The following is a 449,327-nucleotide window of genomic DNA, read 5'->3' as shown; positions in this document are numbered from 1 at the left end:
TACTCGCCCCAGACCGCCCACCACATCGCCTCCGGCTCCTCGGGGATGGGACCCGCCGCGCCGACCGCCATATCGTTGTGCCCCAGCCACGTTCGCCACGGCGGAGCCGCCTCACCCTCGGAATCGTTGTGGGACGGGCGAATTCGGAAATGCTCATCGGCCGGCCGCCACTGCACGCACAGCCCCGACACCGGTAACACCATCTCGTCGAACTCCATTGCTTTCCTTCCGCCGGTCGGGATCGGTGCGCTCGTCACCGGCCGATCTATCGCTTCAAGGTCATATCCATGGGTTACCCCACCTCGGGCGTTATCAAACCGTGATACCTCGCCGTCCCCCCGTTTGATCCGGCCCCGGCTGGTCATCCTGCTTAAAAGGGCACCCGGACATCCCGGTTGAACATGAGGATGCGATATGACAAGTGAAGGAGCGGTGGAGTTCCCACCGCTGGACGACGCACCGGACATCTCCCGCGAGACCCCGGTGACTGCGGAAAGGCTGGGGGACAACGGCAATCGGATCGGCTACGCCCTACTGGGCGCGGGTGTGCTCACCGCCTGCGCGACACTGCTGGCCGGATTGGCCGGTAAGAACGCCATCGGATTGGCCGCCGCCGTGATCACGGTGATCTGCCTGCTCATCGGCACCGCACTCACCACTGCGGCGCGTCGCAGAAATGCGGCCGTGAGCGCCGAAGGTGAGGAATCCAGCAGGTGGCAGGTTATTCCCCGCGAGGAGTGAGCCTGATCGGCTCACCGGCCGGGATATGCCGCCAACTCGATATCGAGCCGCTGGTACATCGGCACGAAAGTATTGATCCGGTACCGCCGTCTGATGATCGACCAGGGGCGACCGGCGGCCAGTAGCGCCTCCAGGAAACGCGTCAGTTCGACCTGGCTCAGGGCCGCGCCCGGACACAGGTGTTTACCGCCGCCGAACCACAGCTGTCGAATCTCGTTGATATGACCCAGGTTCGGATCGAAACGGCCGGGCGCGTTGGCGATGGTCCAGGTCATGATCTTGACCCGATCGCCCGGGCGCAGCACCCGGCCCGCCAGTTCCACTTCGCCCACCACGCCGCGCCCGACGACCGGCATGGAACTGGTGACCCGCAGACCCTCGCGAATCGCGGCCGGTAGCGCGGCGGGATCGGCGCAGAGCCGTTCGTGCTCACCGGTGTCGTGCAGCAGGGCCACCAGGCGGCCCATGGTGCTGGCGAGTGTGGCGGTGCCCGCGACGATGAGAAGTACCGCGGTGCCACGGGTGTCGTCGGCGTCGAAGCCGAGTGCGCGGCATCTGCCGATCACCGTATCCGGCGGGGCCGTGTCGTAGACGTCGGCGACGGCCGCGCCGATTCGGGCGGCGATGGCCTTTCCTCTGTGGGCGTTGCGAGCGGGTACGACGGTGGTCGCCCAATTGCCCTTACCGAGATCGGCGAGTTCGGTGACCGCTCGGAACAGCTCCTCGTACGCGGCGTCATCGGGCAGCGCGGGCAAACCCACCAGATCGGTCATGATTCGTCCGGTGAACACCCGGGAGAAGGCCGCGATATCGACGGTGCGCCCGGCGGCCAGATCGGTCCGCAGCCGCGTCAGCATCGGGCCGACCGCGCGTTCCACCATCGCCTCGGATCGCGCGCGGGTGAACAGATCGTTCACCCGCGCGCGGAACGCGGTGTGATCGACGCCCTCGAAGCGTTCGAGCACGAAATCGCCGAGCATCTGCGCCCACCAGTGCCCGGACGCGCCATCGCGCACGATGCTGAAATTGTCACTGTCGGAATGGATCTCACGTGCCAACCGGGGGTCGGCGACCACCCAGCCGAGCCCGGGCACCTTGCGCAGCGGGCGGGCCAGCGGCGCGGCGGTGAGCAGAACGGCCAGGCCCGGCTGTGCGCAGGCGTGCAGCGCGAGTTCATGCCATTCGGCGGCACGGCGAGCGGTGACGGGTGTGCCGGTAATGGTCATGCCGTGGCTCCGGTGCCGGTCCACGCGGTCGCGGCGGCCGATTCGATTCCGGCCGTGGTGAATTGATCCAGTACCAGATGCGTGCACAGCACCGCCATACTGGCCCATTCGGCGGCCGCGCCCTCCCAGGTGCCGGACCTGTCCACCGCGGTGCGCCAGATCCGTTCGGTGGCAACGGGATCGAATAGGCCGTAACGCTGAACCGCTGATCGCGACAGATGATCCCCGGCCAGCTCCGCTCCGGGGCCGCTCAGATACCAGGCGCTGATCGGCGTCATGAACGGTTTCTTGCGGCGGCGCACGATCGGCTTCGGCAGCGCATCGGCGACCGCGCGTTTGAGCACGTATTTCTCGGTGCCCAAGTGCACCAGCATATTCGGATGGATCTCGGCGCAGATATCGACGACATCGCGATCCAGGAACGGCACCCGCACCTCGATGCCATTGGCCATACCGAGCCGATCCGAGATGGGCAGCACCCAGTGCGGCAGCCGGGTGTGGAATTCGAAGTGCAACTGCCGGTGCAGGGTGGTGTGCGCGGGCGGGGCCGGTAGCGCCGAGGGTTCGGGGAGTCGTCCGGTGATGGCCGGTGCGATGGCGTCACCCAGGGCGCTCCACAGATAGATCCACGGCGGGACCTGTCCGAAGCGGTCGGTGTACTCGCCGAATCGCGTTGCCACGCTAGTGATATGGCGGTCGATACCGCTCGGTGCGCCGATCCATTTGGTGGCCTGCTGCCACAGCATCGGCTGCAACGCACCCAGTTTCAGCGATTCGAGCTTCGCGCTGACCTTCATGAGCCGGTAGAAATCGTATCCGGCCAGGAGTTCATCGGAGCCGTCACCGCTCATGGCGACCGTCCAGCCGTGCTCGCGCGCCATCCCCGTCAGCTCCAGGAACGGCGTCGCCACCCCGCCGTACCAGAACGGGGATTCGAAGTGCCACATACTCTTCGGCAGCAGTTCGCACGCGCGGGCCCCGGTCATCGCGGCTTCGTCATTGCGGACGCCCAGCGATTCCGCGACCAGGCGGGACATCGAGGTCTCATCGTGTATCTCGCCCGGGAGCGCGAGACTGAGAGTGGGGAGCGGGGAATCGCAGCGGCGGGCCGCCACCGCGGCTATCGCGGAGGAATCCAGACCGCCGCTCAGGGCGACGCCACCGCGTACCTCCTCGGGAATTCGTTTGGCCACGGCGGCGGTGAAGCGCTCATCGAACGCCTCGATGGCGGCACGACCCGTGAGCAGCGGCCGTTCGGGGTCCGGGCGCTCGAATACCGTGAAATAGCGCCGTGATCGGACTCCGGTGGCATCGATGGTGGTGATCGTCCCCGGCTGGAGATCGTTCACCTCGCGCCAGAAGGTGTGCGGCGCGATGGTGTGCCCGTAGAACAGGCAGTCGGCCATGCCCTGCGGGTCGATCTCGATCGGGCAGCGCCCGGAAGCGAAGATGCCTTTGATCTCCGAGGCGAAAACGATCGCGCTGCCGCGGCGGTGGTAGAACAGCGGCTTCACCCCGACCCGGTCCCGGGTCAGCAGCAGTCGCTGTTTTCCGATGTCCCACAGCGCGATTCCGAAATCACCGTCGAGATGTTCGACGAACCGATCGCCGTACTCCTCGTACAGGTGCGGCAGCACCTCGGCATCGCTGCCGCTGTGGAAGCGATGCCCCCGCGCCGCCAGCGACCGCCGCAGCTCACGATGGTTGTAGATCTCGCCATTGCACACCGCCAGCACGGTGCCGTCCTCGCTGCGCACCGGCTGATCCCCGTGCGCCACATCGACAATCGCGAGCCGCGCGAACCCGAACGCCGCGTTCCGATCCGACCACACCGCGGTCCGATCGGGTCCGCGATGCCGCATGATCGCGTTCATGGCCTCGATGGGCCGGGGATCCACCGCACCGGCGAAGTCGACGATTCCGCTGATTCCACACATTTGCTGTTCCTCCGCGGGGGTAGGCGATCGCCTACCCGATCTTAGGTTCGCGGTACGGAAGAACAACTCGGCGGAGACGAATTGGCTTGTGTGACAAAATATGTGCGGAATGTTCTTCGAATCGAAGAGCGATCGGGCGATGATGACGCTCAACCTGGAACAGGTTGCAGGATTATCGCCCGAGCAGATGCCGCAGGGTCGATTCGAGATCAGGTGTGCGGAAACGATGTTCGGCGGCCGTGAGCCGCGCCGGGGTCACCCGCTGGCTGGCATTGGCGAGTTCCCGCGCACCCTGCTTGCCGAGCAGCAGTGCCGGGCCGAATCCCGGCACCGGCAGAATCGCTGGCCGGTGCAGCACATGGGCCAGCGTGGCGGTGTACTCGCGATTGCGCGCCGGATTCGGGGCCACCGCGTTGACCGGACCCGAGAGCGCGTCATCCCAGAGCGCACGGTGATACACGTCGACGAGATCATCGATGCCGATCCACGAAAGCCACTGTGCGCCATCGCCGATTCGCCCACCCAGCCCGGTGGTGAACAGCGGGCGCATGAGCCGCAGCGTGCCGCCGCGCGGTGACTGCACAATTCCGGTGCGCACCCGCACCACTCGGGTTCCAGCCGCCGCGGCGGGTTCGGTGGCGTCCTCCCACGCTTCGACGACATCGGCGAGGAACCCGTCACCCCGGGCACTGTCCTCGGTCAGGACCTCATCCCCGCGGTCATAGCCGTAGATGCCGATGGCCGAGGCGCAGACGAAGGTTCCCACCCCCGCCTCACCGGCCGCCCGCGCGAGCAGTCGAGTCGGCTCGATCCGGCTGTCCGCGATCGCGCGCCGATGCCGCTCGGTGAACCGCCCCGCGATCGATTCCCCCGCGAGATGTATCACCGCATCGACCCCGTCGAACAGCTGCGCCGCCGGGGCTGCCGGATCCCATTGCCGCTCAGCGGAATTGCGCGGCGTATGCCGCACCAGCCGGATGACCGTATGCCCGCCGGTGCTCAGGAACGCCGACAGCGCCGAGCCGACCAGTCCTGACGCCCCGGTGATCGCGATCGTCGAAGCCTTCAGCCCCCGGCCCGCCGCCAGCTGATGCGCGGCTAGATCATCGGCGAGCTGCCGATACCGATAATCGAACGTGGCGTTCAACGCCGCGGCGGGAACCGGCGTCTCGACCCGATCGATAACGCGCGTATGCCCCGCATCCACGGCCTCGAACTCATGAATATGCCGCCACCGCACCGCGATTCCCGCCGGAATCGACGCCACCCCGTCCACCGCCACCTGATCCGCGAACCGATGCGGCGGGTCATATGCCGCCGGATCATGCGCCGCCACCCATCGCAGCCCACCCGGTAACCCCAGCACCGCTCGCCCATCAGCCAGCGAATTCGCTTCCGTGATCAGCGTCATCGGCTGCCACGGCGGCGACAACCGACTGAACGCCCCCGGCCGCCCGAACCAATCGAACACCTCGGCCAGCGGTGCTGAGACAACGCTCGAACGTTCGATTCCCATGCCTCGACCGTAGTCCGCCGATCGCCCCGCCACCCGCTGTCGGCGTGTCGATCCGGCCTCACCGCGTGTCACCTGTGGATGCGGTGTCGCTGGCCCTCCGCCTGAACGGCTACTGACCCGCGGTCGGCACGAGGTCGAAGTGGTCGGTCTGGTACTGGAACAGCAGGCATTCCGCGCCGGGGGCGCAGCCGCTCAGGTGGGGGATGTCGGCGGTCAGGGTGTAGAAGGAACCGGCGGGGTAGTCGATGCGTTTGCCGTCGAAGATGGCGTAGAAGGTGCCGCTGAGGACAACGGTCGGCAGGTCACTGGTGTGGGTGTGGCGCGGATTGTCCTTTCCGGCGGGGAATTTCACGAAGGCTTCGTAGGGGCCGTGGCCCGCGAGGTCGCCCCGCACATTGGCGTATCGGACACCGCCGCTGCCGGGGAGTTCGGTCCAGGACAGGTCGGCGGCGGGGAATGAGACGGCCGGGCCGCTTGCCACCGGGGGCGGGGTGGTTGTGGGCGGTTGGGCCGCAGAACCTCTCTCACAGGCGGTTGCCGCGATCGCCACCGCCAGTGCGGGCAGGGCGACGCGGGCGATGCGGTGAGCGGGCTTCGGGGCGAGCGATGTCATCGAGAATCTCTTTCCACTGGCTATCGGATCGCGTCCACGATCTCGCGACCGGCCTCGGCTCGACAGTGGCTCGTGTGCCTACAATCAACGGATTCGGGCCAGCGGAGTGTGGGAGTTCAACAGTGGATGTGATCGCGGTCGTGGCCTTCGATCGGATCAATCCGTTTCATCTGTCGGTGCCGTGCCTGGTGTTCGGTGAGGAACAACCCTCGCCCGAATTGCCGCCGTGCGAGATCCGGGTGTGCACGCCCGATGCCGCGCCGATCATCACGACAGCGGGATTCACCGTCAGCACCGGGCACGGGCTGGACGAGGTGGCGGGCGCGTCGATGGTGATCGTGCCCAGTTGGCCCGATCCGGATCTGCCCGCCCCGCCCGCGATCGTCGACGCGATCCGCACCGCGCATGACAATGGCGCGCGCGTGGTGGGGTTATGCCTGGGCGCGTTCGTTGTCGCCGATACCGGACTGCTGGCGAACCGACCGGCCGCCACCCACTGGAAATGGGCCGACGTCTTCGCCCGCAGATTCCCGGATGTGCAGCTGGATCGCGAATCGCTGTATGTCGACGACGGCGATATCGTCACCTCGGCCGGAACCACGGCCGCGATCGATACCTGCCTGCATCTGCTGCGCCGCCAGCACGGCGCGGAACTGGCCAATCGCGTCGCACGGCGGCTGGTCGCGCCACCACATCGCGAGGGCGGGCAAGCGCAGTTCATCGAACATCCTTTGCCCGCAACGGGTTCCGAACATCCGCTGACGAGCACGCTGCACTGGGCGATAGCGCATCTCGACGAAGACCTGTCCGTCGATCGCCTGGCCGCGCGTGCGAATATGAGCCGCCGGACATTCACCCGCCGGTTCCGCGAGACCGTGGGCACCGGCGTGGCCGCGTGGGTGGCCACCCAGCGCATAGCCATGGCCCAGCGCCTGCTCGAAACCGGTGACCATCCCATAGACCGCATCGCCGACCTCTGCGGCTTCGGCAGTGCGGTCACGATGCGTGAACAGTTCTGGCGTGCCCTCGCCACCACCCCGTCGGCGTACCGCCGCACCTTCCGGGGTCCGGCCCTTCCCATTGACGATCGGACCGGCGGCCCGGTCCGACCCGTACCGGTCAGCTGAGCACGTATCCGCCGCTGGGGTTGATGTAGCGGCTGTCGTCGACATTGTGGAGCATGGCCGCCATTGCGCGCAGGTGCTCGCCGAGGGCGGCGACCGCGGCGTTCTCTTCCGAAGCGGCGGACCAGGTTTCGGGGTTGGTCATCGGTTGCCTTCCGTGGTGGCGGGGGTGCGCAGGTGATGGTCGGTCAGTCGCTGATAGGCATCGCCCGCGCGCAGTACGGCCGCTTCGGCGAATGGCCTGCCGCTCAGGGAGATCGACAGGGGAGTGTGTTCGCTCGACAGGCCGATCGGGACGGCGAGTGTCGGGTTGCCGAGGGGGTTCCAGTAGGGCGTGTGCAGGGAGGAGAGCACATCGAGGGGCCGCAGCTGATCGATGGCGTCCAAGGCCGGTGCGCCGAGGTGACCGGTCGGGGTCAGGACCAGATCGACCCGGGTGAACAGTTCGGCCATCCGCTGCTGGGCGATGCGCCGAACCCGTTGCGCCTGAATGTAATCCGCACCGCTGACGGCGTCACCCGCGGCGAGGATCACGCGGGTGCCGCGGCCGTAGTCGCTCCATCGGCTGCGCAGGTCCCGGCGATGATAGGTATGCGCCTCGGCGAGCATGACCAGCACGTCGATCGCGGTGACCTCCGGGTACATCGGGATCTCGACGGGCACGATGGTCGCTCCGGCCTCGCGCAGTGCGGCGACCGCATCGGCGAAGAGCGCGGGTTGCGCCGGATCGATGCCGCCGGTGGCGTAGCGGTCCAAATCGTCTACGCCGATGGTGATTCCGTGCAGGTCACCGGTCAGGGCGGCGGGATAGTCGTCGAGTGCGGCGGGGGAGCTGTACGGGTCGCCCGGTTCGTATCCGGCGATCACCGATAGCAACAGGGCGCAGTCCGCGGCGCTGCGCGCCATCGGCCCAACATGGTCGAGGGTGTAACCGAGCGGCACCACACCGGATTTGGGCACTCGGCCGAAAGTTGGCTTCAGTCCGGTGATTCCGTTGAAGGCGGCGGGGATTCGAATACTGCCCGCGGTATCGGTGCCGATCGCGCCCAGGAACATCCCCGCCGCCACCCCGCTGCCGGAACCCGAGCTGGAACCGCCGGCCCAGCGGGTCCGATCCCAGGCATTGCGCGGAATCGGGAAGGGCTTCTCCGGATCGGGTGCGCCGATCGCGAATTCCATGGTGGTGGTCTTACCTGTGACAATGGCCCCGGCCTGTTCGAGCCGGGACACGACGGCGCAATCGCCGGTGGCGGCGCCCCATTCCGGGGCCAGTACGAGGCTCTGCGCGGTAGTGGGAGCGTGTGCGTGCGCGAGAATATCCTTGACGCCCAAGGGAATTCCATCGAGCGGGGCCAGTGGTTCGCCCGCCGCGAGCTTGGCGTCGACCTGTTCGGCCCGCGCACGCGCGCGGTCGTCGAATCTCGCCAGAAAGACGCCCAGATCGGGATCCGCGTCGGCGGCGGCCAGGGCGGTGTCGACCAATTCGACCGCGCTCACCTCGCGGCGGCGCAGGGCGGCGGCCGCGCTGGTGAGCGTCGAAAACGCTACGGGGACAGTCGTAGTCATACATACCTCACTGTTATCGGGGGAGGGTGCCGGTCAGATCGATGCGGGGGATGGCCCCGATGCGGAGCTGAATTTCGCTGCGACAGGTGCCCAGCGCGTAGTCGATCGCCTGACCGTCGTGATTGCGAATGGTCTGCTCCAGCAGCAGCACGGGCTCACCGGGTAGCACGTGCAGTAGCGCGGCCGCGTAGTCGTCGGCCCGCGCGGCTTGCAGGCCGACGTCGAATGCCGTGAAGTCGATACCGCCCGCGTGCAGGAGGGAGTAGAAGTCCTCGCGAAAGACGGTCAGGTCGACCCGGGCGGCTTCGGGTGCGCGCAGATAGTTGGTGAACAGGCCGATCGGCCGCTGATCGAGCAGCAGCACGTATTCGATGCACAGGCAGTCATCGCCGACCGCGATGCCGTCCAGATGGTCGGCGATCACCCGGGTCGCCGGAACCCAGGCCCAATGCAGCAGGCGCGGGGATATCCGGCCCAGCGCCAGATGCTCCTCGAGCGAACGGCCCTCGGGTGGAAGTGCGCCCGCGACAAGGTATTCCGCGCGGACCGGCACGGTGCCCACACCGCGCCGCCGCTCGATCAATCCGGCATTGCGCAGCAGATCGAGCGCCTCGCGGACCACATCACGCGAGGCTTGATACTGGGCCATCAATTCGGCTTCGCTCGGCAGCCTGCCGGAAGCGAAAGCGCCATCGCGCAGGGCGGCGCGGAGCAGATCGTGCAACCGCCGGGCAATCAGCTGGGAGGAGGCGGGCAGACACTCCCGTACCTGCGCGCCGAACAGGGTGCGTTCCAGTGCGGTATCGGGTGCACCGGTTCGGCTGGGGCGCTGTTCGCTGGAGGACATAGTCGTACTGTGCCCAGGGGCAGGTTACGCGACAAGTAGTTGCCGTAAAGGTCCAGTTACGCGGCCGAACAGCGCGACGGAGTGGGCTTTGACCTGCGAAAAGAGTCTGCCCCGCGAGAGATTCGCGGGGCAGAACCGTCAACGTCGGGTGAGCGGCGGTCGCAATCCGAGATGTTCGCGGAGGGTCGTGCCCTCGTAGGCGGCCGGGTACGAACCGCGTTCCTGCAATTCCGGAACGAGCAGGTTCACGATGTCGTCCAGGCCGGTCGGCACCAGATACGGGGTGATATTGAAACCATCGCTGGCGCCGTGCCGGACCCAGCGGGTCAATTCGTCGGCAACCTGTCCGGGGGTACCGGAGAAGCCGAATCGCGCGGTGGTTTCGATGGCCACCTGGCGCAGCGTGAGATTGCGGGATTCTGCGAGCGCGCGCCACTGCGCGACAAGCGCGCCGCGGTCCTGTCCGTCGCGCTGTGCGCCGCGGGTGCCCGAGATCACCGACTGCTCGGCGTCCTCGGCGGGCAGCGGCCCGTCCGGATCCAGGTGCGAGAGATCGCGGCCCCAGACCTGACCCGCCAGCGAGAGCGCGGTCGCACCGGTGATCTGCTGTTCGAGCACCCAGCGCTTCTTCTCCTCGACCTCCGATTCCCGCTCGGCCAGCACGATCTGGGTGCCGGGCAGGATGCGGATGTCATCGGCGGGGCGACCGGCCGCCACCAGTCGCGCGCGAATATCGTCGGCGAAATCGAGGGCGGGATCGAAATTGGTTCCGAAGGGGGAGAAGATGACTTCGGCGTGCGCGGCCGCGAAATCGCGGCCCTGCGGTGAGACTCCGGCCTGGAAGATCACCGGGTGGCCCTGCGCACTACGCGGCAGGGTCGGGGTGATGGACACCCGGAAATGCTCGGTCTCGCGTTCGACGGTGCGCACCGAACCCGGTGTCAGCCAAGATGAGTCGCGGCGCGAGGACGCAATGGCGTTGTCGGACCAGGAATCCCAGATCTCGCGGGCGGTGCTCAGGAACTCCGCGGCACGGTCGTAGCGGTGGGCATGATCCAGAAACCCACCGCGCCTGAAGTTTTCGCCGGTCCACGCGTTATCGGTGGTGACGACGTTCCACCCGGCGCGACCGCCGGAGATCACATCGAGTCCGGATAGTCGCCGTGCCAGGTCGGCGGGCTCGTTGTAGGTGGTGTTCTGGGTGGCGACCAGGCCGATGCGGTCGGTGATACCCGCCAGCGCGGCAAGCTGGGTGATGGCATCGGGGCGGCCCGCGATATCGGTGTCCAGGAGTTGCCCGTCCTGTTCCCGCAGCCGCAATCCCTCGCCGAGGAAGAAGGCGTCGAACAGCCCGCGTTCGGCGGTGGTCGCGACGCGGCGGAAGGTTTCGAAATCGATCTGCGAACCACTGCTGGGATGGGACCAGATGGTGTGGTGATTGACGCCCTGGAAGAAGACACCGAAATGCACTCGGGCAGCAGGGAAGCGGACCTCGCTCATCGGGTGAGCTCCTTCGCGTAACGGTTGGCGGGACGGGGGAGCCGCAGATTCGCGCGCAGCGTCGAACCGGGCACCGGGCGATGCGCGATACCCGCGCGCAGCAGGGCGGGCAGGACGTAATGCGCCAGGACGGGCAGGTCCTCATCGATCACCGCGAGATGCAGGCGCACGCCATCGGTATGCGCGGACAGCTCGGTCAACAGCGCGATGAGATCGGCCGTGCCTCCCGAAAAGTGCAGTCGCGCGGCGTGATCCGCGACGGTATTATCGTCGAGCTCGGCGAGCCGCTCGCTCGCGCTCGCACCGGGGATATCCAGAGCGACGGCGAGATCGACCAGGACCCTCGGCACACCGGCCTCGCGTGCGTGCCGCACCGCCGCCAGCGTCTCCGCCACCGTCGCACCGCTCACCAGCGCCACATCGATACCGGATCCCGCTGTGTCATAACCGAATACGACCACCTGCCCCTGCGGCGGCCGCGGCACGATGGCCGGCCCCTTCACCGAGAACGTCTCCCCGATGAAATCGATGTGATGCAACCGATCCCGGTTCAGGAACTTCCCCGCCGCGTAATCCCGGACAACCGCGTCGTCCTCCCACGAATCCCACAGCCGCCGCGCCACCTCGATGGAATCCACCCGCTCCCGCCTGATGTCCGCATCGCCAACCCGCGGTGTGGCACCCCAGGTGCGGGCCGAACCCGGATCGTCGGCGGCCAGCCACCCCGCACGTCCACGGGATGCGTAGTCCAAGCTCGCCAACTGCGAGGAGATATGGAACGGCTCGGCATAGGTAGCCGCGACCACGGGTACCAGCCCGAGCGTGCTGGTAACGGCCGCGACGAACCCGGCGCGAGTCACCGCATCGATCCGTCCACCGATCGCCGGCGGTGTGATCGAATCGTCGAAGCTCGCGAAGGTGAACCCCGCGTTCTCCGCCGCAGCCACCCGCGCTCGCAATACCTGTGGACCGAGTAACCGCTCCGGCTCATGGTCGGCGCGTCGCCACGCACCCGGGTGATACCCCTCGCCGTCGAGCTCGATCCCCAGCGCGAACAGGCTCTTCCGGACTTCACTTTCGCTGCCCATGCGTTCGATGCTCATCGAACCTCGCGGCATCCACCACGGTTGCCATCACTGTGATCCGAACCGCTCGCACCGGCCGGGTGCCCCTGACCGTGGGGTTCGGCGGGGGACAGCTAAAATTGGTGGTTCTTGTGTGTCCGGAGGGCGCACAATCGATCAGTTATCTGTCAGCACACCACCGCACGAGGAGACCGTCTGTGATCACCGCGACCGACCTGGAGGTCCGGGCCGGAGTCCGCACCCTGTTGACGGCGCCCGGGCCGGCGCTGCGGGTGCAGGCCGGTGATCGGATCGGGCTGGTCGGCAGGAACGGCGCCGGGAAGACCACTACGTTGCGCATTCTTGCCGGTGAGGGAGAACCTTACGCGGGCAAGGTGATTCGTTCGGGCGATTTGGGCTATCTGCCGCAGGATCCGCGTGAGGGCAATCTGGATGTGCTCGGGCGCGATCGGGTGCTGTCGGCGCGGGGGCTGGACACGCTGATCCGCGATATGGAGAAGCAGCAGACCATCATGGCCGAGGTGGCCGATGATGCCGCCCGGGATAAGGCCGTTCGCAAGTACGGGCAGCTCGAGGACCGGTTCTCGGCGCTGGGCGGATATGTGGCCGAGAGTGAGGCGGCGCGGATCTGTAGCAGCCTGGGGTTGCCGGATCGGGTGCTCGCCCAGCCGCTGCGCACGCTGTCCGGTGGTCAGCGGCGTCGAATCGAATTGGCGCGCATCCTTTTCGCCGCCTCGGACGGCAGCGGCGGCAAGTCCGACACCACATTGCTGCTGGACGAGCCCACCAACCACCTCGACGCCGACTCCATCACCTGGCTGCGCGGATTCCTGCAGAACCACGAGGGCGGGCTCATCGTCATCTCGCACGATGTCGAACTGCTCGGTGACGTGGTCAACAAGGTGTGGTTCCTCGACGCCGTGCGCGGTGAGGCCGATATCTACAACATGGGCTGGAAGAAGTACCTCGACGCCCGCGCCACCGATGAACAGCGCCGCCGCCGCGAACGCGCCAATGCCGAGAAGAAGGCCAGCGCACTCAAGCAGCAGGCCGCCAAGCTCGGCGCCAAGGCCACCAAAGCCGCAGCGGCACATCAGATGATCAAGCGCGCCGAGCGCATGCTCTCCGAGGTCGATGAGTTGCGCGTGGCCGACCGGGTCGCCCGCATCAAGTTCCCGAACCCGGCGACCTGCGGTAAGACCCCGCTCATGGCGGAGAACCTGACCAAGATGTACGGCTCGCTGGAGATTTTCGCGGGTGTGGATCTGGCCATCGACCGCGGCAGCCGCGTGGTCATCCTGGGTCTGAACGGTGCGGGTAAGACCACGCTGCTGCGCCTGCTCGCCGGGGCCGAACAGCCCACCGCGGGCACGCTGGTGCCGGGCCACGGGCTCAAGGTGGGCTACTTCGCGCAGGAGCACGACACCCTCGACGACAACGCCAGCGTGTGGGAGAACATCCGGCACGCCGCACCCGACGCGGGCGAACAGGATCTGCGCGGACTGCTCGGCGCGTTCATGTTCTCCGGACCGCAGTTGGACCAGCCCGCGGGCACGCTGTCCGGCGGTGAGAAGACCCGTCTGGCGCTGGCCGGGCTGGTGTCCTCGGCCGCGAACGTACTGCTGCTGGACGAGCCGACCAATAACCTCGACCCGATCTCGCGCGAGCAGGTCCTGGACGCGCTGCGCAGCTATGCGGGCGCGGTCGTCCTGGTCACCCACGATCCGGGCGCGGCCGAGGCGCTCAACCCGGAGCGGGTCATCATGCTGCCCGACGGCACCGAGGACCACTGGTCGCAGGATTACCTGGAGCTCATCCAGCTCGCCTGAGTCAGTGTGCCTCGGTCAGCAGCGTTTTCAGCTGGTCATGCGGGAGCGCGGGGGAGAAGTGTCCGTCGCGCCCGGTCATATCCGAGTTCACGATGAGCGCGTTCAGTACCGCCTCCTCGACCGCGTCGACAACGGCCGCATAGAAGCGGTCCATGCGATTCCACGGCAGCCGGGTCGTGGTGATCATCTCGTCGGCGCTCGGATCCCCCACGGGGAAACCGGTTTCCGAGGGCCGGTCATCGGCGGTCGAGAACGCCAGGAACAGATCACCGGAGAACAGACTGCCGGTGGTTCCCGTGCGCGCCAAGCCGAATGGCACTCGACGCGCCATCGCCGTGCATTGCAGCGCGTGCAAAGGCGCGTCGGTTGCCACGATGACGATGACCGAGCCCGCACCGCCGGGAGCGGCCGGGGAACTGTCCGGTGCGGTGCCCCACGCCGTGGTCTCCTGCGGATTGCCCGTGCCGATCCGATCGCCGATGCGCCGCCCCGCGATCGTGAGTTCTTGGCGCGAACCGAAATTCGCCTGCAGGAAGACCCCGACCGTATAGGTCTCCGCACCGAAATCGACCAGCCGCGACGCGGTACCGCTGCCGCCCTTGAACGCGTAGCAGTTCATGCCGGTGCCGCCGCCCACCGAACCCTCTTGAAGCGGACCGGATTCCGCGGCATCGAGGGCCTCGATGACGATCTCCGGCGTCACATGCCCGCCGTTGATGTCATTGAGGTACCCGTCCCAGGTCTCCGCGCACACCGGTAGCAGCCACTGCCGCGCCCATTCCGGATGCGTTCGATTGATCCATTCGATGGTCCCGCTGTGGCACGGCCCGATCGCATGGGTATTGGAGATGGTGATGGGCATGGTCAGCTCACCCACCTCGTCTATCCATGCGGTGCCGGTCATTTCGCCATTGCCGTTGAGCACGTACCGGCCCGCCGCGCACGGCCTGCCGACACCGGCGCGCCCGCGCGGGAGGATCGCGGTCACCCCCGTGCGCACCGGGCCCTGACCGCGCCGCAGCGGCCCGTCGCCGGAAATCAGCGTGCGATAGCCGACTTCGACCCCCGGCACATCGGTGATGGCGTTCCACGGCCCGGGGCGACCGCCCGGCTCGATGCCCAATGCCCGCGCCCGCGGCCGTCCATCGGGTGAAAACGCTTGGGTATCGGACATTTACAGCTCCTTCGGCGGTGTGACTATCTCGGGGCAGCAGGTGGCGGTGCGGGCGTACGAGCAGATCAGCTGGGCGGCGCGGTTCTTGGTCATGGTGCGATTGCCGCTCACGATGTGCAGCCCGTACGCGTCCTCGAGCGCCACCAGATTGGCGGCCACGTCCAGCACCGGCGCGTCGATGAGGAAATGACCCTGCGCCACACCGACTTCCAGCGCGTTCAGATAGACCGCGACCTGCTTGTCGAACAGCGAGGTGATCAGATCCCCGTGCTGCGGCGCGAGATTGGTGTACCCCTCCAGCCGGTACAGCGCGACCACCAGCGTGTCGGCATCGGAGGCCGGTAGCCCGGCCCAGATCAGCGCGCCCATCTTGCGGCGCGCATCGGCGATCTGGGTCACCATCTCCAGGCGAGCGGTGAAGAACCGGTCACTGGCCTCGTGATGCACCGTGCGCAGCAGATTTTCCAGATCCTCGAAGTAGTAGTGCACCGTGCCCGGGGACACCCCCGCGAACTCGGCGACATCGCGAATCCGGACCTTGCCGACGCCGCGGTCCACGACCGTGGCCAGAGCCGCGTCCAGAATCGTGCGCCGCGCCCGCTCCTGATCCTTCCGTCGTGCCATAACTGCCCTCCCGCTGTATTCATTGACAGCCAGTTAAGTGATTGTTACGTCGAAAACCAGGTATTGCCAGCGACTCCAGCTCATTCTTTGATTGTAAGTCAAAGAAAGGTCCGGTCATGACCACTCCCGTTCCCGCCGGTCGCGATGCCGACGAAACCACCACCAGCTACCGTCAGCAACTCTCGCGTGCCCTGGGCATGGGCGAGAACATCCTCATCACCCTGTCCGCGGTGACACCGGCCTCCAGCGTGTTCATCATCATTCCGGCGATCCTGCTGGCGGTCGGCGGCGCGTCGGTGCTCACCCTGGGCATCGCCGCGATCGTGTCGGTCTTCGTCGGTCTGTGCTATGCCGAACTGGCGGCGCGCTATCCGATCACCGGCGGTGAATACACCTGGGCGGCACGGCTATTGGGACGGCCCATGGGATTCGCGCTGTTCCTGCTGACGCTGGTCAACGGCGTGCTGATCATCGCGGTGATCGCACTGGGCACCGGAGACTATCTGGGCGTGGCCTTTTCACAATTGAGCGGCAAATGGGTCGGCGTCGGGGTGATCGTGGTGACGACCGGCGTCGCGGTACTCAATATCAAGACCAATGCCTGGGTCACCGGGGTATTCCTGGCCATCGAGGTCGCGGCCATCACGGTCCTGGTGTTCCTGGGCTTCGCGAATGTGGAACGTGGTCCCTCCGAATGGTTTCGGGCAATGACCGCCGGAACGGACGGGCTCGAACACGTCGGGGCGAGCGCGCTGGTGCCGCTGATTCCCGTGGCGCTGTTCGCATTCAACGGCTACGGGGCCGCGGTCTACTACGCCGAGGAGACCAAGAACGCCTCCCGGACCATCGGGCGGGTCATCATGGTGTGCCTGGCCGCGACCGTCGTGATCGAGATCGTGCCGCTCGCGGCCGTCGTGCTGGGCGCGCCGTCGATGGACGAATTGCTCACCAGCGCGGCCCCACTGAACTATTTCCTGACCGCGCGCGGCGGTTCCGCGATCAACACCCTGGTGAGCGTCGCCATCGCGATCGCCATCGTGAACGCGGTGATCGCCATCATCCTGCAGATCGCGCGCCTGATTTTCGCCTCCGCCCGCGATCGCAGCTGGCCCGATCCCATCGACCGCGCCCTGAGCGGTGTGCACCCGCGCTGGCAGACACCGGTCGCCGCCACGCTCGTCACCGGAGCCATCGCCGCGATCGCCGCCGCCACACTGCCTTTGAACTGGTTGATCACCGCGACCGGCGCGGGATTGATCGTGGTCTACTTCTTCGTCGCGCTGGCGGCGCTGCGGGTGCGCCGCGAAAGGGTCACGGGCACCTACCGGATGCCGCTGTGGCCGCTGCCGCCGCTGCTCGTCATCGGCGTGATGGTTTATGCCGCTTATAGTTTGGGTCGCGATTCGGCCTCGCAACTGGTCGTCGCCGGGGTCACGCTGGTGCTCGGATTCGCCTACTACCTCGGCTATCTCCGTCCGCGCGCCGCCGATCGATGGGTACTGCCCGATCCGATCGCCGAGACCTGAGGTGACTCCGATCACAATGATTCATTGATCACAGCCGTCCGAGTCTCTAACCTGGAATGAGGCGCCCACGGCGACTCGGAGGAAGTCATGAGTGACAGGCCCGCACAGGGTAAAGCCGTATTGGGTAAAGGCACACGCGTGACGGGAAAGTCGCGAGACCGCCTGCAAACCCAGCTCAAGAAACAGTACGAAGCGGGGGCCAGCATTCGCTCCCTGGCCCGGGAGACCGGCCGCTCGTACGGTTTCATCCACAATGTGCTGGTGGAGTCGCATGTGCAACTCCGCAGCCGTGGTGGTGCGAACCGCCGGAAGGCGGCGGCGAAGGCCGGCAGCAAGTAATCGACACCGGGTCGGAAGTGGGTCGGCGGTGAAAACCGTTCGACCACTTGCGATATCGTGCGGCCACCGGCGAGGTGGGACGGCCGCTCACCGATATCGCGGACACCGGTGGATCCGGCATGGCCGCGGTCGCGACGCACGCGGCCGCTAGTCGGTGACGGTTCCGTCGCCGAGCACCAGCAGATTGGCCAGGCTCTCGAAGATCGGCAGACCGGTCTTTATCTCGAGATAGGCGAACTGGCCCTGCGGGTTCACCTCCAGGAACCAGAACTCGCCGTCCCGGCCCACGCGCAGATCCAGCACGCCGAAAGCCAATCCGAGCGCGCCCATCAGCGTGGTCAGCGATTTGCTCACCGAGGCGGGCAACCGGTCCGCGGTGAAGGCCACCGAGGTGTCCAGGCGCGAATCCACCCGTCCCACACCGGATTGCGAATCGATCCGCACCACCCACTCGATACCGTCCACCCAGACGATCCGCAGATCGCATTCGGCGTGGATGTAGTCCTGGAAAATGGTGGGGGAGTCGCGGATTCCGCGCAGCAGATCGGTATCCGCCGGGGTCACCAGCCGGGTCTCGGTGAACGCGCCGCGGCCGGTGCCGGTGCGCTTGAACACCACCGGCCCGGGCCGCGAATCGATGAACGAGCGCGCCTCGTCGGGATCATTGGTGATGAGCGTCTCCGGCACCGCGAAACCGGCGCGGTAGGCCGTTTCCAATTGCACCAGTTTACGATTCGCGGTCCGATCGGCCCCCGGATCGTTCACCCACAGCGCGGGCATGGACCAGAGCAGACCCTGTAGGAAGCCGTCGCATTCGGCCTGCCGGTAGGCGTCGTCATCGCTGCGCAGACTGCCGGGCACCGCGCACGGATGCGGTCGTCGCCACCAGACCGCGGAGACCGCGTCGAGCCCGAGGACATGGGAGAGGCTGCGCGAGGTGCCGTCCCGGCTCACCCGGAAAGTACCGTTCTCCCGGGGGAAGTCGCGCATATCGAGCCGAATCGGACTGAGCGCGTGGTGCTTCCGCAGGGTGGCGGCGAGCGCATCGCCGTGAAGGTCGTCGGCTTCGGTGACTACGAGTACCGAACCCGTTGTGCGGGCGGGCATCTGGGCCCCGTCAGTCGAGACTGTCGGCGGCTATGCCGTCATCACTGCCGTGCAGCGATCGGGTTTGGCAGCAGGTCATGGTGGCGCCGCCGACGCCGGGATGAGCGGTGAGTTCCAGGCCGCGGGCCCAGGCCTCGGTGAGCGCCTGTAGTTCCTCGTCACCGCGAGCGGGGGAGTAGTCGGCCGGAATGGTGGGCGGGCGCTCGGTGAGTTCGACGCGGCGCCGCTGCGTGAAATCCGCTGTGGTGCCGTTGCGTACTCGCACGAAAACCGGGCTGCCCTCGCAGATTCCTTGCGGCGCCACAACTTCCCTTGCGGTGAGGTCCAGAACATCTGCCCTGCGGAAGGTCCAGGTGCCGTCGGAGACGCGCACACTGATGAACCGCTCGGTGGATGCTACGAGATAGCCAGATAGCGGTGGCGCGGTAGCGTCGATATGCGCTGACGCGAGGTGATGGAGGGCGCCGGTCATGCTTAACTCCGATCTGCTCGGGATTTGCTGCGGGGCCGAGCTTGATCTGAATCATATCCCGCGACGCCGCTGAAACGGTTCGCAACGAAATATTTCCAACGCTCCGGCAAACCCTACCGAGGCGTCGGAAACCGCTCAGCCTGAGACTTTTTCGCTACCCCGAGCGCGAATCAGAGTCCAAGTGTCCCGGGCGATTCGGCGAGTCCTCGCAGTGCGGCACCCGGATCGGAAACGAGCTTGCGAGCCTTCAGATCCATAATCCCGGCAATCACCGTGATCTCCGCGGACACCGTTCCGTCCAGCTTGCGGATCAGCTGGCGCATGGTGAAAACCTTGCCGCCCTGCCATTCGAATTCGCAGCTCACGGTCACTTCATCACCGAGATGCAGTTCCCGGAAGTACTTGATGTTGTTCTCCAGCACCACCGGTCCGATCCCGGCGGCGACCAGCTTCTCGCCCGGCGTCCCGGCCGCCCGCAACATCTCCCAGCGCGCGTGCTCGGCGTACTGCAGGTACACGGCCTGGTTGAGGTGGCCGTTGATATCGAGTTCATAGCCGCGAACGGTGACCGGTACGGAGAAAGCCATGAACCGAACAACCCGGGCATTCGGTCGCGCATTCCGGAAATTCGGTGGTCTGCGGCACAATCCGGCGATTGCCGGGCTACCCGCGGCCGATCTCGCCGCGGGTGTATTGCCGCAGGTTGGCGCGCCGCTGTGCAATTGGTCGGGCAGGAGCGTGGGCGGCCGACCGGTATGCGTTCAATGTTCGGCCGCGCGACGTTCAGCGGCGGTTGGCATTGCGCTCGGCCCACCACTGCGGGGCGTCCACGAAATGGTTGTCGAACTCCTCCTGCGCTTTCGCCAGTTCCTCGAAACCGGATTCGCCCTTGGCAATCCGATCCAGGGTGCGGAAGTACTCGAAACGCTGCACGCCCGGCATGAGCGCGATCATGATGCGGGCCGAACTGTCCGGCGTCGCGCCGAAGGCGTGCGGCATGAGCTTGGGCACCACGATGGAGCCGCCCGCCGCGACGGTGACGATGCGATCGCCCGCGAGCACCTGCAGTTCGCCGTCGGCGACGTAGAACAGCTCATCGGAGAGCGTGTGGAAGTGCGGAGCGGCACCGTCCGCGCCCTGCTTCATGGTGACCTCGAGGGTGCTGACCGAACCGCCGGTCTCGTTCGCGTCCAGCATTAATCGCATGGTGACGCTGTCGGTGCCCAGGGTCTCGGCCTCGTGCGGCTGGCGGATGGCGACGGGGCGGGAGGTGGTGTTCATGGCAAGCTCCGAATTATTCGATGGGTTATAGTTCGCTATCGAACTATATAGGAGCGAATAAGATGCTGTCCATGGGTGAGACGAAATCCGATGCGGTCGACACCATCACCGCGCAGTGGCATCGCGAACGACCCGACCTGAACCTGGAGGCCATGGCCATAATCGGCCGGCTCGGCAGGCTCTCCATCGTGGCCGGGCGGCAGATCGAAGAGGTCTTCGCCGCACACGGATTGCAGCGCGGCGAGTTCGATGTGGTTGCGGCGCTACGTCGTTCGGGGGAGCCCTATGAGCTCAACCCCTCGGTGCTCGCCGATACGCTGATGCTCTCGCGCGCCGGCATGACGGGCCGCCTGGACCGCTTGGAACAGGCGGGACTGGTGCGCCGCATCGCGGACGCGGGCGATCGCCGCGCGATCCGGGTGGCGCTCACCGATCGCGGCCTCGAACTCATCGATCTGGTGATCACCGAACACGTGGACAACGAGACCCGCATCCTGTCGGTGCTCTCCGCGAAGGATCGCAAGGATCTGGATCGAATCACCCGATTGTTGCTGGCGGATCTGGAGCGCGGCGACTAGGGCGTCAATTCTTGCGGCGCACAGAGGCTTCCACGACATCCAGGACGGCCGCGAGGTTGTCATTGGCGTGGCCGGAGGCGATGCGGGCGATCAGGCCGTCCAGTACGAGGTCCAGGTAACCCAGCAGGACCGTGGTGGGGACGTCGTCGCGCAGCGCGCCTTCGGCTTTGCGGCGCTCCAGGCGCGCGACCGTCGCAGCGGTCAGCTCGACCGAGCGTTCCTCCCAGTTGGCCCGGAATTCGGGATCGTTGCGCAGGCGGCGCGCGATCTCCAAACGCGTTCCGAGCCAATCGAAATCCTCGGGGCGCGCGAGCATATCGCGCATCACCTGGATCAGACCCTGGTTCGCGGCCACCTCGGCCATACGACCGGCGTCCTCCTGGGCCAGGGCCAGGAACAGTGCGTCCTTATCGCGGAAGTGATGGAAGATCGCGCCCCGGGACAGACCGGTCGCCTCTTCCAGCCGACGCACGGTCGCGCCCTCGTAACCGTATTCGGCGAAACAGCTGCGTGCCCCGTCCAGAATCTGGCTGCGGCGGGCGGCGAGGTGGTCGTCACTGACCTTGGGCATGGACTCCTCCGAAACGGGATGTGCGGGATCTCCGCACCGATCATGAACGACCGGTGCGGAAATCCCGCACTAGCGACGAGCGAAGCGGCCCTTGCGGACCGCGCGGCGGGATCACGGAAAACCGTTGCCCGCCACCACGACTCGGCCGTGAAACAGCCCTTCCCAGCCGAGTCGTGTGGAGCCGAACTAGCCGCGGATCATGTTCCGCAGCACGAACTGCAGGATGCCACCGTTGCGGTAGTAATCCGCCTCACCGGGGGTATCGATGCGCACGACAGCGTCGAACTCGACCTTGGTGCCGTCGGTCTTGGTGGCGGTCACCTTCATGGTCTTCGGAGTCACACCCTCGTTCAGCTTGGTGATCCCCTCGATATCGAAGGTTTCGGTGCCGTCCAGGCCCAGCGACGCGGCGGACTCGCCGGCCGGGAACTGCAGCGGCACAACGCCCATGCCGATCAGGTTGGAGCGGTGGATGCGCTCGAACGATTCGGTGATGACGGCCTTGACGCCCAGCAGGCTGGTGCCCTTGGCGGCCCAGTCACGCGAGGAACCCGAGCCGTACTCCTTGCCGCCCAGCACGACCAGCGGGATGCCCGCGGCCTGGTAGTTCTGCGAGGCGTCGTAGATGAAGGCCTGCGGGCCGCCTTCCTGGGTGAAGTCACGGGTGTAACCGCCCGAGACGTCGTCCAGCAGCTGGTTGCGCAGCCGGATGTTCGCGAAGGTGCCGCGAATCATCACCTCGTGGTTGCCACGACGCGAACCCAGCGAGTTGTAGTCCTTGCGCGCCACACCGTGCGAGTCCAGGTACTGCGCGGCCGGGGTGCCCGGCTTGATCGGACCGGCGGGGGAGATGTGGTCGGTGGTGACCGAATCGCCGAGCAGCGCGAGCACACGAGCGCCCTTGATATCGGTGACCGGGCTCGGATCCATCGACATGCCCTCGAAGTACGGCGCCTTGCGGACGTAGGTCGAGTTCTCGTCCCACGCGAAGGTGTCGCCCTCGGGGGTGTTCAGGCCCTGCCAGCGCTGATCGCCGTCGAAGACGGTGGCGTAGGAGCTGGTGAACATATCCCGGCTGATCGCCGACTTGATGGTGTCGTCGATCTCCTGCGGGGACGGCCAGATGTCCTTCAGGAAGACGTCGTTGCCGTCGGAGTCCTGGCCCAGGGCGTCGACCTCGAAGTCGAAGTCCATGGTGCCCGCCAGCGCGTACGCGATGACCAGCGGCGGGGAGGCCAGGTAGTTCATCTTCACGTCGGGGGAGATACGACCCTCGAAGTTACGGTTGCCCGAGAGCACCGCGGTGACCGAGAGGTCGTTGTCGTTGATCGCGGCCGAGATCTGCTCCGGCAGCGGACCGGTGTTGCCGATGCAGGTGGTGCAGCCGTAACCGCCGACGTAGAAGCCCAGCTTCTCCAGGTACGGCCACAGGCCGGCCTTCTCGTAGTAATCCGAGACGACCTGCGAGCCCGGGGCCATATTGGTCTTGACCCACGGCTTGGACGCGAGGCCCTTCTCGACCGCGTTGCGGGCCAGCAGCGCCGCACCGATCATGACCGACGGGTTCGAGGTGTTGGTGCAGGAGGTGATGCCCGCGACCACGACGGCGCCGTGATCGAGCACGAAGTCACCGCGCTCGGGATCGGAGACCTTGACCGGCTTGGACGGGCGACCCGCATTGCCGTTGGCGGCGGTCGGAACCGGGGTCTCGTCGAACGCGGTGCCCGAGGCGACCGGATCGCTGGCCGGGAAGGACTCCTCGATCGCCTCGTCCAGCGCGGTGTGCGGGACCGGATCGTTGGTGTAGGTGCGGATGTCCTTGCGGAACGCGTTCTTGCTGTCCGACAGCAGGATTCGGTCCTGCGGACGCTTCGGGCCGGCGATGGACGGCACCACGGTGCTCAGGTCCAGCTCCAGGTACTCCGAGTACGCGGGCTCCTTGTCGGCGTCGTGCCACAGGCCCTGTTCCTTGGCGTACGCCTCGACGAGCGCGAGCTGCTCATCGCTGCGGCCGGTGAGGCGCAGGTAGTTGATGGTCTCCTCATCGATCGGGAAGATCGCTGCGGTGGAACCGAATTCGGGGCTCATATTGCCCAGGGTGGCGCGGTTCGCCAGCGGAACCTCGGCCACGCCCTTGCCGTAGAACTCCACGAACTTGCCGACAACGCCGTGCTTGCGCAGCATGTCGGTGACGGTGAGCACCACGTCGGTGGCGGTGACGCCGGGCTTGATCTCACCGGTCAGCTTGAAGCCGACCACGCGCGGGATCAGCATGGAGACCGGCTGGCCCAGCATGGCGGCCTCGGCCTCGATACCGCCGACGCCCCAGCCCAGCACGCCCAGGCCGTTGACCATGGTGGTGTGCGAGTCGGTGCCGACACAGGTGTCGGGGTAGGCCTGGCCGTTGCGGACCATGACCGTGGGGGCCAGGTATTCGATGTTCACCTGGTGCACGATGCCGACGCCCGGCGGGACGACCTTGAAGTCGTCGAACGCGCCCTGGCCCCAGCGCAGGAACTGGTAGCGCTCGCCGTTGCGCTGGTACTCCAGGTCGACGTTGCGCTCGAGGGCGTCGGCGGTGCCGAACACGTCGAGGATGACCGAGTGGTCGATGACCATATCGGCGGGGGAGAGCGGGTTCACCTTGCTCGGATCGCCGCCGAGGGTGGTGACGGCCTCACGCATGGTGGCGAGGTCGACGATGCAGGGCACACCGGTGAAGTCCTGCATGATCACGCGGGCCGGGGTGAACTGGATCTCGGTGTCCGGCTCGGCGGACGGGTCCCAGTTCGCGAGCGCGCGGACGTGGTCCGCGGTGATGTTCGCGCCGTCTTCGGTGCGGAGAAGGTTCTCGGCGAGAACCTTGAGGGCGTAGGGCAGCTTCTCGGTGCCGGGTACGGCCGCGAGGCGGAAGATCTCGTAGGAGTTGCTTCCGACCTCGAGGGTGCCCTTGGCGCCGAAGGAATCAATACTCGTCACTGTCAGCTCCACTCGTCTGTGAATGGGAGGGCCATCGGCGGGGCTGTGCCGGTGGCTCGTCGAGGCGCAGGCCTCGTCCGTACTTCACCCTAACAGTACGCTTGTCCTGTGAGCGCATCGGGGAGGTCCCCGAGCGGCCCGGAGCCGATCACCCGGGTCCTGCGCCGCGGTGGTGCGAGGTTCATTCAGCGGGACAGTCGCAGCTTACGGCGTGCCGCGGTGCGGTGATGGGACATGTAGTCCAGTACTGTGCGTTCGTGACCGTTCCGCGCGCCTCGGTTTTCACGCCTATGAAGGCGGAACTACCGCCCAACACAGACCTGAAGTCGATCCTGCTCGATTTGGCCGACAATCACGTCGCCGCACCCAAGGATCGCAAGCAGGATGCGCTCGCGGCCATAGCCGCCGATGCGCGCGAACACGGCATCGATCTCAACATCGTTGTGGTGCAGGGCAACCCGGGCATCGAAGCGAATCTGCGCGATCTGGCGACCGAGGTGGGGCAGACCCAGCACGGCACCGTGGTGGTGTTCAGCGACGATTGGGTCGGCACCTTCAGCGACAGTTTCGCGCGGGCGCGGCTGGAATGGGCCGAGGACAAGTCCAAATATCGCGGGCCCGATCACACCACCGATGCCGCGCAGGCGTTCGTGGATCGGCTGGAGCAGCCCGAGACGGTGTCCTGGACCGTGATCACGCTGGTCGCGGTGATCGCGCTGGTCGCCATGATCGGCGGGCTGTACGCGGTGAAGGTCAAGCGGGCCGGGGCGGATAAGCCGCCGGTGCCCGCGCCGGAGCGTCCGCGCACTCCTGTCGCCTGATCCCCTCTCCTTTTCTCATCTGGGCCCTGTGCTCGATCGTGCCGCCCGGCCGACTCGAGCCAGGGCCCAGTCTCATTCGCGGGTGCGTCGCTGACGGCCGGAAGGTTTTCCGGCCGGTCGGCCGCCGGTCGTGTGGTAATCCCAGCCCAAACCGGCTAATGGCTGGCAACGTCTGAATTGCCTTCAAGTCATTCCCGCGTGGCTGATTCAACCTGTGGCTGAAGTGTCGTACGGTTTCGCAACGACGCTGTTGGGGAAGAAGTGTCAGGCGGGTCTCGAGTTTCCAGTGGTAGAGGAATGTTCCATGAGACTCGTGAGGTGTTCCCCGGGGCCAGATTGGGAACCAGGGAGGTGCGATGCGAAAACCGGCGAAACGACACATGCGCCCGGTTCGAGTCGCCACGGAATTGCTGGCGGCGATGATCGTGGTGACGGTCGGAGTGACCACCGGCCATGCCACACCGCCGCCACCGCCCAATCCCAGCGATAGTGAGATCGCCCAGGCGGGCGCGAATGTCGACGCCACCGTCGGCGAGGTGGGTGCGCTGATCAATCAGGTCGCCACCGCCGAACAACAGCTGCAACTGCTCGACGACGCCGTCGCCGCGCGCCGCGAAGCCGTGAACAAGGCGCTGGTCGATTTACAGATCGCGCGCGATGCCGCCGATACCGCGGCACAGGCCGTCGCGGGCTGCCAGCGCGAGCTCACCGATGCCGGAGTGCACGTGGGTGACGCGCATCGGCAATTCGACAAGTACGTGGCCCAGGTCTACATGCGACCGGGATCCACCTCGCTGATCAATTACATGGCCGCGCCGAGTCCGGAGATCGCGCTCGCCCGCGCGCAGGTGCTGACCATCGCTTCGCAGACCCAGCAGCAGGTGGTCGAGGGGCTGCGGCGCGCGCAGGTTGATCAGGCCAACAAGACCTCACTCGCCAAGCAGGCGCAGCAGGCCGCCGATGCCGCGGCCGCCGATGCCGAGGTGAAGAAGACCGACGCCCAGAACGCCGTCGCCGCGGCGCAATCCGAATTCGACCAGCAGGCGGCACAGCGCAACACCCTGCTGTCCCAACGCGATTCGGCCCAGCAGCGACTGGACACCGCGCGCTCCCAGGTCGCCGGCCTGCAGGGCCAGCGCGATGCCTATCTGGCGTGGGATGATCAGCGCCGCAAGGACGAAGCCGCGGCTCGCGCCGCAGCCGTCGCCGCCGGAGCTCGCGTCAACGCCGACCGCGCCGCCAATGACCTTGCCTCCCTTGCCGCATCGGGCCACCGCCCGCACACTCAGCTCGGCAACTCCCCGCCCCCGCCCCGCTACACCCTCACCCGCCCCAGCGGTAATCGCGCCAACCTCGTCGAAACCGTCGTCGACCGCGCCATGGCCCAGCTCGGCGTCGAATACGCCTGGGGCGGTGGCGATGAGGACGGCGCCACCCTCGGCATCCGCGACGGCGGCACCGCCGACCGCTACGGCGACTACAACAAAACCGGCTTCGACTGCTCCGGCCTGATGATCTACGCCTTCGCCGGTATCGGCGTCTCCCTCCCGCACTACAGCGGCTACCAATACACCATGGGCTCCCGAGTCCCCGTCTCCGACCGCGAACGCGGCGATATGCTCTTCTGGGGTCCTGGAGGCTCCCAGCACGTCGCCCTCTACATAGGCGACGGCAAAATGATCGAAGCCCCGCAATCCGGTGACGTGGTCCGGGTTTCCGCGGTCCGAGAAGACGGCATCATGCCCTACGCCGTCCGCCTCATCTCCTGACCGCACTGCCGCAGCACCTGGATCTCACGGGGCGGGTGGCAGGGGGAAGTACACCTCGCCGTCCAGCGAATAGGCGTGAATGCCCAAGTCCGACAGGATGTGTACGGCCAAATCGGCCTGTCCGGCGACGGGGACGACCATCGCCGCGCCGTTCGCGTCCTGGCAGGAGGATCTGGTATCGCAACCGCGATTCCAGAGGGCGGGGATGATTTCGCTGAGGCGATGGTCGACGCAGGACTCGCGTCCCGCGGCCCGGACATGGAGTTGACGATGTTCGACGGCGATCAGGCCGCCGTTGGTCTGTTCGCACATGGCGCAGAGCGGGTACGGGCCGAGAACCACGTGCCCGGATCGCGCCAGCCGATCCAGGAACAGCTCGCGGTTCTCGGTGGCCGTGGCCAATTGCATTGTGGCGGAACCCGGTTCTCGATCCTGGAGACCCTCGTAGAGCCGGATGGATTCATCGATGGCGCGCAATGCGTTCGCGTTCTCTCCGGTGCCCGCCGAGTACACGCTGAGCTGGTGCAGGGCCGCGGCGAGGGCGAGGTTGTACTGCGGGCGACGGGAGGCCAGGCGGCGCAGGATTCGGGCGTGCTCTTCGCCGAAGGGGAGCGCTTCGTGGGGCTGGTCGGCCGCGTTGAGGGATCTGGCGACGATATCCAGTGCGGCGAGCAGAGCGGGTCCGAAGCGGCGCGGGTCATCGGGGAGCCGATATCGACACAGCGCCACCGCTTCACGGCCCGCGGCCGCCGCCTGGTGTCCACGTCCAAGGTCGTCCTGGATATCCGCCCGCACGATGAGCGCCCACACCAGCTGGAGATCGAAACGGGCTCTCCGAGTAGCGGTTTCGCGGCGGCAGAGCGCCACCGCCTCTTCGGCGGCTGCCAGGGCCTGTTCGTACTGTCGTTGTTCGGACAATCGTCGTGCCAGCAGCCGCAGCAATCCCGCGACAGTCGGGTCGAGGCCGGGCAATACCGTGCCCAGGCGTCGCGCCAACTCGACGGCATTCGCCACCGTCTCCCGATCCTGTTTGCCGCGCTCCAGCACACCGGTGACACGCGATACCCGCATGCGAGTCATACCGCACCACCCCGCTTCATTCACGATCATTCCGTCGATCACGCGACCTCGGCCCACACCAGGATACGGCGATCGTCATGCTTCGAGCCGGGTCGTGAAGGGGTGGGAGCGGGCAGGGTGCCCGCGCGCGGTATCGCGGGCGGGCACCGCTGTTCGGCCGTTCCTCGGCCTTCCCCTCCGAACGGAGGCCGAGAAATCGTTCGCTGGCCGGAATCGAAAGTGCCTCTCGAACACTAGGTTCCGTCGACTCGGCGGTTCTACCGTTTTCTCGCCCAGTCACGGTCGTTTTCCGCCCGCTATGCTGCCGCGCGTGCATGAGAACGGCGGTGCGGCGGACGCGGAGTACCTGTCGGAGCGGTTTTCGACCGATGCCGACGATGCGGCGGGGTCGTGGAGTGACTATCTGTACCGGCGGCAGGGGTCGGTGGGGCTGGGATTCGGTGCGGGGGAGTTCAATTCGGACGCGTACGCGCAGAATGTCGGACAGTTTCAAGTCGTGCGGTTCACCTCGGGCGCGCTCGATTACCAGCGGTCGCGGCGGGATGTGCGGTGCGATGGGGACAACAGCTATCGCCTGCTGATACCGCTCGACGGGCGATTCATGTTCGAGCAGGGGGAATCTCGGGAGGTCTTCGAGCCGGGGCGGGTGTGTTTCTTCCACTGGGGCCGGCCACTGTGGATGACGCACAGTGAGACCATCAGCGCGCTGATCCTGACGGTGCCGGAGCGATCGGTTGATCCGGCTCGCGCCGAGACCGGGCCGCTCGCGCTGGATGAGAAGCGTCCACTGGTGCGCGCGCTCCGGAGTCAGGTGCGCACGCTGGTCGAGGAAGAGGGTTGGACGGCAGCGGATTTCAGCGTTGCCTGTACCAGCGCGCTGACCCTGCTCGATGGTGCGCTGAATCCGTCGCCGGGTGTCGGATCCGGCCGCCGGGCACTGGATGCCGAACGCGCGCGCCGTCTGATCGAGGCGCACGCGCATGATCCCCGGGTGACGCCGGAGGCCATTGCCGCGATGCTGGGGATCGGTGAGCGAACTCTGTACAAGGTGATGCGGAGTTCCGGGTATCCGTCGCCGGGTGCGCTGTTGCGCACGATCCGTGTGGAGCGTGCGCATCGCCGACTGTTGGTGGCGCTACCGGTCGATATGGACCGGATCGCCTTCGAGGAAGGCTTTCCGAGCACGCGCCGATTCCGGGAAGCCTATCGGGAGTATTACGGGCTGACCCCGGTCCAGATGCGCGCGCGGGTGCTCGGCACGCGGGCTCAACCCGGTACGGAAGCGCCGGAATCGGCTGTCTCGTAACGGTAGTCGTCGAGGGGGAACTCGCGGGTCTGGCGGCGGGCGGCGAAGAAGCTCTCCGGGCGGATATATGTGCTGTCGCCCTGGGAGTTGCGGTAGTAGGTGGGGACGTGGGCGTTGAGCTCGCAGAGGTAGTAGCGGACGCCTTCGGCCTGCCGGTAGATCCTGCGGTGGTAGGCGTCGGCGGCCTCCTTGCGGACCTCGCAGACATCCGCACCGCGCGAACGGGTTTCGCGAATCGCGCGCACCGCGTGGTCGGCCGTGGTCTCCACGAAGGCGTGCCAGCTGGTGCCGCTCCAGGAGTAGGGGCCGACCAGGGTCCAGCGGTTGGGGAGGCCGGGGACCGAGACGCTCTGGTAGGCCTGCAGACCTTCCTCTCGGTAGAACTTGGCCAGGTCGAAGCCGTCGCGGCCGATAATCGTTCCGGGGGTGTAGGTTTCGGGATCGGAGAACACCTCGTAGCCGGTGGCGAGGATGAGGGCGTCGAGCTGGTGCAGTACGCCGTCTCCGGTCAGGACGCCGGTCGGGGTGATCTCGGCGATCGGGTCGGTGATCAGGGTGACGTTATCCCGGTTGTAGGCGGGGAGGTATCCGGTGGACATGGTCGGGCGCTTGGCCAGCACGCCGAAGCCTGGGCTCAGTTTCGCGGCGGTGTCCGGATCTTTGACCACCCGCCGGACGTACCAGCCGTAGCCCGCGATCATCCACGCGTCGAATTTGTCCGCGGCGGGCCGGAATACGCGCATCGGTGAGCGGGAGACCATGCGCAGCAACAGATCCACCACGACGAACGCGACGCCGTTGATGGTCGCCGATACACCGGGGACGGCGAGCGCCGTCTTCATGGCCTTGGGCACCACGAAGTCCGGCTTGGGAACCGACCAGACCGGTGTGCGCTGGAATACCGTCAGCGAGCCGACTTCCGGTGCGATGGCGGGCACGATCTGCACCGCGCTCGCCCCGGTGCCGATGATGCCGACGGCCTTGCCCGCCATGTCGTAGTCGTAATCCCACGAGGTCGGGCGCTGGATCTTGCCCCGGAACGAATTCGCGCCCGGAATGCCGACATCGTCCTTGGGGCGCACGAACGCGCCGATCGCGCTGATCAGGAATCTCGCGGTGACGATCGAGCCGTCCCGAAGATGCAGCGCCCAGAACTTCCCGGCATCGTCCCAAATCTCCCGCACCACATCGGAATTGAAGCGGGTCTTCTCGTACAGCCCGTAGCGCCGCGCGATATCGGCGTGGTACCGCTTCACCTCCGGCCCGTAGGCGAAGAACCTGGACCAGTTGGGGTTTCGCGCGAAGGAGTACTGGTAGGTGGTCGACGGCACGTCCACGGCGATGCCCGGATATTGATTCTCATGCCAGCTGCCGCCGACGTCATCGGCACGCTCGAGGAGGACGATATCGTCGATTCCGCTCATGCGCAGTTTCGCACCGGCCGCGATACCGCCCGGCCCGGCCCCGATAACGGCGACCTCGTACTGCGGATATTCGATCGGCGATTGATGAGTGAAGACTTGCGACATTGCAGAACTCTCCTCTGAAGCCCCGGAGTCCCTCGATGGCCATCCGGGTCGCTGGATATCGAGATTATCTGGATAGCAATGAGATCGCAAGAGAGCTTCGAGTGTGCGGTCCAGGCCGCTAGGAGGATAGCGGTGAAATACGAATTGATTGACTATTCGGATAGTTGTACTATTTCGATGTTCGGGTGGTGTGAGCGCCCCTGCGGCAGGCTCATCGCCTCGGGATCCGCCGGGGGACGAGCGAAGGTCAATCAGGAAAGTCAGGACATTGGCGTCTAACACCAGAAAACGAGCGGTAGCGCGGGCCGTGCCCGATGTCGAAGCCGCGGTGATCGGAGCGGGTGTCGGCGGTATCGCCGCGGGCTGCCAGCTGCGCCGAGCGGGTATCGACGACTTCGTAATCCTGGACCGCAGAAGCGATTTCAGCGGCACCTGGATCGCGAACACCTATCCGGGCGTCGCCCTCGACGTCCCGTCCACCTCATACGAGTTCACCTTCGCGCCCAATCAGTGGTCGCGGGTGTTCGCACCCGGTGACGAGGTGCGCGAGTACTGCCAGCGCGTCGCGCGCGAACACGGACTGTACGACCGCGCGCGCTTCGGCACCTCGGTGGAACGCGAGGTGTGGGATGACGAAAACGGTTTCTGGACACTGCATTTGACCGGCGGTGAGGCGCTGACCGCGCGCTACGTCCTCAATGCGACCGGATTCTTCCTCGAACCCCGTTCGAACTCGGGCATCCCCGATGTGGAGCGCTACACCGGCAAGGTGATGCTCTCCGCCGGATGGGATCACTCCTACGATTACCGCGGCAAACGCGTCGCGGTCATCGGCACCGGGGCCAGTTCGATGCAGATCGTGCCGTCGATCGCTCCGGACGTCGCCCAGCTCGATGTCTACCAGCGCACCGCGACCTGGTGTTTTCCCAAGCCGGACTTCGCTTTCGGCCGTATCGGCCAGCGGCTCATGCGATCACCGCGCTTCCACACCCTGGCCTATATGGCGAATTGGTATGTGTACCAAGCCCTGGTCGTCGGGGCCGAGCGCATCCCCAAGCGGGCCGCGATGGCGCTGATCACCGGCCTCGAAACCGTACTGCGCGCGGCGTACAGCCTGTACCTGAAAATCCAGGTGACCGATCGCGAGGCCCGTCGCGCCCTCGTCCCCAAGCACGGCCTGATGGCCAATATGCCGACCTTCGGCCGCGGGTTTCTGCAAACCTTCAGCCGCGATAACGGCACCCTGCTGACCACGCCGATCGAACGCTTCACCGAAACCGGTATTCGCACCACCGACGGCGTTAATCGCGACTACGACATGGTCGTGCTGGCCACGGGATTCAACGTCGCCTCGGATCCCGAGGCGTTCCCGGTCGGTGCGGTCACCGGCCGCGACGGGTTCGATCTGGGAGAGTTCTACCGCGCCAACGGAATGCAAGCCTATGCCGGGGTGACGATCCCCAAACTGCCGAACCGCTGGTTCCTCTACGGTCCGTACGGGTGGAACGGCGTGACGTGGGTGAGCATGATGGAAAGCTCGGCGCTGCACGCGGCCCGGGTCATCGCCGCCGCGCGGGATCAGGGCGCACAGGTCGCCGAGGTGACACAGCGGGCGCACGATGTGTGGCACGAGATGATGACCGGCAGCCCCTTCACGCAGGTCGCGCAGGAGTATCTGGTCGAACGGCAGTTCAAGCGGCATCACGTGCGCAGCTACTTCTTCAATGACCGGGGTGAGGCTCCGATTCTGCGCCCGTCCCGGGGCTTCCGGGATTCGCTCTGGGACCACAGCGAGCGCTTCGACCCGCGGCAGGACTACACCTTCCGTGCCGTATCCAGTTCTGCCGCAGCGGATTCGGCCGCGAGCTCCAATGGCGCATCGCCCGTACCCGCCCGCGCGGCAGGCGAATAGGGTTCGGGCGCAATACCCTTCAGTCCCGTGCCGGTGGCTGAAGGGTGTCCCGCGCTCGCCGGATCCACAGTTCGGCGGTATCGCCGAGCAGCTGTGCGGATTCCTCGGCGGTGATCACCTCGGCGGCACTGCCGAGGCAGAGCGCTTCCCTATTGTCGAAATTGCTGTACAGCGCGCCGATGGTGCGCCCGGCCGCTGCGGCGATCGTCGCTATCGAGGTGGCGTGATAGCCGGTTGACGCCACCCGCTATCGGTATAATACTGCTATGTGAATAGTGGTGCTATTCCAGTATTGAGGCTGATCGCGGAAGGGGGTACGACGGTGCCTGATTCGCACGCCGCGTTGCGGGCCGCACTGGGGGGACCCGACGATGAGGTACTGGCGGCGCTGACGGCGGCCGAATCCGAGCAATTGCTGGGGCTGCTGCGGCAAGCGCGAACCGCGCAACGCCGCAGTCTCGATCACGCGATCGACGACGCCATGAAGGTGCTGCCGCGCTTCCTGCGGATCCCAACTCGCTCGATTCTGTTCGGAAAGTGAGAAGCCATGGCCGACTTGGTGACTCGCGCCCAGATCACGATGCTGGCGCAACTGCTCGATGTCGAACCTGCCGCGCTGAGCGGTCTGGAACGGCTGGGCGCGGAAAAGGTCGAGGCATTGCGCAAGCGCATGTCCGACGCGCTGTTCGATTCGTTGGCAACGGTTTTCGCCCGGGTGAGCAAGCTGGCTCAGCTGGTGCCGGACGCGGTCGCCGCGACGGTGGCGGTCAAGGCTATTCCGCCGGAGGTGGCGGGCCGCGGTGGTGGCGCGATCGGAATGGATCATCAGCACCGTGCGGCCGGGTTGATGGGCAGGATGCCACCGGGCTATCTGGCCGATGCCGCACCCTATGTCGACCCGCGTGTAATCCCCTTCTTCGCGCCGAAATTGCCTTTCGCCCTGCTGATTCCGGCCGCCGACGAACTGCTGCGCCGCCGGGACTATCTCACCGCCGCACGGTTCGTCGAACATGCCACCGATGATTTGATCCGGGCGTTCGAAAACCATGTCCAGGACGATGAGGCCATCGTGCTCACCGGGTCCATGGTGTCGCGCACGGAGGTCCTGAACAGCATTCTGCGGACGGTGTCACCCGAGCGGCGGGCGCGGGTTGTCGCACTGGGAGCGTCCGGGAGGCCCGACGTACTGGTCGCGGCGCTATCGCTGCTCGCCCGGGTGGATGACGAGTTCGCGGGTCCGATGAGCAGGATGCTGTTCGAAACCCAAGACGCCGAGGGTGTTTCGCGTATCTGCGGTCTCGCTGTCAGCGCCGGGGCCATCGCGGAACTGCTCGATGTGGTCGGATATCTGCCCGATGAGACCGCGCGGGTGCTGGCGGGCGCACCGGACCTGCCGAGCACCGCGACCCTGGAACAGGCCGCCACCACCGAGCGCCGAGCCGCCTCGGTACGGCGGCTGATCGCGTTCGCGGATCGGCTGCGTACCAGGCAATCGCACAATTGACAGCCGCTCCGCGAGCGCCGAGCATCGCGGCCAGGCGCTGTACCGACAGCAGGATTCGAGGAGATGCCCATGGTCAAGCGGGTTCCGAAGGGCCGGGTGGCCCGGGGTCGCAAACTCGGCATGCTCGCGGCCGGACAGGCCGCGCGGGGCGCGACCGCCCGGCTGTCCATGATCGGCCGTTCGGAACATGCCCGTGAGGTGCTCTCGCGCCGTTCGACCCTGGACAGCGCCGAACAGCTCGTCGACGTGCTCGGCAATATGAAGGGCGCGGCCATGAAACTCGGCCAGATGCTCGCGGTGATCGATCTGGATCTGGTGCCCGAATCGCATCGGGAGCGGTTCCGCGCCAAGCTGGCGCTGCTGTGCGATCAGGCCGAGGTGATGCCGTTCTCGACTATGCGCGGCGTGCTCGAGGCCGAATACGGCTCGCTCACCAGGGTTTTCCGGGATTTCGACGAGGAGCCGATCGCGTCGGCGTCGATCGGCCAGGTGTACCGGGCGGTGCTGCGCGACGGTCGCGAAGTCGCGGTCAAGGTGCAGTATCCGGGCGTGGAGAAGGCGGTCCGGTCCGATCTGCGCAATCTCGCGCTGTTCGTGAAACTCTGGAAGTCCATGTGGCCGGCGCTGTCCAGTAGCGCGTTGATCGACGAGATCACCCGCAACCTGGAGGCCGAACTCGACTATGGCCGTGAGGCGCGAACCCAGCGGCTGGTGGCCGAGCACTATCGCGGGCATCCGTACATCGTGGTGCCGGACAGTGTGCTCGAACACTGCTCGGATCGGATTCTGGTCACCGAGTACCTGACCTCGAAACCGTTCGGGCACATGCAAACTCTGTCCGCCCCCGACCGCGACCATATCGGCGAGGTGATCTATCGCTTCTATATCGGATCGCTGTTCGAGCGCGGTGAGTTCTGCGGAGATCCGCATCCCGGCAATGTGCTGCTGGCGTCCGATGGTCGGGTCGGATTCATCGATTTCGGTCTCTACAACCGCATGGGTCCGGCCGATATCGAATTCGAGCGGCAGGTGGCGCGGGCGGCGGTGGAGCATCGCGCCGATGATCTGTACGCCCTGCTGCTGGCGCGCGGCATCGTCGATCCGGCGGCCGGGGTGGATCCGGTGCAGTGCCTCGAATACATCTGGGCCGCATCGGAATGGAATCTGGCCGATCAGGAGCTCACCGTCACCCCCGATCTGGCCACCGGGGCGCTGCTGGCCGCGGTGGATCCGCGCTTGGCCGAGTCCAGCGGTATGCGGCATCAGATGCTGCCGCCCGAGCATGTGTTCTCGCGGCGCGCGGACTTCCTGACCTTCGGACTTCTCGGGCAGTTGGTGGCGACCCGGAATTGGCATCGCATCGCCCGGGAGTGGGTCTACGGCGATGAACCGGTCACCGAGATCGGCCGCACGCTGGCGCGGCGGGCGAGCGCCGGAAAGGGCGTGTGAACACAGCGATCGGCGTGGCGTTGGCCAATTGCACAAATCCGGATAATGTCAGTACCCGGAATGCGCGGTATTCTCGCCCGCCCATAACTGACAACGGAGGAAGTGTGGCCGCTCGAAAGGTGCTGACCCGGGCCGAAAGCCAGGCACTGACGCGGGAAGAGCTGATCGAGGCCGCGGAACGCCTGTTCTACGCCGACGGCTACCACGCCACCTCCCTGGCCGCGATCGCCGCCGAGGCCGGTCGCACCATCGGCGCGGTCTACAGCAATTTCGACAGCAAGGAGGCGCTCTGCCTCGAAGTGCTGCGCAGCTGGGCGACGGCGCGAATGTCGCGGCTGGCCAATTCGATCGCCGCCACCGACGGATCGCTGGAACAGCGCCTGGACGCCATCGCCACCTGGTGGGACCGGGAATTGGTCAACGACAACGCGCCCCTGATCCTGGCCGCCGAATACGGCATCAGCGTGCTGCGCGATCCGGCACAGCAGGCCCGCGCCGTCGAAGCGTGTGCGCGACTGGTGGATTCGGGCCGGGTGCTGATCCTGGACCATCTGCCCGAGAGCGCGGCCGAAGCCGGGCAACTGCTGGAGGACGGGGTGCACGGTGTGCTCGCCGCGGGCATCGGCCTGGCGGCGGGCGGCGTGACCGGGCTGACCCCGCCCGGCCGATCCAGCAGCATCCTCACCGCGACAATCGAATTCTGGTTGCAGCGGCTGGGCGCGGCGGTGGGCGGTGCGTCCGCCGGGTGATACCGCGCGATGTGAATCCGGCGTTCATGCTCCGCACGGCCTCGGTGCTGTATCGGCACTTTCCCGAGTCGGGAATCGCTCGGTGCGCCGGCACGATCAATGCCGTCGAGGACTGTTTCGATCACAAGACGAACCCGATGGCCGATCTGGTCGGACTGCCCGCCTGATCGGTGGCCGTCGATCGCGGCCGCCGCGACCGATGAATTTCGTTCCGCCGTTCCGTCGCAAGTGGTGAGCACGTCCAGTCCTTACGGAGGAGAACCATGACCGCTGTACCCGCCCCCGAACTCGTCACCCTCGATCCCGCCGTCACGGCGGCCGTCCGCGCGACCGTGCCCATGGCGGGCCTGCGCGATTTCTACGATGCCTCGTTCGGTGCGCTGGCCAAGACCGTCGCCGCACAGCAGGTCGCGATCGCCGGGCCCGCATTCGGCCTCTATCGCGGGCCGATCACGGATCCGATCGATGTGGAGGTGGGATTCGCGGTCGACGGCGCGGTGCAGCCCGATGGCGCGGTATTCGCGGGCGCGCTGCCCGGCGGCCGGGTCGCGCGGCTCGTGCACCTGGGTGGCTTCGACGGGCTGGGCGCTTCGTGGGCCCGGCTGGTGGCGTGGGTCGAGAGCCAGGGACTGACCGGCGCGGATCAGCGCTGGGAGGTGTACGTCACCGAGCCGTCGCCGGAGATGGATCCCAATGATCTTCGTACGGAACTGAATTGGCCGATCGCCGAGTGAGGTCGTTGCCGGCCCGCCGGTACCGCCGCGAACCCTTGACTTTCCTACTGGGAAAGTGAGACGCTACTTTCCTGATAGGAAAGTAGGGAATCGTCATGGAGAACGTTGCTCCGGATCAGGCTCGCGCCGCTCTCGAGGCAGCCGAGCGAGCGCGGCGTCAGGTGGCCGATGAGGTCGGATTGCCGCGCGCGTACTGGTGGGGGATGGCGGCCGGCTGGATCGTGCTGGGCGTGATCGGCGATCTCGGACCGGAATGGCTGGTATCGGTCGCCACGCTCGCCTTCGGCGCGGGGCACGCGTTCGCGGCCTCGCGGCTGCTGGACGGGCGACGGCGCACCGGTGGCGTGCGGGTGTCGGCGGATGTGGCCGGGCGGCGCACGCCCCTCGTGGTGATCGTCATGCTGTTCGGATTCGTCTGCGTGACAATCGGTTCGGCGTTCGCGCTCAACGCCGACGGCGCGCGGCATCCGGGCATCTGGGCGGCGGTGATCGTCGCGGCGATCATCGGATTCGGCGGGCCGGAGCTGCTGCGGGTACTGCGTCGCTGGGCGCGCGCATGACCGAGGCGCGGTTCGACGAATTGATTCACCCCAGCACCCGGCTGTCGCTGGTCGCGACCCTCGCCGCGGCCGACTGGGCGGAATTCGCCTTCCTCAAGGATCGTCTCGGGCTCTCGGATTCGGCCCTGTCCAAACAGCTCGCGACGCTCGAGGAGGCGGGCTACATCGGTACCGAGCGCCGCCTGGACGGCAGTCGCCGCAAGGTGCGCGCCCGGTTGACCGATGCGGGGCGGGAAGCCTTCCTCGGCCACATCGCCGCACTGCGGGAGATCGTGGCCGGGGTGGCTCCGGATGAATCAGCGCCGTTCGCCGTAGGCGGTGAGGATGCGGTGGATCGACGAGGTGACCGGTAGTTCGCCATCGAGCGGAATCCAGCGGTAGCCGCCGTAGTTGGTCAGCCGGATCGGGCCCACATTCGCCACTTCGACCGCGAAATGTTCGCGGCGGACCGGCTTTCCGGCATTGTCCAGATAGTCGAAACTGCCGACGTGCGCGGTGATGTCGGTGACCGTGAGTCCGGTCTCCTCGAGTACCGCCCGCGCCACCGCGGCGGCCAGTGCTTCACCGGGGCGCACCGTTGTGCCCGGTAGGTTCAGCGGCCGGCGGCCCGCCACGTATTCCTCGCGCTCCAGCAACAGCACAGCGCCGTTGTTCTCCAGCACGACGCCGATGCGCAATGCGACCGCATCGGTCTCGGCTTTCGCCTGTAGTTCGGTCAGCACCGATCCGCCGATCGATTGCCGGGGAGAAACCTCGAAATCCCACACTTCGCACCCACATCCCGTACCGCCGGACTCCATCGACCGGCACAGTTTCTACGCTACCGCTGGAAAACCACTGGAAGCCAAGCCGATCCGGACTTTCGGCGCATCTCCGCAGTACGGGCGGGTGCGCCGAAAAGTTTAATGCGTCCGGTACCGGCTGTCACAGTGTCCCGAAGCCTAGTTCACGCCGGTGACAGGAATGCACCGGTTCCGATTTCAGGTCAGCGCCGCGGCCAGACTGTCGGTGGCCTGTATCAGCCACTCCGGATCGCCGTGCCGCCGCCCCCACAGCGCCTCGCGGACCGCACCGGCCTGGGTCCAGCGCCGGGTCCGATCGCTATCGATCTCGGCTGCCGCGCAATAGATATCGAGCAGCCGGAGCACGCCCGCCCGCAAATCCGGTGCGCGCAGCAAGGACTCGAAGCGCGGGCTGCGAATGACATTGAGCGCGTCCTGTGCCGGATCGCCGATCTGGCCCTTGGGATCGATCGCGAGCCACGGCTCCCGCTCCGAGGCCAGAATGTTCCCGTCGTGCAGGTCGCCGTGCACGAGCAGGCCGGGCTGATCCGGGCCGAGTTCGCGCAAGGTGGCGAGGGCGGCATCGAGGACGGCGCTCGGGATGGGGTGATCGAATTCCGCTGCGGTGGACAGCATCTCGTCCTCCCAGCGAACCACCTGATCCGATAGCCGGGGTAGCGGGAAAGGCGGCTCGACCGCGAGTCGGCGCGCGAGCCGCCCCTGGATCCGCACGGCTCGCTCCGGATCGCGCACCGTGGCGAGGGTGCGAAACTCCGCGCGTTCCAACAGCATCGCGAACCGCTCGTCATCGCGTTCGAAGAGCCGCAACGCTCCGCGCCCGCCCCATGCAGTATAGGCGTCCGGCTCATGCGCGTTGCCCGGATGCGGGAAGGAGACCTTGATCACCGCGGCGGTCGCTCCGCGATGGCGCACCGGGACCACCACCCCGACCATGCCGTGCAGCACCGGACCGTCCGGGGCGCAGTGCCAGCGCCACATCAGCTCATCCACCACCCGGGGCAGGGCCGCGATCCACGCCCGCCCGGCCTCGCCCTCCCGCGCGATCGTGCTGTGCGCGAATCCCTCCGGAATCTCGATCATGAGGCGGCGGGGTTGCCGCCGACCGATGCGGGCTCGGGAACGCTGGGCATTTCTCGATAATAGGGAAACCCGGCGTGGAACCGTTGCGCATATGACGGCGCGATCATGTGCGGTCACCCGGCACGAGTGCTGACACACTGTCGAGGTGATCAGCACTCGCAGGGAACGCGCCCTGGCGTCGCTGCGCGGAGTGGCCGTGGGCGACGCCTTCGGCGCATGCTTCGACGACCCGATCAACCACCCCGCGCTGCGCTCGCGCGTACTGCTGCCCGGTCCGTGGCTCTGGACCGATGACACCGAGATGGCCTGCTCGATCTTCGCCATTCTGGACGCGCACGACCGGATCGACCAGGACGCGCTGGCGAAATCCTTCGCCGAGCACTACGACATCTATCGCCGCTACGGTCCCGGCACCAGCCGAATTCTGCGCCGGATCCGCCAGCAGGGTGAGTCCTGGCGGGAACTCGCGTCCCTGGCGCGGGGTGGGAGCGGATCCTGGGGCAATGGCGCTGCCATGCGGATCGCACCGTTGGGGGCCTATTTCGCCGATGATCCGGATCGGGTCGACGTCGAGGCCGCCGCCTCCGCGGAGGTCACCCATGCCCATCCGGATGCGGTATCCGGCGCGATCGCCGTGGCCATTGCCGCAGCCATTGTTGCCGCCCGGCCGGAGGTGCGAGGCGATGACCTCCTCGCGGCGGTGGCCGCTCGCACACCTTCGGGCCCCGTTCGCGAGGGTATTCAGCACGCCCGTGCCCTGCGCGATTCCGCAACGGCCGCGGCGGAATTGGGGGTCGGCCACAAGACCTCGGCTCTCGATACCGTCCCGTTCTGCCTCTGGGTGGTCGCGCAGCACGGCGATTCCTTCGAACAAGCCTGCTGGACGGCTGCGGCGGCGGGTGGTGATATCGACACCACCTGCGCGATTATCGGCGGGGTTCTGGCTGCCCGATCGGTGTCGAATATTCCTCCGCTGCACTGGCTTTCGCGCTGTGAGCCGTTGCCGGAGTGGGCGGGGGCAGGAATAGGCTCAGGGCCACCGCGGGCAGGGGAATGAAACATAGGGCGGTGAGGACGGATTCGGGGCCGTGGCGGTCGGCCAGTGCGCCCAGGAGGGGGACGAAGAGGTTGCCCGCGCTGACGGCCAGGCCGAGGGTGACGCCGGAGGCGGTGCCGGGTTTGGTGGGCAGGTAGTCCTGGCCGAGTTTGACCAGGACCGCGAAGGGGATGTTGACGGTGATGCCGACCAGGATGGCGGGTAGCAGGGCCAATTCTGGGCTGGGGGTGATGCGCAGCAGGATGAAGGCGGGAATGGCGGCGGCGCTGCCGAATTGGATGGTGCGGAGCATGCCGACGCGGTCGGCGAGGCGGCCGCCGGTCAGGGTGCCCAGGACGCCGCCGGTGAGGAATGCGGTCAGTGACATACCGCCCAGGGGCTGACCCGAGCCCAGATGGTTGATCCAGTACAGGGCGATGAAGGTGTTCACGCCGAAGAAGATGATCGAGCGGACCACCTCGACGGCGGTCAGCAGCAGGAACGGGGCCCAGCGGTCGCGGCCGTCGATATCGTTCGCCGCGAACGTCTTTCGCTCCGGACGCTGCTGATATCGCCACAGCACGAAACCCATCAGGGCCGCGGGCGGGATGAACAGCGCGGTCGCACCCACACCGAGTGAGACCAGTGCGGGTGTGGCCAGCGCCGGGGCCAGGAAGAATCCGATACTGCCGCCCGCGGCGAACAGACTCATGGCGGTGGCGCTCACACCCGCGTCTGCCCGACCTCGCCCGCCGGGTCGGCGCGGGCGAACGCACCCTGGCCCGCCTGTTCCGCACCGAATTCGCCCTGACCTATCCGCAGTGGCGTACTCGCCTGCGGCTGCACCACGCGGTACAACTGCTCGCCGACGACACCCCCGTCTCCACGGTCGCTCATCGCTGTGGCTGGTCCACCCCGAGTGCGTTCATCGACGTCTACCGCCAAGCGCTCGGCCATACCCCGGGATTCCGCGTGCGCAGGCCGTGATCCGGTCACCGGCCACGTGGTCTATGTTGCGCCGGTAGCTATTTCGAGATTTCGGGGGAGTGATGGCGGACATCGCCGAGCAGTGGGATTCGATACGCGAGGTTGTCACCCGCGGACGGAAGACGACCGGGCATTTCGCGATCGCTTCGGTGGACGATGACGGGATGCCGAATGTGACGCCGGTCGGAACGGTGTTTCTGCGGGATGACCGCAGCGGGTTCTACTTCGATCAGTACACGAACGCGTTGGCGCGCAACGTGGATGCCGGTTCGCGAGTGTGCCTGCTGGCGGTGGACAGCGGTTCGCTGTTCTGGTTCCGGTCGCTGCTGACGGGCCGGTTCCGGACCCCGCCCGGGGTGCGGCTGTACGGCACGGTGGGCCCTAAGCGATTGGCGAATGCGGCTGAGCTCGAACAGGTTCGGCGGCGGGTGCGGCCGATGCTCGCACTCAGGGGCGGGCGGCTGCTGTGGTCGGATTTCGCCTATGTCCGCGATATCGAATTCACGAGTTTCCGATGGGTGCGGTATCCGGTGATGATGGGGGAGTGAGCGCGAACCCGGCAGGAGTGCTCGACGGAATGGCCTAACGGGCCGACACTGGGGCGCATGGATGATCTCGTGGTGGAGCGGGTGGGGCGGGGGCCGGCGGTGATGCTGGTGCACGGGGGCGCGGGGCCGCGGACCACGTGGGCGGGGATGGAGGCGTTGGGGGAGCGCTGGACGGTGCTGACGGTGTATCGGCGGGGGTTCGAGCCCAGTCCGCCGGTGTGTGAGCGGCATGATTTCGAGGTCGATGCGGAGGATCTCGCGGGCCTGTTCCGGGCGCATCGGCCGCATGTGGTGGCGCATTCTTATGGGACGCTCGGGACGCTGTTGGCGGCGGCCCGTGATCCCGCTTGTGTGCGGTCGCTGACCATTATCGAACCGCCGCTGTATTTCGTCGCGCCCGATGATCCCGCTGTGGTCCGGCTGCGCGGTATCGGTGACGCTGTGCTCACGGATGGTCTTGCCGCCGAACCGGATTCGCTGCGTGAGTTCCTCACGCTCGCGGGTTCCCCGGGGATCGGCCCCGGACCACTGCCCGAGCCGGTGCGGGCGGCCGTGCGGCGGGCGCAGTACGCGCGGTTGCCCGGTGAGATTCGGATCGATCTGGAGGCATTGCGCGCCGGCGGCATTCCCGCGCTGGTGGTCTCGGGTGCGCATACGGCCGGGCTGGAGCGGATCTGTGACGGGCTCGCCGCGACCCTGGGTGCGGAGCGGTTGATCGCACCGGGTGCGGGGCATTTCGTCGCGGCGGCACCGGGTTTCACCGAGCGGCTGGAACGGTTCCTCACCGCCATTCCGGACACGCCGCGATAGCTGAATCAGGCTGATGCCGCACCGTTTTCGCTCGCCGCGTCGATCGTCCGCCGCCGGTCGGCGAGACTGCGCGCCAAGGTCGCCTGTAGTCCGCCGATCGTGTACGTGGTGATCCAGTCCGCGAGTTCGGGTCCGGTGATCTCGACGCGATGCGCGACCCGGCTGGCCTCGATCGCCGAACCCCACATGAGCGCGGCGAGCACCGGTCCGAGCGGGCCCGGATCGCGGTTATTGCGGCGCAGGGTGTCCTCCACGACGGAGGCGATGGCGTCGATGAGGGTGTCCAGCAGGCCGTGCCCGAGTTCGGGATCCGGTCCGTCACCGTTCATGACCGCGCCGACCACCGCCGCACCGTGCGGATGCTCCTCGCCGTAGCGCAATCCCGCGCCGAGCGCGGCCTGAACCATATCGGAAAGCTCACGGCCGGGCAGGGTTTCGTACACCGGCAGCAGCGTGGCCTGCATGACCTCGGCCTCGCGCCGGAAGAGCCGCCGGAACAGCTCGGGTTTCGAGCCGAAGTGCGCGTAGAGCGTGGGCTTGGTCGAATTCGCCCGGCGCGCGATGGCATCCATGCTCGCGGCGCGATAGCCGTGCTCGGCGAAGACCGCGCAGGCGGCGTCGAGTAGTTCGTCATCGGTGGGGCGGCGCTGTGTGGGTGGCATCGGCCTCAGCGTATCGCCTGGTGAGAATGCTTTACTTTGAAGTAAAGCTGTGTCAGGGTTGTCCGCGTCACACCGGAGGTAACGGTGTGACGCACAACAACTTTGGAAGTTCTGGTGGTACGACGTGGCTTCTGCGCACTGGCGAATCCTGATCGGCGCTGTATCCATCGCGGTGGTCGCGGCATTCGCACCGCCCACGCACGCCGATGATCCCGGCGGAGTGAGCGCACCGGGCTGGGCGGCGGATTCCCAGCAGCTCACCTATCCCGGAATGACCGTCGACCACGATGTTCCGGTCACCATGAGCGACGGAATAGTGTTGAAGGCCAATGTGTATCGGCCCGCCGACGATCAGGGCCGCGCGATCGAGACACCGTTCCCCACCATCGTCACCATGACCCCGTACACCAAATTGATGAGCGATCTGAGCGCCGAATCCAAGGGCGCGATGGCCGGTCAGATGGGCATCACACCGGAGTTGGTGCGCAGCGGCTATGTCGAGGTGGTCGCCGATGTGCGCGGCACCGGATTTTCCGAGGGCGTATGGGACGTGCTCGGCCCGCGCGAGCAGGCCGACACCCTGGAGGTCATCGATTGGGCTGCGCGCCAGCCCTTCTCGGACGGGCGAATCGGGATGACCGGCGCGTCCTACCTCGGCATCACCGCTGTGCAGGCCGCCGCGCATCGCCCGCCCGCTCTCAAAGCGATCCTGCCGATCATTCCGGGCTCGGATCTGTTCCGCGATATCGTCGGCACCGGCGGCGCGATCGGCATCGGATTCATGCCCATGTGGCTGAGCATCGTCAACGGCACCAAATGGCTGCCCGATCTACAGGCGTTGCTACAGGGGCGATTCGACGCGAAGTGGCTGTCGGATCGACTGTCGGATCCGGCGACCCTGCTCCCGCAACTCTTCGACGCGCTGACCGTCTCGGATCTGTCCAGTCTGCCTCCGGCCACGGTCGATCTCGCGGGGTACAGCCAGTGGTATCGCGAACGGCAATCCGATCCGACGCAGATCACCGTGCCCACCTTCGTGATCGGCGGCTGGCACGATATCTTCGCCTACAGCGAGCCCCGCATCTACAACGCGATTCCCTTGCCGCCGGGTCGGAAGCAGCTCGTCATGGGCAATGGCTATCACGTCACCGCCACCGCCGATTTCGGCACACCGGCCGGACCCCCGGCGGTCCCCGCATTGCAGCGCGCGTGGTTCGACAAGTGGCTCAAGGGAATCGACAACGGCATCGACGGCTACGGCCCCGTCACGCTTTTCCAGCAGGGCGGCGGCTGGACCACCGCCGACACCTTCCCGCGCGGGGGAGTGAACTACGAACGCCGTTATCTCACCGCCGATTCCAGTGGAACCGCACCGCACGCACTCGCGGACGGCAGCCTGAGCAGCGCACCGCCGAACGCCGCCGCACAGCTGACGGTCGCGCCCGGTGTGCGCGGTCTGTGCTCACGGCAAGCCTCCGAGGGCACCGCCGGTCTGGCCCTGATCCTGGGTTCGGGCTGCGAATGGGATTCGCGTTTCGCCGAAGCCGAGGCGCTCACCTTCACCACCCCCGCCGCCGAATCGCCGACCGCGCTATCCGGGCAGATGAACCTGCACCTGAACACGATCCTGGACGCCACCGACGGTTTCTGGGACGTCTCGGTCAACGATGTCGCCCCCGATGGCACCTCGACGGTCATCTCCAGCGGTCAGCTCACCGCCGCCCTGCGCGCGGTGGACCCGCAACGCAGCTCGCGCAGCGCGAACGGGGACTATATCGAGGCATACCACCCGCTGGACGTCACCGCCCGCGATCCGCAAACCCCCGGCGTGCCAACCACTCTCGATATCGGCCTGCTCGCCACCGACGCCGTCGTCCAGCCGGGTCATCGCCTGCGCATCGATATCTATGCCGCCAGCATCCCGCGCGCCCTGCCCATCGGAGTGACCGCTCGCGACTCCGGTTACCGCCCCCAGCACATTCGGCTGGACCCGGCCGACCCCAGTTTCGTCAATCTCCCGATCCAGGGTCGCCCCGGCCTGTGAGCCCTATTCGATTCCGAGGGTGACCTCGGTCGACTTGATCAGCACCTTCACCGCGGTGCCATCGACCAGACCGAGATCATCCACGGCATCGCGGGTGATCGACGAGGTGATCTCATCCCCGCCATTGAGTCGAATGCGCACAACCGCCATCGCCTCACCGCGGGTAATCGAAATGACAGTGCCATCGAGCTGATTTCGAGTACTCAGTCGCATGCGCCGGAGTGTACGGAGCACCCGCTGTTCGCTGTGGGAGGTGCGATCCGATTCCAGGCCGCCCGGCCCGGCGCGCCGGGTACAGGTGCGCGAAGTCGGCGCGGAATGCGAATACCCGGAGCATCGAAGTTCCCTGGAAATTCTCAGTTTCGAGAGAGAATAGCCAGGTCATCGGCGTGAACGGGCGATGATCGGACGAATGCGCCGATCCGCCCGCGCCGCGACATCGGCATTTGACCCAACCGGGTGCGGCGAACGCGCCGGATACCTGGAATAGTTGGTGCGGCAACGCACTGGACCAAAGCGAAAGCGGGGATGTTGGTGACTTCGACTGATGGTGTGAGCGGGGTAAGTACGGTGAAGGACGCGCCGCCGCCGAACACCCTCGAGCGCGATGTCCAGACCCTGGAAAAGGCGATCTACGAAGTCAAACGGGTGATCGTCGGTCAGGATCGGCTGGTCGAACGGCTGCTGGTAGGTGTGCTCGCGCGCGGTCACGTGCTGCTCGAGGGTGTGCCCGGTATCGCCAAGACCCTGGCCGTGGAGACCTTCGCAAAGGTGGTGGGCGGCAGCTTCTCCCGCGTGCAGTTCACCCCGGACCTGGTGCCCACCGACCTCGTCGGTACCCGCATCTACCGGCAGGGCCGCGAGGAGTTCGATACCGAACTCGGTCCGGTCGTGGCGAACTTCGTGCTCGCCGACGAGATCAACCGCGCGCCCGCCAAGGTGCAGTCGGCGCTGCTCGAGGTCATGGCCGAGCGGCACGTGTCCATCGGCGGCAAGACCTACCCGATGCCTAATCCATTCCTGGTCATGGCGACTCAGAACCCCATCGAGAGCGAAGGCGTGTACCCGCTGCCCGAGGCGCAGCGTGACCGCTTCCTGTTCAAGGTGGTCGTGGATTACCCCTCCGTCGAGGAGGAGCGCGAGATCATCTACCGGATGGGCGTCACCCCGCCCGAGGCCAAGCCGGTGCTGGACCCGGACGAGCTGGTGCGCCTGCAGAAGGTCGCCGCCAATACCTTCGTGCACCACGCGCTGGTGGATTACGTGGTCCGGGTCATCGCCGCCACCCGTAAGCCCGCCGATTTCGGTATGCACGATGTGGCCGGATGGATCTCCTACGGCGCTTCGCCGCGTGCCAGCCTGGGCATCATCGCCGCCGCGCGCGCCGTGGCGCTCATTCGCGGCCGCGATTACGTGGTCCCGCAGGATGTGGTCGAGGTGATCCCGGATGTGCTGCGGCACCGCCTGGTGCTCTCGTACGACGCACTGGCCGACGAGGTTTCGCCCGATGACGTGATCAAGCGCGTACTGCAGACCGTCGGCCTGCCGCAGGTCGCCCCGCAGGCCGTCGCCCCGGGTGGCCAGCCCGCGCCGATGCCCGCCGCGCCGCCGGTCATGGGTCCGCAGGGTGCGCCCGGGATCCCGCAGCCGCCGCAGGGTCAGCAGGGCATTCCGCAGCCGCCGCAGGGGATTCCGCAGGCCCCTAACGGTCAGGTGCCCGGGATTCCCGGCCAGCCCCAGCCCAAGTGAGGCGAGGCCCGGATTCGGTTGCGCCCGTGACGATCTCAAATCCCAGTGGTTCCTCACACGCCCCGCCCTCGTTCCGGCAGGGTGAGCTGACAGATCCGCGTCTGGCGGCGGCGTTGAAGACCCTCGAACTCACCGTGCGCCGTCGCCTGGACGGCGTCCTGCACGGTGATCACCTCGGCCTCATCCCCGGCCCGGGTTCGGACGCCGGCGATGCGCGCATGTATCAGCCGGGTGATGATGTGCGCCAGATGGATTGGTCGGTCACCGCCCGTACCACGCACGCGCATGTGCGCCAGACCATCGCGGACCGCGAACTGGAGACCTGGCTGGTGGTGGACCTGTCCGCCAGTCTCGACTTCGGCACCGCGCTGTGCGAGAAGCGTGATCTGGCGGTGGCGGCCGCGGCCGCGGTCACCCATCTGACCAGCGGCGGCGGTAATCGGATCGGCGCGGTCATCGCCAATGGCGAACAGCTGATTCGCATTCCGGCCCGCAGCGGTCGCGTGCACGCGACCGCCATGCTGCGCAAGATCGCCACCACCCCGCACGCCCGCGACGGTGTGCGCGGCGATCTGCAGGGCGCGATCGAATCGCTGCGCCGTCCGCAGCGCAAACGCGGTCTGGCCGTGGTCATCTCCGATTTCCTCGGTGATATCGATTGGCAGCGTTCGTTGCGCGCCATTTCCGGCCGCCACGATCTGCTCGCGGTCGAGGTGCTCGATCCGCGCGATATCGAGCTGCCCGATCTCGGTGATGTGGTGCTGCACGATCCGGAGACCGGCCGCACCCGCGAATTCAGTGTGACCCCCACCCTGCGCGCCGATTACGCCAATGCCGCGCAGCGCCACCGCGAACAGGTGGAGCTGGCATTGCGCAGTTGTGGTGCGCCGGTGATGGAATTGCGTACCGACCGGGATTGGATCACCGATGTGGTCCGATTCGTGTCCACCCGGCGCCATACCTTCGGCGCCTCGAATGCCGGGCGGGTGCCACGACAGTGAGTCTTTCGAATTTCACCCACACCTGGTGGCTGGGTTTCCTCGCCGTGGTCGCGATCATGGCGCTTGTGTATGTGCTGGTGCAGCAGCGCAGGCGCAGACACGTCCTGCGTTTCTCCAATATGGAGATGCTGGAGAAGGTCGCGCCGAGTCGGCCGGGCTGGTTCCGGCACGTTCCGATCGCGCTGCTGCTGGTCGGATTGATGCTGCTCACCTTCGCCGCCGCCGGTCCGACCGCCGCCAAGAAGGTGGCGCGCAACCGGGCGACCGTGATTCTGGTGATCGACGTTTCGCTGTCCATGGAGGCCACCGATGTGCCGCCGAGCCGAATTCAGGTGGCCAAGAAGGCGGCCAAGGAATTCGCGGACGGTCTGACCCCGGGTATCAATCTGGGCCTGGTCACCTTCGCCGGTACCGCGTCGGTGCAGATGTCGCCGACGACCAATCGGCAGGCGGTCAAGGCCGCCATCGACAATATGAAGCTGGCCGAGCGCACCGCCACCGGTGAAGGCATTCTCACCGCACTGCAATCGATCGATACGCTCGCCTCGGTGCTCGGCGGCGCGGAAACCCCGCCGCCCGCGCGCATCGTGCTGATGTCCGACGGTAAGCAGACCGTCCCGGACGACAAGGACGTCGACAATCCTCGCCACGGCTTCACCGCCGCGCGTCTGGCGAAGGAGAAAGGCGTTCCGGTGTCGACCATTTCGTTCGGTACGACGTGGGGCACCGTCGAGATTCCGGATCAGGACGGCAAAGGCTCACAGCGGGTACGGGTTCCGGTTGATGACGATTCACTGCGCGAGATCGCCAAGTTGTCCGGCGGTGACTTCTACACCGCCTCCAGCCTGGAAGAATTGAACGCCGTCTACGACACTCTGGAACAGCAAATCGGGTACGAGATGACGATGGGTGACGCGAGCCGCCCCTGGCTGATATTCGGTCTGCTGGTGACCGCCGCCGGTGTGGTGACCGCACTGCTCTATCGTCAGCGTCTGCCGTAAATCGGTACCGCGCGCCGAGTCCCGAACACGAACAGATAGGTTTCCCTCTATGTCGAACATCACATCCCGGTCGGTACTGGTGACCGGCGGCAACCGCGGAATCGGTCTCGCGGTGGCACAGCGTCTGCTCGCCGACGGTCACAAGGTCGCCGTCACGCATCGCGGTTCGGGTGTGCCCGAAGGTCTCTTCGGCGTGAAATGCGATGTCACCGATGCGGAGTCGGTGGATCGCGCGTTCGCCGAGGTCGAGGCGCACCAGGGTCCGGTCGAGGTCATCGTCGCCAATGCGGGCATCGTGGACAACACGCTCTTCATGCGGATGAGCGAGGACTCCTTCACCAAGGTCATCGACGCCAACCTCACCGGTGCGTGGCGAGTTGCCCAGCGCGCCAACCGCAATATGCTCAAGGGCCGCTGGGGCCGGGTCATCTTCCTGGGCTCGGTCGTCGGTCAGGTCGGCGCGCCCGGTCAGGTCAACTACGCCGCGGCCAAGGCCGGTCTGGTCGGTATGGCGCGCGCCATCACCCGTGAGGTCGGCAAGCGCAATATCACCGCGAACGTGGTCGCGCCCGGCCTCATCGACACCGATATGACCCGTGAGGACATGACTCCCGAGATGCGGGAGAAGGCACTGGAATTCATCCCCGCCGGTCGCATCGGCCAGGCCGAGGATGTCGCCGCGGCGATCAGCTTCCTGGCCTCGGACGACGCGTCCTACATCTCCGGGGCCATCATCCCCGTCGACGGCGGAATGGGCATGGGCCACTGAGCCTTTCGGCTCAGCCGGACCCCGATCGCACAGGCCACCAGTACTTTCAACGAGGAGAACCAACTAACCCATGAGTGGATTGCTTGCAGGCAAGACCGTTCTGATCACGGGCATCATCACCGATTCGTCCATCGCTTTCCACGCGGCCGCGGTCGCGCAGGAGCAGGGCGCCAAGGTGATCATCACCGGTATTCCGGAGCGGCTGCGGCTGATCGACCGGATCGCCAAGCGCCTGCCGAAGGAGGTTCCCCCGGCCATCGCGCTCGATGTCACCAATGAGGAGAACCTGGGCGAGTTGGCCGGGAAGCTGGCCGAGCTCGCGCCCGAGGGTGTGGACGGCGTCCTGCACTCCATCGCCTTCGCCCCGCGCACCCTGATGGGTCCCGAGGCCAAGCCGTTCCTGGAGGGTCCGGGCCCGGACGCCGCCAAGGCGTTCGAGATCTCGGCCTGGAGCTACGCCTCGCTCGCTCGCGCCGTACTCCCCGCCATGAACGAGGGCGGCTCCATCGTGGGCATGGACTTCGATCCGCGCACCGCCATGCCGTACTACAACTGGATGGGTGTGGCCAAGGCCGCGCTCGAGTCGGTGAACCGGTACGTGGCGCGAGAGGTGGGCGAGGCCAAGCGGATTCGCTCCAACCTGGTCGCCGCGGGTCCGATCAAGACCCTCGCCGCCAAGGCCATCGCGGGCACCGCCACCGATGACGCCAAGCAGCTGAACATGCTGAACACCTACTGGGACGGCGCTTCCCCGATCGGCTGGGATGTCGACGACCCGACGGTGGTGGCCAAGTCCGTGGTGACCCTGCTGTCCGATTGGCTGCCGGGCACCACCGGATCGATCATCTATGTCGACGGCGGGGCCAGCCATAACACCTGGTTCCCGGCCGACGGGTTCTCGAACTGATCCGCAACAACTAGCTGAAGGAGATCCGGCGGTGGTAGTGCAGAATCCCGGCATCGATGCCGGGGAACCCGCTACTGATGAAGTGGACGCACTGCTGCTGCTGTCCTTCGGCGGCCCCGAGCGCCCCGAAGACGTGATGCCGTTCCTGGAGAACGTCACTCGAGGCCGGGGCGTACCGCCCGAACGCCTCGCCGAAGTCGCCGAACACTATCTGCACTTCGGCGGGGTCTCGCCGATCAATGCCTTGAATCTCGACATCATCAAGGCGGTCGAGGCCGAATTCGCTGCGCGCGGAATCGATTTGCCGGTGTATTTCGGCAATCGCAATTGGCATCCAATGGTGGAGGACACCGTCGAGGGGATGCGGGTGGACGGAATCCGTTCCGCCCTGGTGTTTCCCACCTCGGCGTGGGGCGGCTATTCCGGGTGCCGGCAATACCACGAGGACATCGCCCGGGCGCGCGCCGATGTGCTGAACGCGCCCGAATTGGTGAAGCTGCGACAGTATTTCGATCATCCGCTGTTCATCGAGTCGGTGGCGGACGGGATTCGCGCGGCCGTGGATTCGTTGCCCGCCGAGCGGCGAGCCGATGCCAGGCTGGTTTTCACCGCGCATTCGATTCCGGTCTCGGCCGATATCGCCTCCGGTCCGCCGGGGGAGCAGGGACTGTACAGCCGTCAGATCGCCGAGGCCGCTCGACTAGCCGCCACCGCAACGGGTTTCGGTGAGTACGACGTGGTCTGGCAGTCCCGGTCCGGACCGCCGCAGGTGCCGTGGCTGGAGCCCGATATCGTCGATCATCTGGATGCGCTTGCGGCGCAAGGGGTGCGGGCGGTCGTGGTGTGCCCGATCGGGTTCGTCTCCGATCACCTCGAGGTCATCTGGGATCTCGACAATGAGGCGAAACAACGTGCGGCCGAACTGGATATGGCGTTCGTGCGTGCCGGAACCGCGGGTGCGGATGCGCGTTTCGCCCGCATGGTGGTCGATCTCGTCGAGGAGCGGCTCACCGGTGCCGAACCGGTCAAGTTGAGCGATATGCCCAGCCTGGGCTGCACCCGCAATGGAATGCCCTGTGCCCCCGGCTGTTGCGAGTTGCCCGCGCGGCCGCAGCGATAGCGGCGCGTCCTCCGTGATCGGGGAATTTCTCCGCGCGCGGAATGCTTGGATGCTGGCATGACAAGTGCTGATTTGCTGGTCGACGCCTTCGGCCGGGTCAAGGAGAATGTGCACGGCGCGGTCGCGGGCTTGACCGATGCGCAACTGTCCGAGCAGGTGGAGCCCGGTGCGAATTCCATCGCCTGGCTCATCTGGCATCTCACCCGGGTGCAGGACGACCATATCGCCGATGTGGCGGGCCTGGAGCAGGTCTGGACGGCGCAGGGGTGGGCCAAGCGATTCGATCTCGTCTTCGATGACGCCGCAACGGGTTACGGTCATGATTCCGCCGATGTAGCGCAATTGTCCGGTATCTCGGCGGAGCTGCTGCTCGGGTACTACGACGCCGTGCACGATCAGACCATCGGCTATGTCTCCGGGCTGGTCGATGCCGATCTGCCGCGCATTGTCGACACCCGGTGGGATCCGCCGGTCACTTTGGGCGTGCGGCTCATCAGCGTCGTCGATGACGATATTCAGCACTCCGGCCAGGCCGCGTTTGTCCGCGGTGTCCTGTTGCGCCGGGGCTGAGACCCTCACCGCCCGCGCGGGCCCGGTCAAATGTATTGTGTCGCAGGTGGACAGGGCTAATGGTGGTCGCGTAGAGCGTGACCGAGGTGTCGGTGCCGGTAACTCCCGTGGGACGGCGACCAAGAAGCGCGCGCTGGGCGCCCCCGATTACTTCGTCTGGGCGCCGGTGCTCAGCCTGTTCCTGGCCGCCGGCATCTGCATGACCATCGGGCAGTCCATGTCGCTCGCGGTGATCATGGTCGTGATCGCCGTGGTCATGGTGGTGCTCGATATGTGGTTCAACCGCTAGCTATTTCAGGACGTTCACCGCGCGCGCGATCACCAGGCTCACGGTGATCAGTGAGATCCCGGATTGCACCATCATGGTCAGTTTCGCCCATCGCGACATCGGCATCACATCGGTGGGGCTGAACGCGGTCGCATTGGTGAACGACAGGTACAGGTAATCCAGGAACTGCGGCTCCCACTCGGGATCCGCCAGTTCCGGATTCTGCATCTGCACGAACAGGAAATCCGGATACGGCTTGCGCGCGTGCGCCCGGGCAGCGGGGCCGCCGCGATCCAATTCCCAATACCAGAGCGCGAATACCAGAAAATTCGACAGCCACACCGCCACCCCCGAACCGAGCAGCCCGGCCGCGTTATTGCTCACCTGCCCGTCGATCAACCCGCGCACCAGATTCACCACCGCCCACACCATGGCGAACGCGAGCAGCCCCATCAGGCATAGCCCCACCCGCCGCAGCCAGACTTCCTCGCGATCGATCCGGAACGGGCTGGCCGCGAACAGAATCAACAGCAGTACGAAACCGATGGACGGCACCGTCCACCACTGCCCCAACCGCAACCAATCCGGCATGACGGCCTGCAACACCAGGAACCCGACCATCGCCGCGGTGGCCAACCACCGCGATTCCCCGGCCGTCCGCCGCGCCCACGCGGGGACCTGATCATCGGGACTGGTGTTCTCCGAGCTGCTGGTCACCGCAGCAGTATCACCCGGGGATTCGCGCGGGCCGCGCAACGACCCAACGAATGGCGTCTCCGATGCGTCGCGCGCGGGTCAGCCATTGGGGAGGATGACGGCGCGGCCGTTGATCTTTCCGTCGTGCAGGCGCTCATATGCCAGTGGGGCATCGTCGATGGCGAAGGTTTCGACGTGGACTTCGACATCACCGGCGCGGGCTATATCGAGCACCTCGATGAGTTCGGCGCGGGTGCCCCAGTACGGGGAGGTCACGGTCGTCTCATAGGGGAGGGAGCCGAAGCCGACCGAGACTCGGCCCGCGCCCAGACCGACCAGCGTGATGTCGGATTCGATCGCGGCGGCGCCGGTGGCGATATCGGCGGTCGCGGGCGCGCCGACGAAATCGAGCACCAGGTCAGCGCCCCGTCCGCCGGTCAGGGTTCGAATGTGTTCTACCGCGGTCGAATCCGATAGGAGAGCCTCGTGCGCGCCGACCTGGCGGGCGAGTTCGAGCTTATCGTCGGAGACGTCGAGGGCGATCACCCTGGTCGCGGACATCGCGCGCAACAGCTGGATCGCCACGTGGCCCAGGCCGCCCGCACCGAGCACGACGGTCGTACTGCCGGGCACCAGCTTGGGCAGGGAGCGTTTGATCGCGTGATAGGGGGTCAGGCCCGCATCGGTCAGGGCCACGTTGCGCACGGGATCGAGGTCGCCCAGCGGCACCAGATGCCGGATATCGTCGACGATCATGTATTCGGCGATCGCGCCGGGCGCGCCGAGGCCCGGTGGGAAGATCTTCAGCTCCCGGGCTCGCAGGCAGTAATTCTCTTTTCCGACAGCGCATTTGGCGCACGCACCGCAACCCCAGGGACCGTAGACCGCCATTGCCGCACCGATCTCGACACCCTTGACGCCCGCACCGAGCGCGGCCACGGTGCCCGCGCCCTCGTGGCCGAGGGTCAGCGGGAGCGGGAACTGGATGGCCTCGGCGGGCAGGCTCATGATCGCGATATCGGAGTGGCAGACCCCGGCGGCGGTCATCCGCAGCAGGATCTGACCTGGCCCCGGTTCCGGATCGGGCAGGGTCACGACCTCCGGCGCCGATCCGACTGTTCGGTACTGCACGGCCTTCATGCGGTCCTCCTCTTCCGAGTGACTATCCGCGGGCGTGGTGATCCGTTCAGGGTTGCGCTATTCCCGAGCATAGTTCGGGGCGGCCGGCGGTTCGGCGAGGGAGAGGCTATTGCCGTCCGGGTCCAGGACTTCGACGTGGCGGACGCCGTTGCCGTAGGTCTCGAGGAGGCCGTGCGGGATGTCGTGGGCGGTCAGGCGGGCGAGGGTGTCGTCGAGGTCGGTGACGGAGAGGGTGACCATCGCACCGCCGACTCGTTTCGCGCGGACCTCGCGATCGTCGACGACGATCCAGGCGTTCTCGCCGACCTGCCAGAGGGATTCGAGACCGACCGTGCGGTCGGGCGGGCGGCCGAAGAAGATTTCGTACCAGCGGACGGACTCGGTTCGGTCGCGCACGCACATGATGGTGAAGAGGTCCATCGTTCGCTCCTGTCCACGGTGTCGAAGAGTGGACCGGGTGGGGGAGGGAATTTCATCGGTGGGCGGTGGGATGAGGTGTTCATCGTCGCGGACGCGCGATCGCACAGTGTTGTATTCACGGCGAGCGGAACTGTCGTCTTCGCAGGTGGCGGGGTCGTAGCTTCACCGGGTATGACGACCGAGCTGCCTGAAGATCCGACCGCCAACTGGAGTTTCGAGACCAAGCAGGTCCATATCGGGCAGACGCCCGACGGCGCCACCAGCGCCCGGGCGCTGCCGATCTATCAGACCACCTCGTACACGTTCCGCGATACCGCGCACGCGGCCGCGCTGTTCGGGCTGGCCGAACCCGGGAACATCTACACCCGCATCATGAATCCGACGCAGGACGCGGTCGAGCAGCGGGTCGCCGCGCTCGAGGGCGGTGTGGCGGCGCTGCTGCTGGCCTCCGGGCAGGCGGCGGAGACCTTCGCGATTCTGAATATCGCGGGGGCCGGTGATCACATCGTGTCGAGTCCTCGACTGTACGGCGGCACCTACAACCTGTTCCGGTACACGCTGCCCAAGCTCGGCATCGAGGTGAGTTTCGTCGAGGATCCCGACGACCTCGAACAGTGGCGGGCGGCGATTCGCCCGAACACCAAGGCTTTCTACGGTGAGACCATCTCCAACCCGCAGAACCACATTCTCGACATTCCCGGTATCGCCGAGGTCGCGCACGGTTCCGGCATTCCGGTGATCGTCGACAACACCGTCGCCACCCCGTACCTGATCCAGCCGTTCGCGCACGGTGCCGACATCGTCGTGCACTCGGCCACCAAATACCTGGGCGGGCACGGCACCGCCATCGGCGGCGTGATCGTCGACGGCGGCACCTTCGACTGGCGCTCGGGCCGTTTCCCCGGCTTCACCGAACCCGACCCGAGCTACCACGGCGTCGTCTACGCCGACCTCGGCGCTCCCGCCTACGCCCTCAAAGCCCGGGTCCAGTTGCTCCGCGACCTGGGCTCCTCCATCTCACCCTTCAACGCTTTCCTAATCAGCCAGGGCCTGGAAACCCTCAGCCTGCGCCTCGAACGCCACGTCGCCAACGCCCAGGCGGTAGCCGAATTCCTCACCGGCCGAGACGAAGTCACCACCGTCTCCTACGCGGGCCTGCCCTCCTCGCCGTGGTACGACCGCGGAAAGCGGTTGGCCCCCAAGGGCGTAGGCGCCATCATCGGCTTCGAACTCGCCGGCGGCGTAGACGCGGGCAAACGCTTCGTGGAAGCCCTCACCCTGCACAGCCACGTAGCCAATATCGGCGACGTCCGCTCCCTGGTAATCCACCCCGCCTCCACCACCCACTCCCAGTTGACCCCGGAAGAACAACTCGCGGCGGGCGTAACCCCCGGCCTCATCCGCCTGGCCGTGGGCATCGAAGGCATCGACGACATCCTCGCCGACCTCCGCGCGGGCTTCGCCGCCGCCTCCTGACCTCTCGACACCGCTCGGCACTTCCTCGAACAGGGGAGGTGCCGAGCGGCCGATTCTACAGGCTGCGGGCAATGACCAATCGCTGAATCTGGTTGGTGCCCTCGAAGATTTGGGTGATCTTGGCTTCGCGCATGTAGCGCTCGACGGGGAAGTCCTGGGTGTAGCCGTAGCCGCCGAAGACCTGGACGGCGTCGGTGGTGACTTTCATGGCGGCGTCGGTGGCGATGAGTTTGGCGACGCTGGCCTGGCGGGAGTAGGGGAGGGCGGCGTCGCGGCGGCGGGCGGCGTCGAGGTAGGTGGCGCGGGCGGAGTCGACGGCGGCGGCCATATCGGCCAGGACGAAGCCCAGGCCCTGGTGGTCGATGATGGGGCGGCCGAAGGCTTCTCGGTCCTTGGCGTAGGCGATGGCGTCGTCGAGGGCGCGCTGGGCGATGCCGGTGGCGACGGCGGCGATGCCGAGGCGGCCGGAATCCAAGGCGCTGAACGCGATCGACAGTCCCTGGCCGGGGTCGCCGATGAGCCGTTCGGCGGGGAGGAAGGCGTCGTCGTATGCGGCGGTGGTGGTGGGGACGGCGCGCAGGCCCATCTTCTCCTCGGGCTTGCCGAAGGACAGGCCGGGGGTGTCGGCGGGGACCAGGAAACTGGAGATGCCGCGCGAGCCTTCGCCGGTGCGGGCGAAGAGCGTGTAGTAATCGGCCTTGCCGCCGTTGGTGATCCAGGCTTTACTGCCGGTGATGCGGTAGCCGCCGTCGGTTTCGGTGGCGCGGCAGCGCAGTGCGGCGGCATCGGAACCGGCGTGCGCCTCGGACAGGCTGTACGCGCCGATCAGATTGCCGGACAACATATCCGGGAGCCAGCGCTGTTTCTGCTCATCGGTGCCGTACACGAACAGCGGATGGCAGGACAGGCTGTGCACGCTCACCGCGACCGCGACCGCCGCCCAGCGCGCGCCCAGCTCCTCGAGTACCTGCAGGTACACCTCGTACGGCTGCCCGCCGCCGCCGAACTCCTCCGGGTACGGCAGGCTCAGCAGCCCGGCCTGCCCGAGCGCGCGGAACGCCTCGTCCGGATACCGCTCCTGCTTCTCGTACTGCGCGGCGATCGGCTCGAGCACCTTGTCCGCGATATCGCGGGTCAGCTCGATGAGGTCGCGGGCTTCGGGCGTGGGGAGCAGGCGGTCGACGGGCATGGCTTCCATTCTCCGAGAGGTCCGGACGGCGGCGCGTACGCCACCGGCATCAGCCTGCACATTACGACCAGCATCCAATTGCGTGCAAGGCAGCACGCAATTTCGAGGGTTGGCTAGACTGACGCGGTGGTATCCGCCCTGCCCCCGAACAAGCATCAGGAGAAGAGCCTGCGCACGCGGGCGCTGCTGCTCGACGCCGCCATCGACAGCCTCGCCGAGGTGGGGTACGCCAGCGCGTCGATCGCCGATATCACCGCGCGGGCGGGCGTGACCCGGGGTGCGCAGCTGCACCACTTTCACACCCGGCAGGAACTGTTCGCCCAGACCATCGAACATCTGACCCAGCGGCAGCGGGAAGCGTTGCAGCGCAAGGCGCGTACGCCGGGAGCGTCGCCGGGGGAGATCCTGGTCGAGTTGGTGACCGCGCCGTTCGCGGGCAAACTCGGCAAGGCGGCGGTCGAACTGTACGTCGGCATCGCGAATGAGAAAGAGCTGCGGCGCAATATGTTGCGCGTGCAGCACGACCTGACCGTGGAGTTGCTCGACGCGTGCGGTGCGCGCATCGAAGTCCCCAGGGCGCGACTGGAATCGGCGTTCTGGCTGACCATCAACCTGGTGCGCGGCGCCACCCTCGACGAGATGGTGGGGCGAGATCGCTTGCGCCGCAAGCAGGTTCTCGCCGAATGGGCGCGGATTGCCGACGATTTACTGACCTGAGGTCGAAACGGGACGCTTGACGGCCGCGATATACCGGTCATAGGGACGTTCTGAATCAGCGCTCGGCGCACCGCCGGGCGCGGCCTCGGGGGAGGACATCGCCATGGCGATGAATCGTCGGTCTGTGCTGCGTGCGGCCGCGCTCGGAGTAGCGTTGTCGGTCGTGGATCTGGGGGCGCTGTCCGGCTGTATGCCGGAATCGGCTGCCGGACAGGTGGATTGGAATGCCCTGCGGCAGGCGCTGGCGGGCGCGTTGATATTGCCCGCCGACGCGGATTACGCGAGCGCGAAGCTGGCGTACAACCCGCGCTTCGATGATCGGAAACCGGCGGCCATCGCGCGCTGTGCGAATGCCTCCGATGTACAGCGGTGCGTCGCTGTGGCCGCCGAATCCGATGTGCGGATCGCCGCGCGCAGTGGCGGGCACAGCTACGCGGGCTACTCCACCCCGGACGGCGGGCTGATCGCCGATGTGGGGCCGATGAATTCGGTGCGGGTCGCCGCCGACGGCACGGCCGTGATCGGCGCGGGCGCGCGACTGATGGATGTGTACTCGGGTCTGGCGCGGGCCGGGCGCTGCCTGCCGGGCGGATCCTGTCCGACGGTCGGGATCGCCGGTCTCACACTCGGCGGGGGATTGGGCGTGCTCACCGGCAAGTACGGATTGACCTGTGACTCGCTGCTTTCGGCGCAGGTGGTCACCGCGGACGGGGTGCAGCGCACGGCGTCTGCGGAATCGGAACCGGAGTTGTATTGGGCGCTGCGCGGGGGTGGCGGCGGAAACCTGGGAGTCGTCACCTCATTCACCTTCCGGACCGTGGCGGCTCCGCAGTTGGCGGTCTTCCAATTGCGATTCCCGGCAGGTGCTTTCACCGAGGTGATGGGTGGCTGGCAGTCATTCACGCAATCCGCGCCGGATGAATTCTGGTCCACCCTCGGAGTGTCCGCCGGAAATCCGCCGACCTGTCGAATCAACGGCTGCTATGTCGGCTCCGAGAGCGATTTGAACACGCTGGTCGACAAATTGGTCACGGCGACCGGATGTCAGCCGTCGAATCGCTACTCGCTATCCAAGGACTATCTATCCGCGATGATGTATTTCGGCGGCTGCGCGAATTACACGGCGGAGCAGTGCCATCCGTCCTGGAATGGCGCGGGAGTACTCGGGCGCGAATCGTTCCTGGCATCCTCGCGGGTGCTCACCGGGCCGCTATCGGATCCCGGCAAGCTCACCGCGCTGCTGACCGGCCGCACGGGTATGGATATCCTGCTCGACAGCCTGGGTGGGGCGGTGAGCCGAATCGGCGTCGCGGACACCGCGTTCCCGCATCGCGAGGCGCTGGCCACCGCGCAGATCTATGTCGGCGCGACCACGCCGGACGCCCGTGCCGGGGTGGGTGAGGTGCGGGACGCGCTCGGCGATCTCACCGGCAATACCGCGTACGTCAATTACCTCGATGAGGATCTGGAGAACTGGTCGAATGCCTACTACGGCGGGAACGCGCCACGGTTGCGGCGGACGGCCCAGAAGTACGACCCGCACAATATTTTCGCCTTCGGCCAGTCGATCACCAAATGCTGAGGGCTGTGAGCTGTCGGTGCGGCTGAGTATCGTCGGCCGTATGACGTCTTGGAATGAGTTCGCCGAGGCAGCGCCGCGGATCGCCGAGATCTTCACCCGTCGTCACGCCGCCACCGGCAAATTGTGCATGCTCGCCACCCTGCGCTCGGATGGCTTCCCACGCATCAGCCCGCTGGAACCCGCGCTCTTCGAGGGCGAACTATGGCTCGTCGGCATGCCCGACACCACGAAATTCAAGGATCTGGAACGCGATCCGCGCTTCTGCCTGCACACCGCCACCGTCGACACCCATGTCGCCGACGGTGATGCGAAGCTGTTCGGCACGGTGCGTGATGTGCATGATCCCGCCCTGCATCAGCGCTGGGCCGAGGCACTCTATGCCGAATCGGGCTTCGATCTACGCGGGCGCGACTTCGACCACTTCTATGCCGCCGATCTGACGGGCGCGTCTTCGGTGGAGGTCGGTGACGGGCATATGGATGTCACCGTATGGAAGCCCGGTCAGCCGGAGCGGGTCGTCCGCAAGCACTGATGAACACCGCCCCGCGACAGCAGACCGTGCAAGATTGCAGTGAGTGCAATTGTGCGCGAACTGCATTCACGCACGAACTGCCGAACGAGGTGTGTTTCAACGGTTCTCACACCTCGCGAACTGGCGATTCGCGGGAAGAGCCGGATAGCGGTGTGTCCCTTGGCTATCGGGAGCGTCCCTCACGCATCCCGGGTGCGACCGTATGGGTTCGCGATATCACCGTGGACGCCACCACCCCGGTACTGCCGGATGGTTGTATGGATCTGCTCTGGATGAACGGCCGCCTGTCGGTGGCGGGTCCGGATACCCGGGCGTACCACCCGACCATAAGCCCTGCCACCCGAATCGCGGGCATCCGCTTCGCTCCCGGTACAGCGCCCGGTCTACTCGGAGTGCCCGCAGATGAACTTCGCGACGGCCGCCCGGATCTGTCCGACCTGTGGACGCCGGCGCAGTCCCGTCGCGCCGCGGCTCTCTTCGAATCCGCACCGTCGCCGACAGCCGGTCTCGAGGCGATAGCTGAATGGCGAGCCGCCGATGCGTTCCCCGTCGACCCGATCGTTCCCCGTATCGTGACGGAACTACGCTCCGGCGCGACCACGATCGCGGACCTCGCCGCCGATCTCGGCCTCGGCCCCCGCCGCCTGCACCGCCTCTCCCTGGCGGCCTTCGGCTACGGCCCCAAGACCCTCACCCGAATCCTGCGTATGCAACGCGCCCTGGCCCTGGCCCGCGCGGGCTTCCCGCTCGCGGAAACGGCCTTTCGCACAGGCTATTCCGACCAATCCCACCTCTCCCGCGAAATCCGTGATCTCGCGGGCATGCCCCTCACCGAATTACTCGCCCGCTAACCCAGCGCCGCATACAAATCCACGCCATTCCCATCCGGATCGAGCACGGTCGCATACCGCTGCCCCCAAAACGCATCGAACGGCTTCAACTCCCCGCGATACCCCGCTGCCACCAATTCCTCGAATTTAGCGTCAACCGCCGCCGCCGATTCGCACCGGCAAGCCAACCCCATCCGCCCGCTTCCCCCCTTCCACCCCGGATGAAACGAAAGAATCGTCCCCTCGGTATCCAACGCCAACCGCACCCCACCGCCGAGCGCGGCTTCCACATGCGGCTCCCCTTCCGCCCCCTCCCCGAACTCCACCCCGAGCCGCCGATAAAACCCCACGGCAGCCCCCATATCCGCAACAACAATTCCCACAACATCAATCTGAAAAGTCATACCCGAACCGTAAGCCCGCCCACCCCACCCCGTATTGAACAAATCGGACACCGGCATGTCCCCGCCACACTCCCTGGCGAGCCGTCCACCACGCCGTGGGACCGGCGGATTCTCGCCCGAACTCGAACATCCTTGCGAAGATAGCCCTAGCGTCCGGTGGCATGGTCACATCCCAACACGAGGTGATGCATCGCATCTTCCAGGAAGATCCAGGAGTGTTCGCACGCGCCTTCCGAGTGCTCGGGCTACCGATTCCGGACCCGGTTGCGGTAGCTCTGCTGTCGACGGACCTGACCGAGCACAAGCCGCTCGAGCGTCGACCGGATACGGTCCTGCAAATCGATACCGCAGCCGACGGCAGCTACCTGCTGGTGGTCGAGTCGCAAGGCCGTCGCAGTGACGAAAAGCCTTATGCCTGGACCTATTACCTCGCGTATTTGCAGACGAAGTATTGCCTTCCATGTGTCCTGCTGGTCGTTTGTCAGGATGGGGAGACTGCCGCGTGGGCAGATCGAAACTTCATCATGGGTCCGCGTATCTGGGCCGCGTTGATCCTGCGGCCAATGGTGTTGGGGCCGCACAACGTGCCGATCGTGAACGATTTGGCAATCGCGACTCGCGACATACCCCTAGCGATGTTTTCGGCGGTGACGCACGCTCGGAGCCCGCAGGTTGATGGGATACTGGCAGTGCTGGCGGCTGCGTTGAAGACTATCGACGGGGTCACCGCAAGTGTCTTCGCCGAACTTACCGAACTCGGGTTGGGAGCGTCACCCGCAGGAGATATCTGGAGGCAACTGATGGCTGTGGACCTGTCCTTCTTCCGCTCGGAGACCTCGCAGCGATTGCGTGCCGAGGGCCGCGACGAAGGTCGTGATGAAGGCCGCGTCGAGGAATTGGGGAAGGCTGTCCTCGGCGTGCTCAGCAAGCGTGGGTTGGAGGTTCCCGAGGCGGTTCGTGCGCAGGTATCAGCGTGTACGGATCTCGGTTTGCTCGAAGAGTGGTTCGACCGGGCCTTCGAGGTGTCGAAGGCCGGGGACATCTTCGCGGAGTGAGGGTTTCGCGGCCGATTGCCTAGTCGCGGGCGTGGACTGCGGCTAGGCGGGCGGAGCGGATGGCGTTCCAGAGGGGGCGGAGGAGGGTTTCCTGGGCGGCTATGGCTGTGGCCGAGGTGGGGGCGGAGGCGGGGGCTCGTTCGGCGACGGTGAGGATGGCGGCCACCTGGTCGGCGGTGTCGAGGATGCGGCGGGCGCGCAGGGGGAGGGAGTCGGGGTATTGGTGTTGGGACAGGGCTGCCAGTTCGTCTTCGATGAGGTCTCGGGGGCTGGGGCCGTTGGAGTCGACGGTGGTGGTGTGCAGTTGCTGGAGGGCGTCGGCGGCGTCGCGGACGGCTTGGCGCATGGCGTATTCGGCTTCGCCGAGGGGCATATCGGGTTCGATGGCGTAGGGGATGGGGGTGGAGTAGACGCGCCACTGCAACGTGTCGTCGTCGGTCCAGATCGGGACCAGGCCGGTGCCGTCGCTGCCGGGCGCGCCGACGAACAGGCCCTCGCCCGCTTCGGTTGCGGCGGCGGCGAATTCGGTGCCGACCGGGACGCCGCGCACATCGCCGGGGACGGGGAGTACCAGGCGCACCTGGGCCTGCGGACCGGTCGATGCCTCGCGAATCAGTTTGAGCAGCACCATGATCCCGGCGCCCGCGGGCTCGGAGGACTCGTCGGCGGCCCACGGTAATCCGGTGTGGCCGCCGGTGACGGGGTCCCCGGCGGCAACGGTTTGGCGGGGCGCCCAGGCGCGCAGTGCATCCAGCACATCGTCAGGGGCGCTGCGGCCGGCAAGCCAAGAGCCTGCCCAGACCGTCAGCGTCGCGCTCGGGGTACTCATCCTTAGAGGATAACTGGCCGGGAACTATGGTTCAGGGGGGAAATCGATCAACCGTTCGACGGCACGATTCGCCCGCCTTCGGGACAATGGGCAGCGATGTTCGACGATCGAAGGCCGGGGAGATGAACGGTTCCATAGTGCTCGGCTTGGTCGCCTCCCTCTTCGGAGGATTGTGCGTAGCCCTGGCCACCTACCTCACCACGCGCGAGCGCAGTGCCGCCGAAACCCGCAAGCTGGTGGCGGAGACGCAACGCGTGCGCATCGAGACCACCAAGACTTTCCTGGAAGCCAAGGCGCTGCCCGGTTTCGCGTCCTCGGAGGGCAAGCTCCTCACGGGATGGGTACTGAGCGAAAGTGATCCGGGCAAATACGAAATCGGCATCGATCGCACGGTGCGCGGTCGGCACAGCCCCGCCGGTTATGTCCGCTCCCGCCCCGACGCCACCGGCTTCGGCACCCTGATGCAGATGATCAAGGCCGAACAGTACCGAGGCAAACGCATTCGCCTGTCCGCCTATGTCAAAACCGCCGCGCCCGCCGCTTCCGCTGTCGCCCTGTGGATTCGAGTCAACGGCCGCAAGGGCGAAATCCTGCGCTTCGACAATATGGAGGACCGCCGCATCCGCGGCACCACCCGCTGGACCCAGCACCACGTGGTGACCGATGTCCCCGACGCCGCCCAGTACATAGCCTTCGGCCTACTCCTGGAAGGCTCCGGCGAAGCCCGCCTCAGCGATATGGACCTCGAACCCGTAGGCCCGGATATCGCCGCCACCGCCACCGAACTCCTCAACGACGACGAATTCCCGGACCGCCCGGTGAATCTGGACTTCAACGTCGACTGAGCGCTGTCGGCGCGCACTCGGATGGCTCGAACGACCCGTCCGACGCCCTCGGGTGAACGGGGGTTCGCCATTCGGTGACGGGATCGAGTGCTGTTGGTCTACAGCATATTTCGAGGTCTGCCGATGTTTTGCGGTGGTGGCACGATGAACAGGAAGGCGCTTCGGAGTAGTCTGTGCGGGCGCGGGTTGGCGGTGTTGTACGGATCGCCGTTCGCGATGTTGAAGGCCGGGCATCTACTGCATCATCGGTTCAGTCGCACGCGGGAACGCGCCGAGGTCTACGACCCGGCGACGTCGAGTTGGATCCGGTTCGCGCCCGGGTATTACCTGCGGCTGTTCGGCGGACTGTACGTGCTGGAGGTCGCCGCGGTGCCGTTGGCGGTATTGCCCGCGCGTGCGATTCGGCTATTCGGCCAGCGCGTGGACTCAGCTGGACCAATCCGATTCGACTGCGCCGCAATCGGTTCGCCGCTGACGCTATTCCGGCTCGGTGACGAAATCGATGAGCCGTTCCACCGCCCCGATGAGCGGGGTCTCCAGATCGCGATAGGAATTGACCGCGTTGTAGACCCGCCGCCACCCCTCCTGCGGCGTACCCCAGCGCAACCGCTGACAGATGCCGGTCTTCCAATCCTCACCGCGCGGAACCTCCGGCCAGGCGTCGATCCCGACCACGGATGGCCGAACCGCCTGCCACACATCGATATACGGATGCCCGGTCACCATGACATGCGGTCCGAGACCCTGGGTGAGCCCGGTCTCCTTGGACCCGGTGACCAGGTGATCGACCAGCACCCCCACGCGACTCCCGGGCCCGGGCCGGAATTCGGCGAGCCGCGCGCCGAGATGATCCAAACCTTCGAGCTGTTCGACCACCACGCCCTCGATGCGCAGGTCATGCCCCCATACTCGTTCGACCAGCGCCGCGTCGTGCACACCTTCCACCCAGATGCGACTGGCCCTGGCCACCCGGGCGCGAGCGCCTTCGACGCGAGTGGAACCCGAGGCCGAGCGCGTGGGCTGTTTGGGCGCCGCGGCCGTCGGCCGCACCAGCGTGACGGGTTCCCCGTCGATCAGAAATGCCGCCTCGCGCAACGCGAACAACCGCACCCGCCCGCGCCCGTCGTCGAGTTTGACGAAGTCCCCGTCATAGGTCCGCTCGAATCCGATTACGGCGCCGCAGAATCCGCTGGCGGCGTCCTCGGCGACGAGATCGCGTTCGGCGATCACCTTCGGTATCTCGCGCTTTCGGGTTCGCGCATGCCCGGAGAAGATGTCGCCGCTGTAGATGTCACGCCCGTTCACCGCATCGAAGGTACCGGGTGCGCCGGGAAACTCCCCGCTCCGACGCGCGTTTTCGATCCGAGTAGCGATTCGGGGGTCGGCGCGGGCGATCTTGCGCAGCCCCGCGCGAGAAGGATTACTGTGGTTGTCGTGGCCGCAATCGTTTGGCTGGTCGCGGGGCTACTCCTCGCGGCGGCGGAGATGCTCACGGGTGATCTGACGCTGCTCATGCTGGGCAGTGCCGCGGTGATCACAGCGGGTGTGGCGGGTGTGACCGGCGCTCCGCTGGTGGTGGACGCGGTGGTCTTCGGTATCGCCGCGATCGCACTGATTTTTCTGGTTCGCCCACTTCTGTTGCGCCGCTACGCGACTCCGCCGCCCACGCCCACCGGTGTGGACGCGCTGCCGGGTAAGACCGCACGTGTGCTGGAAGCGGTCGACGAACATGGCGGCCGGGTGAAACTCGACGGTGAGGTGTGGAGCGCTCGCGCGTTCGATCCACAGGAGCACTATCCCGAGGGCACGACCGTCTACATCATGAGGATCGACGGCGCTCATGTCGTCGTGTGGAAGGGGCCTTAGATGGCTGTACTGATAGTCGCCGTGGTACTGGTCCTATTGGTGGTGGTGGTCGTCTTCAAGTCGGTGGCGCTGGTGCCGCAGGCCGAGGCCGCCGTTATCGAACGACTGGGCCGCTATTCGCGCACCGTATCCGGTCAGCTGACATTCCTGGTGCCGTTCGCGGACCGGGTCCGCGCCAAGGTGGATCTGCGCGAGCGGGTGGTGTCGTTCCCGCCGCAGCCGGTCATCACCCAGGACAACCTGACCGTGCAGATCGATTCGGTGGTGTACTTCCAGGTCACCAGCCCGCAGGCCGCGGTCTACGAGATCAGCAATTACATTGCGGCCGTTGAGCAATTGACGATCACCACGCTGCGCAACGTGGTCGGCGGCATGACCCTGGAAGAGACGCTGACCTCCCGCGATCAGATCAACCATCAGCTGCGCGGTGTGCTGGACGAGGCCACCGGTCGCTGGGGTCTGCGCGTATCGCGCGTGGAGCTCAAGGCCATCGATCCGCCGCCCTCGATTCAGGAGTCGATGGAGAAGCAGATGAAGGCGGACCGTGAGAAGCGCGCCATCATCCTGACCGCCGAAGGTCAGCGCGAGGCCGCGATCAAGACCGCCGAGGGCCAGAAGCAGGCGTCCATCCTGTCGGCCGAAGGCTCCAAGCAGGCATCGATCCTGTCCGCGGAGGGTGAGCGGCAATCCCGCATCCTGCGCGCCCAGGGTGAGCGCGCGGCCGCCTACCTGCAGGCGCAAGGCCAGGCCAAGGCCATCGAGAAGGTGTTCGCCGCCATCAAGAACGGCAAGCCCACCCCCGAACTGCTGGCCTACCAATACATGCAGACCCTGCCACAGGTCGCCAAGGGCGATGCCAACAAGGTGTGGCTGGTGCCGAGCGATTTCGGCAAGGCGCTGGAGGGTTTCGCCCGCAATTTCGCCACCGAGGGCAAGGACGGCACCTTCCGCTACGAACCGGTCACGGATACCGAACCCACCGAACGTCCCGAAGACGACACCGACGAGGTAGCCGACTGGTTCAGCACCGCCACGGACCCGGCCGCCGAACGCGCGGTCCGTGCCGCCGAGGCCGATGCCCGCACCCCGTCGGACCCGTCCGCACTGCCGCAGCCCCGGCCGCGCGCGGAAACCCAACTGCCGCCGGCGCGTCCGCAGCAGCAGCCGGAAGCCAAACAACCGGATCCGCCGGCCCAGCAGCAGTATCGCCAGGACCCGCCCGGTGATCAGCGCTGGCAGCAGCCCCCGCCGCCCGGACGCCCCCTGGGCCGCTAGCTCGTAGACCGTGCGAAGGTTCGGTGATCGTTCGCCATGATCACCGGACCTTCGGCGTTTCAGCTCATGCGATCGTGCACGCGACGGCGGTAAGCGTGGTGGAGAAATGCTCATTGGTCTGATGCGTATTCACGCTGACCGTCGCCGCGGTGCCCGTGGGCGTGGCGACCGCCAAGGTACTGAAGCCGGGAATCCCACCGGCATGCCCCCAGACCTGTTTCACATCCCTGCCATCGCTGCCGCAGGGCAGCCGCAACCGGATCAGGCCGAGCCCGTAGGCCATCGCGGTGGACTGCGCCATCGGGATGGTCTGCTGCATTTGCGCGAGTTGCGGTGCGGGCAGCAGCTTTCCGGACACCAGCGCGGTGAAGAATCGATTCAGATCGGCGCCGGTGGAGATCATCGCACCGGCCGCTCCCGCCCAGGCGGCCTCGGTATCGGTGGCATCGACCCAGGTGTTGTCGACCTTGCGGTAGCCGAGGGGATGGGGATCGCGCAGCTCGGTGTCACCCGCAGACGGAAAGTAGGTGTCGCGCAGTCCGAGTGGTTCGAGAATGCGGCTGCCGATCTCATCGGCGAGTGAGCGGCCGGTCATCCGCTCGATCAGCATGTCCAGCAGCACATAGTTGGTATTGGTGTATTCGAATCGCGCACCCGGTGCGAACTGCGGCGGCATGGTCATCGCGATGGCGACCAGATCCGGCGGCGTGAGATCGCGATACGCCTTACCGTCACCGGTCTGATCGAGCTGCTGCGGAAGCTTGTGCGAGGGATCCTCGGGCGCGAAATCCGCGAGCCCGCTGGTGTGCTGGAGCAGCTGGTGCACGGTGATCCGAGTGCCGTCATTCCCATTGCCCTGCACCACACCCGGAAGATATCGCTCGATCGGTGCTTCGAGTTCGATGGTGCGGTTCGCGATGAGCTGCAATACGACAGTGGCGACGAAAGTCTTGGTGACACTGCCGATTCGGAAATGCGCGCCCTCGGCATACGGCGCTCCGGTGCTCAGATCACCCGCGCCCGCGGCGAAGGTTCGCTGTCCGTCGGGTCCGTCCACTACCGCCTGCGCACCGGGCATTCCGGACCGAACCAGCGCGGTCAGCGCATCGGAGACCTGCGTCGCGGGTGGTGCGGCCGGACTCTGCGCCGTGCCGCTATCGCAACCCGCCGTGGCGAGCAGCGCCGCGGCCGCGAGAATCGCGCACCCGCCCCGCCGCCGGAAGATACTGCCACCCACGCTGTTACCCCTCTCCACACGCCACCGAAGTCATGTCTTACACGACGGTTTCGACGCTAGAGAAAGAGCACACCCCTGACTATCCGGTAACTCCCGGAGTCGGTCCTACCCCCACGGTCGTACGTGCCAGCACACCAACCGCGCTCGATGCGAGGTCAGTCCGAGCTCACGCCCGGATTGCCGTCCTCGATGCGCCCGGTGACGCGACGGCGGAAATCGGCATCGCCCTCGGCGGTGATCTCCAGGTCGTACCAGCCGTCGTGGGTCGGCCATTCCAGGCGCTGGTCCGCACCCGGGGCCAGTTCGATCCGGCGTGGATCGCCACCGCCGCGCCGCGCGGTGACCGTCACAATGACAACGCGCCCACCATGATTGGCGAGCGCGAGTGCGAGGGTGCCGCGGGTGCCGGGTTCGGCCCCGACCCGGACTCCGGCCGCGGCGCCCGCGCTGTTACCGCGCAATTCGTGCCAGAACCGATTCGGTCCCTGGACGACGAGGTCGTATTTCCCTGTCACGGTGAACTTTTCGGTGGTGGTGTGCGCGACGTCGTAATGCCGTGGATCGCCTGATATCCCGGCGAACGGATAGATCGTGAAATGCGCTGAGGCCCGACCGGTATCGGTGAGCGTTACCGACAGTGTCGATCCGTCCAGCGCGCTCGAGACCGCGGGCTGATAGGGGAGCGGTCGTGCCTTGCGCGTCCCGGGTTCCTGTATCGGAAGCGATTGCGCGCCAGGCGGTTCCGCCTTCCACCGGGAGGTCGCGGCGGGCACGCTCCCGGGCGTGCCCAGCCGCGGCCGCTTTCCGGCGGCGGTGAAATCGAAGACCGAGGTCATATCGCCGCAGACGGTGCGCCGCCAGGAACTGATATTGGGTTCGCGCACACCGGTCCACAGTTCCAGGAATTGCAGCACCGAGGTGTGATCGAAGACCTCTGAGGAGACGAATCCGCCCATGGTCCAGGGCGATATGACCGTCATCGGCACCCGTACCCCGAGCCCGATGGCCTTCCCGTCGTACCAGTCGTCGCCATTGCCGGAGGCCGGTCGCGGCGGCACCGGTGACGGCACATGGTCGAAATAGCCGTCGTTCTCGTCGAAGGTCAGGAATATCGCCGTCTTGGACCAGGTGTCGATATCGGATCCGATGATATCGAGGAGTTTGTGAATGAAGGACGCACTGCCCACCGGCGTCGACTCCGAGGGATGTTCGGAGTAGCGCGCGGGCGGCACCAGCCAGCTCACCGCCGGAAGCCGGTCCGCGGCGATATCATCGGCGAAGCGTTGCAGCAGGCTGTCGGGTTCACCGCGGAACATGCCCCGATCGAACAGGCTGCGTTCGGCGGGAGTCAGCTTGTCCCGCCCGGCTTTCAACTGTCGCAACAGTCGCTGTTGATCGGAAAGCGAACGCCCGGACAGGGATTCATAGAACTTCTCGGTCGTCAGATACTGCCCGCGCACACTGTCGAGCACCTTGCTGCCGATGCGCTTGAACGGCAGGAAGTACTCGATCGGGTTATCGGTGAAGTTGTCCCACTCCTGATAGATCTGCCACGACACCCCGGCCGCTTCCAGTCGCTCGGGATATGTGGTCCAGTCGTAGCCGCGATGCCGGGCGTCGTAGGCGGCGTTGTCCACCGCCCGCTTACGCCCGCCGGGCTCGAATCCCGTTGTGCCGGTGAAGAAGTAATTACGATTGGGATTGGTCCCGCCGAACATCGAACAGTGGTAGGCGTCGCAGATGGTGAAGGTGTCCGCCAGCTCGTATTGCAGCGGCAGATCCCGGCGATCGTAATAGGCCATGGTGGCCGGGCTCTTGGCCTCGATCCAGCGATCCCACCAGCCCTGCCCCCAGGCTTTGGTGCTGCCGTTCCATTCGTGGTCGAGACTGTCCAGATATTGGATATCGCTGTCCGGTCGTCCCGCGCGTGCGGCCGCCGCTCGCGCGGAGAACGGCAGTACCTCACCATTCGATCCGCGCGGTTGCCGGAACGCGTTGTTACCGTTGCGCAATCGTAGCGGGGTCTCATCCCCGAACCCGCGAACCCCGGCGAGCGACCCGTAATAGTGGTCGAACGACCGGTTCTCCTGCATGAGCAGCACGACATGTTCGATCGCGCCCAATCCGCCCGCCCGGACCGGTGCCGCCATGGCTCGGTGCAGCGAAGACGGTAGTAATGAGGCCGCCGCCGCGCCCGCCGCGATGGTCGCCGCCGAGCCGAGCAGCCGCCTTCGAGAGACGTTGACCATACGTCGAAGTACAGCAGCCGGACCGGAACATTCGGTGATCGCCGCATGATCGCCGTATGAAGGTCCGTGGGCCCAAGGTTGCCGCAGGTGGGCGAGCGCGTGCCCGAGATGCCGAGAACATGAACGGCACAGGCCGAGGGCCCTCGACTGTGCGTGGTCGAAGGCCCTCGGCATGGATCGGACAGTATCAGCCGGCAACCGCTCCGAAGCGTTCTCCGGCGATGGCGCGCGAGGGCTCGCCGTCGACGCCCACCGGCACCTCACCCTCGAGGGTGGTGCGGTAGAGCACCCGGGTGACATCGAGGTGGTCCAGATCGCTGGGCGCCAGATGCGCGGTGGCACGGTTGTCCCAGAACGCGAGACTGCCCTTCTCCCAGCGGAATCGGACCGTGTACGCGCTATCGGACAGCTCCGCGTACAGCAGGTCGAGCAGGGCGTCGCTCTGGCGCGGGCTCAACCCCACGATGCGGGTGGTGAAGCCCGGATTCACGAACAGCACTCGCTCCCCGGTCACCGGATGCACCCGGACCACCGGATGTTCGGTGACCAGCGGCGCCTTGGCTACCTTCTTGGCGTAATCGCTCTCGGCATCCCAGGCGGGTTGCTTACCGCCGAACCGGTGTTCGGCGCGCAGCCCGTCCAGGAACGACTTGAGCGAATCGGGCAGACCCTCGTACACCGCCGCCAGATTGGTCCACTGCGTGTCACCGCCGCGCTCGGGCGCGATCTCGGCCCGCAGCAGCGAGGCCGCCGGGGGATTGATGAGCGGGGAGACATCGGTGTGCCAGTGATTGGTGTAGCTGAACTTGCGCCGCCCGAACCGCTTCTCGTACAACCGGCTGTCCACGGCCAGGATCTCCGGGAACTCGGTGGGTGCGTCGGTGTCATAGGGATGCGAGGGTGTGACCGCCCCGAACCGCCGCGAGAACGCGATGTGCTCGGCATGCCCGATGTCCTGGCCGCGGAAGAACAGCACCTTGTATTCGTGCAGTGCCGCGGTCAGGTCGGCGACCTGCTGATCGCTGAGTTCAGCGCGCAGATCGATATCGGTGATCTCTGCCCCGATATGCCCGGCGACCGGAGAGACGCGCAGCGTGCCGGTATCGGCGAAAGTGGTCATGATCGTGCCTTTCGTAATCGGGATAACGGAAAGTTCAGGCGGTGGCCTGGATTTCGGTCAGCGCGAACTGGCTCTCCACCGGCTCCAGGCCGTAGTGACCGCGCAGGGTGGTGGCGGTGTATTCGGTGCGGAAGAGCCCGCGTTCCTGCAGGATCGGGACGACCTTGTCCACGAAGTCCTCGAGCCCGCCGGGCAGGTACGGCGGCATGATGTTGAATCCGTCGGCCGCGCCGCCCTCGAACCAGCTCTGCAGATCGTCGGCGATCTGTTCGGGCGTGCCCGCCAGGGTGCGGTGGCCGCGGCCACCGCCGAGCTTGCCGATGAGCTGGCGCACGGTCAGCTGCTCCTTCTCGGCCAGTTCCTTGACGAGGGTGAAGCGGCTCTTACCGCCCTCGATCTCGCTTTCCGGCGGCAGCGGGGGCAGCGGCGCGTCCAGGGCGTGTTCGGTGAGATCGATGCCGAGCAGCGAGGAGAGCTGGCGCAGTGCGTAATCGGGGGAGATCAGATCGGTGAACTCCTGCTCCAGGGCCTTGGCCTCCTCCTCGGTATCGGCGATGAACGGCACCAGACCGGGCAGCACCTTGAGCTCATCGGCGGAGCGGCCGAACTTGGCCAGGCGCGACTTGAGATCGCGATAGAACTCCTGTCCCTCCTCGAGCGTGCGCTGCGCGGTGAAGACCGCTTCGGCGTAGTGGGCCGCGAATTCCTTTCCGCTCTCCGAGGATCCGGCCTGCACCAGCAGCGGGCGGCCCTGCGGACTGCGCGGGGAGTTCAGCGGTCCGCGCACCTGGAAGCGCTCACCGCGGTAGTCGATGGTGTGCACCTTGTCCGGATCGGCGAAGACGCCGTCTTCCGGATCGAGCACGATGGCATCGCTCTCCCAGCTGTCCCACAGCTGTACGGCCACATCCACGAATTCCTGTGCCCGCTCATAGCGGCGCGCGTGCTCGGGAATGGAGTCGTAGCCGAAATTGAACGCCTCCTCCTCATTGCCGGAGGTGACGATATTCCAGCCCGCGCGCCCGCCGCTGATGTGATCGAGCGAGGCGAATTTGCGTGCCAGATTGAAGGGTTCGTTATAGGTGGTCGACGCGGTGGCGATGAGCCCGACGTGTTCGGTCGCGGTGGCGATGGCCGCCAGCAGGGTGACCGGTTCGAAGACCGCGAGGGTATTGCGCTTGATGCGCGGTCCGACCGCGAGGCCGTCGGCGAAGAACACCGAATCGAGTTTGCCGCGTTCGGCGATCCGCCCGAGCTCCTGGAAATGACCCACCTCCAGCACCTGATGCTCCCGGGTGCGCGGGTGCCGCCAGGCGGCCTCGTGATGCCCGACGCCCATCAGGAAGGCATTGATGTGAAAAGTCTTGCGTGACATGGAGAGTGTTCCTTCGATCAGCGGTCGGACTGGACGCGCCAGCGGGACAGTCGGCGTTCGAGCGCGACCAGCAGGCCGTTGAACGCGAGTCCCAGTAGCGAGATGGTGACGATGCCCGCGTACATGGCGGGAATCTGGAAGTTCTGCTGTGCCGCGGTGATGAGATAGCCGAGACCGGCACGCGCCCCGACCATTTCGGCCGCGATCAACACCAGGATGGAGGCCGAGGCGGCCATGCGGATACCGGTGAAGATGGCGGGCACGGCCGCGGGCAGCACCACCTTGGCGAACAGCGGGATGGGTGAGAAGCCGAGCGATACAGCGGATTTGATGAGCAGTGGATCGACAGTGCGCACACCGCTGATGGTGTTCAGCAGGATCGGGAAGAAGCTGGCGTACACCACCAGTGCGATCTTGGAGGTCTCGCCGATGCCGAGAATGAGCACGAACACCGGAAGCAGTGCCAGCGCGGCGGTATTGCGGAACAGTTCGAGAATCGGGGAAATGAATTCCGCGACCGGCCGATACCAGGCGATGGCCACGCCCACCGGAATGGCGGAGGCCACCGCGATCGAGAAACCGATGCCCGAGCGGGTCAGGCTCGCCGACACATGTTCGCCGAGCTGACCGGAACGGAACAGCTCCAGCCCCGCCGACCACACATCCGAGAACGGCGGCAGGAAGACCGGATCCACCAACCCGAATCGCGGCGCGAGCTGCCAGATGATCAGGAACAGCACAATCGCCAAGCTGGGCTTGATGATTCGCCACGCCAGCCGCCCGGCGATCGCCGCGACGCGCACGGTGGGCATCGGTGCGGACGTGTGCTTGACGGTTGTGCTCGGTTCGCGGTCGGCGGACTCTTTCAGGTCGGCGGTTCCGATGAGCTGAAGTGCGCTAGACATGGCTGGCTCTCCTGTCGGTGGCGGCGAGCGCGGCCGTCTCCTGGCCCTGCGCCCGGGCGACTTCATCGCGCAGCAGCGACCAGATGTGGTGCCGCACTTCGCGGAAGCTCTCGCTGGATCGGATATCGGCGTCCCCGTCGCGGTCCAGTGCGATATCGACGACCGCCTTGACCCGGCCGGGCCGCGAGGTGAGCACCGCGACCCGCTGGCCGAGGTAGACGGCCTCGTCGATGCCGTGCGTGATGAACAGAATCGTCTTGCCCGTGGCCTTCCAGATGCGAAGCAGCTCGTCCTGCAACGATTCCCGGGTCTGCGCGTCCAGGGCCGCGAACGGCTCGTCCATGAGCAGCACCTCCGGATCGAAGGCCAGGCTGCGGGCGATGGCGACACGCTGTTTCATACCGCCGGAGAGTTCATGCGGATAGCGGTCGCCGAAACCGGCCAGGCCGACCAATTCGAGGTAGTGCTCGGCGATCTGCCTGCGCTCGCGGCGTCGAATTCCCTTGGCCTCCAGGCCGAATTCGATATTCGTGCGGGCGGTGCGCCACGGCAGCAGCGCGTACTGCTGAAAGACGATCCCGCGATCGAGTCCCGGTCCGGTGATCGGCGCGCCATCGAGCAGGATCTGCCCGGTGGTCGGTTTGCTCAGGCCGCCCAGCAGATCCAGCAGCGTCGACTTACCGGAACCACTGGGGCCGACCAGGACCAGGAATTCCCCGTCCCGCACATCGACCGTGATGTCCTCGAGCGCGGTGAAGGCGGCGTTCTCCCCGCGCACCGGGAAGTCCTTGCGCACACCACTCAGCGCGAGCTTGACCCCGCTCATTTCGCCGCCGCCGCTTCACCACTGGGCCCGGCGCCCGCCGGATACTTGCCATTGCTGTACGGGTTGTCCTTATTGGTGTAGAGATCCTTGGCCTGGAACTTGCCCGCGGGCAGTTCGCCATTGCGCACCAGCCAGTCGATCCACACCTGGAACTCGCGGTCCTCGACCACCGCGCCCGGCACCGGGATACCCGAGCTCCTGTAGTACTTCAGCAGTCCGGTGTTCTCATTGCGGCCGCGCTTGGTGATGATCGATTCGAAGCGGGCCACCACCTGATCGCGCGGGGTCACCTGCAACCAGCGGGTGGCGCGCGCGGTGCCCTGCACGAAATCGGCCACCGCGTCCGGCTGCGACTTCAGGTAGTCATTGCGGAAAACGTAAGTGCCGTAGTCGAATTTGCCGAACAAATCCTTATCGGTGTACAGCGGATGCAGTCCGCCGCGCTCGACGGCGTTATCGCGGAACACCGCACCCAGCGCCGCCGCGTCGATCTGACCCTTGCGTAGCGCGTCCTCGGTATTGGCCGGTGGCAGCACCACCAGCTGCACCTGCTTGATCTCGGCATCGCTGAGTCCCTGCTGGTGCAGCCACTCGCGGGTGACGAACTCGTGGTGCGCGCCCAGGGTGTTGACGCCGACCTTCTTGCCGATCAGATCGCGCGCGGAGGTGATGCCCGAATCGTCCCGTACGAAGTAGCCGGTGTACGACTGATCATCAGCCCCATAGGAACTGAGCACGGCAGTGACCGGTGCGCCACCGGCAACCAGTTTGATGACCGCACCGTTGAAGGCGCTGCCGAATTCGATCTGTTTGGTCGCGGCGGCCTGGATATTGGCGGGACCGCTGGTGGTGTCGCCCTCCCAGTGCAGGCTGATCTTATTGAAATAGCCCAGATCCGCGGCGAGCTCGTACGGCGTCACCTGTCCGGTCGTGCCCTGGTAGCGCACAACGGTTTTCCCGTCGGCGGTGGTGGCGGGCTCGGACTTACCGCAACCGGTGAGAACCTCGACCGCGCTGGTAATCGCCAACGCGGCGGCGAGGATTCGCAACGTTCGTGCGGTTCGGAATGCCCGTGCGGGTCTGGAAGCGGAAGCCATAGTGATTCTTTCGATGAACGCGTACGCGGTAACGCGTATTCAGGAATGATCGGTTGATCAGATGGTGTCGACGCCGGGAGCGCGCGGCAATCGTCTTTTCACGATGTGGAAATCAGCGTGATTCTAATTCGGCGGAATCCGTTGCCCCGCCGACGGTTTGGAACAGCGGTGCGATGCGTCCGGCCGTGATTCGCATGGCGGGCACGATATTTCGTATGAGCTCGGCATTGAGTCGTGCCGACCGCGCCTGTACCGCGAGCGCGCCGCGCACTCGTTTGTCCGGTCCGACGATGGGGACCGCGACCGCCCGAATGGGGTCGTCGGTCGGCATCAACTCGGTGGCGAAGCCGCTGCGCCGGACGCGATCGAGATCGGTATGCAGTCCGGCGGTCCGCGCCGGGCGGGTATCGCGCCGGGCCGCGTGCTCCTCGGCGATGGTGTCGAAGGGGGAGAAGGCCAGCAGCGCGTGCCCGGCCGCGCTGTCACGCAGCGGCCGCCGGTCCCGGGGCAGCTGGTTGGGGCAGAAATACACCGGTGGCCTGGCCTGGAACACCGTGACCGCGTCCCGGTCCTCGGCCATGCTCACGCTCACGGTGATGCCGATACCGGCGGCCAGCGCGTACAGGTGGGGTGCGGCCGAGTCCAGGCCGAGGCGGCCCAGTGCGGGCCGGGCCAGCGATGCCAGGCCGTGACCGATGCGGTAACGGTCGGTCGCCGGATCCTGTTCGAGCAGCCTCCCCCGCACCAGGGCCTGGGCGAGCCGGTGCACGGTGCTCACCGGTAGGTCCGCCAGGTGCGCCAACTCGCTCACCGACAGCTCGGGATCGCCTTCGAAGCAGCTCAGTACCCCGATCGCGCGGTCGACCGCGCGCGCTCCGGAGCGTGGTTCCTCGGTGGCCATGGATCCTCCTGCGGGGACGAAACAGTAGTCCCGGAACTATGACCATGGCTCTGACCGGCGGCAATGATTGTGCGCACCCCGATCGCAGGTCTCGAGAAGCAGGTCGAACGGGGTCTCGGGAAGATCGCGCATCGGCGAAAAACTATTTCTATTACGCGACCCGGGTCACTATTTTCGAGTGGCCTCCGTCACATTATCGGCGGTGAATTCGAACAATGTAATTCACCATTCGTCCGGTGCTGTCTGCATAAACTCCGCGAGTGCGGTCGACGCCAATTTGTCAACCGTCCGTGATCGCCCCGTGATTAGTTGTGATTGTTCCGTTACCGTCGTTCACGGCTCGAATCACCGAGTCCGAAATCGAACCGCCGAACACCGGCAACCCCGTCCCGCGGTTCGAACGAAACCGACATCCCTGGGGACGGGGACCCGCTGCTGAGAGCGCGGGCCGATTGGGCGCAGGCCAGGAATCCCATATGACTCGCAAGTTCAGCACCCGCATGCTCGTCGCCACCGCCGCCACCGGCATCCTCGCCGCTGTCCCGTTCGCGATGTCCACCGGCACCGCCTCGGCTGCCTCGGGCAACTGGGACGCCGTCGCGCAGTGCGAGAGCAGCGGCAACTGGGCCGCCAACACCGGTAACGGCTTCTACGGCGGCCTGCAGTTCACCCAGAGCACCTGGAACGCGTACGGCGGCGCGGGCAATGCCGCGAACGCCAGCCGCGAGGAGCAGATCCGCGTGGCCGAGAACGTGCTCGCCGGTCAGGGCGCGGGCGCGTGGCCGCACTGCGGCGCGTACCTCTAAGGTACCGCGCGCTGCCGGTTCGACCGGCGCACCAAGCATGACGATGGCCCCGGATCAATGGCGATCCGGGGCCATTTCGCTTCTGTACCGCTAGCGGTGGGCGTCGTAGATCGCCTGTGCCAGTTCGGATTTGAGCGCCTGGAACGCCGGGGTCGCGGTGACCCGCAGCTCACGCACGGCATCCGCGTCATCGCCCGGCAGGTCGATCCGGCGGTCCAGGATGATCCGGCCGGGCCGGGCGCTCATGACCAGCACCCGGGTGGACAGGAATACGGCCTCCTCCACCGAGTGGGTCACGAAGACCACGGTCTTGCCCGCCTGCCGCCACAGTCGCAGCAGTTCGACCTGTAGACGCTCCCTGGTGAGCTGGTCCAGGGCCCCGAACGGCTCATCCATCAGGATGATGCGCGGATCGTTGATCAGCACCCGGGCGATCTGCGCGCGCTGCTGCATACCGCCGGACAGCTCATAGGGCCGTTTACCGCCCACATCGCCCAGACCGACCAGGTCCAGTAGACGATCGGACTCCGCGCGCCGGGTCCGCTTGTCCACACCCCGGCACTTGGGGCCGAACTCGATGTTCCCGCGCACCGACAGCCACGGGTAGAGCGTCGGGGCCTGGAACACCACACCGCGCTCCGGGCTCGGACCCGCGATGGGGTCCGCGCCTACCAGCAGCGCGCCGGTGGTCGGGGTGAGGAAGCCGCCGAGCAGCTGCAGCAGCGTGGTCTTACCGCAACCGGACGGGCCGACCACGCTCACGAACTCGCCGGGTTCGATGACCAGATCGGTGGGGGACAGCGCCACCGTCGATCCGGTCGCGGTGTCGTAGGTCTTGGACACCTCGCTCAGCACGACCCGATCACGCTGTGCGACAGCGGAACTCACTTGGCGCTCGCCGCTGTCGCGGCATCGGCGTAGACCGCTCCGGCGTACTTCTCCGGTGCGGCCAGACCCTGAATCTCGCCCTGGCTCAACAGGAATTGCGCCGAACCCTGCAGATCCGAGCCGAGCTGCTTGCCCAGGTAGGGCGCGCCCGCCTGCGTCGCGGCATCGAGGAAGACATAGCCCGGCAGCTGCTTGCGCACCGCGTCGACCGAGATACCGAGCTGCGCGGCGATGTGTGTGGCCGCGGCCTGCGGATCATTGGCGAGCTGATGCACCGCCCAGTTCTGCGTGGCCGTCCACACCGTGAGGAACTTCGGATTGGCGCTCACGAAATCGCTGCGCGCACCCTCGAGATCGAACGTCGGCTTCCCGGCCTTGGCGGTTTCGGCCGCGGTGGTGACGGTATGCCCGTTCTTCAGCAATTCGGTCAGCGTCGGCTCCCAGATGAACGCCGCGTCGATACCGCTATCGCGCCACGCGCCGAGAATCGCGTCGGGCGTGAGGTTTACGAGCGTCACATCCCGCTCGATTCCGGCCGCCGCGAGCGCACCGAGCAGACTGTAATGCGAGGTGCTGGCGAACGGCACCGCGATCTTCTTGCCCCGCAGCCCCGCCACCGAGGTGATCGCCGGATCCTTCACCACCAGCGATTCGGCGGACCCGATCACATCGTGGATCCACACCACCTTCATATCGATATTCAGCGGAGCCGAAATCGCCCGCGCCGCAGCCGCACTCCCGAGCAACCCCAAATCCAGCGAATTCGATCCGAACGCCTGAATAACCGTCGCGCCCGACGCGAACTTGCTCCAGGTGATCTTCGCCTTCGGCAGGCAGGTCTCCAACAGCCCGGCGTCCTTCACCACGAGCGCCCCATTGGGAATGTCCTGATACCCCAGTCGCACTGTGCCGGTGAAGGATTCGTCGACGGGTACCGGGCACGCCACCTTGTCGCCGCCCGCGCGTGACTGATCGGTCCGTCCGGACTCCACGCAGCCCGAGAGGGCGGCGGCGAGGACTCCGGCCAGTGCCAATGCGACAAGCTTGCGTTTCATGCTTTGCCTTTCCAGGGGACGGCGAGGTCGCCGATCCGCTTGATCGCCGCGTCCAACCCGAGCGCGGTAAGACCGATAACGATGATGCAGGCCATGGTCAGCGGGGTGTCGAGACGCTGACCGGACAGGTAGGCGAGACCGCCGATGCCCGGAATGCCGTTGTCGAGTTCGGCGGCGACGACGGTGGTCCAGGCGAATCCGATGGCCACGCGGATGCCGCCGATGACCTCGGGGAGGGTGGCGGGCAACAGGACCCGGGTGATGACCTGACGTCGGTTCGCGCCGAGCGAGCGTGCCGCGTTGACGCGGTCCGCCGAAACCCCGTGCACGCCGGTCATGGTGGCGATCACCAGCGGCGGGAACGCGGCCAGGAACAGCAGCCAGATCTTCGAGGTGTCACCGATGCCGAACCAGACGATGAGCAGGCCGATATAGCCGAGCGGGGGGAGAGCGCGCAGGAAGTTCAGATACGGCTCGACGATCGTGGCGAGCGTGCGCGAGGTCCCCAGACCGAAACCCACCAGTGGACCGAGGATTACGGCCGCTCCGGCACCCGCGCCGATGCGCTGCAAACTGGCCAGCAGATGCTCCCAGAGGAAGTAGTTCTGCTCGCCGCGCACTTCTCGCGGCACACCCGGAGCCAGCTCATGCCAGCTGTTGGCGCGCACGAACGCCCGCCACACCGCCCCGGGCGTCGGCAGGAATTGCTGATCGACGATCTTCGCCGCGCTGATCGCCCACCACAGCACCAGCAGCACGGCCAGCGACAGCACCCGCACCCCGATCCCGCGCACCCGCCCGGACCGGCCGGTGGTCTGCGCTGTGCCGAGTTCCGCTGCGCGCGTAGCGGTTCGGGTCGCCCCGAGGCTGATCATGCCGCCCGTCCTCCGATGCCGTCGCGGTCGGCCGCCTCCCGTCGAGGGGCCATAACCGTCCGGCCCGATCCTTTCCCCCGCGCGCGGCTCTGCCCAGATACACGATCACCGTGATTTGAAGTGCGTGCGTTTGAGCACACGTCGACGAGGGAGGTGGGCGATCCGCCGCCCCGGTGCGTTCTCCGGGTCGGCAGGCATGTCATCGCTACGGCCGGGCAACCTCGGCAGCAACCGGACGCTGTCGGTGGCCGCCGCCGCGCCCGGTATGTGCGGCCGAACGGTCAGTGGCGTTGCGATCGGCGGCAATCCGCGCGGGTGTCCAGCCGCCGCGCGGCGTGTGCGGAGCCATTATCCAAGCGTTATCTCGTCACGGCCCGGTGTCGGATACGGCGGCTTAGGCTCCTCTGTATGACTGTTGTGACCTGGCCGGACGAGGTGGACGAGGTCCTCGGCGGTGATCTGACCTGCGCGCTGGCCTATCTCACCCCGGCGGGCGGTGCGGTGGTCTCGGCGGTCGCGCCGATCGGCCTGCGCGATCGGGATCGGGGCACGGTCGGCTTCACCACCTCCCTCGGCTTCGGGCGCAAGCTGGAGCGGATGAAGCGCAATCCGCAAGTGGCGCTTGCCTTCCACTCGCGCAAGCACGGCCTCGGCGATTTCTCGAACGCGCGGTATGTGCTGGTGCAGGGCACAGCGACATTCGACGTGACGCCGGATCGGGCCACCATGGAAGACATCGGTGAACGCGTCGTACCGTTCATGGGTCCGCCGAAACAGGGCCGGTTCTGGGATCGCTGGTTGAGTGCGTACTACGCCGACCGCGTGGTGGTGACCGTCGCGGTGCATCGCATCGTTGTCTGGCCGGACCTCGAAACCACCGGGGTTCCAGAGGTTTTCGGTGAACCGCTGCCGACCTCGAACGCGCCTTCGCAGAAGCCACCCGCGGGCGGCACCGCGCCGCGGGTCGAGGTGGACAAGGCAGCCGCGAAGGCCGACCGCCTGCCCTTCCGGCTGCTGTCCTACCGACAGGCGGACGGCTACCCCACGATCGTCCCGGTCGATATCAGCGGTTCCGGTCCCGAAGGTCTGAGCCTCGCCATCGCGGCCGGTGCTCCCGGCGGCGGCCGCCGCGCGGGGCTGCTCGCGCACGACTACCGGCCCAAACTGATCGGCCTGGAATCGCGGCAGCACACCGGTTGGCTCGAGGCGGACGGCGAAACGGGCACGTACGCCCCGCACACCGCCTCCGGCTTCGCCGCACCCCCGAACAAAACCCTGTTACTGCTCGCGAACGGTTTCCTGGCCCGTCGCGGCCTGAAGAAGGCACAGCAGGAGGGCTTACTTGACGCGCTTCGCTGATCGTCGGCGACCGGTACACGCGCCGCAGCAGCTAAGGCGACGAAGAGCGTGCAGTCCGGGCGAATAGGCGGGCGGGACCGCCGGGCGCGATACCCCGGAGTGCCTCGCACTCTTGCCGATTCGGGTAAGTCCCCGCTCGGAAGGTGCTCGGGCAGTATCGTTTTACATGCTCGCCGGTGCGGCCGAAGCGCGGCCCGGGGTGGGCGGGGCGGGTATGGCGACACGGAGAGCGGTGCTGCGGGCGGGTGTGCTGCTGCCCGTCACCGCGGCTTGCGCACCCGGATTCGGGGCGCGCTCGGATGCGGTGCGGATCGCGGTCTCCTGGGGCGGCTCGGAGCTCGATGCCTTCGAAAGTGTGCTCACCGCGGTCGATTTCGGGTATCCCACCGAGGTGATACCGCTCGGGGACGATATCGGCACGGTATTCGGCGCGGGGCGTTCGGCCCCCGATATCGTCATGCTCCCGCAGGCCGGTCAGGTGCGGAAACTGGCCGAGGACAAGCGATTACGGCCACTCGATGATGCGCTGTGGACCGCCGGGGGAGCCGCCGAGTACGCCCCGGGCTGGCAATCGCTGCTGCGGATTCCCTCCGCCGGTGACCGGCTGTACGGGCTGCCGTTCAAACAGGCCTGCAAATCGCTCATCTGGTACGACCGGGAGCGGTTGCGGAAACTGGGACTGCCGGACCCCGGCACCTGGTCCTTTCGTGAATGGCCCAGCCATATGGACGCGGTATCGGATGCGGGCCTGAGCCTGCTCGCGCTCGGCGCGGCGGACGGCTGGGTGCTGACCGACTTCTTCGAGAACGTGCTGTGGGCGGAATATCCCGATGTCTATGACCGGCTGGCGAATCCGGCGCTCTGGCTGGACGCGAGCGGACAACCGCCCGCCGATCTCGGCTCCGCACTGCGCGATCTGGCGGCGGTGTGGGGCCACCGGCACGCCTTTCCCGGCGATATCGGCAAAACCCTCACCCGGCAGTTCCCGGACGCGATTCACGATGTGTTCCAGCGTCATTCGGCGCTCATGGTGGTCGCCCCGGACTTCGCCGAGCCGATCGTGCGCGCCTGCGTCCCGGCCGCGTCGCTGGAGAGCACCGTCGGTGTCGCGCCATTCCCGGGCGCGGGCGGTGCGCGCGGTGCGCCGCTGATCGCCGGTGGCGACGTCATGGTGGTGACCGAATCCGCGAAAGACACCGCGGCGCAATTGGTATCCCTGCTCGCGCAACCGCGCGCCGCGCTGCCCTGGATCACCCGCTACGGCGGTTTCGTCGCCGCGAATCAAGCCACCCCGCAGCAGTATTCACCACTGATCGCGCCGGTCGCCGCGCGCTTCCGCGACTGGACCGCCTTCGATCTCGGTGATCGGATCGGTTCCAGCGGTGGCCGTTTCGACCTGTGGCGGGCGTTGACCGACTTTCTGACCGCACTCGATACCGAGGGGAGCGATACGGCGGTGCGCCATGCCGTCGCCGCCATCGACGACCTCGAACGACGGCGGCGCGACTGACATGGACGCACTTGACTCACATGGCCTCGACCTGGAATTGGCCCCGCGCCGCCTGTCCGGCCCGTTGATTCCGGGCAGGCATCCGCGCAAATGGATCGGCGCGGTCATTCTGCTGCCCGCGCTCGGCTTGATCACGGTCTTCATCGTGGCCCCGTCGCTCTATACCGTCTGGCTCGCGGCGCGGGCGCGGCCCGGATTGACCCTCGGCTGCGGGTTGCTGGTGCTCGCCGCGATCCCACCGGCCCTCGCGGGAGATGTCAAGCGCCGCTACCCGGGGCTACCGGCCGTGCTGCCGGTCGCGATCACCTGGATCGTCGTGGTGGCAGCGGTCGGCCTGATCCTCATCGGCCGCGGCCTGACCCCGGACGGCGTGCGTGCTTATCTGTACACCGTCGGATGGGTGATCGTCGCGGCGCTGCTGGTGCTGCTGGCGCTGGCGATCGCCTGGTTCACCCGCCGACTCCGCTGGATGTGGCGGCCGCTGATCGTGCCGTTCGGCATTTCGGCGTTCACCGCGGGCATCGCGTTCCGCCTGCTCTTCGACCACCTGACCGAGAATCGCGAACTCGGCGGCGTCATCGCCTATCGCATCGCCTTCGGGGTGCTGCTGGTGCTGGCCTTCGCGTGGACCTGGCTCGGCTTGCTCACCGGCCTGTTCCGCGCGGCCCTGCTCGGTATCGAGGCCGATGAGGTGCGAGCCGGGGAGCTCTACGAGGAAACCCGGCCGCACTTGGTATTTCGACTGCTGCGACTGGTGCAACCGGTGTGGTTGATCGCCATGCTGGTCGTCGGTGTGGCGGCGGCCCGCGTGTTCGATGCCATCCTGGCCTCGGTGCCGCGCTCCATGCAGTACCAGATCGACAGCGCGACCGTGTACTGGTGGCGCACCTCGGCGGCATGCGGTCCGTGGTGCGGTGAGGCCGCCGCCTACGCGCTGCCGCTGGCCGTGGCGCTCGGGCTGGCCGCGCTGTGGGCGCAGGCCGGTATTCGCGGGCATCGAATGAGCTGGACGGCGACCACGCGAATTCCGGAAACGGGCAGGGAGCGAACGGGTTTCGCGCAATGGCTGGCGGTGCTGGTTTTGACGGGTGTCGCGTTGATCCCGATCGGCATCTTGGCGTGGGAGGCGCTGGGCAGCTCCGGCCGCTCGGTGCGCGCGCAATTGCGCGCGATCGGGCATGACGGTGGCCTATGGCGTGCGCTCGGCATCACCGCGAGCGTCGCGGTACTCGTCACGCTCATCGTGCTGCTGGTCTCGGTGCAGGTCGCGCATCGGCTGGCCGCGGTGCGCACCGGTATCGGGGCTCGAATCGTGGTGCCCTGCCTGGTGTTTCTGACGGTGCTGCCCGCGCAGATGTATCTGGGACCGCTGCACGATGTGATCAATGCGTGGGGGTTCGCGGGCACCCGGGTGCCGCTGATCTTCACCCATGCCGCGGCCGGACTGCCCATCGCGATCCTCATTCTGCGCGGCGCGCTGCTCGCGCCCGCGTACACCCCGGCCGCGGACGCGCTCTACGGTCTCGCGCCCGCGCGGGTGGTCACCGGCCGGGTTCTGCGCGCTGTCCGCCCTGCCCTCGGCGCGGTGGCTGTCCTCGAGTTCATCCAGGTCTGGAACGACTTCTTCATCGGCCTGCTGATCAGCGGTGCGGGTGCGAGTCCGTGGGCGCTGCTGCTGTGGGGCGACACCCGCCAATTCGACCAGAATGCGGCACAACTCGCGGCGGGTGCGCTGGTGTCGGCGGTGGTCCCGGTGACATTGCTGCTGCTGTTCTGGCGACGCTGGCTGATGCCCGGCCTGACCGGGGGAGCGGTGCGATGACCTCCCCGCGCGACGCCGATTCCAATGTCATCGCCACCCCGAAATCCGGTGTGCTGCAACGCATGCTGGGCGCGATGATGGTGCTGGGCACCGGCCTGATCGGTGAGCTCGGCCGGATCTCGATCACCGACGCGTTCAAGGAGAACGTGGTGGTGACGCTGCTGTCCGGCGTACTGGGCTGGGTGCTGATGCCGCTGGTCGTCATCGCGGGTCTGATCCTGGTCTTCCGGGCCACCACGGCGATGGCCGCGGAGCATCGTGAACGCGACGGGGAACTTCCCGAACCAGGTGCGCCATGGCCGGAACCGATCGACCCCGTCGAGGACGCCACCCTGGACGGCTATCGGGAGGCCGCGGTCCTGCGCGAACTTCCCGCGCGGGATTTCGAGATCGGCATTCTGCTCGAGGTGCTCGCGGCCATCGGCACCGCCCGCGCCCGGCTGCCCGCCGGATCCACTCTGCCGGAGCATCGCACCGCCACCGAGATATCGGCCGAATTGGTGCGGCGCGGGGTACTCGAACACCTGACAGCGGGCCGTTGCCGATTGGCTCGGGTTCCCGTCGAACCCGGGACGGCCGCGGTCCGGTCACTGCCGGAATGGCGTGCGGGCTGCAACGAACTCATTCGCCGCCGGGCCGAGCATGCGGCGGGATGGGCTGCGGCACTGGATGATCCAGAGCGGTCGGCGGTGGCTCGGCGCTGGTTCCGGACCGAGGAGCCCAGATTGCGCCGCCTGCTGGAGCGGTGCGCGGACACCCCCGAGTTGCGGCGGCTGCGGATGACGGTGCCGCAGCTCGCCGTCATCGCCGATGCGCTGGACTCCTGGTACGCGCGAATCGGCCGGGGCGAGAACGATTTCGGTACCGCCACGGTAATGATCCGGATCGCACCGGACCCGCGCCGGGATCCGATACCCCCCGGCGGTGGCCCGCCACCGCCGGGGAGTCCGCCATCGCCCGTGGGCGGTTCGGCGCGGGCCGGGTTCCCCGCGATCGCGGAACTGGCCCGAATCCGCGCGGACCCCGAGTACACCCCGCCGTCCCGTATCCGACCGCGTCCGCTGCTGACGAATCTGCGCGCCCGCGCCGGCCACCGCTGGGCCCTGGCTGAATTGAATTCCGCCGCACCGGAACTGGACCGCATCGCGACCGCGCTCGAGGCCGCCTGGTGGCGACTGCCGCGCGAGGATGTGGCCGGTGAGGTCTGCGCGCTGCTGAATCTGGCCCTGGTCCATCTGTGCCAGGGCCGCCTCGACGCCGCCCGCGATCGCCTCGAACTGGCCGAAACCCTCGCGGCGGACGGCCGGGATCCGGCCGGACTGGCACATGTGCACGAGGTGCTCGGCATTCTGGACTGGGCCGTGGGCGCACCGCACCGCGCACTGCGCTCATGGCAGACGGCGCTGGGCGAATGGCGGGTCCTCGACGATCGCCTCGGCATCGCGCGCTGTCTTCAGCATCTGGGCTCGGCGGCGGTGCAGGATCCGGCGCTCGGGGCATCCCTGCTCGATCCGGCGGGCGATACCCAGGCGGCCGAGGTGCTGCGCCAGGCCACCGGATGGCTGGCGCACGCCCGCGAGCTGTATCCGCAAGCGCGGTTCGCGCAGTCGTATTCGGAGCGGGCGGCCCGCACCCTGCGCGCCGCGCCCGAAGGTATGCGCCGCGGGGTGCGCCCGCTCCGGCGGATCGATCGCTGGCCGTTTCAACCGCAGGACAACGACCCGGCGGGAGAAGCAGCCTCGGGATGACGTCGACGCGGAATCATGGCACGTGGAGCCGTGGGTGATCATGCCCACGGTCGCGTGCTCGCCTCCGAATGAGAGGGTTTGGCAATGGACAGTGCCGAATCCACCACGCAGGCCGAGGATTCGAGCGCGGTGGTGCCGCGCCCGGATCCGCCGGCCGCCCGGAGCTCACCCGTCACGATTCTCGGGCTGGATTTCGTGGGTCTGGTATTCGCGCTGTTCTTCTTCGCCTGGAGTCTGAGTCCGTCACTGGTGCCGCGGGATTGGATCTTCCAGGGCATCGTCACCGGCATCACCAGTGCCACCGGGTACGGGGTGGGCCTGCTGCTCGCGTTCCCCGTTCGCCGGTGGGTGGCGCCGCGGTTCGCGTGGTGGCGGCTGCGCTATCGATTCGAGTTGGCCTCGGAGATCCTGGTCGCGGTGCTCGCGGTATCGACGGTGATCAGCACCCTGCTGGCCGCCGCGAATTGGCAGCGCGATGTCGATCTGCTGATGGGGATGCCCCCGACGGCCGGAGCGGGGTACCTGCGAACGGGTGTGATCATCGTGGCCATCTTCGCGCTGGTGCTGCTCATCGCACGAGGCTTACGGCGTGCGGCTCGCGCGCTGGCGGAGACGCTGTCCGCGCGATTGCGGCTGCCGCTGACGGTCGCCCACGTGCTCGCGCCCATCACGGTCGCCGCCATTGTGCTGATCTTCATCGACAAGGTGTTGCTCGCGGGTGGTTCCGATGCGGCGCGCACGGTATTCGCGGGCCAGAACAACGGCACCGAACATGGTGTCCTGCAACCGATTCAGCCGGAACGCTCGGGTAGTCCGGCGTCGCCGGCGCAGTGGGACACCCTGGGTCTGCAGGGCCGGACCTTCGTCGCCGGGGGAGTCGGCTCCAGCCGCTTGGCGCAGCTCAACGGTGCGCCCGCGCGTGAGCCGATCCGGGTGTACGCGGGATTGGCCTCGGCACCCGATCTCGCCGCCCGGGTACGGCTGGTCGTGGAGGAGCTCGATCGCACCCGGGCCTGGGATCGCAAGGTGCTGGTGGTGGCGGGTACCACCGGCACCGGATGGGTGAATCCCGCCGCGGCGCAATCGCTCGAGCTGATGTACAACGGCGATTCCGCCATTGCCGCACTGCAGTATTCGTTTCTGCCCAGCTGGATTTCGTTTCTGGTGGATCGTTCGGCCGCACAGCGTGCCGGAGCCGCGCTCATCGACGGGGTCCGACGGCAGTGGGCGCAATTGCCCGTCGACCATCGCCCGCGCCTGATCGTGTTCGGGGAGAGTCTCGGATCGCAATCTGCCGAGAGCGCGTTCGATAGTCTGCCCGAACTGCGGCGATCGGTGGACGGCGCGCTTTTCGTCGGCCCGCCCAATTCCAACCGGCTCTGGCGGGAGATCGAGGATCGGCGTGACCCCGGCACCCACGAGGTGCTGCCCAGCTATGCGGGCGGGCTGATCGTCAGATTCGCCGCGGGCAAACAGGATTTGGACGTGCCCGAACAGGATGCGATTCGCCCGGGCCTGGATCCATGGCCCGAGCCCCGGGTGCTGTACCTGCAGCACGCCTCCGATCCGGTCGTCTGGTGGAATCCGAACCTGCTGTTCACCCGGCCCGACTGGCTCACCGAACCCCCGGGCCGCGATCGCACATCCGCCATGCGCTGGTACCCCCTGGTCACCTTCTGGCAGGTCAGCGCCGACCTGGCCCGCGCCCAATCGCCTCCCTCGGGCCACGGCCACAACTACGAGGACGTGCTCCCGTACGCCTGGGCCGCCGTCGCCGCTCCAGCGGGCTGGACGCCGGCCGACTCCGACCGCGTGGCCGCGGCACTGACGACCATCGACGCCCAGCGCTGATCCGGCACGAAGGCCGCGGTCGAGATCGCGGAGTAGCGAAATACGTTCGGCTAGACCGATTCGGTGACGGGCTCGGGAACCGCGAGGCGGGTGTCCAGGATGAGTCCGATCACCCCGATCGCGAGACAGGCTGCGGTGAGGATCAATTGTCCCGGTGAGGTTTTGCCGGTGAGCGCGTCGCCGAGTAGGACCGTGCCGATGGTGCCCGGCAGAATGCCGAGCACGGTGGCCGCCAGATACGGCTGCATCCGCACCGAAGACAGTCCGGCGCAATAGTTCACGACCGAGAACGGCGCGAAGGCGATGAGCCGCAGTGACCCGATGGCGAGCCAGCCGCGCCGCGCCAATCGCGCGTCCACCGCGCGCACCGCGGGATGGGTCAGCCGGGCGCGTACGCGATCTTGATCGAGGGCGCGTACCAGCAGCAGCGCCAGCACCGCACTCAATGTCGTCGCCGACACCGCCAGCGCGAGCCCTTCGGCGGGTCCGAACAGCATGCCCGCGCTGAGGGTGAAGATGGTGCGCGGGAACGGCGCGACGCAGACCAGCGTGTGGACCACGAAGAACACCAGCGGCAGCAACGGCCCGACCGAATCGGCCCAGTCGCGAATCTGCTGCGGTGCGGGATGCGGTGCGAAGGCGGCCAATCCGAACAGCACAGCGATACCGATCAGCGTCGCCAACACGCGCGGCCGGCGCAGACGGCCGAGCACTCCGGCCATACCGCTCACTACTTCGCGAATGCCGCCGTCCTCCTCGTGCGCACCATGGGTCGGGTGCGGACTTTACCGACCGGGCGCTGCGCGGGTGTGGCTGGCTCCGGAAGGATGGTGATACCCGCGCTGAACAGTCCGGATTCCGATCGCACCCGGGCGGGAGGGGTTATTGGCAACTTGCCAGGTTACTCACTGGTAGTGAGACTCAGTGGACAGGAATCACAGCCATCCCGCTAGCATCAGGGGAAAGACGAGGAATGCTCGTTAACCGAAATGACCTCTGAGCAGTGCGGATGCATTACAAACCGGTCGTTTGGTCAGTGAGTGGAAGAAGGAACAGCAGCTATGCCGATTGCTTCAGACCCGGACGCCGATCCGGTGCCCGGGTACGCCGCCTGGCGCAAGGGTGTTGCCGGAGTGCTGGCCAAGGCCCGCAGGGTCGAGGCCTCGGAACTCCCGGAAGAGCCGGAGAAGCTGCTCGCGGTCACCACCTATGACGGTCTTACCGTCAACCCCCTCTACACCCGTCGCGATGAGCTGCCCGAGCAGCCGTTGCCGGGCGCCTTCCCGTTCGTGCGCGGCGGTGACGCCACTCGCGATGTGCATCGCGGCTGGTTCGTCAGCCAGCGCTTCGGGGGATCCGACGGGGCCACTGTAAACCGGCAGATACTGGACGCGCTGGAAAACGGCGTGAGTGCGGTATGGCTCGGTGTCGCGGACCGCGGCGTTCCGGTGACGGAGCTTCCCGCCGCGCTCAACGGACTGCTGTTCGAGCTCGCCCCCCTTGCCTTGGACGCCGGTCCCGCCGCCGCCGAGGCCGCGGCGCAACTGTTCTCGGTGCTCGACGGCTATGAAGTGGCCGATCGCACCGGAATTCAGGTCTCGCTCGGCGCTACTCCGCTGACCAGCCTGTTCGCCGGTTCCTCCGCCATCGATCTGGACGGGGCCATCACCCTGGCGCAGCAGGCGGTGGCGCGGCCGGAGAATATTCGCGCGATCACCGTGTGCGGCATCGCATTCCACAATGCGGGCGCTTCCGCCGCGCAGGAGCTGGGTGCGGCCGTGGCGGCCGGACTCGAATACCTGCGCGCACTCACCGATGCGGGCGCGGATATCGCCGATGCGCTGGATCAGCTCGGATTCCGCTTCGCGGCTACCGACGACCAGTTCGAGTCCATCGCCAAATTCCGTGCGGCCCGCCGTCTTTGGGCGCGCGTGGCGCAGGTCGTCGGCGCGCCCGATTACGGCAATGCCCCGCAGCAGGCCGTCACCTCCGCCGCTATGATGACCCAGCGTGATCCCTGGGTGAACATGCTGCGCACCACCCTCGCCGCGTTCGGCGCGGGCGTCGGCGGCGCGGATATCGTCACCGTGCTGCCCTTCGACGACGCGTTGCCCGCCGGGGAACTCCGTGTCTCGCAGGCATTCACCGAGCGCATGGCGCGCAATACCCAGCTGCTGCTGCTCGAGGAATCGCACCTCGGACATGTGCAGGACCCGGGTGCGGGCTCCTGGTACGTCGAATCGCTCACCGATGACCTCGCCGCCAAGGCATGGGAGTTCATGCAGGAGATCGAGGCCGCGGGTGGATACCTCGCCGCATTGCAGGCGGGCCTGCTCGCCGAACGCATCGAGGCGACCCGCGCCAAGCGCGATTCCGATGTGGCACACCGCAAGACGGCCGTCACCGGCGTCAATGAATTCCCGAACCTGAACGAGGAGCCGCTGTCCGAGGCGGCCCGCGCGGCCAGCCCGATCGCCCGCTACGGCGCGGCCTTCGAGGCGCTGCGCAACCGCTCCGACGCCTACCTGGCGGCCAATGGCGCACGGCCCAAGGCCCTGCTGGTGCCGCTGGGCCCGGTGTCGGAGAACAATGTGCGCGTCACCTTCAGTGCGAACGTACTGGCCTCGGGCGGTATCGAACCGATCAACCCGGGCGTGCTGAGCGCGGACGGAATCGGCGCGGCGGCAACCGAATCCGGTGTCTCGGTCGCGGTGCTGTGTGGTTCGGACCCGCGCTACGGCACCGATGCCGCCGCCGCGGTCGACGCCCTGCGCGCGGCCGGTGTCACCACCGTGCTGCTGGCCGGAGCCGAGAAAGCGGTGGCCGACCTGACCGGCGCACAGCGTCCGGACGGATTCCTGACGGCGCGGATGGATGCGGTGACGGCGCTGTCCGGCCTGCTGGAGAAGCTGGGAGCATAGAGATGAGCGATATCAAGCATCTGATCGGCAATTTCGCCGAGGTTCCGCTCGGGGAGCCCGATACCGCCCCCGTGGAGGCCGCGCAGGTCGAGGAGTTCGTGGCCGAGGCCGCGGCCGCCAATCACTATGCGCCCGAACAGCTCACCTGGGCGACGCCCGAAGGCATCGACGTGCCACCGGTATTCACCAAGGCGGACCGCGATGCCATTGTGGCCGAGGGGTATCCGCTGGACTCGGTACCGGGTATCGCGCCGTTCCTGCGCGGTCCCTACCCGACCATGTACGTGAACCAGCCGTGGACGATTCGCCAGTACGCGGGCTTCTCCACCGCCGCGGATTCGAACGCCTTCTACCGCCGCAACCTGGCCTCGGGTCAGAAGGGTCTGTCGGTCGCGTTCGACCTGGCCACGCACCGCGGGTACGACTCCGATCACCCGCGCGTGACCGGTGACGTCGGCATGGCCGGTGTGGCCATCGACTCCATCCTGGATATGCGGGAACTGTTCGATCAGATTCCGCTGGACCAGGTGTCGGTGTCGATGACCATGAACGGCGCGGTGCTGCCGATTCTGGCGCTGTACGTCGTGGCCGCCGAGGAGCAGGGCGTCAAGCCCGAACAGCTGGCCGGAACCATTCAGAACGACATTCTGAAGGAGTTCATGGTCCGCAACACCTACATCTATCCGCCGAAGCCGTCGATGCGGATCATTTCCGATATCTTCGCCTACACCTCGGCCAAGATGCCCAAGTTCAACTCGATCTCCATCTCCGGCTACCACATTCAGGAAGCCGGGGCCACGGCCGATCTGGAGCTGGCGTACACCCTCGCCGACGGCGTGGAGTACATCCGGGCCGGTATCGAGGCGGGTATGGAGGTCGACAAGTTCGCGCCGCGACTGTCGTTCTTCTGGGCCATCGGCATGAACTTCTTCATGGAGGTCGCCAAACTCCGTGCGGGACGCCTGCTCTGGAGTGAGCTGGTCGCCAAGTTCGAGCCCAAGAGCGCGAAATCGCTGTCACTGCGCACCCATTCGCAGACCTCGGGCTGGTCGCTGACCGCGCAGGACGTGTTCAACAATGTGGCGCGCACCTGTGTCGAGGCCATGGCCGCCACCCAGGGGCACACGCAGTCGTTGCACACCAACGCACTCGATGAGGCGCTGGCGCTGCCGACGGACTTCTCCGCTCGTATCGCGCGCAATACCCAGCTGTTGATCCAGCAGGAGTCCAACACCACGCGGCCGATCGACCCGTGGGGCGGCTCGTACTACGTGGAGTGGCTGACCCATCAGCTCGCCGAGCGCGCGCGTGCGCATATCGCCGAAGTGGAGGCGCACGGCGGTATGGCGCAGGCGATTTCGGAAGGCATTCCGAAGCTGCGCATCGAAGAGGCCGCGGCCCGTACCCAGGCGCGCATCGACACCGGCCAGCAGGCCGTCATCGGCGTGAACAAGTACCAGGCCGAAGAGGACCAGGAGATCGAGGTCCTCAAGGTCGAGAACTCGCGCGTGCGCGCCGAGCAGAACGAGAAGCTGGTGCGCCTGCGCGCCGAGCGCGATACCGCCGAATGCGAACGGGCCCTGGCCGAATTGACCCGTGCCGCAGCCTCTTCCGAGGGCGGTATGGAGAACAACCTGATGGCGCTGGCGATCGCGGCCGCGCGCGCCAAGGCCACCGTCGGTGAGATCTCCGACGCGCTGGAGAAGGTGTACGGCCGCCATCAGGCCGAAATCCGTACGCTCTCCGGTGTTTACCGCGAGGAGGCCGGCAAGGTGTCGAACATCAGTAAGGCGATCGAACTCGTCGACGAGTTCGCCGAGGCCGAAGGCCGCCGTCCCCGCATCCTGGTCTGCAAGATGGGTCAGGACGGGCACGACCGCGGTCAGAAGGTGATCGCCACCGCGTTCGCCGACCTCGGCATGGACGTCGATGTGGGCCCGCTGTTCCAGACCCCCGAAGAGGTGGCCCAGCAGGCCGCCGACAATGACGTGCACATTGTCGGCGTCTCCTCGCTGGCGGCGGGCCATCTCACGCTGGTGCCCGCCCTGCGGCAGGCGCTGGCCGATGTCGGCCGGTCCGACATCATGGTCGTGGTCGGCGGCGTCATCCCGCCCGGCGATTTCGCCGAGCTGTACGAGGCGGGTGCGGCGGCGATCTTCGCGCCCGGCACCGTAATCGCCGACGCCGCAATCGATCTGATCAAGAAATTGGCCGATTCACTGGGCCATGAGATCGGCACCGGCGCGGCCGAATGAGTGACGCCGTGCGTGCGGCCGCGGGTGACCCGCATCCGCGGCTGGGCACCACCGCCGGGGTCCGCGCAGCGGGCGGGCCCCAGGCCGCGGCGCGCGGTGTGAAGCGGGCCGTCGATGTCGATCAGCTCGCGGAGCAGGTGCGGGCGGGGGAGCGGGCCGGGTTGGCGCGCGCCATCACCCTGGTCGAATCCACTCGCAGTGATCATCGTGAACTGGCGCAGCAGCTGCTGCTGCGCCTGACGCCCGCGACGGATGCGGTGGTGTCCAATCGTGTTGGTATCACCGGTGTTCCGGGCGTGGGTAAGTCGACGTTCATCGACTCGCTGGGCATGTCGCTGATCGAGCAGGGGCATCGGGTGGCGGTGCTGGCGGTGGATCCGTCCTCTACTCGCACCGGTGGTTCGATCCTGGGCGATAAGACCCGGATGGCGCGACTTTCGGTGGAGCGCAACGCATTCATCCGCCCGTCACCCACCGCGGGCACGCTCGGTGGTGTCGCCAAGGCCACTCGCGAGACGATCGTGCTGCTGGAGGCGGCGGGCTACGACGTGATTTTGGTCGAGACGGTGGGTGTGGGCCAGTCCGAGGTCACCGTCGCCAATATGGTCGACGTCTTCTGCTTCCTCACCCTGGCTCGCACCGGAGATCAGTTGCAGGGCATCAAGAAAGGCGTCCTGGAGCTGGCCGACCTGGTGGCGGTCAACAAGGCCGACGGCAAGCACGAACTCGAAGCCAAGGCCGCAGCCCGTGAACTGGCCGGGGCCATGCGCCTCATCCACCCCCGCGATTCCCTGTGGCACCCACCGGTAATCACCATGAGCGGCCTGAACGGCGTTGGCCTGGACAAGTTCTGGGATACCGTCCTCACCCATCGCAAGGTCCTCACCGAGGCGGGCGAATTCGCCGAGAAGCGCCGCCGCCAGCAAATCGACTGGACCTGGACCATGGTCAACGACAGCCTGCTGCGCCGCCTGTCCGACAACCCGAACGTGAAATCCGTTCGCGCCCAAGTAGAATCGCAGGTCCGCGCGGGTTCGTTGACACCGGCGCTGGCCGCCGAAGAACTCCTCCGAGCGTTCGACCAGCACTGATGACCATCATGGGGGAGTGCCGATGACCATCACCCGCGGCACCCTCGCCGACGCCGAAGCGGTCGCCACGCTCCACACCGAGAGCTGGCGCACCGCCTACGCGGACATCATGCCCGCCGACTACCTCAACGGCCCGCTCTACGAAGAGCGCTTGGCCCTGTGGCAGCACCGCCTGACCACCCCAACCCCCGGCGCGGCCCTATTCGTCGCCACGGACGCGGCCACCTTGACGGGATTCGTCTACCTCGCACCACAATCCGACGGCCGTATCCTCCTGGACAACCTACACGTCCGCCCCACCCTCAAACGCTCGGGCACCGGCACCCGCCTTCTGATCCACGCCCAAGCCTGGGCCAGCACCGAACATCCCGGCCGCACCCTCTACCTCGAAGTCCTCGAAGCCAACACCCCGGCCATAGCGTTCTACGAACGCCACGGCGGCAAACGCACCGACCGCCGCCCCGCCCACTTCCCCCAGGGCTTCACCCTCACCGAACTCGAATACACCTGGCTCCCCACCTAAGCTGACCGTCATGCTCGACCCCGCAACCGTCTCGCCCAACCTCACCGACCGCGGCCGCATCCCCTCGGTCCTCCGCTTCACCACCGAACTCATTGCCTGGGTCGCAACCCCCTGGGCTCTTGCCGAACATTCGGTAGTGCTGGCGGTTCTTTCGGTGATTGTGCTCATCGGCCTGCCGACCGTGTTCTCCACGCCCGGGGACAAGAAGCAAACCCTCATCCCGGTTCCGGGCATCGCGACGATCGCCCTGGTCGTGCTGCAACTCGCCGCTGCGGTAATCAGCTCCTGGCTGGCCTGGCAATCGTGGCTCGCGATCCTGGTCAGCGTGTTGGCATTGCTGACCGTGCTCGCCGAGTTGCCGCGCTGGCGATGGTTACTCCATGCCCCCGGCCGGTCGGCCGTCGGCGGCGGCGGTGAGTCGGCGGGCAAGATCGCGTAGGGCGTCATTGAGTTCGGCGGGCTGTTCGATCACGAACCGGCGGTGTAGGCCGGCCAGGAGAGGGGGAATCCAGTCGAGCTGTTCGGCTCGGATTTGAACGCGGACCCAGGGTTCGGCATCGGAGGATGACGAATCGACTTGCTGCACGGTCGCGATCGCCTCGGGCAGGAGTGGGCGGACCTGGACCGGCGTGCCCTGAACCAGGATCGACACCTCGTACCGATGGGGCGCTGTGGCGAGACTGGAAAGCAAATGTGCGCTGGCATCGAATCCAGCTGGAGGAGTGAATATCTCGGAAAGAACCGTTGCGGTGCCGATACGGTCGAGTCGGAACTGACGTGCTTCGCTGCTGCGGCCGTCCTTACCGGTCACGTACCACCGGCCGGAGTGGGCGACGAGCCCGTACGGGTGGATGGTTCGTTCGCTGTGGCGTCCGTTGCGATCGGTGCATGTGATGCGAGCGTTCGGTGTTCGCGCGTTGCCTCGGCGAGGCGGAGGAGCACGGTCGTGTCCACGGCGACTTCTGGACGGTCGTCGGCCGTGAATTCGACGGTGGTGATCAGTGCTTCCAAGCGGGTGGTCAGGCGGGCGGGCAGGACCCTGCGGAGTTTGGCGGTGGCGCTTTCCACGGCGTGGGCGGTCGTAGATCCGCTGCGGCTGGTGAGCAGCCCTAGCAATACGGCCACCGCTTCGTCATCGGTCAGCATCAGGGGTGGCATTCGATACCCGGGAGCGAGCCGGTAGCCGCCATAGCGGCCCCGAACCGATCGGATCGGGATATCCAAGTCGGTCAGATGGGTGACGTATCGCCTGACGGTGCGCTCATCGACCCCGAGCCTGTCGGCGAGCGCGCCGACGGTGTGGGTGCCGCCGGTCTGCAACAGCTCCAGCAGCGCGAGCACACGGACGGTAGGCCGAGTCATCGGGAAATTCTCTCATCGATACCGGGCGGAATCTGTCCGGTATACCTCCTACCGTGGCCTTCGACGGCGCACCCGCCGCGCGAATTCCGACCACGGGAGTACCCGATGAACCTCGTCTCGATCCGCCTGATCACCGACAACATCCACCAGCTGGTCACCTTCTACGAACACCTGACCGGCATCGAACCCACCTGGAGCACCCCCGACTTCGCCGAACTCACCACCCCCTCCGCCACCCTCGCGATCGGCAGCACCCGCACCGTCCCCCTCTTCGCCCCCGGCAGTGCCCGCCCCGCCGACAACCACACCGCCATCATCGAATTCCACGTCCCCGACGTCGACGCCACCTACGCGCGCCTACGCGCCACGGTCACCGATTTCGTCAACGAGCCGACCACCATGCCCTGGGGCAACCGCTCCCTCCTACTCCGAGACCCCGACGGCAACCTGATCAACCTCTTCACCCCGATCACCGAGCAAGCTCTCGCAAAGTTCGCCTGAACGGCGTCACCGTGATCACGTCGAGTTCCCGCACCAAGACCCCGGGCATCTCCTCCCCATCGAAATGCTCGACACTCGGCACGAGCACGGCCTCCGCATCCAACCGAGTCGCCTGTGCCTTCAACCGAGCGAATGGCGGCCGCCCGAACTTCGGGTCGTAGATCACCATGTCGGCGAAGTCATAGCCCAGCCGCTCCGCGAGCCTACGGATCTGACTCTGGTCCCAAAGTTGCCCCGCTCCGGACACATCGGTCCGCAGGTAGCCCAAACACGGTGGCCTGTAGTGCATTTCCGTTGATCCTCTAGTCGATTCGTGGTCGTCGTCCTGTACGAACTCGGAGAGTTCCAGGTAGACCCCCGAGCAATCCTCAGACGCGTCCCCGGCTCGAAGTTCCAGAACACCGCCGGGGAATCTGAAGATTCCGGTACCTCGGTTCATCGGTGCTCCCTCACTGGTCGAATGTGAGCCGCTTGTTCACGACGAGCAAACCGCAGTGTTTGCGAGGCAAGAAAGATGGCAAGTCGTGCGGAAACGGGACTTGCCACACCGGCGCGGTAGACCAGAATGAAACCCATGGCCAGGGGTGAGGGCGACTTGACGAACGAGCCTGACCGGCGTCAGCCATCGGTCGCCGACCAGCTGGCGCGCGAAATCAAACGCTTTCGAAGAGAGGCGGGCATTTCTCAACGCGTATTGGCGTCCAAGATCGGCTACTCGCGTCAGTACGTCACGCTGACCGAGTGGGAGAATTCCAGCCTTCCCTCGCGTGAGATTGTTGCCGCAATCGACGGTGCCCTCGGGGCGGCAGGAGCGCTCGTCACCCTTCGTGCGCATGCGGATGATGATCGACAGGCCAGGCGTCATACGGATGCGGGCTCACTCGGTGCACCGACTGTGCCCTGTAAGACGCTCACCGCCAATGTGTTCAGCCCTTTCGATTTGGAGGCCGTGCCCGATCGATATGTTCCTGAACCCTGCGGAACCGGTAGGGTCGCGCTTTCCGATGTCGAACGAGTGAGGGACGCCACCCGCCACGCCGCGGCCACTGAGAACCTGAGCGGTGGCGGACCGGCCAATACCCTTGCGAGTCGGCAGCTTTACGAGCTCGCACCGCTCGTGCGAGGAAGGGGTGCACCCGAAACCCGCCGGGCGATGTTCGAAGCTGTCGGCAACCTGGGTGGCGTGGCAGCGTTTGCGGCCTTTGATATCGCGGACTTCTCTACCGCAGAACAGCACTCGCGTTTTGCACCTCTGGTGCGCAGACGCCGCCGGATCTTGGGAACTGCGGGCAAGCGTGCTCGCCGATATGGCTCGGATGACGGCCTATACCAGCGGTGCTGACAATGCACTGTCACTCGTCGAACTTGCTCAGGTGCGTTCCGACAGACTTTCCGCCACCACGCGCGCAATGCTCAGCACGCGACGCGCGCAGTTCTTCGCCGCACTCGGACGTACCGACGAGACATTGAATGAAGTAGCGCGCGCCGACGACTATTTCGCCGACAGCGTGCCAAGTGAGGACGCGCCCTGGATGTGCTACTACGACGAAGCCGAGCACCTGGGCAGCACCGGCAAGGCTCTCATCCCGGTTGCGTTGGCGCGAAACCAGAAGGAACTGGCCGCGCCCCGAATTGCCCAGGCAATCCGGCGGCAGGATGAGAGCTATCCACGGTCTCGAACCTTCTCGCTGACCCGACTGGCCACGCTCACGATGCGCATTGGGAATCCGCGGGAAGCGGCGGGGCTCGGAGTGCAAGCCGCACACCATGCGAAAGGACTTGATTCCCGACGGGTTCGCGATGAATTGCAGGTGCTGACTCGCGCGTCCATCAAGCACCTCGACATACCTGAGGTGAACGAGCTCTACGGTGTGCTCGCCGAGGATCGTGAACAACCCGGGGTGCCCTCGTGACTCAACCCGGAGAACAGATTTCATCCGCTGATGTGCTGGCCCGGGCCGCGGCCCTCGGAGGAGTGGACGCGCGGGGCGCAGTAAGAATTCGCGAAGGTTCCCACGCGATCTTCGAGTTGCCCAACGGGGTTGTGGCTCGAATCGGTGAATCGGGAAGTTACCAGGTGGCGCAGCGGGAACTCTGTATCTCGCGCTGGCTCAACCAAAATGGCATCGAAACCGTGCGCGCGGCGGACTCTGTGTCGCAGCCTACGCTGGTTGGTGACCAACCCGTGACCTGGTGGACCCTGATCCCGGACCACAGGCCGTCCACACCCGGCGAGCTCGGCGGCATGCTTCGAAAGTTGCACACCCTGACCCCTCCAACTGAATTCCCGCTTCCGTGTTATGCGCCATTCGACGGATTGCGAGAACGTATCGAGTCCGCCGCCACGATCGACGAAGCAGACCGTTCCTGGCTTCTGGCGCAGTATCGGCAGCTGCGTCAGCGCTACGACGATATAGGTGATCCGTTGCCTCCGTGCGTCATACACGGCGACGCCTGGCAAGGAAATCTTGTGGCGCCGCCCTCGGGAGATCCCATAGTGCTGGACCTCGACAACGTATCTATGGGATGGCGAGAATGGGATCTCGTTCAGCTAGCGGTGGACTACACCGACTTCCAACGGATCTCCGACGACGAGTATGAGAGCTTCGTGGCGGCGTACGGCGGCTACGACGTCACCCGGTGGGCAGGCTATCGGGTACTCGCCGACATCCAGGAGTTCCGGTGGGCAGGCTTCGCGCTAGGCCGATCGGATGGCAGCCATGCAGTCGTGACCGAGGCCGCGCACCGGATCGCATGCCTCCGCGGGCTGGTGCCGAAGCCCTGGGCGTGGCGGGCGCTCTGAACGTGCACCGCGTGTGCCGAGGTCAGGGGATGCGCTCGAGGAAGAATTTGATTCGTGCCGGTTCATTGCTTCCGGTGGTTGCCAACCTCAGGATCGGGAATGAGAAGCGCTGGCAGATGGCGTCTTTCACGGAATCGCGCTCGATTTGACTGGGATCTCCCTCATGGGGGTAGAAGCCGTCTACTTCCACTGCGCAGAGGTTGGCGTTTGTGATCTGGTTGAAGATGACGAAGTCGAAGGTCGAACGGTTTCTGATGAACTCGCGCTGTCTGTCGGTCAGGCGGGAGCGGTCTCGTGGGAATACATGTTGCAGGGGAACCTGTCGGTGTATTGCCAGATGATGGTATGCGGGGTCGGTGAGGATCTCTTCCAGGAAGGTCAGCGCGATGTCTTCCGAGGGGTTTTCGGTGCGGTCCCAACCGATGCGCGGGTGTTTGCGACGGCGTTTTTCCTGTTCGGTGTAGAGCAGATCGAAGATCGATACCACGTTGCTGTCGACCACGGCATTGCCGGGATCGCGGTATCGGATATAGCCGATCAGGTCGCGCAGATGGCGGCTTGCCGGTAGTTCCGACGGGTGCGTCACCAGGACGAACAACCGGGCCGCGCGGGATACCGCCACATTGATCAATTTCGGGTCGTCGGCGAACTGGAGTGCCTTCAGGCTGCTCTTGGAGTTGTCCAGGACCGTCGTCATGACGATGGCGGCTTTCTCCCGGCCCTGGAATTTGTGCACGGTATCGGCTTCGATGGAGTCGATCAAAGCATCGGTGACCTTGTTGGCCTGCCGTCTGTAAGGCGTGGTGACCCCGACATCGTCCAGGGCGATATCGGCGGATATCCAAGGAATGACCTCGTTTTGGATCACGTCGATCTCGCGCTGATTGCTGCGCCCCATGGTCAGGGGGTTGGTGTCACCGCGGATGTAGCGCATGTGATTGCCGGGGGAGGTTCGCACCACGGTCATCGGCGCGAATTTCGTCTCGCTGGCGGTGTACGGAATCAGTTTGCGGTCGTAGAACTTTCGATTGCAGAACTCGATGATGTCCGGATCGCAGCGATAGTGCTCGCGCAACATTGTGCGGGGAATTCCATCGCCGAAACAGTCGATGACCGTGGCCAGCACACTGTTCCGGTAGTCGAAGACAGGATCGGGCGCCGCGGGCACGCCTACCAGTGCCGTTGTGACCGGCGGCAATTGCTCGAGATCGCCGACGACGATCAGATTGCGCGCGCAGGCCAGCGTCGGCGCAACCGTTGCCAGGTCCACCTGTGATGCTTCGTCGATGATGAGGTAGTCCAGGAGCGTCGCGGCGCCGATGCTGTTCTGCAGTGAATGACAGGTGCTCAATATCAGCGGATAGTCCTGAGCGAACTGCTCGAACTGACGCTGATAACCCTTGCGGTACGTGCTGCGGGCGATCGCGCCGTAGCGGATGCACAGCGAATCCCGCAGCAGCTGCTGGGACAACCGTGCTTGTTCGGCAAGGTGATCGTCGAACTGCTTCCCTGCCAACGTGTTACGCAGCGCGTCGACCTGTTGTTCGAGTTCGGCGATTCGCTTCCGGTAGTAGAGACGTTCGATCCGCAGGATGACATCGGCATCCCCGGCATCCACCTTGCGCAGCGCCCGATACTTGAAATAGTGCCGCACGATATCGGTCATCCGCTGCCAACTGCCGTCCCTGATCCAGCGGGGATCGGTGTCCTCGATGAAGGCCAGCAGTTTATCCGCGCGATATCGCCGCAACAGCGGCAGTTCATTGACGCCCGGCACCTCGCCCCGCTCGAAGAATGACTCGAAATGTCGCTGCTCCAAACGGAATCCGTGCAACTGCTGCTGCAGTTCCGCGCGCCGCCGATCCTGCTTCAGCAGGTCCTCCAGTCGCCGATTCACCTTGCGGAGTCGGTCGGCCGCCTTCTCGTCGGCTATCGGCGCAGCTCCCACCATCGCATCGACCGCGATATTTCGTGGTCCTTGCGTTTCGAAGAACCCGTCTCGCTTGTGTGAGCTTCCCAGATTCGCCGCGACCATCCCGAAGCCTTCGCGAGTCAGCTTTCCGAAGACATTGTCAACCGCGGGATTACTGAACGACACCACGCCCACCGTCACTCCCGGCCGGCAGATTATCGACGCGATTATGTTGAGAATCGTCTGCGTCTTTCCCGTTCCCGGTGGTCCGTCGATCACCGAAATCGGATAGTGGAGGGCATTACCCACCGCCTCGCTCTGACTGATGTTGGTCCGGAACGGATACAGCGCCAACGGCACCGCCTCGTCCGCCAGTGGCTCGATCGGTGATCGTTCGAGGATCCGCGCCAACGCCGATTCCGCGTGAATAAAACTCAGGCGCTGATGATTCCGCTGCAATACCTGTGCGGCCTCCCCGCTCATCAGATCCACCACCGCGCGCCAATATGTCAGCACCGCCCGCGAACCGGCACCGATGTTCGCATTGGGCGCGACAGCCACGCGATCGGCGCTGTAAGCCTCCCATCGCTGGCGGCCGGTCAGCACATGCCACCAGCCCTGGCCCGCGCCCGGCCCGGTGAACAGGAACCCCTCCGCCGCATCCACCACAGCCCCGTCGACAACCAGCCGCGTACCGGGCGGCATCCGTTGCGGCCGTTCGAGCATCGTCACCAGATCCAACCCGAACGTGTACTCCTTGGGCAGCCCGAATCGCACGCGAAAACCGGCGGGCCCCCGCTCCAGAAAGCTGATCTCGAGCGTCTTATCCACCGGCTCCCCGCCGCCCCTGCGTCGAATGACAACCGCAACACCCCGTGGATCGAGCATCGAACCCCCTGTTTTCCGCCGCTCGGCAAAAATTCTACAGTTCGCTGATTTTCACCGGGTTCGATTGAGGCACTGGACATTCGGTGAATTGAAGTCGCCCCGAGAACTCACTGCGGCGCGTTGCGTCCGGGCCGATGAGGATGTCGTCGGGTTCGAGTAGTTTGCGCGTCATGGAACTCGAGCTACCTGATCCTGATGTACTGCTGACACGGTTGGAAGCATTGAACGGCGACTACGCGAGCGTCCGCGGTGATATGCGTAGCTTGGCTGGCGATCGCATGGGTGGTCGGACGGAACCGGCCCAAGCGCGGCGAATGGCGATAGAGGACGGCGCGGGCAACTGGTTCGCGGTGATCCGCCTACCCGATGATCGGGCAGTGCTCTTCGGATGGGACGAGTCAGCTGCACGGTGGTCACCCGACGACGACCCGTGGGAGGGCGCTCCCGCGTGGGCAATCGCCGCCGACAGGAACTTCGGAAATCCCCGAATCAACAGTGCGACGGTGGCATTCGTGCGTTGGTGGGATGACGGTAGGTGGCGGCAATCGGAGGATGATCAACCTGGCGAGGACGGTCTGTACATGGCAACTAGATTTGTGTCGAACCCCTGGTTTCCGGCCGGGAAGCCCGAAATGGAGCGCTCAATCGCGCTGGCCCGCGCAGGTGCTTTCGAACCAGATGAACCAGACCTGCGTATCGGCGAGTACGCGTAACCGATGCCGGGTTGGTCAAACCGGTGCAGATCTTCGTCGAGATCGACAGCGACGGTTATGAATCCCGCAAGGTCGAGTGCTTTCATTCCGGTGGCGTCGGGTTCGCTGGTGGTTTCACGGAGACCGACTCCACCCAGTTGTCGGACGATCCCATCGAATCGATCGAGCAGCACTGGCAAGGTCCAGATCGGACTCTCGAGGAGATATCGCCGCAGGAATTTCAGGTCGAGTGGTTGATCGCGGGCGGTTTCGAATAGTCCTCGGGCTATCCTGCGCAGATGACGGATGCTCCGTGTCGGCCAGTGTTGTTTCTGGATGTCGACGGGCCGCTGATACCGTTCGACGGGTCGGTGGGGGAGAGTGACCATCTCGGGAATCCGCTTGTGGCGCGTGTGGATCCGAGTGTTGGGGCGCTGCTCGCGGCGCTTCCCTGTGAGCTGGTGTGGGCCACGACCTGGATGCATGAAGCCAATGAGGTGATCGGGCCTCGATTGGGGTTGGGCACGCTGGGAGTTGTGGAGTGGCCCGAGGGGGCCGATGATCGGGTTGACGCGTGGTTCGGGTTGCATTGGAAGACACGGGCATTGGTTGAGTGGGCGCGGGGGAGACCGTTCATTTGGGTTGATGATGAGATCGGTCAGGGGGATGTGGAATGGGTGGCGGGGAATTATGGGAGTCCGTCGTTGCTCTATCGAGTTGATCCCCGGATTGGATTGCGGCGTAGTGACTTCGGCGTGTTCGAGGACTGGTGCGCGCGGGTGATGGGTGTCGGGTCAGGTGGGTGAGGGCTCCAGCCACTTCGGTAGCAGCGGTTCCGAGATTGCGGGCAGCTGTACTACGGGGGGATTGGTGGTGGGGGAGGGAACCGGGGTGGCCTTCATTGCCAGGAGACCGGCGATGATCAGGATGAGGGCGGCTATCGCGCCGGCGGTGTGGCGGATGATTTTGAACCAGTTCAGTCTTCGGCGGCCCTGTGGCGCCGAACTTTTCGCGACCATCACTCTCCCCAACGTGGCTATGGGCTGATCGTGGGGCGGGCGGCGAACATTACAGATCGTTAGAGTCCGGGGGTGAATACGCCGGGAGAATCGCCGTCGATACTGGCATTGGCCGATCTGGCTACGCCGATGTCCATTCGGGTGGCCGCTACGCTCGGGCTTGCCGAGCTGGCGGGCGATACGGGTGGGACAGTTGTCGAATTAGCCGCTCGCTCAGGGACTTCCGCGCCAGCGCTCGAATTGCTGCTCGACCATCTGGTCACCGTCGGCGTATTCGACTGTGATCGGGCATCGGGCAGGTACCGGACCACATGCCTTGGTGATCAGATGCGCGCGGACGCCCCGGAGGGGTTCAGAATCCTGCTGGATATCGACAGCGCCGGTGGCCGAGCCGAATTGGCGTTCGTCGAGTTGCTCGGAACGATCGTTGCCGGTGCTCCGGCGTATCCCCGGCGGTATGGACGCTCATTCTGGGCGGATCTGGATGCCGAGCCCGCGCTGCGGAAATCCTTCGACGCACAGATGAAGTGGCGATTCCAGGCGATGGCGGGGCAGATCGCGGAACAGTTCGACTGGGGACGCTTCACCCACATCGTGGACGTGGGCGGCGGTGACGGAACGCTTCTCATGGCAATTCTTCGTGCGCATACCGGAGTCCGAGGACAGGTCCTGGACCTCGCGCCAACGGCGGCATTGGCGGCCGAAACCTTCAGGGCCGCTGGGCTTACCGATCGTGCCACCGCATTATCCGGCAACTTCTTCGATCCGTTGCCCACCGGGGCCGACGCTTACCTGCTGTCCGACATCCTGCACGACTGGGACGACACACACGCCCGCGCCATCCTGGCCGAATGCGCACAAGCCGCAGACCCGAATAGCGTTGTCGTAGTACTGGAACCGATCCGGGGCGAAGGCGCGAATACCGCGATCAACCTATTCATGCTGATGTGCTTCGCCGGTCGCGAACGTACCGTCGAAGAACTGACCCGACTGGCGGCGGACTGCGGACTCACTCGCCGCGCGGTGACGCGGGTGGCAGACGGGCGGACCGCTATCGAATTCCAACCGGCCGGGCATCTCGAGCAGACACCCCGGCCGGTGGATGCGACTCCCGAATCAGCTGCAGGCGGGGGAGGTCTGGTTGCCGAGTGAGAGCATGTTGCAGATCCATTCCTTCTGGACCTTCCACTTGCCGTCTTCGGCGATGAACGGGACGACCGCGTTCTGCGGGGTGCCGCCATTGAGGGCCAGCTGCACGTCGGCGGTGAGGGTGCCGTTGCCGAGGTCGGTCACGTTGGTGACCTTCACCGAGACGTTGTTCTGGGTGTAGACGTCGCTCAGGCGCTGCGGGAGGGACGGGTCCGAGGAGACGCCCTGCATCAGTTCGAGCTTGGCCTCATTGGGGGTGCTCGGGTCGACGACCTTCTGGAATGCGGCGTTGAGGTCATCGGCGGTCGGCACCGGCGGGTAGTTGGTCTGAGCGGCGGCGGTGGTCGCCTTCGACGCGGCGGTGGTGGTGGCCGCGTGCTTGCCTTCATGCTTGTCGCCGCTGCCGCACGCGGACAGTCCGAGCACCGAAACCAGGGCGAGTGCGCCGATCGCGATGCGTCCACTCTTCGAAAACGTCAACTGCTCATCCTTCATCGTCGAAAACATCTGTCGCGCACAGTGTCAGCCGGGCGACCGGCGACATCGCGCGATTCTCGACCTTACCGATCAGTCAACCGGATGGACTCATCGGTGGGCGGCCTCGGCCAAATTCAGTCCAAACCCTCAGACTCGGACATATCGCCCGGGTCCGCGCTCATCGCGCAAGGCGGCCGACCGCCAATTACGATAGCTACGAAATAGCTCACTGATACGGGTCGGCGGGAGGGAGTGTCATGGCGACACCCGTGGGACAGCAGGCATGGCGAGAACTGATCGACCAGCTGATCGAACAGCGCCGCCGATTAGCCGCGGCCGACGACCTCTACCGGCCATTGACGCTGCCGAAACCCGGTGCGACAGCAGCCGAACTGCGCGCCGCGGAGGAACGACTCGGCCACCCGCTCGATCCGCACTACCGCGAATTCCTGACCGTAGCCAATGGCTGGGACGAATACTTCCTGGGCTCCGGACTACTCGGCACCGACGACCTCGGCACCGGCGACCGCTGGTTCGCGGCCGAGGAGACCCTGCAGATCTTCATGGAGAACAGCTCGGGCGTCCTGGCCGCGGACCTCGGCATCCCGGACGATCCGGCCGTCTGCCAATCCATCGGCGATAACGACAACGGCTACGCCTCACATCTGTACCTGCTGCTTCAGGACACACCGGGCGGCCCGGCCGGTGGCGTCTTCCCGCTCGATATCGGCTCGGACACCATCTGGCCGGACCTGTACTCGTACCTGTCCTATGAACTACCCCAGCTGCGCGCCTTCGCCGACTCCGCCGAACTCGGACCGCATTCCGACACCTGGGGCCGCGATATCCGCAAGGATCCGCCCTCGATGGCCGATATCGTCGCCAAGATCGCCGAACTATCCGCGCTGGCCTTCCCGGAACATCCGGTCGTGCTCGAGATGGGCGCTTCCGAAGCGGAATTGGATGAACTCGACAGCGCCGTCGCGGGCGCACTGCACCCCGAGCACCGCGAACTGCTCTCGATCACCGACGGCATGATCTCCTCACCATGGGGCCTGGGTGAAGTGCTGTCCACCGGCCAGCTGCTCGACGGCGGCCGCTGGCGCGAAATCCTCGTCGCCGCACAGGAATCCGAGGATGAGGCGTTCCGCATGCTATTGCACGGCATGCGCGCGGGCGGCCATCCGGACCCCGAACCCAAGGCTCCGGTCCTGCAGCGAATCGGCCGAATTCCCGCCGTGCCCTTCGCGATCCTGGGTGTCCGCCCGTTCGGCGTCGACACCCGCGACGGCTTCGTGCGCTCCCTGCTCGACGACTCCACCGTCGCCGGTCCGCGCGATGGCCACACCACCGCCGCGGGCACGGTCCGCGAGCATCTACTCAAAGCCTGCGACAGCCTGTGGTGGCAGACCCGAATCCGCGCCGACTGAGACCGATCATCAGTCCGCGAGAAGCGTCAACTGTGCCCCAGGGCTGATCCGGCTGCCGACGCGGCTGATTTGCCCACTCGGTGGGGTGATACGAACCCCGCGCAGGCACTGCCGCCGCCGACCCGCGCTGGGTAGGGTCGGCTCCCATGATCGTCTCCGCGGCCGGGCCCGCGACCATCGGACAGGAACGGGTATGGGGCGCACCCATATTCGTGCTCGGCGGGCTACAACTGCTGGTGGTGCTGGACGGAACGGTCGTCGCGCTGGCACTGCCCAATATTCGGCAGGCGCTCGGCTTGTCCGAGGCGGGTGGCAGCTGGATCGTCACCGCGTATGTGCTGGCACTGGGCGGGCTGATGCTGTTGTGCGGGCGATTGGGGGACACCTTCGGGCGCAAAAGGGTGTTCACGTTCGGCGTCGCCATGTTCACGCTGAGTTCGCTGCTGTGCGGAATCGCCTGGGATCCAGCGGTTCTGGTGGGCGCGCGAGCATTGCAGGGAATGGCGGCCGCGATCGCCGCTCCGACGTCAATGGCGCTTGTCGCCACCACCTACGCACCCGGTAAGGCGCGCAGTCAGGCGTTCGCGGTTTTCGCCGCGCTCACCGGTGTCGGTTCGGTGGCCGGTCTCATCGCGGGTGGTGTGCTCACCGAGATCTCCTGGCGGCTGGTCTTTCTCATCAATGTCCCGATCGGTGTGCTGGTCACCGTGGGCGCACTGGTATGCCTGCGCGAATCGGTCGGCGAGCGCACCGCCCTCGATGTCCCCGGCGCGATCCTGGCCACCGGCGGCGTCACCCTCGCAGTCTTCGCGTTGAACGAGGCGGGCAATGGCGTCACCCGGCCGCTGGTGTACATCCCGGCGATCGTCTCGCTCGTCCTGCTCACCGCCTTCGTGATGGTCGAACGCCGCGCCCCCAATCCGCTGCTGCCATTCAGCCTGTTCCACAATCCGAATCGCGTCGCCGCGCTCATCGCCATCGGCCTGTCCGGCGCGATCATGATGTGCCTGTCGGTCTTCATCTCCATGTTCCTGCAGGGCGTACTGCGCTATTCGCCATTGCAGAGCGGAATGGCGGTGCTGCCCTTCGCCGTATCGCTCGCCGTCGGTGCGACGCTCTCCTCGCGTTTGGTGCTGCGCGTGCAACCGCGCTGGCTGGTGATCATCGCGGGCGCGGTCATCCTGACCGGCTGCGTCTACGCCTCGACGATCGTGGACACGGACCCCGCGTACTTCCCGGTCATCGTCCTGGCGGCAGTCATCATCGGTTTCGGATTCGGTTTCGCGGTGATCCCGCTGACCCTGTCCTCGATCGCCGGTGTGCGCCCCGCCGATATCGGCCCGCTCACCGCCCTGGCGCAGGTGGCCCAGAGTCTGGGCGGCGCACTGGGTTTGGTGGCGGTCGGCGCCGCGGTCGCCACCCGGGTGCGCGCCGAGGGCGGCACCACCGACCCGGCCGCGGTGGCATCGGATACGCAATTGCACGCACTGGCCATGGGTTACGGCGTCGCCTTCCTGTGCTCGGCCGGTATCGCGGCGGCCACAGCCTTGGTCGTATTGGGTATGCGCTTCACACCGGCCGATATCGCCGAAGGTCAGGCGGCGCAGGAATCCGCGCACGAGGGCTGAATCGCCCTTCCACTCAGCATGATCCGATAGTTGGACAACTATCGAACAATCTGGCTAGGCTGGCCGGATGACCGACCTGTACACGCGAGAATGGGGCGCGGGCGACCGCCTCGCCCTGCTCGTACACGGCATCACCACCGATTCGACCACATGGCTGCGGCTCGGTCCCGAACTCGCCGAGCGCGGCTATCACGTCATCGCCCCCGACCTGCCCGGTCACGGCAAAAGCGCACGCGCCGCGGGTTATTCGGTCGAATCCCTGGCACGTGCCCTGGCCGACAGCGTCCCGCACCCACCCGAACTCGCGATCGGACACTCACTCGGCGGGCTCCTGCTCGCCACCGCGGTGGAGGAGATCAAACCGGAGCGAGTCATCTACATCGATCCCGCGTGGGGCCCGGGACATCCGTCCATCGCCGAGGCATTCCGTGCGCAGAAGTATTGGACGCTGGACGATGTCCGAAGCGCCGCGCCGCGATTCACCCCCGAAGCGCATGTGAACAAGCTCGAATCACTAGCGTTGTGGGATGAGACGACCCTGGAGATCATCCCGGCGCTGACCGGATTCACTCCGGCCCCGCCGTCGGCTCGCACCCTGCTGCTGCTCGCCGATCCCAGCACTGTCGTGACCCCCGATCAGGCAGTCGAATTGACCGCCAAGGGTTTCCACGTGCACACCGTGCCGGGCGCGGGCCACGTCATCCACCACGACGACTACCCTGCATTCCTGAACGCCGCACGGGAGTGGCTCTGACCCGTCATTCCTGGACGGCGTCGGGCATCCGCAGATGATGGCTGAGGTCGCCTGTCAGCGTGATGTGGACCTGGCGTTCGGCGAATCGCCACCGCCCGTCATGGCGCTCGAAGCGATCGCGGTACTTTCCCGCTGCCACCGGCTGTAGCGGGAAATCCGAAACGGCCTGGAAGACGGTGAAATACGATCGCGCGGTCGCCGTGCCGGTCTCCTCGTCGAACTCGATGGCGATATTGGTGATGGCGTGGTGGGTGCGCGGGGTGCCGTCCTCGTAGCGGATCACCATCGCGCGGAACATCCGCTCGACCGCCGCACTGCCCCGCACCGCTGCCCCGCTGCCGATGAACACGCCGTCCGCGAACAGGGCGCTGGCGCCGGCGAAGTCTCCGGCGTCGATCAACTCCGCGTACTCGGCGATCAGATTCGTCACGGCGACGGTATCGGCGGCTGTGCTCATATCCGGGAGCGTAGGCGACCGGACCGCCGTTGCGGTCTTGTGCGGGTCATGAGGTGACGTTCGGCCCTGTGTGCGGCCGGTCCCGGACCGCACCCTTGAAGGAGGCGAATGCCGGATCCCCAAGTGGATCAATATCTTTCGAGAGGCGCAAACTATGAAACCGTTGTCGGAATCGCTGACGGACCTGGCGGCGCGGGTGAAGCAGTTCGAGGACTCCTCCGCCGCGACACGCGAGTCGAACCGCACAGCAATGCACGCTCGACGCGAAGAGCTGAACGCGACCGTGGAGCGTGAGCGGAACGAGCTCGAGAAGACCGCCGCGGATCTGCGCACTGCCGCGCAGAGCTGGTGGTCGGACACCCGCGAGGCCATCGAGCACCAGATCAGCGCGATGCGCGCGGATTTCGAGAAGTGGCAGGCCGAGGTCAAGGCACAGCGTGCCGACTCCGCAGCCGTACCCGCCGAATCCGCCAAGACCCCGGAACCGGCGAGCAAGAGCTGACCGAATAACGCCACGACCAGGTTGTCCGCGGCCCCTCCCCATCTGACCGGGGAGGGGCCGTGTCGTTCGTTCATTCCCGTTTGTCATCCGGCGGACGATGGGACGTCGGAAGGTGTGCGGCCCAGTCGACGCGGGCCAGTATCACCAGGGCGGCGATGACCGTGACCTGGATAGCGATCGCGTACGGCGAGGTCAGCGATGAGGTGAAGGCGCGGCCCAGGTTTCGCTCGGCGACGGTCGTCGCGCCCATATACAGCGAATAGCTGACCAGCCTGCCCGCGATGAAAGCGGCGGTCAGCGGAAGCAGCCGGATGCCGATGAGCCCGGCGGCCTCGAACATCTGCGCGGACGGCAACGGCGACAACAGGAACAGCGTCAGCCCGGCCGCCGAGCGGCCCTTGTGATCGGTGAGGTACTCACCCGCGGCGCGCAGGCTGGAGCGACGGCGTGCACCGAGATGAGCGCCGAGCCGTCCCGTCACGGCGGCGAGCAGATAGCGGCCGGTGCCCGCGGTGAGCGCCCCGATCAGCACCAGGGCGATCGGATCGAGCTGCCAGTTGATTTTGAAGAGTATGAGCAGAACCCAGGTGGGCGGTCCGAACGCGGGCATCAGATTCAATGCGAACACTGTCGCGAACACCACCAGATAGGGCAGCAGGGCGTTCACGAGCGCACGGAATCAGTATGCGCGGCAGCGGGATCGGCGGGACCGGGATGCAGGACGCGATCCAGGCGCACCGCCGCGTAACCCAGCGTCGACAATGCCCCCACGATGAGCAGATCGGTGACGGCCGGCGGATGCGTACCGAGCAACTCACGCAGCGGCGGCAGGTAGAGCCCTGCCAGTTGCAGACCCAGCGCCGCGGCGACCGCGGCGAGCAGCAGGGGATTGGCGAGTGAGCGATGCCGGGCGCGCGAACCCAGTGCCGCCGCGAGCTGAGTCGCGCCCAAAGCGAAGAAGACCAGGCTCTGCCACGGCCGGTCGGTCCGCTCCGCCCAGACCCCGACTCCCAGCGTGACCGCCGTCAGCACGAATCCGACCCGCAGCACGCGCTGCCACAGGCCCGCCCCGAGAATGCTCTGGGTGGGCGGGCGCGGTGCTCTGCGCATAATTCCCGGGGCGGCGGGCTCACCACCGAGCGCCACACCCGGAAGCCCATGGGTGAGCAGATTGATCCAGAGAATCTGCGCGGGCAGCAGTGGCAGCGCCAAGCCCAGGAACGGTCCCACCAGCATGACCGCGATCTCGGCGACACCGCCGGACAGCCCGTAGATGAGGAAGCGCCGAATGTTCGCGTACACCCGCCGGCCCTCGGCGACCGCCACCACGACAGTGCCCAGATCGTCATCGGCGAGAACCAGATCGGCGGCTTGCCGCGCCACCTCGGTGCCGCGCTCACCCATGGCCACCCCGATATCGGCCCGGCGTAGCGCCGGGCCGTCATTGACCCCGTCACCGTTCATGGCCACCACCTGTCCGTCCGCCCGCAGCGCCGCGATGATGGCGAGCTTCTGATCCTGTGTGGCACGGGCGAATACGGTACCGGTGGTGAGCGCGGCGTCGATCGGCTCGCGGCAATCCAGTACCGGTTCCGCGCCGGAGATGATGCCCAGTTCGGTGGCGATGGCGCGGGCGGTGCCCGGATGATCCCCGGTGATCAGAACGAGCCGGATACCGGCGCGGCGGCAGGCCGCGATGGTCTCGGCCGCGGCGGTCCGGGGTGGGTCGACGATCGCGATCAGGCCGAGCAGACGCAAGCCCCGCTCGGGATCCGTTCCCGGGCCGGGCTCATCCGCGCTCTCGGCCTGCGCCACCGCCAGCACCCGCAAGCCCGCGCGCGCCCAGCTCTCGGCCCGCGCGGCGGCGCGCGCGACCAGTTCCGGATCATCAACCAGTACAGCGGGATTCAGGATCGCCTCGGGCGCGCCCTTACAGATCACCAGAAAGCCCCGGGGGAGTGCGTGAATGGTGGTCATGCGTTTGCGGTCACTGTCGAACGGCCGCTCGCCGATGCGCGGGAACTCCGCCTGCAACTCATGGCGGTCCAGTCCCAATTTCGCCGCGGCGCTGAGCAATGCGAGTTCGGTGGGATCGCCGAGCGTCACCCATGGGGCCCCGGCTGAATCCGGAGCCAGGAGTCTGGCGTCATTGCACAGCGCCGCGGCACTGAGCAGTTCGGTGATCGCGGGGATATCGCCGCGACCGAGCTCTCGATCTCCCGAACGCACCGAACCCACCGGCGCATAGCCGGATCCACCGATGCCCGCCCCCGCATCGGGAGTCCAGAGTTCGCGGGCGACCATGCGCCCCTCGGTGAGCGTGCCGGTCTTATCGGTAGCCAGCACCGTGACCGATCCGAGCGTCTCCACCGCGTGCAGCTTGCGGACCAGGGCATGGTGCTCGGCCATGCGCCGTGCGCTGAGGGCCAGCCCGAGTGTCACCACCGCGGGCAGCGATTCCGGGACCGCCGCCACCACCAGGCTGATCGCGGTGATCACCATCAGTTGCACGGGCTGTCCCCGAAACAGCCCCAGCGCCAGCACGATCGCGCACAGCGCCACGGTGACCCCGGCCAGCAGCCTGCCCACATCGGCGAGGCGTCGTTGCAGCGGTGTCAGGCTCGGACCTTGATCGAGCAGGCGGGCGATCCTGCCGGTACTGCCCGCAGCGCCGATGGCTGTGACGACGGCTCGGCCGTGGCCCTTCACCACCACCGTGCCCGACGCGACAGCGCCGGACACCGCCTTGTCCACCGGCACCGATTCCCCGGTCAGCGCCGATTCGTCGACGCGCAGCGCCGCGGCCTCGGACAGCGTGGCGTCCGCGGCGACGATATCGCCCTCGGCCAGCACCAGGAGATCTCCCACAACCACGTCCGCGGCCGGAATCTGCTGCTGTACACCATCTCTCACCACTCGTGCGGTGGGCGCCGCGAGCTGTGACAGTGCGGTGATGGCTCGGTCGGCGCGCACCTCCTGGCGTACGCCGACCCCGGTGTTCACGATGATGACCAGCAGGATCACCGTCATATCCGTCCAGTCCCGGGTCACCACCGTCAGCAGGGCCGCGATCTGCAATACGATGATCAAGGGATCACGCAGCTGGGCGAACAGCCGCCGCCACAATGGGATCGGTGGCCGCCGCGGCAGCAGATTCGCGCCATCGCGCACCAGCCGGGCCGCGGCTTCGCCCGAGGTCAGCCCCGTTTCCGGGGTCACGGTGTCGATCATGTTCTCCGCCTTCACATCCACCCTTCCCCGGGTGCGGTCGCCGCCGTCGAGTCCAGCGGTTCGTCGTCACGCCGTGAGTTCGGGTGCGGCGGGACGAAGTCGTCCGGAACCACCAGTACCGGGCACGGCGCATGGCAGACCAGCTCTCGCGTGACCGGCCCGAGGCGCGCGGTATGTTCCCGGTCGGCGTCGTGGCCGACCACCACGAGTCGCGCCGTGGCGCTGAACTTCTCGACCGCGTCGATCGCCTCGCCCACCACGGTAATCGGATGCATTGTCACAGTGGGGAATTCGCGCTGAAAGCCGGCCAGCTGGGCATCGGGCACCACCGGCCGGGCGCGGAACGACTCCGGCGACGACGACCACTGCCGTCCCCGCCAAATCCGTGCCACGATCAGCTCGGCGCCGTGATCGCGCGCGGCCCGGAACCCGGCCAGCAATGCGGGCCGGGCCCGATACCACTCCGAAACCACCACCAGGACAGCCCCATTCACCGCGGTCGACTGACGGACCAGGGCGACCGGGCAGTGCCCGTCCCGGGCCACCGCCAATGCGGTGGAACCGAGCACCATATGGGAGAACAGGCCGATATCCCCGGCGCCCAGTGCGATCAGCGCGGCCGACCTGGACAATTCGACGAATAGGTGAGCGGGCTGACCGTGCACTACCTCGGTGCTCACCGCTGAGAACGATGCGTCCGGATCGCCGCGTCGGTCGGCAGACACGGCGGACAGCGCGCTCGTGAGCGCCCGCTCCGCATTGCGGTACTTGACCCCGCCGGGACGGAAGGCGGGGTGGTCGATGGCGGGCACCACGGATATCAGTCGCAGCGGCAACCGCCGGACCACCGCCTCCTGCGCTGCCCACACGGCTGCCCGCACGGCCGCCCGGGAACCGTCGATACCGGCCAGCACGGCCGGTTGCCGATCCGCAGTCCGCGATCGGTCGCCGGTCCCGCTGTGCGCTGCGTTCGAATCCATCCTCCAAGACTCCGTGGCGGCGCGGACCTGGACTAGGGACACCGCGCACGAGGTGAAGTGACCAAAGCCCTCCGCGGAGGAGGCTCGCCGACCCTGCCGATCGAGCGCCGCGACGCGCAGAGTGGAAGCTCTCGGTCTGTCTCCGAAGGAGTGCCGTTGTCGATCGTGACACTGACCATGAATCCCGCCGTGGATATCGCCAGCAGCACCGCACGGGTGCGCCCGACCGATAAGATGCGCTGTGCGGCACCGCGATTCGACCCCGGCGGTGGGGGCATCAATGTGGCGCGCACGATCGCCGTGCTCGGGGAACCGGTCACCGCGGTCTTCCCGGTGGGCGGTCCGGAGGGGGAGCGCCTCGAACAGTTGGTGCGGGATGCGCGGGTGCCGATGCGCACGGTGCCGGTGGCGAATTCGACGCGCCAGAGTCTGTCGGTCGGCGACGAGGCCACCGCGGCGCAGTACCGTTTCGTCTTTCCCGGCCCCCGTCTCACCGCACCTGAACAGCGCCGATGCCTGATCGCGGTGGAGCGGGCGGCTGTCTCGGCGCGGCTGGTGGTGGCCAGCGGCAGCCTGCCGCCGGGGGTGTCGGCCGACTTCTATCAGGAGCTGGCGAACTATCTGGCGGACGTAGATATCCCGTTGATTCTCGATACCGCGGGAGCGCCGCTGCGCGCGATGCGGCACGGCGTGTACGTGCTCAAGCCGAGTGTGCGCGAGCTCGCCGACCTGGTTGGGCACCCGCTGCCGGACCGCCCCGCGCAGGTCGCCGCCGCGCGGGCGCTGATCACCGCGGGGGTGACGGAAATCGTGCTGCTGTCACTGGGGTCGGCCGGCGCGCTGCTGGTCACCGCGGACCGGGACGAATCGTTCGCGCCGCTGCGGGCGAGCGTCCGCAGCGGTATCGGGGCCGGTGACGCCATGGTCGGCGGACTCTGCGCGGGCATACTGCGCGGTTATGCCCTCGGCGATGCCGTGCGACTCGGAATCGCCGCGGCGACAGCGGCTTTGGGTACCCCCGGCACCGGCCCGGGGCACCCGCGGCGCATCGCCGAACTCTTCGGCGCGGTCGGCTCGCCCGAATAACCCGGGCCCGGCCCCCGATCGGTCAGGCGAGTCCGAATACACGCGCGGCATTGTCGTGGCAGACCCGCCGCAGCCAGTCGTCGCCGAGGTCGAGTCGCTCGAGTGATTCCAGCGCGTGCCCATAGGTGTACGGGATATTGGGGAAGTCGCTGCCGAACAGGATGCGATCGCCCAGCTCGAGCAGGCGTGGGCGTTCGTGCACCGGGAAGGGATCACCGGCTTCGAAGAAGTCGGTGAAGTTCATGGTGGTGTCGAACAGCACCTTGTCGTAAGCCTTTGCCAGATCCAGGAATTCGCTGTACTCGGGTGCGCCCATATGCGCGATCACCAGCCGCAGCCGCGGAAACCGCCGCAGCAGTTCGGCGATCGGCTCCGGACCGGTGAATTCTCCTGCGGCGGGGCCGGATCCGCAATGAATGATGATCGGGGCTCCGGAGTCTTCCAGCATGCCCCACACCTGATTGAGCAGTGGATCGCCGGGGTGGAAATCGCCGACCTGTACGTGGACTTTGAAGATCCGCGCCCCCGCGTCCAGGGCCGCTTCCACGTAGCTGTCCGCACCGTGTTCGGGATAGAAGGTCGCGGTATGCAGGCAATCCGGGGTGCGCGCGGCGAAGTCCGCGGACCACTCATTGAGCCACGCGGCCATATCGGGTCGATGCGGGTACACCAGCGAGGTGAACGCGCTGACCCCGAACCCGCGCAACGTATCGAGCCGCACCTGTTCCTCATCGCGATAGGTGATCGGCCATTCGCGATGCCCGAGCAGCGGCCCGGCCGAATCGAAATACCCCCACACCTTGCGCAACACCTGGTCGGGCATGAAATGCGTGTGCACATCGATAAGTGACGGCAGACCCAGTCGAGTACGGAAGTCGCGCACGAACTCATCGCGCACGATTCCGTCGCTCACGCGCCCGCCTCCGGATACACCGTGCGCGCGTAATCCCCGACCCGGCTGATCAGCCGTTCGAAGAACTGCTCCGGATCGGTCCCGATCACGATGTCCGCGTTGGGTTCCCGCTCCCACATCCCCGCCCAGTCCGCGACGGTGGTGGCGCGGGTGATGGTCCCCGCCAGCTCGACGTCGACGGTCGCGGGCTTGGTGACCGCGAGCGCGGTGTCCAATGCGACGGCGGCCGCGAACGGATCGTGCATATGCGCCAGATAACCCTGGTCGTAGAGCATGTGGAAGTCGAAGTAGAACCGGATCGCATCGGTCAGGAACCGCACCAGCGGATTGCTCGCAGCCGACCGCTGTTCCGGAGGATCGCTCTCGCGTACCAGCTCCACCGGGGTGCTCCCGGCCCGTTCGGCAAGCAGCGCAAGATGTTTGGGCCGCATCTCGATGGTCTCGGTGATATCCAGGGCGCATACGATCGGCCGCCGATCCGCGGGCGCGGCCGAGAAGGCGTCGAAGACCTCCTTGGCGGCCTCCGGATCCACGTGCACATTCCACTCATTGGTGGGTGTGGTGTTCCCGGGATGGTTGAACGCCCCGCCCATGATCACCAGCCGCCGTAACAACCGGGGGAGTTCGGGCTCGATGCGCAGCGCCAGCGCGAGATTGGTCAGCGGACCGGTGCACAGTCCGACCACCTCGCCCGGATGCTCCCGCACCAGATCGACCCACAGCTGCGCCGCCGTCCGATCCGAGAGCTTGCGCTCGGACACCGGTAGCTCCGCGTACCCCACACCCTGCGGCCCGTGCGTGTCCTCGGTGGTGCGCAGCGGAATCGCCAGCGGTTCCGCCGCGCCGAGCGCGACTTCCAGCTCGGGCGCCCGGCACAGGTCGAGGAGTGCGAGATTATTGGCTGCCACCCGGGGCGCGGGCACATTGCCCGCGCTGGAGGCGATTCCGATGATCTCGGCCTCGGGGGAGGCGAGTAGGTAGAGCAGTCCCAGGGAATCATCGATACCGGTGTCGTTATCCATGATGATCTTCTGCCGCACCGTTCGAGCCTAGACCCGCGTGCTCAGTAGGTCGGCAGCACGTAGTCCTCGGTCTGATCGAGCATCTTCATCATGACCGGACGGAACGCGCGGGTGGCCATGAGCTTGCCGACCTGCTGCATCGCCTTGAGCCCGAACTTGGACGTCGGCAGCATCATCTTGATACCGCCGCCGGGCAGCTCCTTCGCCTTGTCCAGGAAGGGCGTCACCTGCGCCTCGTACCGAGCCAGCGCACCGGCGAGATCGTCCGGTGTGGCGGCGATTTCACCGGCGAGCAGATACGCGCCGACAATGGCCATGGCCGTGCCCATACCGGTCATCGGAGAACCGCAGAAGGCCGAGTCGCCCAGCAGTGTGACCCGGCCCGACGACAGCGTCGGCATATCCACCCGAACCAGTTCGTCGAAGTAGAAATCGGTCGCCTGCTCCAGCTCGGCCAGCACCTGCGGCGCCAGCCAGCCCGCCTCGGCGAGCATATCGCGAATCAGCTTGCGCTGGGCCGTGATATCGCCGCGCAGTGCCGGGTTCTGGTCGGTGCGCAGGGTGATGATGGCCTTGGCGGTCGCCGGATCGAAATCGGGCCGGATGCCGATCGAGGCGCGTGGCACCACGTGCATGGACATCCAGTCCTGCTCGGCCTCGGCCGGGGTGGGGACGGTGTAGAAGGACATGTACCCGCCGAGGAACGTGGTGAACTGCTCCTCGGGGCCGAAGACCAGTTTGCGAGTGCGCGAGTGCACGCCGTCCGCGCCGATCACCAGGTCGTACCGTTCGCTCGCGCCGGAATGGAATCCGACGGTGACACCGTCCGCGTCCTGGTCGATGGTCTCGATCCACTCGCCGTAGCGATAGTCGAGATCGCCCGCGACACCGGCGAGTTCGGTGAGCAGGACACCGTTGAGATCGCCGCGGCTGATCTCGATATCGGCGACCGGGCCCTTACCGTCGAACATCTCCATGGACCAGCGGTACACGTCGCCGCCCTCGGCGTTCACGACCCGCATGCCCTTCTCGTGCAGCAGGTACTTGCGAATGCCCTCCATCAGGCCCATGCGCTCGGCCACCTCGCGGGAGGGTCCGCGCAGGTCGACGGCCTGGCCGCCCGGTCGCGGGGCAGCGGCGCGCTCGACGATGGTGACCGCGATTCCGGCCCGAAGCAATTGCAGGGCAACGGCATTGCCCGCGATGCCGCCGCCGGCGATGAGGATGCGGAGGTTGGTGGTGGCGCTCATTGTGGCTCCCGATGTGGTGAAGTACGTCCGTCTAAGACATATGTCTAACAGATGCTGAGACGTATGTCTAGAACAAATGTCTAAAACGCTGGTACGGTGGGGTTATGGGAAATCGAGAAGATCTACTGATGGGGGCTCGTCAAGCCATCCTCGAGCGGGGCCTGGCCAAGGTGACCGCCCGCGATATCGCCGCCGCGGCCGGGGTCAGCCTCGCCGCCATCGGCTATCACTTCGGCTCGAAGGATCGCCTGGTCATGCAGGCGCTCACCGAGGGTGTCGGCACCGAACTGGGCGATGAGATCGATTCCGCCATCAAGGACGCGGGGCAGGGGCTGTCGCTGTGGGACGCGCTCGGACCCACCTGGAACGGCCTGGTCGATGTGATCCAGCGCAACCGCGACAATCTGCAACTGAGCCTGGAGAACGGCATCCAGATCGCCCGCGATCCGGAAATGCAGGTCTATATGGCCGATGCGACCGGCAAGGCCCACGCCGATATCGCCCAGGGAGTGCGCGAGGCGCACCCCGACCTCACCGACGCGCAGGCGCACGCCGTGGCGAAGACGCTCTTCGTACTGTTCCAGGGCATGGCCATGCAGTGGATGATCGCGCCCGGCGCGGACCTGCTCGACGGTGACGATCTATCGACAGCCGTCGAGGCCATGCGCGGACGCTGACCGGTACCGCGCGGACGCGGTCCTCAGCTCGTGTGAATGTGCCGCAACCGGATCATGGCCATCACCGCCAGCAGTAACGCCACTCCGGCCGCGATGGCCGAGGTCAGGTGCATTCCGATGAGGAACGCGTGCTTGGCCGCCTCCGCCACGGACGCACCGAGTTTGCCGGGTAGCGCGTTCGCCACCTCCATGGCCGCGCCGAGGGTGTCGCGCGCACTGTGCACATCGGCATCGCGCAATCCGTAGGGGAGCGTATCGGCCAGCTGACCCCGGTAGATGGCGATACTCAGACTGCCCAGCATCGAGATGCCCAGCGCCCCGCCGAATTCCGCGCCGGTCTCGGCCAGTCCGGAGGCCGCACCGGCCTGTTCCGGCGGTGCGGTGCCGACGATCAATTCGGTGGTGATGCCGAATACCGGTGCGAGCCCGAACGATACGAGCAGCGAGGCGGTGATGGTCAGCCCCACTCCGCCCTGTTCGGTGATGCGCGTCAACAGCAGCAGCCCGGCCGCCGCCATGGTCATGCCCACCCCGATCATGTAGGCGGGCCGCACCACCCGGCTCAACCGCGGCCCGAGCTGCGAGCCGATCATGAACCCCAAACCCGCTGGGATGGTGGCGATTCCGGCGCGCAGCGGCGACATGCCCAGCACCAGCTGGAAATACTGGCCGACGAACAGGAAATACCCGAACGCGGCGAAGATGGCGACCATATTGATGGTCAGCGCGATGCGGAAACTGGCCAGCCGGAACAGCCGCAGATCCAGCATGGGCTCGGCGGCGGTGAGCTGACGGCGCACGAAGATCCCGCCGACGGTGAGCCCGGCGGCCAAGGCGCCCACCGCGATCGGCACCGGACCGTCCTGCGCGATCTTCTTCATGCCGAAGACCACCAGCAACACCGCGCTGGTGCACATCAATGCGCTGAGCAGATCGATTTTGCCCGCGTTGGGATCCCGGAACTCGGGCAGCACCCGGGGCGCGAGAATCAGCAGCAACACCATGACCGGCACCGCGAGCAGGAATACCGAACCCCACCAGTAATGCTCCAGCATCAACCCGCCCGCCAGCGGCCCGATGGACCCGCCGACCGAATACGACCCGACCCAGACCCCGACGGCCACCGAACGCTGACCGGGATCGGGGAACATGGTGAAGATCAACGAGAGTGTGGACGGCGCCAGCGTCGCCCCGGCTATGCCGAGCACGGCGCGACAGCCGATGAGTACCGGGGCCGAGGGGGCGAACGCCGCGATGATGGACACCGCGGCGAAGGCCGCCGCCCCGGCCATGAGTAGTCGGCGCCGCCCTATCCGATCGCCGATGGTGCCCATGGTGAGCAGCAGCCCGGCCACGAAGAACCCGTAAACGTCGATGATCCAGAGCAATTGGGAGCTGGTAGGTCTCAGCTCCATGCTGATCTGGGGCACCGCTAAATGCAGTACGGTCAGGTCCATCGAGTACACCAGACAGGCCAGTGCCAGTACCGCAAGTCCCGCCCATTCCCGGCGTCCTACTCTGCCGTAACGAGCTGCTGCCGTAGTGCTCAGCACGGGACCTGGTGTGTCCACGATGACGTCCTCCATCCGCACGCCGGCACAACTGCCGACAATATCGATGTCGGTCCCAGCATCTCACTTATTAACGACACAAAAACGATATGTACGAAGGGAATTCGCACTATTCGCCGATGTGTTTGCGGGTGTGCGTGCAGTCGGCCGCGATGCCTCGGGACAGCTAAATACCGGCCGGTCGGAGTGTCCAGTTTGGTGCATGTGTGCCGTACTGCGAAGCGGGCCAGGGATGATCGGGATATTCGCTGAGCACCGGAACCGCCGTGACGACCCCCGCGTGCTCGACCGCGAACTCCGATCCCGGGAAGTTCGCCGGTGCGTGATCCGGGGTACGGCCCGGCGCCGCCAGCAACCAGGATGCGGTGCGCGCCAGCGCAACTCGCACATCCCGGCCGAAACCGTCGCGTTCGCGGGCCGTGAGCGCGTCCAGCACACCTGCCGCCAGCAGATACCCGCTGCCGTGATCGAGCGCCTGTGCGGGCAGTGCGCCCACTGGGGACGCACCCTGCGAATTGCCCTGTGCGCCTTCGATGAGCGAAATTCCGGATGCAGCCTGCACAATACTGTCGAAACCGCGCCGATCCCCCCACGGTCCGCGCTCACCCCACGCCGAAACCCGCCCGTGCACAATTCCAGGCCGAATTTCTCCCGGATGTACACCGATTCTTTCCAAAGCGCCCGGTCGGTAACCTGTTACGAGCACATCCGCGGTGCGCAGCAGCTCCCGGAAGATGGGAAGTTCGGTACGCAAATCAAGCAGTGTGGAGTACTTGCCCTGACAGGTATCGAGAAACTGCCAGCCGATCTCGGGCAGCTGCGGCGGATCCACCCGCAGCACCTCCGCGCCCAGCAGCGCCAGCGCGCGCGTGGCCGTCGGACCGGCGATGACACGGGTCATATCCAGCACCCGGATACCCCGCAGCGGCAGCATCTGTGTTGCGGCAGCGGATGATTCGGCGACGCCGCGATCCGCACGCCGTTCGATCGCGACCAGCGGGCTATCGGCCGCGGCCTTACCCTGCGGGGTCGCCGCCCACTCCTGTTCGGTGCGCACGCGCACCGCGATCGCACCGGATTCACCCGCGCGGTCCTCGATTTCGGCCGCGCTGAGCTCCGCGATACGCGCCACCGCGGCCGCCCGATCCGCATCGGCGGGCAATCCGAGCACGGCCAGCAACCGGACGCGATGATGCGAATAGTTGGCGTGCGTTCGCACCCAGCCATCCGCGGTCTTGAAGAAGCCCGACAGCTCTGCGAAGGCGTCGGCCGGTGCGCCGTCGATCCGGAACAGCCGCTCACTGGAGAACGCCGCCGCGATGCGCGCCGGATCCAGCACACTGTCCAACGGCGTCAGACCGTGGTCCCGCCGCCGCCGATCGGCCGCCGCGGCGAAGCTCGCCACCGATCCTCCGGCCAGTGCCCACACCGGCAGCGTCGCAGCCAGATTCGCCCCCGGATCGACGGCGGGCATACTCGACCCGGTGATACCGGCCCCGGACTCGTACTCATGGACCAGCGCTGCGTATCCACTCACCCGTCCGACACTAGCCGTCGAAGGAGTTCGCCCGTGGTGGTAAATCTCACCGGCACCGACTGGTTGCGCGTACTGCGCGCCGATACCGATCCGCGCGCCGTACTGGTGTGCTTCCCGCCCGGCGGGGGATCGGTCACCGCGTACCGGAGTCTGGCGCAGCGATTCGGCGCGGGGATCGCGGTGTACGCGGTGCAGTATCCGGGCCGCCAGGATCGGCTGGGCGAGAAGCCGATTCCCGACCTCGGCGTACTCGCCGAACAGGCCGTACGGGATATGTCGAGCTGGCCCGTCGACACCCCCGTCGCCATTTTCGGGCACAGCATGGGCGCGACCGTGGCCTTCGAGGCGGCCCGGCGCTGGGAGGCGGCGGGCCGCACCCTTGCCCGCCTGTTCGTATCCGGGCGTCCCGCACCGGATCTGGCCGAGACCGGCCGCCTGCATCTGGGGTCGGATGACGATCTCATAGGTCAGCTGGAGCTGCTGTCCAATGATCCGGCCTCGGTGCGCATCCTGCGCGAGGAACCGAGTCTGGCCGAATTGGTGCTGCCCGCTCTCCGCAGTGACTACCAGGCCGTGGAGACCTACCGGTATGAACCGAGCGCTCCGCTGCGCGGCCCGATCACCGCGCTAATCAGCGATGCGGACCCCACCACCACGGTGGCGCAGGCGGGGGAGTGGGCCGCGCACACCTCAGGATCCTTTGAGGTAAACACCTTCCAGGGCGGGCATTTTTACCTGGATCTACCGGAAAACACGTCCGCCGTGGCGGATCTGGTGACCGCGCGGCTGAATTCGATCCGTTAGCTCAGCCGAGGTATTCGGATTCGAGCACGAGATCCTTCAACATGGATTGGTACTCCACATGGGTGTCGTGCTCGACGGTCCGCCAGGTCTTACCCTGCTCCGCGCGCATGTAGGCGAGATAATCCGGAACGCCGGGCACTTTCACATTGTCCGCGACCGCGATGGTGCCGGGATGGATCCAGCCCGCCGCCATGATCGATCGCAGATCCGCGAGATACGCCTCCTTGGCGTGATCGAGGAAGATCAAATCGACCGTACCGGAATCGAATCCGTGATCACCGGTGAGCCGGTGCATGGTCTCCCCGCCGTCACCGATGGTCCCGACCACCACACTCACCCGATCCGCCAGCCCCGCGTGCGCGATGATCGCCCGCGCCACTTCGGCATTGGCCGCACTGAACTCCACCGACACCAGCCGCCCACCCGCGGGCAGCAGCCGCCCGATCCGCACCGCGCTGTATCCGCAGTAGGTCCCCAACTCCAGCGCCAGCTTCGGCACGGCCTTCGTGACGGCCGCATCCAACAGCAGCCCCTTCTCATCCCCGACATTCACCAGCATGTCGCGCTTGCGCGCGAATTCGTCGACGGTGGCCAGCACACTCTCCGGATCCCCCGCACTGGCATTGGCCAGCACGAAGTCCCGCGCCGCAGCCTCCCGCCCATCCCCGAACTGCCCGGTCCGGCCGAATTGCCGCAGCCCCAGCGCCATACGCGCCATCGACAGCGCCCGCCCGCCCCGCTCCTGAATCTCCGCGCCGATCCCCTTGCCGCCCATACCTTCTCCTGTGTCGAGGTGAACAGTCGGCGCGATTATGCCCGCACGGCACGGCGATTGCGGAGCGCCAGGCCCGTCCAGGAGATGAGAACGCAGAGAACAATCAGCACCCGCACCAGGTCCAGGGCGCTACGGGGGTAGAGCACGCCGGTGATGTAGTGATCAATGAAGCCGGTCGAGGGTAATCCGGCGTCGCCGGCCTTATGCCTGGCCCAGTTCTCCAAATCGGTGAGCGGGCAGTCGAATCCGAACAGGATGGTGCTGAATCCCCAGGCCACGGCTGCGAGATGCAGCCAGACGGTGCGCGGCCAGCGCCACGCGATGAACCCGCCGACCACCACGTAGGCGACGAACAGAAAGTGCACGACCGCGGTGACGTCGGCCAGCAGCCGATACAGCATGCCCCCAGCATAGGGCCGGTATCGGGGGAGGGGAGCGGGAGTTTGCCGCATATCAACACGTCGATATGCGCATCAATGCATGGGTAGCCGAGGGAGTCATGCACCCCAGAATGCGGTGGGGTGGTGGCCTTTTTGGTCAAGGCCAAGGGGCAGGAGCGGGGAAAGCGGGCTGCCGTCTTCGTTAAGGCCCAGGTCAGCAACTCTGGTCCATTTACATACCTATACGGCACTATGCGCATCTACGCATGTATTCCACCTTCTTTATCCGGCTGCGGTAGTCGACAAGCCATAAGGAAAAAAGATCTGCCAATGAAAGACGGGCCGACCTGGTCGGCCCCTCTTTCGTATTGGGTGTCGGGTTACCAGGCGGAGGATTCGTAATCCTTGAGGAAGACGCCGTGTACGTCGTCGCCCGCTTCGCCGCGGACGATGGGGTCGTAGACGCGGGCCGCGCCGTCGACCAGGTCGAGGGGAGCGTGGAAGCCCTCTTCGGCGAGGCGGATCTTGGTGTAGTGCGGGCGTTCGTCGGTGATCCAGCCGGTGTCGACGGCGGTCATGAGAATGCCGTCGGCTTCGAACATTTCGCGCGCGCTGGTGCGGGTGAGCATGTTCAGCGCGGCCTTGGCCATATTGGTGTGCGGGTGGCCCGCGCCCTTGTAGGCCCGGCCGAAGACGCCTTCCATGGCGGAGACGTTGACGACGTACTTGCGGCGGGCGGCCGCGGCGGCCATGGCGGGGCGCAGGCGCGAGATGAGGATGAACGGTGCGGTCGAATTGCACAGCTGCACTTCGAGGAGTTCGGTCGCGTCGACTTCGCCGACGGTCTGCACCCAACTGTTGGTGTGCGCGAGGTCGGGCACCAGGCCGCCCGCGTCGATGGCGACGCCCTGCGAAATGCGTTCGGGGGTAGCCGAACCCGCGATGAGTGCGAGGTCGGTGATATCGGCCGCGGTGAGGCTGGGTGTCAGTGACGCGGTGAGCGCGGTCGGGTGCGCCTGCATGGTTTTGCCGAAGGTGACCACGTCGGGGAGTTCGCCCGCGGGCAGCGGTCCGGATTCGGCTTCGATGAGCGCGCTGTAGGAGCCGGGGGAGCGGCGCACGGTTTGGGCCGCATTGTTGATCAGGATGTCCAGGGGCCCTTGTGCGGCAACGTCATCGGCGAGTGCGAGGACCTGGGCCGGATCGCGCAGGTCGATGCCGACGATGCGCAGCCGGTGCAGCCAGTCGGCGCTGTCGGGCTGGGCGGCGAAGCGGCGGATGGCGTCGTTCGGGAACCGCGTGGTGACGGTGGTGTGCGCGCCGTCGCGGAGCAGGCGCAGCGCGATGTACATGCCGATTTTGGCGCGGCCGCCGGTGAGGAGTGCGCGTTTGCCGGTGAGGTCGGTGCGGGCGTCGCGTTTGGCGTGGCTGCGCGCAGCGCATTCGGGGCAGAGCTGGTGGTAGAACGCGTCGACCTGCGTGTACTTCTGTTTGCAGATGTAGCAGGGGCGGGCGCGCAGCAGGGTGCCCGCGGTGGCGACGCCGGTGGTGCTGGAGCTGATGGGGATGCCCGCGGTTTCGTCGTCGATGCGATTGGGTGAGCCGGTGGCGGTGGCCGCGATGACGGCTTTATCGGCTTCGGAGATGGTGTCGCGGGCTTCGATGCGCCGGCGCTGCTTGAGTTTTTTGAACATGTGGCCGACGGCCCGCTGCACGGTGACCGAGTCCGGGTGCTCTTTGTCCAGCTGTGCTGCCTGTTCGAGGACCCGCAGGCAGATCGCGAGTTCGTCGGCGTCGATGGCCGTGGTCTCGGTGTCGTGCGCTGGTGCGGTGTTGGTGGCCATCGGTGGGAGTTGCTGCCTTCGTGCGGTGGGCGGGTGGGCGTCGTCCATTGTCGCATCGGTGGCGGGGTGGGTTCGCCACGGCCACGTGCGGATATGGCGCGCGGCACAGTGGGATACGCCGGTGCCCCGCCGCGGTGTCGCGGCGGGGTGCGGGTGGGGTGTGGCTATTCGGTTGTGGCGCCGAGGGGTTCGAGTTCGGCGGCGTCGTTGTCGCGGCCGAGTTCGCGGGCGCGTTCGGCGAGCTGGGTCAGGAGTCCGGCGGGGATTTCGGCGCGGACTTCGATGAGTGCGTGCCAGACGATATCGGGTGTTTCGGTGGTGAGGGCGGCGAGGAATTCTTCGAGGTCGTTCATGCCGTCGATGATTTCCAGGATGCGGGCGCGGCCCTGCTGGTCTTGGGCGAGGGCGATATCGACGAGGGTGTGGATGTTGTCGCCGCGCGAGGCGGTGAGTACGGCGGCGAGCAGTTGTTCGCGGTCCAGGTCGCCGATGCAGGTGGCGAGGATGGGTTTGACGGTGTCGGGGAGTGCGTCGACCAGTGGGAGGGCTTGTGCCCAGAGGTCGTGTTCGGCGGTGCTGGTGATGACGGCGCGCAGGACGTCGGGTTCGGACATGACGGGTAGTGCTGCCATGCGGCGGCGGTTGTCGTCGGTCATGGCCAGGGCGATGGGGATGAGGGCGTCCCAGAGTCCGGCGGTGTCGGCTTCGCGGACGAGTTCGCCGAGGCGGGTGTCGGTTTCGGCGGCGACGCGGGCGGCGATGAATTCGATTTGCGCGCTGGGCAGATGTGCTGCGAGGGGGAGCAGGTTGAGCCATTGGCCGCCGTCGAGGGCGGTGTCCATGATGGTGGCGAGGATGGGTTCGGCGTGGACGGCGGGGCGTTCGGCGAACAGTCGCAGGCTGTCGTGGTTCATCGCGCTGGTGATGGGCAGCAGGGTGGTCCAGGCGTCGAGTTCGTAGACGGCGTTGATGAGGGCGTCGAGGACGTCGTCGCCGAGGCCGGCGGTGATGTTGCCGATCCAGGCGCGGTTGTGCGGTGCGATGGAGTCGAGTAGGTCGATGCCTTCGGCCCACATGGATTGTGCTGCGGCGGCGCGGATTACGCCGGGGACGCGGTCGGTGACGATGTGCAGGACGTTGTCGATGGCGGTTTTGTCTTCGAGTAGGAAGCCGATGCGCAGTAGGTCGGTGTCGCTCATGACGGGTGCGGCGGCGCGCAGTGCGGGTTCGGGGACGACGTGGACGAAGCGGCCCATGGTGATGTGGTCGCCGTGTGCGAGGAGTTCGCGGGCGACGTCGACGACGAGTTTGGCGGGGACGGCGGCGATGATGGCGGCGGTGCGGCGGGGGTCGAGTTGGACGGCGCAGTCGGCGAGGAAGGGGGCGGGCAGGGATTTGGCGATGTCGATGGCGCGGTGGGGTTCGACGGCGCTGGCGACGGCGGCGCAGAGGGTGGGTCCGAAGGCGCGTTCGGCGACTTTGGCGCTGATGGTGACGGGGACGAGTTTGGCTCCGGCGGCGACGCCTTTGAGGCGTTTGGTGTCGCGGTCGAAGAGCAGGTCGGTGGCGCGTTCGCGGAATTCGCGGATGGCGGCGGGTGGCAGGTCGACGAGGAAGTCGAGTTCGGTGGGGTCGGTGATGCCGAGCAGGCGCGCGAGTTTGGTGGTTTCGGCGACGGCGACGAGGTGTTCGCTCATAGTCCCAGTGCTTTCTTGACGGCGGGGCGCATGAGGCGCGGGACGAAGTCGAGCGAGCTGGCGATGGCGGCGTCGAGGTTGTCGCCGCGGCGGGTGAGGGCGGCGCGCAGGAGTCGGTCGAGTTCGGTGAGGTCGGTCTCGGGGAGCCGGTCGAAGTCCGCGGGCAGGGGTGCGCGCAGGGTGTCGGCGAGTTGGCGTGCTGCGTGGGACATCGGGTGTCTTTCCGGGTCGATCGTACTGCCGGTACGGGATTCGATACTGGCAGTACGTTCTGGGTGAAAGCAATGCCGGTGGGCTGACCTGGGTTGTGGCTTCGATCACTTGACTACCCGGTAATAAGCGGGAGTAACGGCGAGAATCGCTGCGTCAAACCCCGTACCGCTGGTACGTGTACACTGCCCGCGTGGCTCGAATCAGCGCCGGATCTACCCCGCTGCAGGTGACCCGTGACGACATCGTGGATGCGGCGGTGCGGGTGATCGATCGTGACGGTCCGCGTCCCAGCATGGATGACATCGCCCGCGAGGCCGGGATCACCAAACCGCGGTTGTACCGGCAGTTCGCGGATAAGGGTGATCTGTTCACCGAGATCGCGGATCGCATGACGCGGCGCGCGTTTTCGGCCACGGGTTCGGATATGACGCTCATGCTCGCGCCCCCGCGTGCGGCGCTGCGGCGGGTGTTCACCGATTACGCGAATGGAATTCTGGAGCATCCCAACGTTTTTCGTTTCCTGGGCCAGTCGCCCGCGCAGCAGTCGGGTTCGGGTGTGCTGCAACTGGATCTGGGCCGCGAGGCCGCGGGCAAGCTGACCAAGATGGCGCGTTCGGTGGCCGAGGCGGTGCCGCTGGAAACCTCCGGGCTGGAATACCTTTCGCGCGCGCTGGTGGGTGCGGTGGTGGCGATCACCGATCTGTGGCTCTCGGATTCGGATCGCCCGACCCCGGAGCAGACGGCCGAATTCATCGATCAGGCGACGGAATTGGTGTGGGGTCTGATCGATGGTTTCCTCCGTCGCCAGGGCATCGCCGCTGATCCGGACACGCCGATTTTCGCGACTTTCGCCGCGGTCAATCAGGCGCGTTCGGCCGACTCCTGACACATTGTTGACACTTTGCCAATAGCCGTGCACCCTTGGTCTCGAGGCGCGCGTGAGTGCGCGCAGGACAAGCGAAGGAACGACGATGGCACGCCCCGCATGGAGCGACGACGAGGTCGAAGCGGTACGAGGACTGGCGAGCACCTTCTTCGAGAAGGAGGTGATCCCGCACGAGGAGAAGTTCATCGAACAGGGCCATCCCGACCGCGCCCTATACAACCGGGCCGGTGAACTCGGCCTGCTGTGCGCGGCGATCCCGGCCGAATACGGTGGCGGCGGCGGCACATTCGCGCACGAGGCCGCCATCATCGAGGCGCAGGCGCATCTGGGCGACGGCGCTCTGGGCATGTCGGTGCACTCCTCGATCATCGCCCCCTACATCCATCAGTTCGGCTCCGAAGAGCTCAAACGGCGGGTGCTGCCCAAGGCCGCCAGCGGTGAGATGCTGCTGTCCATCGGTATGACCGAACCCGGCACCGGTTCGGATCTGCAGAACATCAAGACCCGCGCGGTGCGCGAGGGCGATGAGTACATCATCACCGGGTCCAAGATCTTCATCTCCAACGGCTGGCTGTGCGACGGCATCATCCTGGCGGTGAAAACCGATCCCACCCAGGGCGCGGCGGGCGTCTCGCTGATCTTCGCCGAGGTCGGGGACGACACCCCGGGCTTCACCCGCGGGCGCATTCTGTCCAAGATCGGCGGCAAGGGTCAGGACACCGCCGAGCTGTTCTTCGACGGCCTGCGCGTGCCGGCCTCGAATCTGCTGGGGCAGGCCGAGGGCCAGGGCTTCTATCAGATGATGCAGATGCTGGCCCAGGAACGCCTGGTCACCGCGATTCTGGCGGTGGCCATGACGGAGAAGGCGGTCGAGCTGACCGTCGAATACACCAAGGGCCGTGAGGCTTTCGGCAAACCGCTGTTCGCCATGCAGAACACCAAATTCGAGCTCGCCGAATGCGCCACCATCGCCAGGGTGGGCCGGGTGTTCCTCGATGACTGCATCGCCAAACACCTGCGCGGGGAGTTGGACATTCCCACCGCTGCCATGTCGAAGTACTGGTTGACCGACCAACTCGGTAATGTGGTGGATCGCTGCCTGCAGTTCTTCGGCGGCTATGGCTACATGACCGAATATCCGATTGCCCAGCTGTACACCGGCGCCCGGATCCTGCGGATCCTCGCGGGCGCCAACGAGGTGATGAAGGACCTCATTGCCCGCTCACTCTAGTACCCCAGCACCGTCGAAGACCGGCGGTAACACCGACTCCAGGCCGGTACCCGCCGAGGACACCACGTCCCGGCGGCGCCGACTGGAGCCCGACGAGCGCCGCGCGCAGATCCTGTCCTGCGCCATCGACATGTTCGGCGAACGTCCGTACGCGGCTGTCTCGACAGCGGAATTGGCCCAGCGCGCCGGGGTGGCGCGCGGGCTGATCAATCACTACTTCGGCAATAAGCGCGATCTGTATCTGGCGGTCGTGCGCCGCATGGTGACGCTGCCGCGTCCGGATTACATGGTCGCCCCAGAGGGCACCATCCGGGAGCGGGTGGAGGCGAGCGTGGCATGGCTGCTGGACACCATCGGTGAACACGGCACCACATGGGTCAAGGTCACCGGACTCGAAGGCATCGGCGACGATCCGGACGTACAGCGCATTCTGGACGAGGCCGATAACGCCGCGGCCGAACGCGTCGTACAGATGGTGGGCCTGAGCGATTCGCTGCACAGTGCCGAATTGCGTGCCCTGGTGCGCTGTTACGGCGGACTGGTCAAGGCGGCGGGCCGCGAGTGGATCGTACGCGGCACCCTGGATCGCCCGCAGGTGCACGACCTGCTGGCCGACACCCTCACCACGCTGATCACCCAATCGTTCCCGAAGGTCAACGGCGAGATCTGATTTCGGTCCCGGTGCGAAGTCGATGTCTCGACGGCTCACCGGGACCGATCTCCCCGATGCCGGTCAGTCGGTGAGCACCTGCGGGAAACCGAATATCGGCACCAGCGCGGGATTTTCGAAGGCGATCACGCGGGCAACACCGGTGTCGGTTGCCGCGAGCACCACGATGCCGTTGGCGCGCAATTCACCGCCGGAGTGCCGACGGTAGACCGCGGCGGCGGGCTGGCCATTGGCGGTGGTGGGGAGCAGTCGCCATTGACCCGGTGCGCCGAATACGAACGCGGCGAGGAGTTGGATGCACAGGGTGCGTCCGGCCCGCCATTCGCGGAAGGGTGTCGCTTCCAGGGTGGCGTCGGCGCGCAACACCTGTTCCAGCAGTGCGGCATCGGCGTGCTCGAAGGCCGCGATATAGCCGTCGAGGAGTGCGCGGGCACGCTCATCGGCAGGTTCGAGCAGACCCGCGGGTTCGGGCGGGGCTTCGTCGAGTTTCGCGCGGGCACGTTGCAGACCACTCTTGACCGCCGCGACGGTGGTATCGAGGATGTCGGCGGTATCGCTCGCGGAGAACGCCAGCACCTCGCGCAGCAGCAGGATCGCGCGCTGGCGTGCGGGCAGTCGCTGCAAACTCGCGATGAGCGCCAAACGCACCGACTCGCGCGCGATCACCACGGCCGCCGGATCATCGACATCCGGGGTGAGCCAGCGGTCCGGCAGCGGTTCCAGCCATGAAACCTCGCCGGGTGCAACGGGAGTCGGTATCCGGTCCGGGTCCTCGCAGGGACCGCCCAGTCCCGAGGGCAGGACCCGGATCGGTCGCGGGCGCACCGCGCTCAAGCAGACATTGGTGGCGATCGTGTACAGCCAGGTGCGGATCGAGGCGCGACCGTCGAACCCGTCGTAGTGTCGCCACGCCCGCAGATAGGTTTCCTGCACCAGATCCTCGGCATCGTGTGCAGAGCCGACCATGCGGTAGCAGTGCGCGAGCAATTCGCGCCGAAACCTCGCGGTCTCGGCGGCGAACGTGTCTCGATCCGGTGCGGTGCGCCCCCGCGAGGTCATAGCGTGAGCCTAGGCTCACCGGTCCGCATGGGAATGCCGATGCTCAGGGCAGCAGTGCGAGTTTGCCGACGGTGGCCCGGGTTTCCAACTCCGCGAGCGCTTTCGGCCCATCGGCCAGATCGTAGGTGGTCGGTTCGGCGGGCACGAGCACGCCCGCGGCGATGAGGCCGAACAGTTCGGTCAGCACCGCGCCGAAGATATCGGGCGCGGTCTGCGCCAGCACCCCGATATTGAGGCCGATGAGGTGAATCTGGTGCCGATACACCAGATCCCAATTGGTGAGCGCGGCTTCTCCGCCCGCCACCCCGTAGACCACGACCCGGCCGGTCACGCGTTTGACGGCGGCCAGACTGGCGTCGAAACCGGCCCCGCCCGCGCATTCGAGCACCAGATCAGCGCCCACACCGTCGGTCAGGCGCAATACCTGCGCGGTGAGATCGCCGCCGAGCGAATCCAGGACGTGGTCCGCGCCCAGTGCCCGCACGGTGTCGTGCTTACCGGGCGCGGCGGTGGCGATGACCGTGGCCCCATAGTGTTTGGCGATGCGCACCGCGGCCTGACCGGTCGCGCCCGCCGCCGCCGGAATCACCACGGTCTGCCCGACGGTGAGCGCACCCAGCTGTTTCAACGCGGCCAGCGCGGTCGGCCAGTTCACCATCACCCCCAGTGCCTGCGCCGACGTCCACCCCGGTGGCACCGGAATCATCGCGGCCGCGCGCAGCACCGCGTACTCGGCGAACACGCTGTCCCCGATACCGGCCACCCGGGTTCCCGGTTGATGCCCGCTCACCTGCGCACCCACCGCGACGATCTGTCCGGCAGCTTCGAAACCCGCGATATACGGTGGCCGCGGACCATTTCCGAAGGTCCCGTGCGCCCGTGAGATATCGGCGAAATTGACCCCGGCCGCCTCCACCCGGATCAACACCTCGCCCGGACCCGGGGACGGAACCGGCGCATCGGTGATCAGGCGCATATCCTGCGGGCCGTCGCCGGAGGTCTGTTCCAGCGCGCGCATCGTCACGGGGATAGTCATCATCGGTCCCATTCCTGCTCGAGGTCATGATCGAGAACGGTTCGGTAACCGCTCCTGTCAGGTAGACCCGAGCCGCGGCGCAAAGGAATCGCGGACATCCGATAACTCGCGCCGGAGATTCGGCGGGCGCTAGGTCAGCGCGCCGGTGCCCCGGGTCGCCAGCAGCCGGAAATCCGCGGCCAAGCGCGCCGGGTCGGCCCGGAAATCGTCATCGATCCACCACGCCAGCACACCGACCGTGGCCGCGGCATAGAACTGGGCGATCACCTCATTGGACGGCCCGTCTCCGAATACGTTCGGCGGCAGACGATCCCGCAACACCTCCACGATCACCTGATGCAGATGCCGATGGACGAGGTTGCCGCCGGGACGCCCGCACATGGCCCGGTACACGCGCTGATTGCGGTGCGCGTGTTCGAAGATCAGCGCGGCGGGCCGGTCCACCTCGATCGGCCGATGCGCGGAAATCATCCGATCGAATTCGGTATCGAGTTGTGCGCGCATATCGTCGAAAGTCGTTGTCAGCAGTGCTTCCTTATCGCGGTAGTGCGCGTAGAAGGTGGAGCGGCCGATATCGGCGCGATCGAGAATGTCCTGCACGGTGGTCTGCTCATACCCCTGTTCGAGCACCAGTGACAGGAACGCCTCGTGCAGTGTTCTGCGGGTGCGCCGCACTCGCCGGTCCTGGTCGCCCATAGCCGCCTCCTCGCTGTTTCCGGACAATTCGCGCGAGGTGTCCGGAACCGTACAGATGCCCGGATTTGGTTGTTGACCTGCACCGGAGCCCCTCGAGCATAATCGAACACAGAGTTCGGAAACAGATTCGCTGTTCGAAATATCTCGTAGGAAACGAGGGCGGCATGTACCCCTTCCCAACTGTCGTATGGCTGATCGTGATCGCGGGCGTTCTGGGCCTGGCGCTGCTGCTGTTCGAGGGTTCCCGGCGCGCCGGGAACCTGCGGCTCGGCGTCGCCGCCGGATTCGGTTGGGCCGCATGGGCTCTGGTGAGCACGCTGCTCGCGAACGCGGGCGCGTACCGGTTGACCCCGGACACTCCCAACCCGTTGCTCGGCGTCGCCGCCCTGGCCGCCACCGCGATCGCGGTGGGCTGCACCAGAATTCCCGCGATCACCCGCATCCTCACCGATCCGGCCGCACCCTGGAGACCGATCGCGCCGCATATTCTGCGCGTCACCGGCGGCACCGTTTTCCTGACCGCGTTCGCGCTGGGCTCGCTCCCGGCGATCTTCGCGCTTCCCGCCGGCATAGGTGATCTGGGCATCGGCCTCGAAGCGATCGTCCTGACGCGCATGCTGCGGCGCGGCGCGGTTGGGCGGCGCGCACTGCTCTGGTTCAACATCCTGGGACTGATGGATCTGGTCATCGCGATGACGCTGGGTTTCCTGGCCGCCCCGGGTCCCACCCGCATCATCACCGTGACGCCGACGACCGCCGCCAACGGTCTGCTGCCGCTGGTATTGATCCCGACGGTCATCGTCCCGATCATGCTGACCCTGCACATCGTGTCGCTGGCGAAAATGCGTGCGGTCGTGCGGGAGTCGCGTCCCGCACGAGCCGCCGCGCCGGCCTAGGGCAGCAACACCAGCCGACCGCGCACCCCGCCCTTCTCGAAGCGGGCGTGCGCGGCGGCAGCCTGTTCGAGTGGGAAGGTCTCGGCCACCCGCAGCGTCAAGGCTCCAGCGTCCACCAGGGCCGCGAGCGCTGCCAGCCGCGCACCGTCCGGAGCCTGCTGCACGGTGTGCACCGTGATGCCGCGTTCGGAATCGGGTGCGCCGGTGGGCAATAGCGCCACGAACCGGCCGCCATCGCGCAGCGCGCCGACCAATTCCGGTCCGCGCACCGCGGCATCGATGATCGCATCGGCCTCCAGCGCACGCAGCGACTCGACCGTCGCTCGTTCCCGATCCACGAAATCCTTTGCGCCCAAAGAACGTACGAGTTCGGCATCGCCCGCACCCGCCACTGCGATCACGCGGGCACCACGTGCGGCCGCCAACTGGGTCACATAACCGCCCACACCACCGGCCGCACCGGTGACCAGGACGGTCTGCCCCGCCGACACATCGGCCGCCGCGACCGCCAGATCCGCGGTGATCCCGTTCAGTGGCAACGTGGACGCCGCGATCGGATCGGCCGAACTCGGCGCGGCCGCCAGCGCATTCACCGCGATCACGACGTATTCGGCCGCCGCGCCGACCGGATCGGTCAGCCACGGCAGCAACCCGATCACTGCCTGCCCCACCTCGAATCCGGTGACCCCCGCACCCAGCGCGGCCACCGCACCGGAGAACTCGATCCCCGGCACATACACCCCCCGCGCGGGCAGGATCGCGGCCAGATATCCGGCCCGCGATGCTGTATCGATCGGATTCACCGGTGCGGCAACAACTTTCACCAGCACCTGCCCCGCCTGAGGTTTGGGTTCGGGCAGGTCGAGAATGTTCACCACATCCGGCCCGCCGAATTCGCGGAATGCCACAGCACGCATCGGAATGCTCCTGAGTATGAGAAGGGTTGGACTATCCACCGGTGGAACGCGATCCGCCGGATCGTGACCGGCGGGGCGTAACACCAACGTAGATCCGGCCCCAACCCGTGAGAAGAAGGCACCGGGAAGTGCCTAGCCCACCGAGGAGTTCCGATGCCCACCCGCACCGTCGCCCAGCAGCGCGAAGAACGCAAAACCGCGTACAACGCGTTCATCGCCGCCTGTCCCACCAATAAACTCCTGGACACCCTCAGCGATAAATGGACCGGCCTGCTGCTGGCGAGCCTGTCCGACGGACCCCGCCGCTACGGGGAGATCGCCGCGATCGTCGCGGGCATCAGCAATAAGATGCTCACCCAAACCCTGCGCACCCTCGAACGCGACGGCCTGCTCAACCGGCAGGTGACCCCGCAGGTTCCGGTGCGCGTGGACTATTCACTCACCCCGCTCGGGGTCAGTCTGCTGCCGATCCTGGCCATGCTCAAGGAATGGGCCGAAGCCAACATGGACGAGGTGTTCGCCGCCCGTGCCAGCTTCGACACCGTCAACTAGCCGCGTATCGGTTTTTACGGGATCAGTTCCGGACTGTAGATGCGTGCCACGCCCTGGCCGTTATGGGTGATCTCGGTGTAGCTGACGTAGTGGTGACCCGCGACCACCGCCGCGGTGTTCGTCGCCAGCGGCGGCGAGGGATAGCTGCCGTTGAAACACGGCATATCCCTGCTGACCGCGACCTCCTCGTTCGACTGCGTGCGGTACGCGTCCTTGTCGATGATCTTCACGACCATCGTGCACTCGTCGATCGTCGAACCGCCGGTCTTGGAGGTCAGGCTGCCGTACGCCTTGAGCACACCCTCGTACTGGTAGACGCAGGACTGCACCTCGGCCGCGCCGTCGGTGGTCAGGTACACCCCGGAGCAACTCTTGGCGACCTCCCACTCGGGCGGGTCGGCCTGTGCGGCCGGAGTGAACGCGAAAAGTGCTGCGGCACCGGCGAAACCACAGATCAGAACACGCGACAAAGAACTGAAGGACATGTCGTACCCTCTCGATTGCCGAACTCGTGGAACTGCTGATATCGATCCCGGCTCACTCTAGGGACGCTTCCGTTCGGAAACATGACGGCAATAGTCGGGGCTGGGCCGGGGAATGCGATCCGACTCGAGGCTGTTGCCCGCAGGTATGGCGAATGATCAACTCGGGAAGTTCGGTGTGTGGCGGCCATATTCGATGGTGACCCCCGAACAGGTACGTGAGCTGGAGGAACTCGGTTACGGCGCGGTCTGGCTGGGCAGTTCGCCGCCCGCGGACTGGGACGGATACGAGGCGTTGCTGGCCGGATCGGACGCGATCACCCTCGGTACCAGCATCGTGAATGTGTGGGCGTCCCCGGCGAAACAGGCCGCCGAAACCTTCCATCGCCTCGACGCCCGGTTCCCGGGGCGATTCCTGCTCGGAATCGGGGCCGGACATCGCGAACATACCGGCGAATACACCAAACCCTATGACGCGCTGGTGCAGTACCTCGACGAACTCGACGCCGCCGGGGTACCCAAGGGGCGGCGTGCGCTCGCCGCGCTCGGCCCCAAGGTCGCCGAACTCGCGCGCGACCGTACCGCCGGAGCGCTGCCGTACCTGTCCACCCCCGCGCACACCGCATCCCTGCGGAAGCTGCTCGGCCCGGACACCCTCATCGCGCCCGAACACAAGGTCATTCTCGACACCGACATCGACCGGGCGCGCGAACTCGGCCGCAACTCCACCAGCTTCTACCTGTCACTGAGCAATTACGTGAACAACCTGCGCCGCTCCGGTTTCCACGACGCCGACCTCACCCCGCCCGGCAGCGACCGCCTCGTCGACGCGCTGGTCCTGCACGGCACCGCCGAGCAGATCGCCGACGCCGCCACCGAACATCTGCGCGCGGGCGCGGATCACGTAGCGCTGCAGGTACTCGGCGAGGATTACGTGCGCGACCTGCGCGCCCTCGCACCGGTACTGACCGCACGCGTCTGACCGCAACCGCCTCGGGATGCGCCGCACGGTGAGACGCCGTGCGGCGCTGCGAGGTTCGTATCGGCGATGGTGTGCTCAGCGCACGAGTGCGCCGGTGAGGAAGTCGACCATCTCACCGATCGCGCGCCCGGCCTCCGGGATCGGGAACAACGGCCAGGCGTGCAGCATGCCGGGATATTCGTGCCACTCCAGTTCGACACCGAATTCGGCTGCGCGGGAACGGAATCGGTGCGCGTCGACATTGAGGATATCGCGGGTGCCGGTGAACAGCGCGATCGGCGGCACCCCGGTCAAATCCGCGAACAGCGGACTGATCAGCGGATCGGAGAGCTCCCGCTCCCCGGCGTACATTTGCGCGAGCTCGGCAACCCCGTGCACCGGCAGAATCGGATCGCGGGGTTCGATCTCGGCCAGCCGCGGATCACTGAGCGTGGCATCCAGGCACGGTGAGACCAGCACCAGAGCCGAGGGCTTCGTCAATCCGTCGGCAATGGCCTGAATTGTCAGTGACAGCGCAAGATTCGCGCCCGCCGAATCACCCAGCAGCACCGGCGCGTCCCCTCCGGCGATATCGGCGTAGAACGGCAGCAGCCAGGCGAAAACCTCATCGGCGGTGCATTCGGGAGCCAGCGGATACATCGGCACCACGATCGGCCGATCCAGCCGCCGCGCCAACGCCTCGATCAACTCCCAATGCGGATCCGCGATCGGCTCCACCCATCCACCCCCGTGCAGATAGATCGCGGCCGGACCCGAAGCCGCCGCGCGCGGACTCAACACGAAGACCTTGCGCCCGCGAAAATCCATCTCCCGCACCGAGACCCGCCCCCGAATCTTCGCCGACGGCACCGCCGGACCCTTCGTCCGATCCGCAGCGATGGTCGCCCGAATCCGTTGCGGCCCATCATATTTGCGCCGCACACGCAGCGCGCGCACGACAACGGTCAACAGTTCGGCTCGAATGCTAGCCATGGGCGCTCCTGAAATGTAAGTGCGACTTCGATGCGACCGATCGGCGCGGCAGCTGAACGATCGCCCACCGCGAATCGACCTCGAACCCATCGTGGGCCGCTGTGCTTACTGTCCTCTTGCGCCGGCTGGCACCCCACTTGCACGCGACCCCGACAGCGTCGTCACGCATCGACCCGCCACCGCGCGCGATTGCCGTCGTGTCAGACCGAGGATGGTGCTCCGCGCGCCCGATCACAGTGACCCGCCCCGACAATCGGCAATTCCGCGGCTGGAACAAATCCTCACGGTGCGGGGACGAGCCGCGCTCGGCTAGAGGCGCGGATCGAAGACCAGCTGGAATCCCGACAGTCGGGTGGTGCCGTCGGGTTGTCGTTCGGCGAAGGCCCAGAATTCGCGGCCGGGCAGCTCATTGGCGGGCAGTCCGGCCTGGGTCGCTATCTCCTTCGCCGCCCACGACATTGGCGATCGCGCCGGATGCCAGGGTGTTTCGAGGTAGGCGACCGCGGAATCGGCGTCTCCGAACACCAAAACGCAGCGCACCTGGATCCGTTCGCTTCCCACCCTGCCATCATCACCCCTGTGGGTGGCCGCGCGCACCGATCATGCCGGGTCGTGCTCAACCCTCATCCGGATCGTTCTCCTTACGTGCGCGCGAGGGTTGCACGCGCGGGGGTTCGTTCGGCATTTTCGGATATTGCGGCGGCCACGGGGCATCCAGCAATCCCGAGGCGAGGTCTTTTTCCGACATCTCCAGCAGGGGAGTCAGCGATTGCGGGATGCGATCGGCCCACGCGTCGCCGTGTTCGGCCACCCACGCCGGGACCGTCGCGATGGTCATCTGGTCGTTGGTGACCGTGTCCAGCACCTGCCAGTCGATGGGGGCGGAGACCTGTGCGCCGACCTTGGGGCGTACGCACCACGCGCCGAAAACTGTTTTGTGCGGGGCGTTCTGGTTGAAGTCGACGAAGACGCGGGAGCCGCGTTCCTCTTTCCACCAGGCCGCGGTGATGGTGTCGGGGTGGCGGCGTTCGAGTTCACGTGCCAATGCCACCGCCGCGGCGCGGACCTGGTAGCCGTCCCAGCGCGGTTCCAGCAGCGCGTACAGGTGCAGGCCGCGCGAGCCGGAGGTTTTCACGCGCACGTCGATCCCGAGTTCGGTGCACAGATCCCTTGTGCGCCTTGCGGCTTCGCGCAGATCATCGAATCCGATACCGGGGGAGGGATCGAGGTCGATGCGCAGTTCGTCGGTGATGCCGGTCGGGGGCAGCAGATCCCCGTTGGCGTCCTCGACCTGCGGGGTGGCGGCCTCGAGTTCGGCGCCCGCGTGCGTGGGCCAGACGTGAAAACCCAAGCAGCCCAGGTTGACCGCCCACAGGATGTGCGCCATATCGGCGGCGACCAGGGCATCGCTGGTAGTGCCGTTGGGGGTGGTGACCACGGTGGTCTGCAACCAGTCCGGCACCGATTTGGGGACGCGTTTCTGGAACCAGGATTTGCCCGAGGCCCCATCGGGATAGCGTTCGAGCAGCACGGGCCGGTTGCCGATGGTGTTCATGATCGGCCCGGCCACCGACAGGTAGTAGTTGGCCAGATCGAGTTTGGTTTCCCCGCGCTTGTTGAAGTAGATCTTGTCCGGATTGGAGAGGGTGACGGTGCGCCCGTCGACCTCGAGTTCGACCGAATCGCTCACCGCGCGGTCCCTTTCGCCTCATCGAAAATGGCCGATAGTTCGGCCGGCGCGACCTCGTCCAGCTGCGCGTACGTGCACGATTCGGGGGTGCGGTCGGTGCGGAAGCGCACCAGACGACCACCGTGGCGCAATCGTCCCGCCATCACATGCTCATAGCGGACCTCGGCGACCAGTTCGGTGCGCAGCGGTTCCCAGGACAGATCCTTACCGCCGGTCCAACGACTCACTCCGCCCGGCATTTTCCCGTCCGCGCGCGCCTGCGCGGCGGCATCGGCCCATTCGCGCCACGGATGATTCTCCAGCGCGTTGACCCGCAGCGGTGCGAGCTCCTCGACCAGTTCTTTGCGTCGTTTGGCGGTGAAACTGCTCGCCACCCCGACGTGATGCAGGTTGCCGTCGGCGTCGAACAAGCCCAGCAGCAGCGATCCGACGCCTTCACCGTCCTTGTGCCAGCGGAATCCGGCGATCACACAGTCCGCGGTGCGCTCATGTTTGACCTTGAACATCACCCGCTTGTCCTGCAGATACGGCAGATCCGCGGCCTTGACCATCACCCCGTCGAAGCCCGCGCCCTCGAACCGGGTGAACCAGTCCTGCGCCACGTCGGGATCATCGCTGAGCGGGGTGAGGTGAATGCGGGTGACACCGCTGTCGGACGCGCCCCCGGTGTTCTTGTCCAGGATCGTTTCCAGCAGGCGGCGGCGTTCGGCGAACGGTTCCCCGGTCAGATCCCGATCACCCAACGCGAGCAGATCGAATCCGACGAAACTGGCCGGTGTCTCCACCGCGAGCTTGTTCACCCGCGAGGCCGCCGGATGCAGTCGCTGCTGCAGGGTGTCGAAGTCCAGGCCGTTCTCGGTGACGACCACGATCTCCCCGTCGATCACGCATTTGTCCGGCAGCGATTTGGCGAACAGCTCGACCAGCTCGGGGAAATACCGGGTCAGCGGGCGATCATTGCGGGATCCGAGTTCGATCTCGTCCCCATCGCGAAACACGATGCACCGGAATCCATCCCATTTGGGTTCATAGCGCAGCCCCGGCTCGCGGGGAAGTTCGGAGACCGATTTGGCCAGCATCGGTTTCACGGGCGGCATGACGGGCAGCTCCACACGACCTCCTCGGGTTGGTACACCCAGGTAGACGACGTGACCGGTGAGAATTCACCGGTCCGCGTCCCAGAAAGATCGTAGTGCCGTACTGGTCGGTTTTGTGGTACTGCTCAGTTTTCCAGCCAGCCATGCTGATCGGCGAACGCGGTCAGCCTGTCCCGGATGGTCAGTATTTCCCCGGCCGTGAGCGCCGGGCTCGCATCCAGGAGCAGTTCGGTGATCAGGCGGCGATGCTCGCCCGCGCTCATTTGCCCGCCCGGCGCGCGATCCTTGGCCTTATGCGCGCGCACCGGCGGCGGCGCACCGGCGACCAGGGCCAGATTGATGGCCTTGGGCCCGCGATCCCCCTCGGTCACATCGAATTCGAACACCCGCCCCTGTCGCAGCTCATCCTCATCCAGCCCGATGTCGTTGACATGGACGAACACGTCCGGCCCACCGTCTTCCGGACGGATGAAACCGAAACCCCGCGAGCTGTCGAACGACACCAATTTCCCGATGGACACCTAAACACCCGCTCCTCGTACGCCGCGTCCCTCTGCGGTAACTCTAGTCCGCGGCACGATCATTGTTGGAAGAAAGTGCCTTTTGCAACGAATTGAACACCGTCAATCCCTGTCCCACCATGCCATTGACGATCTCGCTCACACCCTCGGGACCGTTGAGCACCGTCAGATTGGCATTGGACAACCCCGCGGCGGCCTGCTTCACGATCTCCGGAAGCTGTTCTATCAGAAGCTGATCCAGTGCGATGCGGTTATTGGACGCCGCGGCCTCGGCCTGGATGCGGGTGCGATCGGCTTCGGCCACGGCCAGGATGCGCACCCGTTCGGCCTCGGCGAGCGCGGGTTTGACGACCTCGGTCTGCAGCTGCTGTTCGCGCAACTCGGCCTGTTTGCGCGCCTGGATGGCCTGCGCGGTGAGCACCTCCTGCAGCGCGGTGGCCTGGGCGAGCGGACCCGCCTGTGCCGCTTCGGCATTGGCCTTGTCGATATCGCGCTGATACTGCGCGCGCAGCAGTGCGGTCTCGCGCTGGTATTCGGCCTGGCGGCGCTGGGATTCCTGTTCGGCCTGCGCGGCCAGCTGGGCGGCGCTGGCCTGCGCGATCTGGGCGTCGCGCTGGATGGCGGCATTGTGCGGGGCGGCCAGGGCGGTGATGTAGCCGAGGTTGCCGTCATCGATGGACTGGATCTGCAGCGAATCCACCCACAGTCCGATATTGCTCATCTCGACCTTCGAGGCGACTAAAACCTCATCGGCCAGTTTCTGGCGTTCGCGAATGATCTCCTCGACCGTCATCGAGCCCACGATCGAGCGCAGATGCCCGGAGAAGATGCGACCGGTCAGCACCGACATCTCACGCTCCTGTTCGGACAGGAACCGTTGTGCCGCATTGACTATCGAGGCGGTGTCATTGGCGACCTTGAACGCGATAACCGCGCGCACATCGAGTTGGATGGCCTGTTTGGTGACACAGCGTTCCTGGATCTCGGCCTCGTACATGGCCAGCGACAGATAGCTGACCTTGCGGAAGAACGGCATCACCCAGGCGCCGTGGCCGATGACCACGCGGAACGGCGCATTGTCCTTGGTGCCCCCGCCGCTGACCAGCATGGCCTCGTCCGGATCGGGCACATGGTATCCGAGCACTGTTGCCTCCCTTGATGTCTCAGACTTCTGATGTCTCAGATTTCCCCACGATGGTCGCCCGGGAGCGGTATCCACGGCACCACATCCACGATCCGGCCCGGATGCACCGCCACGATCAGCACGGGGGTGCCGGTGTCGAGTGCTTGGTCGGCGCGCGCGATATAGAGCTCGGTTCCCCCTCTGATGGCGACCAGAACCTCTCCGAGTTTGTGTGCGCCCCGGATCGGCGTGGTCAGCGTACCGGTCAGTCCCAGCACCGGGTCGGACATCTCGGGCAACTCCTCGCATTCGCGGTGAATTGCCAGGGTAGTTGCGTAATCCGGCAATAGTTGGACCGCACGGTCGGATTTCGCGACCAAATTGATAACTACATTTTTGCTACCCATCGGTATCATTTCCGATGCCGCAGCGCGGCCCGAGTTCGCGTCGGCCGCTTCCGCACTCGTGAAAGGTGCCGAGAATATGCCCGTGCGCGTCGAGGTGAGAAAATGCTGGTTCCCCGGCCCCCGAGCTGGCAGGCTTAAGCGGTGACCACCCCTCCGGATATACCGGCCACGAATACGGCCGACGACAAACTGGACGCCGGCGTCCTCAAAATCGCCGGCGTCGTCGTGCTCGGCGCCATCATGTCGATCCTCGACGTGACAGTCGTGACCGTAGCCATCCCTACATTCCAGCAGACCTTCGACACCACCTACGCCATCGCGGCGTGGACGATGACCGGCTACACCCTGGCGCTGGCCACCGTCATCCCGCTGACCGGTTGGGCCGCCGACCGATTCGGCACCAAGCGCCTCTACATGGCGGCGCTGATCTTCTTCGTACTCGGCTCGATCCTGTGCAGCACGGCCTGGAATATCGAGTCGCTCATCGCCTTCCGCGTCATCCAGGGCCTGGGCGGCGGCATGCTCATGCCCCTGGGTATGACGATCATGACCCACGCCGCCGGACCGCAGCGGATCGGCCGCGTCATGGCCGTGCTCGGCGTGCCGATGCTGCTGGGCCCCATCATGGGCCCGATCCTGGGCGGCTGGCTCATCGACAGCTTCTCCTGGCACTGGATCTTCCTGATCAACCTGCCCATCGGCATCATCGCGCTGGCGCTGGCGTTCATCGTGTTCCCCGCGGACCGGCCCGAACCCTCGCAGTCCTTCGATTTCATCGGAATGCTGCTGGCCTCACCGGGTTTGGCGCTGTTCCTGTTCGGTGTGTCCTCGATTCCCGGGGAGGGCACCGTCGCCTCGGCCAAGGTGCTGATCCCGGCGATCATCGGCGCGATCCTGCTGGTGGCGTTCGTGTACCGGGCGCTGCACACCGAACATCCGCTCATCGATCTGCGCCTGTTCAAGAACCCGTCGCTGCGCTACGCGGTGCTCACCATGACCCTGTTCGCCATGGCGTTCTTCGGTTCGGGTCTGCTGCTGCCGAGTTATCTGCAGCAGGTGCGCGGTGAATCGACCCTGATGGCCGGTCTGCTCATCGCACCGCAGGGCTTGGGCGCGATGCTCACCATGCCGGTCGCGGGCCGCCTGGTCGACAAGATCGGCCCGGGCAAGATCGTGCTCACCGGTATCTCGATCATGGTGCTGGGCATGGCGTTCCTGACCCAGGTCAGCGCGGATACGTCCTACGTGGCACTGTGCGGGGCACTGTTCGTGATGGGTCTGGGCATGGGCTGCACCATGATGCCGACCATGACCGCCGCCATCCAAACCCTCACCCACGCCCAGGTGGCGCGCGGCTCCACCCTGATGAACATCGTCAACCAGACCGCCGGATCCATCGGCACCGCAACCATTTCCGTGGTCTTGACGAACCTGCTCAACAACCGCCCCCTCGCCGGAGCCGCCATCGGCTCCCGCTCCAACCCGGAGATCGCCGAAAAGTTGCCCCCGGGCGCTTTGTCCACCGGTTTCGACGAAGCGGCCACCGCCTTCGCCCACACCTTCGTGGTCGCCCTGGTCCTGCTGGCCGTCACCCTCATCCCCGCGTTCTTCCTACCCCGCACCAAACCGAAGAACCCGGAACTCGCCGAAACCCCGGTCGTCGTCGCGCACTGAGGATTTCGCACACAGACCTCGCCCCCGCCGAATCGTTTCGGCGGGGGCGAAGTTGTGTCCGGCTGCTTCAGGAGGTCGCGGCCAGGCCGGTGGGGTCGGCGGTGATGCGGCCCGAATCGGTGTCGTAGTCGTACAACTCGCCGTAGCGGCCCCAGTCGATGGCCAGTTCGAGTTGGCGGCGGGCGTCCTCGTCGGAGAAGCCGCGGCGCAGTAGATCAGTGAAGAAATCGGCGCGGGCGGTGCCGTCGGAGCTGCCGACCAAGGCGCTGCAGATGGTGCGGACCAAGGGGGCGCGGCGGCGGGCCTGGGTGGCGAAAACATGTTTGCTGGTTTGGATATTGGCGGTGGTGAAGTTCGCGCCGACATTGGTGAGGATGACATCGCCGGAATCGGCGATCAGGAAACCCAGCAGGGCCGCCGCATCGACCAGGGGTAGCAGATCATCGAGTTCGAAATTGAGTTCATCGGCGATCACCGGCAGGTCCGCGCGGCCGTCCTGGGCGTAGACCAATTCCAGCAGACCGGCGATACCGCCGACCGAGGCATCGGGCAGGGGAGTGACGAAAGGGGTGCCGTTATCGGTTGCGGTGGCGGCGATTTCGGTATCGCGGCCGGTGAGCAGACCGTAGATCTGATCGACCAGGGCGAGGAAACCGGGGGCGCGGCGATTACGCGGGCGCGGCAACTCCACGGTGACCTCGGCGATGATGTGACCCGGATTCGCGCCCAGCACCACCACACGGTCGGCCAGCTGCACCGCCTCCTCGATATTGTGGGTGACGATGCAGACCGCGCGGGTGGGGAAATCGTCTGTGGCCCACAGGTTCACCAGTTCGGTGCGCAGATTCTCCGCGGTCAGCACATCCAGCGCCGAGAACGGTTCATCCATGAGCAGCAGATCCGGTTCGAGCACCAGGGCGCGCGCGAAACCCACGCGCTGGCGCATACCGCCGGACAGCTCCTTCGGATAGGCGGATTCGAAACCATCGAGGCCGATCCGGTCGATGGCGTCCAGGGCGAGCTGGCGGCGGCGTTCGGGGGCGATACCGCGCGCGGCCAAACCGAGCTCCACATTGTCCTGCACGGTCAGCCACGGCATCAGCGCGAACGACTGGAACACCAGGGCCGCACCGGGATTCGCGCCCGTGAGCGGCTTACCGCGATAGCGCACCTGCCCGCTGGTGGGGGCCAGCAGACCCGCCACCGTGCGCAGCAGCGTCGATTTGCCCGAGCCCGAACGGCCCAGCAGCGCCACGATCTCCCCGTCGCGCACCTGCAGATTCACGTGTTCGAGCACATTGAGGCGCTCCCCGGCGGCGCCGGTGAAGGACATGCCGACATCGTCGATGTCGATCAGGACCTCTCCGGTGGTTGCGGTCGTCATGAGAGTTCCTTTCGGTCAGAGCGAATAGCGGCGCTGGGCCAGGGCGTACAGGCGACGCCAGAACAGGCGGTTGATCCCGACCACGTAGGCGCTCATCACGAGCACGCCCACCAGAATGCGGGGACTGTCACCGTCGCGGGTGGCCTCGGCGATGTACGCGCCCAAACCGGTCGCCACCAGGGTGGTGTCCCCGTACGGGACGATCTCGGCGACGATCGAGGCATTCCAGGCCCCGCCCGCCGCGGTGATCGCACCGGTGACATAGCTGGGGAAGATGGCGGGCAGAATCAGCTTGCGCCACCACAGCTTTCGCGGCAGTCGCAGGCTCGCCGCCGCCTCGCGCAGATCGTTCGGGACCGCCGCCGCGCCCGCGATCACATTGAACAGGATGTACCACTGCGCGCCCAGGGCCATGAGCAGGATGCCCGCCCACTGCAGGCTCGCACCCGTGGCCACCAGGACCGCGGTCACCAGCGGGAACAGGAAGTTCGCCGGAAAACTCGCCAGCACCTGCACGATCGGCTGCGCGATCCGGGACACCTTGGGGTTCAACCCGATCCACACCCCGATCGGCACCCAGATCGCGGTCGCGAAGATCAACAGCACGATGACCCGGCCCAGGGTGATCACACCCAGGTACGCCGCGTGCGCGACCTCGCCGAAACCGACGGTGGTGTCGATATAGCGCAGCATGTAGAAACAGCCCACCGCGAGCGCGACCGCGACCACCGCGGTGAACAGCACATCGTTTGCGCGACGGCGCTTCTCGGGCACATACAGTTGATGTTCGGCCAGCCCGAACACCCGCATGATGCGGTCCAGCGGATACACCAGCGGCCCGAACACCTTGCCCAGCAGTGGCGGAATATGCGAGCGGCGCAATAGATCCAGCACCAGACTGCGCGGCGCGTTCGCGGCCTCGGTCTCCTCATTGCGGAAACGCTCGGCCCACACCGTGATCGGACGCCAGAACGCGATGTTCAGCCCGATCACCATGACCACCATCGTCACGATCGCCAAAAGGATTCGGGGCGTATCGCTTTCGGCGGCGGCCGAGGCCACATAGGAGCCGATGCCGGGCAGTGCGTACTGGCGATTGTTCACGCTGATCGCCTCGGCCGCGGTCAGGAAGAACCAGCCGCCACCGAAACTCATCATCGCGTTCCACACCAGCGGGAACATGCCGCTGGGCACATCGAGTCGCCAAAACCGTTGCCAGCGTGACAATCTCAGATTCCGGGCGGCCTCATCGAGTTCGCGCGGCTGCGACACCAGCGAATGATGGAACGCGAACGCCATATTCCAGGCCTGGGAGGTGAAGATCGCGAAAATCGAGGCCGCCTCCAACCCCAGCGACGATCCCGGGAACAGGGCGATGAACCCGGTCACCGTCACCGACAGGAACCCCAGGATCGGCACCGATTGCAGGATATCGAGCAGCGGCAGCAGCACCTTCTCCGCGCGCGGCAGTCGCGCGGCCGCGGTGGCGAAGACGAAGGTGAACGCGATCGAGAGCCCCAGCGCCAGGAACATGCGCAGCAGCGAACGCGCCGCGTAATACGGCAATTCGGCCGGATCGGTGGAAATGCTCGACGGTGCGCTGGCATCGTCGAACGGCACATCCATGCCCGCCGAGACCCGCACCGCCAGCCAGATCAGGATCGCCGCGCCCGCGAACACCGCGATATCGGCCCAGCGCGAGCGCGGGCGATCCAGCACACCCCGGGTGGGGAACGTGGTGCTCACGCCTCCACCTCGGTCTGGGGTACCGTGCGCCAGCCCACGCTGGTCACCGACGGCTCCAGGCTCAACCGGCTCACCGCGGACTCCATCTGCCGATCATCGCGGCGATCCCCGGTCAGCTCCGCGCGCACCTCGACCCGATTGGGTTCGATGTTGTGGCTCGAGATCGACACCAGCCGGAAATCGGTGCGGGCCAGCGACTGCACCAGCAGCGAACGCACAGCAGCCTCGTGATCGTCATCGGTGCGGGCGGTGAACGCGTACAGCGCCTCCACCACACCCTCGGCCGGGCGATCCACCGCGCGCGCCGCGGTCCGCAGCGCGGTATTGACCACCACCACGGCCACCGTGCCCGCCGCGGCGGTGCTGTACATCCCGGCACCGGCCAAGGCGCCGACCGCGGCCGCACACCACAGCGTGGCCGCGGTATTGAGTCCGCGGATATTGAACCCGTCGCGCAGGATGACACCCGCGCCCAGGAAGCCGATACCCGAAACGATCTGTGCCGCAACACGAGTCGGGTCAGCGTCCTTACCGCTGAATCCGTGCGCGGACAACAGCACGAACAGGGTGGCCCCGGCCGCGACGAGCGCGTTCGTGCGCAGTCCGGCCATGCGTGCCCGGTACTGGCGCTCGAACCCGATCACCGCGCCGAGCCCGACACCCGCGCCGAGCCGCAGCAACATTTCCCACGTGGTCATGACGCCCTCCAACTAAGAGGTCGGCGCACTCGTCAAGGCACGCTACAGGCAGGAAACCAGCCCGCGGCGGAGAAAAGAAGTGTCGCCTGGTGAACGATTGGCTAACGGAACTCTGTCCGATCCATCGGGCATGACGATCACCTCCACACCCACTACGCGAACGCGCCACCAGGGAGTGGATCCGGCATTGGACGGCCGGAAACGGTAACCACCCCTCGTAAGACCTTCAGCACTCCACGGCGTAACCCACATCGGGTGTGGGAGCCGGTCGGGATCACCCCTTAATCCGGGGAGACCTGTCCTGACCCGGGGCGTCTCTCGACGTTCGGGGTCGCCGGCCTATATCCGCAGAGGAGCCTCAGCTAACGACGGCACCTTGCGTCAGCGAGTAAACACCCCGGCGCGGGTCGCGGGCAACTCATGTGACGAGCGCAACTGCTCGCCCGCCCCCGCGCGGTCCGGGCTGCTCCGGACCTCGAGCGCATCCGGCGCGGTCGTTGATTCGCCGGTCGGTCTTATCCGTGTCGCTGCTCGAAATATGGTTGCCAGCAAATAGCTTGAATGGATGGGCGCAGTTATCGGAGACCTGTTGCCGCTCGGCATCGGCGTGGCGGTATCGCCGATCCCGATCGTGGCCGCCATCCTCATGATCCTGTCCAGAAACGCCTCCGGCGCGGGCAAGGGCTTCCTCGCGGGCTGGGTGATCGGCGTCGTGGTGGCAACCGCCCTCATCTGCGTGATCGCCGGTGCGGTGGGCATCACCGATGGTCGGGAGCCCTCGGCGACCGGATCGTGGATCAAGGTCGTGCTCGGGATCGGCCTGGTGGTGCTGGCCGCCAATCAGTGGCATGAGCGCACCGACACCACCCCACCGGACTGGATGAACGCCCTCGACCGGCTCACCACGGTCCGAGCAGCCGGTTTGGGCGTACTGCTGTCCGCGGTGAATCCGAAGAACCTGCTGCTGTGCGTCTCGGCGGGCGTGGCGATCGGATCGAGCACGATCAGCGCCGGCGGCAAGATCACCGCCCTGATCGTCTTCACCGTCCTCGCCTCGGCAAGCGTGGCCTCGGTGGTGCTCGGCTACGCCATCGCCGCCGACCGCGTGCGCCCCGGCCTCGACAGTGCCCGAAAGTGGTTGCAGGACAACAATCACGCGGTCATGGCGATCGTGCTGCTGGTGATGGGCGCGGTCGTGCTCGGCAAAGGCATCGGCGGACTCTGACCCGCACCGCCACCGCGCAGATGGATTACTGTGTCGGCGTGGGGATTACAGAGTTCGGGCCGGGGGATGTCATCTGGTTTCCGGAAGGCCCGTTCCATGGGATCTGCGGCGTGGTGCGGGAGGTGTACGACCGGCGCGGGGAGCTGCGGATCGAATTCGGGGAAGGGCTCGCACATCGCGAAGGCGGCGTACTGCGCGAGCGCCGCCACTCCCTGACCGTCCGATTCGACGAAGTCGAGTTGATGTAGCTACTTCACGAGCACGGGAAGCTCATCGGTAACCGGGACCTCGGTGCCGCGCAGCGAAGCGCCCACGGTCTCACGCAGGAACATCCACGCCACCAAGCCGATGGCACAGGCGCCGACCATGTAGAACGCCGGGAAGTAGTTCCAGCCGGTGGATTCGATGACCGCCTCGTTCACCAGCGGCGCGGTGCCGCCGAACAGAGCGGTGGACACGTTGTACCCCAGAGCGAAACCGGCATAGCGCACGTGCGTGGGGAAGATCGCGGGGAAGGTGGCGGTGATGGTGGACAGCTGCGGCAGATAGAGCAGGCCCAGCACGATGAAAGCCACCACGGCCCACACGATTCCACGCGCCATCAGCCAATACATCGGCACCGCCAGGGCGGCCAGCGCCAGCAACGAGAAACGCCACATGGGACGGCGGCCGACCCGATCGGACAGGCGGCCGAAGAACGGCAGCGCCAGCATCATCACCAACTGGCCGATCAGCATCATCGCCGTGGTGGTGGATTCGGCGACACCGAGGGTGTGCTGCAGATACGTGGGCTGATAGGTCAGCAGCGTGTAGTTGACGATATTGAGCGCCACCACCAGCCCGGCCAGGGTGAGCAGCTCGCGGCGGTACTCGGTGAGCAGTACGCGCAAACCACCCGCGGGCTGCTCCTGGTCCTGCATCTCGGTGAACACCGGCGATTCGTCCAGGCGCGAGCGCAGATACCAGCCGATCAGGCCCAGCGGGACCGCCAGCAGGAACGGGATGCGCCAGCCCCAGTCGTACATGGCGTCCGAACCCAGCAGCAGCTGACAGGCCAGCACCACCGCCGAACCGCCGACGAAACCGCCCAGGGTGCCGAACTCCAGGAAACTGCCCAGGAAGCCGCGCTTGCGATCACTGCAGGTTTCGGCGAGATAGGTTGCCGCACCGCCGTATTCGCCGCCGGTGGAGAAGCCCTGCACCACCCGCAACAGGATCAGCAGAATCGGGGCCAGCACCCCGGCGGTGGCATGGCTGGGCAGCAGGCCGATCGCGCCGGTCGCACCCGCCATCAGCAGAATCGTGGTCGCCAGCACCGCTTTACGCCCGATGCGATCCCCGAGCGGACCCCACACCATGCCGCCGAGCGGGCGCAGCAGGAATGACACCGCGAAACCGAGCATGGTGCCCAGGGAACCGAGATGCCCGGGGAAGAACGCGGCGGTGATGTACGTGGCGGCCGCGGCGTACACGCCGTAGTCGAACCATTCGGTGGCATTGCCCATGGCGGCGGCGGCCACCGACCGAGTCTGCTGTGCCGAGTGCGGGTCACCGCTCGTCATGCCGGTCCTCTCTCATCGGGTACGTGCGTCGCGCAGCCCGAAAGATCAGGGCGCGCCCGCACTGCGGCTACCCGATGGGGTAGCCAGCAAACCCGAGCGTTGACGGCGCGCCCCGATCGGCGGGGTGGCCATCAGCGAGTTCAAGAGGTTTGTGACATGGATCGCAGTGGCGTGAATGCGACGAGCAAACCAGCCGGGCGCGCTAGTCCATACCGCGCTTACCCGGCGTCCAGAACGGTTTGGTGCGAATCGCGAGTCGCGGCCAATCACGCTCGTGCACAAGGTGTTTGCTGATCATCTGAATGGTCCGGGCCTCACCGGCGAGATAGGCGACACCCGGCGTGGAGGGCAGTTCGAGCTCGCGCACCGCGTCCAGCAACACCTGCGACCGCGCGGCGGAGGCGTCCCCGCGCACCGGAGCGGCCAGCGCGGCGGCCCGCGGTAAGGGCAGCCGATCCTCGGGTGTGGCCGTTTCGACCGCGCCGTAGACCGGAATATGGTCCGGTACCGCGGCGAGCATGGCCCCGAACGCGACCGAGGCGGTCTCCTCACCCGCGAACAGGTGATAGGGCGCGTCATCGTTCACGACGAACGAGCCCTCCGGTCCGCGGAACATGACCTGTGCGCCCGGTGCGGCGGCGCGGCCCCAGCGTGAGCCCGGTCCGTCGCCGTGGTCCATGACGCACAGATCGAACTCACCTCGCTCGGGGTCGAACTGCCACACCGTGTACGTGCGCAGATCACCGACCCGCGCCAGCAGCCCGCCCGCGGCATCACCGATGGCGATCCGCACATGTTGTCCGGGCAGGCATCGGGTGTTCCGCAGGGCGGGTGCGCTGATGCGCACCCGGATCATGCGGGCGGCGATCGGTTCGGTTTCCAGGATGTGGCCGGTGCTGAAGAACCGGTCCAGCAGCAGATCACCCAGATCACGCGACCGGCGGGGAGCGGGTGCGCGCCGCGGATCGGCACCGGGCGACCGCGATTGTTCGTCACTGACGGATCGCGCCTGATTGTCACTGTGCGCCATGGCAATACCTTCGATTCGAAAGGGTCAATCGATATGCCGGCCGCGCCGCCGGCGATGCTGCCGACGTTTGACGTCGGTCTTGAGATGCTGCAGTTCACGAGTGGTATCGGTGAGAATCGCGCGCACCTGATCGACCACGGCGGGATCACCGTGCGCGTGCACCACCACCGATACCGCAGCCTTGAACAGGCGCAGTACCGGTTTGATGATCTCGGCGGCGTCGGGATCACCGAACAGGCCCCATTCACCGCGCTCATCCGCGCGCGCCCAGATGCGCGCGATCGCCTCGCGATGCTGATCGACCTCGGTTCGCCCGGCCGGGCTGATATGGAAAACCTTACGGCCACTGTCGATTTCGAGCGTGGCCAAACCTTCGTCATCGAGCTGCTGCAAAGTCGGATACACCGCGCCCGCACTGGGCCGGTACGCGCCGCCGCAGCGCTTCTCCAACCGGGACATCAACTCGTATCCGTGCCCCGGCTGTTCGGCGATCAATGCCAGCAGCGCCAACCGCAATTCACCGGTGCCGAAGAACCGGCCACTGCCGGGCCCGATACCGGCGAAGTCGGCCAAACGTCTCGGATCCACCCGCTGAAGATATATCTTAAGATAGTGCTGAAGCAACGGCTTCGGAGTAATTCCTCAGGTGTGCAACGGGTTCCGTGCGGTAGTTCGTTACGTGTTATCCGGTGCGTCGAGACCCAGGTGGCGCGAGAGCAGAGCGATCTGATCAGCGAAGCGCGTCAGGAATTCGGGCGAGCGCGGATCCTGCCCGCACACACCCTCGATGATGTGCGGCAGCGTGGTCGGGGCCATGGCCGCGCCCATGAGCATGACCAGCAGGTAGGCCGGATCCAGATCCGCGGGCAGCTGTCCGGCCTGCTGCATGGCCCGCAACTCCTCGACGCTCTCGGTGAGCATGCGAGCGCGCGGTTCATGATCGGGATCGTCGGCGGGTGCGGTGTATTGCAGACCGGTCCACGCCAGCAACCGCGCGCCGTCGGGATTGTGCAGGGCCTCGAGGGCGTAGGTGCGCAACTGCTCGGGCAGGGGAGTGCCGGGCGGCACCAGTTCAGCCTGGCGCTGCTGCCATCGCTCTGAAACAGCTTGGTAGAGGCCTTCTTTGCCATCGAAATAGTACGAGATGAGCTGCACGTTCACCCCGGCTCGCGCGGAAATGGCGGCAATGCGCGCACCCGCGTACCCGTGCGCGCCGAATTCCGCGGCGGCGGCGTCCAGGATCAGCGCGCGGGTGCGTTCGGGATCGCGCTGACGATCCTGCGGCTTGGGCGACCTGCGGGGCTTCGGTTCGGGCACGCTCGGATCATACATTCACCTGGCTGATTCAAGCGGATCTGTGTATTAATCAAACAAACACTTGACAGATTCGCTCGCCGGATCGGACCCTGGAATCACCCCGCCGGGTGGTCCTAACCCGGCCGAACAAGGACACGCACATGTCGATAACACCGAAAATCCTCATCGCGGGCGCGGGCATCGGCGGGCTCGCCCTCGCCCAGGCGCTGCACCACGGCGGTCTGGAAGTGGCCGTCTACGAACAGGACCCGACACCTCGAATCCGCAATCAGGGCTTCCGCATCCACATCGACGCCGACGGCAACACCGCGCTGCGCACCTGCCTGCCACCGGCGGTGTTCGAGTTGGTGCGCGCGAGCAGCGGAACCAACGACGACGTGCTCGGGATGTATACCGAGCAGCTCGATCCGACACTGCGGCAACAGTTTCCGGGCATCACCGACGAGCTGATCACCAACGTCGACCGCAACACCTTCCGGCGCGCACTGCTGACCGGCCTCGGCGATCGCGTCCACTTCGGGCATACCCTCACCGGCTACGAGCTCACCGACTCCGGACAGGTGCGGGTCCACTTCGCCGAAGGCGCTGCCGCCGAAGGCGATCTGCTGATCGGCGCGGACGGCGTCGGGTCGGCCGTGCGGCGCGAACTCCTACCGCACGCCACGGTGCGCGACCTCGGCGTGCGCTGCCTCTACGGCCGCATGACCCTCACCGACACCACCCGTGTCCTGCTGCCCGCCGAGCTCGAACACGGCTTCAACTGGGTATCCGACGGCACCGGCTGCGGCGCTGGCTTCGCACCCCTGCGCTTCCGCAACCTCCCCTCGGATGCCGCCGACTACCTGATGATCACCCTGCTCGCGACCCCCGAACACCTCGGCGTACCGCACACCGAACTCCAGCGCCTCGCCCCGCACGAACTCTGGAAACTCGCGAATACCGCCACCGGCCACTGGCATCCGACTCTCCGCGCACTGTTCGCCCACGCCGATCCCGACTCCTTCTTCCCGATCGCCCTGCGCGCCGGTGAACGAGTGCCACCCTGGGAATCGGGTCCGGTGACCCTGCTCGGCGACGCCATCCACACCATGCCCCCGACCGGCGGCGTGGGCGCGAACACCGCACTACGCGATGCGGAAACCCTTGCCACCGAACTGCTTTCGGCCACCGAAGGTCACCAATCACTACGGGAAGCCGTCGCCGCCTACGAAACCGTCATGCTCCCCAGGGGTTTCGCGACGATCGACAGCTCCCTGGCCATGGCCGCAGAGCTTTTCGGCGAAGCGGTATGAGCTAGCGCGTCGCGGGTGCGCGATCGTGCCGGGCGATGAATTCCATGGTGCGAGCGGCTATCCGCTCCGGAATCTGGAACAGGATGCCGTGCGCGGTATTCGGATAGGTCGCGAGCTCCCCGCTCGGCAGGTGTTCGGCGATACGCGCGGACGTCGCCTCGAGATTCGCGACCAGCGAATCCTCCCCGAAGATGGTCAATGACGGGACGGCGAGGCGCGGCGTCGTTCTTGAATCGTCCGATCTTGGCCATGGCCTCCCCTTATCATCGTTGATGGTAGGAACGTACCACATAAGTGGTATGTCCGTACCATGATGATGACGTGCGGGAATGCTCGCGAAATCGGTGCGATTCAGCGATACATCGAGCGGTACGCCGCGATCGTCTGCACCAGGTGATCCACGATCTGATCCCGCGAGGCGCGCAGTGTGCCGTTCAGCCAGGCCGAGAACATGCCCGCGTTACCGCTGGCCATGGTGACCGCCGCCAGTCGCCGGCGCACCGGATCCTCGATGTGGGCGAAGAGGTGATCCTGGATCAGGCGGGTGAAGGCGGGCATGACCGCGATGGTGGTCTGGCCCAGCCCGGTCGAGGAATACGGCTCGACCAGGAACAGGCGCGATTTGCGCGGATCCTCGAGCACCTTGTCGACCAGCACCTCGGACAGCGCGCGATCGCGGTCCGGATCATCGGCCACCGCGAACGCGGTCATCGGCTCGAGGAACTCCTCGGCGATCTGCCGGTACAGCACATCGAGCAATTCGTCTCGGCTGGTGAAGCTTTCGTAGAAATACCGGTCGGTGAGATTGGCCGTGCGGCATACCGCGCGCATGGTGACCGCGCCCGCACCGGATTCGCCGATCAGATCCAGGGCGGCGTCCAGCAGCGTGGCGCGCCGGGCCTCACGGCGTTCGGTGAGGGTGGTTCCGCCCCAGATACGAGGTTCGGCGTCGGAGGGTGGTTGGCCTGTCTGCACCGGGTCAAGGGTAGTGCCCGGTGCCGGGCGCGTGTGCGCACCCGGCGCCGGAGTGCCCCGGTACGCAGCGCGGACGCCGCCGAGCGGCCGCGCAACCGATCAGCTGACCAGGCAGGCGCTGCCCAGATTGATACCGGTGCCGACCTGCACGGTGGCCCACTGGGAACCGTTGTAGCTCCAGGCCTGCACGTAATGCGTCCCGGTGGAGGTGGGGGTCCAGCTCGAGGTCGCGGTACCGCCGCTGCCCAGGCTCACCTGCTGCGGGCTGAACGTCGACGAGCTGCTGTCATACAGCCAGATGTACTCGTTCGGACTGCCGTTCACGGTGACCGTGTACGAGCAGTTGGTGCCGTAACCATTGCCCAGCGAGCCGGACGAGATCGAGACGCTGGTGACGTACGCCGACGCATCGGGCGCGGCCAGCACCAGCGCCAGCGCCGAGGCGGCGACCGCGCTCGCGGCCAGGACTGGTTTTCGAGATCGGATCATATCGATCATCTCCCCTGAGGAAGGGTGAAATACTACGTGCGCCGCGATCCGGCGCATATATGAAGTGTCGGCATTCAGGGGTCGCGACACGCGCGTATCGGACTACTCGTTCTGAATTGGGTTGTGGCGCAACGCCCCGCGCGATCTCTTGCGAACGGGTCGCTATCCGAGCAGTTCGTCGAGATAGCACCAGCGCCAGGATTCGCCCGGCTCCACGCTGCGCATCACCGGATGTCCGGTGTTGTTGAAATGCTTGGTGGCGTGATTGCCCTGCGAGGAATCACAGCACGCCACATGCCCGCAGCTCAGGCACATGCGCAGATGCACCCACACCAGACCCTCGTCCAGGCATTCGGCGCAGGCGTCGGGGGTGTCGGGAACCTTGGTGTGCGGGGCCTCGCGCAGATGTTCGCAACCGCCGGAAGCCGGTGGGATCATGAGCAATTCGCGGCCGTCGTCATCGGCCTCGGCGACCCGGTCGATGGTGGATTCCTCCAGGTCCAGGGTGGCCATCACCGCCTGCAGGATCTCGTGCTCGACCAGGCCCGCATCGCGCACGCGCAACACGGTTTCGCGTTCGGCGGCGAGCATGGCCAGGCGCAGCCGCCGGTATTCGCCGCTGGGGGTGATGCGCTGGGATTCGGAGCGCCCCAGCAATTCCCACGCCGATTGCGATCGCGCCACGGCCAGCGAGCGCAGCTGATCGACGATATCGGGCGGGGTCTCCTCACCGATATTGGCTTCCAATGCCTCGAGCCCGGCGGCGGTGGCCTGCTGCAGCAGGTTCGCCTCCTGCAGCAGATCCTCGGCATGGCTGGGTCCGCGCAGGCGCAGGGTGCGCACCAGCAGCGGTAGTGAGAGCCCTTGCAGCAGCAATGTTCCGGCCACCACCACGACCGCGAGCAGAATCAGCGTGGCGCGCTCCGGCGTGTCGGCCGGGAGCAGTAGCGCGGCGGCCAGGGTGACCACGCCGCGCATACCCGCCCAGGACAGCACCGCGGGCCCGGTCCAGGCCGGTTTGTCCTTGCCCTGACGTCGCCCCTCCACCGACCAGGAGAAGTAGGTGGCCGGGAACATCCAGATCGGCCGCGCCACAATCACCGTCGCCAGGACCGCGACACAGGAGAGCAGCAGGGTCGAATGCGGCAGATCGCTGTTCCACGCCGCTTCGACGATATGGCGGACCTGCAACCCGATGATCAGGAAGACCGAACTCTCCAGCAAGAACTGGATGGTGCTCCAATTGGTGTGCTCGGCGATCCGCGAAGCCGCGGACTGCCAGTGCGGCGCACCGTGACCCAGGATCAGCCCGCAGGTCACCACCGCGATCACCCCGGAGGCGTGCAGCGATTCCGCGGGCAGGTACGCGATCCACGGCGCGAGCAGCGACACACTGGTGTCCAGCACCGGATCGTTGATGCGACGGCGCAGGAATGCCAGCACCAGCGCGGCGAGCACACCGAACAGCGCACCGCCACCGGCCGCGCCCAGGAAATCCGCGCCTGCCTCCCACATGGTGATCGCACCCGCCATGGCCGCGATCGCGGTGCGCAGGGTCACCAGCGCGGTCGCGTCATTGAACAGCGACTCACCCTCGAGCAGGGTCACCAGCCGTCGCGGCATACCGACCCGTCGCGCGACCGCGGTCGCCGCCACCGCATCGGGTGGGGCCACCACCGCGCCGATGGCGATCGCGGCCGAGAACGGCACCGGCAGCAGCCAATACACGACCCCGCCCACCGCGAACGCGGTGAACAGCACCAATCCGACCGAGAGCATGGCGATCGAGACCTTCTTGGGCCGGAAGTCCACCAGCGAGGTCCGGATCGCGGTCGTATAGAGCAGCGGCGGCAGCAACCCCAGCAGCACCAGTTCGGGTTCGATATCGAACTCGGGCACGAAGGGCAGATAGGAAGCCAGCACCCCGGCGATGGTGAGCACGAACGGCTCACCCATTCCCATGCGGCGGGCCAGCGCCGCCAACGCGACCGCTACCGCCACCAGCACGACGAGCCCGAACGCCAACTCCACGAGGCTTATCGTGCCAGGGCGAGTGTCCGATTCGCGCATCGGCGGGGTGTGTCCGACCGCGCTGATCGATTGACCAGGCACTTGCGGCCGCGGCCGATCATCGGATGCGGGTCAGGTTTGGGCGCGCGGTGCGGATTCCATGGGTTTACCGCTGTCGCGCCAGGCCGCGATTCCGCCCGCGAGGCTGAAGGCTTCGTAGCCTGCGCGGCGGGCCAGCGCCGCGAACCGCAGCGACAGTTCGCCGACGGGACAGACGAATACCACCGGACGCGAGCGCGGGAATGGGATGCCCTGCACGAGCATGTCGTCGAGTTGGTCATCGCGAATATTGATCGCACCCGGCACATGAGCGATGCGATAAGCCATCGCGCCGCGAGTGTCGACGATGGTGGGACGTGCATCCCGGTCGAGGGTCTCCAATGCCTCGGGTGAGAGAGTCGGTGTGGCAGCCAGTTCGGCGGCATCGGGCGCGGCGGGCCGACTGCTGCGCCCGAACAGTTCGGGTCGTCGTTTGCGAATGTAGGACAGATACGGCTCGATGCGATCGCAGACGATGAACACCGCCGTATGCGGCTGATCGGTCGAAAGTGGCAGTGTGCGCAAATGTTCCAGCGCCGCGGCGTAGGTGGCTCCGCTGGTGGGCCCGGCGAGAACGCCGTGCCGGGTGGCCAGTTCGACCGTTGCATCGACTGCCATTCCGGCTTCCACCGCGATGATGCGATCGTAGAAGTCGGGCTGGAACAGCCCCACATCCCACATCTCGGTTTCCGAGCGGATGCCGGGAATGAAATCGCTGCGCTCGGAGACCACCGCGATGGCCTTCAACTCCGGATTGTGTTTGCGCAGAAACGTTGCCGCGCCGCGGGTGGAGCCGGTGGTGCCCAGACCGCCGATGAGATAGTCGACGCGGGTGATCCCGTCACGTGACAGGTCCTCGTGGATTTCCCGGCCGGTGCCCTCGTAGTGGGCTTCGATATTCTTCTCACTCGTGTACTGCGACGGGTGATGCCATGCCCCCGGGGTTTTCGCCATGGTCGATTCGATGACCGAGTACACGTCATTGGGTGCGGTCGGGTCCGGGCATTCGGACAGGCCGGGGAGTTCCTCGATATCGGTGCCGAAAAGCTGGAGCAGATCGCGGACTTCGTTCACCCGGATGCGATTGGTGACCGCGCGCAACCCGATTCCGTGCATGGCGCCCAGAATGCGCAGTGCCTTGGCGGTATTGCCGCTCGAGGCTTCGATCAGGGTCTGTCCGCCCGCGATGATCGCATCGAGCTCATCGCGGATCATGCCCCAGGCGACGCGGTCCTTCACCGAGCCGAAGGGGTTGTAGAACTCCAATTTCGCGTACAGCTCGACATTGCCGAGTCCGTGCACGACCGGATCCAGGCGCAGCAGTGGAGTATTGCCGATGAGTTCGGTGATGTGGTCGTAGCGCATTACCGCACCCCGTGCCATTCCGGACTCGACGGTTGCCGCACCGCGGTGGTTTCGGGTTCGAATTCCTCATCGCGGCAGATCTCGAAACCGCCCGGACCGGCGGATTCCCCCGGCCGGTGCACCACGGCCAATTTGGGTGGCAGGGTGTGCATCGACGCACGCGCTGCCGATAAATCCATATGGTAGGCAGCGGTATTGGGGAACGCGACGATATCGCCGGAGTGCGGACGCTGGGCGAACCACACCTTGTGATTGGTGATCAGATCGCGTTCCAGGCATAACCGCCCGGCCAGGAACACCCCCGTCGCACCGGAATTCGCGTGCGGGTCCCTGGGCAGCAGCAGCGGATCCACCATCACCTCCTGATCGGCGGGCGTGACGGTATCGCGGCTGATATCGAGATTGACCAGGACGCTGCCGTCTGCCGTCTCCTTGACGAACTCGACACGCGCCAGGGTGATTCCCGCATGATCGACCAGCGCCTTGCCCGGTTCGAGCCAGACCTCGAGCAGATTCTCCGCGGCGAGCTGCGCGAAGCTGCGCCCGCCGTGCGCGTCCAGTCCGGCATCGAGCAGATCGGCGAGCATGCGATCGGCGGGCACGGTATTGGCGTACTTGTGGAACACCGGTGTGCCGTGCACCGCGCCACCGTCGAGATGGAAGCCGAAGGTATTGCCGCCCCACGCCATCGGCTCGCCGCGCCCGAGCAGTGATTCGCGCAGGGCCAGCACATAGGCGTCGAACGCGTCGGCGTCATCGGTGAACACCTGCCGGAAACCGCCGCCGATATCGATCACCGCGGGGGCCAGGCCGTGCGCGTAGGCGCGTTCGGTCAGTTCCAGGCAGGCCTCGACCGCGCGCAGGCGTTCACCCGGTTCGCCGGAGTCGATATGGAAGGCGAAGCCGCGGAAGGCGATCCGGTCACGCTGGGTGGTGAGCACCTCGAACACCTCGTCGACCTGTCGCAGCGGGACGCCGAATCGGCTCACCGGGGTGCCCGCGAAGCCCGAGAGCCGCACCAGCATCGGCACTCTCGCACCGGCCTCCGCGAGTTCGGCGATTCGCGTCAGCTCCCAGACGTTGTCGGCATTGATCGTGGCCCCGGTGCCGATGAGATCACGCAGGAATCCCTCACCCTTGGGCCCGGTCACCTCGACACGTGACGGATCGAAGCCCGCCCCGAGCGCCCCGGCCAGTTCGGCGCGCGAGGCCACATCGATCGCGATCCCGGCCCGCTCGGCGGTGCGCGCGAAAGCCTGCGAGTGATTCACCTTGTGCGCGTAACAGATCCGATAGGGCATCCCGCGGTCGAGCACCGCCCGCAAACGTCCCAAATTCTCGGCGAACACCTGCGGGAACACCAGATGCGCGGGAGAGGAGTACGTGTCCAGGGCGGCCTCGGCCGCGCCGGGGGCAGCCAGGAAGGCGCGCACCAGCGGATCGATCTTCGCCGGCAAGTGCGGCGGAGTCCAAGCCGTCATACCGCGGTTTCGGTGGCGGATACGGGTTCCGCGGTCGCGGGGCGAGCGGTGGAGGGGTTGTAGCCGCTGTCGCGCAGTGCGTCGAACGCGCGCTGGCGATTGCGCGGACTACGGAATTCCGCGCGCACCCGCTTGGAGATCAGGTCGATATCGTGCACCCCGATATCCATCGACTCCAGCACCCCGGTAATGGTGCGCACACAGTGCTTGCAGGTCATATCGGGGACGTAGAAGATCTGCTCCTCGGCGGCGAGTTCGGCGCTGTCCGACGCGGTTTCGACGGGTATCTCGGCAACGGTGAGCCGGTCGGCCAGCGCGGTGAACACCTCGGTGAACCGGTCCACCACCAGCGGCAGCAGGCTGTAGTGCGCGCCGTCGAGCTGATGCGGCATGGCGGCCAGACAGGCGGGGCGGGTGCCGGGCGGCAGCAGCGCGTACTGGCGTGAGATGAGATCGAGTTCATCGTGGTACTTGGCGATGGCCTCGCCCACGCTCAATCCCTCGGTGTGGGTGGCGCGCCGCATGACCCGGTGCGCGTCCTCGATGGTCATATCCTTCATCGCGCGCAGGGTCGCCACCGATTCGGCCGAATAGCGCACCGTGCCATCGGGCTGGGTGGTCAGGGTTGCCGCGATCATGCCGCGCCGATAGCTCGAGGCCTGTAGCTCCCAGAACCAGCGGGTCGCGACCGCGCTGTAGATTCCGGAATCGCGCATGCCGAGCGCGAATTCGACCGGGGTGCGGTACGGGGTCCAGCGTGCGAGCAGGGCGTGCTGTGCCAGCGCGCGCCCGCACGCCTCGATGCCGACGCGGAAGATGTCCAGGGGTTCGTGATCGGTGGTGGTGCCCTCGAGCACATCGCGATCACGCTCGGTGAGGTCGGAAATGCGGTGCGCCAGCGCGGTATCGGCATTGAGCGCATGCCACAGCGTCAGCACCGTCTCGCGCATGGCGATCGGCACGATCGGTCCCAGCCCGCCGGAATGGAAATGCCCGGTATTGGGAATGCCGTCGCTGTCGGTCCAGGCGATGCGATGGGTGGCGCTGGTGACCTGATCGGCCCGGCACGGGCGCATGAAGCGCTCCAGATACAGCCGCTGTGACAGCGTCAGATGCGATCCCGGCTCCGGACGCAGTGGCGCGCAGGTGTATTCGATGCGGCCGTCCGCCGGGGCGGTGACCCCCGCCAAGAGGCCCGGCCGGGCCAGCACGGCCAGTACGCGCGAGGCCGCGCGCCGGTCGTAGCGTGGTTCGTGACCATTGGTCGTCATGAGGAGACCTCCTCGGCAATCGTGGCGACACTGTGGGTGAAGCGGTCGATCTCGTCGAGGGTGTTGTAGATGTGGGTGCTCACCCGCACCGAATCCTCTTCTCCCGGTGCGTTGTTCGCGGGCACGCAGTGTGCGCCCGAGCGCACCAGGAAACCGAGTTCACCCAGGACGAAGCCGAGATCGTTGACACTGATCCCGGCGAGCGTGAAAGACACTATGCCGTAACCGGTTTCGCACGAGGCATAGGCGGGGCCGGGCGCGAACTCCAGGCCCGGGACGGGGCGCAGGCCCGCGATGAGCCGCTGGGTGAGCGCCCGGTTATGGGTGTGGATGGTGTCCAGGCCGATATTGTCGAGCACATCCAGGGCAGCGCCGAGCGCCAGGATGCCCGGAATATTCGGGGTGCCGCCCTCCATGCGCTGCGGCATCGGGCCCGCGCGCAGACCCGAATCATCCAGGGTGACACCGGAATTGCCGCCCGGCAGGAACGGGGACAGCTCGGCGTGGCGACGGCGGCGGCAATACAGCACCCCGGTGCCGGGCGCACCGAACATCTTGTGCCCGGCGAAGACCGCGAAATCGGCGTCGAGGTCGCCGACCCGCACCGGCAGATGCCCGCCGGACTGACTGCAGTCGAAACACAGTGCGATGGACGGATCGATGCGCCCGCGCAATTCCTCGAGCGTGCTGAGCGCCCCGAACACGTGGTGCAGATGCCCGACGGTGATCATCCGGGTGCGCGGGCCGACCTTCGCGGCGATGTCCTCGATGTCGGCTTCGCCCAGCGCGTTCACCCGATACGGCACCAAAGTGATGGTGCGACCGAGTCCGGCCAGGAGTTGGCGCAACTGCACCCACGGATACACGTTCGAGGCGTGATCGCGTGGGCTGTACAGGATTTCATCGCCCTCGCGCAGGTTGGCCAGCCCCCACGACAGCGCGATCGCGTTCAATCCCGCGGTGGATCCGCCGGTGAACACCACCTCGTCGGCGTGCGCGCCGATGAATCCCGCCATGCGCTCGCGCACGCCTTCGATCTCGCGCGTCAGACTGGTCGACCACGCGTACGCGCCGCGCCCGGCATTGGCGGTGCGCGCGCTGTGATACTCGCTGATCGCCGCGATCACCGATTCCGGTTTCTGCGTGGTGGACGCCGAATCCAGATACACCTCACCGCTTTCGCGCAGCGCGGGGAACATGCGGCGCGACAGCGCCGGTTCCCGGGCGGGGGGCCCGGCGGTGGACGAATGCGCACAGGACCGCACCGTGCCGCTCCCTCCGAGGAGTTGGCGCTGGACGCCACCAACGATACGCAATTTTTCAGATCGGCTCGAAGGTTCTCGCGGGCAAGCGGTTTCGCGGAAAATTCTCGTTACCGCCGCGAAGGAGGCGTCAGCGTTCGGGGCCGCCGGGATTGCACATGGCGTTCACCGTGGCCTGATAGCGGACGGCGGGCCGCCACGGCTCCAGATTCCAGCTCGGCTTATCGGGTGCGACCAGGCGCGCCCACTCCCAGTGGCAGATGAATTGATCACGCATACCGGGTGTGTCGGCATCGGGGGAGTCGGTGAGCACTTCCTGCCAGGCGCGCTCGCCCGCGGTCGGGAAGGTGTCCTTGCGGCCGGCGTCGGTGGGGTACACCAGCAGTCGGCGGCCGTCGACCGCATCGGTCCATTCGGTGCGGTCGATGAGATTCTTGTCGGCGTACGCGTCGACGGCGGGCAGTTGAGAGACCGTGGGATCCGCGATGGGATGTCCAGTGGCGGCGGGCGGCGGTGCGGCCGCCGGGATGGGCACGGTGGTGCTGAGCGATCCGACGATCACGGGGGAGGATTCCTCGGCCGCTCCGCAACCACTCAGCGAGACCGCCAGCGCGAGCAGGCCACCGGTGAGCTTCCAGCGCTGCCGCATCGGCCACGCCCCTTTCCCTTACTCGCGATCGTATCGGACCACGTCAGCGGCCATTATCGAACGCTCACGCCCATCGCGTCGGCGCTCCGGGGACATCGTCTCGGATTTGCCAGCGCTGGTGTATTGGCCCAGACGGACCCTACGATGTCACGGCCGGGCGGTTCTCGAAAGTGGGGGCCGCCCTGCACATGGGAACCGGATGTGGCTGAGGCTGGGACGACTGTAGGGGCACGATGAACACACCGACGGTGAAATGTCTTGTGTGGGAGGTGGACAACTCCCTGTGGGACGGCGTGGTCTGCGATTCCACCGATGGCGCGCTGCGCGTCGAAGCGGTGCGCGCCCTGCGCATCCTGCGTGAGCGCGGTGTCATGCACGCCGTCGCGAGCCGCGGCGAACTCTCCTGGACGGTCGCGCAACTGCGCAAGCACGGCCTGCACGATCGCTTCGCCGCCGTGGAAGTCGGCTGGGGCAAGAAATCCGCCGCCATCACCCGCATCGCCCAAACCCTCGGCGTGAACCTCGACCAGGTCGGCTATATCGACGCCGAACCCCTCGAACGCACCGAAGTGGGCTACGCCCTCCCGCAGGTCCGCTGCTACGCGGCCCGTCACATAGACGTCCTGCCCGCCCTCCAGGAATTCCGCGCCCCCGCGGGCGACGTCCCACCCCCGACCTCCCCGATGGGCATAGCCCACATCCACGCCCGCTGACCGATGCGACCGCCGCGCGGTGTTCGGGGGATGCGGTGTCAGGCGATGCGGCGCAGGCCGGCGAGGAGGCGTTTGACCTCGGCGGCGGAGACGTTGTAGTCGTCGCTGTCCTCGGCTATGCCTTCGTCGACCCAGGCGCGGATGAGGGCGGTGAGGTCGGTGCCGCGTGTGCGGGCGATTTCCTCGGCGCGGCGGCGCTGGCGGACGGTGAGGCGGACCGTGGTGACCACGAGGGTGTCCTCGGCGCTGTCGGGGACTTTGGCGGGCGGGGGGAGTACATCGTCGGCGTCCACGCTCGCGCCGTAGATCAATTCGCCGGCGGCCGCGGCCGCGGCGAGATCCTCTGCTTCGGCCAGGTCGCGGAACTCATTGTTGCGCTTGCTCATTGGTTCGCCTCCCATTCCTCGAAAGCGGTCACCTGGTGGGGTGTCATCGGTGCGGCGAAGACGATCTGATGATCGAAACCGCCGAGTGGGCGCAACACCACCAGGATGGGCTTCCCGGTGGCGGTACGAGTCCACACGGACAGGCCGGGGGCGCCGGTTTTGGTGAAGACCGATTGCACCCAGCGGTGTTCCGCGTCGGCTAGTGCCCGGAGCACCTCATCGGTGGTGAGACCGCCGCTGAGGTTCATCGCTGCCGAGAGCAGCCACTCGTAACCCACACTTCGAGAATACAGGGAGCATCTCCGCAGATAGAAGCCCCGATACCGAGATGGGATCGGGGCTCGGCGGAAAGCGGGCGGAAATCAGGCCGATTCGGAGGAACCGGTGCGGATCTCCACGATCGGCAGTACCAGCGCGGCCGGGGCGGAGGCTGGGACCACGGGCTGCTTCGGGGTCACCGGTGCGATGCGCTGATAGCCGGTGCCGGGCTCGGGACGGGTATCGACCTCACCTTTGTTCGGCCACATGGCCGCCGCCCGCTCGGCCTGCGCGGTGATGGTCAGCGACGGGTTCACACCCAGGTTCGCCGAGACCGCCGCACCGTCGACCACGCTCAGAGTCGGGTAGCCGTAGACGCGGTGGTACGGGTCGATGACACCGCTGCTCGCATCCGCGCCGATCACCGCACCGCCGAGGAAATGCGCGGTCAGCGGGATATTGAAGACCTCACCCCAGGAGCCGCCCGCGACGCCGCCGATCTTGTCGGCCACCGCGCGGGTGACCTCGTTGCCGACCGGAATCCAGGTCGGATTCGGTTCGCCGTGGCCCTGTTTGGAGCTCAGCGTGCGCCCGAACAGTCCGCGCTTGGTGAACGTGGTGATCGAATTGTCGAGGTTCTGCATCACCAGCGAGATGACGGTGCGCTCACTCCAGTCTTTGACGGACATGAACTGCAACAGCGTCAGCGGATGCAGAATCACCGTCCACAGGAACCGCAGCCAGCGCGGCATCCGCCCACCGCCGTCGACCATGAGGGTCTGCAGCAGCCCCATCGCATTGGAACCCTTGCCATAGCGGACCGGTTCGATATGGGTATCGGGCGTGGGGTGGATCGAGGAGGTGATGGCGACACCGCGGGTGAAATCGCGATCCGGATTCACCTTTCGGGTGGCCGCGCCGACGATCGATTCGGAATTGGTGCGGGTCAGCACGCCCAAGCGCTCGGACAGGTTCGGCAGAGTTCCCTTGTCGCGCATGGCGAACAGCAACTTTTGGGTGCCGCGTGTTCCGGCGGCCAGCACCACGTGTGCGGCGGTGTAGGTCTTGGGCTGCTTACGGAACCAACTGCCGGTGCGCACGGTGTCCACATCCCAGGTGCCATCCGGCAGCGGGCGCAGCGCCGAGACGGTGGTCATCGGAACCACCTGTGCCCCGGCCTTTTCCGCGAGATATAGGTAGTTCTTGACCAGGGTGTTCTTGGCATTGTGGCGGCAGCCGGTCATGCACTCGCCGCATTCGATGCAGCCGGTGCGCTCGGGTCCCGCGCCGCCGAAATACGGGTCGGCGACCTTCTTGCCCGGTTCACCGAAGAACACACCGACGGGGGTTTGCACGAAGGTGTCGCCGACGCCCATATCCTCGGCGACCTGTTTGAACACCTCATCGGCCGGAGTCATATGCGGGTTCTGCACCACCCCGAGCATCTTCTTGGCCTGCTCGTAGTACGGCAGCAATTCCGCGCGCCAGTCGGTGATATCGCGCCACTGCGCGTCCTCGAAGAACGGCGTCGGCGGCACGTACAGGGTGTTGGCGTAATTCAACGAGCCACCGCCGACGCCCGCGCCCGCGAGAATCAGCACATCGCGCAGCGGATGAATGCGCTGGATGCCGTAGCAGCCGAGCTTGGGCGCCCACAGGAATTTGCGCAGATCCCAGCTGGTATCGGGCAGCTCGTCATCGGCATAACGCTGACCGGCTTCCAGTACCCCGACGCGGTAACCCTTTTCGGTCAGGCGCAGCGCGGTGACGCTGCCGCCGAATCCGGATCCGACGATGAGTACATCGAAATCGGTCTCGCGTCGGTTCATCGCAAACTCCCTTGTCGTCGTCGACAGTGTGGCGGCGGTTACGCTAACGCGGACAGTTTCCACTGTCAACGTAGGCGGGTTGCGGACTCTATGCTGATCGCGTGGATCGATACAGCCGCTCCCAGCTCGCCGAACTCAGCGGGGTGCCCGCACGCACCATCCGCTACTACCACTCGCTCGGTGTGCTGCCCAAGCCCGGCCGGGCGGGTAAGGAAGCGGTCTACGGGGACGATCATCTGGAACGCTTGCAGGCGATCGCGGCCATGCAGGCGCGCGGCCTGCGCCTGGACGCGATTCGCGAGGTGCTCGATGCCGAGGTGCCCGCGGACGGGGATTGGCGTGAACTGTTCGACCCGCGCAATCCCGATACCGAGCCCGGATCGGTCATCGATGACGATCAACTCAGCGAAGTGCTCGGCGATCGCCGCCCGGAAATTCTCGAGGAACTGGTGAGCGCGGGCTATGTGCAACCGCACGGGCAGCGCTGGCGAATTCCCGAGCCCGCCATGCTCACCGGCGCACTGGTCCTCTATGACGTGGGCACCGATATCTCGCTCTCGGGCACCCTGCGCACCCTGATTCGCACCCGTATCGCCGATCTGGCCGATGAGATGGTGCGCGCCTTCCGTGACGCTGTCGGCACCAGTTACGGCGGAGAAGGCGTGCGCCCGGATCTGATTCGCTTCCAGGAGCGCTACCGGGCCGCCGCGCGCGAAGTGGGCGGGGCGACCCTGGTGGCCGAGATCGAGCGCGCGGTGCGCGAACTCGAGGACTGACCTACGGAACGGTGACCGGATCATCGCAACTGGCCGGCGGATCGACCAGCCCGCACTCCGAGGGCAGTCGCACCGGAACATAGGTGGAGGGCACCCCGTTGGCGGCGACGATGCGGCGGTAGGAGTCCACCGCATCGGTCGGCGTGCGCTTCAGATTCGGATCGGATTTCGCATCCACCGTGAAGAGCCCGAATCGCGGTGTGTACGAACTCCATTCGTAATTGTCGGTCAGGCTCCAGTAGTTGTAGCCGACCACGTTCATACCGTCGGCCTTGGCACGCTGCAACCAGTACACGGTGTCGCGCAGATGATCGGAGCGGGTGTAGCCGTCCGCGCGCGGTTTGCCGTCCTCGGTGGGCATGCCGTTTTCCACCACCCACAGCGGCTTACCCGGGAACTTCTCCGAATAGTGTTGCAGCGCATAGTAGATGCCCTCGGGCCGCACCGGCAGTTCCCACATGCCCTTGGGCGCTGCGGCCGAACCGTCGGGCTGGGACACCGAGTTCGAGGGCGGCTCGTACCCGAAGTAGTAGTCGACGCCGATGAAATCGAGTTTGGCGCCGATGCGCTCCATGAGCGGGCCGTTGACCTTGTTCTCCGCGCCCGCGACATAGCCGACATTGCTGGTCACCAGCGCCCCGCGCTGTACCTGATGGATGTAGTCGTAGATCTCGTTATGTGCCTGGGCGACCTCGTCGAGCATGTGATCGGCGACGGTGGCGTTCTGCCGCACCTCGTGCATGATGTACGCCACGGGCTCATTGACGGTGACCCACACCGGATTTCGCGACGCGTACCGGTCCACGACCTTGCGCATATTGGTGAGCCAGTCCTGCACCATGCCCGGGTTGTTCCAGCCGCCGCGATCGAGCGCCCAGCCCGGATACACCCAGTGATCCAGGGTCAGCATGGGCTGCATGCCGTTCTCGAGAATGGTGTCGATGACCGAATCGTAGAAGGCGAAGCCGTTCTCGTCCCAGGTGTCCGGGGTGGGTTGCAGGCGTGCCCATTCGATGCCGATGCGGAAGACCTTCACGCCCAGTCCGGCCGCGAGGGCGATGTCATTGGGATAACGGGAGCGGAAGTCGATGGAGTTGCGGTACCGGTCCCAATCGGGGTTGTTCTGGATATAGCGTTCCCAATTGCTGTCCGGCGCATGACCTTCGGACTGGAAGCCCGATGCGGCCACGCCCCACATGAAGTTCTCCCCGAGCGATCCGTGCGCGGTGGCCGTCGGTGCGGGCGGTGTCGCGGATCCCACCGCGGCGACCGGCAGCAGTGTCGAGGCCGTGGCGATCCCGGCCAGGACGAGACGGTGCAGCCGTGTGCGCATCGAAGCTCCTCCTCCGGGACCCGTGGTCGGAATGTCCCGATTCGGAGCCTAACCGGCGGATAGCTGAAAATTCGCTCACGACTTGCGTGTCGCATGATGCGGATGTGACGTGTGTTACGACAGCGCACACCGGGCGCGCGACCTGAATGCGGACCCGGAGCCGCGCCGGGCGGGACTCAGCGCGGCAGTGTCACCGGATCCGCGCAGCTGTCGAGTGCGTCGACCAGTGAGCAGGCCGCGGGCGCGCGCGTCGGCAGATAGGTGGGCGCGACCCCGCCGTCGCGGGTGATCAGCCGGTAGGCGTCCACGGCATCGGTGGGACGGCGGGTCAGGGTGGGATCGGTCAGCACGTCCACCGTGTAGATCCCGAAACGGGGTGTGTAGGAACCCCATTCGTAATTGTCGGTCAGGCTCCAGTAGTTGTAGCCCATGATGTTCATGCCGTCGGCCTTGGCGCGCTGCAACCAATACATGGTGTCGCGCAGATCATCCGCGCGCGTGTAGCCATCCGATCGCGGCAGTCCGTTCTCGGTGGGCATACCGTTCTCGACGATGTAGAGCGGTTTGCCCGGGAACAGCCGCGCGAAATGCCGAAGCGTGTAGTAGATGCCGTCGGCTTGCAAGGGCAGGCTCCACAGCGCCGATCGCGCGTACGCGGTGAACTGCGCTGCCACCTCGGGTGACATGCCGTAGTAGTAGTCGATGCCCACGAAATCGAGCTTGGCCCCGATCTTGTCGAGCATCGCCCCGTTCACCGCCGGATCGACCGCCGGAATGTAGGCGACATTGCTGGTCACCATCGCACCCGGCTGCACCGCATGGATGTGGTCGTAGATGCTGTTGTGCGCCAGGGCGAGTCGATCCTGCATGACCGGGATGTCGGTGACCGGCAGTCCGCCATTGCGGACCTCGTTCATCATGTACGCGGCGGGTTCGTTGATGGTGACCCACAGCGGATCGGCGCTCGCGTACCGATCCACCACCTTGCGCATACTGGTGAGCCAGTCATCGACCATGCCCGGGTTGGCCCAGCCGCCGCGATCGGCCTCCCAGCCGGGATATACCCAGTGGTCAAGGGTGAGCATGGGCCGCATTCCGGCCGCACGGATGGCCGCGATCACTTTGTCGTAGAAGGCGAATCCGGCGTCGTCCCACACCCCGGGCTGCGGTTGCACCCGCGCCCATTCGACGCTGATCCGGTACACATTCACCCCGAGGCTCTTGGCCAGCGCGATATCGGAGGCGTAGCGGGTGTAGAAATCGACACTGTCCCCGTATCGGTCATAGTCGGCATGGGAGTTGGCGTAGCGCAGCCAATTACTGTCCGGCGCATGCCCTTCGGATTGGAATCCGGCCGAGGCCACACCCCAGTAGAACCCGTCGCCCATACCCGGCACGCCCGCCGGGCTCGCCTGCGCCGGTGCGCCGGTCGCCACCAGTGCGGTCGCGACGGCGGCCAGGGTGGCGAGTGCGTGACGGCGCGTGTGCTGGCGCATGGATCTCCTCAGGCGAGAGTAATCGAACTGAGCGGGCGTCCAGCATTATTGCGGACCCGTGCCCGAATCACACGGGGTTCGCCCGAATGCCCAGGCTCGATCGGGCGATCGAGATAGCGGCAGGCTAATGCCGTCGCCCCGAGATCCTCCAGCACCTCGAACCCCGTGTCGCACAGCAGTTGGGTGACGGGCGGATGGCCTCCGGGCAGGTAGTCGAGGACAATTTCCGACCCGATCCCAAAGGCGCCGAGGGAAGCTGCGCTGCGAGCGAGCGATCCGAAATCGCAGGGCGCGAAGTCTCCGGATCGGGACCGAGCTCCCAACCCGACTATGAAAACCGGTGCTCGTAGATCGAAATCCGTTGCCGGGAGCGTGAATTCGAGGTCCGTCGGGGTGGGAACGCCCGGCGGGTTGAAAACTGTTGTCCGCGTCGAGAGATCGGATCTCACCTCGAAGACGCGGAGTCCGGGATAGGGGTTGTGGCGGGCGAAGGTATCCAGGGCGGGGCCGAGCAGGATCAGCTGGCCGATGCCCGCGCTCACGGCGTCCGCGAGGCGATCCTCGGCGAATCGGCAGCGTGCCGCGGCCAGGAGTCGGCGGTGGGTCGCCGTGCGTGGGACCGGGTCGGCGGTGTCCATCATGGGAATTCGGTGCGGGGCGATCAGGGGCCGGGGTGCTGATGTGTCGGCGGGGTGGGCGGCCAGCCCGGAATGTGCGGCATCGGCGGCACTTTCGGCATTTCAGGCATGGGCGGCATATCGGGCATCTTCGGGAAGTGGGGTGCGGGCGGCGCGGGAGGTATGGGCATACCGCCGGTGCCGAAGCGCTGGAAGGCGGCCTGGCGCGAGGTGCCGAAGACCTCGCCGACCTCGGCCCAGGTGCGACCTTCATCGCGGGCCTGCTGCACCAGTGAGCGCAGGACATCGTCCACGACACTGTCGAGGGAGCGGGCCGCGCGCAGGGCGGCCATGACCGAGGGAGTGGGCGCACCTTCGGCGGGGTGCAGGACCTCGGCCAGGAAGGCGGCATTGGTGGACAGGAGTTTCGCCAGGACCGCGCGTTCGTCGGCGGGGTCTCGGTGCTGCGGATCGTTCATATGTAAATGCTGCCTTTACGTGAATCGCCTTGTCAAGGAAAGCTTTACATCACGAAACGGCCCGAAGTTTGCCGCACGACAGGCACTTCGGTTGCCGCATCACCCTCGATCGCGCGGCCGGGTACCAGCGTTCACCCGCCCGCAATGGGATCGGCCACCGATGTGCGGATGAGATTCATCGGCGGTTATCCGCCGGGGCTAGCGTGACCCCCGAGAGGGAAGGAGTCGTCGCCATGGAGCTGCGACATCTGGTGTCGTTCATCGCGCTGGCCGAGGAATTGCATTTCGGCCGGGCCGCGCTGCGCTTGCACATCACCCAGCCCAGTCTCAGCGCGCAATTGCGCAAACTGGAGAAATCGGTGGGAGCGCAGCTGGTAGCCCGTAATTCGCACGAGGTTCGCCTCACCGCCGCCGGGCGCGAATTCGAGATCCAGGCCCGGCAGATCGTGGCCCAGGTGGAGCGGGCCGCTCGCGCCGCGCGCGCCACCGCCGAGGGGCGCTCCGGAACGGTGAACGTCGGCTACAACGTGCCCGCCAGCCGCCACGTGCTGCCGGACGCGCTGGTGCGCATGACCGAACGGCATCCCGACATCGCGGTCTCCCTGTGGGAGAAGCGCACCGGTCCGCAATTGGACGGACTGTCCGACGGCACCCTCGATGTCGCGCTGGTGTACGGCCATCCCAGCACCGCTGGATTCCGGTATCGCCGTATGCTGCACCGGGTTCCGCTGGTGGCGGTGGTGGGTCGCGGGCATCGCTGGGCCGAGCGCGCCGGGGTGCCGTTCGCGGAATTGGCGGGGCAGGAGTGCGTGCTGTTCGCGCGGGAACAATGTCCCGCCATGTACGACGTTATCTTCCGCGCGGCCGCGCAGACCCGGATCAGTCTGACCGTCGGGCATTACGCCGACGATCCGGGTGCGACCGCGCATATGGTGTCGGTGCGGCCGATGGTCGGATTCGCCTCACTGCCGCGCGCGATCTCCATGGGTATGGGTACGCCCGGCAGTAGCTCGATCGCGGTGAAACTGGTGGACCCGGTGCCGACCCTGGATCTGTACGCGGTGTGGCGGGCCGAGGAGGACAATCCGGCGGTCTCACTGTTCCTGGATTGTCTGGAAGCCCCCGAGCCCGCCCGGATTCCGGCCTGACTCACTTCAATCCCGATCGCACGAATCCGTCCACGATCTGACGCTGCAACACCAGATACAGCAGCAGCACCGGCAGACACGCCGCACCAGCCACCGCCATGAGCGGACCCCACTGTTCGCCCTCGGTGCCCATGAAACTCCGAAGCCCCAGCTGCACAACCGCATTGGAGCGCCGCAGCACGATCGCGGGCCAGAAGTACTCGTTCCAGGCATTGATGAACAGCAGAATGCCCAGCGCCGCGAGCGCGGGCCGCAGATTGGGCACCACCACCGTCCACAGAATGGACCAGGACGAGCGGCCGTCCACCCGGGCGGCCGCGACCAGTTCCTTGGGGAACGCGGCCATATGCTGGCGCAGCAGCAGGATCGCCAGTGCCGAACACAGCGTCGGCAGCACTGTCCCGACCAGGGTGTCCAGCAGCCCTAATCGGCTGAGCAGCAGATAATTCGGCAGCATCGACACCTGGAACGGCACCAGCCAGGTGCCCACGAACGCCAGGTACAGCAGCCGCTGGAACGGGAAGGTGTACATGGCGAACGCGTACGAGGCCAGCAACGCGATGAGCAACTGCCCGGCCGCCGAACCGGCTGCCATCAGGAACGTATTCCACAGCAGCCGAGGCAGATCCACCTTGTCCACGGCATCGGCGTAATTGGCCGTGGACAGCGGCCACGGGAGCGGGGCCAGCGAGGACACGTCCTGGGGGCGGCGCAGGCTGGTGGCGAACAACCAGTAGATCGGGAACGCACACACCAGCGCCGTCGCACCCAGCAGCAGATGCCCGCCGACCCGCTGGATTCGGTCAATCATCATGGAAGGTCACCTTTTCCGAGAGCCATACCAGTACCCCGGCGACGGCGGCGAAGCCGACGAACAGCAGCACACCCGCCGCGGCGCTGAGCCCGGCGTCGAAGCTGTGGAACGCGTACTCCCACAACAGGTAGTAGATATTCGTGGTGGATTGCGCGGGCCCGCCCTGTGTCATGGAATCGATGAGCGGGAAGGTGAGCGTCGGGCTCAACAGCACCGTGGTCAGCACCAGGAAGACCAGCGTGGGTGAGAGCAGCGGCAAGGTGATCCAGCGCCGGATCTGCCCGCTGCTCGCGCCGTCGACGCGCGCGGCCTCCTCGTAATCACCGCTGATCGCGGCCACGCCCGCCGAGACCACCAATTGCGCGAACCCGAGCAACTGCCATCCGGTGATGCCGATGATCACCAGATGTGCTGTCGCCGAGTCATATACCCAATTCCGGTCCGACCCCAGCATCCGGTCGACGAATCCGCTGCCCGGATGCAGCAGCCAGCGCCATACCGCCGCCGCGGCCACCGGGGCGACCAGGAACGGCGCGAACACCATGGCCTGATACACCGCCCGCGAGCGTCTGCCGATGCGCCGGCCCGCGAAGGTCAGCAGCACCGGCAGCACGACCGTGAACGGCAGCAGCCCGAGAATCATCACCCCGGTGCGCCCGACCGAATCCCAGAAGGCCGGAAGTTCCACCAAGCGTTCGTAATTCGCGGTGCCGACCGGCTTCATCGGCGCGGTCGGCAGCAGATTCCACGAATAGGTGGACAGCTGCACCGCCTGCACCAAAGGCCGATAGGTCCACACCACGAGCAGGATCAGCGCCGGGGCGAGGTAGAGGTACGGCACCACCGTGCGGCCGATGCGCCGCCGGATTCGCTGCCCCCACGGTGGCGTCGGCGGTGTCCCGCCGACGCCACCGCCCTCGCCGCGGCCCGGTGAACCAGCAGGCGTCGAATCATGCTCCGTTGCACTGGATTCGATGCTCCCCGCCGTGCTGTCGGGTTCGACCGGGCCGATCTCGGCGCGGGTATCGATGACGAACACGAGTCACCGATGGTTCGGGGTCAGGACGGCCAGGCGGGCCAGCTCCGCCGCCTCGTCGCGGTCGTAGAGCTGGGTGGCGGGCGTGACCTCCACCGCCGTGGCCACGAAGGCATCGCCGATGATGTCGATCCGGGTGAAACCGAAACCGTCGGTGGCCTGCTGGCGTCCGGCGGCGGCCATGGCGTCGATGCGATACGCCACGGCCGGTCCGATCCACACCGGAATGCCCGCGAGCGAACCCGCACTGGTCAGGTGATGGTGCCCGCTGACGATCATCCGCACATCGGTGCCCGCGACCACCTCGGCGAGGTCATCGGTGTTGTGCAGTTTCAGGATGCGCGCGGCCGCCAATGCCGAGCGCAACGGCGGATGATGCACGGCCAGCAGGGTCCCGCGCGGTGCGGGTGTCCGGAGTTCGTGTGCCAGCCACTGCAATTGGGACGACTCCAGGCGGCCGTCGTGGCGGCCCGGAATGGTGCTGTCGAGGGCGATAATGCGCAGGCCCGCCACTTCGCGCACACAATCGTGCGGCCGGTCCGGGGAGAGCCCCAGGCCCAGCAGTTCGGTGCCGAACGCGCCGCGCTCATCGTGATTGCCCATGACATAGACGATCTGCGCGCCGAGTTCGGCCGCCGCGGGTTCGATCGCCTCGCGCAGGCGACGGTAGGACGCCGCGTCCCCGGTATCGGTGAGATCGCCGGACAGTACGAGCGCGTCGATGCGCCCGCCCGCCGCGCGCAGTCGATCCAGCACGCGGGTGAGATTGGCGTAGCTGTCCACGCCGTGGTGGATCGGTTCGCCCGCGGGGCGAATATGGGTGTCGGAGAGCTGGATTACGGTGAGATCGCTCATGAGGCGGGCAGCAGTTTGGCGCCCTCGGCGCGGGCGGCGGTGAGCGTGGACTGCGGATCCTTGCCCTGGAAGACGATCGATTCGACGGCGTCCATCATGCCGTCACGGATCTGCAGATAGTTATTGCCGGGCAGTGACACCCACGGCTCCATCGCCGCCAACTGCGCGACATTCGGGGCCAGCAGCGGATTCTTCTGCGACCAGTCGTACAGGGCGTTGTTCTTGTCCAGCAGGCCGGTGCGCAGCGGCAGATAGCCGATGTTCTGCGAGATGGTGGTGTAGGCCGATGCGCTGGTCAGGAATTTGATGAGTTCCCACGAAGCGCGCTGCTTGGCGGGGTCCGACGACAGAATATGCAGTCCCGCACCGGAATTGGTGGGGACGACGGGCTTATCGCCGAAGCGCGGCATGGTGGCCGAGCGCAGATCCCATTTATCCTTCGCACCGGCGACGAAAGTGCCCTGAATGGCGCTGGTTTCGAGAATCATGCCGATCTCGCCGCGCGCGAACGCCTCGTAACCCTGCTTCTGATTCAGCTTCGGCATGGCTCCGGTGTTCACCAGATCCTGTGCCATCCTGGTGACCTGGACCGCGGCGTCATCGGCGAAACCGAGCGTGCGCCGGTCCTCGGAGACCACGCGACCGCCGTTGGAGCGCACCATGGATTGGAAGCACCAGTCCTTGGCGCTCTTGGTCAGGCAGTCGATGTACGCACCGCCCTGACCGGTGCGTGTCGCGATTGCGCGGGCCGCGTCACCGACCTCGGCCCAGGTGGCAGGGGGTTTGCTCGCATCGAGTCCGGCCTGGGCGAACAGGTTCGCGTTGTAGTACAGCACCGGGGTGGAGAACACGAACGGGACGCCGTAGGTGTGGCCGTCCCAATCGTCGAGGGTACGGGCGCGCGGTGCGAACGGCAGGGTGCCCTCGAAATTATTCTTCACCTCGTCCTTGCCGACCAGCACGTCCAGGGGCTTGGCCTGCAATTGGTGCACGCTGAAATCCAGGTCGCTGAAACCCAATTGGGCCACATCCGGCGGTGAACCCGCCACCAGCTGATTCTGAATGCTGGAGATGGTGTCGCTGGCCGGATTGGGGCTGTTGCCCTGCGGCTTCTGCGCGGTCACCTTGATATTCGGGAATTTGCGGCCGAAATCGGTGATGAGGGTGTTGAAGGTATCGGTCCACGGCCCGGCGAGACCATAGTTGTAGGACTCGAAGACGATCGAAACCTGTTGATCGGAGCGCAATTCCGGGATTTGCGCGGCGGTCGATTCGCCGGAGGTGCTGCCGCCCAGTCCGCACGCGCTGAGCGTGACGGCGACGGCGCACATCAGGCCCAGCCGGGGCAGAGTGCGTTTCACGATGATTCTCCTGGATTCGATGAGAGGTGTCAGGACACCGGCACGGCGGCCGGTGCCGAGAGGGCGTCGGACTGCCAGCGCAGGCGCAGACCGGAATCGGGGTGGAAAAGATGGATATCGGCCGGATCGGCGCGCAGGGTGAGTTGATCGCCGCGGCGCACCCCGGCGGGGCGGGGAAGACGGGCACACAGGCTGTGCGCGCCGACGTCGATATGCACGAGTTCCTCGCTGCCGAGGTTCTCGACCATGCGGACCCGGCCGTGGATGCGGCCGGTGGGGTCGATGCGCAGGCGTTCGGGACGGATGCCCGCGGTGACGGCGGTGACGCCCGCGTGGGTGTCGGCCTCGAGACCCAGCGGCGCGGTGATGCCGTCGGCCTGTACGTGCAGTTCACCGTCGCGCGAGATCGCTTCGGCGGGAAACAGATTCATCGGGGGTGAGCCGAGGAATCCGGCGACGAAAGTGGAGCGCGGGCGGTCGTAGAGCTCCTCGGGAGTGCCGACCTGTTCGATGCGACCGGCGTTCATCAGCGCGATCCGGGAGGCCATGGTCATGGCCTCGACCTGATCGTGGGTGACGTAGACGAAGGTCGCGCCCAGGCGCTGATGCAGTGCGATCAATTCCGCGCGGGTGGCGCTGCGCAGCGCGGCATCCAGATTCGAGAGCGGCTCATCCATCAGGAACGCCCCGGGATCGCGAACCATGGCGCGCGCCAGAGCTACTCGCTGGCGTTGCCCGCCCGAGAGTGCGGCCGGGCGGCGATCGAGCAGTGCGCCGAGTTCGAGTACCGCCGCCACCTCCTCGACGCGCTGGGCGATACGCGCCTTGGACTCGCGCCGCGACTTGAGCGGAAACCCGATATTCACGGCCGCCGTCAAATGCGGGTACAGCGCATAGCTCTGGAACACCATGGCCAGATCCCGGCGCTGCGGGGACATCTCGGTGATATCGCGTTCGTCGAGCAGAATCCTTCCGGTGGTGGGGGATTCGAGTCCGGCGAGCAGGCGCAGCAGCGTGGATTTCCCGCATCCGCTGGGTCCGAGCAGCACCAGGAATTCGCCGTCGGCGATATCGAGGGTCACCTCCCGCACCGCCTGGTGCGCACCGAATTCTTTCGATACCGCGTCGATCTGTACTCGAGCCATGCGCTCAGTCTCGATGCGCCGCGCCACCGCCGACCTGGGCGATAGAAAACGACGATCGCCCGAAAGCAGTTGCTACCTCATCGCCTGCCGCCCGCGCGTCTCGGCCACGGTAATCCCGGCGCGAACCGACAGCGCCGCATCGGATCCCGCAACGGTAACCCCCGCGCGAATCGTCCCACTCCCGCAGCAGAAAGCCACAGATGAGAACCCTCGCCGCCACCGTGACCGTACTGGCCACCACCCTGGCAGTTCTGGACGCGTCCGCGACCGCCCAGGCCGACCCCGCCACCCCCGTCAACTTCACCGCCACCAATACCGAAACCGCCACCGTCATCCGCACCGACGCGGGCACCATGACCGCCGACAACGGCGTCTTCAAGATCAAGGCCACCGACGGTACCGTCCTCGGCGGCACCGAATTGTCCTTCCGCGTAGACGATTTCACCTTCCCCATCACCGCCGAAATCGCCGACCACCGCGCCACCCTCACCCCCCGCTTCGACCTCGACCACGCCACCTACCAGCCCGTGGCCCTCCCATACGAGAACCAGGCCCCCTGGAAAACCGAATACGACCGCGAACAGGCCGCCTGGAACCGCCTCGCCTCCACCATCAGCGCTGGAGCCACCATCGGCACCGCGGTAGGCGGCATCGCCGGCGCCGCCATAGGCTGTCTCATCGGCGGCGCCACTGGCGCAGCCCTCACCGGCGCCCTCTCCGCCATGTTCGGCGCCCTCCCCGGCGCCATCGTCGGCTGCATCGCCGGCCTCTCGGTAATCGGCTTCCTGGGCACCCTCGTAGGCCAACTCTTCATCACCGCCCCGGTAGCCATCCTCGCCGCCGCCCAATATTTCACCACCATCAACACCCCCTTCACCCCCGCCAAATAACCACGGCCCCAAACGAAAACGTATGAGTGGAGCCATGGGTAAGCCTCTGGGCATACCTGTCCCGCACGCGGGAGGATGAGTCCGCTGTCGGCAGCTGGCATGCCGGACAGCACCCGGGGAGGGTCGGCAGTCCTCGATGTAGCGCAACGTCGCGCGCGAGGACTGCTCACCCGAGCTCACTTCACCGGGCGGCCGCGTCGCGGATTCGTTCGGCGAGGTGGAGGTGGTTCACCGGGGTTGTCGTGTCTACGAACAGGGTTGGGGTGATGCGTTCAGAGCCTTCGCCAAGGGCCGCCCAGGGTGGTTTTGCCGGAGCCGGGCAGCCCGTTGATCAGTACCAGGAGATCGGCCACTCAGTGATGGTGGCAGATCAGTTGGTGGCGGCGGGTTGGGCGCAGAAGTGGGTGCGGGCGGCGGAGTTGGTGGCGTAGGGGGTGAGGGACAGGGTGGTGGGGGTGGAGAGGATGCATTCCTTGGGGGAGGTGTGGACTTCCACGGTGGCGGCGGGGACGAGTTTGTCGGATTCGTAAGTCCAGAAGGTGTGGGTGCGGCCCTTGTTGGCGGGGAGGTCGGCCGAGGTCACAGTGAAGCCGTCGGGGGAGTAATCGATTGCGGTGCCGGTGAATTCGCCGCTGCGGGTGAATTCGGTGGCGGTGCCGGTGGCGTGGTAGACGGCGTAGCGGGTGCCGGACGGGGTGGTGGCGAGGGGGATGATGAGCTCTTCGCGGCCGTCTGCGTCGGTGTCGATCAGTTCGGGGCGGGAGCGGGCGGAGTCCACACCCTTTTCGGTGATCGTCTGCGCGGCAACGCCGGTGGGGGTGGTGATGGCCACGGTGAGGGTGCCGTTATCGCCCGCTCCGGTGCGCCGCACGGTGAAGGTGAGATCGGCGGAATCGGACGATTGCAGTGTGCAGTCCGGCAGCGGCTTGCCCGAATCCTTATCGGGGCAGGGCAACAGCGCGGTGGCGGGGATCACCGTTGTGGTGGGAGCCGCCGGGGGAGTCGTAGCCGGGGCCGCGGTGCTGGTCGTCGTCTTCGGAGCCGGTTTCGGTGGGTCGGTGTCGAGACCACTGACGTTGTCACAACCCGCGACGATCATGGTGGCGGCGAAAACAGTGCATATTGCGGAATTTCTCCCCATGGCGGAGAGCATAGCGGCGGGCGCGACGGCACCGGATGGCACGTCACGGTGAGTGGCATTGCGTCCGTGCGGGATTCAGGGCTAGCCTGAGATTTGTCCCAGACAGTGAGGGGTGGCTATGCCCGGCGAGACACGAGCAACGGTTCAGCGATTTCTGCGACCACCGGAAGGCGTGATCCGCACCCGCACCGATCACGGCATGACCGATGCGATGACGATCCACATCGACGCACCGGCACAACAACTTTGGGACCTGGTCACCGATATCACCGGTATGGGCCGGTGGAGCACCGAGAATCGTCGCGGCCGCTATATCCGCGGTGCCGAACCGCGAGTGGGCGCGTGGTTCGTCGGCCTGAATCGCATCGGCCCCGTGCTGTGGGCAACCCCGTGCGAGATCACCATCGCCGAACCGCTCACGCACTTCGAATTCCAAGTGCACATCGTCGGCCCGCGCTGGGGCTACCGCCTCGCGCCGGATCCCGAAGGCACGCTCGTCACCGAATACCGCGAATGGTCCTACACGTCCGCGTTCAACCGGCTATTGCGCTGGTCCGGCCCCCTCGGCCAGACTCGGGACAATCACGCTCTCCACGGCATCCCGGAGACGCTCAGAGCCCTCAAAGAACACGCTGAAGCACGAGCGTGAGCTAGCGGAGAAATAGAAAAAGGAAGGAGAACAACTCCTTCCCACTCTCAACTTATATCGCACCCGGGGGCTTGCGGCAAGACCCCGGTGATGCCGCAGAATCGCTCATCGAAGCCAGAACCTGCGGATATGAGGAGTTGTGAATGGGTGCGACTGACGTGAATCCGCTGACCGTCGATGCGTTCAACCTGCCCGAGCGGCTGGCCGCCAAAGCCGACCCGGCATTGATCGCCGATGACCGGCGGCATTTCGCCGCCATCGCCGACAGCCTCGAGCAATCGATCACGGACCTGACCAATCGTCTCGACACCATCCGCAAGGCCCCCGTCTCGCTGGGCCAGGAGGCGGTCGAGCGCGATCAGGAGGTCCGCCAGCTCACCGGCCGCCTGCGCGGCCTGAGCCGCTTCGGCCTGGACCTGTGCCTCGGGCACTTCGTGCGCGAGGGCGATCCCGAACCCGTCTACGTGGGCCGCCTCGGCCTGACCGACAACGCCGGTGAGCGCCTGCTGGTGGACTGGCGTTCCCCGGCGGCCGAACCGTTCTTCGCCGCGACCCACGGCCGCCCGATGGGCCTGACCCGCCGGCGTCGCTACCGCTGGACCCTGGGCCGTATCAGCGACTACTGGGATGAGGTCTTCACCGCCGACGGCCTGGAGAGCAACGCCACCCTCGACGACCAGTCCGCGTTCATCGCCAGCCTGGGCAGCAACCGTTCGGCGCGCATGCGCGATGTGCTCGGCACCATCCAGGCCGATCAGGACGCCATCATCCGTGCGGGCTCACGTGGCTCGCTGGTGGTCGACGGCGGTCCCGGTACCGGTAAAACCGTTGTGGCCCTGCACCGTTCGGCGTATCTGCTGTATGCCGATCCGCGCCTGCAGCATCGCCGGGGTGGCGTGCTGTTCGTCGGCCCGTCCCGTCCCTACCTGTCCTATGTCGCCGACATCCTGCCCAATCTCGGCGAGGAAGGCGTGCAATCCTGCACGCTTCGCGACCTGGTCACCGAGGGCGCGACCGCGGCCGTGGAATCCAATCCCGAGGTCGCCCGCCTGAAATCCGCCGCGAACCTGGTGCGCGCCATCGAGACCGCCGTCGAGTTCTACGAACAACCGCCGAAGAAAGGCATGACGGTCTCGACCGACTGGGCCGATGTCTGGCTCAGCACCGACGATTGGGCCGAAGCGTTCGAGGCCCCCGAACCCGGCACCCCGCACAATGAGGCGCACGAGCAGATCTGGGATGTGCTGTGCGCGATCCTGAAAGATAAACACGACGACGACATTCCGGCGGGCGCGCTGCGAGAGTCATTGTGGCGCAACCGTGAATTGCGCACCGCCCTCAATAACTCGTGGACCATCATCGAAGCCGCCGACCTGGTCGGTGACCTCTGGACCGTTCCCGCGTACCTGCGCAAATGCGCACCGTGGCTCACCGCCGACGAGGTCCGCACACTACAGCGCACCGACGCCAAGAACTGGACCGTCTCCGACCTGCCGCTGCTCGACGCCGCCCGCCGGCGGCTCGGCGATCCGGACGCGGCACGCCGCAAACGCCAGTACGCGGCGACCGTCGCCGCGGAGCGGGCGCGCATGGACGATGTCATCGGCGATCTGATCGCCTCGGCCGTCCACGATGACGGTGAGGGCCTGATGACCATGCTGCGCCAGCAGGATCTCAAGGACAATCTGGTCGACGGCAGCGCCCTGCCCACCACCGATCCGGACGTGCTGGCGGGCCCGTTCGCCCACGTCGTGGTGGACGAGGCGCAGGAGTTGACCGATGCCGAATGGCAGATGCTGTTGCAGCGCTGCCCTTCTCGCAGTTTCACCATCGTTGGCGACCGCGCCCAAGCCCGCCACGGGTTCACCGAAACCTGGCAGGAACGCCTGGAACGCGTCGGCCTCGACCGAATCACCGTATCGCCGTTGAGCATCAACTACCGCACTCCCGAGGAGGTCATGGCCGAGGCCGCCCCGGTCATTCGCGCCGCGCTGCCCGATGCGAACGTCCCCACCTCGATTCGCAGCAGCGGTCTGCCGGTCGTGCACGGCTCCACCGCGGATCTGGACGCGATCCTGTCCGACTGGCTCGCCGAACACGATGAGGGAATCGCCTGTGTCATAGGCGATCCGGCGTTCGAAGGCACGGCGCGGGTCCGTTCACTGACCCCGGAGCTGGCCAAGGGCCTGGAGTTCGATCTGGTCGTGCTCATCGATCCGGAGCGCTTCGGACAGGGTATCGAAGGCGCGGTCGACCGCTATGTCGCGATGACCAGGGCCACCCGCCAATTGGTGATCCTCACCTGACCGGTGCCCCCATGGGCGGGACTGACATGGCGGGACTGCTGAACCGGACGGTCGGCTAGTCTCGGGCGGATGAGCACAGTCCCGCCCCGGTCTCTCGCCGAGCGGCGTGGCGCGCGCACCGGGCCATCGGTCGTGAAGCAGGCGAGCTTCATGGTCGCCGGAATGCTCTCCGGTGGCCTGCTGGCCTATTCGGCCCCGCGCATCGGGCCGGAACCGGTGTGGCTGGCGGCGCTGATCCCGTCCCTGTGGGTGCTGATGATCGGCCTGATTGTCGTGAGCGCGTGGCGAACACGCACGGCGGTAGCGGGATTCGCGCGCACCGTCGGCCCGGTGGAATACCTGTTCGCGGTGTCGGCGGTGTCCGGCCTCGTACTGTCCGATCCGGGCGGCACGCGCCTATCCCATCGGTTGGGTACGGGATTGCTGGCCTTCGCGGTATTGCTGTTGACCGTGGCGGTGTTCGCCCAACTGCACCGGACGCACCGCCGCACCGTCGCGGCGGGGGTTCGGGAGCGCGGAACCCGCACGCGCGGCGTGGTGACTTCCACTGGGCTGGAGGATTTTCCGGCCACCCCCAACCCGAAGATCGCCACATTGACCGTCCGATTCATCGATGACAACGGCACCGAGCGATGGCTGACCCCGACGGCCTACCAGGTCCCGGCCAAACCGATCGCGATCGATACCGAAGTCGTGGTGTGGTTCGATCCGGAACGCCCCGGCGATATCTCGCGGATAGTCGCCGAATTCGACAATGGCGTCAGTCGAATCGTGCGCACGAAATAGCGCCGCGCACCCGATTCAGAGACCGAGTTTGGTTACGGCGTTGTCTTCCAACGGGTTCGCGGTGCGGATGTAGCCGTGCACGGTGCGCGGGTTGGACCAGCGGCCCTGTCGCATGATCTCGCGGTCGCTCGCCCCGCCCAGCGCGGCCTGGGTCGCGAAACCAGCGCGCAAGGAGTGTCCGGAGAACAGATCCGGGTCCAATCCCGCGCGGGCGGCATACCGCTTGACGAGCTCTGCCACCGCACGCCCGGACATGGGGGAGTCGGAGATGCCGCCGTGCCGTGAGATGGCCGGGAAGAGCGGCACATTCGGTTCGACGAGGGTGGTCCCGGTGAACCCGTGGCAGCGATGGATTCGCGAGTCCGCGGGATGCTCGGCAAGCCACGCGGGCAGCGCGGCCGGATCGGCGGAGTGCGTCTCGCGCAGTCGAATCCAATCGGCGAACGCGCAGACCGGGCAGGTGTGCGGCCGCTGCCCGCGCGGCAGCACCACCCGCTGCCCGGCGATACCGGTGGGGTCGGTCTTGGTGGTGGGCAGATGAATCAGCAGCAGTGGTTCACCGCTGGCGTGATCGGTGTCGACCCGCACATCGGTGATCGCCATGCCCGCGATCTCGCTGCGGCGCAGCGCTCCCGCGAATCCGACGAGCAGCAGCAGGGTGTCGCGACGACGCGCGGGTTCGGTGGGCCACCCGGGTTCGGGCAGCTCGGCCAGCAACTGGTCGAGGGTGTGCAGCAGTACCGGCCGTTTACGTTTGGGCTGCGTGCGCCGGGTTCGGCGGATACCGCGCAGGGTCAGGCGCACGACATCGGCGCGCGTGGGGGACGGCAGACCGTTCGCGGCATGTACCGCCGCCAGCGCCGCCGACTTGCGTTCGAGAGTCGCTGCGCTGAAAGCCCATTCACCATTCGGGCGGCGTGCGTCGGCGGCGGCGGCGAGATACACCGCCACATCCAGCGCATCGGCGGGCAGCGCCTGCCGCGATTCGGCCACACACCAGGCCGCCCACGCGATCCAGTCGGTGCGATATGCCCGCAGCGTATTCGCGGACTGCGATGCCTCGAGGTACCGCCGCAGCGATCCGGCCTGCTCATCGTCGAAGCGTTCCCGAACCAGGTGCAGCGCAGCGGTATCCACCAGTACGCTGCGCACCCCGCGCCGCAGTTCGGTGCGCACCGCATCGGGTACGGCGATCACCCCACCGTGCTGTTCGGTCTGCGCTTCCCGCCCTTCGGCCATGAATCGACCCTACGGCACCGGTCCGCGTCCGCGTCCGAACGCGCGACAGTAAGGTCGGGCGCGCGTATTCGTGCCGATGCAGGAGGCCAGTGTGAGTATCGAAACCACCCGCCCGGATCGTTCATTTCCGTTGCGGCAGCCACCGATTCACGTCCCGGACGACACCCTCGACGATCTGCGGCAGCGACTGGCGCTGACCCGCTGGTCCGATGACGCGGGCAACGCCGACGGCTCGTACGGCGTCCCGCGGGCCTATCTGCAGGAACTGGTCGAGTACTGGCAGACCGATTTCGATTGGCGCGCCGCCGAAGCCGAGATCAACGCCTATGAACACTATCGAGTCGAAACCGACGGTGTGCCGGTGCATTTCATGCGCAAACCCGGCGTGGGCCCGAATCCGAAGCCGCTGATCCTCACACACGGCTGGCCGTGGACCTTCTGGCACTGGTCCAAAGTCATCGATCCACTCGCCGATCCGGGTGCGCACGGCGGCGATCCGGCCGAGGCGTTCGACGTAATCGTGCCGTCCTTCCCCGGTTTCGGCTTCTCCACGCCCGTCCAGGATCGCCCCGACCTCAATTTCTGGAAGGTCGCCGATATCTGGCACACCCTCATGACCGAGGTGCTCGGCCACGAGAAGTACGCGGCCGCCGGATGCGATGTCGGTGCGCTGGTCACCGGCCAACTCGGCCACAAATACGCCGATGAGCTGTACGGCATCCACATCGGCTCGGGCCAGAAACTCGATATGTTCACCGGCGATCGCGCCTGGGACCTCAGCGGCGGCCACCCGATCCCCGAGGGCCTCCCCGCCGATGTGCACGCGCGAATCGTGGAGCTGGACCACCGTTTCGCCGTCCACCTCGCCGCCCATATGCTCGCCCCGAGCACCCTGGCCCACGGCCTGTCCGATTCACCCGCGGGCATGCTGTCCTGGATTCTGGAGCGCTGGACCTCCTGGAGCGATAACCACGGCGATATCGAAACCGTCTTCACCAAGGACGAATTGCTCACCCACGCCACCATCTACTGGGTCACCAATTCCATCGGCTCCTCGATGCGCATTTACGCGAACCACAACCGGTACCCTTGGACGCCCTCGCACGATCGCGAACCGGTCATCGAAGCCCCCACCGGAATCACCTTCGTAGCCCACGAGAATCCGCCCGGCGTTACCACCGACGAACGCGTCGCCCACTTCCTCGGCACCGACCGCGCCGCCTGGTACAACCACGTCAACGTCACCGCCCACGATTACGGCGGCCACTTCATCCCTTGGGAAATCCCGGACGAATGGGTGGCTGACCTGCGCCGCACCTTCCGCGATCGGTGATTCGATCACGCGAACTATTGTGTGGGACCGAGAGTCCCATATATCCTCGAAAGAGTGCGGGCGGTCACACGCCGCCCGCCTGCACGAGGAGACATCGATGACGCTGTCAGATTCGGTTCGCACCGACTTCTTCGACGCCGACTACCGCGCGGCGCTGGCCACCCTGTCCGAGGGCTCGGTGCACCGCAAGTTCGACCCCTATCTCGATATCGATTGGGACGCACCGGATTTCCAGTTGGATCCGAACGATCCGCGCTGGGTGCTGGCCCCGGAATACGATCCGCTGGGCGCCACGCAGTGGTACCGCGACCTGCCGCTGGAACGGCAGATCGAGATCGGCCGCTGGCGCATCGCGAACGTCATCAAGGTCGGCGCGGCCTTCGAGAGCGTGCTGATCCGCGGGATGATGCAGTACATCATGAAGCTGCCCAACGGGTCGCCGGAGTTCCGCTACTGCCTCCACGAAATGACCGAGGAGTGCAACCACATTCAGATGTTCCAGGAGCTGGTGAACCGCATCGGGGTGGATGTGCCCGGGATGCGGCCGCTGTTCCGGATGCTGTCCCCGTTCATCGGGGTGGCGGGCGGGTACGCGCACGTGATTCTGCTGATCGGGGTGCTCGGCGGTGAGGAGCCGATCGACCACTATCAGAAGGCGCTCATCCGGCACGGCGGCAATGTGCCCCCGGCGGTCCTGCGCACCATGGAGATTCACATCGCCGAGGAAGCCCGGCACATCTCCTTCGCGGGCGAATTCCTGGCCGCGCACCTGTCCCGGATGAGCACCGCCGGGCGCGCGGTGTGCTCGGTGGCGTTCCCACTGGCCATGCGCTGGCTCGCGGGCGAGATCATGGCACCGTCCAAATCGTTCGCGCGCCGGTTCGATATTCCGGACGAGGTCATGCGCGAGGCGTTCTGGCAGGGTCCGCATTCGCGGCAGATCCTGTCCGGCTACTTCGGCGATATGCGTTCACTCGCACGCGATCTCGGGCTGATGAATCCGGTGGCGCGGCAGATGTGGTCGCTGCTGAAGATCGACGGCCCGGCCTCGCGCTATCGCAGCGAACCCGAACGCCGGGTCGCCTGACTCATTCCGGGGTGTTCGCCGCCAGCTCGTTCAGGACGGTGAGCAGCGGGCGCTCCGGATCGAGGGTGAGTCCGTGTTCGCGGGCCACCCCGTCGAGCACGCTCCAGGCGTAACCGGCCACGGCCGCAACGAGTTTCGCGCGGGTCAGCGTGGGTTCGGGATCGCGTGTCCAGCGGCTCACCGTGGATTCGGTCATGGTGACGATGGCGAAGGTCATGGTGTCGATCGCCGGTTCGTCGGCGACGCCGATCACCCCGGCCAGACCGGACACCAATCGCCTTGCGCGGCTCGCGATCTCGGCTTGCAGCCCCACCATGGCGGAAATATTGTCGGGATCTCCGACGCCGGGTCCGCGGCGGACGAATTCATCGCGGCGCGGATGTTCGGCGATCCAGTCGACGACCGCACCGACCGCGCGCGCGAGGATCTCGCGAATCGATCCGGCCCCGATATCGAGTGCCGTGTCCACGGTCGCGGCGAATTCGGCGCAGATGGCGGTGCGCACGTGCCGATCCAGCTCATCCCGCCCGGAGAACTGGCGGTACACCACCGATTTCGCGAGCCCGGCCCGTTCGGCGATCTGCTGCATCGGTGCCTCGGCCCCGGGCGCGTTCTCATCGAGCAACTCGATGGCGGCGGTGATAATCCGCTCACGCCGCTCATCATTGTGCGGTTGCCAGCGCGCCTGCCGTCCACCGATGGCGGCGGCGGGCTCGGCACTGGTCACGCCGCCGAGTCTAGGGCACCGGATGCGCGCCGACAGGGAACACCCGGGCCGCCATTCCGCCCACCGAAATCGGGACGAACCACCGAATCACTTCCGGAGCACGGCACTTCGGGGAAAGATCGCGGGCATGACCGAGCCGCGTCCAAGACCGAATGTCCTCCTGATCACCCTGGCTGTCTGCGCGATAGCCGTTTCCGGTCTCATGCTGGTGGTGGTCGTGAGCACGATAGGCCCGAGCAAAGATGCCGCAGCGGCCACCAAGACCACGTCGAAGACCCCGACTCCGGCGGCCATCGCACCCGTAGTTCCCGTCGTTCCCGTCGCGCCGCCCCCACCGGTGACGGTGGTGCCGACGACCACCGCCTCGGCCGGCACCCTCGACCACACCGAAGTCGCCTCGGAGATCGTCTCCGTCCTGCAGAGCGACTACGGCATCGACGACATCACCACCGTCCGCTGTCCCAACTCCATGCCCGTGCGTCTCAATGCCGTCTACACCTGCACCCTCAAGGTGGGCGGCGAACCCAAACACGTCTCTGTTCAAATCACCGACCAGTCCGGCAATTACGACGTCAGCCGCCCGACCGGCTAGCGGTCAGTCCTCGACCTTGAGGGCCTGGCGGATGGTGAGGCGGCCCTGGGTCTGCATGAGCGAACGACGGTAGAGCTTCTCGGCCATGAGCACGATGGCGTAGGTGGCGACCGCGGTGATGGCGAGTGCGATGAACGGTTCCCACCAGGCGGCGGAGCCGTCGGCCAGGCGTCCGGGCATGGCCACGACGCTGACAATCGGGATGTATGAAGCGATGACGCGGCCGGTGCCGGTGAGGAAGATGCCCGCGAACAGCACCAGCATGATGCACATCGACAGCGGCGTCGAGGTGGATTGCAGGTCCTCGTTGCGCGTGGCGAGTGCGCCCGCGACCGCCCAAAGACTGGCCAGCGCCAGGAAACTGACCCCGAAGAAGATGATGAACCAGCCTGCGGCCCCGGCGATCTGGGTCACCTGATCGCCCTTGCCGATCGCGGCCAAGCCGATCAGCCCAGCCCCGCCGAACAGCACGAGTTGCCCGAACGCCATCACGGTATTGCCCGCCACCTTGCCGATCAGCAACTGGCGCAGCGGGATCGCGCTGGCGAGGATTTCCACGATGCGGTTCTGCTTCTCCTCGACCACGCTTTGGGCGATGGCCATACCGAACAGGATGGACGAGAGGTAGAACAGGAACGCGAACACGATGGTCACCACTTTGGCCAGTGCCGGATCCACCGCCGCCTTGTCGATGAGCTCGTAACCCACGGCGCTGCCCCGGGACAGTTGCTCGATGGATGTGCCCGCCGCGGCGGCATTGCGCTGCAACGTGATCTGCTGCACCGCCGCGGTCAGATAGGTGGAGGCGTCGTCGTTCTCGGCGGACTTTCCGATGAGTCGCCAGCCGTTCGCGTCCGGCAGCAGACCGACGGTGACCTTCTCATCCTTCACCTGCTGATCGGCGGTCCCCGCATCGGCGACCTGGTGCGCGGTGAAGGTGACGTTCTTGTTCGCATTGTCCGCCAGCGCATTCGCGGCGGCGACGATCGGCGCGGCATCCGCGCTGATAATGGCAACGTCCACGGTGGTAGCACGACTGCCCACGAATGCACTGATACCCAGCGACGCGACGATCACCAGCACGGTCAGAATCGTGGAGACCAGGAAATTCCGGTCTCGCAGTTTCACCGCGATCTCCCGCGCGGCGACAATCCGCCACACCCCCGACGGCACGGAATCGGCTGCGGTGCGGTCGGTTTCGCGGCTCATGCGGTCACCTCTCGATAGATCTCCGACACCGACGGCCGCACCTCGGCCAATTCCCGCACCGAACCGTGCGCCAGTGCGGCCGTGAGCAATTCATCGGTGGTCACACCGGTCAATTCCAGCAGCAGGCCCGCGCCATTGTTTTCCACGACCCGCACCCCGGACAGCGTTGCGAGCCAGTCGGTGTCACCGGTGAATCCGAGCCGATAACGCGCCGGACCCGAATTCCGCAATTCGGCGGCCGCGCCCTGCGCCACCACATGCCCCTTGGCGAGAATCACCAGGTGATCGCACAGCCTTTCCACCAGATCGAGCTGATGCGAGGAGAACAGCACCGGAACCCCCTGGGCGGCATATTCACCCAGCAATTCGGCCATCGAATCGATCGCGATCGGATCCAGCCCCGAGAACGGCTCATCGAGAATCAACGCCGTCGGATGGGTGATCACCGCCGCCGCGATCTGCACCCGCTGCTGATTTCCCAGCGACAGCGATTCGAGTTTGTCCTTACCCCGATCGCCGAGCTGAAACCGTTCCAGCAATTCCTGCGCCTGCTTTTTCGCCGCGACCGCGGTCAATCCCCGCAACCGCGCCAAATACACGAGCTGATCCAGCACCGGCTGTTTCGGATACAGTCCGCGTTCCTCCGGCATATACCCGAACGACCGCCGATCCGCCGCCGTCACCGGATGACCCTGCCACCGCACCTCACCGCCATGAGTGGCCAAGACACCCATGATCATTCGCATGGTGGTGGTCTTACCGGCGCCATTACCGCCGACGAATCCGGTCAGCGCTCCCGGCTGCACGGTGAACGACACATCATCCACGGCGATGTTCTCGCCGAATCGGCGCACCAGATGCGCGACTTCCAGCATGAAATCTCCCCTGCGTCTCCGGCCGGCCCGCTCGGCCTGCCATGCCTGCGGACCGGTACTACGTGCGTCTAGGTATGCCTTCGGCGAGACTAGCGGCGCGCACTCACCGGTTCGCCCTCGACGAGCCGGACGCGCCGAGCCAGATCGGACACGAACACCTGCTCCGGATCAGCCGCATCACGCACCCCTGCCATTCCGTGAGCCGCGGATACATCGCGCGCTTGAACACATTCAGAAACGAAGGATGCCCGGAGTGCGCGATCGCACGCACCGCATCGGCAAACTGATCCTCCGCCCTGAACGGCATCGACAGCCTCGCGCGCGCCACCGGATCGATATCGTCGGCCGAAAGTACTTGCGCCACTGTGGAAGCCGTGCGGCTTGAGCCGGTGAGGGCGCGGCGATCGATCACACTTTCCCCTGCGGTGATAGTCACACCGCCACGGTAGCCGCGATCAGTTCTCGTTGCGGGACAGCGTGATCACGGGGATTTCCCAGGAGACCTTGGCCTGGAAGTCGGCCAGGAAGGGGAAGGGGGTGAGCACGGTGTCCCAGAGGCGCTGGCGTTCGTCGCCACTGGCCACGGCAGCCCGGACGGGGAGGGTTTCCGCACCGACCTCGATGGTGGCGTCGGGGTGCGCCAGCAGGTTGTAGTACCAGCCTGGCCGATTGGGGCGACCGCCATTGGCCGCGAAGATGACGATGTCCTCGCCGTCGCGATGGAAACCGAGCGGCCAGGTGCGGGCTTCGCCGCTGTGCGCGCCTATCGTGGTCAGCAGCAGCAGGTCCATTCCGGCGAACTGACCCCCGAGCTTCCCCGAATTCGCGCGGAATTCGTCGATGATCTTCTGGTTGAGCTGCTGACGTGCTTCATCGGCCATGCGTTCTACCAACTTGGCCGCGGTGCAGAATATTTCGGAGGGTCGTCGACTTTCGAGGAGGATGCCATGTGCAGGCTGTTCGGACTTTCGGCCGCACCGCAGCGGGTCAAGGCCACATTCTGGTTGGTGAACGCGCCGGACAGTCTGGAACAGCAGAGCCATCGGGAACCGGACGGGGTCGGGCTGGGCACCTTCACCGCGGATGGGAAACCCCTGGTGGAGAAGCAGCCGATCGCGGCGTATCGGGACGCGGACTTCACCAGAGAAGCGCGGGAGCGAGAGTCGGCCACATTCATCGCCCACGTCCGCTTCGCGTCCACCGGCGGTTTGCAGCCGAACAATACGCATCCGTTCGAACAGCACGATCGATTGTTCGCGCACAACGGTGTCTTGCAGGGCCTGCCCGAATTGGAGGCGGAACTCGGTGACTACCGCGCTCTGGTGCAGGGCGATACCGATTCCGAACGGTTCTTCGCGCTCATTACCCAGCGCACGGATCGGCACGGGGGAGACGTGAGCGCGGGCATCGCCGACACGGTGCGCTGGATCGCGGACAATCTGCCCGTCTACGCGCTCAATATCATCCTGACCACCGCCACCGACCTGTGGGCGCTGCGCTATCCCGACACCCACGATCTGTTCGTACTGGAGCGAGATCCCGGCGGCCCGGACGGCACTCACCATCTCGAGCACGGCGGGCGCACCGGAATCCACGCGGCCAGTGCACAACTCGCCGATCATCCGGCCGTGGTGATCGCGACCGAGCGCATGGATCCGGACCCGGGCTGGCGTGCACTCGCGCCCGGGGAACTCCTGCACGTCAACGGTGCGCTGCGGGTGACGTCGCGCATCATCCTGAATTCCACGCCCCGGCACCCACTCTCACTGGCCGATCTCGACCCCACCGCCGCGGCCTCACAGACCGGGCAGTAGGGCCGCGACCGTCAGTGCGCCGGTGCGGTGAGGTCGAAGACCGCGAGATTTCCGACGTGCTGTTCGGTGTAGTGGGCCATCACCCAGTCCAGAATCTGCTTGTTCCCGGCGGGCCGCCACACCCCGGCCTCGGGGTTCGGCTGCGCCGGATTCGGCTGTGCCGCAGGCGCCGTCGCATCGGCGGGCTTCTTATCGGTGCGCCAGGAGTCGGGCAGCTTCACTTCGGGGACGATGTAGTAGCCGATCTGGCGATCGCGCACATACTGCTGGAATTGCGGCAACGTCGGCACCGGATCCTCGGAGGTGAAACCGCCGATGGCGATCACCGAGGTGCGAGTGGCCAATTCGATCCCGGCCGCCGGACCGGACCGGTCAATGGCGGCGGACCATTTCGTATCGGTGGCCTTCAGCAGGGCGACCAATTGCGGATCGACGTCACCGTTTCCCATCATCATGCTCATCTGACTGCGGAAAGCGCTGAGCGCACCCAAGTCTCGGGGCGGGGCCGGTGGGCCGACGCTCGGCCCGCCGCCGGTATGCGACTGCGGCAGGGTCGCGGCGGTATAGGCGACCGAACCCGCGAGACCGGCGAGAATGCCCGCGATGAGCAGCAGTGAGGTGGCGCGATCGCGGGTGCGGGCGCGTTTCGCGGCGGGCGGCAGCGCGGTCAGGATCAAGCCGAGTACCGTCACCGCGGTGAGCGTGAGGATCGTCCAGCGCAGCCACGGCTGCCACGCGTGATTGCGCTGCAACAGCACGAAGGCCCAGCCGCCCATGCTGAGAATCAGTGCGGCCCCGCCGATTCGGCCGAAGGCGGTCGTGCGCCGCTGCCACAGTTCATGCGCGCCGAGCGCGAACACCCCGGCGATGGCCGGTGCCACGGCGAGGGTGTAGTAGGCGTGCATACCGCCCTGCATGCCCGAGAACGCGACACCGTCGATGATCAGCCACAGCCCGAAAACCAGTGCGGCCCCACGGATCAGGTCGGTGCGGGGCTCCTTGCGGCGGGCAATGAGAACGAGCACGAACGCCAGCAGCGCTGCGGGCAGCAACCAGGAGATCTCGAAGCCGATCTCCCCGGTGAACATGCGGGTGCGCCCCGACCCGAATCCGCCCGGGCCGAAATGCTGTTCGACGCTGTGCGGAATCTGATAGCCCTCGGGCAATTGGAACGGATTGCGGCCGCCCATATGGTTGTGGCCCAGATAGCGGGCGAATCCGTTGTAGCCCAGCACCAGATCCATGAACGTGTTGTCCTTGGACCCCGCCAGATACGGCCGTGAGGACTCCGGCCACAGGATGGTCAGCAGCACATACCAGCCCGAGGAGACCAGCAGCGTGCCCGCGGCGGCGAGCAGGTGCAGGAATCGATTACGCAGGGTGGTCGGCGCGACCACGAGATAGGCCAGCCCGAGCGCGGGCAGCACCATCAAACCCTCGAGCATCTTGGCCAGGAACGCGAAACCCAGTGCGACGCCGGCCAGTAGCAGCCAGCGCAGGCTCGCCTTGGGCAGCGCCCGAATCGTGCAGTACGCGGCTGCGGTCATGAGCAGCACCATGACCGCGTCTGGATTGTTGAACCGGAACATCAGCGCCACCACGGGCGTCACCGCCAGCACCGCGCCCGCGAGCAATCCGGCCCCGCGATTCGCGGTGACCCGGGTGACCGCGCCGTACATGTGCGCGACAGCGGCCACCGCCATGAGCGCCTGCGGCGCGAGCATGCTGGCACTGCTGAAACCGAAGATCTGACCCGAGAACGCCATCACCCATTGCGAGACCGGCGGCTTGTCGACGGTGATGAAATTGCCCGGATCCAGGGACCCGAACAGCAGTGCCTTCCAATCGTCCGAGCCCGACCACACCGCGGCGGCATAGAACCCATTGCCCATCCCATTGACGGTGATATTCCAGAGGTAGGCCACGGCGGTGCCCAGTAGCAGCGCGGCCAATCCCAGCCGCTCCCATCTGCGGGCGGGTGGCAGCAGGGCCGTTGCGGTCTCGGCGGGCGGCGTCGATACGGGCGGCGCGGACTCGGCGGTGGTGACGGTCACCGCGGGAGTCTTGCCGCCGAGCCGGTGAGGAGCCTGGCCTCTAGCTGGGAAAACGCTGTGAATCGGGTTATGCGGGGCAATTTTTCGAGTGGGGAACGCGGGAACGATCTTGGGCGTTGGCCCAGTGATTCGGCAGTGGACGTCAGGTGATCGGATGAGTGTGCAGCGTCGCAAGATCGGTAGATGGGTCGTGGTTTCGGTATGCGCCGCATCGGCGGCATTGGTGGCGGCGCCCGCCGGGGCGGCCGCACCGGCCGAAGCGGGGGATGGCTCGCATATCGATCATGTGGTGCGCACCGATGAGCGGCGCGAAACCATCTACGTGTACTCGGCCGCCATGAACCGGGTGATCGGCTTGCGCATCATCCGGGCCGCCGATTCCAGTCGCCCGCAACCGACGCTCTATCTGCTCAATGGCGCGGAAGACGGTGTCGACGCGAGTGGCGTCGAATCCTCCTGGGAGACCAATACCGATCTGGCCGACTTCATGGCCGATAAGAACGTCAACACCGTGACGGTCCTGGACGGCCGCTACACCTACTACACCGATTGGATCGCCGACGATCCGAACCTGGGTCGCAATAAATGGACCACCTTCCTGACGCGAGAATTGCCGCCGTTGCTAGATGCGGAACTGAATGGATCCGGCCGCAATGCCATTGTGGGAGTGTCGATGTCGGGCACCGCCGCGCTTTCCCTGGCCGAATCCGCGCCCGAGCTGTACCGCAGCGTCGGCTCGTTCAGCGGCTGCGCCGAAACCAGCACCGATCCGGGCCGACGGTATGTGCAGGCGGTGGTGCTCTCCGGCGGCGGCAACCCGTGGAATATGTGGGGCGTGGACGGAGCGCCGGGCTGGGTCGCCAACGATCCGTCCACCCCGGAGAACCTGGAGAAGTTGCGCGGGATCGATCTGCACATCTCCGCAGGTGACGGCGGAGCGGCCGACCCCACCGGGCGCGCACATACCGCCGCCGGCGGTGGAGCGCTCGAATCGGTCGTCGACACCTGTACGCACGAATTGGAGAAGCGCACAACACAACTGGGCATACCCGCGACCTACACCTATGTCCCCGGCGGTCAGCATTCGTGGCCGTACTGGCAGGACGCGCTGCATCAAGCCTGGCCGGGTATCGAACGATCGCTGACCACCGGCAACTAGCCGCGGGGGACCGGGCGGATCAGTTCCAGCTGTCGATCTTGATATCGCGCGGATCCGGTGCGCCCGTACCCGTTTCGACCAGCTGCTTCAGACTGACCAGGAATACCGCCCACTTCGTGCTGCAATGGTGCATGAACGGTACGGGCTCCTTCCAGCCCAGATGCCGGAACATCACATTGGCGTACTCGTCGGCCTGTTCGAGCTCGAACTCGACATGGGTGCCGATCCACTCCTCCGGACCGTCGACGACCTCCCAGAGCACCCGCTTGTCCGAGACGAGATCGACGACCTTCATATCGATTCCGCCGGGGCCGAAACGGAATTGGAGCACGCCGCCGACGTCATTGCCCTTGCCGGAGGTATTGCTGGCCCACCAGCCGGATAGGCCCTCCACGCTGGTCAGCGCCGAATAGACCTCAGCCTTGGGCGATTTGATTCCCACCTGGTGCAGGATGTCCACCATTTTCGATCTTCCTTCTGTGCTTGATGATGCTGTGCTTGGTCGCGCGGCCATTCCGCCGCGATCTGTTCTGTCGCGCTGTGCTTGTCGCTACTGCGCGTCGTGCTTTTCCTTGGCACGTTGAATCGCCTCGGCAAGCCGTTTGATCCGGCGCAGCCTGGCGTCCCATTCCGACCCGACCTGGGCCAATTGCGCTACGGCGCGGGCCAATTGGGCCTCATCGACGCGATAGCGGCGTTCGCGCCCGGCGGGCGTGCCGTGCACCAGCCCGACGCGGTCGAGTACGCCGAGATGTTTGGCGATGGCCTGCCGGGTGACGGGTAGTCGTTCACTGAGGCTGGTGGCCGTGCTGTCACCGTCGGCCAGCAAAAGGTCGAGCATGCGCCGACGGGTCGGATCGCCGATGGCCGACCACAGGTCGTCGTCGACCACGGTGGTCATAGCGCGGACACCAGCTTCCCGATGTATTCGCCCAGGCGCGGAATATAGGTGTCCCAACCGGAGACGTGATCGTTGTACTGCGCCTCCAACTTGGCCACCTCCCAGCCCATTTCGCGGAATCCGGTCTCGACCATGCGGATGGTGGTGCCGGTATCGGTGGGCGTCAGTTCGAAGGTCACCAGCATCGAATTCACCGCATCGTCAACCTCGTTGTCCGGATAGCACCACCGGAACGCGAACAGGCGAGGCGGCTCCACGGTGACCACCGTCATCGCCAGCACATCGACCCGATCACCCCAGACGAATTCGCCGACCGCGCCCTGTTTCACCTCGTAGGAGGCATCGTCGGTCCACCACTCCGAAATGTGCTCCGGACTGCTGACCACCTCGAACACCACCTCGGGCGGGGCGTCGACGTGAATCTCCCGTTCAATGCTTCCGAATTCCAGACTCGTCATACCGGCCTCCATGTGCAACGTTTGGTTGCGTATGACGGTAGTCCTAGATCGACGAACACGCAACCATCGGTTGCTCAATCCGGCAGAATCGGAACCGACAGCCCCTCTCCACGACCCAGCAGGGCGGCGCGCGTGACCGTGCCCGCGCCGAATCGATTGCGGAGCTCGTCCAGCGTCGAATCGAGGGTCGATTCCGCGCGATGCTCCAGCGGCAGCGACAACTGCATGGTGTCCGCGTCATCGAGATTGGTCAGCGCCAGACCGACCAGCGTCAGCCCGCGCTCGTGAATCATGGGCAGCGCTGCGGCCAGCAACGTGCGCGCCGCATGCAGAATGACCTCGCCATTATCGGTGGCCTCGGCCAGCGTATGCGATCGCGTGGCACGGCCGAAATCGTCGAATCGCAAGCGCAGCACCACGGTTCGGCACACCCGACGCGCCTTGCGCAGCCGGTGCCCCAGCCGATCGGCCAGGCCGAACAGATACGCCTCGATCTCATCATCGGTGCGGGTGCGACGGCCCAGCGCGCGCTGCGCGCCGATCGATCGCCGCCTGCGTCCGGTCTCGACCCGCCGGGGATCGCGCGCCCACGACAGTGCGTGCAGATGCCGTCCGGCCGCCGATCCGAGCACCCCGGCCAGCGGCCCCTCGCCCATTTCGGCCAACTGCCCGACCCGGGTGATTCCGCGCTCACGCAGCTCTCGTGCGGTCACCTCGCCCACACCCCAGAGCCGTTCCACCGGTAGCGGATGCAGGAATTCCAGCTCCCCATCCGGCGGAACCTCGAGCAGCCCATCGGGTTTGGAAACGGCGCTGGCGACTTTCGCCAGAAACTTGGTGCGCGCCACCCCCACCGAAATCGGCAGCCCCACCTCGCGCCGAACACGCTCCCGCAAACCCCGCGCGATCTCCACCGGAGTCCCGGCGATCCGCCACAGCCCACTCACATCCAGGAACGCCTCATCGATAGAGATGCCCTCCACCTCGGGCGTGGTATCCCGAAAGATCTCGAACACCAGCTTGCTCGCCTGCGCGTAGGCCGACATGCGCGGCGGCACCACGATCGCATGCGGGCATAATCGCAGCGCCTGTCGTGAGTTCATCGGCGTCCGAACGCCGAACGCCTTGGCCTCATAGCTCGCCGCCAGCACCACCCCCGACCCCACGAGCACCGGTTTCCCGCGCAGTCGCGGATCATCGCGCTGTTCCACCGAGGCGTAGAAGGAGTCCAGGTCGGCGTGCAGAATCGCCGCCCGTTCGGGGCGATTCCCCGGGCGTGCGTCCGCATTCGACTCGAACATATGTTCCATAGCGCCAAGAGTGTAGCGCCCACATTGATCATTCCGGTGGCGACCATGCGCGCTCATCGAATATCGGGCCGTGCGGACCGCTTCCGCAACGTGCCGATTTGCTAGAACGTAACTGAATTGCGGCCATTGGCCCGGGGCGACTGTGGAAGATTAGGGCGCATGCCGCACTCCAATCCGATCGGTGCCTGGAAGTCGCTGCGTGAAGGCAATGAGCGCTTCGTCAAAGGCACACTCCAGCACCCCAGTCAGGGCGCTGCCGCCCGCGCCAAACTCGTCGGCGGACAGCAGCCGCACGCGATCCTGTTCGGCTGCGGTGACTCCCGGGTGGCGGCCGAGATCATCTTCGATCAGGGCCTCGGCGATATGTTCGTGGTGCGCACCGCCGGGCACGTCATCGACAGTTCGGTGCTCGGATCCATCGAGTACGGCGTGCACGTGCTCAATGTCCCGCTCATCGTGGTGCTCGGACACGACAGCTGCGGCGCGGTGCGCGCCACCATCGACGCCCTCGACAATGGCGATGTCCCAGGCGGATTCATTCGCAGCGTCGTCGAACGCGTGACGCCCTCCATCCTCATCGGCCGCCGCGAGGGCCTGGAAGAGGTCGACGATCTCGAAGCCAGGCACGTGGTGGAGACCGCACGGGTGCTCATGCAGCGCTCGATCATCATCTCCGAACGCGTCGCGGCGGGCGAATGTGCCATCGCCTGCGTCACCTACCAACTCGCCGACGGCCGCATCAATCTGCACCGCGTCATCGGCAATATCGGCGAAATCGCCTGACACCGAAAGAGATTCCCTGCCGACGGAAGGGATGCGGCCGTGAGCCAGGCGACGCAGTGCCTGATCGTGCTGGGCGTGGTGATCGCCCTGTTCCTGTGGAACCGGCTCCCGGTGGAGATCGTCGCCCTGGGTTCGGCGCTACTGGTCTACGCGCTCGGGCTCATCGATTCCGATCAGGTGTTCGCCGGATTCGGTGATCCGGTGGTGGTGTTCATCGCCGCCATGTTCGTGGTCAGCGGTGCGCTCGAGGCCAGCGGTATCACCGGGTGGGCGGGCCGCCGGATCGTGGCGCTCTCGGGTGGGCGGCAGCGCCGGGCGCTGGTGCTGGCCATGCTGGTCTCCGCCGCACTGGCCGCACTGCTGACTCAGAACGGTGCGGTGGCCGCGCTGCTGCCGGTGACGGTGTCGCTGGCCATCACACTCGGTGCGCGACCGTCGAAGTTCCTGGTGCCGCTGGCCTACGCCGCCCACGCCGGAACCCTGTTGGTGCTGACCGGAACACCGGTCAATGTGCTCGTGAACGAGGCCGCCGAAGCCGCGGGCGTGCCGAAGTTCGGGTTCTTCGACTTCGCGGTCGCCGGTATTCCACTCGTCGCGGGGACCATCGCGCTCGCCCTGCTCCTCGAACGACTGCTGCCCGACCGCGATCCCGAAACCCTGCCCGCCGATCTGAGCGAACACGCGCGGACCCTGGTCTACGACTACCAACTCACCGGCGGCGCAGCGCTTTTGCGCGTGCGCGGGGACTCGCCGCTGGTCGGTCTGCCCGCTGACACCTTGATCGATCACAAGCCGCCCGGGGTGTTCCCGGTGACCGTGCTGACGGCGGACGAACAGACCCGCGGCCAAGACCCCGTCGAGCGCGGCGACCTGCTCGTCGTGCGCGGCGCACCGGATGCCGTGAACAGCTTTGCGCGGCAACAGCATCTGGAGCGGCGCACCGCACCCGACGATGATCAGCTGATTCCGCTGCTGCTCAATGCCGAGACGGGCCTGCTCGAAGTCGTGGTGAGCCCGCGCTCACGACTGGTGGGGCAGCGGGTGTTCCCGGGCATGTCCTCGGATGTGGGTGATGTCGTCGTGCTCGGTGTGCGCCGGGACGGGCGGGACCGCGAATCGGGCAACATTCGCATGGCGGCGGGGGACACCCTGCTGCTGCACGGTTCGTGGGATGCGTTGGCGCGCAAGGCCGATCGCCGCGCGGATGTGCTCAGCGTGGAGTCGCCCGATGCGCTGCGCAGCCAACTGGTGCCGCCTGGTCCGCGCGCGTGGCGCGCGCTGGGGGTCGTCGCGGTGATGGTGCTGTTGATGGCGACCGGAGTGGTTCCGGCGGCGGTGGCGGTCCTGCTCGCGGCCTGCGCCATGGTGGTGTTGCGCGTCCTCGATCCCGGTGGCGCGTATCGCAGTATCTCCTGGACTACGGTCGTTCTCATCGGCGGCATGTTCCCGCTCTCGATCGCCATGCAGCATTCCGGCGCCGCGGATCAGGTCGCGCATACGGTCGTGTCCGCGGCGGGCGGCAATGGCATCCTGCTGCTGCTCGGTTTGTTCGTAATCACCGCGCTGCTGGGGCAATTCATCAGTAATACCGCCACCGCACTGGTCATCGTCCCGGTCGCGGTATCCGCGGCCGCCGATGCCGGGATCTCCCTGCGCCCGGTGCTCATGTGCGTGGCTATCGCGGCCGCGGCGGCCGTGCTGACCCCGATCGCCACACCGGCGAATCTGATGGTCCTGGGTCCGGGCGGCTATCGCTTCGGCGACTACTGGCGCTGTACCTCGTGGTCGCACTCGGTATCGTGCCGCTGATCTGGTCGTTCTGAGCGTCGCGGGCTCGGCGCACGAAACCCGCCTCCAGCATCGATAATCCGGGCATGGAGATTCTGCTCGTACTGATCCCGGCGGTTTTGTGCGTGATCGTCGTGCCGGTGGTGATCGTGATCGTCCTCGTCACCCGCAGCTCACCCCGTCGACTGCCGATTCCGGGTCAGGGGCCGGGGCGGAACTCCGGTCAGCATTGGACCCACGCGTTCTTCGATGACAGCTCGAATAACGCGCCCTGGCAGCCCGGCGATCCGTCCTGGGGAGGTTCGGACGGCCACGGCCACCAGCAGCACGGTCACCACCATCGCGGCTGGGATTCCGGTCACCACGGCGGTTCGGACCAGAGCCATCACGGCCACAGCTGGTCCCACGACCACGGCGGTCACGGCTCCAGCTACGACAGCGGTGGCTCCAGCTACGACAGCGGCAGCAGCGGTTCCAGCGATTCCGGTTCCAGTTCGAGTGATTCGGGTTCCAGCAGTTCGAGCAGCAGTTCCGATTAGCGCTGCCACACTCCGGCCAGACGCGTCACAGAAACTACCGAATGGTCCTCACTATCCTGGTCGGATGAGCACAGGTGCGATAGCGATGGTGCCGATCGACCCCGAACTCGAGACGGTGACCACCACCGGACCGGAGGACGATGCCGCGGCGCTCGGGGTGGACCCGCGCGCGGTCGAGGCGATCTGGGAATCGGTGTGCGACTGGTACCGCATGGGCACCACCCCGGCCATTCAGATCTGTCTGCGCCGCGACGGCAGGATCCTGTTGAATCGGGCCATCGGGCACGGCTGGGGCAATGGCCCCGCCGACACCGCCGAGACACCCAAACAGCTCATCACCCCCGATATGCCGTTCTGTGGCTTCTCCACCGCCAAGGGCGTCGCCGCCGCCCTCATGTTCATGCTCATCGAACAGGGCGCGTTCGCGCTGAATGATCCGGTCAGCCAGTACATTCCGGAGTTCGCGGCCAACGGTAAGGAACGCATCACCATCGCCGATGTGCTTTCGCATTCCGCAGGCGTCCCCTTCATCTCCGCGCCCTACTCCGGCACCGCGATGGTCCTCGACGAAGAGCTGGCGGTGCGGGGTCTCGCCGATCTGGTCCCCAGTTGGAAGCCCGGCCGATTCCGCGTCTATCACGCGCTCACCAGCGGTTTGATCCAGCGTCTGCTGGTGCGCCGCGCCACCGGCAAGCCCATGCGCGACCATCTGCGCGAACAGGTCCTGGATCCATTGGGCTTCCGCTGGAACAACTTCGGCGTCGATCCCGCCGATGTGGATGCGGTCGTCCCGAGCGTCAAGGTGGGCCCCGGCCCCTCCCGGATCTGGCGTCATCTGGCGGGGAGAGCCCTCGGCGGTGGTCTCACCGGCCCCAACCCCGAGGCCGATACCCGAGCCTTCCTCACCGCCGAACTCCCCTCGGGCAACCTGGTCACCACCGCGTATGAACTCTCCAGGTTCTACGAAATCCTTACGCGCGGAGGTGAACTGGACGGCGTTCGAATCATGCGCCCGGAAACCGTGCGGCAGGCCGTCCAGCCCGCCCGCTGGATTCCCGGCGCGGCGGGCCGAGTATCGGTGGGCGGATACGAACTGGGCGGACGCCGCTCCAAATTCGGCCGCCACACCGAATCCCATTTCGGCCGAAGCGGTTTGACCACCCAGTACGGCTGGTCCGATCCGGCCCGCGGCCTGTCCGGGGCAATCCTCACCAGCGGTAAGGCCACGGCGGACACCTCCCGGCCGTGGCAGCTGGTCGCCCGGATCTCCGACGCGGTGCCCCGCCACACCTGAACGAGGGGCGGTTCAGGAACCCAGCGCCGCGCGGGCGGCGTCGAACCACGCCTGGGTGCCGACCAACCCGGCTTCGATATCCTTGCGAGCTCCGTTGAACCCGTAGAGGTTTCCCGCGAACACGGTCAGCACCGAGCCTTCCTGTTCGCCGAGTTCCTCCAGCACCTCTGTGTCCTGGAGTAAATAGGCGACCCCGGCGACCTCGCTCGGAGACCATTCGGTGCGGTGGTCGGCCCAGCCGTCCTGGCGCACGGCGCGGGCGCGGGTGACGAGTTCTGTTTGCAGCGCGGCGCGGTCGGCGTCGGTGGGCTGCCGGGATTTGAGGTGGTCCCAGCTGATCGGTGCTGCGTCGGACACGTCCGGACTCCGTCCCTGAAGGGTCGATGGGTTGACTGCTGGTGTACCGCGAGCTCCCGGGCAATCTATCCCGCCGGAGGTCCGGGCGGTGCAGGCGGTTCCCCGGAAACGCGTCACGAACGATGTCCGATACGCGCAATCGGCTGTCCCGATTCTGTCTTTGCGGCTCGGGACGTCATTAGCGTTGGTGACGCACCCTGTCCGATCGCCGTACGGATTGGCTCGGTTCGGTGCTGCTACTGACGCTCTTCATGGCGTGGCAATTCCGCACTCCCCATGCGCTTTTCGATGTCTCCATGCTGCGCAAGCCGGGATTCGCCGGTATCGCGATCATCGCGGTCGCGCATATGGCCACGCTCATGGCCGCCTCCAACTATCTGGCCATCTTCCTGATCAACACCATGGGATTCACACTGCTCCAGATGGGTCTGCGACTGGTGCCGATCAGCATCGCGGCGCTGGTCGCCGCACCGCTCGGCGCGGTGCTCGCCAAACAGGTGCCGACCGCGGTATCGCTACCGCTCACCATGGGGCTTGGGTCGAATCACCCCAGCTCGGAATCGGTGCGCACCTGCGGGAAGACCGCTACCAGGCGCTCGATTCGCGAATCCTCCAGTTCGGGGCGCGGATAGGTGGACCGGAAGATGGCCTCGCCGTCGAACATGTGAATGAGCGAGGTCGCGAGCAGTTTCGCGGTCTCGGGGGAGACCATCGGGGTGAGGGCGGCGACGGCCAGCTCCTCCACCGCGTCGAGCAGGGCCCGGGCGACGGGTTCGAGGCGTTCGCGCAATTCCGGTTCGGTGCGGGCGGCCACCAGCAGTTCGAACCAGACCGTATTGGTCTTATCGCGAATCTGACCGCGCACCCGGAGCATGATGTCGGCCAAATCGATCGGCTGATCGGTGGCCTCGGTGCGACGCAGTATCTGCACCGCCTCGATATGCCGGTGACTGACCTCATCGGCGGCCGCCACCACCAGTTCGGTGCGGGAATCGAAGTGCCGGAAGATCGCGCCCTTGGAAATGCCCGCGCGGCGGCTGATCTCGCCGAGCGAGGCATTGTGATAGCCGATCTCGGCGATCGTCTCGATGGTGGCGTCGACCAGTGCCGCCCGGGTGGCGGCACTGCGTTCGGCTTGTGTGCGGCGACCGGTGACGGCCGTCATCGGCCTCCCGCCCGCAGGAAGCGGCCGGTGCGGCGGGTGCCGAGCACGGGTGCGGAAACACCGTCGCCGAAGACGAATTCGCCGCCGATGAAGACGGCCGATACCGCGGCGTCATTGCGATTCACCATGCGAGACAGGTTGTCATACTCGGGCACCACCTGTTCGGCGTATATGTCCAGGGACTCATCCAGGTGGGCCGGATCAATGATGACCAGGTCCGCGCGGTCGCCCTCGCGCAGGCGTCCGGCGTCGATGCCGTACCAGTCGGCCAGCTCACCGGTCATGCGGTGCACCGCGTGCTCCAGGGTGAGGAATGGGCGTCCCGCCTGCTCCGCGCGATGCACCCGGCGCAGGAAGCGCAGGCCGAAGTTGTAGAAGGCCATATTGCGCAGGTGTGCGCCCGCATCGGAGAAGCCCAGTTGCACACCGGGATTCGCGCTCAGTTTGTCGAGGAATTCGGGCCGGTGATTGGAGATGGTGGTGCGCCAGCGCAGTTTGGTGCCGTGTTCGACCACCAGATCGAGGAAGGCGTCGACCGGATGCAGGCCGCCGCGGCTCACCCCGACCTGGCCGAAGGTCTTGCCGATGACGGAGTCGTCCGGGCAGTCGACGATTTCGGCATCGAAGAAGTCGCGATGCCACACGCGCATACCGAACTTCGCGTCGTACTCCTTGCGGAAACGCCTGCGGTAGCTCTCATCCTGGAGCAGGGCATTGCGCTGCACCTGATCGGCCAGATGCAGTGCGGCGGCGCCGGATCCGAATTCCTCGAAGATGACCAGATCGATGCCGTCGGCGTACACCTCGAACGGGACCGGCAGATGCTGCCAGCGGAAATCACCGCCCAGGGCATTCACCAGCCGCGCGAGCGGACCCATGATGTACACCAGGAGCGGGTTGGCTTTCAGGTCCGCCGCCGAGAGCAGGGTGGTCTTGAGCTTGCGGCGGAACAGTCCCGCGCTGCTGAAGGTCATGGCCGCGATACTGCGCGGCGAGGTGATGTCCGGACCCGCCTGCAGGATGCGATCCCGTTGCCGCAGAATCGCATTGAGCCGACGGCGTTCCTTCGCCCGGGCATAGGTCGAGGGCAGGGTGCGGGAGCGGCAGACATCGCCGTCGAGCTTGTCGAAGAGCAGCTGCTGCGCGGACATGCCGACGAATCCGGCATCGAGGGCCTCGTGCAGGGCGGCCTCCATGGCCGATTGTTCGGCGGCGGTGGGGCGCACCTTCTTGCGGGTGGCTCGATCCAGGCCCAGCAGCGCGGTGCGGATATCCGAATGTCCCAGCATCGCTGCGATATTCGGGCCGAGGGGGAGTTCCTCCAGTGCGGCCACGTACTCGCGCGCCGACCCCCAGTTCTGCCCGGTGACGGCCTCGATCACGTGCTGGCGCGGGATCGCCTCGACGCGGCCGAAGAGGTCACCGGCATCGGTGGGCCGCACATGCACGGTCGAGAGCGAACAGGACCCGAGCAGGATGGTCGTGATCCCGTGCCGCACGGATTCGGTGAGCGCCGGAGCCTTCAGCACTTCGACGTCGTAGTGGGTATGGATGTCGACCATGCCGGGTGTCACCCATTTACCCGTGGCGTCGATGACGTTATCGCAGCCGGTTTCATCGAGCGGTTGCGCCGAGACCGCGACGACGCGATCACCGCGCAGTCCGAGATGGCGGATAGCGGAGGGCGCGCCGGTGCCGTCGAACCAGCGGCCGCTTTTGATGATCGTGTCGTAGCTCACCCCATGATTGCAACCGATCGGTCACTAACAGTCAATGTGCATATGTACGAAGTCTTTTGGTCGATATGCCAAATCGTCACCCCGCCGCACCCCGTCTGTACTGCATGTTCCTGTCATCCTGAGGGTATGAAGCTCAGCGTTGAGCAGAACGGCGGATCCTTCTACGACGCGGGTAAAGCCCCCGCCGAAGTCGCCGCCGACGCGATTTCCCCCGAGGCTGTGGTGGTCAACTCCGAACCCGCACCGCCACCACCGCCCGCCCCTCCGGCTCCCCAAGCGGAACCCACCCCGGATCTCACCATCGAATTGGCGCGCCTCTACGACACCGCCAGCGGCCGTGAGGAATTCCGCCTATTGCGCCGCATCGGTTATGTCGACGACGCTCCCGGCGGCGTCGGCATCATCCAGGTGCCCGCCGATCTCGAACACTGGACCACCGATCTGACCTCGGTCCCGCCGTTCCTGACCTGGCTGGTACCCAAAACCGGCGCGCACCTGCCCGCCGCGATCCTGCACGACGGCTTGGTCCTCGCCAAAGGCGAACCCGCCAGCTACATCGCCGAACGCGAAATCCACCGCGATGAAGCCGATCGCATCTTTCGTGATGCCATGGCCAAGACCGGCACCGGGCTGATCCGCCGGTGGCTGGTCTGGTCCGCGGTCACGGTCGCCACCATGCACGAGGGTCGTCAGGTCGACTGGTCCCCAATCCAGAAGTGGCACTATCGAATCGCGCTCTGGGGCACCCTGCTGTTGATTCTGCTGCTCGGTGTCCTCGGCACCCTGGATCTGTTCGATATTCCGGGTGTCGGGCTGCCCTGGATGGGCGACGGCCCACTGCACAAACTGATCGGCGGCGTTTCCGGAGCCATTGTCATACCGCTGCTCCTCGGGCTCACCTGGGGCAGATTCCGCATCGCGGGCTGGATAATCGGTCCGCTGGTGGCCCTGGTCATCCCGGCCGTAATTCCGATCATCCTCGTCGGCTGGCTGTACATCGCCGTGGAAGCCCTGCACACCTGGCGTCCCTGGCTCGCCAAGGCGCTGGCGATAACTCTCGTGCTGACCGCCTCCTGCGTATTCATAACCTCGTGGTGCCTGGCGTGACTCGCTGCAAGGATGGATTGCCATGAGAGCCTTGCGTTTTGCCCAGTGGGGGATGGCGGCGACCGCCCTGCTCAGTACGGCGGGGTGCGGTGCGGATGAGCTCACCACCGCACCGCCGACCACCGTGACCGCCACCTCCGGCACCACCTTCACCCTGGCCATCGGCGATACCGCCCGGCTCGACACCGGTCGTCTGGTGGTGACCCTCACCGATGTCTCCGGCGACAGCCGCTGTCCCGAGGATGTCACCTGTGCCTGGGCCGGCGATATCACCGTCACCGTGACGGCGACCGTCGACGCGACGGAGACCCGCTACGGCCTGCACCCCAATCCGCGCGAGAGCAGCGCGTCGACCAACGGCTATCGCATCGAACTACAGGCCGTCCGCCCAGGCCGCCACACCAACCAGCAGATTCCGCCCACCACCTACCGGGTGGATCTGCTGGTGTCGCCCGCCTGATCGGGCAGCAGTGAGGCGACGATGAAGCCCGCGAGTCCGATACCGGCCAGCGCGATGGTCGCCATGGCGTAGGCGTGCCCGGTGAGATCGGCGACGAGAATCGTTCCCGCCACCGCGGTACCGAGCGCCGAACCGAGATTGGAGGCGCTGCGGGACAGACCGGAGATCTCACCCTGATCGTCCGCGCCGAAGGCGGATTGCACGACGGTGACCGATGGGGTGAGCATGGCTCCGATACCCAAGCCCACCAGCAGAAGTCCGGGTGCGAAAGCCCACGGATTCAGCGAACGGTCAGCCAGCGCGATGAGTACACCGAGCCCGAGCACGCTGGTGAGGAATCCGGTTCTGATTAGGGTGCGCTGCGATCGCCTCCGTGCCAGTCGTGCTGCGGCCAGCGAGGATACGAGCAGTCCCGCCGTCGCCGCGGTGAAGATGACGCCGGTCTGGACGGCGTTGTAGCCGCGCACGACCTGCAGGTAGGTGGCGACCACGAAGGATGTGCCGATGAGCAGCAACCACTGCAGCAGTTGGGTGATCAAACCGAGATTGGCCGTGCGCGAGGCGAACATCGCGGTCGTGATCAGCGGCTCCACACCACGGCGCTCCTTGGCGCGGATACCGAGCACGAACGCGGTCAACAGCACCGCACCGAGTCCGAGCAGTAGCGCCATCAGCCGAAGATCGTTGTCAGCGGCTTGAATTCCCGACACGATCAGAATCAGGCCCGCGGCCGAGAGCACTGCCCCGCTGATATCGAAGGGCGCGCTGGGATCCGGCGGCAACGGATCCTCGATGCGCCTGCCCAATAGCGCGATCAATAGAACGACCACAGCCTGGAACAGAAACGCCGCGCGCCAGGTCAGCGCCGTGGTGATGAGCCCGCCGATCAGCGGTCCGGCGGCCGCGCCGACCCCGCCCATCGCCATGATGACCCCGAATGCCTTTGCCCGCGCGACGGTCTCGGTGAACAGCAACGTCGTCAGAATGTAGACCGGCGGAATCAGCAGCGCCGTGCCGATGCCCTCGAGTATCGAATTGCCCAGTATCAGCACGCCCAGCCCCGGTGCGATCGCACTCGCCACCGCACCGACCCCGTACACCAGCAGACCCGCCAGGAAGCAGCGCTTACGCCCGTACCGGTCGGCGAGTTTGCCCCCGGGAATCATCAGCGCGGCCATGACCAGCAGAAACAACGTGATCGCCACCTGCACACCCTGCACCGTGGTTCCCAGATCCACGCTGATGTCGTTGATCATCACGTTCATATTCGAGCCCGCGAAGCTACAGATGAACTGCGCCAACGCGAGCGGAAGCAGCACCCCGCGCGGAGCAGCTGGCGTCATCTCGATCCTCCCTCACCTCGAGCGGGGCGTATCGACCTCCAGCCAACCGCTTGCCGGCGGTGCGGGCATCGTCCGAATCGGACGAGGAGTGGCTCGTTCCGTTGACCGATGAACCGCGTTCGAACGATGTTCGAAGGGTGCACAGTTTTTGATGAGTTCTGTTGGAGTTACGTTTCGTTGGGTGCTACCAAACTAAACGTATTGAAATCGCAGGTAGATTGGGGGAATCGGAGAGCCTGACACCCGATAACGTTCACTTATCGGTGGTCAGAACGGTTGGGTTCTATTTGGGGCGCAAAAGGATTCGTTTCGTGTTGTTACGTTGGAAATGACGGAACCAACGCTACGATTTGGCCATGTCGAGCGTGTGTAACTACCCGGGATGCAGCAAGCCGATTACCAAGGGCGGAGGGCCGGGGCGGCCGTCGGAATACTGTGGGCACCCGGATCACACGCGATGGAGGGCCTGGCGGGAACGGCAGCGGCGGTTACAGGAGGAGGCCGAGGCACCGGCCGCGAACGTCACTGTGACACAACAGGGGCCGGTGACCGTGGCTCGAATGCGGGCCGATGAGTTGCTGATTCAGTTCCGGGCGCTGGCTGATCAGCTGGGGAATACGCTCTCGGGGGCGGTCGCCGAATTGTCCACGCTGGCAGACCCTTCCATTGCGGAGGCGCAGGTCCAGGCCGTGCAGGCGGATGCGGCGCGCCGGATAGCCGAGGCCGAGATGGCATCGGTGGCGGCGGAGAAGGCGCGGCGGGACGCCGAAGAGTCCAGGGCGGCAGCGGAATCTGCGGCCGAGGACGCGGCGAGTGCCGCCGAGCAGGCCGAGGCCCGGATCGCCGAGGCGATGAGTTCGCGCGATGACGCACTGCGCGAGGTAGAGCGAATCACCAAGCAGGCGGCCGATGATGTGTTCGCCGCGCGCACCGAAGCGGAGCAGGAGATCCGCACAGTGCGGGGCGAGGCCGCCGAGGATGTGGAGCGGGCGCGTCAGCAGGCGAGCGAGGAGATCGAGCTGGCCCGATCGAAAGCCGCCGCCGAGGTGGAGCAGGTGCGACGGGAGTGTGGTCAGAAGATCACCGCCGCCGCCGCCGAACGGGATCTGGCCGTCCAGCGGGCCGCCGATGCCGACCGCGCCATCGAACGCGCGGAACAGGCTGCGGCCGAACGTAATCAGGTGGTCGCCGAGACCCGGGACGAATTGACCAGGGTGCGAGCGGAACTGGAACGCGTCCGCGCCGAGGCCGCCGCCACCCGGCAGCGCGCCGCCGACGATATATCGGCCCTGCGCGCCGAAGCCGCGGCGACACTGGATCGGGCGCGCCAGGAGGCGGCCGCCCGCATCGCCGCTCTCGACGATGCCCGCCAGCAGATCTCGGCCCGCGCCGAACGCGCCGAACAGCAATTGGACGCAATGATCGCGACACGCCGCCCAGTGGCCGAGAAGAGCACGGTTGGCGACTGACCGACCGGTTCGTCACGGATCGATGCACGCACCGCCGTTCGCAACAAGTGAAATGACATCGGAACGTGCAGCAATGCCGATGATTTGAGGGGCACTGCGGCGGTATCGTCAGGGGGAAAACAGCGCTCGGGCGCAGACCCTATCTGGAATGATCTTCAATCAACGGTTCTGGCCGTCAGGACTACCGTGTGTCGGAGACCGCCGGGGCACGGAAGGTAAAGGGGTGTCACTTGAATATCAACGCCATGCGAGCACGGCAATCCCGGCCGAGTGTGGCGCGTGTGTACAGCTACGTACTCGGTGGACGAGACAACTACGGCGTCGACAAGAGCGTCGGCGACTACTTCATGAGTGATCTGGCCGGTTCCGAACAACTCGCGATCACCAACCGCGAAGCCGTCCTCCGCGCTGTACACAGCATGGCCTCCGATGGCATTCGCCAATTCATCGATATGGGTTGCGGTTTGCCCGCCACCGAGAATGTCCACGAGGTCGCGCGCCGGCAGCATCCCGATGCCCGGGTCGTCTACGTGGACAACGATCCGTTCGTGGTCGCCCATGGCCGCGCACTGCTCGCCATCGACGAGGGCATCGATGTGGTCGAGGGCGATGTGGGCAAGGCCGCGTGGATTCGTGAACATCCGGCGGTCGAGCGGCTCATCGATTTCGACCAGCCGGTCGGTGTGCTTTACGCGGCAACGCTGAGCTTCCTGGAGGACGAGGAAGATCCGGCGGGCGTCGTGAAGTTCTGGACCGATCAGGTCCCGTCTCGGAGCCAGGTCTACATCGCGCACTTCCGCACCGGTCGTACCCGCGAGGCCCAGGCCACCGAACGCAAGATCCTGGAGGCCTTCGGCCGTGGCCGCTGGCGCACCGATGACGAGATCCGCGCCTTCTACGGCGATCTCGACATTCTCGAACCGGGTATCGTCCCGTGCGCCCAGTGGCGTCCGGAACCCGGTAAGGGTGAACATCAGCTCAGCGATTGGGAAGAGATGGTCGTCTCCGGGCTCGCACGTAAGCCCTGACGCCTATTCCGGCTTACCACAAAGCATTTCAGCGCCCGGCCCGGTGAATTCACCGGGCCGGGCGCTCGTATGTCACCGGACGCGGCGCCGGCCGCAAACACTCAGCGTCCGCGGTTCTTGCTCACCCGCAGCGCGGCGTCGTTGAACGCGCGAACGCGTTCGGTTTCGCGGGACACCCGCCAGACGAAACCCCATTCGATGGGCGGCGCGTCGCGCAACGGGAGATAGACGATATCGGGCCGCAGATAGAAGCGGGTCACCTGCGCCCCGACGACGAACCCGCCTTCGCCCGCGCCGATGCGGGCCAACAGCTCCTGAAAGGTGTGGACCACGGGCCCATGCTCGATCGGCCGGCCGGTGGGAGTGTGACTCGGGGTGCGATCGTCGAGCACCGAGTCGGGGACGGTGCCCGGCATCCGCAGTAGCGTCACCTCGGCCAGATCCTCCTGGGAGAGTTCGGATTCGGCGGCCAGGTGGTGGCCGCGCGGGATCGCGAGCATGCGCTGTTCGCTGATCAGCGTGGGTCCGGTCACCAGATCCGGTTCATCGATGGGCCGGCTGATCAAGACCATGTCATAGGCTTCACTGCGCCAGCTCTCCAGCCCGTCGGTGATCTGGACCTCGCGGAACCGGACCTCCGCACCGGGATGTTCGGCGCGAAAGACCTTGGTGGTCTCCAGAATCAGCTGTCCCGCCGCCGCGCCGACGAAGCCGACATCGATGATGCCGTCGGTGCCGCGACCGGAATTCGTCGCGCGATCCAGCGCCTGCCGCACCTGGCGCAGTCCCGGGGTGAGGTCGTCGTACAGCTGGCGACCGATCGGGGTGAGCGCCACCCTGCGGCTGGTGCGTTCGAAAAGCGCTGCGCCGAAACGGCGTTCGAGGCCCTTGATGGTCTGGCTGATCCGGCCGGTGGTGACGCGCAGGCGCTCCGCGGCCCGGCCGAAGTGCAATTCCTCGGCTACCGCGAGGAATGCCTCGAGCTCATACCGTTCCACGGACCCTCCATATCGATCGTTGAGTGGAGCAATACAACCGTTCCCCGATAGGTCGTTGTTCCCGATGATCTTCACGCCGATTCTCGACAGTGGCAGATGACCGAATGAGAAGAGGGATTGCCGTGAATGACAAGTCGTCCGTTCTGGTGCTCGGCGGCACCGGGAAGACCGGCCGCCGGGTGGCGCAGCGGCTGCAGGAGCTCGGTGTGCCCACCCGCATCGGATCACGGACCGCCACACCACCTTTCGACTGGGAGAACCCGGCCAGTTGGGCGCCTGCGCTACTGGATGTGCGGGCCGCGTACGTGAGCTTCCAGCCCGATCTCGCGGTGCCCGGGGCCCCGCAGGCGGTGCGGGCGTTCGGTGAGATGGCGGCGACGGCCGGAGTGCAGCGGCTGGTACTGCTCTCGGGTCGCGGTGAGGAGGAGGCGCAGCAGGCCGAGAAACTGCTGGCCGAGACCGGCCCGGAACTGACGGTGGTGCGCTCCAGCTTCTTCGCGCAGAACTTCACCGAAGGTCAATTCGCACAGGGGATTCGGGACGGGCAGTTGATCCTGCCGGTCGGCGCGGTGCCCGAACCATTCATCGATATCGAGGATATCGCCGACGTGGCGGTCGCCGCGCTCACCGAGGACGGGCACGGCGGCAAGATCTACGAGGTGACGGGGCCGCGCCTGCTCACCTTCGCCGAGGCGGTGGCCGAAATCTCCGCCGCCACCGGACGTTCCATCGACTACGTGGAGGTCACCCCGGACGAGTACGGTGCCGCGCTGACCGCCGACGGTTTGCCCGCGGATCTGGTGGAGTTCCTGCTCTACCTGTTCACCACGGTGCTGGACGGTCGCAATGCTCGCATCGATGACGGCGTGCGGGAGGCTCTCGGCTGGGGCGCACGCGATTTCGGTGATTTCGCCCGCGCCGCCGCGGCCACCGGTGTGTGGGACGAGTCGCCGCGATGAGATCCATTCGCACCATCAGCCTCGTCACCGCCGCGATAGTCACCGGTCTGATGGCGGGCCTGTTCGCGGGGTTCGCCTACGCGGTGATGCCGGGCCTGAAGCGCAGCGGTGACGCGGCGTTCATCGAGGTCATGCAGAACATCAACGCGGCGATTCTGAATCCGCTGTTCATGACGCTGTTCATGGGCGGGCTCGCGGTGGGATTGGCTGCGGTGGTGACCAATTGGCGCACCGGTGATCCCGCCGTGCGGTATTGGACGCTCGCCGCGTTCGCCTGCTACGTCGTGATGTTCGCGATCACGGCGGGGGCGAATGTGCCGCTCAATGATCAGCTGGCCGCGGCGGGCGATCCCGCGACCATCGCCGATCCGGCCGCGGTGCGGGAGAAGTTCGAAGGACCGTGGGTGGCCTGGAATATCGCTCGCGCACTGGTGAATACGGCGGCGCTGGGATGTTTCGCGGCGGCGCTCCTGCGCGCCGGGCGGGCGACCCGCTGAAACGGTGCGCCCGGAAGCACACCGTTTCCGGGCGCACTACAGGCTGAACGCCACCGAACGCAGCACCAGCGCGACAATGAAAACGATCGTGAACGCGAGATCGATGGCGAGCCCGCCCGCGCGCAGCGGCGGCAGCACCTTGCGCACGGGTGCGATCACCGGTTCGGTCCACTTATGGGTGAAGGTCCGTGCCTTGTACGCCCAGTCCGGCGGGCTGCCCGCCACCGCGATCCAATCCAGCACCATGCGCGCGAGCATCAGCACGATGAATGCCGTCAACAGCCATCCGAGCACTCCGCCGATGAGACTCATGACCAACTCCTTCGTGGTGGCCGGATCGGCCGATGTCGCAGATCGTAACGCCCGGTTCGCGCACCGAACGGTTGAGCGGACGGTGTGTCAGGTGCGGGGCTCGCGCCACATCGGCCACAGCAGTGGGCCGCCGTCGGTGGCATCGATCTCGCCGGTCACCTCGAAACCGAAGCGCTCGTAGTAGGGAACGTTCGCGGCCTTGCTGGATTCCAGATATGCCGGAAGTCCTTCGGCATCACAGCGATCCAATCGCGCGTTGAGCAACGCCTTGCCGTAGCCCCTGCCCCGTCCGGCGGGCAACGTGCCTATGGAGGCCAGGTACCAGTGCGGCCGATCATGCGGATGCGCCGTCGCCATGATTTCGGCCATGCGCCCGGCTGCGATGACCCTGCTCCGAAATGCGCGAATCAATCCGGGCATCGCCCGCAGACTACTTCGATCACCCGGGTAACCGGGCGGCTCCCATATGGCCGCGCCGACCATGGTCCCCGTATCGTCGATCGCGACATCGATACCGCCGTGGTCGATGCGCTCGTATTTGGCCAGGGTGGCGAACATGACGGCGGCGCGCCGCGCCCGGGAGGCGTCATCGGGTAGCAGCCAGGAGACGATCGGATCATCGGCGAAGGCGATCCCGAGTACCCGGGCAAGAGTGGGAATATCCGAACGCTGGGCCTGACGCACGGTGATCTCCATTTCCTCACCGTACTGGCGGTGTCCGATTCGCGCCCGCAACACCGGGTGGCCGGCACGCGACAATATGGACATCGACCGCGGTACGGCAGGGGAGTGGAATGGCTACGAGGACAGCACGATACGCGGGAGTTGCGCTCTGCTGCGCGGCACTGGGCTTGTCCGGATGCGCCAGCAACTCGACTGATTCCGGGCATTCGTCGGCACCGCCGCCCAGCGACACCGGGGTCGCCGCCCGGGTCTCCCCTTCGCCGAGCACGGGCGGCGCGCCATCTGTCCTGCCCACCTCCCCGCCGACCACCTCCACCGCACCCGCGCCGTGTGGCAACGGCCAGGTCGTGGTGGACGCGACGATCATGTCGCCCGGTATGGGGCATCGCGGTGTGCGCCTGAACTTCTCGGCCGCCCGGGACAGCCGGGCGTGCACATTGACCGGATATCCCGGGGTCGATACGGGTGCCGGTGGTCCGCTACTGCATGCCGAACGCACCCCGCGCGGATATATGGGCGGGCTCCCCTCCGGTACCGACATTCCACCGACGGTGGTCCTCGACGCCGCTCACGGCGCGCAGGCCGTCGTCGAGGGCGTCGCGTTCGACGACAGCGGCACCCAGTGCGCCACCTACACCGATCTGCGGGTCACCGCACCGAACACCACCGATACGGTGACCGTCGCCGCGCGGATCGACACCTGCCACCTACAGGTTCATCCGGTTACCGCCCCGCAGTAGCCGAATCCGATGCGGTGGCCAGCGTGCGGGTGGCGTCGTGGTCGTGGGTCGGGATCACAGCGGCGAACTCGCGCGCCAGATGTAGTCGATGCAGGGTCTTGAAGGCCAGATCGCGGTCCGTGTCCACGAAATTGCCTGGGAACGCCGACTTTTGGCGAATCTGCTGGACCTGCAACTCATGCCAGGCCGCATCACCGGCCAGCAGGATCCAGCCGCGTTCGGTGAACGCGAGGATTCCGATGCTCCCGGGGGTGTGGCCGGGTAGATCGACCAGCACGATGCTGCCGTCACCGAAGAAATCCCGACTGCGGGTGAAGGTGAGCACGGGCGGGCCGTCCAGCTCGAATTGGCTGACGGGACGGTCCAATAGCGAGTCGCGGACACCACCCACCGGTGCGACCGGACCCGAACTGATCCACTCGTATTCGGGTCGATGCAGGTGGACGGGCAGTCCGGGAAGATCGAGCAGACCGCAGACGTGATCCCAGTGCGCATGTGTCGGCAATGCGAAATCCGGCGCGGGCAGATCGGGTTCCAGGCCCAGCGCGGTGACGGTCGCCAGGGTTTCGGCGGGCGGGCGCACTATGCCCCGCAATGCGGCGGGCAATTGTGCGATGGCCCGGTGTTCGGCGTCCAGGCAGACGCTCGGATCGACCAGGAAGGTCGCATCCGGATGCTGGACCACGAATGTGGTCAGCGAATTGGCGATCCGGCGCGGCCGGAAGGAACCCTCCACCACCATGGCCGTCGGCACCGAACGCGGTGCCTGCGCCAGTGCGGTGACCTTGACCGTACGGCTCGGGGTGGGCAGGCCCGCATCGGTGATCGAGCGCAGGAAACGCTCGTCGACCGGGCGCGGACGGACCATACCGCGCAGCAGACCGGTTGCCGCGGCGCAGCATTGGGCGAAACTGGGGGAACGCACGGGATCCGACATTGGTTGCACTCTCTGTTCGGTGCCCGGAAACCTTGGTCGGTCGCCGGGAGTGCCGAAAGGCTAAAACTTCACGTCGACATGAAGTAAAGAGGCGAATGATGACTACGGCGCAGGACCTGCGGATCGGCGATGCGGCGGCCGCACTCGGGATCGAGGCGCATGTGCTGCGGCACTGGGAGTCGGTGGGTCTGCTGTATCCACCGCGCAGCCCGTCGGGACACCGCAGCTATGACTCCAACACCCTGGACGTGGCTCGGCTCATCCGGCTGCTCCAGCGAACCGGGTTGTCACTGAGCCAGATCCGGCAATTGGGTGTCGGCGCCTGCGATGACAGACAGGACCTGATCGCGGGCAAGCGCGCCGAGATCCAGCGGCAGGTCCTGCTATTGCAGGCCACCGAGCGTTTTCTCGCGCACCTGACCGAGTGCAGTCATCCGGTTATCGCCGAATGTCCCGAGTGTTCCGAATTCACCAGGGCGGATTCGGAACTCCCGCGCCAGCTCAGAGCAGGGTGACCCGAACCGGTGCACCGTGTGCCGGAACATGGGTGATGTTCCGGATCCGGGACCGCTCGCCGGTGACACCCTCGGGCAGCGATAGGCGATAGCGGGTGAGGATCTCGCGCAGTACTGCCGTGCCCTCCATCAGCGAGAAGCCCGCACCGATGCAGCGCCGCACCCCACCGCCGAACGGCAACCAGGTATTGGGCGTGACCGAACCGTCCAGGAACCGCTCGGGCCGGAATGCGGTGGCGTCCGGGAAGTTCTCGGTGCGGCTGTGCGCCAGCAGAATCGAGGTGGACACCACCGTGCCCTTGGGCAGGGCCTGCCCGCCGATGGTCATATCGCGGGTGAGCCTGCGACCGGTCCCCGCGATAATGGTGCGCAGGCGCATGGACTCCTTGAGTACGGCCTCCAGATACTTCTCGTCACCGTCGTGCGCGGCCCGCCGCGCGGCGTCCTGCACCTCGGGATGCATCGCGAGCTCATGGCAGGCCCAGGACAGTGCCGAGGCCGTGGTCTCATGTCCGGCGAGTAGCAGGGTGATGAGCTGATCCCGCAGTTCGGCATCGGAAAGCGGTGTGTCCGAGGGGTTCTCCCCGGATCCGACCGCGAGCAGCCGGGACAGCACATCGGCGCGGTGTTCGAGATCGGGATGTGCGCGCCGCTGGGCGATCTCGCCGTACAGCAGTTCGTTGATGGCGTGCTGGTTCTCGCGGAAGCGCTTCCACGGCCCGCGCCGATCGAGCCACGGATATTTCCAGCCGAAGAAGATGATCGGATTGATATTCACGATCCGGCGCAGTCGCGGTGCGAGCTCACCGCGGCGGCGCTCATCGGTCATACCGAAGACCACCTGCATGATGACGTCGAGGGTGAGCTCGTTCATGCTGTCCAGGGTGGGGACGGTCGTGCCGTTCGCCCATCGATCGATATGCGATTTCGCGATCGATTCCACCAGGGTGCGGTAGCCGCGCAATGAGGATCCGGCGAAGGCGGGCATGAGCAGTCGCCGGGCGCGGGCGTGATCGGCCTCATCGGTGAGCAGTAGCGAATGCTCGCCCATGATGTGCACCAGCAGCCGATTGCCTTCGCCCGCATGCAGATCGGCCGGATCGGCGGCGAAGATCTCGCGAATGTGTTCGGGCCGCGAGAACACCACCACGTGCTCGGAGTACGGCGGAATCAACTTCAGCGAGAAGGTATCCCCGTATTTGCGGGCCGCCGACTGCAATAGCGCACCGCGCCACTTTGCGTACAGTGTCGTCTGGACGATCCTCGGCAACCGGGGGCCCGGTGGATACGCGGTGGTCACAATGCCGATCCCTTCGCTGGGGCCGCTGCGATGCGGCCGCCGGAGACGCTCATTACAGCCTAGAGCGCCGCGCGAATCGGCGGCAGTGCGCAAGCGACTTCGCACCCCGACGCGCCGATACCTATTTCTCGAACGTCACTGTGACGCAGCGGGGTTCGACCCTCGACCCCACCGCATTCGCGCAGCGGCGGGCCAATATCTCGATCTGCTCGACCAATTCCGGTGGCTCGACGACCGTGAAATCGGTATCGATCGAGGTGATCATCCAGGACAGCGCCCACGGTGAATCCGCGCCGACGTGCAGCAGGCAACTCGAATCGTCGACGGCCTCCAAAACGCCCATACCGCTCCAGATTCGGTCCTCGAGCTCGGCGGCCGAACGATGCAGGGTGACGGTGGCCCGATACGGCCAACTGGCGGAGGACAATCGGTGCGATAGGAAGGCCACCACATCACCGTCCGGCGGATCGCGGGGTGCGAAGCGCGGCCCGGTCGGAATGCGCGGGCGCAGCCGATCGACCCGATAGGTGCGCCAGTTCCCGCTCGCGATATCCCACGCCACCAGGTACCAGTGCAGGTTGAAGTTCACCACCGCGTGCGGTTCGACCTCCTTGATCGATTGTCCGCCCGCGTGATTGGTGTAGTCGAAGCGCAGCCGTTCATGGCGATGGCACGCGTCGGACAGCGCGATGAGCGTCTCCGGTTCCACCCGCGGCGCACCGGGTTCCACCCGCACCACCGATCGTTGCAGTCCCTGCAAACGATGCCGCAATCGCGATGGCAGCACCTGTTCGAGCTTGCTCAGCGCCCGCAGCGACGCCTCCTCGATCCCCGTGACCGTGCCGCCGGTGGCGGTGCGCAATCCCACCGCGACGGCGAGGGCCTCCTCATCGTCGAGCAGCAGCGGCGGCAATTGACTGCCCGCGGCGAGCCGGTAGCCGGCCGTGCCCTGCATGGCGTCGACCGGATAGCCCAGCTCGCGCAACCGATCGACATCGCGGCGCACCGTGCGCGGGCTGACGCCGAGCCGTTCGGCGAGCTCCGCGCCCGACCAGTCACGGTGGGTTTGCAGCAGGGACAGCAGGCGCAACAGCCGGGCCGAGGTTTCGAGCATGCCTACAGATTCGCACGCGCTTAGGACCAAGTCTGACCTAACCGATTTCTATCGTTGAGTCATGACCACTTTCGAGCCCTTCCGCATCGATATCCCGGCCGCCGACATCGACGATCTCAATGCCCGCCTCGCCGCCACCCGATGGCCGGATGAGCTGCCCGGCGTGGGCTGGAACTACGGCATCCCCACCGCCTACGTGCGCGAAATCGCCGACTACTGGCGCACCGAATACGACTGGCGCGTCCACGAGGCGGCCCGGAATCGGCTGCCGCAGTTCGTCACCGAGATCGACGGGCAGCGCGTGCACTTCCTGCACATTCGCTCGAAGTACGAGAACGCACTGCCGCTGGTGCTGGTGCACGGCTGGCCGTTCGAGGATTTCACCGAGGTGATCGGCCCGCTCACCGATCCGGTCGCACACGGCGGCAGTCCGGAAGACGCCTTCCACCTTGTCATTCCGACGTTGCCCGGTTTCGCGTTCTCCGGTCCCACCCGGGAGCCCGGTCAGGCCGCCACCGAGCGCAGCGCCGAATTGATCGCGAAACTCATGGCGGCACTGGGCTATACCCGCTACGGCGCGCAGGGTGGTGACGCGGGTTCCTTCATCGCCCCGCATCTGGGTCGCATCGCTAACGAAAATGTCGCGGGCATCCATCTCAATGACCCGATCACCATTCCGGCCTGGGGCGATGACGGCTCCGCCTACAGTGCGGCCGATCAGGAGAAGCTGGCCGCCATGCGGGATTGGAGTAGTCAGGAGACCTCCGGTTACGCGGGTATCCATTCCACCCGTCCGCAGACGCTGGCCCCGGCGATCACCGATTCGCCCGCGGGCCTGCTGGCCTGGATCCTGGATGTGGTCAACACCTACTGCGATCCCGCGAAACCGACGCCCGATGCCGCCATCGACCGCGATCTGCTGCTGACCAATATCGCCGCCCTCTGGTTCACCAACACCATCGGTTCCTCGATGCTGCTGTACAAGGAATCCGGTCAGTGGGGAGCCGATGTCCCGAACTCCGGCGTCCCGACCGGTGTGGCGGTCTTCCCCGGCAATAAGACCGTCCGCGGTGTGGCCGAGAACAAGAACAAGGTCGTGCACTGGTCGGAGTTCGATCGCGGCGGTCACTTCGTCGCGATGGAAACGCCCGACCTGCTCACCGCCGATCTGCGCGATTTCTTCCGTAAGCTGCGCTGACGCGTTCGCCGCACCGGGTGCGGACATGCCGAATCTGCCTGTCCTCCAGCGACTTGGACTAATCGGTCATACAATTCGGCTATGCCCACCAATCGGATCGAGGGGCGTACCGCGGTGTTTGCCGACTGGGCTTGGCAGGCACTGCTGGTCACCGGCATGTGTTCGGTCGGCGTCGGTATCACGCTGGCGGTCTGGCCGAACAAGTCTGTGACGGTCGAGGGGACGCTGTGCGGGCTGGTACTGCTGGCCACGGCCGCGTTCCAGCTGATCGCGGCATTCGGTGCGAATATCGCCACTCCGCTCAAGGTGCTGCAATTCCTCGGCGGAGTGACCGCGCTGTTGCTGGCGCTGTGGTGCATCAACAGCGGGCAGTGGGTGTTGTTGCTGGCCTTGTGGATCGGAATGGGCTGGATGGTCCGCGGTGTGGTGCTGGCGATCACCGCGGCCTGGTCCGATGAGTTCGTGGGGTCGGGCTGGCAGGAGATCATCGGACTGGTCACCGCCGGGGTGGGCATGGTGGTCGCGGTCGGGCCGTTCGAATCGATCGTCTCGCTGTCCATCGCAGTCGGTCTGTGCACCGCGCTGCTCGGGGCCAGCGAGATCTGGACCGCCGCGCGAGTCGAGCACACCGGGGTCGGCGTCACCGCCTGACGTACCGACACCGTCGAAATTCCCTAATTGCCGCATGTTTGCCGGTACGGTTTCCGCTATTCGTGAACTCGTGGGATCCGACCGTGCGACGGAGTCCGCCGCCGGTCCTGGTGAGAGGCGGGATAGATGGCGCGCAGCAGCGGAAATGCCCTCGACGGCGAATTGACCGAGGCGCTCATCCGCTCCCGGCGCTTCTTCACTCGCACCGAGATGTCCCCGGATTTGCGGAGTGAGTATTTGCGGGGTGGTCGGCAGGCGGACGACTTCTATCGCGACCGCTGGTCCCATGACAAGGTGGTGCGCTCTACGCACGGGGTGAACTGCACCGGATCGTGTTCGTGGAAGGTGTTCGTCAAGGACGGCATCATCACCTGGGAGACCCAGGCCACCGATTACCCCTCCACCGGTCCGGACCGTCCCGAATACGAGCCCCGCGGTTGCCCGCGCGGTGCGGCGTTCTCCTGGTACACCTATTCGCCGACCCGGGTGCGCTATCCGTACATTCGCGGAATTCTGCTGGAGCTGTATCGAGAAGCCAAGCGCCGCACCGGAGATCCGGTGCTGGCCTGGGAATCGATCATCTCGGATCCGGAGCTGTCGCGGCGCTACAAGAGTCTGCGCGGACGCGGTGGCCTGGTGCGCACCAGCTGGGACGAGGCCGTCGAACTCATCGCCGCCGCGCATGTGCACACCATCAAGGCGTACGGGCCGGACCGCATCGCCGGGTTCTCGCCGATTCCGGCCATGTCCATGGCCTCGTTCGCGGCGGGCTCGCGATTCATATCGTTGATCGGCGGCGCGATGCTGTCCTTCTACGATTTCTACGCCGATCTGCCGGTCGCCTCACCGCAGGTCTTCGGTGATCAGACCGATGTCCCGGAATCCGGGGACTGGTGGGACGCGGGCTATCTCATCATGTGGGGCTCGAATGTCCCGGTGACTCGCACCCCGGACGCGCACTGGATGGCCGAGGCGCGCTATCGCGGTCAGAAGGTCGTCTCGATCGCACCGGACTACGCCGACAATGTGAAATTCGCCGATGAGTGGGTGGCCCCGCATCCGGGCACCGATGGTGCGCTCGGTTTCGCCATGGGGCATGTGATCCTGCGCGAGTTCTTCGTGGACCGGCAGGTGCCGTACTTCCAGCAGTATGTGCGCCGCTATACCGATCTGCCGTTCCTGGTGCGATTGGACAGCAGCGCGGACGGTTTCCGGCCGGGCAAATTCCTCACCGCCGCGGATCTGCCCGAGTACGCGGACGAACCCAATGCCGCGTTCAAGACGGTGCTGCTCGATGGTGCGGGAAAACCGTTGGTGCCCAACGGCTCTCTCGGCTTCCGCTATGGCGAGGCGGGCGCGGGGAAATGGAATCTGCAGCTCGACGATGTGGAACCGCTGCTGACCATGGACGGTCAGGGCGCGGTGCAGGTGTCGCTGCCGCGCTTCGACACCGGTGATGGTTCGGCCGGCGAGATCGTGCGCGGGGTGCCCGCGTGGACCATCGGCGGGCATCTGGTGACCACGGTGCTCGATCTCATGCTCGCGCAGTACGGCGTGCATCGCCCGGGCATGCCGGGGGAGTGGCCCACCGGATACGAGGACGCCACCCAGCCCGGCACACCCGCCTGGCAGGAGACCATCACCGGTGTTCCGGCGACGGTGGCGGCCCGGATCGGCCGCGAATTCGCCGCCAATGCCGAGGAATCGCGCGGGCGGTCCATGATTCTGCTCGGCGCGGGCACCAATCACTGGTTCCACTCCGACACCATCTATCGGACGTTCCTGGCGCTCACCACCTTGACCGGATGCCAGGGTGTGAACGGCGGCGGCTGGGCGCATTACGTCGGCCAGGAGAAGTGCCGCCCGGTGACCGGGTGGGCGCAGGTGGCCAACGCACTGGATTGGACGCGACCGCCGCGGCAGATGATCCAGACCGCCTACTGGTATCTGCATACCGATCAGTACCGCTACGACCCGTTCAGCGCGGACGCGCTCACGACGACCAATGGGGCGGGCCGGTTCACCGGCCGCTCGACCGCCGATCTGATTGCGCAGACCGCCCGCATGGGCTGGATGCCGTCGTTCCCGACGTTCGATCGCAACCCCCTCGATCTGGTCGACGAGGCGGAGGCGGCCGGGGTCGCACCGGCGGATCACATTGTGGGGCAGCTCAAATCGGGGGATCTGCGGTTCGCCTGCGAGGATCCGGACGAGCCGCGCAACTTCCCGCGCCTGCTCACCATCTGGCGCTCGAACCTGCTGGGCTCCTCCGCCAAGGGCAATGAGTACTTCCTCAAACATCTACTGGGCGCGGACAATTCGCTGCGCGCCGAGGAAGCGCCACCCGAAGCCCGGCCCAAGGACATCGTCTGGCATGACGAGGCCCCGGTCGGCAAGCTGGATCTGCTTGTCACGCTGGACTTCCGGATGACCAGCACCACCATCTTCTCCGATGTGGTGCTGCCCGCCGCCACCTGGTACGAGAAGCATGATCTGTCCTCGACCGATATGCATCCGTTCGTGCACTCGTTCAGCCCGGCCATCGCGCCGCCGTGGCAGACCCGCACCGACTGGGATGCGTTCATGACCATCGGCGAGGAGTTCAGCAAGCTCGCGCGCAAACATCTCGGGGTGCGCAAGGATCTGGTCGCGACCCCGCTGCTGCACGACACCCCCGATGAGATGGCCAATCCGCACGGCATCGTGCGGGACTGGAAAACCGGTGAGTGCGAACCGATTCCGGGCGTGACCATGCCGCGGCTGACGGTTGTCGAACGCGACTATTCCGCCGTATTCGCCAAGATGAGCTCGCTGGGGCCGCTACTGGACAAGCTCGGGGCGACCACCAAGGGCATCACCTACCAGGTGGAGCGGGAGATCGAATACCTCGGCCGGGCCAATGGTCTGGTGCACGGCGGACCGGGTGACGGGCGGCCGTCCCTGCTGCGCGATGTGAATGCCTGCGAGGCGATCCTCGCGCTGTCGGGAACCACCAACGGCCACTTGGCGACTCAGGGTTTCCGCACCTTGGAGAGGCGCACCGGGACGGCGCTGGCGGATCTCGCCGCCGAACACGAGGGCAAGCGCATCACCTTCGCCGATACCCAGGTCGCGCCCGTCCCGGTCATCACCTCACCCGAGTGGTCCGGTTCCGAATCCGGCGGCCGCCGCTATTCGCCGTTCACGGTGAACGTGGAGCGGAACAAGCCCTGGCACACGCTGACCGGCCGCCAGCATTTCTATCTCGACCACGATTGGATGCAGGAGGTCGGCGAGCAATTGCCGGTCTACCGGCCGCCGCTCAATATGACCGCGCTGTTCGCCGAACCGCGGTTGGGTGAGCAGAACGCGCAGGGGCTCACGCTGCGGTATCTGACCCCGCATTCGAAGTGGTCTATTCACTCCGAGTATCAGGACAACCTGCTCATGCTCAGCCTGTCGCGCGGCGGGCCCACCATCTGGATGTCGAACCTCGATGCCGCGAAACTCGGTATCGCGGACAATGATTGGATCGAAGCGGTCAACCGCAATGGCGTGGTGGTGGCCCGCGCGGTGGTGTCGTACCGCATGCCCGAGGGCACGGTGTACATGCATCACGCCCAGGATCGGCTCATCGATGTCCCGCTCGCGGAATCCTCGGGTAAGCGCGGCGGCATTCACAATTCGCTGACCCGGCTGCTCATCAAGCCGACGCATCTGATCGGCGGCTACGCCCAATTGTCCTTCGCCTTCAACTATCTCGGCCCGACCGGCAATCAGCGCGATGAGGTGACGGTAATCCGCCGTCGGAGCCAGGAGGTCCAGTACCGATGAAGCCCATGGCGCAAATGGCGATGGTGATGAACCTCGATAAATGCATCGGCTGCCACACCTGTTCGGTGACCTGTAAACAGACCTGGACCAATCGCGCGGGCGTGGAATACGTCTGGTTCAACAATGTGGAAACCCGTCCGGGACAGGGATATCCGCGTACCTACGAGGATCAGGATCGCTGGCGCGGCGGCTGGGAGCTGACCCGCAAGGGCCGGTTGCGGCTGCGCGGCGGCGGCCGAATGCACAAGCTGTTCACCATTTTCGACAATCCGATTCTGCCGGAGCTCTCGGACTATTACGAGCCGTGGACCTATGACTACGAGACGTTGACCACCGCGCCGGTACAGCAGCACACCCCGGTGGCGCGGCCGAAGTCGCTGATCACCGGCAAGGACACCAAGATCACCTGGTCGGCCAACTGGGACGACAACCTCGGTGGCGCACCGGAACTCACCGGTGGAGACCCGCTGCTCAAACAGGTCGGCGATAAGGTGAAGTTCGAATTCGACCGCACCTTCATGTTCTATCTGCCGCGCATCTGCGAGCACTGCCTGAATCCGGCCTGTGCGGCGTCCTGTCCGTCCGGCGCGATTTACAAGCGCGAAGAGGACGGCATCGTGCTGGTCGATCAGGACAAGTGCCGCGGCTGGCGCATGTGCGTCTCGGGGTGCCCGTACAAGAAGATCTTCTTCAATCACCGCACCGGTAAAGCCGAGAAATGTACGTTCTGCTTTCCGCGCGTGGAGGTCGGGCTGCCGACGGTATGCGCCGAAACCTGTGTCGGCAGACTGCGATACATCGGCGTCATGCTCTATGACGCCGATACCGTCGCCGAGGTCGCGGCCACGCCGGATGAGAAGGATCTGTACGCCGCGCAGCGCGAGGCGTTCCTGGATCCCTTCGACCCCGCTGTGATCGCCGCGTGCGAACGCGCGGGCATGCCGCGCGATTGGGTGCAGGCGGCACAGAATTCACCGGTGTACGCGCTCATTCGCAAGTATCGGGTGGCATTGCCGTTGCATCCGGAATACCGCACGGTGCCGATGGTCTGGTACATCCCGCCGCTGTCACCCGTGGTGGACGCGCTGCGCGATACCGGGCACGATGCCGAGGATCACGGCAATCTCTTCGCCGCCATCGACGCGCTGCGCATTCCCGTGGAGTATCTGGCCGAATTGTTCACCGCGGGCGATCCCGCACCCGTGGACGCGGTCCTGCGCCGCCTGGCCGCCATGCGCAGCTATATGCGCGATATCAATCTGGGCCGCCCGTCGCGTCCGGAGATCGCCGAGCGGGTCGGGATGACCGAGGAATCGCTCTACGATATGTACCGGCTGCTCGCCATCGCCAAATACGAAGAGCGCTATGTCATTCCGACCGCGCACGCGGAACAGGCGCACGGGCTGGAGGAATTGGCCACCGACTGCAGTCTCGACTACGACGGCGGTCCGGGTATGAACGGGTGGGGGCCGTTCGGTGAGAGTTCCGGGCAGCCGACACCGGTCGCGGTGGAGAACTTCCGCATGTTGCAGGACCGGCAGACCGCGGACAGTCCGTCGAGTATGGCGGGTTCGGGCCGGGTGAACCTGCTCAACTGGGACGGCCGCGGCGCACCGGACGGGCTCATGCCGCAGTCGAACGGCGGAAGGCATCGCAAATGAAGCTGACCGATTCGATGCGCTCGGGAGCCTGGCAGGTGCAATCGCTGCTGCTGGCGTATCCCGATGAGAGACTGCTGGATTCGCTGTCGCTGCTGTGCCGCACGACAGCGGCGCTGCCCGAACCGGTCGGTGCGCCGCTGCGCTCGCTACTCGATCATCTCGAGCGCGGTGCACCGCTGGCGCTGGCGACCGAGTACGTCGACACCTTCGATCATCGCAAGCGGTTCAGCCCGTATCTGACCTGGTTCCTGTACGGCGACACCCGCAAGCGGGGGATGGCGCTGCTGCGCTTCAAACAGCTGTATCGCGCGTCCGGGATGGAGCTGGACGACGGTGAACTGTCCGATCATCTCGCGGTCGTGCTGGAGTTCGCGGCCGCACACCCCGAACCCGGCGGACAACTGCTGTGCGAGCACCGCGCGGGTATCGAGGTCATGCGAAAAGCCTTGCGCGAGGCGGGTTCTCCGTGGGCCGGAGTGCTCGATTCGCTGTCCGCGACGCTGCCGCCGCTGCGCGGTGAGGAGAGCACCGCCATCGCCCGGCTCATCGCCGAAGGACCGCCCGGTGAGGATGTCGGGCTCGAACCGTTCGCCCCGCCCACCTATATGCCACAGATGACCGGAGGCCGTCGATGACGCTGAGCGCCAGCGATGTACTGCTGTGGGTCGCCATACCGTATGCGGCGCTCGCGATTTGCATAGGCGGGCTGATCTGGCGGTATCGCTATGACAAGTTCGGCTGGACCACCCGATCCTCACAGCTGTACGAGAACCGCCTGCTGCGCCTGGGCAGTCCGCTGTTCCACTACGGCATCGTGTTCGTCTTCCTTGGCCATGTGATCGGCCTGGTGATTCCGGAATCGTGGACCGAGCAGGTCGGCATCAGCGAAAGCATGTATCACGCGGCGTCTTTCAGTCTCGGCGCGGTGGCGGGCGTGGCGACGGTGGTGGGTCTGCTCATTCTCATCTACCGCCGTCGCACGGTCGGCCCGGTGTTCTCGGCGACCACCCGTAACGACAAGATCATGTACGTGCTGTTGGGGCTGACCCTGCTACTCGGCCTAGGTGCGACCCTGTACGGCAATCTGACCGGCAATCCGCACAACTACCGCGAGGACATTTCCCCGTGGTTCCGGTCCATCTTCTACTTCCAGCCCAAGCCCGAGCTCATGGTCTCCGCCCCGTTGGGCTTCCGCCTGCACGCCCTCTCGGCCTGCGCGCTGTTCGCCTTCTGGCCCTTCAGCCGCCTCGTGCACGTATTCTCCGCACCGGTCGGCTACCTGACCCGCCCATACATCGTCTACCGCAGCCGCAATACCGGTCTCGGTACCAAGGCGCAGCCGCGCGGCTGGGAACGAGTGCAGTAGGCGGGACGTTATCCGCGCACTCGGTCGTAGATCGCGGCGACCTCGCCCTGTTCGCCGACCTGCTGGAAGGTCAGTGCCCACTGTGAGCCCGGCAGTCCGTCCTCGAACAGGCGGTCGCCGCCGCCCGCGATCTCGGGGCAGATGATCAGGTAGAGGCGGTCCACCAGGTCCGCCGCGAGTAGCGGCTTGAGGATGCTGGGGCTGGTGTTGACGAGGATATCGCCGGTGCCCTCGGCCTTGAGTTCGGCGATGGCCTCGGCGGTCGGGGCGTTGACCACGCGGGCGCGGTCCCACGGCGCTTCGGTCAAAGTCGTTGAGAACACCACCTTTTCGCTGTCGACCAGCCACTTGGCGTAGCCGCGATCACGGGGGTCGGCATTGTCGTCGGTGGCCACGGTCGACCAATAGCCGATGAAGCCCTGGGCATTGCCGCGGCCCAGGACCGCGGTGGTGGCGTTCTCGCACATGCGGGTCATGTGATCGCGGGAGGCGTCGGTGGCCGCGTAGCGCACGATCGAGCCCAGATCGCCGGGGCCGCCCGGGCCGTTGTAGCGGCCGTCGAGGGTGATGGCGATATTCGCGGTGACTTTACGTGTGGTCATGGCTGTACTTCCTTATCGGTGGTGGTGTTGATGAGGTTGTCGAGTACCTGGCTCCAGCCGGCTTCTATCCCGGCGATATAGGGGACGGCCTCGACGGCGGTGTCGGTGATGGTCAATTCGAGCCGCAGCCGGGTGCCTTCCGGGGCTGCGGTCAGGGTGAGGTCGTAGTTGCCGGTGAACGAGACGGCTCCCGTCGCGTCGAGTACCGACAGGTCGAAGACCAGGTGTTCGGGTTCGAGCGCGGTGTGCACACGGCCCTGTGAGCGATAGCGGCGGCCGTCGGCATCGAGGTATTCGAGGACGGCATCGCCGCCGGACCGGGGTTCGATTCGGCAGTCGGTGATCGTCATCGTGCTTGGTGCCCACCAGGATTCGAGCAGTTCGGGCTCGATCCAGTGGTGCCAGACGGTGTCGGGTGCGACGGGCAGGGTGCGTTCGAACGTGAACTCGCGCCCGTCCGCCCAGCGCTCGCGGTTCGCGAGTTCGGACTCCGATTCGATGGCGGCGCGATAGCGCGCCAGCACATCTCGCTCATCCGAGTGGGCGTCGATGGTTTCGATGAGCCCGTGCAGGCGCTGTTCGAGCGACCGCAGGGGAGCGGACTCGAGGGCATAGACGCGTCGCTGGCCGAGCGGGAACACGGTGACCAGGCCCGCCCGGGCCAGTGACTGTAGATGTTTGGTGGTCTGCGGCTGGCGCAGACCGGTGGACTCGGCCAGTTCGCCGACAGATCGGGGACGTTCGGCGAGGAGTTCGACTATGCGCCACCTCGCGGTGTCTCCGAGTGCTGCTGCGATCTGCTCCATGCCAAGAAGTATTCTCCAAAGCGAATATTCTTGTCAAGGAATATTGGAAATCAATTCCGAGCAGGGCGCCTACCGGCCACGACGGGACAGCAGGGACTCCGTCAGCACCAACACCCCGAGGATCAGCACGCTCACGCCGATCACCCGCAGGCCCAGATCCGCGCCCGAGACGAAGGCGGTGATGACCTCCGGCGCACGACCGGGCACGGCGGCCAGCGCCTGCGCGACGGTGTGCGGGTCGTGCGCGGCCCGGATATCGCCGGGCAGGGCGGCGGCGAATCGTCCGGTGAGAATGGTGCCGATGACCGCGACGCCGAGCGCACTGCCGAATTCGCGGGTGGTCGCCTGCAATCCGGCCCCGACACCGGCCTGAGTCGGGGGCAGCGCGCCCGCGATCGCTCCGGACAATGTGGGAAGTGCCAGTGTCACACCGATTCCGGTCACGATCAGCCAGGCGGCGTATTCCGGATAGGCGGTGTGCTCACCGCTGGTGGAGAGGCCGAGCAGGCCGCCGCCGACGAAGGCGAACGCCAGGGTGACGGTGGCGTTCATGCCGATGCGCTGGGTCACCCGGCCCACGTGGCGCGCGCCGAGAATGATCGGAATGGTCAGCGGGATGATGCCGAGGCCGGTGCGAAACACCCCGAATCCCTTGGCGTACTGCAGGAATGACGCGTTCACATAGAACAGCGCGAACATGCCGAAGAATACCGCCGTCATGCCTAGGCTCGCGCTGCGCAGCGCGGGCAGGCGGAACAGCCGGGGATCGAGCAGTGGGTGCTCAACTTTCAGCTCCACCAGTGTCCAGAGCGCGAACAGTACTGCGGCACCGGCGAATCCGGCGATGACCAGGGGGCTGCCCCAGCCCGATTCCGGGCCCTGGACGATACCGAGCAGCAGCGCCACCGAGGCGGCGACCAGCAGTACCGTGCCGAGCCAGTCCAGGCGGCGATCATGACGCTCGGACACCGGCACCATCCGGGCCGCCAGGGCGGCGAGCAGCACCGCGATCGGCACGGCGGCGGTGAACAGCCAGCGCCAGGAACCGCCCGAAAGGATCGCTCCGCCACCGACATTGCCGACGACACCGCCGATGCCGGTCATCGACGCCCAGGTCGCGATGGTCGCACCCCTGCGTTCGACGGGAACCGCGTGCAGCAGGATCGCGAGGGTATTGGGCAGCACCGCGGCCGCGCCGACTCCCGTGATCGCACGTCCCACGAGCAGCAGAGCGATATTCGGGGCGATGGCCGACAGCAGCGCGCCCACCGCGAAAAGGCCCAGCCCAGTGAGCAATACGCCCTTGCGGCCGAAGCGATCGCCGGCCGCGCCGCCCGGAATCACCAGGCAGGCGAAGAAGATGACATAGGTGTCGACAATCCAGACCAGGGCCGAGGCCGAGGGACGCATACCGCTGGCGGCCAGCATCGGGACCGCGAGATTGATGGCGGCGACCATCCCGACCACGAGTACGACGCAGGCGCACATGAGCGCCAGTAGGCCGTGTTGCGAGACCGGGCGGGCTAACCGCGAAACGGGTGGTTGATCGCGAATCAGATCGTTCAGTGCCATGCGATTCACGCTATGGACCAGGGGTGTATGCGTGCCACGCAACTTTGGTAAGGGTTGTTTGCCTAGGATGCAATCATGCCCGAGCAGATCGATCTGAACCTGCTGCGTGTTTTCGACGCGCTGCTCCAGGACGCGAGCGTCACCTCGGCGGCCGAGCGATTGCACCTGTCGATTCCGGCCACCAGTCGCGCGCTCGGGCGGTTGCGTCGCGCCATGAACGATCCGATTCTGGTGCGCGCGGGTCGCGGGATGGCGCCGACTCCGTTCGCGCTGCGCACCGCGCCTCGTGTGCGGTCACTGCTGGAGCAGGCGGCGGCGCTGATCAGTGCCGACGAATTCGATATCGCGAAACTGAAGCGCACCTTCACCATTCGCATCAATGACGGTATCGCGGTGACGCTGGTGACGGCGGCGGTCGAGGCTACGGCGGCGGCCGCTCCGGGGGTGACGCTGCGCTTCGTCACCGAGGGCAATGAGAGCATCGAGGCGCTGCGCGACGGGTCGGTGGATCTGGATATCGGCGCGGGTGATGATGCGGCACCCGATATTCGGACCGCGGCGCTGTATCGGGAGCGGATCGTCGGAATCGTCCGAGGCGATAGTCCACTCGGGCGGGATTCGCAGCCGACGCTGGCGGAACTGTGCGAGTACCCGCATGTCTCGTCCTCCCGGCGGGGCCGGGCACGCGGACCGCTCGATGACGCCCTCGAAGCCGAGGGGTTGCAACGTCAGGTCGCCGCGGTCGTCCCGACTTCAGCGGTCGCCGCCCTATTGGTCGCGTCGAGCGGCTATGTGGGGCTCGTGCCGCGGCGGCTGGCGGAGCAGTACGGAAAAGCCTTGGGCCTGCGCTGGTTTCCCATTCCGGCGGAGCTGCCGGAGGTTCAGGTCCGGTTGCTGTGGCATGCGCGACTCGACGCCGATCCGGCACAGCGCTGGCTGCGGGACACGATTCGCACCGCGCTCGACGCGTAGGTCTGACCCCGTACATCTCCGCCGCAACCCGAGGAATCACCCGCACCCCCAATGCGGTTTGATTACAACGCAACTGCCCACCCCGAGCGGAGGTACATCATGGTCGAGATTCCCGAAAAGGCCCAAGACCTATTGGAGCGTCCGGTCTACGCCAGCCTGGGCACCACCCGCCCGGACGGCGCACCCCAGGTCAACCCGATGTGGTTCGTCTGGGATGGTGAATTCATCTGGTTCACCCACACCAACTACCGCCAGAAGTTCAAGAACCTGGCCCACGAACCCCGGGTCTCCATCTCGATCTTCGACCCCGACAACCCCTACCGCTACCTCGAAATCCGAGGCGTGGTCGACCACATCGACGACGACCCCACCGGCGCCCTCTACACCCGCCTCTCCGAGCGCTACAACAACGGCCCGGTAGTGCCCCCGGACGCCAAGGACCGCGTAGCCCTCGCCATCCGCCCCACCGGCGTCTACGGCCACGCCGTCTCCCGCGACTGACCGAGCGGGTCATGAGGGTGCGCTGCTGCCACTCCGGCCATCCCGTTGTGGCCCGGCAAGCGCACTCTCATCCATTCCGCTCGCAGTCTCGCTTGTCGGGGCGATAACCCACCGTGCGTACGTTTCCTGAGGTTCAACCGTGATCACATCGGCGACCTGAACAATTTCATCGGGGGCTGCGCCCCCAAGATGTTCGAGGTTCGGAATGACGATCGCATCGATGTCGAGCCGCGACACCAGCACCCGTAACCGATGAATGGGACGATCGGTATGCGGCCCGAAGACGACGATCTTCCGCAGATCGTATCCAAGCCTGAACGCGAGGTTCTTGATTCGGCCTTCGTCCCATTGACGACGTGATTCGGAAATATCGCTGCGCAGAAATCCGACTGCGGTAGGGATCTCGAGCATGGGGCGCATCCTTCCGTGCGGGGATCGATATTGATCCGTCGTTCGGAATCAGCTTGTCCGCCAACATGTCCACCGGCAATGGCACTTGCGTGGTGCACCAGTCGAAAGTGCCACATGGCCGTTGGCCGAGCTGTGATGCGCGAGGGTCAGTACTCGAGATCGATGAGGTCGGCGAGGTGGCGCATCTCCGCGGTCAGAGTGCGCCGCTCGGCGATCAGTCTGCCCATGAGGTCTCGGGCAAGGCGCTGTTCCGCCAACCATGGACCGGCCTCTATCGAGAGTTGCCGCAGGACATCGAACGCGGTGTCGGGACGTCTCAGTTCCAGATGCGCGGAGGCGACGTCGAGGAGGTGCCGGTTGCGATTGTCCGATGTGGGGCGCAAACCCGCCGGAACTTCACGGGCCAGCCGCAGCGCGAGATCCGGCTGATCATCGACGACGGCGTTCTCGACGCGCTTCATGGCGACGGTGGCAGGGCCGAACCTAGTCCAATAGTCCTGATAGCCACCGACATCGCGCTTCATGACCACCGCGCCGGCCTGTGCGAGCCGCATCATATCGTCGGCTTCATCGGGGCGATTATCGCGAATCGCCGCTGCCGAGCCGCGCAGCAGCAGCCAACCCCATGTCGATATCTCTCGTTCGGTCGCCACGGATAACCGAGGCTCGATCCGATCCGCCCATCGCGTCGCGAGTTCTCGCACCGCGTCGAACTGCCGCTCCACGATCATCAGCCAGCACAGGGTGACAATCGCCGACGCGGAATCGACTGCGTTCCCGGTCCTCTCGGCATCGGCGACCGACTGTTCGAGCGCTATCCGCGCGGGCCGCAACTGCCGCGTCTGCACCATCACCGAACCAGCCAATTGGAGAATTCTGGACCGAATCACGGGCTCGGCCGCTCGCCCCTCATCGATCAACCTCGGGAGCACCTGTGCCAGCCGTTCATACCGGTTGTCGTGATACAGCTGCACCGCAGCCGCCAATGATCCCGCCAATGTGCCGCTGGAATCGGCATTTTCATTCGGCTCCATCGCCGCGATGGCAACGCGAGTCGGCTCCCACAACTCACCATCCCTGCTTACCGGGGGCGTTGGGGCAGGGCCCAGCAGCGTTGTCAATGGACATCCCAGCGCTACCGCGAGTCTGCGTAGCGTCTCCATCCGCGCATCGTCCCGCTCACCCTGCTCGAGCTTGCGGATGAACGACAGCGAAACCCTCGACGCCTCGGCGAGCTCACGCTGGGTGAATCCCCGCCGCTTCCGCACCGACTGCAGGTACTGCCCGACATCCCCGCTCATGAATCCAGGCTAAGGCTGTACGCGGGTGCATGGGCAGAGTCGGACCATCACCGACCACCGGGGCCGGGTATTCCGAAGGATGGATCGGCCGGGGCCGCGGGTCATTCCGAGGGGTGAGGTGCGGGTGTTCCTGTCGAATTAGGGTGGTCGGGTGGTCGACGAGCGGGTGGTGGTGTGGTTGCGTCGGCGGTTCGCGCTGGTTGACGCGGTGTTCGCCGGGGCGTTGATCGTCGGGTGCGTGCTGTGCGGGATTCTGGTGGGGGCGGATGCCGATTACTTCGTTTTGTCAGTGGTGGTGGTGGGGCCGTTGGCAATTCGGCGGCGGTGGCCGGAGGTTTCGGCGGCGGGGGTGGCGGTCGGTGCATTTGTGCAGTGGGTGCTTATTCGGGATTCGACGGGGGCATTGCCCGCCGATATCGCGGTGCCGATCGCCGTTTATACGTTGGCGGCGTATGGGCGCGGGTATTCGAGCCGGATCGGGTTGGCGGGCGGGCTTATCGGCGCGGTGCTCGGTGGGTGGAGTTGGCCGCAGTTGCCGATGCCGGTGCTGGCGCATGTGATTGTCGGTGCGGGCCTGGCGAGTACCGTGTTGGCGGCCTGGCTGGGCGGGGCTTGGCAGCGGGCGCGGCGAGGGGAGTTGCTGGCGCTGGCCGAGCGGGCGGAGTTGCTGGAGCGCACTCGGGATCAGGGGATGCGATTGGCGGTGTTATCCGAGCGGACTCGGATCGCGCGGGATATTCATGACATTCTCGCGCATTCACTGGCGGTGATCGTGGCGCAATCCGATGGCGGACGGTATGCGGCAGTGCGGGAGCCGGATGCCGCCGTCGACGCATTGACTGCCATCGGTGCACACGGGCGGCGGGCGCTGGTCGAAACCCGGCGGGCCATCGGCGTATTGCGCGCGGATAGCGAGCCCGAGACATCGCCGAGCCCCGGCTTCACCGATATCGCGCGGTTGGTCGGTGATATGCGCGCCGCGGGACTACCCGTGGAATTGACGCTCGACGTGCCGCGGGGAATTGCCGACGGTATCGGCCTGGTCGTGTATCGAATCGTTCAAGAGGGTTTGACCAATGTGGTCAAACATGCCGGAGCCGGTGCACGAGCACGAGTTTCGATATCGCGGCGCGGAGACTGGCTCTCGATCGATATCGCGGATGACGGTCGCGCCGCTTCCGGACAGCAGAGCCCCGGTTACGGCCTGATCGGAATGCGAGAACGCGTCGCATCACACGGCGGTGATATCGAACTGCGGCGTACCCCGGACGGCCACCTGCTGGCGGCGCGAATTCCATTGCGAATCGAGGAGTAGACGATGATCGGAGTACTGCTCGTCGAAGATCAAGCCCTGGTGCGGGCCGGGTTTCGCATGGTGGTGGACTCACAACCGGATATGCGGGTGGTAGGTGAAGCCGGTGACGGCGCGAGCGGAATCACCGAAGCCGCCCGGACCGCACCGGATGTGATCGTCATGGATGTGCGCATGCCGACAATGGACGGCATCGAAGCGACCGCTCGGATTCTGGCCGCGTCGCGCACCCCGAAGGTGCTCGTACTCACCACCTATGACCTCGACGATTACGCGGTCGCGGCGGTGCGCGCGGGAGCCAGCGGATTCCTGTTGAAAGACGCCCCCGCCGAAGACTTTCTGACCGCGATCAGGACCGTGCACGCCGGTGACGCGGTGCTGGCCGCCTCGACCACCCGCCGACTGCTCGATCGCCTCGCCCCGCCGGTCGACCCCGCCGCCCAGCGCCTGGTCGCGACCCTGACCGACCGCGAGACCGAGGTACTGCGGGTGCTGGCGCGCGGCCTCTCCAACGCCGAGATAGCGATCGAATTGGCCGTAGGCGAGGGGACCGTGAAAACCCATGTGCGGCATATCCTGACCAAGCTCGCCGTGCGGGACCGCGTGCGAGCGGTGATCATCGCGCACGAGGCCGGGCTGGTGCGGCCCGGCGCTCGCTAGATTGTCAGTCCGCGACTCGACGGCAGGTACCGTCACCGCCGGGCAGGACGCCGTTCAGCAGATACGCCTCCACCGCCGAATCGATGCACGTGGAGGGCTCGGCGAGGTAGACGCCGTGCCGAAACGCTGCTTCCATCAGCAGAATTCGAGCCTCCGGGAGCGCCTGCCGCAACGCCCGCTGACCTGCCACGGGTGCGACAGGATCGCCCGAAGCGCCGATGAGCAGCGCCGGGCGGCTATTGCCGATCACGGTCGCGGGCTCAACCGGGCCGACCGGCCACACCGCGCACGGGGTGAGATGCCGAGCCAGCGGACCGAACACCGGCTCGGCGGCGAGGTGATCCCGAATATCGGTGAAGTAGTCCTCGACCCCGCGCGCCGTCCGATCCGCGCACTGATTGGCCACCGTTGCGCTGAAACCGAATTCGGGCGATACGGACTGATCCGCGTAAAGACCCAGCTTGGCCTCGAGTTCCGGCGTGGGATCCGACGACCTCCCCAGAGCCGCGTCATACAGCGCCCGCACCTGCCGCCCGAATACCTCGTAATAGGCATCGGAGTCATCGACCGTCAGCAGCAGGCCCGGGACCATATCGGCGGTGATGGTCACCCCGCCGATCGTCACCGGCCGCACGGAAACCGCACGGGCGATGCCGCCCACCGCATCGAGGACCGCGTCCCGCGTTGTCCCCAAATCGAATTCGCCATCGCGCAGCGCGGCCCATCGAGCCCAGTCGGACAAGGCGGCAGCCGTTGCGGTCGCGGTGTCCCGTGTCAGATCAGGTCCGGGCGCTCGCGGATCCAGCGCACTGTCCAAGACAACTCGATCGACGCGATCACCGAAAAGCTGCGTATAGACCGCGCCCAGATAGGTTCCCCAGGACCAGCCCAGGTAGGAAATCCTGGATTCACGCAGGAGAACCCGCAGCAGATCGAGATCACGAGCGATCGTCCTGGTGGACGCGAACGGCAGCAGCGCGCGCGACGGCTCGCATCGCGCGGCCAGTTCCCGGGCGACGGTCACCATCCGGTCGAAATCCGCCCGCTCCACGGGCGCTGCCTGGGCAATGCCGAGATATTCACGGGTGCCCCAACCACATTCGAGCGGTGAACTGGCACCGAAGAACCGCGGATCCATACCCACCAGATCGAACCGCTCGGCAATCGCCGTCGCGGCGGGATGCCCGCCTTCGGGACCGTCCACGATCATGGTCACGCCATCGCGGGACGGCCCCGGTCCACCGGTGTTCACCACGAGCGTCCCGAGCCGATGCGCCGAATCCGTGGCGAGCCGCCGCGCGACCGCGATGGAGATGGTCGCGCCGCCAGGATCCCCATAATTCAGCGGTGCCCGGAATTCTCCGCACTGCGCTCCCGCCGCGGCCAATCGTTCCCCCGTCGTGTCCTGCGGCCCCGTCCGGCAGTCGTGCCAAGTGATCTCCTGCTCCTGTAACCGTGCGGGCAGCCCGTGTTCGACGGGTGTCTCCCGCGTGCCCGCGCCGCATCCGGCCAGCAGGATCGCGGTCAGCAGCGGTACCGCCGCCCGCGCACGTGCGGCCGATTTGATCGATTGCATGAAACCCCTACAGCCGATGGTGCTTCGAATGCCGCCGAGTGACGGCCGTATTCGACGCTAGGTATCGGCGGTACCCGGCGGCATCTACCGCGCGGCCCCTTTCTGCGGCCCTGATCTCGCCCGTTCGGTAGACCCATCCCGAGCATCGAATCGACTCCGTTCCGATGTCACCCGGATCTGGTAGTCATGAATTCATGACGACCTTGGGAGCGGTATTCCGCCCGCAGAATCCGCCGGAGCGCCTGCGCGATGCGGTTTGCGTGGCAGACGAATCGGGCCTGGACGAATTGTGGCTGTGGGAAGACTGCTTCCTGGAGGGCGGAATCTCTACCGCCGCAGCCGCATTGGCGTGGAGCGAGCGGGTACGCATCGGCATCGGCGTGCTGCCCGTACCGCTGCGCAATGTCGCGCTCACCGCCATGGAGATCGCGACGCTGGAGCGCATGTTCCCCGGTCGCGGTATCTGGGGTGTGGGTCATGGCGTACAGGATTGGATGGGCCAGGTCGGCGCGCGTGCGGCATCGCCGGTGACCCTGCTGCGCGAATACCTCGAGGCCCTGCGCGCGCTGTTGGGCGGTGAGCGACTCACGGTGAAGGGGCGCTACATTCAGTTGGACGGCGTGGCCCTGGACTGGCCCCCGGCCGCCGCCCCGCCGATCTTCGCCGCCGCCAGCGGACCCAAAACCCTGCGCCTGGTGGGCGAATCGGCCGACGGTGTCGTACTCGACAACACCGCCTCACCCGAGCGCATCCGGGCCGCCGTCGACATCTTCCGCGAGGCTCGTGCGGAATCGCTTGCCGCCCAGCCGTTCCCGATCGTGGCGTACCTGCTGGCCGCCACCGGCCCCGATGCCGCCGATCGCGTCGCCGCCGAATTGCAGATCAAGGACCGCGACACCATCCCCGATATCGGTGTGGCGGGCGATGCGGAGGCCATCGCCGCCGCCGTGCGGCGCTGGTATGCGGCGGGCGCGACCAGCGTCATCCTGCAACCCACCGCTGACGAACCCGATCCGGTCGAATTCCTCCGATTCACCGCCGAGCAGGTCCGCCCGCTGCTGCCCTGACACCGAGGTAGCGCAGTCGGTACCGTCCGAATGGTGGACTCAGATGTCGAAATCGCCGTTCGCGCAGCGGAAGCCGCGTGCGAGGTATTGCGCGCAGCCTTCCGCGGCCCCGCCGAGCATTACGCGAAGGAAGGCGACGACTTCGCGACCCAGGCCGATATTGGTGCGGAACAGGCCATTCTCGCGGTCATCAGCGCCGCGCGACCGAATGATCGATTCATCGCCGAGGAATCGGGCCGATCCGGGACCTCACACGGTGATCGGGTCTGGCTGATCGATCCGCTGTGCGGAACCAGGAATTTCGCGGCGGGCATACCCGAAGTCGCGGTGAATATCGCGCTGCGCGTGGCGAATTTCCTCGATATCGCGGTGGTCGCCGATCCTTTCAGCGGCGAGATCTTCTGGACGGCGGGTACCGGCGCGTTCGCCCGGCACGGCGGCGTGGACCAGGTACTAACCCCGCGCGCTGACAGCAAACTGGTCGATATCGACGTGGATCCGCCCTATCCGAATCGTGGAACCTTCAGCGCCGGGCGACTATTCGACGATGAGCGCTTCATGACTCGATTCCATCCGCGAGTCCTGTCCACCACATTGGCGCTCGCGTGGGTGGCGGCCGGTCGGCGCGCGGCCTACCTCACCGATGGCGACTTCTGGGACAATGTGCATTTCAGCAGCGGAATCGCACTGTGCCGCGCCGCGGGCTGCCGGGTTACCGGATTGGCGGGTGAAGACGTGCTCGCCGGTGCGCACGGGTTGGTGGCGGCCGCGGACGCCGCGACGCATGAACGGCTGCTGGAAATCATTGCCCGTCAAGCCGTAACAGATAGGTAGCCGTAAGCGGCGTACGCCGCATACGGTGGGGCCGTGGCGGAGTGGATCAGCGTGTACTGCCGGGAATCGGTTGAATTGGATGGCGCTGAGGTGTGGGACTGGATATCCAGTGCCGATCTGTGGACCTTGGCGGAGGGTTTCTTCGAGAATGACGCGGAGGTCGAGGACGCCCTCGAACACGCCCTGGTGAATCTGCGCATCGATGCCGACGCCGAGGTGTCGGTGGGCTGGAAGACCGAGGGGCGCGGTATGCGCGTCTGGCACGCACTGGGCGCCGATGTGGTGGCCCAGGTCGGAGAAGTGCTGGGGGAGCACCTGATCGACGCGGTCGGCCCGGGCCCGGATCGCATTCGCGCCCATCTCGCCGAAACCACCCAGGTGGTGAATATCGAGATGTCCGTCGAGGATTCGCATCGCCTGGGCGCGGTCTTCGGATCCGTGATCGCCCTGCGCATCGCCGAGGAAGCCGAGGGCCTGGTCTGGTATTTCGATCAGGAGTGGGTCGATCCGCACAAGCCCGCCGAAACCCTCTGGACCGGATAGCAACGAGTGCGCACCTGTTCACCAATTGTTGTCGTGGTGAACAGCATTCGTCTGCTCGATGATCGCGTACCCGTCACGGACGGTGGTCACGGTGATGCGGCTTGGATGACATGCGGGATGTGAGGAAATCGATGAGCAGTACCACCGTCGGGCGGGGTCGTTGGACCGCGGGAATCGCCGCGGCCCTGATGGCTTTGGCAAGTGGCATCACCTGGGTCGCCCCGGGAAATGCGAGCGCGGACCCGCTGTGCGCGCTACAGAGCGGATCGGCGGGATCGTCGTACGCCTGCGCCGCCGCCGGTGATCTGCTCGATGTGCGAATCGGTGATGTGCTGGCCACCCAGCCCTCGCTGGGCTACGACGAGATCTACTACAAGCTGGGCCGCTATACCCTCGGCAAGGATGAGATCAACTCCAAGTTCAACGACTGGTGCGAGAGCAATGGCCAGCTTGCCGTCGTCTCGGCCAAACCGGATGCGCGCCTGAGCGATTCGTCCTCGTTCCAGTGCAAACTCGCGGTGGGTCAGGAGACCCCCGAAAGCATCGCGGCGATGAAGACCGTGGTCATCGGCCCCGGTGGTAAGCCGTACCTGACCGACGGCCACCACACGCTGACCTCCTACCTGGAGACCCCGGACGGCGGCGCGGATCTGCACGTGCGCCTGAAGGTGCTGGGCAACCTGAGCACCCTGTCCGATGCCGATTTCTGGACCCAGATGAAGGCCAAGGGCTGGGTCTGGCTCAAGGATGTCTCGGGCAATCCGGTCGCGGTGGATCAGCTGCCGAAGTCGCTGGGCCTGTCGAACTTCTCCGATGACAAGTACCGCAGCATGATGTACTTCGCCCGCGATATCGGCTACCACGTCGGCGATCTGCCGTTCGAGGAGTTCTTCTGGGGCGATTGGATGCGCAAGGGCAATATCGGCGGCGACTGGAATCGCAGCGATTTCACCGCCTATCTGGCCGCGCTGAAGACCGTCACCAAGGCGCAGACCGCCCTCGCCCCCGATGCCATCGTCGCCGAGGGCAAGACCGCCAAGGAACTCGATCAGCTGAGCGCCTGGAATGGCGGCAAGGCCGAGGACAAGGGCGAATTCGCCAAGATCTCGCAGCCGTACGCCGCGGACAAGCCGGGCAAGGTGGGTTACGCGGTGGAGTACCGAATCCGCAACGGACGCTGATCCTTCCGCAATGACCGGCTGATCGACCAACTGGCGGCGTCGGTCGCACGATGGCATCGATCCACCGTGCGGCCGACGCCGCACCCGTGTCCGGTGTACCCCGCTCGCGGTTCCGGCATAGGGTTTGCGGGGTGAGCAATCCGTTCTTCGAACCCAGCACCCTGCCGTATCAGCTGCCGCCGTTCGCGGAGATCCGCGAGGAGCATTATCTGCCCGCTTTCGAAGCGGGCATCGCGCAGAAGCTGGCCGAGATCGACGCCATCGCGGCCACGCCGACCGCGCCGACCTTCGCCGATACCGTGGTGGCGCTGGAGCTTTCGGGTGCGATCCTGACGCGGGTCGCGAATGTGTTCTTCAATATCTCCTCCTCGGATTCCACCCCGGGCAGTGAGGCCATCGAATCGGAGATGTCGCCGAAACTGGCCGCGCTCAGCGATGCCATGCTGCTGAATCAGGACCTGTTCGCCCGTATTCGCACGCTGTTCGATCAGCGCGACACGCTCGGGTTGAGCGCCGAGGAATCGCGACTGCTGGAGCGCTACTACAACCGATTCGTGCGGGCCGGTGCGGCGCTGAGCGCTTCCGAGCGGGATCAATTGCGCGCCTGGAATATGGAATTGGCCTCTGCCACCACCGAGTTCAAGCACAACATCATGGCCGCGACCAAGGCCGCGACCCTGTTCCTGGACAGCGAGGACGAATTGGCCGGGCTCGCGCCCGCCGCGGTCACCGCCGCCGCCGAGAACGCGCGCTCGCTCGACCACGACGGCTGGGCGCTGAGTTTGCAGAATGTGTCCAATCAGCCGGTGCTCGCCGAACTGGCCGATCGCGAAGTCCGCCGGCGCATGATGATGGCCTCGCTGGGTCGCGGCTTCGGCGATAATCCGAATGCCGAACTCGCGGGCCGCATCGCCCGCCTGCGCGCCGCGCGCGCCGCACTGCTCGGCTATCCGGATCACGCCTCGTATATCGTCGCCGATCAGACCGCCACCACCACCGACGCGGTCGAGGAAATGCTGAGCCAGCTCATCGGTCCCGCCGTCACCAATGCCGAACGCGAGGCGGCGGAATTGACGACCGCCATGCGCGCGGGCGAGGCGTCCGGCGATGCCGAATTGCGTTCCTGGGATTGGCAATTCTGGTCGGAGAAGGTGCGGGCCGAACGCTTCTCGGTCGACGCCGACGCACTGCGCCCCTACCTCGAATTGGAGCGGGTACTGCGCGACGGCGTCTTCTACGCCGCCGAACAGGTGTACGGCCTGACGTTCTCGGAGCGCACCGATCTGGTCGGCTATCACCCCGAAGTGCGGGTCTTCGAGGTCTTCGACGCCGATGGCAGCGGTTTGGGCCTGTTCCTCGGTGATTTCTTCGCGCGTCCGTCCAAGCGCGGCGGCGCGTGGATGAATGAACTCGTCGGCCAGTCCGAACTGATGGGCACCCGGGCCGTGGTGGTGAACAACCTCAATATCGTGAAGCCGCCCAAATCCGAACCGGCGCTGCTGACCTGGGATAACGTTCGCACACTCTTCCACGAGTTCGGCCACGCCCTGCACGGCCTGTTCTCCGATGTGCGGTACCCGTTCTTCGCCGGAACCGCCGTGCCCCGGGATTTCGTGGAATTCCCGTCCCAAGTCAATGAGATGTGGGCGAGCCGCCCGGAAATCCTGGCCAATTACGCCCGGCATGTGGAGACCGGCGAGCCGATTCCCGCCGAATTGCTCGAAAAGCGCGCGGCGGCAGAACGATTCGGCGAAGGCTTCCGCACCGTCGAATACCTCGGCGCGACGCTGCTGGATTGGGCCTGGCATCGCATTACCGCCGACCAGTCCGCCGATATCGACGCCGAGCTGTTCGAGGAGGCGGCGCTGCACAAGGCCGGGCTCGCGCTCTCGGCGATTCCGCCGCGCTATCGCACCGGCTACTTCGCGCATATCTTCGCGGGCGGTTACGGTGCGGGCTACTACTCCTACATCTGGAGTGAGGTGCTCGACGCCGACACCGTGCAATGGTTCGAAGACGGTGCGGCGCCGATCCGCGAGAAGGGTGAGCGATTCCGTCGCGGCCTGCTCGCCAAGGGAGGTTCGGTCGATCCGCTCGCGGCATACGAATCATTCCGGGGGCGCGCTCCCGAAATCCAGCCGCTGCTGGCGCGGCGCGGTCTCACGGGCTAGTCAGCGAAAAGCATCGGCGTGCACCGTGGCCCATTGGGCGAAGGTGCGCGGTGCGCGTCCGGTGATCTCCTCGACGGTGTTCCGCACAATGGATTCGTCGATCGCGCCGTCGACATAGAAATCGAAGAAGGCGTTCACGTAGTCGACCGGGGTGGTGCGCAGCATTTCCGTGCGCGCCTCCTCGTCGGACAGGCCGACGCAATGCAGATCTCGATCCAGGATCTGCGCGAGGATGGCCACCTGATCCGCGGGCCGCAGCGCTTCCGGACCGGTAGGCCACAGGATTTCGCCGCGGTAGGCGTCCTCGCGCAGCGCGTGCGAGGCCACCGCCGCCAGATCGTAGGAATCGAGCGAAGCGGTGCGGACCTCCGGGAACGGGGCTCGCACCACATCACCCGCCGCGAGCTGCGGCAGCCAGCGCAGGGTGTTCGAATCGAAGGCGCACGGCCGCAGAATCGTCCAGGCCGCACCGGATTCGGTGACCTCGCGTTCGGAGGCCATCATGTAGCGCGTCACCGCATTGCCGGTATCGCCGGTCGCCGCGGACACCCCCGACAATTGCACGATATGTTCGACGCCCGCCTTGGCGGCCACCTGGGCGACGCCCGGATATCCCGGCAGCAGGAATAGCGCACGCGCGCCCTCGAAGGCCGCCGCAAGACTGTCCGGAGCCGTCAGATCGGCCGCGCGGCTTTCGATTCCGGCCGGCAGGTCCGCGCGTTTCGGATCGCGCACCAGCGCCCGGACCGGCTCCTCGCCATCGGCGAGCGCCGCCACCACATCCGCGCCGACATTGCCGGTCGCGCCCGTCACCACGATCATGCTCATCCCCTCAACGGTGGCTTCCCAACCGGTCGCCCAGATCAAGAAATACACGAAAGCAGTACGGGTGGAACAGATTCGAAGTTAATACTTACGATAAGCGACGCCCGATCAAGCGCTGCGCACCGCCGGAACCGAGAAGATCTCCAGCAGCAGATCGGCGAAGGCCTCCGGCTCATCGGTGAAACCGCTGTGACCGCCCGGAAATTCGGTGACCTCCATTCCGAGTTGGTCCGCCAGCACCGCTGCCGGACGCGCGGGCAGGTGCAGGCCGGTGTCGCGGCCCGATGCCAGCACCAGGCGGTCGGTCACCGTCACCAGCGCGTCCATATGCGGGATATGCGAAGTGAACTGCCGCAGTTCGTGTTCCAGCATGATCGGGCCATTGGCGATGAGCCGCGCCATCATGGCCTGTGCTCGCGGCGGCAGTTCCGAGGAGTCCGGCAACGGCTTCATCGTGCCGCCGATGCCCGCCAGGAACCGCGCACCGGCCGCACCCGGTCCTTCGGCGCGGAACAGCGCGTACACCTCATCGATGAAGGCGCGCTGTACCGCCGCATCGGGAAGGATTGCGAAACAGGGCGGTTCGTGCGCGACCAGCCGATGCACTTGCTCCGGATAGCCCGCGAGCAGATCCAGGCCGACGATCGCGCCGCTGCTGCCGCCGAAGACGTAGGCGGGCTCATCGGTCAGGTGAGTGATCAGCCGGTGCACGTCATCGCTCTGCACCTCGACGCGCTGATCCAGCGGTTCCCCCGCATCGATGGTGCTGCGCGAGTATCCGCGCGGATCCAGACAGGCCACCGTGAAGTGGGAGGCCAGTCGATCCGCGATCGGGTCCACCACCGCGGCGTCACCGCCGCCGCCCGGAATCAACAGCAGCAACGGACCATCGCCGCGCACCTCGTAGTAGATGGTCGCACCGGCCACGCGCAGGGTATCGGACCTCATATCGCCTTCTTCCTATGATTCGTAGGTTGAAACCTAATATACATAGGAAGAAGGTTCGGACAAACCCGGTTACAACGCCGCGCCGACCACCCGCCCCCGCACATCGGTGATGGGCAGCCCGCCACCGAAGGAGACGAGTCCGTCATTGCTCAACTCGATGCCGTAGATCGGGCCGCCCGGCCTGATCGCCAACCTCGATGCGGGACCTGCCATCGTCATCGGGTCCAGCGGCGGTGAGCCCAGCGCCGAAGACCTTGCCTCCGAACGGTTCTTCTACCTGCACGAGCTTCGGGGCACCGCGGGCTGGCGACCCGATCTGGACGGTTTGCGCGCCACTCCCGTGCGGATCATCGTCGGGATCGGCGAAACCTCCGCCGGCCTGTTCTGCGATCGCACCTCGCGTCAGCTCACCGCCGCGCTCGATATAGAGCCGGAACTCTTTCCCGGCGGGCATGGAGGATTCATGGAGGATCCCGAAGCCTTCGCCAAACGCGTACGCGAGCTGCTCTAGTCAGGATTTGGGAGTGGGCGGGACCCGCCAGCGCGCGTAGGTGTTCTCCGGTGTGACGGTGATGAGGTCGGCGACCTCGACCAGGGGGTCGGGGATCTCGCCGTCGAAATGATCCAGGCTCGGGGTGATCACCGCATCGGCTTCGGCTTCGGTGATGGCCGTGCGCACCTCATCGATGAGTTCGCCCGTCTCCGGCCCCAGCACGAGTGTCTGACACAGGTCGTATCCCAAACGTTTTGCCAGCTGGTGCATTTGAGCCTTATCCCAGCGCTGGTGCGTGCCCGACACATCGTGGCGGAGAAATCCGATCGCCGCCGGTTGTTGCCGCATCTGCCCATCCCTTCGTGTCCGGGCCCGGTGAAACTCCACGTTATGGCACGGTCGTGCTTCGCATATTGGAAGTTGCCGAAGTGCCGGATAATTGCCGAGGTCAGGGATGCCCTGCGCCCGGTGCCGGGGCTTGCACGGCGAGGATTCGGCCCGTCCTGTTTGCGAGTGTCATCCCTTCTGCCCCTTTCCATTCCGCCGCAACGATATACAGGGTTTCGGCTCCGAGCATGCAGGCGAACGGCGCACGGTCGAGCTCGACCCGGGCGAGGACCCGTCCGCCTTCCTCGATGCGCAGGCAGCGCTCCATCGCGGCAGCCCATACCGCGCCCTCGGCGTCCAGGCAGATACCGTCCGGATAGCCGTCCACCTCGGCCCATACGCGCCGGTTCACCAGGTCTCCGTCGGCGGCGATATCGAAGGCGGTCAGCCGCTTGGCATGCGATTCCGCGACGATCAGCGTCGAGCCGTCCGGGGTGATCACCATGCCATTGGGGAAATGCAGGTCCTCGGCGATCTGGCGCACCGCGCCATCCGGCGAAACCACTGCCAGCACACCGGGTTTGGGGCCCTCGCCGCTCATCATGTCGAAGCCGATCGAGTTGATGTACGCGTTCCCGTGCACGTCCACCACGATCTCGTTCCACGGATAGGGCGACACGTCGGCGAGTTCGGCGTGCGTGACCAGCGAGCCGTCGGCCTCGCGCCGTAACAGCTTGCGCCCCTGGTCATTCGACAGAATCAGCAACCGGCCATCCGGCAGCCAGTCGAAACAGAACGGTAAGCCCGACATCTTCAATTCGACGGTCGGCACCCCCGCCGCATCGACCGACATCACCTCACCGGCGAGCCAGTCCGAGAGCCACAGCCGTCCCTCGTGCCATCGCGGCGATTCCCCCAGCGCCAATCCTTCCAACAGCACACTCGGCACCAACACCGGACTTTCAGCCATGCTCCACCTCCGAATAAAGTGATCCGCTACTTCAGACGTCGCAGCACGGCGAAAATCATCGCGTCCGATGCCGGCCCGTGCTGGGAGACTATTCCGGCTTGGCGCGTTTGATCTTGGTTTGGCGCGGGAGCCAGGGATTGCCGTCCGCGAGCAGGGCCCCGGAATCGACGAGTGACTTCACCCGCCAGAACAGTGGGGAGTCGCCGACGTTCATGTCCGCCATCACCGGCCCCACGGCTCGGGCGATGACGGTCCATTCCGAGTCGGCGGCTTCGAGAATCGCGGCGTCATAGTGGTCGGCTGGGGCCGAGGACAGTCCGGCGCGGGTGATGACGCGAAACGGCTGGTTCTGTTGTTCGAGGGTGTGCCAGTCGCGAATCGCCGCATCGTGTTCGGCTCGGGTGAGCGGTCGGATCTCGGAGAGCGATTTCGCCAGCGATTCCGGCGATTGCGCGCCGACCGCGCCGGGAATCTCGACCACATCGAACGCCGTACCGGGGCGGGTGGCGCAGATCTTGTGGAACATGGACTGTTCGGCGGCGTTTTCGCGGCCGTACCAGATGACAGGTGACCGGGCGCTGTCCACTTGTTTCCAGAAGGCGGCGAGTTCCCCGGGCAGCTCGCCCAGCGGGGCGAAATGGCTGCCGGTTTGCGCGAGCACCATTTCGGTCAGCCAACCCCACCATTCGACGCGGACCGCGGGGTCATCGGGTTGCAGCGGTCCGCAGTCCAGACTGTCCGGGAATTCGATGACGGTGTCCTGGCGACGACCGGCATCGGCGTCGAGCGCGATGCGCAGGGATTCGGCAGCGGCGGAGCCGCCCACCACATGCAATCTATCCATCCTGCAAGTGTGCCTAGCGGTAGCTGATTCGCGCCTCAGGGTTTCCACCCAACATTGCCGCTAATCAGGGCATATCGATGACCGGCTCGGACCGTTCCCGTGCCCGGGTCAGCAGCTGGGGATCGTGGGCGTTGACGAGCGTGAGGGCGGGGTCCGCGGCAGTCCAAAGTTCTTTCAGGAGTCGATGGTTGGCGCGCACGCGAGACCGGTCGGCGGCGACCAGCCGTTCCATCGCGGTGAGGCTGAGCGGGGCCGCGTTCGTGCCATCGAGTTGGGCGTGATGGTAGAAGGCATCACCCGCGTGCAGAATCCACCGCGAACCGGCGTCGACGGCCACCGCGGCGTGGCCCCGGGTGTGCCCCGGGAGGTTGATCAGCACCATGCCCGGGGCGATGGCGGTCAGTTCCCGGGCGCTCTCGAAGCCGCGCCAGGCTTCGCCGGTCGGCTCGTAGGCGATGAGCTCGGGGCTGTGCGAGCGCTGGGCGGGGCGGTAGCGCTGTCGTTCGACCAGGCTGCGCGGATGGCGGGCGGCGAGGGCTTCCGTATCGGTGAGATGCACTCGTGCCCAAGGGAAATCGGCGAGGCCGCCGATATGGTCGGCGTCGAAGTGGGTGAGCACGATATCCCGGACGTCCCGGGGATCGTAACCGAGCCCTCGGATTTGGGTGATGGCCGCCTCGGCCGGATCGAAGAGCGGCCGGACGTAGTGACGGGCGAGGCCGAAGCGTACGCCGGGGGAGTAAGCATCGTGGAGTCCGAGTCCTGAATCCACCAGTGCGAGAGCGTTTCCCGTCTCGATGAGCAGTACGTGACAGACCAGCCCGCCGCGTGCGGCGGGCGGGCGCATGGTGCCGCAGTTCAGGTGATGGACTCTCATCGGACCGCGAGATCCGCCGCCGGGGTGTCGACGAGCGCGGGGTTGGGATCGCCTGTCATGGCGAGCAATCCGCGCAGTGCGCGAATGACCAGCGGCCAGGTGCGTGGGTCGCGCGGATTCAGTCCGCCGATGAGCTGTTTGAGCATGGTCAGGGTGTCGAAGTAGATGCGTTCGGCGATCAGCTTCTCGTCCGCGTCGAAGACGAAGTAGGCCGTCATGCGGGTGCGGTGCCGGGAACCGGTCGGCGGGATCGCGCCCAGCGGGCCCGAATGTGTTCCCAGCAGCCAGAATTCGACGATGACCGCATCCGAGCTGTGCCGCAGCGCGATGATCTCGTGATCTTGATCGGGGAAGGCGACGCGGGTGTCGCGGTAGTAGCCGCGCACCGCGGTATCGCCGTCGTGGACGGTAAGGGTGGGAATGATCTCGTAGCGCGGATGCGGGAAGGTGGCGAGGACATCGTCCCAGTCCTGGCGCACCTCATCGTGGAAGTGATCGAGGACGAGCTTTTCGCGCGCCCGCAGCACCTCGGCGGGCGGCATGGCGAACCGGTCGGTCATGAGGATCTCCTGTAAACCCACGGCGTGGGAATAGTCGCCAGATTAAACCCACGCCGTGGAAATATGCAATGGTGGAACCATGACCGATCCGGCTATCCCACCTCGGCGCGGACGTCCGCCCAAGCACGAGACGCAGCTCTCGCGCGCGGCGATCCAGTCGGCGGCGCTCACCGTGATCGATACCGAAGGCATCGCGGCACTGGGTATGCGATCCGTCGGCCGGGTACTCGGCGTGGACGCCAAGAGCCTGTACCACCATGTCGACGGTAAGGACGACCTGCTCGACGCCGTCGCCGAATACATTCTCGGCCAGCTGCGGATACCGCCGCAGACCGATTCGGTCGAGGCCGATCTGCGTGCCCTCGCACACGAATTCCGCCGCGTGACGCACGCGCATCCGGAGGCGGCGACGCTGGTGCTGACCCGTCAACTCTCCTCAACGGCCGGGCTCGCACCTACCGACGCGATTCTGGCCCTGCTGCGCCGAAGCGGAAGAGATCCGGGCGAAGCGGTCCATTTATTGCGGACGCTGCTGGCCACGCTCATCGGAACCCTGCTGCGAGAGGTCTCCGCGGGGCCGACCTTCGGCACCGCTGATATCGAGGGCATCGCCGAACGCCGCCGCACCCTGGAGAGGACCGGACTGCCGCAACTCGCCGCGGCCGCTCCCGAATTGGCACGCTTCGACCGCGATCGCGAATTCGAGTACACCCTCGATCTCATGGTGCGGATGGTCACGCGGCCGGAATGAGACCGGCGTATTGCGCTGGTGCGCCCTGATTTTGATCACGATTCGCGCGAGATCAGACGAATGGCGGCAGGATGGCGGGATGCGTCTTCTGATTCAGCTTCGCCCGTCGGCCGAACTGGTTGCGGCGGTGGCAGATCCCGGGATCACGGTTCGCTCGTCCGAGGTGCTGGGCGAATCCGGCGGGTTCACGCTCGATGATTCGTATACGCCGGTGCTGCTGCCCGGGGTGGGGCCGATCGCCTCCGCAACCGGTGGGGCGACCTACTCGGCGGCGCTCGAGGACGCGACGGTGCTGGTGCGCGGGGAGATTCCCGATGACGAGATCACGCCCGGCATTCGGCTGTTGAATCGGTCGGCCACGGTCACCGGGGTGTTCGCGGATCCGGTTATCGAGAACAACCTCACCTGCGGCGGGACTCCGGCCGTCGGGACCTGGCATGATATCGAATCACGTTTGCACACAACTCAACTCGCGACCGCCGGGCTCACCGGGGCGGGTGTGGCGCTGGCGATTCTCGATACCGGTATCAATGCCGCGTTCGTCGGCAAGGTGCGCGGTACACCGCCTGCCATCGATGCCAAGCGCAGTTGGAATCCCGCCGGTGTGACCGGTGCCCCGGGCGAGTTCCCGGTGGCGCACGGATCCATGTGCGCGTTCGACGCGCTAATCGCCGCACCGCAGGCGACGTTCCTGGACTATCCCGTATTGCAGAGCGCCCGGCATGGCGGCAGCGTCATGGATGGCCTGCTCTCCGATGCGGTCGCCGCCTTCGCGCAGCTGCGGACCGTGCTGAGCGATCAGCCCGAAGCCACTCGGGCCTTGGTCGTCAGCAACAGCTGGGGATCGTTCTCTCCGCAGTGGGACTTCCCGGTCGGCAACCCCGGGAACTACTCCGACAATCCCTCGCACCCTTTCAACGTGATCGTGGGATCACTCGAATCCGCCGGAGCCGATATCCTTTTCGCCGCCGGAAACTGCGGGCGCGACTGCCCCGACGGCCGTTGCGCGTACAAGGATCAACCCATCGGCGGCGCGAACTCGCACCCCAGCGCCCTGAGCATCGGCGGCGTCGACAACACCGGCACCCGGGTCGGCTACTCCTCCCAGGGCCCCGGCCGCCTCAGCGCCCGCAAACCCGATATCTGCTCGTACACGCACTTTCTCGGCTCAACGGCCTTCGGGGCCACCGAACCCGATACCGGCACCTCCGCCGCGTGCCCGGTCGCCGCGGGCGTGGTCGCCGCCATCCGCACCCAATGGTCCGCCACCGCCCTCCCACCGGCTCGACTGCGAGACCTGTTGCGCAACACCGCAACCGACCGCGGCGCACCAGGCTTCGACAACGACTACGGCTATGGCGTCGTGGACACGGCGGCTCTGCTCGCGGCACTGCAACGCACCGCCGCCTCCGTCTGATGACGGTGTTCGAGCGCGTCTGCGCCGCAGGGGAATTCGTGGTCTCCGCCGTCTCTCGCCGAATGCCCAGCGCATCGGCGGGCCCGGAAGGGATTTCGTTCGCGAACGGCGGCCTGGCCCGCTACAACCTGGTGTACGCGACCGTCGAACCGAATCGCGATCTCGCACTGGACCTGTACACCCCCGATGCGGCGCGGTGGCCGGGGCCGCGACCGACGGTGGTCTACATCCACGGCGGGGCCTTCGCCGCATTCGACAAAACCGGGTTGCTGCCCATCGCGGGCTTTCGCAACTCGCTCAGCATCTTCGCCGATCTGGTCGATCGCGGCTATGCGGTAGCGAGCCTGGACTACCGCCTATCCGGCGAGGCCCAATTCCCCTCACCGCTACACGACGTGAAAGCCGGAGTCCGCTGGTTGCGCTCCACCGCAGAGGAATTCAACCTCGACCCCGACCGCTTCGCCTCCTGGGGCGAATCCGCCGGCGGCTGGTTTTCCGCCATGCTGGCCACCACCGGCGACGTAGCGGAGCTCGAAGGCGAGGTAGGTGTCACCGGCCTCTCCAGCCGAGTCCAAGCCGCCGTCGACTGGTACGGTCCCACCGATTTCGCCCGCATGGACGACCACCTCATCCCCCCGGTCCTGCTCCGCCACGACACCGAGAACTCACCCGAATCACACTTCCTGGGCCGCGTCCCTTCCCAATCCCCAGATCTCAACCGCGCCGCCAGCCCCCTGACCCACATCACCCCGAACACCGCCCCAATGCTGATCCAACACGGCGCAATAGACCACATAGTCGCCCCCGACCAAAGCATCCTCCTCGACCGAGCCCTCACAGCAGCCCAGGTCCCACACAACCTGGTCATCTACCCCCGCGCCGACCACCTCTTCCTCGGCTACGGATTCCTATACCCCTCCCGAATAACCACCCCATTCTTCGACTTCCTCGACACTCACCTGTCGCCGGACCGTTGAGACTCGAAAGGTGCGGTGTCCCATAGACATACCAGCCCGCTACCCTCGTCGGCGGTGGCGACAAACTTGCCGTCCGGGCTGAAGGCAATCGAGTTGGCAGCCGTGTCCAACTCACCGACCAAGGTCCCTGTCACCGGGTTCCACAGTCGCACTCCACCATTGACCCAGCCGTTGCGGCGTGCAGTCGCCAGGAGATGTCCGGCGGGCTGATGGCGAGGCGCTCGTCGAACCGCTGATTTTCGATCCGCTCCCGCACCTCGCGAATCCGCTCCGTCCGAACAAGAACGGCAGCCAACTGCCGACACCCTTTCGGGTCCCCGGCATCGGCGAGCTGCCGCAGTTCATCGATGCGACCCGTTCTCGCCAGATGAATCACTGCCTGTCGCCCAGCGAACGAATCCACGCCCAAGTACTAGCACGCAAGGTGCGAGTCCATGAAGCGAAAAAGTCCCGCCGCGAGAGTCGCGGCGGGACCGGGGGTTTCGGGGGTCAGTGGGCGAAGGTTGCCGCGTGGTCGGCGAGGTCGAGCAGGGGTTGGGGGAAGATGCCGAGGACGAGGGTGGCTGCTGCCGTCATGGCTATGACAGTTGTTGTGAGGGTGGGGGAGACGACGGTTGGGGCGGTTGCCGGGGCGTCGGTGAAGAACATCAGGACGATTACTCGGATGTAGAAGAAGGCGGCGATGGCGCTGCTGAGGACGCCGACGATGACCAGGGGGGTCATTCCGCCCGCGGAGGCTGCGGCGAAGACGCTGAATTTGGCGATGAAGCCGCTTGTCAGCGGGATGCCCGCGAAGGAGAGGAGGAAGAGGGAGAAGATGGTGGCGAGCCAGGGGGAGCGGCGGCCCATGCCCGCCCAGGCGGGCAATGCGGTTGCCTCGTCGCCGTTTTCGTCGCGGACCAGGCTGACTACGGCGAAGGCGCCGAGGGTGCCGAGGCCGTAGACGGCGAGGTAGAACAGGACCGAGGAGACGCCGGAGGAGTTGGCCGCCACCAGGGCCGTGAGGATGAAGCCCGCGTGCGCCACCGAGGAGTAGGCGAGCATGCGCTTCATATCGGTCTGGGTGATGGCCAGGACCGCGCCGACGACCATCGTCGCGATGGCGACGGCCGCCAGGATCGGACGCCAGTCGTTGCGGAGGCCGGGGACCGCCACGTACAGCACGCGCAGCAGTGCGCCGACGGCCGCGATTTTGGTTGCGGCGGCCATGAATCCGGTGATGGGGGTCGGTGCGCCCTGGTAGACGTCCGGCACCCAGGACTGGAAGGGCACCGCGCCGATCTTGAAGAGCAGGCCGACGGCCAGCATGGCCACACCGAGGATGGCCAGGGTGTGCGAATTGCTGGTGTCCCGGGCCACCGCATCGGCGATACCGCCCATACGCACGGTTCCGGCGTAGCCGTAGAGCAGCGCCATCCCGTACAGGAAGAACGCCGAGGAGAACGCGCCGAGCAGGAAGTACTTCAGCGCCGCTTCCTGCGAAAGCAGCCGACGACGGCGAGCGAGCCCGCACAGCAGGTACAGCGGCAGCGAAAGCACTTCCAGCGCAATGAACATGGTGAGCAGATCATTGGAGGCCGGGAAGAGCATGAGCCCGGCGACCGCGAACAGGGTGAGCGGGAAGACCTCGGTGGTCGCCACGCCCGCCTTGGTCGCCGCGATCTCATCGGAGCTACCGGGCATGGCGGCGGCCTGCGGTGCGAAGGCGTCCACCCCGCGCGAGGCGGCCAGACTCCAGGTGCCCGGTCCCTCCTTGTGAATCGGCATCCGATCCGCACGCCGCTCGGCGATCAGCAGCAGCCCGAGAATGGACACCACCAGAATCGTGCCCTGCAAGAACAGCGTCACGCCGTCGATGGCGACCGCGCCGACCACCGCGGTCGAATTGGTGCCGCGGAGCCCGATCACCGCGCCGAGCGCGACACCCATGCCGCCGAGCCCGAGCACCATATGCAGCACATACCGGGATGCCCTGGGCGCGAACGCCTCCACCAGCACCCCGACCACGGCCACACCGAACACGATCAACATCGGAGACAGATTGCGATACTCGATACTCGGTGCGGGCACGGCCGCCGCGAGGATCAGGGGTGTAGCACTCACTTGTGAGCACCTCCGCTAGACGTCTGGGCGGCTTCGGGTTTCACTGCCGGAGCCGGATCATGCTGTCCGATCGTGGTGAGCGTGCGCGCCACCGCCGGATCGATGCGATCGAGCACGGGCTTGGGGTACGCGCCCAGGAACAGCAGCGCGATGATCAGCGGCGCGACCACGAGCATTTCGCGCGGCAGCAGATCGTAGAGCCGCTCATTGCCCTTCTTCACCGGCCCGGTCATCATGCGCTGGTACATCCACAGGATGTACAGGGCGGCGAGAACCAGTGCGGTGGAAGCGAATATGGCCGCCACCGGGTACCGCGTGAACGTCCCGATCAACACCATGAACTCACTGATGAACGGCGCCAGCCCGGGCAGCGACAGCGTCGCCAGACCGGAGATGAAGAAGGTGCCCGCCAGAATCGGCGCGACCTTCTGCACCCCGCCGTATTCGGCGATGAGCCGGGTTCCCCTGCGCGACACGAGGAATCCCGCGATCAGGAACAGCGCCGCGGTGGAGATCCCGTGATTGACCATGTACAGCGTCGCCCCGGTCCCGCCCTGCGTGGTGAGCGCGAAGATGCCGAGGATGATGAAGCCGAAGTGCGAGATCGAGGTGTACGCGATCAACCGCATGACATCGGTCTGCCCGATGGCCAGCAGTGCGCCGTAGATGATGCCGATCACCGCGAGCACGCTGATCACCGGCGCGTAAGTCGCTGTGGCCGAGGGGAACAGCAGCAGGCAGTAGCGCAGCATGCCGAACGTCCCGACCTTGTCGACCACGGCCATCATGAGCACCGCGCTGGCCGGGGTGGCGGCCACGGCCGCGTCCGGCAGCCAGGTGTGCAGCGGCCACAGCGGCGCTTTCACCGCGAACGCGAACATGAAACCGAGGAACAGCGCGTTCAGCACCACCGGTCCGGCGCCGAGCTGTCCGGAATTGGCGGCCTCCATGACGGTCCGGAAATCGAAGGTGCCATTTCCATTGCTGCCCAGCTTCTCCCGCGCGGTCAGCACATAGAGGCCGATGACCGCCGCCAGCATGATCAACCCGCCGAACAGGTTGTACAGCAGGAACTTCACCGCGGCCCGGGATCGCTGCGCCCGCACCGCCGGATCGCCGGTGCGCGGCCCGAATCCGCCGATGAGGAAGTACATCGGGATCAGCATGACCTCGAAGAACACGTAGAACAGCAGAATGTCCAGCGACACAAAGGAAATCAGCACCATGGCTTCCACGACGAGCATGAGCGCGACGTAGTAGTTGACCACGCGCGGCCCATTGCCGACCTCGCGTTCGTCCTGCCAGCCCGCGAGCATGAGCAGCGGCATGAGCCCGGCGGTGAGCAGCACCAGCACCAGCGCGATGCCGTCCATGCCGAGCGTGTAGCCCGCCCCGAACGCCGGAATCCATTCCCGCGATTCCACGAATTGGTATTGCGCCCCACCGGCTTCGAACTGGGTGGCGAGCCAGATCGCCACCCCGAGCGTGCCGACGGACACCGCGAGCGCGAACGATCGCGCTCCGGTGCGCCAGGCGGCGGGGAAGAACAGCACCAGCGCGGCTCCGACGAGCGGAACCGCCCAGAGCGTCGTCAGCCAGGGAAAGTCACTCAAAACAACCTCACCGCCAGCAGGGCGGCGGCCACCAGTGCCGCGCCGGTGAACATGGACAGGGCGTACGAGCGCACGAAACCGGTTTGCACGCGCCGGACTCGCGCGGACAGGCCGCCGATGACGGCGGCGGTGGTGTTGACCAGACCGTCGATCCCGCGATTGTCGACGAAGACCAGCGAACGGGTCAGATGCTGACCCGGGCGCATGAACGCGGCCTCGTTGAACGCGTCACCGTAGAGATCCTGGCGCGCGGCCGCGGTGAGCGGCGTTCCGGCAGGAGCGGTTTCGGGCACCGGATGCGCGGAGTACTGGTCGTAGGCCACCCATACGCCCGCCGCGACCACGGCCAGCGCGAAGAAGGTGATGGCCCACACCGGAATGATCGGTTCGCCGTGATGCGTGCCGACCACGGGAGCCAGCCAGTTCTGGAGCGAGGAACCGTAGGCGAGCAGTGCACCCGAGGCGACGGAACCGAAGGCCAGCAGAATCATCGGCCCGGTCATGGAAGCGGGCGACTCATGCGGGTGCGTGCCTTCCTTCCACCGCTTCTCACCGAAGAACGTGAGCAGCATGACCCGGGTCATATAGAACGCGGTGATGCCCGCACCGGCGAGCGCCGCGAGTCCGGTGATGATGCCGCCGAATCCGCCGTGCGCGAAGGCGGCTTCGATGATCCGGTCCTTGGAGAAGAACCCCGCGAACGGCGGCACGCCGAGAATGGCGAGATACCCGAGCCCGAAGGTGACGTAGGTGATCGGCAGCAGCTTGCGCAGTCCGCCGTACCGCCGCATATCGGTCTCATCGTTCATGGCGTGCATGACCGATCCCGCGCCGAGGAACAGTCCGGCCTTGAAGAATCCGTGCGTGAGCAGATGCATGATGGCCGCCGCGTATCCGACCGGGCCGAGGCCCGCGGCGAGAATCATGTAGCCGATCTGGCTCATGGTGGAGGCGGCCAGGGCCTTCTTGATGTCGTCCTTGGCGCAGCCGATGATCGCGCCGTAGAGCAAAGTGACCGCGCCGACCGCCATTACGGCGGCCTGCGCACCGGGGGCGAGATCGAAAATCGGATTGGATCGCGCGATCAGATACACACCGGCGGTGACCATGGTGGCCGCGTGGATGAGCGCCGACACGGGGGTCGGGCCCTCCATCGCGTCCCCGAGCCAGGCTTGCAGCGGGACCTGTGCCGACTTACCGCACGCGCCAAGCAGCAGCAGAAGCCCGATGGCCGTGAGGGTTCCGGAACTCGCCTGATCGGCCGCCCCGAACACGGTCCGGAAGTCGATGCTCCCGAACGTCGCGAACATGATCATCAGCGCGATCGCCAGACCCATATCACCGACGCGGTTCACCACGAACGCCTTCTTGGCAGCCGTTGCGGCCGAAGGCTTGTGATACCAGAACCCGATCAGCAGATACGAGGCCAGACCCACGCCTTCCCAGCCGAGATACAGCACCAGGAAGTTGTCCGCGAGAACGAGCACCAGCATCGCGGCCAGGAACAGATTCAGGTAGGCGAAGAACCGCCGCCGTCCCTCATCGTGCGCCATGTACCCGATCGAATAGATGTGGATGAGCGATCCGACACCGGTGATCAGCAGTGCGAAGCACATCGACAGCTGATCCAATTGCAGTGCGGCATCGACCTTCAGCCCGGTGACCGGCACCCAGCTGAACAGGTTGTAGTGCACCGCCCGGGTGGCATCGGAACGACCGAGCATTTCCGAGAACGCCCATACCGCGACGCCGAAAGAGCCCAGCGCCAAAGCGGTTCCGACGATATGCCCCCACTTATCGCTGAATCGTCCCATCAGCAGCAGGAATACAGCGCCCGCGAGGGGCAGCGCGGGCAGCAGCCACAGCATCATCTGCGCAGTGTCCATGTCAGTACCTGAGCAGATTCGCATCGTCGACCGAGGTCGAGCGGCGGGCACGGAAAATGGTCATGATGATGGCCAGGCCGACCACGACCTCGGCGGCGGCGACCACCATGGTGAAGAAGGCGAACACCTGCCCGTCCAGATTGGCGTGCAGCCGGGCGAAGGTGACGAACGCCAGGTTGACCGCATTGAGCATGAGCTCGATGCACATGAACACCACGATGGCGTTGCGCCGCACCAGGACTCCGGCGGCGCCGATGGTGAAGAGCAGGGCGGAGAGATACAGATAGTTGTCCGGGTTCACCGCAAGCCTTCCTCGGGAGAATCGTTGCCGCCGTTGCCGCTCGTCGAGTGGTCACTGCCGGTGCCCACGGTCCGCACCACGGCTTCCTCATGGGCACGATTGCGGCGATGCCGCAGAATGCTGCTGACCGACAGCTCCTCGAAGGAACCGTCCGGCAGTCGCGCCGGGGCGTCGACGGCATTGTGGCGGGCGTACACGCCGGGCGTGGGCAGCGGTGTGACCCGCTTACCGTCCCGGAAGCGTTCTTTGGACAGCGTGCGCTGATCGGTGCGCGGCCCGAACTTCTCGCGGTGCGCGAGCACCATCGCGCCGATGGTGGCGGTGATGAGCAGCGAACCGGTCAGCTCGAACGCCCATACGTAGCGCACGAACAGCAGTTCGGCGAGCGCCCCGATGGCGTCGTTACCGCCGAGCCCCGGTCCGGTCTCGGCCACGCTGGTCTCGTTCATACCGCGGGCGACCGCGGCGATGACCAGCATGCCGAAGCCGATGCCGACGATCAGCACGGCGATGCGCTGCCCGCGCAGGGTCTCCCGCAGCGATTCCGAGGAGTCGACGCCGACCAGCATGAGCACGAACAGGAACAGCATCATGACTGCGCCGGTGTAGACGACGATCTGCACGATGCCCAGGAACAGCGCGTTCTCGGCGATGTAGAACGCCGACAGCGTGATCATGGTGGCGGCCAGGCAGAGCGCGGAGTGCACGGCCTTGCGGGCGCACACCATGCCGAGCGCGCCCACCACCGCGATCACCGACAGAATCCAGAACTGCACGGCCTCACCGGTCGAGGTGTGCGTGACCAGCTGCGGGGCAGGCTGGGCCAGGAGCGAGAGCACTACTTCTTCCCTCCTTCGACGCCGGCGAGTTCGCTTGGCGCACCGGGGACTTCACCGCGGTAGTAGGAACCCTCGTCCGCACCCGGGTACATGGCGTGCGGTGCGGGGGCCATACCCGGCTCCATCGGCGCGAGCAGATTCTTCTTCTCGAGAATGAGGTCGGCGCGATTGTCATCAGCCAGTTCGTACTCGTTGGTCATGGTCAGCGCCCGCGTCGGGCATGCCTCGATGCACAGGCCGCAGCCGATGCAGCGCAGGTAGTTGATCTGGTAGACGCGGCCGTACCGCTCACCGGGTGAGTAGCGCTCTTCCTCGGTGTTGTCCGCGCCTTCGACGAAGATCGCGTCCGCGGGGCAGGCCCAGGCGCACAGCTCGCAGCCGATGCACTTCTCCAGCCCGTCCGGATGCCGATTGAGCTGGTGCCGGCCGTGATAGCGCGGCTGGGTCGGCGTCTTGACCTCCGGGTACAGCTCGGTGTTCGGCTTCTTGAACATGGTCGCGGCGGTGACGTAGAAGCCGCCGAGGGGTTCCAGCAGACCGGGCTTCTGGACCGGCGCGCTCGCCTCGGCGGGCATCGGCGGGACCGGGAAGTCCGAATAGGCCGTTGTCGCATCGGCATCCGGTGCGGCCTTGTTCCGATCGTCGCCCGCGTGCCCGGCCTTGAGCACCAGCCCGAGCAGTAGCGCCGCGATCACGATGCCGCCGATGATCATGCCCGGCGTCTGGACGTGAATGCCCTCGTTCTGCAGTGCCCGCAGCGTGGCCACGTACATGACCCACGCCAGCGATACTGGAATCAGCAGCTTCCAGCCCAGATTCATGAACTGGTCGTAGCGCAGGCGAGGCAGTGTGCCGCGCAGCCAGATGAAGACGAACAGGAAGCCCCACACCTTGGCGGTGAACCACAGCATGGGCCACCAGCCGGTGTTCGCGCCCGCCCACAGGCTGATCGGGAACGGTGCGTGCCAGCCGCCGAAGAACAGCGTGGTGGCCAGCGCGGAAACCGTTGCCATGTTGATGTATTCGGCCATCATGAACATGGCGAACTTGAGCGAGGAGTACTCGGTGTGGAAACCGCCGACCAGCTCGCCCTCGGCCTCGGGGAGGTCGAAGGGCGCGCGGTTGGTCTCACCGACCATGGACACCGCGTAGATCAGGAACGACGGCAGCAGCAGGAAGACGTACCAGGTGCCGAACTGCGCGCGCACGATATCCGAGGTCGCCATCGAGCCCGAGAGCAGGAAGACCGCCGCGAAGCACAGCGCCATGGCGATCTCGTAGGAGATCACCTGCGCGGTGGAGCGCAGGCCGCCCAGCAGCGGATAGGTGGACCCGGAAGCCCAGCCCGCCAACACGATTCCGTACACGCCCACCGAGGCCATGGCCAGGATGTAGAGCACACCAACCGGCATATCGGTCAGCTGCAACGGGGTGCGATGCCCGAACATGGACACCTCGGGGCCGAACGGGATCACCGCGAACGCCATCACGGCCGGGATCAGCGAAATGATCGGCGCGAGAATGAAGATCGGCTTATCCACGATGGCCGGGATGATGTCCTCTTTGAGGAGCATCTTCACGCCGTCGGCGATGGACTGCAGCGATCCGCGCGGGCCGACCCGGTTGGGGCCGACACGCATCTGCATGAACGCCACGATCTTTCGTTCGGCGTACACCGCGAGCATCGGGATCAGCAGCAGGAAGACGAAGATGCCGATCGATTTGATCAGCACCAGCCACCACGGATCATGGCCGAAGACGCTCAGGGTGTTGGCGGCCGGCGCGGGACCCGCGGCATAGGGTCCCGCGGCCGCCCACATCGATACGAGCTCACTCACGGTGGTCCTCCCGACGGATGCGCACGAGGTGGCCGGGTGTGGTGCCGAGCTGCACCAGCACATCGGCCCCGGGGGAATTCATGGGCAGCCATACGACCCGGTCCGGCATGTCGGTGATGACCAGCGGGAGGGTGATATGGCCGTGATCGTTGCCGACCGTTACGGGATCGCCCGTGGTGGCTCCGATTTCGGCGGCGGTGACATGCGAGAGCCGCACCACCGGCGTCCGGGCGGTGCCCGCCAGGTTCGGTTCCCCGTCCTGCAACTTGCCGCGGTCGATGAGCATGCGCCACGCGGACAGGATCGCGGCGCCGGAGGTGGGCTGTGCGATCGGCTGCGGGCGATGCGTCGGCGTCGCGGCGGCCGGACCGTCCCACGCGCCCAGATCCGCCAATTCCGCACGCGCACTGGAGACATCGGGCAGGCCGAGGCGAATGCCCATCTCCTGCGCGATGGCGTCCAGCACGCGGTGTTCGGGCATGGGCGTGGCCTCGCGGCGCACGGTCGAATCACGCAGCGCGGCATCGAATTGCCGGTGCCTGCCCTCCCAGGTGAGGAAGGTGCCCGCCTTCTCCATGGCCGAGGCCACCGGGAACACCACATCGGCGCGCTCGCTGATATCGCTGGCCCGAAGTTCCAGGCTCACAACGAAACTCGCGGCATCGATAGCGGCCAGCGCGGCATGCGGATCGGGCATATCGCCGACCTCGACGCCGCCGATGAGCAGTGCGCCCAGCGTGGGTGCGGCGGCCAGGATGGCGGCGGTATCGCGACCCGGGTTCATGGGCAGTTCGTCCACGCCCCAGGCGTCGATGAGCTGATGCCGCGCAACGGGATCCGCGATCGGGCGGCCACCGGGGAACAGGACCGGCAGCGCGCCCGCTTCGAGCGCACCGCGCTCACCCGCACGGCGCGGAATCCACGCCAGTGCGGCCCCGGTGTCATCGGCCAGGCGGGCCGCGGCGGACAGGCCGCCGGGAATTCCGCCGAGCCGCTCACCGACCAGGATGAGCGCACCGGGCTCGCGCAACATGGTGGCGATGTGGTGCAGATGTCCGGGAGCCACTGCGACGGAATCGGTTTCGCCGGTGCGAATCGCCTCCAGCAGATGCGGTTCCTCGCCGGGGGTGGCGGGCAGCAGCGTGCCGTTCATGCGCTGCAGTCCGCGCGTGGTGTACGGCGCGAGCGAATAGACCTCGGTGCCGTTCTTGCGGGCGGCCTTGCGCAATCGCAGGTAAACCATCGGCGATTCCTCTTCGGCCTCGAAGCCGATGAGCAATACGATCGGAGCACGCTCCAGCGCGGCATAGTCGACGGTGATGCCCTGTCCGGCAACACGTGCCGCGAGGAAATCCGCCTCCTCCGCCGAATGTTCCCGGGATCGGAAGTCGATATCGTTGGTAGCCAAGCCGACTCGCGCGAACTTCGAGTACGCGTACGCGTCCTCCAGGGTCACGCGCCCGCCGACCAGCACGCCCGCGTTCCCGCGCGCCGCGGCCAGGCCGCGCGCGGCGTGCGCGATGGCCTCGGACCACGAGGCTGGTTGCAGGGTGCCGTCCCAGGTGCGCACCAGCGGGGTGGTGAGCCGATCCCGCTCGGTCGCGTACTGGAAGGCGAACCGGCCCTTATCGCAGTTCCATTCCTCATTGACCTGCGGATCGTCACCGGCCAAGCGGCGCATGACCTTTCCGCGCCGATGATCGGTGCGCTGGGCGCAACCCGAAGCGCAGTGCTCGCACACCGCCGGGCTGGACACCAGATCGAAGGGCCGCGCCCGGAATCGATAGGTGCTGCCGGTGAGCGCGCCCACCGGGCAGATCTGCACGGTATTGCCGGAGAAATAGGAGTCCATCGGCTCACCGGCGGCGATGCCGACCTGTTGCAGCGCACCGCGATCCATCAATTCGATGAACGGGTCACCGGCGACCTGCTGCGAGAACCGGGTGCACCGCGCGCACAGCACACAGCGCTCGCGATCCAGCAGAATCGCCGAGGACAGCGGAATCGGCTTGGGATAGGTCCGCTTCTCCCCGTCGAATCGCGATTCGGCCCGTCCGGTGGACATGGCCTGGTTCTGCAACGGGCATTCGCCGCCCTTATCGCAGACCGGGCAGTCCAGGGGGTGATTGATGAGCAGCAGCTCCATCACGCCCTCCTGCGCCTTCTCGGCGGCGGGGGAGGACATCTGGGTGTGGATCACCATGCCCTCGGCCACCGTCTGGGTGCAGGAGGCGACCGGTTTGCGCTGGCCTTCGACCTCCACCAGACACTGGCGGCACGCGCCGACCGGATCGAGCAGCGGGTGATCGCAGAAACGCGGAATCTGCACGCCGATCAACTCGGCCGCGCGGATCACCAGCGTCCCCGCCGGAACGGAAACCGTGGTGCCGTCGATGATCACGCTCACCATATCGGTCGGCGTGACTCCGCTGGCATTGGAATTGGCTATCGCGGTCATCGCACTCCTTCAGCCCAGGCGGTGGACCGGGCTGGGTCGAACGGGCATGCGCCGAGGCGGATGTGCTCGACGTACTCATCGCGGAAGTACTTGAGAGAGGAGAAGATCGGGCTCGCCGCACCGTCGCCGAGGGCGCAGAAGGATTTGCCGTTGATGTTGTCGGCGATATCCATGAGCTTGTCCAGATCGGTCTCGTGACCGCTGCCCTTCTCCAGGCGTTCGAGCAGCTGGACCAGCCAGTAGGTGCCCTCGCGGCAGGGGGTGCATTTACCACAGGATTCGTGGGCGTAGAACTCGGTCCAGCGCAGTACGGCGCGCACCACACAGGTGGTGTCGTCGAAGATCTGCAATGCCTTGGTGCCGAGCATCGAACCCGCGGCGGCGACGCCCTCGTAGTCGAGGGGGACATCGAGGTGCTCGTCGGTGAAGATCGGGGTGGACGAGCCGCCCGGGGTCCAGAACTTCAGGGTGTGGCCAGCGCGCACGCCGCCGGCGTGAGTCAGCAACTCGCGCAGCGTGATTCCCAGGGCCGCTTCATACTGCCCCGGTCGCGTCACGTGACCCGAGAGCGAGTAGAGGGTGAACCCCGGCGACTTCTCACTGCCGAAGGACCGGAACCAATCCACGCCATTGGCGAGGATGGACGGCACGGACGCAATGGATTCCACATTGTTGACCACGGTCGGGCAGGCGTACAGACCCGCGACGGCCGGGAACGGCGGACGCAGCCGCGGCTGACCGCGACGGCCTTCCAGGGAATCCAGCAGCGCGGTTTCCTCACCGCAGATGTACGCGCCCGCTCCGGCGTGCACGACGATGTCCAGGTTGTAGCCCGAACCCTGGATGTTCTCACCGAGATACCCTGCGGCATAAGCCTGTTCGACGGCCGCCTGCAAACGCCGCAGCACCGTCACGACCTCACCGCGCACATAGATGAACGCGTGCGAGGCGCGAATCGCGTAGGAGGCGATGATCACGCCCTCGACGAGAGTGTGCGGACTCGCCAGCATGAGCGGAATGTCCTTGCAGGTACCGGGTTCCGACTCATCGGCGTTGACCACCAGATAGTGCGGTTTGGTCACTCCGTCCGGGCCGGGGCCCTGCGGGATGAAACCCCACTTCATACCGGTCGGGAAGCCCGCGCCGCCGCGCCCGCGCAAACCGGAGTCCTTGACGGTGGCGATGACCTCGTCGGGCTGCATGCGCAGCGCCTTGGGCAGGCCGCGATAACCGCCCTGGCTGCGATACGCCGCCAGGGTCCAGGAATCGGGTTCGCCCCAGTACTTGGACAGGACCGGGGTCAGTCCGCGCGGGGCGGCCTGGGTCTGCGTCACTTGCCGCCTCCGTTCGAATCCTGTTCGGCCGCATGCAGACCCGCGAGGGTGGCGGGTCCGGGTGCGCCATCGGTCGCACCGGGGCGCGCGTCCGGATAGCCCGCGAGAATGCGGGCGGTCTCGCGGAACGTGCACAGCGGGATACCGCTGCGCGAACCCGTCACCTGATCGCCCTTGCGCAGCGAATCCACCAGGCCGCGAGCAGATTCCGGTGTCTGGTTGTCGAAGAACTCCCAATTCACCATGACAACGGGTGCGTAATCGCACGCCGCGTTGCACTCGATGTGCTCCAGGGTGACCGCGCCGTCGGCGGTGGTCTCCCCGTGCTTGATGCCCAAGTGCTGCTTCAGTTCCGAGAAGATCTCATCGCCGCCCATGACCGCGCACAGCGTGTTGGTGCACACCCCGACGTGGTAATCACCGGTGCGCCCGCGCCGGTACATGGAGTAGAAGGTGGCGACCGCGGTCACCTCGGCATCGGTCAATCCCAGCTGCTCGGCACAGAATTCGATGCCGGTGCCCGAGACATAGCTCTCCACCGATTGCACGAGATGCAAGAGGGGAAGCAATGCCGAACGCGGATGCGGATACCGCGCGATGATCTCCTTGGCCTCCAACTGGAGCCGGTCGTGCACCTCCTGCGGATACGGGATGGGGCGCACGGTCAGGTTGAGCAGAATCTCTGTCATCGGTCTACACCGCCCATAACCGGATCGATACTGGCCACCGAGGCTATGACGTCGGCGACCAGGCCGCCTTCGCACATCGCCGCCACCGCTTGCAGATTCGTGAAGGAAGGGTCGCGGTAGTGCACCCGGTACGGCCGGGTGCCGCCGTCGCTGATCATGTGCACGCCGAGCTCACCGCGCGGTGATTCGACCGCCGTGTACACCTGGCCGGGTGGAATGCGCAGCCCCTCGGTCACCAGTTTGAAGTGGTGGATCAGCGCTTCCATGGAGGTGCCCATGATCTTGCCGATGTGCTGCGGCGAATTGCCGAGGCCGTCCGGCCCCAGTTGCAAATCGGCAGGCCATGCGATCTTCTTGTCCGCCACCATGATCGGGCCCGGTCGCAGCTTGTCCAGGCACTGCTCGACGATCTTGAGCGATTCCTTCATCTCATTGACCCGGATGAGGTAGCGGCCGTAGCAGTCGCAGCCGGTATCGGTCTGGACATCGAATTCGTATGTCTCGTAACCGCAGTACGGCTGGGCCTTGCGCAGATCGTGGGGGAGTCCGGTCGAGCGCAGCACCGGGCCGGTGATGCCCAGCGCCATACAGCCGGTCAGATCCAGCACGCCGACATTGCGGGTGCGGGCCTTCCAGATCGGGTTCTCATTGAGCAGCAGTTCCATATCCCGCAGGCGCTTCGGCAGCAGGGCCAGCAGCTCGCGCACCTTGGACACGCCGTCCTCGGGCAGGTCCTGCGAGACGCCGCCGGGCCGGACGTACGCGTGATTCATGCGCAGACCCGTGATGTTCTCGAAGACATCCAGGATCAGTTCGCGCTCACGGAAGCCGAACAGCATGGGCGTGAGCGCGCCCAGCTCCATACCGCCGGTGGCGAGCGCCACCAGATGGGAGGAGATGCGGTTGAGCTCCATGAGCATGACGCGAATGACGCTGGCGCGCTCGGGAATATCGTCGGTGATGCCGAGCAGCTTCTCCACGCCCAGGCAGTACGCCGTCTCATTGAAGAACGGCGACAGATAGTCCATGCGCGTGACGAAGGTGACGCCCTGCACCCAGCTGCGGTATTCGAGATTCTTCTCGATGCCGGTGTGCAGGTAGCCGATACCGCAGCGGGCCTCGGTGACCGTCTCGCCCTCGATCTCCAGAATCAGGCGCAGCACCCCGTGGGTACTGGGGTGCTGTGGGCCCATATTCACGACTATGCGTTCCTCGGCGGCCCCGTCCAGAGCAGCGGAGATCTCGTCCCAGTCATTGCCGCCGACCGTGATGACGCGCTCGGGTCGTTTCGCGGATTCCGGACGGGACTGGGTATCTATGTCGTTCATTAGGAGTACGCCCTCCGCTCGTCGGGCGGCGGGATGCGCGCACCCTTGTACTCGACCGGGATCCCGCCCAGCGGGTAGTCCTTGCGCTGGGGGTGACCGCGCCAGTCGTCGGGCATCGAGATCCTGGTCAGCGACGGGTGGCCGTCGAACAGGATGCCGAAGAAGTCATAGGTCTCGCGCTCGTGCCAATCCGTGGTGGGGTACACCGCGTAGAGCGAGGGGATGTGCGGATCGGCGTCCGGCACCGAAACCTCCAGGCGCACACGGCGATTGTGTGTGATGGAGTTCAAGTGATACACCGCGTGCAGTTCGCGCCCGGTGTCCTCGGGGAAGTGCGCGCCGTTCACACCCAGGCACAATTCGAAGCGCAGCGCCTCGTGATTGCGCAGGGTGAGCGCCACCGCGGGCAGATGCTCGCGCCGCACGTGCAGGGTGAGTTCGCCGCGGAAGACGATGATCTTCTCGATGGCGTCCTCGAACCGGCTCTGCGTACCCGCCAGCGCCTCGTGCAGGAGCGCGACCAGCTCGTCGAAGTAACCGCCGTAGGGCGGCGCGCTGCCGCCGGGCAGGCTGATCGTGCGCACCAGGCGGCCGTAGCCGGAGGTGTCGCCGGTACCGGTGACACCGAACATGCCCTTGCGCACGCCGATCACCTCATCCGCCGGTGCGGCGGATTCGGTTGGCGTGGGCTCGATTTCGCCATCGGCGAGCTGTTCGGCCACCGGTTCGGGCTCGGGCGCCTGATTCGATTCCCCGGGTGCTTTCACGGCTTCCTCCGGAGGGCTTTCGGTGCTCGGACCATCGAACGTCATCGCAACAGCCCCTTCATCTGAATGGTGGTGGGGCTGGCGAGGGCGGCGGCCTCGGCGGCGCGCACGGCTTCCTCACGATTGACGCCGAGCGGCATCTCCTGAATCTTCTCGTGCAGCTTCAGGATCGCGTTCAACAGCATCTCCGGGCGCGGCGGGCAGCCGGGCAGGTAGATGTCCACCGGCACGATGTGATCCACACCCTGCACGACGGCGTAATTGTTGAACATGCCGCCCGAGGATGCGCACACACCCATGGCCAGCACCCATTTCGGTTCGGTCATCTGGTCGTAGACCTGGCGCAGGACGGGGGCCATCTTCTGGCTCACCCGTCCGGCGACGATCATCAGGTCGGCCTGGCGCGGCGAGGCGCGGAACGCCTCCATACCGAAGCGGGCGATATCGAAACGCCCACCGCCCGTTGCCATCATCTCGATCGCGCAGCAGGCCAAGCCGAATGTCGCGGGCCACAGCGAACTCTTGCGCAGATAGCCGGCCAAATCTTCCACCGTGCTCAGCAGGAATCCGCTGGGCAGTTTCTCCTCGAGACCCATGTCGAACTACATCTCCCGGATCGGAACACCCCGCACGGAGCAGGCTGTTCTGGTTGAAATCCCCTGTGTGCGGCTCAGTCCCAGCTGAGCCCGCCTCGCCTCCACTCGTAGGCGTAGGCCACCGAGACGTTGAAGATGAACAGCGCCATCGCCGCCAGCCCGAACAGGCCGAGCGAATCGAAATGCACCGCCCACGGGTAGAGGAAGACGATTTCGATGTCGAAGATGATGAACAACATGGCGGTGAGGTAGTACTTCACCGGAAAGCGTTGTCCCGCACCATTTCCCGGACCGCCACCGACGGCGTGCGGGGTCGGCTCGATACCGCACTCATACGCTTCGAGTTTGGCGCGGTTATAGCGCTTGGGGCCGATCATGGCCGCAAGCAGGACTGAGAACACCCCGAACGCGGCGGCTACCGCGCCGAGGACAAGCGTCGGCACCTCGATATTCACAACAGCACTACCCCTCCTGCGGACTGACGCGTGTGGACGGCAGCTGCCGAGGCGGGCTGACATCGTTGTCCGCCGGGCCAGTCACACCAGGGCACCACTCGTCGAGGGCGCGGACTTCGGGGGACTGACGCGGCGGCTGCATTGATACCGGGGCCCGCGCTCGTGTGAGCTACGGCACAGCCTACAACTCAGACGAGAACATACATGACGTTTCGCGACGGTGTTTGATCGAATTCGGAACGGTCTTTCATGACCGATTCGACGGAATCGCGAATGTCACGTGACATAGATTTCCCCAGGTGACGGGGAGCGGAAAGATCAGGCCGCGGAACGGTTCCTGAGTACACCGAGCACGGCGTCGGTCAACCGGATCGGATCGAGCGGATGCGAGACCGCGGCCTCCGCACGCGACCAGTTCGCCAGCCACACATCATCCGGGCGGCCGGTCAGGACCACGATCGGCGGGCAGTCCGCGATCTCGTCCTTCAACTGTTTGGCCAGGCCCAGGCCACCGGTCGGCGCGGATTCGCCGTCCAGAATGGCCAAATCGAGCTCACGGGCATCCATGCGCTCGATGACAATCGGACCGGTGGCCACCTCGAGATACTCGATCGGAGGCAATTCCGGATGCGGGCGTCTACCCAGAGCCAGCATCACCTGCCTCCGAGTATCGGCGTCACTGCTGTATACGAGAACCCGCAACGCGGCGGGACGCTTCGGTTCGGCCACGCACCGGATGGTACGGGTTAGGTATGACCGCTGGTGGCAGGTTCGCCGGAATCCCTTCGCGCGTCGCGGCGAAACTCCGGCGGATTGGGCGGCCGCGCCGAAGTATTACCGGACCGGGACGAGTCGGCGGGGCGGGTGTTGTCATGTGCGGCGGCACATTAACGTCGGACGGGACCGCCGCCGAACGAAAGAGGAGCCATGCCTGCCGAAGCCGTGGATGTAGTCGTGATCGGAATGGGGCCGGGCGGTGAGGATCTGGCGACCCGGCTGGCGCATGCCGGACTGAATGTCATCGGTGTCGACGGGCGACTGGTCGGCGGGGAGTGCCCGTATTACGCGTGCGTGCCCACCAAGGCGATGGTGCGCGCGGCCGGGGCGCTGGCGGAGGCGCGGCGGGTGGGCGAGCTCGCGGGATCGGCTGTGGTGACACCGGATTGGGCTCCGGTGGCCGAGCGGATTCGCGATGAGATCACCGACAATTGGGACGATACCGCCGCGGTGGTGAAATTCGAGAAGGCCGGAGGGCATTTCGTGCGCGGCTGGGGGCGGATCAGCGCACCCGGTGAGGTCACCGTCGCGACCTCCGATGGAGATCGCGTCTTCCGGGCGAGCCGGGGGATCGTGCTGAATCCCGGTACCTCGCCGCAGGTTCCGTCATTGCCCGGTCTGGCCGAGACCCCGTACTGGACCAACCGTGAGGCCGTCGCGGTCACCGAGGTGCCCGAATCGCTCATCGTCATGGGCGGTGGTCCGGTGGGTGTGGAGTTCGCGCAGGTGTTCTCGCGCTTCGGTGCGAAGGTCACCGTGATCGCCAGTCACCTGGTGCCGCAGAACGAACCGGAAGCGGGGGAGTTGCTGGCGAAGGTCTTCGAATCCGAGGGCATCGCGGTTCGCAGTGGGCATGGCACGGCGGTGAGTCATGACGGTTCGCAGTTCACGGTCGAACTCGACAGTGGCGATCCGGTTCGCGCGCAGCAACTGCTGATCGCCACCGGCCGCCGAATCGATTTGTCCGCCTTGGGCATCGGAGCCGTCGGCCTGGATGAATCGGCCCGCAGCATCACCGTGGACGAGCGCCTGCGCGCCGCTCCCGGTGTCTGGGCGATCGGCGATGTCGTCGGCCACGGTGCTTTCACCCATATGTCGATGTACCACTCCCGCATCGCGGCGGGCGATATCCTCGGTGACTCCGATGAGACCGCCGAGTACCACGCGGTCTCGCATGTCACCTTCACCGATCCGGAAATCGGCGGTGTCGGCATGACCGAGGCTCAGGCGCGCAAAGCCGGCCTGAATGTCCGCACCGGTTTCACCGAACTCCCGAATTCCACCCGCGGCTGGCTGCACAAGACCGGCAATGCGGGTTTCATCAAACTCGTCGAAGACGCCGATCGCGGCATCCTGGTGGGCGCCACGTCAGTGGGCCCTGACGGCGGCGAAGTTCTCGCCGTCCTGACCCTCGCAGTCCATGCGAAGGTACCGACCAGCGTTTTCCGCCGAATGATCTTCGCCTACCCCACTTTCCATCGCGCCGTCGAGGCCGCGCTGGATGCACTGTCTGCCAGTTAGGTTTCGACGCGCAAAACGTTGCTGTTCACTCGCTCGCGAACGCGCCATCCTGATAGGCATCGATGGTTCGAGCAATTGGCGGTGGCATATGCGAATCTCCGAGATCCTGCGTCGTAAAGGACCCGATGTGGTCACTGTTGCACCCGATGCGACAGTGCGGGACCTGATCAGAGTGCTGGCCGAGAATAACGTCGGCGCGGTCGTGGTGTCCGACGATGGTGAACACATCGTCGGCATCGCCTCCGAACGTGATGTCGTCCGCCGCCTGCACACCCTCGGCGCCGACCTGCTGGAGCGTCCGGTCTCGGAAATCATGACCGCGGTCGTCCACACCTGCTCACCCGACGACCGCGTCGAATCCCTCAACGAAACCATGACCGAACACCGAGTCCGCCACCTCCCCGTCCTCCAGGACGGCCTCATGGTCGGAATAGTCAGCATCGGCGACGTAGTGAAAAGCCAAATCTCCGAGCTCGAAACCGAACGCGAACACCTGGTCAGGTATCTACACGGCTGACGACTCGGGCGACGGGAGCATGCGCGCTCCCGTCGCCACCTCGGTGGCGGTGACCAGGTCGAGACGGAATTCGAGATCGGATGCGACGGCTGGGCCGTCGTGATGGGTGATGCCGCTCTCGGTGATGACGTAGTGCAGGGTGGTCTCACCGATATGAACGGTGGCGGTGCCCTGCGGAAGTATTTGGGCGACAGCGCGTCCCAGCGGCAGTGCGAACCAATGTGCACGGACCGCATCGGTAGGACGGCGCTCGCCGAGATGTTCGGTGCCCCATGAGGACAGCGCGTCCAGCGCCGGGCGCAGGGCCGCGCCGGCCGGAGTCAGTTCGTACATGGCCGTGGCCGCACGGGGACCGACCTTGTTGCGGGTCAGGATGTCGTCGCGTTCGAGTTCTTTGAGGCGGGCGGCGAGGACGTCGGTGCTGATGCCGGGGAGGTCGGCGAACAGATCGCCGTAGCGGCGGGGGCCGGAGCAGAGCTCGCGGACGATCAGGAGGTTCCAGCGGTCGCCGACTATGTCGAGGGCGCGGCTGACGGCGCAGTAGTGGTCGTAGCTTCGGCGGGGCACGGATCTACTGTAACTTCTAACTTGGAAAAACAAAGTGCAAACTTGGAAATTCCAAGTAAGGTATGCCGCAAGCGCATTCAGAAGGGACTTCCATGCAGGTCAAGCAGTCGAGCAAGCTGTCGGGTGTGTCGTATGAGATCCGCGGGCCGGTGGCCGAGCATGCGGCACGGCTGGAGGCGGAGGGTCATCATGTGGTGAAACTCAATACCGGCAACCCGCTGCCGTTCGGGTTCGAGGCACCCGCTGAACTGCTGCATGACATGGTGCGGAACCTGCCGGTGTCCAGCGGCTACTCGTCATCGAAGGGGCTGCTCTCGGCGCGGCGCGCGGTGGTGCAGTACTACCAGACGCTCGGGGTGACCGGGGTCGACGTCGAAGAGGTGTTCCTCGGCAACGGCGTGTCCGAGCTCATCATGATGGCCATGACCGCACTGCTGGAGAACGGTGACGAAGTCCTGGTTCCCGCACCGGATTTCCCGCTCTGGACCGCCGCCACCGCGCTCAATGGCGGCAAGCCCGTGCACTACATCTGCGATGAGGGTTCGGACTGGTTCCCGGATGTGGCGGATATCGAATCCAAGGTCACCGATCGCACTCGCGCGATCGTGCTGATCAACCCCAATAATCCGACGGGAGCGGTGTATTCGCCCGAAGTGGTGCGCGAGGTACTCGAGGTCGCGCGGCGGCACAACCTCGTGGTGTTCTCCGATGAGATCTACGACAAGATCCTCTACGACGATCTGCAGCACACCGCGACCGCCTCGCTCGCTCCCGATCTGCTGGTGCTGACCTTCTCCGGACTGTCGAAGTCCTACCGCGCGGCCGGATTCCGCTCCGGCTGGCTGGTGGTCTCCGGTCCGATCGAGCACGCGCAGAACTATCTCGAGGGTCTGACCATGCTCGCGGGTCTGCGGTTGTGCGCGAATGTGCCTGCGCAGCAGGCGATTCAGGCCGCGCTCGGCGGACATCAGAGCATCTACGACCTCACCCTGCCCGGTGGCCGCCTGCGCGAACAGCGTGACCGCGCCTGGGACGCGCTCAATACGATCCCGGGCGTCTCGTGCGTGAAGGCCAAGGGCGCGCTGTACGCGTTCCCGCGCATCGACCTCGATATGTATCCGATCCACGATGACGAGCAGTTCGTGCTGGACCTGCTGCTCCAGGAGAAGATCCACATCGTGCAGGGCACCGGCTTCAACTGGCCGCGCCCCGATCACTTCCGCATCGTCACCCTCCCGCACGCCGATGACCTGGAGGCGATCATCGAGCGCATCGGCCGCTTCCTGGCCACCTACAAGCAGTGAGCCGGACTCGAAAAGTTTTCGAGAAATGTCCGGAGATACGTCGAGGGGACGTGATCGGCTCCGACCTGTAGGTGAAACAAGCTCACCAACACCCCAGGAGCCCATCATGACCACCACCGTCAACACCTTCCTCTGGTTCGACAACCAGGCCGAGGAGGCCGCCGAGTTCTACACCGGCCTCGTCGCGGACTCCCGCATCACCGATATCTCCCGCGGCCCCGACGGCACGGCCTTCGTCGTCACCCTCGAACTCGCCGGGCACGCCCTGACCCTGCTCAACGGCGGCCCGGGCCACACCTTCACCGACGCCGCCTCCCTCCAGGTCGTCGTCGACGGCCAGGACGAGGTCGACCGCCTGTGGGCCGCCTTCACCGCCGACGGCGAGCCCGGCCCGTGCGGCTGGCTCACCGACAAATACGGCGTCTCCTGGCAGATCGTCCCCTCGGGCCTGCCCGCCCTGCTGAGCGGAATCGAACCCGCCCGCATGATGGCCGTGAACGCCGCCCTGCAAACCATGACCAAGATCGACCTCAAAACCCTGCAGGACGCGTACGACAACGCCTGACACCGACCAACGCAATTCGGCCGGTTCCCCGGAACCGGCCGAAGCGTTGTGCACCACTCTATTTGAGCGCCACCCGCGCGCCACCCGAGAACGCCGAGTCGTGCAGTTCGATGGCCGCCGGAATCGTCCCCTTGGGCACATCGAACGGGATCGACACCGATAACTTGTTCCCCGGATTGATTTCCGCCGTGAGGCTCGTATTCACGGCCAACTCCGCGGCCGTGTCATTGCTGTATTGCTTTCCCTGATCGTCGATCAGTTTCTGATTATCGCCGAAGTAGCTCTGCGCTTTGTCTCCGGTATTGGTGATATCGACGTGCACCACGACGTACTCACCCTGCGCCGTCTTGCGCAGAATCTCATTGTCGCCCAAGGCCGCAACGGCGGGATCCACCGAGGTGACAATGAAGGCGAACTTACCGTCACGCACCTCCGACCCCGCCGCGGCCGCCGACGTGCGCTTGTCCTCGCTCTTCGACACCTCGTGCGCCGTCGTGCTGAAAATCGCGACACACCCGCCGAAGAACAGGACTATTACCCCGAGCAGCACCCACGGCCATATCTTCCGTTTTCGCGGCGGCGGTGCGGGATACCCCTGCCCGTACACGGGCTGACCACCCGGAGGTGGGGGCGGGGGTTGTTGAGGATTCGACATGGCACCCTCGATTCACTATCCGGCAAGGGCCGACCCTCCCTTGCAGTGGGATCGATCAATGGTGCCAATTATGAACCGGCGCTTGAACTCCAACACGCGTTCCAGGAATTGGCCGATCTTTATGGCACGAATCGTCGCTAATGGGCCAACTTTTCGGACAAATCAGATAAGCAAATGACCAGTACCGCAATTGCGATGGCACCGCCGCAGACCAGGACGGTTGATGGGGAGGTGCGATCGAGGAGTAGGCCGCCTGCCAGGGCTCCGGCGCAGAAGGTGGCTTGAAATGAGGCGGTGAACAGGGTTGAGGAGACCTCGGCGTGGTCGGGAACTGCGGTGGCGAACCAGGTTTGGAGGATGACGGGGATGCCGCCGTATCCGATACCCCAGACGGTCAGCAGGGCGGCCGCGGCGAATTCCCAGTGGCCGAATACCGGAAGGAGTAATAGGGCGGCTGCCATCAGGGTCGCGGCTGCTCCGAGTGCGGCGCGTGGGCTGCGGCCGACCAGGTTGCCGCCCAGGAAGTTTCCGGCGATGCCCGCGATTCCGTAGATCAGTAGCAGTGCGGTGACGTTGCCGACGCCGGTGACCTGTTCGAGGAAGGGGGTCACGTAGGTGTAGGTCCCGAATTGGGCTGTGACGATGAGAAGCGTTGCGAGGAGGGCGAATCGGGTGCCTGCGGCGGTCAGGCCCGTGCGCAGTGTCGACCAGCCGAGTTCCTGATGCGCGGGAAGTGCGGGGACCGCGCAGGCGAGCAGTGCCAGCACCGCCGCCGACAGGATGGCCAGCACCACGAACGCGGCTCGCCATCCGGCGATATCTCCTATGAACGTCCCCACCGGGACACCCAGTACCGAGCCCAGCGGCACCGCGGCGAAGATCACCGCTGTCGCCCGCGCCGCGGCTTCCGGCGGCACCAGCCTGCTCGCCAATCCCGCTGCGATGGACCAGTACCCGCCGATGGTGATTCCGAGCAGCACCCGAGAAGCCAGCACCATCCAGAACACCGGAGCGACGGCCGCGATCAGATTGGCCGCCACCAGCAGGAGGGTGCAGACTATGAGCAGGTGTTTGCGGTCGACCCGCGCGCCCGCGACGCTGACCACCGGGGCCGAGATGGCGGCGAGCAGGCCGGGCATGGTCATCATCAGCCCGGCCATACCGTCGGACACGGTGAAATCCGCGCCGATCGCGGTGAGCAATCCGATCGGCAGGATCTCGGTTGTCACGATCGCGAAGATGCCGAGCATGACCGCGAGGACGCCGAGCCATCGGACGAATCCCGGCTTGGCGACCGAGGAAGGTGCGAGAAGTATGGACACGCAGTCCACTTCACCAATCCGATGATCCGATCACCGGCGGTTCCCGGCCACCATAGTTCGCGGCGTCACCGGGGAGGGGGTGGCGCCGCGCGGCCCTCGCTTCGCGGTGATCGACCGGCTGATCGGATGGTCAGTCCGAGTCGGGCTGCTGGTCCAGTGCTTCGATCAGAGTGCCGAGCGATGACATGAGCGCCTCGCGCTGCGGCTGATCCAGATTGCCCATCGCGGCGGCGAAGCGCTGGATGCGGGCCGAGGTGAGGCCGGTGACCAGGTTGTGCGCCTGGGCGGTCGCGCTCAGCAGTTGGGCGCGGCCGTCCTCCGGATCGGCTTCGCGGACGATATAGCCCGCCTTCTCCAGGCCCGTCACCATGCGGGACATGGTTGGCGCGCTGACCCTTTCGATATTGGCCAGATCGCTGAGCCGCATCGGCCCGCCGCGCGCCACCGAGGCCAGCGCCGATGCCGCGCCCGGACTGAGCGAACCCAGGTCACCCGAATGGCGCAGCAGCCGGAGCAGGCGGCCGATGGTGTGGTAGAGCTCGGCCGCCTCGGTCAGCTGATCGGGGTCGGCGACACTCGTGTGCTGGTGCAGTGCGGCCTCCTCGATCAAGGGTCAGATTCCCGCGCGGTCGGCTTCGCGGAGTTCTTCGGCTTCGTCGGGAACCTTCCCGCTGCCCGCGAACCACGATGCCACCGCACCGATCAGCATCATAAGTGCGGCCGCGAGGAATACGACCACCAGACCCGAGTGGAAGGGGCCGGAAATCAAGTGCGGGAAGAACTCCTGGCCGGTCAGCACGTCGGAGTTCACGCCCGGCTTGTCGAGCGTGCCGCTCGGGCCGAGCAGTTCCTTGAACGGGTTATAGCCCAGGAACGTCGCGAAGAGGCTGCCGACGGGCGGCATATCCGCGATCTGACCCGCCACCGCGGGGGAGACGCCCTGTTCACGCAGCCCGGAATCCATTGCGCCGGGCAGAGTTCCGGACAGGCCGACGATCATGAGCGAGAAGAACACGCCGATCGACAGCGCCATGCCACCGTTCATGAGGGTGCCGCGCATACCCGAGGCCACACCGCGCTGCGATGCCGGGACCGATGACATGATCTCCGCGGTGTTCGGCGAGGTGAAGATGCCGGTGCCCAGACCGTTCAACAGGATGATCAGCGCGAACAGCCAGTAGTTGAAGTCCACCGGAATCACCACGAGCAGTACGAACGTGACCGCCGCCAGCAGCAGGCCACCGGCCGCGAAGTACCGCGCGCCGTATTTATCGCTGAGCCAGCCCGAGATCGGTCCTGCCACCAGGAATCCGGCGGTCAACGGCAGCATGTAGATGCCGGCCCACAGGGGAGTGGATTCGAAGTCGTAGCCGTGCAACGGCAACCAGATGCCCTGCAACCAGATGATCAGCATGAACTGCATGCCACCGCGTCCCACCGAGGCCATCAGGCCCGCGAGATTACCGAGCCCGAACGCGCGATTCTTGAACAGCGACAGCTGGAACATGGGCTGTGCGACCCGGGATTCGATGTAGCAGAACAGCACCAGCAGCGCGATACCGCCGAATACGGCGGCCAGCACCAGCGGGTTGTCCCAGCCGGTCTTCGAATCACCGTGCGGCTGAATGCCATACGTGATGCCGGTGAGCAGTGCGGTCAGACCGAGCGCGAAGGTGATGGTGCCCGGCAGATCCAGCGATCCGGCGGTGCGCATGCCATTGTCGTGCAGCGATCGATACGACCACACCGTGCCCAGGATGCCGAACGGAATGGTGACCCAGAAGATCGCCTTCCAATCCCACTCGGACAGAATGCCGCCGATGAGCAGGCCGAGGAACGAACCGGCAACGGCCGCAACCTGATTGATGCCCAGCGCCACACCGCGTCGATTCGCCGGGAACGCATCGGTGAGGATCGCGGCGGAGTTCGCCATCAACATGGCACCGCCGACGCCCTGCACCACTCGCCAGCCGATCAGCCAGATGGCTCCCGCCCCGTGTGTGAACGGATCGAATGACAGCGCGACCGCGCAGATCGTGAACACCACGAACCCGAGGTTGTAGATCTTCACTCGCCCGAACATGTCGCCGAGCCGCCCGAACAGCACCACCAGCACGGCCGAGGTGAGCAGGAAGCCCATGAGCAGCCACAGCAGATAGCTGACATTGCCGGGTTCCAGCGGATTCAGATCGATGCCGCGGAAGATCGCGGGCAGCGAGATGATGACGATCGAGGAGTTGATGGTCACCATCAACATGCCCAGGGTGGTGTTCGACAACGCCACCCACTTGTAATGCGGATGATCCCGATCCACCCGGAGCCGCCTCCGAATGGTCTGGACATCACCGCTGTCGAGGTCGGTGGTCGGCGCACCCATGCAGAGCCTCCAAAACTGAATCGAACGAACTCGTCCAATATAGTTGCATAAGGCTAACTAACGAAATGGTGACGTGTCCCACTGACCGGATCATGCCCCGGACATGGGTGAACAGAGCGGTGGCGGCACCGCGCGATGATCAGCGTTCGGTCAGAGCGTGAGCTGCTCGGATTGCCAGTCGCGGCCGAACAGCGAGAGCTGCGGCGAGGCGGACTCGACATCGGCATTGAGACTGCGCAGGCAGCGCACGCAGGTGACGGCGGCTCGGGTCGGCTGCAACGCCGACGGCGACCATCCCGCGACGCCGGTGTGGCACAACAGTTCCGGGACTTCCTCGGTGCCGAACCAGGTGCCCAGGCCGACCGCGTGCACGGTGCGGCCGTTGCGGACGATGGCGTGCACCCCGGGGTCGCCGAATTTCGCCCGTGCGGTTGCGGCCAAGGGGGCGATATCGGTCATGAACTGGACCATACGGACGCCCTACGACAAACTACGACAACTTCGCCGTTGGGGACCGCTATCGCTGGTCTATCGGACCCAGGACGGGCTCGATATCCAGCACCTGCGTCCCGTCCACCGCTTCCAGATCGCGGACGCGAGGTGCACCCTCGTCACCCTGTCGTGGCGCGGCGTCGAGCTCGGTCAGCGGGGATTCCACGCGGCCGCTGGGATGAAACATCTGATCCGCCATGGTCGATACCTCTCGTTTGGTTTGCCATTGCGATACTGCCATCGCCGATCACGCAGCAGCACAACATCTTCGAAGATTCTCGGCGAGGGATACGCTGGGTCGCCACACAAAGGAGATGGAGCGTGGAGTTCCCGCTGTACGGCGTCGCCGACGACCGTGTCGAGGCCGCACTGACCGATATCGATCGGCGAATCTGGAAGTCCTGGTACACGATTCGATACGACTCCCGCGATCCGGTTACGGAGCTGTGGGGGATGGTCGACGCACTGCTGGACTACGTCGGAGCGGAATCGATCAAAGACCGCGGTGTGCACGCCGAGCCCGCGCGTATCGCGATTCGCACCGCCGCCGAAGCCGCGTTCGGGGCGATCTGTCTGGAGCGGTGGCCCGGCGGCAATCAGGACATTCGATTGCTGATGATCAATGAGGCCATCTCCTCGGAGAGGCAGGATTTCCGCCATCTGACCGAGGGGATCCCGGCGGTGTCCCGATGGATGGAGTCGTACTGGTTGATGATCCTGGGCGGACAGGTCGCCCTGCAGGGCGCGGTCCTGGTAGAGGATCACGCACCGGAGGTAGCCGACGTTTGCGGCGACAGCGTCGAAGGGCTGGTCGTGATGGCGCTGTCCGCGTATATCGCGGGACCGTTTCCGGAGTCTTACATATGCCTGCCTCCGCCCGCCGTTCGACAGCATCACCTCGATCGCCTGGCAGCGGTACCGGTCACCGCGGGTTCGGAGGCCGGAATGCTGCGGGCGCTGCTGGCCGATGACGAAGCGGCCTTCGAGCAGGAGCGGGAGAAATGGCTGGCCTGGCATCGCGAGCAGTTCGGCGCCGATCCGGAGCCGCGCGATCTGCTGCCGCTGCCCGTGATGGGGTTGACCGCGCTGGCCGTGCACGCGCACGGGTGGCGGGCCCAGGCCGACACCGGCTGGCTGCCGCCTGGCCTCCCCATCGAGATCGACGGTGTTCCCGCCGTACTGACCGTCTCGGTTCCGGCGCATCCGGGCGAACGGCGGAGTACGTCCCAGCTCGCACGAACCCTGAGAAATCTTGTCGCCGACGCGATCTCGAACCTGGCGCGATCACCCCGGTCCATCTTCTCGGCGTTCGCTTTGGCGGAGTTCTCCCTGCGGGCACAGTGCGCTGCCTACTCGCACGGGGACAGCCCGCACGAGGCGCGCATGGCGGCCATCCACGCCTTGCAACTGGGCTGCGCGATGCTGGAGCTCACCGCACGCACCGAAGGCATCGTCGAATGCGAGATCGACGGCTACATCCATCGCATTCCCGCACTCGGACCGTGCTCCGAGCAGCGGGTCGAGCATTGGACGACGACCTTCTACCTGGGCCTGATCTGCGCGGATCCGGAACGCTTACAACAGCTTTCCCGCATCCCGATCGCCTCCCTGCGCTCACCCCGCGTCTTCGAGGAAGAGTTCCACTTCCGCTGGGCGCAGACGCTGCAAGCCTGGTTCGCCGATGAGCCCGACTGGACCGAGCGGCTCGGCGAGGCGATCACACTTTCCCGGCCCGAAGTCGCGACAACCGTCCCGACCGACTACCTCAACCTGATCCTCTACCAGCCGATAAACCTCTTCCACATCCTGCACCGCCGCGACGAGCGCGCCTTCAACGACGCCCTCACCCGCGCCCTGCGCCTGCACCGCGACTACTGGACCGACAAGGAACACCCCGAAACCCTCGAAGCCGACCTCGCACTGGGCCCCCTCGCCATCGCCTGCCTCGCCCAGGACTGCGGCCACGCCATCAACGTGCGATCCGACTACCTGCCCCATGTTCTGCTACAGCGAGGCTGGCCGCAGGACTACGGAATCAGCATTGGGGCGTAATGAGATTCGAGAACAATCCGGCTACGCGTCGAGCATGGTGGCGGTCAGTTCGGCGAGACGGCGCGCATTGGCGGGGTCGAGGGTCGGGAAGTCCAGGGGTATCCGGCGGCCTCGATCGATCGCGGTGAGGGGTGCTTCGGGTGGGTTGTCGATCAGGCCGTGCAGGGGCGCGATGGCGGTTGACACCGATTGCGCCGCCAGCCGGGAGAGCACACGCAGCAACAGTCTGGTCGGGGGATTGAGGGTGGAGTGGTCGCCACTGCGAGTGAAGCCCGGGTGGTAGAGGATGAAAGGGATTGGATTGGGGGATTTTTCGGCGTAGGAGACGGCTAGGAGATCGTTGGCTCGGCCCGCTTGGAGTTGGGCGGTGATGGGGGTGTATCGGCCGGAAAGGTTGGGATCGGACCAATTGATGCCGCCCTTGGTGACACCTACTCCGGCGATGCTGACGATGACCGGGGAGGGACCGTGCGCCAGCAGTGGGGTTAGGCCATGCGCCAGGAGGTACCTGCTGAGGTAATAGAGGGCGAAAGTGTGCTCGAACCCTTCGGGAGTCAGGACGCGTTGAGGTAGAACGCGATTGGCGAACAGCAGGAGGGCGTCCACGGTGGACGCAGTCTCGTTCACCCGATCGATAACCCGGTTCACCTCGGCAGTCGAGCTCAGGTCGGCGCGCAAGAAGGTCAGGTTGTGGGCGGTTGGCGACGCCGCCCCGATCAGCGATTCACCTTTGGCGGGATTGCTGCCTATCGCGATTACGCGGTCACCGCGGGACAGGCGAGACAGGGCGAAGGCGCGGCCCATTCCGTCTGTACCTCCGCTGATCACAACGGTTTTCGGCATATGTCCTCCATTAGGCTCGGGGTGTACCTCGATCCTCGGGGAGGTGCGGTGATGGCGAAAGAAGGCACTCTCATGTCCGATACGCACACGAATGTGCCCTCCATGGTGGCCACGCGGTTGCCCGATCGGATACCCGCCGGGGAGTACGAGGCGTGTCCGGTCACCGAGGTGGCGCGGCGGATCGGTGACAAGTGGACGATGGTGGTGCTGGCGCTGCTGGGTGGGCGCGCGTATCACTTCAATGAGTTGCATCGCGCTATCGAGGGCATCAGTCAGCGCATGTTGACGCGGACGTTGCGGGCGCTGGAATCGGATGGGCTCGTCGAGCGCACCGTGCTGCCCACCGCGCCGCCGAGCGTTGAATATCGGCTCTCGCCGCGTGGCGAGTCACTGCTTGTTCCGTTGTCGGCGCTGGCGGATTGGGCCGTCAGTAGCGGCGGTAGCCGGGATTGAAGGCGCGGCGGCGGGAGCGCACGAAGAGGAAGAAGAACAGGGGGAAGATGAAGAAGGGGAAGATGTGCGTGGTGGCGGCCAGCACCACGGCGAGGATCAGGACCGAGATCAGGGCTACCGGGACGAGAGCGCGGGGTGGGCGAGGGGGAGTCTGGGTTGTGGGCGGGCGGATCGGGGCGGCCTGGGGGAGGTCGGTGAACAGGACCGAGAGCTCGGCTGTGGTTTTGGCGGCGTAGGCGCGGGCTACCCGGTCGTCGTATTCGTCGACGTCGAGGCGGCCGGCGGTGAAATGTTTGCCGAGGGCTTCGGCGGCTTGCTCGCGTTCGGCCGTGCCCACGCGCAGGGCGGGCGGTCCGAATACCGCGGGGCTGAAATCGGTCATGTCCAACCACCTCACCGGGAGAATCAAATTCGCTGTCCACCACAGTAGGCCGAAAATCGAGGGTCGGCTTGCGACCCCGGGCGTATTCCGGTGTACGACCGTGGGCGTACGCGGCCCGGATCAGGCGGCGCGGAATGCTTTCTCGCCTACTCGTTCCGGATCGGTGATGTGGGACAGGAACAGGCGGGCGGCCGGGGTCGGTGTGCGGGTGGTGACGGCATGCCAGGGTCGGGTGAGTGGCGTGCCTTCGATCGGCAGTACTTCCAGATGGCGGTCCGCGAGGTCGTTCTCGATGGCGTCGCTGTGGATCAGCGTGATGCCCAGACCTTCTCGCGCGGCCGCCAGCGCCGCGCCGTGGGTGCCGAGAGTCAGTGTCGGAGGGCGTATTTGGAGTCTGTCGAAGAGCGCGAGGGTGGTGTCGCGGGTTCCCGAGCCCGCACCGCGCAGGAGCCAGGTCGCCTCGGCGGGATCCGGCCAGCGCCCCGGCGCGCCCACCACGACCAGCTCGCAAGGTCTTCGGGCGCGGGTGACCAGCCCGGCCTCACGTGGTGGACGCCCGGCGATCACGAGATCGGTTTCGTGGTGGGTCAATTCGACGAACAGCACGTCGCGGGGCTGAATCGACAATCCCAGCTCGATATCGGGGTACCGGTTCCGGAACGAGGCCAGCAGCCGCAGCAGCACGTACTCACCGGCCGTGGCCACCACCCCGATGCGTAGCCGCCCGGTCTCGGCTTCGCGCACCGCCGCATGCGCCTCCTTCATGAGTCCGAGGATGCTGCGGCAATAGTCGGCGTACACCCGCCCGGCTTCGGTGAGCGCGATACCGCGCCCGGATTTCGCAATCAGTTTGGCGCCCAACTGTTTCTCGATGTGCGCAACCGCCGCCGACGCGGCGGCTTCGGTGATGTGTAACTGCGCGGCGGCCCGCCGGATACTGCTGTGCCGGGCCACGGCGAGAAACGTTTCCATGCGGACAGCGCTCACCGTACCCATCGTCAAACGGTAGCAAACACGACAAAATGGTTGAGGGAGACGAGAAACAATCGAATTGTTTGTCGATAACACTGCCGTCATCCTGGGAATCGCAAGTCGCCCAACCCCCTTCGCAGGAGGAATGATGGCCGTAACCGATGATCAGGATGGCACCCGCGGCCGGTGGGATCCGGGCGTACAGTCCTACGCGTCGATGGGATACTACAACCCCGACTATGAGCCCAAGGACACCGATGTCCTGGCCGTCTTCCGGGTCACCCCGCAGAAGGGCGTCGACCCGATCGAGGCCTCGGCCGCCGTCGCGGGCGAATCCTCCACCGCCACATGGACTGTCGTGTGGACCGACCGCCTCACCGCGCACAGCCGCTATCAGGCCAAGTGCTACCGCGTCGACGAGGTACCGGGCCGCCCGGGCGAGTACTTCGCCTATGTGGCATACGATCTCGACCTCTTCGAAGAGGGTTCGATCACCAATCTGACCTCCTCGGTCATCGGCAATGTATTCGGTTTCAAACCGCTGGCGGCATTGCGCCTGGAGGACATGCGAATTCCCGTTGCATACGTGAAGACCTTTCAGGGTCCGCCGCACGGAATCGTTATGGAACGGGAATACCTGAATAAGTACGGCCGCCCGCTGCTGGGCGCGACGGTGAAACCGAAACTCGGTCTCTCGGCCCGCAACTACGGCCGCGTGGTCTACGAAGCCTGCCGGGGCGGACTCGATTTCACCAAGGACGACGAGAACATCAACTCGCAGCCGTTCATGCGCTGGCGCGATCGCTACCTGTACGCCATGGAGGGCGTCAATCGTGCGATCGCCGATACCGGTGAGCTCAAAGGGCATTACCTCAATGTCACCGCCGCCGATATGGAAGATATGTACGAGCGCGCGGAATTCGCCAAATCCCTCGGCAGCGTCATCATCATGATGGATCTGACGGTCGGCTACACCGCCATGCAGTCGATGTCCAAGTGGGCCAGGCGCAATGGCATGCTGCTGCACCTGCACCGCGCCGGTCACTCCACCTACACCAGGCAGAAGACGCACGGTGTGAGCTTCCGCGTACTGGCCAAGTGGTGCCGCCTGATCGGCGTGGATCACCTGCACGCGGGCACGGTCGTCGGCAAGCTGGAAGGCGATCCGCATACGGTCAAGGGCTTCTATGACACGTTGCGGGACAATCACGTTCCCGCGAATCCGGCCAATGGCATCTTCTTCGATCAGGATTGGGCGAGCCTGCCCGGCGTCATGCCGGTGGCCTCCGGCGGTATTCACGCCGGGCAGATGCATCAGCTGCTCGATCTGTTCGGCGATGACGTCTGCCTGCAATTCGGCGGCGGCACCATCGGCCATCCCATGGGTATCGCCGCGGGCGCGGAAGCCAATCGCGTCGCTCTCGAGGTAATCGTCAAGGCGCGCAACGAAGGTCGCGATCTGCTCAAGGAGGGCCCGGATATCCTGCGCCGCGCCGCCGAGACCAATCATCCACTGGAAGTCGCGCTCACGACCTGGGGTGATGTCACCTTCGACTACACCTCCACCGACGCACCCGACGCCATTCCGACCGCAACACGCTGAAAGGCGGTGAACCGCAATGCAACTGCGACACGGCACCTTCGCGCACCTGCCGGATTTCAGCGATGAGGAAATCGCGGCCCAGGTCCGCTATGCCCTGCTCAACAATTGGCCGGTATCCATCGAATACACCGATGATCCGCACCCGCGCAATGTCTACTGGGAGATGTGGGGCCTGCCCCTGTTCGACCTGGACGAGCCCGACGGCGTGCTCGCCGAGATCAATGCCTGCCGCGCCACCTTCCCGCGGCACTATATCCGGGTCAACGCATACGACGCCACCTACGGGCGGCAGAGCACCGCGCTGAGCTTCCTGGTGCAGCGGCCCGCCGAGGAGCCGGGCTTCCGGCTGGAGCGCACCGATGCGGCCGATCGCAGTCAGCGCTACGGCTACCACGCGTACGCCCTGGATGACCGTCCCGGCCAACGTTACGGCGGCTGAACATAATTCGGATCGGGAGGACCTATCGTGAGTACAGCGCATCCCGCGGTTCCGGGCGATCGGGCACCTGCAGCCGGCCGCTCGGGCAACGGGTTCCAAATGCATCGGCCCGGGGCCACGAACCCCGCACCGCTGCGCGGATCGGCCGCCGACCCCTCGTCACCGCAGGATGCGGCGGCCGACCATCTAGCCGATGACGCGCTGCTGGACCTCTCGACCGATATCGCGGGCAAGGATGTCGAGGACACCCTGACCCGCCTGGACGCCGAACTCATCGGATTGGCCAATGTGAAGCGCCGGGTGCGGGAGATCGCGGCACTGCTGCTCATCGACCGCGCCCGCCAGCGCTTCGGCCTGCAGGCCACCCGGCCCACCATGCATATGAGCTTCACCGGCGGGCCGGGCACCGGTAAGACCACGGTCGCCCTGCGCATGGCCGAGATGCTGCATTCGCTCGGCTATATCCGTAAACCCAAGGTGCACACCGTCACCCGTGATGATCTGGTCGGCCAGTTCATCGGGCACACCGCACCCAAGACCAAGGAAGCTCTCGCCAAAGCCGCCGGGGGCGTCCTGTTCATCGATGAGGCGTACTACCTGTTCCGCCCGGAGAACGAACGCGACTACGGCCAGGAGGTGATCGAGATCCTGCTGCAGGAGATGGAGAACGAACGCACCTCCCTCGTGGTCATTTTCGCGGGCTATCCGGATCGCATGGACACCTTCTTCTCCGCCAATCCGGGCCTGTCCTCACGGGTGGCGCACCATATCGAATTCCCGGATTACACCCATGCGGAACTGCTGGCCATCGCCGAGCTCATGGTGGCCCAGGAGAACTTCCACTTCGATACCGCGGCGACGCAAGCGTTTTCGCGCTATCTGGAACTCCGCATGACCCGCCCGCGCTTCGCCAACGCCCGCAGCGTGCGCAATGCCCTGGACCGCTGCCGGCTGCGCCAGGCCAAGCGGCTCGTCGAACTGCACCGGCCGTTGAGCCGGACCGATCTGATCACGTTGACCGACAACGACGTCTACGGCAGCAGCGTGTTCGCGGACGCCACCGCACCGGAGGTGGCCACCACGTGAGGAATTGAGCAGGGGTATGCCTGAAGGTCTGAAAACCCTCACCCGCTACACCATCGAGCAGGAGCACCGGCACCCCGGATCATCGGGGGAGTTCTCGGCGCTCCTGAACGTATTGGCCACCGCCACCAAGATCATCGCGAATCAGGTGACACGGGGCGCCATCGTCGGGTCCCTCGGCGCCTACGATCCGGATAATCTGCCGGTGACCGTGCATCGCAAGATGGATGCCATCGCGCACGACATCATGGTGGCCGAAAGCCAGTGGAGCGGACCGCTGTCGGCGCTGGTGTCCGAGCAGATGCGTGAGTTCCACGCGGTGCCCTCGGAAGTGCGGCGCGGTAAGTACCTGCTCGCCTTCGACGCCCTCGACGGTTCCAGCAATATCGATGTGAACCTGCCCGTGGGAACGATATTCAGCGTGCTGCGCGCTCCGGAGGACGGGCGGGCGGCCATCGCCACGGACTTCCTGCAACCCGGCGTACAACAGGTGTGCGCCGGGTTCACGCTGTACGGGCCCGCCACCATGCTGGTGCTCACCACCGGCAATGGCGTGGACGGCTTCACCCTCGATCGCGAGGTGGGCGCGTTCGTGCTCACCCACCCGCGCATGCGAATCCCGGACGACACTTCGGGTTTCGCCATCAACGCCGCCAATGAACGCTTCTGGGAGCGTCCGGTGCGCCGCTATGTCCACGAATGCCTCCAGGGCGTCGAAGGCCCGCGCGGCCGGGATTTCAATATGCGCTGGGTCGCGTCGCTGGTCGCGGACACCTTTCATATCCTCACCCGCGGCGGGCTCTACATGTACCCCCGCGATACCCGCAATCCCGACCGCCCCGGCCGGGTCTCACTGCTGTACGGCGCCAGCCCGATCGCCTTCATCGTCGAACAGGCGGGCGGCGCGGCCACCACCGGACACGAGCGAATCCTGCAGGTGCAGCCCAATGAGCTGCATCAGCGGATTCCGTTCATCTTCGGCTCGCGCAACGAGGTCGAGCGCATCGAGCGCTATCACTCCGAACCCGATGAGGGGCCGAGTTTCGACGCCTCACTGTTCGGATCGCGCTCGCTCTTCCGCCCGGCCCGTTAGCGGCGAAATCAGCTGTCCGGCAATCCAGGAGGTGCCATGTCGGTCAAACATCCCGTGGTCGCGATCACCGGGTCATCCGGTGCGGGAACGACCAGCGTCACGCGGACCTTTCAGGAGATATTCCGCCGCGAGGGGATCAGCGCGGTCATCGTCGAAGGGGATTCGTTCCATCGCTTCGACCGCAATGAAATGCAGTTGGCCATGGCCGAAGCCGAGCAGAATCGCAATCTCGGATTCTCGCACTTCGGCCCGGAGGCGAACCTGCTCGGGGAATTGGAACGGCTCTTCCGCGACTACGGCGAAACCGGGGTGGGCGCGGTCCGGCGCTATCTGCACGATGAGGGCGAGGCCAAACCCTATGGGCAGCCGCCGGGTACGTTCACCCCCTGGGAGGAACTGCCGCCGGGCAGCGATCTCCTGTTCTATGAGGGATTGCACGGAGCCGCCACCACCGAGGGCATCGATGTCGCGCAATACACCGATCTATTGGTCGGGGTGGTGCCCATCATCAATCTGGAGTGGATTCAGAAGGTGCACCGCGACAAGACCGAACGCGGTTACTCCAGTGAGGCCATCATCGATACGATCCTGCGCCGCATGCCCGATTACGTGAAACACATTTGCCCGCAGTTCTCCCGGACCTATGTGAACTTCCAGCGGGTGCCGACCGTGGACACCTCGAATCCGTTCACCACCCGCTCGATTCCGACCGCGGATGAGAGTTTCGTGGTCATTCGCTTCGCCGATCCGAAGGTGATCGATTTCCCGTATCTGCTGTCCATGCTGCACGATTCGTTCATGTCGCGGCCCAACAGCATTGTGGTGCCGGGCGGGAAAATGGACCTCGCCATGCAGCTCATCTTCACCCCGCTCATCCTGCGGCTGATGGACAAACGGCCCAAGCGATTGCGCTGAAACGGCTCGGGACAAAAGAATCCGGCGGCCGCTCTCCGAGGAGAACGACCGCCGGGAGGTGAATTCTATTGCGTCAGAGCGCCTTCGGGACGTCCTTCGCGCCGCTCTTGACCGTGAACGCGCTGAATATCTCCATGATGCCGATGAAGATCAACCACCAGCCCGCCACCAGGGTCAGGGTCAGGATCGAGGTGAACGGCACCGCGATCAGCCAGCCACCACCGATCACCAGCATGATGCCGAAGAAGATCGCCCAGCCGCGGCCCGGCATACCGTCCGCGGAGATGCCCGCGATCAGCGAGGAGACACCGCGGAAGATCCAGCTGATACCGATCCAGATGGCCAGCAGCAGGACCGCGGTGGCCTCGCCCTTGTCGCGCCAATTATGGAAGCATAGGAAGCCCAGGATCAGCGAAAGAATCGCGCTGATGAAGGACAGGATTCGCATTCCGGCGCTCAGGTGCACGCCGAAGGCCGCGATGAGTTGGAAGAGCCCGGACACAATCAGATAGACGCCGAAGAGAACGCCCGCCACCAGAATGGTTTTGCCGGGCCAGGCCAGGATCAGGATCCCCAGCACCACCGAGAGGATGCCGGTGACCAGGATCGACTGCCAGGCGCTCCGGGCCAGAGCATGCACCGGCCCTTCCATAACTTCCTCTTTGCTGGTTGTCATGTTTCGGAGAATATGCCCAGCTAAGTCACTTTGCGGTTAAGTTGCCCGGTGTGGTGTCAGGTTGTGATGCGGCGCAAGCGACGTCGGTTCGGCGTTTCTCCTCGTTCCGGCAGTAGCGCACATCGGCTCGCCAGGTGTAAATCGCGACCAACATCGATCCCACGACCGCCGCATCCAGCATGTATTCACCGGACACCGGAATACTGACCAGTCCGCCGATGAGCGCGCCGAGCGCGAAAGACCCGTATTGCACGGCATATCCGGCCCAGTCGCGCACCGAACCGCCGCCCGCCACATGCCGCTCGATACCCTGCGCGAGTTTCACCAGCGTGCCGGTGACATAACTGACCGGAATGGATACCTCACCGTTCTTCACGAAAGAGGTGTTCAGCGCGCCCATTCCGAAGGCGACGGCCAGAATCGGCGTCAGGCCGATACCGCGCTCGCCGAGAATGTGATCGCCGATGGCGGCCACCATCAGCGCGGCGGTGGCGAGCATGGTCGCGCCATGGGGGTGGTTGCGCCACCAGTACCGGCGGCACAGCGAGGCCACGAAAACGCCCAGTACGAAACAGCCGATGAGCAGGGCGGCACCTGCGGCCAGGGTGTGATCGCCGACGAAATTGCCGATGATGGCGCGTTCGGTATTGCCGGTCATGAAGGTGACGAAATAGCCCGCGGAGTGGGCATAGGCGGCCGCGCCGATGTATCCGGCGAGCATCGACAGGACAGAGGACAGTCGGGTCTCGAGATCCCAGAAGGGACCCGGTGAGACGCCCTGGCTGGCAGTCATGGCAACAGGCTAGCAACCAATTCTGAGGTCTTCCTGGATGTCCGGATCGCCGAGGACGCGGCGGCTCGGTGGTGCGGTACAGTACTGATGTTAACCGGAATTCACATCCGGTAGGCAGGTACGAACAAGGAGAAGCCATGACTTCCGCCGTCATAGTCGACGTCGTCCGCACGCCCTCCGGAAAAGGGAAATCCGGTGGTGGACTGTCGGAAGTGCATCCCGCGACCGTCTTCGCCGGGGTCCTGGAGACGCTCGTCGAACGCACCGGAATTGATCCGGCGCTGATCGATGATGTGATCGGTGGTTGCGTCACACAATCGGGTGAGCAGGCGTTCAACATCTCCCGGACGGCGGCGCTGGCGGCCGGATTTCCGGAAACTGTGCCGGCCACCACAGTCGATCGCCAGTGCGGGTCGAGCCAGCAGGCGGCGCACTTCGCGGCGCAGGGCGTGATCGCCGGGGCGTACGATATCGCCATCGCCGGTGGCGTGGAATCCATGTCACGCGCACCCATGTTCTCCAGCGCGCAGGGTAAGGACGCCAATCGCGCGCCGCTGGCGCACCGGTACCCGAATGGGCTTGTGCAGCAGGGCATCGCGGCCGAGATCATCGCCGCGCGCTGGAAGTTCGATCGGGCCGCACTCGATGAATTCGCGGCGCGGTCGCATCAATTGGCCGCTGCCACCACGGCTTCCGGCGGATTCGACAATGAGATCGTCGCCGCGGGCACGCTCACCGCCGATGAGACGATTCGGCCGACCACCTCGGTCGAGGGCCTGTCCGGGCTGAAGCCCGCGTTCACCGACGCCGAGTTCAAGGCTCGCTTCCCGGAGATCGAATGGTCGATCACCCCGGGCAATTCGTCACCGCTCACCGACGGCGCGTCCGCCGCGCTGATCATGAGCGAGGAGAAGGCGAATCAGCTCGGTCTGAAGGCGCGGGCGCGGTTCCACTCGTTCGCGGTGGTCGGAGATGATCCGCTGCTCATGCTGACCGCGGTCATTCCGGCCACCCGCAAGGTGCTCGCGCGAGCGGGATTGAGCATCGACGATATCGACGCCTACGAGGTCAATGAGGCGTTCGCGCCGGTGCCACTGGTGTGGGCGCATGAGCTCGGCGCGGATCCGGCCAAATTGAACCCGCGCGGTGGCGCGATCGCGCTCGGGCATCCGCTCGGCGCGTCCGGGGTGCGCATTCTGGCGACCATGCTGAACCACCTGGAGCAGACCGGCGGGCGCTACGGCCTGATGACCATGTGCGAGGCGGGCGGGCTCGCCAACGCCACGATTATCGAACGCCTCTGATCAGGCGAGAGTAAACCCGTACTCGCGCAGCCTGATTCGAATCGAGGGCTGATCACGACCGCCGGTCGGCCGGAGTCCGCGGCAGACCGGCGGTGCCGGCTCCGGCATGGGCGGGCCTGGGTTCGCGTCTCGGCCGGGCGCGAGATTGTCGGTGCGCCGTCGTACCGTGGTCTCGGTTTGATCGACGGCGGAGGTGGGTGTGGTGCGGGTTTCCTGGGATCAGGTGTTCGCATGGCGCATGGGGCGGCAGTTCATCGACGCGCGCGACGGGGCGAATGCCATTGCGGTGGTGGACCGCCTCGCCGGGGTGCAGGCGCAGGTGACTTCGGCGGCCGAAACCGCGGTGGCGCTACGGACGGCGGAGGGCAGGCCCGGTGCGGTCGTCACGGCACTGGGCGATAGGAAGCTGGTCAAGACCTGGGCGATGCGCGGCACCCTGCACGCGCTCACACCCGATATCGCGGCCGGGGTGCTGTCCCTGATGGGGTCGGCCCGAACCTGGGAAAAGCCCTCCTGGACAAAGAATTTCGGCGCGACGCCGCAGGACATCGCCGCCCTGGTGGCGGCGGTGGGGGAGATTCTCGACGGGACCATCCTCTCGCGCGACGAATTGGTCTCCGCGATCGTCGCCGAACCCCGATTCCATCCGCTCGAAGAGCAACTTCGGTCCGGCTGGGGTGCGGTGCTCAAACCGCTCGCTTGGCAGGGCGCGCTGTGTCACGGCCCGGCGGACGGTAATTCGATCACCTTCGCCAGCCCGGCGCATCTGATCCCCGGCTGGAAAGGGATTCCCGATCCCGATGCCGCCGCACCGGAGATCATCGCGGCATACCTCGGGGCCTACGGCCCGGCCGCGCCGGAGACCTTCGACGCCTGGCTCTCGCGCGGCAGTATCAAGAAGCCGGTACTGCGCCGCTGGTTCGCCGAATTGGGCGACCGGATCACCGAAGTCGAGGTGCAGGGGCGCACGGGTTACGTCCTCACCGAACACGCCGATGCCCTCGCCGCCACCGAACCCGCACATTCCGTCCGGCTCCTGGGCGCATTCGATCAATACGTACTCGGCCCCGGAACCGCGGATACCGCACTGCTTTCCGCCGAACATCGCGCCAAGGTGAGCCGCACCGCGGGCTGGATCTCCCCGCTGGTATTGGTCGACGGCGGCATCGCCGGGACCTGGGAGGTCTCCGGCACCGACCTCATCGTCTCGATGTTCGACGATGCGCCCGCACCGCTATCGGAGCTATCGGCGGAGGCCGCTCATATTGCGCGCGCGATGGGCACCTCGGATCTCACCGTCTCGGTGAAATAGACCCGGTCTCAGTGACCGGCGGTCGGCAGCAGATCCGGGCTGTGCGCACCGGGGCCGAGCTGTAGTCGCAGGTCACGACGCCGTACGTGCTCGCCGCAGGATGAGCACACCGGCTCGACGGTCATGGTGTGGCCGCAGCCCCTGTGCACGGTCTCGATCGGCGGGCCGTCCGGGGCGGCGAAGGTGTCGCCCCACTGGCGCATGGCGGCGATGACCGTCCAGAGCGCGCGGCCCTTCTCGGTGAGCCGGTAGTCGTAGCGCGGCGGGTTCTCCTGGTACGGCTCACGCGTCATGATGTCTTGCGCCACAAGGTATTCCAGGCGCTGGGTGAGGACATTGCGGGCGATGCCCAGGCGTGAGCGGAAGTCATCGAACCGGGTGACCCCGAAGAGCGCGTCGCGGACGATCAGCAGCGTCCACCATTCGCCGACGGCTTCCAGGCACTGGGCGATGGAGCAGTTCATGTCCTCGAAGCTGGTTCGGCGCATACCTCCACCATAGTCGGTTGCTTGAAAGAACTCACCCGGCTATGGTGCGTTTCATGATGCAACTCACTGGTCCGCCGGACCTGATGACAGGGGACAGATCGTGAATACCGTTGTGGCCGAGCCGGACCGCAAGACCGTCGATTCACGGCTGGTGCTGGGCATCGTCGCCATCGGCGTACTGCTGTCCAGCCTGGATCTGTTCATCGTCAACGTGGCGCTGCCCGAGATCGCCGCGGACTTCAGCGGCTCGAATATCTCCGGGCTGTCCTGGGTGCTGAACGCCTACGCCATCGTGTTCGCGGCGCTGCTGGTGCCCGCCGGGCGACTGGGTGATCGCGGCGGGAACCGCACCACCTTCCTGGTCGGACTCGGGCTGTTCATCCTCGGTTCGGCGCTGTGCGCGGTGGCCTGGAATACCGGTGCGCTGGTGGGTTTCCGGGTGGTGCAGGCCATCGGCGGCGCGATGCTCACCCCGGCCTCGCTCGGGCTGGTACTGGCGGCGACCCCGCCGGAGCGCCGCGCCATGGCGGTGCGGCTATGGGTCGCGTTCGGCGGTCTCGGCGCGGCGCTGGGTCCGGTATTGGGCGGGTTGCTCGTCGAAATCGATTGGCGCTGGGTGTTTCTGGTGAATGTGCCGATCGGGCTCGCGGCGCTGGTCGTCGGCTGGCGACTGCTGCCGAATCCGGCCGGTGACGGCGGTGCGCTGCCCGACGGGTTCGGCGCGCTCATGCTGGTCGCCTCGGTGGCCGCGCTGATCCTGGCGCTGGTGAAGGGCGAGGATTGGGGCTGGGGTTCGGCCGGGGTGATCGGGGGACTGGTCGCGGCGTTCGTGTTCGGGCTCGCCTTCGTGCTCTCGTCGCGGCGGCATCACAGTCCGGTGGTGGATCCCGCACTGCTGCGGCTGCCGAACTTCGCTCTCATGGTGGGCAATTCGATGCTGTTCAATATCGCCTTCGCGGGCATGCTGCTCTCGGTGGTGCTGTGGGCGCAGAACGTGTGGGGGTGGTCGGCGCTGCAGACCGGACTGGCCATCGCACCGGGGCCGCTGGTGGTGCCGATCGTGGCGGTGCTGGCCGGAAAGGTCATCGCCAAGCTCGGTGCGGGGCCGGTCATCTTGCTCGGGGGCGTGCTGTTCGCGGCCGGAATCCTATGGTGGACAGTGTCTGTCACGCTGACGCCGAACTTCGCGGGCGGTCTGCTCGGGGGCATGCTGCTGACCGGACTCGGCGTCGGCCTCACCCTGCCGACCAGTTTCGCCACCGGCACCGCCGGGTTGCCGCCGCAGCGATTCGCCACCGGCTCAGCGGTATTGAGCATGGCGCGTCAGCTGGGATTGGCCATCGGCGTGGCGATTCTGGTCGCGGTGCTCGGCACCCCGGCCGGACCGGTCGCGACGCTGGAAGCGTTCCAGCGCGGCTGGTACGTCATCGCCGGCGCCGCTGTCGCTGCCGGAATCGTCGGTCTGGCCGCACGACTGCCGCGACCGACCGCCTGATTCGCATCGGCGGCACCCGCACATCCGACCGGAGGCGGGTGTCGCCCCGGCACATCTCAGGGCCGGACTCAGGGGTTGTCCCGATGGTCCGGGCGCACCCCGGTCCCTACGGTCGAACTATGCGAATCATGCCGATCGTGACCGCTTTCGGACTCCTGGCGGTGGCGGGCTGCACCAGTGTCGGCGGCGACAACTCACCCAAGGTCGTCACGCCGACACCGATCGAGGTGTCGCCGAGTCGAGTCGACCAGGTGCGCAAGGATATCGACGCGATTGTCCACGGGGGCGTGCCCGGTGTGATCGCCACGCTCACCGAGGGCGGGCAGACGGTGACGCTCACCTCGGGCGTCGCCGATCGGGCCACCGGCGCGCCGATTCCCATGACCCCGCCGCAGCAGACCCGGGTCGGCAGCATCTCCAAAACCTTTGTGGCGGCAATCATCATGCAGCTGGTCGGTGAGGGCAAGGTTCGGCTCGATGAGCCCATCGACACCTACCTGCCCGGACTGCTCACCGGGCAGGGCGTGGACGGTCGCACCATCACCGTCCGCCAAATGCTCCAGCATCGCAGTGGATTGCCGGAGCTGACCGATGACCCGCGGATCGACGAATACCGCGCCGCCCTGGAAGGCCGCACCTATACGCCCGCGGAAGAAATCGCGATCGCCCTGCGCATGCCCGCGCAATTCGCACCGGGCACGCAGTACAAGTACACCAACACCAACTACATCGTCGCCGGGTTGCTCGTCGAAAAGATCACCGGCAGGGCGTATTCCGAGGAGCTGGCCGGACGCATCACCGGTCCCAACCAGCTCGCCGACACCTACCTCCCGCCCACCGGCGAACTCGAGATCCGCGGCCCGCATCCGCACGGGTACGCCACCATCGATGGCGTCCTGACCGATGCGTCCCGTTCCGAACCTTCGGTGCCCTGGGTGGCGGGTGCGCTGGTTTCGACCGGCGCGGATCTCAATCGCTTCTACCTGGCACTGCTCGCGGGTCGTATCGTGGCCGCCCCCGAGCTCAATCAAATGCTGACCAGCGATTCCCCCATGCCCGAGGACGGCAACATGCGCTACGCCCTGGGCATCGGGCACACCCAACTACCGTGCGGCGCTGAATACTTCGGCCACACCGGCGGCATAGCCGGATACATCACCATTACCGGCGGCACCAAGGAAGGCCGAGCCTTCACCATCGCCCTGACCGCAGCCCCCGACCAGAAGCCCGATGTCACCGCCCTCATCTCCCACGCCCTCTGCCCGTAACCGACATGGACCCGTAGGTGGCTTTGCGCAGTAGCCATTCGAGCGGGCCGTATCTGTGGTGGCGCACCCAGATTCGAGCCGCGGCGAGCTGGGTGAGGTAGATGGCGACGGCTATGGCCAGAACCGTCCAATCGGAGAGCTTGCCCGCCAGGGCCAGGCCGTAGCCGGTGAAGATGATCGAGGTGATGATCGACTGGCTGATGTAGGTGGTGGCGGCGATCTTGCCCGCGGGAGCGAAGATATCGGCCACCCGCGGGCGGGAGTGCAGGATGCGCAGCAGCGTCGCCGCGTACGCGGCCGATAGCAGCGGGGCGGCGACCGTGACCGGACCCGCCAGCGGTGGCCAGTGGGTGAGTGCCGCGACGATCGAGACCGGAAGTCCCACACCGAAACCGATCCATTGGATCCGGGGAAGGTAGGGGAGGTAGCGGTCGGGTTCTTCCAGAACTCTGGCCTTTCCCGCGGCGAGGCCGACCAGGAACAGGGGCAGGATGTTGATCAGCCCGTAGACGACGAAAAGCGGCAGGTTGCCGCTGAACTCCTCCCAGCGCAGGCGGGCGGCAGCGCCCCAGCCCGCCCGCATGATCCCCAGCAGCCGATCATGTTCGGCGGCATCGATTTCGGAAGAGCCGCCGGAGGCGAGCAGGCCCAGGATCGTCATCACGATGACGCAGACGGCGAATATCGCGCCCGCGACCTGCAACGCTCTGCGCGGTCGCAATCCGCTGAGCAGCAACAGCACCAGGCCGATCGCACCGTATCCGAACAGTACGTCGCCGGTGAAGAAGAACACCGCATGCAGTGCGCCGATGACCATCATGGCCAGGCAGCGCCGCACCGTGCGGGCCCGCGCGCTGACGCCCGCTCGTGCGGCGGACCGGAATTGCATGGTCAGCGAGTAGCCGAACAGGAAGGAGAACAGGACGTAGAACTTATTGTGGAAGAACGCTTCCAGCACCGTGATCGCGGAGCCGTCGCCGAAGCCACCCGGATCGGACATCACCGTGATGTTCACCAAAAGGATTCCGCCGAGCGCGAATCCGCGCAGCGCGTCCAACTCGATCAGGCGCGGGACCGCCGGCCGTTCCGTCATCGCTCGACCCTAGAGTCGCCCGCGCCCCGCCGAATCGCCTCAGAGAATGACCCGCGCCTACCTCTACGGGGGTACTCACCCCGAGTACTGGAACGCGTTTCAGTATGGTTCCCCCATGACCCTTGTCATCGACAACAGCGTGGAGATCGACGCACCCGCCGACCTGGTGTGGCGGGTGCTCACCGATGTGGCCAAATACGGCGAGTGGAACCCCTTCGTCCCCTCCTGCCAGACCACCCTCGAACCCGGCACCCCGATCGATATGCAGGTGCGACTGCTCGGCTCCAAACCCCGCCAGCAGCGCGAATTCATCCGAACCCATACCCCGGGCAAGGAATTCAGTTACAACATGAAGGCTGTTCCGGGCCTGTTGAACAGCCTGCGGCAGCACAATGTCATTCCGCTCGAGGACGGCCGCACGCGGTACACCTCACATTTCGAGTTGAACGGCCCGCTGAGCATTCTGGTGAGCGCGGTGCTGGGCGGCGCCATGCGCAAGGGCTTCGGCGGAATGACCGATGGGCTCAAGCAGCGCGCCGAGGCGCTGGCGTCCGTACAGGGCTGATTCGCGAAAGGAGCGGGCGGTCGTCAGGCTTCGAAGGGAATGACGTTTCCGAAAGAGTCGCGGCCGTCGGCTTCCTGTTCGATGGCGCCCGCCAAATCCTCTACCGCGGACCAGGATCGGGGTGGGGTGTCCTCGAGGTTGCCGATGGTGTACCAGGTGGCGGTGCCGCGGTAGCGGACCAGGCCCTTACCCGAATAGTCCAGCGTGACATCGAGATCCCCGGAAACCGTGCCCTCTTCCTGGGTCATGACGGCTGCCTCGGTGCGAATTTCGACGATGTCGACTATTTGAACTCTCCTCTGTCGATGCAGTCCTTGACCGCGGTCTGAATCGCGGCTTGCTCCTTGGAATCGACGTTCAGGTCGTACTTTATCTTGACCTGGATATAGCGGGCGATATAGCCACACCGGAAATTGCCCGGCGGGATATAGGTCGACGGGTCCTGGTCACCCTTGGAACGGTTGGCCGTCGGGTCGGAGGGCGCGAGGTTCAGCGCGTCATTGGCGACGGCGCGGCGGCGGTCGTCATCCCACTTGGCCGCGCCCGAACGCCACGCTTCGGCCAAGGCGACAATGTGATCGATGTCGACGCCCGCCGAATCGGTGATGAACTTGTACGGCTTGAGGCCGTTGGTCTTCTTGTCCGGCACACCGTACTGATCCCGCCAGCCCGAATCCTTGCCGATGGTGAACTTGCACGTCGCGGGATCCAGGGTGACCGTGCCGACCGCATCGCGCAGCAGCATGACCTCGCGGGTGGTGCAGCGACTGTACTTGGCGAACGCGTCACCGAAACCGTGTTCGGGCTTCTCGGTATCCCAGTGCGGGAACCGATCCCGCTCGTATCCGGTCATCGGCAACTCATTGGACACCCTGAGTTTCGGTAGCAGGCCGTTGATTTCGGCCGCCGATGCCACCGGCCCGCCGCGCGGCGGCGCGGGCGGGGTGGAGGTGGTGGAGCTCTTCGAACCGCCCATATTCTCGAGCAGCGCGGCGGCGATGATGAGCACGAGGACGATGCCGACGGACACGACGGTCCCGAGTATTCGGCGCGAAGGCTTCTTTTTCAGCATGATTCGAACACCGTCGCAATCCTGGACCCGAAACAGCAAGTCGCACCGGCGGTTCGGAGACGCGTGTCACATCGCTGCGCGAGCAGCGGTTGTCGGCGAACGTGGCGCTACCTACATAGTGGGGTAGACGGGGGTCGAGAACAACGCGGTTGCAGCGGGTTTCGGGCGACACGCCGGGGCGACTCGCGGAAGCGCTGTCGCGCGGCACTTCTCACGCGCATGAAAAAGCCGCGCCGACAAAAAGGTCGACGCGGCGAATTCGGGTGTCGCTAGGCGTTGTTGAGCTTGTTCAGGCGCTCACAGGCCTCCAGGTACTCCTGGATGAGGCGCTGCACCACATCGGTGGAACGCTCGATCTTGTTGAGCTGCCCCACAACCTGGCCGACCGGGTTGAAGTTGACGTCCTTGGCCTGCTCCGGATACCGGTGCCCACGCTTGACGCCGTCGAGCGCGACCATCATCTGCAGCGGCATGCCCAGCGGGCTCGGGGTATCCTCGCGGTCCCACGCCTCGGTCCAGTCGTTCTTGAGCATGCGGCACGGCTTACCGGTCCAGGACCGCGAGCGCACGGTGTCCGAGCTGGTGGCGTCGACGTAGGTCTGCATCTGCGCGGGCGGCACATTGGCCTCCTCCACGGTCAGCCACAGCGAACCGGTCCACGCGCCCTGCGCGCCCATGGCCAGCGCGGCCGCGACCTGACGGCCGTTGCCGATACCGCCGGCGGCGAGCGCGGGCATATCGCCGATCGCGTCGACGACCTGCGGCCACAGCACCATCGAGGCGATCTCGCCGCAGTGGCCGCCGCCCTCGGTGCCCTGCATGACGACGAAGTCGAGTCCGGCGTTCTTGTGGTTGAGCGCGTGCTTGACCGAACCGCACAGCGCGCCGATCAGGCGGCCGGAGTCCTGGATCGTCTTGATCACGTCATCGGGCGGGGTGCCGAGCGCGTTGGCGACCAGCTTCGCCTTGGGGTGCTTGAGGATTACCTCGATCTGCGGGGCGACGGTGGTGGCGGTCCAGCCCAGCAGCTGATTGTGGCGCTCATCCTCGGGCAGATGCGGGACGCCGTGATCCTCGAGGATCTTCTCGGCGAAATCGCGGTGGCCCTGCGGAACCAGCTTGGCCAGTTGGGCTTCCAGCTCCTCGGGGCTCAGGCCCTCGACGCCCTTGCCCTCGTACTTGGAGGGGATGACCAGGTCGACGCCGTACACGCCGGTGACATGCTCATCGAGCCAGGCCAGTTCGACCTCGAGCTGTTCGGCGGTGAAGCCGACCGCGCCGAGCACGCCCAGGCCGCCCGCATTGCTGACCGCGGCGGCCACATCGCGGCAGTGGGTGAACGCGAAGATGGGGACATCGATGCCCAGGCGGTCGCAGATCTCGGTACGCATGTGGTGGGGGCTCCTCTAACTTCCCGGCACTGGAATGTTCTGCCCATCACACTAGAACATGTTCTACATTCAGACCAGTCTCCGGACGGCCGACCACTGCGACATGTCAAGAACATGTTCTAGTTAATGGAATCGGGACGTGCGGCGAGCAGGCCATCGGCCAGCAGATCGTCGAATAACAACTGGTCGACCGGCGGAACATGCGGGCGATCGGCATAGGTGAACCAGGCCGTCTCCTCTATCTCGCTGCTGACGGCGAGCGTACCGGTGTAGTCGGCGGTGTAGCAGGCCATTCGCACGATGGCATCGGGAATCTCCGCCTCGTAAGTGCCAACGTGCACAATGGATTCCGGCAACAGGGCGACCGTGAGCTCCTCGTCGATCTCGCGCAGCAGGGTCTGCTGATCGGTCTCCGCGCCTTCCCGCTTGCCACCCGGGATATAGAAGACGTCCTTACCCTTGGGCCGCGCGCAGAGGATCCGCCCGTTCTCGATCCGCACCCACGCCACCGTGTCGATCAATCGCTGTTCCGTCGGCATACCCGCAGCCTAGGGGACGCGCCGGAACTAAAATCGGAGCATGAGGCGGGGTGCGGCCGTCGCCGTCGCGATCATCGCGATGGGCGCGGGAATGGTTGGCTGCCAGTCGAATGGGGCGACGACGGCGGGAAGTACGAGTACGACGGCGAGCACCGGTGCCGACCTGCCCGCGGATACGACACCCGCGGCGGCCGTCTGGGCGGTGCCGAGAGCGTTTCTGGGGGAATGGACCGGAGTGGTGACGGGGGCCGGGAGTTTCGACCTCGTCTTCACCATTCGATCGGGTAAGGGCGGCGAAGAGGTCGTGAACGCCGTCGCCACCGAACAGGGATCGGGGAATCGATGCGAGAGCATCGGGCGGATGATCTACGGCACCCAGAACGAGTTGACCTTCGCGTTCCGGCTCGTCGACGGGAACGACTGCACCGATAACGGGAAGCTGGCAACACTCGGTGTGCACGCGGATCGATCCGCCGGTTACAGCAGTGAGCGGCCGGGCGGGACGCTGACCGGGACGCTTCAGAGAGCCTGATTCACAAGCCGATTCACCGACCGGGCGATGCGATCGGTGTCGCCGGTGATCCACCAGTCGGTGATGATGCCGCGCATACCCGAGATCAGCAGGGTCGCCGCGGCTTCCGGGTCGTCGATGGCAGGGTCGATGCGGATGAGGGTGTCCGTCATGGCGGATACCAGGACGCGTACCGCGTCGGTGGCGTAGTCGGTGAACGGGCTGCCGGGGACGGTGGCCGCGCCGAGCACCTGGAGCAGGACGCTCATGCTGATCGATCCGGGGCAGGTCGTGCTCATCGTGAACGACTGGGCCATACGGGATTTGAGGACTTCCGGATCATCGATGCCCGAGAAGAGGGCCGGAATATCGGGACGCTGGGTTTCCAGTGCGGCGATCAACATCTGCTCTTTGGTGCCGAAATAGTGGATGAGCATGCGGGAGCTGGTGCCCAGATACTCCGCGAGGGGACGCAGGGAGAGTTCGGCCAGGCCGCGTTCGGCGATGTAGGCGATGACACCGGCGAGAAGTTCGGCGCGACGAGCGTGGTCGAGGGGGCGGGGCACGGGTTGACTGTAGCGGACGGTACAGGTATCCATGTCGGCATGGGTGTAGCAACTGGTACAGAAACTCGCAATGTCGTGGTTACCGCAATGGCGGCCACCACCTGCCTCGGGCCGGATCTGGATACGACCTGGCGGCGGCTACTGGCGGGGGAGAGCGGAATCGCCACGCTCACAGATGATTTCGTTGCCGCGAATCAACTGCCGGTGCGCATCGGCGGACGGCTGACCAATCAGCCCGGGGAACATTTGACCCGAATCGAGCAGCGCCGGATGTCGTTCGTCCAGCAGCTCGCGCTGGTACTGAGCCGACAGGTCTGGCAGGAGGCCGGGACGCCCGAGAGCGATCCCGAACGACTCGCGGTGGCGGTGGGAACCGGGCTCGGCGGCGGCGAATCCCTCGTGCACGCTGTCGACGCCATGCGCGCCGGGGGCTATCGCAAGGTGCCACCCATGACGGTGCCCATGGTGATGCCGAATGGATCGGCCGCCACCGTCGGATTGGAGATCGGCGCGAAAGGCGGTGTCTACGCGCCGGTTTCGGCATGCGCGTCGGGTGCGGAAGCCATCGCGCACGGTTGGCGGCTGATCGCCACCGGTGAGGCCGATGTGGTGGTCGCAGGAGGCGTGGAAGGGCATATCGACGCGGTGCCGATCGCCAGCTTCGCCATGATGCGGGCCATGAGCACCCGCAATGATGAACCCGCGCGCGCCTCACGGCCTTTCGACAAGGATCGCGACGGGTTCGTCTTCGGCGAAGGCGGGGCGATGGTGGTGCTGGAATCCGAGGCGCACGCACGCGCGCGGGGTGCGCGGATACGCGGGCGCGTGCTCGGGGCGGGTATCACCTCGGACGGGTATCACATCACCGGCACCGCACCCGATGGTGATGGGGCCGCACGGGCCATGCGCAAGGCGATCGGCACCGCGGGATTGTCGGCGGCCGATATCGGGCATATCAACGCACATGCCACCTCGACACCGGTCGGGGACGCATCCGAGGCCAATGCCATCGCAGCGGTCGCGCCGGATGCCTCGGTGTACGCGCCGAAATCGGCGCTCGGGCATTCCATCGGCGCGGTCGGCGCACTGGAGGCGATCCTCACGCTGCGCACGCTGGAAGCGCAGATCGTGCCTCCCACACTGAATTTCGAGCAGGGCGATGCGGAAACCCCGCTCGATATCGTCGCCGGTGCGCCGCGTGCGCAGAGTGTCGACTACGCGCTGAGCAATTCATTCGGATTCGGCGGCCACAATGTCACCCTCGCGTTGGGGCGCGCCTGACCTGCCGGCTCCGGCCGGCGCGCCCCGGCCCAGTACCGCCCGGCTGCGTGCGGCGAGCACGGGCCGGAAGGTGAAGCACACGCTCAACCACAGGATGCCGAAGACCCATCCGGCGAAGACATCCGTCGGCCAGTGCACCCCGAGATATACGCGCGATACCCCGACACCCGCTACGAACAGCGCGGCGACGGTCAGCAACAGTGCCCGCCACACCCCGTGCAGCAGTGCTGCCGCGAGCAGCGCCACCATGCCGACCACGACGATCGACCCCAGGGCGTGCCCCGACGGATAGGAGTGATTGGTCTGAACCACCAGCCGATCGGCCAGCGGCGGGCGCGGGCGTGCGATGAGCAGTTTGCCGAAGTAGACCAGCGCGGCCGCGCCGAGTCCGGTGATCGCGATGAAAATCGCTGTCTCCCATTGCCTTCTCCAGAGTGACACCGCGTATGCGACCGAAGCCAGCAGGGTCATCGCGGCGGTGCCGCCGAGCATGCTGATGCCCTTGGCCAGCGAGGTCGCGGTACCGCCGCGGTGCTCGACGAACCACCGCATCCAGCTCGCATCCGGTCCGAGCGGATCCGGATGCGCGAGCACCGCGATCGTCACTCCCAGGACCGTCGACCCCAGCAGGAGCAGCACGCCGAGCAGGACCGGACGCGGTGGTTTCGGCCGCACGGAAACCGCCGATGACTCCATTTGCTTAGAGGTAGCTGCGGGCGTCATCCTTCGACCATGTCACGAACCCGCTGAGAAGATGTTGAGAACCGAGCTCGACACCCGGGTGTCCGCATCGCCTGGTGCATGCTTGGGCGGTGCGAGTGCTGGTGGTGGAAGACGAGGAGCGCCTGGCGCGGACCATTGCGCGCGGCCTCGAGCTGGAGGGTTTCGTGGTGCAGCTCGCTCACACCGGGACCGACGGGCTGTGGATGGCGACCGAGGACGATTTCGATGTGATCGTGCTCGACATCATGTTGCCGGGATTGAGCGGGTACGAGGTGCTGCGCCGATTGCGGCAGCGCGATGTGGCCACGCCGGTGCTGATGCTCACGGCCAAGGACGGCGATTACGAACAGGCCGACGCGCTCGATCTGGGCGCGGACGACTATCTGACGAAGCCGTTCTCCTTCGTGGTGCTGATCGCTCGCCTGCGTGCTCTGCTGCGCAGGCGAGCCCCGCAACAGCCGTCGATCTTGGCGGCGGGTGCGCTGACGCTCGATCCCGCGCGGCGGCGGGTGCGCTACGGCGAGACCGAATTGACGCTCACACCAAAGGAGTTCGCACTGCTGGAATTCCTGATGCGGCATAGGGGAATCGCGCTCACCAAAGCCGAGATCCTGCGCAATGTCTGGGATGCGCACTACACCGGACCGGAGAATGTGGTCGAGGTGTACATCGGCTATCTGCGCAAGAAGATCGATGCGCCGTTCGGGCAGAACACCATTGAAACGCTACGGGGCGTCGGCTATCGATTGGTCGATCCCGGGACCGGTCAGCGGTAGCGCATCGGATCCGATGCGTCAGGGCAGGGTGTCGGTCTGGATGCGCGGATCGAGTTTGCGGAGCGTGTCGGGGCGGTCGGTGAGACAGGGCCAATCCCGGCTCACCGCTTCGATGGTGGCGTGCCCGGCCGGGATGAGCGCATCAGCGTCGAAACGATCGGCCAGGGCCGCGCCGAGTTGATCACTCGCCGGGCGGTCCAGCGGCTGGATGACCGTATTCGGCAGATCCAGCAGGACGGTCAGAATGTCATGCCTTCCCGGCGGTATGAGCGCCCGCGCCGCGGCCAGTGCGGTAGCCGGGATGACGATGGTGTGCCCGGCGTCAGCGGTGGCCCACACCACCGATTGCACATAGGCGACCCGATGCGCCCACGCGGTCAGCGCGGCGGTATCGAAGACGACGCCGCCGAGGGTGGCGCCGGGGGAGGTCATGCCGCGCCGGCGTGGTCGCCGTTGACATCCTCCTCGGGTAATGGAGGCAGGCCCTGCACGGCTCGGGCGCGATTGATCAGATCCAGGGGTGGGCGGCCGCCGAACACCTGCTCGATGCGAGCCAGGGATTCGGCGCGGTCGACACGGTTCTTCACGGACTCCGCCACGAATGCCGAAATCGATTCGATACGACCCCGGCTGCGCCAATCGTCCAGGGTCGCGGCGATCTCCTCCGGCACCGTCACGGTGATCTTTCGGGTGCGACGTTCTCTCGCCATACCGCAATGGTAGCGCGGTATGCCCGAAGAACACGAGAAGGTAACGGTGTGATCCCACCTGGCAGGACTCGCCGATCCTTGCTCCCGATGTGTGTGCCGATCGCGATGATTCGGATTCCGGTGATCTGAAACCTGCCGGTCACGTGGCGATCCGTGTTCGATACGGTGGGCGTGTGCCGGTCGCGGGTCGCGCCGGAGTCAGCGAGAGGACAGACGATAGATGGCGACGAGTTCGATCGAGTGGGTCGACGGTGCCCTGGTCACCATCGATCAGCGCGCACTACCGCGGGAGCTGCGGGAATTGCGGATCACCACGGTCGACGATCTCATCGACGCCATTAAGTCGCTGGCCATTCGCGGCGCTCCGGCCATCGGCGTGTCGGGGGCGTTCGGTGTGGTGATCGCGGTGCAGGCGGCCACGGTCGACGGCGTGGTCAATACCGAACTGGTCGAAGCGGAATCGGCGCGCATCGCCGATGCCCGGCCGACCGCCGTCAATCTCGCGTGGGGTGTGAAGCGGGCGCTGGCGCAGCTGCCGAACGGTCCGCAGGCCGTACTCGACGAGGCGCTGGAAATGCTGGCCGAGGACGGCCGGGTGAACCTGGCCGCCGCCACGCATGCCGCCGATCTGGTGCAGCGACTGTGCGCGGATCGGCCGTTGCGGATTCTCACGCACTGCAATACCGGGCGGCTCGCGACCACCGCGGTGGGCACCGCCATCGGCGCTTTGAACGTGCTGCATCAGCGCGGTGCGCTCGCGGAAGTGATTGTGGACGAGACGCGTCCGCTGTTGCAGGGTGCGCGGTTGACCGCGTGGGAGATGGCCGAGGCCGGGATTCCGCATCGGCTCACCATCGATTCCGCCGCCGCCTGGGCGATGGCGACCGAGGGTGTGGACGCGGTCATGGTCGGCGCGGATCGCATTACCGCGGACGGGTCGGTGGCGAACAAGATCGGCACCTACATGCTGGCCATCGCGGCCGAGCGGCATGGGATTCCGTTCATCGTCGTCGCGCCGGAATCGACCCGGGATGTGGCGACCGCGCGCGGCAGCGACATCGTGGTGGAACAGCGGGCCTCGGGTGAGGTCACCGGATTCGGCGGTGTGACAACGGCTCCCGAGGGGACGCCGACGTTCAATCCCGCGTTCGATGTGACGCCGCCGGAGCTTGTGACCGCTGTTGTCACCGAAAATGGCGTACTCGGCAATCCGGCACTCGATGCCGGGCGGGAGATCGCGGCCATCGCGCGCGGGCTCTACGCCAATGGCTGGATGCCCGGCACGGCGGGCAATATCTCGGTGCGCCAGGGCGATACGGCCGTGGTGACCGCGAGCGGACTGTCCAAGGGCGAGCTGGCCGAGAACGACACCGTGACCGTGGCGATCACGGATTCCGCGCCGCTGTCGGTGACCGGGCGAAAGCCGTCCGCCGAGACCACGATTCACACCGCCGTCTACCGGACCACCGGGTCGACCGCGGTCGTGCATGTGCATCCGCCGCACGCCACCGCGCTGTCGATCATTGCATCCGGTGCCGATGTGCAGCCCGTGCGCTTCACCGGATACGAGCTGATCAAGGGATTGGGCGGTACCCGTCCCGATCTCATCGACATTCCGGTTTTCCCGAATCACGCCGATGTCCCGCAGATCGGCGCGGATATCGAGAAGTATTTGAACGAACATCCCGACGCTCCGCCGGTGTTGTTCATTGCCGGACATGGCATTACGGCATGGGGTGCGACGCTGGCGCAGGCCCGCGACCGCGCCGAATGCCTGGAGGCCATGTGCGAGCTGGTCACCTTGACCGGTCTCCGCGAGCTGCCGGTGCGCGAGAATTAGTTCCGAGGAAGGAATACCGATGACTCTGCTGCAGATCATGTCCGATCAGGACTCCGCCGATGTCAAGCTGCGCACCACCGATGACGCGGTGATCGCCGCCGAACTCGGTAAGCGCGGCATCACCTTCGAGCGCTGGGCGCTGTTCGACGGTTTCGACGCCGCGACCTCGACCGAGGACCTGCTGGCCGAATACCAGTCGCGCATCGAGGAATTGAATGCGGACGGCCGCTTCAAGTTCATCGATGTCGCGCGGATCCACCCCGATGCGAACGATCCGGAATGGCCCGCCAAGGCTGTCGCCGCGCGCACCAAGTTCCTGGACGAGCATCGGCACGCCGAGGACGAAGTGCGTTTCTTCGCCGCCGGACAGGGCTGCTTCTATCTGCATCTCGGTGATGAGGTGCTCGCGACCGTCTGCACCGCGGGCGATCTGGTCTCGGTTCCGGCGGGCACGCTGCACTGGTTCGATATGGGCACCGAGCCGGAATTCGTGGCCGTGCGGTTCTTCGAGGAGGAAGACGGCTGGATCGGCGATTTCACCGGCGATAAGATCTCCGGCGGCTTCCCTACCCTCGACGAATTGCTCCCGGCATGATCAATGTCATCGTCCTCGATATCGAGGGAACCACCAGCCCGACGAGTTCGGTCCGCGAGGAGCTGTACGGGTACACCCGTGACCGGCTCCCGGACTGGCTCGCGGAAAACACCGGGGGAGCGGCGGATTCGATCATCGCCGAAACCCGCGCGCTGGCCGAACAGCCGGACGCGTCGATCGCCGAGGTGGCGGCGATCCTGATCAACTGGCTCAACACGGACGTGAAAGCCGAACCGCTGAAAGCGGCCCAGGGCGTCATCTGCGCCGAAGGCTTCCGCAACGGTTCCCTCTACGGCGAATTCTTCCCCGACGTCCCGCCCATGCTCCGCGCCTGGCGCGAATCCGGGCTCGAGCTCTACGTCTACTCCTCGGGTTCGGTCCGCAATCAAAAGGATTGGTTCGCCTACGCCCGCCCCGGCGACCTCTCCCCGCTGATCACCGGCCATTTCGACCTGACCACCGCAGGCCCGAAGCGCGAAGCCTCGTCCTACGAAAAGATCGCAGGCGCAATCGGAGTCCCCGCCGAAAGTATCCTGTTCCTGTCCGACCATCCGGACGAACTCGACGCCGCGGTAGCGGCGGGCTGGCAAGCCATCGGCGTATCGCGCCCCGGCGAACCCAATCCGCCCCGCCCTCCACACCGCTGGATCAACGACTTCGCCGACGTCGAACCCAACTGATCCCCGCCCCTGGACCAATGCCGATCATTCCGGGGCAATAACGCCACGTGACATGAACATTCGACTTGAAGCGGAATGCGCCGGATACCAGGGATGTCGTTGACGTCCCATTGGCACCGGCGCATCGTCAGGTGTTCTAGGGCCGCTTGCGCACCTTCAGGAGCGCGAAACCCAGGGGGAGGTCGTGGCATTCGGTCACTTCGAGGTTGACCGAGGTAGCCAGATCTCGGTAGTGGGTGGGGGTGCGTTCGCGGCCGCCTACGTTGCAGAGCATGTGGATATCCCAGGCGGGGACGAGGGAGGGGGAATTGTCTTCGGGGAGAAGTCTTTCGATGATGTAGAGGTGGGAGGTGGGGGTCATTGCGGCGGCACAGTTGTGCAGGATGGTGCGGCAGTCGGTGTCGTTCCAGTCGTGCAGGACTCTGGAGAGCAGGTAGATATCGGCGGCGGGGGGCAGCGGGGTGGTGAAGAAGTCGCCGGGGACCAGGTGACAGCGGTCGAAGCAGTTTTCGCGGAGCAGGGTGGCGCGGGCGCGGTCCAGGGTGGTGGCGCGTTCGAAGAGGGTGCCGCGCAGGCGAGGGTTGGCGGACAGGACTCGGGCCAGGAGTTCGCCGTTGCCGCCGCCCACATCGATGACCGTGTCGGCGGTGGTGGTGTCGATCAGGTGGCCCACGTGACCGAAGATCGCGGCGCTGGCGGCCATGGCGCTGTCGAAGAGTTCGGCGCGGTCCGGATCGGCGGTGAAGTACTCGAAATGGTGCTGGCCGAAGTGTTCGTCGAATGCGGTGTGGCCGGTGCGAATGGCGTAATCGAGGGCGCCGAAGGATTCGTAGAACGCGCCACCGTACAGGCGCGCAAGGGAATTCAGTGAGTGCTCGTGGCCGTGGGCGAGCAGTGCGCCGGTATCGGTGAGGGCATAGCCCGCGCCCGCGGGTTCCACCACCTCGAGGTCGAGCAGATAACGCATGAGCCGGGTCAGCGCACCGCAGTCGGTGCCGGTGCGGGTGGCCAGTTCGGCGAGTGGGACGCCGGGGGCGGCGGCGATATGGTCCGCGATGCCGTGTTCGGCGGCGACCGCTAGGGCCTGGGTGGCCCACGCACCGGTCAGCTGTCGCAGCAAACGCTGTGCCGGGCCCTCGGATTCGAGGGTGTGGGTGCTCAGCACCTGCGGTTGATGCCCGGCGACATGCAGTTCCAGTCGCCGGTACGGCTGGGTGCGCGCACCGGTGCCCGCGAAGTAGAGGATGGTGGTGTCCTCGTGCGGGTTGTAGCCGCCGCCGTCGGCGCGCATCCGGCCCCGGCCGGTGAACAGTGCGCGCAGACCGGTCAGGGTGATTTCGTCGATGGCCCCGGTGGCCATGGCCAGATGGGATTCGGCCCCGGTGACGCGTTCGGCGGCCGCCACCTCCTCCGGTGCGTTCTCGAGTGCGAAAAGCTCTATTTCACAGGGGGTTCCATCGAGGGCCGGTAACGCGGCCCGGTAGATGTGCACCGGCAGCCGCTCGTCCGACAGGCCGTGCCGGATGGCCAGGCGGCGGCGCACCACCGTGCTGGGGCCCGCCGAGACCACGGTGAGATCGTGCTCGGCGAACAGCGCGTCGATCGCCCGCGGGTCCTCCGGGAAGATCAGGACCGCGGTGTGCGCGAACCGGCAGTGCGCGGCGATGGCGGCGTGTTCGGCGTCCGTCAGATCGGGCAGCATCGCGGCGAGCACCCGGCCGGTGTCATGCGTTCTGACGAACTCCACTGCCTCCGTGATTCTTTCGCGGTCGGTGGTTTCGATACGAAGGGGTACTGCCAGCGAACGGGTCACGCGTCCTCCTGTACTCAGATGCCGACGTAGTTCTCCGCGAAGAAGTCCTGATGGGTGCGCGAGGTGGCGAGGCTGTGCAGGCGGGCCTGTTGGAGGTCGCGCTCGAAGGCCGGGTTCGGGCCGACAGGAGGGTGCAGCAGATTGATCATCCAGTGCGAGAACTCGTGCGCGCGCCGGATGCGCGGCACGCATTCGGCCGAATAGCGTTGCAGCGCAGCGGTATCGCCGCCGCGCAGCGCCGCTATGAAGGCCCTCGCCAGCGTGCGCGCGCCGAGAATGGCCAGGTTCGCACCCTTGGCGGCCGACGGGCTGATCGAGGATGCCGCGTCACCGGCCAGGAACAATCGGCCCTGCTGTATCGGATCCAGGATCTCCGAGCGCAGCCGCACCAGACCGCGCTCGAAGATGGGTCCAGCCCGCAGCGGTCCGTATCGGCCCGCGTCCAATCGCGTTGCGAGCGAATCCCAGATGCGCTGCTCACTCCAGTGCAGCGGATCATCGTGCGGATCACACTGGAGGTAGTAGCGGGTCACCTCCGGCCCGCGCGGCATCTGCCCGGCGAAGCCGTCCCGGTGCACACCGTAGACGACGGTGTCCGTGGTCGGCGGGGCCTGGGCCAGCAGCGCCAGCCAGGTGATGTCGTATTCGCAGGTCGAGCTGGGCGCGTTGAAGGTCTTGCGGGCCAGGCCCCGCGCACCGTCGCAGCCGGCGACATAACTTGCGCCGAGCCGGTTTTCGACGCCTTCAAGCGTGCGCGCCAGCACCCACGGCAGATCACCGCGCAGATCGCCGAGCTGCTGTGCGGTAGTCTCACAACGCAGCTCCCCGCCGCGGCGCAGGTATTCTGCGACCAGATCGGTCACCAGATCCTGCTGCGGATACACTGTGTGCACCTCGCGCCGCCCCAGAGCGCCGTATGACAGCTCGAACCGGCCTGCGGCAGTGCGGAATTCGCAGGAATCGTGGGTGCGTCCGCGCGTGCGCAGTCCACCGTCGAGCCCGTACTCGCGTAGCACCGCGACACTTTCGGGCGCGAGGAATCCGGCCCGCGCCCGCTGTTCGATATGCGCGCGGCTGCCGCGCTCGAGGATCACCGAATCGATCCCCGCGCCCTGCAGAATATTGCCGAGTACCAACCCGGCCGGTCCGGCCCCGAGGATCAAGACCTCGGCGATGCGATCATTCCTGCCCACATGCACGGGATCGGAGATTAGAGCACTTGACGCCTCGCAACCCCACTGCGACCGCGTGTCGTGACGAAGCCGATTTCAAATGTCCTCACCCGCAACATATTTGCGGGTCAACCGACCTCGCAGACTGAAAATCCCGCAGTCAACATTGATTTCAGCTACTTTCGGGCAAATCGGACGCGGTCAACGACCCACTGTCGCGCCCGGCCGATCGGAGCGTGGCCGCGAGAGACCCGCAACGGGCGATGAGCTCCGGCGGGTACAGGACCTCGAAATCGTGGCCGAGCAGCACCACATGCATGAGAATGGCATCGAGATTGGCTGCGCCGCTGCGTAATTCACAGGTGTCCCGATCCCGGGGGTGCACCGAGGCCGCCGACGGCGGTACCTGCGCGCGAACGGTGTCAGCGGGGGCGTGGATCAGGAAGCCCGCTTGTTCGGGGTAGGCGCGGGTAGTCACGGCTTCCTGGACGTACGGAGCCGGATCGGGCGCGGGGCGCGGCCGGAAACGCCAGGTTCGGGACGCGACCGCGCTCATGCGGTCCACCCGGAAGGTGCGCCAGTCCGCGCGATCGAGGTCGTAGGCGAGCAGATACCAGCGGCGATCGGAGGCGACGAGGCGATACGGCTCGACGCGGCGGGGCCCGGTCGCGGAGGACGAGGGGTACTCGAACGCGGCTTCGAGGTGATCCCGGCAGGCTCGTGCGAGCGTCATCAGGACATCGGGGTCGATCGGGGTACGGCCGCCGTCGAAGGAATCGATTGCGCCGGTAAGGGTTTGGACCTGTTGCCGGAGCCGCACAGGCAGCACCCGATCCAGTTTGGTGAGCGCGCGCAGTGCGGCATCGCCCGCACCCGTGAGCGCACCGCCCGCGCCGAGCAGCAGCGAGACGGCGGTGACTATCGCCTCCTCGTCATCGAGCAGCAGCGGTGGCAGGTCTTGACCGCGCCCCAGCTGGTAGCCGCCGCCGACGCCCTGACTGGCGTGCACGGGGTAGCCGAGCGCGCGCAGCCGGTCGACATCGCGGCGCACCGTGCGCGGCGTGACACCGAGACGGCCGGCCAGTTCGGGTCCGGTCCAGACCTGCCGCTGCTGCAACAGTCCCAGGAGCGTGAGGACGCGCTCGGTGGTGCCGCGCTCGCCCTCGGATCCTTCGTTCATACCGCCCATCGTGTCCAAGATAGCGGACCGGATCTGTCCGCTATCGGTGCGAGGGTGGCTGTCATGGATACGAACGAATTCGACTGGAATCAGACATTGCGGGAGCAATGGGAGTGGCATTGGGAGAACCAGATTCGCGCCCGGCTGACCGGGCTCACCGATCACGAATACTTCTGGTCACCGGTGCCCGACGCGTGGAGTGTGCGGGAGCGGGGAAGTTCGACCGCACCCGTGCAGGCCGGGGCGGGCGACTTCACCATCGACTACGCCATCCCCACCCCGACGCCCGCACCCTTCACCACCATCGCGTGGCGGCTCGGGCATGTGATCGTCGGTGTGCTGGCCGCGCGCAATGCCGTGCATTTCGGCGCGCCCGCGGCCTCCTACGACGATTGGGAGTACGCCGGAAGTGCGGCGGATGCCTTGAAGCAGTTGGAGACTCAGGTCGAAGTGTGGCTGGCAGGGGTGAAGGGGCTCAGCGCGGCCGAACTGCGCACCCCGGTCGGCTCGAAGGAGCCCTTCCCCGAACTGCCGATGGCCGCACTGGTGCTGCACATCAATCGTGAACTGATCCACCATCTTTCGGAGGTTTCGCTGCTGCGCGATCTCTACCTGCACACCGATGCCGCGGCGGGCGACCGATGACCGCGGCGGCGATCCATCTCGATCCCGAAGAGCTGCACTACAACCCGGCGTTCACCCAGGGTGTGATCGCGCCCGCGGGCCGGACGCTGTACGTCGGCGGGCAGCTCGGTACCGATGGCGACGGCGTCATGCTGGACGGCATCGAGGCGCAGACCCGACAGGCGATGCGCAATGTGCTGGCCGTATTGGCCGCTGCCGGAACCGATCCCGAGCATGTGGTGAAACTCAATATCTACATCGTCAACGGCGTCGACGCCCAAGCGGGCTTCGCCGCGTCACGGGCGGTATGGGGTGATCATCGCACCGCCATCACGGTCATCACGACCGCCGCACACGGCCGGCCGGGCGCGTTGGTGGAGATAGACGCGGTGGCCACCATTCCCGAATAGTCTGCGGTGGTTCAGCTTTCGGTGCGGCGGGCAATGGCTTTGCGATAGCTGATCCGCCAGCCCTGCGGTTCCCGCCGCAGCGTGTCCTCGTAGATGGCGGTTCCGGCCCCTCCGTCGGGTGCGACGCCCAGCCCCTTGGAGCGGGCCGACACCGTATCGCCGTCCCGACCGGTCACGACGGTATTCGTGACGTGATGGCCCAGCGCCTGATTCTTGTCGTCGTGCACGCCGCGCACCAGATCCAGCATGGCGTCGAGCCCGTGCAGGGTGCCGTAGCCGTAATCGGTGATGTCGAAAACGATGTCGGAGGTGAAAACCTCGCCGAGACGGTCCCATTCGCCGTCGTCGATCAGATGGCCGTGCAGGGCGATGACCTCGTAGATCGCTACGCGGTCGGCGGTGGTGATGGTCGACATGAGACTTCCTCGAACTAAGTGGAGGGGGTACCCCAGTTACAGTTCGGTACGATACGGGGGACCCACCCCACTTAGCAAGAAGGTACCGCGACCCATGGCCGAGCAACCCGTCCGGCTGCGCGCCGACGCGCAACGCAATCGCGATCGCCTGCTGGCGGCCGCCGGTGAGGTGATCGGCGAGGACGGAGCCGAGGCATCGCTCGAGGAGATCGCCCGCCGCGCCGGCGTCGGATCCGCCACCCTGCACCGCCATTTCCCCAGCCGCGCAGCCCTGCTGGGCGAGGTGCTGCACACCCGCGTACAGGCGCTCTGCGACCGCTCGGCCGACCTGCTCACCGCACCCGACGCCGGTGACGCCCTCGTACTCTGGATACGCGATGTCGTCACCCACGCCGCCACCGCCCGCGGCCTCGGCCCCGCCCTGACCGGCTACCACTCCGCCCCGGAGTTCGAGCCGCACACCATGATTCGACAGGCGGTCCGCCCGCTGCTCGAGCGCGCGCATCGCGAGGGCGTCGTCGATCCGACGGTCACCGTCGAGGATCTACTGCATCTGGCCAACGGCATCGCCCTCGCCACCGAATCCCTCCCCGACCCGGCCCGCCGCGCGGACGCCCTGATCGCCCTGGTCGCACGCGGCCTCCTGCGCTGATCCGCCCCTGGCACAGTGGTGGAATGGAATTCGACGGCGGATGGGATAGTCGAGCGGCATTGGTCGACGGCTGGGTGGAACGACGGCCACGCAGGCCCGAGGTGGGTGCGCAGTTGCGCCGCGAGGCGCGCCTGATGCCTTGGCTGGCACCGCGATTACCGCTTCCCGTCCCCGTACCCGGCGTCGTGAGCGAGGAGCCGCTGATACTGCGCCATCGATTCGTTCCGGGCGCGGAACTGACCGATCCGACGGCGAATCACGGCCGGGCGCTGGGGGAGTTCCTGCGCGCACTGCACGACATCCCCGCGAATGACGCGGTACGGCACGGCCTCCCGCCCGAAGCGCACACCAGGACCGAGCGGGCGGCCGATATCGGCCGCTTCCGAACCGAGGTCGTGCCGCTACTGCTTGCCGCACAACGAGGTTCAGCGTTGTCGCTGCTGGATGCGGCGTTGGCGCTACCCGCCGGCACCGTCGTACACGGCGATCTCGGTCCCGAACACGTGCTGGCCGAGAATGGAACCCTCAGCGGCATCATCGATTTCGGTGACGCCCACCTGGGGGATCCCGCCATCGATTTGGCCTGGGCACTGTTCGGCACGCCACCGGAATTCGGCGATGCTGTCACGCGAACCTACGGCGTGACAGCGCAATTGCGCGCCCGCGCGCTGATCTGGCATCGACTCGGCCCCTGGCACGAAGTCATCCACGGTCTGGACATCGACGATGCCGCCGTCGTCGAGGACGGTCTGGCCGGAGTGCTCACCCGGCTGTCCTGACCGCGAGACGAGAACAGCGCCCGTCCCTGAACTGGCAAGGGCGGGCGCTGTTGTCGTGGCGAGGTGGTTCAGGTGGCCACGGGGGCGGCTGCGGCGCGGGTGATCAGGTATTCCACCAGCGTCATCAGGACGTTCTTGGCGGAGGCGCGGTCGCGGGCGTCGCAGAGCAGGACGGGGATCTGCTCGTCGAGGTCCAGGGCGTCGCGGACTTCCACCGGGGTGTAGAGGGGTGCGTTCTCGAAGCAGTTCACCGCTACCGTGAACGCCACACCGCGGCGTTCGAAGAAATCGATTGCGGCGAAGGAGCTTTCGAGGCGGCGGGTGTCGGCCAGCACCACCGCGCCGAGTGCGCCACGGGCCAATTCGTCCCAGAGGAACCAGAATCGGTCCTGGCCGGGGGTGCCGAACAGGTACAGCACCAGGTTTCGGTCGATGGTGATGCGGCCGAAGTCCAGTGCCACCGTGGTGGTGGTCTTGCCCTCCACGCCGCGCAGGTCGTCGACCCCGGCGGAGAGTTCGGTGATGAGTTCTTCGGTTCTCAGCGGCGTGATTTCGCTGAGCGCCCCCACCATAGTCGTCTTGCCCACGCCGAAACCGCCCGCGATGAGGATCTTCACCGACGCGGCCATGGGCTGGGATTGGTCAAAGTTTTCGGATGCCATCGAGTACAGCTCGCAAAATGTTGAGGTCACCGGGCGCCGCGTCGGGAGAGACGGGCGCACGGAACTTGAGGATGCCGTCGGAGATGAGGTCGCCGACGAGGATCTTGGTCACTGCAAGAGGCAGCCGCAGGGCCGCCGATACTTCGGCGACGGACAGCGGAAGCCTGCACAAGCGCACGATGTCGCCGTATTCCGGTTCCACCCGGCGCAGCGGTGGGGCCGCGTTCGGCACCACCACTACCGTGAGCATGTCCAAATCATGCCCAGCGCCCATGGTTCGACCGCCGGTCCTGGCGTATGGGCGCACCAATGGACCTGCTGCATCGTCGAACCAGTGATCCCCCGGCCGCGCCATCATGACAGCCTGGGGTTAACCTGTCCGGCCAGATGATGGCGCGGCGTGGTGGACAGATAGGTGCCGACGCGCTGCACGGTCAGGTTCATCTCGTAGGCGACCATGCCGAGATTGGCCTGCTCATTGGCCTGCAGCGCGAGGCAGGCGTGGCTGCCCGCCGCGGTCACGAACAGTACGGCGCGATCCAGTTCGATGACCGCCTGGCGTACGCCGCCGCCGTCGAACCGGCTGCCCGCGCTGCGTGCGAGTCCGTAGAGGGTGGAGGACATGGCGCCGAAGTGCTCGGCGTCCTCCCTGCTCATCGCGGAGGAGCGCCCGAGCAGCAGACCGTCGGTGGAATGCACCACCGCGTGCCGGACGCCCGCGAGCCGATCCACCAGATCATCGAGTAGCCAGTTGAGATCACCAGCGTTTGAGGTGGTCACCGTCGCCTTCCTGTCGGTCCTGGAAATGCTTGGACACAGGCTCGCCCGCGCCGGGATCGGCCCGGCGGCCCTGCCTGGTTCCGTTTTCGATGGCGGAGAAAAGGTCTCGGGCCTGCTCGGCCGTGCGGGTGGGCTGATCGGGCGCTTCGGTAGCCGCCGTCTCCTGCGCCAATTCCGGTGCGAGACTTGCCTGCCGGCGCCTTCGCGGGAGCTCGGGCCGGACGTCCGAGCCAGTGTACTGGGATCGGTCGAAATCGCGAGAGCGGAAATCGTTTTCCGGTTGCGGCTCGGGTGCGGGCCGGGAAAACGACTGCGGGCGATTCGAGTTCGGCTGCGTCGGCGGTTCGAACGGCCGCGGGGTGTCGAAGGACATTTGACGCTCCGGTGCGCGGGGTTCAGGGCGGGCCGGAAGAGCTTGGTTGGAGAAGGACGGCAGCCCGGCGGGGGGTTCGAGCTGCCGGGGCGCTTCGAACGCCGGTGGGGCATCGAGTGGTTTGGGCGTCTTGGACGCCTCGAACTGCTGCTGTGCCTCGAGCTGTTTGGCGGTCTCGGCGGCCAGTGCGGCGTGGAATTGCCCGGTGTCGAATGCCGCCGGCACGGCCGGGATTTCGCCGGTGCGGCGGCCCCCGTCGACGGTGAGCGAGGACGGGACCAGCACGATGGCGCGCACGCCGCCGTAATCGGATTCGGCGAGCCGCACCGAGATGCCGTTGCGGACCGCCAGCTGCGCCACCACGAACATGCCGAGGCGGGAATCCTCCGAGAGCGTGTTGACGCCGAAATCCGGTGGGTTGCGCAGCATATCGTTGATGCGGGCGAGTTCGGCCTCCTGCATGCCCATGCCCTGATCGACGATCTCGATGGCGATGCCCTTACCGACCACATTGCCGCGCACCTCGACCTGCGACTGCGGCGGCGAGAAGTGCGCGGCGTTGTCGACGAGTTCGGCGAGCAGGTGCACGAGGTCGGCGACGGCGCTGCCGGCGACCGCGACCTCGGGCAGTCGAGTGATCTTGACGCGGGTGTAGTCCAGCGCCTCACCCACACCGCTTCGCACAACCTCGATGAGCTGCACCGGGTTTCGCCACTGCCGTCCGGGCTGACCACCCGCGAGGATGATCAGGTTCTCGGCATTGCGGCGTTCACGGGTGGCGAGGTGGTCCAGGCGGAAGAAGATCTCCAGCAGCGCCGGATCCTCCTGCTTGGCCTCGGCCTCGTCGAGCACCTCGAGCTGCCGGTGCACCACCACCTGGCTGCGGTGCGCGATATTGAGGAAGACCGCCTTCACACCCTCGCGGGTGCGGGCCTCGGTGACCGCGGCGGCGACGGCGGCGCTGTGCGCGTGACCGAAAGCCTTTGCCACCTGCCCGATCTCATCGGTGCCGAAGTCCATTTCCGGTGTCTCGGTAGAGACTTCGACGGTCTTGCCCTCGCGCAGCTGCGACATGATCTCGGGTAGTCGCTCATCGGCGAGCAGGAAGGTCTGATTGCGAAGTCGCTTGAGCCGACCGATGATTCGGTTCGCGAGCAGCAGCGCCACCAGGAACGCGGACAGCGATACCAGCAGCATGGCGCCACCGGCGATGGCCGAGTTGCGGGCGTTCTTATCGGCGGCGTCACCGGCCAGGCCGAGCGCGTACCGGCTCTGCGCGTCCCACATGTCCAGCAGCGATTTGTTGACGGCGGTGACCGTATCGCGCCATTCCTGCGGGGTGAAGGTGAGCGGCGCGACCGGTTGCGTGGCACCGGCTTTCACCGGAGCCGCGGTCATGGGATCGATGGCGCGTGCCAGCAGCACATTCTCCATCATGATCAGCTTCTGCCAGTTCGGGTCGTTGACCACCGCCTGGAAGGCGGGCTTGCCCTTACTGCCGTCCGCGCCCGCGAGGACGCCGATATTGACGCGGTACGCGCCGAGCACCCGCGAGAATTCGATGGCCAGATCCGGCGCGAGCGTTCCGTCCCGGAGCAGCACTTCGGCCAATGAGTCTGCCCGCGAAAGCATTTCGGACGCCGAGACGATCTCCAGGGTCGCCGCGGTCTCGATGGCGACTTCCGGATTGGGCGCGGTGGTCTCCACGGCGCGGGTGCCGACGGAGATGAGGTCGAGCAGATGTCCGTAGAAGTTGTAGGCATCGGTCAACGGCAGTGCGTTGCCGTCGATCTGGGTGCGCACGGCCGCGAGCGAGCGGGTCAGGGTGAGGAACCCGCCGACATCGCCGGTGACCTCCTGCGGGCCGAGCGCCTCCATATCCTTGGTGGTGCCCGACATGCCGCGCAGTGCGTTGTCGAGGCGAGTCCTGGCCTGGGTCAGGGCCTTCGGATTGGGTTCGTCACCGGCCAGCTGCGCCAGGGTGAGCTGGCGTTCCAGCTGCACCGAGCTGACCAGCTCCTTGGAAAGAGGAGTGGCGGCCGTCAGTGCGTCCGCCCACTCTCGCGCGTTCTTGCCTTCCACCACCAAGTATCCCGCGCCACCCACACCGATCACGAGCAGCGCGAGGCTCGGAACCAATGCGATGGCGAGAACACGGGTCCGGACCCCGAGTCTCGCTCTGAACATCTGCGCAACGTAACGGGATGAACGTCACATTCGTCAAGCTGATCTCATTGAGCGGGAACAGGATTGACACAGGTTCTCATGCATGCACCGGTATGAAACCCTCACGCCAGGGCGCGCGTGATCAGATATTCGGCGAGGGTGGTCAGCACCTCTTTGCAGGAGCTGCGATCACGCGCGTCGCAGAGCAGGATCGGCACATGTTCGTCCAGGTCCAGCGCATCGCGAATCTCTTCGGGCGAATACACCGGCGCACCCTCGAAACAGTTGACGCCGACGGTGAATCCGATGCCGCGGCGTTCGAAGAAGTCGATCGCGGCGAACGAATTCTCCAGGCGGCGGGTGTCCGCCAGAATCACCGCGCCGAGCGCCCCGCGCGCCAATTCGTCCCACAGGAACCAGAATCTGTCCTGGCCGGGGGTGCCGAACAGGTACAGCACCAGTCCCGCGTCGATGGTGATGCGGCCGAAATCCAGCCCCACCGTGGTGGTGGTCTTACCCTCCACACCGGTGAGATCGTCTATTCCCGCTGAGCGTTCGGTGATGATCTCCTCGGTGCGCAGCGGGGTGATCTCGCTGATCGAACCGACCATGGTGGTCTTGCCGACCCCGAAACCGCCCGCGATCAGGATCTTCACCGATTGCGCCAGCGGGGTGTCCACCTCGAACCCGGTCATGCGGGGGCTCAGCCGAATTCGCCGGAACGACGGGCCGCGGTCGACAGGAACGAACCCACCCGCTGCACGGTCAGGTTCATCTCATAGGCCACCATGCCCAGATTCGCGTCCGCGCCCGCCTGTAGCGCCAGGCAGGCGTTCGCGCCCGCGGCGGTCACGAATAAGACCGCGCGATCGAGTTCGATCACCGCCTGCCGGACGCCGCCGCCGTCGAAACGGTGTCCGGCACTGCGGGAGAGCCCGTACAGCGTGGAGGACATGGCGGAGAAATGTTCGGCGTCCTCGCGCAGCATGCGGGTGGAGCGGCCGAGCAGCAGACCGTCGGTCGAATGAACCACGGCGTGACGCACACCGGCGAGTTTGTCGACGAGATCGTCGAGCAGCCAGTCGAGGTCACCGGCGGGAGAAGTACTCACCGTCGCCTTCCTGTCGATTGTTGTCGGATGGGGGGAGGGTGCCCGGATCGGAGCGACGGCCCTGCCGGGTGCCGTTCTCGATGGCGGACATGAGGTCTCGGGCCTGTTCCGGACTGCGCTCGGGCAATGCGGGCGGCGCACCCGTGCCGGGGCCGACGGCGTCCCGTCCCGGGGTGGTCGGCCCCGGCGCTGGGTCGTGCGCCAATTCCGGTGCGAGGCTTTCCTGCCGGCGGCGCTTGGGCAGCGACGGGCGGGTGTCGTGCGGGCGGCGCGCGTGCCGCCCGATATCGCCCGGACGCGCCGCGTTCGCGCTTCGGGGTCCGTAGGTCGCGTCATGGCTGATGGCACGCGGCCGGTCCGAGCGCGCCTCGTTGGCGTCGTGACCGCTGTCCCGCGCCGAGGGCGCGTCGAGCACCGGGAGTTCGCCGGTGTCCGGGCGGAATTCGGCGCGGCGGGGGATCGGGAGCTGGCCGGAGCTGTAGTCCGGGGAGGGCGTCTCACCGGCGATGAGGGCGGCCGGGATCAGCACGATCGCACGCAGGCCGCCGTAATCGGATTCCGAGAGGCGAACCGAGATACTGTGCCGGGCAGCGAGTTGCGAGACCACGAACAGGCCCAGGCGCGAATCGCTGGAGAAGCTGGTGAGCCCGATACCGGCGGCGGTCGCGAGCAGGGTGTTGATGCGCTCGAGCTCTTCCTCGCCGACGCCGACGCCCTGATCGATGATCTCCAGGGCCACACCGCGGCCCACGGTATTGCCGGTGATCCGCACGTGCGACTGCGGCGGCGAGAAGTGCGCGGCATTGTCGATGAGTTCGGCCAGCAGATGGATGAGATCGCCGACCGCGACGCCGACTATGAAACTCTGCGGCAGCTTGCCGGTGCGGACCCGCTTGTAGTCCACGGTTTCACCGACCGCGCTGCGCACCAATTCCATCAGAGGCACGGGGTTCCGCCATTGGCGACCGGGACGGCCACCGGCGAGGATGACCAGGTTCTCGGCATTGCGGCGTTCGCGGGTGGCGAGATGGTCGAGCAGGAAGAAGGTTTCCAGCAGGACCGGATCCTCCTGCTTGGATTCGGCCTCGTCCAGCAGCTCCAACTGCCGGTGCACCACGATCTGGCTGCGGTGCGCGATATTGAGGAAGACCGCCTTGACGCCCTCGCGGGTGCGCGATTCGGTGACCGCGGCGGAGATGGCGGCGGTGTGCGCATGACTGAAAGCGTCTGCCACCTGGCCGATTTCATCGCCGCCGAATTTCAGTGCGGGAGAGGCGGTATCGATGTCGACCTGTTCACCGTCCGCGAGCCGCCGCATGGTATCGGGGAGTTGATCGTCCGCCAGGGCGATGGTCTCGTCGCGAAGTCGCCGCAGCCGCCGAATGATTCGATTGGCCAGTGCCAGCGCCACCAGGATCGCGCCGAGCGCGGTGACCACCATGGCCGCGCCGGTGAGCAGTGAGTTCCGGGTGGTGTCGGCGGCGGCGTCACCGGCGAGCCGCTGCGCCTCGATGTTCTGCGCCTGCCACAGATCGGCGAGCGCGGTGTTGACCTCGTTCGCCACACCCTCCCACTCGGCGGTGGTCAGCGGCAGCGGGGCGGGTTTGAACGTCGCGCCCTCCGCGCGCGGCACGGCGCGCTGGGTCAGCGATACCTCCATCGCGCCCAGTCGCTGCCAGGCCGCCCCGGAGACAAGGGCTTTCGCGGCGGCGGCCTGCCGCGGGTCGCCGTCGCCGATGAGCCGGTCGACGCGATTGTGATAGAAGCCGAGCAGCCGCAGATATTCATTGGCCAGGTCGTGAGTGAGTCCGCCGCCGCCGTCGATGAGCGCCGCACCCAGCGCGTTCGCCCGGCTCATGGCCTCGAGGCTCTGCAATACCTCACTGGCGGACGCGAGTTCGATGGCGGTGGGCGCGTCCGGGGCGGTCTGCTGGGCGATGCGCACACCGGCGAGCACGAGCTGCGGCATGGAGCTGTAGAAGGCGTCCGCGTCGCCGAGCGCGAGGGTGCCCGCGTCGAGTCCGGCGCGAATCAGGGTGAGCCGCTTGCCAAGATCGGTGAGCGCGGAGGTGGTGTCGCCCATGGCGCGGGGCCCGATGCTGCTCAACCGCGATTGCGCGGGCGCGAGCTGGGTGAGAGCGATATCCAGGCGCTGGCGGGCGGCGGCCAGGGCGTGCAGATCGGTATCGGCTCCGGCGATGCGCCACAGCGTGATTCGGCGCTCGGATTCGAGCGCCTCGATGAGTTCGCGGGTGGGTGCGACACCGTCGCGCATTTCATCGGCCCAGTCCTGGGCGGTGTTGGAGCGGTCCACGAGGTATCCGGTCGCGCCGACGCCGATCACCACCAGCGCCAGACTGGGCACGAGTGCGATGGCCAGAATCCGGGTCCGCACCCCGAGCCGCCTGGTGAGCATTGCCCGAGGGTAGCCATCCGGTGGCCGGAACACCCACGCGAGTCCTTTTGAGCGGGACGGGATTTGACTCGAAGACCGGCCGTCCGGTATGCGATCGCGGACGCGCAGACACCGGAACAATCGTTGAATCCGTTGCGCGAGAGTATTTCTCGCCCACGGTCCGGCCACTCCCGGATCACCACCTGCGCTATGCGATTGGAGCCTGGTGACCAGAGAATAGCCCCGCATTCCCGCGCGTGTAGCCGGTTCGCGGGACCCGGAAATAGTGCCCGTGTCATCCACCCCATGTCAGTTGTCATGACATACGTTCACCGAATCGACAGCTCCGCGTCGGATTCGGGCAACCGCCCAGGGATACGTTCGCCGCGCCCGGGGTACAGCGGGTCGCGCACGGAGACCCCGTGCCGCGAAGGTTGGAGGGAACGAAGTGCAGCACAAGAAACGCGCCTGGCTCGGCGCGGTCGCGGCCATCACCGCCGCGTTCGTGGGCTCGACCCTGGTCGCGGGTTGTGGCTCGGACAAAAAAGCCGACAACGAAGTGCACAACATCATCTACCTGCTCGGCGACGGTATGGGGCGCAGCCACATCACCGCGGCCCGGGAACGCTTCGTCGGCGCCAACGGACGGCTGAACATGGAGCAGCTGCCCTATGTCGGCGCGGTGGCCACCTACGCGGTGGAGCCGAACAGCGATAAGCCCTCGTTGGTGACAGACTCCGCGTCCGCTGCCACCGCCTGGGCGTCGGGCGTCAAGACCTACAACGCCGCCATCGGCGTGGACGCCTACGGCAAATCCGTGCCCACGCTGATGGAGCAGGCCAAGGCGGCCGGTTTCGCCACCGGCAATGTCAGCACCGCCGAGATCACCGACGCCACCCCGGCGGGCATGTTCAGCCATGCGCTGCTGCGCGGCTGCCAGGGACCGACGTTCACCGAGGCCACCTGCCTGCCCAAGAAGTCCGACGGCAGCTACGAGGCCGCACCCGCCGATAAGACGCTGGTGACCCCGATCGCCGAGCAGATCGCGCGCAACGGCACCGCCGACGTCATCTTCGGCGGCGGCCTGGCCCGCTTCGAACCCGATGACCAGAAGTCCTTGACCGACAAGGGTTATCAGGTGCTGGGCAATATGGGCGATCCCGCGCTCAAGGCGCAGACCGCCGACAGCCAGCAGGTCGCCACGGCCGCGGACCTGACCGCGACCAAGAGCGATAAGGTCATCGGCCTGTTCAACCGCGGCAATCTGACGGTCACCGCGGCCCGCAACGCGCTGCCGGACTCGGCACCGCAGAAGCAGGAGCCGACCCTGGCCGCCATGGCGACCAAGGCCATCGACCTGCTGTCGAACCGCAAGGACAGCAAGGGCTTCCTGCTCCAGATCGAGGGCGCGCAGATCGACAAGCGCTCGCACGCCAATGACGCGGCCCAGACTCTCGACGAGATGAAGGCGTTCGACGACGCCGTCGCCGCGGCCATGGACTTCGCCAAGAAGGATAAGCACACCCTGGTCATCGTCACCGCCGACCACGAGTGCGCGGGCTTCAACATCATCGAGAAGAACACCTTCACCAATGCCGAGGCGATCGCTCCGCCCACCAATGTGGATGCGGGCAATACCGCCAACAACTCCCTGCCCTCGCGCGACGGCAAGGAGAACGTGAAGGATCCGGCGCGCTCCAGCGGCCTGATCAACGGTGCGGGCTCGAACGATCCGAAGAACTTCGCCCCGGCGACCTTCCGCACCCCGAATGACAAGCCCGAGGTCAAGGACGGTTCGCCCGAGGCAAGTCTGTGGCTGACCTACCTGTCCGGTAACCACACCGGCGCGGACGTGATGATCTACGCGTACGGTCCGGGCGGTGACGTCTTCGCCGCCAGCCAGGACAACACCGCGCTGTACACCAAGATGCACAAGGCCCTGCTGCCGTGAGCATGAATGGTGTTGCGCGGCGCAAGGGTTCGGCACGGGTCGTGCTGCTCGCGGGACTGCTGCTGACGACCACGCTGGGGACCGCGTGCTCGAATTCGCAGACCGCGAGTGCGCCGGCCACGGTGACAACGCCGTCCTACGCGGCGAAACCCGCTGTGGCGCCCGCCGCTTCGATCACCGCCGGACCGGGCGAGGTGCGTCTCGAACCCGGACCGTTCACCGATCGAATTCAGCTGACCGGCACCCGGCTGGACGGGACCACGGTGCATGGACGGCTGGCCATCACCACCGATGTGAGCGATGTGCTCGCCCTCGAGGTGCAGGCGGCGTTCTACGACGCGGCCGGAAAGCTCGTCGGCACGGGGCATTTCGACCATGCCGATGAGGAGGCCATGGGCGGCGGGACGCATATCCCGCACGACGACGGCATCGACTTCACCATTCCGGCTCCGGCGGGGGCGGCGGTTTCCGCCGCGGTGCTGTCGATTCCGGTGCTGGTGAACGAATAGCGCCGGACCGCAACACCACTGGCGAGCCCGCGTGTGCACCGGCGCACGCGGGCTCGCTTGGCAGTTCAGCGAATTCGCGCGCAGCGGAATGGAATCCGGCGCGCGTGACAGCTGCCCGGTGGGCCGCGTTACGGCAGGGCCGGGGGCAACCCGAAGCGCGGGAACAAACGCGGATCCAGGAATACGGTGATCCGCTCGATCGCCGAATCCGACACCGTCAGTACATGAATCGCATGCGCGTGATGGACTCCGTCCGCACCCCGCAGATAACACGCTACGGCCGGTTGGGTATTCGCCGCCGTGCGCACCAGCCGCCATCTGCTCGGATCCGCGCAGGTTTTGGCGGTGAAGAAATCCACCACGTGCGTGCGTCCCGCGAACCACACCAGGGCGGGCGGCATCTCCATCACCGCGTCGTCGCGGAGCAGTTCGGCCAGCGCGCGCATATCGGCATTGCCGAAGGCGTGCATATAGCGGTCGACGGTTGCCCGCTCGTCCGGGCTCAATGACTCCGACATCTGGTCGAGCATCGGGGCGACCTCCTCCAGGTGGGCGTGCGCGCGTTGCAGCGCGCTGTTGACGGCGGCGGGGGAGGTGTCCAGGAGTTCGGCGACCTCGGCCGCCGACCAGGCCAGCACATCGCGCAGGATCAGCACCGCCCGCTGGCGGGCGGGCAGAAATTGCAGCGCCGCGATGAACGCGAGCCGCACACCGCTGCGCGCCGCCACCACCGTGGCCGGATCATCGGCCGAATTGCCCAGCAGCCCATCGGGAATGGGCTCCAGCCACGGAACCTCCGGATGCCGGGGCGGAGAGGTGTCCAATACGGGGCTCGGACCCGCGAGACCGCTGGGGAGCGCCCGCCTGTCGCGCTGTTCCAGCGCGGTCAGACAGGCATTGGTGGCGATCCGATACAGCCATGTGCGCAGGGACGCCCGCCGCTCGTCGAACCGGTCCGCGGCCCTCCAGGCCCGCAACATGGTCTCCTGCACCAGATCCTCGGCCTCGTGGATCGAACCGAGCATGCGGTAGCAGTGCGCGAGCAGTTCCGGGCGGAATGGTGCGGTGCGGGTCGCGAATTCGGCGCTGACCGTCATGGGAGTCGAACCTACCGACGATTCGGGGGCCCGAGCGGCCGGAGCGGTCATGCGGTGGTCCCGGTGCGCGTGACGGATGCGTGCGCGCCCACGGCGCTCGCGACGCGAACGGCATCGGCAAGGGCATCGGCATCGGCATCGGCATCGGCATCGGCATCGAGCGGGGTCTTATCGCCCACCGGACCAGCCGCTCCCGTCGAGGAGATCGCATCCGGCGCGGTGGGCGCTCCGGCGGGAATCAGTAGACCCGCCAGCGCCCCGGCCAGCGCGAGCAGCGCACCGGCGATGATCGCGGCGATGAAGCCGTCGGTGAACGCGTGCGCGGACTCGTACCCGCCCACGGCCGCGAAAACCGCTGCGGGGACCGCGATTCCGAACGCGCCGCCGAGTTGGCGCAGTGCGTTGTAGGTTCCGGACGCGGCCCCGACCGCGGAGATGGGAACCGCCCGCAGCACGGCGCTCTGGGCGGAGGGTATGGCCATCGACGCGCCGATACCCGCGATCACGAAGGGTGCGACCAGCATCGCGTACGGCAGGTCGGGACGGGCGATGAGCGCGATCCAGCCGTATCCGATCGTCTGCAACAGCAGGCCGAGCACCACCAGCGGGCGTTCGCCGAACCTGTTGACCTGTTTGCCCGCGACGGGGGCGACGAAGAACAGCGTCACCGTCCACGGCGCGAGGCGCAGACCCGCGCCCAGCGGACCGTATTGCTGTGCCACCTGGAGGAATTGGGTGAAGAAGAACGCGCCGCTGAAGATGGAGGCGGTGAGCAGGAAGCTCGCCGCATTGCCCGCACTGAACGCGCGGGAGGTGAAGAATCGCATCGGGATCAACGGTGCGGTCGTCCGCAGCTCCCAGCGCACGAAGGCGATCAACCCTGCCGCGCCCGCCACGAACGCCGCAATGACTTCGGTACTGCCCCAACCGGATTCATTGCCGCGAATCAGGCCCCATACCGCGCCGAACGCCGCGATGCTCACCAGCGCTATCCCGGCGTAATCCACTCTCCGTGCCTCGCCGAAGCTTTCGGCCAGGCGGGTGCGCACCAGCGGTATCAGCACCGCCCCGATCGGCACATTGATCCAGAAGATCCACTGCCAGGCCAGCCCCTGCACCACCGCACCGCCGGCCAATGGGCCGCCGAGAGTCGCCAATCCCGTTGTGGCGGCGAAGAATCCGAGCGCGCGCGGACGTTGATCCGGCGGGAAGGCGGCCGACAGCAGGGCCACGGCGACCGGCATGACCGCGGCCGCGCCGACGCCCTGCACCGTCCGCGCGGCGATCAGCCAGCCCAGATCGGGCGCCAGCGCGCATCCGGCCGAGGCGACGGTGAACAGCGTCAGCCCCGTCGCCAGTACGCGCCTGCGCCCGTACCGTTCGCCGAGCGCCGCGCCCGCCATCAGCAGTACCGCGAAGCTCAGGTTGTAGGCATTGATGGTCCATTCCAGTGCCCCGATCGAGGCGTGCAGGTCGAGTTGGATGGCGTGCATGGCCGTGGTGACGACCAATGCGTCCAGCACGATCATCAATCCGGTGAGTGAGGTGAGCGCCAGTACCCAGCGCTGACCGACGGTCATTGTCATCGCGTGCAGTCCTTCTCCGAAGGGGTGTCGCGAATACATACCGGCGAGCCCGGCCGGATTCATCGGAGCCGTTAGTGCTTCGTTGGTGGATGCAGAGTCACCGCACCGACTCTTGGTGCAGAACCCACGAACACCAAGAAGGTGAGAAGACAATGACCAGTGCCCCCAAGCCCGCCCTGAAACGTGCCGTGATGGTCGCTTCGGCATTCGCACTCGCCGCCGGCGCGCTCCAGATCGCCGCGGCTCCGGCGTACGCCGTGGCGGGCCCGACCACCAAATACGAGTGCCGCGATCTGCAGACCCCCGGCAAGCTCTTCCCCGGTGACGAAGTGGCGTGCACCGTCACGGTGAGCACCGCCGGAAACGACTCGTTCTCCAATGTCATTGCCGAAGTGACCATTCCGAACGGCACCGTCTACGAATCCGGCGGCAACAAGCTGGGCGGGCAGAAGGTGTCCTTCACCCTGGGCGAGGTCACCAAGAACAAGACCGCGTCGGCGACCATGACCGTCATGGTCGACGGCCAGACGCCGCCGAACACCACTATCTCCAGTGACGCGGTGGTCAAGGGCTTCGCCCCGAACGGCGCGTTCGACACCAGCGCCTCCTCCAACACCCTGGTCGTCGTCTCCGCGGGTGGCGCACAGGGCACACAGTTGGTCGCCAAGACGGATGTGGCCTCGGTCAACACCTTCGGGCGCGCCGAGACCCCCATTTCCGAATTGGTCGACGCCCCGGCCGGAGTCACCCCGAAGATCGAACTGGTGACCAGCTCGGAGCCCAAGAAGAACTACGTCGGCTTCTCGATCATCGACAACGGCCAGAAGATCGCCTGGACCGCACTGTGCACCGCGACCGCACAGGAGAAGACCCAGTCCTTCACCGTGAAGATCTCCGCGCCCGGTCAGGCGTCGGTGGAGGCCAAGACCACGGTTCTGCTCGGCAACAACGTCGCCAACCAGGGCATTGTCCCGCCCGCCAATTGCGCGCCGAAGCCCTGATCCATCTCGCATACGACATTGCCGGTGTGGCTTTCCAAGCCGCACCGGCAATGTCTTCGTGCGTTGCGGGCGAGCGCGATTGCCGACATTCTCGGACGGAAACCCGGCTCGACCGGCCGTATCTCGGACTCAACCGTCACGGGTGCCCGGTAAGGGTAGATTGTGTGTACCCCGAAGTTACCTGTAAGTAGGAGGCGACGATGCCCGTACCGGCAGCCGCAGTGTTCGAACGTCTACGGACGTTCGCGGCCGTGGACACCACCGAGGACCGCGATATTCGCGCGATCACCGAGGTGTTCACCGGAAAGACGCTCGGTACGGTGCCGGTGGGCACGGCCGCCGATGTGACCGCCGCCGTCACCAAAGCGCGTGCCGCACAGGCGGAATGGGCCGCCCGCCCGGTCAAGGACCGAGCCGCGGTCTTCAATCGGTACCGCGATCTGGTGGTGGAGAACCGCGAGTACCTGATGGACGTGGTGCAGGCCGAGACCGGTAAGGCACGCTGGGCCGCACAGGAAGAGATCATGGGCCTGATGATGGCGGCCCGCTATTTCGCCCGTGTCGCACCGCAATTGCTGGCCTCACACAGCGTCCCGGGCGCGTTCCCGGTGCTCAACCGGGCCGCCGTGCGCGCGGTGCCCAAGGGCGTCGTCGGTGTCATCGCACCGTGGAACTATCCGATGCTGCTTTCGATCGGCGATTCGATTCCGGCGCTGCTGGCGGGTAATGGCGTCGTGGTGAAGCCGGACAGCCAGACCCCATATTCCTCGCTGGCCAATGCCGAACTGTTCGCCCGCGCCGGCCTGCCGCGCGATCTGTTCGCCGTGGTCACCGGTCCGGGCACGGTGGTCGGCACCGCCATCGTCGAGGCCTGCGACTACCTCATGTTCACCGGTTCCTCGACCACCGGCCGCACCCTGGCCGAACAGTGCGGTCGCCGCCTGATCGGCTTCTCCGCCGAACTCGGCGGCAAGAACCCGATGATCGTCACCGCGGGCGCGAACCTCGACAAGGCCGCCAAAGCCGCTGTGCGCGCGTGCTTCTCGAACGCCGGTCAGCTCTGTATCTCCATCGAGCGCCTGTACGTCGAACAGTCCGTGGCCGCCGAATTCACCGAGAAGTTCGTCACCGCGGTCAAGGCCGCGAAAGTCGGTGCGGCCTACGACTATTCGGCGGATATCGGCAGCCTCATCTCCGAGGCCCAGCTCGAAACGGTCACCAAGCACGTCGCCGACGCGGTCTCCAAGGGCGCGAAGGTCCTCGCGGGCGGCAACGCCCGGCCGGACCTCGGCCCGCTGTTCTATGAGCCGACCGTACTGGCCGAGGTCACCGACACGATGGAATGCGGCCGCAACGAAACCTTCGGCCCCCTGGTCTCCATCTACCCGGTAGCCGATGTGGAAGAGGCGATCACGCGCGCCAACGACACCGAATACGGCCTCAATGCCAGCGTCTGGGCGGGCAGCAAGGCCGAAGGTGAGCGCATCGCCGAACGCCTGCACGCGGGCACCGTCAATATCGACGAGGGTTACGCCCCCGCCTGGGGCTCCACCGGCGCGCCGATGGGCGGTATGGGCATCTCCGGCGTCGGCCGTCGCCACGGTCCCGACGGGCTGCTCAAGTTCACCGAACCGCAGACGGTCGTGGTCACCCGGTTCCTGAATCTCGATGCGCCGCCGCTCATCTCACAGGACAAGTGGCAGCCGTTCCTGATGGGTGTTGCCCGCGCCATCAAGTACCTGCCCGGCCGCTGATCCGATCCGCCCGCCTGCCCCGGCCCGAAACCACCGGTATGTTTCGGTACGGGGGCGGGCGGCGATGTCCGGCACCCTGTTTCGATTTCAGGAGGGCCAATGACGCTGAGCACGGGGCAGATCGGGCGGCACTATCCCTGCGATCCGGATGCGGAGCGGCCCGGTGGCCGCCTGGATGACGCGATGGATCTGGTCCACGAGCAGATCTCGGGGGCGTGGGAGACCGCGCACGCGATCCTCGAGGAGGAATTGGCGACCGAACCCTTCATCGGGTTGCAGGCGGTGGCCAATGAATTCCTCGGACTCGCGGGGTATTACAGTCTCGCCGATTTCGGCGACGGGAACACACGCATCCGTTCGTACACCGAATCGGCGGCCAACGCACTGGTGGGCCGGTTGCAGGCGGCGCGGCAACCGGCGGGCGGCTCCGCCGTCACCATGATCATCGAGGATGATCAGTACCAGGTCCCGGGCATCGGCGGGCGCCAACCCGGCCCCGCCGCATCGGATTTCGTATCCGCGCTCTCGCTGGGCCTCATCACCCGCGATCCGCGGCTGCTGGCATTTCTGGTGGGCACCGCGGATCGTCCGGGTTTTCCACTGCCGGACGCGCACGACTACGCGACGCTGTGGGCGCTGGGCTGGCAGCAGCTGCACAGCGGTGCGGCCGGTGTCCGGGACACCTTGCGGGCGGCCTGGAGCGCGGCCGCGGACAGTTCGGACGAATACGCCGTACTGTGTGCCGCGCCCGCGATCCGGGCGCTCGACTACGCCGCAACGGGTTCGGCCGCGGAGTTCAACACCGCGATCGCCGAAGCGCTGCAACAGCATCGGAAATTCTGGGGTACGCCCGAACGATGTCTCGCCCCGGTGGGTTTCGTCTCCTGGCATCTGCTCGGACTGGCCGGTTTCGCGGCCGATCGCGGACTGCCGGTGACCGTCGAGTCCGGTTATCTACCGCCCGCGCTGCTCGATCGCGGGTGGACGATTCCATTCGCCGAGGAGATCATCGTGCGCCCCAGGGTGACGCACGACGACCAGGGGCATCCGCTGTACCCGCTCCGGCTCGGTATCGACGGTCTCTGGGAACTGCTGCCGCAGTAGCATTTTCACGAGTGGGCGGAGGCGCGGCCGGCCCGGAGAAACCGGCCGCGCCACCTTTCTCATCCGGTCAGGTCGGCGCCTCGGGGCGGCCTGGGAGCCGCCTCCAACACCGCCGCCTCGGCATCGGTGAACAACCGCGACCGGATGATGAATCGGACCCCCTCGGGGACCTCGAGGGAGAAGCCGCTGCTGCGGCCGGATATCACGTCGACGGTGAGATGGGTGTGCCGCCAGTGCTCGAAATTACCGGCGCTCAACCAGAATGGCGTATCCGGGAAAACTCGGCCGAGCATGACATCGGCCGCGCCGACCCGGAAATCACCCAGCGGATAGCACATGGGCGAACTGCCGTCGCGGCAGCCGCCGGACTGATGGAACAGGACCGGGCCGTGATGGGAGATGAGCACCTGCAGCACATCGGCCGCGGCATCGGTGATGGCCACCCGGGTGACCGAACCCGTCTTCATCTGACTCCTCCAGTGATAGCTCGGATGTCTTCGGAAGCGTTGGGCCTCAAAAGAACCCGAGCTACGGTGACCGGGGTCACTATGACCCCGCCGGGTTGGCACAGGGTTGGCGCGCGGTTGGTGAAAAGTAGGCTGTTCACTGCAACCTCGGCGCAACGATGCGCCAACCCACGGGCGTTCGTGTCCTATTCGCCGGACCGGTCCGCCATGGACCGGTATCGACCAACTACGCGCGTAGTGCGGTGTGCAGCCGGGCCGTGGCCAGCGCGCGGCGACTGTCGCCCGGGGCGAGCAAACGCAGTGCGTGCTCGTGGATTTCGATATCGTCCGGGCAGCGCTGCCCGAATCGCAAGGCATGCTCGGGATTCCGGTCCGCGAGCACGGCGGTGCGCAGACCCACGTCGAGATGTTCGCGCCACTGCACGATGCCGGGAATATCGGAATCCGGTAGCAGCGGACCGCGATACAGCCGCACGGCGGTGGTCAGATCGCCCGCCTCCAGCGCCGCGAGCAATTCGGTGGCGTCACAGGCCAGCGGATCGGTGAGCATATAGCGGCGGTCCGCGATCTGGCCGTCGGTCGCACGGCGCAGGCGCGAGACATCGGCCTTGAGGGTGCTGGGGGAGACGGACCGATCACCGTAGACGGCGGCGTGCAGGCGCTCGGGGGTGTAACCCTCCGGCTCCAGCGCCAGCAGCGTGAGGATCTCCACCTGCCGCGGGCGCATGGGGACCTGCTGGCCCTGCTTGTACAGGCGCGGCACCCCGAGGCATTCCAGCCGGGTGCGCGCCACCGGTCTGGATTGCTCCGTGTGCAAACGGGATTCGATGGCGGTGACCAGGGCCCGCACCGTGGCCAGAATCATCGGATGCGAGCGATCCCAATAGGTCGACAGGTCCAGTACGCCGATTTGACGGCCGTCGGCGGCGCGAATCGGGGCGCAGTAGCAGACCCAGCCGTGCAACGCCTCCACCAGATGCTCGGCCGCCCAGACCGAACTGGGACGGCCGGTGTGCAGCGATAGCGCCACCCCGCTGGTCCCCATGTACGGCTCATCCCAGCAACCGCCGGGCGCGAGGTTCACGGTCTCGGCGCGTCGCCGCACCGCGCGGTCGCCGCAGCTGAACAGCACGGTGCCCTCGTCATCGGTGACGACCGCGATCATTCCGGCGTCCTCGGCGATGGCGCGGATCTCCCCGGCGAGTTCGGTGACCGGGGTGCGCAGCGGCGATTCGGCCCAGCGCGAACCCAATTCGTCCCGATCGGTGGCCGGTGCCACCGCCCGCGCGGGGTCCACGGTGCGCAGCGAGCGCTCCCACGACTCCACCACTTCCTCGCGCAGCACCGGCACCGGCGTACTCGCGGAACTGAGCGCGGGCAGCTGTTGCGTCCCCGTCGCCCACCGCGCCCACACCTTCTCCAACTCCGCACGCTGTTGGAAAATGGCCGGTAGCTGTGTCATCGCGCAAACTCCTCGCGGGCGACTCGGAAATGCGATACCTCATGATGGCGTGCGCGAGCCCCGCCCGTACCCCATTCGGTGGAGTCCGCGCGTTAATTCGATTCGACCGCCTTCGCAGGCTTCGCCGGGCGGTCGCGGGCCGATGCTTGTGATCTTGTTCGGATTCGACTGGTAGACAGTAGGTATGGCGTACCCATTTCGCTTCGGTGTGAACATGATTGCCCCGTCTTCGCGTGCGACCTGGATCGAGAAGTGTCGCCGGGCCGAACAACTCGGCTTCGATGTGATCGGCGTCCCGGACCATCTGGGCCTGGCCGCACCGTTCCCGGCACTCATGCTCGCGGGCGAGGCGACCGAGCGGGTCCGGCTCAACACCTTCGTCCTGAACGCCCCGTTCTACAATCCGGTGCTGCTGGCGCGCGATGTCGCCGGACTCGATCAACTCACCGACGGCCGGGTCGAACTCGGCCTCGGCGCGGGCTACGTCAAGGCCGAATTCGAAGCCGCCGGAATGCCTTTCCCGTCCGCCCGGGAACGGGTCGACCATCTCGAGCGCACCGTCGCCACACTGCGCGGGCTGTTCGCCGATCCGGAGTACACCCCGCGGCCGGTACAGCCCGGCGGGCCCACCCTGCTGCTCGCGGCGTGGGGAGACCGTTCACTGCGCTTTGCCGCCGCGAACGCCGATATCGTCGCCTTCACCGGCGCGGGTGCGAGCGATAACGGCCGCCTGACGCTCGCCGACAGCGCGGCCCTCGCCAAGCGCACCGACTATGTGCGCGACCATCTGGGCGGGCGCTCGGTGGAATTCAATCTGCTGGTGCAGGGCGTCATACGGGACGAAGAGCGTTCCGCCGCAGCCGATTATCTGGCCACGCACCTGCCGTTCGAGTTCGACGGCGAGCTCGATGACCTTCCGGTGCTGCTGCTCGGCACGCCCGCCCAGATCGCCGATACGCTGCGCGAACGCCGGGAAACGTTGGGCTTCAACTACATCACCGTGCTGGAGCCCAATATGGAAAAGCTCGCTCCGGTCATCGAGCTGCTGCGCGGGGAATGATCCGCTCATACGTTTGAGCCCGCCGCGTCGAGGCATTACGTCCGCAAGAAGACGGACTCGGCGAGGAGGAGCAAGATGTCGGGTGCAGTAGTAACCGTGATTGTCATCGTGGTGGTGATCGCCGCGGCAATCGTGATCGCGCTGGCGCTGATGCCACGCATGCGCAGTCGCAAATTGAAGGAGCGGTTCGGGCCGGAGTACGACCGCGCGGTCGAACAGTCGGACAACCGCCGCGACGCCGAACGTGAATTGGTGGAACGGCAGAAGCGGCATCAGCAGTTGCAGCTGCGCGAGCTGACCGACGATGAGAAGCGCCGCTACACCATGCAGTGGGCGCACGTGCAGGAACAGTTCGTCGACGATCCGGCGCACGCGCTGGAGAACGCCGATCGCCTGCTCACCCTGGCGATGGCCGATCGCGGCTATCCGACCGAGGATCCGGACCAGCGGGTCGCGGATCTCTCGGTCGAGCACGCCCAGCCGGTGGATCGTTTCCGCCGCGCGCATCAGATCGCCGGTCAGGCCGGACGCGGGCAGGTGTCCACCGAGGATATGCGCGCCGCGATCGTCGACTACCGGCAGCTCTTCGCGGAACTGGTGGACGGCAACGGATCCCACACCGAATCCGCCGCACCGCATTCCGCACGCGATAACCGATAAGTGAGGTACGAAAAATGAGCACCGACAAAGAGCAAGCGAAACAGGCCGCAGCGCAGGCGAATACGGTGACCGGCAGTGATGCCCGTGTCGCCGGTTCCCCCGACCGGCCCGAGCACACCGGCCGATCCGAGGACGCCCAGCGGGGCACGCCGGAGGCACTCGACCCCCGACGCGATCCGAATTCCCTTGGGGCACAAGCACCGAGTTCGGTTGCGACACAGGCACCGGATGCCCGTCCGGCGCACGCACTGGACCCGGCGGTCCACGGACAGCCGAATCAGAACGTCGAGGCGGATCAGCGACTCCGCGCCGCCCAGCCGCAACCGTCCGCGAGTACGCAGCGCGCACACGAGGCCGGACAGCGGCAGCCGAACGGTGGCCTCGCCACCGATGCGGCCGGACAGCGACCGCACAACGGCGGCCCGGGCACCGACGAGCAGCGGCAGCACGGCGCCGGGCAGAGTGCGCATTCGGTCGACTCGAACCAGCTGCGCGGGCAGTGGCGTGAAGTGCAGACCATGTTCGTCGACGACCCGCGCGATGCGGTGACCCGCGCCGACAAATTGGTCGAGGGCGGCATTCAGGCGCTGGTGGACAGCTTCGCCCAGCGGCGGCACGCGCTCGAACAGCGCTGGCACGAGGAAAAGGGTTCGGACACCGAGGAACTGCGCCAGGCGCTACGCGGGTACCGCGACCTGTTCGATCAGCTGATCACGGCCTCGGCCGGCGGGGCGACGAACATATAGGACTTCTCCTCGATTCGCCGGCTGATCCGCCACTGATCGTCCACCCGGACGAATGAGTCGTGGTACCAGAGCCCGCACAGCATCAAGCGGGGCAGACCGTCCGCACCGGCCACCACCATCGGGTTGTGGCACATGGTGCGGGCGGTCGCCGTATCACCGTCGACCTTGATGGCGGAGTTGGCGATCAAATGCTGGAACGCCGTGAAATTCGGCATGACCGTGGCGAGAAAAGCCTTGGTGGAGGCCACATCTCCGGCCGGTCCGCCCATGGCCGTGTAGTCGATATGGGCGTCGGCGGTGAAGATCTCATCGAGCAGTTCCCACTGCTTGGTGTCCACCGCATGGGAGTACCGGACCATCAGGTCCTCGATCTCCATCCGATCCGAAATCTCCTGCAGGGACAGCATGCGCGCCTCCGGGTAGTGCCTTTTGTACAGCTGGTGTTCGGTGCCCGAGCGTACGGCGCGGTGCGGATTGATCTTGTGGTTTCCGAAAATCAGGACACCGCGACCGTGTAGTCCTTGGCCGCGACGGTACGCGCCACCTTTTGCGGGGCACCACCGATGAGCCCGCGCCAGGGCAGGTACGGCAGCAGCCGCACATTCAGATTGCGGACTTTGATCATCGTCTTGCTACCGGGCGCGTACCACTGGCCCACGCCCTCGGCGAACCGCTGGCAGGCATCCACCATGGGCCGCATCTCCCGCTCGTAGGCGGCGAACGCGATACGGTAATCGCCTGCGGCGGCGGCCAATTCACCCGCGAGCAGATATGCGCCGACCAGCGCGAGGTCCGCGCCCTGACCCGAGAGCGGGGAAGCGCAGTACCCCGCGTCACCGACCAGCGACACCCGTCCCCGGGACCAGGTGTCCATCTTGATCTGCGCCATGGCGTCGAAGTAGAAGTCCGGGGCGTTGTCCAGTTCCGCCAGTAGCCGCGGCACCTCCCAGCCCTGCTCGGCGAAGGTGTCGGTCAGAATGCGCCGCTGGGCGTCACCGTCGCGGAAGTCGTAGGCGAGCTGTTCGGACGCCCACGCGAAAATCGCCTTGGCTTCGGTGTTCTCCCGCGCGCTGTAACTGCCCGCGATCTTGCCCGGGGTGTTGTAGTCCAGTTCCCAGTGATCCAGATTCAGCAGGTTGGGGATGGTGAAGATCGAGATGTAGTAGCCCATATGGCGGACGAAATCCGATTCCGGGCCGAAAACCAGTGCGCGCGTGCGGGAGTGGACGCCGTCGGCGCCGATCACCAGATCGAAGGTGCGGGCGGGGGAGTGCTCGAAGGTGACGTGCACCCCGTCGGCGGTCTCGGTGAGCTCGGCGATGGAATCGCCGAAGAGGTACTCGACATCATCGCGCGTGGCCTCGTACAGCACCCGCGCCAGATCGCCCCGGGCGATCTCGGTATCGCCGCCCGCGCCGACGCCGTTGAACACTGCACTGCTGATACTCGCCTTGACGGTGCCGTCGGCGGCCACATACGAGGTGCCGCGCTTCCCGGTCTGCAGGGCGTGCACCTGCTCCAGCAGTCCCATCCGGCGAATGACCTCGGTGGCGGTGCCGAGCACGTCGATGGCCTGACCGCCGTCGCGCAGGGCCGGGGCCTTTTCCACGATGGTCGGCCGGAAGCCGTACCGCCGCAGCCAGAAGGCGAGAGCGGGACCCGCGATGCTCGCGCCGGAGATGAGGACGTTCTGGTTGGCCAGATTTCGCATGAGCAGAACTGTACAAATGTCTTAGGCAATTGCGCAATACTTTTGTCTCAGGCGTTTGCGCTAGTCTGCTCAGCATGGGAAACCGTGAGGATCTGCTGGCCGGGGCGCGCACCTGCCTGTTCGAGAAGGGCTATGCCCGCACCACCGTCCGCGATATCGCCACCGCCGCGGGCGTGAGCATGGCCGCTATCGGCTACCACTTCGGCTCCAAGGAAGCCCTGCTCACCGCCGCCCTCACCGAGGCGACCCGGGAATGGGGGACCGAACTGGCGCGTGCCCTCGCGGCGACCGATGTCACCGATCCGGACGCACTGCGCCGCTTCGCGACCCGATGGGACGCGGTCCGGGAGTCGATCGCCGATCACCGGGGCGTCTGGGCGGCCACCTTCGACGCGCTCTCACACGCGGATTCCCGCGAGCAGCTGGCCGCGACCATGCCCGAGGCGCGGGCGGGCCTGGCCCGGCTGTTCGGCGGCGTTGCCGACGACGATCGCACCGCCGGGCTGGTGTACCAGGCGCTGCTCATCGGCGTGGCCGCGCAGTATCTGATCGATCCGGAAACCGCGCCCACCGGAAGCGATCTCGCCGATGGTCTGCGCCGCATCACCGGCGTGGACGCGCATCGGTAATCTCATTCGCACGTACACCACGACGGCCTCGACGCGTATTGATCAGTGCCGGACGCACTTTCGTCGACGCGGTCGGCGATACGGCACCGCCGGAAGGCTCATCGACCTGCACATGCGAGGCGGAAGCCCTTCTCACCCTTGATCTCTCGGTGCGAAGGTCATTTCCGCCACACCGGTCCGCGGCACTGCGCGCGGCGCCTGTTCGCGCGATAGAATCGACGAAAGTGGTAGGGCTGATCGGATTTCCGGGTGTGACGACCGGTCCGATGCGGCGGGTGCGGGCCCTTTGACAGCGATGCGGGCCGGGGAGCGACCGCTCTCCGACTCCGCCCGGCGACTCGCGTCACTGACCGATTAGCGGTCGGATCGCCGGTTCTGCCCGAAACGCCGGTATTGTCGGGTCGGCGGGTAAACTGGTTGGGAGATAGGCAGTTTCGATGGAACCAACCGAATTTTTCATGCCGTACGCCCCGGTGGACCTCAATCCGCTGGAGCTGGAGGCAGAAGCGGGTATGTGGGAGTGGCTCGAGAAGTTCGAGCTCGTGCCCACCGAGTTGACGCGGCGGCGGATGGTACGCACCAGACCGGCGCGAATGTACGCACTCTGGTGCCCCAAGGCCGATATCGACGAGCTTACGCTGCTCAGCCAGTACACGGCTTGGGCTTTCGTGGTCGACGATCAGTTCGATATTGAAATCCCCGATCCACAGCGCTGTTTGGAAGCGGTGCGTGCGCTGAACGCGGTATTCGACAGTGCCAGGCAACCTTCCGGCGTACTGGCCGTGGCGTTCGCTGATCTGTGGCGCAGACTGTGCGAGGGCCGCTCACCCGAATGGTGCGAGGCCGTACACGCGGAGATCCGGGACTGGCTCTGGACGTATTACACCGAAAGCGTGGGGCGGCTTTCCGGAAATCTTCCGGATCTGGAGACCTACCGCGCGCATCGCCGAGATGGTGTGGCGCTCTTCGTTTTTCTCGACATCAGCGAGCGCGCCGAGGGGATAGATCTCTGCGCGCCCGCCCGCTACCTTCCGGCCATGCGCAGCCTGCGCGAGGCGGCGGTAGAGCATATGGGCCTGTTCAACGACGTGCTGTCGGTGGCCTCGGACGAGGCCTCGGGCTACCTGTACAACTCGGTACTGTTGGCCGAATATCACCTCGGGCACAACCGGTCCCGGGCGCTCGAGCTCGTCAACACCATGCTCACCGAGTGCATAGACCGCATGACGGCCGCACTCGAGCAACTTCCGGCCGAACTCGCCGACGCCGGACTCGGCGATCGTGACCGCGCCGACACTTTGGCCACCGCAAACAGTTACACGGTGTACGTTCGGGCGAATTTCGATTACCACTATCAGGCCGCCCGTTATACGAGCGCGCCGGTGGAGGCGCTGGAACACGGCCTGCCACTCACCTGAGCTGCGGCGCAGCCGCCGTTGCCGAAATGAAATCCACAGGCGGTCCCGCGTTTTCACGTTCGGATGGGACGATTGGGATCTTCTATGCATGGCCGCCCAATCACCGCCGGGTGGCTGCGGAGGCCGTGTCCGAGTGAGCGGGGCCGATTATGCGAGCGTCGAAACCGACCAGAACCACAGCGGGACAACGACTCGAGGGCATGCGCCGCTGGGGTCTCACCCGGCCGACCATGATGAAAACCATCGGCCACAGCGAAATACGCCAGCGGCCCGCCGAATACGGCCAACATTCCGATGGCGGCCCGCACGTCGCGGCGCGCAGACAGCTGGCCGCGGCGCGGCTGGCCATCGAACCGGTCCTGCGCGCGGCGGTCGCCTCACTCTCCGAACCCATGGATCGCATGGCCGGATACCACTTCGGCTGGTGTGATGCCGAAGGCGTGGAGATCACCGGACTACAGGGCAAGGCCCTGCGACCCGCCCTCACCTTCGCGGCCGCGGTGGCATGCGGTGGAACCATCGAGAACGCCACCCACGCCGCCGCCGCGGTCGAGCTGCTGCACAACTTCTCCCTGGTGCACGACGACGTCATGGACGAGGACCGTTTCCGGCACGGCCGGCCCACGGTCTGGCGGGTCTGGGGTGAAACCAATGCCACCCTGCTCGGTGACGCGCTACAGGCGCTGGCCCTGGGCGTGCTCTCGGACGGTGTGCCCGAATCGGTGACCGCGGAGGCGGTGATCCGGCTGGCGCGCGCCACCGTCACACTGTGCCGCGGGCAGTACGAGGACTGCGCCTTCGCGGCGCGCTCCTCGGTGACAGTCGATGAATACCTGACCATGGCCGCGGGCAAGACCGGGGCGCTACTGGGCTGCGCGTGCGCGCTCGGCGCGCTGTGCGCCGGGGCGGATCATCGGGTGGTGTCCGCGATGCACACCTTCGGATGTGAATTGGGGCTGGTGTTCCAGCTCGTCGATGACGCCATCGATATCTGGGGTGATCCCGAGGTGACCGGAAAACCCGCGCACAGCGATCTGATTCAGCGCAAGCAGTCGTTCCCGGTGGTCTGCGCCTTGGCTTCCGATACCGGACCGGGCCGGGAGTTCGCGCGTCTCTATCACGCCCGGCAGCCGATGACGGCGCAGCGCGCGGCGCGGGCGGCGAGCCTGATCGAGGAGGCCGGTGGACGGCAGCGCACGCTGGGGCGCGCGGCCACAGCACTGGAATCCGCGCTGGGTGCGCTGCCGCCGGAAATCGCCGCAGCCGATCTGACTGCACTGGCTCATCTGGTGGCCTACCGGGACAAATAGCGGTGAACGAGGCCAAGGCGATTTATGTGTAACCGACGGTTACACATACTTTGGCTCTTACCGAAGAAGGGGGATTCGCCGCACACGACGGGCGGCTGATGGATAGGACCATAGCATCCCGCCCGCCGTGCCGCGGCCCCGCCCCGGAAATTCGCCCTAACCGAATACCCGCGCACCGCCGACATAGGTCTGCTCGACCTTGGCGTCGGCGATCTCGGTGATCGGATGCTCGAACGGATTACGGTCCAGCACAATGAGATCCGCGAGCATGCCGGTGCGCAGACTGCCCGTGTCATCGCGCCGGTTCGCATAGGCAGAACCCGCGGTGTACGCGGCCAGGGCCGTCATCAGGTCCAGGCTCTGCTCGGGCAGCAGCGGCGGCAGCGCCGAACCGGGGGTGATGCGATTGACCGCGGTGTGAATGCCGGACAGCGGATTCAGATCGCTGACCGGCCAGTCGCTGCCCGCCGCCAGCGTGGCTCCCGCCCGCAGCAGATCACCGAACAGGTACTGCCGATCGCGCAGGCCCGCGCCCAGGAACGGCAGGGTCAGGTCATCGAGCTGCGGTTCGTGCGCGGCCCACAGCGGTTGCAGATTGGCGACCGCGCCGAGCCGCTGGAAACGTCCCATATCGTCCGGATGGATCACCTGCAGATGCGCCAGCTGATGTCGATTGCCGCGCGGGCCATTGGCGATCAGCGCGGCCTCGACCGCGTTGAGCGCCTCTCGCACGGCACGGTCGCCGAGCGCGTGGAAGTGCACCTGGAAATCGAGTGCGTCCAGTTCGGTCACATAGCCGCGCAACGCCACCGGATCCACGAAGCTCATGCCCGCGTTGGCGGTACAGCAGCCGCGATGGTCCAGGTAGGGCTCGGTCATGGCGGCGGTGAAGTTCTCGGCGATACCGTCCTGCATGATCTTGACCGTGTCGAGGCGGAAGCGCTCGCTGCCGAACTGCTTGCGGCGCAGCACCATTGCCTCGATCTGGGTGACGTCGCGGTCGCGTTCCCACCACTGCGCCCCGGTGACGCGCGCGGTCAGCAGCCCCTGTTCGGCGGCGCGGGCGAAGGTCGCGGCGGAATCCATATTGCGGTCGTAGCCGCCGACGATCGCCTCCTGCCAGCCCGTGATCCCGAGCGAATGCAGCAGTTCCTGAGCGCACAGCAGTCCGGTCAGCCGGTCCTGCGGGGTGATCTCCGGCAGCACCCGCTCCACCAGTGCCATGGCGGCTTCCTGGAGCATTCCGGTTGGGCCGCCATCGGTTTCGCGTTCGATCCGGCCATTGGCGGGATCGGGGGTCGCGGCGGTGATCCCCGCGAGCTCCAGTGCGCGGGTGTTCGCCCAGGCTCCGTGATGGTCCCGGTTGACCAGATACACCGGCCGGTCCGGGACCAGCGCGTCGAGCTGCTGCCGGGTCGGCTGCCCGCCCGGGAAGCTCTCCATGGACCATCCGCTGCCGGTAATCCATTCGCGCTCAGGATGTTTGGCGGCGTAGGAGGTGATCCGGCGCAGGTACTCGGCCAGGTCGACCGTCCCGCTCAGATCGCAGGCGGCCAGTTCGATACCACCGGCGGCGGCGTGCACGTGCGCGTCTTGGAAGCCGGGCAGCAGTGCGCGCCCGCCCAGTTCGACCACCTCGGTGGCGGGACCGACGGCGGCGCGCACCTCGGCGTGCCCGACCGCGCTGATGCGATCGCCGGTCACCGCCAGCGCGGTCGCCCGGCTGCGGGCGGAATCCATGGTGAGCACCGCGCCGCCGGTGAACACTAGGTCGGCATGGGACATGAAACTGCTCCTGACAGCGCTGGAAGTCGGTTGCGGCTCATAATCAACCAGCGTCCCATCCCGGACCGGACACCGGGTCAGCTGCCCCGGGCCAGGATCGCGAGCAGCAGTTCGGCGCGCACGCGCGCGCTGTCCAGATCGCAGCCGAGCAAACCCTGTGCCGTCGCAATGCGTTTGCGCAGGGTATGACGGTGCACACCGATTGCGGCGGCGGCCGTCTCCCACTGGCCATTGGCCTCGAGATAGGCGCGCAGCGAATACAGCAGATCCGAACCGTGCGCCGCGTCATGATCGATGAGCGGGGTCAGCACGGTATTGGCCAGGGTGTCCAGCACCCGGCGGGTGGAATCGAAGGACAGCAGCGATCTACCGGTGAGCGCGCCGAATTCCGATGGGGCGCTACCGCGTTCGGCGGCCGCCGCGGCCAGGCCGGCGGCATCGGCGGCAACGGTCAGTTCGGCGAGCGGATGTTCACCGCTCAGGCCGAAGCGTACCGAGCGACTCGTGTTCTCGCCCAGATCGGCGGCGAGTTCGCGGGCGAAGGCGACGGCGGCGACTCCGGGCAGCACCACCAGTACTCGGCGCGCGAGCAGATGCAGGAACAGCGGATGACCCGAGCGCACCGCCATGCTCTCGGCCACCGAGCGGATCTCGTCGACCGCGTCCAGGCTGTCGCAGTCGGCGGCGAGGACTCGAATGCGCCCGGCGGCATCGGCGGCCTGCGCCAGATGCGTCCAGGCGGGGGCCAGATCGGATTCGCTGCTCAACAGCAGGCCCAGCACGGTGCTGTTCAGTCGATGCTGGGCCTCCCATAGTCGTGCCGGTTTCTCGAAATCCAAGGCCAGCAACGAATTCGCGTGACCGAGCAGAATCTGATCGACCGCGCTGAGCGGGGCGGAGCTCACCACCACCAGATTGCCGTGCACGCGGCCGCCGACACCGATGCGCTGATGGGTGATCGAGCGGCCCTGATCGATGTGCACGCCGCCCGGATCGGTGGCGATGGCGGTGCGAACCGTATGCAGCAGTTCGTCATCGGGGGTATCGGGGTGCACATCGGTGACCCGGGTTTCCGCGTCCAGCACCAGCACGGTGGCGCGCAGCGCGGTGGCAAGCTCACGCACGATGGCGCGCGCACCCGAACGCACCAGGGCACGGGTCATGCGGGGTTGCGTGCGCGAGGCCCGCAGCAGGGCGTCGTGCTGGAGCTGGGCCGAGCGCGCGGCGATCCGGGTGGCGACGGCGGCGAACGGGGTGGACGGCGCGACCTCGAAAAGCGGCAGCCCGATCTCGTCGGCGGCCTTGATCAGATCCTCGGGAATGGCCGAATGGGTCGGGCCGACGCCGAAACCCACTGCGGCGACGCCTCGTTCATGCAGTCGGCGCAGGTAGGCGACGCGGGCGACGTGGGTCGCGGGTAGCTGTAAGCCGGTGGTGAGGACAAGTTCACCACCGGACAGCCAGGGGAACGGATTCTCCGTTTCGATGGTGAGCACCGACTCGATGGTGCGGCCGATGCCCGCGACGCCGCCGCGCAGCGGAATCTCCAGATCGGGCTGCGCGAGCACCCAGCTCACCGGTACGGACACCCAACCCCTTCCGCCGAATCACCAGAATTACGTATCGCATGAATGCAACGCCATGTGAAAGCAACGCCGTGTGAATCCGAAGCTGTTAATTCTCCGAAGCTGTTAATGCAAGGGTAGGGGAGTGAGTGTACAGAATGTCGAAGACACGTTCCGCGAATAACCATTTCGGCGCGCGGTTACCGGCGAGTCTGGGTTTTTTGTACGAAATTGTGCCGCGCGTGATTGTAGTTACGGCAGCGTAGGTCAGGCCGGTTGCCGGTGCACCACGGCTACCGGAATCTCCCGAGTGGTGTTGCGCCGGTACTCGTCGAACTGGGGCATGACCGCGACCATGCGATCGTACAGCTCCGCCCGCTCCGCGCCGGAGGTGAATTCGGCTTTGCCCGTGTAGGTTTCGGTTCCCAGCTCGACCGTCAGCTCCGGATTCGCGCGCAGATTGTGGTACCAGGCCGGATGCTTGTCCGCGCCGCCGTTGGAGGCGATCAGCACGATCCGGTCACCGTCGGCCACGTACACCAGCGGACTGGTGATGGACCGCCCGGACTTCGCGCCGGTCGTGGTGATGAGCACCAGGCTTTTATTGCCCTCGAACGGCCCGCCTACCTTGCCACCGTTCGCGCGAAATTCCTGGATCACATTTTCATTGAAGGCGTTCATCGCACCCGTCCTGTCGCTGTCGTCGTACGGTCTCCCGGCACCAACCCGGGGTGCGCCGACGAAATTCCGCGCCTACCGAATCTGGGATCCGGACAACACCGTCGCCACCATGCGGCGCACCGCGACGGCGTCCGGCGGTGTGCCGGTGCGGTCGGCGAAGAGCAGATGTCCCGCGCCGATCAGGGTGGGGGCGAGGGCGTCCACATCGGCGTCGGGGGTGAGGCGGCCCAATTCGCGTTCGGCGGTGAGGTATTCGGAGACCATGACGGTCGCGTCCGATAGCAGTGGGACGCCGATCGGGCGGGTGCGGCGCAGCCGGGTGCGTAGTTCGTCGCGGAAGATGATCAGACTCACGATGGCCACCGCGACGGGGCCGAAGACCTTGGTGACGGCATCGGCGAGATTGTCGTCGACGGTGCCCGTGCCCGCGGCGTCACGCAGTTCGGTTGCGTCGCGGGCGAGTTGGGCGATTCGGTCCCGGACCAGTTCGGCGAGGAAATCGTCGAAATCGGAGAAGTGGCGGTGCAGTACGCCTTTCGCGCAGCCCGCCTCATCGGTGACGGCGCGACTGGTCAAACCGCTGGGACCCGCGCGCAGCAGCACGCGTTCGGCGGCGGCGAACAGTTGTTCGCGAACGTCACGGAGGGCTATACCGGTGGGCACCGTAAATCCTTCTCTCACAGGGCGATCGTTGACGAGTGGGCAGGTGCCCACTAGAGTGGGCGCATGCCCACAATACCGCCGGAACCGGTGGTTCCGCGTGCACCGGAGCCGCATACGCATCGCGATGTCGCCGAATCGTTCGGGGTGGACGCCGCACGGTACAACCGGACCCGCCCGCACTATCCCGAGGCCATGATCGGGCAGCTGGCCGCCGCCGGCCCGGGTCCGCGCGTGCTCGATATCGGCTGCGGCACAGGCATATCGGCGCGGCAACTACAGGCCGCTGGATGCGCGGTACTGGGCGTCGAACCCGATGCGCGCATGGCGGAATTCGCGCGCGGTACCGGGGTCGAGGTCGAGGTCGGCACCTTCGAGACCTGGGATCCCGCCGGTCGGGAATTCGATATCGTCACCGCCGGGCAGGCGTGGCATTGGGTCGATCCGGTAATCGGTGCCGCAAAAGCCGCGGACGTGCTGCGCCCGGCGGGCAGGTTCGCCGCGTTCTGGAATGTCGCCGACGCGCCGCCCGAGGTGACGGAGGCTTTCATCACCGCCTATCGGCGAGTGCTACCCGATTCGCCGTTCGATACCGCCGCCATGCGGCGCGGTGCCACCGGCTCCGGCGCGGTCACCGACCGGGCCACCGAGGGGCTGCGTAAGTCGGGCCGGTTCACCGAACCCGAGGTGTGGCGGTTCGAGTGGGAACAGCCTTACACCCGCGCCGAGTACCTGGACCTACTACCGTCCCAGGGCACGCTCACCCAGCTCGCGCCGGAACCGCTGGCGCAGATCCTCGACGGGGTCGGTGCGGCCATCGACGCGCTCGGAGGCCGTGCGGTCGTGCGCTATACGACCGTGGTGGTCACCGCGACGCCCGAGTGAGCGCTATTCGCTGAAGGCGTCACTGTCGAAGCCGTGCGCCTGGGCCACCAGATCGTAGAAAGCCCAGACCCCGCCCCGGTGGTACGAGTCCGGATGCTCCGAACCGCCCAGGAACGGATAGGGCGCGGCTATGTAAACCTCCTCCGACTCGAGCGGTCCGAGGCGACGGCGAATGGCCGAAACATGCTGGGGCTGCAGGATATACGTGATGACATCGGGGTCGAACAGAACCCGATCCACGAAGGCCGACAGATCGTCGAAGGTTCCGTAGACCTTGGTGCCGGGGAAATACGGGTCCAGAATGGCGTATTCGCCGGTACGGGTGCTCATGAGCAGCGCATGACCCAGATCGGTATAGCCGATCACCCGGTCGAAGCGCGGGAACTGCGGTGCCCACGCCGGCATCACCCGATCGAAGTGATGCGGTCCGACGAGTTTGAAAGCAACGCTGGTCACTGGCCATATCCAACCAGAGCGGACGAAACGCTCGGCGGGGGCATCCCGGTAAGGGTCAGTCAGCCTCGTGCACGGCCTCGTAATTCGCCTCGAAGGTGCGCTCGCGGCGGCGTTCGCGCACCTTCCAGACGATCAGGCCCACGATCACCAGTACCGCGACGCCGATGGCGATATCGCGGCCGACGGTCTTGGCGACCCGCTCATAGGAATTGCCCGCGATGAAGCCGAGCACCACGAACGTTGTGCCCCACACGATTCCACCGAACGCGTTGAAGGCGAGGAAGCGGCGGTACGGCATCTTCGAGGTGCCCGCCAGGGCGGGCATCATGGCCCGGAAGAACGCGGTGAAGCGGCCGAGGAAAACCGCCCAGCCACCGCGCCGGGCCAGGAAATCCTGCGCCTGCTCCACCCGCCCGCGATGCTTGTCGAGAATCCGCACGGCCAGCAGTCGCGGACCGACCTTCTTACCGACCTCGTACCCGACGCTGTCGCCCACGATCGCCGCGACCACCACCAGCACGATCATCGCCCAAAGCGCCACGTGCCCTTGACTTGCCGCGACGCCGCCGAGCACCGCGGCGGTCTCCCCGGGCACCACGAATCCGACGAAGATGGCATCCTCGACGAAAACCAGTGCGGTGACTATCAGATAGATCCACACCGGTGCGATGTCCAAGATCCGGTGCAGCAGCGAATTCATGCCGCCACGCTACCCATTGCACCCGTCGCACCGGATATCGAACGCCATACCGGGCTCAGCGCAACGCGGTTCGGGGCTGATGCCGACACCGCCGCCGGTGAGTTCCGAACAGGGTCCGCTATCCAATGCGATCGAGACTTGCTTGGAGTGCACTCCAGCTGATTACCGTTGAGCGCATGAGCAAAGTTTGGTTCATCACCGGGGTCTCACGAGGATTCGGCCGTGAATGGGCGGTGGCGGCGCTGGAGCGCAGGGACAGTGTGGCGGGTACCGCACGCGATTTGAGCACGCTCGATGAGTTGGTCGCGAAGTATCCGGATACCTTCCAGGCGATCCAGCTCGATGTCACCGATCGCGAGGGCGATTTCGCCGCCGTGCGAGCGGCCGCGGATCGGTTCGGGCGGCTCGACGTGGTCGTCAACAATGCGGGGTATGGGCAGTTCGGCATGATCGAGGAACTGTCCGAGGAGGAACTGCGGGCGCAGTTCGAGACGAATGTGTTCGGCGCGCTGTGGGTCACCCAGGCCGCGCTGCCGATTCTGCGGGCGCAGGGGAGCGGGCACATTCTGCAGGTGTCCAGCATCGGCGGTATCGCCGCCTTCCTGAACCTGGGCGCGTATCACGCGTCCAAGTGGGCGCTGGAGGGCTTCTCCCAGTCCCTCGCGCAGGAGGTCGCGCCATTCGGGATTCAGGTAACCCTCATCGAGCCGGGCGGTTTCGGCACCGACTGGGCCGGTGCGTCCGCCAAGCACGCCACGCCGATCGAGGCGTATGAACCCGCTCGTGCGGCGCGGGCGGCTCAGCGAGCGCGCAACCAGCCCGGTGATCCGACGGCCACCGGCGAGGCGATCCTGAAGGTAGTCGACGCCGACAAGCCGCCGCTGCGCATCTTCCTGGGTGAGAACCCGCTCGCCATGGCGACCGCGGAATACGAATCCCGGCTGGCGACCTGGCGCGAATGGCAGCCGGTTTCGGCTGCGGCACAGGGCAACTGAGCCCGGTCAGCGGCGCAGGCCACCGCGCCAGCCGCGCACGGCCAGCAGCACGCCGGCGATGAAGACGATCGGTCCGATGATCGACCAGGTGACGGTGCCGGTCATCGGACTGCCGGAGACCACGCCGAAGCCCTGGAGCGCCCAGAGCCCTCCGGCCAGGGCGAGGATGACACCGAGCGCGACGAGGATGGGGCTGCGCATAGCCGGGCCTTTCGTTGGCACCGCGCGGAAGCGGTTCTCGACACCACCGTAGCCGCCCCGAGTGGGCGCGGCGGCGCACGCGGTGGATAGTGGAGTCGTGCCCGCCGACAAGGCTTCCCAGCCCCCCGATCCAGGCGCACCCGTCGGACGCCGGGTGGTGCTGGGGCTGCTGGCCGCCGGGGCGGCCGGGGTGCTGGGCGGGGCCTCGATTCAACGGGGCCTCGCGGCGGTGCTCGGACCCATCGGCAATCACGATCCGACGGGGCTCATCGGGCTGTTGCCGGTGGGCAATACCTTCCGGTTCTACTCGGTGACCCGCGGCGCGCCGAGACGCGATGAGAGCAACTATCGGCTCGATATCACCGGGCTGGTAGACAACCCGCGCAGTCACACGCTCCCGGAGTTGCGCGCGCGGCCGCAGACCACGCTGGTGCGCGACTTCCAGTGCGTCACCGGCTGGCGGGTGCCCGAAGTCCATTGGCGCGGAGTGCGTTTGGCCGATCTGCTGGACGACGCGGGTGTCAAGAACACGGCGACCGCGGTGCGATTCACCTCCTTCGACGGCACCTATACCGAGAGCCTGACCCTCGATCAAGCCCGGCGCGATGACGTCATCGTCGCCCTGGAAATGATCGACGGACCGGTCAGCCACGATCACGGCGGGCCGGTTCGGCTGTATGTTGCGCCCATGTACGGCTACAAGAGCTGTAAATGGCTCTCCGGAATCGAGCTGACCAGCGACGTCGTTCCCGGCTATTGGGAGCGCCGGGGCTATTCGATCGACGGCTGGGTCGGCGCGTCGAACGGGCGTGATGATGACCCGACCAGCTGAGCTGCACCGCTTCGGGCGGGTCGAACGCTGGGTGCACTGGCTGGTCGCGGTGCTCGTGCTGATCTGCATAGCCACCGCCGCCATCCTGTACAACGGCTCGCTCGCGGTACTGGTGGGCAATCGGCACATCGTCGAATTGGTGCACGTCTATTCGGGTTTCGCGCTGCCCGTGCCGATCCTGCTCGGTCTCGTCTCGCGGGCCTACCGCGCCGATCTGTCCCGGCTGAACCGATTCACCGCCGCGGATCGACTGTGGTTCCGATCCAAGGCGCGCCGACTGTTCGGCACCGATGTCGGGAAATTCAATGCCGGGCAGAAACTCAATGCCGCGCTGAGTGCCGGATCGATCTTCGTCCTGTTCGGCACCGGCATCATCATGTACTTCCCGGACTGGACCCGTCTGGTCTGGCGCACCGGCGCGACCCTCATGCACGACTGGTTCGCGCTGGCGTTCGGCGTTCTCGTGGTCGGACATGTCATGTACGCGCTGCGCGATCGAGAAGCCATGCGCGGCATGCTCACCGGCACCGTCTCGCGGCGGTGGGCCGACCGTGAGCACATGCTGTGGGCCGCCGAGCACGACTCCACCGACGAGACATCCTGAGACCCGGTCACCGGGAACTCCACCCGCTGTGGCCCCCGTCACGGCTAGCTTCGACATAGCCCCGTCGCACGGCGGGGCCGAGGTCGTGAGTTGGTTCGAAAGGTGCGGGCATGTCGCACAAGGTTGTTCAGCGGGTCGAGGAGCTCGCCGCCCAGCTGGCGGCGCACGCCGAGGAGACCGAGCGGGCGGGCAAACTGTCCGAGAAGAGCGTCGCGCTGGTACGCGAGGCCGGGGTGATGCGAATGCTGCAACCCACCGAATTCGGCGGATACGCCGCACATCCCAGGGATTTCGCCGAAGCGGTGATGGCGACCGCCGCGGCCTGCGGCTCCACCGGCTGGGTGTGCGGGGTCGGCGGTGTGCACCCCTGGGAGATGGCGCTGATGGATCGCCGTCTGCAACAGGAGGTTTGGGGCACCGATCCCGATACCTGGATCGCCTCCCCGTACGCACCGCAGGGCGTGGCCACCCCGACCGACGGCGGCTACATTCTGCGCGGCCGCTGGAGCTTCTCCTCCGGCACCGACCACTGCGATTGGATCTTCCTGGGCGCGCTGGTCGGCAACCCCGACGGCACCCCGGTCATGCCCCCGCGCACCCTGCACGTGGTGCTGCCGCGCGCGGACTACACGATCGTCGACGACTCGTGGGATGTCATCGGGCTGTGCGGAACCGGCAGTAAGGATGTCAGCGTCGACGGCGCGTTCATCCCCGACTACCGCACCATCGATTCGGAGGAGGTGGCCTCGGGAACCATTGCCGCCGATCGCGCCGGGCGCACCGAAACCGTGTACCGGCTGCCGTTCTGGGCCATGTTCCCGCTCGGCATCACCGCCGCGGTCATCGGCATCGCCGAGGGCGCGCTGGCGGCGCATCTGGACTATCAGCGCAATCGCATCACCGCGATGGGCACGGCCATCAAGGATGATCCGTATGTGCTGTACGCCATCTCCGAGGCGGCCTCGGAGATCGCCGCCTCGCGTTCGCAACTGCTCGACGGCATCAGCCGCCTCTACGATCTCGCCGACGCGGGCAAGGCCATCGCCTTCGAGGACCGATCGGTGGTGCGCCGCAATCAGGTTCGCTCGGCCTGGCGGGCGGTATCGGCCGTGGACGAGATCTTCGCGCGCTCCGGCGGTAACGCGGTGCGCAAGAACAATGCGCTACAGCGTTTCTGGCGTGACGCGCACGTGGGATTGCAGCACGCCATCCACATTCCGGGATCGATCTACCACTCCGATGCGCTGACCTCGATGGGTGTCGAGCCACAGGGCATGCTGCGCGCACTGATCTGATACGGGTCGTCAGTGCACCAGTGCGGCCTCCCAGGCCCGGTCCTGGAGGTTCGGGGCACGGAGTCGCTCGGGTAGCGATGCGGGTTTGCCCTTGCTCTCGAAGAATTGGCCGCTGCCAACACTTTCCAGGGCCAGGCGGAGGGGCACCCGGGCCGCTCTGTCCGGCCGTGCGCGCTTTTGAACGGCGCGCACGATCGGCCAGATGAAACGCCAGGCGGGGACGGTCTCGGGGGTGAGCTGCCGGACGCCGGGGGTCCAGGCGGTTCCGGGGTTGACCGCATTGATCGATCGATCGTCGGCGGCCTGCCGGGCGAGCGAGAGCATGGCCAGCAGGTTCAATTGTTTGGCTCGGGCGTAGGCACCGATCGCGGTGTAGGTGTCGGGCTCGGTGAACGGGTCGCCCTTGTGCATGAGCAGTGCGCTGGAGACGATCTGCACGATGCGTGCGTTCGGGGTGAGGATGGGCAACAGCGCATCGGTGAGAGTGATCGGGCCGAGGTAGTTGAGCGCCGAGATGACCTCGTGCCCTTCCGAATTCAGCGTTCGATTCGGAAACGCCATACCGCCGACATTGTTCACGAGAATGTCGAGTTCGCCGGTGGTCCGCGCGACCGCCGCGGCCAGTTCGAGGTTTCCGTGCACCGTCGCGTGTTCGGCGGTCAGGAACGTCGCGCCGGTCTGGGCCGCGAACGCCGCACCGCGCGCGGCGTCGCGCCCGGTCACCAGCACCTGCGCGCCCGAGCCGACGAGTCCGATCGCGATCTCGCGGCCGATCCCCTCGGTGCCGCCGGTGACGAGCGCCCTCATGATCGGGCCCGCGGTGAGTTCAAGGACAGAGATGCCATGACAACTCCAAAGAATGAGTGATTCGCAGGTCGAACGCTAACTTCGGCGGGTGGCGGCCCACATCCGCCGCCAGCCGTAATCGGCGGTACGCCGCTGCGCGCAGGTCCCTTCGAATCGACTCGTGCAAACAAAAAGAGCCCTCCCGAAGGAGAGCTCTTTTCTGTGTCGAGAGGGGGACTTGAACCCCCACGCCCAATAAGGGCACTAGCACCTCAAGCTAGCGCGTCTGCCATTCCGCCACCCCGACTCGGTGTGCTCGACAACAGTAGCCGAGGATGTGGGAAAAACAGAAATCGGCTGGTAGCGGGCGGTTTCGGACTACTTCCTGATGAAGATTCCGGCGATGTCGGCGTTCTTGATCGGGGTTTCGCCATTGGCCTGGATCTGGCACAGGGTCTGCACCGAGGCCATGCCGATGTCCACATTGGTGCCGGACGGCTCGTTCTGAGTGTTGGTCTGCTGCTTGATGAACTTGGTGATGGTGATGCGCTGGGTGTCCGCATCCTGCTTGAGGTAGTCGGTGCATTTGGTGTCGCCGCCCTGGTTCACAGCGGTTTTGATCTCGCTGCAGCCGGACATCAGGGTGACGGCGAACGCGGCGGCGGCGAGCCCGGCGGTCCAGCGCATGGTCTTCATCGGTATGTCCCTCGGGGTAGCGCGCGACGGTGTCCGACCGCCGCGATCGACCGCCACTGTAGAACGGCGCGACCATTCGGCAATCCTGGCTGGACCCTGATATTCAATGGATTTGATGTGATTTGCGTCACATTTCACCGCACGTTCGGGGGTATGTGGATGGCATGGTGAGAGGTATGTCCGCTGCTTCCGCTGAAACGATTCGGGTCCTCGGCGCCCGCGAGCACAATCTGCGCAACGTCTCCCTCGACATCCCCAAGAACAAGATCACCGTCTTCACCGGCGTCTCCGGTTCGGGCAAGTCCTCCATCGTGTTCGACACCATCGCCATCGAATCCCAGCGCCAGCTGTACGCCACCTTCCCGGCGTTCATCCTGAACTTCCTGCCGCGCTATGAGCGGCCGCACGCGGAGGCCATCGAGAATCTCACCGCGCCGGTGATCATCGACCAGAAGTCGGTGGGCGGGGGACCGCGCTCGACGGTCGGGACCATGACCGATATCTACGCGCTCATTCGCGCGCTCTTCGCCCGATTCGGTTCGCCGTCCACCGGGCTGGTGTACGACTACTCGTTCAATACACCGCAGGGCATGTGCACCGAATGCGACGGCCTGGGCATGACCATCACCGCCGATCCGGACAAGCTGGTGGACCGATCCAAATCGCTCAACGAAGGAGCGATCCTACTGCCCGGATACGGTGTGGGCAGCGGAGATTGGCAGCTGTACGGCAATTCCGGGCGCTTCAACCTGGATAAGAAGCTCGCCGACTACAGCGATGCGGAATGGCACGATCTGCTGCACGGCAGCGGCGGCAAAGTGGAGCTGACTTTCAACAAGGGCACCTGGAAGGCCAATTACGAAGGGCTGGCCGATAAATTCACGCGATCTCGGGTCAAGCGGGACACCTCGGGGCTCTCGGACAAGACCCGGGAGCAGATTCAGAAGTTCCTCACCGAGGGCGTGTGCCCGGCCTGCCACGGGGCTCGGCTCAATGAGAAGGCGCTCGCGACAAAGATCAACGGCCGCAATATCGCCGACTGGACCGGGTTGCAGATCACCGATCTGATCGAGGTGCTCGGCGAGGTCCAGGATCCGGCGGCGCTGGGGCTGGCCGAAGCCACCCGGATCGCGCTCGGGCGGGTCGCCGATATCGGGCTCGGATATCTGAGCCTGGACCGGCCGACCTCGACGCTCTCGGGCGGTGAGGGCCAGCGATTGAAGATGATCAAACATCTGGGGAGCACGCTGGTCGGGATGACCTACATCTTCGATGAGCCGAGCGTGGGATTGCATCCGCGCGATGTCGGACGGCTCAATCGCATGCTGGAAGCGCTGCGCGACAAGGGCAATACGGTGCTGGTCGTCGAACATGATCCGGATGTCATCCAGATCGCCGATCACATCGTCGATGTCGGGCCGCGCGCCGGAGCGCACGGCGGGGAGATCATGTTCACCGGCAGTTTCGCGGAGCTGCGGGCGGCGCAGACGCTCACCGGGCAGGCGCTGCGGCGGGCGTTCACGGTCAAAGAGGCATTCCGTGCAGCCAATGGTGAACTGCGCGTGGACAATGCGAGCGCGCACAATCTGAAGAACGTCTCCGTCGGGGTTCCGACCGGAATTCTCACCGCCATCACGGGAGTGGCCGGATCGGGGAAGAGCAGTCTGATCCGCGATGAGTTCATGGCGCGCTATCCGGACTCGGTATTCGTCGATCAGTCGGCCATCGCAGCCTCCTCGCGGTCCACACCCGCCACCTACCTGGGTTTGATGGATCCGATTCGCAAGCTCTTCGCCAAGGCCACCGGTAAGCCCGCGAGCCTGTTCAGCTTCAATTCCGATGGCGCGTGCACCGAATGCGGCGGGCGCGGGGTGATCATCACCGAGATCGCGTACATGGATCCGGTGACCACGCATTGCGAATCCTGTGACGGCCGCCGGTTCTCCGAGGAGGTGCTCGGACTCACGCTGCGCGGTAAGTCGATTGCCGATGTGCTGGAGCTCTCGGCCGAGGCCGCCGTCGATTTCTTCTCCGAAAAGGCGCTGAATGCCAAGTTGCGCACCATGAATGCGGTCGGACTCGATTATCTGAGCCTCGGACAGGCCATGAGCACGCTCTCCGGCGGTGAACGCCAGCGCATCAAACTCGCCACCCAATTGCAGAACAGCGGGGCGGTGTACGTCCTGGACGAGCCCACCACCGGACTGCACATGTCCGATGTCGACACGCTGCTGCGGCTGATGGACGGCCTGGTCGAGCGCGGGAATACCGTCGTGGTGATCGAGCACAATCTCGATGTGGTCGCGCACGCCGACTGGGTCATCGACCTGGGTCCGGACGGCGGCAAGAACGGCGGCGAGATCGTATTCACCGGTACCCCGGCCGAATTGCTACGGCATCCGGACTCGCTGACCGGTGCGTACCTGCGGCTCTACAAGGACGGCTCCGCGGTACGCGGAAACTGAGATGCGCTGGCAGTGACTGCCATTCGGCATCGACTGCGCCCCGCCGGATTCGAAGTGGCGGGGCCGCAGTGCTTTCCGGTCAGTATGCGGGGGATTCGGCGTTGATCGCCGCGCGCCAGATGCGGGCTTCGGTGGGATTGCCGCGACGGTCCAGGACGTCGGCCAGCCCTGCCATGGCGCGGGTATTGCCGTGCTCGGCGGCGATGCGCCACCACTGTTCGGATTCGGCGAGCTGGCCCAGGCGCAACAGCACCACGGCCAGGTCGTAGGCGGCGCTCATATTTCCCAAACCGGCTGCCTGTCGCCATAATTCGCAGGCTTTGCGGTCGTCGCCGCGATGGTGCAGGGCCACGCCGAGGTCGTAGAGCGCGCCGGTGTAGCGTCCGGCGTCCGCGGGCGGAATGGGGTCGGGCGGGGTGGGGGCGGTGGCCAGTTCGACCACGAGTTCGGTGAAGTCGGGCGGGCCGACGCCGGTGCTGCAATGCAGCACCAGGCACGATCTCTCGCGGGTGATGAGCATGCCGTAATTGCCGGACCAGGAGACCACCTCGCCGAATTCGTCGACCCAGACCGGGGTCAGCGAGATGGCGGCATCCCTGGAGTCGGGGCGGACGTGCAGTTCGATGCCGCCGGACATGGCGTCGGCCCAGACGTCAACCCCACTCAACTGGCGGCCGTTCAGGAGTACGTGCCCGCTCTCCACGGCCAATCCCATACCCACCCCGCGTACCCCGCGGCGCGGTGCGGCCGAGCGCAGGGTGAGCGTGACGGTGGTGGGGGAGATGCCCACGCTCTGCGAATGCAGCGGGTAGACCTTCGCGCCGTTCCAGGTCAGCGGCTCGGAACTGTCGTATCGGTGCGCCAGCGGTGGTTCATCGGTGGCCCACCCGGCGTACTGATACGAGTTTGTCATCTGCCCCGCCTTTCACCGGTGCGCGTGCGGTGTTCCGGCCCACCGTAATACCGATCCCGGCCGATGAGCGGCGTATTTGCCAGGTGACTTTTTCAGCAAACTTCTGGACAATTGACCGGCGATACGAGACGGTTTCGGCAGGTCGCTCGACGTGTTGAGCCGAAACACGCGGTGTGTCGTACCGGTTGCGGGCCTGGCGTCATGTTTACTCGACGCCGACGTACCAGCGAACGAGTGAAAGGTAAGGACATATGGCTCTGCCCACCATGACCCCCGAACAACGCTCTGAGGCGCTGGCCAAAGCCGCCGCGGTGCGCAAGGCCCGCTCGGAGTTGATCGCGCAGGTCAAGCAGGGATCGGTCAGTCTGGCGGAGGTTCTCAAGCGCGCAGACAAGGAAGACCTGGTCAAGAAGACCAAGGTAGCGGCCGTGATCAAGGCGCTCCCGGGAATCGGCCCCGTCAAGGCGGCCAAGTTGATGGATGAGGCGGAAATCCCGGCCGATCGTCGTATCGGTGGCCTGGGCTCTCGCCAGCGCGCTGCTCTGCTGGAGGCGTTGAGCGCCTGAGTTTCGGGGGGTCGCCGGCCGGGCCGCACATCAGCCCGGCGGCAACCGCTCCCGCCGCTCCGACGTCTCCTCCACCGCGCGATAAACGGGTTGCGACCGGGATGGATGATTTTGTACCGGACCATCGCATCCGATAACCTGGCTGAGCACACCGGTCCGGGTGGCGGAATGGCAGACGCGCTAGCTTGAGGTGCTAGTGCCCGTATTAGGGCGTGGGGGTTCAAGTCCCCCTCCGGACACACCAAGGCGTGAATTCCTGTTGAATGACACAGGGATTCACGCCATTTTTTATCGCTGTGGGGTTCGGAGGTTCAGGTGGAGCAGGTCTTTCAGGTTGATCTGCGCGGAATTGTGGATTTGCTGAGTCACCACCTGTACGGCAGTCCGCGGGTATATGTGCGCGAGTTGCTGCAGAACGCGGTGGACGCGATCACCGCGCGCCGAGCTCTCGAATCGGACGCACCCGCCGTGATACGGATCGAAACACCGGATATCACCGGAGACGGCAGCATTCGGGTGCACGACAGCGGGATCGGGTTGACCGAATCCGAGGTGCACACTTTTCTCGCGACCATCGGCCGCAGCGCCAAACGCGATGAACTCGGGTTCGCCAGGCATGAATTCCTCGGACAGTTCGGCATCGGCCTGCTGTCGTGCTTCATGATCGCCGATCAGGCGCTGGTGGTGACCCGGTCCGCGAAGGGCGGGCCGACCGTGCGCTGGACCGGATACGCCGACGGCCGGTTTCGGGTCGAGACCGTCGAGGACCGCGGCGAGCCCGGCACCACCGTCACCCTGCTGCCGCGATCGGGGATGGAGCAGTGGGCCACCCGCGCCACCGTCGCCGATCTCACGGCCCTGTTCGGTGGTCTGCTCCCGTTCCCGGTGATGGTGGACGGGCAGTCGGGGTCGGATTCCGTATTGCCTTGGCAGGCCAGCCATCCCACCCCGGATGTTCGGCAGGCCGCGCTGGCCGCGTACGCCGAGGACACCTTCGGGTTCACCCCGTTCGCCAGTTTCGACCTGTCCTGCGCCGAGGCCGGGCTCACCGGTGTGGCCTTCGTGCTGCCGCATGCCGCCAATCCGGCCGCGCGCGCCGGACATCGGGTCTATCTCAAACGAATGTTGCTGTCCGAGAACCTCATCGGGTTGCTGCCGGATTGGGCCTTCTTCATCCGCTGTGTGGTGGACACCGGTGAGCTGCGGCCGACGGCCAGCCGCGAGGCGCTCTACGAGGACGATATGCTCGATGCCACTCGCGAGGCGCTCGGTGCGCGGGTTCGGGACTGGCTGGTCGAGCTCGCCACCGCCGATCCCGGCGGACTGGCACGGTTCCTGCAGGTGCACGACATGGGCGTGAAGGCGCTGGCGCTGCACGACGACGATATGCTCCGGCTGGTCGATCGGTGGCTGCCGGTGGAAACCAATGCGGGCCGCATCCCGCTCGCGGAATTCCGCCGCCGCTTCGGCAGCGTGCGCTACACCCCGTCGGTGGAGGAGTTCCGTCAACTCGCGGCGGTATCCAGCGCACAGGGCCTTGGCCTGGTGAACGGCGGCTACTCCTACCTCAGCGAAATCGTGGAGCGATTGCCCGCGATCGATCCCGATATCCGGGTCGCTCGTTTGGATGCCGCCGAACTCGCGACCCATTTCGATCTGGTGGATCCGGCCACCGAACTCGCGCTGCGACCGTTCCTGTCGATCGCGCAGCGCTGCCTGGATCGGCTGGACTGCGAGGTCGCGCTGCGTGGTTTCGATCCGCCGTCGCTGGGTGCGCTGTACCTGCTGGACCGCGATACCGCGCATCGGGCCGAACTGCGGGCCACCCGCGAGGTCGCCGACGAGCTGTGGGCCGATGTACTCGGCGCGTTCGACACCGGCCCGGGTCCGGACCGGCCGCAGCTGCTGCTCAACTACCGCAATCCACTGGTGCGCCGGGTCTGCGGGCTCACCGACCCGGGTCTGGTGACGACGGCGGTGGAGGCGCTCTACAGCCACGCGCTGCTGCTCGGGCAGCATCCGATGCGTCCCGTCGACAGCGCACTGCTGACCAAATCGTTTGTCGGACTGCTCGATTGGGCAGTGCACGATCCGGAGGGGAAAATCTGATGGCGCCCAGCGAGGACGAACTGCGCACGCTACTCACCCAGGCCGACGAACTGCCCGAGGGTGACGGCAAAGACGCCGCGCTGGAACAGATCCTGCGGCACGCCGAGGCCGGTGGCCATTCCATGCTGGCGTTCGAGACGCGCTTGGATCTGGTCAGCGCGTACGCCGGGGGTATGCAGCCGTCGAAGTTGTTCGTACCCTTCGCGCGGTGCCTAGCCGACTACGACAGGAATCCGGCGGAATACCCGGAGTGGGTGGCCTGGCGGTTGCGCTGGTTCTTCAAGTTCGCCGTGCAGGGAATGGTGAATTTTCCGGAGGTGTCCAAGGATCGGGCGCTGGCGGCGCTGGATCAGATGGAGCGGCGTTACAAGTCCGAGGGGCAGAGCCCGAACGCGGTGTACGCGCATCGTCATCGCGTCAGCCTGCATCTGGGTGATCTGACGGCCGCCGAGGACTGGTACGGGCGCTGGTGCACCAGCCCGCGCGACCACAATTCCGACTGCGAGGGCTGCGATCCCAGTCAGAAGGTCGCCTACCTCGCCGGACTCGGACGCGACGGCGAGGCGATCGAGGTGGCCACGCCGGTGCTCGCGGGTGAGCTGACGTGCCGGGAACAACCGCAGACGATCCTCAGCGAGCTGATGCTGCCCTATCTGCGCACCGGACAGTGGGAGCAGGCCCGTAACGCGCATCGCCGGGCCTACCGCATCCTGCGCAACCGGCCGCAGGATCTGGCCACCATGGGCCGGCATCTTGAGTTCTGCGCGCTCTCGGGCAATCATGCCCGCGGCCTGGAAATCCTGGAGCGCCATCTGCCCTGGCTGGATCGTGCGCCGAATCCGCTGGCGGCCATGCAATTCGCCGGATCCGCGGCACTGCTGCTGCGCACGGTCGCCGAGGCCGGGCACGCGGACGCCATGATTCGGCGTCCCGGGCACGCGGATCGGCCCGCCACCGAGCTCACCGCGGGCGCATTGCTCGAGGAGATGCGCGGTCACGCGCTGGCGATCGCCGCACGCTTCGATCAGCGCAACGGCACCGATCGCCAAACCGCTTCGGTGCGTGAGCTGCTCGATCAGAAGCCCGTGGTCGACCAACTGCCGCTGTCGATTTCGGTTCGGCCGGGCCCGGTACTCGACCCGCCCGCCACCGTGGAAGTGCCGAAACTGCCGGTGCTCGAACTTGTCGAACGCCTCGAAGCCGCGCAGGACGCCCAGGCATTGGCCGCGATGGGTCCGCTGTTGCGGCAGCTCGAAGACCACGATCGTGGCGATCCCGTGCTGGCCGGACGGATCGCGACACTTCTTTCGTCCCATGCCGCGAATAGTGGCGAGTACGCGCGCTCGGAAGCATTGCTGCGGCAGGCGGTCGAATTGTTCACCACCGCGGGGGAATCGGAGCGGCGCACGATCGCGGTCTCGCGCCTCGGCGCGAAACTGTGCGGTAGGGGCGATCTGTCCGAGGGCTTGACGCTGCTTCGCGCCGCATACGCGGATCTGGACCGGGTCGCATCCACCAACAGCCGGGTGTGGGTGGTGCTGCGTCTGATCAGCGGACTCGGCGATGCCGTGGATAACGGTCATGATGCCGTCTCCCTCGAGGAGATCGCGGTCCTGCTGGAACAGAGCCGGCAGATCGCGGCGGCATCCGATGATCCGGTGCTGATCGGCGATATCGCCTACGAGCAGATGGAATTCGAGGAGCTTCGACACCGGCACGGGGAGGCACTCGAGGCCGGTGCTCGCGCGCTGGCGGCCTACCGCGCGTCCGGGCCGCCGCTCATGCGGGCGCTCGTCGCGAGCCGGATAGCGGAGGTGCACGCCGGTCGCGGCGACTACGACGCCGGGCTGGTTCTCGTCGAGGAAGCACTGGCCGAGGCGTCGCCGGAGATCCCGGCCGGTGCGCGCGCTCACTTGCACAGACTCCGCGGTCAGCTGCTGCGGCAGGTCGATCGCGACGCCGAAGCGGTCGGCGAACTGCTTGCCGCCCTCACGCTGAGCGACGAACCCGACGAGGCCCCGGCCACGAAATGGGCGCTGGCCGAGGCATATCGCAAGACCGGCCAGCTCATCGACGCCGCCGACGCCGCCGAAGAGGCGATCGCCGGACTCGAGGAGCGGGGTGACCTCCACGCGGCCACCCGCTGCCGGTTCCTGCTCGCCGATCTGCATCGCGCGCTGCGCGAACCCGAGGCGGCGCTGGCGATCTACGACGAAATAATCGAATTTCACAGCGGTACAAGCGATCACGCGGCACTGGGCTACACCCTCGCGCTGACCGCGGATTTCCTCGACGCCCTCGACCGCGACGCCCTGGCCGCCGAGTACTACCGGCGGGCCGCCGAGGCGGCCGAGCTGGCCGAGGATCCACTGCGCGTGTCCTACACCCGCTACAGCGCTGCCCTGTCCTTACATTGGAGCGGCGCGAACGCCGATGCGTTGGCCGCGCTCGACCCGGCCGAACGTGCCATCGCCGCCCTCGCGGCCACCGATCCGGATCCCGAAGTGCTGCACTGGCATACCGCACGATTCGAGCACACTGCCGCGCGCATCCTGTGCCGTGCGGGCCGTCTCGACGAGGCGGTGGCGAGATCGGCAACCGCCGCGGCCCACTTCCGCTCGATCGGCGAGCCCACGAACGCGGCCCGGGTCGATCTCGGCCACGCCCGCATACTGATCGACCTCGACCGCCCGGCCGAGGCGGTGCGCCTGCTCGACGCCACCCTCGCCGAAATCGCCGCCGACGACGACTCCCTCCGCCCCGCCCTGATCGAAGCCCTGGCGCATGCCCGCGCCCAACTCTGAGACGCCCCGACATAGGTATCCGGCGTTCGAAGCGGCCGGAGTCGGCTCGCCGAGCGCTCCGATTCGGTGGCCGCCTAGCCTGGGCGGGTGACGGACAATCTCCTCGGTGAATTCCTGCGGGCGCGGCGGGCGACCGTGCGGCCCGAGGACATCGGGGTGATCTCGTACGGTCGTCGCCGGGTGGCGGGGTTGCGGCGCGAGGAGGTCGCGGCCGCGGCCGGAATGAATCAGGACTATTACACGCGGCTGGAACAGGGGCGGGAGCGGCGGCCGTCGGCGCAGCTGCTCGAGGCGCTGAGTCGCACGCTGCTGCTGAATGCCGAACTGCGCGATCACCTGTTCCGGCTCGCGGGCGTCGCACCGACGGGGCGAGCGGTCGGCACGGTCGCTCCGGTACTACGGGGGATTCTCGAAAGTTATCCGGCCGCACCGGCTTTCGTACTGAATCCGGCGATGGACATACTCGCCGCCAATGCGATGGCCGGCGCGTTCTTCTCGGGTTACGCGCGAATCGACAATCTGGCGCGCATGACATTTCTCGATCCGATCAGCCCCGACTTCTGCGGGGATTGGATCTGGACCTGTCAGGCGATCGTGGCGGGCTTCCGGCAATCGAGCGCACTGTTCCCCGACGACCTCCGGCTGCGCGAGGTGATCGCCGAACTCACCACGGCCAGTGCCGATTTCGCCGAGCTATGAAATTCCTACACCCTGTGCGCCGCCACCACCGACGCCCGCGCGTTCACCCACCCGGAAGCCGGTCCGCTCCGCCTGACCTACCAATCGTTCGATGTGCGCGGTGCGGCCGGTCAGCGCCTCATGCTCTACCAACTCGAACCAGGCCCCGGCGCAGAGTCTCTGACCCGGCTCGCCGCCCACTCCACCTGATTCACCCGGTTCCTGGGTGTCACGCACCCAGGCACACCCGCGACGGCCGCACCTACCATGCATGAGCACTCCGCGAACAGGCTCGCGGCAACCACTCAGCACGCAGGAGACCCCGTGCCGGATACGCGGCAGCACAACCCCCACGCCCGCAACCACTCCCGGTATCGCGCCCTCGCCTCATCGTGCGCGGCCGTGGTGGCCCTGACCGCGGCAGGCGCTGCCACATCGGCGAACGCGCACGCCGACCCCGCATCCTGCCCCACCGCCACCTCCACGACGTTCACCGCACCGACCGTCCCATTCCTGGACTGGGCCGAGAACCTCGGCTACGACGCCCAAGGCAACCTCTGGGTATCCCGCCTCTACCGCAACGAGGTCCAGCGCTACGACACGACTGGCCGCATCACCGCCACCGTCCCCGTCACTTCCCCCGGTGCGATCCGCCTGGGCCCCGACCACCTGCTCTACGTCGTTTACGGCGACAACTCCCTGAACATGGTCCCCGGCGCGCGAAACGGCGGCGTGATCCGCTTCGACCCCGCCGCCCTCACCCCCGAAACCTTCATCGGTGGCCTGACCATGCCCAACGGTGCCGCCTTCGACACCGCGGGCAATCTCTACATCGCCGATACCGCATCGGGCGTGATCCGAGTCCGCCCCGACGCCACCATCGACACCGACTGGACCGCCCAAGCCACCCTATTCGGCGTCAACGGCCTTGCCATACAGGGTGATTCGCTCTACACCACGGTCTACCTCACCCCCCGGGGCCGAATCCTGCAAATCCCGATCACCACCCCCGCCCAGTCCCACACCACCCTCGAACTTCCGCTCGCCGACGACCTCACTTCCGTTCCCGACGGATTCCTCTACATCACGACGACGTCGGGCACCCTCGTGCGCGTAGACCCCACCCAACCCACCACCTGCACACTGCTCAGCACCGGTCCATCGGCCGCGGTGGTTCCAATCCCCGGCACCGCCGATCTGATGGTCACCACCGGATCCGGCGAAATCCTGCGCGTCCATTTGCGGGACTAGCCCCGCACCGTTCGTGGCGAAGTCGGGAACGGGAGAGGACAGTTGAGACGTATCGACGAATTCGTCCTCAGGAGTAGTGCTATGGCGTCTGACAAGCCCTTTGGGATCGATCCGGAAGATTTCGAGCGTGCGCTGCGGGAGGCGGGGGTCGAGATCGGCGGGTTGCTGGGGAAGGCGGGGGAGTTCATCGATAAGGCGGGGGTGAATACGCTGGCGGGGCTTTTGGGGCAGTTCGCGCAGCCGGAGCGGGGGCGGGCGACGAAGGTCGAGGAGGAGACGACCGGGGAGACCGGGAGTGGGGTGTGGGCTATTTACAGCCTCGATGAGGCCGGGGCGGCGTTGGTGGAGCAGGTTTTTCCCAGTGAGCTGGAGGCTTTGCGGGCGCATCGGGACAATACCGATGTGCGGCGGCGGGTGCGGTTTCTGCCGTACGGGGTTCCGGTGACCGCGTTGGATGGGAACTGAGCGCCGCGGGCGTGCTACATAGTTCGGCATGACATTTGCTGCTGATCCGGCCCGATACGACGGGGCCATGCGTTACCGACGGTGCGGACGGTCCGGGTTGGATTTGCCGGTGCTGTCGCTCGGGTTCTGGCATAACTTCGGCGATGACCGGCCGTTCGAGGAGCAGCGGGCAATCGCGTTGCGCGCGTTCGATTCCGGGATCACGCATTTCGATCTGGCCAATAACTATGGACCGCCGTATGGTGCGGCGGAGATCAATGCCGGACGGCTGCTGCGGGAGGATCTCGCGGCGTATCGCGATGAATTGATCATCTCCACCAAGGCCGGCTGGGATATGTGGCCGGGGCCGTACGGGCAGGGCGGCGGGTCCCGCAAATATGTGCTGGCATCGCTCGATCAGTCGCTGACGCGGCTCGGGCTCGATTACGTCGATATCTTCTATTCGCATCGATTCGATCCGGATACGCCGCTGGAAGAAACCGCGCGGGCGCTGGATACCGCTGTGCGGCAAGGGAAAGCGCTCTACGTCGGCATTTCCTCGTACACCGCGCCGAACGCGGCGGCCATGGCGGAGCTGCTGCGGGAGCTGGGAACGCCGCTGCTGATTCATCAGCCGTCGTATTCGATGCTCAATCGGTGGATCGAGACCGAGGGGCTGCTCGATACCGCGGCCGACGCCGGATTCGGCATCATCGGTTTCACCGCACTCGCGCAGGGACTGCTCACCGCCAAGTATCTGGACGGCGTCCCGGCGGGTTCGCGTGCCACACAGGGCAAATCGTTCCAGACCGAATGGCTCACCGATGAGATGATCGGCCGCCTGCGCGGATTGAACGATATCGCCGCCAAACGCGATCAGACGCTGGCGCAGTTGGCCTTGACCTGGGCACTACGCGATCCGCGCGTCACCTCGCTGGTGATCGGCGCATCGTCGACGCAGCAGCTGGATCAGAATGTCGGCGCGCTGGCCGGACCGGAATTGACCGATTCGGAATTGGCGGCGATCGATGCCCTGCTCGATGACGAAGGCACGGTCGATCTGTGGCGCGCGGCCCGCAAGGGCGAGTTGTAAGGGGCCGGAAGCCTTCCCCGTGCGGTGGCCGCTCTCTATGCTCGGCTAATGCTGGACAGTCGACTAGATGCCTTCGCCGATGACGCCCTGGGACATCATGACGCGGTCGGAGCGGCGGCCGCGGTGCGCGCCGGAGTGACCACCGCGGCCGAACTGGCCGCGGCCGCCGCGGCCCGCGCCCGCAAGGTCGATCCGGCGCTGCACGCGATCGCGTACGCGGATTACGAACAGCCGCGCTACGGCGAGAACGAATCCGCCGCACTGTACGGCGTGCCGAGCTTCGTCAAGGACAACACCGATGTGCGCGGTATGCCCAGCAATCACGGGACCACCGCGTTCCGCGCGCGGCCCGCGCGAGCCGACGGCGTGTACACGCGCCAACTCCGCGATACCGGGCTGACGGTGCTGGGCAAATCCCGGCTGCCGGAGTTCGGGTTCAGTGCCACAACCGAATTCATGACCGATGAACCCGCGCGCAACCCGTGGAACACCGAGTATTCGGTGGGCGCGTCCTCCGGCGGCGCGGCCGCGCTGGTGGCGGCGGGCGTGGTGCCGATCGCGCATGCCAATGACGGCGGCGGTTCGATTCGCATCCCGGCGGCGTGCGCCGGATTGGTGGGGCTGAAGCCGAGCCGAGGCCGGCATGTGGACGGCGATATGGCGCGCATAATGCCGATCAACCTGGTCTCCGAGGGTGTGCTCACCCGCACGGTGCGCGATACGGCCGCGTATGTGGCCGCGGCGGAAGACTATCGGCGCAATCCGGCGCTGCCGCCGATCGGAGCGGTGCTGGGTCCGGCGCGGCGGCGGCTGCGCATCGGGCTGGTGACCGAGACGCTGATGGGCGAGCCCATCGACGCCGAGACGCGGACGGCGGTGGAATACACCGCGGCGCTGCTGGAGCATGCGGGACATCAGGTCGAGCCGGTGCGATTGCCGGTCACGCGCGGCTGGGCCGACGATTTCGTGCAATTGTGGGCGCTACTGGCCGATTTGATCGGCACCGCGGGCAAGCTGACCTTCGACCTGTCCTTCGACACCGCCGAATTCGATGGGCTCACCCGCGGTTTGCGGGCACATCACCGCGCGCATCTGTATCGCACGCCCGCGGCGCTGTGGCGGCTGCGCGGTACCGCGGACACCGCGGCCCGGATGTTCGCCAAACACGAACTGATACTCTCCCCGGTGCTCTGCCACACCACGCCGAAGATCGGTTACCTCAGTCCCACACTGGATTTCGATGAACTGCTGACGCGGTTGATGAACTACGTCGGGTTCACCCCGATCAACAATGTGGCGGGCACACCGGCGATTTCGCTGCCGATGGGCATGACCGGTGCGGGCATGCCCATCGGTGTGCAATTGTCCGCGGCCTACGGTGATGAACGGACGCTGCTGGAATCGGCGTTCGAACTCGAAGCGGCGCACCGTTTTCCGTCGATCGCGGGACGGCGTCCTACAGCTTGACGATATGCGAGGTGCCCGGCGCCGAGGTGTAGTCGTCGGAATCGTCGTCATAGTCGGTGCCGGTGACGCTCTGCAGCAGGCTCGCCACGATGCCCAGGATCAGCATGACGATGAGCAGCACCTGCCCGGCGCGCGAGAGCAGCAGTGGCCGCGTTGGGGACTGCTGTGGCACCGACGGCACCCACTCCGCACTCGCATCGGCCGGAACACCGGTCTGATCGCCGAATACGCCCTTGAGGTAGGCGGGGGTGAGCAGATACGTGTAGGCCTGCGTGCGCAATTCGGCCCGCAGCACCGCACTGGTCGCCTCGAAGACCGGCCGCGGCATACGCCCGGTGATGAGCACGATCAGCCACAGTACGAACGACACCACCGCCCAGCCGCCGGTGAGCCAGCTGGCGAAGATGAGGATCGGGAAGGCCAGGATCAGCCGGAACAGCACCGCCAGCCGATTCAGCGGTGTCGGCGCCGGAAACAGCACGCGCACAGGATAATCCGGCGGATTCCAGGCGAACGGCGGATACGCGTCGACCAGCAGCATGCCGTACGCGTAGACCCGCGTGCTGTAGGAGAAGTAGCCGCGCAGGAAATCGCCGCACCATTCCGGCAGTCGCCCGGTGAACAGCGCGCCGAACCAGCCGCAGACCACCACCACGAACGCGGCGATGCCCAGCACCCACAGCGCGATCAGCTGTGGAATGACCAGCAATGCGCGCAGCAGCACCGTCCAGCGCCGATGCTGTTCCGGCGGAAAGACATCCAGCTCCACCAGCGTCTCACCGCCCTGCCACCCCTGGCTGCCCGGTGGTTGCTGCCACTCCGCGCCGCCGGAGGGCCACGGTTCACCCATCGTCATGTGATCACACCCGCTTTCGGATTCGAGCCGTACGCAGTCGAGCCCGAATGTAGTCCGGAACGGGAGAATTGCCCGATAACGCGCCGATGTGACGGCGACTACCGGTCGGGCGGCACTCGCGGCGAACTTATCGGGTCGGACGAGTCGTGCGCGCTTTCTCGATATCGCCGAGAATTCGCTCTGTGATAGCTGTCAGGTTCCAGCTCGCATCGATGCGGGTCTCGGTGGTGAATCCAAGCGGTTGCCAGCCGTGATACCACTCGGCGAGCGAACTCTCCGGCACCTCGGCGGCCAGCGGGCGGCTCGCATGCCGGACCAGGGTCTCCTCGAAGGTGAGGTCGAATCCGTAGAACAGGCTCGCCGGGGCGGATCGAGCCAGGCGTTCGAGCATGTTCTCGTAGCGGCGGGTGTCCAGAATGCCTTCGACAATGGTCACCAGACCGCGAGCCAGCGCGAACCGCGCGATGTGCTCGATCAGATCGACATTGATCCGCCCGGGTTCGTCCGGCTCCCAGGTCATTTGACGGCGCACCACATCCTGCGGCACCACAACGCAGCTGCCGCGTTCCATCGAATGCTGCAAAGTCCGTGCGGTGGTGGACTTCCCGGACGCCGAATTGCCGCGCAGCACCACCAGCACCGCGCGGCTCGCACTGTCGCCTACGACCCCGACCACACTGTCGCCCGCGACCTCGACCACACTGTCGCCCGCGACCGGGGCCGCTCCGCCGTCTCCATTCGTCATCGCCCTCACCGTATCCGGCGGCACGATCGGCGATATCAGGAGGCGACGGGCACGATGCGACCGTCGGCGGTGTGCACGTGAATGAGCGGATGTTCACCGTTGCGGGTGCGGACCAGGGCGAAGGCCAAACCGTTGGACGCGATCGGGGCCGTGTAACTGTCGATGGTGGATATGACCGTCAGGCTGGTGGCATCGGCCGCGGCGGTACCCAGCACCGCCGACCAACTGGTTTCGGCGGGTTTGCCATTCGGGTCCGGATGCGCGACCCGGCTACGGCTCATGCGTAGTAATGGGCGATGGTCCAGCGTGCGGGCGGGCCGCGCGCGGGAGACCGGGCGCGGGGTGCCCGAGACCATCGCCGGGGTTATCCATTCATCGTCACGATGTTCGACGATGACGATGACGCGGAAATCCCGGCTCTCCAGCAGCACCGCGGCCGCGCCGTCGCCGTGTTCGATGAGCGCCACCGGCTCGAAGCCCTGGTCGAGTGCGGCCAGCCGTGGCGGCGGCCGCCGCCACGGCGGGATGCGGAGGTATGGAAGTCATTGGGGCTGCCCCCTTCACCTCGGATCGAACCACGAATTCTAGGCAGCGGCGGCGGGCGCGGCCACTCATACGCGCTAAGTGAAATGAACACGCAGCCTGATGGTTTCGCGGACACATTCCGGCGCTGTTCCTCTTCATCACCGGACACCCGGTGGAATTGGATGCGCTCGCCCCGATCACCGCCGAGGAATACACGCACGGGCTGACCCGCCGCAATCGGATCTTCCGCGAACGCGTCATCCAGACCATGCTGCTGGTGGTGCGGCCGCTGCCCGCGAGCGTGGCCGAGAAGCTACGGGTGTTCGCCGACGCGCTGGGCGTGGACGACGACATGATCTCGGTGGCACGCAAATACGCCGATGGCGCGGAGGATCTGGCGGCGGTCGACTTCTCCCGCAACGGTTATCTCGGCGGGCTGGGCGCGGGACGCCAGTTGAATTCCGCCCGGGTGGCCGCGGAATCCGAAGCGCGCCCGTATGTTCCGTGGGAGCCCGATCCGACGCGCGACTGATCAGGCCGAGCCGAGCAGGCCGAGCATGCCGGAAACCGCTGCGGACCAGGTGAATTGCTCGGCTCGGGTGCGGGCGGCGCGGCGGCGTTCGAGCAGTGGGCGGGACAGCACGTCGGTGACGGCGTGTGCGAAGGCGGTGGGGTGGTCGGCGGCGACGGCCCCGCAGTCGGCGGTGACGATATCGGCGAGGGCGGAGGAGCGGCTGGCCACCACCGGGGTGCCGGCGGCGAGGGCTTCCAGGGCGGCCAGGCCGAAGGTTTCGTGCGGGCCGGGGGCGAGGGAGACATCGGCGGTGGCCAGCAGGGTCGCCAATTCGGTTCGGTCATTGATGAATCCGGTGAAATGCACGGCCGACAGGCCGTCGCGCAGCGGTGTCAGGGTGCGGGCGCGGCGCTCGAGAGCTTCGCGGCGCGGGCCGTCCCCGGCGACGATGAGGCGTACGTCCACACCCTCGCGGCGCAGCCGGGCCACCGCCTCGATACTGCGATCCACGCGTTTCTCGACCGAGAGCCGGCCGCAGTGCACGAGCAGCGGATAGTCCTGTGCGCCCAGATCGGTGCGCAATCGGATATCGCAGCGCGACGGGGTGAACATATCCAGATCCACCCCGAGCGGCACCAATTCCACATTCGGGGCGTCGATGCGCTCGAATTCCTCGCGCGCGAATTGTGTTGTGCAGACGACGATGTCGTAGTTCTCGGCGGTGCGCCGATTGGCCGCGTCCGCCGCCCGCCGTGCTGCCGGGCCCGGCAGCACCTGCCCGAGCAGGCGATCCAGCCGCTCATGCGAGATCATCACCCCCGCCACATCGCGCCGCCGCGCCCAGCGCCCGAATCCCCGCAGTGTCAACCGATCCGACACCTCGAGCACATCGGGCCGCAACCCGGACAGCACATCGGCCACCCGCCGCGGATGCGCCGCCCGATATCCGCCCGTCCACGGAATCGCGGGCGCGGGCACCGTGATTCGCCACACCCCCGACGGCAACAATTCCTCGCCACGCCGTGGCCCCGGCACGATCAGCACCACCTCGTGCCCCGCCGCCACATACCCCTCACCCAGATGATGCAGTGCGGTGCGCAGCCCACCCGACCGCGGCCCATAGAAGTTCGCCAGCTGCACGATGCGCACGTCGCTGATCGTGCAGGGCAACGGGTTACCCGCGGCACCCCACCGACCAACGCCACATGAACACCCGCCGAAGACCCCGCGAACCCCCACCCCGACCCGCCACACCCGCGTCACCACCCGCTCGCCAACCAGGCCATCGGGCACCTCTAACGCCAACTACCGACCGGGTCCTCGGGCACACCGGGACACCCGTCTGCCAGCCAGGTGATTGGCGTCGAACTCCGGGCCGGTGCCTTCCCGCACACCGGTGTGGTGGCGAGACCGACCGATCCACCGGACGATTCGCCACGATCTGCCCGGATCTCGGGGCTGGTGCGTTGCGGTGTCGAATGGGCCACCCACTGGTCTGGCCGCTTGACCTGTTGACCAGGCGGATCTACGTTCGGGGCATGGTAATCAGGCGGATCGATCGGCGTACGGTGCCCGATACCGTGTTCGAGCAACTCGTGGACGAGGTGCTGGACGGGGAATTGGCACCGGGGGCGGCATTGCCCGCCGAGCGAGCGCTGGCCGAGGCGCTGGGGGTGTCGCGGCCTACCGTGCGGGAGGCATTGCAGCGGTTGGCGCATACCGGGTTGGTGGAGGTGCGCCAGGGTGGGTCGACGACGGTGCGCGACTACCGACGGCACGCGGGGATGGATATGTTGCCGCGACTGCTGGTGCGGCAGGGCGAAATCGATCCGGCGGTGATCCGCTCGATCCTGGAGACCCGCCTCGTCCTGGGCCGCGAGGTGGCCGGACTCGCGGCCGAGCGGGCCGGGGCGCGACTGACCGCGGAGCTGGGTGCGGCCCTGGAAGCACTTGCGGCGCAGCCTGATCCGATCACGCAGCAGATTACCGCCATGGCTTTCTGGGATCACCTGGTCGATGCGGCCGACTCGATCGTCTTCCGCCTGCTCTACAACGACCTGCGCGCGGTGTACGAACCCGCACTCGCCGCCCTGGCCGGATTGATGGCCGCCGAGGTGAGTCAGGTCGAGCGCTATCGGGCCGTCGCGGACGCTGTTATCGCGGGTGACGGGGCGACCGCGCGAGCGACGGCGGAATCCCTGCTGTCCTTGGCCGCACAGCAATTCGACACGGTGCTGGGCCAGGTCCGCACCCCATAACGGTGAGCGGCTGACGGTCGCACGCCGCCATCGAGTTTCCGGTCGCCCAGCGGCGACGCGTCCCACTCACCTTTCGCCGACCCTCCGCTACCGCCACCGCCCGGGCAGGGCGGTTGGGATAGGCCACAGCCACTGTTGCCTAATTCGCCCGCCTAGATATAGTGGTCTGACCACTTGGCCATCTGGCCAAGATCGAATCTCTGCGAACAGGCGGGATGCATATGACGCCCCTCGAGGAGGCGGTACGGGACACGGCCGCTGATGGCGATATGCCCGGGTCGGCGACGGCGCAGGCGTTGATCGAGTCGGCTCGGGCCGCGCAGCCCGGGTGGGGTGCGCTCGGAGTCGAGGGGCGGGTGCGGGCGCTGGCCGGGCTGCCGGGGCTGTTGCTGGCGGAGCTGGACCGGATCGCGGAGGTGATCAGCTCGGAGAACGGGAAGCCTCGAGTGGAAGCCATTGCGCACGAGGCGGTTCCGGCTATCGCGCTGACCCGGCATCATCTGGAGAGCGCGGTCGCGACGCTGGGACCGGCGAAGATCACCTCGGCCAGCGCGCCGCATCGCACGGGAGTGCGGCTGCATCATCCGTACGGGGTCGTGGTGGCCATCGCGCCGTGGAATCTGCCGTTCCTGATTCCGTTCAGCCAGGTGTTGCCCGCGCTGATCGCGGGGAACGCGGTGATCCTCAAGCCGTCCGAGCTGACCCCGAAGGTGGCGGCGGTGCTGGTGGAGGTGATCGGGCGGTGCGGACTGCCGGACGGGGTGCTTCAGCTCGCGATCGGTGACGGGTCGCTGGGCGCGGAACTGGTGGCGGCCGGACCGGACAAGGTGCTGTTCACCGGTTCGGTAACCACCGGCCGCAAGGTGATGGCCGCCGCCGCGCATTTCCCGATTCCGGTCGGGCTCGAATTGGGTGGGGTGGACGCGGCGGTCGTGCTCGATGACGCGGATCTGGAGTTCACCACCTCCGCGGTGGCCTGGGGCGCGACATTCAATGGCGGACAGGCGTGTTGCTCGATCGAGCGGGTGCTGGTGCATCGCGATCTGCACGACGCGTTCGTGGTGCGGCTGCGGGACAAACTGCGGCGTATCGATACCGGGCGTGACCTCGCGCCCGCCATTGATCAACGGCAGCAGAATATTTGGCGGCAGCACGTGGACACTGCGCAGGAGGCCGGGCTCACCGTCGACGGCGGGACCGTCCTGCCGGGCCGCCGCTACGCACCCACCGTCATCACGGGCTCCGCGGTGACCGCATCACAGGTGTGGCAGCAGGAGACCTTCGGCCCGGTGGTCGCCGTCGCCGCCTTCGATACCGATGAGCAGGCGATCGAGCTGCACAACGCGACCGACTACGGCCTGACCGCCAGCGTCTTCTCCGCCGACACCGCGCGCGCCCGAGCCCTGGGCGCACACCTGCGCGCGGGTTCGGTGGCGATCAATGATGTTGCCGCCACCATGTATTCGACCCCCGAATTCCCCTGGGGCGGTGTCGCCCGCTCCGGTTTCGGGCGCTCACACGGCACCGATGCCCTGCTGGACGCGGCCTGGGTGCAGATCGTGGAGTCCCCGCGCGGTCCGGCCTTCGGCCCCAAACGCCCCTGGTGGTATCCGTACGGCGTCGAACTGGAGGACGCCATGCGCGCCCTCGCCACGACGTTCGCCGAACCCCGGCCCATCGCCCGGCTGCGCGGTTACGGCCGCGCCGGGCAGCAGCTGCTCGGCATGCTCAGCCGCACACCGAAACTCTGAGGGACACCGCATGATTGCCACCGAACAGAACGCGCCGCGGCTGCGGCCCGGCGCCGATCACGTCGAATCCTGGTTCATCCGGGCCAATGACCCGCGGTCACCGCGCGCGGTGTGGATCAAGGCCACCGTGCTCACCGGTATGGACGGCACCGCCCTGGCACAGGCGTGGTGCAGCGTGTTCGACGGTGACCGGACCCGCGCCTGGTGCACCGACATTCCGCTGGATACAGCGCGATTCGAGGAGAACGCGCTCGGCCAGGCGATCACGGCGGGACCACTGCGCATGCAGTTGACCGGTCGCGGCGGGGATTCCCAGGGGACCCTGGCCGACGACGCCTCGACCATCACCTGGGATCTCGAATTCACCCGGGTTCCGGTGCTCGGGGCACCGCTGTCCATGCTGCCCTCGGATCGATTGCTGGACACCGGCTTTCCCAAGAACAAGCTGGTGACCCCGTTTCCGGTCGCCACCGTCACCGGATATCTGGATTGGGACGGCGAACGCTGGGATCTGCACGGCTGGCACGGTATGCAGGGCCACAACTGGGGTGCCGAGCACAGTCCCGAATACGCTTGGGGCCACAGCGTTTTCACCGAGACCGGCACCGATGCCCCGTTCGCGGTCATGGAGGGTGCGTCCGGTCGAACCCGCATCGGCGGCAAGGTGTCCCCGCTGCTGTCCATGCTGGTGATCCGCCGCGGCGACCAGGAATACCGTTTCGACCGCATCGCCGACCTGTGGCGGCAGCGCCCGCACCTGGACTTCCCGCGGTGGACACTGCGCATGCGCGGCCGCGACGGCACCGCCGAGGTGCGCATGCACGCCGATCCCGCGCAGATGGTGTGCCTGGCCTACCGCAATCCGGCGCGTGCCACCAGCTACTGCCTCAATTCCAAGACCGCCGCGGTATCGGTGCATGTGGCCCCGGTCAACGGCAATGCCTTCGAATTGCGCAGCGTTCACGGCGGCGCATTGGAATTCCTTGCCCCGCAGCCGGTTCCGGCCGTGCAACCCATCGTCTGAGCGAAAGTCCCGAACCATGCCTTTGACCTTCTTCGAGACCATGCGCGGCGAACTGCGGGACGCCGACGGTCAACCGCATCACGTCGCCATGGATCTGCGCTGTGAATCGGGGCGGGCGCTGGGCTTCGTCACCAATGGCCGCTCCCGACTGACCGGCACCATTCGCGCCCTGCCCTGGGTGGACGGCGCGGCCGTGACGGGCACCCTGGTGGCGCTGCCGGTGACCAAGCGGCTGATGGCCTACGAGGTGAGCTTCCACGACGATGACGGGCGCGCGTGGCGGCTCAGCGGGCGCAAGGATGTGCGCTGGCTGCGCCGCGCGCACGCGAGCTTGACCAACCTCGATGCCACGCTGTGGTGTGAGGATAACGAAATCGCTGCGGGGCGAATGCAATTCTTCGCCAATGACTATCCGAGCTTCCTGCGTTCGTTCCAGCCGTGGACTTCCCTGCGCGATGATCTGCCGGACGGCGGTAAACCCACCGGCGTCCTGACCGACGCGCAGCGCGCGACACTGCGCGCGGTCGCCGCCGTCCTCATCGAACCGGGTGGCGCGGTGCCGCCGGTGGACGCGGGCACGGTCGATCGCGTCGATGAGTACATCGGCAATATGACCCCGATCATGCAATCGGGCCTGCGGCTGGCGCTGCGCGGCCTGGACACCGCCGCCCGCGCCCGATATCGGCACGGACTGGCCGCTTTGGGGGAGACCGAGCGAGGACAGTTCATCGAGGCCGCGCGCAAGCATCCGGCCCTGCAACATGCCGTGGCGGCGGTCGAAACACCCGTGCGGATAGCGCATTTCAGCGATCGCCGGTACCTCGACGCCATCGGCGCGCCGAGCTATCGGGAGCCGGTGCTCGAACGCGCACCCGGCTGGCTGACGAATATGACCACTCCCGACGCGCTCCCGAGCCGGGATCTCATCGAATGCGATGTGGTGGTGATCGGCACCGGTGCGGGCGGCGCGGCGGTGGCGGCCCGGCTCACCGAACAGGGCCTCGGCGTGGTCATGGTCGAGGAGGGCGATTACGCGCGCCGCGCCGAATTCCGCGGCGAACTGCACGATCGCACCCAGAAGTATTGGCGCGACGGTGGATACAACCTCGCGCTCGGTAATTCGGTGCTCGGGGTGAGCACCGGACGCCTGGTCGGCGGCACCACCGCCATCAATTCCGGCACCGCCTTCCGCACCCCGGACGCGGTGCTGCGGGAATGGCTCGACGCGGGTTTCCCGGGCGACTTCGAACCCGAGATCTTCCGTTCCTACCTGGACGAGGTGGCGACCGAACTCGGTATCGCCCACGCCGATTCGCGCTATCTGGGCCGGGTCGCGGACATCATCGGCAAGGGTGCGGACGCGCTCGGGGCCGCGCACGGCCCGCTGCCGCGCAATGCGGCAGGCTGCGACGGTCAGGGCCAATGCGTGTACGGCTGTCCCACCGATGCCAAGCGCAGCAGCAATGTGAGCTGGGTGCCGCGCGCCCTGGAGGCCGGTGCGCAGCTGTACACCAATCTGACGGTCACCCGGATTCTGCTCAATGACCGGCAGGCGGTCGGCGTACTCGCCGAAGGCCAGGACAGCCATGGCGCACCGCGCACGCTCGAGATCCGGTCCCGCGCGGTGGTGGTCGCCACCGGCACGCTCATGACGCCGCTGCTGTTGCGCCGCAATGGCATCGACCTGCCCGCCTTGGGCCGCAACCTGTCCGTGCATCCCTCACTCGGCGCGGTCGCGATGATGTCCACCCCGGGCACACCGTGGACCGGTATTCCGCAGGGCTATCACGTCACCGGCCTGGGTGATCCGCTGTGCACCTTCGAAGGGGTGTCCATCCCACCGCAATTCGCGGCCGGGGTGCTGCCGTTCCACGGCGCGCGGCTCACCGAATGGATGAACCGCTGGGCGTACACCGAGCAGTTCGGGGCGATGGTCCGCGATACCGGCAGCGGCAGTGTGCAACACGGCCCCGGCGGGCGAACCCTGTTGCGCTACACCGTGACTCCGCGCGTTCAGGCCGCCCTGCAGCATGCCTGTGCGGGCTTGGCCGAACTGTTCCTGCACGGCGGTGCGGAGGCGGTGGCGCTGCCGATCGCGGGTATGCCACCCATTCGGACGCTGGAGCAGGCTCGCGCGGTCGCCGAAACATCGCTCACACCACGGCAATTCCGCATGATGGGCCCGCATCCCCTGGGCACCGCCAGAATGGGCCGCGATGCCCGCACCGCGGTCGTCGACTTCGAGAATCGGGTCTTCGGCACCAGGGGCCTCTACATCGCCGACGGATCGGTGGTGCCCACCTCACTGGGGGTCAACCCACAGGTCACGATCATGGCCATGGCATTGCGCGCCGCGGACGCGATCGCCGCCGAACTACGCTGAACACCAATGATTCTCGCGTGCCCGCCCTGATCGCCGGGCGGGCCGTTGAAACTCGCATCGGCCCGGGCCTCGGATCGAGAGGGCACTCACGCACTCGAGGACATCCCCGTTCACCCGCAGCCCTGGGCGATTCCGGCTCGTGCCGGGGGCTGGCGCGGTGGCGGCGATCTTGGTACACCTTGGGGGCGAGACCGGAGTGATCCGGGTCATTCGGGGACAAGGGGAGTCATGGTGGACGCCAAAGCCGAACTGGAGCGGGAATTGGGCGGGCCACTGGCCGCGCTCGAACTGCTCACCGAGGCCGAAACCGCCGATCTGCTGGAGGTTTTCCGGCAGGCACAGCGCACCGAGACCGCGGATATGGTCGCCGCGGTCGACAAGACCGTCGGCGCGCTACCGTGGCCGCTGAGCACGGCGGCCAAGAAGATCATGTTCGGGAACAAGCTCGGATGAGCGATCTGGTCACCCGCGCGCAGATCACCCTGCTGTCGCGGACATTGCACGTGCCCGAGGAGCGCCTGGCGCATCTCGAGCGATTGGGCGCGCAACACCTGCACGAATTGCAGGAGGCGCTGGCGAAAGTCATGTTCGCCCAGCACAATCAGACCTTCTCCCGGCTGAGCATGCTGGTGCCGGTGATTCCGCTGAGCATTTCGCTGCCGCTGGTGCAGCGCCTGGTACCCGCCCTCATCGCCGGGCGCGCGGCCGGAGCGATCGGCGTGGACCATCCGCGCAAGGCCGCCGAGGCGCTCGCCATTCTCACCCCCGGCTACGCCGCCGACGGTGCGCCGTACATGGATCCGCACGCGGTCGGTCAGCTCGCCGATATCGCGCCGCCCGAACCGGTGGTGCGGATCGTGAACGAGATCCTGCGCCGCCGCGACTATGTGACGGCCGGACCGTTCCTGGCCTATGCCACACCGGCATTGATCGCGGCGGTCGAGAAGGGCACCCATGATGACGAGGGCCTGATCCGTTCGGCCGCCTACGCCTACTCGGGCGAGAGCATCTCCACGGTGGTGCGGCATCTGCTCAACGGCATCGAAAAGCGAATACCCCGGCTGGTGCACACCATCCTGAACGGCTCCGACGAATTGCGGCTCGCGGCGGTCTCGGTGTTCTCGCGCTGCGACGCCGATGTCATCGTGGGTATTGGCGACATTCTGTTCGATGAGGGTTCGACGGAGAACATCGCCACGCTCATTCGCGTCTTCGTCAGCGCCGGGGTGGTGCCCGAAACCCTGCGGTTCGTCGGACAGCTCAGCCCGTCGGCCCTGGATCAGCTGGCCGCCAATCCGGCTGTCGCCGAAGCCGACTCCATCGACGCGTTCACCGCGGCGATAGACGGCAGCACCGAGGCCGCCCAATGGCGCGGACTGCTGGAGGTGGCCGATCGTGCCGAGCCCGTCGCCGCGCGCCGAATCGGGGCGAACCTGTCCCGCTTCGAGCCCGCGGTGCTGGCGCGACTACCCGAGGTTCTCGCGGAGGCGGAGCTGTGGCCGACGCTCCTGCGGGTGCTGGCGGTCGCCGAACCGGACGCGCAGTCCCGGATCGGTGAGGTGTGGTCCGCGCTGGATGATCCCGAACGGAGCGAGCTGGAGCAGCGCGTCACCGATCTGGGCCTGAGCGAACAACTTTCGGCCCTCACCGCCACTTTGCGGATCACCCACTGATTCGGCCGATGAACTCGGCCCCACCGCGGTGTGCGGCGGAGCCGAGTTCACGATCATCGGCGAATCAGCCCGTGTTCGCGGCCGCCCGCACCGACGTCGGCAGGTACCACGCGGCGCTGTGATCACGTGCGGTGGCGCTCAGCGCAATTCCTCGATGGTGCGGGCGAAGGCCAGGTTGCCGTGTCCGGCCCGGACCTGGCGATCCACCAGGGCGGCAATCGGTTCCAGCAGGTCCGGGGCGATCCCGGCATCCTTGCTGGCACGCACGATGGCATCGAGCGCCGACTTCTGGAAGGCGAGGTGCTGAACCTCCGCCGCGTACGTGCCCGCATCGATGGCCGCGCCGTAGGCGGGAAGTCCCTGCACCATGGCGGACAGGAACGGCACCGCCCGTGCCGCGAATTCGGTGGCGGTCAGACCGCCCGTGCCCGCCATCGCCGCACCGTGGAAGAACCCAGCGAACATCTGATACATGCTCGCCAGCAATGCGAAATCATTGAGCGCCGCCGCACCGGCATCGTCGCCGAAGTACTCGGCGGAGCCCATCAGTTCGAGCACGCCGCGATTCGTGTCGAATACCTCGCGCCCGCCGCTGTAGAAGATCGCCGAACCCGGGGTGCCGATCATGGACGGAATCGCCATGATGCCGCCATCGAGGAAGTCGATGCCGTGCCGTGCCGCCCACTGCGCCAGTTCGCGTGATTCCTCGGGTGCGGTGCTGGTCAGGTTGACCCACTGCCGTCCGGTGAGCCGCGCGGCGACCGGATCGAGCTGTTCGTGCACCGAGGCGTGATCGAGCAGCACGCTGATGATCAGACCGTCACCGCTGATCGCCTCGGCCACCGACCCGGCGCGCACCGCACCGGCATCGACCAGGTCGATATCCTTGCCCGCGGACCGATTCCACACCGTGGTCGGCACCCCGGCTTTCACGAATGCCGCCGCCAGCGCCTGACCCATCGCGCCCAGGCCGAGCACGATCACCGGGGTGTGCTGATTGTTCGTCATCGGGACTACTCCTTCGATTCCGGCTGAAGTGATCGGCGCGCGCTGGAATCGAGATTGCCCGCGGTGACGTTGGGCAACAAGTACGCACTATTTTCTCGGACACGCACCGAAAGGTGTGCATCCAGCTAGCGAGGACGGGGCATGAGCGAAAAGAGATCGGGGCCATACTTCTGCGGTATCGACGCCGCCATGGATGTCATCGGCGGCAAATGGAAAGTCCTGATCCTGTGGGAGCTGCACGAGCACGGCGTCCGCCGCTTCGGTGAACTGCGCAGGGGACTGCCCGGCGTCTCGGAGAAAATGCTCGGCCAGCATCTGCGCGAGCTCGCGGAGGACGGCATCATCCACCGCGAGCTGTACCCGGAAATCCCGCCCCGCGTGGACTATTCGCTCACCGAGGAGGGCGTGGCCCTGAACACCGCCCTGAACGCACTGGGTGCGTGGGGCTCACGCCGCATCACCCGCATCGGCGCGACCCGCGTCCACGCACCCCAGCTCGGTGCGGATCACCCGGCGCTGGCTTAGCTACGCATCTCGCTCGGCGGGCCCGAACCAGCGGCTCAGCGCGTCCTGCAACCCGGCTACGTCGGAGGTGTCGGCCGCCCAGGCGACGACGCCGTCCGGTCGTGCCAGCAGCGCGGAAACGCTTTGGGGCTGAGCGGGTTTGGCGGTGACGACCCGCACCCGGTGCGGCCATGCGGCGGCCACCTCGCGGAGTGCGGGGGAGTCGTTCAGGTCGAGGAGGACCCCGGTGCCGTCGGCGAAATATTCGCCGAGCCGGGTGCCGTCGGCCAGTTCCAGATCGGGCGCGACCGCGCCGACCATGGGATGCGTACCGCCCAGGTCGTAGCGGTGCAGGACGCCGGAGATGCGTTTGAAAATCTCGGTGGCCCCGTCGCGGGTACCGAGTAGATCGGTCATGACCGCGCGCAGGGCGCGGCTGCGCGGATCGGTGCGCATGACCGCGATCTGCGCGCGGGTCCACTCCAGTACCCAGGCGCCGATCGGATGGCGTTCGGTCGTGTAAGTGTCGAGCAGATCCGCCGGGGCCCAGCCGCGGACCACGGCCGCGAGCTTCCAGCCCAGGTTGAGGGCATCGCCGATACCGAGGTTCAGGCCCTGGCCGCCGAAGGGTGAATGTACGTGCGCGGCATCGCCCGCCAGCAGGACCCGCCCCTTGCGGTAGTCGGGGACCTGGCGGGTGTTATCGGTGAAGCGAGTCGCCGAAATGACCTTGGTGATATGGATTTCCACGCCGGTGACCTTGCGGAAGCTCTGCTCCAGCTCTGCGGCGGTGATGGGTACGTCGCGGTCGGCGGGCGGGCCGTCGAGTTCGACGGTCAGGAACCGGCCCGGGGTGGGACCGTAGACGTAGATGCCGACGGGGGTGTCATGCCAGCCGGGCCGAACCTGTTCTGCGCCGGTCATTTCCACCACGGCCTGCCGGCCGGTGATCTCCGGGTCCACGCCCGGGAAGTCGAAGCCCGCGAGCTTGCGCACGATGCTGCGGCCGCCGTCGCAGCCGACCAGCCAGCCCGCGCGCACGGTGCGATCACCGGTGTTCACGGTGACGCCGATACCGTCGTCCTCGAATCCGCTCACCGCTACTTCACGCCGGATCTCCACGCCCAGCTCGGTCGCGCGGCGCGCGAGAATCGTTTCGATGCCCTGCTGGGAGATGAACCAGGCCGCTGCGGCCGGGCCCGCGTTCGCGAAGACCGGATCGTCGAGATCGATTGCGCCGCCGTCGAGTTGGATGCCCGCGAAGTGTCCGGGCACGAAGCGTTTCCCGGCGGGCGGCTCCCCGATCCCGGCGCTGCGCCGGAACGCGGCGAATTGGGCCATGGTGGCCTCATGCTGTTCCATCAGCTCGGGCAGGAATCCGCGCCGGTACAGGGCCTGCGCGGTGGGCACGTTGATCGCGCCCGCCTTCAGGGTCGGATCCATCTCGGCGAGCCGCTCCAGCACCAGCACATCCACGCCCGCCAGTCGCAACTCGCACGCCAGCATGAGCCCGACCGGTCCGGCTCCGACAATCACCACATCGCGTGTCTCGTTCATGAGAACCACTGTGCCGAGCCGCGATTACCGCGCCCTTGCGCTGTCTTGCGTACCGCTTGCGCCCGGATGAGAGGAGGCTGTGCAGCTCATGCGCGGACGTCGCGCATCGGAAACAACGCGGGTCGCGCACCGAATGGCGCGCGACCCGGAGGCGGTTGACGCGCCGTGCCGACGGCGCGGGGCGGCAGCGGACCGACTCAGCCCCAGCCGCGCGAATCCTGTTTGAGCGCGGTATCGATGGCCAGGCCCGAGGCCACCACCATGGACAGCAGCGGCTGCGGCAGCTGTCGGTGAATCTGCACAACATAGTTGTCGGCGGTGGTGAACATGTTCTTGAGCAGGCCCTCCCACGTCTTGGTGATGCGGGCGACCTCCTGACCGGTGTGGTCGTGGATCATGAAGTTCCAGGCGCGCCAGTTCTCTGCACGAATCCCGCCGATTTGCTGACCATTCACCACAAAGGAGAAGTTGATCTTGCCGATCATGTTCTCCTGGATGATCTCCCCGATCGGCGCACCATTGCCGTGCTCGATCACGAAGCGCGACTTGAAAACCTTGGCCGGGCGCGTCACACGCAGCACCGTCTGGCCCTGACCGTCGCGGATCTCCAGCTTGTGCGTCATGAACTGGTCATAGCTGGACATGAAGCGCACGGCCTTCTTGAGCGCGCTCTGCCCGACCTCCACCACCGCACCGATCTGACGGCCCTGCTGGTCGAAAACGGCGTACTCATTGGCCATTTCGATGAGCTTGACCTTCTGGTTCACCACCAGGATCGGCTCGGTGAACACGGTGCCGCCACCGGCCTGGGTCGCGCCGACGCCGGCCTGCTGCTGCACCTGGCGCTGGATCGCGGCGGGATCGTGCGCGCCGCCGATATCGAATTCCAGGGCGTGCGCGTCACTGGGCTGCTGGTACTGCCGCTGACCGTATTGCCCCTGGTGCGGCTGCTGACCGTACTGCTGACCAGAATACTGCTGTCCCTGCTGGGCATACTGCTGCCCCTGCGACTGCTGACCTTGCTGGGCGTACTGCTGGCCCTGCGGCTGCTGACCCTGTTGGGCGTACTGCTGGCCCTGCTTGGCGTAGCCCTGCTGATCCGGCTGTCCGTACTGCTGTTGGCTACCCGTTTGCTGGCTCTGCTGCGGTTGCGCCTGCTGCTGCGGTTGCGCCGATTGTTGCTGCGGCTGGGTGTGATTGGTCCATTGACTACCGTCCCACCAGCGCAAAACGGTGGATCCTGGACTCTCGGGGTACCACCCCGCGGGATGACTCATGGCCGCATCCTAACGGGGCTCTGTGAGTCTGCACTGTTTGCGGTTTTCGTCGTATCTGCCCGCCTATGATGGGCGGTCGAACACGGCGGGTCCGGACACGGACACCGCAGGACGGGGAAACATGTCTGCCACAGTCGATTTCGCCTATGGCGGAAGACCCGCGACCCGGTGCGGCCTATGACCGATCTGGTCACCCGCGCCCAGCTGGTGCTCCTGGCAAGGACCCTGCACGTCCCGGTCGAACGCGTCGAACATCTGGAGCGACTCGGCGCGCACCGGCTCAACGAACTGCAGCAGCGCATGTCCGGGGCGCTGTTCGACCAGCACACACCGGTTTTCGAGCGGATCAGCTCGCTGGTGCCGATCATTCCGCTCAGCATTTCACTGCCCATTGTGCAGCGCATGGTGCCGCCCACCATGACCGGGCGCGCGGCGGGGGCCGTCGGCGTCCAGCATCCACGCAAGGCCGTGGACGCGCTGCTGCGGCTCAGCACCGAATACGCCGCCGACTGCGCACCGTATCTGGATCCGCGCACCGTGGGACAGCTCGCCGATGACGCACCCACCGAACCGGTGATAGCGATCGTCAATGAACTGCTGCGGCGGCGCGACTACATCACCGCCGGGCCGTTCCTGGCCTATGCCACACCGGAATTGGTGCGCGCGGTGGAGGAGGGCGTCCCCGATGACGAGGGGCTGATCCGCTCGGCCGCCTACGCCTATTCCGGGGAGAGCATCAGTGCCATTGTGCGGCAACTGCTCTCGGGCCCCGGTGATCGCATTCCGGCGCTGCTCGGCACCGTCATCGACGGTTCCAAGGAGTTGCGGCTGGCGGCGCTGTCGATATTCGCGCGCTGCGCTCCCGATGTCATCGCCGCGGTCGGCGATATCCTCTTCGAGGTCGCGCCGCCCTCGGCCATCGCGGATCTGCTCACCAGCTTCCTGGCCGCGGGCGCCACCGATGACCTGCTGCGTTTCGCCGGACAATTGAGCCCGCAGGCGCTGACCAAACTCGCGTTCAACCCGGTCGTCGCCGAATCCGCCGAAACCTTGGTGGCCGCCCTCGACGGCAGCAGTGAACTGGCACTGTGGCGCGGCGTCCTGGAACCGCTGGCCCGCACACCCGCCGAGGTGCGCCGCCGCGCGGGCACCCAGCTCGCCGAACTCGATGCCTCGACGCTGATCATGCTGCCCGCCATCGCCCAGGCCGCCCGCCTCTGGGCACCCCTGCTGTGGGTGCTGGCCGCCACCGACGTCGACGTGCAGGCTCGCATCGGCGAACTCTGGGCCTCCGCCACCCGCCTGGACCCAGAGATTCTCGAGCGCCGTATCGCCGATCAGCGCCTGGAATCACTGCTGGCGACTCTGACCATGACCCTGCGTGTATTGCGCTGACCTCTCGGCACAGTGCCCGGCGCGGGGAAAGGGTTGGGCGAGGGCTGATTTCAATCGCGCCCGATACACCTCACCTGCGCGGCGCGGGGTCCGAGACGATGGTGCGCGGCGGCGGGGGTGTGCGGAGATGGTAGGAAAGGGGACGTGTCCGAAACTGGCGAACTTCGCACGTCCCGCGCCGTCTCGGAGGTGGTGGACCTGGTCAGCACGCTGATCCGGTTCGACACCTCCAATACCGGCGAACTCGAGACCACCAAGGGTGAGCGCGAATGCGCGCAATGGGTGGCCGATCAACTGCATCAGGCGGGCTACACCACCGAGTACGTGGAATCCGGCGCGCCCGGGCGCGGCAATGTGTTCGCCCGGTTGCAGGGCGCGGACTCGAGCCGCGGCGCGCTCATGATGCACGGGCACCTCGATGTGGTGCCCGCACAGGCCGAGGACTGGAGCGTGCACCCGTTCTCCGGCGCGATCCGCGACGGCTATGTGTGGGGTCGCGGGGCCATCGATATGAAGGATATGGTCGGCATGATGCTGGCCGTGGCCCGGCAGTTCAAGATCGAGGGCACGGTGCCGCCGCGCGATATCGTGTTCGCCTTCCTGGCCGATGAGGAGAACGGCGGGCGCTGGGGTTCACAGTGGCTGGCCGATAATCGGCCCGATCTGTTCGCCGGGGTCACCGAGGCGGTCGGCGAGGTCGGCGGATTCTCGCTCACCGTACCGCGCCCCGATGGCACCGAACGGCGGTTGTACCTGGTCGAGACCGCGGAGAAGGGTCTGGGCTGGATGCGGTTGCGCGCCAAGGCGCGCGCGGGACACGGCTCGTTCCTGCACGAGGACAACGCGGTCACCATTCTGGCGCAGGCGGTGGCGCGCCTGGGCACGCATACCTTCCCGCTGGTGGTCTCGGATTCGGTGGCCGAATTCCTGGCCGCGGTCGCCGAGGAGTCCGGTCTGCAATTCGATCCGGCCAGTCCGGATATCGAAGGCCAGCTCGCCAAGCTCGGCACCATCTCGCGCATTATCGGTGCGACACTGCGGGATACGGCCAATCCGACCATGTTGCAGGCGGGCTACAAGGCCAATGTCATTCCGCAGACCGCCGAGGCCGTGGTCGACTGCCGCGTGGTGCCGGGCCGGCAGGCCGAGTTCGAGAAGGAGGTCGACGCGCTCATCGGCCCCGATGTCGAACGCGAGTGGATCACCAAACTCGACTCGTACGAAACGACTTTCGACGGTCACCTGGTCGACGCCATGAACGCCGCCATCCTCGCGCACGACCCGCAGGGCCGCACTGTGCCCTACATGCTCTCCGGCGGCACCGATGCGAAAGCGTTCGCGCGCTTGGGAATTCGCTGCTTCGGCTTCGCACCGCTGCAATTGCCGCCGGACCTGGATTTCAGCGCGCTGTTCCACGGCGTGGACGAGCGCGTCCCGGTGGCGGCGCTGGAATTCGGTGCGAGCGTGCTGGAACACTTCCTCCTGAACTGCTGATCAGCCCCGCGATCGAAAGGACGGCCCGTGCCCGACTACTCCTACAATCCCTACGCTCCGCTGCCGCAACTGCCCGAATTCACCGTCACCTCCGGCGATATCACCGAGGGTGAGCCGCTGCACCTGGATCAGGTCAGCGCGCTGGGCGGTGCGGGCGGCAAGGACATCTCCCCGCAGCTGAGCTGGTCCGGATTCCCCGCGGAGACCAAGAGTTTCACCGTCACCGTGTACGACCCGGACGCGCCCACCGCCTCGGGCTTCTGGCACTGGGTGGTCGCCAATATCCCCGCGACCACCACCAGCCTGGAGACCGGACAGGGCAGCAAAGGCGGCAGCCTGCCCGAGGGCGCGGTCGTACTGCGCAATGACGCGGGCCTGCACGAGTACACCGGCGCGTTCCCGCCCGCCGGGCACGGCCCGCACCGGTACTTCGTGGTGGTGCACGCGGTCGGAGTGGACAAGCTCGAGGTCGATGAGAGCGCCTCGCCCGCCTACCTGGGGTTCAACCTGTTCCTCAACGCCATCGGGCGCGCGACCCTGATCGGCACGCACGAGCAGAAGTAGTAGCGCGACGGTATTCGACTGTGGCCCCAGGCGATTCGTCCGGGGCCACAGCTTTCCGTATATGTAGAGCAGATTCAGGGGTTCGGGTTCGACAATGCCGCCAGGGCTTGGATTCCGGCGGTGAGATCCTCGGCGGTGGGGGTGTTGTCCGGGTCGATGAGAGCCTGGACCAGCAGGCCGCCGATGAGGGTCTGCACGATCGCGCCGATGCGAGGGTCGTTATCGCCCAAGGCTTCCGAGAGTCCTACGCGGGCGCGGATCTGCGCGGCGCCGATTTCGGTGCGCAACTCGGGGGAGTGCAGGGCCTGGGCCATGCTCTCGACATTGGCCGACCACAGCGCGCGATCGGTGCCGAAGGATTCGATGAGCTTGCGCCAGAAGGTGTTCAGGCGTTCGGCCGCGTCCAGCTCCGCATCATCGGGCAGGGAGGTCAGCACCCGCGTCACCGATTCGCCCGTGGATTCCAGCATCGCCTGATTGAGCAGCTGGTCGCGGGTGCCGAAGTGGTAGTTGATGGCGGCCAGGTTGGTGCCGGAGGCGGCCACGATATCGCGCACGGTGGTGCGCGCCAGGCCGCGTTCGGCCAGGCACTTCTTGGCTCCGGCGAGCAGATCTTCTCGGGTTCCCACGATGCGCAGCCTAGCAGCGCGTTTGTGACAATCGTTTCAAACACCTGTTTGTGACAAATGTTTGAAACGTGTGTATGGTCGATTTCGCCAGGTCCACCGCAGGAAAGCCGGAAGCACATGACCACACAGCGCCCACTGTCCCCGTTCGAGATCGGCTACTTCGGCGAGAACACGCATCTGGGCAGCGTGCCCATCGGCGGTATGCCGCTGTTCATCGGCAGCACCGTGCGCGGGGAGATCGATCCCGCGGCATTGCGTGCGACGCTCACCGAACTCGCCACCCTGCATCCTCTGCTGCGCGCCCGAGTTGTCGGCGGCGGCGACGGGGTGCGGCGCTTCGAACTCGATGACAACTTCCAGCCGAGCGTCACGATCACCGCGGGTGGCGCGCAGGCGTATCGAACCCTGGTGAATACCCGGCAGGAGTGGGGCACAGGGCTTTTCCGTGCGGAACTACTGTGTGAAGGCGAGTTCACGCGGGTTGTATTGGTGCTGCATCACGGCATCTCCGACGGCCGCTCGGTATTCCCGCTCTTGGACGAGATGTGGCGGCGCTACACCGCACGGGTGACGGGATCGCCACTGCCGCAACCGGAATGGAACTACGAGTTGCCCGCCGGGGTCGACACCCAACTGGCGGCGCTGATCAGCGATGCCGAGGTCGACGCGTTCGTGGCCATGATGCGCGCGGGCGCGATGGCCATGGATCCGGCGGCCGCCCCGGTGCATCTGCCGATCGACGGGCAGGCCGGGGGAGATCCGAACGGCAGGCTCGCGGTCCGGCGCATCGAAGTCGATGCCGATCAGACCGCCGCACTGGTGGCGACCGCACGCGCACAGGGGTTTTCGATGAACAGCCTGCTCGCCGGAGCGGCCATGGCGGCGGTGCGGACCGAGTTCGCGCCCGAGGCCGGGACGCTGCCGATGATGTGCGGGCATGCGGTGGATCTGCGCCCGGATCTGGTGCCGGCGGTGCCCGCCTCGACCCTGCTCAATTGCGCGGCCGGTTCCGGAACACCGGTATCGGCGGCCGCGGATGCCGATCCGATCGACCTGGCGCATGCCGTCGCGGCGGGTATGAAGGACTCGGCGCAACTGCGTTTTCCGGCGATGTTCATGCGCGCCTCCCAGCGTGAACTCGACGCGGTGACCGCCGCGCTGTTCAACGCACCGCCCACCCTGGCGCTGTCCAATATCGGCCGGGTACCGGCGCATTCGCTGCCCGCGACACTGGAGTTCGTGCGCGATGAGGTGTTCGCCATGGCCCCGGGCATGCCGCCGAAGATGACCATTTTCACCGTCGGGGGCCGCCTCACGATTCAGGTCGAGTACGACACGGCCGAGCACAGTCATGAGCAGATGCAACGGATCAGCGCGGCGATGACGCTGCAATTGCGGCGAGCGGGAGTGGCCGCCGCACGCGTCTGACATGACTGTGGCCCCGGATGAATCACCCGGGGCCACAGTGCTTTCCAGCTCAGGACAGGTTTACGACATTGTCCGGTGCGGGGGTGGTGTACAGCGCGGCGATATCGGCGGCGTACTTGGTGTTGATCGGGCTGCGCTTGAGTTTGAGGGTCGGGGTGAGTTCGTCACCGCCGGGCTCCCAACCCGCGTCGAGCACGATGAAGCGCTTGATCTGTTCCACCCGTGAGAGTTTGGCGTTGGCGGTGGTGACCGCCGCCTTGATCTCGTCGAGGATCTCCGGGCGCACCGCCAAGGTCTTCAGATCGGCGTCCGGGCTGCCGAGGGCCTTGGCGCGCACCACCGCGGTATCGGGATCGAGCACGATGAGCGCGGCGATGTACGGCTTGGCGTCACCGATCGCCACCACCTGACCGACCAGCGAGGAGGCCGCCTTCACGGTGTTCTCGATATTGGTGGGAGACAGGTTCTTTCCCGCCTCGTTGATGATGAGTTCCTTCTTGCGGTCCACGATGGTGATGTAGCCGTCACCGTCGATGGTGGCCACATCGCCGGTGTGCAGCCAGCCGTCGGCGTCGATGGCCTCGGCGGTCTTATCGGCCATCTTGCGGTAGCCGTGCGTGACGATGGCCCCGCGCAGCAGCAACTCACCGTCCTCCCCGAGGCGAACCTCGGTGTCCTGCATGGGGATTCCCACGGTGCCCGGCTTGGGCTTGTCCAGCGGGGTGTAGGTGCCCACGCCGGAGGTCTCCGACATGCCCCACACCTCGGTGACCACGAAACCCAGTCCGAGCATGTACTCGAGGGTTTCCGGCGGGATGGCCGCCGCACCCGAGGCCGCCACCTTGAGTTCGTCGAATCCCAAGGTGTGCCGCAGTTTCGACAGCACCAGGGCGTCGGCGAGCTTGTGCTGCACATCGAGCAGCAGGCCGCGGCCGTTGCCGGACAGGTCCGCGCGCGCGGCTTCCACGCCGACGCCGATGGCCCAATTCGCCAGGGCCTTCTTCACGCCGCTGGGTTCGGTGGCGAGCTTGGCGTCGATACCGGCCTTGATCTTCTGCCACACCCGCGGCACACCGAAGAACGCGGTGGGGCGAGCGTCGGGCAGGGCGGCGGCGATCTCGCGCGGATCGGGCACTGTGGTCATCTGCACGCCGGTGAACAGGTTGGCGCAGTGACCCGAAATACGGTCCGCCACATGGGCGGCGGGCAGATACGACACCGAGCGGTCATCCAAGCCGACCACGAGCGGGCCGTTGACCAGTCCGACGATCTGGGCGACCACATTGCGATGGGTCAGCTCCACGCCCTTGGACGGGCCGGTGGTGCCGGAGGTGTAGATCAGGGTGGCCAGATCCTCGGCCTTGACCGCGCGCCAGGTGGCGTCGAAGTCGAAATCGGCGGCCGGTGCGGCCTCCACCTCGGCGAGGGTCAGGGTGCCCGCGGCCGAACCCTCCACCAGCACAATGTGTTCGATCTCCACACCGGCTCCGCGCACCGCGTCCAGGAACGCTGGTTCGGTGATGACGACCTTGTTCTCGGCATTGGTGAACAGATGCGCGATCTGCTCGGGCGAGCTGGTGTTGTAGATCGAGAACGGCGTCGCACCCAGGTGCAGCGCCGCGGTGTCGACCAGATTGAACTCCGGCCGGTTGGTCAGCATGATCCCGACGGTGTCGCCGTGCCCGACGCCCAGCCCCGCCAGTCCGGCGGCAATGCCGCGCACCCGCTCCCCGTACTCTCGCCAGCTGATCTCAGTGGTTCCCCCCACCGTCCTGATCGCGATCTGCTCCGGACGCAATGTCAGCGTCTCCTGAAACGCCTCCGGAATCGTGTAGACCGTTTTGCCCGATTTGTGCGGATAGCCGATGTCTGTCGTCATAACCCTTTTCCGATTGCCTCTCGCTTACACCGCCACACGCGCACCCATCCGACCTGCGCGAACCCGACGTCCCGAGAGAACACCCACCGATCACGCGATGGCCGCACGCTCATCTGTGGCGCGGCTCACTCAGCTTAGCCAGAAAGTCACCGCTGTGTCTCGCGCTACAACCCAGATCCAACAAATCGGACATTTCGGACCGCACCCCAGGCTCCGCGCACCGCCCGCGCCGGCCATCGCCGCCCACCCACCCGCGACCGATGCCCCCGAAACCTCCGCTTGGCCTCCATATACTGCCGCGCCCGCTCACTCCGAGGCTCGGTCAACAGCGGCACGGTCACCACCGCGAACCCCGCCTCCTCCAACGCCGCCACCTTGTCCGGATTGTTCGTCATCAACCGCACCGACCGCAGCCCCAACCCCGACAACGCCCGCGCCGCATGCCCATACGACCGCGAATCGATCGGATGCCCGAGCATCCGATAACTGGTGAACGTATCCACCCCGATCTGCGCCCCCAGCCCCAGCGCTTTTCCGATGAGATCGGACCTGCGCCCGGTCCGCTCCAGATAGACGAGCACGCCGTGCCCTTCGGCTTGAATCATGTCTATGGCCAGATCGAGCTTGGGACCGCAATCGCAGTCATCGGACCGCAGCGCATCGCCGTACAAACAGCGCGAGTGGATCCGCACCAAACACCCCGAACCAGGACTTCCGAAGACCAGCACATGCCCGAGGATCGAGAGTGGGTCATCGCGTGCGCCGTCATCACGGAGTTCCATCACTTGCACGCGCAGTTCCCGACCCTTGCGCGCGAGCGAATGTGCTGTCGCCTGAAGCTCTTCCACGACCACCCCGGCTCATCTGCGGACCTTCGGCCATTATCTCCGAAGCATGCCCAGGCACCGCAGCATCGCGCGGACCCGAAACCTGGCGTTGGCGTTGGCGGGGTGATTCAGAATGAAGGTGGTGATCATCAGCAGGTGGCTGGTGATCACCAGTTCACGTATATCCAGTGCCCACGCGCCGACGACGCTGAGGGTCGTGACGGCCACACCCAGGCGTTTCGCCCAAATGCCACAGACCCACGCCCACCGCGGCGGAAGCGCATGCCCACGGTGAACGCGCTTCTCTTCCAGATACTTTCGTGATCGGACACTGCGCGGGACGGTGCGCAACGGCACCCGGTCGACCTCGATTCGATGTTCGGTCAGGGCCGACTCTTTATCAGGGTTGTTAGTCAGCAGGCGTATCGACTTCAATTCGAGATCGTCGAGCAGGGATTGCGCGACATGGTCGAATCGCCGCAGATCGTCCGGATACCCGAGTTCGTGATAGGCGTCGAAAGTGGTTATTCCCAGCGACTGGGTCAGCCGCAGACCCATCGCCTTGACCTCGAGTCCGGCTCCGCGCCCCTCCTGCTCGAGATAGAAGAGCACACCCGAGCCCTCCCGCTGGATGGCATCCATCGACTTACTCAGTTCCGGACCGCAGTCGCAGTCATCCGATTGCAGCGCATCGCCGTACAGGCAGCGCGAATGGATCCGTACCAAGGGGTTGATGCTGCGCTCGGCGTCACCGACGATGATGGCTTTGCCGCCGCCGTCACCGGGAACATCCAGCACTCGCACCGTCATCTCCGCGCCCTTGCGCGTCATCCGGTGCCGGGTGCGCTCGATCTGTTCCCAATCGACTTTCATCTCGGGTAGAGCAGCGTGTCCGGCGAGGTTGGCCGCGCACGGGGTGGCGACATCGATCCGACCCGACAAATCGCCCACATCAACGCTCACATGACCGCCTTGTCTGCATCCAGGAGCGGAAAGTCCGCCACACCGACTGTCTTTCGCCCAGTAGTAGTCGGCTGGGCCCGGAGTCCGTGGACACGACGATGCCTCCCGCCATCGTGATGCGGGAGGCACAGGAGTGGTCCATGTACCGGCGCCGAAGGCGCCGATCACGGCTCGGACGACACGGTACAGGCAGGCAGGGCCACTCGCATCCGAATGGCAATCAATCCGTCAGCACGTGTCGCCCCGAAGCCCCACCGCACGCGAAACCGTTACCGCACAGCCCCGGTGGACCCGAAGACATGGAGCATGGCGCTCGACCGGACCGAATGCCCCGGCGATTGCCGAACAGAAATTCATGCCAGCAGCTATTGCCGAGCTACTGACGATCGCGCAGCCCGCGCAATCGCAACCTCCAGCGGGGGTAGGTCGGAAGGTGGTGGCCGTATTGTCTTTTCGCTTCGAGATAAAGGCGCGCGCGTTCGCTGCGCGGCGGGGTATGCAAGGGCACCTGCGTCACCACCAACCCAGCCGCCCGTGCCGCGGCCGTTTTCTCCGGATTATTGGTAAGCAGTCGCAAGGAGCGGAGGCCGAACTCGAGCAGCGCCGCTACGGCGTGCTCATAGGTGCGCGAATCGGGCGGTAAGCCGAGCGCACGATAGCTGGCATAGGTGTTGTCACCGGTCCGTTCACCGTGCTGATAGGCCCGCGCCTTCGCGATCAGACCCGCACCCCTGCCCTCCTGCTCCAGGTAGATCAGAACACCGGCGTCCGCGTCCTGGATCAAGTCCAGCGCCATTTCGAGTTCGCTGCCACAATCGCAATCGTCGGACCGGAGCACTTCTCCATGCAGACAGCGTGAATGAATGCGAACCAGGCAATTGTCGAGCAGATCGGGACCGATGACGGACGCCGACCCGAACCTGCCATGCGGCCCAATCTCCCAGTCCCGCACCAACATCGGGTGACGCTTGCGGATTACATAGCGCTGCGCGCCCACCGGGGTCAGCAGGATCGGGCCGATATCGTCTGGCGGCATCGCTTGCTCCCAACACCGGCGCGACCCGGTCGAGTTGCGAGCAGCCTGGCGAGTGCTCCGCTCTCATCAGTTGCGGTTGGGCCGACCCGGCTCCTCACCAATCACATTGAGTCCATTCAGGTTACCGCTGTCGAAGTATGAGTCGATTTCCGAGACGGACGGCATCGATTCCGGAATATCGAGTACCGGATCACGTGCGGAGATCGCCGCGGTCGCCCATTGGAAGTCGACGTTCTCGGCAGGGCGCTTCATCATGGTGAGGCGGTAGATCAGGGCGGCAGAGAAAGCCGAGGACGACCCCGCCGAACTGTCGCGTGATCGAGGATGCGCCACACGTAGTTCGTCGTTCATCGTTCGCACGGTGCATCCGGAGCCGTCGACGATACACACCGCCCCGACCCCACGCCGCAACAACCGATCGGTGGAGTCCACGCACGTACTACCGGGCCAGGTCGAAGCGATTTCCTCCGAATTTCCCACCAGATAGTCAACTGATCCGAGGTGTCGATGCAGATGACCAGGAAGCACAGTGGGCGGTGACGCGCTCACGACCAACCACGGGCGCGGTGTAGCGAGTTCGACGATCGCCATGACCTGCGCCACGACATCGATCGGCTGCTCGAATGTCACGACCGTGGCATCCGACCCCGTCAAGGCTTCACGAATTGCGGTACTGCTCAAGTCGACCGCGGTCAGCGCCAACCTGCCCTGCCTGAAGGCAATGGACGTGGACTCTCCGGTCAGCAGGGCGATCACCGTCGCTATCGGCGTGCGCGCCCCGGCAATGACCTTGAGAAGGCTGGTGTCGACGCCTTCGCGCTCGAGGTAGTCCTCGATCGTGCGGCCGTCCCCATCTGCTCCGATCGCCGCGATCAGCCGGGAATCAAGACCCAGGCGAGCAAGTGCGACAGCACGATTGAGACCCTTTCCACCCGGATGACGCCGGAAGTCTCCCCATGCGGAGGCCCCGAATTCGGGCATCGCTTCGACCACGTTGATCTGATCGATGGCCGCATCGCCGAGGATGGTCACCGTCGCGCGGGTAACCTCCGACTCATCGTGTCCGGCATCGGCTTTGACCATACCGACGACATCCAGATCGGAACCCATCGTCAATAGCTCGGCGAGCGCGGTGAACGCTTGCTCCTCCGGCGCGTCCCGCAGCGCGCGCACACTGGGCGCGGACGGCGGCTCCAGAACATCGAGAGCGCCATGCAGCGCGTACCACTCCTGAATCAGATAGCCGCGGCGCTCGCCGAGATCGGGTCCGTAAAGCTGTGCGAGATCAAGACCATCCGGGGGGTGCTCACCGAACAGCCCGAGGACCAACTCCGCGTCGACTATCAGTCGTTGCGTAGGCGGTAGTCTGCGGGCGATATGGCCGACGACCTTCGGCAGCGCCACCTCCCTGGACTGTGACCGCAAGCGCGCATAGCTCCGGCTCAGGTGGATGTACCTGCGCACGACGCTGAGCTCGAACAGGACGGTCGCATCGATTTCGGTGCTGGCCAGCCGATCCGCGTTCAAACCGGATCTGGTGCGCAGGCGGGTGAGAATCCCGCGCACCGCGACCATGACCAGGTCCTGGGGAGCCGACTCGGAGTCGGTGCGGCGCTGGGGGTTGTTCCTTGTCATTCGTCCTCCACGTACCGGAGGTCAGGTTTATTGAACAGAAGAACCGTCAATTCCCTTGGTGCATCGGCAATTGCCGGGATCGGTCGGCAAATGCCATTCTCAGTCTAGGCGAAAGAAAGCCTGCACCAGACGGTTTGGGAGGTCTCGGTGTTGGGAGTGATTCCACTGATTTGGCGGTTTCGGCGGGGGACGCGGGCGGCGGCCGGCGAGCCCGAGACGGAGCAGGACGGTGAAGTCGCTGTGCGGTAGGCGGATTCGCCGATTCAGCACAGACCCCACCCTGTTCCGCCGTCGCCCGCTCGATCCGTGTACCTAAAATTCGTTGGCAGCGACAGCACCGGCTGATCATCGCGATGCGATCAGCCGGTCTCGGGCATTCCGGAAAACGGATCCCGCGGCGGCGGCGCTTCACCTTTGGAGAACCGTCGTGATGTACGAGAGCAGTCGATCGATCACCAGTAGCGCGTGCCCCGAATGGGCGCGGCGGCGCAACGATCGGGCCGAGCCCGCGTGGGAGTTGAGTTGGTGGCCCGAGCGGTTGTTCACGCTGGAGCAGGCGCAGGCCGGGATGGAGCTCGCGGAATTGTGTAGTTCGCCCGAAGAGCCGGGGGCTCGGGCGGAGGTTCTTGCGAGGGAACTGGGAACCAGCGTGAAACACGTCATGGCGGTGCTGCATCAGCGGATGATGGAGCGGGGGAGACCGTGACGATCTACTACTCCGACTGGCAGATGACCAGTGACCTCACCGGCGAGGCAGCGCATCGGGTGGCCGATGGCTGGGAGTTGGACTGGCGGTTGACTTGGTTGCCGCATCGATTGGTCGCGCGGGCAGGCATTGGCCGGGATGGAGTTGGCGGAGATCTTTTCCGGGCAGCACTATCGCCGCGATGTGATTCTGGCGGCGCGGGCGATCGTCAACGCGGACGAATTGGGCATGCCGGTGGAAGAGGTACAGCAGGTATTGCAGGGGAGGAGAGAACACTGAATTTCCCGACAGAACGGGCGGCGTTGGGAAATGGTGAAATACCGACCGCCCGGTGTTCGATGAGGATGCAAACAGCTCAGGGAGGACCCAGCAGTGACAATCGATATCAGCCATCGGGAGATGACGAGCGACATCACCCCCGAATTCGCACGACGCGCCCGCGATGAGGACGCGTGGTCGCTGAGCTGGTTACCGGAACAGCGATTGACCCGCGCACAAGCGCACGCGGGAATGGAATTGGACGAAATCCTGTCCGATCCGGAGATCGTTTTCGATGACGCCGCCCATTCCGAAGCCGCCGAGCGCGCGTCCCGGCTCGGCATTCTGGTCGAGCACGCGGTGGTCATGCTCGCCCAGCGCATGGCCGAACGCATGCATCACGACACCCTGGTCCCGTACGAGACCGATGCCGCACTGCCCGAACCGTTCCTGCGCGGCTGGTATGTGGGAACACTGCCGCCGGGCACGCTGGCCCCCGCCGCCTCCGGCGCGCGCTCACAGCACCTGTGGGCCTGACGACGTACGCGCACGACGTCCCGGCGTCCTGACCCGGAGCGCGTCGCCGCACCGAAAGTCGTTGCCACCGAAGGCTGTTGCCGAAAGTCATTGCGCCGACTGCAAAGTCGCAGTCAGCGCAAGAAACCCACTCAGGCGCGAGCGGTATGCCCCGCGCCCACGGCCTGCCCCAGGCTGGAGTATCCGTGCGCGCGCAGTTTGACCGCGAGCCCGCGGTGTATGCGCCGCGCCCAGAACGGCCCGCCGTAGATGAATCCGGTGTAGCCCTGCAACAGGGTGGCGCCCGCGAGAATCCGCTCCCACGCCTGTTCGGCGGTCTCGATACCGCCGACCGAGATCAGCACCAGCTGATCGCCGACCCGCGCGTACAACCGGCGCAGCACCTCGAGCGAGCGATCGGCCACCGGCGGACCGGACAGCCCGCCCGCACCCAGCGCCGCCACCGCATCGGCGGGAGTGTTGAGCCCGTCGCGGCGAATCGTGGTGTTGGTGGCCACGATTCCGGCCAGCCCCAACTCCACGGCCAGATCGGCGACCGCGTCGATATCCTCATCGGACAGATCCGGCGCGATCTTGACCAGCACCGGCACCGACACCGTATCGAGCACCGCCTGCAACAGCGGCCGCAGCGATGCCACCGCCTGCAGATCGCGCAGACCGGGCGTATTGGGCGAACTCACGTTCACCACAACGAAATCCGCGAGCGGCCCGAGCAGGCGCGCACTGCTGGCGTAATCGGCGGCGGCGTCGGCGGCCTCGACCACCTTGGTCTTGCCGATATTCGCCCCGATCGGAATCCCGCCCGCACGCCGCCGCGACAGATGCGCAGCCGCCTGTGCCGCACCGTGATTGTTGAAACCCATCCGATTGATCAGCGCCCGGTCCGCGGGCAACCGGAACAGGCGCGGCGCGGGATTGCCCGGCTGCGCCTGTGCGGTCACGGTGCCGATCTCGGCGTAGCCGAAGCCCAGCGGCCCCCACGCGTCGGCGCCCTCGGCATCCTTGTCGAACCCGGCGGCCAGCCCGAGCGGGGCCGGGAAATCGATCCCGAACGCGCGCGTGGCCAGCACCGGATCATCGGCGACAAGCAGTTTCGAGGTGATCCAGCGGCCCGGGGCGAACCGGGTGGCCAGTTTGATCGCACCGAATGCGAGATGATGAATACGCTCCGGGGGGAGCAGGAACATCACCTTCAACAGCAGGGCGTACAGGCGCTCAGACATGCGGGTTACATCACCGCCTCGGGTGTCGGGGATAGCAGGGAACTCTTGCGGCGGCGCAGCAGCACGCGACGGCTGCCGTCGGTGTAGGCGCGCACCCGCGACAACTCCCAGCCGCCGTATTCGGCCTGAATGGCCAGGCGCATGGAGGCGGTCACGCGATTCATTTCCGGGGGTAGTCGCAACGGCACGTATTCGTACTCGTCGCTGGTTTCCTCCCAGCCGGCCGGTAGTGCGCGCGAATTATGCGCTGATCGTGAGGCCCGAGCCATCACTGCCCTCTCTTCCGCTGGTCCGCGCTGATCCGCTGCAGACCGTCACCGGTCGCGGATCCCACGAACAGGTCACCGGTGCGAGCGTCGACGGTCACCGTATTGGGCTGGCGCACCGTCGGGTAGCGCCCCACCTCTACCGGTATACCCGTCGACAGGTCGTAACCGACGACTTGGTTACTGCCTGTCAGCGTCACCCACACGGTCTCGGACCGCTGATCGTAGGCGAGTGCGTAGGGCGAAGAGCCTACCGGGAAACGCTGGCGCAGGACCAAAGGATCGGCGGTGTAGACCAGCAGTTCTGCTCCGGCGGTGTCGGTGACGATGCGCCGGCCGAAGTGATCGCCGATCAGATTCGTGGCTCCGTCACCGGTGCGCAGGGTCAATCCGAGGCGTTTGTCGGGCAGGTTCAGCTCGGTCAGCGCGCTCTGGCGGCGGTCCAGCACCACGATGGTGTCGGTGCTGGTGTCGATGGCATCGGCCGAGGCCAGGCCCGAAATGCTCTCGCGCACAGCGCCATCGGGGGCCAGGATGAGCACCTTGCCCTTGGCGAGCCCGGCGACCAGATCACCGTCGGCGCGCAGCGCGACCGAGCGCACGTCCCCGTCCACGGCGATCTCGGTGACCTTGGCGGTGGCCGCGTCGAGGCGAAGTACCTTGCCGGGCACCGCGATCAGGATTTCCCCGGGCTTACCGGCGGCCAGCGCGGCGGCCGGACCGGGCAGCGGCACCGCGCGGGTTCCGCTCTTGTCGATGAGCGAGAGCGCCTTTCCCGCATCGGAGAGCACGGCCAGGATTCCGGTGGACGGTTCGGCCAGCAGCGCTGCGACCGCGGCGAACGGGGTCACCTCACCGGTCGGCGCGGCGGCGGCCACGGGAGCCGCGGCGGGCGTGGCGGGTTCGATGGTGGGTTTGTCGCCACCGTCGTCGCTGGAGGAACATCCGGCCAGCAGGGTCAGCACGGCCGCACCCGCGAGGGCCGACTCGATCCAGCCGCGACGGCGCATGCAGCGAACTCCTTACCTGACCGACAAAACGTATGCGTGCTCTCCAATATGACCATGTTGCCCGACCACGCCCGGTGGGCGGGGTCTTGGTTCACGGCGCGCCGTCATGCGCTACATGACGGGGCACACATTTCGCGGGCGCGCGGCATACGCGCCGAGTCATATGACGTGACATGGGGTTTGGGAGAGCGTGTCGGGGGCAACGGTTACCGTGGAAGGTAATAGTGGGCGCTGGCAGGGGAGATTCGTTGGTAACCGACCACACCTCGGGCATACCGGAGCCCGGTTTCGCCGTCGAGGACATCACCGTGGGTCGGTACGCGCACGGGTTCGGCGTCACCGGTGACGGGCGCTCGTTCGCGTTCCGTACGGTGCGGTCCACACTCACCCTGGAGATCTACCGCCCCGACCTCGATACCGATGTGCCCGCCGCCGAGGATGTGGTGGCCGTGGCCGTGGCCCGGGTCACCGATATCGATCTCGACGATGAGCGCAGCATCATCGCCCTGGTCCGCGATCTCATCCCCGAAGCGGTCCCGGTGCCCGCGGTGCAGCCCCTGGAAGCCGGCACGGTCCGAGCGCTCTTGGGCCGCCTCGGCGCGGTACTCGACGGAATCTGAGACCCGCGCGCCCGGACGCGGTCATGAGCTCGGACACTCGGCCGCGCACATGTGACGCGCGAGTCAGGTTCCACAGGTTCGCATGATTGACTGTGGGCAAGTAACCGCAGTTCGAGCATGAGGAAGTTGATGGCTTTTCGACGACCGGCCGCAGCAGCACTGATCATCACCGTCCTCGGCCTCACCGTCAGCGCGTGCGGCGGCTCCGATGACGAATCGTCGGTGGCGGCGGCGCGCTCCTCGGCCTATGCCGCACTGAGCTCGTCCTCCCAGGCCGCGGCCGTCTCGAGCGCGAACCGGCCGCCGCTGCCGACCGCCGCCGAACTGGACGCGCAGATCAAGGCGGCATTGGATCCGGCACTGCCCGATGCCGATCGCACCGCCCTGATCGAGGACGGTGAGGCGTTCAAGGACGCCATTCCGGATATGTACAAAGCGCTGCAGGACAATCCGCGCGCGGTGTACGGGGTCAAGGATCCGGTGTTCGACAATCATGACGGCACCCTGACCGCGACGCTGAGCTTGGACAAGGACGGCACCGGCTCCAATGTGCGCACCACGGTGGTGCATTTCGTGAACAAGGACGGGCGCTGGAAGATCTCGCGCACCGATCTGTGCGGCATTCTGCGCTCGGCCGACTATCGCACCGCGGCCTGCGGCTGATGGTCGGTAAGACCGGAGAGCGCGCACCCCGGATCATGATCGGCACAGCACCGGTGCACTCTCCGCTCGCGCTGCGGTGGGGGCGTTTGGTGTACCGGCACCGGTATCTGGTATTCGCGGTATTCGGGTTGATCGTGCTCGCGTCGGGGTTCTACGGCCGCGATCTGGGTGATCACCTGACCCAGGAGGGCTGGTTCGACGAATCCAGTGAATCCGTCGCCGCCTCCAAACTCGCCGATTCCACCTTCGGGCGCGATACCGACAGCGATCTGATCGTGGTCTACACCGCCCCGCCCGGGCACACCCTCGATGACGAACCGATGCGCTCGGCGGTCACCGATGAGCTGAATCGATTGCGCGCCAAACATTCCGAGCAGATCCTCAAGATCGACTCGTATTGGGACGGCGCGCTCATGGGTCAGTTCGCCGACGCCTCGCGCACGCACGCCTTCGCCAGTATCGGATTGCGCGGTGACGGCGGCACCGACACGGTCAACAACTACATGGCCGTGAAGAACGAATTCCACGCCGGCGCACCGGGTTCCGGACCGGGCGGCACCACCGTGCAACTGGCGGGTATGCAACCGGTGGTCGAGGGCATCAACACCGGCATGCAGAACGATATCCATCGCGCGGAGCTGATCGCGCTGCCGATCGTGGCGATCCTGCTGTACTTCGTCTTCGGCGGCGTGGTGGGCGCGCTGTTGCCGGTGCTCATCGGCGGGATGACGATTCTGGGCACCCAGGGCATCATGCGCATGCTCACCGATCACATCCAGGTGAACGTCTTCGCCTCGGCCGTGGTCACCTTGGTGAGTCTGGGCCTGGCGATCGACTACGGCTTGTTCGCGGTCACCCGATTCCGGGAGGAGCTGGCCGCCGGGCGCACCGTGGAGGAGGCGACCGCGCGCACCGTGGCCACCGCCGGGCGCACGGTGCTGTTCTCGGCGGCGATCATCGCGGTGAGTTTGGGCGCGCTGTTCATCTACCCGAACGGGGTGCTGCGCTCGGTGCCGCTCGGCGGTATCAGCGCGGTGCTGCTGGCGGCGGTGCTGTCGGTGACCGCGCTGCCCGCGATGTTGAGCATCGTGGGGCGGCGCATCGATCTGTGGGGCTGGCATCGCCTGGCGAGCATTCGCACCGCCGAGCAGATCGACGCCGGATTCTTCTCGCGCCTGGCCACTTTCGCGATGCGCAAACCGTGGCTGGTGATCGCGCCGATCGTGCTCATGCTGCTGGCGTTGATCCTGCCGTTCCGCGGCATCGAGTTCGGCGGGCTCAGCGAACGCTATCTGGCCTCGGACAATCCGGCCCGGGTCGCCCAGCAGGATTTCGATCGCATGTTCCCGCAGTTCCGCACCGAACCGCTCAAACTTGTGGTGGTGGGCGCGAATCCGCAGCAGCTCAGCGATATTCGCTATGCGGCCAATCAGGTCAGCGCCGCGCATATGACCGGGCCGTTCGATCCGGTCGCACCGACCAAGGACGCGGTGACGGTGCTGGGCAGTGGGCTGGCCGATAAGCGGGACGCCGATACGGTGATGTCGGCATTGCGCGGGATCGACACACCGCCCGGGGTGCAGGTCATGGTCGCCGGGGTGCCCGCGCTCGAACGCGACAGCATTCTCGGATTGATCAAGGGGCTGCCGCTGCTGGCGGCGATTCTGATCAGCGCGGCGCTGGCGCTGATGTACGCGGCGTTCCGGTCGCTGGTGCTGGCGATCAAAGCCGTGGTGATGAGCGCACTCTCGCTCGGTGCGACCCTGGGCATCCTGACCTGGATCTTCGTCGAGGGGCACGGGGCGGGGCTGTTCGATTTCACGCCCGGACCGCTCATGTTCGCGGTGCTGGTGTTGATCGTGACGGTGCTGTTCGGGCTGTCCACCGACTATGAGGTGTTCCTGCAATCGCGCATGGCCGAGGCGCGTGCGGACGGCGCGGAACCGGCCGAGGCCATCCGGTACGGCATCGCGCACACGGGCGGCGTGATCACCTCGGCCGCGGCTATTCTCATCGTGGTGACCGGCGCCTTCGGCTTCTCCGATCTGGTGCTGATGAAGTACATCGCGTACGGCATGATCGCGGCATTGCTGTTGGACGCCACGGTGATTCGTATGCTGCTCACCCCGGCTGTGCTGAAACTGGTGTGGCGTTGAGTGTGGTCAAGGGCGCGAACCTGCTGCTGATGTTCCTGCTGGAACTGTGTGTGCTGGGTGCGGCCATCGCGTGGGGTTTCAGCCTCGATGTGCCGACGATCGTGCGCGTGGTGGCCGCGTTCGGCGCGGTCGCGGTGTTCGTTGCGGTGTGGGCGGTATTCGGTGCCGCCCATGATGCCCGGATTCCGGTGCGTGGCTGGAAGCGCGCGGTGCTGGAGATCGTGTGGTTCGGGGCGGCCGGTGTGCTGCTGGGCTTCGCCTGGCATCCGATCGCCGGGCTGGTGCTGTTCCTGCTGTGGCTGGGCAACGCCGGGCTGCGACTGCTGTGGGGTCAGGTGTACGCGGGCGGCGCGGAAGCACCGCGACCGCCCGCCGGAGCATAGGAATCCCTGCGGAACCGAGAGCGGTTCCGCAGGGATTCTCGCTATACGCCGAAAGGTGCCGCGTAGCGGATGATTCCGCGCGGCAGCTCCGAACCGTCCAGGCTCATGACCATCAGGGCCTCATCGGGGACCTCGACGCCCATGGCGATGCCGTACTTGGAGGCGCGGTCGAAACCGAACCTCGGGTAGTACTCGGGATGTCCGAGCACGGTGACGAATCGTTCACCGCGCGTTGCGGCTTCGCGCAATACCGCGCGAATGAGCGCGCCGCCCGCACCGCTGCGCTGATACTCCGGCAGGACGGCCACCGGCGCCAGGCACACCGCCTCGGTATCGCCGATGTGGTTGCGGGTCAACAGGATATGCGCGATCGGGGTATCGGTGTCGTCGGTGGCGACCAGGGACAGTCCGTCGATCCAGGCGGAGTCGGTACGCAGTTGGTCGACCAGTTCGGCCTCGGCGGGGGTGTCGAAGGCCGCGGCGTTGATGGCGTGCACGCGGGCGATGTCCGCGCTGTTTTCGGTACGGATGGTCCAGGAGTGGCGTGTGCTCATGGGGCACAGACCCTTTCGTGTACGAGGAACCGCCGCGCGTCAGGCGCGAGCGGGATGGCGGGAACGGGTCAGGCCGTCGCCGCGGGGGATGCGGTGATCCGGCTGGCGGCAACGGCCATGCGCGCGGTCATCAACATCACTCCCTGGTTCTCGTGGCACACGAAGGTGCGGAATTCGGACGCCGCTCAGCCTAACAGAAGCTGGGCGACCGTCCAGCTAATTCGAGGCGAGTGTCACCACAGGCGGCGCGCCCGCAGGCCCGCGATACCGATCGCCAGATCGGCGGCGATTTCGAAGAGGGCGGCGAACCAGGAGAAGCCGTTCACCTTGGCGCTGGCGGGCGGGTTGATGAAGCTGTCGCTGAAGGGGCCGAACCAGTCGGGGAACACGTGTACCAGGGTGAAGCCGATGGCGCTGGCGAAGCCGATGCCGATCGCGAAGAGCGGGGCCCAGCGGTGGCCGGTGAAGACCAGGGCGATGGTGATCAGCGCGATCGCCGATTGCGTGAAGCCCAGGACCATGACGGTCATCGAGACGGTGTTCATGCCGCGGCGCAGGTGGTCCGCGCCGTGGGTCGCCAGTGCCACCGCGAATATGACGGTGGCCCAGCGTAATTGGAGGGAGGTGGCGACGGGGGCAGATGTTTCGAGCATGGCGACATCCAGGGGTGCGATGGTGCGCGGCCGAGTAGTACTACTTATCGTAGTATTTCCGGGCGGTGCTGTCGCCGGTTTCGGGTAAGTCGCGTTGATCCGTGGTCAGGGCTTCCCGCGCACCGGCAGCACCAGTTGTGCACCGGTGGCCGGATGGTCGAACACGTCGACCGGATGCTTGTAGACGCGGGTGAGCAGTTCGGTGGTCAGCACCTCGCGGGGCGGGCCGTCGGCGGCGATGCGACCGGAGTCCAGGACCGCGACCCGGTCGGCGTAGGCGGCGGCGACACCGAGATCGTGCAGCACGACCACGACGGCCGCTCCGGCGGTGGCTCGTTCGCGCGCCAGGTGCAGGACCTGTTCCTGATGACCCAGATCCAGCGCGGCCGTGGGCTCGTCCAGCAGCAGTGTCGCGGTGTCCTGGGCCAGCACGCGGGCCAGGGCGACGCGGGCGCGTTCACCACCGGACAGGGCCGGGAAGGGCCGTCCGGCAAGGTGTTTCACATCGGTGGCGGCCAAGGCGTCGGCGATGTACCGCTCATCGGCGTCCTGACGGTCGGTGCGCGCCCAGGGCGCGCGGCCCATGGCGACGACTTCGCGTGCGGTGAACGGGAATCCGACGGTGTGGTTCTGCGGGAGTACCGCGCGGCGGCGAGCCATATCCAGGTGCGCCCAGTCGCCGAGTGGTTTGCCGTCGAGTTCGACGGTGCCCTCGGTCGGGTCGAGTTCACCCGCGAGCGCGGCCAGCAGCGTGGATTTGCCCGCGCCGTTGGGACCGACCAGGGCCACGATCTGCCCGGCGATGACCTCGAAATCGACACCGTCCAGGACGCGGTTGCCGCCGTTGCGGACCAGTCCGACCCCGCGAGCGCGCAGGGTGACCGCGCCGATTTTCGGGGTCTCGGGCAGCTCGTGGGTGCGCGCGAAAACCCCGGTGATGCTTCGCAATACGGTGCTCACGCCCAGCCTCCCGAACGGGCGCGGGTACGCCGCAGCAGCCAGAAGAAGAACGGCCCGCCCACCAGCGAGGTGAGCATGCCCAGCGGCAGATCCGCGTTGTGCACCAGGGCGCGCGAACCGATATCGGCCGCCACCAGCACCACCGCGCCCACGATCGCCGAGAGCGGGATGAGCACGCGATGGCCGGGACCGACGAGCATGCGCACCAGATGCGGCACGATCAATCCGACGAACAGGATGATGCCGGTGAACGCCACCCCCGCGGTGGCCAGCACCGCGACCACCACGATCACATTGCGGCGCAGGCGTTCCACGTCCACGCCCAGATGCCGGGCGGCGGATTCACCCAGGGCCAGCAGATCCAGGCGCGGGGCCATCAGGATCGCGGCGGCCACGCCGAGCGCGGTCAGCGGCGCGACCACGTACACCGATTCCCAGGTGGCCCCGTTGAGACTGCCCATCTGCCAGAACACGATCTGATCGCGCGCCGCCGGTGAGGCGCTGAACAGCAGGAACGAGATCAGTCCGCCCGCGAAGGCGTTGATGGCCACACCGGTCAGCACCAGCGTCACCACTTCGGTGCGCCCGTTCGACCGCGAGAGCACATACACCAGCAGCGTGGTGAGCAGTCCGGCCACGAACGCGCCCGCCGCCACCGACCAGGACGCCACGAACGCCCCGCCGACCACGATGACCGTGCCCGCACCGACCGCCGCACCCGCCGAGACACCGATGACGCCGGGTTCGGCCAGCGGATTGGCGAACACACCCTGCAACAGCGCACCGGCGGTGGCCAATGCCGCACCGACGAGCATGGCCATCACCACGCGCGGGAATCGCACTTCCCACAACGTGACATCGCCCGCGGGATGTTCGGGCATCGGACCCCAGTCCAGCCCGATGCGATGCAGGAAGCTGCCCGCGACTTCCAGGGGTGTCGTGGGCACCTGTCCCACGGCCGCGGAGATCAACGCCAGCAGCACCAGCGCGAGCAGCGATCCGGCGAAGATGAGCGTGGTGCGCGAGGTCGAACTCCGCCGCGACTTGCCGTGTCCGCCTATCGAATCCACTTCGGCGTTCAAATCCGGCACCGACCGCACATCGGCATCGCGCGCGGCGGGTCCCGATCCGAAACCGTTGGCGTGCGCCTCGGTTCGAGGTGTGGCGGCTGATTCGCGCTCGCCCGAGGCGTTCCCGGTCGTCTCGGCCTCGGCGGCCGGGCCGGAACCGGTCGCGGAATCCGGTGCTGGGACAGCCTCATTCGAGGGGTCGGGGGAGTGCGCCGGGGGCACGGTTCTGTCCTGTGCGTCGGGGTGAGCGGGGTTGGTCATGCCGTCTTTTCGCCGTAGACGGCCTTGACCAGGGCGGCGACGACGCGGCCGGTGTTGGGTCCGAAGCTCAGGACGACCGCGTCGGACATGTCGACCACGCGCTTGTTCTTTCCGGCGGGGGTTTGGGCGATGCCGGGGACCTTGGCCAGGCCGTCGATGCCGCCGACCGAGGCCAGCCCGTCGGTCATGACGATGAGCACGTCGGGGGCGGCCGCGATGAGGGCTTCGCTGGTGATCGGGATGAACGGTTCCTTGATGCCCGAGGCGGTGCCGGCGTCCGTCGCGCCCAGGGACGCGATGAGCGAGTCCGCGCCCGATCCGGGTCCGGCGATCATGGTGATGGCGGTGCTGCGCAGGTACAGGAACGCGATACGCGGTTTCGTATCCTGCGCCGGGACCGTCGCGGTGGCCGCGGCGATTTCATCCTTGGTGCGCTGGGCGAGTTTGCGCCCGGCCTCGGGGACGCCGAGCGCATCGGCCACGGCCTGGATCTGCGGGCCCACCCCGTCGATGGTGCGCTGCGGATCCAGGTACACCGTGGTGATGCCCAGTGCTTTGAGCTGATCGCGCATGACCGGGGTGGCGCTGGTGCTGTCGGTGAGCAGCACCGAAGGCCGCAGTGCGGCAATGGCTTCCACGTTCATCGAGCCCGAACCGCCCGCGACGTTGGCGACGTCCTTGACCGCGGGGAAGTCCGCGGAGGTGGAGCGGCCCACCAGTTTCGAGCCCATGCCGAGCGCGTACACGGTCTGGGCGAAGGTGCCCGAACGATCGACCGCGATGATGCGGCTGGAGTCGGTGACGGTCACCTCACCGCCGTCGTAGCTGTGCACGGTGACCGGCAGGGTCGGGGTGGGTTCGGGGCCGATCGGCACCGGGTTGGCATCACCGACGGTCGCGGTGGCCGGTCCCTGTTGACCGGCCGCCGGCGTATTCGATGTGCTGGTGCAGGCGGTGGCGCCGATGAGCAGACCGGCACCGAGCACGGCGGCGACGGTGCGCATCAGGACCGCTGATCGGGCATTCGCGAGACACCTCATGCAGGTAAGGCTAGCCATCGCTCATTTCCAGCGCTCATTCGGTGCGCGCACTGACATCGCCGAGTGCGGCGGTGATGGCGCGCGGCAGCTCCAGGGTCTCGGCGGCGAGCACACCGGTGAGCTGGCCGATATCGCGGGCGCCCACGACCATGCTCGCCACACCGGGCTGATCGCGAATCCACGCCAGCGCCACCGCCAATGGCGAGGTGCCCAGCCCGTCCGCGGCGGTCACCACCGCATCGACCACGCGCACCGCGCGATCGTCGAGGCTGGCGTTGATCTCCGCCGCGGTGGCCTCGTCCGCGCCGCGTGAATCCGCGGGCACGCCGTCGCGGTATTTGCCGGTCAGGATGCCTCCGGCCAGTGGCGCGGTGGCGATGATGCCGAGGCCGTGATGCTGTGCGGCGGGAACGAATTCGTGTTCCACACCGCGCGCGAGCAGCGAGTACGGGGTTTGCGCGGCGGTCAGCGGCGCGGCCGCGGCCAGGGTGGCCAGCTGCCAGCCGTCATAGCCGCGCACACCGGCGTAGCGCACGCGTCCGGTGCGGACGGCGTATTCGAGGGTGCCCGCGACCTCTTCCAGGGGTGTGTGCGGATCCCAGGCGGCCACGGTCCACAGGTCCAGGTGATCGGTGCCCAGCACGCGCAGGGTCTGATCGAGCTGGCGCATCATGGTGCGGCGCGAGGCGTCCACGCTCCAGCGAATGGTGGCGGGTCCGGCGGCCGGATCGGTATGCACCGCACGCTGTCCCGAGCACACGCTCAACACCAGATCCTCGCGCCCGATCTCGGCGAGCAGGGGTCCCAGGATGCGTTGCGCGGCACCGTCGCAGTACGCGGGGGAGGTGTCCACCAGGGTGCCGCCCGCTTCGGCGAAGGCGGCCAATTGCGCTGCCGCGTCCTCGGCGTCGGTCTCCCGGCCCCAGGTGTGGGTGGCCAGTCCGAGCCGGGAAACTCGGAGCCCGCTGCGCCCCACCGTCCGCTGTTCCATCACCGCGCATGCACTTTCGTCACACGCGTCAGCCTAAGCGCACATGTCCCGTCCGCCCCGCTATGCCTCGCCGGGCCGTGCGCGTATCGATTCGGCCGCGATGTCGCGCGGTCACCGCGCCCAATCGCGCAATCCCCCTCTGGACCACCATGTTTGCGTGTTCGGGACGTGCCGGTGCGCACGGTGAGACCCGCGGTTCCGGCGCACGCGCGGTGTCGGTCCGGACCCCCGTGCGGTGGTTCCGCGCCCGGTTGGGTGCTTCCGCTGACGGGTGTTGTCCCGCGCCCTGTAGGGTCACCGGCGGTATTCGCGGCGAATGCGTCGCGCGTGGGCGAATTGTCCACCGGCAGCCGACGATTCGGGACTGGAGGATGTGCGTGGGCGAGTCGATGACGTGGGTGCAGGCCCTGATATTGGGTCTGGTGCAGGGCTTGACGGAGTTTCTGCCGATTTCGTCCTCGGCGCACATGCGCATCGTGTCGGCGGTCTTCTTCGGCGATGACGCGGGCGCGTCCTTCACCGCGGTCACCCAATTGGGCACCGAGGCCGCGGTGCTGGTGTATTTCGCCAAGGACATCTGGCGCATTCTGGTGGCCTGGTTCACCACCATCTCGTGGAAGATCACCGGACGCGAACCCGCGCGGGTGCCGCTGCACGATCAGCCCACCACCGTGCTGCCGGTCTATCGCGACGATGTGCCCGGCGGGTATGTGCTGGATCCGGATTCGCAGCGCGATCTGGACTACCGCATCGGCTGGTATGTGATCATCGCCACCATCCCGATCGGTGTGATCGGATTCCTGCTCAAGGACCAAATCCGTACCGGCGCAAGGAATCTGTGGCTGGTCTCGACCATGCTGATCCTGTTCGCACTGGTGATCGCCGCCGCGGAGTACTACGGCGAGAAGCGCCGCCCGATCGAACAGCTCACCACCCGCGACGGCCTGATCATGGGCTTCGCGCAATGCCTGGCGCTCATTCCGGGCGTGTCGCGTTCGGGTGCGACGTCCTCGGCGGGTCTGTTCATCGGCCTGACTCGTGAAGCCGCCGTGCGCTTCTCATTCCTGCTCGCGATTCCCGCGGTGCTGGCCTCGGGCCTGTTCTCGCTGCCGGACGCCTTCGAACCCGCCGGTGAGGGCCTCAACGCCTCGGGCATGCAGATCCTGGTCGCCACGGTCATCTCCTTCCTGGTCGGCTACGCCTCGGTGGCATGGCTGCTGCGGTTCGTGACCAAGCACTCGCTGGACTGGTTCGTCGGCTACCGCATCATCCTGGGCCTGACGGTGATGGCGCTGCTGGCGACCGGCGTCGTCAGCGCGACCTAACACGTAGGCTGTCCCGGTGACGGTGATCCTGTTGCGGCACGGCGTCTCCACGTCGAACATTGCCCGCACCCTGGCCGGCCGCAGCGCCGGCGTCGATCTCACCGACCGCGGGCGCGAGCAGGCGCATACGGTCGCACAGCGACTGGCGTCGCTGCCCATCGAGCACATCGTGACCTCACCGCTGCTGCGCTGTCAGCGCACCGTCGCCCCGCTGGCGGACAAGCTCGGGATCGAGGCCGAACCCGATGAGCGCCTGCTGGAAGTGGATTACGGCGACTGGACCGGGCGGCCGTTGAGCGAGCTGGTGAACGAGCCGCTGTGGAAGGTGGTGCAGCGGCACGCCTCGGGCGCGGTGTTCCCCTCGGGTGAGGGTTTGGCGCAGGTTCAGTTCCGCGCGGTTTCCGCTGTGCGCGAACACGACCGGATTCTGGGAGAGAAACACGGCGGCGATGTGTTGTGGGTGGCGTGCACCCATGGGGATGTGATCAAGTCGCTGCTGGCGGACGCGTTCGGAATTCACCTGGACGGTTTCCAGCGCATCGTGGTCGAACCGGCCTCGATCAGTGTGATCCGCTACAGTCCGACCGCCCCGTACGTGTGGCGGCTCAATGACACCGGCTCGGATCTGTCCGCCTTGGCGGCGATTTCGCCGCAAACCGGCGGCGAATCCAGATCGGGACCGGTGCCCGGCGGTGAAACGGGCAATACCGGTAGTACGGATAATGGGGTAGCGGAGCGCCCCGATTCTTAGTGGTGAGTGAGCTTTGGAGGAGGTGCCATGGGCCGAGCAATCCATATTTTCCGCACCCCCGATCGATTCATCGCCGGCACCGTCGGCGAGCCGGGTGACCGCGCCTTCTACCTGCAGGCCGTGCAGGAGCCGCGCGTGGTCAGCGTGCTGCTGGAGAAGCAGCAGGTGAAAGTGCTGGCCGATCGGATGGGGCTGCTATTGGACGAGGTGGCGCGCCGCTTCGGCACCCCGGTGCCCCCGCAACCGGCCGATGTGGCCGATATCGCACCGCTGGCGACCCCGATAGAAGCCGAATTCCGGGTTGGCACCATGGGTTTGGGCTGGGACGCGGACGCGAACGCGGTGGTGGTGGAGCTGTTGGCGATCACCGAGACCGAGGTCGACGAATCGGTGGTGCTCGATGACACCGAGGAGGGCCCGGACGCGGTGCGGGTATTCCTGACCCCGGTGCAGGCGCGTGAATTCGCGTTGCGTTCCACGCGGGTGATCGCGGCGGGCCGTCCGCCGTGTCCGCTGTGTCAGGAACCGTTGTCCCCGACCGGGCATATGTGTGTGCGCACCAACGGGTACAAGCGCGGCGAGATCTTCGGCGCCACCAGCGAGCCAGAAGAGGATTGACGTGTCGAACGACCCGCTGCGCACCGCCGAGCTGACGGTGATCGGGCAGGTCACCACCGCCAGCAATGTGACGCTGGTGTGCGAGGCCGAGCAGGACGAGCACCAGGTGCTGCGCGTGGTGTACAAACCGGTGCGCGGGGAACGACCGCTGTGGGACTTCCCCGACGGCACCCTCGCCCAGCGTGAGGTCGCCTCGTACGCGGTGTCGGAGGCGTTGGGCTGGGGCGTGATTCCCGAAACCGTGCTGCGCGAGGGCCCGTACGGGATCGGCATGGTGCAGCGCTGGATCGATATCGTCGACGAGGGTCCGGATCTGGTGGATCTGGTGCCCGTGGGGCAGATTCCGGATGGATTCCGGGAGGTGTTGCGGGCGCTGGATCCGTCCGGGCATCCGGTATCGCTGGTGCACGCGGCAGACCCGCGGCTATTGCGCATGGCGGTGCTCGATGTGCTGATCAACAATGCCGATCGCAAGGGCGGTCATGTGCTGGCCGGGGTCGATGGCCGGGTGTACGGGGTCGATCACGGCATCTGCCTCAATGCCGAACCCAAACTGCGCACGGTGCTATGGGGTTGGGCCGGTGAGCCGATCGAGGACGAATTGCTCACCGACATCACGGTTTTGGTCAAAGCGCTGCCGGGCGAGCTGGGTGCCCGGCTCGCCGAGCTGATCACCGATACCGAAATCGAGGCCCTCGAGGCCCGCGCGCGGGAGTTGCTCGAGCATCCGGTGCTGCCGCTGCCGTCGAGCCAGCGACCCATACCCTGGCCCGCATTCTGATCACGCTGAGTCCGTGACAACGCGAAAAACGTTGCCTGCATCATGATTTCAACCATTGACGGGTGCGCGGGCGTAATTAAAGTGCAGGTCGAGCGGTGCATCACCGCGGGGGTGCGGGTACCGGTGAGCGGGGGCGCGCGGGTTGGACGCCCGTCACACAGTTAACCTCGATTCATGCAGTCCTGGTCCGATACCGCTGTCCCGACCGTCCCCGGATCCGGACCGGCGTTACGTTTGTTCGACACCGCCGATCGGCAGGTGCGCCCGGTCACCCCCGGCCCCACCGCCACCATGTATGTCTGCGGGATCACCCCCTATGACGCCACCCACCTCGGGCACGCCGCCACCTACCTGACCTTCGATCTGGTCAACCGGCTCTGGCGCGATGCCGGACATGAGGTGCATTACGTGCAGAACGTCACCGATGTGGATGATCCGCTGTTCGAGCGGGCCGCACGCGACGGTATCGACTGGCGTGAGCTGGGCACCCGCGAGATCAATCTGTTCCGCGAGGATATGGAAGCGCTGCGCGTGGTGCCGCCCGCGCACTACATCGGCGCGATCGAATCGGTGCAGGAGGTCGTCGAACTCGTCGACAAGCTGCTGGCGTCGGGTGCGGCGTATGTGGTCGATGACGCGCAGTATCCGGATATCTACTTCCGGCACGATGCCACCGATCAGTTCGGCTACGAGTCCGGCTATGACCGGGCCACCATGGAGAAGCTGTTCGCCGAACGCGGCGGCGATCCGGATCGCCCCGGTAAGCGCGATCCCATCGACGCGCTGCTGTGGCGGGCCGAGCGCGAGGGTGAGCCGTCCTGGCCCGCTCCGTTCGGTGCGGGCCGACCGGGCTGGCATATCGAGTGTGCGGCGATCGCGCTCAATCGTATCGGCACCGAATTCGATATTCAGGGCGGCGGCAGCGATCTGATCTACCCGCATCACGAATACTCCACCGCGCATGCCGAAGCGCTGGTCAAGGGGCGTCGTTTCGCCCGCCACTACGTGCATGCCGGTCTGATCGGCCTCGATGGCGAGAAGATGTCCAAATCGCGCGGCAATCTGGTGTTCGTGTCCAAGCTGCGCCGCTCGGGCACCGATCCGGCCGCCATTCGGCTGGGCTTGTTCTCCGGGCATTACCGTCAGGACCGCGAATGGTCCGATGCGGTGCTCGCCGAAGCACTCTCGCGCCTGGACCGCTGGCGCTCGGCGGTCGCGCTGGCGTCGGGTCCCGATGCCGCGGACACCATCGCGCGCCTGCGCCAGCACCTCGCCGATGATCTGGATACCCCCAAAGCCCTTGCCGCGGTGGACAGCTGGGCGCAGCAGGCATTGAACTACGGCGGTCCCGACGCGGACGCTCCCGGGGCGATCCGGGCCGCGGTGGACGCGTTGCTCGGCATCAGCCTGTAGCGGAAATACCGGCGGGGTTCGAATCGCACTGCGCGACAACGACAATCGCCACGCATTCCGGCAATCGCCCTATCGAGAATCGCCCACGGCCCATGCGGCGGTGGGCGATTCTCGTTTCGCCGACCACGAGCCGCGAAGGTGCTGCCGCGCTCCCGAGGCCGGGCACCCCTCCCGCTCAGCGCCGGTTGGCGATACGGTGAGGCTTTAATGCTCTCATCCTCAATGAGGAGGTTCGACGGTGACTTCGGTGCCCGGGTTCGACAAATTCCGTGCGGTGCGTAAACAGCTGCGCGCGGGCGGTGATCTGCTGGGGGCCGTGCGCCGGGATCCGCGCATCGTGCGTGATCTGGTGGCGGGATTGACCGGGCAGCAGGCGGCGCCGGAACCGGTGGATCTCGGGGAGCGCACGCCACCCGCGGGGTTGAGCGAGTTCGTGCGGACCGCGCACGCCCAGCAGGGCCTGGATGTCGACGCGGGCACGGCACTGGCGTATCTGGTGGATCTGCACCGGATTCCGGAGTGGGTCACCTTCCACGCGGGCTGGCGCGGTGACGCCCCCGGGCAGGCCGAAGCCGGTGTGGAATACGGGCAGGTCGCCAAGTTCATGGGCATTCCCGCCGATCTGCGCTGGACCGTGGCAGCCGTCGACGAGACGGGCCTGCACTTGCGAGGTACCGGCCCGCAGGGGTTGACCCTCGGATTGTGGATCACGGTGACCCCCGCCGGAGCCGGGTCGACGGTGTATCTGGATGCGGGACTGGCCGGACAGCCGATCGAAGGCCCCCTGGGTGGGACGGTGGCGCGCAGTCTCGGTGACGCACTGGCCGAGTCGCTCACCGGACTGCCCGTGGCGATCGCGGCCGCCGGACCCGCGTCGCGTCCGGCTCGGAAGGCCGTGCGGCACAAGGCGTCCGGTGTGGTGCTCGCGCCGACGACGCCCGTGCTGGTGGGTGTGGGCCAGATCGTGAATCGCACCCCCGACCCCGGCTATGTCGATCCGTCCGAGTTGGCGGTGCGGGCGCTGCGCGCCGCGGCCACCGATGCCGGTGCCGGGGACGCACTGCTGGCGCGCGCGGACGCGGTGTACTCGGTGTCCCCGACCTCGTGGCAGTACCGGGATCTGGGTGCGCTGATCGCCGATGCGGTGGGCGCGGGCACGGTGGAAACGGTGCAGTCGAGCCCGTTCGGTGGTGACGGCGGACAGTTGGTGCTCAATGAGGCGGCCGCGGCGATCGCGGCGGGCGAGTATGACGTGGTGCTGGTGACCGGAGCCGAGGCCGGTGCCACCCAGGCCGCGGCCCAGCGTGCGGGCATCGAGGTGGATTGGCCGGTGCAGGACGCCACGGTGCGGCCCACGCGCACGGTCGGTATCGACAAGCCCGCGAACAACGCACCCGAGACCGAGTCCGGACTACTGGCTCCGATCAATATGTACGCGCTGATCGAATCGGCGAACCGGCATCGCCTGGGCCGAACCCCGGCCGAGCACGCGCAGGCGGTGGCCGAGTTGTGGTCGCGACTGTCGGCGGTGGCGGCGGGCAATCCGAACGCCTGGCAGCCGCAGGAATTCACCCCTGCCGAGATCGCCACGGCCACCGAAGCCAATCGCATGATCTCCGCGCCGTACACCAAGCTCGAATGCGCGAACCTGACCGTCGATATGGCCAGCGGCATCATCATGTGCAGTGCCGCGGCCGCCGAAGCCGCCGGTATCCCGCAGGACAAGTGGGTGTTCCTGCACGCGGGCGCGTCGGGCAGCGATGAATGGTTCGTCTCCGAACGCACCGAACTGGCCGCCTCCCCGGCCATTCGCGCCCTGGGCGCGGCAGTGTTCGACCACACCGGCATTCGCCCCGAGGATCTGGCCCATATCGACCTGTACGCGTGCTTCCCGGTCGCGGTGCAGATCGCCGCCCGCGAGCTGGGCCTGCCCTCCGACGATCCCAAGCGTCCGCTGTCGGTGACCGGCGGGCTGACCTTCGGCGGCGGCCCGGGCAACAATTACGGCGGCCACGCGGTCGCGACCCTGGTCCAGCGCCTGCGCGCCGAACCCGACTCCTTCGGCCTGTCCACGTCTTTGGGCTGGTATCTGACCAAACACGCGCTCGGCGTCTACTCCGCGACCCCACCCACCTCGGCCTACCGCCATCTGACCCCGGTGATCGAGCATCCGCCCAAGCGTCGCGCCCGCACCGGTTACGACGGCCCCGCCGTGGTCGAGGCCTACACCCTGCCCTATGACCGCGACGGCCACCCCGAAGCCGCGATCCTGAGCCTGCTCACCCCCGAGGGTGATCGAGTCCTGTTGCGCAGCACCGATTCCGCCCTACTCACCGCGCTGAGCGGCGAGGGGACCGCACCCGATGACCGCACCACCACCACCGGCTCGGCAGTGGACACTCCCGCCGGTGCGGCCGAATCGGTTGCTGTGGGCGCGGGTACCGATTCCGGCCAGGACGCGGTGACCACCGAACAGGCCGCTCCCGGGTTCCCGGCCGATGGTGATCTGCTCGGGTTGCCGGTGACGGTGACCGGGGATCTGGTGCGGGTCGATGGCACCGAGCGGGTCGAATTGCCCGCCGCGCCACCGGCTCCGGTATTGATCGAGCGCCGCGGGCACGTGATGATCATTACGATCAATCGGCCCAGGGTGCGCAATGCGATCGATCTGGCGACCGCGCTGGGGCTCGAGCGAGCGATCGACGCCTATGAGGCGGATCCGAACGCGCGGATCGCGATTCTGACCGGTGCGGGTGGATATTTCAGTGCCGGAATGGATCTCAAGGCCGCCGCGCGCGGTGAGGTGCCGGTGACCGAGAAGCGCGGCATTCTCGGGATCGTATCGACGCCGCCGCGCAAACCGTTGATCGCGGCGGTGGAGGGTCCGGCGCTCGCGGGCGGATGCGAGCTGGCGTTGTCGGCGGATCTGATTGTGGCGGCGCAGGATTCGACATTCGGCATTCCGGAGGTCAAACGCGGTCTGGTGGCCGTGGGCGGCGGTGTACTGCGCCTGTCACAGCGGCTGCCGCGCGCGATCGCCATGGAGTTGACCTTGACCGGTGATCCGATCACCGCCACCCGGGCGGCCGAGCTGGGATTGATCAATCAGGTCGCCGCACCCGGAAAAGCCCTGGACGTGGCGCTGGAGTTGGCCGAGCGGATCGCGGTGAACGCCCCGCTGAGCATCGACGCCGGTAAGCAGATCATCGATCAGGCCCCGGATTGGTCCACCGCCGAGGCGTTCTCGCGCCAGGGTCAGGTGGCCGCTGCCGCGCTCTCGTCCGAGGATGCCGGTGAGGGTATGCGCGCGTTCGTGGAGAAGCGTCCCCCGGTGTGGCGGGGCCGCTGAGCGGGATTTTCCCGCCGATTTCACCGTTCGGTATGCCCGGGGTGGAATATGTTGTGGCACAACCGCACTCGCCGATCGGGCGGGTGCGTGCGCGCGCCGGGTCGCGGCGCGCGCCTTCGGCCCCATCCGCTGCCGCGGGTGGGGCCGCGCTCGAAGAGAGGTACCTATGACATCGGCTGACACCGGTGAGTCCGCGCTGGAGTTGCGGCGGGACGGTTTATTGCTCTCGGCACGGCAGTTCGGGGAGGCCGACGCACCGCTGGTGATGCTGCTGCACGGTTTCCCGGATTCCCCGCACAGCTGGGACGGGTTGATCCCGCTGCTGGTCGATTCCGGTTTCCAGGTGCTGACGCCGTGGCTGCGCGGCTACACCCCCGAGTCGGCGCGCCGTCATGCCCGCTATGACCTGATGGCGGTCGCGGACGATATCGCGGCCTGGCATCGTGCCCTGGGCGGCCCGCCGACGCATCTGGTGGGCCATGACTGGGGCGCTTTCGCGGCGATGGTCCTGTCCAAACGCCAACCCCGCCAATGGCTTTCCCTGACCCAGCTGGCGATCCCGCCGTTCGGCGCGGGTTTCCCGCCGGCCGCGGCGCGGCAGCTGCCCCGGCAAACCGTGATGTCGTCCTATATCCCGGTGATGCAGTCCGGTGCCTCGCATCGTCTGCTGACCCGTCACGACGCGGCGTTCGTGCGGCGGCTGTGGCGGCGCTGGTCTCCGGGCTGGGATTTCACCGAGGCCGAGTTCGCGCCCACCGCAACGGTTTTCACCGATCCGGCGACCGCGCACGCGGCGACCCGCTACTACCGTTCGCTGTTCACCGTGCATCGCGCCCCCACGCGCCGGTTCCATCGGGTGCTGATGGCGGCTCCCGCACCGATTCCGACGCTGGCCCTGTCCGGTGCGCGCGATGGCTGTATGTCCCCGCCGATGCAGTTGGCGTTGGCGCGCAGTGCGGGGGTCGATGCCGCTCAGATACCGGACGCGGGTCATTTCCTGCATGCCGAACAACCCGTCGCGGTGGCCGAACACCTGCTGCGGCATCTGCACGCCACTTCACGCTGAACCGTCGGCCGCTGCTGAACCGTCCGGGCACCGAACCTCATACCGGCAGTGCCCGTCCGATCCGATGCGGTTGCGGCCGTGCCGGATCGGCGAGGGCCGCTTCGAGCAGCTGCTGGAAGGTGGGGCATTGCATATGGGTGGGCGCGGAGCAGTCCGCGGCGTGGCGCAGACTCTCACTCAGGGTGCTCAGGCGTGCGATGGTGCGGTCGAGTTCATCGGCTTTGGCCGCGAGCATGGCGCGATCGAGGTGTGGGTCGCCGTCGGGGGTGAACATGCGCCCGATTTCGTCGAGGCTGAAGCCGGCGGCGCGTCCCATGCCGATGAGGGCGAGCTGGCGCAGCACGCTGGGCGCGAACATGCGGCGTTGTCCGCGCCGGCCGGTGGAGGTGATGAGATTGCGTTCCTCGTAGTAGCGCAGGGTCGAGGCGGGTATGCCCGAGCGGGTGACGACCTCACCGATATCGAGATCCACGCCGGTGCTGGGGTTCATGGCTTGACCTCTAGTCGACTTGAACTGACACAGTGAGTCTGTACCGCAGATCCCGGTGAGTAAAGGAGATCCCCATGGCGAGCGCACCGCAGGCCGATGAGCAGAGCACCCGCTGGAACGGCCCGTCCGGGCACGCGTGGGTGCAGTGGCAGGAGCTGCTGGATCAGGTGATGAAACCGCTCGAGGAGTTGCTGGTGCGGCCGGTGGTCGCCGGATCGGGGGCGCGGATACTCGATGTGGGGTGCGGGGCGGGTGCGACCACCATCGCGGCGGCGCGGCGTATGGGTGCGTCCGGCAGGTGTACCGGGGTCGATATCTCCGAGCCGATGATCGCCGCGGCGAAGGCACGCGGGGCGGAGTCGGGTGCGCGCGTGGACTTTCTGCTCGCCGACGCCCAGACCCACGATTTCGAACCGGCGTCGTTCGATCTGATCCTGTCCCGGTTCGGGGTGATGTTCTTCCCCGATCCGGTGGCCGCGTTCACGAATTTGCGCTCGGCTACTCGCGCGGGTGGCGCACTGCGGTTCCTGGCGTGGCGCGGTACCCAGGACAATCCGTTCATGACGACCGCCGAACGCGCGGCCGCCCCGCTGCTGCCGAATCTGCCGCCGCGCGTGGCGAATCAGCCGGGCCAGTTCGGTTTCGCCGATCCGGAGTTCGTGCGCGGGGTGCTCGACAAGAGCGGGTGGGCCGATATCTCGGTGCGCCCGGCCGATGTGCGGTGCGCGATGCCCGAGGAGTCACTGGTCGGGTATTTCACCCAGTTCGGTCCGGTGGGTCAGGTGCTGCCCGAGGCCGATGACTCCACTCGCGCCAAGGTGATCGAGGTGGTGCGGGCGGCGTTCGAGCCGTTCGTGGACGGCGATCAGGTGCGCTATACCTCCGCGTGCTGGATGGTCGACGCTCGCGCGTGATGAATCCTGGTGCCGCGCAGTAGTATTCGCACCTGATGCGCCGGGCCGTGGTGGAACCGCACCGGGCCGTTCAGGGTGCGGTCAGGGGTTGGTCAGTGCGGTGACCGCCCCGGCGAACATGACGCTTTTGATCGCCCCGAGCGTGCTCTGATCCTTGGCTCCGAGCGGGGTGAGCACGGCCACCGCCGCGTCGAGGACTTCGGTCTCGGGCGCGGTGGCGTCGATGAGTTCGTATTCCACGGCCTCGGGCGCGGGAAAACGACGCCCGGTGGTCATGGACGCGATCGCCGAGCGCGGGGTGAGCTTGCCTTGGATGAGCGCGGCCATGCCCTTGGTGAACGGGATGCGGATATCGGCTTCGGGGAAGCAGAAGTAGCCGCGGTCGGCGCGCATAATCCGGAAGTCGTGGGCGATGGCGAGCATGGCTCCCGCGCCGAAGGCGTGTCCGGGCAGTGCGGCGGCGGTGGGCAGCGGGAAGGTGAGCACGCGTGCGAGCAGTGCCTGCACCTGTGCCACATACCAATCCGCACGTTCACCATTGGCCGAGAGCCATTCCAGGTCCAGGCCGTTGGAGTAGAACTTGCCGCCGCCGGTGGTGATGAGCGCGCGCGAGCCGTCGGTCAGCACGGTGTCCAGGGCGGCGTTGATCGCCTCGAGGCGTTCGGGGTGAAGCGGTTCTCCTCGCCGCCGAGGTCCAGGACGGCGATCTTGTCGCGGTGGGTGAGGGTGGCGCTCATGAGGGTTCCTTCGGATCGGTATCGCGGTGTGGTTGTCGTGGTGCGGGTCCGACCGCGAGGACCGCGCGCACGGCGGCGCGCAGATGTTCGCGGGCGGTGGGGTCGGCGAGCCGGTCGCGGCGCAGCAGGATGGCGGTGGGCAGATCGACCAGACAGGTGGTGATGGCGTCGACGGCGCGCGCGTCCTTGCGGCCCCACAGGTCCAGGGCCAGGCGTTTCATCAAGTCGATGAGGGAGCGTTCGAGTCCGCCGAGCTCGTCGGCGATCTCGGCGGGCAGCTCATCGCCGAGCAGATCCCCGCGCCGCACGGTCAACAGCAGGCGGGAGGATTCGGGAAAGCGTTGCGCGAACACCGCGGGCGCGTCCGCGGCGGCCACCACGGCTTCGACTCCGCCGCCGTCGTGGGCGTCGATGAGTTCGAGCTGGACGGCTCCGAAGCGTCGGGCGGCGCGAATCCAGGTGCGCCCCAACAGTTCCGAGCGTGAACCGAAGGTGTGATAGATGGCCCCGTTCGATACCCCGGTGGCGGTGGCGACGGCGCGAATGGTGACCGCGGCGGCCCCGCCGTCGGCGGCCAGGGCTTCGGCGGCGTCGAGGACGGTGCCGGGGTCGTGGGTACGTGGGCGGGGCATAGTCGAAACATAACAGAGCAAGCGCTCTGTTACGAGTGTGGTGTGTGGCACCCGTCCGAAGACGGGTGCTTCACCTGCGGGAATGCCTCTTACGCGGGCGCGGATGCCTGTTCGGTGCTCGGTTCGTGGACGTCGGCGTCGCGTTCGGGGGCGTACATGCGCTCGATATCGGCGGCGTATTTGTCCGCGATCGGAGTGCGGCGCAGTTTCATGGTCAAGGTGATCTCGTCCCCGCCGGGCTCCCAGAACACGGGCAGGATCACGAACCGTTTGATCTGCTCCACGCGGGACAGATGCGTGTTCCCGGCTGCGACTCCGCGCGCGATCTCGGCGATCACCTCCGGATGCGCGGCCAGTGACGCCGCCGACGCATCGGTCAGATTATGTTGTGCCGCATACGGTTCGGCCGATTCGGCGTCCAGAACGATGAGTGCGGTGTTGTAGGGCCGCCGGTCGCCGATGGTGGCCAGGGCTCCGATGAGCGGGGTGGCGGCTTTGATGGTGTTCTCGATATTGGCCGGGGACATGTTCTTGCCGCCGGAGTTGATGATGAGTTCCTTCTTGCGGTCCACCACCCGCAGATAGCCGTCCGCGTCCTGGGTGACGATATCGCCGGTGGCGAGCCAGCCGTCCTGTAGAGCGTCGGCGGTTTTGCCGGGTTCACTGCGGTATTCGCGCATGACCAGGGGCCCGCGCACCAGGAATTCGCCGTCCTCGGCGATTTTCGATTCGAGTCCGGGCAGCAGTTTGCCCACGGTGCCCAGACGGGCTTGGGCGGGCGGGCTGACGCTGGCCACACAGGTCAGCTCGGACATGCCCCACACTTCGGAGATGGGGATGCCGAGCCCGAAGAAGAAGCCGAGTGTTTCCGCCGGAATCGGCGCGGCCCCCGACAGCGCCCATTTGAGTTGATCCAGGCCGAGTTTGGCGCGCAATGCCGACAGCACCAGTTCATCGGCCTTGGCCCATTCGGCGGCTTGCACGTCATCGAGCGGTACGCCCGCCAATTGCGCCTGGGCTTTGCGGTCGGCGACCTCGAGCGCCCACGCCAGCGCGGCCTTGCGCGCGGGATCGGTTTCCCCCGCGACCGCGAATTCCACTCCCGCCTTGAGCTTTTCCCACACCCGCGGTACCGCGCCCCAAATGGTGGGCCGCACATCGACCAGCGCGGCACCCAGTAGCGCGCGATCGGGCACCGCGGTGATCTGACTGCCGAAGTATTCGTGCAGATACAGCCCCGTCACCCGGTCGGCCATATGCGCGCTCGGCAGATACGAGGTGATGCGGTCCCCGAATTCCACGGGCATCACCGAGGCGTACGCCTGGCATTCGAAACTCAGGTTGGCGTGCGAGATCTCGACACCTTTGGGGTTGCCGGTGGTGCCCGAGGTGTAGCACAGGGTCACGATGTCCTCGCCGGTGACGGCCTGCCAGGTGGCGTCGAAGTCGAAGTCCGAGCGCGCGAGCGAAGTCAGTTGCGCCACCGACAACGTGCCGGGCACCGCGCGATCCACGCACACGATCGTCTCTATCGGCACCCCCGAGGCCCGGATGCGATCCACGTATTGCGCTTCGCAGATGACGATCCGATTCCCGGCATTGGTGAACACGTAGTTCAACTGTTGCGCGGTGAGGGTGTTGTACACCGAGAACGAGGTCGCGCCCGCGTGCTGCGCGCCCACTTCCAGGGGATAGAACTCGACCCGGTTGGCCATCATCAGGGCCACGGTGTCCCCGCGCCCGACCCCGAGTGCGGCCAGACCCCCGGCGACCGCGCGCACCTGTGCGGCGTATTCGCCCCAGGTCAGCGACTGCTCCCCGCCGATCGAGCGCACCGCGATGGCGTCGGGGTCGATGGCTGCGGTCGCCTGGAATGCCGCCGGGGCCGTAATCATTTCTGCCATAACACTTCTCGATCCACTCACCTGCCTGCTCTCTCAGACAGTAGAGGGTGACCGTGGGGCGCGCAGGAGGTTTGCGCGCATCGCCGCCGGGCGGTGACCGTCCTAAGGGAGCGTTAGGAAACCCCGTCGTGGCTTCTGCGGGCGTGTGTCGCGGGCCACAGTAGGGGCGGGATGCGATGAGGCTCCCAGAGAAGGAGTATCCGGTGACCGACATCAAACCCGGCGGGGAGCGACGGGTCGTGGCCAATGTGTTGCGCGGCTCGATCGGCAATCTGGTCGAATGGTACGACTGGTATGTCTATGCGGCGTTCAGCGTGTATTTCGCGAAATCGTTCTTCCCCGACGGGGATCCGACCGCGCAATTGCTGTCCACCGCCGCGGTGTTCGCGGTCGGGTTCCTCATGCGCCCGATCGGCGGCTGGGCGCTGGGCCGGTACGCGGATCGGTTCGGGCGGCGCGCGGCGCTGACCCTGTCGGTGACGGTGATGGCGGCGGGTTCGCTGATCATCGCCGCGACCCCTTCGTACGCGACGATCGGATTGGCCGCACCGGTCATTCTGCTGCTGGCGCGACTGTTGCAGGGGTTGTCGGTCGGCGGTGAGTACGCCACCAGCGCCACCTATCTGTCCGAGGTCGCCTCGGCGGGTAAACGCGGGTTCTATTCGAGCTTCCAATACGTGACCCTCGTCGCCGGGCAATTGACCGCACTGGGTGTGCAGTTGGTGCTGTTGCAGTTCCTGTCCTCGGCGCAAATGTATTCGTGGGGCTGGCGTATCCCATTCCTGATCGGTGCGTTCGGTGCGATCGTGGTGATGCTGCTGCGCCGCGGTATGGACGAGTCCGAATCATTCCGTGCCGAATCGGCTGCGCCGCAAGCCACATCGAATCGCGGATCGCTGCGGGTGCTGTTGCGGTATCCGCGAGAGTGCCTGCTGGTGGTGGGATTGACCCTGGGTGGCACGGTCGCGTTCTACACGTACACCACCTATATGCAGAAATACATGGTCAATACCTCGGGTATCTCCAAACCGACGGCGGCGTGGATCAATTTCGCGGCGCTGCTGGTGTTCGTGGTGTTGCAGCCGATCGCGGGCGCGCTCTCGGATCGCATCGGCCGACGCAAACTGCTGATCACCTTCGGTGTGCTGGGCACCCTGGGCACGGTGCCGTTGATGACGCTGCTGGGCGATACCCGCAATCCGTTCGCCGCGTTCGCGTTGATGCTGTCCGCGCTGGTCATCATCACCGGCTACACCTCGATCAACGCGATCGTCAAAGCCGAACTGTTCCCGACGCGTATTCGCGCACTCGGGGTCGGATTGCCGTATGCGCTCACGGTCGCGATTTTCGGTGGCACGGCGGAAATGATCGCGCTGGCGTTGAAGAAGGCCGGGCATGAGTCGCTGTACTTCTGGTACGTGTCCGCATGCGTGCTCATCTCGCTGATCACCTATTTCTTCATGCGCGAAACCTCCGCGGCCTCCACCATCGATGCCGAGGACAACAACGCCGCGGCGGCCGAGCCCGCTGCGAAGCTGACCCCCGCACGCTGAGTTCCCCGGTCACCGGGCTCGCGCCGAGCCCGGTGACTTTCGCGTTCCCGTAGCACTGAAAGAATCCGGTCCATGCGCCTTGCGGTAGTCGAAGATGACGACGGGGTCGGTGACGCCCTGGTGGAGGCGTTCACCGCGCGCGGGTTGCAGGCGACCCGGATGCGCCGGGGTGCGGATCTGCTGACCGCGCATCGCGGATATGACGCGATCATTCTCGATTTGGGGCTGCCCGACGCGGACGGGCTCACGGTGCTGCGGCAATTGCGGGAAGTGAGCGCGGTACCGGTGGTGATCCTGACCGCCCGTAATGACGAACGTTCCATCGTGCGCGGATTACGCGGCGGCGCGGACGATTACGTGGTCAAACCGGCGCGCATTTCCGAATTGCTGGCGCGCATCGAGAATGTGACCCGCCGCGCCGGTGCGGTGACCACACCACCGCGGCGCGTAGTCGAATCCGGGGACGTGCGGGTGGATCTGGGTGCGCGGCGGGTCGAAGTCGCGGGCGTCGATATCGGGTTGACGCCCAAGGAGTTCGAACTGGTGGAAGCACTGGTGGAGCGACCCGGTGCGGCGGTGAGCCGTCAGCAGTTGATGGATCGTATCTGGGGCGATGCGTTCGTGGCGGTCTCGCGCTCACTCGATGTGCATATGACCGGATTGCGCGCCAAACTCGATCGGCCCGGCCTGATCACCACCATTCGCGGCTACGGCTACCGCTGGGGTGAGTAGGAGTGCCCTTCCCCTTACGCACGGTGCGGCGGTGAGTAGCTGATGCGCCGCCGCCTGCTGATCGCGTTGACCGTGTTCGCCACCGTCGCGGTGCTCGCGTTCGCGATCCCGCTATGCCTGACCGCGGCCACCAGTCGCACCCAGGAATTGATCCTGGGCCGCACGGGCGACGCGGACCGCCTGGCCGCGCTCGCGGTGACCGCCGCCGCCACCGGCGACAATCGCGCCCTGACCATGGAGGTGGATCGCTATCACGACCTGTACGGCGAACCGGTGCTGGTGGTCGACGGGCGCGGCACCCCGATCGTGAATGCCGGTGTGAACCAGCATGACCCGGTCGTGGCGACGGCATTGAGCGCCGCACGCCGCAATCAGCGCACCGCCACCGTGCAACGCCTGACCCCGTGGTCGAACACCGGCCTGCTCATCGCCCGCCCCGTCGGCAGCGACACCCACGTGGACGGCGCGGTCCTGATCGAAGCCTCCACCGCCACCGCCCGCACCGATATCACCCGTGTCTGGGCGATCGTCGCGGTCGGTGGTCTGGCGGCCATGGCCCTGTTCACCGCGCTGGCCCTGATGCTCTCGCGCTGGGTCCTGCGCCCGCTGGCCGGACTCTCCGGATCGGTCGCCGAACTCACCGCCACCCTGCCCAAACCGCGCACCGCCACCCCCGTCACCCGCCATCACGGCGGCCCACCCGAACTCCGCGCGGTCGCCGAATCCTTCGACACCATGGCCCTGGCGGTCCGCGATTCGGCCCGCGCCCAGCGCCGCCTCGTCGACGATACCGCCCACGCCATGCGAAACCCGCTGGCCGCGTTGACCATTCGCCTGGATTCCCTCGAACCCGGCGTCTCGGAGACAGCACTGCCCACCTTGCACGGCGCGACCCGCGAGGTAGAGCGCCTCACCGCACTGCTGGACGGCCTGCTCGATCTCGCTGTCGCCGAGGGCACCGATTTCGACCCTACCCGCACCCGCACCACCGACCACTGCGACGCCGACACCGTCATCGAGGATCGAATCGACGCCTGGCACACCGCTTTCGCACGCGCGGGCAGCACGCTGCACCGCATGTCCTCCGACTGCGCGGGCCAGAGCGTGACCATCTCAGCGGTCGGCACCGCCGCGACAGCCGGGACGCACTCGCAGGAGCTCGCCGCGACGAGCCACCCATCGGACATCGCCCACAACACTGATGACCTGCTCAACCGCACGTCACGATGCGATGCCGAACCGCGGCACGCGACCACCCGGGCGGGTTCCGCGTGGCAACCCACCGATATCGCGGTGTCGGCGGATGTGCTGGCGCAGATTCTCGATGTGGCGCTGAGCAATTCCTGCCGGTACGCGGGTGCGGGCGCGACCACATGCCTGAGCGTCGGTACCGAGCCGGGGTGGGTGACGATCACCGTCTCCGATGACGGGGTCGGTGTGCCCGCTACCGAACTCGAGGAGTTGACCACTCGGTTCTTCCGGGGGTCGTCCGCCGACGGGATAGGCGGTTCGGGTCTGGGGCTGCCGATCGCGGCCGCACTGACCACGTCCCGGCATGGGACTCTGACGGTACGACCGGTGGAACCGCACGGCCTGTCGGTCATCGTGCGCCTGCCCGCACCGGAGCCACGATGACCAGAGAGCCCGCGGTATTACCTTGTCGTACACCCTGTTTCGCTGGCGGTCAGCGATGATCGGGCGGCGCGGATTCTTGCGCGGCGCGGGTGCGCTCACTGCCGGGGCCGTACTGTCCGGCACGCTCGGGGGATGCGCGAGCGATGAGACAACCGTGCGCATGGCGGCGGGGGAGTCGGGTGGGTTCTATTACGCCTTCGCGCAGTTGCTTTCGCGGACCGCGGCGGGGTCCGGAGTGCGGATCGAGGTGGTGAGCACCGCCGGGTCGGTCGACAATTTGGGGCTACTGGCGCGCGGGGGAGCAGAGGTGGGGTTGGTGCTGGCCGATTCGGTGGCCGACAGCGCCGATCCGCCGCCTGCGATCGGGCGCGTATACGAGAACTATCTCCAGGTGGCCGTGGCCACGGACGGGCCGATTCGAAGCGCGGGCGATCTGCGAGGCGCGCGAATCAATGTGGGTGCCACCGGGTCCGGGGCCGCTCATACCGGGGAGAAATTGCTGTCGGCGGCCGGTTTGAGCCCGGCCGAGGTGACCGCGACGCATCTGCCGCTGGCCGAGGCCGTCACGGCATTGCGTCAGGGGCGCATCGACGCACTGCTGTGGGCGGGCGGGGTGCCCACGCCGGCGCTGGCCGATCCCGGGGTGCGAGTGCTGGATCTGGGGTCGCTGACCGAGCCGATGCGCGAACGGTTCGGATACCTGTACGACCCGGTGCTGATTCCGGCGGGCACCTATCCCGGCTCACCCGCCGTGCACACCATCGGGGTGGCGAATCTGCTGGTGGCCGCGCCCGCCCTGGCCGACTCGACCGCGCGAGCGCTCACCGAAGCGCTGCTCGCGCACGCCGATTCGCTGGTTCCCGCCGAAGCCGCGGGTACCCAGTTCCTGGACGCCCGGTCCCTGATCGGTACCGGCACGGTGCCGCTGCATCCGGGCGCGGCAGCCGCCTACCGCCGCCACCACGGATGACCCCGCACCCGCACTTGCCCTACCCGTATGCGCGGTAGGGCGCGAATCGGGACACGACTGACATCACGACGAACGGCACGACTTCGAGTACGACATTGGCTCCGCCCGAGTGTTGGCTCCGCGCGAGCTGTGCCACCACGTGGTCGAGATAGTTGTTCCTGGCTGCCATGGGCGCACGTTACCGTCGCAAACCGCTGCGGCCCAGCGATTTTCGTGCCGCTACGACAGACGCGCACCCAGGAGCGCGAGCTGTAACCGGTTGGCGGTCCCGGTCTTGTTCAGCAGATTGGTGATGTGGGTTTTGACGGTGGTGACACCGACATGCAGACGCACCGCGATCTCGGCATTGCCCAATCCGTCCGCCAGCAGTGCCAGCACTTCGGTTTCGCGCGGCGTGAGACCCGATAGGGGGTTCGGGCCATTCAGCGGTGACGTGAGCGACTCGGGTGCGGTGCGCGCCCGCACGGCGGCGTCCACCACGCGCTGCAAAATCTCAGGGGTGAAGGCTTGCTCACCGGCCGCGGCCCGATGGATGCCCGCCAGCAGTTCCGCCGGTGAGGCATCCTTGACCAGGAATCCGGCGGCACCGGCCGCGAGCGCGGGATACAGGTGGTCGTCATCGTCGAAGGTGGTCAGCACCAGCACGCGGGTGGCGGGCCGGGCAGCGAGAATGGCGGCGGTGGCTCGGATGCCATCCATCCCGGGCATCCGCAAATCCATCAGCACCACCTCGGGTGCGAGCTGTTCGGCCAACCGGATGGCCTCCCGCCCGGTGGCGGCCTCACCCACGACCTCGAGCGCGGGATCGGTATGGCACAGCATGCGCAGCCCGGCCCGCACCAACTGCTGATCATCGACGATCAGGACGCGCACACTCATGCGGGCACCCGCGCTCCCAGGGGCAAGCGCGCACGGAGCCGCCACCCCGGATGCGCGGGCGCGGCCTCGAATTCGCCACCGAGCAACTCCACGCGTTCGCGCAATCCCACCAACCCCAATCCCCGGCCGTCCGTCTCACCGGGCAGCGCATCGGCGGCGACGATCATTCCCGAACCGTGCGACGACAGCGCCGGTGCACCCGAGCTCGCGAGATGCCGGGTGTGCCCGCTCGCCCGTCCGGAACCATGCGGCCGCCGGGAACCGTTGTCGCGCAACACGAACACCACTTCGTCCTCGTCCGCGTCGATACGCAGATCCGCGGTGACATCGGTGCCCGCGTGCGCGGCGATATTGGCGATACCCTCCTGGGTCAGGCGCAGCAGCGTCAGCGCGGACACCGCGTCGATCTCACCGGCACGCTCATCGATCACACAGTCCACGGTGATACCCAGCGCGCGGGCGCGTTCGGCGACCGCACGCACGGTGACCGGCAGATCGGCGGGGGAGAGGAATGCCTCACCCGTCATATCCGGATCCCGCAGGATCGACACCAGGCGGCGCAGATCGGCCAGGGTTTCGCGGCCACTGGCATGGATCTCGTCCAGCACCTGCAACACCGGCGCGGGTGCGTCGGGCAGCGCGTGCCGGGCCACACCCACCCGCAACACCGTCGAGGACACATGATGGGCGATCAGATCGTGCAGTTCGCGCGCGATGGCGGTGCGTTCGAGCGCGCGTGCGGCCGCGACCTCACTATCGCGCCGCCGCGCCACTTCCACCGCCACCCGGCGAGCCTCGACCGCGGATCGGTGTGCGGCACGCAGCAATCCACCCAGCAGCAACGGTGCCCCCGCCATCACCACCGCGCGATACCCATTGGCCGCGAACTCACCACTGGGATGCAGCAGGTACACCGCCGCCAGCACGACGGCCCCGAGGTAGGGCTGCCACCCATCGCGGCGCGCCGCCAATTCGGTCAGCGCGATACCCGCACCCACCTTGGCGACCAGCGGTCCGGTGGAACCGAATTCGAACCCGGCCAGCAACAGCGCAGAGGTCACCAATGCCGTGGCCAGCGGCCAGCGCACCCCTACGGCGGTGACAGCGACCGCCAGTAACGCGATGACCCAATCGATTCCATTCGGCGCGGCGGACAGGAACACCAGACAGCCCAGCGCGGGAATCAACAGCACCACGGCACGCACCGGTATGGCGCGCGGATCGAACCATGAGTCGACACCGTGCGCCCGTGCTTGATCCATCACAGCGATCATTGTGCGCGAATCGCGTCGAACCCGATTCCTCCGATCGGAGGAGACGACTCATCCTCATGGCCGACGGACAGGCTCGCGGACGGATTCGCGCGCGCCCCACATTCGCCAGGATCGAAGCCATGACACGTGAGACCGGCCTCGACACGAACCCTACCTTCGGCCAGGACGACGACAGCGCCTCCGCGACAACGGCATCCGCACAGGCATCGGACTCGACCGCACGCCCCGGCCCCAGTCGTCGCCGCATGCTCGGCGGTCTGGCCTCCGGACTGCTGGCGGGCGGTGCGGCCGGACTCGCCGGTGGTATCGCACTCGGCGCGAATTCGAATGCGCCGCAATACACTCCGGCCGCGCGACAGCGATTCACCGATAAGACCGTGCTCATCACCGGTGCGACCTCCGGGATCGGCGCGGCCGCCGCGCACCTGTTCGCCGCCGAGGGCGCGCGCGTGGCGTTCTGCGGACGCCGGGAGGATCGCGGGCGCGCGGTGGAGCGCGAAATCCGTTCCGCCGGTGGGGAAGCCACCTACTTCCGGGCCGATGTCCGCGACGAAGCCCAGGTGCGTGATTTCGTGGACGCCACGGTCCACAGGTACGGCGGGTTGAATGTGGCGTTCAACAATGCCGGGGTCACCATTCAGAAGAAGCTGCACGAATACTCCGCCGAGGAGTTCGATCAGGTCCTGCACACCAATCTGCGCGGCACCTTCCTGGCCATCAAATATCAGGTGCCGCATCTGATTCGGGCGGGCGGCGGCACCATCGTGGTGACCTCCTCGAGCAATGCCATCGCCACCGATGCCGCCCGCGGCGCGTACACCGCGAGCAAGCGTGGTCTGGCCGGGCTGGTGCAGGCGGCGGCCCTGGATTACGCGGCGGACAATATTCGTATCAATACATTGATTCCCGGTACCACCGATACCGAGCTGGTACGGCGTGCGGCGGGTATGGAGGCGATACCGGATGACGCGTGGCAGGTGTTCATGAAACAGTGGGCCAAATCCAATATTCCGGGCTTGGGCAGGCTCGGCTCTCCGGCGGAGATCGCCGCGTTCGCGTTGACCCTGGCCTCGGATGAGCACCCGTACCTCACGGGGGCGCAATTGGTCATCGACGGCGGTAAAACCGCACACGCTTAGGGTCCAGCCACCCTACCCCATTACGTCACTGTGACGTATTGTACTGTGCGGGAACGGATCCCGAGGGGAGTGGAATCGGGAAGAACCGTCACAGTGACGTATTCACCGGAGATCACCGAACTCACCCCGATTGGCCATTTCGGTGCGAACAGGAAATTATCCGGCGAATCACGGATTGGCCGGAAATAAAATTACAGCAGCGGTTTACGCCGTCCACGACGACCAACCGCGTACCGACGGCAACCCGCAGGGCAGGGCCGGAAAATCTGCCCGGCAGGGGCAAAAGCCGTCAAAACGCTTGTCGCACAAGATCATTAAGCCCGTCACCCGCCGCCGTAAAACCACCGATAATCAACATTATGTCAAGTTATGTATTATGGGGTGGCTCCCCGCCAGACCTCACCGACGCCAATAGTTGTCCGGCCCAGCCTGTTTCACCGCGGCCTCGGCCGCCGGGTCCAGCCACTGCTTGACCGAGATATCGGTAGCCAGGTTGATGTAGAGGGCCGTGGACTTGAAAACGTAGCGATGCGACAGTGAACCCCAGTTGGTGCGCACCGCCGAACCCGCGTCACTGTCGCACAGCGCAGAACCCGGCCCCTCGTTCGGGCACCAGATGGTCCAGTCCTGCGGTTGCCCCTTCATGGTGGTGTACAGCGCGGTCGCATCCGCGGCGGTCGCGAACGCGAACACGTTGATCGAGACCAGGATTCGATTCGACTGATCGATATAGGACCCCGCGACCTGTTTGGTGCACTGATATTTGGTGAGGATCTGCTTCACGTTCTGCGACATGCCCTTGGTGACACAGTCCCGTACTCCCCCGGCCCGCCGCGTGTATTCCACATTCTTGGCGTCCCGGAAGCGTTTGGGCAGCAACCCGTCCTCGGTGAACGGGGTCTTATCGGTGCCCGCGGCATCCAGGGACGCCGGATCGAACACCAGGGTGGTCGTCACCACGGGTGCCGCGGCGGGTGCGGCCGCCTCGGTCGCTTCGGGCTCCCCCGACCGGACCGCGATCACCCCGATGACCGCGAGCAGTCCGGCCACCGCCAGCAGGATGCCCGCGATCCGGCCGCCCGGACTGCGCTGCGGACGCGGAAAAGCGCCCACCGGCAACGGTTTCAGGGTCGGGGCGGGCCGATCCACCACATCGAGCATTTCCATGCGGTACGCACCGCCGTCGGAGGTCAGGAAGGCCGCCTTCAACGCGATCAGCCACTCCTCCGGCGTGGGTTTGTGTTCGGGCGCGGCGGTGTCGGCGCGATCGAACAGCATGCGCAGGCGCAGGTCGAGATCCTCGGGAATGCCGGGGGCCAGGAACAGTCCGCAGCGGATGATATTGGCCAGGGCGAGCCTGCCCGCGAACTCCGCATCCCCGAGGGCGGGCCGCAGTCCGTCGCAGTCGATCAGCTGGGCGCGGGGTTCGGTGCGACTCCAGGCCAGTTGCGGTTCGGCGATGCCGGGGAGCGCGAGATAGCGTTCCTCGAGGACGAGGAAGATATCGCAGACCCGGATCAGCACCCCGACGCGGAAGTACGCGGCGGCCGGGTGCTCCCCCACCAGCTGGTCGAGGGTGCGGGGTGTGCCGTCCTCGCGCAGGAATTCGTCCGGTATCAGCGGCCGGATCACCCCGGCCAGGGCGTGGTCGCGCATGATCAGATCGATGGGCCAGTTGATCGAGGTCGCCGCCCAGTCCCGGGAGCCGGGTTCGTCCTCGGCGGCGAGCACGATCTCCCGGCCCAGCAGCAGGGCCTGTTCGGCGAAGCCGATACTGTCCGGATCGGTGATCGGTTCCGCGTATTTCCGATAGATGCGGTCGCGGCCCTGCTGGTCGCGGCAGCGGAACAGTTCGCCGTCGATTCCGATGGCGCCGAGCGCTATCTCGTACTTCTCACCGGATTCCCCGGTCACCGAATATTCCGACACAGAAGCACCCCTCTGCTCCGGCGGCCCCTGCACCGCCCTACTACGGCGGTTTCGAACTGTGCCATACCCGTCAAACCGGCACAATCGGACGAATCATATTGCCGGACTTGACGAGTGAACTACTCCGGCCGCTGCGGCCACGCGATGTCGGCCATGAGCCCGTAATGGTCGCTCGCGATGGGGCCGGTGAGCGAATCGTGGAAGGCGAAGTCGGTGTACAGGATTCGGCCCGCACCGCCCGGGCGCAGGAACGGATCCCCCACCAGGATGTAGTCGATGCGCTGCGGCGGCACGTTCAGGAACCGCGCCTGCGGATTGGTGAGCGGATCGAGGGTGTACCCCGGCTCGGTGGGCCGCAGCGTCGACCACGCGTCCACGTAATAGGTGCTCCGGCCCTCGATGACGGCATTGGCCCCCAGATACCGCATCTCATCCGATTGCGGCTTGGCGTTGAAATCACCGCACAGAATGGCGGGCATGGGAGTGGCCGGATCCCGGGTGGCCTTGATGGCGTCATCGATGGCCAGCACCTGCCGCACCCGGTGGTACGCCTGCGCCGGCGGCGGGGCCAGATGGGTACTGAAGACATCGATTCCGGCGGTGTGCGCGTGCAGCAGCTCGGCCTGCATCCGCCAGGAGGGATGCGAATCCGCCGGGTTCTCGTCCAGGGGCAGCGCGAACACCTGATGGTTGTCGATCGGCCAGCGGCTCAGGATCGCCGAGCCGAACAGCAGGCTGCGATCGGCCCAGGCTTCCTCGGGCAGCGGATACCCGCCGAAGCACCAGTGCCAGCGCCCGGGTGCGGCGTTATCGGCCAGCCAGCCCGCGGTATTGGTGCCGGGTTCGGTCTCCCAGACCTCCTGCAGGCACACCACATCGGGGTTCAGGCGGTCGAGCCAGGCCAGGATCTCGACCCGTCGTTTATCCCAGTGCGGTTCCAGCAGTGAGCCCATATTGAGCTGCGCCACCCGCAATACCTTGCCCTGCGACATACATTTCCTCACTCGCCCAAGGGATTCCAGCAACTGTAACGTGTTCTACTCTGGCGGGGTGGACATCACCTACGAGAACACCCGCCGCGAGATCAGCACCGACCAGGGCACCCTGCGCTACCACGAAGCCGGCGACGGCCCACCCCTGCTACTGCTCCACGGATCCGGCATCGGAGTCTCCGGCTGGCGCAATTATCGCGGAAACCTCGCCGTCTTCGCCGAACACTTCCACTGCTACGTCCTGGAATTCCCCGGATTCGGCATCAGCGATCCCGTCCCCGGCGCACACCCGGTGCTCTCGGCCGTCGACTCGGTCATCCGCTTCATGGACGCACTGGGCATCGACAACGCCGCACTCATCGGCAATTCGATGGGCGGGGTCGTCGCGGTCAACGTCGCCGTCAAACACCCCGCGCGCATCAACAAGATCATCTCCATCGGTGGCGTCGGCACCGGCGTCTTCAGCGCCAACCCCAGCGAAGGCACCCGCCTCCTCCAGGAATTCGCCGACAACCCCAGCCGCGACGGACTCACCCGCTGGCTCAACTGCATGGTGTACGACCCCAAAACCGTCACCGCCGACATCATCGACGAACGCTGGGCAACCGCCGCCAATCCCGACTCACATCAGGCCCTCAAAGCCATGTACGGCTCCGAAGCCTTTGCGCTACAACAACAATTCCTCGCCAACGCACCCACCCCGCCCTACTGGGCCATGCTCCACAAGGTCACCTGCCCCACCCTGCTCGCCTGGGGCAAGGACGACCGGCAATGCCCACCCGATATGGCCATGATGCCGCTGCGCCTCATCCCCGACAGCGAACTCCACATCTTCCCCAAATGCGGACACTGGGTCATGATCGAAGCCAAACAGGCCTTCGAACGCACCAGCCTCGAATTCCTGCGACGCTGACCACCACCGGACGGTGCGGGCCGCCACGACCCGCACCCCGGCCGAACTACCAGACCAGCGTCTCGTGCGGCGTACGCACCCGCGCGAAGAACCGCTTACCGATCTGCTCACCGTCATGGTTGTAGCTGTTCAACAACGCCACCAACTCATCGGCCAACCGCTTCAACTCCGGACTCACACCCTCCGAGCCCACCCACTCCCCGGGCACACCCTCGATCGTGATCACAATCGCGTTCTCCGCGGGCGAACTCACCACCGAATAGGTGATCCCCCGCGGCGCATCCCTGATCACATCGTGCAACGCGGGCTCATCCGGACCCGGACCACCCACATGCGGCGCGTCATCGAACACCACCCGCACGAAAGCCAGATCGTCCCGAATCATCTCCGCGATCGACTCCAGATCCGCATGCCTGCCCACCCGCTCGTAGCGGATACCGTAGGAACGATCATCCGTGGCCGCATACGAATTCGACTTGGACAGAATGCGATCCAGCATCCGCTGAGCCGCCGCCCGCTCCCCCGCACCCGTCGACGGATGCTCGATCAACGCTCGCAGATGCGCGACCCGCGACATATCAGCGCTGACCGAACACGGTCGTCTGACACTCGTTCAGCAACGCCACGAACTCTCTCGCCTCCCCATCATCCAGTACCGCCCACACCGGAGCGATCAACTCATCGGTCAAAGCCTCGGCCTGCATCCAACGCCCCTTCAACTCTGGAGTGATATCACCGAACGGCTCCGGCCAGCCGTACAAACGCGCCTGATCCGGACCAGAACTCAACGGCGAACCCGCGATCAACACCGCATCACGCGGCGCCAAACCACTCGCGCGCACCGCCATCAAATGCAACCCACCACGCAACTCACGCAGCGCCACGATCAAATGCAGAATCCGCGCCGGCGCATCCTCCGCCTGCGGTAGCGCCCGCCACCCGGCGAACAACACCACACCCGCCGAATCCGCCGCGGACACCACCCGGTCCAACAACTCCGCCAGCCGATCCGCGCCCTCGAACGACGCCAACTTGCGCCGCCCGAAATCCTGAGCCGCCTGAAGATACCCCCGCGCGGCCTTCGCAGCCGGTACCCCCGCCGTCGAGTCCCACGCTGCCCGAATCGAATCCGCCGGAAAGAAGCCGAACGCCGCGGTCACCACATCCGCGGGCACATCCCCCAGCACACCCCCGCGCCCCCGCGTATACGCGGGCATGAAACCCGGAACACCCACCTCCGCGGCGAAGGCCTTCGCCTCCCGGGAGAACATGAACCCCCCGCCGATCTGCTGAATCTGATCCTTCACCGCGGACGCTACCGACATGTCCGTTCCTCTCTGAGCGGAAAGCGCAATCCACCCGACCATATTTCACCGGTCGCGCACCCCCGCCGCAGCCCCCGTCACACCGCCAAACAATCACCGCTGCACGCACATTCGAAAATCGCTACCCTGGGCGGGCAACGAAAGGTGTTGCCAGCATGACCGAACCCCGCCGTACCGTCATCGCCTCCGAGGTACGGGAAATCCTCAACTACTTCGGCAAATGCCCACTCTGCGGCTATCCCGCGCGCGCCTCCACCTACACCGCGCAATTCTCCGACGGCAGCACCGAGGAACAGATAGTCGCCACCTGCGGCCTACCCTGCGGCTGGAACGGACCGGCGGACCTCAGCACCATGACCAGCAGCGCACCCGTACACCGCACCAGCCCCAAAGCCCTGCCGCCCAACACCTGAACTGTCCTGTCGCCCAACACATGAACGCAAGACCAACAACATGAACTAATCTCTACAGGTGCTAGGACATTCACACGCAACCAGTGGTGCGCTCGCTTGGTCAGCGGCCGCCGCGGCGTTACCCCTGACCGTATTGACTTACCCCGCAATGCAATCCGGGAACATCCGGGTGGTAGACCTGGTGATGGGCACCTTCCTCACCGCGGGCGCGGCCCTGCTGCCCGACGCCGACCACCCCTCAGGCACCATTTCCCATGTACTGGGCCCGGTTTCGCATTACGCCTGCAAAGGCATCTCGTGGATATCCGGCGGACACCGCCACGGCACGCACTCCTTCGCATTCGTCGCCCTCGTCACCTACGGCACCTGGGCCGGAGAACACTGGCTCGGACGGTATTTCACTCTCTCGCTCGTCTTCTTCCTGCTCGCCCTCGCCGTACGCGCCCTCAACCTCGCCCCCACCGGCGACAAACCTCAAGCCTGGGGCACCGTCGTAATCCTCGCCGCCTGCGGCACATTCGCCATCGACCACTTCATCAGCGATAAACCCGCCTGGCTGCCCTTCTCCGTCGGCCTCGGCGCCTTCGCCCACCTGATCGGCGACTGCCTCACCGATCGCGGCTGCCGCCTGCTCTGGCCGCTCAAGATCCGCACCCGGCTACCGCTCATCGACCGCACCGGCAACAAGATCGAGACCCTCGTGGTGGTCCCGATCTTCGCGCTCGGCACCCTCGCACTGCTCTGGTACACCATCACCCACCAGCCCTGAGCACGCTCGTATGATCGCCTGAACGACCACCACACGGCAGAGGGAGCCAGGGATGAGCGATCGGGAAGAACTCGACTGGGAACTGTTCGGCATCGCCGGACGCGAACTAGCCCAGGAAATCGCCGACGACGGCTTCGAACCCGACCTCATCCTCTCTATCGCCCGCGGCGGGCTCTTCGTCGCCGGCTCCCTCGGCTACGCCCTCGACGTCAAGAACCTGCACGTGATGAACGTCGAGTTCTACACCGGTGTCGACCAGCGCCTGGACCTGCCCGTCATGCTGCCTCCGGTACCCAGCGTCGTCGACCTCACCGGCGCCAAAGTGCTTGTCGCGGACGATGTCGCCGATACCGGCGCGACGCTCAAACTCGTCCGCGACTTCTGCCAGGACCACGTCGCCGAGGTCCGCTGCGCGGTCATCTACCAGAAGCCCCGCTCCGAGGTCGACTGCGAATACGTGTGGAAGCACACCGACCGCTGGATCAACTTCCCCTGGTCGGTACAGCCGCCCGTGGTACAGCGCGAAGTCCGCGTCCTCGACGCCTGACCCCGCACAGCACGACGCCCCGGATTCGACTCTCGAATTCCGGGGCGTTCTCCGTACAGCGGAAAAGTGTCAGACCAGCTCGGCCGAGTAGATGGTGACGGCCTCGACCGGCACATCCTGATGGCCGGCCTTGGAACCGGTGCGCACACCCTCGATAGCGTCGACGACGGCATTGCCCTCGACGACCTTGCCGAAAACGGTGTAGCCCCAGCCATCCTGGCCCGGGTAGTTCAGGAAATCGTTGTTCTTGGAGTTGAGGAAGAACTGCGCGCTGGCCGAATGCGGATCCATGGTGCGCGCCATGGCGATCGTGTACTTGTCGTTCTTGAGACCGTTGTTCGCCTCGTTCTCCACCTTGTTCGGGGCGGGCTTCTGCTGCATATCAGCGGTGAAACCGCCACCCTGCACCATGAAGCCCGGGATCACCCGGTGGAAGATCGTATCGGTGTAGTGGCCCGCCTTGACGTAGTCGACGAAGTTCGCGACGGTCTTCGGCGCCTTGGCCTCGTCGAGTTCCAGGGTGATATCCCCGGCGGAGGTCTTCAGGAGCACTTTGGTCATGGCGACCATCGTATGGGAGAGCCGAACCGGTCAACCGCCCGGCATCCTCTGCTGCGGTTCAACGTGATTGGTGCGCAGGTGAGGTTCCGTTGGCCTGGAGTTCACGTCGATCTTCGGGAATCGAAAACCAGTGCGTAGATGCGCATATTTCCATTATCTAATCGCCACACCTATCCCGGCGACGCCGAGGTCACGCCTCGTACAGCTCCAGCGGCAGATCATCCGGATCGAAGAAGAACCCGAACCGCTTCCCCGTGTACTCGTCCACCCGCACCTCTTCGACCACCACTCCCCTGCCGGCCAGCTCCGCCAGCGCCTCCCCCACATCGGCCACCGCGAACGCCAGATGCCGCAGGCCGATCGCCTCGGGCCGCGAGGGCCGCGGCGGGGCATCCGGGAAGGTGAACAACTCCAGCTGTCCCCCGTCGGGCAGCGCGAGATCCAGCTTGTGCGAACGCCTTTCGGCCCGATAGTGCTCCCCCACCACCTTCAGCCCGAGCACGTCGACGTAGAAGGTCTTCGACCTCTCATAGTCCGACGCGATCACCGCGACATGATGAATCCGCTGCAGCTGCACACGCCCGACCGTATCCGACCCGACCGACAATCCACCGCACCCCGCGCGGCGGCAACCCCCCTTTTGAAGGCAGCTTTTTCCTTATGGTTCTTTGCTCCTACCGGACCCCGACGCACCGAGGATACACATGCGTAGATGCGCATATTTCCATGTTTGTATGAACAATATGAGCAAAGTGACAGTGCGAGGCCAGGATTCGAGGCTTGAAGACCGCGCTATCAGCCGTTATTGCGCCAGCGCAGCGGCCGCGGCCGCCAAGGCCATCCCCCGGTAGGAGTCGCCGTAGAGCACCACGTGCACCAGGAGCGGGTGCAGCTGATGCAGTGGAATGCGTTGGCGCCAGCCGGAAGCCAGGGGTGTGCGTTCGTGGTAGGCCGCCACGATGCGATCGAGGTAGGGGGCGCCGAAGAGGGCGAGCATGGCCAGATCGGTCTCGCGATGACCGCCGTGCGCGGCCGGATCGATGAGCAGGGCGCGATCGGCGGTCCAGAGCAGATTGCCCGACCACAGGTCACCGTGAATGCGACTGGGCGGCTCCGCCGGACCTGCCAGGTCGGCTATGCGGCGTATGACCTGCTCGATCGAGCGGATTCCGGCGCGGCCCAGATACCGTTGGGCCGCAGGCAGATACGGGGCGAGACGGTGTTCGGCGTACCAGCTCCCCCACTCCCCCGTGCTCGGTGAGTTGTCCAGTGGGAGCGTGGCGATGTAGCCGGGCCAGGGTGCGCCGTAAGCGGGCGCGGATTCCGCGTGCAGCTCCGCGAGATCGTGGCCGAATTTCTCGGCGACGGGCGCGGAGGCGGATTCGGCTGCCAGCCAAGGCAATACGAGCATTCGGTCGTCTGCGGCGAGGACCGGGGGTACGAGATTCGCATCGCCGTCGGCGAGCCAGCGCAGGCTTGATGCCTCCGCGGTGAGCGGGCTCGGCGTCGAATCTCCGTCATGCGCTGCGGACGCGATATCGCGGGGCAGGTCCGACGCTCGGGCCTGCGCCGCTGACTCCGTGTCTTCGTGCGCGTCACGGGGCTCTCGCATGGCCTTGACGAATACCTCGCGCCCATCTGCCAGATCGGCTCGGAACAGCGTCCAATCGTGGCTGCGGCCCACGGGTTCCAGGTGCGCGACCGGGGCATCCGTCAGCTGGGTCAGGTGCGCGGTCACGTCCATGGAATTCGATTCTGACCGATGCGCCACGGTTGAGAGGGTTAGTCGGCGGGGATGGCGATCCGTGCGCGCAGCAGGGCGGCGGTGGCGGCGTCGGCGGGGAAGAAGGCTTCGATGGCGAGTTCGGCGACGGTCACGTTCATGGGGGTGCCGAATACCGTGGTGACGCTGATGAAGGCGAGGTCGTGTCCGTCGTAGCGGAAGCGCATGGGTACCACGGCCTGATCGGGTTCGGGGAGTCCGGGGGCTTCCTCGCCGCCGGGGTAGCCGCGCAGTTCGGCCAGGAGTGCGATGAGGTCGGGTGCGCCGCTGACGTCGATCTGGCGTTGCAGGCGTTCGAAGAGGTGGCCGCGCCATTCGGCGAGGTTGGTGATGCGGGGTGCGAGGCCGTCGGGGTGCAGGCTCAGGCGTAGGGCGTTGACCGGTGGTGCGAGCAGGCTCGGGTCGACGCCTTCGAGGAAGAGTGCGATGCCCGCGTTGGCGTCGACCATGTTCCAGCCGGCGTCGACGGCGAGTGCGGGATGGGGTTCGTGGCCGGTGAGGATCTGGCGGATGGCGTCGCGTACGGGTGCCATGGCGGGTGCGTCCAGTTCGGGTTCGTGGTAGACGGGTGCGTATCCGGCGGCGAGCAGCATTCGATTGCGTTCGCGCAGTGGGATTTCCAGTTCATCGGACAGGTGCAGGATCATCTGCCGGCTGGGGGTGGCGCGGCCGGTTTCGATGAAGCTCAGGTGCCGGGTGGAGGTTTCGGCCCGGCCCGCCAATTCGAGTTGGCTGAGCCGCCGGGTGACCCGCCAGTGCCGCAGCAGGTCCCCGGCAGTTTGTGTACGCATGTCTCGATCGTACGAATCTGGCGGCGGCACAACCATTACCCGTCAGGTAATGGTTGTGGACTGACCGATGCCGGGGTGCGCGAGGTTCCGTGACAGCGGTTTCGGCGGTTCCTACCGTGGGGGCTGGAAGCCGCCGATTTCCTGTTCGAGGAGTTCGGCCAGGCGCAGTGGTGTGTGGTCTTCGTACATGGGGCCGATGAGTTGCACACCCACCGGCAGGCCCTCGGGTGAGCGGCCCGCCGGTATGGCGGTGGCGGGCAGGCCGGGCATGGTCGCCACGCCCGCCCAGGCGAGTTGGTTGTGGAATGGGTGCGCGGTGCCGTCGATGTCGATGAGGCGCTCCCCCAGGCTGTGTTCGTGGTCGTGCGGGAAGGCGGGGGTCGGGGTGATCGGGCAGAGCACGATGTCGTATTCGGTGAAGAGTTCCCGCCATTGCCGCCGGTGTTGTTCGCGGAGGTTGTCGGCTCGGATCCAGTCGCGGTGGGTGAAGGCGGGGCCGCGCAGCCAGGCGGTGTCGTATCCCCGGTTGGTGGGGTCGAGTTGGGCGGCTTGGGCGCGGATCTGTTCGTAGCGTTCGAGGGGGAAGCCCGCGGCGGCGAAGGAGGTGAGCAGTTCGACGTAGAGGATCGCGGCTTCGGTGAGGTCGGGCAGGAGTGGGCTGTGCCGGTCCACGCGGGCTCCGTTGCGGGTGAGGGTTTCGGCGACTTCGTTGAGGGCGGTGCGCACGGCTGATCCGGTCGGGATGAGCGGATGGTCTTCGATGATCAGCACCCGGTAGTCGGCGAGCCGGTCGTGGCGTGCGGGCGGCAGCGCCAATCGGTATGCGATGCCGAGGGTTTGCGGGTCGGGTCCGGCCATGATGTCCAGGAGCAGGGTGAGGTCGCGGGCGGTGCGCGCCATGGGTCCGACAACGGCGAGGTCGTGCGGGGTGGGCAGGGCGGGTGCGTGCGGTGGCACCATGCCCCGGGTGGAGGCGAGGCCGAGGGTGGGTTTGTGCGCGTAGACGCCGCAGAAGTGGGCGGGGGTGCGCAGGGATCCGGCGATATCGGAGCCGAGGGACAGTGCGCCGAATCCGGCGGCGAGCGCGGCGGCCGATCCGCCGGAGGAGCCGCCCGAGGTGCGGGCGTGATCCCACGGATTGTTGGTGACGCCGTAGATGTCGTTGAAGGTCTGGATGTCCTGGAGCATGTACGGCACGTTGGTTTTCCCGAGGATGACCGCGCCGGCGGCGGTGATGCGGGCGACCTGTTCGGCGTCGTCGGCGGGCACGAAGTCGCGATTCTCGGGCATGCCCCAGGTGGTGGGCAGTCCTGCCATGTTGTAGGACTCTTTGACCGTGACGGGGATGCCGAGCAGTGGGCCGTCTTCGCCGCGCGCTCGGGCTTGGTCGGCGCGCTGTGCAGCGGCGCGGGCGCGGTCGAAGTCGGGGACGCAGAGGGCGTTGATCGCTTTGTCGTCGCGCTCGATTCGGGCGATGGCTTCTTCGGTGAGTTCGAGGGAGGTCACCTCGCCACCGCGCAAAGCGGTGGCGAGTTCTTCGGCCGAGAGATAGCTGCGTTCCATGACCGCGACGCTACCGAGGGTCGTTTTCAGCCACGAAATATCAATTTGCGCAACGGGTTCCACGGCCCGAAATCGGTTATGCGGAGTCTTCGGCGGGCAGTGTTTCGGCGGGGGCGGCCAGGTAGGTGAGCAGGCCGGGGCGGCGGGGGTCGAGAACGATGGTCTGCTTCTTGATGTGCCGGGTGACCGCGGGGGTGAGGAAGTAGCGGGGCCAGCTGGTGCGGGCTATCGCGATGCGCAGGCGGTGGCCGGTGCGCAGCAGGGCTTCTGTGGGGGTGATATCGATGTCGAGGTCATGTGGCACACCGGGTTTCACCGGCAGGATGGTGTCGGCGGTGAGGGGGTGCGCGGGGTGCAGGAGTTCGCCGTTGCGGTAGTCGCTGGCGGTGTCGTCGATGGCGCGGCGGGTGGAGCGCAGGGCACCGCGCGCGATGACGGCCGAGGTGCCGTCGGGGGCGACATCGCAGACGGTGACGGCCCAGAAGGCGTCGGTGCCGCTCGCCATGACGCGCAGGTGCAGGTTCAACGGTCCCGAGAGCACGTGATCGGTGTCGAATGCCGCACCGGTGAAGGTGACGGCGGCGGCTTCGTGGCCGCGGTCGTCCACGGCCCAGTGATCGCCGAGCAGGGTGGGCAGGCCCATCAGAATCCAGCTGCTGGTTTGGGAGGCGATGCCGGGGCGCTTGCGGGGCAAGGGGATTCGCCCCGGGAGTCGATCGGGTTCGGTGCGCAGGGAGCCGTCGACGGCGGCGTGCGGGGCCGTACCGCTGGGTTCGGCGGACAGGTAGCGGCGGTGCACGGTGGCCCGCGGGTGCGGAAAGGCATCACGGCTGATCCAGCCGCCGCCGAGCTGGCGGACGGTGACGGGTCCGTAGTCGTCTATACCGTTGTCGATGCCTTTGACCCAGCGGTCGAAGAAGGCGCATTGCAGTTCGTCGAGGCGTTGCGGGTGGTCGGCGGAGCCGAATCCGGTGCCGGGGCCGACGTGATAGCTGTCCTCGACCACGAGTTGGGCCGCGCCGGGCGGTAATTGGAGGCGCTGATAGAGCGCGGGCGCGGAGCGGACGAAGACGTCATGCCAGCCCGCGTGGATCCAGGTGGCGGCGGCGAAGTTCTCCAGGTTGGGGCGGCGGCCGTCGGCGTCGGCGTCGTAGAAGTGCTGATGGTGCCTATCCGAGAGCAGGGCTCCGGCGATATCGGAGCCCCGGGTGAAGGGGCTGGCGAGCCGGTCGCGCAGGAATCGGCCGGTGGCACCGGTCTTCACGAGTCCGGGCACCGAGGGCAGCCATTTCATACCGTTGACGGCGGCGATCCAGGCCAGGTTGAAGGTGGATTGGGTGCCGCCGGTGAGCATGATGTCGCGGGTGGGGTCTTCCGAACCGACCAGTGCGAATACGGCTTTGAGCCCGTCGGGGCGGTGTCCGGCGGTTTGCAGGGCGGTGATGGCGAGGTAGGAGATGCCGGTCATGGCGAGGTCGCCGTCGCACCAGGGTTGGCGGCGCACCCAGTCCAGGACTTCGAGGTGGTCCTGTTGTTCGCGTTCGGACATGAGTTGCAGTCGGCCGGTGGAGGTTCCGGTGCCGCGCACGTCGACCGCGACGTGGACGTAGCCGCGGGAGATGAGGGTTCGGTTGGCGCGCACGGCTTCCAGGGCTCCCCCGCCGAGGGCGCGCAGCATTTCCCGGCCGCCCGCACGCCCGTGTGCGGAGGGCGGGACGGCACGGTAGATGAGCGGGCCGAGCGCGGAGACGGCGTTGATGAGCGGGTTGGCCCGGGTCACCAGGGTTTTGTTGTAGGGGCTCAGGGTGATGACCGCGGGCAGGGCGGAGGTGACCGCTTCCCCGTGCCGGTCCGCCGGGCGGGTGATGTCGGCGGAGAGAATCGTGCCGTCGCTCAGGCGGATTCCCACGCCGCGCTCGATCCGGATGCGCGGGTACAGGGCGGGACCGAGCTTGAAGCGCGCGTTGGGCGGCAGGGGCGCACCGCTCGCGGGCAGCGCGGTCGACAGATTCCGGGGATGCGCCATGGTCGGCTCCTTTGCCGATGCGGCCCGCCACCACGCGAGCACGTTGTCTCAGACAGTAGCTCCCGAACGGTGGTGCTGTCATTGGGCCGAACGCTCCGAAACACGGCCCGCCACTTGTGCATTCCGCCAAACGCGACTACAGCGCGCGAATCACCCGGGCCGGATTGCCCGCCGCGAATACCTTCTCGGGCAGGTCGCGGGTCACCACGCTGCCCGCGCCCACCACCGTGTTCGCGCCGATGGTGACACCCGGGCAGACGATCACTCCGCCGCCCATCCAGACATTGTCGCCAATGGTGATGGGGGCGGCGGTTTCCCAGCGTTGCCGGCGCAGTTCGTGATCCTCCATGGGGTGCAGGGCGGTCAGCAGTTGGGCGCGCGGGCCGATGGAGACGTCATCGCCGATGGTGACGGGGGCGCAATCGAGGATGATGGCGTCGTAGTTGAGGAAGCTGTTGGAGCCCAAGCGGATCAGATGCCCGTAATCGCATTGGAAGCGCGGCATGATCCAGGAGCCCTCGCCTATGGACCCGAGCAGTTCGGTCAGCAGGGTGTAGCGCCGCCGGTCCTCCCCCGCCGCCGTGGCATTGAAGGTGTCGAGCAGCTCTTGGCAGTGGCGGCGCTCGGCGATCAGTTCGGGATCGTTATCGCGGTAGAGCTCACCGCGCAGCATGCGGTCTTTGTGTTCACCCACGACATCCATCCCTACCGCAGTCAGCGTCCGGGGACCGCGCGGTACGGTCGGACACGACGGGAGCTGTGTCCGAGTGCACTGGCGGAGGTGCGGCGTGGTCGCTTCGAATGTCGACGAATACATCGCGGGATTCCCGGCCGAGACGCGGGAGGTGCTCGAACGGGTGCGGGCGACCATACGGGAGGCGCTGCCCGAGGGCACCGAGGTGATCAGCTATCAGATTCCGGCCCTGCGGGTGGACTCGAAGGTCGTGGTGTTCTTCGCCGGGTGGAAGAAGCACATCAGCGTGTACCCGGTGCCCGTCGGGGACACCGCCTACGCGCGCGCGATCGAGCCGTATCAGACCGGCCGGGGCACGCTGAAGTTCTTGCTGGACAAGCCGATTCCGTATGAGTTGATCGGGCAGACCGCCGCGCTGCTGCATGCCGAGCGCGGCGGTCACTGAACCGGATCAGCGAGCCCGCGCGCGGGACAGGTTCCAGCCGCGCCAGGAATCGTTGTCGATTCCGGAGCGAATCGCGTCGGCGATCTTGTCGCGCTGCGCGGCGGGCAGGCGGTCCACCGCGGGCAGTGCGTCGGCGGACAGGCCGCTCAGATATCCGCTGTCCAGGCGATGTGAGGACTCCCAGCGATCGATATTGCGGTCGGCGATGAAACGCTCGGGATTCACCACCGCCAGCGCCAGCAGGGTGAGCGCGGCCGCACCGATCGCCGCGCGCGGCACCCACTCCCGCGACAGCCGCACCAGGCTCGCCAGCACCAGGATGTAGATC

General features: G+C 66.5%; 450 protein-coding genes, 2 tRNA genes, 5 pseudogenes and 1 riboswitch (2 of these 458 cut by a window edge). Of the genes and pseudogenes, 210 read left to right on the top strand and 247 right to left on the bottom strand.

Features of this window, described 5'->3' with window-relative positions:
* A protein-coding gene (locus tag AB0L82_RS14225; RefSeq protein ID WP_364635242.1) for a hypothetical protein crosses the window boundary here: on the bottom strand, nt 1-218 show its start. It extends 289 nt beyond the left edge of the window; the window shows 218 of its 507 coding nt (coding positions 1-218); its start codon is at nt 216-218; its stop codon lies off the left edge, out of view.
* A 196-nt stretch (nt 219-414) separates the two neighbouring features.
* Here AB0L82_RS14225 and AB0L82_RS14220 point away from each other — a divergent pair, with 196 nt between their 5' ends.
* Nucleotides 415-741, top strand: a complete 327-nt coding sequence (locus AB0L82_RS14220; protein ID WP_364635240.1) for a hypothetical protein — start codon at nt 415-417, stop codon at nt 739-741.
* An 11-nt stretch (nt 742-752) separates the two neighbouring features.
* On the opposite strand, the gene AB0L82_RS14215 is transcribed toward AB0L82_RS14220, so the two are convergent.
* From AB0L82_RS14215 to AB0L82_RS14200, 4 genes are all read right to left on the bottom strand, one after another.
* Complete coding sequence (locus AB0L82_RS14215; RefSeq protein ID WP_364635237.1) at nt 753-1,967, bottom strand: cytochrome P450; 1,215 nt, start codon at nt 1,965-1,967, stop codon at nt 753-755.
* The gene (gene asnB / locus AB0L82_RS14210) at nt 1,964-3,904 is read right to left on the bottom strand and encodes an asparagine synthase (glutamine-hydrolyzing) (RefSeq protein WP_364635234.1); all 1,941 of its coding nucleotides are present in this window, start codon (nt 3,902-3,904) and stop codon (nt 1,964-1,966) included. The genes AB0L82_RS14215 and asnB overlap by 4 nt, the downstream gene beginning before the upstream one ends.
* 172 nt (nt 3,905-4,076) lie before the next feature.
* Entirely contained in the window at nt 4,077-5,420 is a 1,344-nt protein-coding gene (locus AB0L82_RS14205; protein WP_364635231.1) for a TIGR01777 family oxidoreductase, read from the bottom strand.
* 109 nt (nt 5,421-5,529) lie between these two features.
* Nucleotides 5,530-6,033 carry a hypothetical protein gene (locus tag AB0L82_RS14200; protein ID WP_364635228.1) on the bottom strand — a complete coding sequence of 168 codons (504 nt, stop codon included), beginning with the start codon at nt 6,031-6,033 and terminating at the stop codon, nt 5,530-5,532.
* A 122-nt stretch (nt 6,034-6,155) separates the two neighbouring features.
* Here AB0L82_RS14200 and AB0L82_RS14195 point away from each other — a divergent pair, with 122 nt between their 5' ends.
* On the top strand, nt 6,156-7,160 hold the full coding sequence (locus tag AB0L82_RS14195) for a helix-turn-helix domain-containing protein (RefSeq protein ID WP_364635225.1): 1,005 nt from the start codon (nt 6,156-6,158) through the stop codon (nt 7,158-7,160).
* Here the strand turns inward: AB0L82_RS14195 and AB0L82_RS14190 are convergent.
* The 5 genes from AB0L82_RS14190 to AB0L82_RS14170 all read right to left on the bottom strand — a co-directional run bounded on the left by AB0L82_RS14190 (nt 7,153) and on the right by AB0L82_RS14170 (nt 12,173).
* On the bottom strand, nt 7,153-7,302 hold the full coding sequence (locus tag AB0L82_RS14190) for a hypothetical protein (RefSeq protein WP_364635222.1): 150 nt from the start codon (nt 7,300-7,302) through the stop codon (nt 7,153-7,155). The genes AB0L82_RS14195 and AB0L82_RS14190 overlap by 8 nt on opposite strands.
* The gene (locus AB0L82_RS14185) at nt 7,299-8,723 is read right to left on the bottom strand and encodes an amidase (protein ID WP_364635219.1); all 1,425 of its coding nucleotides are present in this window, start codon (nt 8,721-8,723) and stop codon (nt 7,299-7,301) included. Before AB0L82_RS14185 ends, AB0L82_RS14190 begins: the two co-directional genes overlap by 4 nt.
* A gap of 13 nt (nt 8,724-8,736) precedes the next feature.
* Nucleotides 8,737-9,570 (bottom strand): GntR family transcriptional regulator, encoded by an 834-nt coding sequence (locus tag AB0L82_RS14180; RefSeq protein ID WP_364635216.1) that lies wholly within the window; start codon nt 9,568-9,570, stop codon nt 8,737-8,739.
* Between the two features lie 138 nt (nt 9,571-9,708).
* The gene (locus tag AB0L82_RS14175; RefSeq protein ID WP_364635213.1) at nt 9,709-11,070 is read right to left on the bottom strand and encodes an NtaA/DmoA family FMN-dependent monooxygenase; all 1,362 of its coding nucleotides are present in this window, start codon (nt 11,068-11,070) and stop codon (nt 9,709-9,711) included.
* Nucleotides 11,067-12,173, bottom strand: a complete 1,107-nt coding sequence (locus AB0L82_RS14170) for an LLM class flavin-dependent oxidoreductase (protein ID WP_364635210.1) — start codon at nt 12,171-12,173, stop codon at nt 11,067-11,069. Before AB0L82_RS14170 ends, AB0L82_RS14175 begins: the two co-directional genes overlap by 4 nt.
* A gap of 179 nt (nt 12,174-12,352) precedes the next feature.
* Between AB0L82_RS14170 and AB0L82_RS14165 the strand changes: the two genes are divergently transcribed.
* Complete coding sequence (locus AB0L82_RS14165) at nt 12,353-13,984, top strand: ABC-F family ATP-binding cassette domain-containing protein (protein ID WP_364635207.1); 1,632 nt, start codon at nt 12,353-12,355, stop codon at nt 13,982-13,984.
* A gap of 1 nt (nt 13,985) precedes the next feature.
* Here the strand turns inward: AB0L82_RS14165 and AB0L82_RS14160 are convergent, their stop codons facing one another.
* Together AB0L82_RS14160 and AB0L82_RS14155 are read right to left on the bottom strand one after the other, a co-directional pair.
* Complete coding sequence (locus AB0L82_RS14160) at nt 13,986-15,158, bottom strand: P1 family peptidase (RefSeq protein WP_364635204.1); 1,173 nt, start codon at nt 15,156-15,158, stop codon at nt 13,986-13,988.
* Entirely contained in the window at nt 15,159-15,782 is a 624-nt protein-coding gene (locus AB0L82_RS14155; protein ID WP_364635201.1) for a TetR/AcrR family transcriptional regulator, read from the bottom strand.
* Nucleotides 15,783-15,898: 116 nt separating this feature from the next.
* Here AB0L82_RS14155 and AB0L82_RS14150 point away from each other — a divergent pair, with 116 nt between their 5' ends.
* Together AB0L82_RS14150 and AB0L82_RS14145 are read left to right on the top strand one after the other, a co-directional pair.
* Nucleotides 15,899-17,308, top strand: a complete 1,410-nt coding sequence (locus AB0L82_RS14150) for an APC family permease (RefSeq protein ID WP_364635199.1) — start codon at nt 15,899-15,901, stop codon at nt 17,306-17,308.
* 87 nt (nt 17,309-17,395) lie between these two features.
* Entirely contained in the window at nt 17,396-17,647 is a 252-nt protein-coding gene (locus AB0L82_RS14145; RefSeq protein WP_364635196.1) for a helix-turn-helix domain-containing protein, read from the top strand.
* A gap of 147 nt (nt 17,648-17,794) precedes the next feature.
* Here the strand turns inward: AB0L82_RS14145 and AB0L82_RS14140 are convergent, their stop codons facing one another.
* The 4 genes from AB0L82_RS14140 to AB0L82_RS14125 all read right to left on the bottom strand — a co-directional run bounded on the left by AB0L82_RS14140 (nt 17,795) and on the right by AB0L82_RS14125 (nt 20,423).
* Nucleotides 17,795-18,754 (bottom strand): hypothetical protein, encoded by a 960-nt coding sequence (locus AB0L82_RS14140; RefSeq protein WP_364635193.1) that lies wholly within the window; start codon nt 18,752-18,754, stop codon nt 17,795-17,797.
* A 10-nt stretch (nt 18,755-18,764) separates the two neighbouring features.
* Entirely contained in the window at nt 18,765-19,226 is a 462-nt protein-coding gene (locus AB0L82_RS14135) for a hypothetical protein (RefSeq protein WP_364635190.1), read from the bottom strand.
* 170 nt (nt 19,227-19,396) lie between these two features.
* Nucleotides 19,397-19,813, bottom strand: a complete 417-nt coding sequence (locus tag AB0L82_RS14130) for an acyl-CoA thioesterase (RefSeq protein WP_364635187.1) — start codon at nt 19,811-19,813, stop codon at nt 19,397-19,399.
* Between the two features lie 196 nt (nt 19,814-20,009).
* On the bottom strand, nt 20,010-20,423 hold the full coding sequence (locus AB0L82_RS14125; protein WP_364636085.1) for a cupin domain-containing protein: 414 nt from the start codon (nt 20,421-20,423) through the stop codon (nt 20,010-20,012).
* A gap of 155 nt (nt 20,424-20,578) precedes the next feature.
* Between AB0L82_RS14125 and AB0L82_RS14120 the strand changes: the two genes are divergently transcribed.
* Nucleotides 20,579-21,085, top strand: coding sequence for a MarR family transcriptional regulator (locus tag AB0L82_RS14120; RefSeq protein WP_364635184.1), 507 nt, complete (start codon nt 20,579-20,581; stop codon nt 21,083-21,085).
* Between the two features lie 4 nt (nt 21,086-21,089).
* On the opposite strand, the gene AB0L82_RS14115 is transcribed toward AB0L82_RS14120, so the two are convergent.
* Both AB0L82_RS14115 and AB0L82_RS14110 read right to left on the bottom strand, forming a co-directional pair.
* Nucleotides 21,090-21,656 carry a helix-turn-helix domain-containing protein gene (locus AB0L82_RS14115; protein ID WP_364635181.1) on the bottom strand — a complete coding sequence of 189 codons (567 nt, stop codon included), beginning with the start codon at nt 21,654-21,656 and terminating at the stop codon, nt 21,090-21,092.
* 186 nt (nt 21,657-21,842) lie between these two features.
* The gene (locus tag AB0L82_RS14110) at nt 21,843-24,635 is read right to left on the bottom strand and encodes an aconitate hydratase (RefSeq protein WP_364635178.1); all 2,793 of its coding nucleotides are present in this window, start codon (nt 24,633-24,635) and stop codon (nt 21,843-21,845) included.
* A gap of 257 nt (nt 24,636-24,892) precedes the next feature.
* On the opposite strand from AB0L82_RS14110, the gene AB0L82_RS14105 reads away from it, so the two are divergent.
* Both AB0L82_RS14105 and AB0L82_RS14100 read left to right on the top strand, forming a co-directional pair.
* The gene (locus AB0L82_RS14105) at nt 24,893-25,456 is read left to right on the top strand and encodes a DUF6676 family protein (RefSeq protein WP_364635175.1); all 564 of its coding nucleotides are present in this window, start codon (nt 24,893-24,895) and stop codon (nt 25,454-25,456) included.
* Nucleotides 25,457-25,812: 356 nt separating this feature from the next.
* Nucleotides 25,813-27,225, top strand: coding sequence for an NlpC/P60 family protein (locus AB0L82_RS14100; protein ID WP_364635172.1), 1,413 nt, complete (start codon nt 25,813-25,815; stop codon nt 27,223-27,225).
* Between the two features lie 24 nt (nt 27,226-27,249).
* Here AB0L82_RS14100 and AB0L82_RS14095 read toward each other — a convergent pair whose 3' ends face one another.
* The gene (locus AB0L82_RS14095; RefSeq protein ID WP_364635169.1) at nt 27,250-28,305 is read right to left on the bottom strand and encodes a hypothetical protein; all 1,056 of its coding nucleotides are present in this window, start codon (nt 28,303-28,305) and stop codon (nt 27,250-27,252) included.
* 310 nt (nt 28,306-28,615) lie between these two features.
* Here AB0L82_RS14095 and AB0L82_RS14090 point away from each other — a divergent pair, with 310 nt between their 5' ends.
* Nucleotides 28,616-29,611: a helix-turn-helix transcriptional regulator gene (locus tag AB0L82_RS14090; RefSeq protein WP_364635166.1), complete on the top strand. Its 996-nt coding sequence runs from the start codon at nt 28,616-28,618 to the stop codon at nt 29,609-29,611.
* On the opposite strand, the gene AB0L82_RS14085 is transcribed toward AB0L82_RS14090, so the two are convergent.
* On the bottom strand, nt 29,572-31,140 hold the full coding sequence (locus tag AB0L82_RS14085) for an NAD(P)/FAD-dependent oxidoreductase (RefSeq protein ID WP_364635163.1): 1,569 nt from the start codon (nt 31,138-31,140) through the stop codon (nt 29,572-29,574). The two genes, AB0L82_RS14090 and AB0L82_RS14085, sit on opposite strands and share 40 nt — an antisense overlap.
* A gap of 307 nt (nt 31,141-31,447) precedes the next feature.
* Here AB0L82_RS14085 and AB0L82_RS14080 point away from each other — a divergent pair, with 307 nt between their 5' ends.
* Nucleotides 31,448-33,052 (top strand): NAD(P)/FAD-dependent oxidoreductase, encoded by a 1,605-nt coding sequence (locus AB0L82_RS14080; RefSeq protein ID WP_364635160.1) that lies wholly within the window; start codon nt 31,448-31,450, stop codon nt 33,050-33,052.
* Nucleotides 33,053-33,188: 136 nt separating this feature from the next.
* Here AB0L82_RS14080 and AB0L82_RS14075 read toward each other — a convergent pair.
* Nucleotides 33,189-33,296 (bottom strand): annotated as a pseudogene (locus tag AB0L82_RS14075) (TetR family transcriptional regulator); the annotation flags it as partial.
* A 78-nt stretch (nt 33,297-33,374) separates the two neighbouring features.
* On the opposite strand from AB0L82_RS14075, the gene AB0L82_RS14070 reads away from it, so the two are divergent.
* The 8 genes from AB0L82_RS14070 to AB0L82_RS14035 all read left to right on the top strand — a co-directional run bounded on the left by AB0L82_RS14070 (nt 33,375) and on the right by AB0L82_RS14035 (nt 38,401).
* A complete protein-coding gene (locus tag AB0L82_RS14070) occupies nt 33,375-33,593 on the top strand; it encodes a hypothetical protein (RefSeq protein ID WP_364635157.1) in 219 nt (72 codons plus the stop codon).
* A 6-nt stretch (nt 33,594-33,599) separates the two neighbouring features.
* The gene (locus tag AB0L82_RS14065) at nt 33,600-34,556 is read left to right on the top strand and encodes a hypothetical protein (protein ID WP_364635154.1); all 957 of its coding nucleotides are present in this window, start codon (nt 33,600-33,602) and stop codon (nt 34,554-34,556) included.
* 69 nt (nt 34,557-34,625) lie between these two features.
* Nucleotides 34,626-36,005 carry an AarF/ABC1/UbiB kinase family protein gene (locus AB0L82_RS14060; protein WP_364635151.1) on the top strand — a complete coding sequence of 460 codons (1,380 nt, stop codon included), beginning with the start codon at nt 34,626-34,628 and terminating at the stop codon, nt 36,003-36,005.
* Between the two features lie 104 nt (nt 36,006-36,109).
* Nucleotides 36,110-36,754: a TetR/AcrR family transcriptional regulator gene (locus AB0L82_RS14055; protein WP_364635148.1), complete on the top strand. Its 645-nt coding sequence runs from the start codon at nt 36,110-36,112 to the stop codon at nt 36,752-36,754.
* An 11-nt stretch (nt 36,755-36,765) separates the two neighbouring features.
* Nucleotides 36,766-36,921, top strand: a complete 156-nt coding sequence (locus AB0L82_RS14050) for a hypothetical protein (protein ID WP_364635145.1) — start codon at nt 36,766-36,768, stop codon at nt 36,919-36,921.
* 96 nt (nt 36,922-37,017) lie between these two features.
* On the top strand, nt 37,018-37,488 hold the full coding sequence (locus tag AB0L82_RS14045; protein ID WP_364635142.1) for a GyrI-like domain-containing protein: 471 nt from the start codon (nt 37,018-37,020) through the stop codon (nt 37,486-37,488).
* A 95-nt stretch (nt 37,489-37,583) separates the two neighbouring features.
* Nucleotides 37,584-38,048 (top strand): hypothetical protein, encoded by a 465-nt coding sequence (locus AB0L82_RS14040; RefSeq protein ID WP_364635139.1) that lies wholly within the window; start codon nt 37,584-37,586, stop codon nt 38,046-38,048.
* Complete coding sequence (locus AB0L82_RS14035) at nt 38,045-38,401, top strand: transcriptional regulator (RefSeq protein WP_364635136.1); 357 nt, start codon at nt 38,045-38,047, stop codon at nt 38,399-38,401. The genes AB0L82_RS14040 and AB0L82_RS14035 overlap by 4 nt, the downstream gene beginning before the upstream one ends.
* On the opposite strand, the gene AB0L82_RS14030 is transcribed toward AB0L82_RS14035, so the two are convergent.
* The gene (locus tag AB0L82_RS14030) at nt 38,345-38,815 is read right to left on the bottom strand and encodes an NUDIX domain-containing protein (protein WP_364635133.1); all 471 of its coding nucleotides are present in this window, start codon (nt 38,813-38,815) and stop codon (nt 38,345-38,347) included. The genes AB0L82_RS14035 and AB0L82_RS14030 overlap by 57 nt on opposite strands.
* 213 nt (nt 38,816-39,028) lie before the next feature.
* Complete coding sequence (locus AB0L82_RS14025) at nt 39,029-39,931, bottom strand: aminoglycoside phosphotransferase family protein (RefSeq protein WP_364635130.1); 903 nt, start codon at nt 39,929-39,931, stop codon at nt 39,029-39,031.
* 145 nt (nt 39,932-40,076) lie between these two features.
* Here AB0L82_RS14025 and AB0L82_RS14020 point away from each other — a divergent pair, with 145 nt between their 5' ends.
* The gene (locus tag AB0L82_RS14020; protein WP_364635127.1) at nt 40,077-40,988 is read left to right on the top strand and encodes an ADP-ribosylglycohydrolase family protein; all 912 of its coding nucleotides are present in this window, start codon (nt 40,077-40,079) and stop codon (nt 40,986-40,988) included.
* Here the strand turns inward: AB0L82_RS14020 and AB0L82_RS14015 are convergent.
* A pseudogene (locus AB0L82_RS14015) lies at nt 40,942-41,703 on the bottom strand (MFS transporter); the annotation flags it as partial. The gene AB0L82_RS14020 and the pseudogene AB0L82_RS14015 sit on opposite strands and share 47 nt — an antisense overlap.
* Between AB0L82_RS14015 and AB0L82_RS14010 the strand changes: the two are divergent.
* From AB0L82_RS14010 to AB0L82_RS14000, 3 genes and pseudogenes are all read left to right on the top strand, one after another.
* Nucleotides 41,703-41,954, top strand: a pseudogene (locus tag AB0L82_RS14010) (helix-turn-helix transcriptional regulator); the annotation flags it as partial. The pseudogenes AB0L82_RS14015 and AB0L82_RS14010 sit on opposite strands and share 1 nt — an antisense overlap.
* 62 nt (nt 41,955-42,016) lie before the next feature.
* The gene (locus AB0L82_RS14005) at nt 42,017-42,502 is read left to right on the top strand and encodes a pyridoxamine 5'-phosphate oxidase family protein (protein WP_364635124.1); all 486 of its coding nucleotides are present in this window, start codon (nt 42,017-42,019) and stop codon (nt 42,500-42,502) included.
* Between the two features lie 57 nt (nt 42,503-42,559).
* On the top strand, nt 42,560-43,312 hold the full coding sequence (locus AB0L82_RS14000; RefSeq protein WP_364635120.1) for an alpha/beta hydrolase: 753 nt from the start codon (nt 42,560-42,562) through the stop codon (nt 43,310-43,312).
* A gap of 5 nt (nt 43,313-43,317) precedes the next feature.
* On the opposite strand, the gene AB0L82_RS13995 is transcribed toward AB0L82_RS14000, so the two are convergent.
* The gene (locus AB0L82_RS13995; protein ID WP_364635117.1) at nt 43,318-43,974 is read right to left on the bottom strand and encodes a TetR/AcrR family transcriptional regulator; all 657 of its coding nucleotides are present in this window, start codon (nt 43,972-43,974) and stop codon (nt 43,318-43,320) included.
* Between the two features lie 124 nt (nt 43,975-44,098).
* Between AB0L82_RS13995 and AB0L82_RS13990 the strand changes: the two genes are divergently transcribed.
* Complete coding sequence (locus AB0L82_RS13990; protein WP_364635114.1) at nt 44,099-46,018, top strand: CocE/NonD family hydrolase; 1,920 nt, start codon at nt 44,099-44,101, stop codon at nt 46,016-46,018.
* A gap of 3 nt (nt 46,019-46,021) precedes the next feature.
* Here AB0L82_RS13990 and AB0L82_RS13985 read toward each other — a convergent pair whose 3' ends face one another.
* Complete coding sequence (locus AB0L82_RS13985; protein ID WP_364635111.1) at nt 46,022-46,231, bottom strand: TOBE domain-containing protein; 210 nt, start codon at nt 46,229-46,231, stop codon at nt 46,022-46,024.
* A gap of 315 nt (nt 46,232-46,546) precedes the next feature.
* Between AB0L82_RS13985 and AB0L82_RS13980 the strand changes: the two genes are divergently transcribed.
* The 8 genes from AB0L82_RS13980 to AB0L82_RS13945 all read left to right on the top strand — a co-directional run bounded on the left by AB0L82_RS13980 (nt 46,547) and on the right by AB0L82_RS13945 (nt 53,424).
* Nucleotides 46,547-47,767, top strand: coding sequence for an AAA family ATPase (locus AB0L82_RS13980; RefSeq protein ID WP_364635108.1), 1,221 nt, complete (start codon nt 46,547-46,549; stop codon nt 47,765-47,767).
* Nucleotides 47,768-47,799: 32 nt separating this feature from the next.
* Nucleotides 47,800-48,768: a DUF58 domain-containing protein gene (locus AB0L82_RS13975; protein ID WP_364636082.1), complete on the top strand. Its 969-nt coding sequence runs from the start codon at nt 47,800-47,802 to the stop codon at nt 48,766-48,768.
* Complete coding sequence (locus AB0L82_RS13970; RefSeq protein ID WP_364635105.1) at nt 48,765-49,769, top strand: VWA domain-containing protein; 1,005 nt, start codon at nt 48,765-48,767, stop codon at nt 49,767-49,769. Before AB0L82_RS13975 ends, AB0L82_RS13970 begins: the two co-directional genes overlap by 4 nt.
* Nucleotides 49,770-49,818: 49 nt before the next feature.
* Nucleotides 49,819-50,538: a 3-oxoacyl-ACP reductase FabG1 gene (gene fabG1, locus AB0L82_RS13965; RefSeq protein WP_364635102.1), complete on the top strand. Its 720-nt coding sequence runs from the start codon at nt 49,819-49,821 to the stop codon at nt 50,536-50,538.
* A 70-nt stretch (nt 50,539-50,608) separates the two neighbouring features.
* Nucleotides 50,609-51,445, top strand: coding sequence for an NADH-dependent enoyl-ACP reductase InhA (gene inhA / locus AB0L82_RS13960; protein ID WP_364635099.1), 837 nt, complete (start codon nt 50,609-50,611; stop codon nt 51,443-51,445).
* Between the two features lie 37 nt (nt 51,446-51,482).
* A complete protein-coding gene (locus AB0L82_RS13955) occupies nt 51,483-52,565 on the top strand; it encodes a ferrochelatase (RefSeq protein WP_364636079.1) in 1,083 nt (360 codons plus the stop codon).
* A 57-nt stretch (nt 52,566-52,622) separates the two neighbouring features.
* The gene (locus AB0L82_RS13950; protein WP_364635097.1) at nt 52,623-53,135 is read left to right on the top strand and encodes a DUF664 domain-containing protein; all 513 of its coding nucleotides are present in this window, start codon (nt 52,623-52,625) and stop codon (nt 53,133-53,135) included.
* 46 nt (nt 53,136-53,181) lie between these two features.
* Nucleotides 53,182-53,424: a hypothetical protein gene (locus AB0L82_RS13945; protein WP_364635094.1), complete on the top strand. Its 243-nt coding sequence runs from the start codon at nt 53,182-53,184 to the stop codon at nt 53,422-53,424.
* Here AB0L82_RS13945 and AB0L82_RS13940 read toward each other — a convergent pair whose 3' ends face one another.
* From AB0L82_RS13940 to AB0L82_RS13930, 3 genes are all read right to left on the bottom strand, one after another.
* A complete protein-coding gene (locus AB0L82_RS13940) occupies nt 53,425-54,120 on the bottom strand; it encodes a hypothetical protein (RefSeq protein WP_364635091.1) in 696 nt (231 codons plus the stop codon).
* 78 nt (nt 54,121-54,198) lie between these two features.
* On the bottom strand, nt 54,199-55,239 hold the full coding sequence (locus tag AB0L82_RS13935; protein ID WP_364635088.1) for an NAD(P)-dependent alcohol dehydrogenase: 1,041 nt from the start codon (nt 55,237-55,239) through the stop codon (nt 54,199-54,201).
* A gap of 57 nt (nt 55,240-55,296) precedes the next feature.
* Nucleotides 55,297-55,659 carry a VOC family protein gene (locus AB0L82_RS13930; protein ID WP_364635085.1) on the bottom strand — a complete coding sequence of 121 codons (363 nt, stop codon included), beginning with the start codon at nt 55,657-55,659 and terminating at the stop codon, nt 55,297-55,299.
* A 171-nt stretch (nt 55,660-55,830) separates the two neighbouring features.
* Between AB0L82_RS13930 and AB0L82_RS13925 the strand changes: the two genes are divergently transcribed.
* On the top strand, nt 55,831-57,135 hold the full coding sequence (locus AB0L82_RS13925; protein WP_364635083.1) for a bifunctional o-acetylhomoserine/o-acetylserine sulfhydrylase: 1,305 nt from the start codon (nt 55,831-55,833) through the stop codon (nt 57,133-57,135).
* Between the two features lie 55 nt (nt 57,136-57,190).
* Here the strand turns inward: AB0L82_RS13925 and AB0L82_RS13920 are convergent, their stop codons facing one another.
* Nucleotides 57,191-58,324, bottom strand: coding sequence for an acyl-CoA dehydrogenase family protein (locus AB0L82_RS13920; protein WP_364635081.1), 1,134 nt, complete (start codon nt 58,322-58,324; stop codon nt 57,191-57,193).
* A gap of 126 nt (nt 58,325-58,450) precedes the next feature.
* Between AB0L82_RS13920 and AB0L82_RS13915 the strand changes: the two genes are divergently transcribed.
* The 4 genes from AB0L82_RS13915 to AB0L82_RS13900 all read left to right on the top strand — a co-directional run bounded on the left by AB0L82_RS13915 (nt 58,451) and on the right by AB0L82_RS13900 (nt 62,006).
* On the top strand, nt 58,451-59,041 hold the full coding sequence (locus tag AB0L82_RS13915) for a TetR family transcriptional regulator (RefSeq protein ID WP_364635078.1): 591 nt from the start codon (nt 58,451-58,453) through the stop codon (nt 59,039-59,041).
* A 103-nt stretch (nt 59,042-59,144) separates the two neighbouring features.
* A complete protein-coding gene (locus AB0L82_RS13910; protein WP_364635075.1) occupies nt 59,145-60,623 on the top strand; it encodes an FAD-dependent oxidoreductase in 1,479 nt (492 codons plus the stop codon).
* Nucleotides 60,624-60,663: 40 nt separating this feature from the next.
* Nucleotides 60,664-61,155 carry a pyridoxamine 5'-phosphate oxidase family protein gene (locus AB0L82_RS13905; protein WP_364635072.1) on the top strand — a complete coding sequence of 164 codons (492 nt, stop codon included), beginning with the start codon at nt 60,664-60,666 and terminating at the stop codon, nt 61,153-61,155.
* Nucleotides 61,156-61,307: 152 nt separating this feature from the next.
* Nucleotides 61,308-62,006 carry a helix-turn-helix transcriptional regulator gene (locus AB0L82_RS13900; RefSeq protein ID WP_364635069.1) on the top strand — a complete coding sequence of 233 codons (699 nt, stop codon included), beginning with the start codon at nt 61,308-61,310 and terminating at the stop codon, nt 62,004-62,006.
* On the opposite strand, the gene AB0L82_RS13895 is transcribed toward AB0L82_RS13900, so the two are convergent.
* Nucleotides 62,003-62,389: a VOC family protein gene (locus AB0L82_RS13895; RefSeq protein ID WP_364635066.1), complete on the bottom strand. Its 387-nt coding sequence runs from the start codon at nt 62,387-62,389 to the stop codon at nt 62,003-62,005. The genes AB0L82_RS13900 and AB0L82_RS13895 overlap by 4 nt on opposite strands.
* Nucleotides 62,390-62,550: 161 nt before the next feature.
* On the opposite strand from AB0L82_RS13895, the gene AB0L82_RS13890 reads away from it, so the two are divergent.
* Nucleotides 62,551-63,444 (top strand): hypothetical protein, encoded by an 894-nt coding sequence (locus tag AB0L82_RS13890; protein WP_364635063.1) that lies wholly within the window; start codon nt 62,551-62,553, stop codon nt 63,442-63,444.
* Nucleotides 63,445-63,463: 19 nt separating this feature from the next.
* Here AB0L82_RS13890 and AB0L82_RS13885 read toward each other — a convergent pair whose 3' ends face one another.
* Nucleotides 63,464-64,273, bottom strand: coding sequence for a hypothetical protein (locus AB0L82_RS13885; protein ID WP_364635060.1), 810 nt, complete (start codon nt 64,271-64,273; stop codon nt 63,464-63,466).
* Nucleotides 64,274-64,395: 122 nt separating this feature from the next.
* Between AB0L82_RS13885 and AB0L82_RS13880 the strand changes: the two genes are divergently transcribed.
* A complete protein-coding gene (locus tag AB0L82_RS13880) occupies nt 64,396-65,118 on the top strand; it encodes a hypothetical protein (protein WP_364635058.1) in 723 nt (240 codons plus the stop codon).
* A gap of 477 nt (nt 65,119-65,595) precedes the next feature.
* Here the strand turns inward: AB0L82_RS13880 and AB0L82_RS13875 are convergent, their stop codons facing one another.
* Nucleotides 65,596-66,423 (bottom strand): DUF3097 domain-containing protein, encoded by an 828-nt coding sequence (locus tag AB0L82_RS13875; protein ID WP_364635055.1) that lies wholly within the window; start codon nt 66,421-66,423, stop codon nt 65,596-65,598.
* Between the two features lie 129 nt (nt 66,424-66,552).
* Here AB0L82_RS13875 and AB0L82_RS13870 point away from each other — a divergent pair, with 129 nt between their 5' ends.
* The gene (locus AB0L82_RS13870) at nt 66,553-66,984 is read left to right on the top strand and encodes an NfeD family protein (protein ID WP_364635052.1); all 432 of its coding nucleotides are present in this window, start codon (nt 66,553-66,555) and stop codon (nt 66,982-66,984) included.
* Complete coding sequence (locus AB0L82_RS13865) at nt 66,985-68,259, top strand: SPFH domain-containing protein (RefSeq protein ID WP_364635049.1); 1,275 nt, start codon at nt 66,985-66,987, stop codon at nt 68,257-68,259. It abuts the gene before it with no gap.
* A gap of 64 nt (nt 68,260-68,323) precedes the next feature.
* Here the strand turns inward: AB0L82_RS13865 and AB0L82_RS13860 are convergent, their stop codons facing one another.
* The 8 genes from AB0L82_RS13860 to AB0L82_RS13825 all read right to left on the bottom strand — a co-directional run bounded on the left by AB0L82_RS13860 (nt 68,324) and on the right by AB0L82_RS13825 (nt 77,969).
* Complete coding sequence (locus tag AB0L82_RS13860; protein ID WP_364635046.1) at nt 68,324-69,496, bottom strand: serine hydrolase domain-containing protein; 1,173 nt, start codon at nt 69,494-69,496, stop codon at nt 68,324-68,326.
* A gap of 155 nt (nt 69,497-69,651) precedes the next feature.
* Nucleotides 69,652-71,745 (bottom strand): phosphocholine-specific phospholipase C, encoded by a 2,094-nt coding sequence (locus AB0L82_RS13855; protein ID WP_364635043.1) that lies wholly within the window; start codon nt 71,743-71,745, stop codon nt 69,652-69,654.
* A 187-nt stretch (nt 71,746-71,932) separates the two neighbouring features.
* Entirely contained in the window at nt 71,933-72,865 is a 933-nt protein-coding gene (locus tag AB0L82_RS13850) for a TauD/TfdA family dioxygenase (RefSeq protein ID WP_364635040.1), read from the bottom strand.
* 34 nt (nt 72,866-72,899) lie between these two features.
* A complete protein-coding gene (locus AB0L82_RS13845) occupies nt 72,900-74,240 on the bottom strand; it encodes an LLM class flavin-dependent oxidoreductase (RefSeq protein ID WP_364635037.1) in 1,341 nt (446 codons plus the stop codon).
* Between the two features lie 17 nt (nt 74,241-74,257).
* Nucleotides 74,258-75,052, bottom strand: coding sequence for an ABC transporter permease (locus AB0L82_RS13840; RefSeq protein WP_364636076.1), 795 nt, complete (start codon nt 75,050-75,052; stop codon nt 74,258-74,260).
* Between the two features lie 85 nt (nt 75,053-75,137).
* Complete coding sequence (locus AB0L82_RS13835; protein WP_364635034.1) at nt 75,138-75,971, bottom strand: ABC transporter ATP-binding protein; 834 nt, start codon at nt 75,969-75,971, stop codon at nt 75,138-75,140.
* Entirely contained in the window at nt 75,968-77,068 is a 1,101-nt protein-coding gene (locus AB0L82_RS13830) for an ABC transporter substrate-binding protein (protein WP_364635031.1), read from the bottom strand. The genes AB0L82_RS13835 and AB0L82_RS13830 overlap by 4 nt, the downstream gene beginning before the upstream one ends.
* Nucleotides 77,069-77,180: 112 nt before the next feature.
* Nucleotides 77,181-77,969 carry an IclR family transcriptional regulator gene (locus tag AB0L82_RS13825; protein WP_364635028.1) on the bottom strand — a complete coding sequence of 263 codons (789 nt, stop codon included), beginning with the start codon at nt 77,967-77,969 and terminating at the stop codon, nt 77,181-77,183.
* A 476-nt stretch (nt 77,970-78,445) separates the two neighbouring features.
* On the opposite strand from AB0L82_RS13825, the gene AB0L82_RS13820 reads away from it, so the two are divergent.
* Nucleotides 78,446-78,775: a transglycosylase family protein gene (locus AB0L82_RS13820; protein ID WP_364635025.1), complete on the top strand. Its 330-nt coding sequence runs from the start codon at nt 78,446-78,448 to the stop codon at nt 78,773-78,775.
* A 90-nt stretch (nt 78,776-78,865) separates the two neighbouring features.
* Here the strand turns inward: AB0L82_RS13820 and AB0L82_RS13815 are convergent, their stop codons facing one another.
* From AB0L82_RS13815 to AB0L82_RS13805, 3 genes are read right to left on the bottom strand one after another with little or no spacing between them, the layout of a single operon-like run.
* Nucleotides 78,866-79,663, bottom strand: a complete 798-nt coding sequence (locus AB0L82_RS13815) for an ABC transporter ATP-binding protein (RefSeq protein ID WP_364635022.1) — start codon at nt 79,661-79,663, stop codon at nt 78,866-78,868.
* Entirely contained in the window at nt 79,660-80,718 is a 1,059-nt protein-coding gene (locus tag AB0L82_RS13810; RefSeq protein ID WP_364635019.1) for an ABC transporter substrate-binding protein, read from the bottom strand. Before AB0L82_RS13810 ends, AB0L82_RS13815 begins: the two co-directional genes overlap by 4 nt.
* The gene (locus tag AB0L82_RS13805) at nt 80,715-81,593 is read right to left on the bottom strand and encodes an ABC transporter permease (RefSeq protein ID WP_364635015.1); all 879 of its coding nucleotides are present in this window, start codon (nt 81,591-81,593) and stop codon (nt 80,715-80,717) included. Before AB0L82_RS13805 ends, AB0L82_RS13810 begins: the two co-directional genes overlap by 4 nt.
* Nucleotides 81,594-82,001: 408 nt before the next feature.
* Here AB0L82_RS13805 and AB0L82_RS13800 point away from each other — a divergent pair, with 408 nt between their 5' ends.
* The 5 genes from AB0L82_RS13800 to AB0L82_RS13780 all read left to right on the top strand — a co-directional run bounded on the left by AB0L82_RS13800 (nt 82,002) and on the right by AB0L82_RS13780 (nt 89,883).
* Nucleotides 82,002-82,952 carry a pyridoxamine 5'-phosphate oxidase family protein gene (locus tag AB0L82_RS13800; protein ID WP_364635012.1) on the top strand — a complete coding sequence of 317 codons (951 nt, stop codon included), beginning with the start codon at nt 82,002-82,004 and terminating at the stop codon, nt 82,950-82,952.
* A 214-nt stretch (nt 82,953-83,166) separates the two neighbouring features.
* Entirely contained in the window at nt 83,167-84,462 is a 1,296-nt protein-coding gene (locus AB0L82_RS13795; protein ID WP_364635009.1) for an ABC transporter substrate-binding protein, read from the top strand.
* A gap of 1 nt (nt 84,463) precedes the next feature.
* Entirely contained in the window at nt 84,464-86,284 is a 1,821-nt protein-coding gene (locus AB0L82_RS13790; RefSeq protein WP_364635006.1) for a hypothetical protein, read from the top strand.
* Nucleotides 86,281-88,032, top strand: a complete 1,752-nt coding sequence (locus AB0L82_RS13785) for a hypothetical protein (protein ID WP_364635003.1) — start codon at nt 86,281-86,283, stop codon at nt 88,030-88,032. Before AB0L82_RS13790 ends, AB0L82_RS13785 begins: the two co-directional genes overlap by 4 nt.
* A gap of 84 nt (nt 88,033-88,116) precedes the next feature.
* On the top strand, nt 88,117-89,883 hold the full coding sequence (locus tag AB0L82_RS13780; RefSeq protein ID WP_364635000.1) for an alpha/beta hydrolase: 1,767 nt from the start codon (nt 88,117-88,119) through the stop codon (nt 89,881-89,883).
* 50 nt (nt 89,884-89,933) lie between these two features.
* Here AB0L82_RS13780 and AB0L82_RS13775 read toward each other — a convergent pair whose 3' ends face one another.
* A complete protein-coding gene (locus AB0L82_RS13775) occupies nt 89,934-90,596 on the bottom strand; it encodes a TVP38/TMEM64 family protein (RefSeq protein WP_364636073.1) in 663 nt (220 codons plus the stop codon).
* A 348-nt stretch (nt 90,597-90,944) separates the two neighbouring features.
* Here AB0L82_RS13775 and AB0L82_RS13770 point away from each other — a divergent pair, with 348 nt between their 5' ends.
* From AB0L82_RS13770 to AB0L82_RS13750, 5 genes are read left to right on the top strand one after another with little or no spacing between them, the layout of a single operon-like run.
* The gene (locus AB0L82_RS13770) at nt 90,945-92,804 is read left to right on the top strand and encodes a methylmalonyl-CoA mutase family protein (protein ID WP_364634997.1); all 1,860 of its coding nucleotides are present in this window, start codon (nt 90,945-90,947) and stop codon (nt 92,802-92,804) included.
* A complete protein-coding gene (gene scpA / locus AB0L82_RS13765) occupies nt 92,801-95,059 on the top strand; it encodes a methylmalonyl-CoA mutase (protein ID WP_364636070.1) in 2,259 nt (752 codons plus the stop codon). The genes AB0L82_RS13770 and scpA overlap by 4 nt, the downstream gene beginning before the upstream one ends.
* Nucleotides 95,056-96,150, top strand: a complete 1,095-nt coding sequence (meaB, locus tag AB0L82_RS13760) for a methylmalonyl Co-A mutase-associated GTPase MeaB (RefSeq protein ID WP_364634994.1) — start codon at nt 95,056-95,058, stop codon at nt 96,148-96,150. The genes scpA and meaB overlap by 4 nt, the downstream gene beginning before the upstream one ends.
* Before the next feature lie 22 nt (nt 96,151-96,172).
* The gene (locus AB0L82_RS13755) at nt 96,173-96,673 is read left to right on the top strand and encodes an N-acetyltransferase (RefSeq protein WP_364634992.1); all 501 of its coding nucleotides are present in this window, start codon (nt 96,173-96,175) and stop codon (nt 96,671-96,673) included.
* Between the two features lie 10 nt (nt 96,674-96,683).
* Nucleotides 96,684-97,112: a hypothetical protein gene (locus AB0L82_RS13750; protein WP_364634989.1), complete on the top strand. Its 429-nt coding sequence runs from the start codon at nt 96,684-96,686 to the stop codon at nt 97,110-97,112.
* Here the strand turns inward: AB0L82_RS13750 and AB0L82_RS13745 are convergent.
* Nucleotides 97,047-97,526 (bottom strand): WYL domain-containing protein, encoded by a 480-nt coding sequence (locus tag AB0L82_RS13745; protein WP_364636067.1) that lies wholly within the window; start codon nt 97,524-97,526, stop codon nt 97,047-97,049. The two genes, AB0L82_RS13750 and AB0L82_RS13745, sit on opposite strands and share 66 nt — an antisense overlap.
* Nucleotides 97,481-98,035, bottom strand: a complete 555-nt coding sequence (locus tag AB0L82_RS13740; RefSeq protein WP_364634986.1) for an HTH domain-containing protein — start codon at nt 98,033-98,035, stop codon at nt 97,481-97,483. The genes AB0L82_RS13745 and AB0L82_RS13740 overlap by 46 nt, the downstream gene beginning before the upstream one ends.
* 105 nt (nt 98,036-98,140) lie before the next feature.
* Here AB0L82_RS13740 and AB0L82_RS13735 point away from each other — a divergent pair, with 105 nt between their 5' ends.
* Nucleotides 98,141-98,536, top strand: coding sequence for a VOC family protein (locus AB0L82_RS13735; RefSeq protein WP_364634983.1), 396 nt, complete (start codon nt 98,141-98,143; stop codon nt 98,534-98,536).
* On the opposite strand, the gene AB0L82_RS13730 is transcribed toward AB0L82_RS13735, so the two are convergent.
* The gene (locus AB0L82_RS13730; protein WP_364634980.1) at nt 98,505-98,975 is read right to left on the bottom strand and encodes a hypothetical protein; all 471 of its coding nucleotides are present in this window, start codon (nt 98,973-98,975) and stop codon (nt 98,505-98,507) included. The genes AB0L82_RS13735 and AB0L82_RS13730 overlap by 32 nt on opposite strands.
* 135 nt (nt 98,976-99,110) lie before the next feature.
* Between AB0L82_RS13730 and AB0L82_RS13725 the strand changes: the two genes are divergently transcribed.
* From AB0L82_RS13725 to AB0L82_RS13715, 3 genes are read left to right on the top strand one after another with little or no spacing between them, the layout of a single operon-like run.
* Nucleotides 99,111-99,878, top strand: coding sequence for a helix-turn-helix transcriptional regulator (locus tag AB0L82_RS13725; protein WP_364634977.1), 768 nt, complete (start codon nt 99,111-99,113; stop codon nt 99,876-99,878).
* A complete protein-coding gene (locus AB0L82_RS13720) occupies nt 99,853-100,449 on the top strand; it encodes a hypothetical protein (RefSeq protein WP_364634974.1) in 597 nt (198 codons plus the stop codon). The genes AB0L82_RS13725 and AB0L82_RS13720 overlap by 26 nt, the downstream gene beginning before the upstream one ends.
* Nucleotides 100,446-101,339, top strand: coding sequence for an aminoglycoside phosphotransferase family protein (locus AB0L82_RS13715; protein WP_364634971.1), 894 nt, complete (start codon nt 100,446-100,448; stop codon nt 101,337-101,339). The genes AB0L82_RS13720 and AB0L82_RS13715 overlap by 4 nt, the downstream gene beginning before the upstream one ends.
* Nucleotides 101,340-101,361: 22 nt before the next feature.
* Here AB0L82_RS13715 and AB0L82_RS13710 read toward each other — a convergent pair whose 3' ends face one another.
* Nucleotides 101,362-103,611, bottom strand: coding sequence for an AAA domain-containing protein (locus AB0L82_RS13710; protein ID WP_364634968.1), 2,250 nt, complete (start codon nt 103,609-103,611; stop codon nt 101,362-101,364).
* 63 nt (nt 103,612-103,674) lie between these two features.
* Between AB0L82_RS13710 and AB0L82_RS13705 the strand changes: the two genes are divergently transcribed.
* The 5 genes from AB0L82_RS13705 (at nt 103,675) to AB0L82_RS13685 (ending at nt 107,002) form a co-directional block, all read left to right on the top strand.
* A complete protein-coding gene (locus AB0L82_RS13705; RefSeq protein WP_364634965.1) occupies nt 103,675-104,187 on the top strand; it encodes a hypothetical protein in 513 nt (170 codons plus the stop codon).
* A 122-nt stretch (nt 104,188-104,309) separates the two neighbouring features.
* Nucleotides 104,310-104,852, top strand: coding sequence for a hypothetical protein (locus tag AB0L82_RS13700; RefSeq protein WP_364634962.1), 543 nt, complete (start codon nt 104,310-104,312; stop codon nt 104,850-104,852).
* A gap of 23 nt (nt 104,853-104,875) precedes the next feature.
* Nucleotides 104,876-105,109: a hypothetical protein gene (locus AB0L82_RS13695; RefSeq protein ID WP_364634959.1), complete on the top strand. Its 234-nt coding sequence runs from the start codon at nt 104,876-104,878 to the stop codon at nt 105,107-105,109.
* Between the two features lie 21 nt (nt 105,110-105,130).
* A complete protein-coding gene (locus AB0L82_RS13690) occupies nt 105,131-105,637 on the top strand; it encodes an HAD domain-containing protein (protein ID WP_364634956.1) in 507 nt (168 codons plus the stop codon).
* 285 nt (nt 105,638-105,922) lie between these two features.
* Complete coding sequence (locus tag AB0L82_RS13685) at nt 105,923-107,002, top strand: methyltransferase (protein ID WP_364634953.1); 1,080 nt, start codon at nt 105,923-105,925, stop codon at nt 107,000-107,002.
* Here AB0L82_RS13685 and AB0L82_RS13680 read toward each other — a convergent pair.
* Nucleotides 106,967-107,479 (bottom strand): hypothetical protein, encoded by a 513-nt coding sequence (locus AB0L82_RS13680; protein WP_364634950.1) that lies wholly within the window; start codon nt 107,477-107,479, stop codon nt 106,967-106,969. The two genes, AB0L82_RS13685 and AB0L82_RS13680, sit on opposite strands and share 36 nt — an antisense overlap.
* Nucleotides 107,480-107,733: 254 nt before the next feature.
* Here AB0L82_RS13680 and AB0L82_RS13675 point away from each other — a divergent pair, with 254 nt between their 5' ends.
* The 3 genes from AB0L82_RS13675 to AB0L82_RS13665 all read left to right on the top strand — a co-directional run bounded on the left by AB0L82_RS13675 (nt 107,734) and on the right by AB0L82_RS13665 (nt 111,288).
* Nucleotides 107,734-108,906, top strand: coding sequence for an SMI1/KNR4 family protein (locus AB0L82_RS13675; RefSeq protein ID WP_364634948.1), 1,173 nt, complete (start codon nt 107,734-107,736; stop codon nt 108,904-108,906).
* A 146-nt stretch (nt 108,907-109,052) separates the two neighbouring features.
* Nucleotides 109,053-110,534, top strand: a complete 1,482-nt coding sequence (locus AB0L82_RS13670; protein WP_364634945.1) for an MFS transporter — start codon at nt 109,053-109,055, stop codon at nt 110,532-110,534.
* A 67-nt stretch (nt 110,535-110,601) separates the two neighbouring features.
* Entirely contained in the window at nt 110,602-111,288 is a 687-nt protein-coding gene (locus tag AB0L82_RS13665) for an alpha/beta fold hydrolase (RefSeq protein WP_364634942.1), read from the top strand.
* 4 nt (nt 111,289-111,292) lie between these two features.
* On the opposite strand, the gene AB0L82_RS13660 is transcribed toward AB0L82_RS13665, so the two are convergent.
* Nucleotides 111,293-111,745: a nuclear transport factor 2 family protein gene (locus tag AB0L82_RS13660; protein WP_364634940.1), complete on the bottom strand. Its 453-nt coding sequence runs from the start codon at nt 111,743-111,745 to the stop codon at nt 111,293-111,295.
* 154 nt (nt 111,746-111,899) lie between these two features.
* Here AB0L82_RS13660 and AB0L82_RS13655 point away from each other — a divergent pair, with 154 nt between their 5' ends.
* A complete protein-coding gene (locus tag AB0L82_RS13655) occupies nt 111,900-112,247 on the top strand; it encodes a hypothetical protein (protein WP_364634937.1) in 348 nt (115 codons plus the stop codon).
* A 70-nt stretch (nt 112,248-112,317) separates the two neighbouring features.
* On the opposite strand, the gene AB0L82_RS13650 is transcribed toward AB0L82_RS13655, so the two are convergent.
* The 3 genes from AB0L82_RS13650 to AB0L82_RS13640 are packed head-to-tail and all read right to left on the bottom strand — an operon-like array spanning nt 112,318 to nt 116,458.
* On the bottom strand, nt 112,318-112,914 hold the full coding sequence (locus AB0L82_RS13650) for a hypothetical protein (RefSeq protein ID WP_364634934.1): 597 nt from the start codon (nt 112,912-112,914) through the stop codon (nt 112,318-112,320).
* Nucleotides 112,911-115,478, bottom strand: a complete 2,568-nt coding sequence (locus AB0L82_RS13645; RefSeq protein WP_364634931.1) for a cation-translocating P-type ATPase — start codon at nt 115,476-115,478, stop codon at nt 112,911-112,913. The genes AB0L82_RS13650 and AB0L82_RS13645 overlap by 4 nt, the downstream gene beginning before the upstream one ends.
* A gap of 11 nt (nt 115,479-115,489) precedes the next feature.
* The gene (locus AB0L82_RS13640) at nt 115,490-116,458 is read right to left on the bottom strand and encodes a universal stress protein (protein ID WP_364634928.1); all 969 of its coding nucleotides are present in this window, start codon (nt 116,456-116,458) and stop codon (nt 115,490-115,492) included.
* Between the two features lie 165 nt (nt 116,459-116,623).
* Between AB0L82_RS13640 and AB0L82_RS13635 the strand changes: the two genes are divergently transcribed.
* Nucleotides 116,624-117,544 (top strand): 1-phosphofructokinase family hexose kinase, encoded by a 921-nt coding sequence (locus AB0L82_RS13635; RefSeq protein ID WP_364636064.1) that lies wholly within the window; start codon nt 116,624-116,626, stop codon nt 117,542-117,544.
* A gap of 22 nt (nt 117,545-117,566) precedes the next feature.
* On the opposite strand, the gene AB0L82_RS13630 is transcribed toward AB0L82_RS13635, so the two are convergent.
* From AB0L82_RS13630 to AB0L82_RS13620, 3 genes are read right to left on the bottom strand one after another with little or no spacing between them, the layout of a single operon-like run.
* Nucleotides 117,567-118,457, bottom strand: coding sequence for an amidohydrolase family protein (locus AB0L82_RS13630; protein ID WP_364634926.1), 891 nt, complete (start codon nt 118,455-118,457; stop codon nt 117,567-117,569).
* Complete coding sequence (locus tag AB0L82_RS13625) at nt 118,454-119,479, bottom strand: nucleoside hydrolase (RefSeq protein ID WP_364636061.1); 1,026 nt, start codon at nt 119,477-119,479, stop codon at nt 118,454-118,456. Before AB0L82_RS13625 ends, AB0L82_RS13630 begins: the two co-directional genes overlap by 4 nt.
* A 41-nt stretch (nt 119,480-119,520) precedes the next feature.
* Nucleotides 119,521-120,729, bottom strand: coding sequence for an FAD-dependent monooxygenase (locus AB0L82_RS13620; protein WP_364634923.1), 1,209 nt, complete (start codon nt 120,727-120,729; stop codon nt 119,521-119,523).
* A gap of 104 nt (nt 120,730-120,833) precedes the next feature.
* Between AB0L82_RS13620 and AB0L82_RS13615 the strand changes: the two genes are divergently transcribed.
* Entirely contained in the window at nt 120,834-121,406 is a 573-nt protein-coding gene (locus AB0L82_RS13615) for a TetR family transcriptional regulator (RefSeq protein WP_364634921.1), read from the top strand.
* Between the two features lie 23 nt (nt 121,407-121,429).
* Here AB0L82_RS13615 and AB0L82_RS13610 read toward each other — a convergent pair whose 3' ends face one another.
* Nucleotides 121,430-122,977 (bottom strand): MFS transporter, encoded by a 1,548-nt coding sequence (locus AB0L82_RS13610; protein ID WP_364634918.1) that lies wholly within the window; start codon nt 122,975-122,977, stop codon nt 121,430-121,432.
* A 166-nt stretch (nt 122,978-123,143) separates the two neighbouring features.
* Nucleotides 123,144-124,514, bottom strand: a complete 1,371-nt coding sequence (locus AB0L82_RS13605) for a CoA transferase (RefSeq protein WP_364634915.1) — start codon at nt 124,512-124,514, stop codon at nt 123,144-123,146.
* A gap of 33 nt (nt 124,515-124,547) precedes the next feature.
* Between AB0L82_RS13605 and AB0L82_RS13600 the strand changes: the two genes are divergently transcribed.
* Nucleotides 124,548-125,318, top strand: a complete 771-nt coding sequence (locus tag AB0L82_RS13600) for an alpha/beta fold hydrolase (protein ID WP_364634912.1) — start codon at nt 124,548-124,550, stop codon at nt 125,316-125,318.
* A 1-nt stretch (nt 125,319) separates the two neighbouring features.
* On the opposite strand, the gene AB0L82_RS13595 is transcribed toward AB0L82_RS13600, so the two are convergent.
* The 5 genes from AB0L82_RS13595 to AB0L82_RS13575 all read right to left on the bottom strand — a co-directional run bounded on the left by AB0L82_RS13595 (nt 125,320) and on the right by AB0L82_RS13575 (nt 130,226).
* Nucleotides 125,320-126,093, bottom strand: a complete 774-nt coding sequence (locus AB0L82_RS13595; protein ID WP_364634909.1) for a class I SAM-dependent methyltransferase — start codon at nt 126,091-126,093, stop codon at nt 125,320-125,322.
* Between the two features lie 35 nt (nt 126,094-126,128).
* Nucleotides 126,129-126,494: a DUF2784 domain-containing protein gene (locus AB0L82_RS13590; RefSeq protein WP_364634906.1), complete on the bottom strand. Its 366-nt coding sequence runs from the start codon at nt 126,492-126,494 to the stop codon at nt 126,129-126,131.
* A gap of 359 nt (nt 126,495-126,853) precedes the next feature.
* Nucleotides 126,854-128,317, bottom strand: a complete 1,464-nt coding sequence (locus AB0L82_RS13585) for an SDR family NAD(P)-dependent oxidoreductase (protein WP_364636058.1) — start codon at nt 128,315-128,317, stop codon at nt 126,854-126,856.
* A gap of 164 nt (nt 128,318-128,481) precedes the next feature.
* On the bottom strand, nt 128,482-130,014 hold the full coding sequence (locus AB0L82_RS13580) for a hypothetical protein (RefSeq protein WP_364634903.1): 1,533 nt from the start codon (nt 130,012-130,014) through the stop codon (nt 128,482-128,484).
* On the bottom strand, nt 130,011-130,226 hold the full coding sequence (locus AB0L82_RS13575; protein ID WP_364634900.1) for a hypothetical protein: 216 nt from the start codon (nt 130,224-130,226) through the stop codon (nt 130,011-130,013). Before AB0L82_RS13575 ends, AB0L82_RS13580 begins: the two co-directional genes overlap by 4 nt.
* 191 nt (nt 130,227-130,417) lie before the next feature.
* Here AB0L82_RS13575 and AB0L82_RS13570 point away from each other — a divergent pair, with 191 nt between their 5' ends.
* The 3 genes from AB0L82_RS13570 to AB0L82_RS13560 all read left to right on the top strand — a co-directional run bounded on the left by AB0L82_RS13570 (nt 130,418) and on the right by AB0L82_RS13560 (nt 133,014).
* Nucleotides 130,418-131,113 (top strand): TetR/AcrR family transcriptional regulator, encoded by a 696-nt coding sequence (locus AB0L82_RS13570; protein WP_364634898.1) that lies wholly within the window; start codon nt 130,418-130,420, stop codon nt 131,111-131,113.
* 85 nt (nt 131,114-131,198) lie between these two features.
* Nucleotides 131,199-132,344, top strand: a complete 1,146-nt coding sequence (locus tag AB0L82_RS13565) for an acyl-CoA dehydrogenase family protein (protein WP_364634895.1) — start codon at nt 131,199-131,201, stop codon at nt 132,342-132,344.
* Between the two features lie 82 nt (nt 132,345-132,426).
* Entirely contained in the window at nt 132,427-133,014 is a 588-nt protein-coding gene (locus AB0L82_RS13560) for a TetR/AcrR family transcriptional regulator (protein WP_364636055.1), read from the top strand.
* A gap of 63 nt (nt 133,015-133,077) precedes the next feature.
* Here the strand turns inward: AB0L82_RS13560 and AB0L82_RS13555 are convergent, their stop codons facing one another.
* The 3 genes from AB0L82_RS13555 to AB0L82_RS13545 form a co-directional block, all read right to left on the bottom strand.
* On the bottom strand, nt 133,078-134,073 hold the full coding sequence (locus AB0L82_RS13555) for a sigma-70 family RNA polymerase sigma factor (protein ID WP_364634892.1): 996 nt from the start codon (nt 134,071-134,073) through the stop codon (nt 133,078-133,080).
* 43 nt (nt 134,074-134,116) lie between these two features.
* Complete coding sequence (locus AB0L82_RS13550; protein ID WP_364634889.1) at nt 134,117-135,112, bottom strand: zinc-binding dehydrogenase; 996 nt, start codon at nt 135,110-135,112, stop codon at nt 134,117-134,119.
* A 126-nt stretch (nt 135,113-135,238) separates the two neighbouring features.
* Entirely contained in the window at nt 135,239-135,805 is a 567-nt protein-coding gene (locus AB0L82_RS13545; RefSeq protein WP_364634887.1) for a TetR/AcrR family transcriptional regulator, read from the bottom strand.
* 164 nt (nt 135,806-135,969) lie between these two features.
* Between AB0L82_RS13545 and AB0L82_RS13540 the strand changes: the two genes are divergently transcribed.
* Nucleotides 135,970-136,701: a hypothetical protein gene (locus tag AB0L82_RS13540; protein ID WP_364634884.1), complete on the top strand. Its 732-nt coding sequence runs from the start codon at nt 135,970-135,972 to the stop codon at nt 136,699-136,701.
* On the opposite strand, the gene AB0L82_RS13535 is transcribed toward AB0L82_RS13540, so the two are convergent.
* Nucleotides 136,698-137,618 (bottom strand): NADP-dependent oxidoreductase, encoded by a 921-nt coding sequence (locus AB0L82_RS13535; RefSeq protein ID WP_364634881.1) that lies wholly within the window; start codon nt 137,616-137,618, stop codon nt 136,698-136,700. The genes AB0L82_RS13540 and AB0L82_RS13535 overlap by 4 nt on opposite strands.
* Before the next feature lie 153 nt (nt 137,619-137,771).
* Between AB0L82_RS13535 and AB0L82_RS13530 the strand changes: the two genes are divergently transcribed.
* Nucleotides 137,772-138,170, top strand: coding sequence for a helix-turn-helix domain-containing protein (locus AB0L82_RS13530; RefSeq protein ID WP_364634879.1), 399 nt, complete (start codon nt 137,772-137,774; stop codon nt 138,168-138,170).
* Nucleotides 138,171-138,184: 14 nt separating this feature from the next.
* Here AB0L82_RS13530 and AB0L82_RS13525 read toward each other — a convergent pair whose 3' ends face one another.
* Nucleotides 138,185-138,655, bottom strand: coding sequence for a hypothetical protein (locus AB0L82_RS13525; protein WP_364634876.1), 471 nt, complete (start codon nt 138,653-138,655; stop codon nt 138,185-138,187).
* A gap of 145 nt (nt 138,656-138,800) precedes the next feature.
* Here AB0L82_RS13525 and AB0L82_RS13520 point away from each other — a divergent pair, with 145 nt between their 5' ends.
* On the top strand, nt 138,801-139,634 hold the full coding sequence (locus tag AB0L82_RS13520) for an LLM class F420-dependent oxidoreductase (RefSeq protein ID WP_364634873.1): 834 nt from the start codon (nt 138,801-138,803) through the stop codon (nt 139,632-139,634).
* A gap of 75 nt (nt 139,635-139,709) precedes the next feature.
* Here AB0L82_RS13520 and AB0L82_RS13515 read toward each other — a convergent pair whose 3' ends face one another.
* From AB0L82_RS13515 to AB0L82_RS13485, 7 genes are all read right to left on the bottom strand, one after another.
* Complete coding sequence (locus tag AB0L82_RS13515) at nt 139,710-140,606, bottom strand: alpha/beta hydrolase fold domain-containing protein (RefSeq protein ID WP_364634871.1); 897 nt, start codon at nt 140,604-140,606, stop codon at nt 139,710-139,712.
* 309 nt (nt 140,607-140,915) lie between these two features.
* A complete protein-coding gene (locus AB0L82_RS13510; RefSeq protein ID WP_364634868.1) occupies nt 140,916-141,167 on the bottom strand; it encodes a hypothetical protein in 252 nt (83 codons plus the stop codon).
* Between the two features lie 55 nt (nt 141,168-141,222).
* A complete protein-coding gene (locus AB0L82_RS13505; RefSeq protein WP_364634865.1) occupies nt 141,223-142,296 on the bottom strand; it encodes a DNA primase small subunit domain-containing protein in 1,074 nt (357 codons plus the stop codon).
* On the bottom strand, nt 142,293-143,408 hold the full coding sequence (locus AB0L82_RS13500; protein ID WP_364634863.1) for an ATP-dependent DNA ligase: 1,116 nt from the start codon (nt 143,406-143,408) through the stop codon (nt 142,293-142,295). The genes AB0L82_RS13505 and AB0L82_RS13500 overlap by 4 nt, the downstream gene beginning before the upstream one ends.
* Nucleotides 143,409-143,518: 110 nt before the next feature.
* Nucleotides 143,519-143,914, bottom strand: a complete 396-nt coding sequence (locus AB0L82_RS13495; protein ID WP_364634860.1) for a cold shock domain-containing protein — start codon at nt 143,912-143,914, stop codon at nt 143,519-143,521.
* Nucleotides 143,915-143,957: 43 nt separating this feature from the next.
* Nucleotides 143,958-145,058 carry an SPFH domain-containing protein gene (locus AB0L82_RS13490; RefSeq protein ID WP_364634857.1) on the bottom strand — a complete coding sequence of 367 codons (1,101 nt, stop codon included), beginning with the start codon at nt 145,056-145,058 and terminating at the stop codon, nt 143,958-143,960.
* Nucleotides 145,059-145,093: 35 nt separating this feature from the next.
* Entirely contained in the window at nt 145,094-145,327 is a 234-nt protein-coding gene (locus AB0L82_RS13485) for a hypothetical protein (RefSeq protein ID WP_364634854.1), read from the bottom strand.
* A 258-nt stretch (nt 145,328-145,585) separates the two neighbouring features.
* Between AB0L82_RS13485 and AB0L82_RS13480 the strand changes: the two genes are divergently transcribed.
* On the top strand, nt 145,586-147,118 hold the full coding sequence (locus AB0L82_RS13480; protein WP_364634851.1) for a DHA2 family efflux MFS transporter permease subunit: 1,533 nt from the start codon (nt 145,586-145,588) through the stop codon (nt 147,116-147,118).
* A gap of 67 nt (nt 147,119-147,185) precedes the next feature.
* On the opposite strand, the gene AB0L82_RS13475 is transcribed toward AB0L82_RS13480, so the two are convergent.
* Genes AB0L82_RS13475 through AB0L82_RS13465 form a run of 3 tightly spaced genes read right to left on the bottom strand, consistent with a single transcriptional unit; the run spans nt 147,186 to nt 150,946 of the window.
* Entirely contained in the window at nt 147,186-148,502 is a 1,317-nt protein-coding gene (locus tag AB0L82_RS13475) for a nitrate/sulfonate/bicarbonate ABC transporter ATP-binding protein (protein ID WP_364634848.1), read from the bottom strand.
* Between the two features lie 15 nt (nt 148,503-148,517).
* Entirely contained in the window at nt 148,518-150,248 is a 1,731-nt protein-coding gene (locus tag AB0L82_RS13470; protein ID WP_364634845.1) for an ABC transporter permease subunit, read from the bottom strand.
* The gene (locus tag AB0L82_RS13465; protein ID WP_364634842.1) at nt 150,245-150,946 is read right to left on the bottom strand and encodes an MgtC/SapB family protein; all 702 of its coding nucleotides are present in this window, start codon (nt 150,944-150,946) and stop codon (nt 150,245-150,247) included. Before AB0L82_RS13465 ends, AB0L82_RS13470 begins: the two co-directional genes overlap by 4 nt.
* A gap of 203 nt (nt 150,947-151,149) precedes the next feature.
* Nucleotides 151,150-151,323, bottom strand: a riboswitch (M-box (ykoK) riboswitch).
* Nucleotides 151,324-151,511: 188 nt separating this feature from the next.
* Between AB0L82_RS13465 and AB0L82_RS13460 the strand changes: the two genes are divergently transcribed.
* On the top strand, nt 151,512-152,171 hold the full coding sequence (locus tag AB0L82_RS13460; protein ID WP_364634839.1) for a GAP family protein: 660 nt from the start codon (nt 151,512-151,514) through the stop codon (nt 152,169-152,171).
* 38 nt (nt 152,172-152,209) lie between these two features.
* Entirely contained in the window at nt 152,210-152,419 is a 210-nt protein-coding gene (locus tag AB0L82_RS13455; RefSeq protein WP_364634836.1) for a hypothetical protein, read from the top strand.
* On the opposite strand, the gene AB0L82_RS13450 is transcribed toward AB0L82_RS13455, so the two are convergent.
* From AB0L82_RS13450 to AB0L82_RS13435, 4 genes are all read right to left on the bottom strand, one after another.
* Nucleotides 152,420-153,733, bottom strand: coding sequence for an MFS transporter (locus tag AB0L82_RS13450; RefSeq protein WP_364634833.1), 1,314 nt, complete (start codon nt 153,731-153,733; stop codon nt 152,420-152,422).
* 202 nt (nt 153,734-153,935) lie between these two features.
* Nucleotides 153,936-154,763: a siderophore-interacting protein gene (locus AB0L82_RS13445; RefSeq protein ID WP_364634831.1), complete on the bottom strand. Its 828-nt coding sequence runs from the start codon at nt 154,761-154,763 to the stop codon at nt 153,936-153,938.
* A gap of 24 nt (nt 154,764-154,787) precedes the next feature.
* Entirely contained in the window at nt 154,788-155,351 is a 564-nt protein-coding gene (locus AB0L82_RS13440) for a PadR family transcriptional regulator (protein ID WP_364634828.1), read from the bottom strand.
* A gap of 87 nt (nt 155,352-155,438) precedes the next feature.
* Complete coding sequence (locus tag AB0L82_RS13435) at nt 155,439-156,080, bottom strand: TetR family transcriptional regulator (protein ID WP_364634825.1); 642 nt, start codon at nt 156,078-156,080, stop codon at nt 155,439-155,441.
* Nucleotides 156,081-156,220: 140 nt separating this feature from the next.
* Between AB0L82_RS13435 and AB0L82_RS13430 the strand changes: the two genes are divergently transcribed.
* A complete protein-coding gene (locus tag AB0L82_RS13430) occupies nt 156,221-157,372 on the top strand; it encodes an NAD(P)/FAD-dependent oxidoreductase (RefSeq protein WP_364634822.1) in 1,152 nt (383 codons plus the stop codon).
* A gap of 1 nt (nt 157,373) precedes the next feature.
* Here the strand turns inward: AB0L82_RS13430 and AB0L82_RS13425 are convergent, their stop codons facing one another.
* From AB0L82_RS13425 to AB0L82_RS13385, 9 genes are all read right to left on the bottom strand, one after another.
* Nucleotides 157,374-157,571, bottom strand: a complete 198-nt coding sequence (locus tag AB0L82_RS13425; RefSeq protein WP_364634819.1) for a hypothetical protein — start codon at nt 157,569-157,571, stop codon at nt 157,374-157,376.
* Between the two features lie 152 nt (nt 157,572-157,723).
* A complete protein-coding gene (locus AB0L82_RS13420; protein ID WP_364634817.1) occupies nt 157,724-158,347 on the bottom strand; it encodes a TetR/AcrR family transcriptional regulator in 624 nt (207 codons plus the stop codon).
* Between the two features lie 99 nt (nt 158,348-158,446).
* Entirely contained in the window at nt 158,447-158,836 is a 390-nt protein-coding gene (locus AB0L82_RS13415; RefSeq protein WP_364634815.1) for a hypothetical protein, read from the bottom strand.
* A gap of 162 nt (nt 158,837-158,998) precedes the next feature.
* On the bottom strand, nt 158,999-160,867 hold the full coding sequence (locus AB0L82_RS13410; protein ID WP_364634812.1) for a Na+/H+ antiporter: 1,869 nt from the start codon (nt 160,865-160,867) through the stop codon (nt 158,999-159,001).
* A 111-nt stretch (nt 160,868-160,978) separates the two neighbouring features.
* The gene (locus AB0L82_RS13405) at nt 160,979-162,310 is read right to left on the bottom strand and encodes a pyridoxal-phosphate dependent enzyme (RefSeq protein ID WP_364634809.1); all 1,332 of its coding nucleotides are present in this window, start codon (nt 162,308-162,310) and stop codon (nt 160,979-160,981) included.
* On the bottom strand, nt 162,310-163,767 hold the full coding sequence (locus AB0L82_RS13400; protein ID WP_364634806.1) for a decarboxylase: 1,458 nt from the start codon (nt 163,765-163,767) through the stop codon (nt 162,310-162,312). Before AB0L82_RS13400 ends, AB0L82_RS13405 begins: the two co-directional genes overlap by 1 nt.
* 20 nt (nt 163,768-163,787) lie before the next feature.
* Nucleotides 163,788-165,062, bottom strand: a complete 1,275-nt coding sequence (locus AB0L82_RS13395; protein WP_364634803.1) for a heavy-metal-associated domain-containing protein — start codon at nt 165,060-165,062, stop codon at nt 163,788-163,790.
* Nucleotides 165,059-166,327: an aminotransferase class V-fold PLP-dependent enzyme gene (locus AB0L82_RS13390; RefSeq protein ID WP_364634800.1), complete on the bottom strand. Its 1,269-nt coding sequence runs from the start codon at nt 166,325-166,327 to the stop codon at nt 165,059-165,061. Before AB0L82_RS13390 ends, AB0L82_RS13395 begins: the two co-directional genes overlap by 4 nt.
* A gap of 127 nt (nt 166,328-166,454) precedes the next feature.
* Complete coding sequence (locus AB0L82_RS13385; RefSeq protein WP_364634797.1) at nt 166,455-166,973, bottom strand: DUF2599 domain-containing protein; 519 nt, start codon at nt 166,971-166,973, stop codon at nt 166,455-166,457.
* 269 nt (nt 166,974-167,242) lie between these two features.
* Between AB0L82_RS13385 and AB0L82_RS13380 the strand changes: the two genes are divergently transcribed.
* Nucleotides 167,243-167,686 (top strand): hypothetical protein, encoded by a 444-nt coding sequence (locus AB0L82_RS13380; protein WP_364634794.1) that lies wholly within the window; start codon nt 167,243-167,245, stop codon nt 167,684-167,686.
* Between the two features lie 38 nt (nt 167,687-167,724).
* Here the strand turns inward: AB0L82_RS13380 and AB0L82_RS13375 are convergent, their stop codons facing one another.
* The 3 genes from AB0L82_RS13375 to AB0L82_RS13365 all read right to left on the bottom strand — a co-directional run bounded on the left by AB0L82_RS13375 (nt 167,725) and on the right by AB0L82_RS13365 (nt 170,159).
* Nucleotides 167,725-168,072, bottom strand: a complete 348-nt coding sequence (locus tag AB0L82_RS13375) for a regulator (RefSeq protein ID WP_364634792.1) — start codon at nt 168,070-168,072, stop codon at nt 167,725-167,727.
* On the bottom strand, nt 168,069-168,350 hold the full coding sequence (locus AB0L82_RS13370) for a hypothetical protein (RefSeq protein ID WP_364634790.1): 282 nt from the start codon (nt 168,348-168,350) through the stop codon (nt 168,069-168,071). Before AB0L82_RS13370 ends, AB0L82_RS13375 begins: the two co-directional genes overlap by 4 nt.
* 84 nt (nt 168,351-168,434) lie before the next feature.
* Nucleotides 168,435-170,159, bottom strand: coding sequence for a GMC family oxidoreductase (locus AB0L82_RS13365; RefSeq protein ID WP_364634787.1), 1,725 nt, complete (start codon nt 170,157-170,159; stop codon nt 168,435-168,437).
* A 101-nt stretch (nt 170,160-170,260) separates the two neighbouring features.
* On the opposite strand from AB0L82_RS13365, the gene AB0L82_RS13360 reads away from it, so the two are divergent.
* On the top strand, nt 170,261-170,935 hold the full coding sequence (locus AB0L82_RS13360) for a MerR family transcriptional regulator (protein ID WP_364634784.1): 675 nt from the start codon (nt 170,261-170,263) through the stop codon (nt 170,933-170,935).
* Between the two features lies 1 nt (nt 170,936).
* Here the strand turns inward: AB0L82_RS13360 and AB0L82_RS13355 are convergent, their stop codons facing one another.
* The 4 genes from AB0L82_RS13355 to AB0L82_RS13340 all read right to left on the bottom strand — a co-directional run bounded on the left by AB0L82_RS13355 (nt 170,937) and on the right by AB0L82_RS13340 (nt 174,860).
* Nucleotides 170,937-172,268: a family 1 glycosylhydrolase gene (locus AB0L82_RS13355; protein ID WP_364634781.1), complete on the bottom strand. Its 1,332-nt coding sequence runs from the start codon at nt 172,266-172,268 to the stop codon at nt 170,937-170,939.
* A gap of 176 nt (nt 172,269-172,444) precedes the next feature.
* Nucleotides 172,445-173,764 (bottom strand): family 1 glycosylhydrolase, encoded by a 1,320-nt coding sequence (locus AB0L82_RS13350; RefSeq protein ID WP_364634778.1) that lies wholly within the window; start codon nt 173,762-173,764, stop codon nt 172,445-172,447.
* A gap of 8 nt (nt 173,765-173,772) precedes the next feature.
* Nucleotides 173,773-174,402, bottom strand: coding sequence for a class I SAM-dependent methyltransferase (locus AB0L82_RS13345; RefSeq protein WP_364634775.1), 630 nt, complete (start codon nt 174,400-174,402; stop codon nt 173,773-173,775).
* Nucleotides 174,403-174,425: 23 nt separating this feature from the next.
* The gene (locus tag AB0L82_RS13340) at nt 174,426-174,860 is read right to left on the bottom strand and encodes a hypothetical protein (protein ID WP_364634772.1); all 435 of its coding nucleotides are present in this window, start codon (nt 174,858-174,860) and stop codon (nt 174,426-174,428) included.
* Between the two features lie 233 nt (nt 174,861-175,093).
* On the opposite strand from AB0L82_RS13340, the gene AB0L82_RS13335 reads away from it, so the two are divergent.
* Nucleotides 175,094-176,008 carry a LysR substrate-binding domain-containing protein gene (locus AB0L82_RS13335; protein WP_364634769.1) on the top strand — a complete coding sequence of 305 codons (915 nt, stop codon included), beginning with the start codon at nt 175,094-175,096 and terminating at the stop codon, nt 176,006-176,008.
* A 1-nt stretch (nt 176,009) separates the two neighbouring features.
* Here AB0L82_RS13335 and AB0L82_RS13330 read toward each other — a convergent pair whose 3' ends face one another.
* From AB0L82_RS13330 to AB0L82_RS13310, 5 genes are all read right to left on the bottom strand, one after another.
* The gene (locus tag AB0L82_RS13330; protein ID WP_364634766.1) at nt 176,010-176,822 is read right to left on the bottom strand and encodes a carbohydrate ABC transporter permease; all 813 of its coding nucleotides are present in this window, start codon (nt 176,820-176,822) and stop codon (nt 176,010-176,012) included.
* Entirely contained in the window at nt 176,812-177,690 is an 879-nt protein-coding gene (locus AB0L82_RS13325; protein WP_364636052.1) for a sugar ABC transporter permease, read from the bottom strand. Before AB0L82_RS13325 ends, AB0L82_RS13330 begins: the two co-directional genes overlap by 11 nt.
* Nucleotides 177,691-177,864: 174 nt before the next feature.
* Entirely contained in the window at nt 177,865-178,713 is an 849-nt protein-coding gene (locus AB0L82_RS13320; protein ID WP_364634764.1) for a metallophosphoesterase, read from the bottom strand.
* Nucleotides 178,710-180,074, bottom strand: a complete 1,365-nt coding sequence (locus tag AB0L82_RS13315; protein WP_364634761.1) for an ABC transporter substrate-binding protein — start codon at nt 180,072-180,074, stop codon at nt 178,710-178,712. Before AB0L82_RS13315 ends, AB0L82_RS13320 begins: the two co-directional genes overlap by 4 nt.
* 29 nt (nt 180,075-180,103) lie before the next feature.
* Nucleotides 180,104-181,219: an ABC transporter ATP-binding protein gene (locus AB0L82_RS13310; protein ID WP_364634758.1), complete on the bottom strand. Its 1,116-nt coding sequence runs from the start codon at nt 181,217-181,219 to the stop codon at nt 180,104-180,106.
* A gap of 200 nt (nt 181,220-181,419) precedes the next feature.
* On the opposite strand from AB0L82_RS13310, the gene AB0L82_RS13305 reads away from it, so the two are divergent.
* Nucleotides 181,420-182,109, top strand: coding sequence for a hypothetical protein (locus AB0L82_RS13305; protein WP_364634755.1), 690 nt, complete (start codon nt 181,420-181,422; stop codon nt 182,107-182,109).
* Between the two features lie 370 nt (nt 182,110-182,479).
* Here AB0L82_RS13305 and AB0L82_RS13300 read toward each other — a convergent pair whose 3' ends face one another.
* Complete coding sequence (locus tag AB0L82_RS13300) at nt 182,480-183,250, bottom strand: hypothetical protein (protein WP_364634752.1); 771 nt, start codon at nt 183,248-183,250, stop codon at nt 182,480-182,482.
* 118 nt (nt 183,251-183,368) lie between these two features.
* On the opposite strand from AB0L82_RS13300, the gene AB0L82_RS13295 reads away from it, so the two are divergent.
* From AB0L82_RS13295 to AB0L82_RS13285, 3 genes are all read left to right on the top strand, one after another.
* Nucleotides 183,369-183,899, top strand: coding sequence for an SRPBCC family protein (locus AB0L82_RS13295; protein ID WP_364634749.1), 531 nt, complete (start codon nt 183,369-183,371; stop codon nt 183,897-183,899).
* A gap of 158 nt (nt 183,900-184,057) precedes the next feature.
* On the top strand, nt 184,058-186,205 hold the full coding sequence (gene helR / locus AB0L82_RS13290) for an RNA polymerase recycling motor ATPase HelR (RefSeq protein WP_364636049.1): 2,148 nt from the start codon (nt 184,058-184,060) through the stop codon (nt 186,203-186,205).
* A gap of 69 nt (nt 186,206-186,274) precedes the next feature.
* The gene (locus AB0L82_RS13285; protein ID WP_364634746.1) at nt 186,275-186,991 is read left to right on the top strand and encodes a hypothetical protein; all 717 of its coding nucleotides are present in this window, start codon (nt 186,275-186,277) and stop codon (nt 186,989-186,991) included.
* A 15-nt stretch (nt 186,992-187,006) separates the two neighbouring features.
* Here the strand turns inward: AB0L82_RS13285 and AB0L82_RS13280 are convergent, their stop codons facing one another.
* Nucleotides 187,007-188,230: a site-specific integrase gene (locus AB0L82_RS13280; RefSeq protein ID WP_364634743.1), complete on the bottom strand. Its 1,224-nt coding sequence runs from the start codon at nt 188,228-188,230 to the stop codon at nt 187,007-187,009.
* 91 nt (nt 188,231-188,321) lie between these two features.
* Between AB0L82_RS13280 and AB0L82_RS13275 the strand changes: the two genes are divergently transcribed.
* Together AB0L82_RS13275 and AB0L82_RS13270 are read left to right on the top strand one after the other, a co-directional pair.
* Entirely contained in the window at nt 188,322-189,563 is a 1,242-nt protein-coding gene (locus AB0L82_RS13275) for an epoxide hydrolase family protein (protein ID WP_364634740.1), read from the top strand.
* Nucleotides 189,564-189,660: 97 nt separating this feature from the next.
* A complete protein-coding gene (locus tag AB0L82_RS13270) occupies nt 189,661-190,650 on the top strand; it encodes a diiron oxygenase (RefSeq protein WP_364634737.1) in 990 nt (329 codons plus the stop codon).
* A 1-nt stretch (nt 190,651) separates the two neighbouring features.
* Here AB0L82_RS13270 and AB0L82_RS13265 read toward each other — a convergent pair whose 3' ends face one another.
* Nucleotides 190,652-191,377 (bottom strand): TetR/AcrR family transcriptional regulator, encoded by a 726-nt coding sequence (locus tag AB0L82_RS13265; RefSeq protein WP_364634735.1) that lies wholly within the window; start codon nt 191,375-191,377, stop codon nt 190,652-190,654.
* A gap of 127 nt (nt 191,378-191,504) precedes the next feature.
* Here AB0L82_RS13265 and AB0L82_RS13260 point away from each other — a divergent pair, with 127 nt between their 5' ends.
* Nucleotides 191,505-191,969 (top strand): DUF4333 domain-containing protein, encoded by a 465-nt coding sequence (locus AB0L82_RS13260; RefSeq protein WP_364634732.1) that lies wholly within the window; start codon nt 191,505-191,507, stop codon nt 191,967-191,969.
* Nucleotides 191,970-191,972: 3 nt separating this feature from the next.
* Here AB0L82_RS13260 and AB0L82_RS13255 read toward each other — a convergent pair whose 3' ends face one another.
* The 4 genes from AB0L82_RS13255 to AB0L82_RS13240 form a co-directional block, all read right to left on the bottom strand.
* Nucleotides 191,973-193,178, bottom strand: coding sequence for an ABC transporter permease (locus tag AB0L82_RS13255; protein ID WP_364634729.1), 1,206 nt, complete (start codon nt 193,176-193,178; stop codon nt 191,973-191,975).
* Nucleotides 193,175-194,053: an ATP-binding cassette domain-containing protein gene (locus AB0L82_RS13250; protein WP_364634726.1), complete on the bottom strand. Its 879-nt coding sequence runs from the start codon at nt 194,051-194,053 to the stop codon at nt 193,175-193,177. Before AB0L82_RS13250 ends, AB0L82_RS13255 begins: the two co-directional genes overlap by 4 nt.
* A gap of 103 nt (nt 194,054-194,156) precedes the next feature.
* Complete coding sequence (locus tag AB0L82_RS13245; protein WP_364634724.1) at nt 194,157-194,489, bottom strand: hypothetical protein; 333 nt, start codon at nt 194,487-194,489, stop codon at nt 194,157-194,159.
* A gap of 19 nt (nt 194,490-194,508) precedes the next feature.
* Entirely contained in the window at nt 194,509-194,934 is a 426-nt protein-coding gene (locus tag AB0L82_RS13240) for a nitroreductase family deazaflavin-dependent oxidoreductase (RefSeq protein WP_364634722.1), read from the bottom strand.
* 66 nt (nt 194,935-195,000) lie between these two features.
* Here AB0L82_RS13240 and AB0L82_RS13235 point away from each other — a divergent pair, with 66 nt between their 5' ends.
* The gene (locus tag AB0L82_RS13235) at nt 195,001-195,867 is read left to right on the top strand and encodes a class II glutamine amidotransferase (protein ID WP_364634720.1); all 867 of its coding nucleotides are present in this window, start codon (nt 195,001-195,003) and stop codon (nt 195,865-195,867) included.
* Nucleotides 195,868-195,878: 11 nt separating this feature from the next.
* Here AB0L82_RS13235 and AB0L82_RS13230 read toward each other — a convergent pair whose 3' ends face one another.
* Nucleotides 195,879-197,921, bottom strand: a complete 2,043-nt coding sequence (locus AB0L82_RS13230; RefSeq protein ID WP_364634717.1) for a glycosyltransferase family 39 protein — start codon at nt 197,919-197,921, stop codon at nt 195,879-195,881.
* Between the two features lie 154 nt (nt 197,922-198,075).
* On the opposite strand from AB0L82_RS13230, the gene AB0L82_RS13225 reads away from it, so the two are divergent.
* The gene (locus AB0L82_RS13225) at nt 198,076-199,080 is read left to right on the top strand and encodes an alpha/beta hydrolase family protein (RefSeq protein WP_364634714.1); all 1,005 of its coding nucleotides are present in this window, start codon (nt 198,076-198,078) and stop codon (nt 199,078-199,080) included.
* A gap of 19 nt (nt 199,081-199,099) precedes the next feature.
* On the opposite strand, the gene AB0L82_RS13220 is transcribed toward AB0L82_RS13225, so the two are convergent.
* The 4 genes from AB0L82_RS13220 to dinB form a co-directional block, all read right to left on the bottom strand.
* On the bottom strand, nt 199,100-199,543 hold the full coding sequence (locus AB0L82_RS13220) for an SRPBCC domain-containing protein (RefSeq protein ID WP_364634711.1): 444 nt from the start codon (nt 199,541-199,543) through the stop codon (nt 199,100-199,102).
* An 87-nt stretch (nt 199,544-199,630) separates the two neighbouring features.
* Nucleotides 199,631-199,981 carry a metalloregulator ArsR/SmtB family transcription factor gene (locus AB0L82_RS13215; protein WP_364634708.1) on the bottom strand — a complete coding sequence of 117 codons (351 nt, stop codon included), beginning with the start codon at nt 199,979-199,981 and terminating at the stop codon, nt 199,631-199,633.
* A complete protein-coding gene (locus tag AB0L82_RS13210; RefSeq protein WP_364634705.1) occupies nt 199,978-200,439 on the bottom strand; it encodes an SRPBCC family protein in 462 nt (153 codons plus the stop codon). Before AB0L82_RS13210 ends, AB0L82_RS13215 begins: the two co-directional genes overlap by 4 nt.
* A 74-nt stretch (nt 200,440-200,513) precedes the next feature.
* A complete protein-coding gene (gene dinB / locus AB0L82_RS13205; protein WP_364636046.1) occupies nt 200,514-201,740 on the bottom strand; it encodes a DNA polymerase IV in 1,227 nt (408 codons plus the stop codon).
* A 168-nt stretch (nt 201,741-201,908) separates the two neighbouring features.
* Between dinB and AB0L82_RS13200 the strand changes: the two genes are divergently transcribed.
* The 4 genes from AB0L82_RS13200 (at nt 201,909) to AB0L82_RS13185 (ending at nt 206,153) form a co-directional block, all read left to right on the top strand.
* Entirely contained in the window at nt 201,909-202,532 is a 624-nt protein-coding gene (locus AB0L82_RS13200; protein WP_364634702.1) for a carbonic anhydrase, read from the top strand.
* A 39-nt stretch (nt 202,533-202,571) separates the two neighbouring features.
* Nucleotides 202,572-204,341 (top strand): SLC13 family permease, encoded by a 1,770-nt coding sequence (locus tag AB0L82_RS13195; RefSeq protein ID WP_364634700.1) that lies wholly within the window; start codon nt 202,572-202,574, stop codon nt 204,339-204,341.
* A 65-nt stretch (nt 204,342-204,406) separates the two neighbouring features.
* Nucleotides 204,407-204,859 (top strand): hypothetical protein, encoded by a 453-nt coding sequence (locus tag AB0L82_RS13190; protein WP_364634697.1) that lies wholly within the window; start codon nt 204,407-204,409, stop codon nt 204,857-204,859.
* A 64-nt stretch (nt 204,860-204,923) separates the two neighbouring features.
* Complete coding sequence (locus tag AB0L82_RS13185; RefSeq protein WP_364634694.1) at nt 204,924-206,153, top strand: serine hydrolase; 1,230 nt, start codon at nt 204,924-204,926, stop codon at nt 206,151-206,153.
* A 12-nt stretch (nt 206,154-206,165) separates the two neighbouring features.
* Here the strand turns inward: AB0L82_RS13185 and AB0L82_RS13180 are convergent, their stop codons facing one another.
* The gene (locus AB0L82_RS13180; protein WP_364634691.1) at nt 206,166-206,510 is read right to left on the bottom strand and encodes a hypothetical protein; all 345 of its coding nucleotides are present in this window, start codon (nt 206,508-206,510) and stop codon (nt 206,166-206,168) included.
* Nucleotides 206,511-206,740: 230 nt separating this feature from the next.
* Between AB0L82_RS13180 and AB0L82_RS13175 the strand changes: the two genes are divergently transcribed.
* A complete protein-coding gene (locus AB0L82_RS13175) occupies nt 206,741-207,142 on the top strand; it encodes a hypothetical protein (RefSeq protein WP_364634689.1) in 402 nt (133 codons plus the stop codon).
* Here the strand turns inward: AB0L82_RS13175 and AB0L82_RS13170 are convergent.
* Nucleotides 207,055-207,675: a TetR/AcrR family transcriptional regulator gene (locus tag AB0L82_RS13170; protein ID WP_364634686.1), complete on the bottom strand. Its 621-nt coding sequence runs from the start codon at nt 207,673-207,675 to the stop codon at nt 207,055-207,057. The two genes, AB0L82_RS13175 and AB0L82_RS13170, sit on opposite strands and share 88 nt — an antisense overlap.
* Nucleotides 207,672-209,414 (bottom strand): amidohydrolase family protein, encoded by a 1,743-nt coding sequence (locus AB0L82_RS13165; RefSeq protein WP_364634683.1) that lies wholly within the window; start codon nt 209,412-209,414, stop codon nt 207,672-207,674. The genes AB0L82_RS13170 and AB0L82_RS13165 overlap by 4 nt, the downstream gene beginning before the upstream one ends.
* 126 nt (nt 209,415-209,540) lie before the next feature.
* On the opposite strand from AB0L82_RS13165, the gene AB0L82_RS13160 reads away from it, so the two are divergent.
* Nucleotides 209,541-210,521 (top strand): DUF1353 domain-containing protein, encoded by a 981-nt coding sequence (locus AB0L82_RS13160; protein WP_364634680.1) that lies wholly within the window; start codon nt 209,541-209,543, stop codon nt 210,519-210,521.
* Between the two features lie 22 nt (nt 210,522-210,543).
* A complete protein-coding gene (locus tag AB0L82_RS13155; protein ID WP_364634677.1) occupies nt 210,544-210,981 on the top strand; it encodes a hypothetical protein in 438 nt (145 codons plus the stop codon).
* Here the strand turns inward: AB0L82_RS13155 and AB0L82_RS13150 are convergent.
* Nucleotides 210,948-212,324, bottom strand: a complete 1,377-nt coding sequence (locus AB0L82_RS13150) for an MFS transporter (protein ID WP_364634675.1) — start codon at nt 212,322-212,324, stop codon at nt 210,948-210,950. The genes AB0L82_RS13155 and AB0L82_RS13150 overlap by 34 nt on opposite strands.
* Nucleotides 212,325-212,884: 560 nt before the next feature.
* Between AB0L82_RS13150 and AB0L82_RS13145 the strand changes: the two genes are divergently transcribed.
* Entirely contained in the window at nt 212,885-213,793 is a 909-nt protein-coding gene (locus AB0L82_RS13145) for a hypothetical protein (RefSeq protein WP_364634672.1), read from the top strand.
* 245 nt (nt 213,794-214,038) lie between these two features.
* A complete protein-coding gene (locus AB0L82_RS13140) occupies nt 214,039-214,821 on the top strand; it encodes an SAM-dependent methyltransferase (protein ID WP_364634669.1) in 783 nt (260 codons plus the stop codon).
* Between the two features lie 101 nt (nt 214,822-214,922).
* On the opposite strand, the gene AB0L82_RS13135 is transcribed toward AB0L82_RS13140, so the two are convergent.
* On the bottom strand, nt 214,923-215,819 hold the full coding sequence (locus AB0L82_RS13135; protein ID WP_364634666.1) for a LysR substrate-binding domain-containing protein: 897 nt from the start codon (nt 215,817-215,819) through the stop codon (nt 214,923-214,925).
* 122 nt (nt 215,820-215,941) lie between these two features.
* Between AB0L82_RS13135 and AB0L82_RS13130 the strand changes: the two genes are divergently transcribed.
* Nucleotides 215,942-216,778, top strand: coding sequence for an NmrA family transcriptional regulator (locus AB0L82_RS13130; protein WP_364634664.1), 837 nt, complete (start codon nt 215,942-215,944; stop codon nt 216,776-216,778).
* Nucleotides 216,775-217,275 (top strand): anthrone oxygenase family protein, encoded by a 501-nt coding sequence (locus AB0L82_RS13125; protein WP_364634662.1) that lies wholly within the window; start codon nt 216,775-216,777, stop codon nt 217,273-217,275. The genes AB0L82_RS13130 and AB0L82_RS13125 overlap by 4 nt, the downstream gene beginning before the upstream one ends.
* Nucleotides 217,276-217,311: 36 nt before the next feature.
* On the opposite strand, the gene AB0L82_RS13120 is transcribed toward AB0L82_RS13125, so the two are convergent.
* Entirely contained in the window at nt 217,312-217,587 is a 276-nt protein-coding gene (locus AB0L82_RS13120; protein ID WP_364634659.1) for a YggT family protein, read from the bottom strand.
* Between the two features lie 87 nt (nt 217,588-217,674).
* The gene (locus AB0L82_RS13115; protein ID WP_364634656.1) at nt 217,675-218,283 is read right to left on the bottom strand and encodes a GNAT family N-acetyltransferase; all 609 of its coding nucleotides are present in this window, start codon (nt 218,281-218,283) and stop codon (nt 217,675-217,677) included.
* A 98-nt stretch (nt 218,284-218,381) separates the two neighbouring features.
* Between AB0L82_RS13115 and AB0L82_RS13110 the strand changes: the two genes are divergently transcribed.
* Nucleotides 218,382-219,011 (top strand): DUF4232 domain-containing protein, encoded by a 630-nt coding sequence (locus AB0L82_RS13110; RefSeq protein WP_364634653.1) that lies wholly within the window; start codon nt 218,382-218,384, stop codon nt 219,009-219,011.
* Here the strand turns inward: AB0L82_RS13110 and AB0L82_RS13105 are convergent.
* Nucleotides 218,995-219,948 carry an MBL fold metallo-hydrolase gene (locus tag AB0L82_RS13105; protein WP_364634650.1) on the bottom strand — a complete coding sequence of 318 codons (954 nt, stop codon included), beginning with the start codon at nt 219,946-219,948 and terminating at the stop codon, nt 218,995-218,997. The genes AB0L82_RS13110 and AB0L82_RS13105 overlap by 17 nt on opposite strands.
* Nucleotides 219,949-220,046: 98 nt before the next feature.
* Here AB0L82_RS13105 and AB0L82_RS13100 point away from each other — a divergent pair, with 98 nt between their 5' ends.
* Nucleotides 220,047-220,463, top strand: coding sequence for a MerR family transcriptional regulator (locus AB0L82_RS13100; protein ID WP_364634646.1), 417 nt, complete (start codon nt 220,047-220,049; stop codon nt 220,461-220,463).
* On the opposite strand, the gene AB0L82_RS13095 is transcribed toward AB0L82_RS13100, so the two are convergent.
* Together AB0L82_RS13095 and AB0L82_RS13090 are read right to left on the bottom strand one after the other, a co-directional pair.
* The gene (locus AB0L82_RS13095) at nt 220,450-221,763 is read right to left on the bottom strand and encodes a cytochrome P450 (RefSeq protein ID WP_364634643.1); all 1,314 of its coding nucleotides are present in this window, start codon (nt 221,761-221,763) and stop codon (nt 220,450-220,452) included. The two genes, AB0L82_RS13100 and AB0L82_RS13095, sit on opposite strands and share 14 nt — an antisense overlap.
* A 121-nt stretch (nt 221,764-221,884) precedes the next feature.
* Nucleotides 221,885-222,877 (bottom strand): YafY family protein, encoded by a 993-nt coding sequence (locus tag AB0L82_RS13090; protein ID WP_364634641.1) that lies wholly within the window; start codon nt 222,875-222,877, stop codon nt 221,885-221,887.
* 61 nt (nt 222,878-222,938) lie between these two features.
* On the opposite strand from AB0L82_RS13090, the gene AB0L82_RS13085 reads away from it, so the two are divergent.
* The 6 genes from AB0L82_RS13085 to narI all read left to right on the top strand — a co-directional run bounded on the left by AB0L82_RS13085 (nt 222,939) and on the right by narI (nt 231,566).
* Nucleotides 222,939-224,075, top strand: coding sequence for an epoxide hydrolase (locus tag AB0L82_RS13085; protein ID WP_364634638.1), 1,137 nt, complete (start codon nt 222,939-222,941; stop codon nt 224,073-224,075).
* 81 nt (nt 224,076-224,156) lie between these two features.
* A complete protein-coding gene (locus AB0L82_RS13080; RefSeq protein WP_364634635.1) occupies nt 224,157-224,726 on the top strand; it encodes a DUF308 domain-containing protein in 570 nt (189 codons plus the stop codon).
* 126 nt (nt 224,727-224,852) lie between these two features.
* On the top strand, nt 224,853-228,539 hold the full coding sequence (locus AB0L82_RS13075) for a nitrate reductase subunit alpha (protein WP_364634633.1): 3,687 nt from the start codon (nt 224,853-224,855) through the stop codon (nt 228,537-228,539).
* A complete protein-coding gene (narH, locus tag AB0L82_RS13070; protein ID WP_364634630.1) occupies nt 228,536-230,200 on the top strand; it encodes a nitrate reductase subunit beta in 1,665 nt (554 codons plus the stop codon). Before AB0L82_RS13075 ends, narH begins: the two co-directional genes overlap by 4 nt.
* Entirely contained in the window at nt 230,197-230,835 is a 639-nt protein-coding gene (gene narJ, locus AB0L82_RS13065; protein ID WP_364634627.1) for a nitrate reductase molybdenum cofactor assembly chaperone, read from the top strand. Before narH ends, narJ begins: the two co-directional genes overlap by 4 nt.
* 2 nt (nt 230,836-230,837) lie before the next feature.
* Nucleotides 230,838-231,566 carry a respiratory nitrate reductase subunit gamma gene (gene narI, locus AB0L82_RS13060; RefSeq protein WP_364636043.1) on the top strand — a complete coding sequence of 243 codons (729 nt, stop codon included), beginning with the start codon at nt 230,838-230,840 and terminating at the stop codon, nt 231,564-231,566.
* An 8-nt stretch (nt 231,567-231,574) separates the two neighbouring features.
* Here narI and AB0L82_RS13055 read toward each other — a convergent pair whose 3' ends face one another.
* The 3 genes from AB0L82_RS13055 to AB0L82_RS13045 form a co-directional block, all read right to left on the bottom strand.
* Nucleotides 231,575-232,168, bottom strand: a complete 594-nt coding sequence (locus tag AB0L82_RS13055; RefSeq protein WP_364634624.1) for a dihydrofolate reductase family protein — start codon at nt 232,166-232,168, stop codon at nt 231,575-231,577.
* Complete coding sequence (locus AB0L82_RS13050) at nt 232,165-232,974, bottom strand: metalloregulator ArsR/SmtB family transcription factor (RefSeq protein ID WP_364634621.1); 810 nt, start codon at nt 232,972-232,974, stop codon at nt 232,165-232,167. The genes AB0L82_RS13055 and AB0L82_RS13050 overlap by 4 nt, the downstream gene beginning before the upstream one ends.
* Before the next feature lie 69 nt (nt 232,975-233,043).
* Nucleotides 233,044-234,546, bottom strand: coding sequence for an MFS transporter (locus tag AB0L82_RS13045; protein WP_364634618.1), 1,503 nt, complete (start codon nt 234,544-234,546; stop codon nt 233,044-233,046).
* A 75-nt stretch (nt 234,547-234,621) separates the two neighbouring features.
* Between AB0L82_RS13045 and AB0L82_RS13040 the strand changes: the two genes are divergently transcribed.
* Nucleotides 234,622-235,518 carry a LysR family transcriptional regulator gene (locus AB0L82_RS13040; protein WP_364634615.1) on the top strand — a complete coding sequence of 299 codons (897 nt, stop codon included), beginning with the start codon at nt 234,622-234,624 and terminating at the stop codon, nt 235,516-235,518.
* A gap of 99 nt (nt 235,519-235,617) precedes the next feature.
* Complete coding sequence (locus tag AB0L82_RS13035; protein ID WP_364634612.1) at nt 235,618-236,019, top strand: PPOX class F420-dependent oxidoreductase; 402 nt, start codon at nt 235,618-235,620, stop codon at nt 236,017-236,019.
* A gap of 9 nt (nt 236,020-236,028) precedes the next feature.
* Here AB0L82_RS13035 and AB0L82_RS13030 read toward each other — a convergent pair whose 3' ends face one another.
* The gene (locus AB0L82_RS13030; protein ID WP_364634609.1) at nt 236,029-236,430 is read right to left on the bottom strand and encodes a hypothetical protein; all 402 of its coding nucleotides are present in this window, start codon (nt 236,428-236,430) and stop codon (nt 236,029-236,031) included.
* Nucleotides 236,431-236,576: 146 nt separating this feature from the next.
* Nucleotides 236,577-237,731, bottom strand: a complete 1,155-nt coding sequence (locus tag AB0L82_RS13025; RefSeq protein ID WP_364634607.1) for a helix-turn-helix transcriptional regulator — start codon at nt 237,729-237,731, stop codon at nt 236,577-236,579.
* Between the two features lie 151 nt (nt 237,732-237,882).
* Here AB0L82_RS13025 and AB0L82_RS13020 point away from each other — a divergent pair, with 151 nt between their 5' ends.
* Nucleotides 237,883-239,046, top strand: coding sequence for a histidine kinase (locus AB0L82_RS13020; protein WP_364634604.1), 1,164 nt, complete (start codon nt 237,883-237,885; stop codon nt 239,044-239,046).
* A gap of 3 nt (nt 239,047-239,049) precedes the next feature.
* Nucleotides 239,050-239,703, top strand: coding sequence for a response regulator transcription factor (locus tag AB0L82_RS13015; RefSeq protein ID WP_364634601.1), 654 nt, complete (start codon nt 239,050-239,052; stop codon nt 239,701-239,703).
* A 4-nt stretch (nt 239,704-239,707) separates the two neighbouring features.
* Here AB0L82_RS13015 and AB0L82_RS13010 read toward each other — a convergent pair whose 3' ends face one another.
* Complete coding sequence (locus AB0L82_RS13010; RefSeq protein ID WP_364634599.1) at nt 239,708-241,279, bottom strand: alpha/beta hydrolase; 1,572 nt, start codon at nt 241,277-241,279, stop codon at nt 239,708-239,710.
* A gap of 194 nt (nt 241,280-241,473) precedes the next feature.
* Between AB0L82_RS13010 and AB0L82_RS13005 the strand changes: the two genes are divergently transcribed.
* The 5 genes from AB0L82_RS13005 to AB0L82_RS12985 all read left to right on the top strand — a co-directional run bounded on the left by AB0L82_RS13005 (nt 241,474) and on the right by AB0L82_RS12985 (nt 247,075).
* Nucleotides 241,474-242,346 (top strand): LLM class flavin-dependent oxidoreductase, encoded by an 873-nt coding sequence (locus AB0L82_RS13005; RefSeq protein ID WP_364634596.1) that lies wholly within the window; start codon nt 241,474-241,476, stop codon nt 242,344-242,346.
* Between the two features lie 33 nt (nt 242,347-242,379).
* Complete coding sequence (locus tag AB0L82_RS13000) at nt 242,380-243,180, top strand: inositol monophosphatase family protein (protein WP_364634593.1); 801 nt, start codon at nt 242,380-242,382, stop codon at nt 243,178-243,180.
* A gap of 33 nt (nt 243,181-243,213) precedes the next feature.
* On the top strand, nt 243,214-243,723 hold the full coding sequence (locus AB0L82_RS12995; protein WP_364634590.1) for a hypothetical protein: 510 nt from the start codon (nt 243,214-243,216) through the stop codon (nt 243,721-243,723).
* A 131-nt stretch (nt 243,724-243,854) separates the two neighbouring features.
* On the top strand, nt 243,855-244,904 hold the full coding sequence (locus AB0L82_RS12990) for a ParB/Srx family N-terminal domain-containing protein (RefSeq protein WP_364634588.1): 1,050 nt from the start codon (nt 243,855-243,857) through the stop codon (nt 244,902-244,904).
* Between the two features lie 131 nt (nt 244,905-245,035).
* A complete protein-coding gene (locus AB0L82_RS12985) occupies nt 245,036-247,075 on the top strand; it encodes a M3 family metallopeptidase (RefSeq protein WP_364634585.1) in 2,040 nt (679 codons plus the stop codon).
* Here the strand turns inward: AB0L82_RS12985 and AB0L82_RS12980 are convergent, their stop codons facing one another.
* From AB0L82_RS12980 to AB0L82_RS12970, 3 genes are all read right to left on the bottom strand, one after another.
* Nucleotides 247,076-247,903 (bottom strand): NAD(P)H-binding protein, encoded by an 828-nt coding sequence (locus tag AB0L82_RS12980; RefSeq protein WP_364634582.1) that lies wholly within the window; start codon nt 247,901-247,903, stop codon nt 247,076-247,078.
* Between the two features lie 105 nt (nt 247,904-248,008).
* Nucleotides 248,009-248,848, bottom strand: coding sequence for an alpha/beta hydrolase (locus AB0L82_RS12975; RefSeq protein WP_364634579.1), 840 nt, complete (start codon nt 248,846-248,848; stop codon nt 248,009-248,011).
* Nucleotides 248,849-248,917: 69 nt separating this feature from the next.
* The gene (locus AB0L82_RS12970; protein WP_364634576.1) at nt 248,918-249,067 is read right to left on the bottom strand and encodes a hypothetical protein; all 150 of its coding nucleotides are present in this window, start codon (nt 249,065-249,067) and stop codon (nt 248,918-248,920) included.
* Nucleotides 249,068-249,173: 106 nt separating this feature from the next.
* On the opposite strand from AB0L82_RS12970, the gene AB0L82_RS12965 reads away from it, so the two are divergent.
* The gene (locus AB0L82_RS12965; RefSeq protein WP_364634573.1) at nt 249,174-249,359 is read left to right on the top strand and encodes a hypothetical protein; all 186 of its coding nucleotides are present in this window, start codon (nt 249,174-249,176) and stop codon (nt 249,357-249,359) included.
* Here the strand turns inward: AB0L82_RS12965 and AB0L82_RS12960 are convergent, their stop codons facing one another.
* The 5 genes from AB0L82_RS12960 to AB0L82_RS12940 all read right to left on the bottom strand — a co-directional run bounded on the left by AB0L82_RS12960 (nt 249,360) and on the right by AB0L82_RS12940 (nt 252,919).
* On the bottom strand, nt 249,360-249,689 hold the full coding sequence (locus AB0L82_RS12960) for a hypothetical protein (protein WP_364634570.1): 330 nt from the start codon (nt 249,687-249,689) through the stop codon (nt 249,360-249,362). It lies immediately after the preceding gene.
* Between the two features lie 100 nt (nt 249,690-249,789).
* Nucleotides 249,790-250,638 carry an SMP-30/gluconolactonase/LRE family protein gene (locus AB0L82_RS12955; protein ID WP_364634567.1) on the bottom strand — a complete coding sequence of 283 codons (849 nt, stop codon included), beginning with the start codon at nt 250,636-250,638 and terminating at the stop codon, nt 249,790-249,792.
* Nucleotides 250,639-250,726: 88 nt separating this feature from the next.
* Nucleotides 250,727-251,482, bottom strand: a complete 756-nt coding sequence (locus AB0L82_RS12950) for a DUF3658 domain-containing protein (protein ID WP_364634564.1) — start codon at nt 251,480-251,482, stop codon at nt 250,727-250,729.
* A 64-nt stretch (nt 251,483-251,546) separates the two neighbouring features.
* A complete protein-coding gene (locus AB0L82_RS12945) occupies nt 251,547-252,359 on the bottom strand; it encodes an MBL fold metallo-hydrolase (RefSeq protein WP_364634561.1) in 813 nt (270 codons plus the stop codon).
* On the bottom strand, nt 252,356-252,919 hold the full coding sequence (locus AB0L82_RS12940; protein WP_364634558.1) for an ester cyclase: 564 nt from the start codon (nt 252,917-252,919) through the stop codon (nt 252,356-252,358). Before AB0L82_RS12940 ends, AB0L82_RS12945 begins: the two co-directional genes overlap by 4 nt.
* Nucleotides 252,920-252,998: 79 nt before the next feature.
* On the opposite strand from AB0L82_RS12940, the gene AB0L82_RS12935 reads away from it, so the two are divergent.
* The 3 genes from AB0L82_RS12935 to AB0L82_RS12925 all read left to right on the top strand — a co-directional run bounded on the left by AB0L82_RS12935 (nt 252,999) and on the right by AB0L82_RS12925 (nt 256,064).
* Entirely contained in the window at nt 252,999-253,670 is a 672-nt protein-coding gene (locus AB0L82_RS12935; protein WP_364634555.1) for a TetR/AcrR family transcriptional regulator C-terminal domain-containing protein, read from the top strand.
* A gap of 79 nt (nt 253,671-253,749) precedes the next feature.
* A complete protein-coding gene (locus AB0L82_RS12930) occupies nt 253,750-255,087 on the top strand; it encodes a S8 family serine peptidase (protein ID WP_364634552.1) in 1,338 nt (445 codons plus the stop codon).
* Entirely contained in the window at nt 255,087-256,064 is a 978-nt protein-coding gene (locus AB0L82_RS12925) for an alpha/beta hydrolase (RefSeq protein ID WP_364634549.1), read from the top strand. The genes AB0L82_RS12930 and AB0L82_RS12925 overlap by 1 nt, the downstream gene beginning before the upstream one ends.
* Here the strand turns inward: AB0L82_RS12925 and AB0L82_RS12920 are convergent.
* The 16 genes from AB0L82_RS12920 to AB0L82_RS12845 all read right to left on the bottom strand — a co-directional run bounded on the left by AB0L82_RS12920 (nt 256,043) and on the right by AB0L82_RS12845 (nt 272,925).
* The gene (locus AB0L82_RS12920) at nt 256,043-256,198 is read right to left on the bottom strand and encodes a WD40 repeat domain-containing protein (RefSeq protein WP_364634546.1); all 156 of its coding nucleotides are present in this window, start codon (nt 256,196-256,198) and stop codon (nt 256,043-256,045) included. The two genes, AB0L82_RS12925 and AB0L82_RS12920, sit on opposite strands and share 22 nt — an antisense overlap.
* Nucleotides 256,195-256,467, bottom strand: coding sequence for a hypothetical protein (locus tag AB0L82_RS12915; protein ID WP_364634543.1), 273 nt, complete (start codon nt 256,465-256,467; stop codon nt 256,195-256,197). Before AB0L82_RS12915 ends, AB0L82_RS12920 begins: the two co-directional genes overlap by 4 nt.
* An 86-nt stretch (nt 256,468-256,553) precedes the next feature.
* Nucleotides 256,554-258,167 carry an NADH-quinone oxidoreductase subunit NuoN gene (gene nuoN, locus AB0L82_RS12910; RefSeq protein ID WP_364634540.1) on the bottom strand — a complete coding sequence of 538 codons (1,614 nt, stop codon included), beginning with the start codon at nt 258,165-258,167 and terminating at the stop codon, nt 256,554-256,556.
* Nucleotides 258,164-259,780, bottom strand: a complete 1,617-nt coding sequence (locus AB0L82_RS12905) for an NADH-quinone oxidoreductase subunit M (RefSeq protein WP_364634537.1) — start codon at nt 259,778-259,780, stop codon at nt 258,164-258,166. Before AB0L82_RS12905 ends, nuoN begins: the two co-directional genes overlap by 4 nt.
* A complete protein-coding gene (gene nuoL, locus AB0L82_RS12900) occupies nt 259,777-261,648 on the bottom strand; it encodes an NADH-quinone oxidoreductase subunit L (RefSeq protein ID WP_364636040.1) in 1,872 nt (623 codons plus the stop codon). Before nuoL ends, AB0L82_RS12905 begins: the two co-directional genes overlap by 4 nt.
* A gap of 19 nt (nt 261,649-261,667) precedes the next feature.
* Entirely contained in the window at nt 261,668-261,967 is a 300-nt protein-coding gene (nuoK, locus tag AB0L82_RS12895) for an NADH-quinone oxidoreductase subunit NuoK (RefSeq protein ID WP_067563639.1), read from the bottom strand.
* On the bottom strand, nt 261,964-262,806 hold the full coding sequence (locus tag AB0L82_RS12890; RefSeq protein WP_364634534.1) for an NADH-quinone oxidoreductase subunit J: 843 nt from the start codon (nt 262,804-262,806) through the stop codon (nt 261,964-261,966). Before AB0L82_RS12890 ends, nuoK begins: the two co-directional genes overlap by 4 nt.
* Nucleotides 262,806-264,626: an NADH-quinone oxidoreductase subunit NuoH gene (nuoH, locus tag AB0L82_RS12885; RefSeq protein WP_364636037.1), complete on the bottom strand. Its 1,821-nt coding sequence runs from the start codon at nt 264,624-264,626 to the stop codon at nt 262,806-262,808. The genes AB0L82_RS12890 and nuoH overlap by 1 nt, the downstream gene beginning before the upstream one ends.
* Before the next feature lie 10 nt (nt 264,627-264,636).
* Nucleotides 264,637-267,102 (bottom strand): NADH-quinone oxidoreductase subunit G, encoded by a 2,466-nt coding sequence (locus tag AB0L82_RS12880; protein WP_364634531.1) that lies wholly within the window; start codon nt 267,100-267,102, stop codon nt 264,637-264,639.
* Nucleotides 267,099-268,436, bottom strand: coding sequence for an NADH-quinone oxidoreductase subunit NuoF (nuoF, locus tag AB0L82_RS12875; protein WP_364634528.1), 1,338 nt, complete (start codon nt 268,434-268,436; stop codon nt 267,099-267,101). Before nuoF ends, AB0L82_RS12880 begins: the two co-directional genes overlap by 4 nt.
* Nucleotides 268,433-269,125 carry an NADH-quinone oxidoreductase subunit NuoE gene (nuoE, locus tag AB0L82_RS12870; protein WP_364634525.1) on the bottom strand — a complete coding sequence of 231 codons (693 nt, stop codon included), beginning with the start codon at nt 269,123-269,125 and terminating at the stop codon, nt 268,433-268,435. The genes nuoF and nuoE overlap by 4 nt, the downstream gene beginning before the upstream one ends.
* The gene (nuoD, locus tag AB0L82_RS12865) at nt 269,122-270,453 is read right to left on the bottom strand and encodes an NADH dehydrogenase (quinone) subunit D (RefSeq protein ID WP_364634522.1); all 1,332 of its coding nucleotides are present in this window, start codon (nt 270,451-270,453) and stop codon (nt 269,122-269,124) included. Before nuoD ends, nuoE begins: the two co-directional genes overlap by 4 nt.
* Nucleotides 270,453-271,265, bottom strand: a complete 813-nt coding sequence (locus AB0L82_RS12860; protein ID WP_364634520.1) for an NADH-quinone oxidoreductase subunit C — start codon at nt 271,263-271,265, stop codon at nt 270,453-270,455. The genes nuoD and AB0L82_RS12860 overlap by 1 nt, the downstream gene beginning before the upstream one ends.
* Nucleotides 271,262-271,816, bottom strand: a complete 555-nt coding sequence (locus AB0L82_RS12855; protein WP_330180717.1) for an NADH-quinone oxidoreductase subunit B family protein — start codon at nt 271,814-271,816, stop codon at nt 271,262-271,264. The genes AB0L82_RS12860 and AB0L82_RS12855 overlap by 4 nt, the downstream gene beginning before the upstream one ends.
* Before the next feature lie 74 nt (nt 271,817-271,890).
* Nucleotides 271,891-272,271, bottom strand: a complete 381-nt coding sequence (locus AB0L82_RS12850; RefSeq protein ID WP_364634516.1) for an NADH-quinone oxidoreductase subunit A — start codon at nt 272,269-272,271, stop codon at nt 271,891-271,893.
* A gap of 318 nt (nt 272,272-272,589) precedes the next feature.
* Nucleotides 272,590-272,925 carry a hypothetical protein gene (locus tag AB0L82_RS12845; RefSeq protein WP_364636034.1) on the bottom strand — a complete coding sequence of 112 codons (336 nt, stop codon included), beginning with the start codon at nt 272,923-272,925 and terminating at the stop codon, nt 272,590-272,592.
* A 273-nt stretch (nt 272,926-273,198) separates the two neighbouring features.
* On the opposite strand from AB0L82_RS12845, the gene AB0L82_RS12840 reads away from it, so the two are divergent.
* Complete coding sequence (locus AB0L82_RS12840; protein ID WP_364634513.1) at nt 273,199-274,569, top strand: FAD-dependent oxidoreductase; 1,371 nt, start codon at nt 273,199-273,201, stop codon at nt 274,567-274,569.
* 88 nt (nt 274,570-274,657) lie between these two features.
* Nucleotides 274,658-275,086: a CBS domain-containing protein gene (locus AB0L82_RS12835; protein WP_364634510.1), complete on the top strand. Its 429-nt coding sequence runs from the start codon at nt 274,658-274,660 to the stop codon at nt 275,084-275,086.
* On the opposite strand, the gene AB0L82_RS12830 is transcribed toward AB0L82_RS12835, so the two are convergent.
* The gene (locus AB0L82_RS12830; protein ID WP_364634507.1) at nt 275,075-275,653 is read right to left on the bottom strand and encodes a helix-turn-helix domain-containing protein; all 579 of its coding nucleotides are present in this window, start codon (nt 275,651-275,653) and stop codon (nt 275,075-275,077) included. The genes AB0L82_RS12835 and AB0L82_RS12830 overlap by 12 nt on opposite strands.
* Before the next feature lie 92 nt (nt 275,654-275,745).
* On the opposite strand from AB0L82_RS12830, the gene AB0L82_RS12825 reads away from it, so the two are divergent.
* Both AB0L82_RS12825 and AB0L82_RS12820 read left to right on the top strand, forming a co-directional pair.
* Complete coding sequence (locus tag AB0L82_RS12825) at nt 275,746-276,957, top strand: pyridoxal phosphate-dependent aminotransferase (RefSeq protein WP_364634504.1); 1,212 nt, start codon at nt 275,746-275,748, stop codon at nt 276,955-276,957.
* A 106-nt stretch (nt 276,958-277,063) separates the two neighbouring features.
* Complete coding sequence (locus AB0L82_RS12820) at nt 277,064-277,522, top strand: VOC family protein (protein WP_364634501.1); 459 nt, start codon at nt 277,064-277,066, stop codon at nt 277,520-277,522.
* Nucleotides 277,523-277,580: 58 nt separating this feature from the next.
* Here the strand turns inward: AB0L82_RS12820 and AB0L82_RS12815 are convergent, their stop codons facing one another.
* The 6 genes from AB0L82_RS12815 to AB0L82_RS12790 form a co-directional block, all read right to left on the bottom strand.
* Nucleotides 277,581-278,177 (bottom strand): DUF4352 domain-containing protein, encoded by a 597-nt coding sequence (locus AB0L82_RS12815; protein ID WP_364634498.1) that lies wholly within the window; start codon nt 278,175-278,177, stop codon nt 277,581-277,583.
* Nucleotides 278,178-278,314: 137 nt separating this feature from the next.
* Nucleotides 278,315-279,499, bottom strand: coding sequence for an MFS transporter (locus AB0L82_RS12810; RefSeq protein WP_364634495.1), 1,185 nt, complete (start codon nt 279,497-279,499; stop codon nt 278,315-278,317).
* Nucleotides 279,500-279,629: 130 nt separating this feature from the next.
* Nucleotides 279,630-280,109 carry a MarR family transcriptional regulator gene (locus AB0L82_RS12805; protein ID WP_364634492.1) on the bottom strand — a complete coding sequence of 160 codons (480 nt, stop codon included), beginning with the start codon at nt 280,107-280,109 and terminating at the stop codon, nt 279,630-279,632.
* A gap of 3 nt (nt 280,110-280,112) precedes the next feature.
* On the bottom strand, nt 280,113-281,876 hold the full coding sequence (locus AB0L82_RS12800; protein WP_364634489.1) for an MFS transporter: 1,764 nt from the start codon (nt 281,874-281,876) through the stop codon (nt 280,113-280,115).
* A 150-nt stretch (nt 281,877-282,026) separates the two neighbouring features.
* Nucleotides 282,027-282,335, bottom strand: coding sequence for a hypothetical protein (locus AB0L82_RS12795; protein WP_364634485.1), 309 nt, complete (start codon nt 282,333-282,335; stop codon nt 282,027-282,029).
* A 58-nt stretch (nt 282,336-282,393) separates the two neighbouring features.
* Complete coding sequence (locus tag AB0L82_RS12790) at nt 282,394-282,567, bottom strand: hypothetical protein (RefSeq protein WP_364634482.1); 174 nt, start codon at nt 282,565-282,567, stop codon at nt 282,394-282,396.
* Between the two features lie 122 nt (nt 282,568-282,689).
* Here AB0L82_RS12790 and AB0L82_RS12785 point away from each other — a divergent pair, with 122 nt between their 5' ends.
* Complete coding sequence (locus AB0L82_RS12785; protein WP_364634479.1) at nt 282,690-284,420, top strand: Imm49 family immunity protein; 1,731 nt, start codon at nt 282,690-282,692, stop codon at nt 284,418-284,420.
* Nucleotides 284,421-284,441: 21 nt separating this feature from the next.
* On the opposite strand, the gene AB0L82_RS12780 is transcribed toward AB0L82_RS12785, so the two are convergent.
* The gene (locus AB0L82_RS12780; RefSeq protein WP_364634476.1) at nt 284,442-285,263 is read right to left on the bottom strand and encodes an SDR family NAD(P)-dependent oxidoreductase; all 822 of its coding nucleotides are present in this window, start codon (nt 285,261-285,263) and stop codon (nt 284,442-284,444) included.
* Between the two features lie 51 nt (nt 285,264-285,314).
* Between AB0L82_RS12780 and AB0L82_RS12775 the strand changes: the two genes are divergently transcribed.
* A complete protein-coding gene (locus AB0L82_RS12775) occupies nt 285,315-285,716 on the top strand; it encodes a helix-turn-helix domain-containing protein (RefSeq protein WP_364634473.1) in 402 nt (133 codons plus the stop codon).
* On the opposite strand, the gene AB0L82_RS12770 is transcribed toward AB0L82_RS12775, so the two are convergent.
* On the bottom strand, nt 285,691-286,098 hold the full coding sequence (locus AB0L82_RS12770; RefSeq protein WP_364634470.1) for a DUF1707 domain-containing protein: 408 nt from the start codon (nt 286,096-286,098) through the stop codon (nt 285,691-285,693). The genes AB0L82_RS12775 and AB0L82_RS12770 overlap by 26 nt on opposite strands.
* A 120-nt stretch (nt 286,099-286,218) precedes the next feature.
* On the bottom strand, nt 286,219-287,094 hold the full coding sequence (locus AB0L82_RS12765; protein ID WP_364634467.1) for a LysR substrate-binding domain-containing protein: 876 nt from the start codon (nt 287,092-287,094) through the stop codon (nt 286,219-286,221).
* A 124-nt stretch (nt 287,095-287,218) separates the two neighbouring features.
* Between AB0L82_RS12765 and AB0L82_RS12760 the strand changes: the two genes are divergently transcribed.
* From AB0L82_RS12760 to AB0L82_RS12740, 5 genes are read left to right on the top strand one after another with little or no spacing between them, the layout of a single operon-like run.
* Entirely contained in the window at nt 287,219-288,673 is a 1,455-nt protein-coding gene (locus AB0L82_RS12760; protein WP_364634464.1) for a form I ribulose bisphosphate carboxylase large subunit, read from the top strand.
* Nucleotides 288,674-288,689: 16 nt separating this feature from the next.
* Entirely contained in the window at nt 288,690-289,112 is a 423-nt protein-coding gene (locus AB0L82_RS12755) for a ribulose bisphosphate carboxylase small subunit (protein WP_364634461.1), read from the top strand.
* Between the two features lie 27 nt (nt 289,113-289,139).
* Nucleotides 289,140-290,198 (top strand): AAA family ATPase, encoded by a 1,059-nt coding sequence (locus AB0L82_RS12750; RefSeq protein ID WP_364634458.1) that lies wholly within the window; start codon nt 289,140-289,142, stop codon nt 290,196-290,198.
* Between the two features lie 16 nt (nt 290,199-290,214).
* The gene (locus tag AB0L82_RS12745; protein WP_364634455.1) at nt 290,215-291,288 is read left to right on the top strand and encodes a class 1 fructose-bisphosphatase; all 1,074 of its coding nucleotides are present in this window, start codon (nt 290,215-290,217) and stop codon (nt 291,286-291,288) included.
* Nucleotides 291,289-291,324: 36 nt separating this feature from the next.
* Nucleotides 291,325-292,203: a phosphoribulokinase gene (locus AB0L82_RS12740; protein ID WP_364634452.1), complete on the top strand. Its 879-nt coding sequence runs from the start codon at nt 291,325-291,327 to the stop codon at nt 292,201-292,203.
* Nucleotides 292,204-292,276: 73 nt separating this feature from the next.
* Here AB0L82_RS12740 and AB0L82_RS12735 read toward each other — a convergent pair whose 3' ends face one another.
* On the bottom strand, nt 292,277-292,879 hold the full coding sequence (locus AB0L82_RS12735; protein WP_364634449.1) for an HdeD family acid-resistance protein: 603 nt from the start codon (nt 292,877-292,879) through the stop codon (nt 292,277-292,279).
* Between the two features lie 25 nt (nt 292,880-292,904).
* Nucleotides 292,905-293,672, bottom strand: coding sequence for a YoaK family protein (locus tag AB0L82_RS12730; RefSeq protein WP_364634446.1), 768 nt, complete (start codon nt 293,670-293,672; stop codon nt 292,905-292,907).
* A gap of 137 nt (nt 293,673-293,809) precedes the next feature.
* Here AB0L82_RS12730 and AB0L82_RS12725 point away from each other — a divergent pair, with 137 nt between their 5' ends.
* Together AB0L82_RS12725 and AB0L82_RS12720 are read left to right on the top strand one after the other, a co-directional pair.
* Nucleotides 293,810-294,976 (top strand): thiolase family protein, encoded by a 1,167-nt coding sequence (locus tag AB0L82_RS12725; protein WP_364634443.1) that lies wholly within the window; start codon nt 293,810-293,812, stop codon nt 294,974-294,976.
* A gap of 202 nt (nt 294,977-295,178) precedes the next feature.
* Entirely contained in the window at nt 295,179-296,288 is a 1,110-nt protein-coding gene (locus AB0L82_RS12720) for a winged helix DNA-binding domain-containing protein (RefSeq protein ID WP_364634440.1), read from the top strand.
* A gap of 8 nt (nt 296,289-296,296) precedes the next feature.
* Here AB0L82_RS12720 and AB0L82_RS12715 read toward each other — a convergent pair whose 3' ends face one another.
* Complete coding sequence (locus tag AB0L82_RS12715) at nt 296,297-296,776, bottom strand: helix-turn-helix domain-containing protein (protein WP_364634438.1); 480 nt, start codon at nt 296,774-296,776, stop codon at nt 296,297-296,299.
* A gap of 100 nt (nt 296,777-296,876) precedes the next feature.
* Between AB0L82_RS12715 and AB0L82_RS12710 the strand changes: the two genes are divergently transcribed.
* Nucleotides 296,877-298,271, top strand: coding sequence for an MFS transporter (locus AB0L82_RS12710; RefSeq protein ID WP_364634435.1), 1,395 nt, complete (start codon nt 296,877-296,879; stop codon nt 298,269-298,271).
* 119 nt (nt 298,272-298,390) lie between these two features.
* Complete coding sequence (locus AB0L82_RS12705) at nt 298,391-299,539, top strand: serine hydrolase domain-containing protein (RefSeq protein WP_364634432.1); 1,149 nt, start codon at nt 298,391-298,393, stop codon at nt 299,537-299,539.
* On the opposite strand, the gene AB0L82_RS12700 is transcribed toward AB0L82_RS12705, so the two are convergent.
* Nucleotides 299,514-300,632 (bottom strand): DUF418 domain-containing protein, encoded by a 1,119-nt coding sequence (locus AB0L82_RS12700; RefSeq protein WP_364634429.1) that lies wholly within the window; start codon nt 300,630-300,632, stop codon nt 299,514-299,516. The genes AB0L82_RS12705 and AB0L82_RS12700 overlap by 26 nt on opposite strands.
* A gap of 115 nt (nt 300,633-300,747) precedes the next feature.
* Between AB0L82_RS12700 and AB0L82_RS12695 the strand changes: the two genes are divergently transcribed.
* A complete protein-coding gene (locus AB0L82_RS12695) occupies nt 300,748-301,197 on the top strand; it encodes an SRPBCC domain-containing protein (protein WP_364634426.1) in 450 nt (149 codons plus the stop codon).
* Between the two features lie 23 nt (nt 301,198-301,220).
* On the opposite strand, the gene AB0L82_RS12690 is transcribed toward AB0L82_RS12695, so the two are convergent.
* The 4 genes from AB0L82_RS12690 to AB0L82_RS12675 form a co-directional block, all read right to left on the bottom strand.
* Entirely contained in the window at nt 301,221-301,445 is a 225-nt protein-coding gene (locus tag AB0L82_RS12690; protein WP_364634424.1) for a hypothetical protein, read from the bottom strand.
* Nucleotides 301,446-301,480: 35 nt separating this feature from the next.
* Nucleotides 301,481-302,269 carry an HNH endonuclease family protein gene (locus AB0L82_RS12685; RefSeq protein WP_364634422.1) on the bottom strand — a complete coding sequence of 263 codons (789 nt, stop codon included), beginning with the start codon at nt 302,267-302,269 and terminating at the stop codon, nt 301,481-301,483.
* Nucleotides 302,270-302,538: 269 nt separating this feature from the next.
* Nucleotides 302,539-303,660, bottom strand: a complete 1,122-nt coding sequence (locus AB0L82_RS12680) for a nitronate monooxygenase family protein (protein WP_364634419.1) — start codon at nt 303,658-303,660, stop codon at nt 302,539-302,541.
* A gap of 119 nt (nt 303,661-303,779) precedes the next feature.
* Nucleotides 303,780-304,199, bottom strand: a complete 420-nt coding sequence (locus tag AB0L82_RS12675; RefSeq protein WP_364634416.1) for an NUDIX domain-containing protein — start codon at nt 304,197-304,199, stop codon at nt 303,780-303,782.
* 40 nt (nt 304,200-304,239) lie between these two features.
* Between AB0L82_RS12675 and AB0L82_RS12670 the strand changes: the two genes are divergently transcribed.
* The gene (locus AB0L82_RS12670; RefSeq protein ID WP_364634413.1) at nt 304,240-304,731 is read left to right on the top strand and encodes a hypothetical protein; all 492 of its coding nucleotides are present in this window, start codon (nt 304,240-304,242) and stop codon (nt 304,729-304,731) included.
* On the opposite strand, the gene AB0L82_RS12665 is transcribed toward AB0L82_RS12670, so the two are convergent.
* Entirely contained in the window at nt 304,719-305,276 is a 558-nt protein-coding gene (locus AB0L82_RS12665; RefSeq protein ID WP_364634410.1) for a TetR/AcrR family transcriptional regulator, read from the bottom strand. The genes AB0L82_RS12670 and AB0L82_RS12665 overlap by 13 nt on opposite strands.
* A gap of 39 nt (nt 305,277-305,315) precedes the next feature.
* On the opposite strand from AB0L82_RS12665, the gene AB0L82_RS12660 reads away from it, so the two are divergent.
* Complete coding sequence (locus AB0L82_RS12660) at nt 305,316-306,557, top strand: KasA/KasB family beta-ketoacyl-ACP synthase (RefSeq protein ID WP_364634408.1); 1,242 nt, start codon at nt 305,316-305,318, stop codon at nt 306,555-306,557.
* Here the strand turns inward: AB0L82_RS12660 and AB0L82_RS12655 are convergent.
* Complete coding sequence (locus AB0L82_RS12655; protein ID WP_364634406.1) at nt 306,507-307,253, bottom strand: phosphatase PAP2 family protein; 747 nt, start codon at nt 307,251-307,253, stop codon at nt 306,507-306,509. The two genes, AB0L82_RS12660 and AB0L82_RS12655, sit on opposite strands and share 51 nt — an antisense overlap.
* Before the next feature lie 116 nt (nt 307,254-307,369).
* Between AB0L82_RS12655 and AB0L82_RS12650 the strand changes: the two genes are divergently transcribed.
* Entirely contained in the window at nt 307,370-308,056 is a 687-nt protein-coding gene (locus tag AB0L82_RS12650; RefSeq protein ID WP_364634404.1) for a response regulator transcription factor, read from the top strand.
* A gap of 18 nt (nt 308,057-308,074) precedes the next feature.
* Here AB0L82_RS12650 and AB0L82_RS12645 read toward each other — a convergent pair whose 3' ends face one another.
* Both AB0L82_RS12645 and AB0L82_RS12640 read right to left on the bottom strand, forming a co-directional pair.
* Nucleotides 308,075-308,488 (bottom strand): hypothetical protein, encoded by a 414-nt coding sequence (locus AB0L82_RS12645; RefSeq protein WP_364634401.1) that lies wholly within the window; start codon nt 308,486-308,488, stop codon nt 308,075-308,077.
* A complete protein-coding gene (locus tag AB0L82_RS12640) occupies nt 308,485-308,766 on the bottom strand; it encodes a hypothetical protein (protein WP_364634398.1) in 282 nt (93 codons plus the stop codon). The genes AB0L82_RS12645 and AB0L82_RS12640 overlap by 4 nt, the downstream gene beginning before the upstream one ends.
* Before the next feature lie 220 nt (nt 308,767-308,986).
* On the opposite strand from AB0L82_RS12640, the gene mtnA reads away from it, so the two are divergent.
* Genes mtnA through mtnC form a run of 3 tightly spaced genes read left to right on the top strand, consistent with a single transcriptional unit; the run spans nt 308,987 to nt 311,881 of the window.
* The gene (gene mtnA, locus AB0L82_RS12635; RefSeq protein WP_364634395.1) at nt 308,987-310,606 is read left to right on the top strand and encodes an S-methyl-5-thioribose-1-phosphate isomerase; all 1,620 of its coding nucleotides are present in this window, start codon (nt 308,987-308,989) and stop codon (nt 310,604-310,606) included.
* A 19-nt stretch (nt 310,607-310,625) separates the two neighbouring features.
* Entirely contained in the window at nt 310,626-311,201 is a 576-nt protein-coding gene (locus AB0L82_RS12630) for a cupin (protein ID WP_364634392.1), read from the top strand.
* The gene (gene mtnC / locus AB0L82_RS12625; RefSeq protein WP_364634389.1) at nt 311,198-311,881 is read left to right on the top strand and encodes an acireductone synthase; all 684 of its coding nucleotides are present in this window, start codon (nt 311,198-311,200) and stop codon (nt 311,879-311,881) included. The genes AB0L82_RS12630 and mtnC overlap by 4 nt, the downstream gene beginning before the upstream one ends.
* 136 nt (nt 311,882-312,017) lie before the next feature.
* Here mtnC and AB0L82_RS12620 read toward each other — a convergent pair whose 3' ends face one another.
* The 3 genes from AB0L82_RS12620 to AB0L82_RS12610 form a co-directional block, all read right to left on the bottom strand.
* Nucleotides 312,018-313,628, bottom strand: coding sequence for a methyltransferase (locus tag AB0L82_RS12620; protein ID WP_364634386.1), 1,611 nt, complete (start codon nt 313,626-313,628; stop codon nt 312,018-312,020).
* Nucleotides 313,629-313,708: 80 nt separating this feature from the next.
* Nucleotides 313,709-314,893 carry a 4-hydroxybenzoate 3-monooxygenase gene (locus AB0L82_RS12615; protein ID WP_364634383.1) on the bottom strand — a complete coding sequence of 395 codons (1,185 nt, stop codon included), beginning with the start codon at nt 314,891-314,893 and terminating at the stop codon, nt 313,709-313,711.
* A 145-nt stretch (nt 314,894-315,038) separates the two neighbouring features.
* A complete protein-coding gene (locus tag AB0L82_RS12610) occupies nt 315,039-316,046 on the bottom strand; it encodes a YafY family protein (protein ID WP_364634379.1) in 1,008 nt (335 codons plus the stop codon).
* Between the two features lie 63 nt (nt 316,047-316,109).
* Here AB0L82_RS12610 and AB0L82_RS12605 point away from each other — a divergent pair, with 63 nt between their 5' ends.
* Together AB0L82_RS12605 and AB0L82_RS12600 are read left to right on the top strand one after the other, a co-directional pair.
* Nucleotides 316,110-316,691, top strand: a complete 582-nt coding sequence (locus AB0L82_RS12605; protein ID WP_364634376.1) for a DinB family protein — start codon at nt 316,110-316,112, stop codon at nt 316,689-316,691.
* Nucleotides 316,688-317,080 (top strand): RidA family protein, encoded by a 393-nt coding sequence (locus AB0L82_RS12600; protein WP_364634373.1) that lies wholly within the window; start codon nt 316,688-316,690, stop codon nt 317,078-317,080. Before AB0L82_RS12605 ends, AB0L82_RS12600 begins: the two co-directional genes overlap by 4 nt.
* Nucleotides 317,081-317,091: 11 nt before the next feature.
* Here AB0L82_RS12600 and AB0L82_RS12595 read toward each other — a convergent pair whose 3' ends face one another.
* The gene (locus AB0L82_RS12595) at nt 317,092-317,496 is read right to left on the bottom strand and encodes a nuclear transport factor 2 family protein (RefSeq protein WP_364634370.1); all 405 of its coding nucleotides are present in this window, start codon (nt 317,494-317,496) and stop codon (nt 317,092-317,094) included.
* 94 nt (nt 317,497-317,590) lie between these two features.
* Here AB0L82_RS12595 and AB0L82_RS12590 point away from each other — a divergent pair, with 94 nt between their 5' ends.
* Both AB0L82_RS12590 and AB0L82_RS12585 read left to right on the top strand, forming a co-directional pair.
* Nucleotides 317,591-318,148 carry a helix-turn-helix domain-containing protein gene (locus AB0L82_RS12590; protein WP_364634367.1) on the top strand — a complete coding sequence of 186 codons (558 nt, stop codon included), beginning with the start codon at nt 317,591-317,593 and terminating at the stop codon, nt 318,146-318,148.
* 23 nt (nt 318,149-318,171) lie between these two features.
* Nucleotides 318,172-318,927, top strand: coding sequence for a phosphotransferase (locus AB0L82_RS12585; protein ID WP_364634364.1), 756 nt, complete (start codon nt 318,172-318,174; stop codon nt 318,925-318,927).
* Between the two features lie 68 nt (nt 318,928-318,995).
* On the opposite strand, the gene AB0L82_RS12580 is transcribed toward AB0L82_RS12585, so the two are convergent.
* The 7 genes from AB0L82_RS12580 to AB0L82_RS12550 all read right to left on the bottom strand — a co-directional run bounded on the left by AB0L82_RS12580 (nt 318,996) and on the right by AB0L82_RS12550 (nt 326,435).
* Entirely contained in the window at nt 318,996-319,589 is a 594-nt protein-coding gene (locus AB0L82_RS12580; protein WP_364634361.1) for an ATP/GTP-binding protein, read from the bottom strand.
* Nucleotides 319,570-319,944 carry a DUF742 domain-containing protein gene (locus tag AB0L82_RS12575; protein ID WP_364634358.1) on the bottom strand — a complete coding sequence of 125 codons (375 nt, stop codon included), beginning with the start codon at nt 319,942-319,944 and terminating at the stop codon, nt 319,570-319,572. Before AB0L82_RS12575 ends, AB0L82_RS12580 begins: the two co-directional genes overlap by 20 nt.
* Nucleotides 319,944-320,369, bottom strand: coding sequence for a roadblock/LC7 domain-containing protein (locus tag AB0L82_RS12570; RefSeq protein ID WP_067563521.1), 426 nt, complete (start codon nt 320,367-320,369; stop codon nt 319,944-319,946). The genes AB0L82_RS12575 and AB0L82_RS12570 overlap by 1 nt, the downstream gene beginning before the upstream one ends.
* Entirely contained in the window at nt 320,347-322,929 is a 2,583-nt protein-coding gene (locus AB0L82_RS12565) for a nitrate- and nitrite sensing domain-containing protein (RefSeq protein WP_364634354.1), read from the bottom strand. The genes AB0L82_RS12570 and AB0L82_RS12565 overlap by 23 nt, the downstream gene beginning before the upstream one ends.
* A 101-nt stretch (nt 322,930-323,030) precedes the next feature.
* Nucleotides 323,031-323,603, bottom strand: coding sequence for an ATP/GTP-binding protein (locus AB0L82_RS12560; RefSeq protein WP_364634351.1), 573 nt, complete (start codon nt 323,601-323,603; stop codon nt 323,031-323,033).
* Nucleotides 323,604-323,611: 8 nt separating this feature from the next.
* On the bottom strand, nt 323,612-324,019 hold the full coding sequence (locus tag AB0L82_RS12555) for a roadblock/LC7 domain-containing protein (protein ID WP_364634349.1): 408 nt from the start codon (nt 324,017-324,019) through the stop codon (nt 323,612-323,614).
* A complete protein-coding gene (locus tag AB0L82_RS12550) occupies nt 323,997-326,435 on the bottom strand; it encodes a nitrate- and nitrite sensing domain-containing protein (RefSeq protein ID WP_364634347.1) in 2,439 nt (812 codons plus the stop codon). Before AB0L82_RS12550 ends, AB0L82_RS12555 begins: the two co-directional genes overlap by 23 nt.
* Nucleotides 326,436-326,862: 427 nt before the next feature.
* Here AB0L82_RS12550 and AB0L82_RS12545 point away from each other — a divergent pair, with 427 nt between their 5' ends.
* Nucleotides 326,863-328,365: an alkaline phosphatase gene (locus AB0L82_RS12545; RefSeq protein ID WP_364634344.1), complete on the top strand. Its 1,503-nt coding sequence runs from the start codon at nt 326,863-326,865 to the stop codon at nt 328,363-328,365.
* On the top strand, nt 328,362-328,874 hold the full coding sequence (locus tag AB0L82_RS12540) for a hypothetical protein (protein WP_364634342.1): 513 nt from the start codon (nt 328,362-328,364) through the stop codon (nt 328,872-328,874). The genes AB0L82_RS12545 and AB0L82_RS12540 overlap by 4 nt, the downstream gene beginning before the upstream one ends.
* Nucleotides 328,875-329,002: 128 nt before the next feature.
* Here AB0L82_RS12540 and AB0L82_RS12535 read toward each other — a convergent pair whose 3' ends face one another.
* Complete coding sequence (locus AB0L82_RS12535) at nt 329,003-330,022, bottom strand: sigma-70 family RNA polymerase sigma factor (protein WP_364634340.1); 1,020 nt, start codon at nt 330,020-330,022, stop codon at nt 329,003-329,005.
* The gene (locus tag AB0L82_RS12530) at nt 330,019-331,557 is read right to left on the bottom strand and encodes a DHA2 family efflux MFS transporter permease subunit (protein ID WP_364634337.1); all 1,539 of its coding nucleotides are present in this window, start codon (nt 331,555-331,557) and stop codon (nt 330,019-330,021) included. Before AB0L82_RS12530 ends, AB0L82_RS12535 begins: the two co-directional genes overlap by 4 nt.
* A gap of 152 nt (nt 331,558-331,709) precedes the next feature.
* On the opposite strand from AB0L82_RS12530, the gene AB0L82_RS12525 reads away from it, so the two are divergent.
* The 3 genes from AB0L82_RS12525 to AB0L82_RS12515 all read left to right on the top strand — a co-directional run bounded on the left by AB0L82_RS12525 (nt 331,710) and on the right by AB0L82_RS12515 (nt 335,416).
* Nucleotides 331,710-332,558, top strand: a complete 849-nt coding sequence (locus tag AB0L82_RS12525; RefSeq protein ID WP_364634335.1) for a hypothetical protein — start codon at nt 331,710-331,712, stop codon at nt 332,556-332,558.
* A gap of 200 nt (nt 332,559-332,758) precedes the next feature.
* A complete protein-coding gene (locus AB0L82_RS12520) occupies nt 332,759-334,312 on the top strand; it encodes a succinic semialdehyde dehydrogenase (protein WP_364634332.1) in 1,554 nt (517 codons plus the stop codon).
* Nucleotides 334,313-334,411: 99 nt separating this feature from the next.
* On the top strand, nt 334,412-335,416 hold the full coding sequence (locus AB0L82_RS12515) for an immunity 49 family protein (protein WP_364634330.1): 1,005 nt from the start codon (nt 334,412-334,414) through the stop codon (nt 335,414-335,416).
* 59 nt (nt 335,417-335,475) lie between these two features.
* Here the strand turns inward: AB0L82_RS12515 and AB0L82_RS12510 are convergent, their stop codons facing one another.
* Both AB0L82_RS12510 and AB0L82_RS12505 read right to left on the bottom strand, forming a co-directional pair.
* Nucleotides 335,476-335,883 (bottom strand): DUF779 domain-containing protein, encoded by a 408-nt coding sequence (locus AB0L82_RS12510; RefSeq protein ID WP_364634327.1) that lies wholly within the window; start codon nt 335,881-335,883, stop codon nt 335,476-335,478.
* 226 nt (nt 335,884-336,109) lie between these two features.
* Nucleotides 336,110-337,345: a transcriptional regulator gene (locus AB0L82_RS12505; protein ID WP_364634325.1), complete on the bottom strand. Its 1,236-nt coding sequence runs from the start codon at nt 337,343-337,345 to the stop codon at nt 336,110-336,112.
* Between the two features lie 184 nt (nt 337,346-337,529).
* On the opposite strand from AB0L82_RS12505, the gene AB0L82_RS12500 reads away from it, so the two are divergent.
* The 3 genes from AB0L82_RS12500 (at nt 337,530) to AB0L82_RS12490 (ending at nt 339,811) form a co-directional block, all read left to right on the top strand.
* Complete coding sequence (locus AB0L82_RS12500) at nt 337,530-338,405, top strand: LLM class F420-dependent oxidoreductase (protein WP_364634321.1); 876 nt, start codon at nt 337,530-337,532, stop codon at nt 338,403-338,405.
* A 75-nt stretch (nt 338,406-338,480) separates the two neighbouring features.
* Nucleotides 338,481-339,065 carry a hypothetical protein gene (locus tag AB0L82_RS12495; RefSeq protein WP_364634318.1) on the top strand — a complete coding sequence of 195 codons (585 nt, stop codon included), beginning with the start codon at nt 338,481-338,483 and terminating at the stop codon, nt 339,063-339,065.
* A gap of 14 nt (nt 339,066-339,079) precedes the next feature.
* Nucleotides 339,080-339,811 carry a hypothetical protein gene (locus AB0L82_RS12490; RefSeq protein ID WP_364634316.1) on the top strand — a complete coding sequence of 244 codons (732 nt, stop codon included), beginning with the start codon at nt 339,080-339,082 and terminating at the stop codon, nt 339,809-339,811.
* Here AB0L82_RS12490 and AB0L82_RS12485 read toward each other — a convergent pair.
* Both AB0L82_RS12485 and AB0L82_RS12480 read right to left on the bottom strand, forming a co-directional pair.
* On the bottom strand, nt 339,769-340,218 hold the full coding sequence (locus AB0L82_RS12485; protein ID WP_364634314.1) for a nuclear transport factor 2 family protein: 450 nt from the start codon (nt 340,216-340,218) through the stop codon (nt 339,769-339,771). The two genes, AB0L82_RS12490 and AB0L82_RS12485, sit on opposite strands and share 43 nt — an antisense overlap.
* Before the next feature lie 89 nt (nt 340,219-340,307).
* Nucleotides 340,308-341,522 carry an FAD-dependent monooxygenase gene (locus AB0L82_RS12480; protein WP_364634311.1) on the bottom strand — a complete coding sequence of 405 codons (1,215 nt, stop codon included), beginning with the start codon at nt 341,520-341,522 and terminating at the stop codon, nt 340,308-340,310.
* A 74-nt stretch (nt 341,523-341,596) separates the two neighbouring features.
* Here AB0L82_RS12480 and AB0L82_RS12475 point away from each other — a divergent pair, with 74 nt between their 5' ends.
* From AB0L82_RS12475 to AB0L82_RS12465, 3 genes are all read left to right on the top strand, one after another.
* Nucleotides 341,597-342,151: a TetR/AcrR family transcriptional regulator gene (locus AB0L82_RS12475; protein WP_364634308.1), complete on the top strand. Its 555-nt coding sequence runs from the start codon at nt 341,597-341,599 to the stop codon at nt 342,149-342,151.
* A gap of 437 nt (nt 342,152-342,588) precedes the next feature.
* A complete protein-coding gene (locus AB0L82_RS12470; protein ID WP_364634305.1) occupies nt 342,589-343,569 on the top strand; it encodes a hypothetical protein in 981 nt (326 codons plus the stop codon).
* A 149-nt stretch (nt 343,570-343,718) separates the two neighbouring features.
* Entirely contained in the window at nt 343,719-344,879 is a 1,161-nt protein-coding gene (locus tag AB0L82_RS12465; RefSeq protein WP_364634302.1) for a polyprenyl synthetase family protein, read from the top strand.
* 156 nt (nt 344,880-345,035) lie between these two features.
* Here AB0L82_RS12465 and AB0L82_RS12460 read toward each other — a convergent pair whose 3' ends face one another.
* The 4 genes from AB0L82_RS12460 to AB0L82_RS12445 all read right to left on the bottom strand — a co-directional run bounded on the left by AB0L82_RS12460 (nt 345,036) and on the right by AB0L82_RS12445 (nt 349,573).
* Nucleotides 345,036-346,664, bottom strand: a complete 1,629-nt coding sequence (locus tag AB0L82_RS12460; protein WP_364634299.1) for an amidohydrolase — start codon at nt 346,662-346,664, stop codon at nt 345,036-345,038.
* 77 nt (nt 346,665-346,741) lie between these two features.
* Nucleotides 346,742-348,241, bottom strand: a complete 1,500-nt coding sequence (locus tag AB0L82_RS12455; protein WP_364636031.1) for a PucR family transcriptional regulator ligand-binding domain-containing protein — start codon at nt 348,239-348,241, stop codon at nt 346,742-346,744.
* Between the two features lie 255 nt (nt 348,242-348,496).
* Nucleotides 348,497-348,910, bottom strand: coding sequence for a nitroreductase family deazaflavin-dependent oxidoreductase (locus AB0L82_RS12450; RefSeq protein ID WP_364634296.1), 414 nt, complete (start codon nt 348,908-348,910; stop codon nt 348,497-348,499).
* Between the two features lie 72 nt (nt 348,911-348,982).
* A complete protein-coding gene (locus AB0L82_RS12445) occupies nt 348,983-349,573 on the bottom strand; it encodes a TetR/AcrR family transcriptional regulator (RefSeq protein ID WP_364634293.1) in 591 nt (196 codons plus the stop codon).
* A 63-nt stretch (nt 349,574-349,636) separates the two neighbouring features.
* Here AB0L82_RS12445 and AB0L82_RS12440 point away from each other — a divergent pair, with 63 nt between their 5' ends.
* Complete coding sequence (locus AB0L82_RS12440; RefSeq protein WP_364634290.1) at nt 349,637-350,455, top strand: class I SAM-dependent methyltransferase; 819 nt, start codon at nt 349,637-349,639, stop codon at nt 350,453-350,455.
* Between the two features lie 3 nt (nt 350,456-350,458).
* Here AB0L82_RS12440 and AB0L82_RS12435 read toward each other — a convergent pair whose 3' ends face one another.
* Nucleotides 350,459-350,911 carry a T6SS immunity protein Tdi1 domain-containing protein gene (locus AB0L82_RS12435; RefSeq protein ID WP_364634288.1) on the bottom strand — a complete coding sequence of 151 codons (453 nt, stop codon included), beginning with the start codon at nt 350,909-350,911 and terminating at the stop codon, nt 350,459-350,461.
* A gap of 55 nt (nt 350,912-350,966) precedes the next feature.
* Nucleotides 350,967-351,611 carry a DedA family protein gene (locus AB0L82_RS12430; RefSeq protein ID WP_364634287.1) on the bottom strand — a complete coding sequence of 215 codons (645 nt, stop codon included), beginning with the start codon at nt 351,609-351,611 and terminating at the stop codon, nt 350,967-350,969.
* A 176-nt stretch (nt 351,612-351,787) separates the two neighbouring features.
* Between AB0L82_RS12430 and AB0L82_RS12425 the strand changes: the two genes are divergently transcribed.
* Entirely contained in the window at nt 351,788-352,606 is an 819-nt protein-coding gene (locus tag AB0L82_RS12425) for an SDR family oxidoreductase (RefSeq protein ID WP_364634285.1), read from the top strand.
* A 6-nt stretch (nt 352,607-352,612) separates the two neighbouring features.
* On the opposite strand, the gene AB0L82_RS12420 is transcribed toward AB0L82_RS12425, so the two are convergent.
* Nucleotides 352,613-352,807, bottom strand: a complete 195-nt coding sequence (locus AB0L82_RS12420) for a hypothetical protein (RefSeq protein WP_364634283.1) — start codon at nt 352,805-352,807, stop codon at nt 352,613-352,615.
* 97 nt (nt 352,808-352,904) lie between these two features.
* Between AB0L82_RS12420 and AB0L82_RS12415 the strand changes: the two genes are divergently transcribed.
* The 3 genes from AB0L82_RS12415 (at nt 352,905) to AB0L82_RS12405 (ending at nt 355,538) form a co-directional block, all read left to right on the top strand.
* Complete coding sequence (locus AB0L82_RS12415; protein WP_364634281.1) at nt 352,905-353,639, top strand: molybdopterin-dependent oxidoreductase; 735 nt, start codon at nt 352,905-352,907, stop codon at nt 353,637-353,639.
* Nucleotides 353,623-354,243, top strand: a complete 621-nt coding sequence (locus AB0L82_RS12410; RefSeq protein ID WP_364634279.1) for a cytochrome b/b6 domain-containing protein — start codon at nt 353,623-353,625, stop codon at nt 354,241-354,243. Before AB0L82_RS12415 ends, AB0L82_RS12410 begins: the two co-directional genes overlap by 17 nt.
* 110 nt (nt 354,244-354,353) lie before the next feature.
* Nucleotides 354,354-355,538, top strand: a complete 1,185-nt coding sequence (locus AB0L82_RS12405; protein WP_364634278.1) for an acyl-CoA dehydrogenase family protein — start codon at nt 354,354-354,356, stop codon at nt 355,536-355,538.
* Between the two features lie 9 nt (nt 355,539-355,547).
* On the opposite strand, the gene AB0L82_RS12400 is transcribed toward AB0L82_RS12405, so the two are convergent.
* The 3 genes from AB0L82_RS12400 to AB0L82_RS12390 all read right to left on the bottom strand — a co-directional run bounded on the left by AB0L82_RS12400 (nt 355,548) and on the right by AB0L82_RS12390 (nt 357,020).
* Nucleotides 355,548-356,345 (bottom strand): SDR family NAD(P)-dependent oxidoreductase, encoded by a 798-nt coding sequence (locus tag AB0L82_RS12400; RefSeq protein ID WP_364634276.1) that lies wholly within the window; start codon nt 356,343-356,345, stop codon nt 355,548-355,550.
* A gap of 202 nt (nt 356,346-356,547) precedes the next feature.
* A tRNA-Leu gene (locus tag AB0L82_RS12395) sits at nt 356,548-356,631 on the bottom strand.
* Between the two features lie 71 nt (nt 356,632-356,702).
* A complete protein-coding gene (locus AB0L82_RS12390; protein WP_364634274.1) occupies nt 356,703-357,020 on the bottom strand; it encodes a hypothetical protein in 318 nt (105 codons plus the stop codon).
* Nucleotides 357,021-357,196: 176 nt separating this feature from the next.
* On the opposite strand from AB0L82_RS12390, the gene AB0L82_RS12385 reads away from it, so the two are divergent.
* Complete coding sequence (locus tag AB0L82_RS12385) at nt 357,197-359,485, top strand: excinuclease ABC subunit UvrA (protein ID WP_364634272.1); 2,289 nt, start codon at nt 357,197-357,199, stop codon at nt 359,483-359,485.
* Between the two features lie 79 nt (nt 359,486-359,564).
* Here the strand turns inward: AB0L82_RS12385 and AB0L82_RS12380 are convergent, their stop codons facing one another.
* On the bottom strand, nt 359,565-360,398 hold the full coding sequence (locus AB0L82_RS12380; RefSeq protein ID WP_364634271.1) for a hypothetical protein: 834 nt from the start codon (nt 360,396-360,398) through the stop codon (nt 359,565-359,567).
* A 251-nt stretch (nt 360,399-360,649) separates the two neighbouring features.
* On the opposite strand from AB0L82_RS12380, the gene mihF reads away from it, so the two are divergent.
* From mihF to AB0L82_RS12335, 9 genes and pseudogenes are all read left to right on the top strand, one after another.
* Nucleotides 360,650-360,964, top strand: coding sequence for an integration host factor, actinobacterial type (gene mihF, locus AB0L82_RS12375; RefSeq protein WP_067563442.1), 315 nt, complete (start codon nt 360,650-360,652; stop codon nt 360,962-360,964).
* A gap of 154 nt (nt 360,965-361,118) precedes the next feature.
* A tRNA-Leu gene (locus AB0L82_RS12370) sits at nt 361,119-361,203 on the top strand.
* A gap of 76 nt (nt 361,204-361,279) precedes the next feature.
* Nucleotides 361,280-363,073, top strand: coding sequence for an HSP90 family protein (locus tag AB0L82_RS12365; RefSeq protein ID WP_364634270.1), 1,794 nt, complete (start codon nt 361,280-361,282; stop codon nt 363,071-363,073).
* A complete protein-coding gene (locus AB0L82_RS12360) occupies nt 363,073-365,877 on the top strand; it encodes a hypothetical protein (protein ID WP_364634268.1) in 2,805 nt (934 codons plus the stop codon). The genes AB0L82_RS12365 and AB0L82_RS12360 overlap by 1 nt, the downstream gene beginning before the upstream one ends.
* An 87-nt stretch (nt 365,878-365,964) precedes the next feature.
* Nucleotides 365,965-366,765 (top strand): annotated as a pseudogene (locus tag AB0L82_RS12355) (helix-turn-helix transcriptional regulator).
* A gap of 114 nt (nt 366,766-366,879) precedes the next feature.
* Entirely contained in the window at nt 366,880-367,806 is a 927-nt protein-coding gene (locus AB0L82_RS12350; protein WP_364634267.1) for a hypothetical protein, read from the top strand.
* Nucleotides 367,807-367,887: 81 nt separating this feature from the next.
* Nucleotides 367,888-368,271, top strand: a complete 384-nt coding sequence (locus AB0L82_RS12345; protein WP_364634265.1) for a hypothetical protein — start codon at nt 367,888-367,890, stop codon at nt 368,269-368,271.
* A 28-nt stretch (nt 368,272-368,299) separates the two neighbouring features.
* Complete coding sequence (gene mgrA, locus AB0L82_RS12340) at nt 368,300-369,343, top strand: L-glyceraldehyde 3-phosphate reductase (RefSeq protein ID WP_364634264.1); 1,044 nt, start codon at nt 368,300-368,302, stop codon at nt 369,341-369,343.
* Between the two features lie 48 nt (nt 369,344-369,391).
* A complete protein-coding gene (locus tag AB0L82_RS12335; protein WP_364634262.1) occupies nt 369,392-370,810 on the top strand; it encodes an amidase in 1,419 nt (472 codons plus the stop codon).
* Here the strand turns inward: AB0L82_RS12335 and AB0L82_RS12330 are convergent.
* The 3 genes from AB0L82_RS12330 to AB0L82_RS12320 all read right to left on the bottom strand — a co-directional run bounded on the left by AB0L82_RS12330 (nt 370,800) and on the right by AB0L82_RS12320 (nt 372,878).
* Nucleotides 370,800-371,666, bottom strand: coding sequence for a DUF4389 domain-containing protein (locus AB0L82_RS12330; protein WP_364634261.1), 867 nt, complete (start codon nt 371,664-371,666; stop codon nt 370,800-370,802). The genes AB0L82_RS12335 and AB0L82_RS12330 overlap by 11 nt on opposite strands.
* A gap of 127 nt (nt 371,667-371,793) precedes the next feature.
* The gene (locus AB0L82_RS12325) at nt 371,794-372,411 is read right to left on the bottom strand and encodes an AAA family ATPase (protein ID WP_364634260.1); all 618 of its coding nucleotides are present in this window, start codon (nt 372,409-372,411) and stop codon (nt 371,794-371,796) included.
* Between the two features lie 35 nt (nt 372,412-372,446).
* Nucleotides 372,447-372,878, bottom strand: coding sequence for a hypothetical protein (locus tag AB0L82_RS12320; RefSeq protein WP_364634258.1), 432 nt, complete (start codon nt 372,876-372,878; stop codon nt 372,447-372,449).
* Nucleotides 372,879-373,108: 230 nt separating this feature from the next.
* Between AB0L82_RS12320 and AB0L82_RS12315 the strand changes: the two genes are divergently transcribed.
* Nucleotides 373,109-373,468: a hypothetical protein gene (locus AB0L82_RS12315; RefSeq protein ID WP_364634257.1), complete on the top strand. Its 360-nt coding sequence runs from the start codon at nt 373,109-373,111 to the stop codon at nt 373,466-373,468.
* On the opposite strand, the gene AB0L82_RS12310 is transcribed toward AB0L82_RS12315, so the two are convergent.
* Nucleotides 373,469-374,599, bottom strand: coding sequence for a glycosyltransferase (locus AB0L82_RS12310; RefSeq protein WP_364634255.1), 1,131 nt, complete (start codon nt 374,597-374,599; stop codon nt 373,469-373,471).
* Between the two features lie 389 nt (nt 374,600-374,988).
* Between AB0L82_RS12310 and AB0L82_RS12305 the strand changes: the two genes are divergently transcribed.
* The 6 genes from AB0L82_RS12305 (at nt 374,989) to AB0L82_RS12280 (ending at nt 382,539) form a co-directional block, all read left to right on the top strand.
* Nucleotides 374,989-375,708, top strand: coding sequence for a GntR family transcriptional regulator (locus AB0L82_RS12305; protein ID WP_364634253.1), 720 nt, complete (start codon nt 374,989-374,991; stop codon nt 375,706-375,708).
* Nucleotides 375,709-375,929: 221 nt separating this feature from the next.
* Nucleotides 375,930-377,459: an aldehyde dehydrogenase family protein gene (locus tag AB0L82_RS12300; protein WP_364634252.1), complete on the top strand. Its 1,530-nt coding sequence runs from the start codon at nt 375,930-375,932 to the stop codon at nt 377,457-377,459.
* A gap of 10 nt (nt 377,460-377,469) precedes the next feature.
* A complete protein-coding gene (locus AB0L82_RS12295) occupies nt 377,470-378,483 on the top strand; it encodes a hypothetical protein (protein ID WP_364634250.1) in 1,014 nt (337 codons plus the stop codon).
* Between the two features lie 16 nt (nt 378,484-378,499).
* Nucleotides 378,500-380,866 (top strand): GMC family oxidoreductase, encoded by a 2,367-nt coding sequence (locus tag AB0L82_RS12290; protein WP_364634248.1) that lies wholly within the window; start codon nt 378,500-378,502, stop codon nt 380,864-380,866.
* Between the two features lie 228 nt (nt 380,867-381,094).
* On the top strand, nt 381,095-381,319 hold the full coding sequence (locus tag AB0L82_RS12285; protein WP_364634246.1) for a hypothetical protein: 225 nt from the start codon (nt 381,095-381,097) through the stop codon (nt 381,317-381,319).
* Nucleotides 381,316-382,539, top strand: a complete 1,224-nt coding sequence (locus AB0L82_RS12280) for a hypothetical protein (protein ID WP_364634244.1) — start codon at nt 381,316-381,318, stop codon at nt 382,537-382,539. Before AB0L82_RS12285 ends, AB0L82_RS12280 begins: the two co-directional genes overlap by 4 nt.
* A 138-nt stretch (nt 382,540-382,677) precedes the next feature.
* Here the strand turns inward: AB0L82_RS12280 and AB0L82_RS12275 are convergent, their stop codons facing one another.
* Entirely contained in the window at nt 382,678-383,547 is an 870-nt protein-coding gene (locus tag AB0L82_RS12275) for an NAD(P)-binding domain-containing protein (RefSeq protein WP_364634243.1), read from the bottom strand.
* A gap of 141 nt (nt 383,548-383,688) precedes the next feature.
* Here AB0L82_RS12275 and AB0L82_RS12270 point away from each other — a divergent pair, with 141 nt between their 5' ends.
* A complete protein-coding gene (locus tag AB0L82_RS12270; RefSeq protein WP_364634241.1) occupies nt 383,689-384,072 on the top strand; it encodes a helix-turn-helix domain-containing protein in 384 nt (127 codons plus the stop codon).
* Here the strand turns inward: AB0L82_RS12270 and AB0L82_RS12265 are convergent, their stop codons facing one another.
* Both AB0L82_RS12265 and AB0L82_RS12260 read right to left on the bottom strand, forming a co-directional pair.
* Nucleotides 384,073-385,608, bottom strand: coding sequence for an FAD-dependent oxidoreductase (locus tag AB0L82_RS12265; protein WP_364634239.1), 1,536 nt, complete (start codon nt 385,606-385,608; stop codon nt 384,073-384,075).
* 197 nt (nt 385,609-385,805) lie between these two features.
* Nucleotides 385,806-386,885 (bottom strand): phospholipid scramblase-related protein, encoded by a 1,080-nt coding sequence (locus AB0L82_RS12260; protein WP_364634237.1) that lies wholly within the window; start codon nt 386,883-386,885, stop codon nt 385,806-385,808.
* Nucleotides 386,886-387,062: 177 nt separating this feature from the next.
* Between AB0L82_RS12260 and AB0L82_RS12255 the strand changes: the two genes are divergently transcribed.
* The 3 genes from AB0L82_RS12255 to AB0L82_RS12245 all read left to right on the top strand — a co-directional run bounded on the left by AB0L82_RS12255 (nt 387,063) and on the right by AB0L82_RS12245 (nt 390,338).
* A complete protein-coding gene (locus AB0L82_RS12255; RefSeq protein ID WP_364634235.1) occupies nt 387,063-388,280 on the top strand; it encodes a hypothetical protein in 1,218 nt (405 codons plus the stop codon).
* 144 nt (nt 388,281-388,424) lie between these two features.
* The gene (locus AB0L82_RS12250) at nt 388,425-389,774 is read left to right on the top strand and encodes a M20/M25/M40 family metallo-hydrolase (protein WP_364634233.1); all 1,350 of its coding nucleotides are present in this window, start codon (nt 388,425-388,427) and stop codon (nt 389,772-389,774) included.
* Nucleotides 389,775-389,801: 27 nt separating this feature from the next.
* On the top strand, nt 389,802-390,338 hold the full coding sequence (locus AB0L82_RS12245) for a YbhB/YbcL family Raf kinase inhibitor-like protein (protein WP_364634232.1): 537 nt from the start codon (nt 389,802-389,804) through the stop codon (nt 390,336-390,338).
* 74 nt (nt 390,339-390,412) lie between these two features.
* On the opposite strand, the gene AB0L82_RS12240 is transcribed toward AB0L82_RS12245, so the two are convergent.
* Entirely contained in the window at nt 390,413-390,967 is a 555-nt protein-coding gene (locus AB0L82_RS12240; protein WP_364634230.1) for a TetR family transcriptional regulator, read from the bottom strand.
* Nucleotides 390,968-391,084: 117 nt separating this feature from the next.
* On the opposite strand from AB0L82_RS12240, the gene AB0L82_RS12235 reads away from it, so the two are divergent.
* Nucleotides 391,085-392,395: a hypothetical protein gene (locus AB0L82_RS12235; protein ID WP_364634228.1), complete on the top strand. Its 1,311-nt coding sequence runs from the start codon at nt 391,085-391,087 to the stop codon at nt 392,393-392,395.
* 49 nt (nt 392,396-392,444) lie between these two features.
* On the opposite strand, the gene AB0L82_RS12230 is transcribed toward AB0L82_RS12235, so the two are convergent.
* From AB0L82_RS12230 to AB0L82_RS12210, 5 genes are all read right to left on the bottom strand, one after another.
* Nucleotides 392,445-394,274 (bottom strand): long-chain fatty acid--CoA ligase, encoded by a 1,830-nt coding sequence (locus AB0L82_RS12230; RefSeq protein ID WP_364634226.1) that lies wholly within the window; start codon nt 394,272-394,274, stop codon nt 392,445-392,447.
* A gap of 164 nt (nt 394,275-394,438) precedes the next feature.
* Nucleotides 394,439-395,122 (bottom strand): GTP cyclohydrolase, encoded by a 684-nt coding sequence (locus tag AB0L82_RS12225; protein WP_364634224.1) that lies wholly within the window; start codon nt 395,120-395,122, stop codon nt 394,439-394,441.
* Nucleotides 395,123-395,155: 33 nt separating this feature from the next.
* Nucleotides 395,156-396,064, bottom strand: a complete 909-nt coding sequence (locus tag AB0L82_RS12220) for a GTP cyclohydrolase II (protein WP_364634223.1) — start codon at nt 396,062-396,064, stop codon at nt 395,156-395,158.
* Between the two features lie 376 nt (nt 396,065-396,440).
* On the bottom strand, nt 396,441-397,100 hold the full coding sequence (locus AB0L82_RS12215) for a GTP cyclohydrolase (RefSeq protein ID WP_364634221.1): 660 nt from the start codon (nt 397,098-397,100) through the stop codon (nt 396,441-396,443).
* Between the two features lie 66 nt (nt 397,101-397,166).
* Nucleotides 397,167-398,735 carry a carbohydrate kinase family protein gene (locus AB0L82_RS12210; RefSeq protein ID WP_364634219.1) on the bottom strand — a complete coding sequence of 523 codons (1,569 nt, stop codon included), beginning with the start codon at nt 398,733-398,735 and terminating at the stop codon, nt 397,167-397,169.
* Nucleotides 398,736-399,165: 430 nt separating this feature from the next.
* Here AB0L82_RS12210 and AB0L82_RS12205 point away from each other — a divergent pair, with 430 nt between their 5' ends.
* From AB0L82_RS12205 to AB0L82_RS12195, 3 genes are all read left to right on the top strand, one after another.
* Nucleotides 399,166-399,441: a hypothetical protein gene (locus AB0L82_RS12205; protein ID WP_364634217.1), complete on the top strand. Its 276-nt coding sequence runs from the start codon at nt 399,166-399,168 to the stop codon at nt 399,439-399,441.
* 144 nt (nt 399,442-399,585) lie between these two features.
* Complete coding sequence (locus tag AB0L82_RS12200) at nt 399,586-399,720, top strand: hypothetical protein (protein WP_364634215.1); 135 nt, start codon at nt 399,586-399,588, stop codon at nt 399,718-399,720.
* A gap of 93 nt (nt 399,721-399,813) precedes the next feature.
* Complete coding sequence (locus AB0L82_RS12195) at nt 399,814-400,236, top strand: hypothetical protein (RefSeq protein ID WP_364634214.1); 423 nt, start codon at nt 399,814-399,816, stop codon at nt 400,234-400,236.
* Nucleotides 400,237-400,367: 131 nt separating this feature from the next.
* Here the strand turns inward: AB0L82_RS12195 and AB0L82_RS12190 are convergent, their stop codons facing one another.
* From AB0L82_RS12190 to AB0L82_RS12180, 3 genes are read right to left on the bottom strand one after another with little or no spacing between them, the layout of a single operon-like run.
* On the bottom strand, nt 400,368-401,447 hold the full coding sequence (locus AB0L82_RS12190; protein ID WP_364636028.1) for a quinone-dependent dihydroorotate dehydrogenase: 1,080 nt from the start codon (nt 401,445-401,447) through the stop codon (nt 400,368-400,370).
* A gap of 17 nt (nt 401,448-401,464) precedes the next feature.
* A complete protein-coding gene (locus AB0L82_RS12185) occupies nt 401,465-401,728 on the bottom strand; it encodes a DUF5703 family protein (protein ID WP_364634212.1) in 264 nt (87 codons plus the stop codon).
* Nucleotides 401,728-402,735, bottom strand: coding sequence for a hypothetical protein (locus tag AB0L82_RS12180; RefSeq protein ID WP_364634210.1), 1,008 nt, complete (start codon nt 402,733-402,735; stop codon nt 401,728-401,730). The genes AB0L82_RS12185 and AB0L82_RS12180 overlap by 1 nt, the downstream gene beginning before the upstream one ends.
* Before the next feature lie 248 nt (nt 402,736-402,983).
* Between AB0L82_RS12180 and AB0L82_RS12175 the strand changes: the two genes are divergently transcribed.
* The 4 genes from AB0L82_RS12175 (at nt 402,984) to AB0L82_RS12160 (ending at nt 406,557) form a co-directional block, all read left to right on the top strand.
* Nucleotides 402,984-403,355, top strand: coding sequence for a hypothetical protein (locus tag AB0L82_RS12175; protein ID WP_364634208.1), 372 nt, complete (start codon nt 402,984-402,986; stop codon nt 403,353-403,355).
* A gap of 129 nt (nt 403,356-403,484) precedes the next feature.
* Complete coding sequence (locus AB0L82_RS12170; protein WP_364634206.1) at nt 403,485-404,018, top strand: hypothetical protein; 534 nt, start codon at nt 403,485-403,487, stop codon at nt 404,016-404,018.
* Nucleotides 404,018-406,174, top strand: a complete 2,157-nt coding sequence (locus AB0L82_RS12165; RefSeq protein WP_364634204.1) for an MMPL family transporter — start codon at nt 404,018-404,020, stop codon at nt 406,172-406,174. Before AB0L82_RS12170 ends, AB0L82_RS12165 begins: the two co-directional genes overlap by 1 nt.
* A gap of 2 nt (nt 406,175-406,176) precedes the next feature.
* Complete coding sequence (locus AB0L82_RS12160) at nt 406,177-406,557, top strand: DUF2568 domain-containing protein (protein WP_364636026.1); 381 nt, start codon at nt 406,177-406,179, stop codon at nt 406,555-406,557.
* Nucleotides 406,558-406,598: 41 nt separating this feature from the next.
* Here the strand turns inward: AB0L82_RS12160 and AB0L82_RS12155 are convergent, their stop codons facing one another.
* From AB0L82_RS12155 to AB0L82_RS12130, 6 genes are all read right to left on the bottom strand, one after another.
* Nucleotides 406,599-407,111, bottom strand: coding sequence for an N-acetyltransferase (locus AB0L82_RS12155; RefSeq protein WP_364634203.1), 513 nt, complete (start codon nt 407,109-407,111; stop codon nt 406,599-406,601).
* Between the two features lie 233 nt (nt 407,112-407,344).
* Nucleotides 407,345-407,764 carry a hypothetical protein gene (locus tag AB0L82_RS12150; RefSeq protein ID WP_364634201.1) on the bottom strand — a complete coding sequence of 140 codons (420 nt, stop codon included), beginning with the start codon at nt 407,762-407,764 and terminating at the stop codon, nt 407,345-407,347.
* A gap of 105 nt (nt 407,765-407,869) precedes the next feature.
* Nucleotides 407,870-408,712 (bottom strand): heme ABC transporter ATP-binding protein, encoded by an 843-nt coding sequence (locus AB0L82_RS12145; protein WP_364636023.1) that lies wholly within the window; start codon nt 408,710-408,712, stop codon nt 407,870-407,872.
* A gap of 8 nt (nt 408,713-408,720) precedes the next feature.
* Nucleotides 408,721-409,806 carry an iron ABC transporter permease gene (locus AB0L82_RS12140; protein ID WP_364636021.1) on the bottom strand — a complete coding sequence of 362 codons (1,086 nt, stop codon included), beginning with the start codon at nt 409,804-409,806 and terminating at the stop codon, nt 408,721-408,723.
* Nucleotides 409,807-410,051: 245 nt separating this feature from the next.
* The gene (locus AB0L82_RS12135; RefSeq protein WP_364634199.1) at nt 410,052-411,095 is read right to left on the bottom strand and encodes an ABC transporter substrate-binding protein; all 1,044 of its coding nucleotides are present in this window, start codon (nt 411,093-411,095) and stop codon (nt 410,052-410,054) included.
* Between the two features lie 34 nt (nt 411,096-411,129).
* A complete protein-coding gene (locus tag AB0L82_RS12130) occupies nt 411,130-412,086 on the bottom strand; it encodes an aldo/keto reductase (RefSeq protein ID WP_364634197.1) in 957 nt (318 codons plus the stop codon).
* 8 nt (nt 412,087-412,094) lie between these two features.
* On the opposite strand from AB0L82_RS12130, the gene AB0L82_RS12125 reads away from it, so the two are divergent.
* The 7 genes from AB0L82_RS12125 to AB0L82_RS12095 all read left to right on the top strand — a co-directional run bounded on the left by AB0L82_RS12125 (nt 412,095) and on the right by AB0L82_RS12095 (nt 421,389).
* Entirely contained in the window at nt 412,095-413,411 is a 1,317-nt protein-coding gene (locus AB0L82_RS12125) for an undecaprenyl-diphosphate phosphatase (RefSeq protein ID WP_364634195.1), read from the top strand.
* Nucleotides 413,412-413,427: 16 nt separating this feature from the next.
* Nucleotides 413,428-414,162: a histidine phosphatase family protein gene (locus tag AB0L82_RS12120; RefSeq protein ID WP_364634194.1), complete on the top strand. Its 735-nt coding sequence runs from the start codon at nt 413,428-413,430 to the stop codon at nt 414,160-414,162.
* 27 nt (nt 414,163-414,189) lie between these two features.
* Complete coding sequence (locus AB0L82_RS12115) at nt 414,190-414,780, top strand: DUF3090 domain-containing protein (RefSeq protein WP_364634192.1); 591 nt, start codon at nt 414,190-414,192, stop codon at nt 414,778-414,780.
* On the top strand, nt 414,776-415,561 hold the full coding sequence (locus AB0L82_RS12110; protein WP_364636018.1) for an SCO1664 family protein: 786 nt from the start codon (nt 414,776-414,778) through the stop codon (nt 415,559-415,561). Before AB0L82_RS12115 ends, AB0L82_RS12110 begins: the two co-directional genes overlap by 5 nt.
* A gap of 174 nt (nt 415,562-415,735) precedes the next feature.
* Nucleotides 415,736-416,974 (top strand): cysteine--1-D-myo-inosityl 2-amino-2-deoxy-alpha-D-glucopyranoside ligase, encoded by a 1,239-nt coding sequence (mshC, locus tag AB0L82_RS12105; RefSeq protein WP_364634190.1) that lies wholly within the window; start codon nt 415,736-415,738, stop codon nt 416,972-416,974.
* Nucleotides 416,975-417,212: 238 nt separating this feature from the next.
* Nucleotides 417,213-420,323 carry a crotonase/enoyl-CoA hydratase family protein gene (locus AB0L82_RS12100; RefSeq protein ID WP_364634188.1) on the top strand — a complete coding sequence of 1,037 codons (3,111 nt, stop codon included), beginning with the start codon at nt 417,213-417,215 and terminating at the stop codon, nt 420,321-420,323.
* 166 nt (nt 420,324-420,489) lie between these two features.
* Complete coding sequence (locus tag AB0L82_RS12095; RefSeq protein WP_364634186.1) at nt 420,490-421,389, top strand: alpha/beta hydrolase; 900 nt, start codon at nt 420,490-420,492, stop codon at nt 421,387-421,389.
* A 37-nt stretch (nt 421,390-421,426) separates the two neighbouring features.
* Here the strand turns inward: AB0L82_RS12095 and AB0L82_RS12090 are convergent, their stop codons facing one another.
* A complete protein-coding gene (locus tag AB0L82_RS12090; protein WP_364634184.1) occupies nt 421,427-421,879 on the bottom strand; it encodes a helix-turn-helix domain-containing protein in 453 nt (150 codons plus the stop codon).
* A 74-nt stretch (nt 421,880-421,953) separates the two neighbouring features.
* On the opposite strand from AB0L82_RS12090, the gene AB0L82_RS12085 reads away from it, so the two are divergent.
* Nucleotides 421,954-422,793, top strand: coding sequence for a class I SAM-dependent methyltransferase (locus AB0L82_RS12085; protein ID WP_364634182.1), 840 nt, complete (start codon nt 421,954-421,956; stop codon nt 422,791-422,793).
* 81 nt (nt 422,794-422,874) lie between these two features.
* Here the strand turns inward: AB0L82_RS12085 and AB0L82_RS12080 are convergent.
* The 3 genes and pseudogenes from AB0L82_RS12080 to fadD11 all read right to left on the bottom strand — a co-directional run bounded on the left by AB0L82_RS12080 (nt 422,875) and on the right by fadD11 (nt 426,057).
* Nucleotides 422,875-423,530 (bottom strand): annotated as a pseudogene (locus tag AB0L82_RS12080) (enoyl-CoA hydratase-related protein).
* Nucleotides 423,527-424,162, bottom strand: coding sequence for a TetR/AcrR family transcriptional regulator (locus AB0L82_RS12075; RefSeq protein WP_364634181.1), 636 nt, complete (start codon nt 424,160-424,162; stop codon nt 423,527-423,529). The pseudogene AB0L82_RS12080 and the gene AB0L82_RS12075 overlap by 4 nt, the downstream one beginning before the upstream one ends.
* 89 nt (nt 424,163-424,251) lie before the next feature.
* A complete protein-coding gene (gene fadD11, locus AB0L82_RS12070; protein WP_364636015.1) occupies nt 424,252-426,057 on the bottom strand; it encodes a fatty acid--CoA ligase FadD11 in 1,806 nt (601 codons plus the stop codon).
* Nucleotides 426,058-426,269: 212 nt separating this feature from the next.
* Between fadD11 and AB0L82_RS12065 the strand changes: the two genes are divergently transcribed.
* From AB0L82_RS12065 to AB0L82_RS12050, 4 genes are all read left to right on the top strand, one after another.
* The gene (locus tag AB0L82_RS12065; RefSeq protein WP_364634179.1) at nt 426,270-427,619 is read left to right on the top strand and encodes an MFS transporter; all 1,350 of its coding nucleotides are present in this window, start codon (nt 426,270-426,272) and stop codon (nt 427,617-427,619) included.
* A 72-nt stretch (nt 427,620-427,691) separates the two neighbouring features.
* A complete protein-coding gene (locus AB0L82_RS12060) occupies nt 427,692-428,351 on the top strand; it encodes a response regulator transcription factor (RefSeq protein WP_364634177.1) in 660 nt (219 codons plus the stop codon).
* Nucleotides 428,352-428,393: 42 nt separating this feature from the next.
* On the top strand, nt 428,394-429,986 hold the full coding sequence (locus tag AB0L82_RS12055) for a sensor histidine kinase (RefSeq protein ID WP_364634176.1): 1,593 nt from the start codon (nt 428,394-428,396) through the stop codon (nt 429,984-429,986).
* A 55-nt stretch (nt 429,987-430,041) separates the two neighbouring features.
* Complete coding sequence (locus AB0L82_RS12050; protein ID WP_364634174.1) at nt 430,042-430,956, top strand: TAXI family TRAP transporter solute-binding subunit; 915 nt, start codon at nt 430,042-430,044, stop codon at nt 430,954-430,956.
* Nucleotides 430,957-430,975: 19 nt separating this feature from the next.
* On the opposite strand, the gene AB0L82_RS12045 is transcribed toward AB0L82_RS12050, so the two are convergent.
* Genes AB0L82_RS12045 through AB0L82_RS12035 form a run of 3 tightly spaced genes read right to left on the bottom strand, consistent with a single transcriptional unit; the run spans nt 430,976 to nt 433,097 of the window.
* Complete coding sequence (locus AB0L82_RS12045; protein ID WP_364634172.1) at nt 430,976-431,125, bottom strand: hypothetical protein; 150 nt, start codon at nt 431,123-431,125, stop codon at nt 430,976-430,978.
* A 50-nt stretch (nt 431,126-431,175) separates the two neighbouring features.
* Nucleotides 431,176-431,835: a response regulator transcription factor gene (locus AB0L82_RS12040; protein ID WP_364634170.1), complete on the bottom strand. Its 660-nt coding sequence runs from the start codon at nt 431,833-431,835 to the stop codon at nt 431,176-431,178.
* On the bottom strand, nt 431,832-433,097 hold the full coding sequence (locus AB0L82_RS12035; protein WP_364634169.1) for a histidine kinase: 1,266 nt from the start codon (nt 433,095-433,097) through the stop codon (nt 431,832-431,834). The genes AB0L82_RS12040 and AB0L82_RS12035 overlap by 4 nt, the downstream gene beginning before the upstream one ends.
* A gap of 131 nt (nt 433,098-433,228) precedes the next feature.
* Here AB0L82_RS12035 and AB0L82_RS12030 point away from each other — a divergent pair, with 131 nt between their 5' ends.
* Nucleotides 433,229-434,248, top strand: a complete 1,020-nt coding sequence (locus tag AB0L82_RS12030) for an SDR family NAD(P)-dependent oxidoreductase (protein ID WP_364634168.1) — start codon at nt 433,229-433,231, stop codon at nt 434,246-434,248.
* Nucleotides 434,249-434,647: 399 nt separating this feature from the next.
* Here AB0L82_RS12030 and AB0L82_RS12025 read toward each other — a convergent pair whose 3' ends face one another.
* Both AB0L82_RS12025 and AB0L82_RS12020 read right to left on the bottom strand, forming a co-directional pair.
* A complete protein-coding gene (locus AB0L82_RS12025) occupies nt 434,648-436,162 on the bottom strand; it encodes a hypothetical protein (RefSeq protein ID WP_364634166.1) in 1,515 nt (504 codons plus the stop codon).
* A gap of 134 nt (nt 436,163-436,296) precedes the next feature.
* Nucleotides 436,297-437,169: an endonuclease/exonuclease/phosphatase family protein gene (locus AB0L82_RS12020; RefSeq protein ID WP_364634164.1), complete on the bottom strand. Its 873-nt coding sequence runs from the start codon at nt 437,167-437,169 to the stop codon at nt 436,297-436,299.
* 58 nt (nt 437,170-437,227) lie between these two features.
* Between AB0L82_RS12020 and AB0L82_RS12015 the strand changes: the two genes are divergently transcribed.
* Nucleotides 437,228-438,082 (top strand): alpha/beta hydrolase, encoded by an 855-nt coding sequence (locus AB0L82_RS12015; RefSeq protein ID WP_364634163.1) that lies wholly within the window; start codon nt 437,228-437,230, stop codon nt 438,080-438,082.
* Between the two features lie 46 nt (nt 438,083-438,128).
* Here AB0L82_RS12015 and AB0L82_RS12010 read toward each other — a convergent pair whose 3' ends face one another.
* On the bottom strand, nt 438,129-438,659 hold the full coding sequence (locus AB0L82_RS12010) for a hypothetical protein (RefSeq protein WP_364634162.1): 531 nt from the start codon (nt 438,657-438,659) through the stop codon (nt 438,129-438,131).
* 1 nt (nt 438,660) lies between these two features.
* Nucleotides 438,661-439,407 (bottom strand): hypothetical protein, encoded by a 747-nt coding sequence (locus tag AB0L82_RS12005; protein ID WP_364634161.1) that lies wholly within the window; start codon nt 439,405-439,407, stop codon nt 438,661-438,663.
* A 155-nt stretch (nt 439,408-439,562) separates the two neighbouring features.
* Here AB0L82_RS12005 and AB0L82_RS12000 point away from each other — a divergent pair, with 155 nt between their 5' ends.
* The 3 genes from AB0L82_RS12000 to AB0L82_RS11990 are packed head-to-tail and all read left to right on the top strand — an operon-like array spanning nt 439,563 to nt 441,136.
* A complete protein-coding gene (locus AB0L82_RS12000; protein ID WP_364634159.1) occupies nt 439,563-439,820 on the top strand; it encodes a hypothetical protein in 258 nt (85 codons plus the stop codon).
* A 58-nt stretch (nt 439,821-439,878) separates the two neighbouring features.
* Nucleotides 439,879-440,589, top strand: a complete 711-nt coding sequence (locus tag AB0L82_RS11995; RefSeq protein ID WP_364634158.1) for a metal-dependent hydrolase — start codon at nt 439,879-439,881, stop codon at nt 440,587-440,589.
* Between the two features lie 52 nt (nt 440,590-440,641).
* The gene (locus tag AB0L82_RS11990; protein WP_364634156.1) at nt 440,642-441,136 is read left to right on the top strand and encodes a phosphoribosyltransferase; all 495 of its coding nucleotides are present in this window, start codon (nt 440,642-440,644) and stop codon (nt 441,134-441,136) included.
* 69 nt (nt 441,137-441,205) lie between these two features.
* Here the strand turns inward: AB0L82_RS11990 and AB0L82_RS11985 are convergent, their stop codons facing one another.
* The 7 genes from AB0L82_RS11985 to AB0L82_RS11955 all read right to left on the bottom strand — a co-directional run bounded on the left by AB0L82_RS11985 (nt 441,206) and on the right by AB0L82_RS11955 (nt 448,554).
* On the bottom strand, nt 441,206-441,706 hold the full coding sequence (locus AB0L82_RS11985) for a peptidylprolyl isomerase (protein WP_364634154.1): 501 nt from the start codon (nt 441,704-441,706) through the stop codon (nt 441,206-441,208).
* A gap of 181 nt (nt 441,707-441,887) precedes the next feature.
* The gene (locus tag AB0L82_RS11980; protein WP_364634153.1) at nt 441,888-442,274 is read right to left on the bottom strand and encodes a VOC family protein; all 387 of its coding nucleotides are present in this window, start codon (nt 442,272-442,274) and stop codon (nt 441,888-441,890) included.
* A gap of 225 nt (nt 442,275-442,499) precedes the next feature.
* A complete protein-coding gene (locus tag AB0L82_RS11975; protein WP_364634151.1) occupies nt 442,500-443,441 on the bottom strand; it encodes a fructosamine kinase family protein in 942 nt (313 codons plus the stop codon).
* Between the two features lie 38 nt (nt 443,442-443,479).
* Complete coding sequence (locus AB0L82_RS11970; protein WP_364634149.1) at nt 443,480-444,271, bottom strand: helix-turn-helix transcriptional regulator; 792 nt, start codon at nt 444,269-444,271, stop codon at nt 443,480-443,482.
* Nucleotides 444,272-444,382: 111 nt separating this feature from the next.
* A complete protein-coding gene (locus tag AB0L82_RS11965; RefSeq protein WP_364634147.1) occupies nt 444,383-445,834 on the bottom strand; it encodes an amidase in 1,452 nt (483 codons plus the stop codon).
* Nucleotides 445,835-445,910: 76 nt separating this feature from the next.
* A complete protein-coding gene (locus AB0L82_RS11960) occupies nt 445,911-447,860 on the bottom strand; it encodes a CocE/NonD family hydrolase (protein WP_364634145.1) in 1,950 nt (649 codons plus the stop codon).
* A 136-nt stretch (nt 447,861-447,996) separates the two neighbouring features.
* Nucleotides 447,997-448,554, bottom strand: a complete 558-nt coding sequence (locus AB0L82_RS11955) for a sugar O-acetyltransferase (RefSeq protein WP_364634143.1) — start codon at nt 448,552-448,554, stop codon at nt 447,997-447,999.
* 94 nt (nt 448,555-448,648) lie between these two features.
* On the opposite strand from AB0L82_RS11955, the gene AB0L82_RS11950 reads away from it, so the two are divergent.
* Complete coding sequence (locus AB0L82_RS11950) at nt 448,649-448,999, top strand: DUF1801 domain-containing protein (RefSeq protein WP_364634141.1); 351 nt, start codon at nt 448,649-448,651, stop codon at nt 448,997-448,999.
* A 6-nt stretch (nt 449,000-449,005) separates the two neighbouring features.
* Here AB0L82_RS11950 and AB0L82_RS11945 read toward each other — a convergent pair whose 3' ends face one another.
* Nucleotides 449,006-449,327: the final stretch of a DUF4153 domain-containing protein gene (locus AB0L82_RS11945; RefSeq protein ID WP_364634139.1), read on the bottom strand. The gene runs 1,958 nt beyond the window's last position; 322 of the gene's 2,280 nt are visible here — the last part of the coding sequence; its start codon lies off the right edge, out of view; the stop codon is at nt 449,006-449,008.

It is taken from the genome of Nocardia sp. NPDC052001, assembly GCF_040680615.1.
Classification (GTDB): Bacteria; Actinomycetota; Actinomycetes; order Mycobacteriales; family Mycobacteriaceae; genus Nocardia.
Note: the sequence above shows the minus strand (reverse complement) of the source record. Positions and strands in the feature narration are given on the sequence as shown.

What these genes read in the sequence shown, in the direction of transcription:
- AB0L82_RS11970 (WP_364634149.1), bottom strand. Translation starts at nt 444,271, where the DNA reads ATGCGTACACAAACTGCCGGGGACCTGCTGCGGCACTGGCGGGTCACC.
- AB0L82_RS12205 (WP_364634217.1), top strand. Translation starts at nt 399,166, where the DNA reads ATGTACGAGAGCAGTCGATCGATCACCAGTAGCGCGTGCCCCGAATGG.
- AB0L82_RS12495 (WP_364634318.1), top strand. Translation starts at nt 338,481, where the DNA reads ATGTCGGGTGCAGTAGTAACCGTGATTGTCATCGTGGTGGTGATCGCC.
- fadD11 (WP_364636015.1), bottom strand. Translation starts at nt 426,057, where the DNA reads ATGATTACGGCCCCGGCGGCATTCCAGGCGACCGCAGCCATCGACCCC.
- AB0L82_RS12295 (WP_364634250.1), top strand. Translation starts at nt 377,470, where the DNA reads ATGATTGCCACCGAACAGAACGCGCCGCGGCTGCGGCCCGGCGCCGAT.
- AB0L82_RS13365 (WP_364634787.1), bottom strand. Translation starts at nt 170,159, where the DNA reads ATGAACCGACGCGAGACCGATTTCGATGTACTCATCGTCGGATCCGGA.
- AB0L82_RS12700 (WP_364634429.1), bottom strand. Translation starts at nt 300,632, where the DNA reads ATGACGGAACGGCCGGCGGTCCCGCGCCTGATCGAGTTGGACGCGCTG.
- AB0L82_RS12590 (WP_364634367.1), top strand. Translation starts at nt 317,591, where the DNA reads ATGGCCGAGCAACCCGTCCGGCTGCGCGCCGACGCGCAACGCAATCGC.
- AB0L82_RS13280 (WP_364634743.1), bottom strand. Translation starts at nt 188,230, where the DNA reads ATGGCCGAAGGGCGGGAAGCGCAGACCGAACAGCACGGTGGGGTGATC.
- AB0L82_RS13285 (WP_364634746.1), top strand. Translation starts at nt 186,275, where the DNA reads ATGAGCACAGTCCCGCCCCGGTCTCTCGCCGAGCGGCGTGGCGCGCGC.
- AB0L82_RS12860 (WP_364634520.1), bottom strand. Translation starts at nt 271,265, where the DNA reads ATGACGTTCGATGGTCCGAGCACCGAAAGCCCTCCGGAGGAAGCCGTG.
- AB0L82_RS12530 (WP_364634337.1), bottom strand. Translation starts at nt 331,557, where the DNA reads ATGACAATGACCGTCGGTCAGCGCTGGGTACTGGCGCTCACCTCACTC.
- nuoD (WP_364634522.1), bottom strand. Translation starts at nt 270,453, where the DNA reads ATGAACGACATAGATACCCAGTCCCGTCCGGAATCCGCGAAACGACCC.
- AB0L82_RS13005 (WP_364634596.1), top strand. Translation starts at nt 241,474, where the DNA reads ATGACGACCTTGGGAGCGGTATTCCGCCCGCAGAATCCGCCGGAGCGC.
- AB0L82_RS13100 (WP_364634646.1), top strand. Translation starts at nt 220,047, where the DNA reads ATGACTACGGCGCAGGACCTGCGGATCGGCGATGCGGCGGCCGCACTC.
- AB0L82_RS14205 (WP_364635231.1), bottom strand. Translation starts at nt 5,420, where the DNA reads ATGGGAATCGAACGTTCGAGCGTTGTCTCAGCACCGCTGGCCGAGGTG.
- AB0L82_RS13575 (WP_364634900.1), bottom strand. Translation starts at nt 130,226, where the DNA reads ATGTCCCACGCAGCACGCCAACTCGCCGACACCCTGCGCGCACCCCTG.
- AB0L82_RS12610 (WP_364634379.1), bottom strand. Translation starts at nt 316,046, where the DNA reads ATGAACGAAGGATCCGAGGGCGAGCGCGGCACCACCGAGCGCGTCCTC.
- AB0L82_RS14150 (WP_364635199.1), top strand. Translation starts at nt 15,899, where the DNA reads ATGACCACTCCCGTTCCCGCCGGTCGCGATGCCGACGAAACCACCACC.
- AB0L82_RS12795 (WP_364634485.1), bottom strand. Translation starts at nt 282,335, where the DNA reads ATGACCGATATCGCCCCCTTGGCCGCAACCGCACGGGCGAAATTCGGC.
- AB0L82_RS12510 (WP_364634327.1), bottom strand. Translation starts at nt 335,883, where the DNA reads ATGAAGACGGGTTCGGTCACCCGGGTGGCCATCACCGATGCCGCGGCC.
- AB0L82_RS14060 (WP_364635151.1), top strand. Translation starts at nt 34,626, where the DNA reads ATGGTCAAGCGGGTTCCGAAGGGCCGGGTGGCCCGGGGTCGCAAACTC.
- AB0L82_RS13720 (WP_364634974.1), top strand. Translation starts at nt 99,853, where the DNA reads ATGACGGCCTATACCAGCGGTGCTGACAATGCACTGTCACTCGTCGAA.
- AB0L82_RS12855 (WP_330180717.1), bottom strand. Translation starts at nt 271,816, where the DNA reads ATGGGTCTCGAGGAGAAACTGCCCAGCGGATTCCTGCTGAGCACGGTG.
- AB0L82_RS12290 (WP_364634248.1), top strand. Translation starts at nt 378,500, where the DNA reads ATGCCTTTGACCTTCTTCGAGACCATGCGCGGCGAACTGCGGGACGCC.
- AB0L82_RS12640 (WP_364634398.1), bottom strand. Translation starts at nt 308,766, where the DNA reads ATGGCGAGAGAACGTCGCACCCGAAAGATCACCGTGACGGTGCCGGAG.
- AB0L82_RS13035 (WP_364634612.1), top strand. Translation starts at nt 235,618, where the DNA reads ATGGTCGAGATTCCCGAAAAGGCCCAAGACCTATTGGAGCGTCCGGTC.
- AB0L82_RS12485 (WP_364634314.1), bottom strand. Translation starts at nt 340,218, where the DNA reads ATGCTGTCCCTGCAGGAGATTTCGGATCGGATGGAGATCGAGGACCTG.
- AB0L82_RS14145 (WP_364635196.1), top strand. Translation starts at nt 17,396, where the DNA reads ATGAGTGACAGGCCCGCACAGGGTAAAGCCGTATTGGGTAAAGGCACA.
- AB0L82_RS12135 (WP_364634199.1), bottom strand. Translation starts at nt 411,095, where the DNA reads ATGAGGTGTCTCGCGAATGCCCGATCAGCGGTCCTGATGCGCACCGTC.
- AB0L82_RS13565 (WP_364634895.1), top strand. Translation starts at nt 131,199, where the DNA reads ATGGCACGCCCCGCATGGAGCGACGACGAGGTCGAAGCGGTACGAGGA.
- AB0L82_RS13050 (WP_364634621.1), bottom strand. Translation starts at nt 232,974, where the DNA reads ATGGAGCAGATCGCAGCAGCACTCGGAGACACCGCGAGGTGGCGCATA.
- AB0L82_RS13395 (WP_364634803.1), bottom strand. Translation starts at nt 165,062, where the DNA reads ATGACGACCAATGGTCACGAACCACGCTACGACCGGCGCGCGGCCTCG.
- AB0L82_RS13080 (WP_364634635.1), top strand. Translation starts at nt 224,157, where the DNA reads ATGCCCACCAATCGGATCGAGGGGCGTACCGCGGTGTTTGCCGACTGG.
- AB0L82_RS13545 (WP_364634887.1), bottom strand. Translation starts at nt 135,805, where the DNA reads ATGGGCGACCAGGACCGGCGAGTGCGGCGCACCCGCAGAACACTGCAC.
- AB0L82_RS12400 (WP_364634276.1), bottom strand. Translation starts at nt 356,345, where the DNA reads ATGAGGGCGCTCGTCACCGGCGGCACCGAGGGGATCGGCCGCGAGATC.
- AB0L82_RS12960 (WP_364634570.1), bottom strand. Translation starts at nt 249,689, where the DNA reads ATGCGGCAACAACCGGCGGCGATCGGATTTCTCCGCCACGATGTGTCG.
- AB0L82_RS13595 (WP_364634909.1), bottom strand. Translation starts at nt 126,093, where the DNA reads ATGGGCGGCAAGGGGATCGGCGCGGAGATTCAGGAGCGGGGCGGGCGG.
- inhA (WP_364635099.1), top strand. Translation starts at nt 50,609, where the DNA reads ATGAGTGGATTGCTTGCAGGCAAGACCGTTCTGATCACGGGCATCATC.
- AB0L82_RS13055 (WP_364634624.1), bottom strand. Translation starts at nt 232,168, where the DNA reads ATGACCACACGTAAAGTCACCGCGAATATCGCCATCACCCTCGACGGC.
- AB0L82_RS14175 (WP_364635213.1), bottom strand. Translation starts at nt 11,070, where the DNA reads ATGAGCGAGGTCCGCTTCCCTGCTGCCCGAGTGCATTTCGGTGTCTTC.
- AB0L82_RS13620 (WP_364634923.1), bottom strand. Translation starts at nt 120,729, where the DNA reads ATGAGCGCCACCACCAACCTCCGCATCCTCATCGCCGGCGGCGGCATC.
- AB0L82_RS13415 (WP_364634815.1), bottom strand. Translation starts at nt 158,836, where the DNA reads ATGATCCGATCTCGAAAACCAGTCCTGGCCGCGAGCGCGGTCGCCGCC.
- AB0L82_RS12090 (WP_364634184.1), bottom strand. Translation starts at nt 421,879, where the DNA reads ATGAACCCCAGCACCGGCGTGGATCTCGATATCGGTGAGGTCGTCACC.
- AB0L82_RS13755 (WP_364634992.1), top strand. Translation starts at nt 96,173, where the DNA reads ATGACCATCACCCGCGGCACCCTCGCCGACGCCGAAGCGGTCGCCACG.
- AB0L82_RS12185 (WP_364634212.1), bottom strand. Translation starts at nt 401,728, where the DNA reads ATGGCTCGGGCCTCACGATCAGCGCATAATTCGCGCGCACTACCGGCC.
- AB0L82_RS13785 (WP_364635003.1), top strand. Translation starts at nt 86,281, where the DNA reads ATGACCTCCCCGCGCGACGCCGATTCCAATGTCATCGCCACCCCGAAA.
- AB0L82_RS13790 (WP_364635006.1), top strand. Translation starts at nt 84,464, where the DNA reads ATGGACGCACTTGACTCACATGGCCTCGACCTGGAATTGGCCCCGCGC.
- AB0L82_RS12410 (WP_364634279.1), top strand. Translation starts at nt 353,623, where the DNA reads ATGACCCGACCAGCTGAGCTGCACCGCTTCGGGCGGGTCGAACGCTGG.
- AB0L82_RS12845 (WP_364636034.1), bottom strand. Translation starts at nt 272,925, where the DNA reads ATGCTGGCTCTGGGTAGACGCCCGCATCCGGAATTGCCTCCGATCGAG.
- AB0L82_RS12535 (WP_364634340.1), bottom strand. Translation starts at nt 330,022, where the DNA reads ATGACCGCTCCGGCCGCTCGGGCCCCCGAATCGTCGGTAGGTTCGACT.
- AB0L82_RS14065 (WP_364635154.1), top strand. Translation starts at nt 33,600, where the DNA reads ATGGCCGACTTGGTGACTCGCGCCCAGATCACGATGCTGGCGCAACTG.
- AB0L82_RS13375 (WP_364634792.1), bottom strand. Translation starts at nt 168,072, where the DNA reads ATGAGCAAGCGCAACAATGAGTTCCGCGACCTGGCCGAAGCAGAGGAT.
- AB0L82_RS12470 (WP_364634305.1), top strand. Translation starts at nt 342,589, where the DNA reads ATGGAACCAACCGAATTTTTCATGCCGTACGCCCCGGTGGACCTCAAT.
- AB0L82_RS13750 (WP_364634989.1), top strand. Translation starts at nt 96,684, where the DNA reads ATGCTCGACCCCGCAACCGTCTCGCCCAACCTCACCGACCGCGGCCGC.
- AB0L82_RS13260 (WP_364634732.1), top strand. Translation starts at nt 191,505, where the DNA reads ATGACCGAGCCGCGTCCAAGACCGAATGTCCTCCTGATCACCCTGGCT.
- AB0L82_RS12730 (WP_364634446.1), bottom strand. Translation starts at nt 293,672, where the DNA reads ATGACTGCCAGCCAGGGCGTCTCACCGGGTCCCTTCTGGGATCTCGAG.
- nuoE (WP_364634525.1), bottom strand. Translation starts at nt 269,125, where the DNA reads ATGACAGAGATTCTGCTCAACCTGACCGTGCGCCCCATCCCGTATCCG.
- AB0L82_RS13665 (WP_364634942.1), top strand. Translation starts at nt 110,602, where the DNA reads ATGACCGACCTGTACACGCGAGAATGGGGCGCGGGCGACCGCCTCGCC.
- AB0L82_RS12390 (WP_364634274.1), bottom strand. Translation starts at nt 357,020, where the DNA reads ATGAAGACCATGCGCTGGACCGCCGGGCTCGCCGCCGCCGCGTTCGCC.
- AB0L82_RS13160 (WP_364634680.1), top strand. Translation starts at nt 209,541, where the DNA reads ATGAAGCTCAGCGTTGAGCAGAACGGCGGATCCTTCTACGACGCGGGT.
- AB0L82_RS13240 (WP_364634722.1), bottom strand. Translation starts at nt 194,934, where the DNA reads ATGGCCGATGAAGCACGTCAGCAGCTCAACCAGAAGATCATCGACGAA.
- AB0L82_RS12760 (WP_364634464.1), top strand. Translation starts at nt 287,219, where the DNA reads ATGGCCGTAACCGATGATCAGGATGGCACCCGCGGCCGGTGGGATCCG.
- AB0L82_RS12835 (WP_364634510.1), top strand. Translation starts at nt 274,658, where the DNA reads ATGCGAATCTCCGAGATCCTGCGTCGTAAAGGACCCGATGTGGTCACT.
- AB0L82_RS12005 (WP_364634161.1), bottom strand. Translation starts at nt 439,407, where the DNA reads ATGTCGGTAGCGTCCGCGGTGAAGGATCAGATTCAGCAGATCGGCGGG.
- AB0L82_RS12925 (WP_364634549.1), top strand. Translation starts at nt 255,087, where the DNA reads ATGACGGTGTTCGAGCGCGTCTGCGCCGCAGGGGAATTCGTGGTCTCC.
- AB0L82_RS13090 (WP_364634641.1), bottom strand. Translation starts at nt 222,877, where the DNA reads ATGCTCGAAACCTCGGCCCGGCTGTTGCGCCTGCTGTCCCTGCTGCAA.
- AB0L82_RS13615 (WP_364634921.1), top strand. Translation starts at nt 120,834, where the DNA reads ATGGGAAATCGAGAAGATCTACTGATGGGGGCTCGTCAAGCCATCCTC.
- AB0L82_RS13740 (WP_364634986.1), bottom strand. Translation starts at nt 98,035, where the DNA reads ATGACTCGGCCTACCGTCCGTGTGCTCGCGCTGCTGGAGCTGTTGCAG.
- AB0L82_RS13800 (WP_364635012.1), top strand. Translation starts at nt 82,002, where the DNA reads ATGACTGTTGTGACCTGGCCGGACGAGGTGGACGAGGTCCTCGGCGGT.
- AB0L82_RS12170 (WP_364634206.1), top strand. Translation starts at nt 403,485, where the DNA reads ATGGCTTTTCGACGACCGGCCGCAGCAGCACTGATCATCACCGTCCTC.
- AB0L82_RS13465 (WP_364634842.1), bottom strand. Translation starts at nt 150,946, where the DNA reads ATGACCACGTGGGAAATGTTGCTGCGGCTCGGCGCGGGTGTCGGGCTC.
- AB0L82_RS13475 (WP_364634848.1), bottom strand. Translation starts at nt 148,502, where the DNA reads ATGACGACCGCAACCACCGGAGAGGTCCTGATCGACATCGACGATGTC.
- AB0L82_RS13250 (WP_364634726.1), bottom strand. Translation starts at nt 194,053, where the DNA reads ATGCTGGAAGTCGCGCATCTGGTGCGCCGATTCGGCGAGAACATCGCC.
- AB0L82_RS13880 (WP_364635058.1), top strand. Translation starts at nt 64,396, where the DNA reads ATGAACGGTTCCATAGTGCTCGGCTTGGTCGCCTCCCTCTTCGGAGGA.
- AB0L82_RS12095 (WP_364634186.1), top strand. Translation starts at nt 420,490, where the DNA reads ATGACATCGGCTGACACCGGTGAGTCCGCGCTGGAGTTGCGGCGGGAC.
- AB0L82_RS13795 (WP_364635009.1), top strand. Translation starts at nt 83,167, where the DNA reads ATGGCGACACGGAGAGCGGTGCTGCGGGCGGGTGTGCTGCTGCCCGTC.
- AB0L82_RS13210 (WP_364634705.1), bottom strand. Translation starts at nt 200,439, where the DNA reads ATGACGAGTCTGGAATTCGGAAGCATTGAACGGGAGATTCACGTCGAC.
- AB0L82_RS12420 (WP_364634283.1), bottom strand. Translation starts at nt 352,807, where the DNA reads ATGCGCAGCCCCATCCTCGTCGCGCTCGGTGTCATCCTCGCCCTGGCC.
- AB0L82_RS12215 (WP_364634221.1), bottom strand. Translation starts at nt 397,100, where the DNA reads ATGCCGCCAGACGATATCGGCCCGATCCTGCTGACCCCGGTGGGCGCG.
- AB0L82_RS12480 (WP_364634311.1), bottom strand. Translation starts at nt 341,522, where the DNA reads ATGCGAAATCTGGCCAACCAGAACGTCCTCATCTCCGGCGCGAGCATC.
- AB0L82_RS12820 (WP_364634501.1), top strand. Translation starts at nt 277,064, where the DNA reads ATGACCACCACCGTCAACACCTTCCTCTGGTTCGACAACCAGGCCGAG.
- AB0L82_RS12645 (WP_364634401.1), bottom strand. Translation starts at nt 308,488, where the DNA reads ATGACCTCCCCCGGCGCCACCCTCGGCGGCGTCGTCTTCGATACCGCC.
- AB0L82_RS12940 (WP_364634558.1), bottom strand. Translation starts at nt 252,919, where the DNA reads ATGACCGACCGGTTCGCCATGCCGCCCGCCGAGGTGCTGCGGGCGCGC.
- AB0L82_RS14125 (WP_364636085.1), bottom strand. Translation starts at nt 20,423, where the DNA reads ATGCTGGACGCGAACGAGACCGGCGGTTCGGTCAGCACCCTCGAGGTC.
- AB0L82_RS13445 (WP_364634831.1), bottom strand. Translation starts at nt 154,763, where the DNA reads ATGGCGCACAGTGACAATCAGGCGCGATCCGTCAGTGACGAACAATCG.
- AB0L82_RS13520 (WP_364634873.1), top strand. Translation starts at nt 138,801, where the DNA reads ATGGCGAATGATCAACTCGGGAAGTTCGGTGTGTGGCGGCCATATTCG.
- AB0L82_RS12660 (WP_364634408.1), top strand. Translation starts at nt 305,316, where the DNA reads ATGGGTGTAGCAACTGGTACAGAAACTCGCAATGTCGTGGTTACCGCA.
- AB0L82_RS13085 (WP_364634638.1), top strand. Translation starts at nt 222,939, where the DNA reads ATGACCACTTTCGAGCCCTTCCGCATCGATATCCCGGCCGCCGACATC.
- AB0L82_RS13345 (WP_364634775.1), bottom strand. Translation starts at nt 174,402, where the DNA reads ATGGACACCGCCGACCCGGTCCCACGCACGGCGACCCACCGCCGACTC.
- AB0L82_RS13540 (WP_364634884.1), top strand. Translation starts at nt 135,970, where the DNA reads ATGTACCCCTTCCCAACTGTCGTATGGCTGATCGTGATCGCGGGCGTT.
- AB0L82_RS12955 (WP_364634567.1), bottom strand. Translation starts at nt 250,638, where the DNA reads ATGGCTGAAAGTCCGGTGTTGGTGCCGAGTGTGCTGTTGGAAGGATTG.
- AB0L82_RS14170 (WP_364635210.1), bottom strand. Translation starts at nt 12,173, where the DNA reads ATGAGCATCGAACGCATGGGCAGCGAAAGTGAAGTCCGGAAGAGCCTG.
- AB0L82_RS14025 (WP_364635130.1), bottom strand. Translation starts at nt 39,931, where the DNA reads ATGATCGAGATTCCGGAGGGATTCGCGCACAGCACGATCGCGCGGGAG.
- AB0L82_RS14035 (WP_364635136.1), top strand. Translation starts at nt 38,045, where the DNA reads ATGACCGAGGCGCGGTTCGACGAATTGATTCACCCCAGCACCCGGCTG.
- AB0L82_RS12950 (WP_364634564.1), bottom strand. Translation starts at nt 251,482, where the DNA reads ATGGATAGATTGCATGTGGTGGGCGGCTCCGCCGCTGCCGAATCCCTG.
- AB0L82_RS13835 (WP_364635034.1), bottom strand. Translation starts at nt 75,971, where the DNA reads ATGAGCGGGGTCAAGCTCGCGCTGAGTGGTGTGCGCAAGGACTTCCCG.
- meaB (WP_364634994.1), top strand. Translation starts at nt 95,056, where the DNA reads ATGAGTGACGCCGTGCGTGCGGCCGCGGGTGACCCGCATCCGCGGCTG.
- AB0L82_RS12580 (WP_364634361.1), bottom strand. Translation starts at nt 319,589, where the DNA reads ATGGCATCCGAAAACTTTGACCAATCCCAGCCCATGGCCGCGTCGGTG.
- AB0L82_RS12655 (WP_364634406.1), bottom strand. Translation starts at nt 307,253, where the DNA reads ATGGAGTCATCGGCGGTTTCCGTGCGGCCGAAACCACCGCGTCCGGTC.
- AB0L82_RS12970 (WP_364634576.1), bottom strand. Translation starts at nt 249,067, where the DNA reads ATGACGATGGCAGGTCCCGCATCGAGGTTGGCGATCAGGCCGGGCGGC.
- AB0L82_RS12155 (WP_364634203.1), bottom strand. Translation starts at nt 407,111, where the DNA reads ATGAGCACACGCCACTCCTGGACCATCCGTACCGAAAACAGCGCGGAC.
- AB0L82_RS13170 (WP_364634686.1), bottom strand. Translation starts at nt 207,675, where the DNA reads ATGACGGCCGTCACCGGTCGCCGCACACAAGCCGAACGCAGTGCCGCC.
- AB0L82_RS12500 (WP_364634321.1), top strand. Translation starts at nt 337,530, where the DNA reads ATGGCGTACCCATTTCGCTTCGGTGTGAACATGATTGCCCCGTCTTCG.
- AB0L82_RS14095 (WP_364635169.1), bottom strand. Translation starts at nt 28,305, where the DNA reads ATGACTCGCATGCGGGTATCGCGTGTCACCGGTGTGCTGGAGCGCGGC.
- AB0L82_RS13015 (WP_364634601.1), top strand. Translation starts at nt 239,050, where the DNA reads ATGATCGGAGTACTGCTCGTCGAAGATCAAGCCCTGGTGCGGGCCGGG.
- AB0L82_RS12280 (WP_364634244.1), top strand. Translation starts at nt 381,316, where the DNA reads ATGAGCGATCTGGTCACCCGCGCGCAGATCACCCTGCTGTCGCGGACA.
- AB0L82_RS13235 (WP_364634720.1), top strand. Translation starts at nt 195,001, where the DNA reads ATGTGCAGGCTGTTCGGACTTTCGGCCGCACCGCAGCGGGTCAAGGCC.
- AB0L82_RS12775 (WP_364634473.1), top strand. Translation starts at nt 285,315, where the DNA reads ATGGCGAAAGAAGGCACTCTCATGTCCGATACGCACACGAATGTGCCC.
- AB0L82_RS13225 (WP_364634714.1), top strand. Translation starts at nt 198,076, where the DNA reads ATGAGTGTGCAGCGTCGCAAGATCGGTAGATGGGTCGTGGTTTCGGTA.
- AB0L82_RS12125 (WP_364634195.1), top strand. Translation starts at nt 412,095, where the DNA reads ATGCACTTTCGTCACACGCGTCAGCCTAAGCGCACATGTCCCGTCCGC.
- AB0L82_RS12520 (WP_364634332.1), top strand. Translation starts at nt 332,759, where the DNA reads ATGCCCGTACCGGCAGCCGCAGTGTTCGAACGTCTACGGACGTTCGCG.
- AB0L82_RS12780 (WP_364634476.1), bottom strand. Translation starts at nt 285,263, where the DNA reads ATGCCGAAAACCGTTGTGATCAGCGGAGGTACAGACGGAATGGGCCGC.
- AB0L82_RS12075 (WP_364634181.1), bottom strand. Translation starts at nt 424,162, where the DNA reads ATGCCCCGCCCACGTACCCACGACCCCGGCACCGTCCTCGACGCCGCC.
- AB0L82_RS13310 (WP_364634758.1), bottom strand. Translation starts at nt 181,219, where the DNA reads ATGGCTCGAGTACAGATCGACGCGGTATCGAAAGAATTCGGTGCGCAC.
- AB0L82_RS14085 (WP_364635163.1), bottom strand. Translation starts at nt 31,140, where the DNA reads ATGTCGCAAGTCTTCACTCATCAATCGCCGATCGAATATCCGCAGTAC.
- AB0L82_RS13830 (WP_364635031.1), bottom strand. Translation starts at nt 77,068, where the DNA reads ATGGCTTCCGCTTCCAGACCCGCACGGGCATTCCGAACCGCACGAACG.
- AB0L82_RS12585 (WP_364634364.1), top strand. Translation starts at nt 318,172, where the DNA reads ATGGAATTCGACGGCGGATGGGATAGTCGAGCGGCATTGGTCGACGGC.
- AB0L82_RS13550 (WP_364634889.1), bottom strand. Translation starts at nt 135,112, where the DNA reads ATGATGACTATCCCCGTGACGATGCGCGCGCTGGAACAGACCTCCGGC.
- AB0L82_RS12800 (WP_364634489.1), bottom strand. Translation starts at nt 281,876, where the DNA reads ATGGGTGCGCCGACCACCGACCTCGACAGCGGTGATGTCCAGACCATT.
- mshC (WP_364634190.1), top strand. Translation starts at nt 415,736, where the DNA reads ATGCAGTCCTGGTCCGATACCGCTGTCCCGACCGTCCCCGGATCCGGA.
- AB0L82_RS12525 (WP_364634335.1), top strand. Translation starts at nt 331,710, where the DNA reads ATGACCAGTGCCCCCAAGCCCGCCCTGAAACGTGCCGTGATGGTCGCT.
- AB0L82_RS14045 (WP_364635142.1), top strand. Translation starts at nt 37,018, where the DNA reads ATGACCGCTGTACCCGCCCCCGAACTCGTCACCCTCGATCCCGCCGTC.
- AB0L82_RS13030 (WP_364634609.1), bottom strand. Translation starts at nt 236,430, where the DNA reads ATGCTCGAGATCCCTACCGCAGTCGGATTTCTGCGCAGCGATATTTCC.
- AB0L82_RS12085 (WP_364634182.1), top strand. Translation starts at nt 421,954, where the DNA reads ATGGCGAGCGCACCGCAGGCCGATGAGCAGAGCACCCGCTGGAACGGC.
- AB0L82_RS12265 (WP_364634239.1), bottom strand. Translation starts at nt 385,608, where the DNA reads ATGAACGAGACACGCGATGTGGTGATTGTCGGAGCCGGACCGGTCGGG.
- AB0L82_RS12790 (WP_364634482.1), bottom strand. Translation starts at nt 282,567, where the DNA reads ATGGCGGATCAGATGTTTCATCCCAGCGGCCGCGTGGAATCCCCGCTG.
- AB0L82_RS13995 (WP_364635117.1), bottom strand. Translation starts at nt 43,974, where the DNA reads ATGCCACCCACACAGCGCCGCCCCACCGATGACGAACTACTCGACGCC.
- AB0L82_RS14120 (WP_364635184.1), top strand. Translation starts at nt 20,579, where the DNA reads ATGGGTGAGACGAAATCCGATGCGGTCGACACCATCACCGCGCAGTGG.
- AB0L82_RS12165 (WP_364634204.1), top strand. Translation starts at nt 404,018, where the DNA reads ATGGTCGGTAAGACCGGAGAGCGCGCACCCCGGATCATGATCGGCACA.
- AB0L82_RS14160 (WP_364635204.1), bottom strand. Translation starts at nt 15,158, where the DNA reads ATGTCCGATACCCAAGCGTTTTCACCCGATGGACGGCCGCGGGCGCGG.
- mtnA (WP_364634395.1), top strand. Translation starts at nt 308,987, where the DNA reads ATGGCGACGAGTTCGATCGAGTGGGTCGACGGTGCCCTGGTCACCATC.
- AB0L82_RS13485 (WP_364634854.1), bottom strand. Translation starts at nt 145,327, where the DNA reads ATGTCCGACCCGGTGCTGGGACTGACCGGTACGCTGACCACGCCGATC.
- AB0L82_RS13430 (WP_364634822.1), top strand. Translation starts at nt 156,221, where the DNA reads ATGTCGATAACACCGAAAATCCTCATCGCGGGCGCGGGCATCGGCGGG.
- AB0L82_RS12990 (WP_364634588.1), top strand. Translation starts at nt 243,855, where the DNA reads ATGAGCAGTACCACCGTCGGGCGGGGTCGTTGGACCGCGGGAATCGCC.
- AB0L82_RS13985 (WP_364635111.1), bottom strand. Translation starts at nt 46,231, where the DNA reads ATGCGACTGAGTACTCGAAATCAGCTCGATGGCACTGTCATTTCGATT.
- AB0L82_RS13725 (WP_364634977.1), top strand. Translation starts at nt 99,111, where the DNA reads ATGGCCAGGGGTGAGGGCGACTTGACGAACGAGCCTGACCGGCGTCAG.
- AB0L82_RS12430 (WP_364634287.1), bottom strand. Translation starts at nt 351,611, where the DNA reads ATGAATTCGCTGCTGCACCGGATCTTGGACATCGCACCGGTGTGGATC.
- AB0L82_RS13215 (WP_364634708.1), bottom strand. Translation starts at nt 199,981, where the DNA reads ATGACCACCGTGGTCGACGACGACCTGTGGTCGGCCATCGGCGATCCG.
- AB0L82_RS13450 (WP_364634833.1), bottom strand. Translation starts at nt 153,733, where the DNA reads ATGACGAGCGGTGACCCGCACTCGGCACAGCAGACTCGGTCGGTGGCC.
- mtnC (WP_364634389.1), top strand. Translation starts at nt 311,198, where the DNA reads ATGATCAATGTCATCGTCCTCGATATCGAGGGAACCACCAGCCCGACG.
- AB0L82_RS14115 (WP_364635181.1), bottom strand. Translation starts at nt 21,656, where the DNA reads ATGCCCAAGGTCAGTGACGACCACCTCGCCGCCCGCCGCAGCCAGATT.
- AB0L82_RS12600 (WP_364634373.1), top strand. Translation starts at nt 316,688, where the DNA reads ATGACCGCGGCGGCGATCCATCTCGATCCCGAAGAGCTGCACTACAAC.
- nuoH (WP_364636037.1), bottom strand. Translation starts at nt 264,626, where the DNA reads ATGTGGGCGGCCGCGGGACCCTATGCCGCGGGTCCCGCGCCGGCCGCC.
- AB0L82_RS13190 (WP_364634697.1), top strand. Translation starts at nt 204,407, where the DNA reads ATGGAGATTCTGCTCGTACTGATCCCGGCGGTTTTGTGCGTGATCGTC.
- AB0L82_RS12380 (WP_364634271.1), bottom strand. Translation starts at nt 360,398, where the DNA reads ATGACAAACTCGTATCAGTACGCCGGGTGGGCCACCGATGAACCACCG.
- AB0L82_RS13295 (WP_364634749.1), top strand. Translation starts at nt 183,369, where the DNA reads ATGCCCGGCGAGACACGAGCAACGGTTCAGCGATTTCTGCGACCACCG.
- mgrA (WP_364634264.1), top strand. Translation starts at nt 368,300, where the DNA reads ATGACATTTGCTGCTGATCCGGCCCGATACGACGGGGCCATGCGTTAC.
- AB0L82_RS13385 (WP_364634797.1), bottom strand. Translation starts at nt 166,973, where the DNA reads ATGCGGCAGCGCTGGAAGCTCACCGGTGGCCTGCTCGCGCTGGCGGTC.
- AB0L82_RS13270 (WP_364634737.1), top strand. Translation starts at nt 189,661, where the DNA reads ATGACGCTGTCAGATTCGGTTCGCACCGACTTCTTCGACGCCGACTAC.
- AB0L82_RS12460 (WP_364634299.1), bottom strand. Translation starts at nt 346,664, where the DNA reads ATGTCCCATGCCGACCTAGTGTTCACCGGCGGCGCGGTGCTCACCATG.
- AB0L82_RS12630 (WP_364634392.1), top strand. Translation starts at nt 310,626, where the DNA reads ATGACTCTGCTGCAGATCATGTCCGATCAGGACTCCGCCGATGTCAAG.
- AB0L82_RS13805 (WP_364635015.1), bottom strand. Translation starts at nt 81,593, where the DNA reads ATGATCAGCCTCGGGGCGACCCGAACCGCTACGCGCGCAGCGGAACTC.
- AB0L82_RS12745 (WP_364634455.1), top strand. Translation starts at nt 290,215, where the DNA reads ATGCCTGAAGGTCTGAAAACCCTCACCCGCTACACCATCGAGCAGGAG.
- AB0L82_RS13125 (WP_364634662.1), top strand. Translation starts at nt 216,775, where the DNA reads ATGAGATCCATTCGCACCATCAGCCTCGTCACCGCCGCGATAGTCACC.
- AB0L82_RS12975 (WP_364634579.1), bottom strand. Translation starts at nt 248,848, where the DNA reads ATGAGGTCCGATACCCTGCGCGTGGCCGGTGCGACCATCTACTACGAG.
- AB0L82_RS13675 (WP_364634948.1), top strand. Translation starts at nt 107,734, where the DNA reads ATGGCGACACCCGTGGGACAGCAGGCATGGCGAGAACTGATCGACCAG.
- AB0L82_RS12330 (WP_364634261.1), bottom strand. Translation starts at nt 371,666, where the DNA reads ATGACGATGGGTGAACCGTGGCCCTCCGGCGGCGCGGAGTGGCAGCAA.
- AB0L82_RS13515 (WP_364634871.1), bottom strand. Translation starts at nt 140,606, where the DNA reads ATGGCTAGCATTCGAGCCGAACTGTTGACCGTTGTCGTGCGCGCGCTG.
- AB0L82_RS12050 (WP_364634174.1), top strand. Translation starts at nt 430,042, where the DNA reads ATGATCGGGCGGCGCGGATTCTTGCGCGGCGCGGGTGCGCTCACTGCC.
- AB0L82_RS13625 (WP_364636061.1), bottom strand. Translation starts at nt 119,479, where the DNA reads ATGGATAACGACACCGGTATCGATGATTCCCTGGGACTGCTCTACCTA.
- AB0L82_RS12285 (WP_364634246.1), top strand. Translation starts at nt 381,095, where the DNA reads ATGGTGGACGCCAAAGCCGAACTGGAGCGGGAATTGGGCGGGCCACTG.
- AB0L82_RS13220 (WP_364634711.1), bottom strand. Translation starts at nt 199,543, where the DNA reads ATGGTGGACATCCTGCACCAGGTGGGAATCAAATCGCCCAAGGCTGAG.
- AB0L82_RS14040 (WP_364635139.1), top strand. Translation starts at nt 37,584, where the DNA reads ATGGAGAACGTTGCTCCGGATCAGGCTCGCGCCGCTCTCGAGGCAGCC.
- AB0L82_RS12935 (WP_364634555.1), top strand. Translation starts at nt 252,999, where the DNA reads ATGACCGATCCGGCTATCCCACCTCGGCGCGGACGTCCGCCCAAGCAC.
- AB0L82_RS12690 (WP_364634424.1), bottom strand. Translation starts at nt 301,445, where the DNA reads ATGACCCAGGAAGAGGGCACGGTTTCCGGGGATCTCGATGTCACGCTG.
- AB0L82_RS14200 (WP_364635228.1), bottom strand. Translation starts at nt 6,033, where the DNA reads ATGACATCGCTCGCCCCGAAGCCCGCTCACCGCATCGCCCGCGTCGCC.
- AB0L82_RS13660 (WP_364634940.1), bottom strand. Translation starts at nt 111,745, where the DNA reads ATGAGCACAGCCGCCGATACCGTCGCCGTGACGAATCTGATCGCCGAG.
- narH (WP_364634630.1), top strand. Translation starts at nt 228,536, where the DNA reads ATGAAGCCCATGGCGCAAATGGCGATGGTGATGAACCTCGATAAATGC.
- AB0L82_RS12060 (WP_364634177.1), top strand. Translation starts at nt 427,692, where the DNA reads ATGCGCCTTGCGGTAGTCGAAGATGACGACGGGGTCGGTGACGCCCTG.
- AB0L82_RS13930 (WP_364635085.1), bottom strand. Translation starts at nt 55,659, where the DNA reads ATGGACCTCTTCACCATCATGTGCGTGCGCGACCGAACCGAGTCCGTC.
- AB0L82_RS13110 (WP_364634653.1), top strand. Translation starts at nt 218,382, where the DNA reads ATGGCTACGAGGACAGCACGATACGCGGGAGTTGCGCTCTGCTGCGCG.
- AB0L82_RS13335 (WP_364634769.1), top strand. Translation starts at nt 175,094, where the DNA reads ATGGAGCTGCGACATCTGGTGTCGTTCATCGCGCTGGCCGAGGAATTG.
- AB0L82_RS13690 (WP_364634956.1), top strand. Translation starts at nt 105,131, where the DNA reads ATGACGGATGCTCCGTGTCGGCCAGTGTTGTTTCTGGATGTCGACGGG.
- AB0L82_RS13525 (WP_364634876.1), bottom strand. Translation starts at nt 138,655, where the DNA reads ATGTCCTTCAGTTCTTTGTCGCGTGTTCTGATCTGTGGTTTCGCCGGT.
- AB0L82_RS12150 (WP_364634201.1), bottom strand. Translation starts at nt 407,764, where the DNA reads ATGCTCGAAACATCTGCCCCCGTCGCCACCTCCCTCCAATTACGCTGG.
- AB0L82_RS13150 (WP_364634675.1), bottom strand. Translation starts at nt 212,324, where the DNA reads ATGACGCCAGCTGCTCCGCGCGGGGTGCTGCTTCCGCTCGCGTTGGCG.
- AB0L82_RS13655 (WP_364634937.1), top strand. Translation starts at nt 111,900, where the DNA reads ATGAAACCGTTGTCGGAATCGCTGACGGACCTGGCGGCGCGGGTGAAG.
- AB0L82_RS13645 (WP_364634931.1), bottom strand. Translation starts at nt 115,478, where the DNA reads ATGATCGACACCGTGACCCCGGAAACGGGGCTGACCTCGGGCGAAGCC.
- mihF (WP_067563442.1), top strand. Translation starts at nt 360,650, where the DNA reads ATGGCTCTGCCCACCATGACCCCCGAACAACGCTCTGAGGCGCTGGCC.
- AB0L82_RS12475 (WP_364634308.1), top strand. Translation starts at nt 341,597, where the DNA reads ATGGGAAACCGTGAGGATCTGCTGGCCGGGGCGCGCACCTGCCTGTTC.
- AB0L82_RS11960 (WP_364634145.1), bottom strand. Translation starts at nt 447,860, where the DNA reads ATGGCGCATCCCCGGAATCTGTCGACCGCGCTGCCCGCGAGCGGTGCG.
- AB0L82_RS13885 (WP_364635060.1), bottom strand. Translation starts at nt 64,273, where the DNA reads ATGAGTACCCCGAGCGCGACGCTGACGGTCTGGGCAGGCTCTTGGCTT.
- AB0L82_RS13820 (WP_364635025.1), top strand. Translation starts at nt 78,446, where the DNA reads ATGACTCGCAAGTTCAGCACCCGCATGCTCGTCGCCACCGCCGCCACC.
- AB0L82_RS13535 (WP_364634881.1), bottom strand. Translation starts at nt 137,618, where the DNA reads ATGCGTGCTGTGGCATTCCGCGAATTCGGCGGGCCGGATGTGGTGAAC.
- AB0L82_RS12695 (WP_364634426.1), top strand. Translation starts at nt 300,748, where the DNA reads ATGACCCTTGTCATCGACAACAGCGTGGAGATCGACGCACCCGCCGAC.
- asnB (WP_364635234.1), bottom strand. Translation starts at nt 3,904, where the DNA reads ATGTGTGGAATCAGCGGAATCGTCGACTTCGCCGGTGCGGTGGATCCC.
- AB0L82_RS12300 (WP_364634252.1), top strand. Translation starts at nt 375,930, where the DNA reads ATGACGCCCCTCGAGGAGGCGGTACGGGACACGGCCGCTGATGGCGAT.
- AB0L82_RS12235 (WP_364634228.1), top strand. Translation starts at nt 391,085, where the DNA reads ATGACCACACAGCGCCCACTGTCCCCGTTCGAGATCGGCTACTTCGGC.
- AB0L82_RS12035 (WP_364634169.1), bottom strand. Translation starts at nt 433,097, where the DNA reads ATGGATCAAGCACGGGCGCACGGTGTCGACTCATGGTTCGATCCGCGC.
- AB0L82_RS13320 (WP_364634764.1), bottom strand. Translation starts at nt 178,713, where the DNA reads ATGAGCGATCTCACCGTAATCCAGCTCTCCGACACCCATATTCGCCCC.
- AB0L82_RS13155 (WP_364634677.1), top strand. Translation starts at nt 210,544, where the DNA reads ATGAGAGCCTTGCGTTTTGCCCAGTGGGGGATGGCGGCGACCGCCCTG.
- AB0L82_RS12725 (WP_364634443.1), top strand. Translation starts at nt 293,810, where the DNA reads ATGACTTCCGCCGTCATAGTCGACGTCGTCCGCACGCCCTCCGGAAAA.
- AB0L82_RS13700 (WP_364634962.1), top strand. Translation starts at nt 104,310, where the DNA reads ATGGAACTCGAGCTACCTGATCCTGATGTACTGCTGACACGGTTGGAA.
- AB0L82_RS13305 (WP_364634755.1), top strand. Translation starts at nt 181,420, where the DNA reads ATGAGAACCCTCGCCGCCACCGTGACCGTACTGGCCACCACCCTGGCA.
- AB0L82_RS13045 (WP_364634618.1), bottom strand. Translation starts at nt 234,546, where the DNA reads ATGGCACTGAACGATCTGATTCGCGATCAACCACCCGTTTCGCGGTTA.
- dinB (WP_364636046.1), bottom strand. Translation starts at nt 201,740, where the DNA reads ATGTTCGAGTCGAATGCGGACGCACGCCCGGGGAATCGCCCCGAACGG.
- AB0L82_RS14135 (WP_364635190.1), bottom strand. Translation starts at nt 19,226, where the DNA reads ATGACCGGCGCCCTCCATCACCTCGCGTCAGCGCATATCGACGCTACC.
- AB0L82_RS13120 (WP_364634659.1), bottom strand. Translation starts at nt 217,587, where the DNA reads ATGAGTCTCATCGGCGGAGTGCTCGGATGGCTGTTGACGGCATTCATC.
- AB0L82_RS12675 (WP_364634416.1), bottom strand. Translation starts at nt 304,199, where the DNA reads ATGCCGACGGAACAGCGATTGATCGACACGGTGGCGTGGGTGCGGATC.
- AB0L82_RS12130 (WP_364634197.1), bottom strand. Translation starts at nt 412,086, where the DNA reads ATGGAACAGCGGACGGTGGGGCGCAGCGGGCTCCGAGTTTCCCGGCTC.
- AB0L82_RS12040 (WP_364634170.1), bottom strand. Translation starts at nt 431,835, where the DNA reads ATGAGTGTGCGCGTCCTGATCGTCGATGATCAGCAGTTGGTGCGGGCC.
- AB0L82_RS13910 (WP_364635075.1), top strand. Translation starts at nt 59,145, where the DNA reads ATGGCGATGAATCGTCGGTCTGTGCTGCGTGCGGCCGCGCTCGGAGTA.
- AB0L82_RS13580 (WP_364634903.1), bottom strand. Translation starts at nt 130,014, where the DNA reads ATGAGCGAACACCTCGTCGCCGTCGCCGAAACCACCAAACTCGCGCGC.
- AB0L82_RS12735 (WP_364634449.1), bottom strand. Translation starts at nt 292,879, where the DNA reads ATGACAACCAGCAAAGAGGAAGTTATGGAAGGGCCGGTGCATGCTCTG.
- AB0L82_RS13865 (WP_364635049.1), top strand. Translation starts at nt 66,985, where the DNA reads ATGGCTGTACTGATAGTCGCCGTGGTACTGGTCCTATTGGTGGTGGTG.
- AB0L82_RS12755 (WP_364634461.1), top strand. Translation starts at nt 288,690, where the DNA reads ATGCAACTGCGACACGGCACCTTCGCGCACCTGCCGGATTTCAGCGAT.
- AB0L82_RS13010 (WP_364634599.1), bottom strand. Translation starts at nt 241,279, where the DNA reads ATGCAATCGATCAAATCGGCCGCACGTGCGCGGGCGGCGGTACCGCTG.
- AB0L82_RS12000 (WP_364634159.1), top strand. Translation starts at nt 439,563, where the DNA reads ATGACCGAACCCCGCCGTACCGTCATCGCCTCCGAGGTACGGGAAATC.
- AB0L82_RS13040 (WP_364634615.1), top strand. Translation starts at nt 234,622, where the DNA reads ATGCCCGAGCAGATCGATCTGAACCTGCTGCGTGTTTTCGACGCGCTG.
- AB0L82_RS13555 (WP_364634892.1), bottom strand. Translation starts at nt 134,073, where the DNA reads ATGACCTCGCGGGGGCGCACCGCACCGGATCGAGACACGTTCGCCGCC.
- AB0L82_RS12670 (WP_364634413.1), top strand. Translation starts at nt 304,240, where the DNA reads ATGAGGCGGGGTGCGGCCGTCGCCGTCGCGATCATCGCGATGGGCGCG.
- AB0L82_RS13735 (WP_364634983.1), top strand. Translation starts at nt 98,141, where the DNA reads ATGAACCTCGTCTCGATCCGCCTGATCACCGACAACATCCACCAGCTG.
- AB0L82_RS12045 (WP_364634172.1), bottom strand. Translation starts at nt 431,125, where the DNA reads ATGGCAGCCAGGAACAACTATCTCGACCACGTGGTGGCACAGCTCGCG.
- AB0L82_RS11965 (WP_364634147.1), bottom strand. Translation starts at nt 445,834, where the DNA reads ATGGAACGCAGCTATCTCTCGGCCGAAGAACTCGCCACCGCTTTGCGC.
- AB0L82_RS12180 (WP_364634210.1), bottom strand. Translation starts at nt 402,735, where the DNA reads ATGCGCCGTCGCGGCTGGATCGAGTCGGCCCTCGCGGGTGCGGCCGTG.
- AB0L82_RS14005 (WP_364635124.1), top strand. Translation starts at nt 42,017, where the DNA reads ATGGCGGACATCGCCGAGCAGTGGGATTCGATACGCGAGGTTGTCACC.
- AB0L82_RS13115 (WP_364634656.1), bottom strand. Translation starts at nt 218,283, where the DNA reads ATGGAGATCACCGTGCGTCAGGCCCAGCGTTCGGATATTCCCACTCTT.
- AB0L82_RS13810 (WP_364635019.1), bottom strand. Translation starts at nt 80,718, where the DNA reads ATGAAACGCAAGCTTGTCGCATTGGCACTGGCCGGAGTCCTCGCCGCC.
- AB0L82_RS12010 (WP_364634162.1), bottom strand. Translation starts at nt 438,659, where the DNA reads ATGTCGCGGGTCGCGCATCTGCGAGCGTTGATCGAGCATCCGTCGACG.
- AB0L82_RS12055 (WP_364634176.1), top strand. Translation starts at nt 428,394, where the DNA reads ATGCGCCGCCGCCTGCTGATCGCGTTGACCGTGTTCGCCACCGTCGCG.
- AB0L82_RS13105 (WP_364634650.1), bottom strand. Translation starts at nt 219,948, where the DNA reads ATGTCGGATCCCGTGCGTTCCCCCAGTTTCGCCCAATGCTGCGCCGCG.
- AB0L82_RS12030 (WP_364634168.1), top strand. Translation starts at nt 433,229, where the DNA reads ATGACACGTGAGACCGGCCTCGACACGAACCCTACCTTCGGCCAGGAC.
- narJ (WP_364634627.1), top strand. Translation starts at nt 230,197, where the DNA reads ATGAAGCTGACCGATTCGATGCGCTCGGGAGCCTGGCAGGTGCAATCG.
- AB0L82_RS13025 (WP_364634607.1), bottom strand. Translation starts at nt 237,731, where the DNA reads ATGAGCGGGGATGTCGGGCAGTACCTGCAGTCGGTGCGGAAGCGGCGG.
- AB0L82_RS13340 (WP_364634772.1), bottom strand. Translation starts at nt 174,860, where the DNA reads ATGAACGATCCGCAGCACCGAGACCCCGCCGACGAACGCGCGGTCCTG.
- AB0L82_RS13330 (WP_364634766.1), bottom strand. Translation starts at nt 176,822, where the DNA reads ATGATGATTGACCGAATCCAGCGGGTCGGCGGGCATCTGCTGCTGGGT.
- AB0L82_RS14185 (WP_364635219.1), bottom strand. Translation starts at nt 8,723, where the DNA reads ATGACTACGACTGTCCCCGTAGCGTTTTCGACGCTCACCAGCGCGGCC.
- AB0L82_RS13825 (WP_364635028.1), bottom strand. Translation starts at nt 77,969, where the DNA reads ATGGCCACCGAGGAACCACGCTCCGGAGCGCGCGCGGTCGACCGCGCG.
- AB0L82_RS14215 (WP_364635237.1), bottom strand. Translation starts at nt 1,967, where the DNA reads ATGACCATTACCGGCACACCCGTCACCGCTCGCCGTGCCGCCGAATGG.
- AB0L82_RS13145 (WP_364634672.1), top strand. Translation starts at nt 212,885, where the DNA reads ATGCGGGCCGATGAGTTGCTGATTCAGTTCCGGGCGCTGGCTGATCAG.
- AB0L82_RS12260 (WP_364634237.1), bottom strand. Translation starts at nt 386,885, where the DNA reads ATGAGTCATCCCGCGGGGTGGTACCCCGAGAGTCCAGGATCCACCGTT.
- AB0L82_RS13935 (WP_364635088.1), bottom strand. Translation starts at nt 55,239, where the DNA reads ATGAAGGCCGTGCAGTACCGAACAGTCGGATCGGCGCCGGAGGTCGTG.
- AB0L82_RS12575 (WP_364634358.1), bottom strand. Translation starts at nt 319,944, where the DNA reads ATGGCGCGGCCGGGGGATCACTGGTTCGACGATGCAGCAGGTCCATTG.
- AB0L82_RS13585 (WP_364636058.1), bottom strand. Translation starts at nt 128,317, where the DNA reads ATGGCCACCAACACCGCACCAGCGCACGACACCGAGACCACGGCCATC.
- AB0L82_RS12980 (WP_364634582.1), bottom strand. Translation starts at nt 247,903, where the DNA reads ATGAGCATGATCGTGGTGACGGGCGCGACCGGCAATGTCGGCGCGGAT.
- AB0L82_RS13590 (WP_364634906.1), bottom strand. Translation starts at nt 126,494, where the DNA reads ATGCTGTATCGGCTGCTGGCCGACGTCACCGCGGTCGTGCACTTTCTG.
- AB0L82_RS11975 (WP_364634151.1), bottom strand. Translation starts at nt 443,441, where the DNA reads ATGGACGTGACCGCGCACCTGACCCAGCTGACGGATGCCCCGGTCGCG.
- AB0L82_RS13845 (WP_364635037.1), bottom strand. Translation starts at nt 74,240, where the DNA reads ATGTCACGCAAGACTTTTCACATCAATGCCTTCCTGATGGGCGTCGGG.
- AB0L82_RS12685 (WP_364634422.1), bottom strand. Translation starts at nt 302,269, where the DNA reads ATGCTGAAAAAGAAGCCTTCGCGCCGAATACTCGGGACCGTCGTGTCC.
- AB0L82_RS13925 (WP_364635083.1), top strand. Translation starts at nt 55,831, where the DNA reads ATGACGACCGAGCTGCCTGAAGATCCGACCGCCAACTGGAGTTTCGAG.
- AB0L82_RS12345 (WP_364634265.1), top strand. Translation starts at nt 367,888, where the DNA reads ATGGCGTCTGACAAGCCCTTTGGGATCGATCCGGAAGATTTCGAGCGT.
- AB0L82_RS12020 (WP_364634164.1), bottom strand. Translation starts at nt 437,169, where the DNA reads ATGTCGCAGGGCAAGGTATTGCGGGTGGCGCAGCTCAATATGGGCTCA.
- AB0L82_RS12275 (WP_364634243.1), bottom strand. Translation starts at nt 383,547, where the DNA reads ATGACGAACAATCAGCACACCCCGGTGATCGTGCTCGGCCTGGGCGCG.
- AB0L82_RS12595 (WP_364634370.1), bottom strand. Translation starts at nt 317,496, where the DNA reads ATGTCGACCATCACCACCGCCGACCGCGTAGCGATCTACGAGGTCATC.
- AB0L82_RS13185 (WP_364634694.1), top strand. Translation starts at nt 204,924, where the DNA reads ATGAGCACAGGTGCGATAGCGATGGTGCCGATCGACCCCGAACTCGAG.
- AB0L82_RS12765 (WP_364634467.1), bottom strand. Translation starts at nt 287,094, where the DNA reads ATGGGTACGGTGAGCGCTGTCCGCATGGAAACGTTTCTCGCCGTGGCC.
- AB0L82_RS12515 (WP_364634330.1), top strand. Translation starts at nt 334,412, where the DNA reads ATGACGCTGAGCACGGGGCAGATCGGGCGGCACTATCCCTGCGATCCG.
- AB0L82_RS12230 (WP_364634226.1), bottom strand. Translation starts at nt 394,274, where the DNA reads ATGACGACAGACATCGGCTATCCGCACAAATCGGGCAAAACGGTCTAC.
- AB0L82_RS14100 (WP_364635172.1), top strand. Translation starts at nt 25,813, where the DNA reads ATGCGAAAACCGGCGAAACGACACATGCGCCCGGTTCGAGTCGCCACG.
- AB0L82_RS13530 (WP_364634879.1), top strand. Translation starts at nt 137,772, where the DNA reads ATGCCCACCCGCACCGTCGCCCAGCAGCGCGAAGAACGCAAAACCGCG.
- AB0L82_RS12550 (WP_364634347.1), bottom strand. Translation starts at nt 326,435, where the DNA reads ATGCTCACCAGGCGGCTCGGGGTGCGGACCCGGATTCTGGCCATCGCA.
- AB0L82_RS13850 (WP_364635040.1), bottom strand. Translation starts at nt 72,865, where the DNA reads ATGACCACTTTCGCCGATACCGGCACGCTGCGCGTCTCTCCGGTCGCC.
- AB0L82_RS13300 (WP_364634752.1), bottom strand. Translation starts at nt 183,250, where the DNA reads ATGGGGAGAAATTCCGCAATATGCACTGTTTTCGCCGCCACCATGATC.
- AB0L82_RS12210 (WP_364634219.1), bottom strand. Translation starts at nt 398,735, where the DNA reads ATGACAAGGAACAACCCCCAGCGCCGCACCGACTCCGAGTCGGCTCCC.
- AB0L82_RS13950 (WP_364635097.1), top strand. Translation starts at nt 52,623, where the DNA reads ATGACAAGTGCTGATTTGCTGGTCGACGCCTTCGGCCGGGTCAAGGAG.
- AB0L82_RS13780 (WP_364635000.1), top strand. Translation starts at nt 88,117, where the DNA reads ATGGACAGTGCCGAATCCACCACGCAGGCCGAGGATTCGAGCGCGGTG.
- AB0L82_RS12680 (WP_364634419.1), bottom strand. Translation starts at nt 303,660, where the DNA reads ATGCGTACCGAGATCTGCGACCGCCTGGGCATCGATGTCCCCATCTTC.
- AB0L82_RS12115 (WP_364634192.1), top strand. Translation starts at nt 414,190, where the DNA reads ATGGGCCGAGCAATCCATATTTTCCGCACCCCCGATCGATTCATCGCC.
- AB0L82_RS12705 (WP_364634432.1), top strand. Translation starts at nt 298,391, where the DNA reads ATGCGAATCATGCCGATCGTGACCGCTTTCGGACTCCTGGCGGTGGCG.
- AB0L82_RS13920 (WP_364635081.1), bottom strand. Translation starts at nt 58,324, where the DNA reads ATGCCCGTCGACCGCCTGCTCCCCACGCCCGAAGCCCGCGACCTCATC.
- AB0L82_RS13980 (WP_364635108.1), top strand. Translation starts at nt 46,547, where the DNA reads ATGTTGGTGACTTCGACTGATGGTGTGAGCGGGGTAAGTACGGTGAAG.
- AB0L82_RS13140 (WP_364634669.1), top strand. Translation starts at nt 214,039, where the DNA reads ATGCGAGCACGGCAATCCCGGCCGAGTGTGGCGCGTGTGTACAGCTAC.
- AB0L82_RS14220 (WP_364635240.1), top strand. Translation starts at nt 415, where the DNA reads ATGACAAGTGAAGGAGCGGTGGAGTTCCCACCGCTGGACGACGCACCG.
- AB0L82_RS12490 (WP_364634316.1), top strand. Translation starts at nt 339,080, where the DNA reads ATGAGCACCGACAAAGAGCAAGCGAAACAGGCCGCAGCGCAGGCGAAT.
- AB0L82_RS12880 (WP_364634531.1), bottom strand. Translation starts at nt 267,102, where the DNA reads ATGACCGCGATAGCCAATTCCAATGCCAGCGGAGTCACGCCGACCGAT.
- AB0L82_RS12815 (WP_364634498.1), bottom strand. Translation starts at nt 278,177, where the DNA reads ATGTCGAATCCTCAACAACCCCCGCCCCCACCTCCGGGTGGTCAGCCC.
- AB0L82_RS12305 (WP_364634253.1), top strand. Translation starts at nt 374,989, where the DNA reads ATGGTAATCAGGCGGATCGATCGGCGTACGGTGCCCGATACCGTGTTC.
- AB0L82_RS12325 (WP_364634260.1), bottom strand. Translation starts at nt 372,411, where the DNA reads ATGACGAATGGAGACGGCGGAGCGGCCCCGGTCGCGGGCGACAGTGTG.
- AB0L82_RS13200 (WP_364634702.1), top strand. Translation starts at nt 201,909, where the DNA reads ATGCCGCACTCCAATCCGATCGGTGCCTGGAAGTCGCTGCGTGAAGGC.
- AB0L82_RS12715 (WP_364634438.1), bottom strand. Translation starts at nt 296,776, where the DNA reads ATGCGCCGAACCAGCTTCGAGGACATGAACTGCTCCATCGCCCAGTGC.
- AB0L82_RS12565 (WP_364634354.1), bottom strand. Translation starts at nt 322,929, where the DNA reads ATGTTCAGAGCGAGACTCGGGGTCCGGACCCGTGTTCTCGCCATCGCA.
- AB0L82_RS12270 (WP_364634241.1), top strand. Translation starts at nt 383,689, where the DNA reads ATGAGCGAAAAGAGATCGGGGCCATACTTCTGCGGTATCGACGCCGCC.
- AB0L82_RS11985 (WP_364634154.1), bottom strand. Translation starts at nt 441,706, where the DNA reads ATGGTCGCCATGACCAAAGTGCTCCTGAAGACCTCCGCCGGGGATATC.
- AB0L82_RS12425 (WP_364634285.1), top strand. Translation starts at nt 351,788, where the DNA reads ATGAGCAAAGTTTGGTTCATCACCGGGGTCTCACGAGGATTCGGCCGT.
- AB0L82_RS12840 (WP_364634513.1), top strand. Translation starts at nt 273,199, where the DNA reads ATGCCTGCCGAAGCCGTGGATGTAGTCGTGATCGGAATGGGGCCGGGC.
- AB0L82_RS12360 (WP_364634268.1), top strand. Translation starts at nt 363,073, where the DNA reads ATGGCGCCCAGCGAGGACGAACTGCGCACGCTACTCACCCAGGCCGAC.
- AB0L82_RS12505 (WP_364634325.1), bottom strand. Translation starts at nt 337,345, where the DNA reads ATGACACAGCTACCGGCCATTTTCCAACAGCGTGCGGAGTTGGAGAAG.
- AB0L82_RS12560 (WP_364634351.1), bottom strand. Translation starts at nt 323,603, where the DNA reads ATGACCGGGTTCGAGGTGGACACCCCGCTGGCGCAATCGGTGAAGATC.
- AB0L82_RS13670 (WP_364634945.1), top strand. Translation starts at nt 109,053, where the DNA reads ATGATCGTCTCCGCGGCCGGGCCCGCGACCATCGGACAGGAACGGGTA.
- AB0L82_RS12825 (WP_364634504.1), top strand. Translation starts at nt 275,746, where the DNA reads ATGCAGGTCAAGCAGTCGAGCAAGCTGTCGGGTGTGTCGTATGAGATC.
- AB0L82_RS13890 (WP_364635063.1), top strand. Translation starts at nt 62,551, where the DNA reads ATGGTCACATCCCAACACGAGGTGATGCATCGCATCTTCCAGGAAGAT.
- AB0L82_RS14140 (WP_364635193.1), bottom strand. Translation starts at nt 18,754, where the DNA reads ATGCCCGCCCGCACAACGGGTTCGGTACTCGTAGTCACCGAAGCCGAC.
- AB0L82_RS14000 (WP_364635120.1), top strand. Translation starts at nt 42,560, where the DNA reads ATGGATGATCTCGTGGTGGAGCGGGTGGGGCGGGGGCCGGCGGTGATG.
- AB0L82_RS13405 (WP_364634809.1), bottom strand. Translation starts at nt 162,310, where the DNA reads ATGCGCTACGACCACATCACCGAACTCATCGGCAATACTCCACTGCTG.
- AB0L82_RS13840 (WP_364636076.1), bottom strand. Translation starts at nt 75,052, where the DNA reads ATGCCCACCGTGCGCGTCGCGGCGATCGCCGGGCGGCTGGCGTGGCGA.
- AB0L82_RS13350 (WP_364634778.1), bottom strand. Translation starts at nt 173,764, where the DNA reads ATGCGCCAGCACACGCGCCGTCACGCACTCGCCACCCTGGCCGCCGTC.
- AB0L82_RS12605 (WP_364634376.1), top strand. Translation starts at nt 316,110, where the DNA reads ATGGATACGAACGAATTCGACTGGAATCAGACATTGCGGGAGCAATGG.
- AB0L82_RS13355 (WP_364634781.1), bottom strand. Translation starts at nt 172,268, where the DNA reads ATGCGCACACGGCTGCACCGTCTCGTCCTGGCCGGGATCGCCACGGCC.
- AB0L82_RS12385 (WP_364634272.1), top strand. Translation starts at nt 357,197, where the DNA reads ATGTCCGCTGCTTCCGCTGAAACGATTCGGGTCCTCGGCGCCCGCGAG.
- AB0L82_RS12440 (WP_364634290.1), top strand. Translation starts at nt 349,637, where the DNA reads ATGCCCACAATACCGCCGGAACCGGTGGTTCCGCGTGCACCGGAGCCG.
- nuoL (WP_364636040.1), bottom strand. Translation starts at nt 261,648, where the DNA reads ATGCTGTGGCTGCTGCCCGCGCTGCCCCTCGCGGGCGCTGTATTCCTG.
- fabG1 (WP_364635102.1), top strand. Translation starts at nt 49,819, where the DNA reads ATGTCGAACATCACATCCCGGTCGGTACTGGTGACCGGCGGCAACCGC.
- AB0L82_RS13255 (WP_364634729.1), bottom strand. Translation starts at nt 193,178, where the DNA reads ATGAGCCGCGAAACCGACCGCACCGCAGCCGATTCCGTGCCGTCGGGG.
- AB0L82_RS12405 (WP_364634278.1), top strand. Translation starts at nt 354,354, where the DNA reads ATGTCGCACAAGGTTGTTCAGCGGGTCGAGGAGCTCGCCGCCCAGCTG.
- AB0L82_RS12770 (WP_364634470.1), bottom strand. Translation starts at nt 286,098, where the DNA reads ATGACCGATTTCAGCCCCGCGGTATTCGGACCGCCCGCCCTGCGCGTG.
- AB0L82_RS12930 (WP_364634552.1), top strand. Translation starts at nt 253,750, where the DNA reads ATGCGTCTTCTGATTCAGCTTCGCCCGTCGGCCGAACTGGTTGCGGCG.
- AB0L82_RS13640 (WP_364634928.1), bottom strand. Translation starts at nt 116,458, where the DNA reads ATGGATTCGAACGCAGCGCACAGCGGGACCGGCGACCGATCGCGGACT.
- AB0L82_RS12740 (WP_364634452.1), top strand. Translation starts at nt 291,325, where the DNA reads ATGTCGGTCAAACATCCCGTGGTCGCGATCACCGGGTCATCCGGTGCG.
- AB0L82_RS13730 (WP_364634980.1), bottom strand. Translation starts at nt 98,975, where the DNA reads ATGAACCGAGGTACCGGAATCTTCAGATTCCCCGGCGGTGTTCTGGAA.
- AB0L82_RS14155 (WP_364635201.1), bottom strand. Translation starts at nt 15,782, where the DNA reads ATGGCACGACGGAAGGATCAGGAGCGGGCGCGGCGCACGATTCTGGAC.
- AB0L82_RS12450 (WP_364634296.1), bottom strand. Translation starts at nt 348,910, where the DNA reads ATGAACGCCTTCAATGAAAATGTGATCCAGGAATTTCGCGCGAACGGT.
- AB0L82_RS12945 (WP_364634561.1), bottom strand. Translation starts at nt 252,359, where the DNA reads ATGAGAGTCCATCACCTGAACTGCGGCACCATGCGCCCGCCCGCCGCA.
- AB0L82_RS14180 (WP_364635216.1), bottom strand. Translation starts at nt 9,570, where the DNA reads ATGTCCTCCAGCGAACAGCGCCCCAGCCGAACCGGTGCACCCGATACC.
- AB0L82_RS12465 (WP_364634302.1), top strand. Translation starts at nt 343,719, where the DNA reads ATGCGAGCGTCGAAACCGACCAGAACCACAGCGGGACAACGACTCGAG.
- AB0L82_RS13460 (WP_364634839.1), top strand. Translation starts at nt 151,512, where the DNA reads ATGGGCGCAGTTATCGGAGACCTGTTGCCGCTCGGCATCGGCGTGGCG.
- AB0L82_RS13895 (WP_364635066.1), bottom strand. Translation starts at nt 62,389, where the DNA reads ATGACTTTTCAGATTGATGTTGTGGGAATTGTTGTTGCGGATATGGGG.
- AB0L82_RS12255 (WP_364634235.1), top strand. Translation starts at nt 387,063, where the DNA reads ATGACCGATCTGGTCACCCGCGCCCAGCTGGTGCTCCTGGCAAGGACC.
- AB0L82_RS13855 (WP_364635043.1), bottom strand. Translation starts at nt 71,745, where the DNA reads ATGGTCAACGTCTCTCGAAGGCGGCTGCTCGGCTCGGCGGCGACCATC.
- AB0L82_RS11990 (WP_364634156.1), top strand. Translation starts at nt 440,642, where the DNA reads ATGAGCGATCGGGAAGAACTCGACTGGGAACTGTTCGGCATCGCCGGA.
- AB0L82_RS14190 (WP_364635222.1), bottom strand. Translation starts at nt 7,302, where the DNA reads ATGACCAACCCCGAAACCTGGTCCGCCGCTTCGGAAGAGAACGCCGCG.
- AB0L82_RS14130 (WP_364635187.1), bottom strand. Translation starts at nt 19,813, where the DNA reads ATGGCTTTCTCCGTACCGGTCACCGTTCGCGGCTATGAACTCGATATC.
- AB0L82_RS13905 (WP_364635072.1), top strand. Translation starts at nt 60,664, where the DNA reads ATGACGTCTTGGAATGAGTTCGCCGAGGCAGCGCCGCGGATCGCCGAG.
- AB0L82_RS13770 (WP_364634997.1), top strand. Translation starts at nt 90,945, where the DNA reads ATGCCGATTGCTTCAGACCCGGACGCCGATCCGGTGCCCGGGTACGCC.
- AB0L82_RS13075 (WP_364634633.1), top strand. Translation starts at nt 224,853, where the DNA reads ATGGCGCGCAGCAGCGGAAATGCCCTCGACGGCGAATTGACCGAGGCG.
- AB0L82_RS12335 (WP_364634262.1), top strand. Translation starts at nt 369,392, where the DNA reads ATGCTGGACAGTCGACTAGATGCCTTCGCCGATGACGCCCTGGGACAT.